Consider the following 406,060-nt stretch of genomic DNA (forward strand, 5'->3'; position numbering starts at 1 on the left):
GAACGTGGCAGTGGCCATCGGTTTGCCTTTGCGCGTGACCTGTCTGCGGATATCCGTGACGACTCCGCCAAGCCGGACAGTTTCCTGATCAATCAACTCAGACGTATCCCCGAGCGACGCGTTGGTGATACTTTCAATCACCTCCCGTTCTTGATCGAGCGGATGACCGGACGCATAGAAGCCCAAGAGCTCTTTTTCGCGCGAGATTTTTTCTTCGTAGGATTGGTCAGGGATTTCGGGAAGTTTGGGCTCGAGAGTCATGGAGCCGGACGCTTCTCCGAAGAGCGACGACTGACCGAAATCGCGTTCACGCTCTTTCTCAATTGAATAGGAAAGAAACGCTTCAATCGACGCGAAGAACTGTGCGCGGTTACCGGGCAAGCTATCGAGTGCACCGGCGCCGATGAGACTTTCGACGACTTTGCGATTTACAACACGCGAATCGACGCGGGCGGCCATGTCGAAGAAACTTGTGAACGGTCCGTCTTTTTCGCGGGCAGAAAGGATCGACTCAACTGGAGCCGCGCCGATATTCTTAATATTCAGAAGTCCGCAGCGCACTGCTCCGTCCGAGACCGAGAAATTCAGTTCGGATTGGTTGACGTCGGGCGGCAAGACGGAAACGTTGTTGCGGCGCGCATCATTGATGATCTTCGGCATTTGCTTCGTATCGCCGTGATACGACGCAATGTCAGAGGCCATGAACTCCGCGGGGAAGTTCGCTTTCAAATAGGCCGTTTGATAGGCGAGCACCGCGTACGACGCAGCGTGCGCTTTGACGAAACCGTACTCGGAGAATTTGCGCACGAGTTCATAAATTTCCTCGGCGAGTTTTTTCGTCAGTCCGCTGTGCGACAAACATCCTTCGATGAATTCCTTGCGGACTTTCTCCATTTCCTCTTTCTTCTTCTTACCCATCGCCTTGCGCAGGATGTCGGCCCGGCCAAGTGTGAAACCCGCGATGTCGCGCGCAATTCGGAGCACTTGCTCCTGATAGACGATGACGCCGTAGGTTTGCTTCAGAATGGGTTCGAGTTTCGGATGGAGATACGCGACTTTCGTGCGGCCGTGTTTGCGATCGATAAAATCACCGATCATGTTCATCGGTCCGGGACGATAGAGCGCGACCATGGCGACGATGTCATCGATGCAGTTGGGTTTCAGCTTGACCAACCACTCACGCATACCGCCGGATTCGAGCTGGAAGACGCCGGTCGTATCGCCACGGCCCAACAGATCGTAAGTTTTATCGTCGTATTGTTCGTGCAGAGCGTCGAACTCGATTTCGACGCCGCGTTTCTCGAGCATTTGTTTGCACAGATCGATGACATTCAGCGTGCGCAATCCCAAGAAGTCCATCTTGAGCAGGCCGATTTTGTCGACGATGTTCATGTCAAACTGCGTCGTGATCGAACCGTCGGATTGACGGTAGAGCGGCACGTAATCGGTCAGGGGCCCGGGAGTGATGACGACACCTGCCGCGTGAGTGGACGAATGGCGGCAGAGACCTTCGAGCGCACCGCCGATATCCCAGACTTTGCGGAAGTCTTCGCGGTCTTTTAGAAGTTCAACAAGCTCGGGATTGTTTTCGGTGGCATTTTCAAGGCTCGACTGCGGTCCATCGGGAATTTTTTTGGCGAGCTTGTCCATGTCGGCATAGCTCATTCCGAGCACACGTCCGACGTCGCGCACGACGGCGCGGGCCTTCAGTCGACCGAAAGTGATAATTTGCGCGACGGACTCGGCGCCATATTTTTCGCGGACGTATTCGATGACTTTGGCGCGGCCTTCGTCGTGAAAGTCGATGTCGATATCGGGCATCGAAATACGCTCGGGATTCAGGAAGCGCTCGAAGTAGAGATCGAAGCGCATCGGATCGAGACTTGTGATGCCGGTCGCATAACAAACAAGCGACCCCGCAGCGGACCCACGGCCCGGACCGACGGGAACTCCGATTGAGCGCGCATAGCGAACAAAATCGGAGACAATCAGGAAGTAGCCGGAGAAGCCCATTTGCTCGATGATACGCAGCTCATATGCAAGACGATCTTCAAGTTCGGGAGTGATTTCGTGATAGCGGCGCGCGAGACCCGAGCGAGCAAGTTTGGTCAGGTACGCAGTTTCGTTTTCCTCGCCGGATGGAAGCGGGAAGTGCGGCAGATGGCGAGTAGAGAAATCGAGTTTTATATTACATTTCTCTGCGACTTCGCGCGTATTGAGCAGCGCTTCCGGCAGGTCACTGAAGAGCTCGGCCATTTCCTGCGGCGTCTTGAGATAGAACTCGTTGGTATCGAACTTCAAACGCTCGGAATCTGAGACGTTTTTGCCCGTGCCGATGCAAAGCAGACAGTCGTGTGCCTCGGCGTGCGTGCGGTCAAGGTAATGCGTATCGTTTGTGGCAATCAATTTCGAGCCGAGCTTGCCAGCGAGTTTGACGAGCTTTTTGTTCAGTTCGATTTCGTCTTCGAGATTGTGACGCTGAACTTCGACGTAAAAGTCGTCACCGAAGAGATCTTTGTACCACATGGCTTTTTCCCACGCGCCGGCATCGTCACCGGAGAGGATCAGCGAGGGGACTTCCGACGACATGCAGCCGCTGGTGCAAATCAGGCCTTCGCGGTGCTGTTCGAGCAATCCTGCGTCAATGCGGGGACGGTAGTAAAAGCCTTCGGTGTAGCCGATGGACGAGAGCTTGACAAGGTTTTTGTAACCGACTTCATCTTTGGCAAGCAGAAGCAAGTGGTTGGCATATTCGCCGCCGCGGCTTTTTTGTCCGCCGGTTTTGTCGTGCCGGTCCTTGCAGATATAGACTTCGCATCCGATAATCGGCTGAATCTCGCGCTGTTTGCAGATCGAATAGAAATCGACGGCACCATGAAGCGCACCGTGATCGGTGAGCGCAATCGCGGGCATGTCATACTCGACGGCGCGTTTGACAAGCTCGGTAACCTTGCACGCACCGTCCAGCAGACTGAATTCAGAATGATTATGCAGATGTACGAAGTCTGCGCTCATAGGTCTCCTTCAGCCCGGCGAATATCCGCGCCGACACGTAAGAGCTTTTCCTCAATTTTTTCGTAGCCGCGATCCAAGTGGTAGACGCGTTTGACTTCGGTTTCCCCTTCGGCCGCAAGTCCTGCCAGCACCAAACAGACTGACGCCCGCAAGTCGGTGGACATAACGGGTGCGCCCTTTAGTTTCGGGATTCCGGTAATGGTAGCAATATTTCCGTCCATGTGAATCTGGGCACCGAGCCTTGCCAGTTCAGCGACGTGGGTGAAGCGGTCTGTGTAAATCGTATCTGTGATATGGGAGACGCCGTCGGCCAAAGTCGCCATAGCCATGAACGGAGCTTGCAAATCCGTGGGAAAACCGGGATAGACATCAGTAGTGACGTCGATAGGTTTCAGTTTGCCGTTAGAGCGTTCGACGCGAATCCAGTCGGAACCGACTTCAATTTCCAGTCCGGCTTGCTTAGCTTTTTCGATAGCGGCAGAAAGCTGCATTGGATCGGCGTTGGTCAATTTTACATTTCCCGTGGTCATGCCGACGGCACAGATGTAAGACCCTGTTTCGATGCGGTCGGGTGACATTTCGGCATCGGCAGGCTGCAAATGCGCGACGCCTTCGATTTTCAATTCGCGCGAACCGATGCCGGAGATGCGCGCACCCATACGATTCAGGAAGAGCGCAAGCGACGTGACTTCCGGCTCCAGCGCGATGTTCTTCAGTGTCGTGACGCCTTCGGCTCGCACGGCGGCCATGAGAACGTTGGCCGAAGCCCCGACGCTTGAGATACCGAACTCGAAGGTCGCACCTCGCAGCGGATACGCCGAGGCAACGACGTAGCCTTGATCGAGTTCAATTTTGGCTCCGAGTGCTTCCATCCCCTTTAGGTGAAGGTCGACGGGACGCGGTCCCCACGCACAGCCACCGGGCAGCGAGACACGCGCTTCTCCGTGACGTCCGAGCAGGGAGCCGAGAACATAGAAGCTCGCGCGCATCGTTTTCACCAAATCATACGGCGCTTCGATGTGCGACGCATGACTGGTATCAATCAGTAATTCGTGACCCGACTCGTCGATCTTCGCGCCGAGAATACGGAGAAGATTCGACATGGTACGCACGTCTTTTAGACGCGGGACGTTGGTGAAGCGATAGAAACCGGGTGCGAGGAGCGTGGCCGCGAGGAGCGGCAACGTGGCATTTTTCGACCCCGAAATTGGTATCTCTCCTTCGAGCGGACGTCCGCCGCGAAGAATCAGGCTATCCACAGTGTGCCTATTTGTTCGAGTTATTTGGGTTGAGCAGCTCGTCAGCAGCAGCAAGGGCACTGCCGGAGATTTGCGAGCCTGCAAGCAACGCGGCTACGGCTTCGGCACGCTCTTTGGGGAGGAGCATACGCGCCGAGGTGATCGTGCGGTTGCGGGATGTGCTTTTTGTAACTTCCAAGTGGTGCTCGGCGCGTGCGGCAATTTGGGGCAAGTGCGTCACCACCATTACCTGCTGCTCGGTCCCTAAGTCATGCAAAACTGACGCGACGGAAGCTGCAACGCGGCCGGAGATTCCGAGATCGATTTCATCATAAACGAGGAGCGGATAACGCATGCGCTCGGCAACCGCGCTTTTGATCGCCAACGTGACGCGGGACGATTCGCCGCCGGACGCGACTTCGGACAGAGGCTGAAGCGACTGTCCGGCGGACGCAGAAAAGAGAAACTGGACTTGATCCGCTCCACTGCGAGCGATTGCCGAAGGGTTTTTGAAATCACCGGTTTCGAGTTTCAAGTCAAAAGTCGGTTTGGTAAATCCCAACGGCTTCAGGATATTCGTGACGGAAGACGCAAGTTTAGGCGCGGCAGCAGCACGAGTTTTGGAAAGTTTCTCGGCAGCTTGAAGGAGCGCTTGATCTGCATTGGCCAAGTCTTGCTCGCAAACGTCGAGTTTTTTTTCGAGTGCGGCAAGCGACGCGAGTTCGTCTTTCATGCGCTTGGCTTGCTCGAGAATCTGGGCAAGGTCAACACCGTGTTTGCGGCGCAACTCGGAGAGGGTCGCGGCTCTGCGGCGCAGATTGTCGAGTTCGGCGGGATCGACGTCGGTGTGCTCGGCATAGTGGCCGACTTCCGAGCTTACGTCCCGCAAACGCGCGGTCAAATCGGCAAGCTCGGTCGCAATCGCCGAGAAGTTTTCGTCGGCACGCTTGATTTCATCAGCGAGTTGGCGGGCTTGACCCGTCAAAGAAACGGCGCAGGTGTCATCCTGCTCGAGCAGTCCGGCAATTTGATTGGCGAGAGTGATGAGCTTCTCGGCTTGCTCCAATTTCTTGAGTTTCGCCGTAATCTCGACGTCTTCTCCCGCACGCAATCCGAGCCGTTCGATTTCCTCGAGTTGGTAGGACAGAAGCGCTTGTTCGCGACGACGCTCGGTAACTTCTTGCAGCAGGGCATCCCGTTTGTCGAGGATTTCGGTTCGTTTGCGATAGGAAGCGGCGACCGCATCACGCTGGTCGAAGGAACCTGCAAATGCGTCAAGAAATTCCAATTGCCGTGAGGGACGAAAGAGCGAAAGGCTGTCGCGCTGGCCGTGGAAGTCCATTAGCTCTTCGCCGACGGACTTCAGAAGGTCGATGGTCGCGGGTCGATCTTGGAGAAAACCTCTGGCACGGCCGCCACGACTAAGTTCGCGGCGCACGGTGAGGATATTGGTCGCGGCATCGCGATACTCCTCATCGAGAATTTTCTCAATCTCGGCGGACGACGCGAGTCGGAATTCGGCTTCGACAATGACGCGGTCGGCGCCTTCGCGAATCATCTGTTCGCTCAACGTATCTCCAAAGAGCACACGCAGGGCGCCGAGGATCATGCTTTTCCCCGCTCCGGTTTCTCCGGTAATCGCGGTGAAGCCGGGTTCGAACTCAAGATTGACTTCGTCAACCAGGAGAAAATCGCGGATATGCAGACGCGCGAGCATTTTACCTGCCTAAGACGGCGATCTTGCCCGTGGCGGAGTGGCCGTCGGCAGTCGTAGCGACGACGAGATAGACACCGCCAGCCACAAGGTTTCCCTTGGAGTTTCTGCCGTCCCACCCCGTACTGATAGCTTCCGTCCACGTGAGTTCGCGCACAAGTCTTCCGCCTAATGTAAAGACACGCAAGTCGTCGAAGCGGCCACCGAGGTCATCGGAATCGACATACATGGTATGCGTACCGTCCGCGCGGAAGGGATTGGGATAGGGAACGACTTTGTCGAGCTCAGGCTTCCGCGAAACGTACGGAGTTTGGAGTCTCGACAACCCGTCGAGTGTAGCGAGCCAAACTTCTCCGGTTTCCGGATTGGAAGTGATAGACGTCACGGCATTCGAAGCGAGATCGGACGCATAGTCGATACTGCTTGAAATTTGGAAGACGTGAATCCACGTAAAAGTGGGGTCCAAAACGGCAACGCCGTTGTCCGTAGCAAACCACTTGTTGTCCTGCGAGTCGACGTGGATGTCGTTCACTTTGGTGCCGACCGGTAAATCGTAGAGACAAATGAACCGCAAGCTGGAAAGACTCGCACCTAATCCTCCTTGCGAATAGTAGGCTCCGCCGGGTGTGCCGACCCAGAGGTAGTTTTGGTGGTCCACGGCGAAGGTTAAGACTTCGCGATTGATATCCTCGAAGCAGGTCGTAGCGGCGTCTTCGAGTTCAACGGGGTCGTAGTTGAACCAAACGTCGTCGGACGTATCGGCAACAGTGCCTCGCATGTCACAAACGTAGGTGAAGTTTCCGTTACGGCTGGCGCCGGCGAAGAAGCGTCCGAACGGATCGCCGAAGATTTGGTCGACTTGATTGATACGCGCGGACGGAGTGGAGTCGGGGACAAAATAAACCCACGGAGCCGGATTGTCACCTTGTGACAGCCAATCGTTGGGAACGACGGCGATATACCGGCCAGACGACGAGCCGAGGTTTGTGATCAGAATTTCCCCGGTCGGCATGCGACCGACACGCGTTTCGCAATAAACGTTCGAACCCGGAATGTTTGACAGGCGCGGGCCGTCAACGTCGTAACCTGCCGACTCGTTCGGGTTATAGCTGTGCAATTCGCCGTCTCTGTAATAGAGTACGCCACCTCCGTCGGAACCGAACCACATACCGCCGTAGTCGTCACCTACGGTAGAGACTGGACCGTCATTCCAGAATTCTCCTTGAAGAGTGTCGGAACGTGTGTAGGCCGTCCATTGGTCATTGCCAAATTTCGACACTCCGAGTCGAAGGCCAGCCGTCGCCGCCCAGAGATTACCGAGCGCGTCAAACTCAATACTTGAAATGACGTTTCCTCCGATACCTTCCTGCGCGACAATTGGCGACAGGTTCGTGCCGTCGAAGAACTGGATTCCGCCGGGGCGTTCGAAAAGATCAGACCTGCCGACGGCGAGCAAGGGTTCACCGTCGATTGTAACATTTGCGACGGAGGATAAGCCGTATTGCAGGGGAGTCAACGGAGTCCACGTACCGTCTTGAAGTTTGTAGAGCTTGCTCTCGCTGGCTCCAATCAGATCACCGAGGTACTCCAGCATGTGATTGAAGGCTTCGCCAGTTTCTATCGGAGTTCCGAACGTAGTACCGTCGAAAGAAACGGTTTGTGATTGAGTGGCGATCCACAAATTAGAACCATGAGTCCCGAGTCCGACCACATTGTTGGCCGGGAGGCCGTCCGCGACGGTATAGCCGGTCCACGACGCAGGCGCGGAGAATTGCGTGGACGAAAGCGGAGCCCGGGCGAGCCCGAATATGGTGGTCGCGTAGAGGTATCCTTCGTGCGCGATCATGTCGTGGATTGCGATCCCTGTGGGGAAGTTTCCCAAAACGCGGACGCGTTCACTGACGCGATAGTTGTCTACGATGGGGAAGAACGCGAAGCGATAGATACCGTTGTTCGCCCCCAAAAACATTTCATCCCCGACCGCGACGATCGAGGAGACTTCAAAAATCTCGTCCTGTAGGTCCGAGATAATTTTGGTTTGGCCCGTCTCCGGATTGAGGCGAGTGATTCGCCCGTCCGGTGCGACAATCCAAATCCAACCTTGCGCGTCTTCTCCCAATCCGACGGTAGCGTTCATGGCAAGACCACGCGTGTTATTGTAAGTTTCGAACTCGCCGGACTGCGGATCGAAACGAACAAGTCCTCCCGTCGTGCCTAACCACAAATTGTTTTCAGTCACCAAGACATTGCGAACGGAGGACACAGACGTAAACGTAGTCCAACGAAACGGCGTCGCGGAAACCGATGAAACGAAGGTCAGCGCAAGCAGCGCCAAAAGCAACGGCATAATCGCCCTCAAGATTGACCGGTGAAAATGGTTAAGAACCTGATGCTTGTTGCTGCTCCCATCGTTTCAGAGATGAAAATAGTTCCAATGCGGCGCGGGCCGCCTCTTGTCCTTTGTTGCCGACTCTGCCGCCCGCACGCTCGAAGGCTTGTTCGACTGTGTTGGCCGTGATCACGCCGAAGGTGACCGGTTTGCCGGTTTGTTCCGCGACTCTGGAGAGTCCTTGTGCGCAGGCTTGGCAAATAAAATCAAAATGCGGTGTTTCTCCGCGGACGACTGCTCCGAGCGCGATGACCGCATCGACGGAGAGTTGCTTGGCGATCTTGGCGGCGGCGGCGGGGAGCTCGAAGGCTCCGGGTAGCTCGACGACGTCGATGCGGGACTCGGAAATGCCTTGCTCTTTCAGTTCGGCGAGAGCACCGTTCAAGAGCGCGCCGGTGATATTTTCGTGATAGCGGGAACGCAGGATGACCACGCGGCCCGCAGGAAGGTGCGGCAGCATCAGCTTGCCTGGGCCTCCGCCCTTTCGCCCAAGAGACTCATGGCAAATTTTTCGGCATCGAAAACATCGAAGTCGTCGACCGCTTCGCCAAAACCGACGTAGCGAATCGGAAGACTCATGGTTTTGGCGATGGCCAGAGCGACTCCGCCTTTGGCTGTGCCGTCAATTTTTGTGAGAATCAACCCTGTGACGCCTGCCGTTTTGACAAACTCGCGGGCTTGGTTCAGACCATTTTGTCCGGTGGTAGCGTCCAAGACCATCAGGACCTCGTGCGGCGCGCCGGGTGAGCGCTTATTTAGCACTCGCGAAACTTTCTCCAGTTCCTGCATCAGATTGCTTTTGTTATGCAAGCGACCGGCAGTGTCCACAATCAACACGTCGGTGCCACGACTTTGCGCAGCTTGCAAAGCATCGACGGCCACGGCAGCACTGTCGCCATTGGGTTCGCCGGCGATGACGGGGATGTTGGATCGTTCGCCCCAGATTTTCAGTTGGTCGATTGCGGCGGCGCGGAAGGTGTCAGCGGCGGCATAGATGACCGACTTGCCCTCGTTGGTGGTCAGGTGCTTCCCAAGTTTACCGATACTGGTGGTTTTTCCCGTGCCGTTGACGCCGACGATGAGAATGACATGCGGCGCTCCGAATTTCGGACCTTCGCCTTCAGCTTCTTTCAAGAGTTTGACGACTTGTTCACGAAGCAGTGCGTCCGCGTCGGCATCGGGTCCGGCCATGCGACCGGCTTCTTTTAGCTGCTCGATCAGAAAGTCAGTCGTTTCTAACCCGACGTCGGCGGACAGGAGGACGTCTTCGAGTTCCTGCAGAAGTGCACGGTCGAGCTTTCGGCCGGGAGTGAAGACGGCCGCAAGTTTGTCCGTGATGGCTTCGCGGGTTTTGGTGAGCGCTTTCTTGAGTTTGTCGAAGAGTCCCATGTTACTCGTGCTTAGGCATTTTCAGGAGCGGCGCCCCAATTCAGTTTGTCGCGGAGGACTTCGTAGAAGTCGCGGCGCATGATATTGACCAGCTTGGTAGTCATCGGAGATTTTTTGACGACCACTTGTTGTCCGACATTGAGTGCTTTAACTTGTTCGCCGTCGGCAGTCAAGATTCCATCTCCCATCGAGCGAATGGCGACCGTGCGGTTTTCGGCCAGTGCCAAGGGGCGCATGGTCAACGTATGCGGACAAACGGGAGTGACGATGATCGAATGCAGCGTAGGTTCGATGATTGGTCCCCCGGCAGAAAGCGAATAGGCAGTGGAGCCCGTCGGCGACGCGACAATCAGTCCGTCGGCACGATAGGTCGACGCCGGAGTGCCGTCGATAAAGACTTCGAAGGATTGGGTACGCGAAACCTGATGCTGACCAATGACGAAATCGTTCAGTGCGTGATAGACGGCGGACTCCCCTTCGACGGTCGCCTGAATCATCATGCGTTCTTCGATTTCGTAGTTTTGATTCAGGATATCGTCAAGCCGCCGATGCAAATGGAGGCTGTCAAGATCCGTCAGATAGCCAAGTCCGGGACCGAGGTTGATACCGAGAATCGGCTTATGATGCGGTGCGACCGCAGCCGCGGTATGCAAGAGAGTCCCGTCTCCTCCGAAACTGAGCACGAGGTCCGCGACTTCGGCGACCTTTTCGTGTTCAATCAGTTCCGCTGGATCGACGTAGATTGACTCCCGGTTTTCCTCGTCGTAGACAAACTTGATCCCGCGCTCTTTGAGCAGCAGAATGAAGCTTGAGACAATGGGCACGAAGCGCGGTTTGGCGGAATTTCCCATAATGCCGAGAATCATCGGGGCAGCTACTCCTCTTCGTCATCCCCGGCATCGGCGCCGGACTCTTTGATGAGTTTTTTGAGCGACGCTTCGGCAGCCTTCAGCTTATGCTGACAGTAGACAGAGAGTTTCTGGCCTTCTTCGAAGGCTTGGACGGATTCTTCGAGCGACACTTCACCTGCCTCGAGTTTTTCGACGAGCGCTTCGAGACGTTCGAGCGCATCTTCGAAATTCCTAGGTTCGACGAAATCTTGTTTGGCGGATTTTGCTTTAGCGGTCATCGAAGAGATCGGGGATATCGGTGTTTTGAACACGCGCAGCGAGGCTGCCTTCAGCGAGTTCGATGGAGAGTAGTTCTCCTGTTTTGGTCTGGGCGGGGGAACGCAACGCGGCGCCATTTGGACCGCGAACGACAGCGTAGCCTCGCATAAGAACACGGCTTGGAGAGACGGCTGTCAGGAGACCCACAAGCCTGTCGAGTTCTGATTGCGCGGAGTCTTTGATGGCAAGAGAACTATCCTGTAGCCGCTCTGTCAAGTCGTCGAGTTGCTGCGCGGCAGTTTGCGCAAGCTGCAGCGGTTGACGCAAGGCCCAATGCGACGTCAGGGCATTCAGTTGCTGGCGAAACAGAGCAATTCTGTCGACAGTCATGCGCGCGAGCCTGCGTTCGAACTGCAACAAACTGCGTTTGATTTCGGCTCCGTCGGGCAAGACGATTTCCATAGCGGCTGAAGGAGTCGGCGCGCGCAAATCGGCAACGAAATCGGCGATTGTAAAATCGATTTCATGTCCGACCGCGGAGACCACGGGAATTTTGCTATTAAAGATCGCGCGGGCGACTATTTCTTCGTTGAACGGCCAAAGATCCTCGAGTGATCCGCCGCCTCTTCCGGCGACGATCACGTCAACTTTGCCTTCGCGAGAAAATTGATCAATCGCCGCGGCGATTTCTTCGGCGGCACCTTTGGCCTGAACGCGAACCGGTTTCAAGATTAGCTCGGTTAACGGCCAACGGCGCGCGGCGACGGTTTGCATGTCGCGCAATGCGGCACCCGTGCCGCTGGTGACTAAACCAATTTTCTCTGGAAAAGCGGGAAGCTCACGTTTGCGGGCTTGATCGAAGAGACCTTCTTTTTCGAGCTTGCGCTTGAGTTCTTCGAAGGCCTTTTGCAGTTCACCTTCGCCGGACAACCGCAGTTCGTAGACGATGAGCTGGTACTTGCCCTGCGGTTCGTAGACTTCGAGTTGACCGAAAGCCTGAACGAGCATTCCGTCACGCGGAGTGAAGCGCAGGTTCTTCGTGTACATGCGCCACATTGCGCAAGACATCGAGGCCGACGCGTCTTTCAGCGTGAAGTAGTGGTGTCCGCTGCCGTGAAGTTTGTAGCCTGAGAGTTCGCCTTCGATCCAGAGCGGTTCAAAGCGCTCCCGGAACATCCGTTTGATCTCGCGCGTGACTTCGGAGACGGATAAGGTGCGCCCGGAGTCTGCGGAGTTGGGTGTGTCAGTAGTCTCGAAATCCACGGAAGGGGTGAAGGCTTGAAACACGGCGGGGCCTCACAAAGAAGGCCCACGACCGTGAACAACATGCAGGCCAACGCCGTGCGGGAGACCCCGCACGGCTGTTAGCGCAGTTTCTTCTTATGACGATTCTTGCGCAGTCTTTTTTTGCGTTTGTGCGTCGACATTTTGTGACGCTTACGCTTCTTACCACAAGGCAATGGTGTCTCTCTTTCTGTCGCCGTGCGAGCACGGCTCTGGTTTTGGGTTATGTGTGAAAGAATGAAAAAAAGAAATTCGGAATGAAAGCCCGCGCGGTTAGTCTTCGGCCATGCGCTCGCGGAATTCGTCGGCTGGGACAAAGACCGCGGCGGTGCGGTCGGGGATTTGAACTTCGTGCAGGCCGTCGGGCGTGCGCACGTTGCGGCCTTTGCGCAGGACGGGTTTCCAGACACCAAACCTGCGCAGCTCGACACGATCGCCGCCGGAGACGGCTTCCATAACAAGGGCCAAAAAGCCGTCAACGACGGCTTGGGTTTCGATTCTGGTCAGACCGATGCCATCGGCAAGTTTGTCGACCAGTTCCTGTTTGGTCACTGTGCGACCCAAAAGCAACTCTCCGTCAAGGTAGGAAGAACGCGGCGGCTAACGGTGGGACAAAGTGAATACCGCCGCGAGAAATTAGTGTAGAAAGCGAACTCAGTTACTAACGATCAGACGCTGTCCGGGATAGATTTTGGAGCGGCGCGAGAGCCGGTTCATTTTCAGAATATCTTTTGTATCCACGCCGTGAGCTTGAGCAATGCTCCAGACGGTGTCGCCGGCTTGTACGGTGTAGTACTTTGAATTGGACGCTTTTGACTTGGGTGTATCAGCGTACCTCGGTTCGCCTTTGACCGTGACCGTAAGTTTTTGACCGGGATAGATGCGGCTGGCATTTTGAATTCCGTTTTCGCGACAGATTTGATCAACGGAGACGCCAAGACGCTGGGAGATTTTGCCGAGCGATTCGCCACGGTGCACGGTATAGGTAATCCGGTTGGTCGTGGGTTCGGCTTTCGCGGCCGTGGTTCGTTCGGCAGCGGTTTCTTTTACGGTTTTAGAGTCGGCAGCCGATTTGTCAGCATATTTGACTTGCGCGACGGGAATCACAACCTCTTGACCGATTCGCAGAGAACGGGCCTTGACCCTTTTGTTTTCGGGCAGGCTCATGATCGCAGAGACGGACGTACCGTATTTTGCGGCGATTTTGCCTAAGGTGTCGCCTTTTCGAACTCGATGTGAAGACGTGGGCGCAATGATCGTCTTGGGCATCGTTGCCAGATTGTCGGCGAAGGCTTCCGTAGCCGCACCGGGCAAACGGACGAGCATATCTTGGCCGCGCTCAGGGACGACCCCTTTGAGAAATTCGGGATTCAGATCTTTGACGGCTTGCGGATCGTGACCGGCGGCTTTGGCGACGTCTTCGAGCTTATATCCTCCGGGAACGTAGATCCGTTCGCACTCGAAGGGTTGTTCGGGCGGCATTGGCGGAAAACCGTAGTGCTGCGGATTTTCGCAGATGGCGCGGGCAGCGAGATAGGTTGGCACATAGCCGCGGGTTTGGCGCGGCAATCTGTGAAGTTTCCAATAGTCGCGCGAGTTGCAGCGTTTGATGTCGCGGGCGACGCGGCCTTCGCCGCAATTATACGCGGCCATTGCCAAATACCAATCTCCGAATTCTTCGTAGAGGGCACGCAGATAGGTACATGCGGCGCGCGTGGCCATTTCGACGTGACGACGTTCGTCATAAACTCGGTCGACATGGAGGCCGTAAATTCGACCGGTACTGGGAATGAACTGCCAAAGTCCGGAGGCGGCGGCATAGGAATAAGCCTGCATGTTCAGTCCAGACTCGATCATGGAGAGATAGAGCATTTCCTGCGGAATACCTTCTTCACGCAGGATCGGTCTCATACGCGGAAAGACGGTAGCGGCCCGCTCCATCCAGCGATGCATGACCTTGTTGCCCTTGGTTTGGAAGAAGTGAATCTGGTTCCGCACCTTGGTGTTGATTTCCATCGGTACGGGCGGAAGCGGAGTCTTCGCGGGCTGAATGTCTACTTCGTCGGGGAAGGGGCGCGGCGTCGGGATGTAGGTTTCAATCTCGTCCGGGGCATCGTCTTCTTCCTCTTCACCTGAATGCTGGGCTTCACCTGCTTCGATGACGGCAACCAAGCCGCTCGAAGCGGGGAGGGTTTTCATGTGCGAGACAAAGCCGTCGTAGCTTTCAAGGACTCTGCGATTGAAGCTGGCGACGCGGTGCATATCGAGATCGATGGAAGCGAGATCAATGGCACCTAAGAGTTCGAGAGACGCCTCGTAATAGTATGCGGCATCCTCGCTTTTGTTATGCGATTCTTCCCGTTGGGCGTAGGCGTACGCTTTGCGGGCGAGGCTCCATTTTTCACGGTCGGTGAGTTGCGCGGTTTGGCGAAGCCTGTCGCGGAATTCATGACCTCCGTTGGAGCCGGAGAGTTGGCGGCTGGACGAGCAGCCAAGTATCAGCCAACTGGCGGTCAGAACCGCGAGCAGAACTGTGCGTCCACTAATCATGAGCAGGTCCGTGTTTGTGGGGGTCGCAGTTCGGGTGGAAGTCGCAGTTCTTCCACACCATACAACACTTTGGGTCAGCCCTCGTTCGCCACTCGAGAATGTCCCTGTTTGAGCTATGGAATGTAACGAACTTCACTCGGAAAATCAACTCATTAGGCTCAGAATTCGGGAATAAATTTGGTCATAAGTGGCCACAGAATGGCAGTTTCCGTGTTGGGAAGAAATCCGCAGTTTTCGGTGGTGCCAATCTGCTTGCACCTTCAGAGGCAAAGCCCTATATTTTAGGCTCGACTAAATCCGAATGCCATCCATGCAGACTGCCAATTCTGACACATACGACAGGGTAGTTGACCGGATCTCCGGCGCTTGCGGACGCTCGGGCCGCCGCCCTGAGGAGCTAACAATAGTGGGTGTGACCAAGAGTCACCCTCCGGAGTTGTTGCGCAAAGCCCGTGCCCTCGGATTGACGGATTTGGGGGAGAACAAGGTTCAGGAAGCTATTGAAAAATATGGTTTTCTAAAAGAGAAACTGGCAGGCTATAAGGTTCGGCTGCACATGATTGGCCATTTGCAGAGCAATAAGGTCAAACGAGCCGCCGAAATCTTTAATTGTATTGACACTATCGACCATTTTCGCACGGCGGAGGCTGTAGACAAGGCCGTGGCAGAATTGGGGAAACGGATGCGAGTACTCATCCAGGTAAATACCTCAGAGGAGCCGCAGAAATCGGGGATAGAGCCGGTACGAGCCGTTGAATTGGCTGATCAGGTACGAAGCCTCAAGAGTCTTGATTTACAAGGGTTTATGACCATGGGGCCGATGCGAGGGGATGAACGGGCAGTGCGAGAGAGTTTCGCGAGGCTGCGGATAGTCCGGGACCAAGTTTGTCAAGAGCTTAATTTACAGAATCTTCCGGTGTTATCGATGGGCATGAGTGGTGATTTTGAATGGGCAATTGAGGAAGGAGCGACGGAAGTGAGACTTGGAACGATCCTCTGGGGGCCACGAGAACAATGAGTTTGAGCCCGGTCGACATAGCCCGGCACGAGTTCAGCAAGTCGCTGCGCGGCTACGACGTGGGCGAAGTGCGCGGATTCCTCGAGGGGGTTGCCTCCGAGTTGGCCGAGCTGCAGGTGAAGCTGACTCAGGCCGAAGAGGCGGCCGCCGGTGCGCAAGCACAGCTCAAGGCTTTTCGCGACATGGAAAAGAACTTGCGCGACGCCGTTGTGACAGCGCAACAGGGAATGAGTGATTCGCGTGAACAGCTTGTACGGGAACGCGAAACGATGCTGCGGGAAGCCCAGCTCGAAGCGGACCGTATTCTGCTTGAGGGCGAACGTAAACTACAAGAGTTGCGGGAACAGATTCGCGAGATGCAGGTTCAGAAAGACGCATATGTGACGCGGCTTCGTTATCTGCACAACTCGCACGGCTGGGTTTTGGAAATGATGGAAAAAGATCCTCCGGCAGACGACACACCACAAGAAAAAGTAGATGAGTGAAATATTGACGCGGCTGGACGAAACTCTGGCCGTCTTGAAGAAGAAAGTTGCGAAGACTCCGGAAGTCGGGATTATTCTCGGCACGGGTTTGGGCGGACTGGCGAAAGAGATTCAGATCGAAGTCAGTTTCGACTATTCCGAGATTCCGCATTTTGTGCAATCAACCGTGGAGACTCACCACGGCAAGCTGCATTTCGGCATGTTGGGTGGGAAGTTCGTGATGGCCATGCAGGGCCGCTTTCATTATTATGAAGGCTATACGATGCAGGAGATCACGTATCCCGTGCGTGTGATGAAGCAGATGGGCTGCAAGGTGATGATGGTTTCGAATGCCTGCGGCTGTATCAATCCTCTCTATAAGGCAGGGGATCTGATGATCATGGATGACCATATCAATCTGTTGGGCGACAATCCGCTGATCGGACCGAACGAAGAAAAGCTCGGCCCCAGATTTCCCGATATGAGCGAACCCTATTCGCGCAGATTGATTGCGATGGCCGAAGAAGTTTCAATGAAATTGGGGTATAAGGTGCACCGCGGAACGTATGTGGCCGTAGCCGGACCCAATCTCGAAACACGGGCCGAATACAGGATGCTTAGATTGATGGGCGCGGACGTGGTGGGGATGTCCACAGTGCCGGAAGTGATTGTTGCCAATCATATGGGACTGGAAGCCTTCGGAATTTCGATTATCACCGACGAAGGTTTCGCCGATTGTTTGAAGCCTGCTTCGATTGAACACATTCTGAAAAACGCCGCCGAAGCCGAACCGAAAATGACGAAGATCATGACGGGGTTGATTGAGAGGGTTTGAGAAGGGGGATTCCGGCGGGGAACCGCTTTGCTTAATCCCCGCTCGGCGAGAGCACAGACCCCATCCCCTAACCCCTTCCCCTTGAACGGAGAAGGGGAACCGGAACGGAGAGATCCTTCACTACGTTCAGGATGACAATGCGTAGAGAGTTACACACGAGATTCCGGCCGGGTTGCGGCGGCCTTAACCCGGCTCGGCGACGTGGGTGTTTGCGCGTTGGTTTCCAGAGGGGTCCTTCACTGCGTTCAGGATGACGACGCGCTTTGGGAGTGTCAAATTTTCTTGGGGGATTTTGCGCACGAACGTGCGCGCTACAATGAGAATCAATAAACGAAAGATATGTTGAAACCCGAATCTGAAAAACTGCATTTGCCGGCTGTTGACCATGAAATCCTGAAGCTCTGGGAAGAGCAGAAGGTTTTTGAGCGTTCTATTAACGAGCGCGCGGGTGGGTCGGATTTCGTGTTTTTCGACGGACCTCCGGGGACGAACGGGCTGCCGCATATCGGGCATATGATGCAGTCGGCGCTGAAGGATTTGTGGCCGCGCTACAAAACCATGCAGGGCTATCGCGTACTGCGCAAAGCCGGATGGGACACACACGGACTGCCGATTGAATTGACCGCCGATAAAGAGTTGGGATTCACCTCGAAGCTCGACGTGGCGAAATACGGCGAGCAGGAATATGTCGATTACTGCCGCAGCACGGTATTCCGGTTCAAGCGCGAATGGGAAATTGCGATTCGACGGATCGGCCGTTTTCTTGATTTGGAACATGCGTATGCGACGTACGAACCGTACTACATTCAGTCGGACTGGTGGACGCTGAAGCAGGCGTGGAATTTGGAACTCGAGGGCGAAGCGCGCGAACGAGCACTGAGACTCGGTCAATCGCCGCGCTACCTCTATAAGGACTACCGCGTGATGGCCTACAGTCCGCGCACGGGCACGACGCTCTCGAATTTCGAAGTCGCGCAGGGCTATCAGGAAGTCACGGACCTGACGCTCTATGTGAAATTCAAAGTCGTCGGCGAGGCGAATCTTTATCTCGCCGCTTGGACGACGACGCCGTGGACGCTGCTCTCGAATTTAGCTGTTGCAGTGGGTCCCGATATTGAGTATTCGATCATTGAACGCGAAGCCTCCGGCAAACGAGTGATCATCGCCACCGCGCGCCTCGAAGCTCTGAAACCGATGTTGGGTGAATACAAAGTGCTTGGCACAAAAATGGGCCGCGAACTCGAAGGCATGCGCTACGAGCCGCTGTTTGATTGGCTGAATCTGCCGGGAACACGTGCCTGCTCCGTCGTTGCCGACGAGTATGTGACAACCGAAGACGGTACGGGGCTTGTGCATCTTGCCAATTACGGTGAAGACGACTTCCGGATTTTGCGCAAGATGGAAATTCCGGTGGTGCTGACCGTGGATGCCGATGGATTGGTGGGGCAACATGCGCATCCATTTGCGGGTCGTGAGTTCCGCGAAGAAGGACTCGACGTCGATATTCTTAAATATTTGCAAGCCAAGGGCCTGCTGCTTGGCAAAGAGAAATACACACACACGTATCCGTTCGATTATCGCACGAAGACGCCGCTGATGTATTTCCCGCGACCGGCCTGGTTCATTCGCGCGACGGCATTGAAAGAAATGATGCTCGAAGCGAATAAGCACATCGGTTGGAAACCCGATCATGTGCGCGACGGACGGTTTGGAAATTGGCTCGAAAATGTGCAGGATTGGAACGTCACTCGCGAACGCTATTGGGGCTCACCGCTTCCTGTGTGGATGACCGAAGATGGCAGCGAAGCAATCTGTGTTGAGAGCCTCGACGAACTTCATGAACTTGCGTCAGCGCAAGGTAACCCGCTATCAAGCGGGTGGGACCCGCATAAGCCGGCGATTGATCAAGTTGTCTTGAAAACGAAAGACGGCCGTGAAATGCGGCGCGAGAATTTCGTATTGGACAGCTGGTTTAATGCCGGATTGATGCCGTGGGGACAGTTTGGATTTCCGGCGGCTGAAGGTTCCGACGAGCTCTTCATGTCGCAGTATCCGGCGGACTTCATCAGCGAAGGCCAGGATCAGACGCGTGGATGGTTTTATACTTTGTTGGCTTGCTCCTGTCTTGTTGCAAAGGCGAAGATACAGGATGCCGAGCAGCGCAAGGATGAAACCGCGAAGAAGTTCTGGAGTAATCCGGTCAACTGGTCAAGCTATAAGAATGTAATTTGCACGGAGCTTGTACTCGATTCGAAGGGCCAGAAGATGTCGAAATCTTTGGGCAACGTGGTCGATCCGATGGCTCTGTTTGAAAAATTCGGCGCCGATCCGGTTAGATGGATATTCTTTGCGACGAATCCGTGGCTCTCAAAGAGATTTGGCGAAGAAGAAATTCGTGAAGCCGTGCGCTCTGTGATTCTGCCGCTTTGGAACAGTTACAGTTTCTTTGTGACGTATGCTGTGATCGACGGATGGACGCCGTCCGAGAAGAAAGTCGAACGCACGGAGTTGGATGATTGGATTTTGTCCGAATACAATCGACTGATTTCCGAAGTCACGACGAACTTGGATCAATACGACGTCGGCAAAGCATCGCAGGCGATTCTGTCGTTTTTGGATGAATTGACGAATTGGTATATCCGCCGCTCGCGCAGAAGATTTTGGAAGTCGGAGAGTGACGGCGACAAGCACGCGGCCTATGCCACCCTCTATGAGGTGTTGGAGGGGTTAGTTAGACTTTTGGCCCCGTTCTTGCCATTCGTGACCGAGCACATTTATCAGAATTTAGTGCGCGGATTGAACGCGAATGCAGCGGATAGTGTGCATTTGGCGAAATACCCGGAAGCCGACGAGAAATTACGCAACCGCAATCTTGAACGGCAAATGGCCCGGGTGCAGGAAGCCGTTTCGTTGGCACGCGCACTCAGAGAAGAGCGCAAGCTGAAAGTTCGGCAACCGCTGGCCAAGATGACGTGGGTCGTGCCGGAAGCGGGGGCTGAAGCCGAACTTGCGCCTTATGTTTGGCTTGTGCTGGACGAAATCAACGTAAAAGAAATTGAGATTCGCTCGGATGACGCGGGACTTGTGACGCTCTCATCTAAGGCAAATTTCAAGGTGCTGGGCAAGAAGGTCGGCGCGCGGATGAAAGAGATCGCGGCACTGATTGAACAGCTCTCCAAAGAAGAGATTGCAGCACTGGACAGCGGGAACAGCATCACGGTCGGCGGAGTAGAACTTAGTCCGGAAGACGTCTTGATCCGCCGGGAAGAACTTGAAGGTTACGCGGTGCAGTCGGACGGTCACATGACGATTGCACTGGACACGCACATGTCTCCCGAACTTGTGGCCGAAGGATTGGCGCGGGAAGTCGTGCATTCGATTCAGTCGGCTCGTAAGGACGCGGGATTTGAAATTACGGACCGGATCGCGATTGAATTGGCGACGGAAGGGGAAGAGTTAAAGCAAGCCGTTCGCCGATTCGAAGAGTATATTTGCCGTGAAACGCTGTGTACCGAACTCAGCATTGCGCACGGCTCGGGAGATCAGAAGGCCGGAGACCATGAGTTCGGAGTGATTGTATCGCGCACAGTTGGAACATCCAAAGAATTGACACGGGCTTAAGGACATACATACAAACTATGGCAACAGAGAAGAAAAAGAAGACCAGCGAAAGCGACTCCAAGCATCCATGGCCGGACGGTCCGAAGCCTTCCCATTATGCTCCGGAGTGGATGGAATATTTTCGGCATTTGATTCACGAGCGCCGAAAAGAAATCCTGCGGGAGATCGGCTACCTTCGCGAAAGCTCGATGGAACAGACGTCCGACACGTATTCGGGAGACTCTTCGACTTACAGCTATCACATGGCCGATCAGGGGACGGACGCGCAGGAACGCGAGAAGGCGTTTTTGTTTGCCAGTCGTGAGGGGAAGATGTTGACCTTGCTTGATCAGGCTGAAGAACGTATGTCGAACGGGACCTACGGTTACTGTATGGACACGAACGAGCCGATAGAGTTTCGCCGCTTGGAAGCGATTCCTCATGCGAAATTGAGTATCGAAGCGAAGCGCCGCTTGGAAGAGGCAAAGAACAATATCGAATGACGAGTTCTCCCGCTTCCCGGCCAGCGGTTTGGCCGTGGCTACTGGGTTTCGCGGTCTTGCTCGGGTTGGATCAGCTCACAAAGTACTGGGTAAGGTCCCACTTTGTGCTTGGCGAGTCGATTCCCGTGATCGGCGAGTATTTACGATTGACATACGTGCAAAATCCCGGCGTGGCCTTTGGACTGGAGCCCTTTTCGCCGACGATTTTGCTGATTTTCGGTTCATTGGCAGCGATCGCTTTGGGCTGGTACTTGATTCGTCTCGTGCGTCACAGAGACCTTTTGAAATGGCCGGTGTTTTTATTTTTGAGCGGCGCGGTAGGCAACTCGATTGACCGCGCGATGTTCGGTTCCGTGACGGATTTTCTGGACGCAGACTTTCCGGACTTCATCATGGATCGTTGGCCCGTGTTCAACGTAGCCGATTCATGTGTGACCATAGGTATTGCAATATTGGTGTGGCAGACGTTGTTCGTCAAGACCCACGCTCCCCTCTCTCCTTCTTCTGGTGAACGACCCGACTCCTCCTCCCTTTCGTCTGCAAGCGGCAGCGGGACAGAAACCGCTCCGGCTGGACCGCTTTCTGACGCAAGCCCTTCCGGCGATCTCCCGAAATAAGGTTCACGGCCTGATTGAGGCCGGACTGGTATTTGTCAACGGTCAAGTTGTGCGCAAATCGTGGCGCGTGACGGGCGGCGACGTGGTTGAGATTTTGTTTAGACCGCAAGAACCTTCGGATATTCTGGCTGAAGAGATTCCGCTTGAGATACACTACGAAGACGAGTCTCTGCTTGTCGTAAACAAGCCGGCGGGGATGGTGACTCATCCCGCACACGGGAATTTCAGCGGCACGTTGGTCAACGCACTGCTTCATCATTTGGGGAAGACAACGGGGCCGGACAATTTGCGGCCGGGGATAGTACATCGACTGGACAAGGGGACAAGCGGTTTGCTGGTGGTGGCCAAAGATGAGAAAGTCCACCGCAAGCTGACGGAGCAATTTAGCAAGCGGACAGTAGAACGCGAATACCGTTCATTGGTGTGGGGAAGGTTTAAGCACGATGAAGGGAGAATCGAGACTCTGCTTGACCGCCATCAGGGTGACCGCAAGAGGTTCGCGGTCGTTCGTAAAGGGGGCAAGGAAGCGATCACGACTTATCGTGTGCTCGAGAATTACGCGGATACGGCATATGTACGTTTGAAACTCGGAACGGGACGCACGCATCAGATTCGCGTACATCTTGAACATATCGGCCATCCGGTATTTGGTGATTCATCATACGGCGGACGATTGAAACGAGTTGGTCATTTTGGTGGCGCGCGCAAGAAGTTCTATCAGGATATTTTTCAGGATGTCGAGTATTTTATGCTGCATGCGCGCACATTGGGATTTGTTCATCCAGTATCAAACGAAGTTCTGAGTTTTGCGGCAGAGCCGCCGGAACTGTTTGTTAACGTTTTGGAAATACTTAAGAAGGATGCATTGCTTGAGCTTGACAAATAAGCTCGAACATTGTATATTGAAGGTCTTTGCAAACTTACACCTACCCGGTTTGCCAATCTTTAAGCTATGAAATCACATCGATTTAGAATCATTACGGTGCTGGTGCTCATTGTGCTGGGCGCGTACGTTTTGTACCCGACTTTGCGCTATGAGCAGCTCTCCGACGAGGAAACGGCAAAGCTGACCCAGCTTGCAGACGTTACCGGAATGCCGTTGTCGCAACTGGCTTCGGACATATTCCGCGACGACGTGGACCTTGCCGGAGAAATCCAGCAATCAGACTTGCCGGAAGCCGACAAGGCAGCGGCGATTGAACAAGTCAACTATCTTCGCGGAGATTTCCAGAAGAGTTTGATCGCGAACAGAACGTTGGCCATCAAGCGCGGATTGGACTTGCAGGGTGGTATGTACCTCGTGCTGGAAGTTGATCTTGTGCAGATGCTTGAGAATTCCGCGAAGGGCAAAGACGAGCAGTACGAAGCTCTAATGAAGGAAGTCACCGCGGCAAGCAAGAGTCCTGACGTGGAAGTGTTTGACGCGTTGGAGTCCACGGCGCGGAGAATGAATATTTCGCTCTCGCGTTACTGGGGCGAAGCGGGCCAGAGCGACGACGACGTTTTGTCTGAAATGAAGACGAGATCAGAAGACGCGATTGACCGTTCGCTCGAGATTTTGCGCAACCGCGTTGACCAATTCGGCGTTTCCGAGCCTTCGATCAGCAAGCTGGGAGCTTCGCGCATCGCGTTGGAACTTCCGGGTGTGAAGGATCCGATTCGCGCGCGTGAATTGGTGGGCCGCACGGCATTGCTCGAGTTCAAGTTATTGGCCGAAACCGAGCGCGCGCAGGACGTACTGACCGCCTTGGACGAAGGTGTCGCCAGAAGGATGTCGGGCGATACGACCTCGGCTGCAGCGTCTGTAGATTCCATGAAAACGGATTCGCTGGCGGCGGATTCGATGAAGACGGATTCGTTGGCGAGTGACACGGTACAGGAAGCAAGCGACTTGTTTGCGGAGGCCGATTCATTGGCCGGCGATACTGCCAGTGACAAGGAGCATCCGCTGTTGTCGCTTCTGGTCGGCGGCACGGGTGACATTTTGGTTCCGACCGAGAATCGCGGCAAGGTGACCCGTATTTTGTCGTCGATTGAGAATCAGCGGTTTATTCCTCGCGATCTTGAGTTCCTTTGGTCTTCGAAGCCTGAAGTCTTGGGTGCGGATCAAAAGGAATTTTGGAGACTCTATATTGTTAAGTCGCGCGCAGAAATGACGGGCGACAAGCTCGCGGACGCACGCTCTTCGATAGGTTCGGGTTACGATCCGTCCCAGTCCGGCAAGCCGATTGTTCAGATCGAGTTTACTCGTGACGGCGGACGCGTATTTGCGCGCGTCACAGGCGCGAACGTCGGCAAACGACTGGGTATCGTGCTTGACAACAAGGTTTACATGGCACCCAACTTGAAAGAGAAAATCACCGGCGGATCGGCTGTGATCACGGGCTTGGACGACACGGAAGAAGCGCGCGATATCGCGATTGTGCTGCGTGCCGGTGCTCTGCCCGCTTCGGTGAACGTAGTCGAAGAACGTACGGTGGGTCCGTCGCTGGGAACGGACTCGGTTGCGGCGGGCAAGACGAGTTTGATGCTATCGTTCCTTGCAGTGACCTTATTCATGTTGTTCTACTATCGTTTGTCCGGCGGCATCGCGGACGTGGCGATGATTTTGAACGTCTTCCTGCTGTTAGCGGCTCTGGCATTGTTCCAGTTTACGCTGACGATGCCCGGTATCGCGGGTATCATCTTGACGATCGGTATGGCGGTGGACGCGAACGTGTTGATCTTCGAGCGTATTCGCGAAGAGCTCAGGCTCGGGAAGACAGTGCGCGCGGCGATAGACGCCGGATTTGAGCGCGCGATTGTAACGATTATTGACGCCAACGTAACGACCGCAATTGCCGGCGTTGTGCTTTTGGTATACGGTTCGGGTCCGATCAAGGGCTTTGCCTTGACGTTGACCATCGGTATTCTCATCAACCTTTTTGCGGCGATCTTCTTCACTCGTCTGATTTATGACCTGTGGGTCGGCCGCCGTCAAGTTCAAACCCTTAGCATCTGATGATCCAGTTTTTCAAGGACAGCAACTATAATTTCGTCGGCTACCGCTGGCGAGCGATAACGATCTCCGCGATCATTGTCTTGGCGGGTCTTGTGATGAGCATCGTTCGCGGCCCGAACTGGTCGATCGATTTCCGCGGTGGTTTGGACATGCAGGTCAGGTTCGAACAGGACGTGACGGACGGCCAAGTCCGTTCGGCGCTTTCGGGCTTAGATGTGGGCGAAGTGAAGACGATCTCAAGTCTCGGCGAACGCAACGACATGCTAATCCGTATGAAAGAGACGGACAACGTGGGCGCGCTTCAGGACACGATTGGCCACCGTTTGACTTCGGCGTTTCCCGGCAATCCTTGGGAGTTTCGCGGAGTTGAAGTCGTAGGTCCGAAGGTCGGCAAGGAGCTTCGCAATCAAGCTATGATATCGGCGGCTGTTGCATTGGTGCTTTTGCTGATATATATTTCATGGCGATTCGAGTTTGCGTATGCGGTCGGAGCGATCGCGGCGCTTCTGCACGACGTTCTGGTGACGTGGGCCTTTTTTATGTTCTTCGGATATGAAATCAGCTTGTCGGTACTGGCGGCGTTCTTGACACTGATCGGATTCTCGTTGAACGACACCGTGGTGGTGTTTGACCGAATCCGTGAAAACTTGAAGAAGCTGCGTCAGATGAAGCTCGCGGATATTATGAATCAGAGCGTCAACGAAACGTTGTCGCGAACGGTGATTACTTCGTTGACGGTGTTTTTGACGATTTTGGTGTTGTTCATCTTCGGCGGACCGGTGCTGAAAGGATTCAGTTTCGCGATGCTCGTGGGTGTAATCACCGGAACGTATTCGTCGGTTTACATTGCGGCACCGGTTGTGCTTGAGTGGGCCGAGCGAAAAGCGATTCAGGGGAAGAAAAAGTAGCCAAAGCAAGAGTGCCTCGCAGCCCCGCGAGAGCGGGGCTTTTTTTTGAGGGTTTAGAATAGTGGTCACAGCAGTATTGGGCGCCCAGTGGGGCGACGAAGGCAAAGGGAAAATCGTTGACTACCTGAGTGAGCGCGCAGACGTAGTGTGCCGCTATCAGGGCGGCGCGAACGCGGGTCACACGATTATCGAAGGCGGGCGCAAGTTCGTCCTTCACCTCCTCCCTGCCGGTATTTTGCGTCCCAATACGATATGCGTAATTGGCGGCGGCGTGGTAGTCGATCCGGGTGCGCTATTGGACGAGATTGCGCAGCTCGAAGCGGCGGGAATCAATCTTGACGGCAGACTTTTTGTCAGTCATCAGGCGCATTTGATCATGCCGTACCACAAGCTATTGGACAGCATACACGAGACGCAGGGCGAGCGCGTGAAGATCGGCACGACGGGCCGCGGAATCGGTCCCGCGTACGTAGACAAAGTCGCTCGCGTGGGTATTCGTATCGTGGATTTGCTTGACCGGGATTCGCTGCGGAGAAAGATTCGCGCGAACGTGGAAGAGAAGAACCGTTTGCTGTCGAAAGTTTATTCGACTGCGGAGATGGACGTTGAGGCGATTGTCGAGGAATATGTCGCCTTCGACCAAAAGATCGATCCTTATGTCAAAGACGTGTCGGTGCTGTTGGACGACACGATTCGCGCCGGCAAGAACGTCATTTTGGAAGGCGCGCAAGGAACTTTGCTCGACGTGGACATGGGGACCTACCCATTCGTGACTTCTTCGAATCCGACGGTCGGCGGCGCGTGCACGGGGTTGGGCATTGGTCCTCGCAGAATTGACCACGTGATCGGAATTATTAAGGCTTACACGACGCGCGTCGGCGAAGGTCCGTTTCCGACCGAAATCACGGACGGCGAGGAACAGAAGAAACTGCGCGAAAAGGGTGACGAGTTCGGTGCGACTACGGGCAGACCACGGCGCTGCGGTTGGTTCGACGGCGTGGCAGCGAAGTTTGCGGCGCGTGTGAACAGTTTGGACGCGTGGGCGGTCACAAAGCTGGACATATTGACGGGCATGGAGAAGATCAAGTTTTGCGTTTCCTATGACGACGGTCAGCGAACTTATCGGAATTTTCCACCGGACAGCCGGACGTTGTCTACTGTAAATCCGGTTTACGAAGAACTGCCCGGTTGGAGCGAGAGCTTGGATCACGTGAAGAAGTTGGACGATTTTCCGAAAGCAGCGAGAGATTATTTGCGCTTCATCGAGGAGTTCACCGGAGTTCCAGTTTCAATAGCCTCGGTTGGAGCTTCTCGCGAACAAACTATCATGTTGCGGTAGACAAACGAGTTTGACGCTGCGTTGCAATATGCAATGCAGCGACGGTTGAGAGCGTAGCTCAGTTGGTAGAGCACCGCCCTTTTAAGGCGATGGTCCCGGGTTCGAGCCCCGGCGCTCTCACGAAAAGACCCATGACAAGCAGTTGTCGTGGGTTTTTTGCATGGGGCACGGGCTTTGCGCTCTGAAAAGGGTCACACGAGGCTCGATATGTCAAGTAGTTTACTCGCAACAGAATCGCAAGTCGATTCACGCATTTACCACCCCGCTCCGTTGGCGACATTGCACGCGGATAAAGGGGCGCACTTTGACCTGTACCTTGGCGTTCCGACGCGAACGGGACAACGGTACGTGCTTTATAAATCCGCGGACTTGGACTTGACGGAACAGAAGCGAGTGGAGTTAATCGAGCGGGGAGTAAAGTTTCTCTATGTGGCGGACGAGGATGCGGGATCCTATTTCTCGTTTGTCGACCGGACTGTGGGAGACGTTTTGAACTCAGAAAGTTCGTCACCCGAAGAGAAGTCTAAGATTTTGTATCAAACGACTTCATCGTTAGTGCAAGCGACCTTTTCGCGTCCCGAGTCACCGGTGCTGATGAAAACGAACCGGACTTTGGTTGAACACACAGTGGACGCATTAGCCGCTGACCCGGCTTTGTTGCGGGCAATGGCAGGGACGTTTTCATTGGACTATTCGCTGTACACGCACGCGGTGCACGTCGCGACATTCGGAACGGCACTATTGATGGAGATCATGGGCACGGAAGCGCGCGTGAAAGAAGCCGCGATGGGATTTTTGCTTCACGACGTAGGGAAATGCCGGGTGCCGTCTCAGATATTACGGAAGACGGGAATTTTGACTTCGGTGGAAATGAAAGAAGTCGAGAAACATCCGGAGCACGGGGTCGCTTTAATGCAGCAGCACGAAGAAATCGGGAGCATTGCACTGGACATCATTCACTCTCATCACGAGAAATTGAACGGTCGCGGGTACCCGAGGAGGCTGCCTCCCGAAAAATTATCTTTGGAGACCCGTATTTGCACTATCATAGATATCTATGATGCTCTAACATCTCACCGCGTTTACAAACCGGCATTGCATGGGGTAGAAGCATTAACCCTTATGCGCGACAAGATGTACGAAGAGATTGACACGGGTCTGTTAAAACAACTGATACGCCTGCTCGGTCCGCACGACAATAAGTGACCGGTACTTAGCATTCGTCAAGTTCGCCTTGATTACGCCGATACTTAATGTGGAGGCAAGGCGAATGGATGAAATCAGGACCCGTCGCTTGGAAGACGAGCGACCCATCACGCGAGAACAATCGAACAGACTCGTTCCCGTCAACCGTCGCAAGGACGGGATGCTGTTCAGAGTAATCGCGGAACGCATCAAGACGGGTTACTACGAATCGACGCAAGTACTCAAAGAAATCGCCGACCGAATAGCTGGCACAAAATAAAAGGCCGAACGGAAGTTCGGCCTTTTCATTTGTTGTTAGTCCGACTACTACAGCGCTTCCAGTTCTCCGAGCAGAAACGTGAGTCCGGCAACGACCGCCGTTTCGCTGCGAAGCCTGCGGTTGCCGAGGCGAAAGACGTTGGCTTTGTGTTTCAGAACTTCAAACTCGGGATCGGCGAATCCGCCTTCGGGGCCGACAATCAGACAATGCGACTCCGGAGACGAGAGCACATAGGATGCCTCGTCAGTATCTAACTCAGGGTGTGCAACCCACAGTGTAGAATTTTGGTGCTCTCGCAGGGCATAGTCAAGGCTGTCGGAGATTCTGATATTCATCAGCCGGGCACGGCCGGTTTGTTTCGTCGCTTGGATTGCGACACGCTGGAGTTTCTCTACTTTGTTCTCCGAAAAAATTTCCTGACTTCTCGCCATCTTGACCCACCACAGTTCGCGCACACCCATTTGCACGGCAAAGGACACAACGTCCCGCGAGGCATTGCCTTGCAGGTTGCCGCAAATCACGGACAGATGAAAGACGGGTTCGCCGAATTCCGGGAGCGATTCAAGAATTTCGAGTTTGCCGTCGTTGTTCAGAAGCGATTTGTAGACCATGCCATTTCCGTCGGTGGCCATGATCTCGTCTCCCGCGCGCGCACGGCGGACGCGCGTCAGGTGGTGGAGTTCCGTTTCCGACAGTGTAATGATGCCGCCGGCAATCGTGCCGTCACCGAAGTATGCGAATTCGCCGTGATCTTGTCCTACCATGTTCTACCGGCCGTTAGTGATCCTGAAATGAAATCGCGGTCATCGCGGCCCAGCTCTTTTTGCATGACAAATTGGCCGCTGCCTTGCACAAACCACGAATGACCGAACCATTGAAGTCGCGCGATGGGTCCCCACGACTCAATATCCAAAACTCGCAATGGAGAATCGCCGGATTCAAAACGATCACTTTTGCGGCTGCTGTAAGCCAAACCGGCTCCCGCGAGTGATTTTGCCGTGAGCTTTCTGGTGAATTCGATCGCAGAGGAAAACACGTCGGTGCGGTCGCTGCGCTCTTCTTCAAATTGCTCCCAATAAAGACGGCCGAGCTCCTCACGCGACAGGTCCGCTTGCAGCGACACAGACCATCTCTCGACAAACTCGTACGCGACACTGTCTCCAATCGTGACTCTACGAAAAACGGTGGAACGAACTTGACGCGGATTCAACTCGAAATCGTAGGCTTGGTAGTTCGCGCTGATACGAAACTCAGGGACATGCAGAACCGTTTCGCTTGGCCGATGGACAAACCTCGAGGTCAGAAGAAAGAGCCTCGTCCAGCGGTTGTTGGCACTGTTGCGGCCATATATGTAAACGAGATGATTCAAATCGATCAGGGCCGTCACGTGCGCACGCAGTCCGGGAAAGACAGGAGCGCTGGCACCGGTTTCGAACCTCCACGTCAGCTCGTCGCGGTCGTCGAAATTCTGATCTGAGCGCGTGTCAAGCGTATATTTGCTGAAAGCGGCACGGGCACGCAGGTTGATTTTTCCCTGAGTCGACAAACCACGTACGGCGAGTTCAGTTTTTCGGCCACTTAAAATCTCACCGCGCACGGATTGGTTTACGTCGCGGACTCCGATGGAAAGTGCAGCAGAATGCAGGTTTCGTTCGACGGCAAGTTCCGTGTTCAGTCCGGACTCGAGTTCTTTAAGATCAGAAGCGCTGCCGCGGCGATCATCGAGGTGCGTGTCTTGATAGCGAATATCGCCCTCGCCACGGAGTACGGTTCCTTTGGCGATTTGATAAATCAATTCGTCCGACACCCGCATCAAGCGTTCTTCTCGCAACTGCGGCGGGACGGTTTCAGAAAGGAGCACGTCACGCTTGGTCCACGCCAAAGACACATCTACATTGTTGGAGGCTTCGTCGTAGTTTTGACGCAAGGCATAAACCAAGCCCGCGTCGGCGCCTTCGCGGCTGCCGGGAGCCTCGTAATCGAAGTGTGCTTCGGCCTCATGGCGAAGCTGGCGGGACGACTCCAAGTCAAACTCTCCGGAGTTCCACGTGCCGATACCGGATTGCGTAACACTCTCGCGGGTGTCTGAAACCGCACCGAAACTGTGCGAAGATTTTAGAGCGCGGTTCCATCGTGCAATCGGTCCGAAACCGGCGCGGACGAGATGAGATTTATTTTCCTGCGCGAAGGATTGCGCGCCTTGGCGGGGTTTGTCGACGTAATGCTGTCCGCTTGCTCCGCCCCAGATTGCGAATTTCCTATCGAGCTTTCTCGAAACTGAGGAGTTCCAACGTACATCGTGACGCACGCGGCCTTCGCTCGAAAGTCCTCGCGAAATTCCGGTGATCCAATCGGTGTGAAAATTCGCTCTTGTTTTTGCCGGAAGCAAGAACTCAAAGCGGGCCGTGCCCAACCAACGAGTCAATTCGGCTCCCTCCTCCCAACGCAGCGCGGCGGAATCACGCAGCGCTTCGGTCGGCGGAGGAGCGGGCACGGCGGCCCACACGCTCGAAAAAATCGCCGTGCAAAACGTGAAAACGAGATTTGCGAGAGTGGGATTGCGCATAAAAGAAACGGCGTGACAACACGTCAATGTCGTCACGCCGAGGAAGGAAAATCGGACGGAGAAAGCGCCGCTACGCGCTCTTCTTTTTCAACTCGACGAAACGCGCGGGTTTCTTTTCGACGACGGTGTCCGCACCAATGACGACTTCACCGATGTCTTTGCGGCTGGGAATTTCGAAGAACGCATCCATCAGCGCATCTTCGGCAATGGCACGCAGCGCACGCGCGCCGGTTTTGCGGCGGCGGCCCTCGCGAATGATGGCCAGAAGCGCATCTTCTTCAAACGTGAGCTTGACACCTTCCATCTCGAAGAGACGGGTGTACTGTTTGACCAACGCGTTACGCGGCTCAAGCAGAATGCGCATCATGGCTTCGTCAGAAAGCGGCTCAAGCACAGAGACGACGGGCAGACGGCCAATCAGTTCGGGAATCAAACCGTAAGCATTCAAGTCCTCGAAACTGACTTTCTTGACGACGTACTCGTCGGTCGCGTCATCAACATCATTGCCTACCCCGAAGCCCATGGGGAACTTGGCGACGCGGCTGCGGACAATTTTTTCGAGTCCCTCAAACGCACCGCCCAGAATAAACATGATGTTTTTGGTGTTCATTTGAATGAACTTTTGCTCGGGGTGTTTGCGTCCACCCTGCGGCGGCAAATTGGCTACGGTGCCTTCGAGAATTTTCAGAAGAGCCTGCTGAACGCCTTCGCCCGACACGTCGCGTGTGATGGACATGTTAGGATCTTTGCGCGCAATCTTGTCGATTTCGTCGATGTAGATGATGCCCATTTCCGCGCGCGTGACGTCGTAGTCCGCGTTTTGCAGGAGTCGCACGAGCACATTTTCGACGTCTTCACCCACGTAGCCCGCTTCGGTCAGCGTAGTCGCATCGGCGATGGCAAAAGGGACGTGAAGAAAGCGTGCCATGGTTTGTGCGAGCAAGGTCTTCCCTGTTCCGGTCGGGCCGATCAGAAGAATATTCGACTTCTCAATTTCGACATCGGAAGTTTGATCGGAGCCGGCAACACGCTTGTAGTGATTGTAGACGGCCACAGAGATCTTGCGCTTGGCGTCGTCTTGCCCGATGATATACTCATCGAGTTTGCGTTTCATTTCCTTGGGAGTCGGGAACTCGGCAAGATTGATACTCTTGCGGCCGGCGCGGGACATGGCCACGATTTGATGGGCATGTTCGACGCACACATCGCAGATGGCAATGCCGTCTTGATGCTTGATGAGCGTAGCAACTTGATTTTCGCCGCGTCCGCAGAAAGAACAGACGTGCTCAAATCTCTGTTCCGTGGTGTCATTCATTACTTTTTACCGCCGCGGGGGAAAATGATTTCGTCAACGATACCGTACTCTTTCGCTTCTTCGGCAGACATGAAGTAGTTGCGGTCGGTGTCCTGCTCGATTTTCGAGAGGGCTTGTCCCGTATGATATGACAAGCGCTCGTTCAGACGTTCGCGCATCTTGAGAATTTCCTTGGCCATGATGTCGATATCGGAGGCCTGTCCCTGCGCGCCTCCGAGAGGCTGGTGAATCATGACTCGCGCATTGGGGAGAATACTCCGCTTGCCTTTGGCACCGGCCGCGAGCAGGAACGCACCCATCGATGCCGCTTGACCGATACAAATTGTGGCGATGTCGGGCTTGACGTGCTGCATGGTATCGTAAATGGCGAGGCCCGCCGTCACAACGCCGCCGGGGCTGTTGATGTACAGGCTGATATCTTTCTCGGGATCTTCGGCAGCGAGGAAAATCAACTGCGCAACGACCAAACTTGCGATGTGATCATCAATCGGCGTGCTGACGATGATGATGCGTTCTTTGAGCAGGCGGGAATAGATATCGAACGCGCGTTCGCCGCGGCCCGTCTGCTCGACGACCATGGGGACAAGAGCCATGGAATATTTATCTCCTATTTCAGACATCTTATGCTAATCTGTAACGATTTTGGAAGGTTCCGTACGGCCTTCGAATTCCGCGAGTGAGACGGGAACCCGACTTAGCTTCACGTTGTTCTCCAAGTGACTGAGCACTTTGCGTTCCTGCACGTCGTCGTTAATCTGCTGGAACTGATCGGGCGTCAAACGCTTACGAAAATCATCGAGCAGTTCGTCTTCGACAGTTGCGAGGGTGGCAAGTTCTTGATCGATTTCTTCGTTGGTGGCGCGAAGTCCGAAATCCTGAATCAACTTGTTGCGCAGGAGGTACCAGCGCAGGGTCCAAGTCGCGGACGGACGGTAGTCTTCACGGAATTTCTTGAGCGCCTCGGGATCCGGCTTATTCTTGGAGTTGTGCGCGGCTTCGTCGACCATGCGATCCAAGTAATTTTCCAGCATTCGCGGCGGAACTTCAAAAGCGGTCCGCTTCATCAGTTCTTCGGCCAGCGCACGGAACATTTGCTGTTTGGCGGCATGTCCTGCGCGGGCCTCGATATAGTTTTTCATGTCGCGGCGCAGGTCATCGAGCGATTCCAAATTGGGATTGACCGACTTGGCGAACTCATCATCCAATTCCGGCAGTTCTTTCTGCTGGATATTGCGAATGGTCAATTGAGCATGCAGGGGAGCTTGATTGCTTTCGTCACTGCGCCGAAAGGACACGTTGACCGACTGGTCACAGGCGACGCCCGTGACTTTTGATGCAAACTCCTCGCCAAACTGCTGGCGGCTCATATCGACAGAGACATCTTTTTGAGAGCGACCGACAATTGCCACGCCGGATTCGTCAAGTTCCTGCAGATCGAAGGTGATCACAGAGTGTTCGTTGACAGGATTCTCAGAGGGAACTAACACTGCTTGGGACTCGCGCAAGCTGTCGATAGCAGTGTCGACGTCGGTTTCGTCGGCTTGGGGCTCTTTTAGCTCGACTTCGACCTCTGACAGTTCAGGCAAGGCGATTTCCGGCAGAATTTCGACAATGACCTTAAAGGTCAGTGGTTGTCCGGGTTCGAAATGGATTTCGCTCATTTCGCCGGGGGAAATCGGGTAGATTTTCTCCTGATCCAAGGCTGAGCGGTAGGCATCCTGCAGGACCCGCTGGACGGTGTCCTCGGTAACGGCAGGTCCGAACCTCTGGACCACGACATTACGGGGAACTTTGCCGGGTCTGAATCCGGGGAACTTAGCCTGACTTGCGACGGCGCTTAGATTTCGCTCGAGTTCGAGTTTCATGAACTCTGCAGGGACGGCGACTTTTAGCTCGACCTGAACATCGTTAAGTTTACTATTTTCAACACTTATATCCAACACATCCTCCGAAGAAAAACTCGTGCGAAAGGGGGGACTCGAACCCCCACATCCTTCCGGATACCAGAACCTAAATCTGGCGCGTCTGCCAGTTCCGCCACTCTCGCGCCTAAGACACCAAAATACAAATTCATAAGGGTGAAGTCAAGCGACTGGTAAGGTGGTTTTGGGTGGGTCACGGCAGATTTTTCCTTTACAATCAGCCATAACTTCAGTACATTTGCGGATTCGGCAACCGCCTGAACTCTATGAACGCAAAACTCGGCATACTGTTCCTGACAATATTTATCGATCTGCTTGGATTCGGGCTGATCATTCCGGCGTTGCCGTTTTATGCAGAGAGTTACGGAGCGAGCTATATAGTCATCGGACTGCTCTCTGCCTCGTATTCACTCATGCACTTTTTGTTTTCTCCGTTGTGGGGAAGACTATCCGATCGAATTGGCCGACGTCCGGTGATGCTGATTGGCCTGGCGGGCTCGGCGGTTGCGTTTCTGATGTTCGGATTGGCGAAGTCGCTGTTCATGCTCTTCGCGGCGCGATTGTTGTCGGGAATTTTGTCGAGCGCGACGTTGCCGACCGCGCAGGCTTACATCGCGGATACGACATCCGTAGAAGACCGCGCGAAAGGCATGGGGCTGATTGGAGCGGCGTTTGGATTAGGATTTATTTTTGGACCGGCGTTGGGTGGAGTGTTGACGAAGTACGGGTACGGATTTCCTGCCTTAGTGGCCTCGGGGCTATCTACGTTGAATTTCATTTGGGCGGTGTGGAAACTGCCGGAGACCCTGACGCGCACGTCTCATGAAAGTGAACGGAAGCTGCTTTCAATGACTGCGCTTCGTGACGTGTTTTCACTTCCGATGCTGGCTGTGTTGGTGGGAATTTTCTTTGTGCAGGTGTATGCTTTTTCGCAGATGGAAGCGACGTTTGCGCTCTTCAGCGAGCATAGACTGGGACTTGACGCTGTGCACGTCGGATGGATTTTGACCGAAGTGGGAGTCATTTCGGCGATCATTCAAGGGGGCATGATGGGGAAACTGGTGCGCAGATTCGGAGAAGCGAAACTTGCGCGCACGGGTCTTGTGGTGATGGCGGTGGGCTTGATTGCAACGGGGCTCGTGATGACAACCCTGCAAATGATCTTAGCGGTTCCGCTTCTGGCCGTGGGGTCAGCCTTGACGACACCGACATTGACCGCACTGATATCAAAATCCGCGCCGCCGGAAAAGCAGGGCCTGACGATGGGAACATCGCAGTCTCTCGGCGCACTCGCCCGGGTTTTGGGTCCGCCGTCAGGAACGGGACTGTTCCAGTTTTTTGGAACGTCCGCTCCATTCTTGGCAGGCGGATTGTTGATGGCGGGAGTTTCGGTTGTGCGTATTCACAAACCTTCCGATTAGACCGCCTCTGACAGGACAATAAAAAAAGGCCCGGAGCAATCCGGGCCTTTTCTCTTTTCCATTTGCAGTGGATAGAGGCTACTTGTCGTATTGCTTGATGAAGCTCAGCAGTTCTTCGACATTTTCGCGCGACCCGACGAACAATGGGACACGTTCGTGCAGTTCTGTGGGCAAGACGTCGAGAATGGACTGCTTGCCGGTCGACGACAAGCCTCCCGCCTGCTCGACGACCATCGACATCGGCGAGGCTTCATAGAGCAAACGCAATTTGCCGCGCGGATGTGACGGGTCTTTGCGGTCGAGCGGGTACATAAAGATGCCGCCATACAAGAGTGTGCGGTGCACGTCCGCAATCATAGAACCGATGTAGCGCAAGGAATAGGGTTTGCCTTTTTCTTTGTCCGGAGTCATGACGTGGTCGATGTACTTTTTGACGCCTTCGCTCCAGAAGTGATAATTTCCCATATTCACGCTGAAGTATTTGCCGTGGTTGGGCATTCTCATATTGGGATGCGAAAGAAGAAACTCGCCGAGCGAAGGTTCGAGCGTAAAGCCGTCAACTCCATGGCCCGTGGTGTAGACCATCATAGTGGATGAACCATAGACAATGTATCCGGCCACGACTTGCTTGCGTCCTTCTTGCAGGAGATCTTCTTCGGTGCCGGGAGTTTCGTCGGGCGACACGCGTTTGTGAATCGAGAAGATGGTCCCGACGTTGATGTTGGCGTCAATGTTCGAACTGCCGTCGAGCGGATCGAAGGCCAACGTGTATTTCCCGTACTTGAATTCCGACGGAATGGGAATCATTTTTTCGCGTTCTTCCGAAGCCATGCAACAGAGCACGCCGGCGTGATCCATCGCCCTGTAGATCATGTCATTGGATATCTCGTCGAGCTTTTGGACGGTTTCGCCCTGTACGTTGGTGTGTCCGGTCGAACCGAGAATATCGGAAAGTCCGGCGCTGCGGACTTCTTTGGTGATTTGTTTTGCCGCGAACGCAAGCTGGTGCATCAAACGAGTCAATTCGCCCGTGGCTTCGGGATGCTTGGCTTGTTGATCGATAAAATGACGTTCAATTGTAGAAGTAGGAGAACCCATTGTACGCCTCATGATTATAGAAGAGAAAGGAAGTCCGAGAAGTTATGAATAACGTGGTCGGCTTCTTTCAAGTATTTCGGTGGTAAGGTAGTCGTAATGGCCGCGGTACGGAGTCCCGCAGCTTTTGAGGATTGAATGCCGAGTGGAGCATTTTCGAGAACGAGACACTCTTCCGCTTGCAAACCTGATCCGGCGAGAGCGGTCGTGTACGGGTCAGGCGCGGGCTTGCCTTTGGCATAGTCGGCCGGAGTGTAGATATTGCGGAAGAGGGCAAATTCCGCTTGCGTGAGCACCGCGTCCATGTTGCTGCGAATGGAACCTGTGACGATGTCGCAGGCAATGCCGCGATTCCGCAGTTCACCGACGAGATCAGCGGCTTCGGGAATCAAACCGGCAGGAGCCTGCGAACGATACAGCGCACGTTTGCGCTCGATCAACTCGAACTGCTCATCCGTCGAGTAATTGACGCCGTTTTCGGCAAGCAGACGTGAAATGGTGTCTTCGGCTTTTTCGCCTTCGTGGAGCTGGAAGTACAAGTCGTCGAGTTGCACGCCGATTTCGCCCAAAATTTTGCTCCACGCCAAAACGTGAGCGGGCATGGAATCAATCAGAGTGCCGTCGAAGTCAAAGAATACAGCTTTAATCATTCGTCCACTTCTTCCAGTCTTGCCGTGAAGTGACGCAGGACCGGGGCTTCGTAGGTTAATCTCATTCCTTTAATGGAATGGCGGGATTTGAACAACTCGACGATGGATTCAGCGACGTACGTCATGTGCGCAGTTGTGTAGACGCGGCGCGGAATCGCCAAGCGGACAAGTTCGAGCGGCGGTCCGACGTGCTTTCCGGTCTTGGAATCAATATGTCCGAACATCAGCGAGCCGATTTCGACGCCGCGAATACCGGCTTCGCGATAGAGCGCGGTCGTCAGAGCGACACCGGGGAATTTTTCGGGCGGGATATGGTCGCAGAATGCTTTTGCGTCAATGAAGACGGCGTGTCCGCCAACGGGCCGCACAATTGAAATCCCGGCATCGAGCAACATGTCACCGAGATAGCGCACTTGCGCCGTGCGGTATTGCAAGTAGTCAAGTTCCATTCCTTCGTACAAACCTACGGCGACGGCTTCAAGGTCGCGGCCTGCGAGTCCGCCGTATGTCGGGAAACCTTCGATCAAAATGAGCATTTGCTGAAGTTTGCGCGCAAGCTCGACGTCGTTCATTGCGATGAAGCCGCCGATGTTTACGAGAGCATCTTTCTTGGCGGACATCCAACAGCCGTCGGCATGACTGAACATCTCGCGGGCAATTTCGATGATGGTTTTGCCTTTGTAGCCGGGCTCATATTCGTGAATGAACCAACAGTTTTCGGCGAAACGCGCGCAATCGATGAAGAACGGAACTCCGTATTGTTTGCAAATGCGGGATGTCGCAAGGATATTTTCCATCGAAACGGGTTGACCGCCGGCGGAGTTGTTGGTGACGGTCATCACGACGAGCGGAATGTTGTCGCGATTGTTTTTCAAATTCTCTTCGAGCAAGGCGACATTCATGTTGCCTTTCCAGAGCTTTCCGAGCTGCGGATCGAGAGCTTCTTTGACGGGCAAGTCGAGCGCTTCAGCGCCGTTCATTTCGACATTGGCGCGGGTCGTATCGAAGTGAGTGTTGGAAATAACGGTTTTGCCTTCGGTGCAAATCGTGGAGAACAAAAGGTTCTCCGCGACACGGCCTTGGTGCGTGGGTGTGATAAAAGGAAATCCGGTAATGTCGCGGACGGCGGCTTCGAACTTGAAATAGCTTTTGGAGCCGGCATAACTTTCATCTCCGATCATCAGGCCGGCCCATTGCTGGTCGCTCATGGCGCCCGTGCCGCTGTCGGTCAGAAGGTCGACGTAAATGGCATCGGCAGGGATCAAGAAGACATTCAGACCCGCGCGTTCGAGAAGTTCGACACGCTCATCGCGCGTGGTGCGACGGATTTTTTCAACGACTTTTATGCGGAAAGGTTCTGCTGGGAAACGCATGGATAGAATTGGCTAATCAGTGTATGTCAGTATTCAGAGAATAAATTGCGATCGAACCGACTTGCGCGGCGGGTTTGTAGTTGGCAACGACGAATTGGGCAAGCGCAGGGTAGTTCGTGAGCGGATAGTCGGCAAAGGAATAGGGGTTATCGACGAGAAAAGTCAAGTCAAAAATCAATTTGGGTTTGCTTGCCGTCAAATCTTCGACGAGCATTTGTTCGGCAACCGCGGAATAGTTTTCACGCGGCGACGTGGAACCCGCGGAGTATCCCGTGACATAGTGGCACAAGAAGTCACGCGCGGCGGGCAGTCTGTTTGAGAAAAAGTAGATCTGCGGGCAATATCCCCAGACGAAAATCGACTGGTCCGGACTGGAGTTTTGTTTTGCGTAATCGGCTAATTCAATTTCCAATCCGGATCCTGCCAAGGATGCGGAAGACACTCCCCGGGGCGGCGCTGAAGTGTCCCAATAGCGCCAGAAGGGAAAGTGCAGAAAAGCGACGACGACCCCTCCGACGATTGCGGCGCGCGCGAGCAGACGAGTCTTGTTGTTCAGGAATAGCTTGCGCAGGCCCACCGCACTCAGGATCGCCAATGCGGGCATAACCTGAATGTAGTAGTGGCCAAAGAAGCGCGCACCGGTCGCGACAGCCGCCGCGGAAACAACTAAGAACGTGACTGCAAGTTTGTTGCGGGCTCCAAGGGCGGCGAACAAACCAATCAAACTCAGCACAACCGGAACGACGGCCTGCAGAACGAACTCGCTCGTATTCAGATAGGCAGCCTGAAAGAAACCGGCAATACCAACGTCGCCTGAATATACAAAGGGATATCGAAACCACGAATCCAAAGCAACCGCAAGTCCGCCGTGCGCGGCATAGACTGCAAACACGGCAAGCCACGGCAGCAGAATCGAGACAAAGAACGTGCCTCGGGCACCGCGCGTGTTTGCGGACGGCAGGAACGGGACGACCAGTGCAAAGAGCAGTTCGCTTTGACGGTAAATGGACGCAACGCCAACCAGAATCCCGCAGAGTACAAAGTCGCGCGCATGTTTGGATTTTGCGGCGACGAAAAGAGCCGAAAGGGCGAGCACCATCGCGGGAAGCTCAGTATTCAGCGCGTGCAGATCGCGCGGCAATCCAAAGCTATTGGCAATCATAAAGAAACTCAACCCGGACATCCAATCGGGGACGTCAGGGAAGAATTCGCGCACGAGCCGCAGGGTTAGATACAGCAGCAACAACCACAGTGCGAACGCGACGATTTGGAGCGCAAGCAGACTTTGGCCGAACAGTGCAAAGATCAGATAGTAAAGCGAGACGATGCCGGGTGGCTTGGTCGACCCCAGCAAATCCACTCCGGGATAGAGTCCGTGGCCGAGCGCTTGCGCGGCGACCGCATATTCGGCTTCATCGACGTTGTAAAAGACGGGATCAAAGAGCGAGAACCGACAAATCAGAAATGCCGCCGAAAAAACGATCCAAGCGGACCAAAACGTAAAGCGCCCGTTCGGGCGCATCATCGTATCCAGCGATAGAAAGTTTCGACGGCGTGTTCCCATCCGTGCCGCAACGCAAGCGACCACAGCGTGGTCGTGGGGACGAGCTCATCGACACCTTCCAGTCCGGCAATCGACGGTGCAAAATGTCTATCCATCGCACCGTAGATCATAACACAGAGATTATTGCGGCTTGCCAGCATCGCGGCCGACGTAAGTCGCGCAAGTTCTTGCTCAGCTTCGGGGCGAGTTTCGGCCTTTTGCAAAGTTTCTGTTGAAAATGCGACCCAGTTGATTCGCGCACGGGCAGCAAGTTTCAGCATTTGAGGTTCGGGCTGAATCAGCGCGGCAACTTCTTGGTGCGTGCCGGTGATTTTTTCTTGCCACTCAGCGACCGCATCAAGTTTCGCGCAGGGCCTGCCGTCATCGGAAATCAAGAAGCGATCCGGAGCCGAACCCAACGCACTCAACGCATCGAGCTGATAGAGCGACGCATGGACACACAACAGCGGAAGGCCGGGACGGTCGAAACGATTCAAGCTATCTCGATGTCCCGTGTCGGCGGGGACACCGACGATAAGACCGTCCGCACCGGCCTTTGAGCAGGCATAGGCGACGTCCAGATCGTCAAGCGAAGGAACCAGCGCCGCAAGACGCGGCAACAGTTCAAGCGAAACAAAGATACGCGGTTTCACCCGCCGTTAATTCCATACTTCTTGCGCAAGGCGGCGGCCACATGCGGCTGAACAAAAGTTTCTATCGTTCCACCCAGTCGGGCGACTTCGCGGACGATTGAGCTGTTCAGATATGTGTATTGCTCGCTTGGCATCAGGAAGACCGTCGTGATTGCCGGAGCAAGTACTCTGTTGGCCAAGGCAATTTGAAACTCATAGTCAAAATCAGAGACGGCGCGCAAGCCGCGGATAATGGCGACGGCATTTTTGCTGCGGGCAAAATCGACCAACAATCCGCTGCACGTGTCAACGGAAACTCCGGGCAGGTGGGCCGTACTTTTTTGAATCATCTCTTTTCGCTCTTCGGAGGTGAAGAGCGGAGATTTCTGCGAGTGAATAGCCAGCGTGACGATAACTTGATCGAACAGTCCGACGGCACGTTCAATGACGTCGAGGTGGCCGTAAGTAACCGGGTCGAAAGTTCCGGGATAGATCGCGGTCTTCATTCCGTGGAATTCAGTTTCTTGAAGATTTCGATTTTCATACCATCGTGCAGCCGGGTGACTTTGACGTCGTCCATCATCGCGCGGACAATCAAGATGCCTCGGCCGTGGTCTTCGAGAATATTTTCGGGCGAAGTCGGATCGGGAATGGCCGCTGTTTCAAATCCGGGACCGTAGTCGCGCACGGAAACCATCAAACCATCTTCCCGACAACTCACTTGGATTTCAACCGGGATTTCAATTTGTTCCTTGTGCGCGTGCACAATGGCATTCATCACCAATTCGGTGACGCAGATGCCGATATCGGCGAGGGCGTCTTCGTTGAAGCCTAACCTGACAGCGCAGGACTCAACGAAGTCGTCCACTTTTTCGATCTGGTCGACCGATGAGGGGATATTCAGAACTTCGGTTTTATGCGGTTGGTTCATACTTCACCACAGACAGTGTAAGGTCATCCATCGTCGCGTCCGGCGCGTGGAACAAGTGAACGTCATGACTGATGCGCCGGGCCAATTCATGCGCGGTGAGATTAGAATATTTCTCCACCAATTCGGCAAGTCTGTCTTCACCGAATTCTTCGTCGGCATCGTTCTTGGTTTCGGTGACTCCGTCTGTATATAGAAGGAGCACGTCACCGGGAATCAGCTCGATTTGATCCTGTTGGTAGCCGGCATCGGGAAGCACACCCAAGATGGGGCCGCCGTTGGAGAGCCAGCGCGGGGGTTCGCCTTTGCGATAGAGCAGCGGCGGATTGTGTCCGGCATTGGCGAAAGTCAGCACGTTGTACTTGCGGTTCAAAACGCCGTAGAAGGCCGTCACGAAACTATCGGGGGGATTGGTTTCGACCAAGAACTCGTTAACGCGCTTCAGGATTACTTCGATGGCGTAGTGAGCTCGGGATTCGATGCGAATACAGGCGCGGAAATTGGCCATAAGCAACGCCGCTGCCACACCATGTCCGGCCACGTCACTCATGATGATTCCGAGATCGTCGTCGGTGATAGGAACGAAGTCATAGTAGTCACCACCGACTTCGCTGGACGGGAAGTTCATGCCGCCGAGATCGTATGGAGAGAAGCGCGGCATAACTTTGGGCAAAAAGCTCGTATGGATTCTGCGAGCGAGGGCAAGCTCTTCGCCGATTCTTTGAGTGTGCTGACGTTCGCGGTCGGCGCGGGCACGTTCGAGCGCGACTCCAGCATGGCTCGCGAAAGTCATCAGAGTTCTCAAATCGCGGTCGCTGAAGGCATCGAGTTTGTTGGATTCCAAATTGAACGCGCCGATCAGTTCATCGCGCACGAGAATCGGAACGGCAAGTTCTGACAACGTAGTCGGTCTGACTTGCACGTAGCGCGGGTCTTCGCGGACGTCAGGGACGTAAAGCGGTTTTCCGGAGAAAACCACTGTGGCGACGATGCCCTCCCCCTGCTTGACGCCTTCCTGGAATTTTGTATAGACGCGGCGGCGCTGGGAGCTGCCATAGCCCGCAAGCATATCGACTTCAATTTGCTGCATCTCTTTGTTGAAAACAAAGATACCGGCGGCATCGAAGTCCACGACATTCCTGAGTGACTCAAGAATTGCGCGCAGCACGTCGCGGATTTCGGCGGCACTGGACAGCCTCATGCTGACTTCCTGCAGGACGGCGTTTTCGTGCCGTTCGCGTTCGAACTCGGCCCGCAGTTTCAGATATTCCTCGGCGGTACCGATGGTCTGCAAGAGTTCCTGCAACTGAGTCAGCCGCTCGGGCGAAACGGCACCCGAGCGGCTTTCGCGAATCATGTCTTGAGCCAGACGTTCCAATTCGTCCAGTGACGCAAGCGGGCGCGCGAATTCCGCACCCGGATCGGAGTTTCCGGGCAGCCGGAAGTCTGGGACAAGGGTATCAAGCAAATTAGTTGAAGCTCTTAATGGCGCTATCCACGGTATCGTGGCTGTCGAAGACGGAATTAAGTTTCGTAATGACGAGGAGGGATTGAATCTTGTCAGTCGTGCGGGCAAGTTTCATTTCACTTCCGGCATTTTTGAGGGTAGTATAAGCAGAAACGAGCAGACCGATACCGGAGCTGTTCATCCACTCTACTCCACCGAGATCAATCACGACATGTTTCATGCTGTTGGCGACGGCATGCTTCATGGCATCGTGGAATTGCGAGGACTCGGGGCCGCCCATAATCTTGCCCGACAATTCGACGATATAAACGCCATTCGATTCAGATGTCTTCAGTTTCATTGCTGCGAGGCTCCTTGAGCTGAATTTATGTTTGTTAGATTTGTGAACAGAGAACAATCAACCTTTATCGGCGGTTCGTGCCGTTTTCAGTGCGGCCGGCACGTCCGGAGCAAAGGTAAATACGGTATCGAATCTCGTCATGTGCAGGACGGACGAGACTTTTGGGCCGCACGCCACGAGAATCAGCAAGCCGTTAACGTTTCGCATGGTCGTGTAAGCAGAAACGAGCAGCCCGACTCCCCAACTGTTGAGCCAATCGACTCCGCTCATGTCAATGACGACCGCGCCGCTGCCTTTCTTGACGGCGTCGCGCACGAGATCGTGAAAGGTGTCAACCTCTGGTCCGCCCATCAATTTGCCGCTCAATTCGACGATGAACACGTCATCGTCCCATCGGGATTGCCATTGCATGAAATCGTTCCTTGGAGGTCTTATGGAGTATGAATTAGCTGCGCGTGCGGCGCAGATCAAGCAGAGCATCCACGAAGAACCTCTTGGTGGGGTCGTGATCAGGATGCAGTTGGATAGCTTTTAGAATTTCGAGTTCTTCCGCCGTCGGATTCATCAGGAGCATTTGCTCGTCGTCGGCGAGCAACTCCTGCAAACCGCGATAGAGAAAACCGTGTTTGGGAGACAGGCTGAGGTATCTGAAGACATCCGGGCCAAGGATCAATTCCTCGACACGGAGACTTAGGCCGGTGGCGAGTTTTTCAAGAAATTCGATAGTCGGCGAGGACCTCCCGTTCTCGACCAAAGAGAGGTACGATCGATTGACACGGACGGCCTTGGCCAACGCCTCTTGGGACATGTCGGCGGCCTTTCGCGCATTGTAGATACGCTGACCGATGTCGAGGGGAAGATCTTTATTTGGAGTCATAGTGACAAGGTACAAATGGCTTGTCAAATTGTCAACAAGACTATACTCTGGAGTCGGGGCCGTCGCACATACCGTTCAATAGCCGATAGCGGCACCGACGCCACGGCTGTCCGCAGCTCCAGTCCATCCGCCGCGAATGGTATCCGCTTGTATTGCCTGAACTCGGGACCTTGCAAGACCAACATCGACAGTGTGCCCCCTCTGTTCCAATCCAACGCGGACATCGAACGGATGTTCCGGCTCAACGAAAACCCGGTCCGGCATCCACTGCTGATGAATCCTCGGGAAATCGACGGCTTCCTGAATATCCATGCCATAGTCGAGGGAATTTACGATGGCGAGCAGCGTGGCCGTAATGATCCTCGGACCGCCTGCTCCACCGGCAAGCAGATAGGGTTTGCCGCCTTTGAGCAGAATCGTGGGGGACATGGAAGAGAGGGGTTTTTTGCCGGGCTCGACTTCATTGGCAGCCTTGCCCACTAAGCCGAAGAAATTGGCTTTTCCGGGCTGGGTAACGAAATCATCCATTTCGTTGTTGAGCAAGATGCCCGCACCGGGGACGGTGATCCCGGTGGCAAAAGGAGTGTTCACCGTGGCCGTCATGGAGACCGCATTTCCCATATCGTCGACAACACAGAAATGCGTGGTGTGATGTTCGATACCGGACATGAATTGCCACGGATCGCCGGGATCGGGCTTGGAGGTATGACGGGAGCGGGAAATTTTTCCGCGAAGTTTGTCCGCATACTCTTTGCTGATCAGAGCTTCGGTGGGAACGGGAGTGAAGACGGGATCGCCGAGGTATTCCGCTCGATCTGCGAAGGCATAGTTCATGGCTTCGGCAATTAAGTGCAGAGATTCGGAGGATCCGGCACCAAGATAGGAAAGTGGATAGCCTTCGAGCAGATTAAGAATCTGAATCAGGTGAATACCGCCAGAACTGGGGGGCGGCATCGAGATGATGTCGTAGCCGTGGTAAGTACCACGCACCGGATCGAGACTGACGGCTCTGTAATCAGCCAGGTCCTGTTTTGTCATCACGCCGCCGGACTTACGCATGAAGTCGGCAATCAGGTTGGCGGTTTCTCCGGTATAGAACTCGGCGGCACCGTGCTCTTGCATGCGCCGGAGAGTTTCGGCAAGATCTTTTTGCGGGAAGCGTTCGCCCACTTGGAACGGGGTACCGTCTGCGTGCAAATAGACGGCACTCGACCCCGGATCGCGGCTGAACCGTTCGGCGTAGTCTTTGAGAACTTCGCCGTAATATGCATCTACTATGAAGCCGGTATCGGCCAGCGCACGGGCAGGTTCGATCAGGTCAGCGAACGGCATCGTGCCGAATTCTTTAACCATGAGATCGAGAGCCGCGACTTCACCGGGAACACCCGCAGCCAGCGGAGAATAAAGCGAGAGGTCGGTGCGGTCATTTTTGTTTTGGGGCACGAACATCAACCGGGAGGCGCGCTTGGGGGCGACTTCCCTCCCGTCAATAGCTGCCTCACGACCGTCAGCCATGTGGAGAACGATGAAGCATCCGCCGCCGATACCGCTGGAATAACCTTCGGAAACGCCGAGAGCGAAGGCAACCGCGCAAGCTGCATCGACTGCGTTGCCTCCGGCTTCAAGGATTTGCAGACCTGCTCGCGTGGCATGCGAATCGGCGGACGCAATCATCACGTTTGGCGCCCATGCCGGACGGCGAGTCGCGGCCGCGGACAGATTTGAAAGAACAAATACGAGCAATACGACAGCGAGGAAGCTGTCACGAAAGAGTTTCAGCAAACCGGATTCTCCTTACGGCAGAGCACGAACTGAATAGTAACCGACAGCGTAGGTTTGAAGCACATTCACATGAGTAAAGCTGTTCGTTGCGGGTGTTCCTACGATCGTAGACAAGCCGCCGAACTCGGTGAAATACTCAACTTGGTAGGTCGAAGCACCCGGGACTGCCGCCCATTGGAGCTGAATGTCATCGCCGTCAGGCAAGATCGTCAGATCAAGCGGAGCAGGCAATTGAACTTGTGACGTCGCTTCAATGGGAATAGTCAAAGGCGAATTGTCGGGATCGTTGGACATGATAAGCAACCCGCTCAAGCTGGGATCTCCGCAAAGTTCGGCCCCGAGGAAGCTCAAGCGCAGAGTGTCGACGGAGTTTGGCGCGACAATTCCGGAAGTCGGGAAAACAGAAACCCAACGAGGTCCGAGTGCAAATCTGCGCGATTCGAAGTTCGCAATCCCTGCCTGATTGTTCAGAGCAGTCAGTCCAACGGTTTTGTCGGCATTCTGAATACCAATCGTGGCACTGGTCAAACGAATCGTGCCCATGTCGCCATAGAAGACGCGCGCTTCTCCGCGAGCTGTGAGCAGGAGCTGGAAGTTGTACGTGCCTTGATTGGGACTCGTACCTGCATGCACATTTTCAAAATGGACAGCAACCGAGTCGACACCGTTTTCCCAGAACCGCACGTTGGATCCGGCGTCTTGCGGTTTTAGGTCGTCCCACCACGGGAAGATTGCGGCCGCAGGTGCATTGCTCGAGGGCAGACTCTCGTTCAAGTATGCTTGGCTTGAGCCGTCGACGAAACTAATCCACCCGTTGGCATTGACCCAAAGCTGCGAATACTCTTGGCCGTAGAACGGAAAATCGAACGGCAGGGCAAACGGTCCGCGAGACTGATCACCTTCTCCCGTTCCCCACGTCAATTGAGTGCCTTGATTGGAAATCGGAAGCCACGAGTAGATTGGTCCACAGGGATCATTGGAATCTTGCCAACGATAGCCAAAGGCATCCGGACCACCGGTGTCGGTGACGGCCGTGCCGTTTTGGAACATCACTGAATAAACTAAGTCCGAGCCGCCGGAGTTTTCGACGACCACCGTTTGTTCGACAATATCATCAGGAGCGACGCCGACAGAAACGGAAGTCGGAGTGGTGCTGATGTTGGGCGGCGGGCCGACGTAGATATCGTCCACATACCAACCTTCGTCTTCCACGGCTACGTCCGTGACTTGACGGAACTGAATTTGAATCATGCTGCCAGGAGCATATTGGGTCAACGGAATGCTCACAGTTTGGAACCCACCGCTGGAACCGGTGTACGGTCCGGCGATTTGGTGTGTGCCTTCAGCATCGATCAATTCGACGAATCCGTAGTCGTATCCGAATTCGAGCAGGTAGCGCTGCGAGAAAGTCAAGACGGCATTGTCGCCCAGAAGAATCTCCGGCGACGTGAGAATAATATTGCTGCTGGCAGAGTACAGTCCAGTACTTTCGCTTCCGCTGTACCACGAATGAGTCGGGGACACGGCCTGACGAGTCGAGACATGCCACGGAGTACCGAGTCCGTCGGAAATCCAGCCGTTGTCACCGGATTCGACGTCATCAAAGAAGCTGGGGCTGCCGACGACGGCGGTGACTGACAGAGTCGTGTCCAAACCTTCGCCGGAGGTCAAGTGCAACTGACATGCAATCGCGCCGGGCGACGAAAAACCGCCGGCAACACTGAGCACAAATTCAGATGAGTTATCCGCGGAATCTCCGGGAGACGTCGCGGGCCAGCTTGTGACGCCGTTTGTCACGGAGACATTTGGCGTTGACGTTGTAAGAGTACCGCTTAGGACGCCGAGGTTTTGCGCGCCGGTGTTTTTCAGAGTGAACGTGAGCGACATCAGTTCGCCCGGTTCGACTACGCCGTTGCCGTTACCACTTTGCTCGTCTTGATTTTGCAGAATACGGCGAACTTGATAGTCAGGCGGGATCAAGTTCTCTGCATAGCGTGCCACAAAAATGTTGGCAGGCAGGTTTTCCTGCGCAAGCGGAGCGATACGATTTTGCGGGGGCCAGAAGCCGTCCGACGGTCCGCCGACTTCCGTTGTGAATGAGAAAATTTTCGGCTTTGTGGTTTGTTCTCCGTAGCACCAGTCATTCGCGTCGCCGTTCACGCCGTACAGCACGGCCCACGGCGGACCAATGGTGTAGTTGGCACCGTTGACTTGCTGAATGTAGATGCGCATGGAGTCAGCCATGGTGTGGAAGATGTCGTTGTCGGGACAAAACCCTCCTTCGTAGGCTTGCACTCCCCATGGATAAAGAATCAGATTGGAATACGTGTGGTAGTTCATCGCGACGATGAAATTGCGGGAGTTGACGAAGTCGCGCATGACCTGAGTTTCGGGTTCGGAAAAGGCCTCAATTCCGCGATACGTTTCCGAAGACGGAGTCGGCGAGGAGCCGCTGTTGTCATATCCCCAGTTGAAACCATAGTTGCGATTGAGGTCGACGCCGTAGCTCGTTCCGTTGTTGCGACGGTTTTTGCGCCACATGCCGCCGCCGTTGGAATTGGTGGTTTCATTATAGACATAGCCGTCGACGTTGACGCAGGGAACAAAATAGAATTCACGGTTGTCGACGAGGTAGGTCAAATCCGGATCTATGCCGTATTGCGACGTCAGTTGGTCCATGAACAAGAAGAGTACTTCCATCGCTGCAGGTTCGCGGGCATGATGCAGTGCGTTGTAGAAGAGTTCAATTTCGTCTTCGTCGACATCGGGATTGTCGCTGATCTTGATGCAGTAGATTTCACGGCCTTCGAGAGTCTGGCCGATGGAGAATTTTGCCGTCGTGATATTCGGGTAATTGGCATGCATCACATCGAGCGCGGCGTTGATTTCGGAATAGGTCTTGTAGCCACCCATCAAATCGAGATGGTCGTTGCTGGCCAAGCGGCGCGCGTAGAATTCTTCGAGGTCTTGATGAACGACATCCCAGCCATAGCCGCGACTCTGCAAGTAGTCGAAGTCGCCGGGCAAGGCTGCGACCAAGACTCCGGGTTCTTCGTCTTTGGGCAGAATATCGAGACGATCGTCATTAAGCAGCAGCTTTTCGTGGGCGGCGTCATGACCGAAGACTCTGATCAGGGCGTGGTGCGGAATGTTGGTGGCAGCTTGGGCCAGCAACGTGCCGAAAATGAGGACCAAAAGCGTGGACAACAAGCGAAACATGAGACACCTCATATCATCGTATATTCAGTTTATGTTTTGACAAGGGAGAAGTATTTTGAGCGGATTCATCCGGAGAGCCGGGCGCGTTTGCACCCGTCAAGGTCACGGCATAGATACGTTCGAGGTCTACCGGACGAATGAAAGTCCAATACGTGTCGGCAACAGCTTCGACAAAGGCAACAAACGTCGTATCATTCGGCAGAGCGGTCCAGATATCGTAACTGCCCAGCGGATGCGAGTGCCAATGAAGACTCAGAGAATCACCGGCGGCAAAGAGGACAGTGCGGGGTTCAAACGGAGTTCCGCCCTGCATAGACACTGCAAACTCTGTCACGGCAGCGGCAGGATCGGAGGATTCGATGTGCAGCGGCAAGGCCATGAGTCCCTGCTCGACCGAATTGTTTGCTACGCGAACCCGGATTTCGTTGACGCCAAACGGATCCACAACACCGCTGGAACCGGAAAGAATACGGACGGAAGAAGCCGAAGTGTCAGGTCGAATGATCCTGACGGTCATAAGACTGTCGACGAGCGTGCCGTTGTAAGAGAGTTCGAGATATTCCCCGACGAGACCGCCTTTGATGCCGACCGTTTTGAGATTGACAGACGACCGCATATGTTCGTAGACGAAATCTACGGAACCGTCCGGATAAAGAATAGCTTGGAAGGTGAGGTTGAAGCCGGGCAGTTCGCCATAGGGCCGGATCTCATTCCACTGCACAATCAAGCGGTTGTTGGCCTGATCATAGTACTCAAAGATTTCACCGGAGGCTTGCGGATTCAGGTCCGTCCAGAACGGCGCAATTGCATAGTAGGGGTCGCGTTCGTAGTTGAGATGGTCGTTGATGTAGTTTTTCGAATTCGACCAAAAGCTGATGAAGCCGTTGGAACAAACGCTGTACCTTTTGAAGGTGCGGTCGTAGAGCGGGAACTCAAACGGCAACGGGAGCGGGAAAGAAGTGGTATCGTCAAGCGCGATGCCGAGATTCGTACCGAAAGACTGGATGTCAACAAAATCGTAGTGGACACTCGTATCATTGTGCGAAGTGCGCCACGCATATCCGTAGATATCCGGCAGCCAGTCATCGAGTTGAGCGTCTCTCCGTTCGACCCGCGACGGGACGTGGCCTTTGGGATAGACCGGATAAACAGTATTGGGCGAATGGGCGCGCTGAGTTTGGCTCACTTGGTCGTTTGGTTCAGCGGACGCAGAATAGGCGAGCGGTGCGCTGCCAAGATTGTGGATGAACAAGGACGTGTCGACGGATTGCCCCGGATCCAATGCAAGCGAGAGAGTGGCAGGCTCCAAGACCAGCGAGGGAACTCCGGATGAAAGTTGTTCATCGGCGATGCGGATGGCTAATTCTTCTTCCACAGGAACTGCATAAGTTTCCCATGTGCCGTTGTATCCGTAGCGGACGTAACCGTCACCTGAAGCGCGGTCTATTCCTATCGTGCAGCTGTTGATTCGGGGGACGAGTCCATAGCGGAACTCCATGACGTTGTTGCCGCTCTGAGTGGGTACGACGGCTTGGTCATAGATGATCAATTGGAAACTTGCACTGTCCGTCGGGGGTGGAACTGATATGAAGTAAGGAACTTCGTGCCACTCGAACGTGTATGTGCCGCGCGCGGGATCGTAGTCGGAGAGAATTTGACCACCGAGGTTGTCACTGAAGTCATCCCAAAACGGAAAGAGCGCCGGAGTCAGGTTGTACGGCAGGGGCAAATTATTGAAGGCCGTAGCAAGTCTTAGAAAACTGACAATTCCGTTTGAGTTCAGGAAGATCCGGTCGTAAGATTGACCGTAATACGTGACGGTGAACGGCAGCGCGAGCGGGACATGTCCGTCGTCGGGTAAATTGTGGATGATGCCGCGTCCGCCTTCAGATGGGGAAACTGATTGATATCCGGGCGAAGGCCCGGCGGGATCGTTGCTGTCGCACAAGAAATAGCCGTAGGGATCTTCGGGCGAACATTGGAAGGCCGGATTGAGTGGAAGAACAACTTCGATATCCGTGATCGCACCAGCGAAGATCTGAACGTCGGGAACTTCGGTTGAGCCGCACGTTCCGCTGGAACACGCGACGACATAGGTTCCGGGATTCAGGGTCATGGTGAACCGGCCGTTTCCGTCGGTAATCACGGTGGGCGCACTGCCATCGGCGACGTCAACATAGGCACCAACGGCGGGAATGCCGCGACAATCGATGACATTGCCCGAAAGAATGCCTTGTGCGGTCGCGGTCAATGTCAATGTAACGTAGGACGTGTCATTCGGCAGGATATCCACGTTAGCGGTTTGCGGCAGGTATCCGTCGGCAATAACTTGCAGATCGAAGGGAAGGAACGCAGGCAACGGCAGGAGAAATTCGCCGGCTGAGTTGGAATGGGTATTTTGGGGGTGATTGACCAAGTCAACTTCCGCGGCGATTCCCGTGCCGAATTGATCTTGGACATGTCCGCGCACCCAACCCAGTCCCGTGAGCGCGGCCTGACAGGCCATGTAGGCATCGAGCATTCCGTATCCCGATTGATTGTCCAAACCGGGTTGATCGACGTCAACCGCCGTTAACATCAATAATTCGAGCAACGAATCGGGCGGCAGCAGCGGGTTTGCTTCAATCATCAAAGCGATTGTTCCGGCGGCGAGCGGAGCGGAAAACGACGTTCCACTGCTTGAGGCAAAGGAAGTTCCGAGATAAGTGGAACGCACGTTGCGGGCAGGAGCAATTAGCTCGGGCTTGATTCTGAGGATGGGGTCTTCCGAACAGGGAGTTGGCCCACGGCTGGACGAAACCCAAACGGAATCGATCACACTGTCCCATCCACCGACACAGAAACCTGAAACGAGATTGTCCGCACGATTGGCTGGATTTCGAATGGTTCCGGCGGGCGGGCCTTCGTTACCGGCAGACCACAGAACGGCAATCCCTGCGGCCTCGGCCAAGTCCATGGATTGGAACAGCACATTGTTGCAGGTTTCGATGCCGCCGTTGAAACCCCACGAATTCGATAGGACCCGCGGGACGTCATCGAAGGTAGACGGATTGCCGTCAGGATCGACGATCCATTGAAACGCCTGCAGCGCATTGGTAATCGTAAATCCGCCTTCGGCAACCGCTGCGGAGATGAACTGCGCATTCCATGCCACTCCGACCGTGTCATTGGGAACCATGCCGCATTGCAGCCCCATGGTCAGCGTGCCATGACCGTCGTTGTCACCGGGAGTCGACGTGATGGGTTCCACCAAGTCAAACCAGCATTGATCGGCAGGATACCCGTTGTTGCCGCGCCAGCGAGGCGAAAGTCCGGGATGCGAACCGTTGACGCCAGAGTCGAAACTCGCCAAGAGGACGCCGACTCCAGTGAGACCGAGCTCCCACGCGCTTGGAGCACGAATGTCCAAGAGCGACGTTGAGACGCCTTCGTCCAGAGAACGTCTGCGGTCATCGATTTGCGGTTGTGAAATGGGAATCAGTTCGAGCGGCAGATCCCGTTCGAGGGCAACGTCGGACCACTCTGCAAGCAGGGGAATTAATTCAGGCGAGCAGTCGAAGGAGATGGCGTTGGCCACCCAGAAAGAGCGGATATTCTTTATCTCGTAACTTTCAGCAAGCTCCGCAAGCCTCTCCAGGACGGGGGCTTGCGTGGTCTTGGCATGAGCCTGTGCTGCTTCAATTGCCAGTTTGTGCCCGTCTTTGAGGGACAAGGATCTGCCGGCGATGCTGGTGACCTGAGGGATGACCGAGTTTTCCGGTTCGAGGACGACCAGTACGGGTTCGAGAGGGGACGCGAAAGCAGAAGTCGCTAACAGAAGAAATGCCCAAAAGAGTCTCTTCTGCAGCCAGTATTTCCGAATGTGAGTGAAGATGTCCAAAAATATCGACGTCATTGTCCAAACCTGTCCACGAAATCTCTAAAATATAGTAAATTCAAGGGGCGAACTCCACACCCCAAAGTGTGTTCTTGAAGATGATTTAGGGTCGAAGCTCTTGCTTTTTGCCGGAATTGTCGTAACTTCATGCAATCAAAACTATTGAAATCTCTGTGAATAGACGCCACAAATGGCCAATTGCGCACACGTTGCCCATGTTCATCTGCCTCTTTTGGGCTCATGCGGCAACTGGCAAAGTGCCCGACTCCTCACCCTTGGAAGTCTATGAGTCCCTGTTTGATACACTGATGGGACATCACTATGCAGCGGCGGACAGTCTGTGTGCAAGCATCGATCGGAAGTGGCCTGGACACCCGGCGACGGACTATGGCCGGGCCAGTGTCATTTATGCGCAACTATGTGATTTTGAAGACACTACGGGCACTGCAGAGTTGGAGAGATTTGCGGAGAATTGCATCGAAGGCTGCGAACAGTGGGAAAGGCGGAATAGAGACAGCGCGGCTGCGGAACGGGAGTATCTTGAAGGGGCGGCTTATTCAGTGTCAGGGTTGATTCGTCACAAACAGGGGCGAACTTTGGACGGAATTCGGCGACTCATGGCCTCACGACGGCACTTTGACCGCGCGATTGAAATTGATCCGGAATTCTATGATGCTTATGTGGGTCGCGGAGCCTACAGATATGCAGCCGCAACGAACCTAAGCCTGCTCAGGTGGCTTCCCGGAGTGCCGACAAAACGGCAAGGTTGGTCCGACTTGGAAATCGGTGCCAGCCAGTCTAAGTTCTCACGATACGCGGCGATAAGCGCGATGGTTTGGTTTGTTTTGGATGACGAAAAGTACGAGCTTGCCGACAGCATGGTGAAGGCAGGACTTGCCAGATTTCCCGACAGCCGTAGTTTTCTGATTCCCAAACTATCATTGGAGAAAAAGACGGGGCAATGGGAAGACGCACGACAGACCGCCTTGAATTTGCTGAATCAATTTCAGCATCTTCCATTTGATAACGGTTACGAAGAGATTGGACTTTACAGAACATTGATGGATTGCTCGGATATGCTGGGAGACAGTGCGGCCGCGGAGGATTACGCGAGACTTGGTCTGCAAGTTGAGGCGACTCCTTATGCTCTCGACCGACGGGACGATACGCTGGACGCACTGAGAGCCCGGCTAAACACGGAGCAGTCCCGTTGAACAGTGAGGCAACGATTTTGAAACGAAAGGTCATTCACCGCGCGGATTCACGAGTGCTCGACCGGGTCGGACGACTGGCGGACGAGCATGGGCTCGAGCTTTATGCCGTGGGTGGATTTGTCCGGGATAGATTGTTAGGCAAGAAGGTCAAAGATATTGACTTCTCGGTGATCGGCGACGCGGTGGGATTCGCGAAGCAGGTTGCGAAGGAGTTTGGTGTTCGCGATCCGGTTTTGTTTGAGAGATTCGGAACAGCGATGGTGCCGTATCGAGGGTATCAATTGGATTTTGTCACGGCGCGAGCGGAGTCGTATGAGATACAATCACGCAAGCCGAAAGTGTGGGAAGGGGCACTGGAAGATGACCTCGCACGGCGGGATTTTACGGTAAATGCGCTCGCGGCAAATCTGAACGAGGGCAGCTTCGGTGAATTGATCGATTTGTACGACGGTATCGGCGACCTTGGACGCAAAATACTTAGAACACCGAAAGAACCTGAGCTGACTTTTTCGGAAGATCCTTTGAGGATAATGCGGGCCGTGAGGTTTGCCGCGCAACTTGAGTTTGAAGTTGAACCTCAAACCCTCGCAGCGTGCCGGGTTATGGCTCCGAGGCTCAAGATTGTTAGCCAAGAGAGAATCACGGACGAATTGCTGAAACTTTTGAGCGCGGCCAAACCCTCGATTGGCTTGAGGTTGATGTATGAAACCGGTGTGATGGGAATCGTGTTCAAGGAGATAGCGGACTTGTCAGGCGTCGACCAAGTCGGGCAGCACCATCACAAGGACGTGTTCAACCATACGCTGCTCGTGGTGGACCGGATTGCCGAGTTGACGGACGTGCCGGTGATGAGAATGGCGGCCTTGGTCCATGATATCGCCAAACCCCGGACAAAGCGTTTTTTTCCGGATCAGGGTTGGACATTTCACGGCCACGAAGACGTGGGCAGCCGGATGATGAAGCCTATCGGACGGCGGCTGAAGCTGCCTGAGAAGACTGTGGATAAGTTGGTCAAGATGACGGCACTGCATATGCGGCCGATTAATTTGACCCGGGAGGAGGTGACGGATTCGGCTGTGCGTCGGCTGATTGTGGACGCAGGGGATGATTTAGAAGATTTGCTGACCCTTTGCCGAGCCGATATTACCTCAGCTAACCCTAAGAAAGTCAAGCGTTACCTAACCCAGTTCGAGAAGTTGAAGACGCGGATTGGTGAGGTGATTGAGGGGGATCAACTGCGGGCCTTTCAGAGTCCGGTGCGGGGAGATGAAATTATGCGGATTTGCAACCTCTCCCCCGGTCCTATAGTCGGAAAGATTAAGGATGCCCTTGAAGAAGCGATTCTCGAGGGCAAGGTTCCCAACGAGCACGATGCGGTGCTCGACTACCTCTACGAAATCAAAGATCAGTATTTGGAGTCCAAGGCGTGCGGAGAATAATTTGGTGGGTGATGATATGGGGTATGGTTTGTGGTGGTGCGCAGGCCGCGGAGCGGACGATGCTGGTGAACAGCGAGACGCCGCTTTCGCTGGATTCGCTGGTAAAGATAGGTCTCATGAACAATCCCCAAGTTCGGCAATCGGAACTGACAAAACAACTAAACCGTCCAGGCGACTTGGCGGCAATCGGAAGATTTTTGCCGACGATTTCGTTGGGATTGGATTTTTCTGAGTCGCAATTCGAGAATCGTACGTTCCGCAATCCGGATGGAAGCGTTTCGACACTGCCGGTGACCTTTGAGGATGTTGTGATTGTTCCGGATTCCAACGGAATGCTGACGCTGGACACAATCACCGTCACTCAGAATCCGACGGAAGGAAAGTCACGCTCGAGTTCATGGAACGTGAACGCGAACTTGTCTTTGTTCGAAGGCGGGCAGAGAATATTTCTCTATCGAATCGCACAAGCTCAGAAGAAGATCAACACACTGTCGGTTGAAGAGGCTCACAAGACTTTGACAAGAAGCGTGGCGCAACAGGTCGTGGGTGTGTTGACACTTGAAAAAGTCGTGGCTTTGAACAAGCGGCTGCGGGATCAGCGTAAGGACGCCTATGATTTGGCGAAAGCACGGTTTGACGTGGGTGCAGTGACTGAGTTGGACGTTTTGCAGGCAGAAATTGAACTGGGTACGGCGGAGAATACGATTGTGAGTTCGGAACGCGAACTTGAGAATCAACGTGAAGTCCTGAATCAGACTTTGGGAATTGATTTGCGAAGCAGGTTCGCGATTGCCGAAGACGGCGGAATCACTCCGTATCAATTTGAACTGGACAAGCTGATCGACGAAGCATGGCAGAACCGGACGGATTTGGAGATAGCGATGCTTCAGGCGAAGCAAGCCAAGGATAACGTCAAGTATTCGCGCGGTGCATATTTGCCGCGGGTTTCGATTGGCGCATCGCGCACGGCCAGTGAACAATCGGGAGCGGATCAGGCCTTTACATTGGACCCTCGCAACCGCAATACGACTTACTATTTGAGCTTGAATTGGAATATTTTCGACGGATTCGCGCGTGAGTACGACGTTGCTTCGAAGAAAGTAGCTTTGCGGCAGGCAGAGGAGACCGAACGCGAGCTGAAGCTGTCGGTGGACAGCGGCGTGCGCAAGGCATTCCGGGATTTGGAAACGGTTTACGACCAGATGCAGACGACGAACCGGAACAGAGAGCTTGCCAACCGGACGTTGGAGCTGGAGCGCGAGCGCTACAGACTGGGAGCGACCTCGGCTCTGTCGCTGCGCGACGCTCAGGTGACCTATGAAGGCGCCGAGACGGATCATTTGCAGAAGGAGCTGGAATATCAGTCGAGTCTGATTGCGCTGGAATTGGCTGTGGGGAAGAGCCTTCGGTAAGGGATGAAGGCAGAAGGACGAAGTCAGGAACGGCGGCTCAAATGAGTCGCCGTTTTTTGAGCGACTGGCGGTGTCGGAGACTCGGACTTTGCTTGACTTGATCAGCCTGCTCTGTGGGGCCCTGCGGGATGACGGGTGTTTCGCATGTTTGGCTCACTCTTAGTGATTGTAACCGCACTTAAAAAGATCCTTCACTACGTTCAGGATGACAAGTGTTTGGCTTCTTGGACTTCGTGGAAGTTGGTCGGCCTTGTTCGTAGGTACTTGCTCAAATAGCAGAAGGGGTACCTGCAGGAGGTGCCGCCGCAAGTCGTGCAAAGTGAAGAGCAGGGTACCCACACGCTTGATGATCGGTTCCGTTTCATCGACATAGGTCCTTACAGAGGACGACAGAATCGAAACAAGCCTTCAAAGATCGTTATGTGGAGGCGGCGACGCAAAAACCGCTTCACAAACGGTTGCAAGTTATTGGAATTTCGTGTATTATATAGGCTTGGGTTAATTCCCAAGCCTTTGTTTTTATTTGTTAGTCGAACATTACGCGGAGCAACTGGGTGTCTGATCGGTTATTTAAGGCTATTGAGGAGAGGGTTCAGTTGGTGCAGGACTATGTCCTCCACCCCCGGTACGTGAATTTATTTTCGCCCGAGGATATTCGGGAAGCGGTGACGTGCTATTTTGAGTCTGGCGGCAAGCGGTTGCGTCCGGCGGTCATGCTGTTTTGCTGCGGAGCCGTGGGCGGCGAAGAAGAGAAGGCCATCAGCGCGGCGGCAGCGGTGGAAATTTTCCACACATGGACGCTGGTGCATGACGACATCATCGACCGCGATCCGATGCGGCGCGGCGCCCCTACCGTACATGAGCGGTTTGCCAAGAAGCCGTCGACGATTGCGCGGTTCGGCCAGAACGGCGATTCGGAACACTACGGGATCTCGATAGCGGTGCTGACGGGCGACGTGCAGCACGGCTGGGGAATCAGTTTGATGACCGAACTGACACGCAAGTTCGGGATTGCGGCGGACGTGACATTGACTCTGATCAACGAACTGGACACTCGGGTGCTCTGCACGCTTGTGGAAGGCGAAGTGTTGGACGTACAGTATTCCAAAGAGCCGATTGGAAGTTTGACGAGTGAACAGATCGAAGACATGCTGTGGAAGAAGACCGGCGCGCTCTATGAGTTTGCCGGAGCTTCGGGAGCAGCGATCGGACTCAATACTCCGGATCTGAAACACTCGCTCGTGCGCACGCTGGAACAGTTTACGAGCGCATGCGGCGCGGCGTTTCAGTTGCAGGACGATATTCTGGGTATCATTGGCGACGAGAAGCTCTTAGGCAAACCCGTGGGAGCGGATATTCGCGAGGGCAAGCGGACCGTAATCGCGCGGGAGTCGTGGGTTCGGGCAGACGACAAACAAAAGAAACTGATCGACGAAACGCTGGGCAATGTGCACGCGTCGCAGGATCAGATCGAAGAAGTAACAAAGCTGTTTGTCAGCTTGGGGGGTATCGAAGAAACAGCGCGGCGCGCGCGGGCGCATGTGGAGCGCGGGATGAAATTTTTGGATCCGCTGCCGCAGACGAAGTACCGTGATTGGCTTGCGGATTGGGCGCATTTGATGATTGAACGAGAATTCTAAACTATGTGGCTGGCCACGCTCGCAGGAACGATAATCTATTTGGATACGTCTGTGATTGGGCAGACGCTCTTGGGTCAGCCGATTGTGGCATGTGTGCTGTACGGAATTTTGGTCGACCGGCCCGAAGTGGGTTTGTTCTTCGGAGTCTTGTTTGAACTTTTGTGGTTGGCCAATTTGCAGATTGGAGCCGCGAAATTCGCGGAAGGAAACGTCGGTGCCATCATTGCGACGGCGACAGCCGCGAGTGTCGCGCCTTCTGAAGTGACCGGCGAACCGGCGTGGATCGTATTATTATTATGTACCGCATTGGGATTAATTTTCGCGCACGTGGGACGCGAACTCGCACCGATTGTGCGACGAACGATGAACGGCATCTCGGCGCGGTTCGTTGAATCGTATACCGCAGGAAAATCCGGCGGACGTGAAATACTTGCGGCACTTGGAGTACACGTGCTGGCGGGAGCATCGCTGACTCTCTTGGGAGTCACGGTAGGACATTTTGTGCTGCGGCTTTACTTTGGGCAGTTTTATCCGCTTGGTCCGGGCGAGAGTATTGTTACAAGCACCGATCCGTTGTGTTCGGGAATGTGGCCGGGGCTTTTGGGAGCCTGCGCGGCCGCATCACTTTTGCAATTAGTGTCGCGCAGGGATTGGATTTGGAGTCTTGTGGTTGGGGGACTTCTGGGCTGGGTGCTTTTATGAGTGACGCGCCCAAACGTACGACGATTTTACTGCGCTCGCTGGCTCTGCAACTATTCTTGAATTACAAGACGATGCAGGGGCCGGGCTATTTGATGTCTCTCAGATCAGAGCTTTCCGACCACGATCCGGAGAAAACGCGGGCGGCGGGCAGTTTCATCAATGGGCACCCGGTGTTTTCAAGTATTGCACTCGGGGCATTGGCGAAGCGTCTGCGCGGGTCCGTGGACGCTGCGGCGGCCGCTGATATCTCTGAATGGAAGCGAACGCTTTCGACGCCGCTCGGATCCATCGGTGACAGTCTGATATGGGAACGCTTCAAGCCTGCGCTGCTTGCTTTGGCCGCAGGAATTCTGTTGCTGGGGAGCAACATTGCCGAAGGTTTGTGGGGCTGGCTTGTGCTGTTGATGATGCTAACTTACAATTTGGCGCTTTGGAATTTCCGCAACTGGGGATTCGAGCGGGGATTCGAGTTGGGCGAGACTGTCAGCGAGCTTGCCCTCCACCCTGCTCTGCCGAAAGTCAGAAAGTTCCTGCGCGTACTGGGGATCGTCGCCGCGTCACTGGTCATCGCGGGAACAATAAAGAGTTCGCTCGGTCCAAGTCCCACGACGTGGATGCAGTTCTGCGCAGGATTTTTGCTGATGTTGGGCGCGTCGAAATTGCGGCTGAATACGTTGACCGTCGCATTTTTTGCGATACTCTTTTCATTTGGAATTTACTTTTTGAATACTCAAACACATCTTTTGCCGTGATCCAAAAAGAAGTCACTTTGCTGAACCGTTTGGGACTGCATATTCGTCCCGCCGCACAGTTAACCAAGATAGCCGCCAAATACAAGTCGGATGTTTACTTATTGAAGGACGGCATGCGAGTCAACGGGAAGAGTATAATGGGAGTGATGATGCTCGCGGCGGCGCGCGGGAGTTCGTTAACATTGGAAGTCATCGGCGAGGATGAGCAGCAACTGTTGGACGAATTGGTCATTCTGTTCGAAAACAAATTCTACGAGGAGTAGACTCGTGGTTACCGGGGACAAAAAGAAGGAACAGATCCTGCGCGGGATACCGGCCTCGCCGGGAATTGCCATTGGCATCGCGCATAAGATGACTCACGACGAGCCTGAGGTGTTGCCGCGAAAATTGGCGCCGTCTGAAGTTCCGCAGGAGCTGGCGCGGTTTGACGGCGCACTGTCGAACACACGCGCCGCGATTGAGCGGTCGCGGGAACGTGCATTGGACGTGGCGGGAGTGGCCGTGGGCAAGATATTCGACGCGCACTTGATGATTTTGGAAGACGAGGTTTTTCAGGACCAAGTTCGAGGAAGAATCGCGCGCGAGCAGTTTGACGCGGAGTATATCATCTACGATTCGTTCAGTCACATGATCGAAGTGATCAGCAAGTCGGCAGGCGAGATATTCCGTGAACGCGCGGCGGATTTGCGGGACGTGCGGACGCGACTCTTGCGATTTTTGCGCGGCGAAGGCGACGTGATTCCCGATCATCCGACGCACGAAGTGATTTTGGTGGCCGAAGATTTGTCACCGACAGAAGCACTGAATCTCGACAAGAAGCTCGTTCATGGTATTGTGACCGACGTGGGAGGATTGACATCGCATACGGCGATCTTAGCGAGAAGTTTGGATATTCCAACGATTGTGGGCTGCGGTGATGTATCGGAGCGAGTGCAGGACGGCGACTCGATCATATTAAACGGAAACAGCGGCAAGGTGATTCTGCATCCGTCTGACGAGTCTTGCATCGAATACGACGAGAAGCGCGAGCGGTTCCGGAGTTTTCAGAGGTATTTGGCCGACATCAAGAACGATCCGGCGATGACTTTGGACGGTGTGCAAATCGACTTGTGGGGGAACATTGAGCTTCCTCGTGAAGCCGAATCCGTGCTCGAACACGGCGGATTGGGCGTGGGACTTTTTCGCAGCGAGTTTTTGTTTTTGACGCGCGAAACGACGCCGACTGAAGACGAGCAGTTTGCGATGTACGACAAAGCTGCTGAGATCATGGCTCCGCATCCGGTTGTCATTCGCACATTCGATTTAGGCGGCGACAAGTACCACGCGGGAATCAACATCCGCGAGGAAAAGAATCCATTCTTGGGCTACCGTGCGATTCGCGTGTCGCTGTCGCGGCGGGATTTGTTTCGCTCACAACTCAGAGCGATTCTCCGGGCATCGGCGCGCGGCAATGTGCGGGTGATGTTTCCGTTCGTAACGGGATTCGAAGAGTTGCGGGAAGCAAAAGTCGTGCTTGAGGAAGCGAAGAACGAACTTAATCAACGTAAGATCGCCTTTGATCCCAAGATGAAAGTCGGGATCATGGTGGAGATTCCATCGGCCGCAGTGATGGCGGATCGACTCGCCGACGAGTGCGATTTTTTCTCGATCGGCACGAACGATTTGATTCAGTACACAGTGGCAACGGACCGCGCGAATGAGCAGGTCGCTTCGTACTACCGCAGCTATCATCCGGCCGTGCTGCGCCTGATTGAAATGACCATCAAGGCGGGCGAGAAGAAGAACGTGCACGTGGGGATTTGCGGAGAATTGGGAGGATCGCCTGCGGCGACTCCGCTGTTGGTGGGTCTGGGGATGCGCGAAATTTCCATGACCGCGGCGATGATTCCGGAGATCAAGAAAATCATTCGCAGCATGACTTACGAAGAGTGCAAGAAGATCGCGAAGAAGGCCATGAAGATGAACACATCGCAGGAAGTGTTGAACTACATGAGCGGTGAATTGAAAAAGAGATTTGCGGATCTTCCGATTTGGTTCTCTTGACCAGCGTAGACGCTGGACCCAGTGCGCTTCGCCAAGAGCTGTGAGTGATCGATTTTCTTCTACTACCGCCGGCCTCCGGCCGTCGTTTCCAGAAAATTCTCGGCTCATCCCCTGCCGGAGGCAGGGAAGTAGTAGATTGAGTTAACTTTTTTCAGAAGCTACCTAAGTCTCCTCAAGACTGCCACACAGATTCTTGGGGGAGAGCAGAACGCTACTAAGCGGGCGGAATGCCTTCCGCCCCTACAACAAATGACTAAACAACGATGACGATAACAACCAAAGCGATTCAACTTACAGAAACACGACTGAAACAGCTTGACCCGAGCGATATGCTGGGCAAGACTTTGGAACTTGATACACAGATTCAACGCGGAATTGAGATTGCGGACGAGTTTTTGCTGCACAACAGACTTCGTCCGGAGCCGCTGCTTGATTGGTTTGGGCTGGGCGGCAGCGCCGTGTCGGGGGACTTGTTGCAAGCCTTTGGGATGGAGCCACCTGCGGTGGATGCGCGGATATTCGTGCGCAGGCACATGCGGCCGTCTCAGTTACCGCGACTGGTGTGCAGCTATTCAGGGAATACTGTCGAGGCCGTGCATGCTCTGACGGAAGTTGACCACAGACAAGTTTGGCTGGCAGTTTCGAGCGGCGGACGGCTCGAACAAAAAGCACACTCGTCGGGAATTCCGTTTTTGAATCTTCCCGGTGGCTATCCACCCCGCGCGGCCGTGGGATTCTCTTTGGGAGCGATCCACCGGCTATTTCAGAGAACGTACGATTTCATGGACCCGGCGATAGACAAGTGGCCCTTGAAGAAGCTGGCCGAAGACGCCGAGCGCTATGCGAAACTCACACGCGAAGAGAATCCCGCGCTGGATTTGGCCGTGAAGCTGGTTGACCGTACGCCGTCGATCTATACTTGTGACGGCCTGTTGGGTCCGGCGCTGGCATTCCGGTTTAGAGCTCAGCTTGCCGAAAACAGCAAAGTTTGGTCGCATGCGTCGGACTTGCCGGAACTTGCCCACAACGAAGTCGAAGCCTTCGCGCATTTGGCGCAGGTGCTGCCGCCGCCGATGGTGATTTTTCTCGGGGAATGGGCCGCGGGCAAGACGTTTTCTGATCCGCGTCCGGCGATGGAAGAGATGCTTGAAAAGATGGGCGTATCGACACTCAGGCTTGATCCGACGGAACTGTTCGGAAGCGGGAGCCGTTTAGAACATGGCATCCGTCTGATGTTATTGATGGATGCTGCGACCGTGTACCTCGCGATCCTTCGCGCAGAGGACCCCATGGAAATCCCGAAGATTACAGGGCTTAAAAATCTCCTTACCGGGGCTTGATTAATACGAGGGAAATCTGTAGATTACAAGACTTTAAGATTCCCAAACAGCCTCTGTGAAAGCAATTATTCCGGTCGCGGGAGTCGGCTCCCGCCTTCGGCCCCACACCTTCACCCGGCCCAAAGTTCTCCTCAACGTGGCCGGGAAACCCATTCTCGGACATATTCTCGATCACTTAGTTGCCTCTGGTATTGACCACGTCACGCTTGTGGTGGGTGCGATGGGCGATTTGATAGAGAGGTATGTCAGCGAGAACTACTCCATTCCTTCAGAATTCGTCGTACAGCATGAAGCCCGCGGGCTTGCTCATGCCGTGCATCTGGGATTGACGCCTGAAGATCAGGAAGTGCTGGTCATATTAGGTGACACGATTTTCGAATTCGACTTGCAAGGAGTTTTGGCAAACAGCGGGACGTCGGCCATCGGCGTAAAGACGGTGGATGATCCGCGCAGGTTTGGCGTGGTTGAAACGCGGGACTCGATGGTTACCCGCTTGGTGGAGAAGCCAGAAAATCCGCGGTCGAACTTGGTAATCGTGGGAATATATTTGATACGTCAGGCGCAGGCTTTGAAGTCGGCGATTGAAATGCTGTTCGAGCGCAATTTGACGACTCGAGGGGAGTTTCAGTTGACGGACGCACTGCAGTTGATGATCGAGCATGACGTTCCGATCTCGACTTTTGGGGTTGAGAATTGGTTTGACTGCGGCAAGCCTGAGACGCTGTTAGACACGAATCGCCATTTGCTGAACACCCGCAGCGGCAAGACAGTCGAGCAACGCGACGGTGCTGTGATTGTACCGCCGGTATTTATCCATCCGGACGCCATCATCGAACAGGCGATAGTCGGGCCGCACGCAACGGTCGGAAAAGGCGCGAAGATCCGCAATGCGATGGTGCGTGACGCGATATTGGGGGAAGGGGCACACGTCGAGGATGCCTTGGTAAGCGGATCGCTGGTTGGAAACAACGCGGTGGTGAAAGGCAATTTCCACCGCTACAATCTTGGTGATTCGAGCGCGATCATCGAAGGCGGCCGGGACGGCGACGAACTTTAGAACAATTTTGTTTAACCATACGACGGAGCAGCAGCACTCAGAATGAGCACATTTGTCTTTTCCAGTGAGTCGGTAAGCGAAGGACATCCCGACAAGATAGCGGATCAGATTTCGGACGCCGTGTTGGACGCGGTGTTGAAAGATGATTCGATGGCCCGAGTGGCCTGTGAGACGTTCGTGACGACGGGCATGGCCTTGGTCGGCGGAGAAATTTCAACACACACCTACGTGGACATTCCGGCGTTGGTGCGCAGTGTGATCAAGGACATCGGATACACCAACGCGGCTTACGGATTTGACTATGAAACGTGTGCGGTGATGACGACGATTGACAAGCAGAGCCCGGATATTGCTCAAGCAGTCGACAAGGACGGCGCGGGTGACCAAGGGATGATGTTCGGCTACGCGTCGAAGGAAACGCCGGAGATGATGCCGTTGCCGATCGTGTTGTCGCACAAGCTCGTTCACGAACTGGCGACTATCCGCCGCGCGGGCAAGCTGCCTTATCTGCGTCCCGATGCCAAGTCGCAAGTTTCGGTGCGCTACGTCGACAACAAGCCTGTGGAAATCACGGCCGTTGTGATTTCGACGCAGCATGATCCCTCCGCCGATCAGAAATTGATCGAAGCGGACATGAAAAAAGAGTTGCTCCCCAAGGTGTTGGAAGGCTACAAAATGGCCGCCGATGCAAAGGTCTATATCAATCCGTCGGGCAAGTTTGTCGTCGGTGGACCGCAGGGCGACGCGGGTTTGACGGGCCGTAAGATCATCGTCGACACGTACGGCGGCTGGGTACCTCACGGCGGCGGCGCATTTTCGGGCAAGGATCCGACGAAGGTTGACCGTAGCGGTGCTTATGCGGCGCGCTGGATCGCCAAGAACATCGTAGCCGCGGGATTGGCGGAGCGCTGCACGATACAGTTGGCTTACGCAATTGGTGTTGCACAGCCTGTATCGATTATGGTTGACACGCACGGCACGGGTAAGATGGCCGACGAAGAAATCGAGAAGAAGATCCGCAAGACGTTTGACATGACGGTGCGCGGGATCATCACGGCGCTTGACTTGCGCCGTCCAATCTATCGTAAGACGGCCGCCTACGGGCACTTTGGCCGCAGTGAAGACAGCTTCTCCTGGGAGAAGACGGACAAAGTGAATTCATTAGCATAAAAGAACGGAAGTACATGGCAACAGCAACCAAAGTCAAGAAGGCTTCTGCCGCCGCGAGTGGTCCGAGCCACCACGTGGCAGACGAAAGTCTTGCTCCGAAGGGGAAAAATAGAATTCTGTGGGCCGACCGGGACATGCCTGTGTTGGCCGAAATCCGCGCTCGATTCGAAAAAGAGAAACCCTTGAAGGGTCACCGCATGTCGGCGTGCTTGCATGTGACGGCGGAGACTGCGAATCTGGCGCGCACACTGAAGGCCGGCGGCGCGGACCTCGTGCTGGTAGCATCGAATCCGTTGTCAACGCAGGACGACGTCGCGGCTTCGCTGGTGAAGGATTTCGGAATTCGCGTCTACGCCATCAAGGGCGAAGACAACAAGACCTATTACCAGCACTTGGACGCGGGTATGCGGCACAATCCGTCGATCACGATGGACGACGGCGCGGACCTCGTACACGGATTGCATACGACTCACGTGGAATACAGCGAGCAGATTGTGGCGTCGCTTGAAGAAACGACGACGGGTGTGATTCGTCTGAAGGCTCTGCACAAGGACGGCAAGCTGAAATTCCCGGTGTTTGCCGTGAACGACGCTGACACGAAGCATCTGTTTGACAACCGATACGGAACGGGTCAGTCGACGCTTGACGGTATCATTCGCGCAACGGATGCTCTGATCGCCGGAAGCGTTTTTGTCGTCGCGGGTTACGGTTGGTGCGGCAAGGGTCTGGCGATGCGCGCAAAGGGACACGGCGCGGATGTGATCATCACGGAAATCAATCCTGTGCGTGCTCTGGAAGCCCGTATGGACGGATTCCGCGTGATGCCGATGGCGCAGGCTGCTCCGATCGGAGACTTTTTCTGCACGGTGACGGGCAACATGCACGTGATTCGTCCGGAACACTTCAGCAAGATGAAAGACGGCGCGTTCGTCTGCAACAGCGGTCACTTTGACATCGAACTCGATCTGAAGGGCTTGGGCGAAATCGCCAAGCGCGTCGAGAAAAACGTGGTGCCGTTTGTGGACCGTTACACGATGAAGAACGGCTCAGTAGTGAACATCATTGCCGAAGGCCGCCTCGTGAATTTGGGCGCGGCGCACGGCCACCCGGCTTCGGTAATGGACATGAGCTTTGCGACGCAGGCTCTGACGACCGAACACGCGATCAAGAACGCGAAGAAGCTCACGGTCGACGTTCACGACGTGCCATCAAGCATTGAAGATTTTGTCTCGACGTTGAAGCTCAAAACGATGGGCGTCAAGATCGACAAGTTGACTCCGGACCAGAAGAAATATCTGGCCGCTTGGGAGATGGGAACGTGATGTTTTGTCCACACGACAAGACGAACAAAAGACGGGGCATGCTCCGTCTTTTGTTTATATGGGCGATGACATTTGTGGCAGGATGTGAATTGCCTCAGCAGCCGGGCGATATGTGGTGGAACGTGGATTTGTATGTTCCATTTGGCGTGCGCACGTACGGTGTGTGGGATTTGGTGGACGCGGACACGACATTGCGGCGGGTTGGTTCGGGAATTGGGATGGATGAAGACAGTTCGGTCTACTTCAGCGCGTGGACGGACATCTCAGCTCCGGTCAGGGACTCGCTCTACGTCAAGCCATTGGACCTGACGATTCAACGACTGGTGAACGCGATAGAGTCACCGCTGGATTACGATACGGTACTGCAATATTCTCTCGGCCAACTGAATGCTGACATCGCATCGCTTCACGGCACGACTCAGAATTTGCCTGTACACATCCTCAACTATGTGATGCATCTGCCGCTGCCTGCGGGGTATGACAGTCTGGTCGTGGACACGGGCAGAGTCCGGCTCGTCGTCGCGAACCGTCTTCCCTACTCCATCGAGAATATTGAGATTCACGCGGGTGACAAATCAATCGCCACAATAGACTCGCTTGTGCCGGACGGTCAGCGGGTTTTTGACACTAATTTGGATGACGCGTTGATTTCGGGGACATTCGATTTATCCCTTGACGCCGTTGGCCGCGGAGGATCGGCGATACTGGTGGACTCGACAGACCGGATAGCGGTGACGCTTCAAGTCGATACGGTTACGGCGTCGCGGTTTTACGGGGTTACGCCCGAGCAATCCGTCACTCGCGACAGCTCGCTTGCGATCGACCAGCAGCACGACGTTGACATCGCGATTATCGCCAGCGGCAACATGATCATCACGCTCAGCAACCAGACTCAATTTGCCGACACGGTGATGCTCAGAATTCCCAATTTGACGAGCAGATTAAATGACACGCTTGTGGTGTCGAGATTCTTGCTGCCGGGTGACTCGGCGACAGTAAGCGTTTCACTCGAGCAATTCAGGCTTCGACCCGACGGCGAAACGGATCAAACGATTCTCGGGGAATTGATATCGCACACTCCCGCGGGAACGGAAGCGGGAGAATTTTCGGGCGGCGACGAGCGCGTATTTGCGCGGGTCGAAGTCGAACGTTTGCCGTTGGAGTATTTCGCGGGCACCCTGCATGAACTGTCGCTGCCTTTGGATACGCTTGAGACTGTGATTGACCGTCCGCCGCAAGGTTGGACCGTACTCAGGCCGCTGGAAGTGGAAGCGCGGGCGGTAGTTGAACGCGGAATTGGCGGAGTCATGAACGCGTCCGTTGACGCGACGACGTCGCTTGGCGGCGTGCCGATCGGCGAGCGGAGGATCGAGATTGACAACTTGCCGCTTGTGGAAGATTCGAGCGAGACGATTTCGGGATTGGCGGATTTGCTTGCTGAGTATCCCGACAAGTTGGTGACGCACGGCAATTCGACGATTTCGGGTGACGTTGCACTCTATAACAACTCGGTCGTCGATTTCGCATTGGAGCTGCGCGCGGCGCTGGCAGTTGTGTTGACGGACACGTTGCAGCCCATTGGGACCGTCGAAAAAGTAGACACGAACGATCTCGAAGACATCGTGAGCGGCGACGCGACGGTGAAGGTCTGGAACAAGCTGCCGATAGGCGGGCGGATTTTCCTTGTAGCGGATTTGGACAGCAACAACGTGCTTGAGGATTCGGGCGCAGACGTGGATACGTTGTACGACGTGGAGATTCCGTGGCCGGTCATGGAAGACGGCCGCGCAATCGAGGCGTCGCACGCACAGTTTGAAATATCTTTAACCGACACGTGGATCAATTACTTCAATTCCGGCAACTTTTACGTTCGAACACAGATTTTGGCCACGACGGGAATCGGAGATACGCTAATCGTATTCGGCGGAGATTATCTGAACGTACAAGTGATTGCGCGGCTGGTTTACACAGTGAATCCGGGAGAGGTTGAATGAAAACTCTCCTCATTTTACTATTGGCTTGCACATCCGCGATTGCACAAATGCCGTCGGGCCGTTCAATCGGTTTCGGCGGAGCTTACGATTTGCACGAGTGGTCTTCCGACGTGCTTCACGGGAATGCGGCGATTTTGGCGAAGCCGACCCGTCGCTCGTGGCGCATCGATTTGCCTCGGCTCTCAGCTGGCGCCGCTAACAATGCCTTCAGTATTTCAAAATGGAATGATCAGATTGCGCAGGACCGTTATTTGACCGCGGCGGACAAGCGCGAGATCATTGATCAAATCCCGGACGACGGATTGCGCGTGTCAGGAACGGTGTCTGTACCGATACTGGGCGGAATTTACAAACAGGCGGCGTTTCAATTTTCGGAGGAAACGGCGTTCAACGTTGCCGCAGACAAAGAGCTGTTTGAGCTTGCGCTTTACGGGAATCAACTTAACCGCGGTTACAAGATCGAAGACCTCGGCGGCGAACAATACACAATATTCGACGCCGGAGTCGCCGTGGGTTACAAGTTCGACCAAAATTATCTCAAAGGACTTTACGGCGGTATCGGGTTTCACTTTTATCTCGGTGCATTTTTCGACAAGATTACGGACGCATCGGGAGAATTGCAGGCGACGGATTCTCTGTTGACGGGATACGGCGCGATTCAGCGCGTCCACGCGACCAACGGTGACGGAATTGGTTTCGACCTCGGTCTGTTGGCGGAGTTGAATGACCAATGGTCCGTCGGCGCGGCGCTGAAGCAGATCGGTGGAAGCATCACGTGGGTCGTGGACGAAGCGACGCTCGACGCCTTCGAAATCGACTCGACCGGACTGATAGTGGATTCACTCGACGACGAAGATTACGTGTCGCGGGCTTTCCAATCCAGTTCCGATGCGGTGACAGGCGGAAATGTCGAGTCAAAAATCCCGACCATACTTGAATTTTCTGGACGCTATCAATATTCACCCAAATTGATGTTCGTCGGCACGCTGCGCGGTAGACTTGAGGCGAGCGCGCAAGGAAAGACGGGCGTGGAAGTTTCTACGGGCGGCGAATACAAGATAGCCGGGCCGTGGGTCGCGCGATGCGGCTTGGGAACCGGCGGACCGTTGCGCACGCGGTTTTCAATCGGAACGGGCATTGAGACTTCGCACTATAGTCTGGATCTCGGCGCATCGTGGCACGACGGTTTCTTCAGTTCGACTCGCGGACTGTCTTTCGGAATCAGTCACGCACTCTATTGGTGATATTGCTCTTCGAAAAAGAGAAGGGCCGCACAATTCTGTGCGGCCCTTCTTATTGCAGGAAGTTGTCTACTATTTCGGCGCCCGCCAGACGAGCAGGAGTCCGAACACTCCAAAGACTGCGTTGCCGATCCACGCGGCCCACAACGGAGAGAGCTCTCCGCCATAGCCGAGGATCTTTCCGACTTGCTGAAATCCGAAGTACACAAAACAGACAAGAAGCGAAAGTCCGAACCCTAAGACAAGTCCTCCGCGGCGGCGAAACGCGGCGAACGGCACACCGAAGAGAACAATGATGAAGGTCGCGAAGGGCTGGGAGAATTTGAACGCCAAATCCACGGACCAGCGCGCGGCGCGAATACCCGCAGCCTGCAATCTGCCGACGAGACTGCGAATGTCTTTGTAGCTCATCTCTTCGGGCTCAATGTTCAGCCGAATGAGGTCGTCGGGAGTAAATTGAAAATCGGAGCGGCGCAACGTATCCCGCTGCGACATGGTGACGTTTCGGTCGTGGAATTGCGTTTCTCGGACGTCGGCAAAAACCCACGTACTGTCTTTGTAGTAGAGGCTGTCCGCCTCGAACCGCGACGCGACGTGGCCATCCTGAACGGATTGGAGTTGAACGCGGTAGCCGGTTGTCGTGGCCGGAACGTAGCTCTCCATTTTGAGAAATTCCGACGGGGACGTTTGTAAGTAGATACGTCCTTGTCTCGAAGAGACCGACCCTTTGCCTCCGCGAACTTCGACGCGATAGAGTTCTTTTCGTTCGAAGTTGTACCCGGGGACGACGTCTTCGCCGAGAAACCAGACTGAAGCAGCGAGCGGCGCGGCAGCCAAGAGCATGAGGAAAAGAATACGCCAGAGACTCACTCCTGAAGCCTGCATCGCCGTCAATTCATTTCGATAGACGAAGCCGCCGATGGTGAAGAGCGTGGCAAGCAGAACGCCGACGGGGATGGTCAGGTAGATGATGAAGGGAATGTAGAGCGCATAGTAGCGCACGACAAGTTGATAGCTGACGTGCGCGTCGACGAATTTATCGAGATGCTCGACCAAGTCAATCGTCACAAAAATGACTGCCGCCGCCACCATTGCAAAGAAAAAACTCCGCGCGAACGCGGAGAAAATATAGCGATCGAGCAGAGTCACGAGGCTTGCTGCTGACTTAGCAGCCGGTTAAGTCTGCGAACGACCGTATCGCGGCCGAGCGCTTCCATCATTTCAAAGAGACCGGGGCTGACCGTTTTTCCTGTGAGTCCAAGGCGCACGGGATGAATGAGTTGTCCGGCTTTGATACCCGCACTTTCGGCTCGCTGGCGCAGGACCGCTTCGAGAGATTCAGGGTCAAAATTACCGCGCTCGACGTCGGACAGATAGTTCCTAAGGTGATCAAGAATCTCCGGATTCGACAGGTGTTTTTCAATTCCTTTCGGATCGTATTCCTGCGGATCTTCAAACAGGTAAGCCTGGTCTTCAAAGAGGTCCTTGGGCAAGCGGACACGCGACTTGGCGAGAGGCCAGATATTCATGAGCATCGTCGCGTCGACATCGCGACCGTCGGCATGCTCGAGCAAATACCCAATCGCGTCTTCGTCCGGCAGCGCGCGCAAGTGTTCGCCGTTCATCCACTCCAATTTTTGTTCATCGAAGACCGCGCTCTTCGGCTGGATACCGTCGGTTGAAAAGACCTCGACGAGTTCTTCGACCAAAAATATTTCGCGGTCGCCTTTTCCGGGAGACCATCCGAGCAAAGTCAGGAAATTGAAAAGTGCCTGCGGCAGAAATCCCTTCGATTGGAATTCACCCACGGAGGCGGCGCCGGTTCTCTTCGACAACCGTTTTTTGTCGGGACCGAGAATGAGCGGGACGTGGCCGAACCGCGGAACCTCCCACTCCATCGCACGGTAGAGCGCGATTTGCTTGGGAGTGTTGCTGATATGATCGTCGCCGCGCAGGATATGGGAGATGCGCATGTCGTGATCATCGCAGACTACCGAAAGATGATACGTCGGCGACCCGTCTGAACGCAAGAGGACGAAGTCTTCGAGTTCGTCACCTTTGTAGTTCACGTCACCGTGGACAAGATCATGCCAACCGATATCGTCCGGCGGAGCGGCGAAACGAACGGCGTAGGGTTCACCGCGATTCAGACGTTCGGGAGCTTCGGCGCGGACTTTTTCGAGATCGGCTTTGAAACGGAAGGACGGCTCTCCGCGAGACTGAGACTCCGCGCGCAACCGCTCGAGTTCTTCTATCGACGTAAAATCGTAGTAGGCGCGGCCGCGTTTGACAAGTTCGTGTGCGACCTCGACAAAACGATCTTTGTGGTCAGACTGGTAGACTATTTCTTCGTCCGAATGCAAACCGAGCCACGCGAGTCCGTCGAGAATAATTTGCGCGAGCTCGCCGCGAGACCTCTGCGGGTCGGTATCTTCGATCCTGACGACGAACGTGCCGCCGACGGAGCGTGCATAGAGCCAGTTAAAAATAGCGGTGCGCGCTCCGCCCACGTGCAGGTAACCCGTGGGACTGGGAGCGAATCTTACGCGGGTCTCATTCATCATCGTGTCCCGAAACAAACATCGAATTTTCCGCGTCGTCTTCGATGTCCTGCACGTGGTACTCGACTCCGCCAAACCAACGCGCGGCAAGATTGTAGACGATAGCGACCAAACCGCTGACGAGAGAATAGAAAAGCGCACCCATCAGCCCCATGATCACGGCCATGAGCACCGTGGAAACGCCGCCGAGAGCCTTGAGCTCCGCGGCTTCCGACGCGCCAAACATTTGCAGTCCTTCGTTGCCCATACCTTTCAAGAGAAACGCGCTGTAGAGACCGAACAACACGCCGAAAAGCAGGCCTAAGAAGAAGCCCACGCGAACGGCGCTGCGAGGTTCAATGCGAGTTAACTCTCTACGGCTCATTTGTCAGGTTGAATGTAAGTTGCCGGGCGGAAAAGAATATTGGGCTGGGTTGTCGACGGTTCGATGATGACATTCTTGAAGGATTTTGCACCGTTTGGCCAGTTGGCTTGCAAGTGATGCAGACCGCGATCGAAAACGAAGTTCGCAGGTGTCAGCAACCCGGTGGGGACGTCGTCGATAATCACTTCTGCTCCGGGCGGATCAGAGTTGATGGCGACGGTTTTCCATTGCCACTTGTGCGGAGCGCCGTCGGCTCGCGGCAATTCGCGTTCATCCCCGCGAGCAATGGGACGCATAAAGAAGTTGACGCGTGTGGTATCACCGGATTGCAAGCGGATCCACTGGACGAAGGGAAAGGGTCGAAACCCGTCTTGCCGCAACGAGACTGCGAACGAATCGGCAGGCAGGTCGGAGATGTACGCATTGGTCATTACACCCGACGGACGGAAATTCAGAACAACTTCGGCACCTTTGGGAGCGGAGGTGACGATCAGCACGGCAGATTCATCACGAAGCCACGACAGCACACCCATTGCGATGGCCGCGAGCATGAGCACAATCGCAACCAAGATGCGAATGAGGGCTCGGCGGCGGGCGACGGGATTGACGGTGTCCGAAGTGACGATCACGATAGAATCCGATTAGAACAAAAAGTCCCCTTCACCGACGGGAGCAGGGGATAAAACAGGACAGACGAGTGCTTTTGCGAAGCTGCAAAAGCGGAACTGGACTAAACTTTTTGAAGGTGTGTATCACGAAACTCCGTCGGATACTTAAGGCCAAACCCGAGCAGACGGTCGAAACCGATGTGCGCACAAACGATTATGCCGACAGCGAGTACACTTGAATTGCCCGTAAGCAACCCGAGCGCCGCAATTCCCAGAGCTACGGCATACGTGTGAATGACATTGTAAAACGCGGCACCAACCCGTTTGTTGATCAAATAGCCCAGCATAAACAGATCGGGCGATAGGAACAACAGCGCGAAGAAGCTCCACGACGCACCGAGCTTTTGATACGCAAAGAGACTTGCGGCGAGTACGGCCAGTCCCTCGAGATGCAGCAACAGCCGCGGAAGACTCATGCGTGCCAAGACCTACCGGGCGCGCGCGGATTTTTTCGCAGGCTTATCTGCAAACGCTTCGACCAAGAACATGACAACAGGAAGCGAAGCTTTCCAATGCGCGTAAACACTTTTCAACAAGTCGGGCGACGTGATTTCCTTCGCCGGATACTCCACAAAATAGTGGAACGACTTGTGCGCAATTTCGGGGCAGATTTCGGCTGCGGCCTGAAACTCGGGGGGCAGCTTTTTCGAAATCTCGTCGGTGACCATGCCGCCGAAGTGTTTTTTGAACGGCACGGCGGAAATCAATTTCTTAAACTCGCGCGGGTTTTTGGCGATAGCGGCGCGGATCAGATCGCGCGGCTTAGTATCGGGGCAATGAGATCCGCCGAAGATGCCGAGTTTGTCGCCGCCTAAGCGGATTAGCATCCCGGGCACGCCTTTGTCGACACGGCCCGCGCGCGAGATAATCAGCGCGGCATAGGTGTTGTACGGGCTCTTGTCTTTGGCGAAGCGAATGTCGCGGTTGATGCGCATGATCGCTTCCTTGGGACCGATGGCAATCGCGGGATCGTCTTTCTGCGCCTTGGCAATCAGATCGGCCGCGAAATGAATCAGCGGCTCCTTGACCGCGGCTTCGTATTCTTCCTTGTGCTCATGAAACCAAGCCGTATTGTTATTCTTGGCGAGCGCGCGGAAGAATTTCAGGAAGTCGTTGGTGAAATAGGCGGGCATTAGCGAATGTTTTTCACTCTGAGCGCCTTCTGCGCGACAGCAGATAGGCATTCAGAATCAAGAGCACAACTAAACTGGAATAGGAGACTTTTTCGACTGGAGTTCCACTCCAATTCTCGTTCATGCCGTTGAAGAGAATCCAGAGGATGAACAGGATGTTCGCGGCGATGACGAGCGAACGAATCAGATGGGAGATCGGAGATTTCATGTCTTGAGAATCCATGACCAGACCCAAACACTTTTGCGGAGAGGGGGGGATTCGAACCCCCGGTACGGCTTTACACCATACAACGGTTTAGCAAACCGCCGCCTTAAGCCACTCGGCCACCTCTCCGGTCGGACGTTGCGCTCATTTAGAGCGCTATAAATCAAATAGTTGCGGAGGACGGGAGACTCGAACTCCCAAGGGCTTTCGCCCGGCGGTTTTCAAGACCGCTGCCTTACCAATTAGGTCTAGTCCTCCGGGCGGAGGGCAGTCCGTCCCCGAAACAGCAAGTATATCCGATTTCGGCGAAAAAAGCAAGGGCGGGGATTGGGAAATGTTCTTTAATTTTCTTAACTTGCGGACAAAATATCGCCTGAAATGACTCTCTTCCGCTACCTGACCCGGGAGTTCATCCCGCCGTTTTTCTTCAGCCTGTCGCTGATCGTCTTTCTGTTTGTCCTGAATCTGGTGTTCACGATGCTGGGCCGGATTGTAGGCAAGGGCTTGCCGCTGTTGACCGTGCTGGAGTTTTTCGGGCTGAATTTGGCATGGATGATCGCGCTGGCCGTGCCGATGGCCGTACTGGTGGCTGTGCTGTCGGCCTACGGACGACTTTCTTCGGATAACGAAGTGACGGCACTCCGGTCTTCGGGCGTGGGACCGCGGCAAATGATCATGCCGGCCGTGCTGTTCGGAGTTATCGCGGCGGCTGGATTAGCTTACTTCAATAACTTTGTCCTGCCAGACTTGAACTACCGTTCCCGGCAATTGCAGACAGACATTCGCCGCTTGAAACCCGCGATGATTCTGGAGCCGGGGGTGTTTTTGACGGATATTCCGGGCCATGTACTGTACTCTCGTCACGTCAACAACGAGACTTCTGAAATCAGCGACGTCGTGGTCTATGAAGACGACGATCCCCGCTTTGCAGGGACGGTGATTGCCGACCGGGGCAAGTTGAAGTACGAAGAGTGGTTTGAAGGCTTCGAGTTTACGCTGTATGACGGAGAGATTTTGCGCTCGGATCGCGCGCGACCGGGCGAACATCACCGGATTGCTTTTGAGAGCGCGATTTTCAGAATTCACGCGCCGGACATGTCTTTGCGAAGAACCAGCAGCAAATGGCGCGGCGACCGTGAAATGAACGTCGCGCAGCTTTTGGACCGGATTCAGAGCTACAAGGAACGCAATCCTGAACAAAACGAAAAGAATATTTTGCGGTTGTGGGTGGAGATTCACAAGAAGTTTTCCATACCCGCCGCCTGCCTGATATTCGCGGCACTGGGCGGACTGTTGGGCCAGATGGTCCGCCGTTCGGGAATAGGAGTATCGGCGGGATACAGCATGGCCTTCTTCTTGATCTATTGGGTGTTTCTGATCGCGGGCGAAGACTTGGCCGACAGAGGATCGGTCAGCCCCGCGTCGGCAATGTGGGCACCCAACGTATTGTTCACGCTCGTAGTCTTTTATTTATGGTGGCGACAGCGAAGGTCTGGGCAAGGATTATTCAGATAAGAGAAGAGACCGCACGAAGCGGTCTCTTTCTTTTTGATTTGAACAGAAAGATCAACCGACGGCTATTACCAATCTTGAGAGATTAAACTTCGTCGGTTTTTCAAGGACGAGCGTTGCGGACTTGCGGTCGGATGAGAGTTCGACGTGATAGTCTCCGTCTTCCTTGAAGTAGCGCGGGAAGACCAAGATTTTGTCGACTTTGTCGAGACCAAGCGACGAAGCATTGATGACGATACGCGTGCTGCTGCGCAGATCGAGCGAACCTGTGTGATCCACGGCATCGATATCGCCGGTGTTCCATTTGCCGAAAGCCGGTTTTCTAATTGCACCGCTGCGTTCCAGATCGCGGAACGTGCCGATGTGGTATTTCAGCGAATTAAGTTCTTGCGCGAGACTGTCGTTGGTGCTGGCCATCGCGGTGACCTGATCGAGCATCGCAGCACGCTCTTCTTCGAGCGAACGAATCTGCTGCTGCAGCTCGTTCTTGCGGGATTCAAGATCATCCACTTCGGACTGTTTTTGATTTCGCTCTTGGATGAGGGTTTGGCGTTCCGCGTCGATTTTGCGTTTGGTCGCGCGGGCCAACTCATTGGGAGTGATGCGAGCTTCACCCTGAGTCACGAACGTGCCGAACACGCCTTCACCATAGTAATTCCAAACTTCAAAGCCGGGCAACAGCTCGGGCACCATCGCTTCTTTTTCGATAAGTTTTAAGGCATCTTCTTCGTTCAGGCCGATGTCTTCGGTCAGGAATTTCAGACAGACTCCGATATGCGTATCACCCTTTTGCGCGACTATGGGAGGACGGAGTCTCGACTTTACTTCGCCGAGTTCGGTGCGCAGCTTATCGAGTTCACCAGTCACGTCGATGACTTCCTGCAACAGGCCTCGATACGACAGATCTTTCTCTTGAGCGACGCGATTGGCCAAGAGTCTTGCCTGTTCTTCAGTCAAACCCATTGCGGACATGCCGGTGGTATCAATCTCGTTGTCGGGATGCGACTCATTGTAGCGAGAAACCAAACCGGAGATTTGCTGCTCGCGCTCGGAGATTTGAGTGTTGATCTTCTCGACACGATTGACGAGTTCTTGAAACGAACGGACTTCTGCCGGCTGCATTCTCGAGAAGAAATGAAAGATCAGGATTGCCGCGAGAATCACGACGACGGCGACAGTTGCCCACAGCGTAATCCCGCCGCGCTGTGTGGAACGGATATGTGACATGGAACTGTTCTCCCGAAACAGTTTTGCTTTGATATTCATGTTAGAAAAGATGTTGTCTTCGTCCGCGCGGAGTCCGGAACGTGCCATGGAGCGTACAGGGCTCGGGCAATTCGGACTTGGCCGCAAAATATTCCATACGTACTTCTGGGCAACCAGCGGTCGCCAGTTCACCCGACTCTACACAAATTTCAGCCGTGATAATTCCCGACGGAACACGAAACTCCGTTTCGGGATAGTCCATAGTGTCGTAGGCGGCAAGCATAAATTCGGCCCAAATCGGCAATGCGGCCTTGCCTCCCTCCTGCCCCCGTCCCAAGGTCATGGCTGGGTCATCCAATCCGACCCAAACACCGGCAAGCAGGTTTGGAGTATACCCGATGAACCACGCGTCGGTATTGTCGTTGGTCGTTCCGGTTTTGCCGCCGGTGGGAACATCGAAATGATATTTCCAACGGAGTGAGGATGCCGTCCCGTATTCGCTGACACTGCGCATCAGGCTTTGCACAAGGAACGCCGTTTCCTCAGACATAACGACTTTGCGCTCGTTACGGAATTGCTCGATGGTCTGACCGAATTGGTCATCGAGACCGGTAACGGCAATTGGTTTGGACCAAATGCCGAGCGTTTGAAAGACTTGATAGGCACCGACGATATCCAGCGGAATGACGCCGGACGCGCCTAACGCAAGTGCGTCGTAGGGATCGAGCTTCGTGGTGATACCACAGTTTTTTGCCAAAGCAGCGACGTCGCGGGGCGTTGTGTGTTCGCGAATGAGGCGCACGCTGACGACGTTCAGGGACTTGGCCAACGCTTGCCTCAAATCGACGACGCCGCCATATTGATTCGAGAAATTCTTAGGCGCCCACAAGTCCCCGTTGTCGAGGGTAATGACGATTTCCTCGTTTGAGACTTTCTCGGAAATCGGCATTCCTTTGTCAATGGCAGACGCGTATACGAACGGCTTGAAACACGATCCGGGTTGACGAACGGCTTGCGTCGCGCGATTAAATTTGCTTTTTTCAAAATCGCGTCCGCCGATCATAGCCAGAATATGTCCGTTGGCCGGATCCAAGGCGACAAAAGCGACTTGCACGGGAAACTCGGAAGCGGCGATTGAGTCGGCGATCGTTTTGTCGCCGGCCAATTTGCGAATCGCACCCGTGGAAGAATCGGGAAACATCTCTTTCAGCCGTAGTTTTAAGTCACCGGTATGAATCTCGTTGACCTTGTCCTGCAGTTCGGGCATCACTTTGGCGACGGCACGTTCGGCGCAATCCTGCAAGCGCGCGTCAAGAGTGGTATAGACCGTTAATCCGTCTTGATACGGATCGAAGTCGTGACGTTTGCCGAGCTGGTTAAGCTCTTGCCGAACATTTTCCGTGAAGTACGGAGCGATACCTTCCTGCGAGCGGTCCGACGAAGGACGCAGCGGCAGCGGGGTTTCGACCAAGCTGTCACGTTCAGCCTCTGTGATGTAACCCACCGACTGCAGCCGGTTAAAGACGAGGTTTCGCCGCACCAAGTTGTTCTGCGGATATTGCAACGGGTTATAGCGCGTCGGCGATTTTGGAATTGCGGCTAAGACGGCCGCTTCTCCGACGGTCAACTCGGACGCAGACTTGGAAAAGTACGTTCCCGCGGCGGCGCCAATGCCATATGCACCCGCGCCAAAATAGGTTTGGGTCAGGTACATCTCCAAGATTTCGTCTTTGGAGTAATAGCGCTCGATTTCGACGGCGGTCAACAGCTCGCGCAATTTTCTGGTCAGCTTGCGCTGCGGCCCGAAATAAAGATTTTTCGAGAGCTGCTGGGTAATCGTGGACGCGCCTCGCGGGTGAAAATCGAGCGTAACGACAGCTTTGGCAATCGCGAGCATCAGTGCGGCGGGCCGCATTCCCCAATGGTCATAGAACTTGTGATCTTCGGTGGCGAGGAAGGCCTCAATCACCGGTTTGGGAATCTCGCTCAGCGGGACGTAGCTGCGACGCTGCGTGAAGAGTTCTTTGATCAGAACTCCGTTGCGGTCGAGAATTTTGGTCGACAGAGCGGGATTGATGTTTTCGAGCTCCTCGACACTTGGCAGTCCCTCCCGCAAGTAATTCAGAACCGACCAACCGGCAATCGTGAATGCAAAGAGCAGGGCGACGATAGTGAGCGCCACGCGGGCGAAAGTGCTCTTGAGAAAAGTCATCATCGCGCGGTTCCGGAAAGATCATCCCATTTCAGGAGCCGCAAACCGGATCCATCGTGCACGGCGTACGTATAATGGTAGATCCAGTCGCCAAGATTGACGTAGGTGCCGTTTGCGATTTGCTCTTCGGCGGGACGATGGGCATGCCCCATAACCACGCCGTCATACCCGTTTTTTAGCATTTGCTCGGCAAAATCACGGTAATCGGCGTCTTCGGCTGGGTTACCTTTAGTGGCATTCCGGCTTTGCTGCGACGTTCCTTGCGCAAGCAACATGCCGAGATCTGGATGCAGCCACAGAAACAGCCTTTGCGCAATAGGGTTGCGGAGAATACGTTTCAACAATCTATAGCCGGAATCGGACTTTAGCACGCCATCACCATGAAAGACAAACACGTTGGAATTTGCAATTTGCAACGCAAGTCCGTCTTGATGAGTAGTCATGCCTATTTCCGATTCGAGAAATCCTTTGAGGCGAAAGTCATGGTTGCCCGCGAGTAGATGAACAGGAACTCCGTCTTCGACGGCTTCTTGCAGCGCACGCAGGATTTTGAAATACTTTTTGGGAATAACCGACCGCCACTCGTACCAGAAATCGAAGAGGTCGCCATTAATTACCAAGGCACCTCGCTCCTGCCTGACTTTTTGGATGAGTGCAATCAATCTCAGGAGTTGAGTCGAGGCAATGGGCTCTGACTCGGCACCGAGATGGGCATCGGAGACGAAAAAAACGGGAGGTGCGAGCGTGGCGTGCTCAGTCGGCACTCGAAGCATAGGTTACTCAATATACAAACTCTTATAGGGTTGGGCAACTCATCCGGCCAAAAAGATTCGCGCAAGCCCTTGTTTCATTATGGTTTCGAGATTCCGACAGTGAAAAGGAGCAGGGCTTGACATTGCCTTGAAAGAGCGGTTTATTCCAAGGTTCTCCAAGTTCGATTTGATTTCATGTATATTCCAAGTTTTGCAGTATTTTGGGCAACCTACCGGCGGACTATTCTTGGTCTGCTGATTGTGGTCTTGATCATACTAATCGGGATATTTGCCGGTTGGGACGCATCATTGGTTGCAGCTTTGGCCGCACTTGTAGGTATTTTTACCCAAGCGTTCGCAGGATTTCTCGGGTTGTTGGCATTGATTCCGTGGCTGGGGCCTCTGTTAGCGAAGGCACTGTCGATTCCACTGGTCTGGCTGGTCAATGGGGCTGGGTACTTTTTCTCGGCATTCCTGGCGGGCCGGGGGCATGGTTCGTCCGTAGTACAGTCGAGAGTCCTCACAGTTGTTTTGATTATCGGCATCGTGGTTGGGTTTATTATAGGGAAATTAGTAGGTTAGGTATAGATTTTTGAGTAAGTTGTTGACGGCCCCGGGTTTGCAGCTAGTTGGACAATGCCTCGTTTTGGCAAATTGAGAACCGAAGCATATTTCTAAGTATATATAATAAAAGATTTAGAAATTGACGTGGCCGTATTGCGACTCATTGAGGAGGGACACCAATCTTGACTCTTAGACATTGGATTGGTATTATTTAGCGATTGCAAGAACCTATTGGGATGACAAATTTGAAGCGTGTACTGGTATCTTTGATTTTGGCGGGCGTATTGGCCTCGGTTGCTTGGGCTGGTGTTGAAGTCTTGAGCCTGAGTGTCTATCCGTTGGGTGATCATGCCCGAGTCGAATGGCGAACGGGTCAAGAGATTGACTTTCAGAAGTTCGTAGTTGAGCGGTCGCCGGACGGCACGAATTTCTTCCCGGTTGGACAGATTAGCGCGCGCGGTTCATTTTCCGAATACAGCTTCACGGACGAGAGTCCTTTGGACGATGAACGCGGCCGGTCATTCTTTTATCGTTTGAAGACTTTGAACAACGACGGGACGTTTGGCTATACTGAGATTATCGAAGTATCCCTAAACTTCTCAGCGGTTCAGCAAACGTGGGGATCGATTAAGGCGATGTTCCGCTAAGCAAACAATTTTGAAATTTAAAGCCCTGCTTCTTCGAAGCAGGGCTTTTTTGTGCTCACTCAATTTGAACGGCTATTCGTCCGGCAGCACCCAGACTCTGAGCGGCCATGCGACCAATAGCGCAACGAGAATTCCGATCAAATAACCCGCGGCGACGTCGGACGGGTAGTGATATCCGAGATAGACTCGGCTGTAACCGACCGCAAGTGCGCCGGCAATCAGGACAGGGCTAATCTGCGGATAGAAGTAACTCCAGTAGATTGCTTGCCCGGCCATGTTGGCCGCATGGCTGGACGGGAAGCTGTAGGACGACTTGTAGGTCGTCATCGCGAACTTGTCCGTGTATATCCACAAATCCCTGTCTTCATCGTAGTAGTGCGTTTGGGCAATGACGTTGCAGGGACGAATCCGCTTCACCGTGGGTTTAATCACGGCCGACGAGAGTTGATCGGTCGCGGCAACGACCACAAAACAGCAGAGCGCGACAATTCGGCCGCGCCTCGACGTGCGAAAGAAGAAGACGATCCAGATTAACCCTAACGGAACAAGCCAGAGGGTTCGATCGGAGAGCATCGGCATAATCGCGTCAAAGAAAGAACTGGTAAACATCTGGTTCACCATTCCAAAGACTCCGCGATCCCAATGTTCAAACCAACTTAATTCAGCGCCCATTCTACCTCCCAGTAAAACGACTCAGATAATCATCCAAAATCAACGCCGTTCTTGAGACAATTCAGCTTCCAGATCAACCGGCAGAACCACACGAAACAGACTGCCGCGTCCGGGTGTAGATTCGACTTCAATGTCGCCGCCGTGGGAGCGGACGATATTCAAGCATATTGACAATCCTAAGCCCGTTCCCCGCGACGAATCTTTGGTCGTGAAGAAGGGTTCGAAGATGTGGCTAACGACTTCCGCAGGCATTCCCGCGCCGTGGTCTACGACTTCGACTCCGATCCAGTTTTCATTATCGGATTCCGCAGACCTGACTTCAATGACTCTCCGTTCCGGCGGCAAATCGTCCTCTCCGGCGTCGAGTACGGCATCGCGAGCATTGACCAAGAGGTTGATGAGCACCTGCTCAACCTGATTGCGATCTCCTCGAAAGGACTGAAGTCCTTCGTTGAGATTGACATTGATTTCAAGGTCTTCCTGTCGAATCTGTTCTCCCACCAACGAAATCGCACCTTCCACGACTTCGTGAATCTCCAGCCGTTTGAAGGTGTTCGTATCAACGTGGGTAAAACCGCGCAAATGGTTGATGGTCTCTGCCATTCGTTCGACGGTAGCACGAATTTTTTCGAGATTGCTCTCCAGCAGTTCGTCAGAGAGCTTCCCGTTTTTGCGCAAGAGCTTAATCAAGTCCGACGTGATAGCAATCACGTTGAGCGGCTGCTTCATCTCATGGGCAATGGAACCGACCATTTCTCCGAGAGAGGCCAACCTTGCGGTATGAATAAGCTGAGCGTTCTTGGTTTTCAATTCGCGCGACCTTTGACGAACGATGTCTTCCAAATATGCGTTGTAGTGCTGCAGCGTGGACTCAAGCTGTTTTTGTTCCGTGACGTCCATACCGATAATCAGTCTTCCGAACCGTCCCGCCGATTCACGGAAGCGGCGCGCGCTCCACGTCAGCAAGCGCGAAGTTCCGTCCGGACCGGGAAAGGGCGCGATGCGGGCAGTGACTTCATGCTCGGAATAGGGGTCAAAAATTTCGAGCAACGGTGACCTCGTGTCCCCGATGAACTCACGTAAACTTGTCGACGCTTCATCGAGAGTCAGCCCGGTCAGATCGGCCGCGAATTTATTCCACCGTTCCAGTCTGCCGTCGGGATTTACGTAGGCAATCAAGACATCAGCGGTATCCAGCAAGCGGTCACTGAATTCAATTTCTTCACCGAGGAATCTTGTGCGCTCTTGGACGCGGGCTTCGATGTCTTGCGTCACGGCCAACAGGTCCCGCTGTACTTGCCGCAGGCTGGTGATGTCGGTGACGATCAGGACAACCTGATCTGAAGCCGGATCAAGCGGCAGCCGCTGAACTTGCAGCGAAAGCTCGGGCCGCGGGATCGTAACCGGCCACGCGACATCGTTCTTGAAAAGCTCCACGATCTCACGCCACTGCGTGGATTCCCAGACTTTTTTGCCCGTCATTTCCTCGGGAGTGCTTCCCATCATCGCCGCGACGTTCGGGGACAGCGAAAGGACAGTGCCGTCATTTGAACAAAGGATAGCACTGCTTCTGAGTCTGCCGAGGGTTTCTTTCCCGATGGCGGCAAGGCTGTCGAGGCGAGAGCGGTAAAAAGAGCGTTCGACGACTCTCATAAGCGTCGCAGCGCTAACAGGTTTAGGCAGGAAATCCGCCGCGCCATGCTTAAGGGCGCGCAAGGCGAGGTTCCTCTGCGCGTAAGCCGTAACTAAAATGACGTGAACTCCGGGATCAGCCAATCTGACTTTGGCCAAGAGTTCAATACCGTCCATTCCGGGCAATCTGACGTCCGTCAGCAGGACTCTAACACCGCGATGGGCATTCAGAAGTTTAAGTGCATTCTGACCATTGTCGGTTTGATGCACCGTAAAGCCGTGCTCGGAGAGCACGGCTGCCAGGGCCTCACGGGCGGCGGCGTCATCATCGACAATAAGGATTTCGCGGTCAGTCATAACACTATCGAAGATAGCTTAGCTGACCGAGAAAATCAAGTTCCGACCTACTAAAGGTACTTCTTGACCAATCCGTCAATGGACTCAAGCGAGAACGGTTTTTCGAGGAAGCCGTCGGCGCGAGCCGTTTTGTCCGCGAAGAAGCGGCGGAAATGGGCGAAGCCGGTGATGAAGATAACGGGCAAGTCGGGATTAATTCTCTTGACCGCACGCAGGAGCTGGAATCCGTTCATCAGAGGCATATGGATGTCCGTGATAATCATGTCGGGAGCATCCGCAATAACTTGTTCCAAGGCCTTCTGTCCGTTTGGAGCGCCGAGTCCTTCGTATCCCGAGAACTTCAAGAAGTTGATCAGGAGATCACGAATGACTTCGTCATCATCAACGACAAGAACTTTCTTTTTCAGAGTTTCCATTTGTGCCCCTTGGCAATAATATGTTTAATTGTTCGCTTCGTCGGAAAGTTGGGATTTGGACAAGTCGAGCATCGTAACGCCTTCGATCGAATAGTTTTTTACGATCGGGTCGGAGATGAGCTTCAACTTGTTCATAATGCCTTTTATCTTGTGAACCTGCTGCTGAATGACTTCCAGCGCATTTTTGTCCTGCGGATCGGAACCGGCTAACTTCAATTCAAGGAACTGGGCATAGCCGAGAATAATACCGAGCGGCGTGTTGATATGGTCGTTGGCCGTCACGGCAGTCTGAGTAATGGCGCGCAGTCTTGCGGACTTGATGCGTTCGTTTTCGAGCGCCTTGACGGTAGTAACGTCGCGTTCGATTACCGAGAATCCGAGTGTTTTGCCATCCGGGTCATTGAGCAGCGTATAAGTGGCGGACACGGGAAAGACTTCACCGGATTTTCTTCTGCGCATGACTTCAGGATCCGTCATCGATCCGCGCTGCCGCAGGAGTCTTAGGACACTCGAAGACTTGCGCGCAAAATCCGGCGGATCCAGATGTTCGTCGACGTTTTTGCCGACAATTTCAGCCGCGGTATAGCCGTAGACCCGTTCTGCGCCCTTGTTCCAGAGCTTGACGTTGCCTTTCAAATCGCACGTAAAAATCGCTTCGTGCGAGTTGTCGATCACAAGCTCGAGGTAGTCGGAAATCGCTTTGAGTTTGACAAGCTGCGAATCGAATTCGCGATGCATGTCCCGGAAGTTGTACTTGAGCCGGGCTTCGCGGCAGGCTTCGACAAACCTTGACGAATCGGCAGGAAGAACAACGTAGTCATCAACGTCTTCTTCGAGCAAGTGCAAGAGCAGTTCGGGTTCCACCCTTTTGAGCAGCGCGATGACCGCCGGAGTCTCGGTACACGGTCCAAGTTCTCGGAGGCCAAGATTACCAATTTTGTCCGTGGCAGGCTCAATGAACGTGACATTCGGAACGGCAATCTCGCAGGCCACGCGCATTTCATCGGCCGTTCGAAACCGCTGCACCTTCCAATCGTCCAATTCGAGCGCGGTTACGATTGTGTGCGCGAGCGAGTCGTTTTCGCTCAGGACATGCACACTGCCCTTATGAGCGAGGAGTTGGCGGTCTTGGGCCGACGGCAACAAGCGGCGCAGGGCAAGCTCGACGGTTCTGCCGACAATCGACTCGTCACCGGGGAGCTTAAGGAATGCGAAGGCTTGCGCCTTGCGGGCGACGTGTTCGGCCAGCACGTCGCGGTACGAATTTGAAATCAGAACAACCGGAACTTGGTCCGATCCCGACGTCAAGGGCAGTTTGAGCAACTTGCACAATCTAAAACCGTCGAGGTCAGTCAGATCCACATCCGCGAGCACGACGTCGGGAAGTCTGGTCTGGACTATCGAAATCGCCTTATGTGCGGACTCGGCGTGGGTTGTTTCCACGCCGTCAACCGCGGAAATCGCCTGCGCGAGCTGCGCACGCAATTCTGTGCATTCGGCCACAACCAAAACGTGGGCGAGACCGCCAGCGCGGTGCGAGTTAGGAATTCGTCTCGGCTGAATGAACATCAGTGCTTTCCTTCATCCGATTTCGCCCGGCTATCATGCCAAATCAAAGTAACCGAATTGGGATTCTTGTCAAATTTGATCTCATCGGCAAGCGCACTTGCGAGCTGGAGTCCAGACAGTTTGCCTTTGGGGACCGCATACGCCTGTTGTCGAATGACCGTACGACCGTCGAAGCTGTCTCCCGAATCCCAGATCGTCATTTCGACGTCGTTATTATCGACGTTGAGTTTGACACCGTACTTTCGGTTTGGATCTTGATGAACTCCGTGTTCGAACGCATTGTCAAGTAATTCGGACGCAAGGAGCGGAAGTTTGCGGTACGCGACGTCGCTGCTGATACCGGCTCCGGCGGCCACGGCGATCAATCTTGCAAGGTCTGCGGGAGTGGGTCTGTGATCGCCCATAAATTCTTGTTCAATTTGGGATTCCACAACCCCCGCTCCCGCTTCTTCACGCAACGACTGCGACAAGCGCAGAGCGAGATCGATGAGTTCCGTGAGTTCAGTCAACGAATAGGGCTTGCAGAGCACATTCCACGCGCCGGATTTCAGCGAGCGTTGTAAGAGCGCGGGGTCACCCATTCCGGTTGTAATGCAGATGATGGCATCAGGCGCGATGTCATGCAGCGGCCCGATGAGGTCGATGCCCGTTCGACCCGGCATCATCATATCAACGAGGATCATGTCCGGATTGGCTTTGCGACAAGCTGTTTCCGCGTTTTCCGACCGTGACTCGACGGAGACCTTGCATCCGACGGCATCCAACGCCGAAGCGAGGACGCTTGAGATATCCGGGTCATCATCAATAATCAGGACGTGCGGTGCCGGTAGAGGATTAATCAGCAAGTTGTGAAGCTACGACGTTTCGTGAAAAACCGACCTTATCGGATTGAAATAGGGCAACATTCATACCATGAAAAAGGCCTCCGAAAACGTGTTCCGGAGGCTCAAATTCAAACATGAAGTGTTCGCAGAAGGCCAAAAACAAGAAATTAGGCAGTCAGAGGACTGCTATTGGGCCTTTGCGGACTTTAGCCGTGAAAGCCCGTGATGGCCGAAGCGGTGTCTTCTGCCGCCTTGGGGGTCAAGTAGTACCCGGACGAGATTTTCGCACGAATATCGGCAGCGCGCTCAGGAGAAAGCGCCTCTTCAGCAGGGGCAATCAGCTCGTCTTGGACGAGCGATCTTGTAACTGACTGTTTTGACGAAAGTTGAAATTCGTCGCCAGCAGCATTGACTTTGCTTTCAGGCAGTTTGGGGGCTTTATCTTTCGCGACCTCATTGGGATCTTGAGGCAGTTGCGGCAAACCGTATGGTCTTTGGCCTTCTATGCGCATGGCAATTTTATCCCTTTTGGATGTTATATCACTTCGTTCAGCAAGTGCTGTGCCACTCGGACTTAAAGGGCGGCACCAGCCATGGTCGCGGTGGGCAGGGCACCTTCGGTCTTGAGCTTGTCGAACAGCTCGGCCCAGCCAGAGCGAATTTGCGACAGGGCATCAGCGACCTGAAGCAGTTGCGAAATGTCACGGCGAGTATTGCCGATCATGAGTTTTGTGGACAGAAAGCTATAGGTCTGGTCGAGTTGCCTGACAATTTCTGTCGCTTCCGCGACATTCAGCGTCTTGCGCAATTCGCCGATGCACTCGATTGCGGATTCAATTGCAGCACCTTTTTCGGACCAGCGGTTGTTATGCATATGGTCTGCTGCTTCGCGGGTGTAGCGAATGGCACCGTCGCAAAGCATAAGAACCAATTGCGGCGTACTGCAAGCCGCATCCATCGTGCGGTAAGTCGAAAAGTTCGGAGCGACTTTCATATTATCCTAACACTCCTGCAAGGTAATTGCTTTGATTTCTCATTTTGCTAAGCGTCGTCTCAAGCGTCGAATATTGGCGACGAAGCTGTTCTTCAATCAACGTCAAGCGTGCTTCCCATGACGCGATTTGGCGGTCGAGATTTTCGTTTTGCGTTTCGAGACTCTGTTGAGCGAAGTGAATTTCGCCATTTTCGTCGTCCAGGATTCTGGAAGTGGATTGTGCAACCATTTCGGAAACACCCTTGCCGAGTCTGAAGGTCGTATTCACTTGACCGGCTGATCCGCTACCGGGAGGCGTGAAACTCAGCACGATTCCTTCGGTGGCCGTTCCGTCGACACCGCGAATTAAGTAGCCATCGATGGTCGCGGCGACACCGTTAATGGTGGCGGACAAGGGGGCACCGTTGGCGTCGTAATCGACGATCAGATCGTAGGTTCCGCCTTGGCTCTCTTCCGTCGTCGTGACGAGACCGATTTTGTTGTCACCGCTTTCAAAAGACTGTGTGAAGAGGGAGACGACTTCTTCGAAACGATCATCCAGCGCATCGGACAGTTTGGTTTCGTTGATCGTCAGCACTCCTCGCGAGCCGGACAAGATTCCCAAGTCCGCGAGACTGGACAAGACATTTCCGTCGGGGAGTTGGCCGACCCGCTGCTGTACGACCGACGACAGGTCGTTGCGAATCGAAGACAAGAAGCCGTCGCCGATAAGCGGCGCCGCGGATTCACTGTCTTCATCATAGGCCGTGAACGTGGAGATGTCTTGCATCACCGAATTGTAGGTTTCGACGAAGACACGAACCTTGTCTTTCATGGCTTCTTTATCGTCAGCAATCGAAACCGTAACATCTTCACCGGGAGACGCGGACAAGAGATTGAGAGTCACACCGTCGATGAAATTTTCAACGATATTGGTCGACTGAGACACATAAATACCGTCGACTCTGAAATTGGCATCCTGTGCGGCGGTGAGTGTCGGGACAAACACGTCGGTCGAGAAGTAGTCCCCCGCAACAAGGTCACCGACGTCAAAGGTCATCGTCACGCCGTCGGCGACGGCGATAGGATTTCCCGCGTCACCGGACGCAATCGTGAAACTTCCGGTATTGCCGGCACTGTCGGTCCACTCGATGTCCACATTGTCCGTGCCGACGGTTCCGCCGGAAACCACAGTGAAGATATAGCTTTTGTTGACATCGCCGGTGTAGGTACCGCCGGACGTGATGGCCGATGTGCCGCTCCAACCAGCACCGGTTTCTGCCAAGTCGACGGCGCTGGTGCTGAAGTTCAGGTCAGTGGGATTTGCATCGAAGCTGATCTGATTGTCGAGGCCGGGGTTATTCGCCGTCAGAACAAGTCTGTAGCGACCCGAGTCCGAGCCGTCATCGAGAATCGAGGCGGTAACGAGATCTTCGTTGTCGCTCGAATTGTTGATCAGATTTTTAAGCTGTTCGAGCGTGGTCGCGGAAGAAAAGTCGGCGTCGGCGATAGTGATGGTTTCATCCCCCACCTGAATGATGAGGTCACCACCGCTATCACCGACGCCGGTAGAATTTTTCTCGTCGAATCCTTGGGCCGCAATGCTATGAGCTTTGGCCAATGCAAGTACTTCCACGGAATGCGAGCCGCGAGCAGCGCTTGACGAAGCTTGTACCGTTACGACGGAAGAATCGGAGGAGGATGCCGATTTGACCACAAATTCGGATCTTCTGTCAAGATTCTGCGCGGCGCCTTGCAGCCCGGCAATCTTGCTTTGGATCTGAGCCCATAGACTGAGCTTAGTTTCATTTTCGCTCTTGCGGTCTTCGTAGAGGGTAACTCGCCGCCTCTCGATTTGCATGAGCTGTTGGATAGTCGAATCCCAGTCAATACCTGAGACTAATCCAGAAACCGTAGTTGATCCTTGAGACATTTTTCCTCCCTATCGATCGGGACGTTGGGGTACTTCACCGGAAGGACCCCTTGTCCGGCCGTTCGCGCGGGTAAGGCGCGAACGGCCTGAACGAAATTGGGGAGAATTCCTTCCGATTTATCCGACGAGCTGCGCGACGATGTTCGGCAAGCCGTTCGCGGTCGACAGCATCGAGACACCCGTTTGCATCAGGATTTGAGCGCGGGTGAAGTTCGACATTTCTTCCGCGAAGTCCGCGTCGCGAATTTGCGATTCGGAGGCCGTGGCGTTTTCGCGCTGAATCTTAAGATTCAGAATCGTATTCTGCAGACGTTCGACCATCGAACCGATGAAGGTACGTTCGGTATCCTTCGAGTTGATGGCTGCAATCAGCGTATCAATCGCGGCCTGCGACGAAGCCGTGTCCGCGACGTTCAAACCGTCGATACCCAGATCGGAAGCGGTCATACCACCAAGATTGAGGTAGTAATAATCGCGGCCGAGTTGGTTCGACTCGCCGATGTGGAACTTGATCGCATCGCCATCGGCAGCCGTGGTCACGGCATTGTAACCGAGAGCTTGCGTCGTGTCCGTGCTTTCCGTACTTGCCGCATGCGAACCGTCCAACAGGTAGTAACCATTGTAGTTGGCGGTTTGTGCGATGCGGTTGACTTCCGACTTAAGCTGCTGGAATTCGACGTTCGCGACCTGACGGTCAAGAGTCGTGAGAATACCATTGGATGCCTGCACGGCGATAGCGCGCATACGCACCAGCTTTTCGTCGATTACGGCCAAGGCGCCTTCAGCCGTCTGGAGCATGTTGACATTATAAGAAGCGTTCTTTTCCGCTTCGACCATACCCGTGATCGAAGAGCGAAGACGCTCGCTAATGCCCAACCCGGTGGGATCATCCCACGCGTAGTTGATGCGCAGACCGCTGGACAACCGTTGTACCGCACTGTCCAGGTCGTTCTGTGATGTCCACACTGCGCGTTGAGCAGTCAGGGACAACATGTTGTGATTGATACGTGTACTCATGCCTTCCTCCTCCGAGGGAGCTTTGCTGGAAAAGTTACCGTTAAGCTCAAATGAATTTGTCGCACCCTTTTGGCGCGGTTCATCTGAATTATCGGCGACCCTTCCGCGAACTTAAATTCCCCACGGGGAAGGACTTAGGGTCAGTTAATTTCACTGACCCCGCAGAGTTCACTCCACAAACTTAAAGAACAAATCAGCCAAGTTCTGTGAAACACTTGGGTTTCGCGATCTTCAGTTAAAATCTGCTCGAGCTTTTCTGAATCGAACAGTTTAGCAATCAGCGATTGCTTTTTGGCGCGGTTTAATTCGAATTGACCCGCCTTGGATTCAAAAAGTTTGTTAAGAGAGGCGTTAAAGGCTCGCTTTGGCCTCCGCAAAACCTCTTCAGGCAACAGACCCACCCCGCTCTTTCGCAGGACGGGTTTCTCGAGACCGAAAGCCGGAAGCAGTTCGGCCGGAGACAATGACAAAGCCAGTTTGACGACGTCGTTGTCGGTGAACGGGACACGTCCTTCAATTGAGCCGGACATAGACGCACCGTCCAAACGCAGCAAAAGATGCGGGAAGTGATCCCTAATCAGCAGCGCGCGTGCGGCATGCTCAGCGTCAACGCCGACAAGGAGGTTTGAAAGTTCGGCAAAATCGGCTCGTTTTACTTCTTCGAGTGCGCTTGGATCGCGCAAACTTTGCCGGAGATCGAGTTCGTTGAACCAAGATGTCGCTTCTCTGTAGGAAGCGAGCAGATCGTGCATTGTGCCGTTTGAATTTCGCAACCTCGATTGCAGGCGATGATAGCCTCCGAACAATTCGTCGGCACCTTCGCCGGACAACACAGCTTTGACCTTCGCCTTGGCCTCGAGCGACAACCTATAGATAAGGACTTCGTTTGGCAGCGAAACCGGCAAAGCGCGGAGTTTTGTGAGCTCTTTTGTCCTCTCGAAGAACTCTTCGGGCGAAATCACCGTCTCAACGTGCTCGGACTTGACGTGTTTCGCAACCTTTCGAGCATACTCCAGATCTTCGGTATCGCCTTCGAGAGCGATAGCAAAGGTATGAATCGTTTCGCGTCGCATATTGGCGAACAGCGCGGCGAGAATTGAGCTGTCTACACCTCCGGAAAGAAAGACTCCGACCGGAGTGTCGGCCTGACTTTGACGGTAAACGGCCTCGGAGAGCAAATGGGTCAAGCGCGAGGATTTGTCACCGCCGCTGTTTTCCGTAATGCCAAAAGTAAGGGGCTCAGCCCACATTATTTGATTAGCGGATTCAACGGATAACGTAGTCAGCGATCCCGGCGGTGCGAGCTTGACGTCCTGCCAAACGGTACGGTCATTCAGTGTGATCTGCGACGTTTTCAGAAAATGCAAGACAGTCGGCAAAGAAGCAGCGCGGCAATAGCCGATTTCTCTCAAAGCAGACGGCTGACTCGCGGCAGCGACGTTGCTCTCGGAGCGCGCGAAGAAGATTGGCTTTACGCCAAACCTATCCCGCACGAGCTGCAAACGGCTACCGTCTTCGGACAACAACATGATTGCGAACATCGCATCAAGTTTGTTCCAGACTTTATCACCCCACGATTCGATCGCACGGCTCAGGATTTCGGTATCGCTTGCCGTTGTCGGCGCCCATCCGCTCAACTTCAGAATATTGCGGAGCAGATTTTCGTTGTACAGTTCGCCGACATACGACATGGTGCGGCCGTCCGACAATTGAATCGGCTGGCCACCGGCAGCTTCATCGCGAAGAGCAAGTCTACAATGTCCGATAGCTCCATGCGAGGCAACCGCAACACCGGAACCGTCGGGTCCGCGCGACTCCAGCAGGTGGAGCGCATTGCGCAGGACGTGTTCTGTGTCCGTGGACGTATTCAGTAGGGCGACAGATCCACACATAGTCGCTTAGCCTGTGCGCGAAACGTAACTTTTAGCAGTTTTGCCGTTGCGATAACCGGCCGCAGCGCCTTTTCTGCGATTCACTCCTGCGAGCCTGCGGTCAAGCACGTTCAGCTCGTTTTCAAGCTGACGCATGACATACTTGTCGGCGGCTTGAATCGCCAGAAGAGTTCGACGCTGTGCTTCGTTTAGGGGCTTCAGGCAGTTGACTTCTTGCAGCGTGTTTTCGCGCCGAGTTAGAAGTTCGTCGAGTCTGCCGACTTCTCTCTTTTGAGCGGCATCCCACAGAGCATCGGAGATCTGCCTGAGTTTTTCAAGCAGATCGTCCGATTTTCGTGAAGTTTTGGCAGTATGCTGTTCAGTCACTCTCATCCTTTAGTTAGCCGACCAATTGGGCGACAATATTCGGGACTTGATTCGCGGTACCCAGCATGGAGACGCCGGTCTGCATCAGGATTTGCGCGCGGGTGAAGTTCGACATTTCTTCGGCGAAGTCCGCGTCACGGATTTGCGATTCGGAGGCGGTCGCATTTTCCTTAGAGATTTTCAGATTCAGAATCGTATTCTGAAGTCTAGTGACCATTGACCCGAGGAACGTACGCGTCGTGTCCTTGGAGTTGATGGCTTCAATCAAGGATACGATAGCGCTCTGGGCACTGGCGGTGTTGGAGACATCCAGCCCGTCGACTCCGAGGTCAGACGCCGTCATACCAGCGATATTGATATAGTAGTAGTCCTGTCCGACGACGTTATTTTCGCCGATGTGGAACTTAATTGAAGTCGCTTCGGCGGCGGTAGAGACCGCGTTGTATCCGAGTGCCGTCGTAGGATCCGTGCTTTGCGTCGACGCCGACCGCGAACCGTCCAGCAGATAGTATCCGTTGTAGTTAGCGGTGCGTGCGATGCGGTCCATTTCGCTTTTGAGCTGTTGGAACTCGACGTTGGCGACTTGGCGATCGAAGGTCGTAAGAACACCGTTTGCAGCCTGAATGGCAATGGCGCGCATACGGATCAGCTTTTCATCTATTACAGCCAGCGCGCCTTCGGCGGTCTGCATCATATTGATGTTGTAGTTCGCGTTCTTTTCGGCTTCGACCATTCCGGAAATCGAAGAGCGCAGGCGCTCGCTGATTCCCAAACCGGTGGGATCATCCCACGCGTAATTTATTCGAAGTCCACTCGACAATCGCTGAACGGCCGAATCGAGGTCGTTCTGGGCCGTCCATACGGCGCGCTGGGCGCCAAGCGACAGCAAGTTGTGATTGATTCTCGTACTCATGTTACTCCCGTGATTTAGGTTTCACCCGCTAATCGCGGGACAATTTCTTCAACAGATAGTCCGACATTGCGCGGGCGAGTTCCGCCATCGGATCGTTGCTCTGCGGACGTTCGACGTCAACTTTACGCAGTAATTCAAGTTTGCGCTTGGCTCCATCGAGCGTGTAGCCTTGGACCTTCACCAGATAGTTGATCTTTTCCAGATCAGCGATGCTCTTCTCGTCATAGCGGCGCTGGTTTCCGGTGGTGCGCAAGGGCTCAAGATAGCTTTCAAACTCCTTTTCCCAGTAGCGGATGGTCGGCTTCGGAATTCCGGTGATAGCGTGGACCTGTCCGATGGAATAGAGCTTGGGGCCTTTGGGCGACCTTGCGCGGGGGACAGTCAAAAGTTCTTCGTGTTTCATGACAAGTACTCCAGATGATTCAGATTCCTTACACTCAGGTTATCGGAATACTGGTTCAAGAACTTTAATTTGTTCCATGGGTCACTAATTTCTAAGCGGTCGGCAGATTGTCCACTGCCTGTACCATACAGTCGTAGCATTGCTTTAAGGCTTGCGGTAGTTTGTATTCAAGTTGGTCGGCCAAGGCCGTGTAATCGCCGGAGGTTTGGGCGGCCAGTACTTTGTCTAAGACGGGGACGAGAGCACCTCCTGCTTCGTTCAGCCGTGCGTGTAAACCGCCGGCAATCGGCTTACTTTTCAAGGCGAGTGACGTTCCTTTGAGCGAAAGCGTCAAGCGGTCGAGCACATCGGCGAGTTGCTGGTTAGCGGCAAACTCGTCACCAACGCGGTAACGTGCTGCGACACTCGGAACATCGTGCTGAACTTGCCTGTACATCTGAATGGAGTCCTTCAAGATTTGCTCAGAAACAACGTCCGGATCTTGCACCGTCAGCTCTAGTTTATTGACGCGGGTCACGGGAGTTGCAAGCTGCCGCCTGCGGCGGAATCCACTTTCGACAGGTACTCCGTCGATTGATGCTGCAAGCATGACTTTTCCGCCGTTATGGATTTCGGACTGAACTTCGGAGAGAACTTGTCCGACCTCCATTTCGCCGGTCGCTTCGCGTCCGAGCTCAAGACCGTTCAAATAGATCTTCATAAGACTGCCTCTTTATGATGTGATTTAATGAAATCGAAAGTTGAAGTCGCTTTCAACAATGGTTGAAGTTCACGGACTGCTTCATGAAATCGTCCGTACAGTGATTCAAGCTCCGCTGCCATTTCTGAAATCGATTCACCGCCAACACTGGCACGGGCGATTTGCAGAAAGTGGTTCACGTGGTGAAGCGGCGGATGTTTCAAGAGTTCTTTTGCGAGAGCATGTTCGGCGCTGGACAGAGCCGACGCACGGGAAGCAAGTCTTTTGACGTCCGCAGAAGCCGCATATATGTCGTGCGCACTCTTTCTGGCGTCATCGAAGGAGCGACTAAGCACTGACGTATTGTTTTCCGCTGTTCGACCGCGCAATCCAATCACCGACCACCAAACCCTGCGCAGAACACTCTGCCACTGGTCATAACGTTTGTGCTCGCCGCTTACGGACACCAACTCAAGACCGGGGATGTCGGCGCTGCCCGCCGTTCGATAGATCGAACACCCGGGGGAATCGATGAACTGCATGTGCTGATCGAAATGCGATTCGATCAGAGACATAACCGTTTCCACGGTCACGCGTTCTGCGGAAGCCGACGTCACAGTTTTGTTCGGAATCCTCTCGAGCACTTGATCGAGGTGCGGCTGGATGACATACGATCCCTCCATATAAGGCGCGGTTTCAAACCCATGTGCACTCCCACCTTCAATTGCGATAATCGGAAGCCCTGAGGCCGCAGCAACATGCACAGGGCCGGAATCGGCTGAAACCAAGAGGCTCGCATTTGCAAACAAGCTCTGCAGGTCCTCTACCGACGTTTGACCCATCCGGTCGGTAAAATACTTATGCACCGGAAATGCACTGCTGATTTCGGAGGACCTTTTCCCACCGATTAGCGTCACGCGCGCGCCTCTATCAAGCAAAAGATCGCTTAGCTCGACGAAACGGTTTAGCGGCCACTGTTTGTCAGACTGAGATGCTCCAGCATGAATTACGATCTCGGCATCTTGCCACCGGTTGACACTTCTGCCAAAAGCAGGTTTCCCGACCTGCGGCAATCGAGAATTGAAATCGACGGCTGGTTCAACCGCATTTACGTAGACATCAATCAGATTAAATGAACTCCACGGACGAGCTAAGTTCGTCGCGAAGAAATATTGCAGCCAAGGGTTTCGCACAACTTGAGATCCGTCATTATCCAACGTCACGCCTTGCACCGTGTTTCCTGTCAGGCGTGACATAACCATCGAAGGCCGGGTGTGCGTGAGATTGAACACGACATCAAAAGCCGAGTCGGCGAGCCAAGCGGCAAGTTTCGCATGATCGCGAAGAGGAAGTCCGCTTACACGGGAATCAAGTCCGCCAAGCAGCGGCTCGAAATCGATATCAAAGATCTCGTCAGCTCCGTTTAGCAGACGAGCAACCGGCAGGAACGACTTTTCGACCAGCAACGTGACATGATCGGCACTGCCGGACCTGCGAAGCGCACGCAGCATCGGCTCAGTTTGAATCAAATCGCCGAGTCTCGTGACCGCAATGACCAGAGCTCTCCTCATCAGCCGATGGCGCCTTTCTCAATTCCCCAATTTCGAAACTCGTGCATCATGAGAATTGTTAACTCCGATCGCGACAATTTCTTCCCGGAGTTGCCGACTTTTGCAACAAGATCAGCAAGCCGTGCCGGCCGAGCATCGTCAAACTGCGAAAGAAATGCCGTCAACTCGTCGTCGCCCCATGCGGCCGTTTTCAGATCGGCAATCGTAGGATTCACGTGCTTCTGACTCTGGACTGGCACCGCGAACATAAACTTCAAGGCTTCGCGAATGCGGTGAACATATGTATGTTCGCGCAAAACCCGGTCACGCGAACATGCCGCCCTCTCTTGCCGTTCCGCAGGGTGCGCGTGAAAATACTGAACTGCTTCGCGAAGCTCGGTTTCAGTGTCCACGATACAAATCTCGTCAGGCGAAAACAAATCGGACAATGGTTCTTGTCGATTTACTATTTGAAATCCTCCACAGGCCGCGATCTCAAATGTCCGCGGATTAACAAAGTCTCCGCATTGCAGCGTTTCGGCTCCGACGGCACTATGAATGTTCAGATTGACATCCGTACAGTTGTAAATCAATGCCGTTTCTTCGGGTGCAACACGCCTTCCGCCATCTTGCAGTTTTGAGTTCCACGCGGGCGGCCAGTCGTTTCCCCACAGCTTGAGACCATCAAGATCGAGGCGGCCAAAGAGATCAACACGATTTATGTAGCCGGCGCCGACAAAGGAAACTGGACTTCCGTATTTCACACGATCTGAATTGCTCACGTCAAGCGGGCGATGCAGGTTTGGATTTGCGGCAACGGGCAAGTAGTAGACTGCTCTCGCTCCAGCTTGTTTCAGAGCGTCAGCAGCCGTGCCGGTTTGAATCGTAAAGACAACGTCATATTCTTGTGCAAGATATTTCCAATACTCGAACCGCCTCACGTCTTCAACGAACCATAACGCCGTCTTGATTCCCGATTCCCGCAATCGGCGCAGTCCCGCAATGGTAACGGGAGACTGCGCGGTGTACCACACGATATCCGCTTTTGTTTCGATAGCGCGCTCAACGGTAACGTCGCTGAGGAGCTCCGCAAGTCGACCTTGCAGCTTTTTGAACTCACTTCCCACTCCGCTCTCGCCAATACCGGCATACAAGGAATAGTAGGAGTCAAAGCCCAATAGCAGGCACTCGTGTCCAAGTTCAGTGAAGGCTTCGGCCGCGTGGTAAGCCAACGGCAAACTTCCGCCGTAGAGAGGCGTCGGCACGACCACTTTTAGTTTCGGCGTTGCGGTATCCGTTGCCGGTTTTTTAAATGAAATCATTTGCTGTTTCTATGACCAAACTTCGTCGACCCTGTTCACGGGACAACTCGGTTTCAAATTCAACCGGATAAAGCCGTTTGAACCCTCGTACTTCATCATCACCGGGCATGACCATATGGTAAAGGAATCTCTCTCCGTTTCTGGTCGCCCATTGGCTCGCGGCGCTGCGCATAAAATTGAATTTTGGTACGCGCAGATTAATATTCGCCGATTCCCGTTGACTTCCTTGAGCATACTCGCCACTTTTGTCGCTCATGTCCATCCCAATCATGAACAACGCGCCGCGAGTTATCTTGCTGCAGAAGTCTGCCGCTGCGAGTCCTGTGGATCCTCCAGAGGTTTCAAGGCCAAGTTCCTCAACTGCAAGATAACGGTCAAGACGTTTCTGTCGCAAAGCGGCCGGGTCGGTCCACGGGAAGAAAATCACTTTTGAACCGTCGGCCGCGGTCTCCAAGTCTCGTTCGGTTGTTTCCCGCGCTTCCATGGCAACAATCCAGTCCGCGTTGATGCCGTGCTTCGACAATGCGGGCACTGCGCCCGACGCGGCGACCAAACACAGCTCAGAACGACGTTCGGTAAGCGTACTGATTGCCGCAGAAAGAGTTGGCCCCGCTCCCAGGGCGACTCCTATTTTGTTTGATTTGCACTTTTTAAAACTTAGCGGCTTCATAGATTCAAGTTCATCGCCATTTACGACGATATTTCTATTGATCAGATCACGGTAGAGTTGCTGCGACTGCTGAGTTACGTGAATAAATGAAATGTAATCCGCAAGAGACTGCGGCAGCTTGTCGCGAAGCGAAAGAACATAGGGCAAGATAATGATGCGCGTTTGAGGAGGCATTCCGGCCACGATGCTCTTCAGATCGTGATCCGACTTCGCAAATGCGTCACAGCGGGTACCTGTGTTGCCAGACTCTGCATCGATGAGCTCAGGAAATACTTCAACTGAGTGGCAGGCAATCCCGACGGCTTTTAGAGCCTGAGGCACATATCCAAGTCCGTGGCCGATACAAAGTACACGCTGAACTTGTTGTTGGGCGAGAGCAACAGCGACGGACTCCGCCTCGGCAAGAGGATCAACGCCGCTGTGCAAGAGTACACCGGAAGCTGCGTGACGCAAAACCAGCGGGCCGGATTCTGATGCTATATTTTCAAAAACGATCACAGCACGCCCGCGAGATCTTCGTAAATTTGTTCTGCGGGTTGTTTCCTTTGAAACTTCGGGAACAACTCCGCAAGCATTTCGTGCCGCCCAACGCTTGCTCTTAGAATCTCACGCATTGAGCTAACCTCCCCCGTCCTCCGCAACCTACTTTGATCTCCCATGCTGCTTGTGATTGCCTCAATCCATGATTGCGTGTCATTGTTTACGAGCAGATTCTCCGCGAGCGGAGAAAGGACACTCTTGTAGGGTTCAACATTCGAAAACAAACAACCAGCATTCATTCCAACGTATTCGAACGCCTTGATCGGAGATCGTGCGGCGTTGTGAGGTGAATCCGCCAAAGGAACAATCCACAAGTCAATCGGAACGCGCTGAATCCTCTCCAAGTGCGTCTTGTAGTCGCTGCACCATGCGCCACCTCTCCGTGCTTTTGGGTGCGACGACAATTCACCGGGATGCGCTCCCCACCAATAAAAGTGCACAGCATCCTCTAATTCCAAGAGATATTCGAGCGCCGGTGCGACTAAGGCAAAGTCCGTCTGATGTACGGCTCCGCCGGCGTAACCAATGTTGAACACTCCAGGCGAAGGATGGTAACTTGTGGTTTCGAAATGGCAAACAGCAGGTTTCGTATCTATGACAATGCGTCGACACCGAGCCATCGCATTCTGCCGTACGACTTCCTCCGTCGCACCTACAAATAGCGCCGCATGATCGATCAACTCTTTGACGGACTCTTCGTACTCGCGTCGCTTCTGAGCACGCAACGAGCCTCTTGGGAACCGTTCTATCAAGATGTCATCGCAATCGTAGATCAATTGACCTGCATGTGCACGAGCCCAATCAATCAGCTTTTCTTGCACACTTTTTGAAGTCAAGGACCGAAATACCACGATTTGGTTGGCATTCTTGATTGCGGCACTACACTCCTCGCTCGATGCCGTCCGCGTACAAATCCACTTAAGATCTATGCCTTCAGTCAGCCCAATTGTCGAGAGAGGTTCCCGCCATCTCAACACTGCCGCTGTGCTCACTTCAGATTCCTCCGAAAGAATCACAAGTGGCGTCTGACTTTGTTCTGACGAAGCGATTTCCCCCACTTTCCAAATACTAGCGCTCCATCGGTCGAGCAACACATTCAAGTTCTCATCATCGTGCTCGAATCTCTCTGGAGATGAGCCACCATAATGAAGAATGTCACAGTCGGCGATTTTGAAGGAAACACCTGAGGCTTGTGCCCTTAGACATAGGTCGACATCTTCGTATCCATTGCGAAAGCGCTCGTCAAATCCGCCCAGTTTCATGAACAGAGACCGCTCGATTAACAACGCCGCGGCACTAACGCCATCAAGTGCGGCATTGCGCGCGACCCAATTTCCGTGTGATTCCTCCGTAACTTCCCGCCCATCGAACGAAAAACCGGACGATTGAAGCAAACCATCCCAATGGCGCAATCTCGGGCCGACAATGGTTCCATTCTGCCGTTCGGAAACTAATTTCAGAAGCTGGTCACCACTAATTTCACAATCATCATTTAGAAAGAGCAGCCACGTTCCGCTTGCGAGCATTGCGCCTTTGTTACAGGCTTCGGCAAACGTCCTCGGGTTTGCTGAAATGTCCGATACGATACCCTTCCGAAGTCGAGCAAATTGCTCCTCAGCCGGAGATAGCCCGCTGCTCATCACGATGATCTCCGTGCTAAGCAGATCAGAAATAGTCCAAAGTTGCTTCAGCAAGACATCTGTATAGTGAGTTTGCGCGTGTTCCGTGATGACGATACTCACGCGCTCATCGGAGTCAAGCCCGGAAGAATGCGAAGCGACTTCTCGTCCGGCGAGTGTGTCAACGATGAATCGCTCAACATTTCTTCTGAACGACTCATCTTGAGACTCCGCTTCGATGCACCTTGTGCGATTGCAAAGTGGGCCTGTTTGACCAACACGCGCGCCTGCGAAATACAAACCTATCACGTGTTTGCCAAGTGCGTCGGCATAATGCAATGCGCCTGTGTCCGGTCCAATAACACAACTACTTTCCATCAGATGGGTCCGCAATTCACTCAGCGAGGTTCGGCCGCGCAGATCCACTATTCTATCGTCAGAGGGAGGCCGCTGCGCAGGTATCCGCGAGCCGATTAGCTTGACCTGTTCGACACCTGCCTGCAGCAACACACCGCAAAGATGAGCAATCGACTCGTGTGTCAGAGACCGGTCCACTGATCCAGCGTCACAAATCAGCACAGCTATTTGCCGTTCCCCTGGTAAACCATTTGGCATAAGCGACCTCGGCGGCCGCAGACTTCCAGACGATTCTACGAGACTCTTCCACATTTCCGCAATGTGAAGACAGCGGCTACCTGTCAGAAGTTGCGTTTCAAAGTCACGCAGCAAATTGTCATCATCCGTACCATACCCGAACTGTCGCGACGCGCGCATCGCAGACGCGAAGACTTTTGCGGCCTCGTGATTCGTAAGGTTGATGACGACGTCAAAGTGCTGGTCTTCAATCATCTCACGCACGCTTGTCAATGACTCCGGAAGCAGCGCGTCCGTTCGACTCATCGCTGTCAAGGCTCCGAGATTCAGCGGCATGACACGGTCCACTTCCGGAAACGACATCACAATGTTCGCGTATGCCGAATCACACGAAAACGTGAGCGAAGCAGGATGAAAAATCCTCAGCGCCGCTTCACACAGAGGACGCGAATGGAACAAGTCACCCAAACGCGCCCATTGTATGACAAGAATATTAGACGGCTGCTCCGACACGACTTTCCATGAAGCGCAGGGCACTTTCGGCTCCCGCGTGTTGAGGATTCAGTTCTAAGACTTTGCGGCACGTCGCGATTGCGTCGTCAAAAGATCCGGACTTCCATTGCGCACCGGAAAGGTGGAACCAGAAATCGACGTCATCGGTATTCTCTTCGAGATATCTGGACAGCGCGGCGATCGCCTCTTGAGGCTTGTTTGCTTCCATAGACGATCTGTACAAATAGAAAACCGCTTCGCTGTTGCGCGGCTCACGTTCGACGACTTTCTTAAAGTGCTTTAGTGAATCGCTGTGCCGTCCGCGGGCCGCAAGACTAATTCCCAGCCCGAATTCGCCGCGCGTGGTTTCGGGATTTCGCGACAATGCCGCAAGGAAACCATACTGTGCCGCTGTCCAATTTTCTTGAAGCATTGCGACCGAGCCAAGACCAAGGAAAGGCCGTTCGGAATTGAAATCCGTTTCGGCAGCGTGCAGATAGGCTTCTTCCGCTTCTTCGGCCTTGTTCAAACGCGCCATGCAGTTGCCAAGCAATTGCCACGTCTCGAACTCGTCGTCCGTTCCGAGCGTCAAGCGTTTTGACACAATACTATTCAATATCTTTGCGGCTTCTTCGTGTCTGCCTTCCAGGTACTTCTTTTGCGCCGTGTCCAGCATGATTTGGGGATTCGTACCGATTGCATTTGATTCGCCCTGTGTTTCAACATAGGCCCAACCGTTTCCCTTTTGCTGAATTTCCAATCCATATGGCGCCAGATATTTATTGTCGTCTTGCTCAATGAGTCCGGTCCAACGAGTCGCGAAGAGAATCATGTTTTCGGCGTCGTGCGTTTTCCGCCCTTCTGTCGACTCTTCGTGATGCAAGATAGTACAGTCGGCACAGTAGTAGCTGCGGAGACCTTTTTGAGCAAGTTTTAGGCAGAGATCGACGTCCTCAAAGCCATTTTGATAACTTGCATCGAAGCCAAAGACAGACTCAAAGTGCTTCTTCTCAATTAACATGCATGCAGCGGTTACCGCGGCCATTTCGCGCGATTCGCAAATGGCGGGATGATCCGCTGCAAAGTTTTGGAAGATATGAAACGGCGTGCCTTCTTCGTCGAACGCAATTCCCGCGTGCTGTGCTTTACCATTCGGATAGATAAGTTTCGCACCGATCGCCGCGACTTCGGGATGTTTTGCAGCACACGAAGTCAGCACGTCCAAGTAGTTGTCGGGAACCTCGGTGTCGTTGTTCAAGAAGAGCAGGTACCTGCCGTTCGCGATTCGCGCACCACGGTTGCAGGCAGACGCAAATCCTTCGTTGAGTTTGTTGGCGACAACCGTGAAATCACCGTCGATCGCATCCAACAATTCTCTCGTTCCATCCGTGGAACCGTTGTCGACGACGATTACCTCATACGTGACTTGATTTGTACTTCCGGCAATAGACTCGAGGCAACGCTCCGTTAGATCACGACGATTGTGAACTGGAATAATGATACTGACGTCTTTTTGTAAAGATGGATTAGACAGCGACATGGACTCCTCCGGAAATATGTGCGCTTTGCAATTGTATTTTTGTATTCTTATTTCTCGTTGAAGCGAAATTGTTTTTAGTGGCAAGCGACTCGTAGGCCGAATGAATCGCATTGGCGAGCTTTTCGGATGAATACGATCTTGCGATCTGCGCGGCCGCCGGAGCCGGTCTCTTTGAGAGGGCGTTTGTCACAGCCGACGTAATAGATTCCAAATCCAGCGGGTCACAAGCATGAAAATGCTGCCGCGGCAAGTAATCTTCAATCGCTCCCCAATCAGAGGCTACCACCGGAACCCCGGCTGCCGCCGCTTCCAAATGCACAAGTCCGGGAAGCTCGTAGAAGCTCGGTAACGCGTGAACGGCGGCGCCTTGGATCAATGCCGACATGACATTCCACGGAATTCGTTCGATAAATCTGACGGGAGCTTGACGCTTCCACATCCGCACGGCTTTTGAGTAGGGCGGCTGCGGAGTGTAACCGCCGGTGGCGAAAACTATGGGCACATCCACATTTTGCAGCGCTGCCAATAGAGCAAGCTGGTTCTTTCTTGTCTCAAGGCGGCCAATACACAGAACATATTCTTCGAAGCCCAATTTCTCGTAGAGAGATGTCAAGGCATTGGAATCCGCTGTTTGCGGCGGATCGACATGAAACGGCATGACAGAAACTCTCGAACCAATGTGCGGAAAGTCATCGCGTAAACGGTCTGCTTCCGAATTCGCACAGGCGAGAAAGAGATCTACTGTGTCGAGTGCCGAGGTGAAGTTCACGCTTTTGGCAGGCGAGTGGGACGCGAGCTTGCGAAGTCCGGGCGCAATCGACTCAAAACCGGTTTCTCCAACGAGAAATGATCTGTAAACCGAGAACGATTCATGAGACGCATTAAGGAACTGCGGCCAGTCTTCGTACAAAGTCGTAAGAGCGAGCGGAATGCTGGCACTCTGCGCAATTTGGGCGACAGGTTCGAACTGTGCGGGCAACGTCATGTTCACGAAGTGAATGACGTCGGCTCGTTCGAGCTGATTTCGAGTAGAGGGGAAATAGACGTCCATCTCCCGCAACGCCGCCGCTGATTGCATTTGGCGCATAATTCTCGAATCTCCACCCGGCGCACTCCAAACGTTGCTGCGGTTCACCATAGCGACTTGAAGCCGCCGCGAACGAACAGCACTGCGCTGTTTTGGAGCGGCGTGGCGTTCCATTCCTTCCAACAATGTCGCCACCACAGTTTCCCACTTCCACAATCTGGCGTGTTTCACACCCTTTTGAGAAACTTGAGAACGCAATTCCGAGTTGTTAGCCATTTCGATCATCGCAGCAGCAATCTCGCTCGAATTGAGCGGATCCACGACAACACCTGCATCAGCCACGGTTTCGCCCAGCGCGGACGTCTTTGAGGCAATCACCGGGCATCCCGCGGCCATCGCTTCAAGCGCGGGCAGTCCAAGCCCCTCACTTAAGGATACGAACACGGTCGCGAGCGCATTTGAATATAGACTTCTCAGCTTGTCGTCATCGACGCCGCCAAGGCCAATCACATGTCCTTGCAGCGACAGAAGATTAAGCTGCGACAACAGACGACTCGTTTTCGATTCTGTCATTTCGCCGACAAGCACGAGCTTGCAGTCATCGGGGAGGCTCGGCAGCGCTTCGGCAAAAGAGACCAGCAGTCCCGCGATATTTTTTCGCGCGTCCGCCCCGCCGACATACAGGAAGAACGGGTAGTTGCGACTCGCCGAGTCTTCGTTGTTTGAAACGTGTTCAAAGAAGCTGTCTTCGACACCGCCGAAGATCGGAACAACTCGATCGGCAGGAAGGTTTAGCAGCGACTGACATTGTTCGCCAATGTAGCTGGAAATCGGAAACACCGCGACGGACTTTGACGCGAGAGTTTCGACATTCTCGAGATACTCGTCCACGAGTTGGTCATTTCCCACTAAATAGAGTTCAGGAAATTCCAAGGGAATAAAATCGTAGACAATCGACATCCACGGACAGTTGTGAACCGGCAGCTTTGAAAGGCGTTTGCCCGTAAGCACAGGCGTTGGATCCGTCAACAGGAACAAATCAAGGTCGTGATCACAGCCTGGTCCGAATTCGCGCGTACTTACGTTCTGGCCATCAAAAAGCAACTTGAGTTCATCATCCACTTCCACAGTGGGTTCAGTGAGCAGGACAATTTGACGGGACTTAAGCAATGGTGCAAGGTGGCGAAAAGTGTTGACCAGATAGCGTCCGATGCCGCGTTTTCTGCTTGACGCGATGGACAGCGGGCGTAAGTCAATGCCGATCGTGCGAAAAGAAGAGCCTGAGCGCGACGGCGTGACGTGCTTGCTTTGAGCGCGAAATTCGCCGGAAAATGCGGCGAACCTCTTGCTGAGCTTTTGCAAAACATTCTGCTCGACGGAACGCAACTCGGAAACTGAGGGGCTGCGCAGAAGCGATGCCGTCCGTTGGCCGAAGTAAGAATACCATCCTTGTTCCGCTAAGCAGGCCGGGAAACTGGCCCTAATCAGTGTGAACTGATTCGCCGCCGAGGGTTCCTCTTCCGCCAAGATGAAGAGTCTGCTCCATCTCCGCTGGTAGGAGTTGTACTCCTGCGGCTCACAAGCAACTCTCCGGGCGAGATTTACAAAGGTTTCTTCTGACGCAGACACAGTACTACGGAGTTACCGCTGTTTGATTGACTCGACGTGCTCTCTTCTTTTCTGCAAACGCATGCTTGGGGTTCGAAGCATTTCGCTTAGACAAGTCGTCAAAGTCCGCCTTTACCATCATCTCCACTAATCCATGGAAATCGACGGTCGGCGTCCAATGCAATAGTTGTTTCGCTTTGGACGGGTCACCAACAAGCAGATCCACTTCCGCAGGACGAATGAGATCGGCACGGATTCTTACATGCTCGTCCGTTTTCAAACCGACGACCTCAAATGCGGCATCGACAAATTCTTTAACGGAATGTGTGCTTCCAGTCGCGACGACGTAGTCGCCGGGCTGGTCCTGCTGCAGCATCCGCCACATCGCATCCACGTAGTCCCCTGCGAATCCCCAATCACGACGTGCATCGAGATTGCCGAGTTCAAGATGTTTTTGCAGTCCCAACTTGATCGCGGCGACACTGCGGGAAATTTTACGAGTCACGAATTCCAGTCCACGCCGGGGAGACTCATGATTGAATAGAATGCCGCTGCAGGCGAACAGGTCGTACGATTCCCGCATATTAACCGTGATGTAGTGGCCGTAAACCTTGGCAACGCCATACGGACTGCGCGGATAGAACGGCGTGGACTCACGCTGCGGAACTTCGAGTACTTTTCCGAACATTTCCGAAGAGGACGCTTGATAAAATCTCGCATACGGACACACGGTGCGCATGGCTTCGAGCAATCTTGCCACGCCCAAAGCGGTAAATTCACCGGTGAGAATCGGTTGGTCCCACGACGCGGGAACGAAGCTTTGCGCTGCGAGATTGTAGATTTCGTCAGGCTTAGAGTTCTTCAGCACTTTCTCAAGCGAGTTCGCGTCCAACAAGTCGCCTTGGACCAAATTGATCTTCTCGCGCAAGTGCTCGATGCGAGCAAAGTTTTCCGTGCTGGAACGTCTGACCATTCCGAAAACGGTGTACCCTTTATCAAGCAGCAATTCAGCAAGGTAACTTCCGTCTTGTCCGGTGATTCCGGTAATGAGTGCTCGTTTTGACATGTTAACCCAGATAGTCTATGAGTGACCGGTTCAGAACCCGGGATTGAATTGCAACCAACGCGTTGTAAACTCCTTCTTCCACCGCAAGTCTGCTGACGAGATCCGTCATCTCGGCTCCTTGCGCGTTTTCAAGTCTATCCGTCCAATCAATCTTGGAAGCACTGAGCTCGGCGAGTTTGTTGTTTAGGCGCTGACCCAACGAACCAAGATACGTTTGTTGTTCAACGATTCGATTGCGGATGTCGTCCAGATTGGCGCGCAGGGCGTGAGTGCTGAGCGTCTCTTCTTCGCCGTCCGGCGGAGTATTGTCGTTTGCGATTGTATCGCGCAGATTTCGGATAACATAGAACAAGTCGGAGGCCGTGTTTTCTTCGCCGGTAGGTTGGAAGATACGGTCGCCTGTGACGTTAATCGCGACATTCTCACCTTCGTCAATTGTCCGGTAGATCTTCCCTTCAATCGACTCAGAAGCCGCGGTGACATTCGTGATCAAACCGTTTTCGTCGCGCTCGATTTCAAACGGCGATTGGAGCGTACCATGACCTGCGAAAAGATAGCGGTCTCCAAACTGAGCATTTGCATACTCCATCAACGATTCGAGCTTTTGGTTCAGCTCTTGTGCCGCGAACGTCCGGTCCTCAGCGGTCGCATGGTCATTGTCCACCGAAAGCGCCAGCGCATCGATCTCGTTGATCAGGTCGACAATCGACGTGAGTTTGCCGTCGGCCGCAGAAACAAATCCCTGTCCGTTTTCTATGTTGCGTTGATATTGGGCGATGGATTCGAGCTGCGAGCGCGCATTTAGCGCTTTGTCCGCGGAGACCACATCTTCAGAGGGTTGGAACAGGCTTTTGCCGGTTCCAAGTTCCTGCTGTATTCGCGTCATGTTGTACAAACGCTGTTCAACATCGCGAACAAAGCTTTGGTGCTGCTGTAAATGAGAAACTCGCATATTACTGCTTCAGGCTAAGAACTGTTTGCATCATTTCGTCAACGGTCTGGACGATCTTTGCCGCCGCTTCGTAGGCTTTTTGCGCTTCGAGCAAGTGCGCCATTTCTTCGTCAAGACTAACACCGCTGATCGAGAATCTCCGGTTGACGGCGTTATTGAGAACTGCGGCCTCAATGTCGTTTTGTTGAATTGCGGCGGCCCGTTTACTGCCAGCTTCGAGCGGAATATTGCGCAGCATTTGGTCAAGCGTTATGCCGGACGAAGTGGCTTGCGTTTGCAGTCCCGCGATGGCCAGGGCGATTGAATTGTCGCCGGGAGCATCGCTGGCCGAAGCGGACGCAATTCGCGAGGGATCTTCAAGAATCGCATTGGATACGGCAAGATCTTGAACGCCCGTTACGCCGGGAGCGAAGAACTCGTTGCCGCTGGAACCGTCAAGACCGTAACCCGTTGTATGAACCGAGTTGACGGCGGTCGCGAATTCGCGGGCGAAGCTATCGAGTTGTTCGAGAAGTTTGGGGAGTTCTTGGTCACGCTGCTCAAAGAGTGCTCCCAATTCTCCACCGTTTGCTTTCCAATGTGAACCCGAAGTTCCGAGAGTCAGGACGACTTCCCGTTTCGGATCTGTGTCGACGCGGTCGATCGTCAGCGGAACGGCAAGGTCTCTTTGGACCATGATATGTCCGCCGCTGTAGACATTGATGGAACCGTCTGATTGCTCCTGCACAGACACGTCCGTCAAGCCGGATAGCTGCTCAACCAACAGGTCGCGGGAATCACGGAGGTCAGACGCTTCTTCACCACCAAGTTCACTTTGAACGATACGCACGTTGAGCTCGGCGATAGCGGAAGTCAGGTCATTAACTTGTTCGGCGCCGGCGGTAATGCGCGCATTGACGTCTTCGATTTGGTCGCTGAGATTTTTGTGAACACGCTTTAGAGTGCTGACTAACGCGCTGGCACGGTCACGCAGCGAGTAGCGCGGCGTCATACTTTCAGGATCATTGGCGAGGTCTTGCCAGCCCTGCCAAAAGTCATCCATTAGAGAGCCGAGGTTGTTGTCGCCGAGCGCATTGAAGACGTCTTCAACTCTGCCGAGTTGATCTTCACGCGAACTCCAATACGAAGAAACGGTGGTGCTATCGCGGATTTGCGAATCAAGTAGCGTGTCGCGGATTCTTCCGAGCCTGTCAACATCGACGCCAGAACCGAGATTCCATTGACCCGTTGATCCGGGCGGCGAGGTTCCAAGGTCAATCCGGCGGCGCGAGTACCCCTCGGTGCCAGCATTGGTCGTATTGTGTCCAATCACTTGCATGGCAAGCTGCTGCACCTGCAACGCACGGCGTCCCTGTTGGAGAATATTCGAGAGAGAACTCATCTTATGCCTTTCGGTCGATCATGATGGAATGTCCGCCGCGGCGTCCGTCATAATTGCAGGTTGCTTCAATCGTCTCGAGTAACTCGACAGTCGCTTTCAGGCTCTCGTCGAGAATACGCCGGGAGATTTCCAGGGTACGCAGCGCATCTTGCCGCACCGCCACAAAGCGGCGGCGCATTTGCTGCTGCTCATTGCGGGGAAGCGCGCGCTGTGCACGAAGCAAACGCACCAGCGTGGCTTCGACTTCCGTAGATTCGCCTTCGATACCTGTGAGTTCGTTTCTGCGCAGGCGCTGTTCAAGGTGCTGAATATGAATTTTCAGACAACCAAGTTCGCGGACAAATTCGTGGGCTTCAGGACTCACTTATCTTCCTTCCTTGCAGCGACGGCCGCTTTCAATTGCTCGTAGACACCGAGATCAATGGACTCCGCCAGTTTGGAGGCGAGTTCCCACTCGGCCATAGCTCCGATCGTATGTCCCTCCACTCCGCTCCCGAACATGGACTGACCGTCGAGGTCTTTTTGCAGCTCTTGGACAAGTTGGTGCGTCAAGAGAGTTTCAAATCCTTTGGCAGCTTTTTTCAGTTCGGCGTCGGAGTCAGCTTTTTCAAGCGTGTTCTTGACGGGAACGAAAGAGTTTGCGGGTGTAATCTTCATTAGATGATAACCAGCTCTGCACGGAGCGCGCCGGCAGCCTTTAGTCCTTGGAAAATTGCAATCATGTCGCGCGGTGTGACCCCAAGCGAATTCAGCATCCGCGCAACTTCGCCGGCGGACGCACCACCGCCGATTTCTTTCAATCCTTCCCCCGCATTCTCGACGGAAATCGTACTTTGTTTTTCGACGACGGTCTCGCCTTGTCCAAATTGATTCGGTTGGCTGATGACGGGCCGTTCGGAAATTTCTACCGTGAGATTTCCGTGCGCAATAGCCGTTGGCAACAGAGTAACGGCCGTTCCGACCACGATAGTACCGGTGCGCTCGTTGATGACGATTTTGTCCGTACCGTCGGGGTTTACTTCGATGTCTTCGATCGCGGATTGAAACTCGAAACGATCACTCTGTGTTTCGTACATTGGAGGCACGTTCACGACGATCATCGACGGATCTTCCGTGCGGGCAGCATCGACAAAAACACCGTTAATCGCTTTAGTGATGTTAACGGCCATCCTCAAATCAGGCTGTTCAAGCATGAGCACGATGCTGTCGGACGGAGCGGGCAATTCCGGGCCATCTTCAAAAAGTATCGTGCCGCTCGGAATACGTCCGGCGACAGCATGATTGCGGGATACACGAGTGCCGCCTGTCTCAAAGTTGAATCCACCAATGGAAACGGGTCCCTGAACTTCGGCAATGGGATTGCCCCAGGGATCGGCGAGTACGGTTCGCAACAGAGTTCCGCCTTGAAGGCTCGTTGCATCACCAAGCGAAGACACGAGCGCATCCAAGCGCGAACCGCGACGCGAGCCTGCAGGCATTTCACAGGATACCATAACGGCGGCGACGTTTTTCAATTTTAGTTCGCCGGGTGCGACTTCGATTCCAAACTGCTTGAGCATGGTCGCAAAAGTCTGCGGAGTGAACGTCGATTTACTGCCATCGCCCGTTCCGGCCAATCCGACGATGAGACCGTAACCCGTCAGAGAGACGGGAGTGGTGTTCGGATAATTGGTCAAATCACCGATGCGAACACCGGCGGAACTGATCGAGAACGACGCGAGCAATATGAACAGGATAGCTCTCATTAGAAGATCCAGTCGAAGATGCGAGCAAAAATTCCGGGGCGTTCCGTATTAGCGAGGACGCCTTTTCCTTTATAGGAGATTTCGGCGTCGCCGATCAAATCGGACGTAATCGTATTTGCCGGAGTGATGTCTGACTGACGCACGGTGCCGGAGAGAATCGTCAATTGACGTTCGCCATTAATGACAACGGATTTTTCACCTTCGATACGCAAGTCACCGTTGGGCAGGACTTCAACCACTCTCGCGACAACACTTGCGCGAAGCGAACCTTGACGAGTCGTGGTGCCCGTTCCTTTGTGTTCGCTTTTGGACGATCCGCTGCCGGAAAGCAGAGGTATAAAATCTAAGGCGCCGGTACCGCCCGCGGAAAGTTCGGCGTCGTATTCGCCTTTCGTATTGGTGCGAGCCGACGCGGAGGCCAGCGAATTTTCGATAATCAGAACCGTCACTTGATCGCCGACGTTGCGCGCGATGCAATCACTGTACATCGACGGCGCAAGTCCGCGCGAGTGTGAACCGTTCGCAAAGGCAAACAGCGGCACGAGAATCAAGCTAAGGAATCCAACGCAGCGTAGCATCATCTTGAATGACTCCTACAAGTCGGTTTTTGTCAACTTCGGGGACGCGCACGGGAATTTTCTCGCCGACGCCGCCTTCTTTCATGGCAATTCCGTCGACTTTCACTGTCACGCCGTTGCGTTCGTACATTATCGTAACGGGATCGCCGGACTGAATGACGGGACGCGGGCGAACATCCGTGGCAAGAATCGCGCGGCCCGGAATCAACGGGCGCACAGCGAGCTTGCCGATTATGGCATCACGATCAAGCAGAGCGGTCGTGCGCAGACTGCTCCACTCACAGGTCAGCGACGCAAGCATGTCACCGCTGATCTTTTCTCCGATTTTCACACGCGAAGCGACGCTGAAGGCCTGGCCGAAGATTCGCGCTTTGCCTTTGAACGTCACACGTTTGTGCTCTCCATTTGTATCCGTACCGGTCAAAGTGACCGTCATGATGCCATAGGAACAGGACTCAATCGGAGCGGAAGGTTCGATGTTGGTCAACTCGTTCAGCCTCGCGGGATCTCCGAAGATCGGCATCCACGTACAGGAGACTTCGTGCGGCTGCCAAGAGAGTGCTATCAGTCTTTCAAGCACGGTATAGTCTTGCGCGACGGCCATGTTAGTTATCAGGCAAAGTGTGAACAACCAACCAAGTTTCATTACCGTTTTAATTGCGTTGCGATGTTGATCATGTCATCGGCGGTTCGGATCGCGCGGGAATTAAGTTCGTACCCTCGCTGCGCCGTGATCAGATTGATCATTTCATTGACGATTTTCACGTTCGACGATTCGAGATAGCCTTGTTCCAGCGTTCCCGTGCCGTCAGAGCCGGGCGTCGCAGTCAGCGGATCGCCGGACGAAACGGACTGGGTGTAGACGTTTCCGCCGTCATTCAAAAGACCTGCGGGATTCACGAAACGCGCCAACTCAATTTGACCGATTTCCGTGGGATCGACGGTACCTTGCGTCATAACGGACACGCGGCCTTCAGGTGAGACCAAGATTGACGTGGCATCCGTCGGAATGTTGATCGGCGGTTCCATGGGAAGGCCCTGGGCATTTACGATTTGGCCCTCGGCCGTCATCTTCCACGATCCGTCACGTGTGTATCCAAGCGTTCCGTCGGGCATCAGCACTTGAAAGAACCCGTCGCCCTGAACCATCAAGTCCAGTGGATTTCCGGTTTCTTGCGGCGTCCCCATTTCGAAATTCTTGACACTTGCAACAACGCGGGTGCCGCCGCCGACCTGCAATGGAACCGGCAGCGACGTACCTTGCTCAGTGGGAGTAGGAATGCGGATATTCTCGTAAATCAGGTCTTGAAATTCGATGCGGCTGCGCTTGTATCCGGTGGTATTCGCATTGGAGATGTTGCTCGCCGTATTGTCGAGATTCGTCTGTTGTGCATACATACCGGACGCGGAGGTGTAAAGAGCTTTGATCATGTTTTTTTGCCTTCTTAGACTCTGCCGATGTCATTCACGACGTGATTCAATGATGTATCCTGCGCCATCAAGAGGCGGGAACTTGCTTCATAGTGCCTTGAGGTCGCGATCATTTCGACCATTTCACGAACGGCGTCAACATTTGACTGTTCAAGAAATCCTTGTGCGACTTGCGGACGGAGTGCGTCGCGTTCGCCGGCCGCGGAAGAGGGGTCACTGAAGAGATTATCTCCGTTTTTGGCCAGCGAGCCGGGATCGTCGAACTCTACGACTCGGAGTCTGTCGACGGGTTTGCCGTCAACGGAAACGCTTCCGTCATCGGCAACCGTGATCGTTCCCGGGGGGAGCGTGATGTCTCCGCCGACACCCTGCACACGACGGCCTTGGGCATCGACGAGCGTGCCTTCGGCATTGCGGTCAAAGCGTCCGTTGCGCGTGTAGAACGTGCCGGAATCATCCGCGATGACGAAGAAGCCTTCTCCTTGGAGCGCGAAATCAAGCGGCGCGGTCGTGTTCTCAAGCGGACCTGAAGAGAAATTGACATAGCGTCCGGCGTTCACCGCAGTCAAGAGATTGCGGTTTTCATCGACATTTTTGCCATCGACCTGTTGTTCGAGCACGAAGCGATCCTGCTTGAATCCGGTGGTGGACGCATTTGCGAGATTGTTGGCGGTGATGTCCTGCCGCAGGAGACCTGCGCGCATCGCCGCACCTGAGTTGTAGATACCTTTTATCATAGCAGAGTTATGTTACCCGAGCAGAATAGTTGCAAGGATGGTGCCAGACGCTATAACATCTTCATGCAAAATGCAAAGAAAGTTAAGCTGTGTATCTACAGGTATTTAGCGGGAAAGAAAAGCTATGGAGATTGAGGATGTAAACAGGTGATTCGGCACAAAGTGCCGCTGCTGTTCAGGAGGGCAAGAGCGGGATTTATGTCCGGAGATCGAGTGGGAACGGCTGGTTTGTCGAGCCCTGCGGCGGGGGGAGCAAACGCAGGCGAATACGCGGAGAAATTGCCAGCACCTGCACAGTGATCGGATCGCCAACGGAAACAGGTTGTTCGGGGTCCGCGACCAAAACTCGCCCCTTGAGATCGATCATGACTCGGGTCGAAGAGAGTTTACGGCGAACTTTGGCGGTGACGATTTCACCGACGCGCAGGGGGATGTTTTGATGTGACACGACGGACCTTATGAATTCAAATCAAGTATTAGTTTAACTTCGTCTTGACCCATGTCAAGTTCTTGAGCGATTTCGGCAAGTGATTTCTTCTCGGCGGAAAGTTCGAGCACGCGTTTTACCCGGCGATCCATGAGCGACTCTTTCATGGCCGCTTCGACGGTTTCAGCCGCGGGTTCAGGAGCATCTTCGGTTTTGGATTCTTCTTTTTCATCCTTCGGAGGCTCTTGGCTCTTTGGCTTGTCCTTCGAAGGCTTGGGATCGGATTTCTTTTCGGAGGCAATAGCCCGGTCAAGTGATTCGAGATCGTCTTCGAGCTCGTCGGCTTTGTCTTTCTTTTTATCCTTCTTTTCAGAATTTCGCTTGAAGAGTTTCAAAGCGGGAAGAGTAAGTTTTCCAAACGGCCAACGAATTTTTGAACCTAAGACTCCTCCAACGAGTCCGGCGAAGAAAGCGATAGCCGCCGTGATCCACCACGGAGAAGAAGCCGTTTGTTCACCCAGTTTGGGAGACGTGTGACCTGTGCGCTCGAGGTACATGGACGCATATTCTTTAGCGGCATCGGAGTCGCCCATGATGCCGAAGTACTCGGCCAGAATTTCGAGCGCTTTCAGGCTATCTGCCGCGAGTAGTTCTTGCTTGGGCGCTTCTTCTGGAGAAAGTGCCTTCCCGCTTTCATGCTCGGGCTGCTTGTTCTCGAGTTTTTCGGGTTGGTGCTCGACGTCCGCTTCGTTGTCCGCGTATTTAGTTTCCATCGGACGGTCGCCGGGAATATATTCGGGGCCTTCGTCGTCTTTGGATTTTGTATGCGGTTTGTTTGTTGAGATCGTGTCTTCTTGAATCTGTTCGGGCTCGGCGGGTTTTTCGCTGAGCTTAGACATATCGAGCGCCAACCGCCACGTTTGACCTTTCAGCTCAGTGGCTTTCGCATAGAGCGGCTGCGTGCCTCGGACTTCCAGAACAATATGAGTGTCACCCTCGCGGAAAGCCTCGACACTTGTCAGAAGTTTAATTTGCGAAGGAAGTTTGGGCAGGAAGAATTTTTCGCCCACGGTGACGGACAGCAAATGGAGTTCGATGACGCCGCCGTCAACTTCTTTGATTTCGTATTTAACGGGCCCCGTGAACTCGCACACCATGCGGTCAAAGCCCGAATGGGAGCCAAAGCGCACGGACGAAAGCTCTTCAGCGTTGGCCACAACCGCGGTCAGCAGAAAAAGGGCAAGAGCTATTTTAGATTTGAACGTCAACATGTCCGGATTCGGGTGGCGTGCGGCGGTCGCGGTCTTCTTCTTCGTTTTTGCCGCTCATATTTTCTTCTTGCTCCGAAGAGGCCTCGAAGGTATCTTCTCCGAAGGTTTCTTCGTGATGTTTCGGATGCTCCCGCTTCTCTTCTTCGATTTGCTCGACCTCATAGGAGAAGTCGCGTTTTTGTCCTTTGTGCGACGCGTCAGTTTTTTTGACGTGGTCAGATGGCGGAACGAACCGCGTATGATCGTCACTGTTAATCGGTCGGAACACCATGCTTTCCTCCGCCTTTCAGTGAGTAAATTAGCTGGACATGCGCGTCCGAACTTTGGCGCGCAAAACGAGTAGAGCTTTGGAGTGTATTTGTGAAACGCGGGATTCCGTGAGACCGAGAATCTCGCCGATTTCTTTGAGGGTAAGTTCTTCGTAGTAATAGAGCGCGACGACGAGTCTTTCCTGTTCGGGCATGTCGCGCAGTCCGTCCACCAAGAGATCGCGAACTTCCTGTTCTTCGAGCCGTTCGTCGTGCGCGGTGAACGTCGTATCGGGCGTGGAGTCCGACAGCGACGATTCGCTTCCATCCTGCCCTTTCAGAGTGTCGTCAAGCGACAGCAGAACGGCGACGTTGACTTCGTCGAGCAGCGACCGGTATTCTTCGACGTCGAGTCCGAGATGTTCGGCAAGTTCGGCGTCTTCGGGAGAACGGCCAAGCCGGTTGGTGATTTGCTCTACGGCCTGTTCAAGTTTGCGGGCTTTGGAACGAATCGAACGCGGGACCCAATCGAGTTCTCGAAGACTGTCCACCATAGCGCCGCGGATGCGGGTCATGGCGTAGGTTTCGAACTTTATTCCCAGCGTCGGATCAAAATTGTCAATGGACGTCAGTAGTCCCATCACACCCGCTGAAACCAGATCGTCAAGTCTGACACTGCGCGGCAGAGTACCGAGAAAGCGGGTGGCCATCCGGCGCACCATCGGCAGGTACTCCATCAGGAGCTGTTCGCGCAATTCGGGACTTTGATTGCGAACGTAGGCTTCCCAGCTCTTCGCGGCAGTGTTGATGGCTTTCATAGATCAGCGGTTAGGAGCTTGCCGCTCCTCCAGTTGGATTGGCACCGGAGCTTTCATGTTGTTGTATGAGAGCGCGATGGCTTAGGTACTGAAAGAGGACTTCCGCGGACTGTGTCAGAATAACGAGAACCGCCCATAGGCCAATGACGCGAATCGCGACGATGTGCATGGGCCATTCCATGGCAAGGGCAAAAGCCGTGACTACGAGGACAATGACTCTGCGCAGGGAAACGAACAAATCATGAAGTGCGGATGAAGGTTTCTTAGCCATAGCAAAGTTACATATGCGACGCGACGGATTTCAGGGAAACGAAAGACGGTGATTGCGAGTCGAACATCTTTCCGCGCAGCCACGTGTGACTGTAGCGCTCCAGTTGTCCGATAAATTTCTGACCGTTGGACAACCAAGCCAACGGTTTCTTGGTATGCTGCGAGATTGTGACCAGCGCACCGGGCTGCTGCGACTCGTCCAAACGTGTCAAGCTCATATGCGTGACGCCGACTTGTTGAAAGAGTCTGGCTACGGCGGCTTGCTCCGCAACGCGAGTCGTAGAATTCAGCACGAGATGGGTCTCGTCGGGATCGAGTGCGTCCAGCAACTCCGAAAGATCATTCAGACGTTGGTCTTCGCCGGGCGAACATCCGGGCGAATCGATAAGGATGATCTGCGAGCCGGACAGTTTGTTCAGTGCGGTCGCGACGTCCTTGGGCTGATAGACGATTTCAATTTGAAGCCCGGAAACGCGGGCAAATGTCTTCAACTGCTCGATAGCCGCAAGTCTGTGAGTATCGAGCGAAATCAAACCAATCTTGAGCTTGCCATAGCCTTGCGGGTCGGTCGCGAGCTTTTGGAGCAGCGAGGTCTTGCCCGCACCGGGAGCTCCGACCAAGGCAATCTTGTAGGGTTTGCCGTTGCGAGCCGTGATTTTATTGGCGGCTGGCGGGGCAATTTGTCCCATCTTTGCTATAACAAATGTGGAAATATCTTCCCGTGACAAAAGGGCTTCCGGACCAAGCTGTACCAGCGCTTCGGCAGTCAGGTCGGTGGCCAGCTCTTTTTCGATACCGGCGGATGTCATCTCGGTCAGTGACTGAGACAGCTTCTCGGGCATTGTAGGCAAGTTATTGTACTTAAAGTGCTTAACTATCTCTGACAACTGATCGCGCAAAGCCGAGACTTCCGATCTCAAAAGCGCGATTTCATACGTTTGGCCAGAAGACTGGCGGTTTTTGTTATCATCTTTAGTCTGCACATCAAGTTCATTGGCAAACTCGGTGCCACTTTCAAGCTCTACTTTAAGTTCGCGAGAGTCAGCGGCGGTTACTTCAACAAATTCACGCCCTCCCAAACCGAAAGAACTCTCGGTGGTCTTCTTTTCTGATTTGAGGATGACGGCTCCTTCGCCCAGCTCTTGCTTAATTTTGTTGAGAGCTTCGGTGAAGCTGCGGGCGGTAAATGTGCGGGTATTCATGGTGCGTTATCCTTCAATCTTCACGATGCCCATGGGCTGTATTCTCGTTGCGGGCGGCAACTCAGCCGTTGATAATACAATCAAGCTGGGCTGATCCACTTCAAGCAGTTTCTTGATAAAGGCTCTCGTTCCGGGAGCTGTAACGACAATGGGTTGGAAGCCTCGGTTGAGCATTCCTTGAGCAAGTTGCTTCAACGTACCGATCAACCGCTGGGTAACGGCGGTCGGTAATGCGAACTCGCTGCCTTCTTTGGCGGCGCTTCTGAGTCCGTCGGCGATCATTTGCTCGAGTTTCGGCTCCATTGTAAGTGCGGACAACATGCCCGGTTCGTCTTCATATTTTTCGGCGATAGCCTTGGAAAGCGCCGAGCGAACTGCTTCGGTGAGGTATTCCGGATCTTTGGTCATCGGCGCGTAGTCGGCCAACGTCTCGAGAATCGTCGCCATGTCTCGAATCGGCAGACCTTCACGCAAGAGGTTTTGCAGAACCTTTTGAACCTGCCCGATACCAAGCTGACCGGGGATGATTTCTTCGACGACGGCTTTGTGCGTCCGTTTGACGGCGTCGAGCAGCTCTTGCACGAGTTCACGCGACATCAAGCGGTAGCCTTCGACTTTCAGGAGTTCCGAAAGGTGCGTTGAGATCACGGCGGCAGGTTCGACCACTGTATAGCCGCGGGATTGCGCGAGCTCTTTTTGCTCGCGCGAAATCCAAATTGCAGGCAAACCGAAACTCGGGTCCTTAGTCGGAATACCCTCCACCTTCAATCCGCCTTCGCCACCGGAGAGCGCCATCAACATACCCGGACGCACCTCTCCCCTGCTCGCTTCACTTCCGCGAATACGAATGATGTAGACATTTGGCGCGAGCTGCGTATTGTCGCGAATGCGCACGGGCGGAATTACGAAACCGGAATCGGCGGCCATTTGTTTGCGCAAAACCGTGATGCGGTCGAGCAAATCACCACCGGGACCGCCTTCCACGAGCGGGATCAAACCGTAGCCGATTTGCACTTCGAGCGGATCTACCAGCACATAGTCTTCGAGGCGATCCTGCGGTTTCTGGACGGCAGTCTTGGCAGTTTCGGCTTCTTGCTTTACTTCTTTTTTACGTGATTCACTCACGCGACCAAGCGCAAACGTCGAAGCGGCCAAGATGAGGAACGGAACGGTCGGCAAGCCGGGAGTGAAAGCGAACAACGCGAGCACGCCGGACGATATGAACAACGCGCGCGGATAACCCATCAATTGTCCCGTGATATCGGAACCGAGGTTGCCTTCCGTCGCGGCACGTGTGACGATGATACCGCTGGCGACGGAAATCAGAAGTGCGGGGATTTGTGAAACGAGTCCGTCACCGACCGTGAGAATCGTGAACGAAGAAGCAGAATCTTGCCACGAAAGCCCCATTTGCACCATGCCGACGCCGAATCCGCCGAGTATGTTTATCGCCGTGATCAACAGACCCGCGACGGCATCTCCACGCACGAACTTGGAAGCACCGTCCATTGCGCCGTAGAAATCCGCTTCGCGCGAAATCTTTTCACGGCGTTTGCGGGCTTCCGCCTCGTCAATCATGCCTTGATTAAGATCCGCATCGATTGCCATCTGCTTACCGGGCATAGCGTCCAAGGTAAAACGCGCGGCGACTTCGGCGATACGTCCGGAACCTTTGGTGATAACAATCAAGTTGATAATGACAAGAACAATAAAGATGACGAGACCGACGAAATAATTTCCCCCGACGACAAAGTTTCCGAACGCCGTGATGATAGATCCGGCATTGCCTTGTCCCAGAATCAGTCTCGTACTCGCAATGTTCAACGCCAAACGGAACAGCGTGACGACCAAAAGCAATCCGGGAAAAACGGAGAACTTTAGCGGTTCTTCGACATAGAGCGCAGTAAGCAGAATCGCCAAGGACAAAGAAATCGAACATGCCAGCGCGATGTCCAGCATGTACGTCGGAATCGGAATGATCATGACGACGACAATCGCGACCAGCGCGAGCGCCATAATCACGTCACTTTGTTTCAGCAGGCCGCCGAGGGTTCCCCCTTTGCGGGCTTTCGCGGTATTAGTTGCTGCGGCGGTACTCATTTATCCTTACGCCACTCCGAAGAATTTGTTCTTGATTCGATATACGTAGGCCAGCACCTCGGCGACCGCTTTATAGAGGTCTACCGGGATTTCCATTCCGATGTCGACGGATTTGAAGAGAATTCGGGCCAAAGGCTTGTTTTCAACAATTGGGACTCCGTGCTCGGCCGCGATTTCCTTGATGCGCTCGGCGACTTTGCGCGCACCTTTGGCGACGACGATTGGAGCGGAGTTCTTTTCACGGTCATACTTGATTGCTACTGCGATGTGCGTCGGGTTGGTGATGACTACGTCGGCATCAGGAACGTTTTTCATCATTCGCTTTAGAGTCGACTTGATCATCAACTCGCGAATCTTTCCCTTGACTTTCGGATCGCCTTCCTGCTGTTTCGCTTCTTCCTTGACTTCTTCCTTGCTCATTTTCAGAGATTGCTCGTGATCGTATCTCTGGTAGGCGAAGTCGGCAAAACCGATCAACATAAGCGCAAGAGCGGCATAGATAAACAAGTTGTCCAGCAAACGGCCGATTTCGCCAATAACCTGATCGGTCGGCATATAAAAGAGCCACGGTGCTTGCAGGGCCGACGCTTTGATCGCGAAATAAAGAGCGAGTCCGACAAAGGTGAGCTTCAACAGGCTTTTACCGAGTTCTACCAACGCGCGGACGGAAAAGAACCGTTTGAAACCTGACAGCGGGTTCAGGCGGTTCCACTGCGGCGCGGCAGCCTTCCACGACACCTTGAAACCCACTTGAGAAATATTCACGACCAATCCGATGACCAGAATCGACAGTAGGAACGGAAAGATCACTTTGCCAACGACTGTGATTTCTTGTTGAAATATCGAAATGCCTTGACCATTCTCAAACCTTAATGAACCGGATCGGCGAATCATATCTTTCAGCATTTCGCCGAGTCCGTTGATAATACCGGAACCCAGCACTGAAAGCGAGATGGCCGCTCCGAGCAGCAGGACGGCCGAATTCAGATCTTGAGACCGCGCGACCGAACCCTTTTCACGCGCCTGCTGCCGGCGCCGTGGAGTAGGTTTTTCAGTTTTTGAATCGCGATCAAACATGCATCAGCTTCCTGCTAAGACTCTCAAGAAACCGGGAAGTTCAATTGCGAAATCCCGGTATTGGTTCGCAAAGATACTCGCAATCGTACCGGCAGTCAGCGCGGCAAACATCAACGTGATACCGATCTTCATAGGAAATCCCAGCACGAACACGTTCATGGTCGGCGCCACGCGAGTTAATATGCCCAGGGCGACGTCGCTCAAGAAAAGCGTAACCATCATCGGGGCGGCGAGTTGCACGCCATGCGAAAGAACGATTCCGGCCTGCGAAACGGACCATTCTGCGAGCTTTCCGTCAAGTGACAACGATCCGACAGCAATCGTGTCAAAACTGGCGCGCAAAGTCTGCAAGAGCATCAAATGCCCGTTAATGGAAAGAAACACCAGAATGGCCATAAGCTCGTAGACTTGCGTCAGCACATCGGACTGCCCTTCAATATTCGGATCAATAGTCGCGACAATCGACAATCCTGATTGCAGACCGAGAATGCGTCCGCAGATTTCAATCGCGTAGAAAATGAATTGACCGGCAAATCCCATCAGCAGCCCGCACACCGTTTCCGACATTCCCATCAACAAATAGTCCGCAATCGTACCGGTTTTTGCGACTGTGGTTAGCGGCACACTTGGTGCAATCAGGAATGTCAAAGCCAATGCAAGTCCCGCTTTTAGCATGGCCGGGACGGCCTTATGCTTAAAAATAGGCAGCACAGCAAGGGCCGCCGAAATCCGGACAAAGATCAGAACAAAATGTTCAACGGACGATATGCCAACCGGCAGATCCATATCAACTATAGAGCTTCGAGTGACTGAACCTGCTCACGAAGGGACTCTTCGATGTTCTCCGTGAATTCTTCGAGCTTACCGTCTTCAAGCGGCAGCACAACACTGAAATCCGCCGCGAGTGCCGGAGATTCTCCGCCGCCATTTCCGAGTTTCAGAGTTCGCACGACGTGGTCGGCATAGCCTACGAGAGCAGCAATCTGTTTGTGATTGGTCGCTCGCGCCGGCGCGTGATGAAAGCCGATAGTCTCCTGCAAGACTTCGGGTAGAGACCAACGCGACGCGAGGAAATAGCCGATTTCAGCGTGGTCCACACCCAGCACCGCAGTCTCCGCATCCAACATGGACGCGTTATGTCTATCCATGAGGGAAACGACGCGTTGGAAATCTTCGTGCATGTGCTGGTCCATGACAATTTTTCCAATGTCATGAATCAGGCCGGCGGAAAACGCGACTTCAGGATCAGCAAGCCGGAGTTCCTTGCACAACTCGCGGGCCGCACAGGCCGTCGCGAGAGAATGAACCCACAGTTCTTTGATCGAAAACGAACCGACACGCACCTCTTGATCAAAAAGATCCAAGACGGACGTGGACAGAACGAGATTTCTTAAGTTGGAGACACCAAGGAAAATTACGGACTGCTGCACGCTGGTCATCGTTCCGCGAATTCCGTAGTAAGGAGAATTGACCAGTTTTAGCAAACGTGTCGCGATGGCGGGATCTTTCTCGACCGTGTCCGAGATGCTTTTTGGCGACACCTCGGAATCATTTGAAAGCTCAAGAACTTTGGCGGCGACTTCCGGCAACGAAGGCAGAGTCTTCAGATCGCGGAGTGTTTGCAACACTTCTTCACGTGATTTCATTTTGCGATACTCGGGATAAGTGCGAATATGTATTGCATGAAGTCCACCAACTTGGCGGCCATCCACTGCATGAACACAAGCAGAGCAAGCGCCGTCACGACAATCTTTGGCACGAACGCGAGCGTCATTTCATTGATTTGGGTCACGGCTTGAAAGATCGAGACCGCGACACCGACAATCATACCCGCTAAAAGCATAGGCGCGCAAACTACCAGAGCCGTGGACAGCGCGTGGCTTGTCAAGTACGCGGCGAGTTCTTGAGTCATCTTAGTCCTTAGTGAAAACTCTGTACGAGAGATTGTACCAGCAAATACCAGCCGTCAACCATTACGAAGAGCAAAATCTTGAACGGCAAGCTAACGGTAACAGGCGGCAGCATCATCATACCCATTGCGAGCAGTACCGACGAAACAACCATGTCAATAATCAGGAACGGAAGATAAATCGCAAATCCGATCTGGAAGGCGATGCGCAGTTCGCTGACGACATACGCGGGAAGCAGAACGGACATTGTGATTTCGGACGCGTTCGTCGGCGCGGCGTCGTTCGCCATCTGTGAGAAGAGCGCAAGGTCTTTTTCGCGAACTTGCTTCATCATGAATTCCTTAAATGGCTTGGCCGCCAATTCCCATGCCGCCTTCTGCTCAACTTCGCCGCGCAGATACGGCTGCAAAGCATTCGTATTCGCTTCGTTGATCGCGGGCGACATGATGTAGAAAGACAGAATCAGAGCAAGCCCGACCATCAATTGCGCGGGCGGCACTTGCGCCGCGCCCATCGCTTGGCGCAAGAAGTGAAAGACGACGATGATGCGGGTGAAGCTCGTCATCATCAGGACCAACGCGGGCGCAAGCGCCAGCATCGTCATCAAACCGACGATTTGCAGCGTCGTCACGGTTTTCGCCGGATCGGGGCTGCTGTCCATTTGAATTGAAACCGTCGGTAACGTTTGCGCCAGAAGAGCAGGCGCGAACATCAACACGGACAGAATAATGAAAGAGCGTTTCACTGCCCGCGGGTCCTCTTCAAAACGTCCGCAAACGAACTTCCGGATTTTGACGCCAGGGCATTCGCAACAAGTTTGCAATCTTCCTCGCCGTCAATTTCCATGAGCGGTGTCATAGTTTCTTTAGTCATTCCGACCAGCAAAAGTTTTGTGCCGACTTCAAGAACGACCACTTGGCGTCCGGGACCAAGCATGCGCGATCCCAGCATGCGCCAACCCTCCTGCTCTTTGCCCGTCGGCGAACCTGTCGGAAGGTATTTGCGATAGGCCCATGCCAGTACGAAAATCAATCCGATTACAAAGGCCAACGCGGCAAACGTTCTTAGGACGTCAACACCCATGTTTAGTTCTTGCTGCTCGCGAAACGCTCTTCGGGATTAATCAGGTCCGTGATACGAACCGCGAAGTTCTCTTCGATAACAACGACTTCGCCGCGTGCGAAGCGCTTGTTGTTGACGTATAGATCGACCGGTTCGCCGGAGAGTTTGTCCAGCTCAACGACCGATCCCGGCGACAGTTTTACGATGTCGCGAATCAGCATATGCGTGCGTCCGAGTTCGATTGAGATCGGAAGCTCGATATCCATAACTAAACTCATTTCCTTCTTGACCGAAGGATCGATCACGTCGGCACCTTGTTCGCCTTTGGCGCTCTTCTTCGGCTCCGTGCGCGGAGGGAAGAGAGCATCAATCAGCTCGTTGCTCGTGACTTTGACAATCGTAACATTCGGATTGGGTCCAAGACTCAATACGCTGACCGTCCACGAACCAACGAAGTCCGCGGGCGACATATCAATCAAAACCGCTTTGGCTTCTTCGGCCAACTGATGGGGGCCGCCTGCCTTTGCGACGTCGCCGAAGTAGCCGCTCACGGTTTCCTTAAACAAGTCGCGAATCGTTTCGAGGTGCTCTTCGGGGATGAACTCGGCGTTGCCTTCTCCCATGTTAACCAGATCGGCGATGGTTGCCGCCGCTTCCTTGGTCATGAAGAAGTGGGTTTTGCCGAGCGACATATCCACGGTCGAAATCGTGCACATGACGACTTCACCGGGCAGATATGCCTTGACTTCCTTGAAGTCAAAGGCAAACGGACCGTCGAGAACTACTTCGAGCTGACGTTCAATGAACGATCCAAGGCTCTTTCGGAACTGTTCCGAAAAGTGTCGTTCCGCTTTGACGCGCGAGTCTTCTGTTACGGCATTATGAAAGACTTCACTCATGGACGATTTCCTCCTGATCAGAGATTACTCGCGTGATGCGAATGGCTTGTTGATGTTTGGCGTTGCCCGGTTCGGCCCAAAACTTCACTTTCTTGTCAACCCAGACTTTCACGGGGTCGTCCGTCCTCTGGTCGAGCAGCAGGACGTCGCCGATCTTGAGGGACAAGTAGTCGTACATGTTGAGCATGGTCGAGCCCAGTTGTGCGCGGACGGGCAATTTGCTAAGCCGCACGCGTTCAACGAGCTCATTTTTTTCTTCGGGCCTAATCTGCTTCGTGCTCATGTTCGTCCAACCGGTCGTCAGGTTGGTCATCATGGGTTCGAGCACGAAATACGGGAAACAGAGATTCATGGGATACGTGAAATCGCGGACGACGATTTCGCAGGAAATCACGACGGCCGATTCGGACGCGGGCGCGATCTGAACGAACTGCGGATTTGCCTCGTAGGATTCGACGTAGAGCGACATCGGCTGAACCGATCGCCACGCGTCGGAAAGTGAAGCGAGTCCGGATTCAATGACACGGCGCAGGATCGTCTGCTCGATGATCGTCATTTCGCGCATGATTTCCTGACGCGAACCAAGTCCGCCCAGCAATCTGTCCACAACCAACAGTGAGAACTGCGGGGAGACTTCCAGAATGATGGAACCTTTCAATTGGTTCGAGGAAATGATGTACAAACATGACGGCACGGACAACGAAAGCATGTATTCCGAATACGCGGCTTGATCGATCGACAGCAAGTTGATGTCTACGAGCGTGCGGAGAGTTCCCGAAAGATAAGTGCCGAAGGCGCACGCGAAACTGTCGTGAATAGTACGAAGCGCGCGAAGCTGGTCTTTTGAAATGCGGTCCGGGTGTTTGAAGTCGTAGAGGTGTATCGGCTTCTCACCGGCTCCCGGAGCAGCTTCAATTGAATCGCCGGACGCAACGTTGCGGAGCAGCGAATCAATTTCTTCTTGTGTGAGGATTTTGCTCATGATTGCCTATTGCAGGACGTAGGTTGAGAAGACAACACCCGTGACGGGTTCTTCCTTGACCAAACCGTTAATCGTGGCAACCAACTCGGAGCGCAGTGAGTCACGGTATCCGATGCTGGCGAGCTGGTCCAGCGACTTGGAAGAAAGCAGTGTGATTGCCGCATCACGAATAATCGGCATTTGCGCCGCAACGGTTTCTTCGAGTTTGGGATCTTTGAGAGTCAGGCCGACGACCGTCGAGAGAAAGCGACGTCCACCGGTCCCGGCGGGGTTGACGATAATTTCGTCGAGCAATGCGATGCTGCCGCCCGCGGATTCTCCATGTCCGCCCTCTTCGCCGGCTTCTTCACCGTGTCCGCCTTCTTCTTCGGCGACTTGTTCGGTATCCGAATGTTGGTCCGGAAAGAAGATCGTCTTTTGGATGAAGTAAGCGGCGGCAGTTTGCGCGATGAGAATCCCGGCGATGATGAGATATTTCATCAACGGGGACTTTTTCTTCGGCTCCGCCTGCTCTTCGGCAGCTTCTGGTTGCTTGGGTTTTTCTTTTGCCATCTCTCACCTTTTTTGAGGCAATGATGTGGTAAGTCCATTGGGGTCGGACTAACCGGTGAAGACGGCGACGGTCAGTGGAAGAAAGAAAGGAACAGACAGTCAAGCGATGCGGATCGGTGCGGCGCGCCCGGGGGCGGGCGCGCCGCTATCCGCTTAGATTACCGCTTGAGCTGGGTGACTTCGTTCAAGAGTTGGTCGGCAACCGTGATGACACGGGATGCGGCCTGAAAACCTCTTTGAGCGATAATCATCTCCGTAAACTGCTCCGCCATATCCACCGTGCTCAGTTCGAGGTAGCCCGAGTAGATCTCGTTGACATTTCCCGTGTCAACTCCGATCAGCGGATCACCTGAATTAACCGTCGCACTGTAAATATTCTCACCGGCGAGCGTCAAACCGGACGGGTTTGCGAAGCGGGCCAAAGCAATCTGACCGAGCGTACGCGAAACGCCGTTGGAATAGCTGCCGATGATTTTGCCTGAATTGTCAACCGTAAAGTCGGACAGTACGCCCATGGCATGACCGTCCTGATGCAAAGCAATCGTGGTGGTGGGAGCCGAGAACTGCGTGATGCCGTCAAACGTACCGACCGTTCCGGCATCCAAATCGACGACCAGAGCTTGAGCCTGCGGCGGCGTGAAGGTCAAGGGTCCGCCGTCAAAACTCAGAAGCGAACCGTCGCCGTTGAAGCGCACCGTGCCGAAATTTCCACCTAATCGGTTGTTGATTTCGTCGACGGCACCGTCATCTACGACGGCTTCCCAGTTCCACGTATTTTCCTGCGCCGTGTCCTGCGTGAAGTTCACTTCAACTTTGTGGCGCTCGCCGCGACTGTCATAGACATAGATTGAAGTCGAATGCGAACCGGTCACACCAGTTTCAGTATTCACGAATGTCGGGACAAGCAACGCTGAAGCGTTCGTGCCTTCCAAATCTTCAAACTTAATCGAGATCGTGGTGTCGCTGTTGCCGGCGAGATTATCCTTCAAGACGAGCTTGCCGGTGGCATCGATGGTCAGTCGCGAACCGTTGTCCGATTCGGAATCGAAACCGAGCGACGAATTGAAATGATCGAGCATGTCGCCGATGGTCGTTCCGTCGTTGCCCGCACCGTAGGTGAAAGCCAAGTCAACAGTCGTACCGTCACGTTTCGTGGCCGTCAAACGAATGACGTCGCCGTCATCCAAATCAGCCGTCGTTTGAGCGATGCTGTTCAATTCGGTGTTGCGGGTCGCGGGAACACCATCCACGTTGAACGCGAACGACGCCGCATACGTTTGGTTCTTGGAAGAATTCGCGTCCAAGTTGCAGAAGTAGCTTATTTCAGTCGAAGCCCTAGCAGGGTCCTTTTCACCAAACGGGAGCTTAAGCGGTTCAACCGCGGAAGACGAAATCAACGTGCCGTCCTGATCGGCGAGCCGACCCAAGATGTGCATTCTGCCGCCAGCCGCCAACAGCGATCCGTCCGCGTCGATTTGGAAGTTGCCAGCTCGCGAGAAGAACTGACGCTCTCCGTCGCCCAGAACGAAGAAGCCGTCGCCCTGAATGGCGAGGTCGTTGCGGCTACCCGTGTTTTCGAAGTTTCCTTGTTCGAAGACGCGGTCAATCGAGTTGATGCGAGTACCCAGACCGACTTCGATGGCATTGCTGCCGCCCCGTCCGTCCAGCGGGCCTTCGGCGGGCTTCATCAACTGCGAGAAGCCTGTCGCAAACGAGACACGGCTGCTCTTGAAACCAATGGTGTTCACGTTGGCGAGGTTGTCGCCAATCACGTCCATCTTGGTTTGATGGGTCGACAGACCCGCCACGGCGCTGAAAAGTGATGTCATCATAATTGGTTTTCCCTTTTCCGGGCTTCAATCGATCCGCCCGTTTGGGGGCCTCCTGCAAGAGGACCGGCCCGATTATTGGTTTATGCGATTACTGCACTATCTATTTGAGTGAACACGTGAGAATTCGTCTGCGCCTGTTCGAGTGCGGTGACGACTGTCCGGTTACGGACACTCACGATGAAAGCAAGATTGTCAAGCAGCACTAAGGACGATTCAGATCCTTTGTCGGCCGCGGTGGTCACGCTCTTTTCGAGGCGAGCGACCTGCGGTTCGGTCAGACTGATTTGGCGGTGCTGCAAACGGTTCTGCGCATGTGCCGAAAACTTTACGGGTTGAGAATCCCGGACAGTCTGGTCGAGCAGTTGATCGAACCGATTGTCGGCAACTTTCGGCGCGACCGGCCGCGTGTTGCCGACGGAAGTCGGACTTCCGATCGGTTGGATTTGCTGCAAGCGAGTCAGCAGGCTATCGACGGAACTCATTTTGTCAGCCTTGATACGTTGCAGTTTGAGAATCAGATGACGACTCGCCTTCGGCGGCCATCACGGACATAATGTCGCCCAAGAGTAACTGTTGCCCGTTCACGGTCAGCGTAACTTGTCCGCCTTCGTAATTGATTGCGGTCACGATGCCTTCGACATAGGTCGTTGCAGACACGTCGGTTCCGTTCGCGTCCGAGGCAGACACAGCAAACGAATAGTCTCCGGCGGGTACGCGGTTGCCGGCATCGTCAAGTCCATCCCAATAGACAGCACCGTCTCCTGCTTCGCGCGCGTTGGCGTCGATCGTGCGAATGATGTTACCGTCCGAATCTTGAACTTGAACGGAAACGTCTGTAGCGGCGGATGCCAAAGAGAATCTCAAATCCGCACCGGTTCCGTCGACGCTGACTGTGTTATTTTGCGCGCGAACGGTTTTTCCAACCAACGCGGCGGCCAGATTGCCGTTGATCGATTGAGTCATCAACAAATTCATGTTGATGGATTCTTCGAGGGACGACTGAATGCCTTGCAGTTCCTGAACGGACGAGAACGACGCAAGCTGCGCGGCGTATTCGTGGCCTTGCAGCGGGTTCATCGGGTCTTGCGCTTTCAATTGCGCCATCAGCATTTGCAGGAAATCAATCTGGTCGAGCGTTTCCTGCCGCGAGCTGATTTGATCCGTGGATGGAATATTGAATGTGCTGGTGGTTGCTGCGACTTCCATCTTACGACTCCATTTCGAAGAGTTGCAGAAAAGCCTTTGTTGGCTCATGAGTCATGAGGTACTTGCACAAGGCATAAACGGTCTTGCTGACGTCTTTGCGCTTCTGACATTCCACACATGCGACTGTGTAGATGCGTTTGCCCGTGCGGGATTTTCCGGCCTCAACGGGTCGGAATTTCTTGCTGCCGCAGGCGCAGAGTGGCATATTTGGGGACATCGTGCTCATGGTTCAACTCCCATAAAGCAAAGCATAGGCCAACCGGCAGCTCCACCTCAAGGAATTGTCAATACTCACTTTAAGTATTCTAAAACCGATGCTTTTCGGAATCTGCGAGGCAACTTTAGCCTATGCAGTCCAAACGTGTTGGCCAGAATTGGTCGGGCGAGCGGCAGGCTGGAAAGAATCAGCCATTTCTATGGTCTGTCCGGTCAGGGACGACTCGGAACGCATTGACCGTGAAGTTTGGCTGTCTTGGGAGGATGTGTTGGAACCGGTCAAACCGGAATTCGGGTTGCCGTTGGAGCGCGGAGACAGATCAAGCTGCTCGACGGGATAGCCTTGGTCGCGCAGCCATTGAGTGAGATAGGGCTTCTGGTCTTCGAGCAGCGCCAGTGCTTTGTGATCGGCACCGATGCGGATTGAGATTTTCTCGGTTTCCCGCACGACGTCGATGTCCATCGTTCCCAATTCGCCGAGAGGTACAGACAGCCTCAGTTCGTTGGGTTCCACGAGTCGTTTGCGCGACATATCAAGGGCCTGCTGCAGCGCGGCTTTCAGAGATTCGTTCAGCGCGTGCTGCTGCATGCTCTGAGTGCGTGCGGACGAAGTATGCTGTATATTCTGCGGCGAACTCTCGACGATTGGTTTGAAACCTGCTTGCGAATGATCGCGCTCGGTATTTTGAGACGAAGCATCCCCACCATTTTGATTTGTGGACTGCGGACTTCTTTCCGCCTCATTTGCATTCACGGCTTGCACGGGCCGTTCGGCCTTGGGCTCTGGCTTCGCGGACGAACTTGAATCGTTGCGAACAGACTGCGCGAACGGCTGCGGTTGCGCAAACAGCGGAACTATCGTGCGTGAGTCAGGTGAGACATTCGGAGTCGCGATCTGCACCGCATCGCGGACGAGTGCAGGCGCAGGAGCGCGCAGATTATTCAGCGTATTCTTGGTAACATTGCGGGCCTCAGGGCTGGTGGACTCAAGCGGCGCCGTATTTTGTTTTGGCAAGTCAGCAGGCTTAGTCTCGGTCACAATGTTTTCACTTTTGCTGACGGTGTTCACATTCTTGGGCAGCGGCGCAAAAGAAACATTGTTTCTATTTTCGCCCTTTTGTGAATCAACGGAAACCTTCTGCATATCCATTCGCGGAGTTTCCGCATTCTCGCGGATATCCGTGTTCTTGGGAACAATGGTTTCCATTGCTTTCGCAGCACGCGAAGTGACCGGCAGCGGAGCTTGCTTGGTTTCGCTTGAATTTGCAGTGGCCGATATGACTGGTTCCGCATATTTTGTTGTGGGGCCAGATAACGGAGCTTTGTTCAACATTGAAGTTGGCGACGTGTTTCTGACTTCCCTTGCCGTGGGACTCACTTTTGCGCTGACGTCGCTTTTGTCATTCAAAAGAATTTCTGTTGCCTCTTCGGAACCCGCAAACATATGTTCCAAACTTGTGTGGTTCTCTTTTGGAGTAGCCGTCTTAACGGGTTTCAGGGAAGAAATGGAATGTAGGGCAGAGTTAGCGGAACTCTTTGAATTCACCACTGGCTCACTGGCCGCATTATTGACTGACTGCTTGCTTTCGGATGCGGGTGGGCTGTGCACCTCCGATTTCGCAGCAAGTTTTGCAGCAGCAGTTTCGGGAACGCGAATAGCTTCAATTGGCTTTTGCACGTGTGTGGAGACAACTTTGTATTGAGGAGCAGCCTTACCAATACCATACTCACTGCTCTCATGCGTGGTTTCAATACCTCGAGCGACTTCAGGTTCGGATAAGAGTTCCGGCGCATCGTTCGCAATAGGCATCTTTGGTACGGAGACTGCCGGCAACTCGCTCGTCTTCGTGGTTGGCGCAATTACTTCTTGATTATGCTTCGCACCATCCCTGTCTTTTGAGTCAAGCAACACGGTATGTGCAACACGGCTTTGTGAGTTCTGAGTGGCACGATTGTACCGAAGCGCATCAATTTTAGTGTCCGATTCCACTTCGTTGGAAACAACTGCATTGCCTGCATTCGCGGAAGTTTGTTGCGGAGCACGTGAGTCTTTGGGAACAAACTTGTAGCCCAGAACTTCCTTAGGCGACATCATCTCAGAAGACTCGTTTTGCTCGTTAGTCACGATTCGGACGACATCACCCTTCTTCTCGGTTGCATGTACGAGTGGTGCAGGTTCGACCAACGGTTGAGCAGGCAACTTCACCGGCGGTTGCCCGGCACGCGCGAAACTTCGTGCTTCGCGAGTATCATTTGTTACCTTGGGCTGCGAGTTTCCTTTCCGATCGATGGGTGCTGTTGTAGCAATTTGGTTGTCCGAGGATACTCGAGTCTCTTCTAAAACTGGCTTTTGAGTTTCGACCCTGCTTGCCTGAACACTCTGCTTAGTTTCCGTCTTGACCTCAGCAAGATGCTCCAGTACAACCTCACCTGTCTGGCTGTTCTGTTTTTCAGGTTGACTCAGCTTTTGATTCACGGACTTTGCCTGGGACTGTCGCGCGGGAACTTCCTTGCGGTCGCTCGCACGAACTGAGCTTGCACCAATCTCAGGTTTCGTAACAGGCCGCTCGTTAGGTTCCAGTTGAGAATCCGCTATATAAGTTCCGTCACTTTCCGGCGTCGTTGCACGGTTGGTGTAATGCTCAACAACTTCATCAACAATATTTCGATGGCTGGTTGGAGTCCACGGTCGTGCTTGGTGTGTTGCCGGCGCTTTGCCATCCTTGGTCGCAACAACTTTCTCAGGAGTCACAGGCGTTGTGAACGCACTTGTTCTGTCCCGAACGGGTTCGGTTGCAGTTGTTTTGGTGTTTTCGGATGCCGCGCTTTTCGGAGTGTCGCCCAATATCTTTGCGTGCGAATTGTTGAGCGTGTTTTGATCTTTTGGCCGAACCGTTGTTGGAGTGCTAAGAGTAAGGTCGCTGTTCGACCTCGCGGTCAAGTCCTTTGCTGTGCTGGGACGATTGGCGCTCGGCACGATCCGCGCGGTTACGCCTTCTGATTTGGCATCGACTTCCGGCAAGACTTGCTCTTTGGACTTCGCCACGTTTACAAAGGTCTCTTTCACAAGGGCATTCTTTGGAAGTGCTTGTGATCGACTTACCTTGTGAGCCACTACTTCAGTACTGTGAACATTGTCTCTCTGTTGCTGCGGCGTCGCTTGGCGGCGAATGTCTTCGCTCCCGTTTTCTGCAACTCTTGGCAGGACCACTTCATGTTCAGAGCTACGGGGTGAAGTCTGCGCCCGCATAGTCTGTTGCGTCGTGACCTCGTTCCGGGTTGCCCGACTACTGGTAGAGTGAACATATCCTCGAGTCACAGTCGGAACTGAGCGGTCGACACGTGTTGCCGGAGCTTTTTCACCAACGTGTTTGCTCTTTGGCAAAACGTTCTCAGCATTGAGTTCAGTTATGCCATGCGGTACACTCTCTTGCACCGTTTTCAGTTGCGGCGTTTGTTGTTCGCTTGGAACCTGTCTTGCAACCTTCGGGGATGCGGACTTCTGTATTGAATCGCCTATTGAGTACGTGCTTTGCCGCGAACTTTGAAATGTCGGACGGGTTGGAGGGAGTTTGTCCTCAACCACGCTCGGATCAGCTTTCTCTGTGCTTGTGAGTATAGAAGCCTTTTCGTTCGCAAGGTCGCCAGTGTGCGCGGGCTTTGAGGTGTTAGTTGGAACACGAGCAGACGAAACGTTTGGTCTCTGCGAGGGAGACTGTTGTTCCGGTTCTTCTTTCGGAGCATTCAACTCGGTCGTCTCATGATGCTCCGGAAGTTTGCTCTTCGGATTTGCCGTTATAAGTGGCTGATGCTTAGACGCTGCTCGCAGCGGAGGTGCTCCCTGCTGCGTTACGTCCTTCTTTTCAAGAGCATTTTGTACTAGTGATGACTTTGCTGCCTGCACAGTGTTCGTCGTGGCCTTTGGTGCATTGCCCATCACTGGCTGAATGTCGGCAACTGACTCCTCTAGTCCAGCTTGATCCGCTGGCGGCAGAGTCGAGAGAATCGCAGGCGCGGCGACTTGACGCGTCTCTGTTCCCGTGATTCGACTCTTTCGGACAGAAACCGGCTCTTTCTTTGGCTCGGACCCCGTGTCCGTTTTCGGGGATTCCTTTTTGTCAGACTTTAACTTGTCTTGCAAGTCCGTATCGGGCTTACTATAGCGTTTCGCAAAAGAAACCGCCGGTTTGGAAACCGGCGGCTTGTTCGAATTCTCTGTCAGAATGGATTTTTTTGAAGGTGGTGCCTTGGACAATTCGCTCGACAAGAGCGACACAAACTCAGAGCCACCTTTCTTGGAGCTCTGAGTCGCGTTCCCGACTGGGAGATTCGCTTTGAACAGCTTGTCGAGTTTTAGATTCATGACGGGTTTTTTGTACCGGACAGTTCTGCCATCTTTGTGGCCACCGACGCCGCAACCGGCACTGGCAAGGAAGCCATCATCTTTGCGCCGCTGCGGCTCTTCATTCGCATCACAAGTTCCACAATGGTATTGGTTGGAAGCCGTTCGGCAATCACCGCGGCTTCGGCAGGTTTCATGCCTTCCAGCACTTTTGCGAGTTTCGCAATCTCCGCAGTTGATTTCGGAGTGTCTTCCAACGCGACCTCCTGATCAAGCACGTTCGGCTCGGAGTCTTGCGGCTGCTCGATTTGAGCTGTTTCCTGCTCGGTATCCATGCCGGTCTGCTCCCCTGAGTCTTCAGCATGCACATCGCCAGAGTGATCTTCGGAGTGGTCGTCGTGCGACTCTTCAGCTAAATCTTGCTGAACCTGTTCTTCATCAGGAGCGTGATCAAATTCCGCGTCCTCATGTATCTCAGGCACGGCTTCTTCGTGAGTCAACGTCGAATCGGCGCCAGCTTCTTCATCATGCGCGACCGGTTCAGGTTGTGTGAACATGAGCAGAAAGTACATGGCCACGTTGATAACGACGAACGTGCCGACATATAAGCCAATTTTGGGTAGCAGTTTCTTCATTTGTGGATCGTGTTAGACTTTCGCGGGTTATCGTCCGCGATTTTCTGCTCTAAACTTATCAGTTCCTTCTGCCATTCTTCGCGCTTCTTGTCCCCGAGTTTGTCGAGACCCAGTGATTTTTGGCGCGCTTCCATGAATTTTAATCGTGCGGCATGCTCGTGCTGCTTATATTCCTTTACAACTCCGGACTGATAGCCGACGATGCGATCGATTCTCTCCAAGTACTTCCAGTCCGTTTGGCGGTCGGCAACGCGGAATTCCTTTTTGAACGTGGCTTCCATTGTGACACATTGGACGTCTCGTTCGTTCGTGAACATCGTCAGTTTTTCCTGCTGTGCCTTGAGCGCCCGCTCCGCCCTCTTTTGTTCGGACAGTCTGAGCGTTTCTTGAATTTTGCGAACCCGCCGCACTCGTTCGAGACTAAAACGGAATTTCTTCACCTATGACACCAGCTCCGCCAAACCGGAGAGCGACTCTTCAAATGAGGACGACTCGTTCATGTCCTGTCGCAGGTAATTGTGAATCGCCGGCAGTTTTTCAATTGCCTGATCCAACAGCGGCATGGCGCCGCGAACGTACGCGCCGATGGAAATCAGGTCTTCGCCTTCCTGATAGGCCGACAGCCATTCTTTGATTTTGGTTACCGCGGCCATATGTTCCCGGGACGTAACCTGCGGCATCACGCGACTGATGCTGTTCAAGACATCAATGGCGGGGAAATGGCCTTTGGCGGCAATCTTTCTTGAAAGCGCGACGTGTCCATCGAGAATACTTCTCATGGTATCGGCGACAGGCTCCATCATATCGTCGCCATCGACCAGTACCGTGTAAATGGCAGTGATAGAACCTTTCTCCGAGTTTCCAGTACGCTCCAACAACTTTGGAAGCGCCGCAAAAACCGAAGGAGGATAACCGCGCGTCGCAACCGGTTCATTGAGTGACAGCCCGACTTCGCGCATGGCGTGACAGACTCGCGTAATGCTGTCCATCATCAACAACACACGCAAACCTTGATCGCGATAGTACTCTGCAATGGCCGTCGCGGCGAGTGCGCCCTTTATTCGCAGCAATGGCCAGCGATCCGATGTTTCACACACGACTACGGAACGCGCCAACCCTTCCGGTCCAAGCGCGTCTTCAATAAAGTCTCTGACCTCACGGCCGCGCTCGCCGACAAGACCTGTGACAATGACGTCGGCGTTTGTGTTGCGTGCCATCATTCCGAGCAAAACACTCTTCCCTACTCCACTGCCGGCAAAAATCCCGACACGTTGTCCTTCTCCGAACGTCAATAGGCCGTCAATCGCGCGCACGCCCATTTGCAACGGAGACTTGACGCGCGGCCTTGTCAACGGATTGGGACTTTCGTTGTTAAGCGGCCGATAGGCGTCGGCAATGATATCACCCTTGCCGTCGATGGGTTCACCCAAACTATTTATTACTCTACCGAGCAGCTTTTTGCCGACCGGAACAAGCTGTTTGCGGCCAAGATCGACCACCTCATCTCCGGGACAAACGCCTGCCAAATCTTCGAGCGCCATGAGCAAAGTCGTGGAGCCGTCGAATCCGACAACTTCCGCCAAACGGTCACCTTGCTCCGTGACGATCTTGCACAAGTGTCCTACGGCGGCACGCGGTCCCTTCGATTCGAGGACGAGGCCGCGAACGCAATTGACGCGACCGACAGCGCGAACCGGAGTGGCTACGTTCAAAACGTCTCGTGCTTGTGCAATGAGGTCATTCACTCGTTCTTACCCAGAGAAATCTCAAGCTGTTGTTTTAGAGTTTCAAGCTGCGTGCTGAGTTTTGCATCCAGCGAACCGATATCTGAGTCGATCAGGCAATCGCCGCGCATCAAACTGTCATCGGGACGCAGCGTCAAGGAAGCTGACGAGGCAAGTTGTTGGGCAACTTCCTGTGCGCGCTCCTGCAATATTGCGAGGTCCTTGGGGTGAACTCGGACGGTCACTTGATTTGCTTCGCCTAATGAACGGAAAGCGTTCTTGACGATTTCCGCAAGCAACTCGGGTTTCACGCTAAGTTCGGCATTCAGGATTCGCTCGGCCATTTGCGTCGCGAGCGCGATCAACTGTGATTCAAGCCGTGCGGCCAAATCGGCACGCTCGGCAGCGAGCATGGTAGCATAGTTTTGCATCAGCTCCAAAGCCGGCGCAAGCTCTTGCTGAGCGCTTTCCCGGCCGATCGCTTTGCCCTGCTCGATACCATCGAGACGGGCGCGCTCAATTTCCGCCGCATGTTTACGTTTTTCCGAGATAGGAATACGCAGCGCGATATTCGAGTCAGCAAGCGACGACTTCATGGACCGCGCGGGGTCCTGCACGATCTCTCGGAAGTAGTTCACGGGGCGGTCGGCGAAGTTTTCGAACTGCGCGGGGCGCACATGTGAATCATCAGATAGTTTTAAGATTCTTCCCATGAATTACTCCACCATCACGTCGCCTTTGGAACTGCTCACGACAACAATCTGACCTTGCTCTTCGAGCTTGCGAATGGAGTCGACGATCTGCTGCTGCGCGACTTCGACTTCCTTCAGACGAACAGGTCCCATGTATTCGATTTCTTCTTGGATTGTCTCGGACGCACGCTCGGACATATTGGCGAGCACGCGGGCCTTGACTTCCGGATTGACGTGCTTAAGAGCCAGCGCAAGGTCTTTGTTGTCGACTTCCTTGAGGACCTTCTGAATCGAGCGGTCGTCAAGCTGCACGATATCTTCAAATACAAACATCAGGTTCTTGATCTCGGTGGCAAGCTCGGGTGCGCGCTCGTTGATTTTCGAAAGAATTGCGCGTTCGCCGGAGGTGCCGACCAAGTTGAGAATTTCCGCAGCGGCCTTTACGCCGCCGAGCTTGCTGGAGCTTTGATTGAAATCGACGCGCGATTCGAGCACGGATTCGACGGCCGAAATCGTTTCGGGCGCGACGCGCTCCATATTCGCGTACCGCATCATCACCTCGGCTTGAAGGTCGGGCGCCAGGTCTGCGAGAATTTGCGCGCTTTGCTGCGGCTGCAACTGGCTCAAGACGAACGCAATAGTCTGCGGATGCTCCTTTTGCATAAAGGCAAGCAGTTGGTTCGGATCGACGTTCTTCAGAACATTGAATCCTTTGACGCGGATCATGCGTTCGATACGGCGGATGATTTCAAGAGCTTTTTCCGGTCCGAGAGACTTATTCAACACTTCTTCCGCATAGGAGATACCGCCGATGGCGACGAACTCCTGCGCGGTCATCATGTGGTAAAATTCCTCGATCACCGAGTTGGCCATCGCTGAATCCACGTTTCGAAGACGCAGCATTTCCTTCGTTATCTCTTCGATTTCGTCTTGCTGCATTCTCTTGTAGAACTCCGCAGAAGCATCCGGACCGATGGAGATCATCAGCACTGCCGCTTTCTGCAAGTTTGACAATTTCGCGGGAGTGTTTTTACTAGTTTGCGCCATCAGCCACCCAGCTTCTTAGAATTTGCGTCGCGTTGTCGGGCTTGTTCATGACAAACTGCACGGTTCGGTTGAGCATCTCTTGTGCGCGAAGAGCTTCAACGGACGGTCCCTCTTCATCCAATTCGATAGTCTGCGGCTGCTCCTTCGACTTGAAGACGACCTTCGGCCCGTCATTTCCCATCACAGCACCGCTTCTTCCGACGGCGCTCATGGAGCCTCCGCTCACAGTGCTATGATCGGAGCTGCCTTGCTGTAGTTGCCCGGACGCGTGACCACCAGCCAGTTGACCGGTGGATGCACCTGCTCCGATTGCCCCGCCCTGTTCGCCCGCGCCAACCATGGCCATCTGCATACCTTGCGGCAAAGCAGGCAACTTGGCGCTCATCTTGTTCATCATCGAGCGGACTGCGAAGAACGCGAGGATGAGGACAACCAACAGAATAATCTTGTCCGCAAATTTCTGCAACAGCGAAAGCCAGTTCGTCGGTAATTCAGGCGCTGTATTTATGGCCTCAGGACTTTCGTTGAACTGAAACGACATCACGGTCAATTCGTCGTTGCGGTTCGGATCGATGCCCAGCGCACTGGATACCATGGCGCGGAACTTTTCAAGTTCTTGCGGAGTGCGCTCAACATAGGTTTGAGTGACATTGCCAAGCGAGTCCGTGCTTGTCTCGTAGTTTCCGTCGATGAGCACGGAGGCCCAAATGCGCTCGATATTGCCGACTTCGGGCACGACTTTTTCTACGGTGCGCGGGACTTGATAGTTGGTAACGAGCTTTTCCGACGTTCCGGCAGTCGCGTCTTCGCTTGTTTGCGATTCTTCGGACAAGGTCGCGACTCGTTCCGGGTCGTAATTTTCGGACGTGCGCTCGATGCGGTTCCAGTTGAGTTTCGCTGTTACTTCAACACGTGCGCGGCCGGGGCCGACGACGTCCATCAAGAGCCCTTCCGCTTTGTCTTCAAGCTCTTTTTCGATCATCGTCTGCATTTCAAGCTGCGTGGACGACAATCCGGCAAGTTCGTCGCGCGGGCCGTTGGTCAGCGGATTTCCCTCCGAGTCGAGAATCGTGACGTGTTCAGGCTCCAATCCTTCGACGGCGTAGGACGTCAAAGCGGCTAAGGCGGCGACTTGTTTTTTACTTAGAGAAAAACCCTGTTTGAGAGTTAAGACGACCGAAGCTGTCGCAGGTTTTTTGTCTTCCTTAAAGAGGCGCTGCTCCGGAATCACAAGATGCACGCGCGCGCCTTCAACGCCTTCGATAGACGTCATGGTGCGTGCAAGTTCTCCTTCGATCGCGCGGCGCTGATTCAATTTTTGAAGCTGGTCCGTCAAACCTAATTGCGGTTTGTCAAAAATCTCGTAGCCCAGCTCGCCGGAATGCGGGATTCCCTTTTCCGCGAATGTCAGGCGCAGCGAGTTGACGTATTGCTGCGGCACTTTGATCGTACCGTCGCTGGTCACTTCAAATTCGATCTTTTCATCGCGCAGTTGGTCCGCGACTGCCGCGGCATCTTTGGATTCGAGACCGTTGTACAGAGTGGCCAGCACAGGCCGAGTGGAATAGGAAATCGCAGCGGCGGAAATCGCGATCACCAGTCCGCCGCCGATAATCATCAGCGCGCGTTGGTTGACGGTTAACCGTTGCCAGAGTTCCTTAAGTGTATCGAGTGGATTGCCCATTTATCCGAAGTGCTTGGAGTGTCAGATTGTTTAGACCGGCGTGCGCATCAGTTCCTGATAACCTTCGAGCGCTTTCTTGCGAATTTCCAGCAGCAACGAAAGCGAGATGGATGCTTCTTCGACGGCGGCCATGACTTCGTGCACGTCTTGAATTTGTCCTGTGGCAAACTGATTGGTCTTGTCGATCGCCTCGAGCTGCGTTTTGTTCACATTGCCGACGAAGTTCGACAGAGTATCGCCGAAAGATTCGCCGTCCGCGACCTTTGGGGTCGGCTGCACGCCGTTCGCAATCGGCGGAATCGGTTTGATGTTGTCAATGCCGTAGATCATGGATTATGCCCTCAAGTCGAGATTTTTGCCGAGTTCTTCGACGGGCCGAAAGGTTTCAAATTCCGCGTGTTTTTGTGCAATCAGTTCCCGCAGTTTCGCTTCCGCGGAATTGCGTTCGCCGTGGGCGTCATGCTGAATCGTGTTGACGCGCTGCTGCGGCAGAATAGGCGGGGTATATCCGGTGCCGATTTTCATCTTAGAGTTCCAGAGCTTTCTTCATCATCGCCTTGGTCGCGTTAAACGCCGTAACGTTGGCCTCAAAGGCTCGCGACGCGCTGATGAGATCCGTCATTTCCTGCACGAGGTCGACATTCGGCATTTGCACCATGCCGTTTTCGTCGGCGTCCGGGTGGTCGGGATCGTATACTTCTCGGAAGGGCGATTGATCCGCTTCAATCGTAGCCTTCACACCCTGCATTGGGGACAGAATCTTGTCTTCGTCGCGCCCAAACATGTGGTTCGTGTCGGTGCGAGCGAGCTTCTGGTTGGTGCTCTGTGAAAGGGCCGTTTCAAACCGCTGGTCTTCCGAAAGCACGGTGGCTTTGCGGCGGTAGGGCCCGCCGTCTTCCGTGCGGGTAGTTTCGATGTTTGCGATGTTTTCGGCGATGGCGTTCATGCGCTTCCGCTGGGCGGTCATACCCGACGTACTGGTGTTCATGCCGGAAAACAGGGGATGGATTTCCATCAAGCGATCCTTTAACTTTTTTGCCACCAGAACGATAAGCAGTTATCGTGCCGACCCGTCAAAAACTTTAATTTGGGCTTTAACTTTCATTTTAAGTATTTGTTAATATATATTTTAATATTACAACAGACCTGAAAGGCGGCAGACTTTTCACATGGGCATATCTCTCGTCCGGCATCAATTTCCCACAGGTGGAGCTTTAGGTTGCCTATGCAGATGTTATAGGATGGAGCAAACGATGTGACAAGTCGGATGTCTGGTTTGCCTTTTAGGCGCGAATTGGTTACCGTATTTTGATAATTTATTGGGAGCAAGCCACCCAAAACTGGCGGCCACCTTTATGTATAGTATTTTTGAGTCTCTTCGGAAATGGATAGTTCTCGCAATGCTGGCAGTCGCATGGCTGGCATTTTCGGGCTGCTCGGAAGCTCAAGATGGCGAGTATCAAGGTTATGTGGAAGGCGACTACGTGGACGTCGCGTCATCACAAGCGGGACGTCTGGATTCCGTTGCCGTCACGCGCGGCGACACGGTTGCCGAAGGAGCCGCGCTTTACTACTTGGAAGCGACCATTGAGTCTGAAGGACTCAAACAAGCTCAGGAGCAATTAGCAACGGCGCAAGCTCAGCTCAGCGATATGCAGCAAGGGCGTCGCCCCGCCGAGATCAATGTGATCAAAGCACAGCTTGAGCAAGCTATTGCCAACCGCAAGAGCATCCAATCGAGATTGAGCCGCGAGGAGAAGATTTACGGTGAGGGGAGTTTGTCGCCGGAAGGGATGGACGAGCTTCGCGCACAGGCCGACATGGCCGAAGCGAAAGTCACGGAAATGGAGAACCAGCTTAAAGTAGCAAGCCTGCCTGCACGGACGGATCAACTGAAGGCGCAGGAGGGAATTGCGGCATCGGCGGAAGCCGCGGTATTGCAAGCGAAGTGGAAGCTCGATCAGAAGGCCGTGCATGCGACGGACGGCGGCCTCGTGGTGGACGTGCTCTATCAGGTGGGTGAGTGGATTCCCGCCGGGTATCCGGCCGTGAGACTCTTGCCGGAAGAGAACCGCAAGATTCGATTTTTTGTACCGGAGAGTCAATTGTCTATGGTAAAGACCGGACAAGAAGTAGTCGTACATGCCGACGGCTGGACAAGTGGCGTACCGGCCACAGTCAGCTTTGTCTCGACCACGGCCGAATATACGCCTCCGATTATCTACAGCAACGAAACGAGATCGAAGCTCGTTTATATGATTGAAGCGCGCCCCGTGGATATGGCCGCGCATCTGAACGTCGGCCAACCCGTGACCGTGCGCTTCAAATGAACCACGAGCTGGCCATCGACGTCCAAAAACTGACCAAATCGTTTGGCCACAAACGAGTCGTGAATGAAGTCTCCCTGCAAGTTCAGCGCGGGGAGATTTTTGGTTTTCTGGGACCCAATGGCAGCGGCAAGACGACGACCATTCGTATGATGTGCGGACTGTTGAAACCGGACTCCGGCAGCGGAACATGTTTGGGTTTCGACATCCGTAAGCAAAGCGACGAAATCAAACGCCGCGTCGGTTACATGACGCAAAAGTTTTCCTATTGGGAAGATTTGACGATCCGCGAGAATCTCGAATTTGTCGCGCGCATGTACGACATGCCCGACAAGCAGGATGCCGTCAACGGAGCGTTACGCGACTTGGGGTTAACGGACAGGCAGCATCAGTTGGTCGGCGCGCTGTCCGGCGGATGGAAACAGCGCCTTGCGCTGGCCGCTTGCCTTTTGCATCAGCCGCAACTGCTGCTGCTCGATGAGCCGACAGCCGGAGTAGATCCTTCGGCACGCCGCGATTTTTGGGAAGAGCTGCATTTGCTTGCGCTCAAGGGGATTTCCGTGCTCGTGAGCACACACTACATGGACGAAGCCGAGCGCTGCCACAAGTTGGCCTATATTTTTAACGGCAACATGCTCGCGCAGGGAACGTCGGATGAAGTGGTTGCATCGCAGAAGCTCTCGACGTGGCTTGTGCACGGTGAAGATTTGGCGATTCTTTCGGAGAAATTGCAGAAGACGGACGGAGTATCGCAGACGGTGTTATTTGGGAGCACGCTGCATGTTAGCGGACTGAACAGCACCGCACTTGAAGCGGAATTGCGACAGGCCGTGGCGGGAACAACATGGAAAATCGAACCGATTGAGACGGGACTCGAAGACGTGTTCATTCATCTGATGAAGAGCGCGAATAACCACAACGGAGTCAAAGCATGATCGGATTCAGCCGCGCCGGGTTCTCCCGCTGGTGGAGCATGGTGGTCAAGGAGTTTCTGCAGATCAAGCGGGACCGCTTGACGTTCGGGATGATCGTGATGATTCCGCTCGCGCAGTTGACGCTCTTCGGCTATGCCATAAACAGCGATCCGAAGCATATGCCGACGGGGCTGCTGGTGCAAGACCACAGCGACATTACGCGGACGATTCTTTCGACTCTCAAGCATTCGGAATATTTTGATATCATCGGCACGTTTCAGGATGAGGCCTCTGCGCAGGCCGCGTTGGCAAAGGGAGAGGTGCAATTCGTCATCAACATTCCGGTGAATTTCACGCGTGACGTCTTGCGCGGCGACCGGCCCGCGATTTTGGTTGAAGCTGACGCCACCGATCCGAGCGCCACGAGTATTGCCTTGGCTGCAGTCGCTTCGGTAACTGAGTATGTCGCACGCAAGGACTTGAAAGGTCCGCTGACCAGACTGGCCGGGAGTCCCGCTCCGTTCGAGGCGCGTGTGCATCGTCAATACAATCCGGAAGGCAACACTCACTACAATATCGTTCCGGGATTGATGGGTGTGATTTTGACGATGATGATGATCCTGATGACGGGGCTGGCCATGACTCGCGAGCGCGAACGCGGGACGATGGAGAATCTTTTGGCCATGCCTGTCAAGCCGCTTGAAGTCATGGCGGGCAAGATTCTGCCGTATATTTTCATCGGCGTCCTGCAATCCACGATAATTTTGCTTGGAGCTTTATTCCTATTTCATGTTCCGTTTTTTGGAAGTCTGTTTACACTCTATGTCTCCATACTCTTGTTTGTGGCTGTCAATCTCATGGTCGGAATAACGCTGTCATCAATCGCGAAGAACCAGCTTCAGGCCATGCAGATGACGATGTTTTATTTTCTTCCCAACATTCTTCTCTCCGGGTTCATGTTTCCGTTTCGCGGAATGCCCGAATGGGCTCAAGTGATAGGAAACGCCCTTCCCCTAACCTACTTCCTCCGATTGGTGCGCGGCATTTTTCTAAAAGGCAGCACACTCCCTACTCTCTGGCCGGACATTTGGCCGCTCATTCTGTTTGCCTTCCTCCTAATGACCATCGCGGTGACGTTTTACCGCCGCACGCTCGACTAAGTTATCCGCTCAGTTGATTCAGGGTCAACCTAATTTATTCCCTTGTCCGTTTATTGATTGAAGTCAGTCCATTATCTGGAGCGATCATTTTCTAACAGAACTACTTTTTGCTTGCGAATTAGACATAAATGCTCTTATTCTAATATTGGTGTCGAGAATCATTGAGGAACAGACCAATTCGTGAAGGGCAGCAGGCATGAATGTCACTAAGAGATTGTTTATAAAATGGTTTGTTGCCCACTTTCTGGTTCTTCTGGTTGTTAGTGGTCAAGCTCTCGCGATTCAACAAGACCCAGAAAACCCCTTGGAAACGCCTCCAACTCACTGGGACGAGCAGAGAGCATGGGAGGTCACGGGCAACGTAGTCACGGACATGCGAAACGGAGCAGTTCAGACAGTAAGTGGCCTTCGCGAGGGCCCGTATTCTGTAAAACTGGAAGACGCTGCCTGGGATTTTCTAAAGGCTCACTCGGATTGGCTTCGGTTCGAGCCGAAAGAATCGAACCTGCAAATAGCCCGAACTGCTGAATCGCCGGGTGGTTTTCACGTTACGTTCGAGCGTGTTATCCATGGCGTACGAGTTTATCCCGGCAATGTCGTCATATCGTTTGATCGGGACATGTACGCGCGTTTCTTTTTCTCGAGTATTTATGTCTTCGACGACAGAGTCTCGACGACTCCAGCGATATCAAAGGACATGGCGATTCAGGTTACGAACGCGTATTTGGAACCACTTACAGAGCCCGTTTTTGGTCCGGAGGCAAGTTTGGTCATATGGGCTGGAGACAATCGAGACTTTTCGCTTTGTTGGAGGGTGATCGTTAATTACGCCGAGAAGTCTTATGCCCGCGGAGACTGGGAAATTATGGTGGATGCGAGTAGTGGTCAGGTCAGACGAGCGAAAAATACGGCGGAGGGAGACGCCACTGGTTACGTGTTCGATCCCAATCCCATCGTAACGTCGGGAATGCCGTACGGATCGCCGGGACTTTCGGACAACGACGACGCAAACAGTACGGAGTTGTCCAACGAGCGAATTTCACGTACACTGCCTGACGTCAGCTTCTTTATTGCCTACCCCGGATTCGAGTGGTACGAGTTGAGCGGAGACTTTTGCAGAATAGTCGATATCGAATCTCCCAATTATTCTCCGCCTTATCCCAGCAACGATATTTTCAATTACTCGCGCGATCAATATGATTTTGAAGCGGTAATGTGCTATTACCATATCGAGAACTCGCACTACTGGTTGGATTCACTTGGTTTCGGAAGCATTCTGAACTTTCCTATTGAAGTAGATCCTCACGCCGAAGACTTTGCGTGTAACGCGCATCACCACAACAACGGGGACTATCTGACATTCGGCGATGGAACTGACGAAGTCGATGCCGCGGAAGATGCAGATATTATCTTACACGAATATGGACATGGCATCAATCATTCGATCACTCCAGACTGGGGCGGCGGCGAGGAGGGCGCGTTGGGTGAAGGTTGGGGCGACTACTGGGCGAATTCATACAGCCGTTCGGTCTCATCCTATGGTGGTGACCTAGTCGGAAACTGGGGCCTTCAAACTTGCTTTGGAGGCCGGTCAATGGTAGCTAATAAGCACTACCCTGAAGACGTCGCGGGTGAATCACATGCAGATGGCCAGATTTGGAGTCAGGCGCTTCACGATGGAGAATCGGACATCGGTCGAACGAGTATGAATAGCGACGTTTTGCAGAGCTATTATTACTACGGCAGCGGCGCGTCAATGCTCACCGCCGCATTGGCCTTGATTGACGCCGATCAAGCGCTATATGGGGGTGTGCATCTGGGACCGATTTCGGCTTCGCTGCTTGCGCGAGGTCTTCTGGATCTTCCGGACAATGATGTTTGCCGGGGCTTCACGATTACTTCGCTCCCGTTTGACACCGTTGGAACAACGGTGGGCGCTTCAAATGATTATGATCATACTTGCGCATCGCCGAATTCGCCTGATGTTGTGTACACGTTGGCCCCGTTGACGTGTCCCACTCAAGTCGTTGTCAGCCTCTGTGGGTCTTCGTTTGATACGGCAGTCGAGATTCGAACGGACGGCTCATGTCCGGGTTCCACGGTGGTCGGGTGCAACAACGATTTTGCCGGCTGCAGTCCGCAGAGCCGAGCTGCATTTGCTGCCGAACCGAACATCCCGTACTACATACTTATTTACGGCACCGGTACGAACGCCGGGAATTATGTTTTGTCGGTTGACGGAACTCCGGGGGTTCCTGTACCTTCAAATGACCATTGCGCCAATGCAACGGTTATTCCGTCATTTCCTTATACGGATTCCGGCAACACCTGTGCGGCAACAAGTGATTTCGACAAGTGCGTGGGACAGAATTCGCCGGATGTCTTTTATCGTTACGCATCGCCCGACTGTCAGCATATCACCGTTTCGCTTTGCGGATCGGACTACGATACCGCAATCGAGATTCGCACAGGCGGGCCGTGCCCAGGCAACACGCTTGTTGCCTGCAACGATAATTTCTGCGGTTTGCAGAGCCAAGCAGCCTTTGACGCTGCGGCGAATCAAACGTACTTCATCGTGGTTCACGGATATGTGACGGGAAGCCGCGGCGCGTATACGCTCAATGTGGTGACCGGCGGTGCGTTCGTTCCCCCCAATGACACTTGCCCCGGGAAAACGATTGTGTCACTTCCCTACTCGGACAACGGCAATACCTCATGTGCTGAGAACGACTACCCAAACTGTGCCGGAGTTTTGTCTCCAGACGTTGTTTACAATTACACTCCTCAGGCGTGCGGGACTGTTACAGCGTCACTTTGTGGTTCGGAGTATGATACAGGGATCGAAATTCGTGCAGGCGGTCCTTGTCCGGGAAATATCCAAATTGCCTGCAACGATAACTCTTGCGACTTTCAGAGTGAGGCAAGTTTTTTTGCCGAATCAGGCGTCCGCTATTACTTCATCGTACACGGGCACGCAAATTCAGCCGGACCTTTTACGTTAAACGTAACAGGAACGATTGGCGGTGTTCGCTCGAACGATCACTGCCCGGGCGCAACGGCCATCACGCAATTGCCGTATACAGACGTAGGCAGCACGCGTTGCGCGCACAACGACCGCCCGAATTGCGTAGGTGTCGACAGCAAGGATTTGTTCTATTCGCTCAATTTGGAAGCCTGCGAAGTAGTGACCGTGTCACTTTGCGGATCGGACTTCGACACGGGACTGGAAATTCGCACAGGCGGTTCCAGTTGTCCCGGTACGACTTTAGTTGCATGCAACGACAACTTCTGTGATTTGCAGAGCCGAGCAACATTTACTGCTCTCGCAGGCATTGATTACTGGTTCGTTGTTCACGGTCAAAACATGGAGGCCGGGCCGTTCGTATTGAACGTAACGGGAACTGCTTGCGCTCCGGAATCGCTGGTTGTAACGCGCGTGAACAATGACATTAATCTGCGCTGGGCACCGGTTGGACCGCAAGGCTCCGTTATTTACTCGGTGTACAGATCCGCCAATTCAAGCATACTGCCCGTGCCCGCAAATCTGATTGGCACAACAACAAATGGTTTCTATTCCGATGCAGACGCCATGTTGAATCCCGGGCTTCGATACTATTATGTCGTTACAGCATCAACAGAGCCACTTCAAATGAATGCTCGCAAAGACGCGCCTGCTGCGACTCAGAGTTCAAACAGCTTGAGGGTGTTACCCACTGCTAAATCCGATTTCTGAAAAGTCACGAATTCGGCAGCAGCCGGGGTTCGGGAATCTGACCAAAGAACTTCTTTTCCATATTTTCTGAAATAACGAGACTCGGAATAGACCGTGAAGTTTTTGAGTGAAGCAAAGGGCCGCTAATAAGCGGCCCTTTGCTTTTGGCTGTCCCGAGAAATTCACTCCCAAAACTCACTTGCCGGACTTCCTGTTTGCCTTCCTCCTGTTGACCATCGAGGTGACGTTTTGCCCCCGCACGCTCGACTAAGCCACCTGCTTCCTTTTCTATTATTCAATTGAATTGTTTGCTATGCTGGGTAGACCTGCTTGTGTTGGAGCGGGTCTTTTGTGTTTTTTTCTGAATTAGTTGAAAAGGCTTGCAAATCCAAATAAAAGATTCAAATATACTACATAGTCCGCTAATTGGTTGTAAAGTATGGAGAATCAAGCGAGGATTTCAGTATGGATTTGTCTAAGAGACTGTTAAGAAAAGCAATTGTGGCTGTCGCTATGGCAGCCATCGCGCTGGCCAACTTGGCCTTTGCCGTCCATGTCTATGAGGTCAACCCTCTTGAGACACCGCCGACTCATTGGGACGAAGGCAGCGCATGGGAAAATGACGGGAATGCGGTGATTGACACCCGTTCGGGCCGCCTACAATCCGTCAGCCAGCTTCACGAAGGTCCTTATAGCGGAACACCGGAGGAAGCCGCTTGGGAGTTTCTGTCGGCACATAAAGATTGGTTGGGTATGGCTCCGACCAAAGACGGACTTCAGGTGGCGCGCTCCGCGGAATCTCCCGGCGGCTACCACGTGACATTTGAGCGAGTCATTAACGGCGTGCGAGTCTACCCGGGCAACGCGGTCGTCTCGTTTGACCGCGACATGTACGCCACTTTCTATTTTTCGAGTCTTTACCTCTTCGATAATACGGTCGTCACGACTCCCGCGATCTCTTCGAGCATGGCGATTCAGATTGCCAAATCATATGTTGAGCCCCAAACAGAGGCGATCTTCGGCCCTGAGACGGATTTGGTGGTTTGGGCCGGTGACAACCGCGATTTTGCGTTGTGCTGGCGAGTGCTCGTAAACTACTCCGAGGAATCGGATGCCGGCGGAGATTGGGAGATCATGGTCGAAGCGAGCAGCGGGGCGATTTTGCGCGCCAAGGATATTGCGATGGCCGTGAATGGTACGGGATACGTTTTTGATCCGAATCCGATTGTGACGTCGGGCATGCCGTACGGATCGACCGGATTGACGGACAACAATGACGCAGATTCTCCGCAGCTAACCGCGCAGAGATTCAACAGGACGTTGCTGGACATTTCTTCATTTCCGTTGTTTGGCACGACTTACTACTATCTGACCGGTCCCTATTGTGACATCGACGACATCGAAGCGCCGACAATAGCACCGGTAATTCAGGCTGGCAGCTCGGCGTTCAACTATACTCGCTCCGCGGATGCCTTTGAAGACGTCGTTACGTACTACCACATTGACAAGAGTCAACGTTGGATGCGCTCGTTGGGATTTTTGAGCATTCAAAATGCGCCGTTGCCTTGTGATCCTCACGCCGAAAATTTCAGTTGCAACGCGCACTATCATCCGTCTGGCAATTACCTGACGTTTGGACAAGGCTCAAGCACGTCGGATGCGGATGCCGCCGAAGATGCGGACGTTGTCCTCCACGAATACGGTCATGCGATCCACAACTCGATTACTCCGGGCTGGGGCGGCGGCGACGAAGGTCGTCTTGGTGAAGGCTGGGGCGACTACTGGGCGAATTCGTACAGTCGATCCGTGTCGACCTACGGTGGGAACTGGGTCGTGAACTGGGCATTGCAGCCATGTTTCGGGGGCAGGTCGATGCAAGCGGGATTGCACTATCCCGAAGACAATACGGGTGTTCATTACGGCGGACAAATTTGGAGTCAGGCTCTGCACGACGCGGAGATAAACATCAACAGCCGCACGGTAATGAACAAGGTCTCGCTGCAGAGCTATTATTACTACGGCACCGGTGCTTCGATGCTCACCGCTGCAAATGCGGTGATCACAGCGGATCAGAACCTCTATAGCGGATCACATGTCGGCGGCATCACGACGTCGTTTGTTGCACGCGGATTAATCGATCCGCCGAACAACGACGAATGCCCCGGCTACACGATCTCTGCACTTCCGTATGTCGGCGTCGGCAGTACGGCAACAGCAGCATTTAACTACTCGCATTCTTGTGCGTCCTCCAACGCTCAAGACGTCGTTTACACGTTGTCTCCGGCAGCCTGCCCGCGCGACATCGTGGTCAGCTTGTGCGGTTCGAGCTACGACACCGCAGTCGAAATTCGTTATGGCGGGTCATGTCCGGGAAGTTTTTCGGCGGGGTGCAATGACGACTACAGCGGCTGCGGCCTGCAAAGCCAGATAGCTTTTACAGCGGACGCGAACACGACGTACTACATCATTGTTTTCGGATTCAGCACGAACTCCGGCAGCTACAATATCGCAGTGACCGGCTCCGCGCACGATCCGATTCCGGCGAACGACTCGTGCCCCGGATCAACCGTCATCAGTACGCTTCCGTACAGCGATTCGGGAACGACCTGTGGCGCGACAAACAACTACAATACTTGCGTGGGAACGTCGTCACCCGAAGTGGTTTACACGTACACATCTCCAACTTGTCAGACCGTGACGGTTTCTTTGTGCGGATCGAGCTATGACACGGCGATTGAAGTCCGCTCCGGCGGAAGCTGTCCGGGAAACACGCTCGTTGCCTGCAACGATGATTATTGCGGGCTTTCCAGCCAAGTGACATTTGAGGCGGCGGCAAACCAAACTTACTACTTCTTCGTGCACGGCTACTCTACGACGAGTCAAGGGAATTACGTCCTAAACGTTACGTCAGGCGGCCTGTTTGTTCCGGCTAATGATACATGTCCGGGCACGACCATTAACTCGCTGCCTTTCACGGACAATGGCAACACCGTTTGCGCGAACAACGACTTCGCCAACTGTATCGGCACAACTTCACCGGACGTCGTGTATAACTACACTCCGTTGGCATGCGGAATGGTGACCGTGTCGTTGTGCGGTTCGAACTACGACACTGCCATCGAAGTACGCGCAGGCGGCGACTGTCCCGGGTTGGTTCGCGTCAATTGCAACGACGATTTCTGCAGCTTGCAGAGCGAGCTAACCTTCTTCGCCGAAGCGGGAGTCCACTATTACTTCATCGTACACGGATTCTTCACATACGCCGGACCGTACACGATCAACGTCGCCGGTCAGTCCGGCGGTATACGCCCGAACGACGCCTGCACGGGTGCCTATGCAATTACGCAACTTCCGTACACCGACGTGGGCAGCACGTATTGCGCGGACAACGACAATGCCAATTGCGTCGGCACGAATAGCTGGGATGTTTTCTATTCTTTGCAACTCGAGTCGTGCACGGAAGTCACAGTTTCGCTGTGCGGTTCGGAGTATGATACGGGTTTGGAAATTCGCTCCGGCGGTTTCACTTGCCCGGGAACGATATCGATTGCCTGCAACGACGACAACTACTGCGGCGACCAATATGTGCTTCAAAGCACCGCGACGTTTACGGCATTGTCCGGCCGTCCGTACTGGATCATCGTGCACGGTTATTCGGGTTATGCTGGACCGTTCATTATGAATGTGACGGGCAATACGTGTTCTCCGGAATCTTTGGTCGTGATTCGCCAGAACAACGACATCTATTTGGATTGGGCGCCGGTCGCATCTTCCGGTTCAGTCACATATAGTGTTTATCGTACGACGACACCGGATCCGCAGCCGATTGCCGCCAATTTGATTGGCACCACGGCGAACGCGTTCTACACCGATGCGAATGCGACGGCGAATCCGAACTTGCAGTACTACTACATCGTCACGGCATTGGGCCCGACGCTTCTGCTGGACACGCCGGGTGACGCCGCGATTGCATCTGTTCAGACGAAAACGGAGACCGTTGAAGCGACGACTGAATCGATGAGCTTTTATCTTAATCCCGATTGGATCTCCGGCCCGAATCCCGACAAGCCGCAGCCGGACGAGGAATTTGTTCCGGCGGTCAATTGGTACGGCACGCTGGCTCCGCAACCCGAATCAAAACAGGTCAAGAATTAGCGCTGGCGAAAATTGAAAGCAAAAAAGGGTTCTCCAATCGGAGAACCCTTTTTGTAGTGCCTCAATTTGGCTATTGAACTTCAGCTATAGAAAGCGACGGATAGAGTTTTTCAACGTCGAGGAGACAAGTAACGACTCCCGATTGCGAATGAGGCCAGTATCCAAGAATCGCCTCGTAGTGCTTCAGACCACCAACGGTGTCGGGGTGCTGCACTTCCTGTTCGTTGATCTGCACGACGGAGTGCAGCGAATCTACGCAAATTCCGACCAATCCTCCGTCTCCTGAAAGAACAATGACGACTTGACGAGTGGTATCTTTGACCTGTTGGATAGCCTCGTTCAAAAGGGTCACTAAACGCGAGAGAGTGGTGCCCCTGTGCTCTTCGATTAGTGCCTGCGCTTCGGCCTTCTTTCCACTTTTTCCCAATTCAATTGCTGTTTTGCCAAGCTCGTGAATCTTGGCGTGAGGAATCACCGCTTGCTGCAGCAAAACTCTCAATTTCGGATCATCCGTTTCAAAAGCAGCGTACCATTTCCCGAATTTGCATTGCGTGGGATCAAGGCTCAACTTGAATTCGCATCCTTCTTGAATTCAGGTGCCGAGCGAATTCAACCAATTGACATGGTCTTCTTTGCGAGCTTCGAGGGTATCGATGATTTCTATGCTGGCGTGGTCATTCGCCATTCCGAGAATTCTCCGCATATCCATGACAGGAATAATCTCGTTGCGGAGAATGGCAACCCCAAGCTGCTCGGGCGGCTGTTTTGGAACTGTGCGTGTCGCCATCAATGCGACCATTTCCCGAACATGGCCGATCTCAACCCCATAGATTTCCGTCCCCAAACAGAACGTGACCCACTTTCCAGCCATAAGTTGCTCCTTATTAGCAATGAACCATTCGGAAAGAAGCAATATAGGATCCACTTTTGTAATGTCTACATTCCAATTAATATTTACAAGTCATTAGCTTGCAAGAGGATGCTGGCCGGAACTCCACAAAGCGAAAATGAGCCAGCAGAATTGCTCTACCGGCTCAAATTTTCGGAGAAGTGGACCTTTTAGTCCACGGCGATCCCTTCCTCACGGTACTCACGCAGTTTGTTGCGGAGAGTGCGGATTGAAATGCCGAGGGACTCTGCGGTTTTCGTACGGTTGTTGTCATGCACGCGTAGCGCACGGAAAATAGCGGCCTTTTCGATTTCGGACAACGTTGCCGTGGCTTGCGCATCGAGCGTGAACATGGTTTCAGAGCTCGGCGAAGTTTCGATGCCGTCGAGATAGAGATGCTTGGTACGAATGTGGGTGTCATCGCACATAATCACGGCGCGCTCCATCTTATGCTGCAATTCGCGGACATTGCCGGGCCATTCGTAGGACATCAATTGCTCCATGGAGATTTCGTCGATGCCCTGAATATCTTTCGCATACTCGGTGGCATAGAAAGAAACGAAATGGCTGGCCAAAACGGGAATATCTTCGCGGCGGTCGCGCAATGGGCTTACCATGATCGGGCAGACGTTCAAACGGTGGAAGAGGTCTTCGCGGAATTGCTCGTCGGCGATGGCCTTCTTTAAGTCACGGTTGGTCGTAGCCACAATCCGGACGTCGATCTTGATGGTTTCGCGTCCGCCGAGTTTTTCGAATTCACGCTCTTGCAGCACACGCAAGAGTTTGGCTTGCATCGTCGGCGACATTTCGCTGACTTCGTCAAGCAGCAATGTTCCCCCGTGCGCCATTGCGAAGCGGCCCTCGACCGTCTTAATTGCACCGGTGAAGGCACCTTTTTCGTGTCCGAAGAGTTCCGATTCCATAAGAGTTTCGGGCATCGCGGCACAGTTGATTTTCACGAACGGGCCGCTGCGGCGCGGGCTGTTTTCATGCAGTGCACGGGCGATCAATTCCTTACCCGTCCCCGATTCGCCCTGAATTAGTACCGTCGCTTTGGTCGGCACGATCATCTCAAGTTGTTCGAGTACTTCGAGCATCTTGGGAGATTGGCCCAGAATATTATTGAACTGGAATTTCGTTCCGAGTTCGCGTTTTAGTTGATAGTTTTCGAGTTTTAGTTTACGCGCTTCGAATGCTTTCTGTATGCGCAATAATAAGGTTTCCTGCGGGAACGGCTTCTCAAGGAAATCAATGGCTCCGTCTTTCAGCGCGGCGACCGCTTCCGGCACGCTTCCGTACTGCGTCATGATCACGACGTCCACTCCGGGGAATCTCTCGTGGACGGTTCGAAGGAGCTGAAGACCTGACATTTTGGGCATTCTGACGTCGGAAACGATCACGTCGAACTGTTGTCCGTCTTCAAGCAGGCTTAGGGCTGTTTGGCCGTCTTCGCAGGCTTCGACAGCATAGTTTCTTCTTTTCAGCGTTTGGACCAGCCAGTCGCGAAAATGTTGTTCGTCATCTACAACCAAAATACGATTCTTGGCCATAAGCAGCATCCTCGATTTAGCGTTCGGAAAGGGTCACTATACTTTGTAAAATCAGGAGTTGCGCCTCAAAACCCGCATTCTCCACGCTATAGCAAGTTCGACTACAACCTACGCTAAAATGGTAGGATACTGCGTGATTTGCCATAGGCTTGCGCAATATAACAATGGATTTTGAGTTTGTCAAGCAGAATTTGCCGAGGGAAAGTGTTGCCGAGAGGCGGAGAGTTCTTCCTCCTATCTTGATTATCGGCGGATTTTTCGGTACATTTAGAGTTCACATTAAGACTCACAAAAACAAATAGATGGAATCCCCTTTCCTGCGCATTTCCGGAGCCCGCGAGCACAATCTTCAGAATGTGTCTCTCGACCTGCCGCGCAACCGATTGATTGTTATTACTGGCATTTCCGGGTCCGGGAAGTCCTCTTTAGCATTTGATACGTTGTATGCTGAGGGACAACGCAGGTATGTGGAATCCCTCTCGGCATATGCGCGGCAATTCCTCGGATTGATGGAAAAGCCGGACGTGGACGCGATTGAAGGCCTCTCGCCCGCGATCTCAATTCAACAGAAAGCGGGTATTCGCAATCCACGCTCGACCGTTGCGACGGTCACCGAGATCTACGATTACTTGAGGTTGTTATATGCGCGCATCGGCAAACCGCATTGTCCGAACTGCGGCAAACCGATTCAGCGGCAGACCGCGCAGGAAATCGTCGACGCGCTCTTGCAGCTCCCTGAAGGCACGAAGATTCAGTTGCTCGCGCCTGTCGTTTCGGGCCGCAAGGGTGAGTACAAGGATATTTTCGAGAACATCCAGCGCGACGGATTTGTGCGCGTGCGCGTGGACGGCGAAATTCGTTCGCTCGACGAGAAGATCGAGTTGAACAAGAAACTCCGTCACACGATTGAAGTCGTGGTGGACCGACTTGTGATTAAAGACGGTCTGCGTTCGCGCATGACGGACTCAGTGGAAACGACGCTGCGTCTCTCCAGCGGACTTTTGATCGCGGCGATTGAAGGCCGGAAAGAGCGCATCTTCAGTGAACGCTTCGCCTGTCCCGATTGCAATATCTCGATTCAGGAAGTCGAGCCGCGACTCTTCAGCTTCAACTCTCCCTTTGGCGCCTGCGAGCGCTGCACGGGACTCGGCTTCAAGATGGAGATCGACCCGGAGCGAATCGTTCCGAACGACGAACTCTCGATCGAAGAAGGAGCGGTGTCGACGTTGTCCGGCGGCGCGGAGGGCTGGTACGGCAACATGCTCGAAGCCACGGCCAAGAAATTCAAGATTCCCTTGACCGTGCCGTGGAAGAAGCTCAAAGCGGAACATAAGCAAATCATTCTCTACGGCTCGGGCAAGAAGGAAGTCGCTTTCGTTTGGGAAGGACAGAAGTCGCGCTTCGAGACGATGGGCAAATGGGAAGGCGTGATTCCCAATCTGATGCGCCGCTATCAACAGACGTCGTCGACGCAAGTTCGCGAGTGGATTGAAGACTTCATGGGCAACATCCCCTGCCCTGCCTGCGGCGGCGCGCGGCTGAAACCCGAAGCTCTGGCCGTGCTGGTCAACAATCAAAACATCAATCAGGTCTGCGACCTCTCTATCGGTCACGCGCACGATTTTTTCAAAGGACTCGATCTGAACGAACGCGACACGATCATCGCCAAGCAGATTTTGAAGGAAGTCCGCGAGCGCTTGACCTTTTTGCTTGACGTCGGTTTGGATTACCTGACATTGAATCGCGCGGCGGGAAGTCTTTCCGGCGGCGAAGCGCAGCGCATTCGCTTGGCGACTCAAATCGGCTCGCAATTGACGGGCGTGATGTACATTCTTGATGAGCCCTCAATCGGTTTGCATCAGCGCGATAACGATAGACTGATTGCGACGCTTCAAAGACTGCGCGACATCGGCAATACGGTCATCGTCGTCGAACATGACCGCGACACCATCGAAGCCGCCGACCACGTCGTGGACTTGGGTCCCGGAGCGGGTCGTCACGGCGGAAAAGTTGTCGCCGAGGGAACACCGTTTGAAGTGGCGAAGGATGAGAAATCTTTGACCGGACGATTTTTGAGCGGACTCGATGCGATTGAGGTGCCGCAGGAACGGCGACCGGGAATTGGCAAAAGTTTGGGTGTGCGGCGCGCGCGCGGAAACAACTTGAAAGATGTTTCTGTGGATGTACCGCTGGGAACGTTCACCGTGGTGACGGGTGTGTCGGGATCAGGAAAATCTTCGCTGATCAATGAGACTCTATACCGCGCGTTGGCACAGCGATTCTATTCCTCGAAAGAGCCGCCGCTTCCGTATGGCCAGTTGACGGGATTGCAATACCTAGATAAGGTGATCGACATCGATCAATCACCGATTGGCCGCACGCCGCGCTCGAATCCGGCAACGTACACGGGACTCTTCACGGTAATCCGCGATCTTTTCAGCCAACTTCCCGAGGCAAAGATTCGCGGATACAAACCGGGGCGCTTCTCGTTCAATGTGAAGGGGGGTCGTTGCGAGAATTGCCAAGGCGACGGCATTATCAAAATTGAGATGCACTTCCTTCCCGATGTATACGTGCCGTGCGAAGTTTGTCACGGGAAGCGCTACAACCGCGAAACGCTCGAAGTACGGTGGAAAGGCAAGTCTATCGCCGACGTGCTGGAGATGAGCGTCTCCGAAGCGCGCGAGTTTTTCGAGAGCATGCCCTCGATTGCAAGGAAACTTGCGACACTTGAAGAAGTCGGATTGGGTTATATTCATCTCGGTCAACAGGCTACGACGCTCTCCGGAGGCGAAGCGCAGCGCGTGAAGCTCGCGACTGAGCTTTCGCGCGTCGCTACGGGCCGCACAATCTACATTTTGGACGAACCGACGACGGGGCTGCACTTCCACGACATCAAGCTCTTGCTCAAAGTGCTGCACACGCTGGTCGATCGAGGGAATACGGTGCTCGTAATCGAACACAATCTCGACGTGATCAAGACTGCCGACTGGATCATCGACTTGGGTCCGGAAGGCGGCGAGCGCGGCGGCGAAATATTGGTGGCGGGAACGCCCGAAGATGTCGCGAAGCACAAATTGAGTCACACGGGCAGATATTTGAACCTCGAACTTGCGGCGCGACGCAACAGCTCCAAGACTTCAAACAAGAAGCGGAAGGCGGAGGCCAGCGTTTGATCAAATGTATTGTACTTTTTCTTGCGATAAGCTCGCTTGTTTTCGCATTCGACGCACAGCGCGCATACGATTTTGCAAACGAACTTTCAAGCGAAAAATATGAGGGGCGCAGGTCAGGGCATCCGGGCGGACTAAAAGCCGAAGAATACGTCGCCGACTATTGCAAGACTCTTGGACTGAGTCCGTTAGGAACGAACGGTTATTTTCAAGAAGTGCCTATGCTGGTCACTCAAGAGCAGAGTTCGTCATTTTCGATCACGAACTCGGAGCTGGGTAAAATCAGTTTTGTTCAAGGATTGGATTACACGCTAATCACGCATTCCGGGTCGCGGTACGTCAACGCCGAAGCAGTGCTTGTGGGACACGGAATTGTCGCCGAAGAAAAAGGACTCAACGATTACGGGGACGTGGACGTGCGCGGCAAAGTCGTCGTGATTCAGCGGGGCGCACCGAAAAGCGCATACAGTTTTGACAACGAACGCAGTCGCACTAAGACGCTCGCTTGGGCTAAAGAACGCGGAGCGGCGGCGGTCATGTGGCATGACCGCACCTTTCCGGTCAACGGGGCCGCGATTCCGGCAGACAGCTACACACCTGATATGCCGATGCTCTATGTCGGCGACCGCGTGCTGCAAGTATTACTCGAGAACACCGGCTTCTCGTTAAAGAGCTATCAAGACAAAATCAATTCAGGCGCCGCGCCGCTTGAAACCGGAAAACAAGTTTCGCTCTCCGTCGCGACCAAAGAACTTAAAGGCAAGAACGGCAGCAATGTCATTGCCGTGAGACTTGGCTCGGACGCCGTTTTGAAGAATGAAGTTATTGTCGTCGGCGGACATTTGGATCACTGCGGAGCAACTGCGGGCGGAATCGTTTACAACGGCGCCGACGACGACGCGTCGGGCAGCGCGCTTGTCGCCGAGCTTGCCCGCGTCGTTGCAGAAGCTCCCGCGATGAAGCGCACGGTGATGTTCATCTGGTTCACCGGCGAAGAAGACGGACTCTTGGGCAGCAAGTACTTCGTGCAACATCCGACCATTCCGTTCGGCAATATCGTATCGATGCTGAATTTTGACATGGTGGGGCAAGGCGACGGTGGAGCGACGATCGTCGGACTTGAACTCTTGGGTAATGTCGGGAAGGCTTGGGCGGACTCACTGGCACTACTTGAAAAAGGCCCGAAGCTATACGGCTATGACGGTGACGCGTCAAGCGACTATGGCCCGTTCGTTGGCGGCGGCGCACCGGGCGTCGCGTTCTTCTCGTCGGGAAGCCATCCGTTTTATCACCAATTCAGTGACGACGGCAAGTGGTTGAACGTCGAATCATTCAAGAGCGTCGGCGAACAAGCTGAGGCTCTGCTTACGAACCTTGCCAATCGTCAAGGCTCGCTGGCGAGTCGTTCAGATTCGCTCAAGATGATCAGCCGGTTTGCGACGACGATCGACCTTGACGGATATTTTCTCGATCCGCAGGGAACGGTCAAATCATCCAGTTCAATCGAAGTCGCATGGCTGCCGCACAACTCGGACGTACCGATGAGCGATATGGTCAACCGGATTTCGCACTTCCTGGCTTTTTGCAATTCAAAGAAGATTGTATGTTCCGGCTTGAAAGATGCTGTTGGAAAGCAGAGCGAACTGAAGCGGGGAACGGTTCTGGCTATTCCTGAGATAAGTTTGCGTGCGCGTCCCATTGAAGACGCACTTGCGCTTGCCAAGTTGGGATTGTCGATGGTGAGTTTGATGCCGACTTCCGACGCAGTGAAGATGGCCATGCCCGATCAGCTTTTCAACACTTTGAAAGACAACGGGGTTTATGCTCTGATTCCGATGGACTATAACACATCGGCGCGCGTGCAACGGTGGGGCTCGCAAGGTATCGTTACGACGTCTCTCGCGCAATTCGCCGAGTCCCCCGCGGAGATTCGCGACTCTTTGCTGACGAGCGACGCCTTGCTTTTGATTGACGTGGTCTCGCCGCCGACCGCAGAGCAACTTGAAACGGTTCGCGCCGGAAGCCAGCGGTACGTACATTTGAACTTCGGCGAGTCCTTTGACGATTTGCGCGACAGCGATCAGAAGAAGGCTTTCACGAAACTTTATGAAGCGGGCTTCACGCGCGACGAAATATTCCTCATGACAGGAAAGAATTTGAACAGATTTTTGAACGGATAGTTTGGTACGATGAGTGTCTTATACGAAAAACTGAGCCGCCTCGATCCGGAGTATTACACCGAAAAACGTGTGGCTCCGATGGTCGAGGCTGTGGAACGAATCAAGAAACTCAAACGCGACCGCAATGCCGTCGTACTTGCGCATAATTACCAGCGACCGGAGATTTTTGAAGTCGCGGATTTCTTAGGCGACTCGCTCGGATTGTCCTTAAAGGCCGCCGAAGTGAAGGATGCGGACGTTATCGTATTTTGCGGCGTGCATTTCATGGCCGAGACCGCGAAAATTGTCAATCCTGAGAAGACGGTCTTGCTACCGAATCTCTCTGCAGGCTGTTCGCTTGCGGACATGGCCACAGCGCAGGACGTCGCCGCGCGCAAAGCCGAGCTGAAGAAGACGTATCCCGACTTACAAGTCGTAACTTATGTGAACACGACCGCCGACGTGAAAGCCGAGTCGGACGCATGCTGCACGAGTTCGAATGCCGTCTCCGTCGTGCGCGCGCTGGAAAGCGATCACATTTTGTTCGCCCCCGATCAAAATCTCGCGCGCCACGTGGCATTGCACGTTCCCGACAAAACCGTGATCGCATGGGACGGCTATTGCTACGTGCATCACCAGATCACGCCGGAAACGATCATGACGATGCGCCGGCAGATTCCCGGGATTAAGATATTGGTGCATCCCGAGTGCCGTGACGACGTGCTGAAGCTCGCCGATGCAGCTCTTTCAACGTCAGGCATGGTGGACTATGCCGAAGCGAGTGACGCGACAGATTTCCTCGCCGTTACCGAGTGCGGACTGTCCGACCTTTTGCAAATCAGCGTACCTGACAAGAATTTCTACCGCGCCTGCAAGATTTGCCGTTTCATGAAAGCGATTTCATTGGACGACGTGGAGCAGTCACTGTTGCAGAACCGCTTTGAAATCAACGTCGACGAGCCCGTTCGTAAGAAAGCGCAACGCGCGTTGGAACGGATGTTCGAGTTGACGGGCGAAACACGAGACAATTTGACGTTGCCGCAAGACGTGGCCAACGAATAAGCAGAACTTAAAGACAAAGAAAATGAGCAGCGAGTTTAGAATTGAGAAGGACTCACTGGGAGAACTTCAAGTTCCAGTGAATGCTTACTACGGCGTACAAACCGCGCGCGCCGTGGCGAATTTTCCGATTTCGGGCATCCGCCCGCATCCCGTATTTGTGAAGGCATATGTCACGATTAAGCGTTCCGCGGCGGTCGTGCACCGCGATTTGAAATTGCTGACCGAAGAGCAGGCCGACGCGATCATCAAGGCGGCGGACGAAATGCTCGAAGGCAAGCTCGCCGATCAAATCGTAGTCGACGCTTATCAGGCGGGCGCAGGCACCTCGACGAACATGAACGTCAACGAAGTGCTGGCCAATCGGGCGGCGGAACTGCTCGGTTTGCCGCGCGGCAACTACAGCAAGATCAGTCCGAACGACCACGTCAACATGGCGCAGTCAACCAATGACTCGTATCCGGCGGCAATTCGAATTGGTTTAAGTCTCAAGTTTCCAGATTTGCTCAGATCGGTGGACATGGCCATCAATGCGCTCGACGCGAAAGCTAAAGAGTTTGACGATGTGATCAAGAGCGCACGCACGCACTTGCAGGACGCCGTGCCGATACGTTTGGGTCAGGAGTTTGGGGGCTATGCTTCCGTGATGCGCCGTTGCAAAGAGCGGTTGATCGCCGCTGAAAAAGAACTGCGTCAACTAAACCTCGGCGGCACGGCCGCGGGCACGGGCATGAACGCGCATCCGGAATATCGCGCTCGAGTTGCCAAGGAAATCTCCGGCAAGACGGGAATTCAATTTCATCCTGCCGAGAATCTCTTCGAAGTTACACAGAGCTTGGGCGACTTCCTGCACTTCTCGTCCGCGCTTCGCTTACTTGCGCTCGAGTTGGGCAAAATCGTTTCCGACTTGCGTTATCTGAGCAGCGGCCCACGCACGGGCTTGCAGGAAATTTATCTTCCGGCCGTTCAGCCGGGTTCGTCGATCATGCCCGGAAAAGTCAATCCCTCTATGGCCGAGATGATGAATCAAGTCTGCTATCAAGTCGTCGGCTTCGATCAAACGGTCGCCTATTGCGCACAGGCCGGACAGATGGACTTGAACGTGATGATGCCAGTCGTGAACTACAATTTGCAGCAATCGCTGCACATACTTGAAACTTCAATTGAAGTCTTCACTAAGCGCTGCATCGAAGGCATCACCGTCGACCGCGAACGCTGCAAGATGTATTTCGAATCGTCGGTCGGCATGGCCACGATCATGAATCCGTACATCGGCTATTTGAAGGCCGCCGAACTCGCCAAGGAATCGGTGAAGACGGGCAAATCGATTGTCGATTTGATTCGTGAACACAAATTGCTCACCGAAGAGCAAATGAAGGAGATTCTCGAGCCGCGCAGATTGACGGATCCCGATTTGCAGTCTGCCGGAGCCGGCGGCGGTTGATCGTTTGCCGATTCACGATTACATAATTCTTGCCGCAGGCGCGCTGATGGCCGCAACCGTATCCGGTGTGGCCGGAGTCGGCGGCGGCATGGTCTACCTCCCGATACTCGCGGAAATCGTCGGCATGCGGCTGGCGGTTCCGTATCTTTCACTCTTGCTCTTAGCGGGGAATTTTTCGCGTGCTTATTTTGCGCGCAAGGGCATTGACTGGCAAGTGCTGCGCGCGTTTTTGCTCACGGCGATTCCCGGCGCGGCGATTGGAGCCCTCGGCTATTCGTTTCTACCGGCGATTTGGATTGCCAAATTGCTCGGAGCGTACTTGCTGATTTATGTCGGCCTGAATTTTCTGCGTGTGCAGTGGCCGAAGACGGCGAACCTCCGTTCTATGTCGTGGATCGGCATTCCCGCCGGAGTTTCAAGCGGAGTCGTCGGCGGGTCAGGGCTGATCATCGCACCGTATTTTCTCCGCTATGGTTTGGTGAAGGAAGCCTTCATCGGCACGGAAGCACTTGCGGCGGCGGGCACACACGTGACGAAAGCCATCGTGTGGGGCGGGACGTCGGTTCTTACGATGAAAGACGTCATCCTGCTTTTGCCCTTGACGGTATTAATGGTGGCAGGATCGTACTTTGGAAAGATATTGGTTTCAAGAATGCGCGCGCGGCTTTTCCGCGGCATTCTATTGATGGTATTGGCAGCGGTCGGAATTCGTTTTTTATTTTTCTTCGGGTAGCACCATGAAACTACTTCTCGCAGTCATCGGAATCATCTCATTCTCGATCGCCGGATTCGCACAAACCATCGGAGACGTGCCGACTCCACCGGGGTACAATCGCGTTGGCAAAGTCGCGGGCAACTTCGCGGAGACGCTGCGCGAAACCAAGCTCTCACCGCCCGGCGAGTTTCTCGCAGGAGACGGGACGACCGTACTCTGCGGGGAGAATGTCATCGGCAAGACGGACGTCCTACCCTATGAAAATTCCAACGACGCCGGAGTGGACGGAATTGTCAGATTGTGGGGCGAGTATTTGTGGGCGCACGGACGCCGCGGAGATATTTCGTTTCCGCTCGACAATGGACAGGCGGCGCGTTGGAGCGATTGGTATGATGGGCTTCGACCCAAAAAATCGGGCGGCCGTTTCACGTTTGTACAGCAGACGACGCCCAACGGAAGCCGGGACAACTACGAGCATTATCTAAGTTTCGTCGCGGAAGAAATGGGCGCGATCGCTTTGCGGCGGGAGACTTTGCCGATCATCGACGATTCCATTGCCATCGGAGATTTGCTCGTCGCGCTGCGCAACGACAAAGAGAGTTGGGTCGGCATGATCATGGACATTTGCCGCAATGCCAAAGGAGAGCGGCTCGTGTTGTTGGGGATGTGCGGAACTCCGAGTACGGTGCTGTATCTGCCAAAACCGTTTTCGCCCGTACAAGGCGTGGCGGACTGGTACACTCTGGAAGGCGCGAAATTCGAAATCGGCGCGGGATCCAAAGCGGAGTTAAGACGAATTCGGTTCAAACTCTGAACAATGCCATTGACAAATACGAAGCGGGCGATGAACTAGTCATCGCCCGCTTCCTTTTTTTCCAAGTGTCTGCTACTGCACCCTATCGTTTCCCCATCAAGGACGTTCCTGTTTCAACCAACTTAACTCGCGGCGGCATAGTGCCCTGTCCCACGACTTCGAGCACAAAGCCGTGTCCAAGCGGGCAAGTTGTGTTTGCTGTAAGCGGGCCGAACCTGATCGGCGGATCGCTCCATCCTCCTCTCGTTGCGAAAGCCACGGCCACGGACGGCGCGACCTCTGTACCTGGACAGCCCGTGCGCGACGAACTAACTCTAAACGAATCAGTACCGCTGGGCGCAACAAATACTTGATGCGTTTCCCAGTCTACGACCATTGCTCCGGTCGAGCTGCCCGGCGTGCTTGCCGTGTGCGTTTGCACGATCATGGGCCGTGTCTTGATCGGAACTTTCGCGGTCGCCGCAAGATACTGCAGCATCGTTTCACTGTTACCGACGTCGATCACGACTCTCTGTCCGGGCGATTGCACACCCGCAAGCACCTCATCTTGCGACGGATACTTATTGACCTGAACAAGATTAAAGTTTATCTGTACGGGTGGATTCTCTTCGGCGAATACTGCGGCACTGAGAATCACAACGAGCATTAAGGCCAACATTTTCTTCATCCTTAGGCTGGTACGTTCATCGATTGGGCAATAGATGTGCCCGGCACGGGCCGAGCATCAGCATACGTAAGTCGAACAAAATGCAAAGTCGCGGTTGAAATGAGCCACGCAAGCTGCAAACCGTTGCAGAGTGTCTGCCGCAGATTGCGAACTTGGTTCAAATCACCCTTCACGGTCAAGATTTTGTCCGACGTCGGGATCTTCTTCATCGTCGGAAGGAGTTTCCTCCTCCTGGTGCTCCGGTTCGTCGTGGATTGGCGCACCGTTCATGTGTTCTGAGTAGTCCGTGATCCGATCTTTACCGAGGAACTGGGCCAACGCGTCGCCTTCCAGAATCTCAACTTTGAGCAATTCCGCCGTCATATCTTTCAATACATCGATATTTTCGGAAAGGATCTGCTTTGCCTCGTCGTAGCACGTGTCAATCAGTTCGCGCACTTCTTGATCAATGGCCTCGGCGGTTTTCTCACCATAGTAATCATCTTGCGCCTGAAACGGGTTGCCTTGCATACCGTGTCCGCGCTTGCGGTAAACGACTTGACCAAGTTTTTCGGACATTCCATAGTCCATGATCATCGCGCGCGCCATGCCCGTCACTTGCTGCAAATCACTGTAAGCACCCGACGTGATTTCGCCGTAGATCAACTCTTCGGCTGCGCGTCCACCGAGCGCGACTTTGATCTTGTCGATGATCTCTTGCTTCGTAATCAAGACTTGCTCTTCGGCGGGCAGATAGAGCGTATGGCCTAAGGTCGACGTACCGCGCGGAATAATTGAGACACGGTGAATCGGATCCGTATCAGGCAACTTCGCGCCGACAAGTGCGTGTCCGCATTCGTGGTACGCGATCTTCTCTTTGACTTTGGGAGTCATCACACGACTGCGGCGTTCGAGCCCCGTCATTTCGCGGTCGACGGCCTCCTCAAGTTCGCGTTGACCAATCAGTTTCTTTCCACGACGAGCAGCGAGCAGCGCGGCTTCGTTGATCGAATTGGCCAAATCCGCTCCGGCGAATCCCGGAGTACGCGCGGCAATCACCCGCAAATTGACGTCTTTGTCGAACTTCTTGCCTTTGGCATGCACGCGCAAAATCGCTTCTCGTCCGTCGATATTCGGCGGATCGACCACGACCTGACGGTCGAATCGTCCCGGACGCATCAAAGCCATGTCGAGAATTTCCGGGCGGTTCGTCGCGGCCATGATGATCACGCCTTTCGAACTTTCGAACCCGTCCATCTCGACGAGCAACGCGTTTAACGTCTGTTCGCGCTCATCGTGACTCGCCCACGGATTGGCTCCGCGAGCTTTGCCCAGCGCATCCAACTCATCGATAAAGACAATACACGGAGCTTTCGCGGCAGCCTGCGCGAAGAGATCGCGCACGCGCGCCGCGCCGACGCCGACGAACATTTCTACAAAGTCCGAACCGGAAATCGAAAAGAACGGTACGTGAGCCTCACCTGCCACGGCTTTCGCCAGCAGGGTCTTGCCTGTTCCCGGCGGGCCGACCAGCATCACACCCTTGGGAATCTGCGCTCCGAGAGCACGGAACTTCGCAGGATGCTTCAGGAAGTCGACGACTTCTTTCAGCTCTTCGACGGCTTCATCGATTCCTGCAACATCGCTGAAATTGATTTTGGTGGTGCTTTCGACATAGACTTTCGCGCGCGATTTACCGAATGACATCAAGCCGCCCGTGCCGCCGCCGCCCATTCTGCGAATCAGGAAGCTCCAAATTAGGAAGATGATTCCCAGCGGCAAAATCCACGCGAAGAAAAGTCCCTTCAGCCAATCGGAATCAAAGCGTCCCTCAAAGTCAATGCCTTTTTCTTCAAGCTGCTTGACCAAATCGGGATCTTCGACACGTACGGCCTCAAACGGAGTCTGAACTTTGACGCCCGCCGAATCGAGCATGGCGTCCCCGCGAATATTCTCCTGCGTGATGACGACATTCTTGATTTGGTCGTCTTTCAGCAGTTCTTTGAACTTTGAATAAGACAGCTTTTCATAGTGTTGACCGCCCATGTAGGCTTGCGCTATGAACAAAGCAAGTAAGACCGCAACCAGATACCAGAGCGAGAAGTTGAATTTCTTCGCAGGAGCCGGTTGCGGTTTCTTGGGTGCGTTATTTTTGGGTTGTTTTTCGCTCAAGGTTAATAGTCCACCCCGCGTTGGGCGAGAATCCCGCGCTGGTAGGCGTGTTTGATTTCTTTCATTTCGGTCACGGTGTCACCGCGGTCGATTATTTCTTGCGGAGCCCCGCGCCCCGTCAGAATTAGTGTAGTCAATTTTGGCCGCGCATCGATCACGCGGTGCAGATCAGAGACGGTCAGAAGTTTCAGCATCACCGCGACGAAGATTTCGTCGAGCAGGACGAGTTGATAGTCGCCGCTCGCAAGTCTTTCGATTGCAAACTCGAGCGCATCCTGCGCGGCCTTTTCGTGCTCTTCACGCGGCAGGTTGTCGTCTACGATGCCGACGAAGCCTTTGCCCATACGGTGAAACTCCACCTCAGGTTCCAGCCGCTTGATGGATTTCATCTCACCGTAAGTCCAGCTTCCTTTGATGAACTGGACAATCAGCACACGGTGCCCGTAACCCACGGCTCTGAGCACTGTGCCGAGCGCGGCCGTGGTTTTGCCTTTGCCGTCGCCCGTATTGATTAGCACGAGACCTTCGGGAGTCTCGCGCTCGGTTGTCTTCGTTTCAGTATCAGTCAAATCGAATTACCAGAGTACGCCCATCGCAAGAATGAAATTGACGGGCGGGAAAGTTTTTTGATAGCGGTCCGATCCATCCGGACTCCACAACAAGCGCGGCTCTACGAACGAGATCATGCCGTCATCGCTCCATTGCTGACGCAGTCCCACGAGAGCGGAAAGTCCGAACCACGCGGCTTGAGTCTGTGTTGACCGGTCGAGATAGAATTCGTAGAAATCCACTCTTTCCGGATCGTGGTAGTTGGGCCTTTCCAGCTTCTTGCCGGCCGCTCCCCAACGCGCCGAAGGTCCGCCGCCGATGTAAAATTTGCTGTGACCTTCGTTGTCCACGTAGTGATTCAACAGCAGAGCGAGTTCTACTTCGCGGAAATACGTGTGGTCCGTTTGCGTGCCAAGTGCACCGCCAGAGATGACCTGATCCGTCAGGGGATCGATCACCACAGGTTCAAGCAAAGTGGTGGTCGTATGTCTCATCCAACTGTAACTTCCGACGACAGACAGCCGGGTTTCATTGGACATCGGCAGCTCTTTGCGAAGACTGATCATGTTTCCGCCGGTTCCGGCACCAGCATAGCCGTCATTGTACCACGTACCGTCCCAGTATGTACGGGTAAATCCCCAAGAGAGTCCCATGGAACCCTGCGCCAAGAGCGAGGAAGCCGGAACAAGTAAGAGAAGCGCGAGAAGAAGTCGAGCGGATCGAGAAGCCATAGTCATGCAGCACCTCCGCGATGAGGGTTTGAATTTCCCCGGGACCGCCTACCAAGCGGGTTGCGCCTCTGCGGCGCAAACGATCAAGATTCGACTATCAAAAGAATTAGTATGCTTTGGCAAAGACCACTCGCTGGGACGACGGCTTGCCGGTCAGGAAGCACTTGCCTTCTTCCTTTTCGGCATCCATCGGGATGACGCGCAGCGTAGCTTTGGTCTCTTCCTGAATGCGCTTTTCATCAGCCGTATCGCCCGCCCAATGCACGAGCGCAAATCCGCTGTCTGCCGCGATGAACTCTTTGAACTCGTCGTACGATTCGATCTTGCTCGTATTTTCGGTCATACGCGCGCGGGCCGCTTCCAAGAGTTCGTTTTGCACGCGGTCCAAGAGTTTGGGCATCTCGGCGGCCAGGCCTGCGAGCGGAACCGTAATCTTTTCGCGGTTGTGCCTCAGGGTCACAATGCAATTTCCGGCAGCCAAGTCGCGCGGCCCCAATTCGACACGAACCGGGTATCCGAATAACTCAGCTTCTGCAAATTTGAAGCCGGGCGTGACATTGTCCCTTTCATCGACACGAGATCCGATATTCGCGGCGGAAAGCTCGGCTTTCATGCGATTTACGGCTTCCATCACCGACGCTCGTTCATCTTCCTTGCGCGCGATTGGTATGAAAATAACGGGCCACTGTGCAAGTTTCGGCGGGACGATAATACCGTCGTCATCGCCGTGCGTCATGATCAACCCGCCTACCAAGCGCGTCGATACTCCCCACGACGTCGCCCAGACATAGTCCAACGTATTGTGATCGGTCTGGAATTGTACGTCGAACGCCTTGGCGAAATTCTGACCCAGGAAGTGTGACGTTCCCGCTTGCAGAGCTTTCTTGTCCTGCATCATCGCTTCGATGCAATACGTATTCACCGCACCGGGGAATTTTTGCCCTTCGCTCTTCAAGCCGTACATGACGGGCATAGCCATGTAGTTTTCGGCAAAATCGCGGTAAACACCGAGCATCCTGATGGTCTCTTCAACGGCTTCTTCGGCAGTCGCGTGCGCGGTGTGGCCCTCCTGCCAAAGAAACTCCGCCGTACGCAGGAACAGACGCGTGCGCATTTCCCAGCGGTAGACGTTCGCCCACTGGTTAATCAGAATCGGGAGATCGCGGTAGCTCTGCACCCAATTCTTGTACATGGCCCAAATCACCGTTTCCGACGTCGGACGCAGCACGTAATTTTCTTCGAGCTTACCTTTGGGCTTCAGTTTGCCCGTACCATCAGGTTCGAGACCGGAATGCGTTACGACCGCGCACTCCATCGCAAATCCCTCGACGTGCTCCGCTTCTTTCTCAAGAAAGCTCTGCGGAATCAGCATCGGGAAATACGCGTTGACGTGCCCGGTGTCTTTGAACATTTTGTCGAGCTGACGTTGGATTCCTTCCCAAATGGCATAGCCGTTGGGACGAATCACCATGCAGCCCTTGACGGGCGAATAGTCGGCAAGTTTAGCTTCGCGGACGAGGTCGAGATACCACTCGGAGTAATCTTTACTCCGGGGAGTAATGTTCTTGGCCATGTAGTGGGTTTATTTTGCGACGGCAATCAAGTCGTCAGATAGTTCATAGGATTCTTGTTCGAGCGGAGCAATCAAAGAGTCACGCTGCGCCGAAGTCAGCGACGTGCTGGCTTTCAAGTTTTTCTTAAGAGTAATCAGTTCGCCCTTGCGCCGGTTGATGATCGCCGTGATTTCAGCTCGGTCGATCACGGAGCGAGATCGCAGCAAGTCAATTTGTTTGCGCACGGAGTCGCGCTTGGCCGTCTGCTCATCCAAGAAGTGCATATCCACAAACTCGGCCGGATCGGGCCTGCGCATTTCTTCGTTCGGTTTGGCAACGGGAATTTCTGCTTTCGGTTCTTCTGCCTTCTTGCCGCAGCTTGCGGCGACAAGCAAGAGTGTCAAAATAAGCGGGACGAAACGGATCATGCTACTCCTGAGTTGCCACAACGGTAACGGCAGCGGCGGTGGACACGATTGCGCCCGCGATGTAGAAGCCCTTGTGAGCGTTCTTCCATCCGGCGCGGTAGCCGTTCTTCCAACCGCTGTTGAATTCTTCTTCAGCCTGAATCGGCGGCTTAGCCGGACGGCGCGGATTCACGACCCACGGCAGCCACATAAAGGGAATGTTTCCGACCACACCCAAACCGAACCAGCCTAATTTGCCGGCGCGGGAATCGCCGACTTTTGCGCCTTCATTCCAACCTTGTTCGTAGAGCGGCATGACGCGCTGCGGCGCATTGTTCATATCTACCTGACCAACTTGGTCAAGCGCATGACCAAGTCCGTAGTCGCTTGCGTTGGCGAACGACACAAGTATCAATAGTGAGACAAAAAAAAGCGATTTCATGGATGAAGCTCCAAGCTCCGCAAGAAACGGATTACATGTGAACGGCGCGACCGTCCGCAGCGAGTGCGGCTTCCATGACGGCTTCAGTCAGCGTCGGATGTGCGTGAACAGTATTGTAAATCGTCTCGGGCGTACATTCGAGCACACGTGCGAGCGCAAGCTGCGCGATCATCTCGGTCGCTTCTGAGCCGACGATATGGGCACCGAGCAATTGTCCGTAGTGTTTGTCGAAGAGCAACTTGACGTGTCCGTCCGTATGGCCGATTGCGCGGGCCTTGCCGGACGCGCTGAACGGAAACTTTCCGACTTTGTATTCGAGCCCGAGTTCTTTGCACTTCTCTTCGGAGTAGCCTACGCTTGCGACCTGCGGCTGGCAGTATGTGCATGCGGGGTTATTCGTGTAGTCAATCGGATGCGGATGCTTGCCCGCAATCGCATCGACGCACACGATGCCTTCATGCGACGCCGTGTGCGCAAGTTGCGGCGCGCCGATTACGTCACCGATGGCATAGTAGCCGTGAACATTCGTTTTGAAGAATTCGTCGACCTTGACAAAACCTCGATCAAGCGCAACGCCGGTCTTTTCAAAACCCCATCCGTCGACATTTGCGGCAAAGCCGATCGCGACCATGCAATAGTCTGCTCCGATAGTCTTGTCATTGCCGTCGATTTCGACCGTGACGCCGTTCTTCGAAGGCGTGACCGAGCGCACACGCGTGTTGGTCATCACATTCATGCCCATTTTCTTGAAAGCGGTTTCAACAGCCTTGCTCGAATCGACGTCTTCCAAAGGCAGAATGCGTGGCTGCACTTCAATCATGGTGACATCGGTGCCGAGAGCTTTGTAGAAATAAGCGAACTCGACGCCAATCGCTCCCGCGCCGACAATCACGAGCGACTTCGGCTGTTTGGGCAGCGACATCGCTTCCATATACGTGATAATCCTGTCGCGATCGACATTAACACCCGGCAGCGATTTGTCTTTGCTGCCCGTGGCGATGATCATATGTTTGCCGCGAATCCGGTCGATGACTTTGTCGGGATTCTTCGGCTCGTGGACTTCGATTTCCTTGTCCCCGACGATGCGGAACCGGCCCACGGGACGGTGAATTTTGCTGCGCCTCACGAGAAACTCGACGCCTGACGAATTCTTCTCGGAAACTTCACGCGAACGCTGGATGATTCTATCCCAATCCACTCCGTTCGTCGTCGCGTGAATGCCCATCGTCGGTGCGACGTGTTGAATGTCTTGATAAAGTTCGGCGGCCTTCAGAAGGGCCTTCGTGGGAATACATCCCCAGTTTACGCACACTCCGCCGAGCGGCTGTTCATCGACGACGCATGTCGAGAGTCCCAACTGCGCCGCTCGAATTGCCGCGACGTATCCGCCCGGTCCTCCGCCTAAGACGACGATATCAAATTCAGTTGCTGCCATTGTAAACTTATTTGCCCGCAGCGCTCACTGCAAGCGAGTCATATTGAGATTAAGCCGTCGCCAGATTATCTTCGGCGGCCTTGAGTTTTCCTTCGTGAGCCTGGACTTCCAGCCAGCGTTCCGCGTCAATCGCGGCCATACAGCCCGCACCCGCGGCTGTAATCGCCTGACGGTAGTGGTTGTCATGCACGTCGCCCGCAACAAACAATCCGTCGATATCCGTCCAAGACGAATCCGGATGATGCAAGACATAGCCGGCCTCATCCGTTTTCAAAATATCGCGGATGATCTTCGTGTTCGGTTCGTGTCCGATCGCCACAAAGAAACCTTCCACGGGCAAATCGCTGACTTCGCCGCTTGCGACGTTCTTCAAACGCAAACCGTTCACAGCAGTTTGATTGGCGTCTGAAAGCACGTCTTCGACGACGGTATTGTAAATAACTTCGACTTTCGGGTTTTCCAGTACGCGGTCCTGCATGATTTTTGACCCGCGAAACGCGTCGCGGCGGTGAATCAGATAAACTTTCGACGCATGACGAGTTAGATACGATGCTTCTTCCAGCGCCGTATCTCCTCCGCCGACGACCCCAACGACTTTTCCGCGGAAGAAAAATCCGTCGCAGGTAGCGCAAGCAGACACGCCTCTGCCCTGCATTTTTTTCTCATTTTCAAGTCCCAGCCACTTGGCGGACGCGCCGGACGCGACAATTACAGAGTGACCGTAGAGCGGATCGTTTGAACCGAGATTGACCTTAAACGGGCGGGACGTCGTGTCGATTGAGATAACTTCGTCCTCCACGTACGTCGTACCGAATCGCGCGGCCTGCTTGCGGAACAGTTCCATCAGTTCGGGGCCTTCAATGCCATCGGGAAATCCGGGGTAGTTTTCGACGTCGCTGGTGATCATAAGCTGGCCTCCGGGCTGGATGCCGTCAACGACTACGGGGTTTAAGTTTGCGCGTCCGGCATAAATAGCTGCGGTCAGTCCGGCCGGTCCGGAGCCGATGATGATGACGTTATGAATGGTGCGGCTCATTTGCTTCAAATGTCCTGTTATTCAATTACTTAAAACAAGAAACTCGTCACTCCGCCCGAAGTTTGTGACCAGTTTCACATTTAGAATAGATAGATTCCGGTGAATACTCAACTTACGGAATAATGGGCGGAATTTCAAGCGGACATTCGCCTGAAAGTACCCATTGTACCCGCACAGCTGCTATGTGGTTTCCGGTAAGGCGAACGCAAGCTCAACCAAAGCAAGCTGATAGCCTTGAATACCTTTGCCGCTAATTGTCTTACCGCACAAATCGGAAATCAAAGACGTGTGGCGAAATTCCTCACGAGCCGCAGGATCGCTCACATGTACCTCGACTGCAGGCAAATTTGCCGCCGCGAGAGCATCACGCACGGACACGGACGTATGTGTCAGCGCACCGGGATTTAGGATAAGTCCGTCAGCCCAACGCCTCGCCCATTGAATAAGCTCGGAGTATTCCCCTTCGTGATTGCTCTGTCTTACCAGCACGTCAAAACTTAGATCTTCTGCCCACTCTTGACAGAGTGCAGTCAAGTCGTCATATGTGGTCGTTCCGTAAACCGAAGGCTCGCGAGTGCCAAGCAAATTCAAGTTCGGCCCGTTCAAAATCGCGACACGTCTCCGTCTGGGAATCGCAACCACCTCTTCCCCGCTTCGAGTCACTTCCGCAAGCCACGCCGCACATTCTCTCACCGATTGATCGGGAACATCGTGGCTAATCACCGGTTTGCCGACGTCGCGCAATAGAATCCACCTCTGCTTACCTGACGCGGTTTTCTTGTCTGAGCGAACGGCCTCCAACAGGTCATCTTCTGAGCAGACGATTTTCGGCAATGAAATACTTGAAAGCCACTTTTCCAGAGCTCGCGCGCGCTGCGGCGAGAGGAGGCCCGACAATTCCGACAACTTAACGGCTGCACGAAGACCGTAGAACACGGCTTCTCCGTGAGCCAGCGTGCCGTAGCCCGCGACCCGTTCGAGCGCGTGTCCGAACGTATGCCCAAGATTCAAGAGCATGCGCTCACCGCTCTCGCGCTCGTCGCGCGAAACGATATCAATCTTGACTTCAGCACCGCGCGCGGCAAACTCTTCAAATCGGCGCGAATTCCACGACAGCGCGTCCGATCCCGCTTCTTCAATCTCACGCCAAAAATCTCCGCCAACGAGCAGCGCGCCTTTTATTATCTCCGCAGCACCTGACCGAATTTCACGCGGCGCGAGAGTGTCAATATAGGCCAAATTCGCCAGCACGCACTTAGGTTGGTGGAATGCACCGATCATGTTCTTGCCGAGTTCGTGATTCACTCCCGTCTTGCCGCCGATTGCCGCATCCACCATACCTAACAACGTCGTGGGAACGGCCAGCCACTCGATTCCCCGCAAATAGATACTCGCCACGAAGCCTGCCAAATCCGTCACAACTCCACCGCCAAGCGCAATAATCACGTCGTCGCGCGCGAATCGTTTTTGCGCCATCACGTCGAGTATTGACTTTGCACGATTCAGGTTCTTCTGCTCTTCACCCGGAGGAAGAACAAACTCAACACATGAATAGCCGTCGCGCAAGAGCAAATTTCGCAGCGACTCCAAGTGATGGAGTGCAACATTTTCGTCAGTGATCAGCATTACGCGCGGCCTGCGAGCGCCGAACACGCGGCTCAGCTCATTGGCAATCCACGTCGCGTCCGCACGTGCGAAGCGGACCGGCACGACGCCAGTTTGCGTACGCAACTCAAACGAGTCCATCGATCGCCTCGTGAATCGTCAGCACCGTTTGCATGGGATCTTCATCCGTCGTGGGAAAAGTCAGCGCGGCCAATTCGAACTGTTCGTGCCGCTGTTCGGCCAACGCGCGCAATCTGTCCACTCGTTCGAGGAGAGTGTCATCCGGGTCGAGCAGCGGACGGTCCGATTGATTGAGAGTCCTTGCGGCCAGCAAAGAAATCGGAGCTTGCAGCCAAATCAAAATTCCGCTCGCGAGGATGACATCGCGGTTGTCTTTGCGCTCCAACGCTCCACCGCCCAAAGCAATTACGCTTTCGCCGCGGCTGGCAGCTTGGACGAGCGAGATATTTTCGAAGTCACGGAACTTAGGTTCACCGAGCGAGCGAAAAATCGCCGGAATATCCATCCCGGCGCGTTCGACGATCATTTTGTCCAAGTCAATAAAAGGTTGGCCGCGCAGCTTCGCCAGCATAGCTCCGATCGTAGACTTGCCGGAGCCGGGCAATCCGCACAGATAGACTATCGCCATGGTGACTCCGGAGTGGCGTCAAAATGCGCGCGGATTTCACTCATCGAATCTCCGCCGAATTTCTCCATAAATGGATTCATGAGAGCGAGTATCGCCATCGCTTCGCCCACGACTCCCGCCGCGGGAACTGCGCACACGTCACTGCGTTCGCGCAAGGCTTCGACGGGTTCGCCCGTGGCGAGATTCACGGAGTCGAGCGGCTGCATCAGCGACGAAAGCGGTTTCATCGCAACACGCATGACGATGCGCTCACCGTTGCTCATCCCGCCTTCCGTTCCGCCGGCATTATTGGTTTTGCGTGTGACGTACTTATCCTGCGGATAGAGCTGATCGTGTACTTGACTTCCGAAAACGTTCGCGACTTCGAATCCCATACCGAACTCGACAGCCTTCATCGCATGAATGGAGATCATGGCTTGCGCAAGAATGCCGTCAAGGCGTCTGTCCCCTTGCGCAAAACTTCCCAGTCCAACGGGCAAACCGTCCACAATGACTTCAAACACTCCGCCGAGAGTGTCTTTTTTGATCACGGCGTCGTCGATCAGATCGACCATTTTCTTGTCGGCGACTTGATCTCCGCAACGCACCGAACTGGCTTCAACCTGCGCGAAATACTCTTCGAGCGAAACGTCCGTACGCATCGGCGCGGCATCGACGCCGCCGATTTTTACGACGTGACTGAACACGCGAATACCGAACTCGGACAGGAATTTTCTGCAAATTGCGGCAAGCGCCACTCGCATCGCGGTCTCGCGTGCCGAAGAACGTTCGATAACGTTGCGAATGTCGTCGTGGTGATATTTTATCGAGCCTGCGAAATCCGCATGTCCGGGACGAGGATTCGTGAGCTTGTCGATGCGATTTCCTTCGCCCGGATCTTCAATCGACATCTTCTCTTTCCAGTTCTCCCAATCGCGGTTTTCGATAAAGAGCGCGATAGGCGCCCCGAGAGTTTTGCCATAACGCACACCGCCGAGGATTTTCGCGTGATCATGTTCGATCTTCATGCGGCTTCCGCGGCCATAGCCCTTTTGGCGGCGCAGCAGATCAATTTTTATTTCTGCTTCGGTGATCGCAAGTCCAGCGGGCATCCCGTCAAGAATACCCGTCAAACCGGGGCCGTGAGTTTCTCCGGCTGTCAAAAATCTTATCATGAATTGCGCAACTCCGGCAAAAGTTCTCTGACCGCGAGTTCCAGCGGAAAAGGCTTGCCTGTCCAGATCTGATAACTCTCGGCCGCTTGTGCAAGCAGCATCACCAATCCGTTTTCCGGTATTGCACCGAACGACGTTGCAGTTTCCAAGAACAACGTCCGGCGCGGAGAATAAATCAAATCGAATACAAGCGCACCGGGCTTGAAAGCGAAAGGTGGATCGAGCGGAAAACCAGGATTCGACAGATGACCAACCGGCGTGGCTTGCACGATTATGTCGAACTCATGCAGCCTTTTGCGGGCCTTGGCATGCGTGATCAGAGTCGGCGCGAAAGGTGCAGAAAGCACATGTGTGATCCGCTCAAGCGCGTCGGCAGGTCGGCGGGACGCCACCGCGATTTCATTCGGGGTCAGCAACTGACTGATGGCGACAAGGGCTGCACGCGCGGCACCTCCCGTGCCGATAACAAGCACTTTCTCCGCATGCGAAACGAGTTCAAGTCGTTGCTCGAGAGCGAATCTGAATCCCGCGACGTCGGTGTTGTAACCGATCAGCGTACCCTGTTTACGCACGAGCGTATTGACAGCGCGGGCCCTTTGCGCAGTTTCCGAAAGTTCATCGCACAGAGTGTATGCGAGGTCTTTGTGCGGCGCCGTTACATTTAGCCCGTCCCAATCCACGCGCGCGCGCAACAAGAATGAACGCGCGAGTCTGCGCGGAAAATCGAACAGCGTATAGCTGCCCGACGATTCCGTGTGCTGAAATGCCCACGAAAACATCACGGGTGACAAACTGGTTGCAATATGTTCGCCAATCAGGCCGAAACGGTAAGCCATCTACTCCGAAAGTGTAACTGAATTCTCTGCCATTTTTTTCAAATCCGCAAAAAAGCCGGGATACGACACCGCCGCGCACTCGGCCTGTTCAATCGTCGTGACGCCTTCCGCAACAAGTCCGGCCAAAGCAAACGCCATCGCGATGCGGTGATCATGGTTTGGCGAAATCTTCACGCCTTTTCGTTTCTTGCCGCCGGTGACGTGGAGGTTTTGTCCGGTAACGGAGACGTCAGCGCCCATTTCTGCAAGTCCTTCCACAATCGCCTGCAAACGGTCGCTTTCTTTGAGGCGCAATTCGCCGACGTTCTCGAAAATCGACTCGCCGTCAATTGTGGCCGCAAGCACCGCGAGCGCGGGGATTTCGTCAATGAGCCCCGGCACATCTTGAGTCGTGATTCGCAGCGGCCGCAACACTCCATATTTGAAGTGGAGCGAACCCGCCGGTTCACCGGCCGTGGTGCGCTCGACACGTTCAACAATGTCCGCACCAGAGTTTTTCAGACTTCGAATCCAGCTTGTGCGAGTCGGGTTCAAGACGACATTCTTCAACTCAATGTCCGAGCCCGTCACGAGCGAAGCCGCCACGGCCCAAAACGCGGCGCTTGAAATGTCGCCCGGAATCGTGCCGCGCAATACCAGAGTCGCGTCAGGAACGTTCGATTTGTCTACGCTCCACCAGCCGTCGGCGTCTTGCGCAAGTCCCAGTAATCTTTCAGTATGATCGCGCGAGGGAAACGGTTCGCGCACACGCGTCGCTCCATTCGCTGAAAGTCCAGCTAACAAAAGCGCGCTTTTGACTTGCGCGCTTGAAAGGGTTAAGTTGTGATCCGTGCCTACAAGTGGTCGACCTATCAATCGCGCGGGTAAAACGCCTCCCGGACTGAGCTCAATTTGCGCGCCCATCGTACGCAACGGCTGCGCGACACGCTCCATGGGACGATTGGAAAGTGACTCGTCGCCTTCTAACGTCCATTCACCGTCGCGCCCGGCCAGTACTCCCATCAGCAGTCTCGCTGTGGTGCCCGAATTTCTGCAATCGAGTGTTGCCTTGCGAACGGTTTCGCGGTGCTTGATCGTAACGAAGACTTCGCCGCGTTCGACACGTTTTCCAAGCGATACGAGACAGCGCAGCGCGGTTTCGCAGTCTTCTCCCGCCCCAAAGTTTGTTAACCGAATTGTGTCGGGCGTGTACAAGGAGAGCAGCGCACGTCGAATCGACACGGATTTGTCGCCGGACAGCGTCAACTGTGCGAACAGCGGAGACGCGGCGGCGGTGATACGCGCGACGCTCACCCTACTTTCCGCGGCGGGACAATGTCCGTCCCACGATCGGAGCAAGCCTTGCAAGATCACCGACTAACTCAGAGAATTCTTCGGGATCAAGCGACTGGTAGCCGTCGGAAAGCGCATGCTCGGGTTCCGGGTGCATTTCGATCAAAACACCGTCCGCACCAGCGGCAATGGACGCGCGCGCCATCGGCGCAACCAATTCCGCGCGACCCGTACCGTGCGAGGGATCCGTAATCACCGGCAAATGTGTCAATTGCTTGAGTGCGGGAACGATATTCAAGTCGAGCGTGTTGCGCGTAAAATCCGAAAAAGTTCGTATGCCGCGCTCGCACAAGACGACTTGAGAATTACCCGCAGCCAGAACATATTCTGCGGCGTGCAGAAACTCATCCAGCGTCGCCGCCATCCCGCGCTTCAGAAGTATCGGTTTGCCCGTCGCAGCAGCCTGTTTAAGCAAAACGTAATTGTGCATATTTCGCGTGCCGATTTGCAGCATATCTGCATGAGCTGCGGCCAACAGCACGCTCTCTTCATCGACGACTTCCGTCACAATCGGCAATCCCGAGACCCTGCGCGCCTCACTCAACAGTTTCAAGCCCGCTTCTCCCAATCCCGAGAAAGCATATGGCGACGTGCGCAGTTTGAATGCGCCGCCTCGCAGCAAATGCGCTCCGCTGGCGGCGGCCTTTTCAGCGGCAGTCATCAACTGTTGTGCGGATTCGACTGCACAAGGGCCGGCAATCAGGGCCAGCTCTTGGCCACCTATCGCAACGCCGCGCACCGCGACAATCGTGTCGTCAGGATGTACGCGCCGCAACACGCGGTGGTAGGCCATTGAACCACTGACTTCGGGATGCGCATATTGCCCGGCGGACAGGGAGGTTTGCCGTTCAGTACGGCTATCGGCAAGCGGATTCTTGGGATCTCGAGACATAGCTTCTGCAGTTCTTCGTAAATTGCTGCTAATAATACAAAAAATCGCCTTCTTATTCAAGGAAAACGACAGTGGGTCGCGAAAACTTGGACAATTGCTGAATTTATAAAATATTAGTAATTATAACGTTATGTTTTATCTTATGGGAACTGGGGAACTTTTTTCACTCGAAATCGTCAATGGGGTAAGTCCCCCGCGCCATCCCTCCCCACAACCCCACCTCTACTCAAATGACCTTTAAGCATCAGTGGCTGCTGATTAGCTTGGCTTTGCTCATAGCTTTTGCCGTATTCAGCTCATGTTCCGGGCCTGCTCCCTCAGCGCGCCTTCCCTTCCCATTCAAGACTGCGGCAGAAGCCGTGGCAGACGAAACCTCATCGGAGTCAAACTCAATGTCTCATCCGCAACTTCCGACGTCCCGCGTGCGCGCGCCGGAGTTTCCGCGCGATTTTGCGTGGGTGAACACGGACCGTCCGCTCTACATCCAAGATCAACTCAATGGCCGAGTCGTGGTGTTGGACTTTTGGACCTATTGCTGCATCAACTGTATGCACATACTTCCCGATCTCGAATATATCGAAAAGAAATATGCAGGCCAGCCTGTGGTCGTGATCGGCGTGCATTCGGCGAAATTCGACAATGAAAGCGACAAGGAAAACATCTTGACCGCTTGTCAACGCTACGATATTGCACATCCTGTGATCGTGGACGAGAATCACCGCATTTGGTCAGAGTACGGCGTGCGCGCGTGGCCGACCCTTGCTGTCGTCGACGCCGAAGGGAGAGTGGTCGGTCAACTCTCCGGCGAAGGCAACCGCGAAGTTCTCGACGGCGTCGTTCAAGCCTTGCTTGACGAGGGTCGCGAAAAAGGCGTGCTCGCCGCTGGTCCACCCGAATTCAAACAAGACGCGCGCGTTCCGGCGGCTTCGGGACTTGCTTTTCCCGGAAAAGTTGAAGCAGAGAAGGACCGCGTGTTTATATCTGACTCGAATCATGACCGCATTGTGATCGCGGACAGCAGTGGGAATGTGCTTGCAATAGCCGGTTCAGGCAAGAAAGGCAACAAAGACGGGTCGTTCGCAGAAGCGGAATTTGACAATCCGCAAGGTGTGGCCTACGACGAACAGAAAAATGTTCTCTATGTCGCGGACACGGATAATAATACGATTCGAAAATTGGATATCGCCGCACAGACCGTCACGACGATAAGCGGCACGGGTGAACAAGTCTACGATCGGCTCGGCGGTGGAATAGGAACGGCTCAAGGCTTGAACAGTCCGTGGGATCTTGTCCTGCATGGCAACACCCTTTATATAGCGATGGCGGGACCGCATCAATTGTGGGCTCTCGATTTGCCGACGGGAGTTGCGCGCGCGTGGGTCGGATCGGGCCGCGAAGACATCTACGACGGTACGGGAACCCGCTCGGCTGCTCTGGCCCAGCCGTCGGGATTGTGGCTCGACGGCGACTGGCTGTACTTTGCGGACAGTGAAGTAAGCGCCGTGCGCCGCGCCAACATCAATACAGCGGACGTCGAGACTCTGGTCGGCAGCGGACTCTTCGATTTCGGAGACAAAGTGGGCTCATTCAAGAATACGCTCTTGCAGCATCCGCTGGGAGTCGCCGTTTACAAGGGCGACGTCTTGGTTGCGGATACGTACAATCATCGCATAAAGAAGTTGAATCAAACATCCAAGGAATCAAGTTTCCTGATTGGTTCAGGCTCTCCCGACCTTGCGACGGAAACGCCCGACAAACTTTCGCTCTACGAGCCCGGTGGAATTTCTGTCAACGGCGATTGGCTCTACATCGCTGACACGAACCACGACCGCATCATCCGCGTATCATTGAAAGACAATTCGTGGAGCGAATTCAAACTAAAAGGATTGCGGACGATGGAATCCACGACGATGGACCACGACGCAACGGCGGACGCAGCGATTGAATTCCAGACAGGAAACGACCTCGTATTAAGTTTAGGCGCGCAGCTTCCTTCGGGAGTTCACCTGAACAAGGAAGCACCACTTGCCTACAGCGTGAATCTCGGCAACGGCTCTCCGATCGAAGGATTGGCTTCCAAGCATGAGCTGCCCGTGAAAGTGACGATACCGGCTGCAAGTCTAAAACCCGGCGACGCCGACGCGACGTTGTTCTTTGCCTATTGCACGGACAAGGACGCGGGGCTGTGCGTACCCGTTTCCGTAGGTTACAAAATTCACTTGACGGAAGATGCAAACGCAAACGGCATGGCGGAAGTGTCGGCAACCATAAAGTCTCTCCCGCAATAAACACAAAACCGACTCATAGCAAAGCGGGCGGCCCAATGGTCGCCCGCTTCTCATTTCTTTAGCGATGAATTTACGCAATCTCGTTCAAAATTGCCGCGCCGCTTGACGTGCCAATACGTTCCGCTCCGGCTTGAATCATTTTTTCGAAATCAGCGAGCGTTCTAATTCCGCCGGACGCCTTCACTTTCAATCCGTGTGCCGCGACTTCCTTGTGCATCAGGGCCACCGCTTCCAGCGTTGCGCCGCCCGGCCCGAAACCCGTCGACGTTTTCACCCACTGCGCTTTGGCCTTCACGCACAATTCGCAGGCCTTGACGATCTGACTTTCAGAAAGCATCGCCGTTTCGAATATCACTTTCAACGACGCACCTGTTCTGCGGCAAGCATCCGCAACCGCCCGAATGTCATGTTCGACCGCGGCGAAATCTCCGCTGAGCATACCTCCGATCCACAACACCATATCAATCTCGGTGGCGCCGTCATGGATTGCTTGCAACGCTTCCGCGACTTTTGACTCCGTGCTCGTCGCGCCAAGCGGAAATCCGACGACCGTACATACGGAAACCTCACTGCCGGCCAGCTTCTTTGCGCACTGTGGGACAAAACGCGCGTTGACGCAAACAGTTTTGAAATTGAGCTTCAGTGCTTCGTCACACAGCTTGTCGATCTGCGCTGCGGTTGCCTCAGCCTTAAGTATAGTGTGGTCAATCAGCGCCGCAGCTTCGGACTTCGTCATGGCATCTCCAATTCATGTTTACGCAAATATACGAGTTGGCATTCAAATTCGCAAGAGTAAAAACAAAACGGCCGCAGACATTGCTGCGGCCGGCGAATCTTGACTTTACAAACTCTATGCTTCTTGCGCGGCCTGCTGTTCCGCGAGCTTTTTCGCTCGAAATGCTTCTTCCATCGGTTTGACTTTCGTTTCGTAGCAGTCGGGGCAAATCGAATGCGAGAATTGCACGTCCTGATGGTCGGAAATATACTCTTCGATTTGCGACCACAGATTCTCGTCGTCGCGAATTTTCTTGCAGTAAGAACAAATCGGCAGGAAGCCCTGCAGCATCTTCACGTGTTGGCGCTCGGCTTCAAGCTCTTTGACCCGGTTGGCAAGGCTGTCTTGAAGCTGCATGATACGCTTGCCGACGCGGAGCCGCGCGCGCAATTGATCAGGGTCAATCGGTTTCGTCAAGAACTCGTCGACTCCGGCGAGCATTCCGGCCATCATGTCGTCTTTGTCTTGCCTCGACGTAAGCATCACGATGTACGTATACTCCGATTCTGCAAAAGCGCGAATCGTTTTGACAACCGTCGGCCCCTCCATCTCGGGCATCATCCAGTCCGTAATGAGCATTTTGGGTCGATGCTCAAGAAACACCTTAAGCGCATCCGTTCCGTTGACCGCGACGAGCGGCTCATATCCAAACTTCGAAAGCAACCTCTCGAGCGTCAACAATGTGACACGGTCGTCATCTACGGCAAGTACTTTCATGCGGACAGTTCACTCTTGATGTTCAGAAGTTCTTCCTTGACAAGTGAAAACTCCTCTTCGACCTTGTCAACTTGATCGTCGGTGATCGCGATCCTCAGCTTCCGCACGGTATCGTCAATCTCTGCGCACAGCGTCGCCAGCGTCAACGCTCCGACGTTAAGCGCGGCTCCCTTGAGTGAATGAGCGGTACGTCCGACTTCCTCGCAGTCGCCGGTCGTAAAGGAAGCACGAATTTTCTCGATACGCTCCATACCGTCGACAAGCATAATATCAATCAAATCGACGGTGAAGGACGGATCGCCCATACCGATTTCGTCAAGCCTCGCGCGGCTCACGTGCGGGGTGGAACTTGTTATAGAGTTCTCCATAGTAATCGACTGTTTAAGATCGGCTATTTTACGGATTCACCCGTGAATGTGCAATAAATACGCCGTTTCGGACAATGTGGGGAGTTGTAATCATCGGTACATCCTTTGCAATATGCACGGTGTTGACTATAAGGAGTTCGGAATGAGATACATTCTTCCCGTTTTACTGGTGTTTTCTGCCGCAGCGTTGGCCGGCGACCATGCTCAAACGTGCACTGTGGACGAGGCCCTATCGAACCTGCGGAAAGGGAACGAACGATTCGTCAAAGGCAAACCCAACGTTTGGGACAGCGGATCCGCGAAGCGAGAACATCTTACCGCCGGTCAGACTCCGTATGCGTGTGTCATCACGTGTTCGGACTCGCGCGTGCCGCCGGAGCAGATTTTCGACGCCGGACTGGGCGAATTGTTTGTGATTCGCGTAGCGGGCAACGTCGCCTCTAAGGAGGTTGTTGCCTCGGCAGACTATGCAGTCGGGCACCTGCATTGCCCAGTTGTGATCGTGATGGGCCACACGAACTGTGGTGCGGTCGGAGCAGCCCTATCGGACTCGGACTTCCCAGAACCATTGAACACGCTTATCGAAGAAATCCGCCCGTCCGTCGAAGCCTGCGAGTCGAAAGGTTATGGCAGCGAGAATCTCTACGCAGGTGCAATCAAAGAGAATGCCCGCAACTCCGCAGCGGCTCTGCTGTCGGGATCTCTGAGTATCGAGCAGGCTGTCGCCGACGGTGAGTGCGTCGTGCTTTCTGCGGTGTATGATCTCGCCACGGGTGCGGTACAATGGCAGTCTCAAATGGGTGCGGCCAAGATTGCGCAGGTCGAACCGAAGAAAGAAGCGAAACCCAAAGTGACGCACGAACCAAAGCCTGCCGAACCGACTCACGAATCCGTAGCCAAGACGGAAAAGAAGTATACCGACACGCCGGCGGACCAAACACAATCGTCTCGCAGTTCAAAACGCGATTCGAAATATAAGCACTGAGTGCGCAAGGCAGAAAATAGAAACGGTAGGTCTCACGACCTACCGTTTTCAATTTGTGCAGCTGCTTTGCGAGCCTAAGCCGTCGCTCCAGCTTTGAGTTTTGAAGCAATGGCGGAAATTAAGTCGTCATATGATTTCGCGAACTTGACCACGCCGTCCTCGATCAAATCAAAGGCGATTTGATCGATGTCCACACCGAGACTCTTCATTTCGGTTAAAGTTTTCTCTGCGGACTCCATGTTCTTCAGCAGATTGGCTGCGGGTTTACCGTGATCTTTGAAGGCCGAAAGAGTTTGGGGGGGTACGGTGTTGACCGTGTGTTGCGCAATCAGTTCGTCGACATAGAGAGTGTCGGGGTAAGCGGGATTTTTGGTCGATGTTGAAGCCCAAAGCGGACGCTGGACTTGTGCACCTGCGTCGGCGAGTTTTTTCCAGCGCGGAGATGCGGTGACTGTTTGGAAATGTTTGTACGCCATGCACGCATTGGCGATGGCACCCTTCGAGCATAGATCCTTGCGCCCTTTCTTCTCGAGCTGCGCGTCGGCGACGGTATCAATGCGGCTGACAAAGAAGCTTGCTACTGAAGCGATTCTCGACAGGTCCTCGCCTTTTGCGTGACGAGCTTCGAGCGCTTTGATATAGGTTTCTAAGACATCGACGTACTGCTGGAAAGTGAAAAGCAGCGTGACGTTGACGTTGATGCCGCGCGTCAGCAATTCCAAAATCGCAGGCTGACCTTCGACGGTACCGGGAACTTTGATCATCAGGTTGGGGCGATTGACACGCTCCCACAGACGCAGGGCTTCGGTGACGGTACCCTTTGTGTCATGCGCAAGCGTGGGCGAAACCTCGAGGCTGACGTAGCCGTCGATGGTTTTGGAATCCTGATAGACGCCCGAAAGCATATTGCAGGCGCGCGCGACATCGCTGACGGCGAGGTTTTCAAAAACTTCGTTCGCCGTCAACTCGCTGGCGATACCCTTTCGGATATCGTCGTCGTAATCTTCGCTGCCGGCAACCGCTTTCTCGAAAATCGTAGGATTCGACGTCATTCCGCGTAGCCCTTCGGCAACGTGACGTTCGAGACCTCCGGAATCCATTAACTCACGGCTGATATAGTCGAGCCACAACGATTGACCGAGGTCCAAAGTGGCTTTCATAATGGGATGACTCATCTATCTCTCCTCGTTTTGTTTCATTATCGTCCGGCTTTTTCGATCTCGAGCACTTTGTTCAAGCGCCTTTGATGGCGCTCGAGTCCCGAGAATTTCGCGGCCAAGAACGCTCTGACCACTTCGCGCGCCAGTTCGACACCGATGATGCGCGCCCCCAAACAGAGCGCATTCATATCGTCATCTTCAACGCCTTGGCGCGCGGAGAACGTATCGTGACACGTTCCGGCGCGAATACCTTTGACTTTGTTCGCAGCAACGCACGCTCCAACGCCGCTGCCGCAAATGATCAATCCTCGGTCGGCACGGTTTTCGACTATTTCGCGCGCGACCGCACGTGCGAAGTCCGGATAATCGGCGGCTTCGGTTGAGTGTGTGCCCATATCCACGACCTGATGGCCAAGTCCGGCCACCATATTCACCAACTCTCTCTTCAGTTCAAACCCAGCGTGGTCGCTTCCGACGGCGACAATCATCTCAAAGCTCCTGACTACGCGCGCGTTTTCTCCAGCACGGACAGTGCGCGGCGCGCTACGTTGTCCGGCGTTAGCCCAAGTTTCTCGTAAATTGTTTTCGCCGGAGCGCTCGCACCAAAGCGGTCGAGTCCGACAACATCACCGTCCAGCCCCACATATTTCCACCAGCTCAAAGTCGCGCCGGCTTCCACGGCGACTCTCGCGCGAACGGACGAAGGAAGCACTTCATCCCGGTATGCTTGCGGCTGCTGGTCGAAGAGTTCGAAACACGGCACGGAAACCACGCGCGTTGCGACACCCTCTCTTTCAAGCTGAGCCTTCGCGCCGAGCGCAATCTCCACCTCGCTTCCGCTGGCAAGCAAAATCACGACGGGAGCGCCGTCGTTCGCATCGGACAAAACATATGCGCCAAGTTCAACGGGCATGCGCTCGCCTGCGTACTCAAGAACCGGCAACCCTTGACGAGTCAGGCAAAAGGCGACAGGGCCGTCCCTCCGTTCCAGCGCGACGCGGTAGCATTGCGCCGTTTCGTTCGCGTCGGCGGGCCGCATCGTCCACAAATTCGGAGTCGCGCGCATATGCGTCAAATGCTCAATCGGCTGGTGCGTCGGTCCGTCTTCTCCCAGTCCGATACTGTCATGCGTGAACACATACAATACCGGCAAGTGCGACAGCGCAGACAGTCGTACCGACGCTTTCATGTAATCCAAGAAATTCAAGAACGTCGCGCCAAACGAAATGAACGGAGCACTGCTCGCGATTCCGTTCAGAACCGCGCCCATACCGTGTTCGCGAATTCCAAAACGAAGATTGCGGCCTCCGCGATATTCTCCTTGAAAATCTCCGCGGCCTTCAAGATAAGTCAAATTCGATTCGACGAGGTCCGCGCTTCCTCCCACCATCCATAGTAAATCACTAAGCGCTTCCAAGCAGGCTTCGGAGGCCTTGCGCGTGGCAAGAGGCTTGTCGCCGGGTTTCCACGTCGGCAGCTTGTCCGCCCAGTTTTCCGGCAGTCTGCGCGCCCAAAACTGCTGCCAATCGGCTTGTAAGCCGGGAGTGGCGGCAAAGGCTTTCTCAAGTAAACTCTGCCATTCGGTTTGTCGTTCCGAACCCGCTTGCCGCGCCGCACTCATGTGTTTGAAAACTTCCGTTGGAACGAAGAACGATTTGTCCTCGGGAAGCCCCAGTTCGCGTTTCGTGAGTTTGAGTTCTTCTTCACCCAACGGCGAACCATGCACCTTCGACGTGCCGGCTTTGTGCGGCGACCCAAACCCGATTGTAGTACGGCAGCGAACAAGAGTTGGTCGGTCCGTGTCCTCGATACCTTCGCGAATCGCCTGGTCCACTTCTTCGAGATCGAGTCCGTTGCATTCGAGCACTTGCCAGCCGTAACTTTCAAACCTTGCGCCGACGTCCTCGGTAAACGTGATCTTGGTTGAACCGTCAATCGTGATATGATTATCGTCATAGAGCATCACAATCGATCCCAAGCCCAAATGTCCGGCCAGCGACGCCGCTTCAGCCGACACCCCTTCCATCAAATCGCCGTCAGAACAAATTCCGAACACTCGGAAATTGATAACTTCGTGTCCCGGACGATTAAACGTCGCCGCGAGAATATCCCGGGCAATCGCGATTCCCACGATATTTCCCACACCCTGTCCTAGCGGTCCGGTTGTGGCTTCCACGCCGGGGGTCATCCCAAATTCAGGGTGTCCCGGTGTAATGCTCCCCCATTGACGGAAATTCTTGAGCTGTTCCATCGGGAGATCGTAGCCTGTCAGATGCAGGAGCGAATAGAGCAGCGCGCAGCCGTGGCCCGCGGACAACACAAACCTGTCACGGTTCACCCATTGAGGATCAAGCGGATTGTGCCGCAAGTGTTTTTGAAAGACGGCATAGCCCATAGCGGCCGCACCGAGCGGCAAACCCGGATGCCCGGAGTTTGCGGCCTGCACCGCGTCAATGGCTAATCCACGTACTGTATTGATGCTCAGTCGATCCAACGCTTCTGACATTGAGTGCTCCTGTTGCTCCTCACAATCATGAGAAACGAGTTGTAATCCAATTCGAAAACAAGCACAAAGCGACGGATATGCTCCGTCGCTTTGCTGATTTTAGTTGCAAAACCTTGAGTGGGTTCGCATTACTTCATCAAGATCATCTTGCGGCTTTCCACGAAACTGCCTGCGACAATCCTGTAGAGATAGACTCCGCTCGCGTACGAGCTTGCGTCAAACGTTACGGTATGATAACCCGCTCCAAACGAACCGTCAACCAGTTTCGTCACTTCACGGCCCGTGATGTCGTAAACCGTGAGTTGCACGTTCTGCGCTTCAGGCAGGCCGAACTGAATCTGCGTCGTCGGATTGAACGGGTTCGGGTAGTTGGCGGAGAGCTCGTAATTCACGGGAATTACGGTTTGGCTGTAAGTCGGCCATTCTTCGTTGTCATCTTCCGGCTGCGGCATGGCCAGCGTGGCGTCCATGTTCTCATCGGTCAAAGCGGACAGCCACAGCTTGATGGTGCCTTCGCCCGCGCCGATGATGTCGGTATCGCCGTCATTATCGAAGTCACCGCCGTGCACGACCGAAGCCTGCGTCATCGTAGACGAAATCACGTTACGGTAGAAGCGGTGCTCCGTGCGGCGCCACCACGAGATTTCCTGATTCTCATTGGCGGCCAACAACAAGTCATTCAAACCGTCGGCATCCATGTCCACGGCGTCCATTTCGCGCGGGAAGGGAACCAACGAGGTGACGTAATTTTCTTCCATCGTCGCGCCGTCCCACCATGCAACCAGCGGTTCCTGTGCGACGCAGAAGTAGATGTCAAGAACGTTGTCGCCGTTCAAATGCGCGGCATTGATGTAGGACGCACCGTAGACATCCGACATCAACACGCTACGTGTAAATGTTTCGCTGCCGTTATTCGAATAGAGGGCGAACATGCCGCCGTCGTACGCGGCACCGAGAATATCCATGTCGCCGTCGTTTCCGATATCCGCCACTTCAACGGAACGGGCGCCTTCGAAGGCGTTGTCAATCACGAAACGCGTGAAAGAATTGTTGGGATTATGACGCCACCACGAAACGTCGTTTTCGTCGCAGGCCGCCGTCACGAGGTCCATATCGTTGTCGCCATCGAGGTCCACGATCACCACGTCGCGCGCGCCGTCGTAGTTCGAAGCAATCACGTTCAGTGTAAAGCTGCCGTCTTGATTTTGACGGAACCAGACGAGTTGGTCTGCGAACTGCGCAACCGCGGCGATATCAAGATCGCCGTCGTTGTCAAGGTCACCGACGGCCACCGAACGCGCGCCGTCCCAATTTTCGACGATCACGTGCGGCACAAACTGCCAGCCGCCCATGTTTTCGTACCACATGACCTTGTCGGCGAACATACCGCAGGCCACGACGTCCATATCGCCGTCATCGTCCAAATCGGCCGGAACAGCGGACATACAGCCGTACAGATCCGTCGTCACGGTAACGACACCGAATGGAATCGGATCGACCGGCACTCGGTATCCATAAGTTACCACGGACATCGCACCCTGACCGCAGTCATTGAAAGCGCGAACGCGGTATTCATATTCGACGCCCGGAGCCGCCGAGAAGTCGTCGTAGGCAATAACGTTTGCGCCCACTGTCGCGATGACTTCCGCCGGGAATCCGCGCAGAATTTCAAAACCGGTTTCGCCGCTGACGTTATTCCACGACAGATGCACGCGGTCATTCAGGTTGGTCGACGCCACGACGTTCGTAACAATCGACACCGGCGCTGCCGACGAACCTTGGTTGACGGCAGTCATCGTGCCCAAACCGCACTGGTTGACGCCGCGCATCTGATAGTTGTAGACGACGCCGGGTTGAATATCAGTATCATTGTAAGAAGTCAATCCGTCCGGTACCGTGGCGATTTGAACGTTGTTACGCCAGATTTGATACTCGGTCGCGACAGCGACTTCATTCCAGCTTACGATCACGACGTTGCACAAGCCGTCTGAAGCGTTGAATCCGGTCGGCGCGGGCGGCAGCGGAATCGTTGAACCTTGCACAGCCGGAGTCTGCGGTCCGCTTCCGCACGCGTTCGTCGCGGCGACCGTGTAGTTGAACGTCGAGCCTGTAGCCACGTTGTCCGTGTAGGAGAATGTCCCTTGCGGAAGCGTTGCAATCAAGGTTCCGCCCTTGCGAACTTCGTAGTTCAGCGCGTGCTGCGTACCCGTCCACGTCAACAGAATCGACGTGCAGCGGTCATGCGTCGCGGCAAGGTTCGTTACCGTACCGGCAGTCGGCGCGGCAACACCGGCGTCGCTGGCACATCCACCAACTCCGCAGAGGTTAGACACCGCGCAAACTTCGTACGTCGCGGCCTGTGCGAGCGGGTTCGAATCGACATACTGACGCTGCACACCGGCCGAGCCGCCGACCAAGGTAGCCAGAAGCGAGCCGTTACGCTTGATCTGCACTGAATCCTGTCCGTCCACATTGGCGAACGTAAAGGACACGGTTACGATACCGCAGCCGTCATCGCTTGCTGACATTTGCGACGGAGCCACCGGCGTCGGAGCCGTGCGCCCTTGGTCGCTCGAAATCGGCGATTCAATCGTATCACCGGCGGCACACACGCGCAACGCGGTAATGCTGTAGGTGCTGGCGGGCCAAATGCCCGGATGGTTGTAAGTGGTCGTATTCGCAGCGACGCGGGCCAATGGGTTGCCGTTGCGGCGGATACGCAGATAGTTGACGCCGGATTCCGTATAAGGAGTCCATGTCAACTGCACCATGTCGCAGAGATTTTCGCTGGCGGCAAAACCGACCACCGCCACCGGATAAGTATTCGGCGTCACGTTAATCACTTGTGATTCCGGACCAACTTCGCAGCCGTTGAAAGCGGCAACCGTTAAGTTGCAGTTGCCGGTATCCGCCGGGCAGAATTGCGTCGACGTCACGTTTGCGCCGAGTGTATCGGCAATCACGCCGTTGCAGAAAATATAGTAGCCTTGTTCGTTCGCAACGTCATTCCAGCTCATGTCCACACAGAAGCACGGGCTGGCGACCGCGGTAAATCCTACGACCTGTGCCAGCATCGGAATCACCGTAACCGTGTTGCTCGGAGCAGATTGCGCACCCGCACCGCACTGGTTCGCCGTGATTACGCGGTAGCTGTAGCTGCCTGCGGGCAACGGTCCGTCCACGAAGGACAGGTCTTCCGGAGCATTCGTGGCCACCAACGTACCGTTGCGCCAGACTGAGTAGCCCGTTATCGGACTGGTCGCAGGCGCCGTCCACGACACGGTAATCGTGCCGCATTCTTCGACGGCGGTCACACCCGTCGCAACACCCGGAACGGCATATCCTTCGCCGTTCACGGCAACGCTGGCCGGACCAACTCCGCAAGCGTTGAACGCGGCGACCTGATACGTATGCACGCCGGTGATGCCATTGTCATTATAAGAAACGACATTCGCGCCGACGGTTGCAATCGGAGTCGTCGTATTGCCGTCACGGTAGATATTGTAGCCGGTTTCGAGAGCTTGGTCGGTCCAAGTCACCGTAACCAAACTACACACGTCCATCGTCGCGGCCACGCCGGCAACAACCGGAGGAACGTCCGCGATGGCGCCTTCGGCCGTGTTGCCCACGTCGCCGCTGCCGCACTCGTTGACTGCCACAACCCAATAGTTGTAGAACTGTCCCGGAGTGGCGGTTTCGTCGTCATAGGAAACGCTGTTTGCAGGTACGGTCGCGATTGGCGCGCCTTCACGCCAAATCTGATAGGAATCTTCGTTTTCGATATCCGTCCAGGACACCGTTACGGCATCACAATCGGTCGTCGTCGCCGCAACTGTGCTTACCATACCCGGAATATCGCGGCGGCAGCCTTCCACTTCCTCCGATTCTTCGCCGGCACCACCTTCGTTAAAGCCGCGCACGGTATAGGTGAAGCATTCACCCGGTTCCGGCGTCGCATCGCAATACGTCGTAACGTCCGCGCCGACCGTGCCAATCACTTCGCCTTCACGGAGAATTTCGTAACCCGTTTCGTTATCGATATCCGTCCAAGTCAGACAGATCTGATTGCAATTCGTTGTGCTCGCTTCAACTCCGGTCACGGCATCGAGGTTGAACACCGCGATTCCCACTGCTCCGGTTGACACGTCACCTTCGCCGCAAACGTTGTAGGCAGCGACCGTGTATGTGTATTCCACGCCCGGTACGGCAGTCATATCGCAATAGGAAGTATCGTCAGCGCTGGTCGTGAAGATCAGCGTAGCGTTGCGGTAAACGTAAAATCCAAGTTCACCGGCCACGTTGTCCCATGACAGACAAACTTCGTTCACGACATTTTGCGTCGCGGTAAGATTCATAACCTGCGTCGGGGTCTGCGCGCGCATACCCGTCGCTGCCACGGACTGGGGACCTTCGTTGCACGCATTCACGGCCGCAACCGTGTAGTCGTGCGACTCGCCCATAACTACCGTGAAGTCAGCGTAGTCAGAAAGAATCGGCAGCGTCGTGGTCAAAGAATCGCCGTCGCGATAGATAATATAGCTCGTCGCGCCGGGATAGTCTTCCCACGTGATGTAGACACCTTCACAGCTATCCACGGAAGCAACCACACCGGTCACCTGGCCCATTTGCGGCAGGCGTTCACCGCTCGCAGGATCAGACGCATTCGTCAAACCGCAGAATTCGCTGTAGGCACGCACGGTGTATTCATAGACTCCCGCCGCGGGAATATCCGTGAACATCGTGTCGGGCGCCGCCACCGTTCCGGCCAAATTGTCGTCGCGGTAAACGCGGTATTCCGTCACGTCGCCGGGTGCGGTATTCCACGCAACCATAACCGAATCACAATTGTCATCGGTGGCGGTCACGTTGATCGGCGGTTCCGGACCTTCCAAACGAGTTCCGTTATCGGAATCCGAAGGATCTGACGAGCCGCACAGTTCATCATACGCTCTAACCGTATAAGCCGCAGTAGTACCGCTGGCGATGCCAGTGTCGGTATAGTCCAGCGTGTCAGCGCCGACCGTGTCAATCGCCAAGCCGTCGCGGAAAATGATGTAGTGGCTGAACGTTCCCGTCGACGCTTCCCACGTCACAAAAACATCCGAGCACGAGGTGTCGGAAGCCATGACATTGGTCGGAGCCGTCGGATATTCCTGCACCGTTCCCGTGGTAATGGACGCGCCGGAAGAGTCGCAGCCGTCATTCGAAGGAATGGCATAGATTGTATAGATGTTGTCGCCGAGCAAAGCCTCGGTGTCAACGTAGGTCGTATCCGTAATATCGCCGCCGATTTGCACGTCGTCACGATATAGATGGTAAACTACTCCGGCAGTGCTTTCAGGCTGCGTACCCCACGACAATGCTACCGCGTCACAGCGGTCCTCAGAAGCAGTGAAGCCGGGAGGAGCAACCGGCGAATTCAAGTATCCCGCAATGCCTTCATCGCTGAGATCGCCTTCACCGCAGGCCACGGAGTATGCGCTGATCATGTAGGAAAACGCACCGTGCAGTTCCGGCACGTACGCGTAGCACGTATCAGCGGTGGAATCAAACAAAACCTCGTCGACGTAGATGTAGTATCCGTCTACGTCACCCGATGCGCTGCTCCAGCATACGATCACCGAATCGCAGCGGTCGGTCGTGGAAAGAATGGTCGGAATTCCGACGGACTCAAGTTGACGGCCTGTCGCCGCGTCGCTCGGATCGGACTCCGGACACGTCGTGCTTGTCGCGACGACCGTGTAATCATGCGACTCCGTATCACCGGGATCATCGACGTACGTAAGTTCGTCGCCTCCGACGGACGCCACGTTGACGTCGTCGCGGTAAATGTCGTAGCCGTCGACGTCACCGTCAGACGCTTCCCATGAAATCGAAACTCCGGTACACAGAGTATCCGACGCCGTCACGTTTTGCGGCGTGGAGGGCGGCAGCATGACTTCCACCATGATGTGGTTACTCGTGTCACCGACTCCGCATGCGTTAACGGATTCAAAGTAGACGTCATGCGTACCGGGACCAGCCGGAATAATCAGCGAATCCAGCCAATAGGCGATGGAGCCTTGCGGCGAACCGTCAAGATAGACGTTGTAATCCGTAGCGTCGCCCAGCGACGTCCATGATACGACGATAGTCTGACAGTCAATGCTGTAGCCGGAAAGGTCCGTGAGGCCCGCCGGCGTGCCCAGACGCTGGAATTCCAACGTATCGGTAGTACTGCCGTATCCGCACTCGTTTGAGCCAACCGCAAACGCAGTGTGCACGTCGTCGTCATCGAGACCAATCGAGAACGTGCCGTTCGGCAAAAGATTGATCGCGTACGATTGGTCGTCAAGGTAGAAGTGCGTCGTATCACCGTACGCCGGTCGGATAAACGAGAAATACACGCGGTCACAGGTCACGGAATCGACTTGGAATCCCGGAGCCACGGGCAACGGATAGGCGCCGCCGTCATCGGGATCACTGTCGCCCGTTCCGCCCGCACCAACGGCGCGCACGACGTACGAGTAGACCGCACCGGAAACCACATTGTGATCGGTGTACGTCGTCACATCGGCAGTCACCGAGTCAATCACGGCGTTGTCACGAACGATGCGGTACTTCGTTTCGTTGGCTACGTCATCCCACGTCACGACTACGCTGTCGCACAGCGAATCCGTCGCGGAAACGTTCGTCGGTGCATCCTGCGCGGCCAAAATCATACCTTGCACGGCAGTGGACAACGTTCCGGTTCCGCATTCGTTGTACGCGCCGATCTGGTAGTTGTACGCCGTGTTCGGCAATGCGCTCGTATCGTCATAAGTCAAAACGTCCGCGTTCACGGAGTCAATTGCGACCAGCAAAACGGCGTCGCGATAAATTCCGAAGCCGGTTTCGTTGGCCACGTTGCCCCACGTCAGCGTTACGCGGTCAGGCAAATTGTTCGTAGCAGTCAATCCGGTTACTTGCGACGGAGCGGTCTTCTTCGATCCCGTATTTGCCGTGGGAAAGGAGCTCGTTCCGCACGTGTTCGTAGCCGCTACCGTGTAAGAGGGTGTCCCAGTCGCCGTCGAGTCGTTGTAGGAAGTAACATTGGCCGCTGTCGTGAAAATGTCAACGCCGTTCCTGCGGACGACAAAGCCCGTTTCATCCGAGCTGTTGTCCCACCACGTAACTTGTACGTGAGAACAGAACGACGCGTCGCTGGCATTCACGCCTGACGGAGCGGTTGGCGTGCCGATGCGGGAACCGGAGACCTGCGTTGACTGAGCGCCTTCCTGGCAAGAACTTGGGTTTGTGCTGATAAACGCGGCCACCGTGTAGTTGAAGGGAGTGTTCGGCGTCGCTGTGCCGTCACTGTAGGAAGTCGCGGGCGCGTTGACCGTTTGGATCTGCGTCCCGTTACGCCGCACGATGTAACTCGTCGCGCCTGTCACGGCACCCCAACTCAGATTGACCGTGCAGAGACCATTGGTGGTGGTCAATCCCGTAACCTGCGCAGGCGGCTGATACGCCGTTGCGGCATGGTTTGGCGTCGCAGGCCCAACACCGCACGTGGAACTCCAGCCTCTGATGCTGTAGTTGTGCGAACCTGACAGCGACGTGACAACCGTATCGCGCATCACAGAGTTTTGTGCGAGCGTCGGAATCGTGTCAACCGGCACGTTGTCTTGATAGATAATAAAGTTCTGAATCGACGTGGCGGGAATCGGCACACGCCAGCGAACAATGATCTTGCCGCATTCTGACGGATGCGCAGTCACCTGAACGGACGTGTCAGCCGGAGCCAGGGGCTCTTGAATGCGCGTTCCCGCTTCTGACGAAGGCGCCGAATAGCACTCTTGCGTGTCGTCGTGATATCGCGCGCGGATGTTGTACGTATAGGTACCCGCGGGGGCCGTGTTGTCGACAAACGAAGTCACGGACCAAAGGACTTTACCGACCGGAGTGCCGGCGCGGTCGATGAACAACGAGTCGACGCCTTGGTCATTGGGATAGGCCGTCCAACTCAGTGAGATATTCGAGCACGAATTGTCCGAAGCATTAAATCCGGAAACAGGCGAAGGCGTCGGACAGCCAGCGCACGGCGTATCGACGCAGTTGAGCGCCACTTCGCCGTTATCCACACCGAAATAAATTTCCTGTAAGCCCGTGACAATCGTGAAAGCGTCCGATTCCCAGTGCTGTCCGTTCAAACAGATACGCAGCCACAACCGTGCGGGACTGGGGAGACCAGACGTGATCGTGAACGGCGGTTCCGTGGCAAATCCACCAGGAACTCCCAATAAGCCATCTCCGTTCATTTGGAACTGGTTGAAGTTCGCCGCAGGAAACACGTCTGTCGGATACAGTTCGTCCGTATCATCCGGTCCGTTGTCGTTCTGATCCCACATCACGTCCACAACTGCGTCGTCGGGCAAGAAATTGCCGCCCGCACACGTTTCAGTTAGTTGTTGACTGACATCAATAAAGAATGCATTGACTTGGGCGTGTGCTTGTTTTGCGAGGAAGATCAAACATCCTGCAAGAACAATAGCTCTCAACTTCATCGGCAAACCTCCACATCAAAAAACTTCACACAGGATGGACACGCGCGGAACTTGTCAAAGGTCCGCGAGGTTTCGAATTCGGGACGGTTCAAGAGTCCACTTGGGAATTGGCTGCAAGCCCACAAAACAGGCAAATTGCCTGTTTGCAGGCCAGCGCTTGTAAATTTCCGCGCCATGTCTTGCAAATCCTCGTTCAGGTGTTTATATTCTATCAATTTAAGCGAGAGAGGGGAGACCTGCGACGGAGGTGACTCCATGCAGGACTTAGAAAGATAACCATTTCTCGTGAAGCAGTCAACCCTCAGAAGGTTGCAAGTGCTACGAAAAACAATCCTTGAAACTACCCAAATGAGCCATTTATCTGTTGAGCAAACGGTCAAATCCGGGGTCTTCCGCCGTCAACACACCGTAATTCTAACGTTATCGCTATTGCTTGTTTTAGCGGGTCTTGCTGTTTCCGCGCCCAGAAAAGTCGCGGAAAGAGCTGGACGAGGCTGTTCGGCGCCGCTCTGGAGCTCCGATAGCCGCTTCATCGCTTTTACAAACATAGATTTAGATACATTGTATGTGGTTGAGCCGGCAGAGTCCAGAAAAGAGCAAGAGCTGTACCGCGTGGCACATGCTCTGGGCGTCGGACGGCGTTTCGTATTCGTCCCCGGAGAGGAGCGGTTAGCGTACCGTGAGATGGTGGGAGCCATTGGAACGCACCCGGATCGAATTATCTCGACATCGTTCTACAGCTATGATCCCAGCATGTTGACCAGTAACATGAACAAGATCATTGGACCGTATCGTATTAATAATCAAATATATTATCGCGAGTCCTTGAGCGACCCACTGATCTCGGTGACTGGCGATGAGCGCACAGCAGGAGCGTACAAAAAAGGCGGCAAATTGGTCGTCAAAAACGCGCAGGGCAACGCTGTGTTTACCTCGGACGGACAGGAAGAACCGGAAGGTTTTGAGGTCTCGCCGGACGGTCATTGGGTGGCCGCAGTCTTTGCAAAGGACAACGATCATGCAGTTCGCTTGATTCAAATTTCGGATGGCGCAATCATCGAGCTTGGACGCGGTCGCTGGCCGTCGTGGTCGGGCAACTCGAACCGCGTGGTGTTTGTCCGCGACAAAGAAGAGCTGAAATATGCGGAAATGGTCGTCTACGATTTGCAGGTTGGCCAATCGCGGTCGGTGATGGGAGTGAACCAATTTTGGCCGGACGAACCGTCTTTGAACGGAGACGGTTCCAAGGTGGCATTTGTGCACGACGGGGAGATTTTCGTCACGGAAGTCACGGGGTTCTGATCTATTCGTTTTCAACAAAAAAGCCCGCACAGTGCGGGCTTTTTTTTCGCGGCGGCATCCGCTGAGGATGCCCCTCGGGCCTGTTACGCCTGTTGTAAACACACTTCTCGCAGGGCGGCGGAGAGCATTTCGTTTTGTTCAGGGGTGCCGATGGTCACGCGCAAGCAATGCGGCAGCATGAACGCGCGCAGCGGACGCACGATGACGCCGCGCTGTTCAAGTCCATTTGAGACTTGCAATGCTTTCTCTTCGCTCGCGAACGGAAGCAGGAAGAAATTCGCTCCCGTCGGAATCCACGTGAGTCCGAGCTCATCGAAGAGCTTCGGCAGCTCTTCCCTGCCCTTGCGGTTTGTCTGCTGCGACAATTCGAGAAACTCGCGATCATCCAGCGCACCGACTCCGGCTCGTTCAGAAATCAGGGACGGCTCAAACGGCAGCTTGACTTTAAGCACGTTGATCGCCAAATCCTCGTGGGCAAATCCGTAGCCGATACGCAGCGCCGCGAGTCCGTAGGCTTTCGAGAATGTGCGCAGCGTAATCACGTTGTCCATCCGGTACGACATGGAGTCGGGATAGTCGGGATATTCCTGCGCGTATTCGTAGTAGGCTTCGTCGAGAATCACCAGCGCATGAGACGGCACGCGCTTCATGAACTTCTCGAATTCCGGTTTCGTGAAGTACGTTCCGGTCGGATTGTTCGGATTGGCCAGATAAATGATCTTCGTCTTGGGAGTGATCGCATCGGCAATCGCTTCGAGATCGAACGCGTAGTTCTTCAGCGGCACGGTCACGAGTTTGACGCCGCGCGAACGCGCCAGCACATAGAGTCCGATGAACGTGCCTTCGGCGGTCAAGACTTCCTCGTCGTCGCACAAAAACGCGCGGATGATGTTGGCCAGAATCGATTCCGATCCTGATCCGACCACGACGTTTTGCAGTTTGACTTCAAAGAGTTTCGCGAGCTTATTTCGCAGTGTCAATCCACCGTCGGGATAGAGCTGAATATCCCGGAACGACTCTTGGGCGAGCGCGATGCCTTTGGGCGAAGAGCCCAGCGGATTTTCGTTTGAGGCGAGCTTGACAATCTTTTCGATTCCGTATTGCGCGCGAATCTGCGCGGCCGATTTCCCCGGCTGGTACGGAATCAATGCTTCGATGTAAGGGGGGACTAAAGACATGATTGTGAATTTATTTAAGCTGCTGTTATCCCGATAAACGCTAACAATTGACAAAACGGAAGTTCTTTATAAACAATGCTATTTAAGTTGAAAGCGAGTCGGCTTCGCTAAAGGTAACTGATTCATAACTTGGAAATATACGGAATTTGAACATTTGTGTCAAGGGACAAATGCTTTCAAAAGGGCAATAAAAAAGGCAGCCCGTGCCGCCCACGAAAGTTTTGTAATATCAATCTCTCAAGGCTCCAAGTTAGGCGTTATGTCCGCCTGTGCTATCAATGTAAAATCTAAGCGTACCATCGAGGAAGAACTCAATCAGGATTTGACTGCGGAGATTGGCCCATATTGATCCCAAATGCGCCATGCAACTCACCGAGATCCGCACCCGGGGTGAATCGACCTCGAACCGCGCCTCCGCGCCAGATGTGAATGCTACCGTCTGTCTTCAGCGCTTTGGACTCATTGCTCGCGTCTATGATTTCGGCGCGGTAGCCGCCCGCGTTTGCATCACCGTCAACCTTGAGTAGCGGAGAAGTCTGTGAGCTGAGATTTCTTAAGCGGGTACTGCCCAGTACGTCAAGGGCGGCGTTAGAACCTGAAAGTTCCTCAATGTGAACTCTGTAATTGCTTGGCGCACCGCCGCCACTTCCATTGACGCTCAGTTTCTTTCCTTGCGAATCCATGTCCTGATCATTCCAAGTGTTTTGTGGATTTCCCCATGACATGATTGTACTCCGTTTCTGGTTGGTTATTAGTACGCATAGGGGCCTCCAAATGGCCCTATGTCAGATATTGTACTATCACGATCAAATATGCTAGGATTGCCCCTATCAATTGCGGGAGAACCTTGCAAAAGCCGCCCGCCTTCAAAATCGAGAAGAGGATCTGCGAAAATGTCACCATTTCCAGGCTCAAACGACTGATAATTCTGTTGATTCTGCCAAAACAAATTATAGCCATATTCAACGGGATTTCGTGAGAGTGAGGCATTCCAGAGTGCGACATTCATTGCATACTGAAGAATGTTATTGTAGAACTCACCCCATAGATATGCCAATTGTACACATGTACGAGAACCTGTAAACAAGTTATTTGTTATGTGTCCATTGGAGTAGCTAACAATCATCAGCCAATCTGTAGAATCTAAAGAGAGTGAGTTATTGTAGAAATTCACTCTTGAACCATCGGCAAAGTAGGCTAAATACGTCCCTCCTGTCATGGTAAAACCACGAATCGTTGCAATTTGAGCAGAGGCAGGGCAGTAATAGCAGTTGCTCGCTCCGTTAGCATTTATACTGCACGTCGTCGGCCCCTGTTCCGACTCCAACCAAATCCCCTTTCCGAACGTATTGAGAGTTTCGTAATAGGTTCCTGACCGGACTCTAATCGTATCGAAGTCGGCGGATGCATTTATTGCGTCTTGAATTCTCGCAAAATCATCCGGCACCCAGATAAGTTGTGGTCCTTGGGCTACAGAATTGGATACATTTATTCGCAGTACGGGACTGATGCCGAGATTGCCATATTCATCCGTTGCACGCACTTCCAGAAGATGCACACCGTCAAGCAGCGAGTCCGTTGTCAACTCAAAACGGTATGGGATCGAAAACGAAGATTGTCTCGGTGCGCCATCGACATAAGCTTGTATAGAGGCAATCGCGGAGCTGTCGGAGATTTCGAAATCCACGCCAACCGTGCCTCTCGTTTCCGGATCAGGCTGCGTACGCCACTCGATGATTGGCGGTTGCCAGTCCTCGGGCGAAGTGACGTTGGTAATGAACGTATCACCATCTTTGCAGCCGATGATCGTAAGAAGAAATAAAACGATGAATCCAAGTTTGAGTCGCATGACGACCTCCTGAAGTGGTTGTCAGAATGTAGTTCTTGTTTGGGTAAACCGCAATCTCAATTGGAACGTCCGCTACAAACACTGCTGCGCAAAAAGCAAACACCTCCCGAATCGGGAGGTGCTTGTGTGATTTTCATGCTTTGTTTACAGATTCCGGCAGGGAACCGCTGCGCTTAATCCCTGCTCGGCGAAACGGGGCATCCCCGGCGGATACCGCCGCGGTTATGTTATTTCAGCAGCACCATTTTCCGTGTCATCGACGTGCCGTCGAAGTCGAGCAGGGAGAAATAGACTCCGCTGGCGAAACCACTACCGTCGAAGGTCACAACATGCGCGCCCGCATTCATCGTTTCATCCACGAGCGTCGCAACTTGGCGGCCTGTCACATCGAACACCGCGAGTTTGACATTTCCGGCCTTGGCCAAATCAAACTGAATATTCGTCGTAGGATTGAACGGATTCGGGTAGTTTTGATGAAGCATCATTTCGCCCGGCAATTCGGCACGGTCGCCGACTGCAGAACTTGTGGTATCCGGGAAGCCCGAAGAATCGGCATGGAACGCCCAAATTTCCTGCAGCGGCAGAGTCGGAATATCACCGACGGGTATACGCATGTAGATCATGTCGTTCAACGTCGCGGGACCTTCCGCTCCATTGGCAGAGACCGCGCTGCCGCACGCATAGTCGTGCATGTACAGCGTGTGAATTTCGCCGTTCGAAATGTACTTGGCAGTGTTGATATCGCGCTCGCTGGGATCATTTCCTGTCGGCTGATTGGGCATGCCCGGAGTGTTCGACACGTTGGTCGGCAGTGCCCACGTCAAGCCGTTGTCCGTCGAGACACTCATGTAAAACTCGCCCATCGGATAGAGCAAATCACTGTAAGCGACCGAATCAAATTGCTGGAACGAACAGTAGAGATACCCGTTTGTCGTGTCAATGGCCAAACTCGGACGTTGACACATCAGATTGTTGACGCCGAGGCCGTTGGCCAAAGAATCGTTTATGTAATAGGCTTGGTTGATGAGGCTGTACATCTCGCGGTCTTCGCCCCAATGCCACATGGTCGCGTAAATCAACCCGTACGGTCCGGGAACACAACTTTCATCGACCGCGAAGTAGGCTTGTGCCGTGAACGCAACGTGCACGTTGTCATCGTCATCCATGATCAAAGACAGATCGAGCCACGGACGGAACGTGTCCCCCACGCAGGTCGCGTAGTCGCCACCGGTCGAACAGCACGTCGTATCATTCGGCGGAAGGTTCGTCACAGAGATCGTTTCACCCCAGTTGAGGCCGCCGTCTTCGGAGATCTTGAGCAGGATATTCTCGTCGTCAAGGAAGCCGACTGGATCAACGGGATCGGCAATCCATGCCACAGCGACGCGGTTGGTCAGCCGCGAACAAGCGACGTCAATCGTGATGAACGACGCTTCTTCCCACGGTGTTTCAAATTCTTGTTCCCAGTCGATGGCCAATCCGTAACCGTTTTCGTACGCCGGCACGCCGCGCGCATAATACTCCGCGCTGGCTCCGCCGCTTTCGGTGGCCACCATGTGGATTTTGCCATCAATATCCATGTCGATATGCGGCCAGATGATTTGCGGTTCTCCGGCGGGATAAGGAACTTCAAAGCCCGTGAAGGCTGCCGAACAAGTGTCAAAATCGATCGCCGCGACAGCGTGCGGATTGCTGATCGGAATATCATGATAGGCCGGGAATCCAAATCCGTTTTCCCATGCGGCGACATTGCAAAAACCGGCACGGGAACCAAGATTTACGCGGATGCCGCCCGGATACAAAAAGCTGTCGGCTTCGGCACTGAAACAATTGTAATAGACGTGCCGGTCGGCGGAGCCTTCCTGCTCACCTTTCGTCCATGCTACGTGCACATTGCCAAACGGATCAACGGCGATGGTCTTGCCGTGCGTGCCGTTGGTCTGGTAGTCATACCACGTCGTTCCCGCCACATAGTATGTCGAATTGGGAGTACCACCTTCGTCATCCAAACTATGTCCCGGGACACGCTGCAGGGCAGTGGCTGTTACCTCCTCAGTCCCATCCATGGCGACCGGGCCCATGACCTTGACCTTTGCGGGAAACGCAAAGGAGTTTATAAATGCAATACAAACAAATAGTAACGCGATCAGGATTCGCCCTATCATGTGACACCTCCGCGGTAAATACTGGGACCCTATTACATTTCAAAAGAAAAGGTAGAGCGAATGTACAGAAAAGTCAAGCGCCTTCCACACGGAAGGCGCTTTTCTTTAGGATTTGATTTCTGTGGCTCAGTCCGCAATCGTATCCGTCACGACAACATCGAACGTGTCACAGCCGACAGCGCAGAAGATACCTTTTCCGCCGATGACATTGGATTCGGGATCGTTGGTAGTCGAACCGAATTGCACGGAGCCTAAGTAATTCCACCACACGGTATCGCATGAGAAAGCGCGCAGCCGCGTCGGGCCCTCGTAGCACAATGTAATCCACGGCAACAGAAGCCCAGAAATGTCCCGGCTGGCCCAAGCAAACAAATAGCTGCCCGGACCGTTGTCATTTCCGAAATCACAGCTCTCGCCGTATTTCGACTGGTCCATCGCTTCAATCAGCACGGCGTAGGCGTAGTTTGCCGAGTCCGTCGTCCAGTTCATTTGCAAGTAGTCTCCGCCGTACTCCAGCGTATCGGGATCGGGACGAATTTCGCCGGTGTTGACGTTGAACAAGAACACGTCGGTGAGTTCAAGAGCGGCTGCGGAAGTCGTATGCGCACGGAGCGAGTCCCCGTCCTTGGCAACCAGCAAGTCGTACGCCTTACTCTTAGTTACGAGCGGAGCCGAGTCCGCGGCGGCATAGGTCCCTTCGATCCCGGAGATTGCTTCGGTCAAGGGATAGCTCACTCCATCCACGGTTACAAAAACGTCCGCTCCGGTAATGCGCACCGAATCGGCATAGTATGCTTGGTCGAACGGAATCACTTTGGTCAGAGAAATCTGCATGCGCTGTCCCACCCACATAAATCCGTCCACTACGATTTCTTCGTGGTACTTGCTGGGTTTCTCGTCGTCGCATGCCGTGAGCACAAACATGCCAAACAACACCAGTAGAATATAAGAGATGTATTTCATGTTTAGAACTCCGCGGTAAAGCCAAGTGACGGCAAGAACGGCAACTGTCCGCCGATGTTCAATCCTACCGGATTGGTTGAGAAGTCAGTCGTTAGGAACAGCGGATTCTTGCGGTTGAATACGTTAATGATTTCGAAATACGGCGAGAAGGTGCACCAGTTCCAATGGTATTTCAACCTGTAGGCGACGTCCACGCGCACATACGCATCAAACCGCTCGCCGAACTTCCAACCTTGCTGGAAGAAATGGGCGGGCAACCCAAGACCCGGACTGTACGCTCCCGTCGGTTTTGTGTACGGCAAACCGGAAGAGTAGTTCATGCGCATTTCCAGACTTCCACGCTGGCGAATCTTTCTGCTGACGAACAGATTCGTATTGTGCTGTCGGTCGAAGAATGCAGGGAACGACAGGCCGTCGTCAATGGCCTCGAAATCTGCGAAAGCCCCGAAGATTCTCCTTGATCTTCCCCAGCCATAGCCCCAACTCATTTCATAGGCGCCGAAATTTCCGCCTATGGAAAGGTCGAATCCGTAGGCATAACCTTTTCCGACGCGAACGTAGTCTTCAAGATCGGTGTCTCCGTCATCCATGACGTCGACGAGATCGAGCTGCACGAGATTCTGGAATTTCTTGTAATATGCGCCGCCGGAAAGTTTGAAGCGTCCCAAACTGTCGTCGACAAATGTCAGCGCGTAGTGTTGCCCGCGCGCGATACCGAACCGGTCGCTCAAGGGTACATAGGAATCGAACAGCGACGCATCTTCACCCAGCCGCATTTGCTGCAAGTACTGAGTGTAGAGACCCCATGCCCCGCTGACGTAGGCTCCCGGTCCCAAGTCGCGCCGCGCGGCAAGACGGGGACTAACTTCCGATTCATCGGTCACACCGTAGTATTCGTAACGCAGTCCCGGACTGAAGGTCCAATCTTCGGTAAACCTGTAGTCATCAGTCGCGTATAAGGAATACAATTCGCCGGAATATGTGTTTTTGCCGAACAGGAAGTCGTTCGTGTTTGCTTCCAGCGCAGAGCTAAAGAATTTGCCTTCGACGCCGAATTGAAGCGTGTTGCGTGCATTGGCGTAATAGGTAAAGTCCGACTCCGCCGTCAAGTCATTGATATAGTTTCTCCATTCGAACCAGTCTTGTCCGGTCTCGAAGCGCTGGTTCCCGTAGTATTTGCTTCCGGCGAACGTGGAGTGCGAATAGAGTTTCGGCGAAAAGATATGCACGAAGGGAACGCTGAAGGTGCGGTTTCCCCACGTGAGCCGCAGACGGTCATCCGTCGCCGACGAAAGCTGGAGAATGTCGTCACCCCAATACACAGACGGCGAGATACGGTCACCGTTGGCAAAGTCGCGGTTTATCTTGGCGTTGAAATCGTAGAAATAGTAAGGGAATTCATCTTCGATGATTCCCGCACTCTTGAAAGCTTTGGTCGCCGCGTCAATATAGGTTCTGCGTCCGGCTACGAGCCACGATCCTTGCGGCATCGGGCCTTCCAGCATTGCGGTCGAAGACAACAGTGACAATCCGACCTTACCTTCGACTTTGTTGCGATTTCCTTCCCTGTCCGCGACATCGACGACCGCCGAGAGCCGTCCTCCGTATTGCGCGCCGAATCCGCCTTTAATCAGCTTGACGTCCTTGACGGCATCCATATTAAAGATTGAAAACAAACCACCGAGATGGGTTGGTTTGTAGACATTGATTCCGTTCAAGAGAATCAAGTTCTGGTCGCCCGAGCCTCCCCAGATATTCAGCTCGGCTGAAAAATCGCTGGACGGGAGAACACCCGCCGTGGCTTGTAGGGCACGCATCAAATCTGGCTCGGCAAGCTGCGGCAGCTTCATCAGTTCTTTCGGCGTGACTTCGATCTGCGCAACTTTGGGAGCAAACTCCGGCTCCTTGTCCCGCATCCCGAGAATTTCGACGGCCTTGAACTGAATCGCCGCGTCCTGCATTCTCACATCGATGTTTTGGTTTTGGCCCTCCTTTACCTTGATCGGTTTCCGCAACTGCTCGTAGCCCAGCGAATTGAACACCAAAGTGTAATCGCCCGGCTCAAGATTCGGAATCGAGAAGAACCCTTCGACATTGGCCGCCGCTCCCCGGTTAGTTCCTTCGACGACCACGGCAACGGAGGGTATCGATTCCCCGGTTGACTGGTCTTTGATCTTCCCGGAAACCGTGGTATTCCCCAATGCCACGGCGGTCATCCCGAAGATCAGGAGGATGACCTGAACAAGTTTACCCATGATTTATACACTCCAAATTCATTAACAAATGGCCTTGCGGCCTACCCTCAGGTTTGCTAACTTATGACAACTTGATTTTGATATGGTTTAATTGGTGAAATTTAGTGCATGTCTTCCAATAAGAAAGCCACTCTAACACTTTGGATCCTCGGTGCGTTGCTGGCCGGGCTGGTGTTCGGAATTGTCGGCCACGCTGTTTTTCCCGAAACAATCAGTCAAGTACTGATCAAGTGGTTGTTCAAACCAGTCGGCGACATGTTCTTGCGCGCCATAACGATGCTGGTTGTTCCGATTGTGTTCATCTCACTTGTCCACGGATCTGCGACTATCGGCGATCCGAAGAAGCTCGGTCGAGTGGGATTGCGCGTAATGGCAATTTACTTGGTCACGACGGCTGTCGCGGTGTCCATGGCACTTTTTATCGCGGAAGTCATCATTCGTCCGGGAACCGGTATTACTCTGCCGACGGACGCGGCCTTTGCTCCGAAAGAAGCTCCATTTATCATGGACGTCTTCGTGGACATGATACCCAAAAACCCATTTCAGGCAATGGTCGACGGGAACATGCTGCAAGTGATCTGTTTCGCTCTACTTCTTGGAGTCGCGCTGGCTCATCTGGGAAAGAAGGGGGAGCCGATGATGAAACTTGCGGAAATCGGCAATGACGTCATGATGCGCGTCGTGGAAATCGTGATTTGGCTGGCCGTGCCGGGCGTGTTTGCTTTGATTGCGAAAGTGATGCTGGAACAGGGGCTCGACGTGCTGCTCCCACTCCTTGCATATGTATTGACACTGTCAGGGACGCTTCTGTTGCAGCTCTTTTTGATTTATCCTGCGCTGCTCTATTCGCTTACAAGATTGTCGCCCGTTCAGTTTTTCAAGAATCACATTCCGGTCATGACGGTCGCGTTTTCGACGTCATCTTCTAACGCAACGCTGCCGGTGTCCATCGAAGTTGCCGAGCGGCGGCAAGGAGTGTCGAAAGGAATAGCGAGTTTTGCTTTGCCGTTGGGGGCGACGATCAATATGGACGGTACAGCAATCATGCAAGGCGTGGCGACGGCGTTTATCGCGCAGGTTTATGGGATCGACTTGACTTTTCAGCAATTGGTGACCGTCGTGGTAACGGCGGCCCTCGCCTCGATTGGCACCGCAGGAGTTCCCGGTGTGGGACTGATCACGCTTTCGATGGTGCTGATGTCCGTTAACTTGCCGGTAGAGGGCATCGCCTTAATCATCGGTGTGGACAGGCTTCTCGACATGCTGCGCACGACGGTAAACGTAACCGGCGACGCCGCAACGGCAGTTGTGATATCGAAAATGGAGAACGAATTGGACGTCGAGACGTTCCACGCTGAGAACGTCGAGGAAGAAGATTAGTTCCACATTCGATCTTAACACAAAGGGCGGCTATTGCCGCCCTTTTATATTTTTCGTCACAGTGAATAGAGTGACGAGAATTTTTCCGTCAAGTAGTCCAGGTAGTCTTTCGTTTGCAGCGGCCTGCCGGTGGCCTTTAGCATCAGGTCATCACGCGAGTATCTCCGGCCCTGCAGATGGACATTTTCCCTAAGCCAATGCAGAATCTCTTTGAAATTTCCTGCTTCGATTTGAGACTGCATGTTGTGCATGTCTTGGTGCATCTTTTTCCAAAACTGTCCGGCGGCAATATTGCCGACACTGTAGGACGGGAAGTAACCGAAACTACCACCGCTCCAATGCACGTCCTGCATCACGCCTTCCTTGCCGTCATTGGGCGGAGTCAGACCCAAGTAGTCGTAGACTTTCTTGTTCCAAACTTTCGGCAAATCGGAAACGGAAATCGATCCGTCGAATAACCCGCGTTCGATTTCGAAGCGCAAGATGATATGAAGATCGTACGTCAACTCATCGGCTTCGACTCGAACGAGTGAACGCTCGACGTGGTTGGTGGCGAGCACCCAGTCTTCGACGGACATTCCCGCGAGTTCTGTTCCGAAGTAGCCCAGCAAAGCCGGATAGAAGTGCTTCCAGAACGGCAAGCCGCGTCCGATATAGTTTTCCCACATCCGGCTTTGTGATTCGTGAAGTCCATAGCTCAGAGCTTCAGAGAGCGGCGTCCCGTAAGTTTCCGGTGCCACTCCCTGCTCATAGAGTCCGTGTCCCATCTCGTGGATGATTCCGAAAATCGCCTGCGTCGGCATATTTTCGTCGTAGCGGGTCGTCAAGCGAACATCTCCCAGCCCGCCGGAACAGAACGGGTGGATCGACGTGTCGAGCCTGCCTGCTTCTGTATCAAACCCGATCTTGCCGATGAGCAATTCGCCAAAGGCCTTTTGCTTTGCCGCCGCGAATTTGTTCTTCTGGAAATCCAGCTTTGCCTTGACTTTTGAGTTTATGACTTTCTCGGAGAGCGGCACGGTAACGGCCTTGACTTCATCGAACAGCTTAGTCAGAGACTCGGCCGTTGCGCCGGGCTCATACTCTTCGATCAGCGCATTGAGAGGAGTTCCCTTGTAGCCATAGGCTTCGGCAAGTTTCTTCGTGAGTTCGACGAGCTTTTCAAGCTCGGGCGCGAACATCCCAAAATCGGCTTTTTCCCGTGCGCGGCCCCATATATCGTGAGTCAAGGACTGTTGGCGGGAAAGCTCTTCTACGAGTTCTTGCGGCACCTTTGTCGCCCGGTCGTAGTCGCGAGCCATTTCGCGAACGTTAGCCTTTTCAGCGTCCGACAACTCGCCGTTGACATTTTTCAGGTTTTCAAGCAAGTCACCGATCTTTCGCGAGGTTAGCCGTTCGTGGGCCAAGCCACTGACCATGGCTAATTGGTTGGCTCGTTTTGCGGCGCCTTTGGGCGGCATGTTGACCTGCATATCCCAGCCTAATACACCCGCGATGCCCGAGAGTGTGGAGTAGCTCTTGAATTCGTTCTCGAGTTCGAGATAGGTTTTTTTGGTGTCCGTGGCCATTGTAATCCTTGTTCAAAGCCGCCTTCCGGCTATGAAATCCGATAAAATACTCTAAACAGCCGTGCCTCTACTATCTATAAGTTTTTGCTGCAAAAACCCAACGAGTGAGGATCGGCAAATTTCTATTTGAAGAGCCCGCCCGTTCTGGCAACGTATCAGAAACGCATCAAGCTCTTGTTATTCTTTGCAGAAATGCAAAAATAACAAATTTCGTCAAGACTCTCAACCCCCAAGCTGAGCGTCGCCGAGGGTCAATAATAGTCCACTTTGCTAACCACACGCGCACAATCAATTGCGAACTTACCCAGAATTTCCTTGTCTTCGGGGAATTCTTGTGTTACCTTATGGTGTGTATAAGATTTCGCATATATTCTTCGCAACTCCTTGATGTTTATAAAGCGCAACCCTCTCCCCCTCCTCCTCATTTTGCTGGTTTCCGGTCCAGCCTGCACATTCGCAGGCATGTCGGGAACGTATGTGGTGGGCTCTGCGGGCGACTATCAGAACCTGCGGGAGGTTCTCGACACCCTAAACATCGAGGGCATGGCTGGCGACGTTTATCTCAAGGTAACGGGATCGATTCAGATTGGTCCTTTTGAGATTGGAAATATTCCCGGACAGGCAGAAAATTCGCTATTTATTGCGCCCTCCAACATACCGGCCCTGACATTGGTGACGACGGACACGACACAGCCAATCCTGTCCTTCACCAATGCCGCAAATGTCTATTTGACCGGCGCGATGCTAACCTCCCCTGCTGTTTCCCAACCTGCCATCCGGTTTGCGAACGGTTCACACGACATTACCGTGAAAGCTGGCACATTCAAGGGCCGCGGAACGGGGCGCATCATTGAGATCAACGGTTCGGGCTGCGAGAACATTGTCTTTGAAGAATGTGACCTTCGCCGCGGCGGAGAAGCTGTTCGGATCGTTAGCCCGGGCCCGTCTGCTCGCGGGAATTCTTTGGTGCACTGCGTGATAGACAGCGTTTCACAGGGAATCTACTTGAGCCGTCAGACGAATTGCAGCATCGAGTATTGCACAATTTCACCCAATGCGGGTGCAGCCGCAACGTGTACGGCGGTGTCAATCGCAACACAGGCCGAAACGGATAGCGTTTTTCTGGACGGCAATACCATCAGCGGCGTCGCTGCCGGCAGCGGATATGCGGTAGCAATCCGGCACAATCCCCTCAATTCGACGTCCTATTTGCGTGCAGCGAACAACTTCATCTACGGATTTCTGAATACAGGTTCATCTCAAGTTCGCGCGATCTATCTTTCCGGCGGTGAAAACCGAATCGTCAACAACAGCATCTTGGTCAACGACGTCAATGCAACAGGAACTACCTACGCTGTTTACAACGCTCTTTTGACGCCCGAGTCGGGACTTTCTCTTCAGAACAACATTCTTGTCAATCTCGAATCAACTCGTCCGGCGTACAACATTTTCAATTTAACGGCGGCAGCGGCGCTTGAATCGAACAACAATTTGTTCTACGGAACGGGAGCTGCATACAAACTGGGCTGGCTAATCGAACCGTTCGTGACTTTGGGGGCATGGAAATCAGGCACGAGCCTCGACGGGGCAAGCAAAGAAGGTGATCCACAGTTTGTGTCAACGACCGATCTCCATTTGCAAGAGACTACTGAGCTTGCTCATCAAAACGGCGCAGTCGCACTGGACGTGCCAAAAGACCACGATGGTCAAATCCGTTTTCAACCGCCGGACATCGGTGCCGACGAATATACCTTTTCGGCACCCCCCCAAGACGCTGCTATCCTAAGTGTGATCGGAATGCCGCGGACTTTCCCGGAATATTCGCTGCTCCGGCTTGAGGTTTTCGTACAGAACAGAGGGTCGTCGCCGCTTGTGGACTTGCCGCTTCGTCTTTCGTATGACGACACTGCAAGAGCCGAAGTGATCGTCAATCTCCAGCCGTCCGCTTCGGACACCGCACTTTTGATTTGGAGCACTGGAGCAAGTCATTCAAATGCGGCGCTTTCCGTTGAAGCTGTTCTTGCGGCAGACGCGAACCCGCTTGACAACGGACGCACGTTTGAGCTGGCCGTCACTGGGCATCCGCTTGCAGGAGTTTATCGAGTCGGAGGATTCAACGCGGACTTTCAAAGTCTTTCGGAGGCCGGCGACGCTCTAAAAATGCAGGGAGTGGCGGATCCAGTAACTATTTACATTGCAGAAGGTTTCTACAGCGAACCTCTATTGCTCGATTCTATTTCCGGGCTCGGACCGAATGCGACATTATCTATCCGTCCGGCGCCGGAGGCTGAAGGAATCGTAATGTTCGCACCCTCCGACGAGCAATACTCGGTTATGCTGCGAGACGTCTCTTACGTCACGATAGAAGGGATCGTCGTTCAAGGTACAGAGAATTCACAGGACGTTGTTATTCTGAGCAACGGCTCGCACAACAACGTGATTCGAAATTGCAGTGTGACCGGAGCATCGATTCAACAATCCGGTTCATCGGCAATCTGCGTCTCACCCGGCTGCAATGGAAACCGCTTCGAAAATCTTCAGGTCGCGTCTGCGTATAACGGTTTTCGGCTTGACGGAGAAAGCTCTACGGGTGACACAGGCAACGAGATACGGGGATGCACGATTCAAGACGTTCGCACGGGAATTCACGCTCTGTGGCAAGTCGATTTGCTGATCGAAACCTGTGAGATTTCCGCCGGATTCGAGGATGCCCCTTCGCCTTGTTACGGGATCAGAATCGGCTCGCTTCGTTCGGGCGACACCGTGCGTGTCTATGACAATGCGATTGCCCATTGCCTGTCGACGGGCAACCTCACCGGATTGTCATGCGAATCCGGCAGTGGGACTGTGCAAGCCGTTAACAATCGAATCAGTCAGTTTGAGCCGCGCACCGGAGGTATTTTGAATGCCGTATCGGTCGCAAGCGGGCTGGCAGAACTGTATTTCAACACGATCAGCATTGGCAATCTCGATTGCCAGCAGGTCACGGGGATCAGCATATCGGGGCACCAGACGGCGGTCTCGATGCTGAACAACATCGTCAGCGTCGAGGAGCCTGACGCCGTTTCCAGATTCATCGAGTGGACGGACGGCGAAATCGAATCTAACAACAACCTGTACGACGCGCCGGGAAGCAATACGCAATTCCGTTTCGCGCATTCTTCTTTGGACGGAGAATACGCCTCACTTTCTTCTTGGACGGAAACCACGGGACAGGACAGTTTCAGCGTGTCCACGGCGGCGGGATTCATTTCGGAAAGTAATCTTCACATTCGACCCGACGCATTCGGTCCGTCGAACAACGGTATACCACTACCGGGGTTTGCGACGGACATGGACGGTGAAACACGCGGAACTCCGCCGGACATCGGAGCGGATGAATATGAATACAACGGCGCCATCACGGATATTGCCGTAACTTCTATCGAGCTGCCCGTTGTTCCGCTCTCCGCCGCGACAAGTTACAACCTGCTTACAGTGCTTCATAACGTGGGGCAGAATGATCTTGTCGGGGTTCCGGTCAGACTGTGTTACAATCTTGTGCCGGTGGATTCCCAGACGGTTTCCATCGCGGCAGGTCAATCGCATGACGTATACTGGAACTGGACGGCGCCCGACGTCAATTTGTCTTACGGCTCTCTTCGTGTAGAAGTGAGCGCTCCCGGGGACGCCGTTCCTGAAAACAACCAGCTTGAGCAAGCTGTCGTCGTGGCTGGCGCGCCGCTTGGTGGTTCGCTCAGGGTGGCTTCAGAAGGCGCGGATTTCGCGTCCTTGACAATGCTGGCCGAGCACCTTAAGTGGCGCGGCATCAATTCGCAAACGTCGGTGTTTCTTTCCGAGGGGAATTACACGGAACCGCTCGTACTTTCCAACATCCCCGGCGCGGACAGCCTGCACCAGCTTGTCATCATGCCGGAGCCCGGGGCCGCGGTAACGATATCTGCTGAGAACGCGAACGCAGTCATAGAACTCTTGAACACGGATTACACGGAACTGCGCGACTTGACGGTTGTTTGCGGCGAAAATTCTCAAGTGGGATTGTGCTTGGACGCGTTCTCCTGTCACAATGTCGTGGAGAACTGCACGATAATCGGCCCGGGAACGAGCTTTATCAATTCCGTCGGCGTGCAGGTGGAAGGCGCGGAGTGTCACGGGAATTTAATTGAAAACTCCCGGATTTCCGGCTGTTATGTGGGTGTTCTTTTGTCGGGCGACCCCGTTATGCTCTCGCAATCCAATGTTGTCATAGACAATGAAATCGACGACGTGTACTACGGAGTATGGGTGGATCATCAACGGAGCGCTCTGGTTGCCCACAATGACATTCGACCGGGAACATTGAACGGACCAGCTGGAGCGTGCTACGGAGTGTACGTGCTGCAGCTCGGAACGGGCGGCAGCGTGCGCATTGACGGAAACGAGATTCACGATTTCATCGACACGATGGGGCCGCGCACGAATCGCGCCGCGGGAGTATATTCCGCGCCGGGAATTTCGTCGTCTGTGGAAATCGTGAACAACTTCATCTACGGTTTTTCGGGGCTCACGACACTGCGGACGCGCGCGATTTATTTGTCGAGCGGTTCGCACCTTGTGGCCAACAACAGCATCAGACTGGACGATGCTCCGGCCGACAACGAAACGGCGGGAATTTACGTGTCCACGGGAACGCAGCACGAGATCTACAACAACTGCGTAATGGATTATGAGAACGACGTCGCGTCATATGCTCTCGACATTGAGTCAGCGGCAAACGTCGTATCAGATTACAATTGCTACTGGGGAAATTCGAGTAGTTTCCGTGTGGCCGGAGTTGGATCGCAGGATTTTGTCGACTTAGCAAGCTGGGTGGCGACGGGACAGGACGGCCGTAGTTTGGAAGAACATGCACGATACAATTCATCGAGCGATCTGCATATTCGACTAACGGACTCGACGATGTATGAACGGGGACTTCCGCTGCCGCAAGTTCTTTACGATTTCGACGGAGATTTGCGCTCGGATCCGCCGTGCATCGGCGCGGACGAATATGCATACCTTGCGGTACTTGACGCGCCGTCTAATTTGATCATATATTCTACAGACGGACTTTCCGTGACACTACAGTGGCAACCGGTTTTCGCGGCGACGAGCTACAGAATATTCGCCGGCGAATCGATCACCGAACTACAGAATGCTCCGGTGGAATTCGGTCAGACAAGTGCAACTTCGTGGACGTGGGACGAGTCCTCATCACCGGATAACTTCCGGTTTTTCAGGGTGACAGCGGAATAGCTTGCCTCACTGACAGGGTTGGAAGCCGCCTCTTCAGGCGGCTTTTTTCGTAAATTCGCCTCGTAACGGCTCCGGAAACCGACGTGCCGGACTTGCCGTATCGAAGGGGAATTCTTATCTTGTCAGGGAATTACCAAGAGGATTGATATGAGTTCAGAATCAGCGACCGCTCCTTTCTCCAAACGCCTCTGCGACTGTCTGCAGGCTTCGCCGCGCACGCCGGTGGTTACTCGCGACGAAGCCGAAGAAAAACACTTTATGGACCGGGTTCGCGCCGGAGTTTACGGCTTTGGAACGGACATAGAAACTCCGTACGGCCGCAAACCGCTCCGGTATTTTGATTTCATCGCTTCAGGCAGGTTTCACCGGGACGTGGAAGAAGAAATCTCGGAGCGTGTGCTGCCGTTTATGGCGAATACGCACACAGAGAGTTCTTTTACCGGCCGTCATATGACAAGGCTGTTCGAAAACGCGTTTCAGAGAATCGCTGGGTACATGAACGCCAACGAAGACGACGTGGTGATTCCCGTGGGGTCGGGATCGACGGGGACGATTAACCGTTTGATTCACGTCTTGGGCATGCGGCTTCCGGACCAACTCGAAGAGAAGTACAATTTGAGCCGGCACATTCCCGCCGAAGAGCGACCGGTTGTGTTTCGCTCGATGATGGAGCATCATTCGAACGACATTTGCTGGCGCGAGACGATTGCGGAAAATGTTTACGTAGAACTAAACGAGCACGGCTGTATTTGTCCGATTGATTTGGCGGAGAAGATGCAGCCCTACAAGCACCGCAAAGTCAAGTACGGCACGTTCAGTGCGGCGTCGAATGTGACGGGAATATTGAACGATTGTCACGCTCTGGCGAGAGTGTTGCACGAGAACGGAGCGCGCGCATTTTTCGATTTTGCCGCCGCGGGTCCGTACGTGGATATCGACATGCACCCGGCAGATGATCCACTGGGATATTTCGACGCGGTGTTTCTCTCCGTTCACAAATTCTTAGGAGGGCCGCGCACGCCGGGGATTTTGGTAGCGAACAAGAATCTATTTACGAACCGGGTGCCGGTGGAGCCGGGCGGCGGGACGGTGCTCTATACGTCGCCGTGGGATCATCGTTATCTTGCTTCGATTGCACACCGTGAAACGGGCGGAACTCCGCCGATTGTGCAGAGCATACAGGCTGGATTGGCGTTCGACTTGAAGGCCGCGCTCGGCGGAAAACGTATTGAGAGAATCGAACATGATTACATGGAACGCGCGCTGCGCGAGTGGCTCGCGAATGATCACATTTTGATTTTGGGATTGACGGACGCGAAACGACTCGGGGTGTTCTCGGTAATTTTCAAAGATCTGCACCACAATCTTGCGTCGGCGTTGTTTAACGATCTCTTCGGCATTCAGGTGCGCGGCGGGTGCATGTGTGCGGGACCGTATGGACACTTGCTTTTGCATATCGAGCAAAGCCACTCGGCGGAAATTCGCGACCGATTGAATCTCGGGCATATTGGAGATAAGCCCGGCTGGGTTAGAATTAGCTTTTCGCCGACTGTCAGCGAAGACGAATTTCAGGCATTGCTGGAAGCCGTGGACTACATCAGCAAGCACGGGAAGCAGTACGAGTCGAAATACAAGCTGGTGGATGATACGGGCGAATGGGAATGCGAGGGGTGCGGAGTTGTGGTTGGATAGCGGAAAGTCCCAAATCGAAAATCCCAAATACCAATGGGCGGAGTTTGAAATAGCGAATAGAAAATAGGAAAGGCGGAGGGGTACCCGCCTTTGAATAGGTCCTTACAGAGGATGACAGAAAGTGGGGCCCGCAGCGGGTGCCGCCGCGATGGAAAGAGAGTGACTGCGGCGGGTTTTGCGAATTTGGTTTTTTCGGATTCCGGCGGGGAACCGCTACGCTAAATCCCCGCTCGGCGAGCAGGGATTCAACTGAGTTTGTCAGAAGCCCCCCTTAATCCCCCCAAAACCACTACGTGGATTTTGGGGGAAATCAGAATACAATTCTGTGACACTCGTGGATTAATTCTTGAGTATACTTAAGCATAAAACGGACTATTAAATCCAAATTTAAGAGTGATCTTTGGGTAAGATCATGGATATTGTCGAATTAGCAAAAACTGTCAAGAAGCCTCTGCCGGGAACGGCTAAGGGGAAGATGTACAAGGGGTTTTGGACTCCGAGGCACATTACGCAGCTTGGGTTTGCGGCGCTGAATGTTTGGCTGGGGTTTCTGTTTTGGGGGTTCGTACGCGCGCTGGATGTCGGCGGTGACGGGCCGCTTCCGCCCCGGCCTGCCGGAGTTGAGGGCTGGCTGCCGATTTCGGGATTGATGGGAGTGATCAATTGGATTTCGGAGGGCACGATCAATCGCGTACATCCTGCTTCGGCCATTCTGCTGCTGAGTTTCATCGCGATAGCATTTTTGGCACGGAAAGCATTTTGCTCGTGGGTTTGTCCGATTGGAACGATCAGCGAGGGACTGGCAATGCTCGGGCGAAAGCTGTTTGGGAAGACCTTTCTCTTGCCGCGCGGAGTCGATTACTCTCTGATGAGCCTGAAGTACATTACACTCGGACTTTTTCTGTTCGCGTTTTTTGTGATGGGCACGGCGGGGATCGCGAAGTTCATGACCAGTCCGTACAATCAGCTCGCGGACGTGAAGATGCTTTTATTCTTCACGGAAATCGGGACAATCGGATTGATCGTGATCGGAGTGTTGTTTATAGGGAGTGTGTTCGTCGAAGGGTTTTGGTGCCGGTATATGTGTCCCTACGGCGCGATGCTGGGACTCGTGTCGTGGGCTTCGCCGCTAAAAATTCGGCGGAATATTGAGACGTGTATCGACTGTGACCGCTGCACGAAGGCATGTCCGTCGCGTCTGCCTGTGGCAACGAAGCCCCGGATCATTTCGCCGGAATGCACGGGATGTCTAAAGTGTGAATCGGCGTGCCCGATCAAAGATTGCATTACACTCGCTCCGACACCGAGAACAAACGTAAACGGGCGGCAGCTTGCGCTGACGGTGATCGGCATTTGGCTGGCATTTGTACTGACAGCAAAGATTACGGGGGCATGGAACTCGTCCCTTTCGGATGCGGACTACCGTTATCATTATGAGCAGCGGGACAATCCGCAGTACGGACATCCGGGAATGGATTAGACGTCAAGACTGAATTTTGGAAAACGAACAGGCTCCCCGAAGGGAGCCTGTTTTGTCTGGACTAACCTAAGAGGAACGCTTAATAGCTATCGGTTGTCAGACGAACTTTGCCGCGGAAAACACGGTAGATAAAGATGGTATATGCAATCACAAACGGCATACCACCGAGCGCGATATAGAGCATGATCTTCAAAGTGAGCGGCGTTGACGATGCATTGTAGATGGTAAGACTCAGCGAGGGATCGTTGCTCGCGGGAAGCATATTCGGGAATAGACTTAGCGCAGCGAGCGCGAAAGCCGAAGCGATGAAGCCTGAGGAAGATACGAACGCGGACACCAATTTGTCGGTTTTCACGAAAGCGTAAACAAGCACGGCGCAGAGCAAGAGCAAAACGGCGAACAGCCACGTCAGCGGATTCGCGGTCGCGCGATTCACCAAGCCGGGAACGGCATTTACCGCAATGATCGTGGTCACCGCGAAAAGGGCGACAGACGCGGTCCAAAATCCGGGAATTCTCGCGCGAGTTCTTTCGTGCAATTCACCTTCGGATTTCATGGCGAGCCAAATGCCGCCGTGAGCGGTGAACAAAACCAGCGTGAGAATTCCGACCAACACCGAAAACGGATTAAGCAGCCCGAAGAATGTTCCCGCATAGTGTCCCGTTGAATCAAGCGGAACACCACGCAAGACGTTGCCGAGCGCGGTTCCCAGCAATATCGGCGGCAAGAGACTTCCGATCCCGAAACCTCGATCCCAGAACTTTCGCCAGGCCGGGCTGTCGACTTTGCTTCTGAATTCAATCGAGACAGCGCGGAAGATCAATGCAAACAGGAGCAGAATCAACGCAAGGTAGAAACCGCTGAAGACCGCGGCATAAACGGGCGGAAAGGCGGCGAAGAGCGCGCCGCCGCCGGTGATTAGCCAGACTTCGTTGCCGTCCCAGACGGGGCCGATGGAATTCATGTGAATGCGGCGCTCAGTATCAGTCTTCGCGAAGAAATGCAAGACGCCCACACCAAAATCGAAGCCGTCAAGAATCGCATATCCAATTAGCAAGACCGCGACCAGAACAAACCAAATCGTGTTCAGATCAAGCATGATTCACCTCCTTGGCCTGCACAGGATCGGGACCGGCTTCCATCTTATGTTTCAAGAGATAGATGTAGACTGCGCCGAGAAACAGATACAAGAGAGAGAATGCCACGAGAGAAAACAGTACTTCGCCGGAACCGACGTTGGGCGAAAAGGCATCGTGCGTGCGCATGACGTGATACACGATCCACGGCTGTCGTCCGACTTCTGCGGCCATCCAACCCAGTTGACAGGCGGCCAACGGCAGAGGCATCGACCATAACAGCACGCGCAATATTTTTCTGCTTTCAAACAGCTTCTTTCTGATCAGCATAAACACGGACAGTGCCATGATGAACACGAAGAACATGCCAAGCAGCACCATATTGTGATAGGACACGAAGGTGAGAAACAGCGGCGGAATATTCTCGCGGGGGAATTCGTTGATGCCGCGAATTGTTGCATTGACGTCACCGAAAGCGAGCCAACTCAGCAGTCCGGGGATTTGAAGTTTAGCCACAAGATCCGGCGGGTGATCAATGGGTACAGCGAAGAGCATGATCGGCGCACCCGTCTCTGACGAATATATGCCGTTCATCGCGGCGAATTTCTCTGGTTGAGTCTCGGCGACCTGTTGACCATGCTCGTGTCCGATGGGGAAAATTTCCATACCCGCCACGATTAGGCCAAAGATCACCGCGATGCGCAGGGATTTCTTGGCCATGTGCGAGCTTTGGTTTCGCAACAGCCAAAATGCCGAGATTCCCGCTACCCAAAACGCGCCGGTGATCAACGAGGCATCGACAGTGTGGAAAAATCGAATCCACGTTGAGGGGTTAAAGACAGCATCGTAGAAACTGGTTAGCTCTGCGCGTTGCGTGGTCTCATTGAAAATGAAACCGGCCGGAGTTTGCTGCCAAGAATTTGCAACAATAATCCAGAATGCGGACAAAGTGGAACCGACCGCGACCATCAAAATTGAAAACCAGTGCAGTCCTTTGCTGACACGGTCTCTGCCGAAAAGATAGAGTCCCAAAAAACCGGACTCAAGAAAGAAGGCTATCACTCCTTCTGCGGCCAGCGGCGCGCCGAAAATATCTCCGACGACTTTTGAATAGCGCGACCAATTTGTTCCGAATTGGAACTCCATGACGATACCCGTCGCGACACCGACGGCGAAAGTCAGAGCAAGTACTTTGCCGAAGAACTTGCCCAGTTTTACATAGTCGAGATCATTTTTTCTCCAGCCGAGCCCTTCAAGGATTACGAGCATCCATGCGAGGCCGATTGAAACGGGTGGGAAGAGAAAGTGAAATCCGATGGTGACCGCGAATTGAATCCGCGATAATAGTTCAACATCCATCAATGTTAGTGCTCTTTGTGAACGAAGATGCAACGCCAGCGGTATTCGCGATTGCAACAATTGAAATTATTCAAATTCCCAAGGAGAGTCAAATTCCGATGTGGGAATGTATGGCGAGCCCTTGTCCGACTTGTGTATATTGATAAACGCAGACTTTATGTTCGTGATCGGCGTGGTTGACTAGTCAAAAGTGCAGTGTTTCGGGACTTCGAATCTTCAGTCCGAAACAACTGAGGAGGCTATCACAATTCTGCCGTCCGCCTTTCGGTCAAGCGGCCGCCCATTAGCTTGACTTACACCGAGTAAAACCTTATATTTGCGGTTCCCTTGGCGCGTTCGTCTAGGGGTCTAGGACGCTGGCCTCTCACGCCGGTAACACGGGTTCGAATCCCGTACGCGCTACTAAATAACAACGGGTTAGCCAATGCGGCTGACCCGTCTTTTTTGTGCTGGGTCAAAATAGGGTCAAGGTTGGGTCAAGGTTTTGGCTGTTTGTCGCAAGTTAGCCGGTAACATGCGAGAATGTGTCCCAGAGCTTGGGGCAAAAGAAATGCGGGCACACAATCGTGATACCCGCATTCAGTCAACTTGCTCATCACCCGGTGGGCCAGTAAGCCGCAATGTCCCAACGGCTACCCTTGCGTGAGCTGGATCAAGAGCAAGGTAGTGCTTTTCAGTCACCGTCACACTGCTATGGCCCAAAAGACGTGAAACGGTGTAGATATCAACGCCCTGTTCGATAAGGTGGGAAGCGAATGTTGCTCGCAAAGAGTGCACACTGATCCCCGATGGCAACCCGGCCTGTTCGCGGATTCGTTTAAACGCCATAGAAATCTGATTGGGATTGAACTTCGTGAACAGTAGACCAAGGTGTTTTCCGGGCCACTCCTGCAGCATCTTGGACAGGTCGTTATTGATCGGAATTGTCCTTCTCTTCCCCATCTTCCCAATCACAACCAACTGGCAACGCGTAAGGTCAATGTTTTCCCAGCGCATCTCAAGTACTTCATTCCTGCGGCAACCTGTGTTCAAACAGAACTCGATGAATCGGCGGTAATCTCCAGTGGCCGTTGCCAGCAATGTCTTGATCTGCTCTCGGGACAACCACTTTGGAGGCTCTTTGTCTATCTGACGCAGAAGCTTGAACCCTCTTGTTGGCAGACCTGTCCAGCCTTGTTCGGCAGCTTGATGAATTGCTGAATTCAACATGCGGATTTCGATATTCACAGTAGACTTGGAAACGGCTTTTAAACGTTGCGCTTTGTACTTTTCCAAGACCTCTACCGACAAATCAACGAGAGGAATGTCGCCAATGCCTTCTAACAGGCGTTGAAAAGCGGTAGACTCACGTTCTGAAGTCTTCGGGCTCTTGTTGTGCTTCGAGTATTCAGCGGCATGTGCAAAAAGGTCAGACAGAATGCGGCTGCTTGACTTCTCGGTAAGACCTTCATTCCCGCTTTTGTCAAGATCTACCTTCTGAAAGCCCTCCAACGGGCGAAACGGGAGTTTGTCTAATCGCCCTGCGGCAAGCAGGTCGCAGAAGTCGCGGTAGATTCGCTCGGCCGTACGTCGGTCCGTCTCCCCTATCGTGTACACTCTTGACTTTCCGTTCACTTGATAGCGGATGTCCCATGTTGTCCGCTTTCCGCTCCGACTTCGTTTCCTTAATGATGGCACAGGTCTCACCTCCTTTCGTGCCGGTTGGATGAAGAAGCCCCCGAGTTACCTCAGGGGCTTCTCTTTCTTATGCCGTTTTCCCCGATTTTGGTGGATTCGGAGAATACCGTTTCCGATGTCGGTCAACGAACTCGTCCAGCTGTTGCTGGGTAAAATAGACCGAATTGCCTGCAAATCGGACGCACTCGATCTTCCCGGCCTTCACGTAACGATGCAATGTAGTCGTGCTGATGCCGAGTATTGCAGCAGCTTCGGGGGATTTTAGCAAAACAGGTGAAACAGACTGCATGATCTTGTACCCGCCACTCAGGGCCTATGGACAAAGAAACGGGTAATCGAAGTGACTTTTCCCGCCTGCCGATATGAACCGTTTCAGTTCGGTGTGTGGATCACGGCCCATCAAGACTGCTCTCGCCATGACCAGCCACTGAGTACGAATTTGCGCCAGTACCTTCGTCCACACAAATACTTCGTTTTCGAACACATCCCCAACGATTTCCCCGTAAACAGACGGGGCCAAATTGGGTAGCACAAGTGGACTCAGTGCCGGTGGCTCGACACTGCCGAACGCAATGTTCCATTGATTTAGAAGTCGCATTCCAACAAGACCTCCAAGCTTTTGAATTTCATCAGGCTCGGGATTCGTCGAAAATGCAAGGTCTATGAACAAGCCGTCAAGAATCCACGCTTGTTGGACGGGACAATTCGAGTCCACCAGAAAGTCGAACTCTGGTGTCGCAAAGGTATTGAGATAGATTGTCGGCGTGGGAGAAACTAAATTGCTCAATGATGTGATCTGATGACCGGAATTCAGTATGGATACCATGCCGTTACAGATTTGTTCTTCACGTGGGTCCTCGGGCAATGGAAACGGTGCGCCAATGAAAAAAAATGTGATAAATGCGTTCATTTCGGATGGCAATTCATTCTCGAAAAGTTCTTCGTACCTTTTGGTAGATACATTTAGGGGATTAACCTCGTTGTTTTGCATAACTTCCTTTCTCATACTTTGAGTTTGGGTTTTAGACTCGAAATTCATCTGATTCGGGCCTTGTTCTTTGTGTGATGAGTAATTGATGCCTCACGACAAGCAGGAATTGAATTTTGTGCAACGTCGCTTTGTCAAAGTATCAATTTGACAAAGTATCAGATTGCTTAGTCGTGCCTTTGACCATTTCCGAAACTCGGAAATACCCGTGGCGCGTCTGCACCGCAATATCCTCCAAGTCCCGGCGAACCGTGCGTTCGCCAATACCTGCGTCATGTTCGGCAATGACAACTTTGTGAATTTCCGTGGCGGTTGTTTCAAGGCCCGCGAACCGTTCAACGATGAACTCCCGACGTTTTCGTATTCGCTCCTGTTTCGCACTGCCCCAAGACGTGGGCACCTTGAAGTCTTCAAGCGTTCGCAGGAACTTCATTTTGGAATCGATGAACCTGAAGGCTTCGTCGACATCGGATTCCGTGGCTATATCCCGGCCATTGGCTCGGGTGACCGCGAATGTTAGCTTCTGAACAGAATTGGCTAATCGTGTTTGGAAGTCGCCAAGAATATTGAGTTCAGCCAACTTGTCACGATTCAATTCAAGGAGTTCTTCTTGTTTTTGCCGAATGTAGTCCTTCGCTAGAGCGTCAGGAATTGTTACTTCGGAATGCTTGTCTCGCAGATACGCTACTAGCACTCTCAGTTCCCGAATTCGGGGGTCTATGTTAGTCTCGCCTGCGAACGCTGAAGTCTTCAACTCTCCGGAATGCATTGCAAGGGCGATTTCTATCTGGCGCTCGGTGTCTCGCGGAATTTCGGCAATGAAATCAAATCTAGACAGTACGTTCATGGTAATTCCGAGGTCGCCCAACAGATTTGCACTGGGCGAGGCTTCCGGTACCGATGATGGCGAAACCTGAGACAGACGATTCAGGTCCAAATGCAATGAGGTCAAGGCAAGATGGGTCTTCTTTGCTGCGCTTGAATCAATAACACGTCCATCTTCCATCACCAAGGAGAAAACGCCCATCAGGTCTTCTTTTCGGCGTGCATGATGAAAGTCCTGGATAATAGTCGTTCCGCGATGCGCCTGGGGTATCAACCCAGGAGTTGATGTCCACGATCCGTCGCGCTTGGTCGCCGTACCAGAGAGTCCCGCTACAGTGACTTTGCCCGAATGAGCTTCGGTGACAACTGGATTAAGAATACGAATTGCCTCGGTTATCAGCTTCTTTCCGACGGCGGGAGGACCGATAACAAGCGAGTGGATTTTCAGCGACAGAGACCGTTTTGTGTCGTACCCGTCCGAAAGAGCCTGATAGATGGCAAGATCCAGACACACGTCAAGCACAGGTGATTTGTCGAGACCTTTTATCCCGATAATATCGATAACGTTCTTCTTGATGTAGTCAAAGATACCATTGTCAACACCAACCAACGTTGCTACGAGTTGGTCTGCCTTATCCGTTTCAACCGCATTCGCGCGGACGATCTGGAGCGGTTGATCAGCTTGCTCGATACTGGCCAGGAAGAAACTGTAGTCGGGCGCGTCAGCTTTCTCACGCCTGGGTTTTGCCGGGACAATCGTCCCGCAGAAGTCGAGCATTTGGCCAGACCTGGAGACGTCCAATACCCGCCGGAGAAGAGGCTCGGAAACAATCGGTGCTACCGTCATAGTGTCCCCGAATTCGTCTGCGATGACCATCGACAGCGTGTCTACACCTCCTGATATCTCGTAGCAAGGTTTCACATCAGATACTTCTGAGAGTGTGCACCGAACCTTTGCCGGTTTTCCTATCGTGGAGTGCCGGCGCATGTCCGCAAGGTGCGAATAGTCCACTGTCTTCCAGTCGGCAGTCAGCACCGTTTCAACCTTCTTGATGATCGTCGAGACAAACTGCGAAGACGATGTACTGTCTGAATCTACGGCCTTGGTGCTGTCGCGCTCCTGTTGATTTTCTGCTGCCGAAGAACTCCCATCGCCAATGTTCTTGGCCGACACGATAAGTCCATTCCTTTTCATCCAATCGTGGAGTTTCTTGAGAGCTATTTGCAAAAGGCTCGTTTCACTTTTCGGCATTTGTCCCTCCTAAATCGGACTTCTTTGATAACTCGGCAAATTCAGCAGGAGTCAACACAATTTGACCGCGTTTCAGTTTCAGTTTCCTTATCGGTTTTGCATTGAGACAAGCCTCGCTCAATGCCATGTACGTAAGCCAAGTGGCCTCGCATTCGACATGCAGAATGAAAGCCTTTCTGTCGTGCCGCCGCTTGCGCCGACGAATTCGGCGTTTCTCTGCCACAGTGGCCGCATTTGCAAGAAGCAAAGCTTCTCGTTTGCTGGCGTCATAATGGTGCTTGAAGCGTTTGTCGAGCTCCTGAAGCCTGAGGCCTTCGCGGACATGAAGATCCAGAAAAGGTTTAAGTGAAGGATCCTTCGTAACCTTGTCGTTCAATTTGTCGGCGCGTTGAATGATCTTCTGGGTAACGGCTTCGTCATCAAAGAGAACGTTCCCGTTATGTTCTTCAGCTAGATTCATTAGGCGGGCACGGGCGACGATAGAGGCTTCAATCGGGCCCCAAGTGTCGACGTTAGAGAGTTTCATGCCCATAAGTGTAGGCATTTATACTCCTTTCTTGGGACATTGTCCCAGTTGTTTTGTTCTTTGAGAAATAGTATGCCGCCAATTTTGGCGGACGGCGCGCCCAATTGCGTCCCAAATTTGAATCGTTCCGCAACCTTTTGAAACGGAATATTACTTTGAATTAGTGACGACCCTTGTCGTCGCGAATTAAAACAAGCAATAAACCCCTAACGGGTGAATTCGAGACCACCGTGGCCACGGTTGAAACAAGACAATTGCCCAGACGCGCAATTTGTACCGTACAATTCCTATAAGAGCATATCACATGCCATAACAAAAAAAGCCCACAACGTATGAGCTTTTTTTAATTTAACCGAATTGTTTTTGGAGCTGAATCACGGTAAGCGTGAAACCATCCGTGAATCGGTCACGGTATTCGGAATGGATAGATTCCTGAATTCCGCAGGGTTGATTCCGAGCGACTTGATTTTATCCCGTAACGTCGAGTCAGAAATCCTTAGAGTCCGGCTCGCTTCTGCAACATTGCCCCTTGCCAAGGCGAGATGTTGGCGGATTACTTCGCGTTGCGTTTCATCAAGCGTCCTCAGCCCAGTAATATGTTGAGAAGTATCAGTCGGTTCTTGAAAACTCGTCCATTGCGGAAGCTTCTTGGACACGAGTTCAGGCGTGATCGGAACATTGTTGTGCAACGCCGTTCTCGCAACAACTACGGCCACATTTTCAAGGTCGCGGTAGTTTCCGACCCAGTTGTGGTTGATGAGGACTGCTTCAATCTCGCGTTCATTTTCCCATATAATGGATTTCCCCGCCGAGATATAGTCGACGTGCCTTTGAAACGCGGGCCAAACAGTTTCGGGCGCTTCAGAAATCGATGGCAACCCGACTATCCACCGCGACAGTCGCATAAAGAGATCGAGCCTGAACATGCCTTTCGCAACTTCATGTTGAAGATCGCGGTTAGTTGCCACAATCAGACGACCTCTGAACGGAATTCTCGACGTACTTCCCACTCTTCGTATACTGCGTTCCTGCAGAACACGAAGTAAGCTTGCCTGACAATCGGAGGTTGCCTCGCCTATTTCGTCAAGGAATAGTGTCCCGTGATCGATCGCTTCAAACAGTCCTGGACGATCCGAGTATGCTCCGGTGAATGATCCTTTGGCGTAGCCAAACAATTCACTAACTTGAAGTGAATCCTGAAATTCCTTGACGCTTACGCCGAGGAAAGTTGCATCGGGCCTCGATTGGTCGTGGATGAGTCGGGCGATACCCTCTTTTCCGCTTCCAGTCGGACCGGTAATTAGAATGACATCGTCAGAGTCGAAGCCGGGACGCGCAAACTCGATGGCATCTCGGACTTTCGTCCCACGAACGAAGTCTGAATATTGAGCACGGGGTTCTCCGTCTTTGGCTTCGACGGGAATTGTCCGTTTTAATTGAGATTTAGTTCCATGACGCACGGGCGTCACGGAAACACCTGACGCGATCTAAAGTCATTCATGATGACCTCCTTGTAGGTTGGTTAAAGATAAATGTGGCTTCATAGTCCACATGCAATCAGTTTGCCAAACCCGATTGTCAAAGTGATTTGAAGCGACGTGTAATGAGCCTGAGTTTCAGACAAAAAAAAAGAGAAAAGACTCCTAGCGCATCAAGCACTTATTGGATTTCTTTTCTCTAGGACACCGCGAGTGCAGTGTCTAACTAACTTGCAAAATATAGGGCGTGGACGAAGTGGTGCCAGCGCCGAGCGTGGCGGATTTCGTCCTATGTCAACGCGCCAAAGATACAACTACGAATCAACAAAATCAACTCCAAAGTAAGCCGTTACTCCAAATTGACATTGTCAAATTGTCAACAATTTGTGGGATAAGAAGTTAGAGGCTGATTAGACCAGTTAATTTGTCACTAACACCCACTAACAAAATACGGAGTATCTCGTGAAAGTCAAAGTCCTCTGCCTTGGCCGCTCAGCCAAAGAAATCAACGTCCAGGAAGGAACTACGGTCGAACAGGCCATTGCCGAGGCCGGTTTCCCCAAGGACAGCTCGTACACCCGGCATCTAAACGGCAGTCCGTGTTTCGACACGGATGTCGTGGTCGATGGTGCCGTACTAACACTGGTCCCGCAGGTCAAAGGGGGCATCTAGGAGGATGCTTCAGACTACCTGTCCTACGTAGTCTAAGTATTAAGAGAGGGCTGTGATCCAAGTGGTCATGGCCCTTTTTCCTCCGGAGTAACGCTTATGATTGAACAACAGATTCGAACGCTGTGCGACTTCTACGCACAGAAGTGGCACACGCCAATTACGCTGATGACAAAAGAGGCCGACTTATCGGCTTGGCATGAAGTCGGGATTGCTGTGCATGTCAATGCCGACAAGGATTCGCAATTATGCAAGGACATGTTCGGCGATCCGCTTGTGATGGAATCCATCCTCGTCGGCAAGGTATCGCCAACGTGGTTAGTCTTGTACGGTGCGCCACGTTTGGATGTCACTTCGAATATTCTCGACACGCATCTTCCGCGTATGTGTCGTGCATTTCGAAACAGCCAACGCAAGGCGTTGGTAGAAACGACGTTATCAGTTGCTGCCGAACGCAAGCAGGAACTTGCACGAACGCTGCGTGATGACAAATACGAACTCGAACGACTTTGCATGCAGGTCATGACATTGTCCCGCAAGATTGAAGGCGACAACGAGATTCTGAAGCTGTTTAGCAGAGCACCAGAACTAATCAAGGCCAAGGCAACACGGACGTTTGTCGAGATGATGAAGCTGGTTCCGAGTTGCTATGAGTCCATCAAGGTAGATGGTTCATCAGTTCTTGCGACAACGTATCCTGTTGTCTTGGAACATGACGGCAGTCGATATGACTTTGAACCGTATGTCGTGGAAGTCAGGCTTGATACTGGCAAGGTGGTGATCAGTGGCGGAACAGAGATGAACGGCTACATTCATCCACATGTGACGGATGATCCGAGTAACATCTGTTGGGGCAACATTGGCCATCTCGTGCCACGTCTCGCTGGTGAACTCGATTTGCATGGACTGCTTCAGCTTGTTCACCAGTTCCTTCATAGCTACAACAGCAGTGATCCGTTCCAGAAAATCGAGAAGTGGGATCCGAACTGGGTTGAAGATGAAGACGACGAGCCCTATTGCAGTTGGTGTGACGACTATGGCCATGATATTTCAGACTGCGAGTCATGCTGGTGGTGCCCACATTGCAACCAATATGACGTTCACGACGAAGACGATTGCCCGAACCGTCCACAAGAAGACAACGAAGAGGAGGATGTCGATGCACTTGCAGAAGACACAGCGACAGCCGGTTGATGCTGGAATCAAGATTCAAGTGGAAGCAACTGCGATTCAGAAACTGTGGCTCTGGACAGACATGGCAAAGGGTGAAGTCAGTTGTCTTGGGCTGGTCGATGAAGTCGTGAACGCGGATACGAAGCGCATAACGGCGTTGGTCGTAACGGACTTCTTTCTGGTTAAGCAGAATTGTTCATACGACGAAACTGACATGGACATTGCAGACGTTGCGAAGCTTATCACAGAACTCGAATCTAAAGGCATTGACTCGCGTAAGCTTCGATGCTGGGCACACTCGCATGGCAGCATGTCAGTGTTCTGGTCTGGTCAGGATGAAACGTGGATTTCTGGGCTCGCCAACGGTGAATGGCTTCTCAGCCTGGTTGTGAACAAGAAACGGGATGCCATTATGCGCCTGGACCAGTACCACCCGAGTCACATTTATCTTGCCGATGTCGTATGGGAGACGAAGTTTCCACCGGTGGATGGTCTTGCAGAAGCATGCTATTCGGAGTTCAAAGCTAAAGTGCAGGAGGTCGCCTTTGTTCCAAGGAATCGAGACTATGGACCTGCAAGTCTGCGGGACGCTAAGGAGCGAGGTGCTTTGACTATGGACGAGTTGAACGACGAACTCGATTGGTTGGGATTGGACCGTGATGAACTTGAACCCTTCTAGGAGACAACATGAACGATATTCGATTTCTAAGGCAGCAAGATGTTGTCGATTCCGAGAAACTTGCCGACTTGCAGGTCACGTTGATCGGTCTCGGAGCCATTGGCAGCGTCACGGGATTGTATCTTGCCAAGATGGGCGTTTGCAATCTAACTTGCTACGATGCCGATGTTGTGGATATTCACAATGTCAGCAATCAGGCTTATGGGATGTCTGATGTTGGACTTCTGAAGGCGGATGCGTTTTCTGTTCTTGTCGAGAATCAGACCGGAGTACTGCCAAACACGATCTGCATGCAATACGATGGTCGGCAGCAATCTGGCATAGTCATCAGCGCAGTGGATTCCATGAAGTCACGCGAGACGATTTGGAAAGCAATTCGTGATCAAGCAGGTGTTCAACTGTACATTGACGCTCGCATGGGACTTGAAACACTCATCGTTCACACAGTTCGCCCGCAGATTCGAGAAGATCGAGTTAGATACTCGCAAATGATTGTCCCCGACGATCAAGCCTTTCAAGAACCTTGCACAGCACGGACGATTTGCTACACGCCGTTAATGGCAGCTTCCGTCGTGTGCAATCTTGTTAGGCGGTTTGTGAATCATGAAAAGGTTCCGAGTCAGGTGACTTTGGATCTGGCGACATACACCTTGATTGCCTGAATGGGAATCCCGAGTATTGTGTCCGAAAGACAGGGTTTCACCTGTCTTTTTACGTCGGGCAAAGTTAACATTTATAGCTTATTACGCAAGCTCCGAACTTCATGTTGCAATTTCACATCGTAACGCATAAATTTGTGACTAACGCACGTTATGCGCGCGAAAACGAGGTCAAAATCGGTTTCGTTTTACAAACGGCGGCACCGCACGAAACTCGCAGCTTCGCGGACAAAGTCCGCAAATACAAAAACCGCGTTGCCAATAGTGCGCAATTTCTGTCACACGCACACTTGTTCAATCTAACTCAGAGCTAATCAAAAGGCTATTGACACATATGAAACGGAACATTAACTTGCACACAGGTCTTGGAAAACTGACGGAACATCTTAGGACGGAGGCCTTGATCATGACGCGAATTCTATCTGCATTCAAAATCTTGAAGCGGGTGGGGTTCGCGGTTTTGGTGTTGGGCGTATTTTCAAACACCTTTGCCCAGCTTCAGGTTTTGTGGCAGCGGGAAGGAATAGACGATAGCAGTAGGTACGGCATGCATGTATTTGCCTTGGGTGACCAAAACAACGATGGTTTTGCAGACTGGGGTGTGAGCGGACCTTCGGGTTGGCCTTTTTATTCAGATGCGGATCCTGCTACGGGGCGTGTGGAGTTGTTCCGTGGCGGAAATCCACCGGCCCAAGAGCCGTACAGAACATTTGAGACTATCCAAGATTCGATCTACGCCATTTTGGGCGCAAAGGCTCTCGGGGATCTGGATGGCGACGGTAAAGTCGATTTCGTAGTCACATTCACCAATACAGATCACTCACCTTACGTAAGACGTAACGCAATCTATTTTGGAGGTGGGGATCCTGCAAGGGCGCCGGACGTAATCATGGATCGGCCCCTTTCTTCCTCAGGACGCAGCTTAGATGGCATTGGCGATTTTAACGGGGATGGATTTGATGACTTGCTAGACAGGTCTTTTTCCGAATCCACTACGCATTATGTGTATTTCGGTTCTTCGGAGTTTGACACGATTCCGGACTGGCAGGTGACAAATATGCCGGGAACTCAATCTGCGCTTCCTCTGGCTTGGGGCGACATCAATGGAGACAGTTACAACGATCTCTTGGTGACGTATAATCGACAAGGAGAACAATTTGGCATATATTGGGGATCAGAATCCCCGGATACGATCCCTGAAGTGTGGAATCAGTTTTTCAGTGATCCCGCTATTGTTCCCAGCTTGAATGCCGACGATGCGGATGAGATCATCTCTGGGTTACCGGGGAGCTTGCCTATTTATCTTGGACGGGCGCACCCCTTTATAACACCTGATTACACGTTGAATGTACCTGATGGCGTTTACTTCTGGAGGAAGGTCGGGATCGGAGACTTCAATGATGACGGGTATCAAGATTTCTTGGGACTGACAGATGCCAGCAATAATGCGTGGTGGGGGCAGTTTTGTCTGTACCTAGGATATTCTTGGCTAAATCCAAATCCAGTTGTGACGATTCGGGGTCGTCAACAGCCTTACAATCTGATTGGACCGATTAGTGCCGCGGGGTTAGGCGACGTGAACGGAGACGGTGTAGATGATTTTATCGTAGGGGCAACTCATGCCGATTTTGACGGGATGCGGGGCAAAGCGATGGTGTTTGCAGGGGACCCAAGCTATCACGTCTCAGTCAATCCGAATATATCGTTAATACCGGACGAAATTAGCATTGATATTTTTCCGAATCCGTTTAACTCCGTAGCACAAGTTCGCATTGATGTTCCGTTTCATGTGACAGAGCTTACTCTTACGTTCTATGATATTTTGGGGCGGCAAGTCGAGCAGGCACGGGTCGAGGCTTTTGGCGGTAAGGCACGCTATCAATTCGGAACAACGCCGCAAACGACCACGCTCCCGAGTGGTTTTTATGTTGTATTCGCTCAAGCGCAACAGCTTACCGCTGTCAGGAAAATTCTTATGCTGAAGTAGAAAGGGAAACAATGAAGAGCGCAATAGTTGCAGGAATATTGCTTGTGTGCCTTTGCAGGGCAGAAGCATTTGATGTCTCGGCGTACTATGACGGTGTCTCTGTTGGCAGATCGGCAAAGATGAACTATATCTGCCTTGGTGCGTGCTGTAACAACGATTGCGGAATATTCAATGACTGCACCCATGATCAGTGGGTGACTGCGATTGCTAACAACGATGAAGTGCTTCAGTGGTGGCGAGAGATGGGGGTAACAATCCTTGAAGTCAACTACGATACGGGCGACTACCCTTTTGCCGCAAGCTCCGGCATGCGGATCATGAACGAACAATATCCCTCGCAGACGTTCAAGTATCTCGAAGGGCGAGTCAAGCGGGTGGACTTTGGGGATAACAACACAGAATTCGACGACCCTACACAATGGGGTGCGAATGTCACGGAAGTGAACAGAGAAGTAAGTGACAACTTCTTTCGGGATGTACTCAAAATTGGTAGCCCCGATTCAGTGAGTTCACCTGAAACGATGTTCGCCCCTGGTTGGTTCGGTGACCTCACGGGATGGACACGTCGAGACATTACCGGTGGCCCCGACCCCTTCACTGGCACGGGGCAGGATAATGTCATGCCTCTGCACTTCCGAGTCGTTGGAGACGTCGTGGAGAATACCAATGACACGACAAATCAAGTAGCTACTCTATATTGCTATATAGACCTTTCGGCTCTATGGGATCAAGGAAACTGTTGGTATGACGAGGGTGGACGGTATCTTCGATTACCTGCGATGAATCTATACAAGGACGACTTTGATGAACCTTTATTCAACCAGGTAGATTTCACTGTCGTACCTCAGAACACTGAGATTGTTGTTGTCGACGCGAACAGGGATCCCGTTGAATTGCCTTTTACCTGCGATACGACCGAGTTTGACAGCTACCCCACGGCTCTCGAATGGGGGCGCACTGCAAAAGCGGTTGAGTTTCAAATTGATTACACTGGACACCACGAGTTCCTGCTGTGGCAATTTGAGCTGTGGGATGAGGGGTTTCACAGGCTGTTTCGCGCGGGGGCCGATACTTTGCGACTTGCTGACAGCATTAAGGTCTGGTATCAGCGAGAATTGGATGCTGGATCCAGCTATGGACTTGCCGGATGGTATTACGATGAGTTTGGATACCCTGCGATAGAAAGTTGGGTTAAGACAAACTCTATCTTGCAGGAGGCTGGGCTTCCTACCATGTACCTTAATGGATGGGGCTTGCGAAAGATCGATCCGGACAGTAGTTGGCGCGTGAAAGTCAATAAGCAAATGGAAGCCTACAGCACAACTGTTCCGACAATGATGACAGAGACCTACGGCTTCTTTGGAGGTGACTCGACGGGCATGCCAAAGAATCCCGTGTCTGCGCCGATAGGGGGATTGTGGTCCAGATATGATAGCGACGAGCCATACCTTGACATCGACTCAACTTGGGTAGAGTCGGGATCGGGTCGGTACTACAACCGCTAAAATGGAACGACGTCGCTTCAGTTCTCGATAGACAATGTGCTTTGGGGATATTGGGACGAACTTTCGGATGAAATTTACCCTGGGAACGATTTGATCCTGGAGTCCATTTCACTAGGATTTTTGGCCGAAGTAGAATATAGCCACGAACATGGGTACAAACACTGGGGGCTGATGCTTTCTGGCCTGCAAGGTTGTTCTGATCCCTCTGCGATCGAGGGCGTTACAGTTCCTCTTTGGGACAATCCAACCGAACGTGAACCAACGCCAATCGAAATAAAGCTTTCAGCCTGGCTTACAGTAGCTTCTGATGCAGACGGACTCATGTGGTACTGGGGAATATCGTCACCAGGTGACCCGCCAGATTGCGATGAAGAAGGCCATGGCAATTATTTGCCTGGACTTCTTGAATGGGACGGGTCACCTGATTTTTGCAGCGATGGAGGTGCGCGAATAGTAAGGACAGAGCGTTACTATGCCGCAAAGGAAGTCTGCAATGAGATCCATGAAATCGCGCCAACGATTGAGTCATTGGAATTTGGCGGAACAACCGCAAGCCAAGTTTTCACTGAAAACTATGATAATTCGGCGTTTCCGGACTCTCTCCGGCTTTATCTTGACAATTGGATAACTTACAATGGACTTTCGTACCAGTCAGTCGTAAAAGATATTCGTACTGATGCATGGGATACTGTCGCTGGCGACTGGACAGATGACGCAGGTGATTATGCGCAGCTTTCGTATTGGAAAGGGCTCGGCGAGGATCCTGATTTCTGGTTCCTCGTCGTGAATAGACGCGCCCTTGCTCACGAGAAAGCAAAGGTCCGTGTTGAGATTGGCGCGTTAGAGCCTGGACTTGATTATGTAGTGCATTACCAACTTGCTGACAGCTTTGCCGAGGCCGTGCAGTTTCAGGAAGGTAACCACCTACCATTTGATGGAGCTTATCGCCAAAAGTTCGAAGTTGTCTTGCTGCCAGGGGAGGCCGAACTTGTTCATTTCTTTGTGATGGACACCAGCGACCTTGTGATTGAGGACACTACCCTAACACTAAAAGCACCTTACTATTACAACCGCAACATATTGCTGGATAATGCGACCGTAATAATTGAACCCGACACGGCACTTCAACGTTATCAGATTATCAAGAACGGTCAGAGTGTCGATCAGTGGAAAGATTCCCTTGAGATTCTGTTTGCGCCCGGTAAGGGGATTAAGCTGATCGAGCCAGACAGCGGATCTAACAAGCTGACTATTCTTGGCAATGACAGCACAAAGATAGTCTTGAAGTGCTCCAAAGGTAGTGGCAACTATTGGAATGGAATCTCCTTTGAAGGAAACCAAGGCGATAGCTTATTGCTAAGGAATACCGTAATAGCCAGCGCAAGCATCGGAGCAAATGCCTATCAGGGACCGGGCTATGCTTCATTTGAAGACTGTGAATTCCGCGCCTGTGCGTTTGGTGTAGTTGGAATTGGACAGCGAGAGTTTCGGATTGATGGCACAAGCTTCCGCGAGAACAAGACTTCTGCTGCATTCTTCACTGAAGGAGTGCAGGCCCAAATCATTGATTGCGACTTCGTTGACAATGAAAAGCACTCTTTGCGAATGTCTCGAAACTGCACAGGAAGTGTTGTGCAATCGAGCTTTGTAAATAACGGAGTTGGCCTAAGGGCAAACGATTGTGATCTTCGCTTACGTTGCGTAACGAGTACAGGAAATCAATCCGATGGCGTCTCTTTGACGAATGGTTCGATTGTAATGGCAGACACATCAAATGGATCTGTGCGCTACTGGGGAACAAATGACATCTACAATAATCGATTCGGCGAAGTTAGCTTGATAGACCCGCGTGCATTTGTGGTCGCCAATGGCGAGAATCGATTCGCTGATTCAAGTAGCAGTAACGCTGGGAAAAACAAGCTTGTGAAAGTACTTTTCACCAGGGAAGAGGCGGCGTACCTCAGATTCACCGGAAACAACTGGGGGGATTTGGTTGATTCTGCCGATATTGCCTTGTGTATTGTTCCTGAATCAATTTCCACAACTCCCATTGACACCGTTTTCGAGGCCTGTGAATGGGGCCAGGCTCCCGGAGAAGATGACGATGAATTAGATTGTTTCGTTGGTGGAAACGTCCTTGAAGAAACAAACAACCTAACGCAAGCGCAGGTTTCTTACAAGGACTTGATTGAGTCGGCGTCAAGTGGTTGCAAGATTGGCACTTCGGTATCTAGGTTGCTAGCAGTGAGTTTCCTCGACGGCGTTCCCATTGACACGACACTTGCATACCTGTCCGATGTGAAACAATCGGCGACAGACCAAGAGCTTGTCTCTGACCTCCTGATCGGGATTTCACACGGATTAGCGATGAAGGGTGATTTAGATAGCGCGCGAACGATACTTGAGGATGTTGTCAGTTACTCAGGTGACACTCTTTCGAGAAAAATTCCAGGACAAGTTGGTTTGCTTTCCCTTGACATACTAGAAGAAACTGCTGACACCGTTGATGGCTTAACTGCCGATGAGCTTGCTACTTTCATTGATTCTTTAGAACAAGTCATAGGTCAGTATGAAGTATGGTCACAATACGAGATCACAGACAGCGTGGTGATGTATGCGCCAATGCGGGTGGACAGTGTGATCAACGTGCGGGGGGACGGAGTCTTGACGATTCTGCCACACCCTAGCTACAAGAATCCTACCATCGAATTCGTCGATCAAGGTGCAATCAAAGTGTGGGGCACGGACACAACCAAGGCGAAGGGTAAACTCTATGTTTATGGGGAGCCAGACAGCCGAATTACGCTCCACTGGGCGGATTCTACAGGCACGAAGAATGTCTTCTCTGAACGTGGTTTTGTTAAGCTAAGGGATGCCGATTTTGTTGGAAACGGATTTGTCAATCAGACCCAGGATCTCACCGGTTATTTTAGTGGACTGCGTCGGGCGACGTTCCAAGCGGACTCTTGTACCTTCTCTTGGTTTGATGAAGGTGTAATGGTGCGTGCCACGGATACAACCAGTTACATGCGAGCATGCACATTTTCATATCTCGGTGGCAATGCGTTCTGGTATTCAGGGTTTGGCGCCGGGTTGGTCATGCTGAAGTCAGATGGATTTGTTATTGAAGACTGCGTATTTGATTCCAATGACGGAGTCGGAATATACCACGGGTTTGCAGAGGATGTTGTCATCAGAAATTGTCAGATCCGAAATGGCGCGAAAGCCGGCATCTACGGAGCCTCTTCAACCGGCGGTTCAGCACGCCTCGAATGCTGCACCATTGAAAGCAATGGCGACACATTGCCCGAGTTGTGGACATTGGGTGTAGTCTATGATCTTGTTGGCAGTCATTGCAGTTTTTCGGATAGCATGGGTCCGCTGATCAAATCAGACGATCCTTCGTATGTCGATCTCGAAAACGGAGAAAACTACTTCGAGGTGTGGAATGAGGGTTACTATGTCCAATCCGGTGACACAAACGAGACTTGGGATGTCACTTGGAACACATGGTCACCGTCAGTTCCGGGTGACGGGGATTTCTACGATTACCTGTGGCCGCACACATCATCCAAGTGGACACTGGATTCGTCACTCGCTTCATTCGTCAGCTGTGGGGAATACGGAACCTCGTCAATCGGCGGAGAATCGTGGCTGATTGTTGATCCGTTTGCGGAGGAGTCTGGAACGATGTCCATGGATGATGAAGAGTCGCAATCCGCATCACTGGCACTACCAAGCCAAATTAGTACAAAGCAGGCTACAAAGGAACGCACAACCAAAAGCGCGTCTAAATCTGTGACGAAAGCTCCAACCGAAAAGCTTATGGCTAATCGCAAGTTGGCCAACGCGGAGCGTATCGCGATGCATCACAAAGAACTTTCCGAATGGCGTGATCTGCGAAACGCTAATCGAAGCGATGTTCGTCAATCAGCGATCAAGTTTATTGAAGAAAACCGCTATTCTGAATTCGTACCGGCTGCACTTAGGGTAGTTGCGGGCGCGGCAAGGGAGCGCGGAATCGCAAAATACTCCAGCAAGTATCTTTCGGACTTTGCGGCCACTACCAAGAACATAAAGCAGCGAGTTTTGGCAGAACGGTTGTCGTACGAAGCTTTGGCTCTAGAAGGAAAACCCGGCGCCGCGCTTGCCGGCCTTGAATCCATGATGGAAAATGCCACTACGCCACGTGATTCAGCTCTTGCCCTACTTTCAGCAATGCAGATTTACTGCGACAACCATGGTTCGGGTGATCTTCAGGTTAAGTACAACCAAATTGCGGTTACGGATCCTTACGACCTTGTTAGGCGCACGCTGCAATTGTCTGAAAGACTCGACGATCCAACACTTGGTGAGCAGGTCACTGATACGGCCATACCGACGTCCTATGCACTGTACCAAAACTACCCGAATCCGTTCAATCCGACGACGGAGATCCGTTTCGATCTTCCCGAAGCAATCCACGCGGAACTGAAGGTGTTTAATATCCTCGGCCAGGAAGTTGCGACGCTCATGGATGACATGCGACCTGCCGGCGCCTATCGCCTTCTCTGGGACGGCAAGAACGCCGCCGGAATGACCGTCGCATCGGGTGTGTACATCTACCAGCTGAAGACGCCAAACTTCACCAACGCAAAGAAAATGATGCTGCTCAGATAGCATCTCAGGCTGACTTGAAATTAAAGGCCCCGGCGAAAGCTGGGGCTTTTTGTCTATGGTTCGCAAGTCTTGCATTGCTCCTTATCCTATCGTAAATTGTAACAAACTCACGAGACCCGCGCTTTCTGTGTTATCCTCCACGTTTGAAGGTTAAAACAAGGCAGAAAAATCGTAACATTACCCGTGAAATCGACCGGGAGTCATTTCGCTGATTTCTGTCGATTTGTTTCCATAGACGCGGGTCACAACTTGTCCACACTTTTTTGGTCATATTTTGGTCAACTGCATCGGAAGAACGCCATGAACCACTTGACATCATCAAAACTGCTTACTATCATAGCCTCAGGTCTTGGGAAACTGGTTGGACAACGAACCTCGGAGGCCTTGATCATGACGCGAATTCTCTCTGCATTCAATTTTCTGAAGCGGGTGGGGTTCGCGATTTTGTTGTTGGGGGGCCTGCTGTATGCCCAGCCGTACGAGCCATTTCGGTTGTACGATATGGTTGGAGACACAAACCAGCGAATTGGGGACGTCATATTCGAGCCGTTGGGTGACCAAGACGGGGACGGCTACACGGACTTCTTGATTAACATGGACGTTCTCAATGGACATCTTCGGATCATGTATGGCGGAGAGGAACCTCCCTACCGCACACTGGATTTTGCTTATTTGGATGTGGATACATCAGCGCAGACGTATTATTGGACAAATTACAGGCATAATACGGGGAAGTCAGCGTGTGCCGACTATACGGGCGATGGGATCGTCGACATATTTGTCGATCTCAAGCAGGACTTTTATGATCAATGCGACGCCTATATGTTTATCGGCGGCGGTGGCCCGGAAGAGTTCGACACGATCTGGGATTGGCGAAGTAACTATCCGGAAGCGTCGCACTTTGTGACGGGGCTGGGCGACTTCGACGGCAACGGAATTCCGGACTTCACGCGTGGAGGAGGTGCCTTTGCCGAAAGTTTTCTGTGGTATTTCAGTTGGTCGTGGCCAAACCCTCCCACAGAACCGACGTGGATGATCAATCGTGATGGTCCGGGCAACAATGGAAATTTCGCTGATTGTCAAGGGGTCGGGGATATCACGGGGGATGGGTGGCCGGATTTTATGGAATTCGTCTGGTATCCCGATTGGAGCAGGCATTACGAAGTCTGGTACGGCGGGCCAGAAGCGGATTCAACAGAAGACTACGCGCTGAATACAGATACACTGGAGTACGCAACTTGCTGCTACGGTATTTATGGTGACCTTAACGGAGACGGTTTGGCGGACTTGGGGTCGTACATTTTCGATCCGTTCGCTCCGCAAACGGGACCGGCTATCTATTACGGTCGGACACCGCTGAACCTAACGGAACCGGACGTGATGCTGGAGCATCATTCCGGTGAACAGATCACACCGGATGATGGACAAATTGTCGGCGACATCAACGAAGACGGGTACAATGATCTTGCCTTTCGGGACAATCAACGCGGGAGTTGCTACCTCTACTTAGGCGGCAACCCAATGGACAGCTTGTGGAGTTTCTATTTGCCGGTGGCGGAGTTTGACGGTTTTCGCACTATGTTAGTACGCGGTCTTGGAGACTTTAACGGTGATGGGATTGATGACTGGGCGATCTCTGGAAAAAAGTCCGTGGCCGGCGGTGTGCTTTCCAGGGTCGTGGTTTTCGCGGGCGACCGCAACTGGGGCGTCCCGGTGTCAGAAGAGCGGCCGGATGTCCCACACGATTTTGTATTAGGCACTCCCTTTCCCAACCCCTTCAACTCGGAGGTCATTGTTCCCTTAACCATCAGCCGCGTTGCGGGCAAACTGGATGTTTCGATTTACAACACACTTGGTCAGTTGGTCTACTCTTTTCCTGACCAGCATCTGACTCCCGGGAACACGCACTTTCTAAGATGGAATGGTACAAACCAAACGGGAGAAGCGCTTGCGTCGGGAAACTATTTCGTACACGGTAAACTCGGACAACAAGTACAGACGGCGAGGCTTGGATACCTAAAATGAGAACACTCTTCACACTTTTCCTCTTTGCAACCATCATACACGCCCAGCCGTACGAGCCGATCCGGTTGTACGATATGGTTGGAGACACAAACCAGCGGATTGGTGACGTCATATTAGAGCCGTTGGGTGACCAAGACGGGGACGGCTACGCGGACTTCTTGGTGAATGTCGACGGACTCAACGGGCATTTGCGTCTTGTCTATGGAGGACCCGAGCCTCCCTACCGCACTTACGATTTTGCTCACTTAGACATGGACACCACGACACGGACACTTGTATGGACGAGCTTCCGCTTTAACACGGGTAGTACAGCAATGGCCGATTACACAGGCGATGGAGTTACGGACGTCATGGTGGATCTGAGGGACTACAATGCTCATTTCCAGTGTGACGCCTATATGTTTATCGGGGGTGGTGGTCCGGAAGAGTTCGACACGGTCTGGGATTGGCGGAGTAACTATCCGGAAGCGTCGCACTTTGTGACGGGGCTGGGAGACTTCGATGGAAACGGAATCCCGGACTTCACGCGTGGAGGAGGTGCCTTTGCTGAAAATTTTCTGTGGTATTTCAGTTGGACATGGCCAAACCCTCCCACAGAACCGACGTGGACGTATGAGCGGGTGAATCCTGGTTCAGCAGGAAATTTCAGTGCATGCCAAGGGGTCGGTGATATCACGGGAGATGGCTGGCCGGATTTCTGGGAACACCTTCGATATCCTGACTGGAGTTTGCATGACGAAATCTGGTATGGCGGACCGGAAACGGATTCTATACCGGATTTTCAATTTGAGGTAGACACTTTGCCGTACCTGATAGACGTCTATGGTATTTTAGGTGACGTCAATGGGGACGGGATTGATGACATCGGGGGGTATGTGTTTGATCACTTTGCTCCACAGACCGGGCCTGCAATTTTCTACGGCGGACTGCCGTTGAATGTAACGGAACCGGATGTGATGTTGGAACACAATTCAGGGGAAGCGGTTTGGCTGGACAGGGCACAGACGGTCGGGGACATCAACGACGACGGCTATGAAGACATTGGTGTTGTAGATATCAACCGGTATAGCTGCTACCTCTATTTAGGCGGCAACCCAATGGACAGCTTGTGGAGTTTCTATTTGCCAGTGGCGGAGTTTGACGGTTTTAGCACAATCTTGGTGCGAGGGATTGGCGACTTCAACGGTGATGGGATTGACGACTGGGCGATCTCTGGCAAGAAATATAGTCCTACGATATCCAGAGTCGTCGTTTTTGCGGGTGACCGCAACTGGGGCGTCCCGGTGTCAGATGAGCGGCCCGATGTCCCACACGACTTCGTATTAGGCACTCCCTTTCCCAACCCCTTCAACTCGGAGGTCATTGTTCCCTTAACCATCAGCCGCGTTGCGGGCATACTGGATGTTTCGATTTACAACACACTTGGACAGTTAGTCTATACTTTTCCTGACCAGCATCTGACTCCCGGGAACACGCACTTTCTAAGATGGAATGGTACAAACCAAACGAGAGAAGCGATTGCGTCGGGAAACTACTTCGTACAAGGCAAATTCGGACAACAAGTACAGACGGCGAGGATTACATTGCTTAAGTAAAGGAGAAAGTCATGAAGTACGCAGGGAGGATTTTTCAAGTAGGGTTGCTGCTTTTGTGGATTCTATTCTCAGTCGGAATATCGGACGGAAAGAGCAAGTCGGATTTCCTCAAGGGCATCATGTTTTCACCGGGAGATGAGAGGATGCACTGGTGCGAAGACTGTGATACATCTTCTGGGGGATGGGATTTCAGGCGAGATTCGCTCATCGACTCACGTGGCGGCCTACAGGATGCGTTTGCGGACATGGATTCGCTGAATATCAATTGGTACTATCAATGCTATTTGACAAAACAAGACATTCAAGAGCTTGACCGCCCCGATCTATTCTTTTCTACGATTGCCTTGCCAGGGCATATGGAACAGTGGCTCGAAGCGTCACGATGCAATATGGACGTCGGATGGGAGCTTGAGAGGCATAGTCAAAGCTATTCCATAGAACTCGGCACGCGCACACTTTGGCCGGGTGCGAGTAATACAGTTGCAAGCACGGTTCCAGATCCGGACGTACCCAATGATCCCAACATTATGATTATGGAGACTATTGCAGGCACGGATTCTCCCGGTTGGATCATCCAGCCGGGTTCGTGGGAAGCGCAGAATACTAGTCAATTGGAAGACCCCAACGTCCGCCTGTTTAGTAGAAACGATGGCACTTCGAGCACACATCATCGTTGGGCAGGCGGCAACTTCGACCGTTGGTACCGGAGAGCGGGAGGCAGAACGGGGTTCTCCTTCATTCCATACTGCAAGATTCCTGCTGAAGCCCAAAGCGGCGATACCGTTGCCGCAATTGTCGTGTGCATGGCTACCCACACTGGTCACGCCACGGTTCCAGATAGCTTAGACATGAGAACGCCAGAGCAGGTTGGACTGCACCCCGAGGGCTGGAGAGAGTCTCCAAGAAGTGTTAGTTTAGGGGGATTGGAGAAAGGAGTGCAGGATGTCAGGTCAGAGACGGAGGTTTTCGGATGAGTTTAAGGTTCAGGTGGTGCAGGAGGTGCTTCAGGGAGCGAGTCAGGCTGCGGTAGCCCGCCGGCACAATGTGTCAGCGAACACGATTCTGCTCTGGCAGAAGGCTTACAGATCCGGTCGCCTGGGGGGAGGGGCGACCGGCGCGGTTTCGCCTGAAGTGCGGGCATTGGAAGTGCAAGTGGCGGAGCTGCAGCGGTTAGTCGGGAAGAAGGAAGAGCAGATCGAGTTTCTAAAAAAAACCGCCCGGCTACAAGAACAGCAGAACGCAGACAGGCCGTCACCTTCGAGCGCGGGACGTTCACGCGGAAAGAAGGATGTGCGCTGATGGATCTTCCGGAGAGCACATATTACTACCGTTCACGCACAGCGGATGACCGCCTGGCGCGAAGACTCGATTTGCAGGACCGGATAGAAACGTTGGCGTTTAACAAAGCCGGTTATGGCTATCGGCGCATCACCGCCGAGCTGCGTCGGCAAGGTGTGATTGTAAACCGCAAGCTCGTCTTGAAGATCATGAAAGAATCAGATCTGCTGGTCAGGCCGCTGCGCGGATTTACGATCACCACGGACAGCAGACATACGCTTCCAGTCTATCCGAACCTCTATCAGAACCAGTGGCCCACTGCGCCCGACCGCATCTGGGTGGCGGACATCACCTACATCCGTTTGCCGCTGGGCTTTGTCTATCTCGCTGTGATCCTTGATGCGTTCTCACGCAAGGTCGTGGGGTGGGCGCTGTCGAAAAGTCTCGAAGCCGATCTGGTCATCGAGGCCTTGACCATGGCTCTTTCCGAACGCAAACCACCTCCGGGCTTGATCCACCACAGTGATCGCGGTGTGCAATACGCCAGCCATGTTTACACCGATCTACTCAAGCAGTACGGCGTTCACATCAGCATGTCCCGCAAAGGCAATCCCTACGACAACGCGGTCGCCGAAAGCTTCTTCAAAACCCTCAAAAAAGAAGAAGTCTATCTGTCCGACTACCGCACCCCCGAAGAGGCACGGCGGCAAATCGGACGGTTCATCAACCAGGTCTACAACACAGAACGACTACACTCGGCCCTCGGCTATACGCCCCCCGCCGAGTTCGAACTTCAATACAATCAAACCCAAAACGCCGCCTAAACTAATTGGATACCGACTCCAAAATTTGGGGTGCAGTCCATTCTGTTCGGATCAGATTGATGGACTTGTCCAGTACTACAGATCTCTAAGTCCAATGCCGATTAATACCATAAACACGATGGGATGTTCCGACTTCTTGAGTCCGCCGGAAGTCGTGATTCAAGTTTCCGAAATGTCTCTGTTGATATCGTGGACGCCAATCCATAATGCAACAGCTTACGACATCGAACACAGTGACTCGCCGGATGGTCCCTTTGTATTTGTTGAGAGCACAGGAGCTACTTCAGTCGCGATTCCAATCAGCGAAGATCTTATGAAGTTCTACCGCGTCATTGCAAGGAACTAGCGCCAAGTATTGACAATCATCTTTAAACATGTGAACACCCCGAACACTACACCACAAAGTGAGGATAGAGGGCGGACGCTTGGAACTAATACTCCGCAGTGTTGGCCCTCTTCTGGTCCCACCCTTGGCCGTCACTTGGTTTCACTTGGTGCCGAATACAATGATGAACATCGCCTCGTTTAGCAAGCATGACATTGCAAATCAGACATTCTTCCTGAGCAGCAAGACTGTTAACTGGCCACTTCCCCACCCTAGTTTCAGGACCTGGGTCACGTGATTGGCCGTCACTTGGCACCGTTTGGTGGCGTTTGCGTGACCCAGATTTGACCCCGTTTGGTGGAGCTTGACATCGCAGGCGAGTTAAAACAAGTATTTACATGCGTTTATTTGTGGAACTCTCACGCCGGTAACACGGGTTCGAATCCCGTACGCGCTACTAAAAATCAAGCCCTTAGGTTGTTGCCTAAGGGCTTTTTGCTATTTGGGACCAGCGGATAGCGTTGAAGATTCGGCACTCTCGCTCAGGCACCACTGATCCAAGATACTTAAGCATCATTGACCCGTCCAGAATGATAACAGTAAGATGAAGCATCCGTGCAATCAGGGGAACTGCCCCTGAGTTTGATCCAAGTTGATTGAAATGTATGCATATGGCTCATCATTTGCACCCTAATAGGGAAAATGTAGTGAAAACACCACGGAGTACCCAATGGTACCGAAAAGCAGCAAATCCATGGTCGTGCACAAGGCGCAGAGCTTCCAAATTGACCCGCACGCGGCCATTTCCGAACTCAGAGAGAAGTTGAATTGTCCCAACATGGCTGGTGTCGTCTTCTTTTGTTCGGTTGATTACGACTTGGAAGCGCTGGGTCAGGAATTGAAGAGCACGTTTTCATGTCCGGTAGTCGGTTGCACGACGGCCGGTGAAATCGGGCCGAACGGATACAGCGACCATAGTATCACGGCATTCAGCATGGAAACCGAGAACCTTGAAATTCACCCGTTTCAAATTCCGGAGCTCGACAAATGCGGGGCCATAGAGCTTGAAGAGATATCTGGGCGAATAAAAGAAACGATTAGAAATCGTACGTCGGAACTGCCGGACACTAAGCCTTTCGGATTTTTCCTGATTGACGGATTGTCTTTGAAGGAAGAACAAATTATCGGCCAGTTGTACTACACACTTGAATCACTTCCGATTGTCGGAGGCTCGGCGGGCGGCGGAGCTAATTTTGATCCAACGTTCGTCTATTTCGACGGGAAGTTTCTGGCGAATTCCGCGCTGTTTACTCTGTTCATAACTTCTCATCCGTTTGAAGTCTTCAGGACACAGCACTTTGTTCCAATGGAAGGAAAACTGGTCATCACGAAAGCAAAGCCGGAAGAACGGCTGGTGATGGAAATAAATGGCAGACCCGCTGCTCAGGAATATGCCCGCTGCCTCGGACTCTGCAACGATGACTTAACAAGCGAAGTTCTCGCCATGCACCCCGTGATGCTGAAACTTGGCGGCGAGTACTATGTCCGCTCGGTAATGCGCAAGCTGGACGACGGATCCCTGCAGTTTGCTTGCGCAATTGACGAGGGTCTCGTATTGACAATGGCTGACGGCGTGGACATCATTGACAACCTGCAAAACTCGCTTGACGAACTGTCAAACAGAATGAACCCGCAGGTGATTATCGGATGCGAGTGTTTCTTCCGCAAACTTGAGGTTATGGAAAAAGACATTCGAGATTCGATCAGCAGAATCATGTCCCACCACAACGTGATAGGATTTCACACGTACGGTGAGCAGATAAACTCGGTGCACGTGAATCAGACATTCACAGGAGTCGCAATCGGAGCGGAATAATGTCTGACATGCGGGAATTAGAAGACCGACTTGCCGAACTCGAAGACGAGCTTACGAGCCTGCGGGCGATCAATGCCGCGCTGATGAGCCGTGTGGAACGAAGCACGGACTCAGCGGGAAGCTCGTTTTCCCTCTTCGAGTCCAACATTCTGCTCCAGCAGCGCGTGCAGGAACATACGAAGGACTTGCAGAAATCAAATGAAAAGCTGCAGGAAGAGATCACCGAGCATAAACGGACGGAGAATGAGCTTCGCAGAACGCAGAAGCAAACACGTCAGATCATCGACACCGCGCTCGACGCCGTGATCGCATTCGACCGCAGTTGGAACATACTCGATTGGAACCACCGCGCCGAGGAGACTTTCGGCTACAGCGCGACAACGGCATTGGATGGCTTAACTTTGTCGTCATTGATCGCGCCGGGAGGTCACGACAAACTAAGTCACTACTTGACCAGCCGTGATACCGAACACACACAGACACGACGCACGCTTGAGCTAACAGCGCGCCACCGGGACAGTCACGAGTTTCCCGTGGAGATTGCGGTGTCGTTGCTGCACGCGGGCGAGACACCCGTCTTCAGCGCCTTCATCCGCGACATCACCGAACGAAAACTTGCCGAAGAAGCGCGCTATAAGACACTATTTGAAAACTCGCCTGTCGCCCTAAGAGAAATGGATTTCGCAGGCGTCAAAACCTATGTTGACAAGCTGGCGTCGCGGGGAATTCACGATTTGCGGGAATATTTTCAACAGTTTCCGGAAGCGGTAGAACATTGTCTCACATTGGTCCGTGTCATTGACGTAAATTTAGCAACAGCGAAGTTGCTGCGGGCCGAGAGCAAGCAGCAAGTGCATGATTCATTCGGCGATTTGTTCCGTGGCGACTACGTAAAGACCTTTGTCGACGAACTCGTTTCCTTGGCGTCCGGAAAAGCCAACTTTGAAATGGAATCGCAAATGTCCTCGCTGGATGGTCAAACCATTTTTGTCGCGATCAGCGTATCCATAGCGCCGGGACATTTGAACACGTGGTCGAAAGTGTTTGTGTCCATGCTCGACATTTCGGACCGTATCCGCGCGGAACAAGAGAAGAGCAAATTGGAAGCTCAGATTCGTCAGAATCAGAAGATGGAAACGATTGGCACGTTGGCGGGCGGAATCGCGCACGACTTCAACAACATGCTTTCGCCAATCCTTGGCTATGCGGACATCATCGCGGACGCTCCGGACGACACAGACTCCGTGCAAGAGGCAATACGGAACGTCGTGGCGGCAGCGCTGCGCGCCCGCGATCTTGTCAGGCAGATACTCACATTCAGCAGGCAAGTTGAACATGAGATGAAGCCAATACGACCGGCGCCTCTTGTAAAAGAAGTACTGGACTTGTTGCGGGCTTCGCTGCCAACGACCGTCGCTCTGTCATCCAAGGTTGATTATCAGTCGAACGTCATAATGGCCGATCCGACCCAGATTCATCAGGTCATATTGAATTTATGCACGAACGCGTTTCAATCTCTGGAAAATGCTTCGGGGACGATTCAAGTCAGATTGCAAAACATTACGCTAACGAACGAGCCTGAGAACAATACGGACAACCTTCATCCCGGTGACTACGTGTGCCTGACAGTCTCGGATACGGGCTGCGGCATCGACCAAGCGAATATCGAACGCATCTTTGAGCCGTTTTACACGACGAAGGAGGTCGGCAGCGGTACGGGAATGGGACTTTCCGTGACGCACGGGATAGTGCAAAAACACGGCGGCAAAATCTCAGTGGACAGCGTCCGCGGAGTCGGCACAAGTTTTCACGTATATTTGCCGTCCATTGTCCAGCGGGACGCAAACACCGAAGACCATTTGTCAAGACCACTGCACGGAAACGAGCGCGTCTTGGTAATTGACGATGAAGAGCTTGTCGCAAAGACTACGGGGAAGCAGCTCGAACGTCTCGGCTACAAGGTAACGATTGTAACGACTCCCAGTGAAGCTCTTAAGCAAATACGTACCGCACCGGAGTCATTTGACGTCGTCGTTACTGACCAGACAATGCCGGAAATTCCGGGACATATGCTTGCCAAGGAGATTTCGCAGATCAGACCGGACTTGCCGATTCTTCTTCTCACCGGCTACAGTCAAGTCACTGTAGTCGAGGAGATTCACTCATGCGGCATTCACCAAGTCTTGATGAAACCTGTAAGCTCCGCGGACTTGTCCACCGCGATACGGCGCGCTTTGGCCACAAAACAAGAAAAGTGACGTGAACCATTTCGCTCGCAATGAGTGTTCCTTGCAATCCTGCAACTGAACGTGAGTCGTATCAGCACGACACAATAAAGCAAATGAAAAGAGCCTGCTTACAGCAGGCTCTTTCGTTACATGAGTTTTCGCGGACTTTAGCAGCCGCCGGTGATCTTTTTAGGTTTCTTGGCGACGATCTGCGGTTTGTCTTTCATATCCTTGATCAGTTGGTCGATCGTTTGTTTGGCTTGCAAACGGAAGTCAGCGACGTCCTGATCGTAGCGGCCTCCGTTCAGTCCGTCGTACGGATCGGTCAAAATCTCTTCGCGGAATTGATGCAGCCCGCCTTGAAGTACGGCGAGGTTTCTGTAGCCGATTTCATCCAAAACGTGGTAAGCCCGCACGGCATCGTCGACGTTGGAAGCCACCATAACCTTCTTTACGTGACGCTGAGCAAGAACGCGGTTCCACTCTTTTCCAAACAGGCTTTCGGTTTGAATATTGATCGAGCCCGGCAGAGCGAACTTGTTGAACGACGCCGTGTCACGCACGTCAATTACTTGGATATTCGGTTCACGGTCGACGATCCGGAATGCGAGTTCGTCCGCGGTCATATATTCTGCCGGATGTTCGGCGACGTACTCGGGCTCAGAGACTTTTTCGATGATGCGCATCTTGCGGTTCGGCAAAGTGATGAGCATAACTCCGGCGAGAACTGCCACGGCGGCGGCGACGGCGTGTCTGCGAATGTGAAAGTCACGCGCCGGAGCGAACGGGTTCACGCGCTTTTCAATCATGCTTGTCACCGCAAAAGCAATCAATGCCACTGCGACTAAAAGAAACGCAAACCAGCCGGCGGTCATGCCCAACGTGTCGTATATGCGGATTGGGCCAAATGCCGAGGAAACGTAGAATGACTTCCACGACGGATAGAATTCTCCGAACGTGAAGACGCCAAGTCCGATACCGCCGATAAAGAAGAGGGCGTCAATTTTGCCGATGGCCGCAGCGCAGACGCTGGTACCGGGACAATAGCCGCCGAGAATAAAACCGACTCCCATGACAGCGCCGCCGACGAGCGCGGGCCACAGCCAGAGCGGATTGATGTAGATCATTTCCGTGTCGAGCAAGCCCGCATAGCTCAGCAGCATGATGCCGCCCATGGCCGTCGCGGCCGCCGTGAAGAAGACACGCAAGACGGTGAAATCGTAGCCGTAAAAAAGTCCGGCGAGCCGTCGGGACGAAGAGAAGCCGGCCTGTTCGAGCACCCAGCCGAAAGCAATGCCGAGAAACAGAGCGACCACGAGGTTCATTTCATTTGAGATTAGGTCAGGAACAAACGGTCCCATAGTAGTTTTTACTCCAGTTCGTTTAGATCCACAACCTGCGGAAGAAATAGGCCACCAGATAGCCCGTGCCGAAGATGGCGAGCATGGTAACAAAGCCCGCGGTCGAGAGCACGGCCATGCCGCTCAATGCGGCGCCGCTTGTGCAGCCGCGCGCGAATTGCGCACCAATGCCGAAGAGCGCACCGCCGATCACGGCAAAGATCCAACGTTTCGAGTGCGAGATTCTTGGACCGCCTTCAGTCCGAAAGGACAAACGGTCGGAAATGAGTCCTGAAAGAAACGCTCCGATCAACACACCGATCAATTCAAAGACAAGCCAAGATTTTAGCGGGCTGTCTTTGCCTTCTTCGAGATACGGGCCATAGTAGGGCGACGCTTGCGCATGTTCCGGCGCGACGGCGTCAACGGTCACAATGACGGCGTCTTTGATCGCGCCACTGGCTCCGAGTCCTCTTCCCGTAATGAAAATGCTGGCCAACAAGACAAGTCCGAGAAAGAACCCGGCCAAATAGGGATTCATATATTTTGTGGTAATTTTCTCCATTAGTCCACCATCTCCGCTTGACGTTCCGCTTTCTGTTCCATCTGTTCGTGGTCGTCGGTATGCAGGTCCTCAAATCCCGTGACCATCGCCTTAAGATTGGACGTCAGCGTTCCACCGGTCGTCGCCAGATAAACATGCGCAACGAAGAATCCGATCAACAGGAACGCGCCAAGCGTATGGATGACCGCAACGACTGATAGGCCTTTAATGTTTAGACTGATAATTTCGAATTGCTGTGGATAACGGTAGAACATGTAGATTAACCCAGACGTCACGACGATGGGAATGACGAGCACTTTCAGACCGGCATACACGAGTTTTTGCAGCGGATTGAGCTTACTTAGAACCGACTTTCGCGTCGGATGAGGAGCGCCTCTGAAAATACCCGTGATGTAGTAATCAATTTGCGCACGGATGTTCGTCGTTGTCGGAACGTACTGCCGCCACTCTCCGCTGGTGAGGTGCCAGAAGATCGCGAAGCTGATCAGAATCAGGAAGGCAATCGCGGCGAAGTTGTGAATCTGCACGGCCTGACGGAATCCGAAGAATTTCAGCGAACCGTGAATTTCAAATCCGGTTACACCGAGCAGAGAAATCAGGATTGCCTGTGCCCAATGCCAGAAGCGTTCGAAAGCCGGGTAAACGTATTCGCGTTTCATAGCTCGGCTCCTTTCCGACGGCGGGAAATCACGAAGCGCGCCGCGCCGTGCACCATCACACCAAGCAAAGTCAGAATCAGGATACCAGCTCCCGCCCTGTCAATCCAGATGTTGCGGTCACGACCGGGCATATAGAAATCCGTCAGGTTCGCCAACCGGCTATCGGTGCGCGAGTGGCACTCGGAGCACGTCACGGCTTTCTTTGCGGGAGCGACCATGTGATTGACCGGCCAATACATGTTCGTGTTAGTGAATCCGAATTCGCCGCTGTACGGCAGACCGACTTCATTCATGCCGGCCGCACAGGCTTTCTGCCAATCGAATTCATTCCAGTATGCGCTGTCGCCGGGATGTGTCGAAACAGTCTTGGGCTGGATCAGGTAATTGTTTTGCGTGTCGTAGATTTGTTTCGAGCGGTGTACTTTCACCGGAATAATCTTCGAGTCCGGATCGTTGTACGATCCCTGCAGCGAATTTATTTTCAGCGTGTCACTCGGATCGAATTTGTCGCCGAGCAAATAGTGCGATGCAGTGCCGTTGAACCACGCGTATTCGGGTTTCAAGTCCTTGCCCCACACAAAGGATCCCTTGATGGACATATACGTGTCCACGCCAAGCGAATCATCCTCAACTTCAAACGGTTTGCCGTCACGCAACTGTCCGGCCGTGGACCAATCCCATTGGACTTTGGTGGGATTTTCTTTGGCATAGGTTGGGATGTGACAGGTTTGACACGCGACTTTGAGAGTGTGGTTGTTCAGAATATTGTCGGCATGCGGCAGATCACCGTGGCAGCTTTCGCAGCGAACGCGGTCGCGGTTCATCGAAGAAACGGAGTATGATTTGCCGAGCATCTGGTGCTGGTCGGCAGTGTGACAGGCGACGCACTGCATATTCACGCCCTCAACCGCCATATGCACGTCGAGATCTTTTGACGGATCGAACATGGCCATGTCCAAGTCGCCGTGCTTAACGTTGTTTCCTCCGCCGCCGAAGAAGTGGCACGTGCCGCAATTCGTGCGCGTGGGTTTGCCGACCTGCTTAGCAACTTCCGTCAGGTCGACGTTAGGATTGGGCATACCCGCGCCGGCCTTTATGTAGAGGTTGCTCTGATCGTGACAAGCCAAGCAATCAACGTTGTACGGATTGTGAAAATCGAAATTCGCGTCGCCCCATCCGTAGCCGATGTGACAGCGGTTGCAGGCCTGTTGATTGCCGGAGATGCCGATGCAAAAGTTGTTGAGGATGTTTTTCTTGCCGACCTTTCGGATACCCTGACCTTCAATGTACTCCATGCGTTCCCAATTCCAGTGGGAGGAATTCATGACTTCAAGGTGCCGTTCAGTGTGGCAACTGATGCAGGCTTTGGTGACGTCCTGCGGCTGTTCGAACGGTCCGTCGAGTACGTCAAATTTGGCGTGGTCGACGGAAGGTTTGTGCTTGACCGAATACTCCGAACGCAGATATTCAAGCGGAGTCCGGTCAATGCTTTTTTCCGGCAATATGTTCAGCACCAGCAGAATCGCCGTTCCCAGAAAAGCCAGTGCCAGAAGGATGCGTCTCATAGCGCAATCAGACAATCGTCCCTAAGTTTATGAATAAGAACTACGCGGCAAGTTTGTCGAGCCGTTGACGGAGAACTTCCATCGGCGCCAAACCTACCATTTGATCGACGAGTCTGCCGTTCTTGAAGAACAATACGGTCGGAACGCCGCGAATTTTGAAACGCATCGCAGTTTGCATGTTCTGCGACACGTTTAGTTTGATGATTTTGACTTTGTCCGCATATTCGGGCGCGAGTTCGCGGAGCATGCCGCCTAAGACTTGGCACGGCATGCAGGTCGGTGACCACAAATCCAACATGACTGGCAATTCCGACTTGATAACGTCGTTTTCAAAGGTCTCGTCCGATGTTTCGAGCGGCTTGACGGTGTTGCCGCCGCCGAAGATTTTGTCCATCAATCCCATGATTCTACTCTATCTTTGTGTTTGAAAGTTGTATTCTTTTTCTTCAGGCGGCGTGGCGACAATTTGTTGACCGGCGGCTTTCCATTCGGCAACTCCGTCGCGCAGGCTTGAGGCCTGATAGCCGTGTTTTCTCAAGATGCGCGTCGCTTCTCCCGCGAGCAAGCAATACGGTCCGCGGCAATAGGCGACGACCTGCTGTTCGCGCGGCAGCGTGTCCAGCTGTTTTTCGAGTTTTGCAAGCGGAATCGAAATCGCGTACGGCAAGTGCGAGGCTTCAAATTCATCTTTGGGCCTCACATCGAGCACGATCACTTTCCCGTCTTTGGCAAGCTGCATAAGTTTGCCGCGATCCACGTCCTCAAGCTCATTCGAACTTTCGCGAATTTGTGAGAGAGCCCTGTCCACGTCAGCCAGATGAGTCTCCGCAACCTGTCTGACCATGCTGACCAGCTCATGGACGAGAGGGCTTGCAAGGGAATATATCATGTAAGTACCCTTGCGCTCGGCCTCAACCATTCCGGCTCCTCTCAGGACTTGAAGATGCTGTGAGGTATTAGCGAGGCTCATTCCGGTGTTATCAGCGAGGGTCTCGACACTTTTCGAGCACTCGTGAAGCAACTCGATGATTTCAATCCGCTTAGGGCTTGAAAGGACACGCCCGATTTTGGAAAATTCGTTGTGCAGGGTGTCGCGAAGACGAGTAAGGCTTAACATTTCTCAATTTCTCAATTATACAATTGACTGATTGAGTATACACTCAAATGCTCAAATTGTCAAGAGACCACGCAAGTAGATAGAGGTTTGTGTGACAACTCGACAATCGACCCGGCAGGATCGTTGATTATATAATGGATATTGAAGTTACGAACTGGAAGTCCTTGGTGACTCAGATTGAAATGTTCGCTTAATTTCCTTTTATAGTAGAATCTGGTCCAAGCTCAAATAGGAGTTGGGAGTTTGCGGACAGGAATCCGAAATACAATCTTGTTGGCGGGGCCGCTGCTGTTCTGGGTAACGGTGACCACAATGGGTTCGGACGGCGAGCATCCAATGGCAGCTCGCTGCGCCGGAGTGGCCGTGTGGATGGGAGTGTGGTGGCTGACCGAAGTCGTACCATTGGCTGTGACCGCGCTGCTTCCGCTTGTGCTGTTTCCGGTTTTGGGTGTAATGAGTGCGAGCCGCGTTGCCGCGAACTACACGAACGACGTGATCTTTCTTTTTCTCGGCGGTTTCATGGTCGCGTTGGCAATGGAGCGGTGGGACCTTCACAAACGCATCGCGCTGCACGTTATTCTATTGATCCGCGGAAGCGTCGGATTGACGCTCTTGGGATTCATGGTGGCGACGGCATTCCTGTCGATGTGGATTTCGAACACGGCGGCGACGATGATGATGGTGCCGATTGCTTCGGCCGTGCTGGCAAGATATGACGTCCTGTTGGGCAAGGACGCATCCGCGAAGATAGCGGTCGGGTTGCTTTTGGGGATTGCCTACGCGGCCTCAATCGGCGGAATCGCGACGCTCGTGGGCACGCCGCCGAACTTGGTTTTCGTTCAACTTTTCAAAATTGAGTTTCCGAACGCGCCGGAAATCAGTTTTGCGACGTGGCTGTTTTTCGCGTTTCCTTTGACGGTTATGCTGTTGTTCGCAGCATGGGGCGTACTGCGTGTGCTATATGTTCCGAAAGTAGAGTCGTTTTCCTCGACGCGGGACGTGTTTCGCGGGGAGCTGCGTGAGCTTGGCACAATGCGGAGGGAAGAAAAAGTCGTTGCCGTCGTGTTCGCGGTTATGGCCATGCTGTGGATTACGCGACGACCCCTGACTTTGGGAGCAGTAACCATTCCGGGGTGGTCTGAACTCTTGCCCGAACCGGGGTATGTGGGGGACGGCACGGTAGCATTGGCTCTGGCCTGCGTGTTGTTTTTGATTTCGGCCAAAGACCGATCCACGCAGATTCTGGATTGGGAAACCGCCCGCAAATTGCCGTGGCGAATTGTGCTGTTGTTCGGCGGAGGGTTTGCATTGGCTGGAGCGATTTTGGAAAGCGGCCTATCCGAAGTTATTGGATTGAAGATGCACGCTTTGGCCGCCCTCTCCCCCACCTCGATGACGGCATCGGTGTGCACATTGCTGACCTTTGTCACCGAGCTCACATCGAATACGGCGACGACACAAATCGCACTGCCGATTCTCGCGGCAACAGCGGTGGCGGTCCATAGAAATCCGATGTTCCTAATGATTCCGGCGACACTCTCGGCCTCGTGCGCCTTCATGATGCCGGTCGCGACCCCTCCCAACGCAATTATATTCGGCACCGGTAGAATCAAAGTATACCAGATGGCCAAAGCAGGGATTCTCCTGAACTTAATCGGGATTGTCTTGATTACCGGCTGGATGATGCTGATGGGAGCGGCATTCTTGGGCAGTGGTCCTGCGGAGTTTCCGGCGTGGGCCGTACGGGGATAGTAGCCACAAATTTTCTTTGTTTCGATTCGACACTCAACCATTCGCATGAAAACTTGTCAAACCAATAGACCGCCTGAGGAGAGCTTGAAGTACCAATACTTGAATTTGCAACTCGGAGGACCCGATCATGACTAAGCTGCTTGCACCCTTCCTCTTGATTTTGATGTTTGCGCAATTGGCGGTCGCGCAGAATCAGATTCTCACGATTTCACCGGACAGCGCGCCACAGGGAACGGCGAATCTAACGGTGACTTTCACGCTCGACACCGATGATCCGCCCGCTCCTCCGCAGGAGATCTTGCCTCAAAGCGTCGTAATCGGTACGATGGCGGGCTCGTCCATTGCGCATACAAGTCAGTTCGTGGTAACGGCGCAATTTACGATTGGAACAAACGAAGCGACTGGAGCTTACGACGCCGTAATCACATTCCAAACTCCGAACGGGCCGGTGACGTTTTCAATGGCGAATGGTTTCACGATCACGTCGGGCGGAAACGTGGGACCGACAGTGACGGCGGCCCCGCAACCGCAGACGGTTGTGGCCGGACGCACGGCGATATTTCATGTTGGAGCGATTGGGACTCCGGAGCTCGCCTATCAGTGGCAGAAGGACGGCGAGAATGTCGGCGCGGGAAGTGCCGACTTTGAGATTTCAAACGCTGCGGTCGACGACGCGGGCGACTACCGGTGTATCGTGACAAACGACTTCGGCGGGGACACGTCCGCCACGGCACATTTGACGGTTGTCTCACTTCAACCGGGAAGCACTCCCGTTGTAGACACGGATGAAGAAACGTGCTACAACAACACGTCGGTGATCGGTTGCGCAAGCGAAGGGCAACCGTTTTACGGACAGGACGCGCAGTTTGTCGGAAATTACTCAGACTATACGGTCAGTGGCGACGGACTGACGGTCTTCGACAACGTCACGGGTTTGACGTGGCAGAGAAGTCCTGACGTCAATCGAGACGGACGAATCCTGGCCAATGACAAATTGACGTTGACGGAGATGCAGGTCTATCCGGCGTCGCTGAATGCCGAGAATTTCGGTGGGTACGACGACTGGAGATTGCCGACGATCAAAGAACTTTACTCTCTGATACTGTTCACGGGAACGGATCCGAGCGGCATGGAAGACAATCCGAATGTGATCCCGTTCATCGACGACTCGGCTTTTGAGTTTGCCTACGGGGACACGACGGCAGGTGAAAGACTCATCGACGCGCAGTTCGGAACAAGCACGATCTATGTCAGTCACGTAAGCGAAGATCTGCTCTTTGGAGTGAATTTCGCGGACGGCAGAATCAAAGGTTACGGTCTCCTTATTCAAGGTCAGGACAAGACGTTTTTTGTGATCTGCGTGCGCGGACCCGCAGCTTATGGGCTAAACAATTTTGTGGACAACGGCGACAGTACGATTACGGATTTGTCGACCGGGTTGATGTGGTCACAGATGGACAGTCGCGAAGGGATGAATTGGCAGGAAGCGCTCGCGTGGGCGCAGGAGAAGAATAGCGAGAACTTTTTGGGACATAACGATTGGCGGCTGCCAAATGTGAAAGAGCTGCAGACGCTGCTCGACTACACGCGTGCGCCAGACGTAACGAATTCCGCGGCGATTGATCCACTGTTTCAGATCAGCGGGATTACGAACGAAGCCGGACAAGCGGACTATCCGTACTTCTGGTCGAATACGACACACGCGAATCTGGGACCGCAGCCGGGTGGGTATGCTTCTTATGTTGCTTTCGGTCGAGCGATGGGCTATTTGGACGGAAGTTGGCGCGATGTGCACGGCGCGGGCGCACAACGCAGCGATCCAAAAGACGGCGATCCCGACGACTATCCGTTCGGACATGGGCCGCAAGGTGACGCGATACATATTTTCAACTATGTTAGATTGGTGCGTGAGATCGACATGACTCCGGCGAAAGATGAGCGCGGCGGGGCATTACCTGAAGAGTTTAGGCTCTATCAAAATTATCCGAATCCGTTCAATCCGTCAACGACAGTTGAGTTTGATCTTGCTCATGCGGAGACTGTTGAACTCTCGGTGTACAATATCGGCGGACAGAAAGTGGCGACGCTTGTGGACGGGCTTCAGGCAGCAGGGAGCCACTCGGTGACTTGGAATGGGAGGTCCTCGACGGGAGAGGCTGTGGCCAGCGGAATTTATGTGTACACGCTTGCGAATGGCCCTTCGAAGCTCAGCCGGAAGATGCTGCTACTGAAATAGACCCTAATTAACCTGCTGAAAAGTCCTTGCTTACGCGAGGACTTTTTGTTTTGTACGTCTTCTCTATGCGATAGCGGACGCAGCCGCTCTTGGGAACAAGGTTGACTTATTGTCAGTTTATTCTTAAATAGGAATTGTTACTATTTGATAAGAGGAGGCAAAATGAGCGAACAGCAAGTGGCGGAGATGATCGAGAAGCTGCGGGAGTCGGGGGTGAAGTTGACTCACCAGCGGATGGAGATTTTCCGGGAAATCGTAGGGCGAACGGATCATCCGGACGCGGCGTCGATTTATGAAAGCGTGCGCAAGCGGCTGCCGACGGTATCGCTCGATACGGTTTATCGAACGCTGTCGATGCTCAAAGATGCAGGACTGATTTCGACGCTTGGGCCGAGTCAGGATCGCGTGCGATTCGATGCCAATGTTGCGCCGCATCATCATTTTGTCTGCACGAAGTGCGGGAAGACTGAGGATTTTTATTGCGAAGAGTTCGATTCGCTGCGCGTGCCGGGCGACGTACTGAAGATGGGCGTCGTCGAACATTCGCACGTGGAACTGCGGGGAATTTGCGCGGAATGCAGAAAGTCAAATTGAAATAGATTCATTCACATAGTCCGTTCACAAACGAAAATTGAAAGAGGTTGATACAATGTCGAAAGACAAGAAGACCTTGACCACGAGTCAAGGCGCACCAGTTCCGAATGATTTGAATACGATGACGGCGGGCGAACGCGGCCCGGCGCTGGCGCAGGATATTCATCTGTTTGACAAGTTGGCACACTTCGACCGCGAACGCATTCCAGAGCGCGTCGTGCATGCCAAGGGCGCGGGCGCGTGGGGTTATTTTGAAGTAACTCACGACGTGACGAAGTACACTCGGGCAAATTTCCTGTCGAAGGTCGGCAAGCGCACGGACGTGTTCGCGCGTTTTTCGACGGTCGGCGGCGAAAAGGGCTCGGCGGATACGGAGCGCGATCCGCGCGGATTTGCCGTGAAGTTTTACACGGAAGAAGGCAACTACGATTTCGTGGGCAACAACACTCCGGTGTTTTTCATTCGCGATCCGCTGAAGTTTCCGGATTTCATTCACACGCAGAAGCGCAATCCGGCGACGAATCTCAAGGACGCCGATATGTTCTGGGATTTTCTGTCGTTGACTCCCGAATCCGTGCATCAAGTGACGGTGCTATTTTCCGACCGCGGCACTCCGAATGGCTACCGTCATATGAACGGCTATAGCGGCCACACCTTCATGTGGTACAACGAAAAGAACGAATACGTGTGGGTGAAGATTCACTTCAAGCGCGATCAAGGCAACAAGACGCTTACTCGTGAAGAGGCCTGCAAGCTCGCGGGTGAAGATCCGGATTTCGCGACTCGTGATCTTTACAATGCAATCAAGGGTGGGGATTTCCCGTCGTGGACGGTCTATGTGCAGGTTATGACTCCGGAGCAAGTGGAGAAATACCGTTTCAACTCTTTTGACATCACCAAAGTTTGGCCGCACAAGGATGCGCCGCTGATTCCGGTGGGCAAGATGGTGTTGAACAAGAATCCAGAAAACTATTTTGCCGATACCGAACAGGCGGCGTTTTCGCCGGGGACGGTTGTACCGGGGATCGCTCCGTCACCGGATAAGATGCTGCAAGGAAGACTCTTCAGCTATCACGACACGCACCGTCATCGTTTGGGAACGAACTATCATTTGATCAACGTAAATTCTCCGCGTGTCAGTGGTGAACACAATAACCAGCGCGACGGACACATGCGCACGGACGGCAATGGCGGCGGCGCACCGAACTATTGGCCGAACAGCTTTGGCGGTCCGGCTCCCGACGCGAAGTATGCCGAGCCGCCGGTTCCGCTGACGGGTGTGATCGACCGTTTTGGCTATGAACTGACGGACGATGATTTCGTGCAGCCGGGCGCTCTGTTCCGCGAGGTGATGTCGGACACGGACCGCGCGCACTTGATCGGCAATCTGGTTGCGCACATGAAGAATGCGCAGGTGCGGATTCAGAAGCGGCAGACGGCTCTGTTTTACAAGGCGGACAAGGCCTACGGCGAAGGCGTTGCGAAGGGATTAGGTCTCGACGTTGCAGAGATCGCAAAGCTGGCGGCGATGACGCAAGAAGAGCGGGTCAAGGCCACTGAGAAGTAGTCGAACTCTTTTTACAGAATGCGAAAAGTCCCCGCAGGTGCGGGGACTTTCGCTTTTTTTGCGTCCAACCGGATCAGGCGTACGTGTCCACTTGCTGTGACCAGAATCCTCCAAGGAATTTGGTCAGCGGGTGATCGGCGCCGAGACGTTCGAGTTTAGACAGATAAGATTGTTCGACTGTCTCAGGCTGCTTTTGAGCAGCCGCAGCGTCGGTGGTGGCGGATTGTACAATCGCAGCCAGATTAGTACCGGTTGAGATTCCTGAAGCTTCCATGGAAACCTCCCTCTTCTTTAACGATACGCAACGAATTCTTCGGAAGGTGAGTCTGCGATTGCGGTGCAATTCACCAGAAACACGGACCTTAGTGTTAATATCGGCAAAGTGACGGAAGAACTTTAATTTTGGCTTGACTGCGGCAAAACGGCCAACAAATCCAAAGCCCGCTGGAGATCGGGGTTCAGTTTGAGGGCGTTTTGCGCGGCGCTGCGAGACTCTTCGAACAGCCCGTTGTCAAAACTTGCGGAAGCAAGCTCATACCACAACTGCGGATCGTCCGGACAAGCGGAAGTCGCTTGCCGCAAGTAGAAGAGAGCTTCTTCGGGGAAGCCGAGACCCAAGTTTGCTTGTGCGATCTCTTGCAGCTTGGATGCGCGTAAGCAAGCGGCGTCATCGAGTGCTTCGAGCGCGGACAGGGCTCGCACTCGCTGTGCATTCAGTGTGATAAACGGCAAGTCCGACCTGAGACGCGCGGCCGTTTCCCACAGTCCGGCCGAGCGGTCGAGGTCACCGAGCATTTCGTAAATGGTCGCGGCGTCGACGTAGGCGTGAATTTCGTCCGGATTGGTTTCAGTTGACTTCACATAGAGTTTGGCGGCGCGTTCGAGATTATCGCGCGAAATCGTGCCGTCAAGGTCCGTGTCATTCCACAGCGCGAGAGCTTCATCACATGTCTTGGGGTGGCCGCTCGGCTCGTCATCGTCGTAGCTTTCAATTTCGGGCACGTCGATCCGGCTGTTTTCCCAATTCCTGAGCGCCGTCGAGTCGCTTGCGATTCGATTCATGTCCGTTTTCTTTGCAATCAGCGCAGGGTCGTCAGGCGTAAGCGCGACCAGCCGGCTGAATGCGCGCGCGGCTTCCACAGCAAAACCGTGGCGTTCGCAGAGCATCGCGTAGTTGAGCAGAAGATGCTTGTCTTCCGGTCTTTTCTCAAGCTCCCGGCGGAGGATTTGCACCGCGTCGAGGATTTGCCCGTCGTTATAGAAGTCGGCAGCCAATCCAACTTGGATTTCCGCCGAATCCGGATAGGCAGCGGCGAGGCGGCGAATGCGCAGTTTCTCGGACATGCGCGGAAGCACTGTCAGAATACCTTTGCCTTCGGGAGACGATTCAATCCCGCGCAATACAACGGCGGCGGAATCGTATTCGCCCATCGCAAGCTCGGTACGGAGTAAGTTTATGCGCGCGTAAGAATGCTCAGGCTTCTCCGCGATAGCAAGTTCGAGTTCGTTCTTTGCGTCGTCAAACCGTCCCGCGTTCATGTAAAAGAGTCCGAGCGAATTGCGAACGGTGGCATCTTCCGGCACGCGCGCGAGGTAGTTTTCGAAATGACGAATTTTTTCGGGACATGCATTCAGGTGGTGCTCGACGTTCGCATCGTGAATGCCTGCATCGGCGGCAACCACGGCGGCTTCGGCAAATTTCGATTGATCTCCGGTGAGAAATCCGAGCGTGAGCCTGCGACCCAAATCTTCGTAAGCGTCCATCTTGACGTCAAAGCTGTCGGGCGGCGAGCTTTTGGGATTGATGTAGGAGCGAATCGATTCTTGAAAACGCACAAGATCGACGCAGTTGTCGTTGCCTTGCCGATCTTGTTCAATAATGAACTGCGCATAGGGCAAGTCGTCGGTGCTGACTTTGTCAAAGCCCGAGAGCATCTTCTCGACGCCATCTTCACCGAGCGAGAAGAAGCTCAGGAATTTTTCGGGAGTATCAACACCGAATTCGGCCAATCCGCCCTTCTCGTACAATGGCTCGAGGCGCTTCGCCAAATCATTGTAGTCGATGTCGAGTCTTTCGGGAGTTCCGAGCATCAGAAACTGCGAAGATCCGTGAATGACCCAGACGCTCATGTGCGGGAAGACGCTGCGGAACGTGTTCAGAATGACTTTGATCGCGTCGGCGGGCAAGGGAATCAGAGCCCACTGACAAAATATTCCGCCGGGTTTCAACCGACTTTGAACGAGCTTGTAGAATTCTTGTGAATAAAGCGTCCACGAGTCGAACATTTTGGGATTCGTGGCGTCGGAGATAATCAAAGAGTATTGTTTGGGATCGAGCAGCAGCGCATTGCGGCCGTCATTGACGACCTGATGGAAGTTTGGCTGATTGTAGACGTCGAGATTCTCGCGCGTGTATGCTTCCGCAATGCCACGAATGTCGGGATTCAAGTCGACGACGTCGAGCGAGCGGACATTCGTGGCCGTAGCTCCCGCGGACATGCCCGCACCGAACGCGATCATCAGCGCATCGTCAGGGTTCTCATGCACGACAGTGGGAAGCAGTCCCAAGAGCTTGAAGAGCTGTACGTGCCACAGGCGGGACGACGCTTCGTTTACGGCATTGAGGTGAAAATCTTTGTAGCCGAGCTTGTTGAAATCGTAGACCAGAACGTTCGCGACTTTGCCTTCTTTGTAGTAGACGATATCCGCATAAGGATGCGCAGCTTGAAAAAGACTTTTGAAGATATCTTTGGGAGCCGTGAAAACCAACGCCGCGATAGCGACTCCGAACAAAACGGCCCACGTCGGTCGGGCACGCGGCGTCACCACGGCAAACAGGGGCAAAAGTGCGGCGACAAAATTCAGCGAAGCAACTAACAACACGCCGTAGAGCAGGCCAAGCTCGGGAAGAATGATGAACCCCGCCGTAAACGCGCCGAAGATTGCACCGACCGTATTGACTGCATAAACCGTCCCGACACTTGTGCCCTCGCGGTTCGTGCCTTTGCGGCAGATTTGAATCGCGAGCGGAACGGCGATGCCCATCATTACCGTCGGGCCAATCATAATCAAAGCCGTTTTGGCAAGAGTCAACGTCTCGTCGAAATTGTCATAGAGCGACGAATGGAAAATCTTGAACAGAAACGGAGTGGCATAGGAGATTGCGCCGATCCCGACTTGCAAGCCGACGAAGAGTTTGACCGGACTCTTGCTGTTTGAAAGGAAACGCGCGTAAAGCAAGCTGCCGAGCGCGATGCCGATCAGGAACGTGCCGAGTATCGCCGTGAAGGAATAGATGTTGTTGTGCAGGAACAAATTGAGCATACGGGTCCAGAAGACTTCGTAGGCCAGCGCGCAGTAGCCCGATATGCCGATGCTCAACAAGACCATTTTCACAGCCAACGGACTTTGGGCGAAAGTCGAAGGTTCAGAATCAGAAGGCTCTTCCTTTGCGCTCGCGACGGCTTCTTGGGGATTTTTTCCCAGCGACCACGCGATCAGCGCCACGCCGAGATTAATCGCGACGGCCACCCAAGTGGTATGCTGCATGCCGAGTTCGCGCAGGAGAAAATAACCACAAGCAAAAGTTCCGAGCACAGCGCCGATAGTGTTCAGTCCGTAGAGAAAACCGGTTTCGAATCCTATCTTCGATTCGACACTCGTGAAACGCTTGATCAGCACGGGCAGCGTGCCCCCCATAAGGAACGTGGGAACTCCAATGATCAGAAAGCTGACCAAGAAGCGCACAAGGTTCAGCGTGACGATGTTTGTCGCGGCTCCTTTGTACAGCCACACATAGAGCGGCGTCGCGGCATCGAGTACGAGCGGAAAGAGCAATGCAAAAATGCCGACCCCAGCTTCGAGGACGGCATAGACGCGAATCAATGATCGCGGTTTACGGTCAATATACTTTCCAAGTACGTAACTGCCGGCGGCAAGTCCGCCCATAAACGCACTGAGCACAGTGCTCGTGGCGAGCATGGTATTGCCAAAGACAAGTACAAGCAGTCTTGTCCAGACGATTTGGTAGATCAGTCCGGAAACACCTGACAGCAAAAAGAGCGAATAAATTAGGAATCTGTAGCTTCGATTATCGGACACAATAATGACTCATTGGGGCAAGATATAACGTTTTGAATTCAATTAAATATAATGCCTTGGGCGATGAATAGCAAATAGATAGTGAAAACAATCACTTACTCGAAATTCAAGCGGCAAGGTCTCATTTTAACCTCCTCCGGACGGCGAAGTTGCCGAGAACTTAGCCAAGCCGTCGGTGGAAGAGAAACGATGCCGCACCGTCATTTGGCCAAATGTAAACTGATATCCCAAAGTAAAGAACGACTCTGGTATGCTCCAGTTTCCGGAAAGCAGGAAGAGGCGACGTACTGACACGTTCGTATTTAGAGCACCCCGGCTCGTCGATGAATATCAACGACTTTGCGGTATATGAAATATCCGGTATTGAAGTTCATAGATTTAGAACAAGACAATGTCACATTTTGAGGCACGAAGTCAACGATAAGAAAAGTTTTTTTGCATAAGCGTTATGTGAGAGCCTCACAGAACGAAACTAAATTGATTCGTAACAATGTACCATGCATCAAACGTAAGTGGGAGAGAACCTTTCAATCCTCTATCAAAGGGAGCATTTGCATGAAGCATGCGTTACGGGAGAGTTTGTATGTATACCTGGTCTTGGTAACAACGTTACCGTTGATCGGCGCAACCATTACGGTAGATCAAAGCACAGACCCGATTGACATCGATTGGCAAACTGCGACCATCGCGGATTTGCCGGGGCCGAACGGACGCGTTTCGTTTTCTGAGGCGAACATCGTCGCGAACAATACGCCGGGCAAAGACACGATCCTATTCGCGGTTCCTCAGAACGAGTGGGTATTTCAGTTTCAATATCCCGGCAGAGCTGTGATCCAATCTTCGTACACGTTTTTCTGGAGAGCATTCGAACCAGTGGTTGTAGACGGCAGGTCTCAAACGGCTTTCACCGGAGATACGAATCCTGACGGTGCGGAGGTTACGTTGTTTGGCGGCGAATACTATATGAACGCCGGAGAAAGCGAGCTTTACGGGTTTGACAGCGGCAGCATGAACGTCAGCGAATCCGACAACTACGTTAGCGGCAACACGGGGTTCATGAATCTTTCGATATTTGGCGGCAGCGGAAATGTCATTGAAGGGAACACGCTTGGAACCATCAAGATCGACCGCTCTGACAGCAATCTTGTAATCGGCAATGTGTGCAACCGGATTCGAGTTTGGGGTTTTTCGAGCACGGAACGGAACTACGGCGTAGTCATAGGCGGGCCGGAGCTTGGCGACCGGAACATCATTCTTGGATATGGCTCAATCAACAGCGAGGGATTGCCCGCCGGTCACGCGATTCAACTGTTCGAAACCGACGGTGCACTAATCGAGAACAACTGGATCGGCACATCGGCAAACGGCTTGGCGCAGGGAAACACCCTGTGTACCATGGGAATCAGCTTCGAGTCCGGAAATTTGAACACAGTCGTTCGAGACAACTTGATTTCCGGAATACTCGGCCACGGGACAGGTCCCCATCATGCGGGTCAGCTGTTCGGCAGAGGAATCATGCTTGGAGGAATGATCGATAACGTGGTCATCGAAAACAATGTGATCGGGCCCGACGCGAACGGAGATCCGACTCTTGGCAGCGTAATCGGAATCGAGATTGGGACCTACAACTACCTCGGGATTTCGGACCTCGTGATTTTGGACAACGTCATCGCAGGGCACCGTTTCGAAGGCGTAACGGTGGGAAACAATGTGGCTCAATCACGTCTGAGCCGCAATCTTATGTTTGCTAACGTGAGTTTGGGAATTGATTTGATCCCAAGCGGTTTCGGATACGGCGTGACACCGAATGACGTCTTGGATGGAGACACGGGCGGCAACGGTTTGCAGAACTTCCCAGTATTGACGGGAGCGGCAAAGAACGGGACATCAGTGGAAATTAGTGGAACACTTGGCAGCGCCGCAAACCTGACCTACACACTTGAGTTTTTTGCGTCACCGGAGTGCCACGCAACGGGCAACGGTGAAGGACAAATGTATGTGGGCAGCACGGCAGTGACTACGGACGGCTCGGGCAACGCAGCGTTTGACGCAACCTTTCCGGTATCCGTTCCGAACGGATGGGTGGTTTCTTCAACCGCAACACTTGAACCGGCAGGTTTGACATCGGAGTTTTCGGAATGCCTGCCGGTCACATCTGCTCCATGTTCCGAAATTCCGGCAAATGTCACACTCATGATTGACGGAGCCGGCGCGCATTTGCAGTGGACAGCAACGACTGATGCCACAGACTACGAGGTGTTTGCGGCGGCATCGTCAGAAGAGTCATTCATTTCTCTCGGCAATACCGGTGGTATGACGTCATTTACGGACGCAACCTACGCGGACTTCGACATGCGTCAATATTATGTCGTCGCAGTGTGCGAATAGTTCGCTTGCCGAAACAACAAGAAAGGGCTCGCAGTACGCGAGCCCTTTTGTCCTACGAAACGAGGCAGTGTTTAGAAATCATCCATCGAGTCGTTTCCGCCGTCGCGGCTGCCGCGCTGTTTCTTGAAGTTGTTGAACGAGAAGCCGAGACTAAGCGTGACGACAGGGGCGTCCATCGAAAAGTAGTTGTAGGAATACAATCCCGGAGACTCGGACGTGGACTCGCGTTTTCCCGAACCGAAGATATCGCGCACTTGAATGGCGGCATTAAGACGCTTCTCGAAGAAATCGCGGCGCAGTCCTGCGTTGCAAATGAAGCTGGCTTCCGATTTTTCCTGCGCCGTCACTTCGGGTCCTTCGTACTGCGCGTCAATTTGCAGCTTCGTGTTGCGATCCAGCGCGGTGATGTTATTCAGTTTGAACTCATAGCTGAAATCGTGATTGTCGAAAGAATAGTCGTTAAAACTCCCTTTGACGCGTTGATCAAACAGGCTTCCCGTCAAGGTCGTGGTCCATCCGCGTCTCCACGAAATATCCGTGCGCGCTTCGACACCGAGCGAGAATTCCTGACCGACGTTTTCAGGGCGCTGCAGCGTCACATTCTCTGCATAGGCGCTGCGAATCCGCTCAACGGTGTTGTGCTGAATCCGGTAGAAGCCTTCGAGCGAAGCGAACTGTTTCAAAAACTCCGTCTGATACCCCGTTTCATAAGAATCGATGAATTCGGGCTTGAGCTCGGGGTTGCCCTGCCTGACAGAATACGAATTCTCCCACGACAAGAACGGTTCAAGTTCCCACGGACGGGCATGTTCGACGCGGCGGGTGTAGCTTGCCATAAGCTGCTTGTGTCCGCCGAGAGAATAGGCCGTGTGTGCGGAGGGGTAAATGTCGAAACGATCAATTTTGAATTCTTCGCTGGTTTTGACCTGTTCGATTTTCCGGTAGAGATATTCGCCGCGCAATCCGGCTTGATACTCAAACCTGCCGATTGTGTTCGAGTACATCGTGTAGGCGGCGGGCAAAGTGCGGCGGAATTTCGTCGAATTGGTGAATTGCTCGTTAACAGCGTAGTTACCCGTGGCTGTGTCGAGCACACTTTGCGAGGTGTTGTCTTCAAAGCCGCCGGCCTGCACGGAGACCCCGCTCTCGAACTTTCCGTTTTCGGAAAGGGGACGAACGTAGTCGGACTTCAGCTCCATTCGCATGCCGGGACCGTCTTCGCTGGTTGCGATGCCGTCGACGAGAACACCTGCAGGACTGAACGTTTCATTCGTGCTGGTTTCGTCTCCGTCCCTCCTTCCGAAATTAAAATCCGCCGTCCACTTGTGATCTTCTTCCTTGAAGCGGTGCGTCCATCCCGCGAAACCGGAGACAAATTTGTGTTCCCGGTCGGAGTTGTTGCGGGAAGAGGTTACCAACTCGCCGTCGACCAAATCACTGAATTCTGTGTGCACATAGTCGGACGTACCGCCGAACGCGTGCATTCCAAACCGTCCGCCGAAGACAAGATTATTCTGTGTTCCGAAGGGCATATCCAACTCCGCGCGCAGGCCGCCGAAATCGCGATTGCGACTCGAACTGCCGTCCGATTTCAATGTCGTGGTAACATCTTCGAAGGTCGTGCGGGTTTCTGACCGGGATTCTCCGGGGTTATGGTTGATGCCGAGATTTCCGCTGACGGTCAGAGTGGTTTTGCCGACCGGGCGAATGAGAGAGAAATCGCCGCCGCGCCGCTCTTTCGTAGAGGAACGAACATTGACCAGACCGGAGATGTTGCTCGTGCCGCGATGCAGCATGACGACATTGATAATTCCGGCGGTACCTTCGGCACTGTAGCGCGACGAGGGGTTGGTGATGATTTCAATTTTGTCAATGGTGGCCGCGGGAATCTGCTGAAGGGCATCGTTGGCGTCAAGAATTGAGGGCCGTCCGTCGATCATCACCGTGAAATTCGAGCTGCCGCGAAGTTTGACGTTGCCTTCAATATCCACCGAAACTGCGGGCGCATTTGCGAGAACGTCCGTGGCCGTGCCGTTGGGAATGATGTTTTGCTGTGCGACGTTTATGACCTTTTTTTCGACGTGGTACTCGACAGGCACGCGTTGGCCCTCGACTGTCACTTCGTCGGCATGCAGCGCAGAGGGCAACAAGAGGATACTGCCCAAGTCGACGGATTTGTTGTCGCGATTGAGCGTAATATCCGGAACGGTCTTAAGATTGTAGCCCAAGAAACTTACGCGCGCGAAGTATCTGCCGGGCCTTAAGCTGTCAAGTTTGAAGAACCCGTCCGGCCCGGCCGCAATACCTGAGACCTGCGAACTATCTCGTGAGCTATGGAGTATGAAAGTGGCATATTCAAGCGGATCGTTTGACAACGAGTCCCGGATTGAGCCGGAAATCGAAAAGACAGGCATTTGGGCCTGAGCGGCCGTCACAAGAAGTAGAGAGATAAATAGAATCAGGAGGCGCAAGTGGTAATCCTTTTGTCAGTGTACGACCTTTAGACGCACGAGGAAGGGGTTTTGATTCCGGGCCGGACTTCCATTTTACGGAAAATCTGGCTAAATTCCACGGTTCCAAACATTAGTGAGGCGAGTTGAAGAGGCTTTTCAGCCAAGCAGGTGGACCAGGAGCGATGGTCAGAGCGGTGTGGGCGCTGGCTATTAAGGGACTTCCGGCCCTTTATGGGTTGGGAGTCATTTTTGTGCTTTTGCGTGCCCTACCCGTTGAGGAATACGGGTCGTACGGCGTGGCATGGGCCTTTTTGAATGTCGCCGCGATGTGCACGCGTGGCTTGTGGGCCCTGACTCTTGTTCAGCGCTGGGCCTCGGGAGCCGGCGAACGCGTGCTGGGTACTATCGTCGGGCTGTCGCTGATCACAACTTTGATCGGGATCGCGGTGGGGGCCTTGCTGATGCCCGCCTTAGGCCTTTCTCCGATGGAGACTGCTCTGACGTGTCTCGCGCTGCTCATCTTGGTACCGCGGGATTTGGCGATTGCCTTAGGACAGGCAGAGAGCAAACTCCGGCGAGTCTTCATCATCGAGGCCTGCTATTTCTTTGGCAGTTTGGTCGGTTTTATCGTCTTAGCCCGGTTTGGCTTGTTGGTGGACGCAGAGACCGCTCTGATGGTGAATACGGGAGCGATTGTGATCTCGTCGTTGGCCGGGGTGTTCAGATATCCGCTGGTGCTTAGGCCGTCTTTTGAGTCTCACGGCTATCGCGACGTGGCGAGTTTCGGGAAGTGGACAGGCATCCTCGCCATCGGAGACATCTATTTTCAGCAGGGAGATTTGCTCGTATTGAGCGCCGTTCAAAGCCCGGCACAATTGGCGCCGTATATCGCGGCAAAGACGTTTTTGCGTCTGTTTGCTTTGGTTTCTCAGGCCATGAACTTCCTGCTCTATCCCATGGCGGCCAGACTGGCAGCCGAAGGTGATTTGCCGAAACTTGCAAGCAAACTCAAGATTGCACTCGCGGGTGTTTGGGCAGTGGGAATTCCGGCCGCGTTGGCACTATGGTTTTATTCCGACCCCGTGATTCCTGCAATGTTGGGACACAAGTACACGGAAGCAATTCCGTTTGTGATTGCACTCTTGCCAGCCGCATTGCTCGAACCGATGTTTAGCACGGGCGCGAACATTCTGGTCGGCTTGGGTCAGCCTCGCCGGGCGATTCCTTTGATTGTGACCGTGGTTCTGCTGAATGCCGCGGCAAACATCGTGGTCGTGTCGCAGATGGGTCTGGAAGGAGCACCGTGGATTTTGACGGCAAGCTATTTGGTGCTTGGGCTAATCTTGCAATTTCACCTGCGGAGGGTGCTCAGCCGGAGCAGAGTTCCAGAGTGAGTATGTGAATAATCATATGGTCCGCCATGAGGTATGAGCATCGCTTGAACATATGTTTAATCGCAAGAAGAATTTTTCAAGTGATGCTCAAGCTCTTGACACTGGGACAATCTGTGCTTAACATAGTGAAATATGGCCAAATGAGTTGAATTTTGAAACCGCTGACGTTGACGGCCTGATTTTCGAATGAAAATGCGGAGAATTTGTGAGTTTAGGACTCCTTCGACGGATAGGTTTCCTGTGGGGTGTTGTGTGCTGTCTTGCGGCGGCGATGGCCAATCCGACTCTTGTGCCTCCCGGCAACGTCAGCGGGGTATGGATTCCGGCCAACAGTCCGTACGTCATTAAGCACGGCAATATCACAGTTCCGAATGGCAGTTCGCTGTTCATTCTGGCGGGAGTTCAGGTGATCTTTGAGGGTCACTACAAGTTTATTGTCAACGGTCATCTTCGCGCGGTCGGCAGCCCAACGGACTCGGTGGTTTTCACGGGGGTGGACCACGATGCATTAATCGGTTGGAAAGGGCTGAGGCTGATTGGCTCGGACAGCACCCAGTTTGACTACTGCGTATTCGAGAATGGCAACGCGATTCTGGGCAGCTCCACCGACAGCACCGGGGGAGTGGTCTTAGTCAGCGGCTCCGGATCGCGGGTTGTCTTCAATCATTGCTCATTCCGGAACAACTATGCGGGCGGGAACGGCGGCGCATTGTTTGTGAGCAACGGAACTGCTGCAGAATGTTACGATTGCTATTTTAGCGGCAATTCAACGAACCAAGACGGCGGCGCGGCATTCGTTCACAACTCCGCGTTATCTCGGTTTGAACGCTGCGAGTTTTTCAACAACCGGTCAGGCAAGGAAGCTGGTGCAATCCATTCCCGCTTCGGGAGTCCGGTTTATTGGGACTGTTATTTTCACCACAATGTAAGCCACAATAGCGGCGGCGCGGTCATGGCCTCGGGCCAAGCGAGTTTCCGCCGCTGTGTTTTTGAGCGCAACGCTTCGGAAATATCCCAGGGCGGTGCGCTTTATTTTTATGATTACAGAACGACTGCGACTCTGGACTCATGCATCATTCAGGACAACCAGACTCTGTTGCGTGACGGCGGCGGCGCGTATTGTTGGGAAGCGGCTCCAAGATTCACGGATTGCCAGTTCTTGCGAAATCGGTCTTCGGACGACGGAGGAGCCGTGCACTGTTACCGTCCGGGCTCCAACGCCGTTTTCACGAGATGCTTGTTCGAAGGAAACCACGCGGCGGATACGGGCGGCGGAATTATTATCAGCAATGAATCTTTGGCATCCCTGACGGACTGCGTGCTAAGAAACAACCGATCAGAGATTCACGGCGGCGGCGGCATTTATATCAGGCTTCAAAGCCAGCCGGTGTTCACAAACTGCATCATCGAAAACAACTCGACGGCCGGTTACGGCGGGGGAGTCGGAAGTTTGGAAAGCGTGCCGCGCTTCATCAACTGTACGATTCGCGGTAACACCTGCGATTCTTTGGGCGGCGGGATCGGCGCTGTATCCACCGAGTTTGAAATGACGGGCTGCGACATCTCTGAGAATCATGCGCACTTGAACGGCGGCGGATTGTCAATGACTCTGGCAACGCCGATCATAACGCAATGCAAAATTCAAAACAACGTTGCTGATAGTTCGGGCGGCGGGCTGCATGTCGTCGAAGCGCTGCCGACGTTTACAAATTGTCTGCTCACGGGCAATACGGCTGCCGTTCAGGCAGGTGCCGGAAGTTACAGAATGTCGCACCCGACGTTTGTGCACTGCACAATTGCGGACAACTTCTCCCCCGTTGGAAATGTGTTCGTGGTTCAAGACTCTCCGGGAGAAATCATTAACTCAATCGTCGCAACGTCCGACGAGGCATACGGAAACGGCGCGCCGCCACCGGGAATCGGGATTTTGAACGGCGGATCGGCATGGGAAATCCGAAAGTCACTGTTCAGCCGCATTGGAATGGTGCCGTTTGTCGGCGCATTTCAACCGGGATTCGGAGAACTTGTCACGACAGATGAGAACGGAACGGAATGCGATGGCTATGGAAATCTGTTTGTTGCACCGAGATTCGTTGGATCAGGAATCGAGCCGTACGCATTAGCGTCAACTGGATTAGTTTCACCTGCATTGAACACGGCCCCCCCGTTTACGGTTAACGACGATCTTTCTGGAGTTGCCCGGCCACAGCCGACGGGAAGTTTGCCGGATATCGGATGTTTTGAAGCGAATCAGGTACTTGATGAGTCTATTATTGCCGGAGAACTGTCAGGGACAATTCAATCGGGACTTCACCGTATATTCGGAGACATTGTGGTTCCGCACGGATCCACTCTCGCGATCGAATCCGGAGCTGACTTGGAGTTCATGGGCCCGTACGCGATTTTGGTCTTTGGAGAGCTTTACGTCAACGGCAGTCCGGGTGATTCGGTCAGGATGTACTCTGAGAATGCGGGAAATTTGTTGGGTTGGCGCGGAATAAGATTTGGCGGCACGGAGTCTTCGGGATCTGTGATTTCTTATTTTTCGGCTTCCAACGCGATGGCTTGGAGTATCGATTCGAGTGGCGGCGCGTTCGGGTTTTTCGACGGCGCGTCTCCAACCATTTCCAACTCTCACGTAAGCAATTGCAGTTCCGAGTCGGGTGGTGCGGGGCTGGTTTTCAGCGGGCATCCCAGATTCAGCTCATGTACATTCACCCATTGCAACGCGTCAAGCGGCGGAGCCTTTAGGGTGGGCGCGGGAGCCGGATTGGATTTGACTTCGAGCAGTTTGAAATTCTGCACAGCGGTGACGGGCGGCGCTATCGCGGCGGAGCAAGGTGAACTTGAACTTATTGACGTTCGCTGTATTTCGAATTCAGCTACGGACGGCGGAGCAATTTATCTGCGCAACTCGGAATTGGTCTTGAGCTACGTGCGGCTTGACTCGAATTCGGCGACGAATAACGGCGGTGCAGTCTACTCGAGCAATTCCGTGCTGCAAGGAGATTCGCTGAACGCGCGTAGAAATACGGCCGCATCGGGCGGCGTGTTGTATTGTGCGAACGGGACTCGGGGCGAACTTTCCGAGTTGACTTGCAAAGACAACTATGCGACGACGGCCGGCGGAGTCATGAATTCTCAAGGCGGCACATTAGCGCTGCGGAGCGGACTATTTGACCACAACGAATCGAATCAGCGGGGCGGCGCATTTTGCTTGATCGGAGATTCAAGCTCGGTCGTACGGGGGACATTGGTGAGAAATTCTTCGCCGGAAGGCGCGGCGGTGTATTTGGAAAACGCCCATGCATTGATCTCATCGTGTCAGATCACGGACAACGGAGCGGCGGTACATTTCAAGAGTAGCTCTGCTTCGCGCATCGAATACTCGAACTTTGTCCGCAATGCCGCGAACTTCAGTTACTATCAAAACAACTCCGGCAACGGTCCCGCGAATATCGGCGTGATTAATTCGTCGAATATTCTTGAATATCCGTGCGACTCGTATTTCAACGTTTTCGTGAATCCGCAGTATTTGAATTTTGTCGGCGGCAACTATACGATTGACGAAAATTCCGCGTGCATGGACGCGGGAAACCCGGACACAGGCTGTGACAGCGATTTGACGTTTCCGGAAATCGGTGCACTGCACACTCCGCACAGTGTAAACCCGTGGCTTCCGGAAGAGTTGCGTGCTATGCCTGCTGACTCAAACTCCGTCAGACTGACCTGGAAGCGATCAAAGGCGGTGCGGCTTTGCAGTGTGAATGAGCTGAATTTCATTTTGGAAGCGCTGAACGATCAAGACGAGTGGCTTCCCATTTACTCGACAACGGACACGACATGCGTCTTGTCCATCCCCGAATTGGAGACCTTTGAACAATTGCGGGTTCGCTCTTCGGTTCAACCGTAGGTGAAAATTCACGCAAGATACTGCAAGCCGGACACTGTTCGGCTTTTTTAGTTTTTTCAATTACTTAGCTAAATGAACAAAAACAAGCTCTAAGTGTCTACTCGGGGTTGATTTTACGGAGTCTATGCCGTAAGATAATGATGCTGATTTCAGATTTGACTGTTAAACGATTGTTTGAACTCCGGTTGATTTGTCGGGGTTGATTATGGAGACAAAACAACGGCTTAGAATGCGACTATTTTAGTCAATTTTTATAGCTTCGTCTTAAGTGCAGTCAAATTAGAAAGTCGGCGACGACGTGAAAGACCGATTTATGCCTCCAGTTTTGCACTTTGTTCATGACCTCGCTGGCCTCTAAAGGGAGTGCAAAAGGGGGCACTCATCAGCTCTGCGCGCACTGTTCATTGCCTGTCCCTCCTGCCCGTCAAGTTGAGTCTGGAGATGCTTTTTGCTGTGCTGGCTGCGAGGCGGTATATGCGATTCTGCACGAGTCGGATCTGGATGAATATTACGCGATGCGCGACAGGCTCGGCGCGGAGAAGACCGGTCCGGCGCGGGTTTCGGGGAAGGCCTTCGACTATTTTGACGATCCGGAGTTCTTGAAACGTTACGCCGAGCCGCGCTCTGAAGGGTTGCTGTCGGTGAGGTTTTATCTGGAAGGCGTGCACTGCGCGGCTTGTTCGTGGCTGGTCGAGAAAGTTCTGTTGGAACGTGAAGGCGCGGCCTATGCGCAATTGGATATGGGCCGCAACATTGTCGAGATCGTCTTTGATCCTGTTCACGCGCGGCTTTCAAAGTTTGCGCGGGCATTGGATCGATTTGGATACACCCCCCATCCGCTTGTCGAGGATAGCGTCGCCCAGGCGCGAAAGAAGGAAACTCGGAGCTTGCTGTTGCGGATGGGAGTTGCCGGAGCTGTGGCGGGGAACATCATGCTTCTGGCGGCGGCCCTCTATGCAGGGGAATTCACCGGAATAGATACGGATTTGGCGAATCTTTTCCGCTGGGTAAGTTTTGGACTTGCCTTGCCGGCGGTGCTCTACTCTGCCCTGCCGTTTTACCGGGGCGCGATTTCGGGATTGCGCGCCGGAATGCTGCACATGGATTTGCCGATCAGTTTGGGAATTTTGGCGGCGATGTCCGTCAGTGTCGCGGCGACCGTTCAGTCACGCGGCGAAGTGTACTTTGACACTCTTTCGATACTAATCTTTTTGCTGTTGGTGGGCAGAATGCTGCTCAGTCGAGCGACGGCCCGCGCGGCGGACTCGGCGGAGTCGTTGATGGAGCAAGCGCCGCGTCGTGTGCGGCGCGAGACCAACGGCAAAGTTGAAGAGATTGAGCTTGCGGCGGCCGATGCAGGAGATGCTCTGCTGTTCTTGCCGGGCGACGTCGTGGCGGTGGATGGAGTGGCTCTGCAAGGCGGATGGGTGACGGAAGCTCATTTGAGCGGAGAATCCGACTCAGTGTGGAAAGAGATTGGCGCGACGGTCTATGCCGGATCGCAGGTTGTGTCGGTACCGCTGAGACTTCAGGCGACCGCGGTGGGAGCATTTACAAGACTTGCGCAGTTTTCGGAAATGATCCGCAAAGCTGCGGCGTCGCGGGCCCCGATCGTCAAATTGCATGACAAGATCGCCGGGTATTTTGTGGCGACTGTTCTGACGCTTGCTGCGGTCACGGCGATCATCTGGTGGCAGATTGATCCTGCGAGAGTTCCGTGGAACGTCGCGGCGCTGTTGGTGATTACGTGCCCTTGTGCTCTGGGGCTGGCAACTCCGGTTGCATTGTCGATTGCAATGGGCCGCGCGGCGAAGCGGGGGATCTACATCAAGACTTCCGACGCGCTGGAACGCGCATCGACGGTCCGGCATGCTCTGTTGGACAAGACGGGAACTTTGACCTCGGGAAAGACCGAACTTGTGGCCTCAAAGTTTGCGCGGGATTTGACTCCGTGTGAACAGGACAAGTTGATGGCGCAGGTTGCCGTGCTTGAGTCTTATTCGACGCATCCGGTGGGGCAGGCGCTGAAGCGGATTGAGTCGCCAGACTTTGACGTCAGCGACGTAGTGGTTCATGCTCAGGGAATTTCCGGCTCCGTTGCGGGCGACAGACTCGCAGTGGGTTCGAGGAGATTTCTGCGCGACATGGAATGTCTCGATGGCGCCTTGTCGGCGGATTGCGACGGGAATGTGTTCGTGGCGCGCAACGGAAAGATCGTCGCGTGTCTTTTAGTGGCCGATCCGATCAGCAAAGACGCGCAGCACGCAGTCGATGCATTGCGCAAACGAAAGATAGCGGTTGAACTTCTGAGTGGCGATCGCGCGGCGGAAGTGGCGCGGGTGGCCGGAGCTCTGGGAATAGTATCGGCTCGCGGAGACGTGACACCGGAAGATAAGCTCGCCAGAGTTGCGGAACTCGAAGCCAGCGGCACACACACGGCGATGTTCGGCGACGGAGTGAATGACGCGGCGGCGCTGTCGCGGGCGACGGTGGGAGTGTCGGCGGCGGAAGCGGCAGACATAGCGCGAAGTGCCGCGGACGTGTTTGTTTCTCGGCGCGGTCCGATCGCATTTGCTGAATTGGTATCTCTTTCGACGAACACGATGCGGACAATCCGCCGCAACGTGGTGATCGCGATCTGTTACAATGCAATTGGCGCGGGGCTGGCGATGGCGGGCTTGGTTTCACCTTTGCTTGCGGCGCTCTTGATGCCCGCGTCTTCGATTACTGTCCTGACACTTGCCGTTCGAGGCTCGAAGCCATGAATATCATTTATTGGCTGATGGGATTCGCGGTGCTGTTCATATTGGTCTTTGTAGGATTCTATTTGTGGGCAGTTCGCGGAGGGCAATTCGACGATTTGGAAAGCCCGGCACACCGGATTTTGTTTGACGACAACGAAACAACTAAAGATAAAGACGGGAAGTAGACTCTATGGCGATGGAAACCTTTCGCTATGACTACGATATCGTTCGCAAGTTTACCATAGTCACCCTGCTTTGGGGTGTCGTGGGTATGCTTGTGGGCGTGATCGTAGCGGCGCAGCTTGCCTTCTGGCAGCTGAACTTTGAAACGTCTTGGCTGACGTTCGGGCGACTTCGTCCGCTGCACACAAACGCGGTAATTTTCGCGTTTGCCGGCAATGCGATATTCGCGGGCGTGTATTACTCGACGCAACGGCTCTTGAAAGCGAGGATGTTCAGCGACACGCTGTCGCGAATACATTTCTGGGGCTGGCAGATCATCATTGTTTTAGCGGCTGTGACGCTGCCGTTGGGTATTTCGACTTCGAAAGAGTACGCGGAACTCGAGTGGCCGATTGACATATTGATCGCGCTGGTTTGGGTGGTGTTCGCGATCAACTTTTTCGGAACGATTGCCAAGCGCCGGGAGCGCCACTTGTACGTGGGCATCTGGTTTTACATCGCGACGATCATAACGATCGCGATGCTGCACATCGTGAACAGCTTGGCGGTTCCCGCGACGTTTTTGAAGAGCTACTCAGTGTTCGCGGGCGTTCAGGATGCGTTGGTGCAGTGGTGGTACGGGCATAATGCCGTAGGATTTCTGTTGACGACTCCGTTCTTGGGAATGATGTACTACTTCCTGCCCAAGGCTGCGAACCGTCCGGTCTACAGTTACCGGCTTTCGATTATTCACTTCTGGGCTCTGGTCTTTCTTTACATATGGGCTGGCCCGCACCACTTGCACTATACGGCTCTTCCGGACTGGGCACAAACACTGGGTGCGGTATTCAGCATCATGCTGATCGCGCCGTCGTGGGGCGGCATGTTGAACGGACTCCTGACTCTGCGCGGCGCGTGGAACAAGGTTCGTCAGGATCCGATTTTGAAGTTCTTCGTGCTCTCGGTGACGTTCTACGGAATGTCGACGTTCGAAGGCCCGATGATGTCGATCAAGGCCATCAATTCGCTGACGCACTACACGGACTATACGGTCGCGCACGTTCACGGCGGCGCGTTGGGCTGGGTCGGCTTCATGGTCTTTGGTATGTTCTATTATCTGATTCCGAAGCTGTGGAAGACGGAGCTTTATTCGAAGGAACTTGCGACGACGCACTTCTGGATATCGACGATCGGAATTTTGCTTTACATCGTTCCGATCTGGACGGCTGGCATTATGCAGGGTTTGATGTGGCGCGCGTTCGACGCGGACGGTTTGCTGCAGTATCCGAACTTTGTTGAGACGACACAGAGGATATTGCCGTTCTACTACACTCGCGTGTTGGGCGGCGTGCTCTATTTGACGGGTATTCTCTTGATGTGCTACAACGTAATTCGCACGGTGCGCGGCGCGGAGAAGGTGGACGAAGAAGTGACGGCGCCGTCCTTGGCGGGATTGAAGCCAGCAACGTATTCTTCGAAGACGTACTGGCACCATTTCATCGAAGGCAAGCCGTTTTCGTTTGCGATGTTCGTGACGGTGTTGGTGACGATTGGCGGAATTGTGGAAATCGGACCGTTGTTGATGCCGAAGAGTTATGTTCCGATGCATGCCGCGGCGGCTGTGCCTTATACGCCGCTCGAACTCGCGGGCCGCGATATTTACGTACGCGAGGGCTGCTACAATTGCCACTCGCAGATGATTCGCCCGCTGCGTGACGAAGTATTGCGGTACGGCGAATATTCGAAACCGGGTGAATTCCAGTACGACCATCCGTTCCAGTGGGGTTCTCGCCGTATCGGTCCGGACCTTGCGAGAGTAGGCGGAAAGTACCCGGATCACTGGCACTATTTGCACTTCATGGATCCGCGTTCGACGTCGCCGGGTTCGATTATGCCGCCCTATTCTTGGTTGGCAGAAAGCGAGCTGAAGACGTCGGACATCGAGGCGAAGATGCGCGCGCAAGTTACATTGGGAACTCCCTATACGACGAGCGACATTGAAGGTGCGCAAGAGTCGATGCGTTCGCAAGCCGAGCAAATCGGCGCGCGTCTTGCGGCGGAAGGCATCACGGGTATGGAAGACAAGGAAATCGTCGCAGTCATTTCTTACCTTCAGCGCCTCGGCAAGCAGCCGGTGCAACTGTTGGCAGGAAACTGATGCTTCGCGATATTCTAACCAACGCAAACCACGGCATTTGGCCGATCGTCTCCCTGATCATCATGTTCGTCGCGTTTGCGGCGGTGCTGATCTGGACACTTTCGGGAAGGAAGAATCGTTTTGAAGAGGAAAGCAACATTCCGCTTCATGACGAAGATGACGAGCAACTAAATCATTCGCATTCCACGAGAGGAACTTCCTCATGACCGATATGGAAAAGAAAGACAAGCCGGAAGAGCTTTTGCCGGGAGATTTTATTCCGGATCAAGAGTTGCTGGACCACGAATACGACGGTATTATGGAGGCGGACAACCCGCTGCCGAAGTGGTGGGTTCAGCTCTTCCTGATCACGATCGTGTTCGCGGTCGTGTATTTACCGGTGGTACACATGTTTGATTTGCTGCCGAAGTACTTTTTGGCGAGCGACATCGCACAAGCGGCGCTTGTGGCCGAGCAGCGCGAAGCCGAGCTTGTGGCATCGGGTTTTTACGACAAGGATCCCGTGGCCGCCGGGAAGAAGTATTTCGGGACCTTTTGTGTTTCGTGTCACGGGAACTTCGGCGAAGGCGGTATCGGCCCGAACTTGACGGACAACTATTGGATTCACGGTCCGTACGAAGAAAATATCGTGGCAACGATTACAAATGGTGTCGCGGCGAAAGGCATGCCGACTTGGGGCCCGATTTTGGGTGACCGCAAGATCAAGATGATCGCCGCTTACGTGATGACGCTGTGGGAGACTCCTCCGCCGACGGCCGGCAAGAAAGCTGAAGGCGAGCCCTACGACATGGCGTCGATCCGTGCACCGAAGGAAGAGGCCGCGACGGACAGCACGGCGGCAGCGGCGGATTCGACCGCGGCCGGCGCCGGCGCAACTATGTAAACAATTTTCGTTTCGGGGGGACGAAAGGGAATAGCTTGGATAAGAAAAGTGAATTGCCTGTCATAGACGCACCTCACATGCCGAACACGAGCTCGACGATCGGCACGTCAGGCAAGCGCAAGTGGGTCTATCAGGACATCGTAAAAGGCAAGTGGGCGTCGCGGCGGCAAATCGTCATCGCGGTGCTGATCGTATTTTACTTGGTTGCTCCGTGGATTTCGATCAAAGGACAACCGTTCATATTGTTTGATTTGGTCAGCCGCCGGTTCTCGTTTTTCGGACATACGTTCTTGGCGACAGACTTATACTTGCTTGCGCTGCTGCTCGTGCTTTCGGTGCTGGCTTTGTTCTGGTTTTCGGCGATGTTCGGCAGGCTCTGGTGTGGCTGGGCATGCCCTCAGACGGTGTATTTGGAGGGTGTGTTCTATCGGGTTGAACGCTGGCTTGAAGGTAATCCCCGCCAGAGAAAAGCTCTCGATGACGGCCCGCACGACGACGCGTATTGGACAAAGAAGATCGCCAAGCACGGCATCTTCTGGATGATTGCGACTGCGATGAGTTTGAGCTTCACGGCCTACTTCATCGGACCGCAGGCATCGTACGAGATGTTTTGGACTTTTGGGAAGGCGCATCCGACGGCGATGACCGTGGCGGTCGTGATCACGGCGCTCACGTATTTCAATTTTGCGTGGTTCCGGGAGCAGTTCTGTCACTTCCTTTGTCCGTATGCGAGAATTCAATCTGTGTTCCTCGACGAGCACAGTTTGATCATCGGATACGACGAGTCACGCGGGGAGCCGCGCGGCCACATGCGTCCGAACGATACGACTCAAAAGGGCGATTGTATCGCATGCAGCCGGTGCGTTCAGGTTTGTCCGGCGGGAATCGACATTCGCAATGGATTACAGCTTGAGTGTATTCAGTGCACGGCGTGTATCGACGCGTGCGACACGGTGATGGAGAAAATCGGCCGTCCGACGGGATTGATTCGTTACGACTCGGTGGCCGGAATCGAACACAAGACACGCAAGCTGTTCCGCGCGCGTACGATTCTTTACACGGTGATATTCGTGTTGATCGGAACGATGTTCGTGCTTCGGCTTTCTTCGCGGGAGATCGTGGATTTCGCCGTGGTGCGTTCAGCGGGCACGCCGTACCTCGTGCAGGACGACGGACTTGTACGCAACATGCTGCAAATGCACTTGACCAATACGGACGCGCGCACGCGAACCGTAACGGTTAAGTTGGAATCGCCAATTCCGGCTGAGTTGATGGTTTTGGGCGAACCGTTTGAGATTGCGCCCGGCGAACGCATCAAGGCCGAAGCCTTCGTCATGGTACCGAAGGAGCAAATCAAGGCGGCGGCGACGCCGATGGAATTCAAGCTCATGGACGGAGCTGAAGAAATCGGCACGGCGACCGCGAAGTTCTTAGGGCCGGTTTACCGGGGAAATTGATGAATGCGAAGGGGCCAGAGCATGGCTGAAGAAAAGACACGTTCGAAATTTCAGAAGTACCTTGACGAGAATTTGTGGCCGATGATTATCGTCGCGTTTTTGACGGCAACGGTCGCGTTCAACGTCGCGGTCGCGACGATTGCCGTGAAGCATCCGCCGGAACTGATGACGGAGCATTACTACGAGAAGGGCGCCAACTTGCGCGAAGTCGTGAATGAAAAGCAGGCGACCGTACGCACGGGTTGGAAGGTCACGGCAGACATGGTGACGGAGGATAATTCCCTGGTGATGCTGACCGTGATCGACGCTGCGGGTTTGCCTTGTGATTCCGTGATTGGCACATGCAGCCTTTATCGTCCGTCGAACAAGCATCTCGATCAAGAAGCCAAGCAAATTCTTGCCATGGGTGCGGGCCGCTACGCCGTAAAGACCGAAGACCCGCTGTTGCGCGGAGCTTGGGAATGCGTCGCGGACTTGAACAAAGGCGAGAAACACTACAAAGACCGGATTTCCTTTTTCGTGAACTGACATGAACTCGTTTGCAGTTGACATTGTGCCGGCATTCGTGGTGGGACTCTTAAGTTCCGCGCACTGCATCGGCATGTGCGGCCCGTTGGCGACATTGGGTTGCCGCTCCAAAATGACGGGCGGCGCGTGGGCTCCGCTGGGATTTTCATTGGGGAAACTGGTCTCATACTCCTTGTTGGGATTGGCAGCAGCTTCACTGGGTGCCATCTTTATGGATCAAACGGGACTGCAAAAGGCGACCGCGTGGGTGTCGATCGTCGGCGGAGTCTTGATGATTGTTGCGCTGATCCTCGCGTATGTTTTGCCGACGTCGGGCGGATTCTTAGCAAAAATCTCCGTGGCGATGTCCAAGCGCGCGCTGCGATGGGGGAAATTGATGTCTCCGGGATTGGGACTGGCGGCGGCATTTTTGCCATGTGGAGTGTTGTATGCGATGGTCGCTCGATCTGCCGCGGCATCGACACCTGTGAATGGCATGTTGATCATGCAAGCCTTCGGAATCGGAACTATGCCCGCGCTGCTGGGATTGGGCGCACTGATCAAACGTATTCCCGCGAGGTTCAGCCGCTACGGCAACGTTGCCGCAAGCGCATTGATAGCAATTACGGCCATCGTACTTTTGTGGCGCGGAATGGCCGGACTTGCGGCCGATCACGGTCCTCCCCCCTGCTGCGGCGGACACTAATATTTTCAAGAGCAAATCAAAAGGGTCAGGCAACAGCCTGACCCTTTTTACGTCTTACAAACAGATAAAACCTAATGATGTTCAGGGACCACGAGATGTTCGCCCGCAGCTTCAATTCCTTCAGCGATTGCGACCACGTCGTATTTCAATCTTGAGAGCAGCGACGCGACCGCCGACGAACGCACACCCGCCGAGCAATAGACCACAACGCGGCGGTCTCTGGGGATTTCGGTCAGCCTGCTCAGAATTCTGGTGTGTGGAATCAAGACGGAGTCGGGCAAGCGGAGTTCATCAAATTCGCTTTCACCACGCACGTCGAGCATGAACTCACCGCTCCGATTGGACAGCACGTCACGAAACGTGACCGTTTCGAGTTTCGTGAGCTTGGGGTTGAATTTCTTGATCCACGTTTCATATTCTTTGGTGCGGACAAATCCGAGGATATTGTCCAAACCGACCCGCCAAAGCAAGCGTACCGCCAGCTCAGCTTGCATGTCGTGACATACCACCACGATCTTTTGCCCCGCGGAAATCAAGGAACCGGCATAAGAAGGAAAACTCTTGGTAAGTGGAATCCACAAGCTGCCGGGAATATGGCCATCAAAAAAGGCGTCGCGATCGAGCCGCGTGTCCACGATCACGACACTGGAATCGGAGGCGAGAATCGGCAATCTTCCCGGAGCAATGGACTGAAGTTTGAATTCCGAAGGCAACAGCGGCGGCCCCTGCTTGTTCCACTTTTTCATTTGCGCGAAATACAGCGGCGGTTCGGGCTGGCCGTGCAGAATCTCGTGGACGAACTTCTCTTCCCCACTCTGTGCCGCAAGCAAACTTGGATTGACGCGGCGTTCGTATCCGACTGTCGTATCGGGAATCGACCCGAGTGCTTTTCCGCAGGCTGACCCTGCTCCGTGGCCGGGCCAAACCTGCAAGTAATCCGGGAACTGGAAGAACTCGAGCAATGATCTGTAGAGTTCGTGTGCGGCGGGTTCTTTTGCGCCCGCTTCACCGGCTGCGGATTCGAGCAAGTCGGGCCTGCCGACGTCTCCGACAAACACGAAATCGCCGCTGATTATTCCAATAGGATATTCAGCACCTGCCCCGCGATCGGTGATCATGAAACAAATATGTTCGGGCGTGTGGCCGGGGGTGTGAACGACTTCGAATTCGATATTCCCGACGTGAAAAACGTCGCCGTGTTTGACCCGGAAGAGCTTCGCGGGCTCCTTGGGCTCCCATGTATACTGCCAGTCGTCGCCGCCCTCACCGGAAAGATAGACTCGCACGGGGTAGTTGTTCCCAAACTCGCGCGTGCCGCTGACGAAGTCGGCGTGAATATGGGTTTCGGCTACAGCCACGATTTTCAAATTATTGCGCAGCGCGATTTCGACGTAGCGGTCAATATCCCGTTCGGGATCGATCAACAGCGCCTCGCCGGTTTCTTGACAACCGATTAGGTAAGCATACTGCGCAAGATACGGGTCTTCAATTTGACGGAAAAACATACGGCCTTAGTGCGGTAGTTTGGGTTTCAAGTAACCGTAGGTCCAAGCTCCGACGAGGGCGAAAAACAGCGGTACAATCATAACAGTCATTCCTGTGCCGATCAAAGTGTAGAGCGGGCCGGGGCAAGCACCTGTCAATGCCCAGCCGACTCCAAAGCACAGTCCCCCGAATAGATAACTTTTCCAAACGGTCTTGTCTTTTTCTTCGACAACAATTTCGCGGCCACTGATGTCTTTCAAATTGAGGCTGCGAAGAATCTTCAGGCTGATAGCCGCCGTGAGAATCGCGGATATTAACAAGCCATACATGTAAAAGGATTGAAAGCGGAACATCTCCTGAATGCGAAACCACGAAATTGCTTCAGATTTGGAAATCACAATCCCGAAGTAAACTCCGAGCAGGATGAAAACAAGTTTGTCGCGAGCGGTGAGAGGTGTATGCGAAGAGATTTGCATGTCAGAAAAGAAGCGGCAAGATCACAAAAGTAGTAAAGAGTCCGCCGATGAAGAAGCCGCCGGTGGCAAGAAGCGAATTCCATTGGAAGTTCGCGATGCCCAAGATGCTGTGACCGGAAGTGCAACCGTTTGCCCACCGCGCCCCAAAGCCCACCATAAAGCCGCCGAATATCAGAAAGAATACACCCGGCCACGACACGAGCGCGTGCCAGCTAAACAAGGACGCCGGTGCCAGTCCTTGAATATCGGCAATTCCAAGTTTAGCCAAGTCGGTTACAGTCTCATTCGATATTTCCACCGAGTTTTCAGGACGAAGCAAGTTGCCGCCGATCCATCCGCCGATCAATAGCCCGGCTACGAACAACAGCAGCCAATGGCCGCGTTCCCGCCAATTGTAGGAGAGATATTCAATCCCCTTGGGGTACGTGGCAGCGCAGATGTGCCGTAAGCTGCTGGAAATGCCGAATGTCTTTCCGCCCAGCAGAAGCAACAGAGGCACGGTGAGGCCAATTAGCGGCCCGCAGACGTACCACGGCCAGGGTGCAAAAAGAAACTCCATGTTAGCGGAACATTAAAATCAATAAAAACAAGGCTTGAAAAGTGAATGAGGTTAGTAATGTTACGACTTTCCAGCCAGACATACAACGGCTCAAATCGTGTTTTTGGGATTGTATGTTTGTTTTCACGATGACACGGAGTTATCTTTTATGATACGCCAACCAAGCCAAATGACTATGAACTTCCTGCGAATCGTGTTTCTGCTGACTCCGCTGTTCTGTGCTTGGGGTCAGCCTTATTGGGACTATATGCTTCATCCTGAGCGGCTATCTTGGCCGTTGGATGCCCAGATCCATCACTTCTCGAGTTGGTCTCGAAATGGCAGCAATAGTGACTTGGGCTTTTATTATGGCCCGGACCAGTTCGGCAACCAGATTCTTGCAGACGTCGAAGGACCGGGAGTCGTCACAGACATGTGGTGGACGCAGGATTTACAAACATCAGCGTGGCGCTGGAGGTTGTTTGTTGACGATACCACAAACGCTCTGATTGACACACCGCTCGTGTATCCCTTTGGACTGATGAGTCCGTTTTTGCCTCCGGCGGCGGACAGCTCTTCGGGAGGTTACTACTCTTACGTGCCGATCCCATTTCAGGATCATATCCGGATTACATACAACGACGCGCGTGATATTTATTATCACGTATCCGTGATCACGTTCCCTCCGGGTACTCCTGTTGAGTCGTTCACGATGCCTCCCAGCACGGACTACATGACCAGACTTGATTCACTCTCGGCTCGGTTGTCGACACCGCAGACTCCGATCTATGTGCCGTTGGAATCGGCGTCCAATTTTGCGACCGTCTTGAATCCGGGCGAACGTGTAACCGCATTTGACGAAGCTCTGAGCGGACAGACACGGCGCATCTTGCTTGTGCTTCAAAACCGCACACAGTCGGTCTTTGAGAATTTCTGGATCAGAGTTTATACAGATGGCTATCCAATTCCTGACATAGAAGGCCCCGTCTCGGCAGCCATGGCGTCGCCTCTGGGCTGGCACAACTACCAGTCGACAGTGACGGGCTCGCTGGGGGATTCTTTGTACTTCAACTTGCCTGTCGTGGCCTACCAGGAAGTGCGCATCGAGTTTGAAAACAAGACGGCGGTTCCACAGCCTTTCTCTACGCGCGTGGAATGGACGTCGTCGCAGGTCGGGCCGTTTAGATTAATGGGGCAATACCGCGAGGCTAACCCGACTCGGTTTTGGGAAAACTATTTGATTGCGGAGTTTGAGGGCGCGGGCAATTTCGTCGGTACGACTCAAGACATGCAGCAGCCGGACAACCACGTGTTGGAAGGTGACGAGCGGTTCTTCATCGACGGGGAAACGACGCCGACGTGGCATGGCACGGGCACGGAAGACTATTTCAAAGGCGGACGCTACTGGACTCCCGTGTATACTCAGCTTCCCCTGCACGGCTGCGTGGCCTACCTTGCGGACAGCGCCGCGGCATATCGTTGGCACAACAACGATCCCGTACCGTTTACGACTCATTTGAAATATGACACGGAAGTCGGTCGGTTCAATAATCTGAGCGGTCACTACCGCACAATGGGATTTGCGTACGTGGAACGGCCGCAGTGGAAGGCCGTCGACGCAAGCGGAGACCACGCGACTCACTCGGGCGAGACGCTTCGCATCATCGGCAAATCACTTGATCCGCTTTCGCCTATCTACGGCACACAAATGGGAGACGAGTGGCTGGGTTTGGCGGACGGCGCGTTGTTGTCGGTAAACGGCGATTCGGTCTTTGATACGGAGTTCATCGCACCGGACTCATTGGCTCCGGGCGACTATCCGATCATGGTCATGACGGACTCCGGTTTAGATACGATCATTGCGTCTTGGAGGCATTTCGGGAATCCCACGGTGTGGTTTCTTCCGACCAGAACGGACATAGACAACGCAGTTTTTTTTGGCGACACGTTGGATATCACGGTGCAGGGCTTACCGCAAGACGAGACCGCAACCATTGCCATTGGTGGAATTCCATGTCCGTGGGTGGGAGTGACTCCTGCGGCGGATAGCCACGGGCGAATTGACGGAAAGATACGAGTACCGTTGGGACTTGTGGAAGGTGATTACCCGGTTACGGCCACGACGAAGGCCGCCGGACACGGGATTTCGGATAGTCTGCTGCATTTTCGCAATTGGATACGGCTCGAACCGGAAGTCTTACTGCGCTCAAGTTGGAGCGGAGCTCGCATCAAAGAAGAGTGGTGCTATGATTGGATTCGCCACAACGACCCTGCTCCGTGGGGGCGCATCGCCTGCTACGTGCTGACCGGTAACGGACCGACCAGCTACGTAAATTTGCCGTTTTGGGCGCCCTCTGGAGGAACATTTCAGGCCGCGTACTTCTTCGGCAATACGGTCAACGGCGCAATCGTTACGATGGAAATTAACGGCGAGAGCAGCCTGGTTGAACATGACCTGTACGAATACACACTTTACCAGAGTTGGGTCCGCAGTGATACGGTTTGGGGCGGCACACACACTTTGAATCCGGGATACAACCTGCTGACCATGCGGACCGTGGGGATTAATCCTTCGTCGATTGGCTGGAAAGCCGTTTTGGATCAAGTGCTGTTTGTCGCGACGGAACCTGATCCTGCTCCGGTAGCTGTGGAACATGTGCGCATCGTTCCGATTCCGAACGGCATCACGTTGCACTGGAGTCCGGTCAACGAAGACGTGGAAGGCAATCCCATTGTGCCGTTTGCCTATGACATCTTTAGCGCGCTTCCGGATGATACGATTTGGGTCTGGCAAGCGGAGACTTTTGGCAGCGACTCCTCGTGGACATGCGAGACGTTGCAAAATGGTCCGGTAGAGTTTGCGGTGGCGGCACGGCTGGGAACAAACCTTCCGGCCAGTTCAATCCGCAAGCGAATGCTTCAGCAGAAGTGATTTGACATTCAACAAAAAGCCCCCGAACACTCGGGGGCTTTTTTCGTTTGCAATAGCTCCGAACTAATCTGTCGCCGTGACAACATAGTAACGAGCATCTCCGACTGGAATTGGAATGGTCAGAGACGTGTTCGACGTTGTGCCTTCAATCGTATCCCATGGCCCGTCGAAACTCGGTCCGCTCCACAGCCTGTAGTTGGCCGAGTTTCCTTGCCAGTTAAAGTTCAAATTGCCCGTATCTCCGTCATAGAGGATCGTGAGTCCCGAAGGAGCTTCGAGCACGTTGTCGACATATCCGTAACCAAAAATGTCATCGACATACCAGCCCTCGCGGTTGGTGTTTGCATCCGACCCAAAGCGGAAGCGAAGCTGCACGTCGGAACCTTCATACGCCGACAGATCGAGAGTGTAGTTAATCCACGTCGCAAGTGAACCGGCAAGGCAAGGTTCGCCCGGTGCAGGGCCGGTATATGGATTACTGCCGCCGGCTTGGTAGCGGGTGGCTCTGTTGTAGCCCTCGACGGGAACGATGTTCGTCCACGGACCGGCATCCACCGAAATTTCGATCCAGCCACCGTCATAAGCGGAGTCCGCATAGAAGCTGGAAACTTCGGACTCAATTCCTGTCGAGAAACTGATTTGTGCAAACGGCGGAAGCGACGTCAACACGGGCGACGTCAAACGCGCATCGCTCAAATCGGCGTAGTTTCCCGTACCCGTATCACCGCACTTGTAAGATTGCGTTCCGGAATTCGCGCGCTCGGTAGAGATATGCCACTGATCGACCCAACCTGCCGGAGCATCGTGCGTCCAGCCCGCGCCGCCCGTTTCAAAATCTTCGTTCAAGAAAGTGATTTGCTGCAGTGCGACAAGTTGCGCATTGACGATGGTCGTATCATCGACCACAACTGAAACGCCGTAAACCGTATCGGGACTGAAACCGATCTTGGAAAACACGACGTCATATGTGCCGTCAGACAGCGCCAAATAGTAGTCGCCGTTCACGTCGGTGAATACTTGATTGGAACCTGAAAGAATACTCACTCGAACGCCGCCGAGCGGATCGGTTCCGTCGGTGACATTGCCGCCGATGCGGCCGAGGTTCGACACAGACAGGACCGCTTCGTAGGCATCAATAAAGCCGTGGCCATAGATGTTGTCTTGACCGGCAGTACCGTAGTCGATAGCCGTATTCATGATCGCATCTTTGATGGTCATGTGGTCACAATCCGGGCAGGCCTCACGCATGAGAGCCACAACCCCCGCGACGTGCGGACCGGCCATAGATGTACCGGAATACGTACCGTTATACCCGCCGCCGGGAACGGACGAATAGACGTCCACGCCGGGAGCGCAGATTTCAGGCTTAAAGTTGTCGGGTTCGGCCGGAGTACAAGGAGTCGGACCACGGCTTGAGAAACTGGCAATGGGATACGGCGCGCTGTAGTTCGTGGCATCCACGGCACCGACGGAGAATATCTGATAAGCATTCAATGAATAGATAGCCGGACTGCGCAAACCGCTTGTGCCTTCGTTTCCAGCCGACCACGTGATTACGGGCCCTGCGGCTTCGCAATTGGTCACGACGGTATTCCAGAAATCAAAGCACTGCACATAGCCCAAGCTCGTGTTCACACCCCAGCTATTTTGAATTACGTCCGGGACGTCATCCATTGTGTTGACATTGTTGTCCGGGTCCGCGAACCACTGATAGGCGTCAATAATGTCGTTGTCGAAATTGCTGCTCACACCCTGATCAATTGCATTGTCGGCAATCCACATCGCATTGGGAGCAGAGCCGACCGTGATGGTATCGGCACCGCTGATCGCGCGTCCGGTGATTGTACCCATGACGTGCGTGCCGTGGTTGTTGTTGTCGACCGGGAAAGTGGTTCCACCGCCCAATGCGTCACGCCAGCATTCGGATGCGGGAGCAACCGTTCCACGCCAACGGGAGGCAAGTGCAGGATGTGAGCCATCGACGCCGGTATCGCAATTGGCAACCAAGACGCCGTTGCCGGTGATGCCCAATTCACGGTTAACTTGCGTCGCGCGAATCGCATCTTGACCCGGAGTAGTTGTTTCCGTATCGAGCGGATTGCGGCGGTGTTCGCGGCCGTCGCCGATGATGGGGTCGATCAACTCCGCTTTGAAGTTTTCGGTGACGTATTTTACGTCTGAGCGGTTTCTCAATGATTCAATGAAATCCTTGCTCGCGTGAATGACAAACAGGTTTTCGATCCAATAGGCCGTGTAGCCCGTCAGATCTCCGGTTCGCTGCAATTCATCGAGCTCGCTCTGAAAGGCAGGCTGCGTTTGTGCGGCGTTGTACTTCAAGGCCTCGATCACTTCTCTGTGGCGCTCGGCCAGAGTCGCTTTGCGCGCATGCAGCGAAAAATCCAGCGCCATGATGTCGATTGGACTTTCTAAAATGACGATAGCGCTGACTTTGTCTTTTGCGGCTGCCTTATCCAGCTCGAAGTCCAGCGCGGGCGAAAACTCCGCGGCAAAGAGCGACGAGGCGGCAATCAGACAAACGAGTACACTCAGATTCTTAAACCAAATTTTCATGGTGCTCACCTTAATTTACGCAGTGCTACTGATCCTCGTTTCAAGGATACTTAAACCTAAATTTACGCTCAATTTGGCGGCAAGGCAAGGACAGACGGGAAGATTCTCAACAATTTCAGACCGGATCATCCAGAACAAAAAAAAGGGGTGCCAGAGACACCCCTTTAGAAAAACAATGATTTGGCTTTCCCTACTTGACCAACAGCATCTTTCTTGTGGCCACAAAGGTGTTGCCGATGGTCAACCTATAGAAATACAGACCCGTTGCAAGAGTGTTTGCATCGTAGGAAATCGTATGGCGGCCAACCGAATAAAAGCCGTCAACAGGCTGCGCAACCAGCTCTCCGTTGACGTTAAAGATTTTCAGACTTACGGGATTCTGCTCCACGACGTCGAAGACGAAATTCGTGACCGAGTTGAATGGGTTGGGGTAGTTTTGGTGGAGAGCATACTCGGTAATTACGGCAGCCGAAGCATTGGGTGTCGCCGTGACTTCGCTGCCCCAGTTTTGTGTCGAGCCGTCGCGGTTCACAGTGAACAATGTGTACGTGTAGCTTGTTCCATTTGCCACTTCGTGGTCAACATAGTCGTAATTTGCCCCGGATGGACTATTTTCTGCCTGAACAGACGCGATAAGCTCGAACTCTGAATCGTTTCCGAGTTTGCGCATCACATTGAAGCCATCCAAATTAGTCTCAGACAGAGTGTTCCATGTCAATTTCACGGAACGGTCCGCGGCAACAGCATCAAAACTTCCTTGCTCAACGGGCAGCACGAGATCGATATAAAGACACGCCCAGCCATCCACCTCGGTGTAGATCGGGAATTGCGAATTGAGGTCTGCCCAAGTGAAAACAAGAGTCGTCGTACCATTCTCCCAATACGGAACTGCAGCCGGCGACTCAATATCCGAATTACATGCTGTATTGGGCCCGCAGCCTGAGGACAATGTAGCATAGAAGAACGGATCACCCGTCAAAGGGACGTCGTAAACATCCAGCAAGTATTTGGGGGTACTCGCACAAAGCCAAATGCAGACAGAAGTAGTGAGGTGGTTGTGGTTGTTCTGGTCAACGTCAAACTGCTCCTCCGGAATTTCCAACACGGCCGAACAGGTGTCGACAAGCGACTCACATGTCCAGCCGTCGACGACTATTTCGCTCAGACCATTCACAATAGTAAACACGGCGGAAGTCCAGAGGACATTGTCGCGGGTGACCGTAACAAAATACTTCGACGGCGTGGGAGTGGTTGTTGAGATCGTGAATGCAGGGTCTGTGGCAAACCCGCCGGGGATTCCCAACAGGTCCTCTCCGGTTCCCATGTCAATCTGATTGAAGTTGCATTGACCAAATCCATTGCCGACAATGGGCAGAATATCACTGGGGTCGGGGCCGTTGTCATTATGATCCTGTAAACCGTCAGCACATTTGGGACAGTTGGTCCAGTAGTATTAGTGGATGGTTTGTGATGTAAGTACAGCCGCGCGGCGCGACTGTACTTAACGCAAGTGACCAGGTTCGGTGTTGCGTTCCCTTCGATGAGATGTTATCATGTATCATCGAAGAAGGAGGGCTGACCATGCCCAGGCGAAAGAAGCAGGTTGCGGCGGCAGCGCCGAAGGAAAGCGCGGCGCAGTTGATCAAGACGGTGCGTCGGCAGACGCGGACGAAGTACAGCGCGGAAGACAAGATCCGGATCGTTCTGGAAGGACTGCGGGGCGATCATCCGGTGGCCGTATTGTGCCGTCGGGAAGGCGTGAGCGCCAACGTGTATTACAATTGGCTGAAGGAGTTCATGGAAGCGGGGAAGGCGCGTTTGAAGGGCGAAGCGGTGCGCGGCGCGACCAAAGGGGAAGTGGAGTCGTATCGTCGTCAGAACGAAGAGCTGCGTCAGACGGTGGCCGATCTGATGCTGGAGGTGCGGACGCTCAAAAAAAGTCTCTTCTAAAGCGTAAGGCGAAGCGTTATGCCCGGCACACGTCCGAGCAGAAGCAGGATCTCTTGCGTCTGGTGGACACTGCGGCGCTGTCGGTCCGCCGTTGCTTGAAGCGTTTGAAGCTTCCCAAGAGCACGTATTACCGTTGGCAAAGCCGGGGCACACTCGCAGACCACTCTTCGGCGCCGCGCCGTGTCTGGAACAAGCTGCTCGAAGAGGAAGAGAGCACGATCATCGCGAACGCTTTGCTGGACGGCGATCTGTCACCGCGCCAACTGGCGTTCAGGATTACCGATGACGGCGGGTTCAGTGTCAGCGAGAGCACGGTCTATCGCATTCTGAAGCGCAATGGATTAGCGCGGGAGTTGCCGCAGATCATCCCAGCGGCGAAAGAGTATCACCGCAAGACGTCACGGGTGAATGAACTGTGGCAGACCGATCTGACGGAGCTGATGTTGCCCGACTGGGGCACGCATCCGTTGGGCAGTGTGGTGGATGACTTCAGCAGGTTCTCGATCGTGTTCCGGCGCTTGCGCAACTCGAAAGGTGATACGGTGCAGGAGCTGATCGCGCAGGCGATTGCCGAGACCGGGATGGAAGAAGTGCCGCGTCATGAGCGCGTGCAACTACTGAGCGACAACGGCGCTTGCTACAAATGGGGCGCGTTCAACACCTACTTGAAGAGTCTGGGGATCCGGCACATCTTTTCGATGCGCAACCATCCCCAGACCAACGGCAAGGTCGAACGTCTGAACCGCACGGCCAAGGAAAAGCTACAGCTGATCGTGCATGCGTCACCGGAGGCGTTCGACCGCGCGCTGGAGGAGTTCCGGCACTGGTACAACTATGAACACTACCACAAAGGTATCGGCAATCTGCATCCCGCCGACGTCTACTACGGCCGGGCCGAAGCCATCCTCAAACAGCGCCAACTGCTCAAAGAACAAACAAAAAAGGCCCGTAAACAGGCCAATCTAAATCCTAACCAAAAACCACGAAGGAAACGTAACTTACGAACCAAATCCCTCCATTAACTTAACTGAAAAAGTGTCCCATTTCTTCTGACGACCAACAATTATGATCCCACCAAATTTGACCCATATACCCATGGCTGATTGGACCGCCGGAGCCGTCACAACCGTGAGTCAACGGCGTGAGATTCAGTAAGATAGCATTAAACTGCGCAAACGCAGATGTCGAAAAACCAAGGCATAGCAAGAACAAAAACAACTTCTTCATAGTACACCTCGCAGAACAAAAACTGTTGATTAACCTGATCTCCAAGACAACTAACACTTTCAATATCGCCCCAGTTATTCACAAAGTCAAGCGTGATTGCTCGCTCCGCAAAACAACACCGGGCCTCCCATGTGGGAGGCCCGGTAAGATTTCTAACCAAAAGACTTAGGACCTTGCACAAGCGCATCGGGTCCAGCGTATACGCTGGTTACTTGACGAGCAGCATCTTCTTCGTGGCGGTGAACTCGTTGCCGATCTTCACCGTGTAGAAGTACAAACCTGTCGCAAGATCATTGGCATCGAAAGATACCGTATGGCGGCCAACCGAAAATATGCCGTCAACAGGCTGCGCAACCAGCTCTCCGTTCAGATTGTAGATGTTGAGGACGACGGGATTCTGCTCCACAACATCGAAGACGAAATTCGTCACGGAGTTGAACGGGTTGGGGTAGTTTTGAAGAAGGGCGTGTTCTGTGACGACTGCGGTCGAAGAGGACGGTGTCGCTTCAGCGATCGTTGTCCACGTTCTGACTTCCCCGCCGATACTTACAACTTCTATGCTGTACGTATAGGTCCGTCCGTTCACGACCGTTTCGTCCAGATAGGAATAGGTCGAGCCGACGGAAGTATTGGTTCCCGCAACAGTGTAAACGAGTTGACCGTCACGGAGCAATCTGAAATAGTCAATCTCAGACTCGGAAGCTGTTCCCCATTCGATCAGCACAGCATGGTCGCGCGGCTGAGCCTCAAAGTACGACTCAACGAAGCCGATAGTGTAGTCAAAGCCGTCTTCCAAGCATATGCACCCACTCAGGTATCCCGGATAAATCCAGTTGCACCAATAGCCCGTCAAGTCGTCATAAGTCCATGCATCATTCCTGAAAATTGCCGATGCCGGTGGGCATTCTGTGCTGCATCCGTCAACTCCCCATGAGCAACCCGGAGCTACATTGACAAACAAGAACACGTCTGGATCAAGCGGACCGTAACAAATTTGCACAGGGGTATTTGCGCAAAGTGAAATACAAGTAGAGTGCGGCCCATCTGCCCAGTAGTCGATTCCGCCGACCGTTTCAAAGTAAATGTACGTGGGCTCGTCGCAAGGAGGAGCGGCGCTAAAGGAGTCTTCCAAACAGACACAGCCGTCCGCGTTGCCCGGAACAATCCAATTGCACCAAAGGCTATTTGCTTCGTCGTAGGTCCACGAATTGTTATTGAAATTGAAAGTTGCAGGCGGGCATTCAGTGTTGCATCCCGTTTCTCCACTCAAACATCCTGAACTCACCGCCGCATAAGGGATCACATCTTGTCCCAGCGGACCGTAGCAAATCTGAACAGGTGTATTTGCACAAAGGGGAACACACGTGAAGTGCGGTCCGTCCGCCCAATAGTCGATTCCGCCAACGGTTTCGTAGTAGTAATACGTGGGTTCATCGCAAGGTGGAATCACGACACTAAAAGAGTCTTCCAAGCAAATGCAGCCGTCTGTTTCGCCCGGACTAATCGAGTTGCACCAAAGACTGTTAGCTTCGTCATAAACCCAAGCATTGTTGTCGAAAGTGAACTCGGCGGGCGGGCACTCACTACTGCATCCTTCAATTCCAAAGGAGCAGCCAGAGCGTACTTCGGCAAATGGGATCACATCTGCGCCCAACGGACCGTAGCAAATCTGAACGGGTGTATTTGCACAAAGGGGAACACACGTGAAGTGCGGTCCGTCCGCCCAATAGTCGATTCCGCCAACGGTTTCGTAGTAGTAATACGTGGGTTCATCGCAAGGTGGAATCACGACACTAAAAGAGTCTTCCAAGCAAATGCAGCCGTCTGTTTCGCCCGGACTAATCGAGTTGCACCAAAGACTGTTAGCTTCGTCATAAACCCAAGCATTGTTGTCGAAAGTGAACTCGGCGGGCACGCATATAACGTCACATCCGCTGTTTGCAATCGAGCAACCAGAACTCACCGATGCATAGGGGATAACATCTGCGCCCAACGGACCGTAACAAATCTGAACGGGAGTATTCGCACAAAGGGGAAGACACCTGAAGTGCGGCCCGTCTGCCCAGTAGTCTACACCATTGGTAGTTTCGAAGTAGTATTCAGTAGGTTCATCGCAAAAGAACTCTTCTCCATTGCACACCCAGCCGCTGACTTCGTATTCGTTTAGGCCGTTTTCTATTGTGAATACTGCAGAAGTCCAACGAGCGAGCGGGCCATCCACAACAACGTAGTATCTTGAAGGCATCGGAGTCGTTGTGCTAATCGTAAAGGCAGGATCTGTGGCAAAACCGCCGGGGATTCCCAGCAGGTCCTCGCCTGTACCCATGTCGATTTGGTTGAAGTTGCATTGACCAAAACCCGATCCGACTATGGGCGGAAGATCGGATGGGTCTGGACCATTGTCGTTTTGGTCCCAAACAATGGTGGCAAAATAGCCATGACTTATGGCCTCAAGATCCCCGAAACAGTCATGGGTCAGCGGTGTTGTGTTGATTAGTATCGCGTTGAACTGCGCAAAGGCAGTTGTCGAAAGTCCGAGGCACAAAAGCAAAAGAAACATCTTCTTCATAGCCACCTCGATAAGGTTGTTGGGAACGGTTAAAAAAGCTGCAAATCCCTTGAGTTTCAAGATTGTTCAACCAAGTCAATAAGTCAAGAGAGTTCTGTCACATATTCCCGTAAAACAACACCGGGCCTCCCATGTGGGAGGCCCGGTGAAAGTTCTAACCAAAAGACTTAGGACCTTGGCGTTAGCGCATCAGGTCCAGCATCTACGCTGGTTTTACTTGACAAGCAGCATCTTCTTCGTGGCGGTGAACTCGTTGCCGATCTTCACCGTGTAGAAGTACAAACCGCTGGTCAGGTTCGAAGCGTCGAACGAAACAGTGTGACGACCGGCGCCAACCGTGCCGTTCACCAACGTCGCAACTTCTTGACCCATCGCGTTGTAAACCGTCAGGTCAACATGGTTTTCCGCAACCACGTCATACACCAAGTTCGTGCTCGGGTTGAACGGGTTCGGGTAGTTCTGATGCAGAGCATATTCCGTGATCACTGCAGCGCTCGCGCTCGGCGTAGCCGAAACGATCGTGCCCAGTTCCGTCACGTTGCTGTTCGCGTCGATCAGGTTCAGCGTGTACTCATAAGACGTGCCGTTCACAGCGCCAGCGTCCACATACGTGTAGCTCGTGACGTTCGTCGCGTCCACCGTCGTCAGAGACTCAAACTCATGACCAACCATGCGGCGCAGAACTTCATAGCTCGCCACGTCCGCGCCAGCGCCGACGGTCCAAGCCACTTCAACCGAATGATCACGGGCTTCCGCCGTCAGGTTCACGTCCACAACGCCTTCGATGTAGTCGAGGCAGAAGCAAACGCAGCCTTCGCTCAACGGGGTAATCACGTTGCACCATTGCTCAGTGCTCGGATTGTAAACCCAAGAAGCGTCGTCATACAGGTACTGGGCGCCCGGGCAATCCACGTCGCAACCCGAGTTCGTCGGCGAGCAGCCTTCGAACAAACGAGCATGCGGACGCTCGATCTCACGCAGCGGTCCAAGGCAGATCGTCACGGGAGCGTTTTCGCACATGCCGATGCACTGATAGTAAGGAACCGGGAAGTCACGACCGCCAGCCGTCGTAATCAAAACTTCCGTCGGCTCGTTGCAGGTCGGGCCTACCGGCACACACTGCCAACCACCCACTTCATACTCATTCAAACCATTCAAAACCGTGAACACTGCCGACGTCCAACGAACGCCGCCACACTCGACCACGACATAGTACAGCGACGGCTGGGGAGTCGTCGTGCTAATCGTGAACGCCGGGTCCGTCGCAAAGCCACCGCACAGACCCAACAGGTCTTCGCCAGTGCCCATGTCGATCGTGTTGAAATTCGCTTGGCCGAAACCAGCACCCACCGCAACCGGGCTGTCCAATTCATCCGGACCGTTCGCATTCGCGTCCCAATAAATCACAGCGTCGCAGCCGTGGCTCAAACAGTTGCCGCCAAAATCACACTGATCCGTCAACGGCGTGAAGTTCAACAAAATCGCGTTGAACTGCGCCTGGCTTACACTCGCCACCGCGAAAAGGGCCATCGCCATCAAAATCATTTTCAATTTCATCTAAAGCTCCTTGCTCCTGATTAGGTTCTATCGGTTTCTTATTTCTGGGTCACTTGTCGTGATTTTGTCACATACCACACACGACTAAGTATACTACCAAGAGACACGAGAAGTCAAGGCAAAACGATGCGGAATGAAAAAACTATGGATAGGTTAGGCCAGATAGGCAATTGTTTATTTTATTAAAAAACAAGAGCTAAGATATTTTCTGCTTAATAGGTTGGGAAATGGACACACGTCAGAAACAGACGTGCCTCCTATCAGATAGGCGTGAACAGATTTTCGCAGGCATAGAGACCCACCTGCGCAAGTAGTGTCGCAGGCTCAAGGCGGGAGGGTCAGTTGAGTACTTCTTTGAGGGCGGCCAGCAACTGCGCCCGGTCAAACGGTTTGCTAATGGTACACGAGGCGCCGATGAGCTTAGCCATACATAAATAGTCAGAGGGTCCAATTCGCCCGCCCCCGGAAATTGCAATGATCCGGCAGTCCTTGTTTTCGGACTTGAGCTGGCGAATCGTTTCAATCCCTTCCTGCTCGGGCATGATGATATCGGTGATCACGATTTCGGAGGGGTTTGCCCGGTATTTTATCACACCTTCCCGTCCATTAGAAGCTGTGTCGACTTCGTAACCTTCGCGTTCCAGCATTCTGCACAACATCTGCCGGATACTTGGGTCATCGTCAATTATGAGGACTTTGTTCATTATGAATCATCTTATTTTTGTTGTCAATACACTTTCTAACATGCCTTGCGAGTTCCCCGGAACTTACAGGCTTTGACAAGATTGCCGCAAATTCGTCAGCATCGCCGTCCATCTGCGGGCCGGCGGATAAGAGGACAACGGGCAGTCCGGGCTCGAAGTCATGTGCCGCGCGGGCGACATCGACACCAGAGAGAATAGGCATGACGTCGTCGACAATAACAGCGGCGACAGGGGTCTCAACTTGCGCAAGCTGAACTAACGCCTCGACAGGGTCTGATGTCGCCGTAACTTGATAGCCGAAGGCTTCCAGCATTTGTTTGCCCAGCAATAGTATGGTGTCGTCGTCGTCACACAACAGGACGTGTTCCGATCCAAAACCTTCAGATCGGCCTGCACTGGAGTCCATTTGCACTTCAGAGTCAATGAGCGGAAAATACACCGACACCGACGTTCCTTTTCCGGGCTCGGAGCAGACTTCGATTGCACCACCATGTGAAGTGACGATGCCGTGGACCACGGAGAGACCTAAGCCTGTGCCATGGCCGACGTTTTTGGTTGTGAAGAACGGTTCGAACATCCGCGATCTTGTCGATTCGTCCATTCCCGCACCTGTGTCTTTCACGGTCAGTACGGCATATTTTCCTTCGGCCAAACGGCAATTGTTCAGCGTTTCCGGTGAGGTCAGCTCACGCATAGACAGTTTCAGCTCAACGGCTCCACCTGATTCTTCGATCGCATGAAACGCATTTGTACACAGATTCATGACGACTTGGTTGATCAAGGTCGGGTCGGACAACGTCGCGCCGACGTTTTCAATATTTTGAATGAACTCGCAGTTTCGCGGAGTACTGGCCACAAGCAGACGCGCGACTTCTTTGACAACCAAATCCAGTTTCAAGGGGTGCCTTGCTTGTTCGTCATGCCGGCTGAACGCGAGAATTTGTTGAACCAGCCCTTTTGCTCTATATGCGGCATTGATGACATGTTCGATATCTTCCCGTCCGGGCGAACTCGGCTCCAATTCGTTGGCAGCGATGTCGGCATAGCCCAAAATCGGAGTCAGGATATTGTTGAAATCATGTGCGATGCCTCCGGCCAAGGTTCCAATCGTTTCCAGCCTTTGATTGTGCCGGATGCGATTCTGCAATTCTTGGAATTCCTGCTCGGCCTTGAGTTTTTCGGTAATATCCGATCCAATGGATACAAAGACAGAGCGGTCATTCCAGTCCATCATTTGGATTGAAGTTTCGAACTGATACGTCGACCCGTCCTTGCGTACGTGCGCTCCCGAACCCGTAACGGCTTCAGTCGAGGAACTTGAAAGCGGGCTAATCAATTCGCGGAATCCGCTTTCTTTCCAGCCTTCCACAAGGGACGCCAAAGTCAAATCTCTTAGCTCTTCAAGCGAATAGCCTGTGTTCGAACGTGCGCGTTCATTTGCTTCGAGAATTTTCCAAGTTTCCGGTTCGATGATGTAAACTTCGTTCATCGAGTTGTCCAGAATTCGACCCAGTTGGGAAGCCCGCGCTTCGACAAGTTTGCGTTCGGTAATGTTCGTCCATGTTCCGGCGGCTCGAAGCGGCGTACCGTCTTCATTCCACTCTACAACTTTGCCTCGTGACAGCACCCAGATCCAATTTCCTTTTGAGGTGCGGATACGCTCTTCAATTTCATAGTGCGTCGAGCGGGTCGCAACGTGCTCCTCGTAAGCACGGTTGAAATTCGTCAGGCTATCGGGGTCAATATGCCGTTCCCACAGACTTATATGATGTTCAAAGACAGAGGGTTCGTACTCGAGCCACTCGATGATTCTCGGGCTGAAATAACAATCGCCGGAGACGACGTTCCAATCCCAGAATCCGTCCGATGATCCGTCGAGAGCGAGCGCAAGCCGTCTTTCGCTCTCACGCAGTCTGGCTTCGGCAAGTACTTGTTCCGTTACGTCGAGCGTGGTGCCGAATACTCTGAGCGGTGCACCGTTCTCGTCCCGCTCTGCCTCGCCTTGACTGAACACATACCGAACCTCACCCGAGGGGCGGACGATACGGTATCGGTACGCGAATTGACTTTTTCCTTGAAACAGCTGCTGGATACTTTCGTAAAAGATTTGACGATCGTCCGAATGTACGAACGAAATGAGAGTCTCGGACGTAATGGGCATCTGAGTCTCTTCACGTCCGCAGATCTTAAGTTTCTCTTCACTAAGAATGACCTCGTTGGCGGCAACATCAAATTCCCAGAATCCGAGTTTTGCGATCCGTTGAGCCTCTTTCAGCTTGGTGCGGCTTAGGTTCAGCTCATGTTCGCGAGTGAGCCTGTCGGTAATATCGCGGATAAAACTGGAGAAGTGAGTCTCTGTGCCGACTTTGATTGGGCAGACAGCAAGTTCAACTTGAAATTCGTATCCGTCCTTGTGTTTTGCAGGTAATTGCAGCAGGCGGTTCAAGACGTGGCCGTGTCCGGACTCGGAAAACATTCGCATTCCATTTCGGTGGGACTGAACGAAGGCCTCGGGCATGATGAGATCATGGAGCATTTCTCCAATAGCCTCGTCGCGAGCGTAGCCGAAAACACGTTCTGCTTGTGGATTCCATTCCGTAACAAGCCCCGCGGAGTCAATCGCAACGACGGCATCGAGGGAAGAATCCACGATTTGCCGGGCCAACCCGCGGGTTTGTTCAAGCTCCATTTCGGCGACGACTTCATTTGTGATGACTTCGGTGAACATCACGATCCCGCCGATATCCCCATCGCCCCGGTACCACGGTTTGATTTGCCAGCGAACCCAATCCGTTGACCCATCAGCACGTGGAAACTCTTCTTTTGAACAAGACTCCGTCGCACCGTTCATACAGCGGCGGTGAATTTCTCTCCATTCATTGCCGATTTCGGGAAATATGTCGTAATGATTTCTGCCGACTAAGTCACTATCCGCCAAACGGTAGTCTTGGCACCAACGCTCGCTTACGACGATGTAGTTCATATCCGTGTCAAACATCGCAAGTGCAGCCGGCGAATGTTTGATAAACAATCTAAGCTGCTCTTGACGTTCGCGCAGCGTTTCTTTATATTCGAGCCGTTCCGTAACATCTTTGCCGCTGGCATAGATCAGCCCGTCTTCCGGGCCAAGCACAGCATTCCAAATAAAGTTGCGAATGTTGCCGTCTTTGCAGACTACTCGCAAATCCAGAGCAATGACTGGCTCATTTTGCAAGAGCCTGCTAAACGCATCCTGCAAAATGTGTTTGTCGTCTGGATGGACAATGTCGAGCGAGGGTCGTCCGATTCTTTCTTCGAGCTCATAGCCGGTAGCATCGAGATACGCGTTGTTGCCGCTGATGAAATCCCCTTGAGGGCTCAAAATGACAAAGGAATCCGCAGAGATGTCGAAAAAGCGCTGCGCAACCTTGTCGGCGTGGAGGCTTTCGGTCACATCCAAAGCGACGCCGGTTGCGCCGGTAATCTTCCCCTCTTCGTCGCGCAGCGGATCGGTAAATGCCTCAAAGATTCGGTCACCTAAGTCGAACCGGAATGAAACGGGTTGCACGACGTTGGACAGTTCGGGACGGTCGCCGCTCTCGGCGTTGTGGCAAGTAAAGACCTCCTGCATGGGCTTGCCGATCAACTGCCCAGGAAATACTCCCATGGCGTTCAGCGCGGCTCCGGTGACGTAGGTAAATCTTGAGTGTTCGTCAACGGACCACATAATTGCCGGCAATCGGTTCGTGAACAGCCGGAGCTCCGACTCGCGCTTGATAAGTTCTACCTGCGCTTTTCTGCGCTCCAGTGCCCGCGCAATCGAACCTGCCACGATTGAAAGCAAGGAGGCGTCGGACTCTGTAAAGCGCTCGGAATCTTCATAGGATTGGAGCACCAGAACACCCAGAACCTCGTCTTTCGTGCGCAGCGGAATACCGAGCCAACAGGCTGCGCGGTCTCCGATCGTGCGCAAGTTGCCTTCAGTCCTGACTTGTTCACGGTTGACATTGTTCACCAGCATGTGCTTGCCCGTCATGCGGACGTAATCGGTTAATCCACCGGATAAATCCTGTGCCTTATAGGACTCGCTAACGGGCTGTGAAAGGTGTTTTCGGAGAATGTCCGTGTACAGTCCGGTTTCTTTGTCGTAGAGTGTCAGGCTAAGATTACTCGTATCGACCAGTCGATTGAGTTGCCGATCGAGCCGCAGAGCGAAATCATAAAGTGATTCAGACTGCGCGGCAGAGACGGTGATCTTGTAGAGAACATCTTTCGTGACGTCCTTCTGGCGCGCATCGCTCACGTCCTTCGCCGTAATCAGGTAGTCCGCACCTTGTGTTGCGGCGTCGATAGGCGTCATGCGAATGTCCCAATATGCGGGTCGTTGGTCGCTCGAAACACGAAAAACGTCCGCAGCACAATTGGGCGGGCCCGATTCGTGCGATGCCACAAAGGTCCGCCATCGGACGAGGTCTCTTTCGTCAACCAATTCTTCGAAGTTCGTGGGACTGCCTTCGTTGCGCGCAAACTCCCTGTTCGCGTAAACAATTTCGCCCGTGTTCTTGATCAGAAAAACATTCTCGGCGATGTTTTCAGCCAACGACCGCCACTCCAGTCCGTCGCCGGGCTTGGCCGGAGTCTGGGCACGGCGAAAACTCACAATGCTCCACACCGCAATTGCTGCGACGACAAGCAGCCCCAAAGCCGCGGGCCAATAGGCCGACCAATCGCTGGCCGCAAAGAAATTTGCGGCGGACGCGACTTGCGTGAAGGCGAGAAGTGCCGTGCTTGTCATAGCTCGGAGTGCCCCTGTCCGAGACGGCATTTTTGGATGATCAAACGGGTTCATATATGAAACAGTTGATTAGATTGGTTTTCGAGCACGAACGCTATGTAAGGTACTATACGACATAGAAACCTACTGGAAACCGTCTATCTATCAGCGCATGAAAGCGCAGAATTTGTGCCTTCCGCCCAACAGAAAACGGGACCCGCCGGGGTCCCGTTTTCGATTTGAAACAACCAGCCTTGGCTATTCGCGATGTGACCGGTTAGACTTGGGAGTCAAGAGGTCTTCGTGAGCTACTTCTGCTCGGATATCCTCGATTCTTCGTCCCACCAAGCTCGCGGCCTCGTCGGGGGCAGAGGATTCGCTTAAGACAAATCCGTTTGCGTCCACGGCAAGGACCACCAGCTTAAATCCGTCTTCAGAAATATTCGGATAGATTGGGAGCTGGTGATTCATCAACGTCGCTCCACCCAGCGCCCATCCTGTCGGATAGACTGCATCGAGGTCGTAGGTGAACATAAGGTAATATGTGTCCACCGTTAGCGGCTGTCCGTAGATATCTTGGGTAACAGGTGCCCACGAGAGCTCATAGTAATAGTTCGGGGTGGATTGTACCCACTTGATTACAAGTGAATCCGGTGCGGCGGGTTGGCGGTCGCCAATAACCAACGCATAGGGATTCGTGTTCAAGTCGCTCCGATCATTCTTAAAGACCACGAAGCCATGCCAACCGGTTTCCGTCGGAGTGAAATCGAGTTCTTCGTCGGCGCCGTCACCGTTCGTGTTTTCTTGTGCGGTAAAGCTGGAGCGGCTGCCATAAAGCAGACTTGGATTGTAAACGGCAAAGCCGAGGTCGCCTGCGCCGCGGTTGTCGAGGAGAATTCGTGTCGTTTCATTGGCGTTCAGGTACAAGTCAAAGACATTGATGATCTGTGTCGCCGGGAACGGGAACTCACCATACATTTGGCCACTTTGCAAGTCCTGAATCCTGTCGGACTGCTGCATTCTGTAGGTGGCATGTGACGTATCGCCGGGCCAAGCCCAGTTGTTGTGCACACCGACGTCAAAAGTTTCGCTGGCAATGTTGTTGCCGTTTTCGAGCACCCACTCCACGTCGGCCGCGGACGTCCACGAATTAACCAACGGTGATTGGAAACCAACGGTCGATGACGTCGCCGGCGCATACAAGAAGAGGTTGTTGACGTCATACACATTGTCGTTGGGCATCATTCCCACACCGCTCCAGAAACCGCCACCAGTAAAGCGGAAACCGTCGACAGCCCAATCAGGGAAGTTAACGATCGCGTTCAGGTCACGCCAGTTGGGAGCGACGTTCGGCGACACTAACATTGTGTTGTTCGCGAGAACGGCGGGAGTCCATACATACTGGACATCATACCGATTGTTGTTCTCGTTCCACTCAGTGCCTTCATCCAAGTAGTCAATCACGTTCGCGATTTCATGCCGACCTCCGGGGACCGTACCGATATTTCGGTTGGAACCAAATGCCGCGGAACCGGGAACAATCGGGCCATTCCAGTTGGGGAATGTGCCGACCACGGGACCGTTACGATGGACTTGGTCATCAAGACTTGCGACTGCCGAGCCGCATCCTTGATTCAGAGCAAGGATGTTCACGTAGTTCGTGGAGATATTTCCGGTTAGAGTGGCGGGCACGACAGCGGGTTGACCACCCGTCGTTTGACGCACGACCAATTCATCCGACCAACCCGAACCGAGCGTGTGAACAAAGTCAAAAGCTGCTTTGCCGACATAGAGGTTGAAGTTCACACTCTGGTCCCAATCGGCGTAGGTATGCTTGTGCATGACGATCGAGTGCCAGCCGGTTTCAGCCGGAGTCCAACAAGAGATCATTTCGCTTTCGCCCGCACCACCGAAGTTCGCTTGCGCGTTAAAGCTGGCTCGCGAGAAATACAGATCATCCGGACCATAAACCGATAAGACGAGGTTCGCATTTCCGGAAGTGACGACGGCTTCGATGTTGTACGGTACAAGTTCGCCCACGTAGAATTCCACGACGTCAAAGAGCTCGGATGACGTCAAGCTAAACGGGCCGTAGTCAGTTCGACCCAACGTGGGCGCTGGGCTCAATACCGTTGAAGATCCGCATTCGACACGATACTGTGAAGATTCTCCATCGTAATTCATCACGGCACCGATCAGCGGCGCTGAATAGCCAACGATATTGTTGTTTACGCCGACGAAATCGCAGTACGAAACATATCCCGAACTGGCTTCGAAGTCATCAAATCCGTTTGCCCTCGTCACGTCTTCACTGTAAATGCGGGCATCGAAATCTGCGGTAGAAGTCTGGGCCATCACCATCATGATGTCCCAATAGCCGTCCGTGGCGAAATTTGCTCCGCCGTAACCGTCCACATTGGGATAGGTGTAACCGAGGTCTAATTGATCCGTCACATACTTTGTAGGAGGAGCGGACAACGTCAGCACTTGACCGTTGGTAAATTGTCTCGGATCCCACGCCCACTGCGCCCATGCGCTGTTGTTGGTTTCGTAAAGTTCATCCACAAGATCGTTCGGATCCACGGTGAGACGAACGAAGTGGCGGCCACCACGGACATTGCTCTGGAGATTGGTTCCGTAGCTTGTCTGTCCAGCGTGCAGTGTGTCGTGCGTCCAGCCGGCCGTCCAAATGTCATCGCGGTACACGGTGTAATTAGTGGGGACGCCCCAGCCGATACGAGCCGTGTTTTCCTGCGCGGCATTCCAGTAAGTGGCGGACGGATCAGGATTGAGATCCGTTGGATACGTGCAGTTGCTGCCGTCCGCGTCGTTAGTCGTTCGAGCAACCATGTAGTAGCTCCAACCCGACCGGAGATCAGGGTTTAACTCGGGCGCCAAAATCCCTTTCAGATTGGGCATGCGTCCAATGTTGCCGGGAGTCGTTCCGGGAAGCGTACCGTAGTCATTTAAGTAGTCCCGCATGAGAGACGTAGAGACGATCGTGCCATTGTAGCTGCGAACAATGTTGTGAATCACGCCCGCACAGCCTGCAACGGTCGGTGAGGCATTGGACGTTCCGTTGAAGCCGTTGGTGTACCATTCGTCGCGGGTAGCAGGTACAAACGGAGTGCCGTCGGAATTGTAACCCAATGTAAAACTTCCGTCACCCCAAGCGTTCAGATCGCAGCGTTCGCCCCAATTCGTGAAGCAAGACGCGTTGTGCGCTACGTCGGATGAACATGCTGACACGTAGTTTGAACCCGTGTCGGTCGAATTGCGGAAAATTGTTCCGAAAGTCGCATCATCAAGGTTTGTGCAGCCATTGCCTGCCGCGAGGAATACGTGAATTCCGTCGGCAACCATGGCCAGAATTGCAGATTTCACGCCGGCATTGTACTCCGGATTCACAACACCGTTTTGACCGGGATTGCACGGGCAAGTCTGTCCGGGCGGCAGCGGATTGGCTCCGTATCCCCAAGACGAGTTTGTAAACTCACCCGAGACCAGGTCGCTTGTCGCAAGGTCGTAGATGTCTGCCGTGGAGCCGTAGGAGCTTGAGTTGCGCTGATAAAGGCGCATCTGTTGATCGGCAACGAATCCAAGGCAACCGACATTGTTGTCATCGCAGGCGCCAATCACACCGGTGACCGCCGTTCCGTGATCATTGTCCGTGTCGGGCGTGCCAGCCGTAGCCACCGTCGCCAAAGTCAGGTCTTCGTGAGTGGTTTGCATACCGCGCTCAAAAATACCCGTCCAGCGATTGGTTCCGGGACCGTCGACGATGTCAGGATTGTGATTTGCAAGTACCCAATCGAGATCGACGCCCGTCGGAGCGGCATCATGATACGTTTGATTGGGAGTAAAATCAGGCGTCGTATTCCCGAGATCTTGACACGTCAAGTCGATGGGAATGGGCTCGTAATAAGCAGTTTCAACTTCGGGAGCACGAAGAACTTCGTTAATAAGAGCTTTAGGATCGGCGGGTGCTTCGGGAAGTTCGAAGCAATAAAAACTGAAAAGATCGACCAAATCCCAACCCGACTTCTTTTCGATACGAGCAAGATTGGCCATGTACTCTTCTTCTGTCTTGTTCCAAATAATCACACGGGGCTTGATTTCCGGATGGCGAGCCAGCACGCTCTTGGTCACGGAAAGATCGCGTCCCGCAAGCGACGTCAATTGGCCGTTGCGCAAGCGCACCGTGTCTTCGTCGAAGAACTTCACCATGAGCAGGTTCAAGAACCGGGCAGACGGGTCGACGCCTTCGGCCCAAACGTACTTGTCAAAAACGATCCGCTGTGAAAAATCGCGCGTGGGGGTTTCAGGAGCGTAAATTTCCTGTTGTTCTTGTTGCTGGGCAATCTCCCATTCCGTCGCGGCATTGGCAGACACGGCGAGCAGAAGAATAGAGCAGAGAATTAGGAGCTTTTTCATTTCGCGCCTCCTTCCCTCAATTCACCCGTGTCCGGGTTGCGGTCAACCTGCACTCTCTGGACGGGCTGCGGATTATTGAAGGCCTCGATCGCGGCGAGCACTCGCTGCTCGGCTTCGGAGTTGCCTTGAGCGCGCACGTAGTTCAGAACGACTTCGAGGCGCTCTCCTTCAAGCTGAGATTTAAGCGCAATCGCTTGCAACTCGAGAGCGTCCTGTTGTTCCGGCGCGGCCAATTCGATTTGCGCGCGCAGTTCACTCAGTTGTTCACGATAACGATCTTCAAGCGCCTGAAACTCGGGACGAAGAACCGTCGTAACGGGTTCACCCGCAAGCTGGTCGACGTTGTCCATCGAATCGGAATGTTTGAGCATTTTGTTGACGATCTTGCCGTCGTCGTAGCGGTCACCTTTCCAAACGGGTTGATCCGCCCAGGCAAGCAATGGCAGCATTATTAATGCAAATGTAAGCAGTTTCTTCATCTTAGCGCTCCTCCCCACTCGTTTGGTGAGCAGCACGGTTTGACGAACTCGGTTCGGGCGTGCCTGTCGCGACCGGCGCAAGCATACTTTCGAGGTTCGCTTCGGCCCGGGCGCGAAGTTCGTCATTCCCCGTCATTCCATAATACTCGACCATCATCTCCAGTAATTGGATCTGGTAGTCTTCCTGGGTCTGGGCATATTCCGCTTCGCGCGCGACACGTTCGCTTAGCGGCGCCTGTAGGTTGTCATCCCGCATTTGGGACAGTACTGTTTCCCGCTCTTGGAGCAAATCTCGCATCTGCTGGTCCAAAGCCTGAATCTGGTCTGTTGAGGTAGCGGCGCTTTGTTCTGCCGCAAAGATGGGCAGGGCAATCACCGCGATCAACAAGAATTTCAACATCCACTTCATGTGCGTCTCCTTACACAATTTTCATCCGACACATCACGTCTGATACTATTTGACGTGCAATATGCAAGATTATAACAAGTTGATGTGGGGTAGTCAAACAATCCAGTACAAAAATCACGTTAAGTTGAAGAATTGAGCCAGCAATAAAATACCGTATATCACGTTGAAACAGCGATTTGTGCAATGGTTAAGAATTGCGACTATAAGGCCTCTTCGGATTTGGAGGCATTACCCATCCGAAATGACAACAAATGGAGGAAACGCAGGAAGAGTCGTTGACAAGTGCCGACACGATGCCGCTTCGCCTCGGATTTTGGCAGTGTGCTTTCAAACAGACCCATGAGGTTATTTTAATCGATTATATTTTTATGGGTTACGGTGATATTTGTGGACTGGGTCAGGCTTAGGAGTAGGGTGAAGTGACTTGCTTTCAGGCGGAATCTGTTGCAAATTGTAAGGATACCTGTAATATGTGTTTTGAGTGACGTTACTTCTGAAAGTGTAAGACTTAAAGTGAACATGAGTGTGTTGAAGAAGTCGGCAAAAATGTGGGTCTGTAGTGTCCTTTTGATCACGGCCTTGACGGTTCAAGCGTGGGCAGATTCGACGTTCGTATCGACCGGCAACGTGAGCGGAAACTGGACGACTGCGGACAGCCCATACATTGTCCAGGGTAACTTGACCGTTGCCGCGTCGGACAGCCTTGTGATCGGCTCCGGCGTGCGTGTGTACTTTGACAGCACATATTCGATTTTGATCAACGGGTATTTGGCCGTGGACGGCACGGCCGGCGATACGGTTGTGTTTACCACGGACACATTGTCCAATCCGGGCAAGTGGCGCGGCCTGAGTTTTGTCAACGCCAACGATTCGTCGTACGTTCGTTTCGCGAAGTTCGAATATTCCTTCGCAGCGGGACCGCTTGGCACGGACAGCCTCGGCGGCGCGATGTACATATCGAGCGGTACGGTCTTGCGGGTCGAGCATTGTTTGTTCAGCCAGAATCGAGCGGATGTTGCGGGCGGCGCAATTTATTTGACCGGTTCTACACTGTTGATGGATTCGTGCAGATTTGACGGCAATGCCTCACGTCTAGAAGGCGGCGGGCTGTTCCTGAACAATTCGATCAACACACGCGTCGCGAATTCGAGATTTTTCAAGAACAGCTCGATCAGCGGCAGCGGCGGCGGGGCCTACATTCGCGGCACCACACCGCTGCTGACGCACTGCGAATTCGACAGCAACTTTGCCCGCGTGAACGGCGGCGGACTGGCCTTTAAGAACTGCTTTGGAACATTGGACAGCTCGATCGTGAGCGACAATCAAGGCCGCGGCCACGGCGGCGGCATCGCGATTGAAACGTCATCTCCTGAAATTTACGACTGTACAATAGATCACAATTGGACGCAGGATTTCGACGGCGGCGGGGTCTATATTTGGGAATCGTCACCGCACATGGTTCGCTGCAAAGTCCTGTTCAATATTTCCGCGGACGACGGCGGCGGTATTCACAGCTACCGCGAAACGTCAAACGGCGTGTTTGAACAGTGTGAAGTGCGCGGCAATGTGTGCGCGGGCGAAGGTGCCGGAATTTGGGTGACTCTGGACGGTGCTCCGACGTTTACGGATTGCGTGGTCAAGGAAAATACCGCGGGTTTGTATGGCGGCGCAGTATACTTACGCAACAACGCCAAGCCGACGTTCACGAATTGCGATTTTGACAGCAACACGAGCCTCGGCAACGGAGGAGGTTTGTCAATCCGTCAATCGCAGCCTGTACTGACGAACTGCAGGATTCGCTGGAACGAGGCCACGGAAGATGGCGGCGGAGCGCACCTATGGGAAGCGGCGGACGCCGTGTTCAACGGCTGCTTATTCAGCGACAATCATTCGATACTCAACGGCGGCGGAGTTTCATCGAATCAAAGCACGCTGTCGGCGACGAATTGTTTGTTCGTATCGAATGAAACGGACTCTGTCGGCGGAGGAATTGCCGCGTCGAACAGCAGCAATCTGAAATTGCGGCACTGCACGATAAGCGGAAATATAAACGGCGCTCTGCGAATTGAATCGACCGTCGCAGACGTAGAGAATTCAATTCTTTCAACGACGACCGGGAGCGGACTCTTTTTCGCGGGCGCGGAAGATTCGCGCATCGCCTATTCGTTGGTGCACGGCACGGTGGATTTCTGGGGCGCCGATCCGGCCGAAGGTCCCGAGTATATCGGAACGCTGCGCGCGGTCAACGGCAACGGCGATTCGTGCGACACGTACTTTAACGTCTATGCCGATCCGCTGTTTGTCGACGAAGCAAACGGGGACTGGGAAATAACTTCCGCAAGTCCGGCGCTTGGAGCGGGCAATTGGAACACCAGTGCGAGTGACTATCTGGGCAACGACAGACCGATGCCGGTGATGACTTTGCCGGATATGGGTGCAATCGAGAGCATGTTCGGAGATACTCCGACGGGTTTATTTGGTCCGCAGAGCGGCGCGCTCGGTCCGGACACGGTGAAGGTTATCGCCGACGTGTTGGTGGATACGCTTGACAATTTGACCATCGCGCCGGGGACGACTGTTATTTTCTGCGGACCGAGCAAAATGAGTATTCACGGCACGGTCACGGCTTTCGGGCTTGCAACGGACTCTATTTCGTTTAGGACCGACACACTTACGAATCCGGGATTGTGGCGCGGCATCACGATGGACGCGAATGCAGGCGGAAGCCAATTTGATTTTGTGTCGATTACCGATTCGCGGGCTTTGACGACGTCGAGAACGCAAGGCGGTGCAATGCGTCTGCAAGACGTTTCGCCGGTTCTGAATCATTGTTTTATCTCGCGGCACAGTGCCTTGCAAGGCGGTGCGGTCTATTTGGATCATTCATCCCCCGTGTTTACGAGCTGTTTTCTGTCCAGCAGCAGCGCGGATTCCGGCGGCGTGATCTGTGTGCGCTCCGCGTCCAATCCGATTTTTGACGGCTGCACGATTGCAAACGGTGCAGCAACGGCAGGCGGCGGAATATTGAGCCAAGGAGCGACCGGCCAGTATCTGAATTCCCGCATCGAAGGCAACACGGCCACGGCAACGGGCGGCGGAATCATGTTGGATTCGGCTCCGGCATTGGTTCGAAACAATTTGATTTTGAACAACAGCGCGCAGGCCGGCGGCGGAGTTTGGACGGGCAGTACCAGCACGACGATTCAATACAATTCCATAGCGGGCAACACGGCAGCCGAAGGTGCGGGTCTTTACATGCGGTTTGGATCCTCGCAGGTAAAGAACAATATCCTCGCCGAAAACCACGGTCACGGGATTTACTTTTTTGTGACGATAAGTTCGGTGGTGAAATACAACTGCGTCGCATCCAACGACAGCGCGAATTTTGCTTTCTTCACGAATTCGCCGTCGCAAGGACCGCCGGGAATCGGCGTGCTTGACAGCTTGAACTACAACGGCGATCCATGCGACCGCTACTACAATATCGTGCTTAATCCTGAATGGACGAGCGGCACGGGCCATCACTACTACTTGGGACACACGGCGACGGGCGAAGCGACGGACTCACCGTGCATCAACGCGGGCGACACACTCTTGACGGCGCCCGCGATGACGACGACTCGGACGGATTATGTTTCGGATTTTGACCGTCCCGACCAAGGTTATCACGGCCCCCAATTGGGAGAAGCGCTGCCTCCGGTGGACAGTCTGGTGATACGCGCCGACGCGGATACGTTTTATCTGTATTGGAGCTACGACCAACCAGCCCTGTTCTCGGTGAAGACTGATTCGAGCTCCAGCGGAAGTTTTCTGACGACCGTTGCCTTGACGACGGATACTTTCGTCGTGATTCCTCCGGGCGGCCCGGTGAATACGAAGCAGGGATTTTTCCACATATTGGCGGAGCCGCAGCCGTAATGAATCAGATTGTGTCGACGGAGTGGCTGGCCGGACATCTTCAAGATGAAGGAATCGTGATCGCAGACGTGCGCTGGGTGCACAAAAATTCCGAGGCTGCTCACCAGAGTTATTTGACCGGTCATATTCCCGGCGCGGTGTTTGTTGACGTAGACGCGGACTTGTCCGAACTCGGTGATTATTCGAAAGGCAGACATCCGCTGCCGACGCCTGAAGACTTGGTCGAGCGGTTGGCCCGCAAAGGAATCGGCAAAGGCAAACGAGTCATTTGCACGGAAGAAGAAGCATTCAAAGTAGCCGCAAGATTGTGGTGGCTTTTGCGGTGGATCGGAGTAGACGACGTCTTGGTGTTGGACGGAGGCGTCGCGAAGTGGAGGGACGAAGGACGGCCGATTGAGACGCGGGAAACGGTGCTGCCGTCCGTCGAGCCGTTTGACATTCGACTGCGGTCCGCAATGATGATCGAGGCTCCCGAAGTCGCGCGGCGGATCAAGGCAGGCGAAACTGTGCTGGATGCGCGCGCCGCAGAGCGCTACCGCGGCGAAGTTGAAGCTCTCGACAAGCGCGCGGGACACATCGACGGAGCAATGAACTTGCCGTTAGATAGTTTTCTTGAAGGCAATCCTCCCAGACTAAAGAGCGGGGAGACGCTCGCCGAGGTTGTACGTGATTTGCGACTCTCGCCTTCGAAACCCGTGACGGCTTATTGCGGATCGGGCGTGACCGCCTGTCAGCTTTTGTGGGGACTTTCACAATTAGGATTTGAAAATTTGATACTGTATCCCGGTTCATGGAGCGAATGGATCGAATTGCACCCTGAAGCCGGAGTAGCACTAACTTAGATAGGTAGAGAACGATGCATCGGAACGGACTGTTAATCATTTTGGTATGTCTCTTTGTAGTTTCGTTGGCGGCACAGGCGCGTCCCGCAAAGAAAAACATGTTGAATTCGCGTTTGGCGGAGATCGTCCTGACCACGCCGCTCGACGTCTACACGATTGAAGAAGTCGGCGGTATTTTTGACGAGTACAGCGGACCGGTTCCGCACGTGTATTTGCTTCCGGAAGACTTCGAGATATTGCGCGCGATGGGTTTTGACGTGCAATGGCTGCCTGTCGTTCGCGAACAGCACACTCCGCTCGACTTGTATCACGAGAACGACGATATTGAAGCCGAGTTTGTCGCGTGGGCTGCGGCCTATCCCTCCCTATTTTCTTATCAAAGTATCGGCACGACCGTTCAAGGACGGAATTTGTGGATGGCGAAGATTTCGGACAATGTCTCGCAAGATGAGCCTGAGATCGAAGTGAAGTACATTTCCACGATGCACGGTGACGAATTGACCGGGCTTGAGAATTGCATAAAGTTTATAGATACGTTGCTGACCGGCTACGGGATCGACCCTGAATTGACGGAATTGGTGGATGACTACGAAATCTACATCATGCCGTTGATGAATCCCGACGGCCGCGCGGTGGGAACTCTGGGTCAGCGCTATAATGCGCACGGAGTGGATTTGAACCGTGACTTTCCTGACCGGGTGGACGATTCTACGAACACTACGGCTGGACGCGAACCGGAAACCGCGGCGGTCATGAATTTCAGCGCGACGCGGAATTTTGTACTTTCGGCAAACTTCCACGGCGGCACGGTGGTGGCGAACTATCCGTGGGACAACAACTATGCGCACACCAACACGTTTTCGCCGTCGCCGGAAAACACGCTTTTTTATACAGTGTCTTTGACATATTCTCAGGAAAACAACACGATGTACCATAGCAGCGCCTTTCCTCCGGACGGCACGACAAACGGCGCGGATTGGTACATCGCAATCGGGGGCATGCAGGATTGGAATTACGTCTGGATGGGCGACAAAGAGATAACGATAGAGCTTTCGAATACGAAGTCCGGCCCCGAAAGCGCGCTGGACAGTTTGTGGCGGGAGAACAGAGTGGCGATGATTCGCTATTTGCAGTTCGCGCAAAAAGGTATTCGCGGTATCGTGACAGACGCTCAAACCGGTGATCCGGTGCAGGCGGACATCATGCTGTCCAATATCCCGTATTTGACGTACAGCAGCGCGCTTCACGGCGAATACTACCGGATTCTTTTGCCGGGAACCTATTCGCTGACTTTTTCGGCACCGGGCTACGTGAGTCAAACGGTGAATAACATTTCCGTCGTGGATGGAACTCCGACCGTATTGGACATTCAATTAAACCGTGCTCCGCGCCCGGAAATATCCGTTTTGCCTTCGAGCTTTTCGGAAGCAGTACCGCTGTGTGACACCTACGACGTTGACCTGACGATTTACAATTCCGGCAACGCGCCGCTGGACTGGAGCTCGAGCGAAGCAGCGCTTAATCTCGGCAACAACGGCGCGACACTTGGCGGAGGACGCTGGATTGACAGTCGTGAAGTCGGCGGGCCCGCGTACAACTGGGTGGACGTCAGCACAACGGGCACGCAGGTTTCATTTACTTCGGACGATCAAAATCTGGGACCGTATTCGATCGGGTTTAGTTTTCCGTTTTTTGGCAACACGTATTCTCAAGTACGGATAGCGGCCAACGGCTGGGTATCGTTTACGTCAAGCGCGACCGGTGCCACCTCTTACAACAACGTCTATTTGCCCAGCAGTTCCGCTCCGGAAAACCTGCTTGCCTGCTGGTGGGACGATCTTAGTCCGCAACGAACCGGAACGAATGTGCGCCGCTGGACAAACAACGTAGACAGTTTCATTGTTTCGTTCGAGAACGTGCAGAGCTACGCAAACAGCGGGCTTTACGATTTTGAAATGATCTTGACCGCCGACGGCTCCATCACGTATCAATACGGCGATATGGGAGTCAACAGGCTTGAGTCGTCGACGATCGGCTTGCAGAACAGCGACGGCACCAAAGGCACGACGGTCGTATATAACGCCGCCTATATCGAAAACAACATGGCCGTCAAATTCTGTCCGGCGCCGGCAGTGCAAACGATTCCGGCGTCGGGATCAGTCGCAATCGGCGGACAACAGACGGTTACGCTGCGACTCTCGTCGTGCTGTTTGCCGGATGGAATCTCCGAGACGACTCTGCAAATCGCGTCGAATGATCCGGACACTCCAGTACTTGACGTGCCGGTGACGATTGACGCGGGAGGAACATTGGCGCCGCAGCCAGTGGATGACTTGGCGGTCTATGCGGATGACGCGGGACTTCACTTGACTTGGACTGCGGCACAAGATGCGACGTCGTACTCGGTATGGCGGGGCAGTATTTGGCCCGCGACGACGGAAAATGCGACTTTGATCGGCACGACGGCAAATACGGAATATCTGACGACCGCAGACGGCGACGGACCAGAATATTTCTTTGTGGTATCTGAATAATCGAAATCAAGGCGGGAATGCGGGACGAAATATGAGTAGACTTGTTTGGGTAACATTGATCATGCTGACCGGGCTTCTCGCCGCGCATGCGGCCGAGATTTCGCCCGCATTCGACACGGAGTTGAGTTTAGCGACTACCGGGCAGTTCGTTTCTGGGATTGTCATTCTCGAAAGTCCGGTTGACATTCAGGCTTTGGACGACGCCCTGCACGCTCGCAAAGCGTCGCGCGCCGAGCGCTACTCCGAAGTCTATAGTGCATTGCATTACAACGCTCGTACGACGCAGCCGAAATTCAAAGGCGAGCTGGACGCGGGCAAGGAACTCGGCTTGGTCGACGGTTATACCGCCTATTGGATCGAGAATATGTTTGTCGTTAGCGCAAAACCCGAGTTCTTCAACGCGCTTCGTCACCGCAGTGATATTCGCAGCTTGTCCGAGAATTTCGAGGCCGTTTTGATTGAACCCGTCAGCCGTCATGACATTGCAGTGTCGGACGACGAGATGCGCCGGCCTGACCGCGATCCGCTCGACACTGAAACGACGACCGAGGGACTGGATGCGATTGGCGCAACGCGCGTGAATCGCGAACTGGGTATCGACGGAGAAGGAGTGCTGGTGGCGAACTTGGACACGGGCGTCGACGGGAATCACCCGGCACTTGCCTCGCGATGGCGTGGATTGACGGCAGGACCGGCGGCGGCGTGGCACGACGTGATAAACTCAGGTCCAAACTTTCCGACGGATAACAACGCCCACGGCACGCACACCATGGGTACGATATGCGGACGCGAAATCGAAACCAACGGTGACACGACGACCGTCGGATGCGCACCCGGTGCCGAATGGATCGCCTGCAACGCGATCGATCAAGGCGTCAGCAATTTTTTCAACAACGATGTGCTGGACGCCTACGAGTGGTTTGCCAACCCCGACGGCGACAGCTTAACCATCGACGACGTTCCTGATATCGTGCAGAACAGTTGGGGCGTCAACGATCTCTTCCCCGGCTACACGGAATGCTGGGACTATTGGGACACGGCAATATTGAATCTTGAAGCGCTCGGCTGTGTCGTAACTTTCAGCGCGGGCAACGAAGGGCCGTCAGGTTCGTCCATGCGCAGCCCGGCTATTCACGCATACAACGAAGTGCAGATGTTCTCGGTCGGTGCGGTGGATGCATCCAATTTCGGCACGCCGTACCCGATCGCGAGTTTTTCAAGCCGCGGACCCAGTCCGTGTGAAGGCACGCACATTAAGCCCGAAGTCGTCGCACCGGGCGTTGATGTAGTCTCAAGCGTTCCCGGCGGCAACTACAGTTCGTACAACGGCACGTCGATGGCAGGGCCGCACGTCGCGGGCGTCGTGGCACTCATGAGACAGGCATGCCCGAACTGCGACCCGACGACGATTAAGGAAGCGTTGCTAGCCACCGCGATTGACTCAGGTTACGGCGCAACAGGAGACGACAACGTATACGGCTACGGTTTCGTCGATGCGTGGGCAGCAGTGAATTTCGTTTACAATCTTGGATCGGTTTTCGGAGTCGTCACGGCAAACGGAACTCCAGTCTCCGGTGTGGAAGTCGAGATTTTGGAAGACGGAAGGACGGCGACTACGGCTGCCGACGGCTCCTACTCGCTCGGCGTCAGCGCAGGCAACTATACGTTAAGTTTCACGAAATTTGGCTATCTTCCTCTCACGATCAGCAATGTGACGATCTTAGAAGGCGAGCAGACTGAGCTTGATCCTGTGCTTACGCTGGCCCCGACGAATATTGTTTCCGGACATGTCTACACGTCGACCGGAGCAGACCTTCCGGATGCGTTGATCGAAGTACTTGACGCTCCAATACCGTCGGTCACGACCGACGGAAGCGGCTCCTACTCCTTGTCCATGCCCGCAGGCAATACCTATACTTTGCGTGCGACGGGATCGCGCGGAGCCGACCGTGCGGTGTTTTTGCTTAGCGCGGATACGACCATCAACTTCGCGATGCCGCAGGAAGTACACTGCTATATCTTCGAAACAAGTTCGGAAGGCTGGTACCGCGACTCGCTCAATGACACGGCAACGCGCGGACGCTGGGGCAGAATGAATCCGGAGCAAACCGAAAATAACGGGTTCATTTGCCAACCGGAGGATGACCACACCGAAAACGGAGTAAGCTGCTTTGTCACCGACGGCAACGCAGGCAGTGTCGCGGGAGAAAACGACGTTGACGGCGGCAAGACGTCGCTGCTTTCGCCGATATGGGACTTGAGTAACGATCAAGACGTCGTGATCGAGATGTACAGTTGGTTTTCGAACGACAATGGCAACAACCCCGGCGAAGACTATTTCGACGTGTTCATTTCGAATGACGCTGGCACGACTTGGGTTTCGATGATGCACGAAAGCGAGGACTGGGAAGAGTGGCGGCGCTGCATCTTCTTGCTGGAAGACTACGTCGCGTTGTCCGATCAGGTGCAAATGAAGATCGTTGCACAGGATTTGGGCAACGGCTCGCTCGTCGAAGCTGCGGTGGATGACATTTGCGTATTGGCTTCCGCGACTTTGCCTCCGGAAGATCTTACGATCGTGATGCTGGACGAGGGAGTAAAACTCACGTGGCGTCCTGCGGAACGGGCAACAAGCTACACGGTTTGGCGCGGAACGGAATTTCCGCCAACAACTTCAAACACGGTGGTCGTAACAACCGTTACGGACACGTCGTTTGTCGACATGACGAATCTCGATTCATTAGGATATTATTTTGTAACAGCTAATCGTTGATCGATTAGCTTTGGCATAGGAGAAAGCGACCGGAATGGTGACAACAGAAAATCGGGTGGCCGAACTGACGCGGCCGTCTTCGGAGTTTCCGCGAAATTTTTTGGCGGAGGAACTGACGCTATCAAGTTGGGACGACGTTTCGAAATATTACTCCGATCTGGAGCACCGCGCGATCGACAGTGTGGATGACTTGGAGACGTGGATCGCGGACGGCAGCGAATTGTCTTCGTTCCTGTCCGAAGAGTCTTCGCGCAGATACATAGCGATGACGTGTTCGACGGACGACGAGCAGGCGGAAAAAGACTATATGGTCTTCGTTGAGCAGATTGCTCCGCATTTGAAGGAAGCGCAGGACAAATTGAACCGCAAGTTAGTCGCGTGCCCGTTTGCGGAACAGCTCCCGCCGCGTTACGAAGTCTATCTTCGTTCGAGCCGCAACGCCGTAGAACTTTTCCGCGAAGAGAATATCGCGTTGGAGACGGAACTTGAACTCCTTTCGCAGAAGTACCAGAAGATATTCGGATCGATGACCGTCGAGTGGCAAGGCGCGGAGATTACGATACCGCGCGCGCTGGCTTTGCTTGAAGAACCTGACCGCGGCGTGCGCGAACAAATTTACAAGCTGGTTGCAGAACGCCGCTTGCGGGACCGCGACGAACTCGAAGACATCTTCGACGAAATGCTGAAGAAACGGCACCAAGTTGCATTGAACGCAGGTTTTGAAAACTACAGGGATTACAAGTTCCGCGAATATGAGCGGTTTGACTATACTCCCAGCGACTGCGCAGCCTATCATAAAGCGATTGCGGAACTTGTTGTGCCGATTTCTCGCGAGGCTTCCCGCCGCCGCAAGGAAGCGCTCAAGGTGGATTCGCTCCGGCCATGGGATCTCGAATGCGATCCGTACGGACGCGATCCCCTTCATCCATTCACCAATGCAAGCGAACTGGTTGCCAAGTGCTCGAAGATTTTTCACAAACTCGACGAGGAGCTTGGTGCGCAGTTTGACAAGATGAACAAATTGGGATTGCTCGATCTCTCCAGCCGCAAAGGCAAAGCGCCGGGCGGATATCAGAGCGATTTGGCCGAGATGCGGCTGCCGTTTATCTTCATGAATGCCGTCGGGACGAATGACGACGTGTTTACGCTGTTGCATGAAGGCGGCCATGCATTTCACGCCTTCGCCGTGCGGGAAGAACCGCTGCACGCATATCGTCACGCGCCGATGGAGTTTTCAGAAGTTGCCTCGATGAGCATGGAGCTGCTTGCGATGTCGGTATTGGACGAATTTTACGATACAGCAGACAAAGCGCGGACCATTCGTACGGAGATGGAAGGCAAGATTGTGCTGCTGACGTGGATTGCGACGATCGACGAATTCCAGCATTGGATATACACACATCCGACTCACACGCGAACGGAACGGCGCGAGTTCTGGCGCAGTCTTGTGGAGAAATACGGAGTCGGCGCGGACCACACGGGATTCGAAGAGGCTCGCGACTACCGCTGGCATGCGCAGCTTCATTTGTTCGAAGTTCCGTTTTACTATATCGAGTACGGCATTGCGCAGCTTGGAGCGTTTCAAGTCTGGAGCCGTTCGCGGAAAAACGCCGCGGAAGCGCTGCGCGGCTACAAACACGGTCTTTCGCTCGGTGGATCGCGGCCGCTTCCGAAACTGTTCTCGGCTACGGGAGTTCAGTTTGATTTTTCGTCGGAGATGATCGCGCCGCTGATGCAGGAAGTGCGCGACGAAATGGCGAAACAAGCCGCACTTGAAGCACACTGAGATTTGATTTTTGCAAGAGCGAAATAGCCCGCTGCAAGCGGGCTATTTTGTTGCCAAAGTGTTCTTGCCTAAGCGGCTTTCGATCCGCTCCACCACGCGGCGTACCCGCGCATACCTTCCAGCAGCGAAACACGCGGTGAAAAACCGAGCGCCGTGAGTTTGCTGACGTCAAGCTGTTGCCGCGAGGCTTCTGGAATCGTCGAGGCAGGCAAGCTGCCCGGTTTCAATTCGAGAATCGCACAGAGTTGGCTATAAAGCTCAAGCAGCGGCACGGAGTTACCGGTGCCAACATTGAAAGTACCTTCCTTTGTCTTGCCGAGAATCAAACTGACGGCCTGCACGAGGTCGGCGGCGTGAATGACGTCGCGGGTCGCGCTGGGCTTTACACCGACCGTGCTGTTTGTTCCCTGTGGGCCGAGCAAAGTGAACACCATGTCATGAACGGGATTGTTGACAACGGCCGGACCATACACAGGCCCGAGACGAAGCACGGTCGCCGAGAGTCCGTGAATTTCGGAGTAGTCTTTGAGGACTTGCTCGGCCATGTGCATGTATCGTCCCTGAATGGAAACGGGATTCGGCGCGGTTTGCTCGGACGCCGGAGAGTGGCATTCGCCATAGACATCGGCGGACGAAAGCAAAACCACGCGGGAGCGCGGCGAATGCCTGCGCGCGGCTTCGCACAACATCAAGGTCTTTTCGACGATGCGATTGTACGCAGCCATTGGCCAATGCGCCGACGGTTCACGGGACGGCTCGGCGGGAGCATGAATAATCACATCCGGTTCAAGCCGGGCGAGGGCCTCAGCGAACCGTTCGTCCGAGAGCGAATATTCGATGACGGGGAAATTGCGCGCTGCGGCCACGATAGATTCGCCGTTGACGGCCTGCACCGTGACGGGCTTGCCCAGCTCGTAGAGTCCGTGTGCCAGAAAATTGGCGAGCGAGTTTTCGACGCCAGTAATCAGGAGTTTGTGGTGTGCAGTCAGTGGCCGTTCGGATACGGCTTTAGACTCCGGTGCGGGCGAGTTTGCTTTGAAGGAAATCATTTGCTTAATTTTTAGGCGTCGCTGGACTGCCAGTGTGTTTCCGTGTAGGTATCGGAATGATCGGCTTCGAGGGGCATGGTTTCCCATACGGCAAGCGCGTCTTTCCACGTAAAGGAACGGTCTCCCAGCCGGGTAAAAATCGAACGGACACGATTCAGATCCGCCAGAGTGCAGACATGCCACGGAATATGTGACAAGTCATGCGTGTGCGACAAACCGACAGAGCGGAACAAATCCGGTCTGCGAATCAGAAAAGACTCGGGATATTGCCTCGACCCCGCGTGCATGTCTTCCTGCCACGCACGACGCAGTGCTTCGATGCGAATCGCGTCAACTTCCAGTCCGCGCGGAAACGTGAGCTTTGGCAAACGGTTCGTGCTCCAGTCGGCAACCGGAGTTTCAAGCAGCCGCTCGATAACGGAATCGATCAACGGGCCATCTATCAGCGGACAACTCGCCCGCAGGGGAACCACGATGTCCGCTCCGTAGCCGATCGCGGTTCGGAAGATTCGATCAAGGATGTCATACTCCGCACCTCTGAAACAGAAGTATCCGCTGGACCTGCACAGGGATTCCGTGGAATCTTCATTTACACAGTCCGGCAATGCGACAACCAAATCACTTAGTCGTTCTGCATGTGACGCACGGGCAAGAACTTTCAGCAGCATCGGTTCGCCGGCAAGTTCACGAAGGACTTTGCCGGGCAGCCGTTCAGAGCCTCGACGGGCTACCACAACTCCTAAGATTTTCATAATTTATCACATATATTCATCTGGAGAAATACTCGGATTCTCATTTTTGAGGGCCGACTCTGATACCTATGATTGAAGATTCGGGGCAAGAATCGCTCCAGCAGAACTTTAAGTCCGGCGGAAAACCCTCCCGCCAAGTCGGCGATGTGACTGCTTTGTCCAGTGACGGACGCGCAATTGTCAAGAGCCGGGGCAAAACCTATTTCGCTGAGCGGGTTGTTCCGGGCGACCGGGTGGCCTTTGCTCCGGATGAAACCACGTCACCTGCTCGCGCAGCCAATGCCAAAGTCTTGAAGCGGTCGGAGCTCAGGTGTGACCATCCTTGCCGGCACGCCGCAGAATGCCCGGCTTCGCAGTGGGGAATTGTAAAATACGAGACACAACTTGCCGAAAAGACAGAATTGGTCCGGCGCGTACTAAGGGGTATCGTTGCTCCTGAAAGCGTAAGCGAGATGTGGGCCAGTCCTGAGCCTTGGGGCTACCGGAACAGGCTGACGCTCACGGTTTACCCCAAAGAGCGGGGAGCTGTCTTGGGCTACGCCGTGGGCGCGCGGGGAGCGGGATTCGCGGAAATTCGGACGTGTTTGTTGGCGACCAGGTCTATCAGTCAGGCCGTTGGGCATGTCGGGTGGATCCTCCGGGATGCCCGCCAGCTCTCCGCCTCCGCCCTCCCTACTCGGCTTGTGTTCTTTGAGACGGCTTTTGGACCGGGTGCGATGGCTCTGTTTAGCGACTTAGCAAAAGAGACGGATGTTCAAGAATTCTTAGAGCTTGCGCAGAAATTCGAACTACCGGGTGGAATCTTGGGGGCAACGGCCTCAAAGGCCGGAATCGTGGGAGAGCGAGGCACGTTTTGGAGAGAAGAGGAGAGCCGGGCCATGATAACCACTTGGCTCGGGAATAGGCTGGAAATTCACCCGGCAGGCTTTGCCCAGATCAATGAGGGGGCTTTTGATAGGGTCTTGGGGTTCTTGCAGCAGCAAAGCGCCGGATTTGAAGCATCCGCCGTATGGGATTTGTATGGCGGTTATGGTGCTTTGGGGTTTGCCGCAGCACGAGCCGGAACTCGTTTGACCGTCATAGAGCAAAGCGGCTTCTCGCGCAAAACCTTTGATCAGCTCGCAGGATTTCACCCGCAAGTCAAATCAAAGTTTACGAAGAGTGAAGTCTTGGCCGCATTGCCCAACATTGCCTCGAAAATGACGGACAAAGACCTCGTTATCCTCGACCCACCCTACAGCGGTTGCCATCCTGACGTCCTGAAAGCATTGAGCGGCGCGGCAATCCGAAAGTTGGTGTATTTGTCCTGCAATCCTGCCCGCTTGGCGCGTGACTTAAAGATATTGGCTCCGGCAGGATTTCAATCAACTCTGATTCAACCCGTGGACTTCTTTCCGCAAACTCCTGAAATTGAGGTACTTGTTTTCGCAGAAAGATGAAAAGGGTGTTGAAACTGTTTGCCAAAACTCCTATTATATAGCATCGCACCAACAAAAATATGGAGTTGTTTGATGAAGATGCATTCATTTTGGTTAGGCTTGATGCTGGTTGTGGTTAGCAGTTCGGTTTTCGCAGGTCCGAATATTGGCCTAAAAGGCATCGGCGGTCGACTTGGCTATGTCGATCCGGAAGGCGGAGACGGAACGTTCACGTTGGGTGCAGTGGCGGACATGGGAACATGGACGGAAAATCTGCCGTGGGAAATCGCTTTGACCTATTGGGGAACAGGCGAAAATGTTGGCCTGTACGAATGGAATTATACGAACATTGCCATCCGCAACACGGTGGACTATATGTTTGAAGTCGGCAAAAACATGTATGTCTATCCCGGTGCGGGACTGGGAATCAACATCTACAGTTTCGATTGGAAAGGTCCGAACGGAACCAAGTATGACGATTCAGAGACGGATTTGACCTTGATGGTCTTGGGCGGATTCCAGTTTCCGATCTCCGACAAATGGCACGGACAAACTGAGTTGCAATTCGATATCGGCGATCCGGACCAAACAACCGTACAGTTTGACTTCATTTACGAACTCGGCAAGAAGTAATTCTTAAAGCATGCAGGAGCGAGATTGCGCACCTTAGCAGAAAAGATCGCACATGCACGGACATTGGGGGAGGGAGCAAAGGCTCTCTCCCCTCTTCCGTTTCATAACATAGGTCAGTTGTTGTCCGCGCAGCTTGCTGTGCGGGCCGGGCAGCCGTATTTGATTTTCTATGCGGATTCAGGCGAACGCAGTGAATGGACCTATAAAGAGTTTATCGGCAAAGTCTACCAAACAGTGCGCATGCTGCAGGACCTTGGCATTCGGCGCGGCGACCGGATTTCCACCGTGTCTCACAATCATGCGGAAACGGTCGTACAGTATTTCGCCGCGTGGGTGCTGGGTGCGGTAGCCGTTCCGATAAACTTGGGCGAAAGCGACGACCGTGTAGAATACATCCTTTCGAACTCTGAGGCGAAGCTCGCCTTCGTTCGCGACCCGTACGTCAAACGAATTGCGCCGCTGCTCGAATCGCTTCCGAATTTCAAGACGATTGTACAAACCGGAAAGGACGACGGCAAGTACCCGCACTACTCGACCGAGCTTGCGAAGTACTCACCGGAATCGCCGGACGTCGAAGAGATTACCCTCGAAGACGAAGTGTTGATTGTCTACACATCCGGCACAACCGGAAATCCCAAAGGTGTCGTACTGGTTCAGCAAAATTTGTTGACGGACGCGCAGGGCATCTCGGAGTGGCACAAGCTGACAGCCGAACAAAAGATGATGTGCGTGCTGCCGATTCACCATGTTAACGGGACGGTCGTGACGCTGATGACTCCGATGTACTTCGGGGGAACGGTCGTGCTCAACCAGAAATTTTCCAGTTCGCACTTTTTCGACCGGCTCGAACAAGAGGACATAGACGTCGTAAGCGTCGTGCCGACGCTTTTGCAATTCCTGCTGCATGAAAAGTCGCTGGAAGGAGTGCAACCGCGGCTGCCGAAGTTCCGTCATATAATCTGCGGGGCGGGCCCGCTGACCGTGGAGCTTGCGTCCGCGTTTGAAGAGCGTTTCGGCCTGCGGATCATGCACGGCTACGGATTGTCGGAGACCACGTGCTATTCTTGCTTTTTGCCCGTTGATCTGACGGATGCCGAGCACAAATCGTGGATGCGCGATTACGGATTTCCGTCCATCGGCGTGCCGATACCGCAGAACGAAATGGAGATCCACGACGAGCAGGGCAAGTCTCTCGCGCCCGACGCCAAAGGCGAAATCGTGATTCGCGGCGTCAACGTGATGAAGCACTATTTCGCCAATCCGGAAGTCAATGAGAAGACGTTTGAATTCGGTTGGTTTCGCTCGGGCGACGAAGGCTTTTACAAACTTGACAAACTGGGCCGCAAGTTCTTTTTCATCACGGGGCGGCTCAAAGAACTGATTATTCGCGGCGGCGTAAATATCTCCCCGTTTGAAATCGACGAAGTGCTGGCGCGAATTCCGGGAATCGACAAAGCGATGGCCGTGGGATTTGAGAATGACTGGTACGGCGAAGAGGTCGGAGCCTACGTATGTCTGAAGCCCGGCGCCGAACTTTCGGAGCAAGAGATCCTCGAGTTCTGCGGGCGCGAACTACAGCCTTCCAAATGTCCCAAAGTCGTCGTTTTCGGACACGATTTCCCGGTAACCTCGACGGGGAAATACCAGCGCAACAAGTGCAAGCACTTGTTCGCCGAATTCAAGTCAGTGCAACTACCACGCAAATCATCATAGAAGGACCCCCACATGTTTCGGCGTATTGCAGTTTTGCTCATATTTGGCTGTTTGACGGCCTTTGCGAATCCACCCGCGACGCTGCTTTCCGAAGAGCAGTACATTCCGGATATCGCGACGTTTCTGCAGATCAGCAACTGGAGTCCCGCGGGCAACAGTTGGGACGGCAAAGACGTTTATGTGATCTCGTCGGCGTCGGGCGCGGCACAAGTCTACCGCATTACCGAATCTGGCTGGCCGTATCAATTGACGACCTTTCCGGACGGAGTCGAAGGATTTGACTTGGCGCACGCAGGTCACGTCGCAGTCGTTTCGGCTTCAGTAGGCGGCGATGAAAATTCTCAGCTCTATTTAATGGATTCGCAAACGGGCCGCATCAAGAAGCTCACGGACAATCCCAAGGTACAGTACGGATCGGTCGTGTGGGCGAAGGACGATTCGAAAATATACTATACGTCCAACGAAGAGAACGGCACGGATTTCTTCGTCTATGAAATGAACATTACGACCGGTGCGACCAGCAAAGTGTTTGACGGCGTAAAGGGTTCGAACTATATCGCCGAACTTTCGCACGACGGCACGATTATGATTATCGGGACGTACACGTCGAACGTCAACAACGATCTCCACCAGCTCGATTTGAAGACGGGCAAGTGGAAGACTATGACCAAAGACAAGGGCGACGTGATCTACGGTTCGGTGACGCTGATGCCCGACAACAAAACCGTTTGGCTGGTGTGCAATGACAACAAGGACGGCATGATGCGCGTCGCCAACATGACGCTCGGATCGCCGAAGGTCAACTACGTCAACGATGGATGGCTGGACACAAGGTGGGAATGCGAAGGACTGGGATTCTCGCGCGACTACAAATACATGGCAGCGAGCCAAAACGAAGACGGCTGGGGCCGCACGTTTGTGCGCGAAGTCGAAACGGGCAAGCCTGTCAAGCTGCCGAAGATGGACGGTTTCCTGCGTGTCTCTGGTTTCACGTCATCAGGCGAAATGATCTTGTCGTTTTCAAGTCCGACCAAAGCACCGGATGTCTACCGTTGGAATCCGCAGACCGAGAAACTCACGCAGCTTACGCAATCGATGTACGCGGGAATCGATCCGAGTCTGTTCCGCGATCCGGCATTGGTGCATCTTCCGAGCTTCGACGGACTGGAGATTTCGGGATTTTTGTACTTGCCAGCGTCTTATCAGGAAGGTCAGCCGATTCCGTTTATCGTGGAAGCACACGGCGGACCAGAGAGCCAGTTCCGTCCGGGTTTTATTCGCAACTATCAGTACATGATGCTGAACGGCTACGGAGTGTTCGCGTTGAATCCGCGCGGATCGTCGGGATACGGCAGCGAGTTTCTCGCGCTTGACAATTACAAACTGCGCAAGAACTCGCTCAAGGACTATAAGGCGGCGACCGATTGGCTGATCGCGCAAGGTTATACGGCTCCCGGGATGATCGGAATTCGCGGCGGCAGCTACGGCGGCTATGTCACGATGGGGATGATCACGGAGTATCCCGATCTCTACAGCGCGGCGGTGGACGTCGTGGGCATCGTGAATTTCAAATCCTTCCTCGAAAAGACGGCCGATTACCGCCGGGCACTGCGCGAATCGGAATACGGTCCGCTCTCCGATCCCGAGTTCCTCGAAGAAATCTCGCCGATCAACAAAGCCGACAAGATCAAGACGCCGCTGCTCGTGGTTCACGGAGAAAATGATCCGCGAGTGCCTGTGAACGAAGCCCGTCAGATTATTGCCGAGCTGACCAGGATCGGCACGCCTGTCGATTCGCTGATCTTCCCGGATGAAGGTCACGGCGCGAGCAAGCGCGTGAACATCATCGCCGAATATTCAAAGCAAGTGGAGTTCTTTAACGAGCACCTTAAAGGTGAAAAGGCGACGAAGGAAGAGTAGTCTTTCGGCGCGACAATAAAGAAGCCCGACTCATTTGAGTCGGGCTTTTCTTATTTGGGCATTTGCTCGTGCCACCAGCGAAAGATATCGGGCATTCGTCTTCGCCACGACGTTTCGTTGTGCTCGCCGACGGGATCGACATAGGAACGGGCGTCTACTCCGTTGGAGCGCAGCGTGCGGGCACATTCGTGAACGGCTTCAATCATCTGGTTCGACAACTCGCGGTTTCCGCCGAATTCACGCGCACCATAGTCTATCCAGAACCGCACGTCGCCTGAAAAACTCACCGCGCTGCGCAGAATTCGCCCGCCTGCCACATTCATCGTAGGACTCAAACACGCCGCAAAGGAAAAACTGTCGGCACGCGTCAAACCCGCATAGAGCGAAATCAAACCACCGAGCGACGACCCGGCGACAGCCGTAAATTCCCGCTCTGGTTTCGTGCGAAACTGCCGGTCGATCAGGGGTTTGACGGTTTGCAGAATAAAGCGCACGTAGCGTTCGCCGTGACCACGGGATTTTCGAAAGTCGTCTTCCCACGGCGAGTATTCATGCAATCGCGCAAGCCCCATGTTGTTGATACCGACGACGATGTGGCGCAGCGACTCACGCTCGGCGAGTTCCGTGGAGATTTCATCGACCTCCCATTCCTTGTCGTAGGCGGTGACGTGGTCGAAGAGATTTTGCCCGTCATGCATGTAGATCACGGGCAGCCGCTCGTCCTTTTGGGCGTCGTGATTCGGCGGCAGCCACACCAACACGTCGCGCATATTGCCAAGCTGGGGCGAGAAGACGTCTTTGATAACGCGCAGATCGCCGACCACCGTGTGCTTGGGCCGCCAACGGACTGTGCCGGGATGCATATCGCACCAACCGCCGACTTCAATCGTGAGATCACCATTGTGCGAATCGGTCGTCCAACTGCGGTTGCCAACTTGATCTCCACTTTTCGAACATTCGACGGTATCCCATGAACCGCGCGTAATTTTGAATTCCGCACGGTCGAGATCGGCAGGAAAAGCGAAGCGCACGACCCCGCCGTCCTGCACGGTCGTGCGCGCCATGGGATGCGACGGACTCCAACCGTTGAAGTCTCCGGCAATATAAACCGAAGAACCAACTGGCGTGTCAAAAGGAACTTTGATAGTCAAAACTCGAGACGGATCCGGCACAGCTAACCTCGCGAAAGTCTATCCTGTTCCATTTTCGCCCAATGGCCCACGAGTCCGCGGTAGTGCGAGACGAATTGGTCGTGTTCGTGCTGCGGGAACGATCTGCGGCAGCGCTCGATTAAGATGTCGTCCCACTCTTTGCTCGTAAAGAACTCGAGTGCGAGTTCGTCGAGCTGCGGCAAGTGCGACGCGCAAAAAACGTCGAAACGTTCGTTTTCGAAATATCGCAGAGCCAGATCGTGATAGAGTTCGAGCTTTTCGTCGAATGGAATGTCACGGTCGGCGATCTTGAAGTACTCACGGCTCTGCAAATCGACACGCGTTTTGCGTTCCGTCACGGCGCAGAACAGCGACCAGCGCACAAGCGACTTAATCGCCCACGGGAAGTAGTAATGAAGCGAAATCAAGGACGTGTCGGGCACCGCGTTGGCGAAGTCGATGGGGTAAATTCTGTCGCCGCGCAGCAGAGATTCACAGGAATTATATTCCCAACCGAAGAACGCATTGATGATCCGCGTGAGTTTGGTCAGGAAATCACCTTGATGATCCGTCAGGAAATTGTGTTCGATGCGATAGCGGTTGTGCAAAGGTTGGTCGGGATCGTAGCGCATCGGCAAGACTTGCGGACCGCAGCCCAGACAGCGGCAAAAAACTTCGTAGTCGCGAATGCCCTTTTGAATATGCATCGTCTGCTGACCGGATTCGTCGTAGGCCTTGGTGAGATCGTCGCGGTCTTTGATGTGTGACACACCGCGCCAACCGCCGCCGTCGTACGGCTTCATGAACACGGGATAGCCGCCGACTTTGTCGACGACGTCTTCGAGATTGAAGAGTTTGTGGTATGTTTCGGTCGTAACTCGCGCGCGTTCGTCTTCGGGATCCCATTTTTTCTGCGGAATCAACCACGTTTCAGGAATATCAAAACCGAGTCGAATCATCACGCAGTACGCGGAGTGCTTTTCCATCGACTGAAACGTGAACGGGTTGTTGACCGCGTGCGCGTCATTGACCAAAATTGATTTCTTAAGCCATTCGCGCACGGTCATGTGCCAATAGCCGAGCCGGTCAATCACGACGTGCCGGATGACGGGTTCGCGCAAATCAAACGGTTCAATGGACAACCGTTCGACCTCAAAGTCAAATCGGCGGCCCTGATAATTCAGATGCGAGCCAAGTTTCTTGACCAATGCTTCGAAGGAAAGCGGCCAAGCATATTCGTTGCCGAGCAGCAAACCGATACGACGCAGGGTGTGAGGCAAATCCTCAGGGTGGTGCATGGACATAGAGATTAATCGATTTGGGGAATGTAAACGGAAATCATGCGGCGCCAGCTTGGCCAATCGTGCGGTGTATCGTGTCCCCAAAGATCGAGATGGTGACCGATACCTTTGTCGTTCATAATTCCGGAAATACGTTTGGTTTGATCGATACAGTTGCCTTCCCAAGCTCCTTGACCGACGACCAGCGCAATATTGATACGGCGAATCGCCTCAAGCGTGTCGTGGTCATCCAAGTTGGGCAGATAATCCATCGGATTTTGGAAATAGAAGCTGTCGTCGTAATATCCTTCCAGACGTTCGCGGATGTCATAGTTGCCGGAAAGGCACAGCACGTGGCTGAAGTTCCAAGGATATTTTAGAGCGAAGTTGAGAGTATGATAGGCTCCGAAACTTGATCCCGTCGCGGCAATGCGAATATCTTTCGAACCGCAGTGGTGATGGATGAACGGAAAGACCTCGTGTGTGATGTACTGCTCGTAGTATTGGTGGGCGCGGACACGCACGTCCGGAGCGAGACCTTTGTTAAACCAGCTTTCGGAATCGATGCCGTCGACACAGAAGACTTTGACTTTGCCGCCTTCGATGTGGCCGCGGATTGTTTCGATCATGTGGTTGCATTCGTAGTCGAAGAACCGTCCTTGAGCCGACGGAAAAACGAGCATTGGACGGCCGTAATGACCAAAGACCAGCATCTCCATGTCGCGATTGAGAGCCGGGCTGTACCATTTGTGATGTTCGCGCTGCATGTGAAAATTTTCGTTTGCGGATTAGTATTTCAAATCAAAGATTGGGCGTTGCTTTTCGAAAAGAGAGTGCGGCAAAACCGGCGGAAGCCAACAAGCTTAGGATCGCACCGAGCAAGAACGGAGCGTCACTGGAAACGTTGTCCCATAGCCAACCGGCGAGCAGGCTTGCGGCGAGTGCCAGCAATCCGGTCAACATACTGAAGAGTCCGAGCGCGGTCGCCTTGACGTCCGGCGACACGACATTGGCAATCAAGGCCCGCACGACGCCGTCGGTCAGCGCCGCGTAAAGTCCGTAGCAGATAAACAAGACAAAAACAATCGTGCGGGTTTCAGCGGATGCGAATCCGAAGTAGACTCCGCCGTAAATCAGCAATCCGGCGGCGAGCAGAGTCTCCATGCGCATTTTGTCGGAGATTTTTCCAACGGGATATGCGGCGAGGGAATAGACGGCATTGAACGCGATGTAGGCCAATAAGACTTGCGGAAGCGGCAACCCGATGTCTTTGGCTTTTAAGATCAGGAACGCGTCACTTGAAAACCCCAAATAGGCGACGCCTGCGATTGCGACGATCAACCAGTACTGTTTGCCGAATTTCTTTCCGCGATGGGTGGACTTGACGGCATTTTCGGCTTTCGATTCGCGGACGAAGAAGATGAAACCGACTCCGAGAATCGCGGGAAAGAACGCCAACCAGTAGAGATTCCGCAGCAGAATTTGCTGGTTGCCTGAGTCGCTCATGGATTGCAGAATCACGTACGAGATGACGACGCCGATCAACGCACCGGCAGTATCCATCGCACGATGCAAACCGAATGCGCGGCCCCGTTGCTCTTTGGGAGTAACGTCGGCAATTAGTGCGTCGCGGGCACTGCCGCGAACACCTTTGCCGAAACGGTCCAAAAATCTCGCGATCAAGACAAAGAGCCAACTGCTCGCGACGGCGATTAACGGTTTCGCGACGGCTGAGAGAGTGTAGCCCGCGAAAATAAACCGCTTGCGGTTGCGAATGCGGTCGGAGTACCAACCGCTGAGACCTTTCAGAATACTCGCTGTAGCTTCGGCGATGCCTTCGATGACGCCGACGATGCCCGCGGATGCGCCGAGGACGGAAGTCAGGAAGATCGGAGTAATCGCATAGAGCATTTCACTCGAGATATCGGTGAAAAAGCTCACCCAACCAAGACGTTTGACGTCTGCCGGAAGCCGGGAGTCGTTCACGAATGGACCCCGCTCTTACGTGCGCTTGATGCTGTCGTGAAACTCGGTCACCATGGATTCCGTGACGGCCTGAAAACTTTCAGTCTTACGGTAGACGGCGCGCTGCCGCTCGTAGCTTCCGCCGCGATCCGTGATTATCTCGACGTGCTTCAGTTCGTCCAAACAGTTCTGCTGGATGGCGGAAGGCGTCAACGCATTGACCAAGAGGTGCAAGTCGTCGCGCATGTGCCGCGTCGTGCCGTCGTCCGTGTGAACGATGTCGGCGTCGAGTCCCCAGCGTGTGGCGCGCCACTTGTTCTCTTTGATGAACCAGTATTTGTGAATCGGGAGTTGCTCGCCGTTGTCGTAGAGATCTTCAAGATAACAAATCAAGCATTGCGCCATCGCCACGAGCGCAAGAACGTCGTCGAGGTCGGGCGTGCCGTCGCAAATGCGAATTTCAATCGTGCCGAATTTCGGATGCGGACGCACATCCCACCAGATTTCCTGAATAGACTGAATCGCACCGGAGTGAATCAGAGTTTTCATGAAACGCTGGAATTCTGCCCAGTTTAGCATGCGCTGCGGGAGACCTGCTGTGGGCATGGCCTCAAAAACCTTGATACGGCAGGACGCAAGGCCGGTTTCTTCGCCCATGAAATACGGCGACGCCGCGGACAGCGCGAGCAAATGCGGCAAGAAAGTCGTCATCGCGTTGAAAATCGCAATTGCTTTTTCGGCATTCTTGATTCCCACGTGCACATGCAGGCCCATGATCATCGCCCGACGCGCGGGCCATTGCATCTTGTTGACCAACGTCATGTAACGCTGGTTGTCCGTAATGGCCATGTCATGCCACATCGCAGTCGGATGCGTGGCCATGAAACACGTGGTCAGCCCAAGTTGGTTGGCAGCAGCTTCAACCTTGCAGAATTTGTCAACCAGCTCAGTTTTGACGTCCGCGACGGTTCGGCACGGGGTCGTGATGACCTCGACGATGCAGCGCAGCAATTCAGGTTTTGCCCAGCCGACGTCTCCCAGAATAGCGAGCAGCTCAGGCACGCGATTGACAGGCTGCCACGTTTTGGGGTCCAACAGAAGCAGTTCGCACTCGACCCCCAATGTAGGCTCGGGGGAACCGTTGTATATTAGTGCCATAGGGAAGAATTAGGTGGGCGATCCGAGGGAAAATGAACCTCTGAAGATACGGAATGACTCCTCGGAATTCAACGGTTTTGCAACAGATTTCTCACTAAACGGGCTTCGCAAGTTCTCGCTGGACTTTCACATAGAGGAGAAAAACCGTATATTTGAGTTTATCCACATTTTGCGACCTCGACAACCTACCTGTGCCGCAATTTAGCCTAAAAAGCCTCTTCCCTGCCTCGGCTTCAGAGCTCTTCGCTTGGCATATGCGAATCGGAGCCTTGGAGCGATTGACGCCCTCCTGGTCAGCAATTCGGGTGACATGGGGCGATGAACATGTCCGGGAAGGCAGTCGGCGGGAGTTGGTCGTACCTGCCGGGCCACTCAAAATAAAGTGGCTGGCCAAACACCACAGCATCATCGCGGGTCGGCAGTTCATTGACGAACAAGAGCGTGGGCCGTTTCGCAAGTGGTCACACCTGCATCTTTGCACAGACATCGGCGCGGGCCGGAGCGAACTGGAAGACCGAATTGACTACGACTTTCCGCTGGGGCGGTTGGGCGGGATTTTCGGACGCTCTCAAGTGCAATGGATGCTAAGGACGGTGTTTCCATGGCGTCACGAACGCACGTGGATGGATCTATCGCGCCATGCGGAATTCGCGGATCGTCCGCGGTTGAAGGTGGCGATCTCCGGCGCAAGCGGATTGATCGGCAAGTCTCTCAAGGAATTTTTGCAGACCGGTGGACACAGCGTGTGGACTCTGGACCGCAAGAAATCACAAAGAACAGAATCGATTTACTGGAATCCTCGAACGGGTGAGATCGAAGCGGAGAAACTCGAAGGGTTGGATGCCGTCGTGCATCTGGCCGGACGAAGCATCGCGGATGGACGCTGGACTGAGTCGGTCAAGCAGCAGATTCTGGACAGCCGTGTGCAGGGAACGACGCTGATTGCAGAAACGATCTCGCGGCTGAAAACTCCGCCTAAAGTTCTCATCAGCGCGTCGGCCATGGGAATCTACGCGGATTCGGATGGCCCGGTTTCAGAAGACGGCGCACTGGGCAGCACATTCACTGCGGATGTCGTCAAAGCATGGGAATCGTCAGCCGACGCCGCTCGAAAAGCGGGTATTCGGGTGGTACATCCGCGGATTTCATTAGTACTCTCAGGTTGGGGCGGAAGTCTGGGAAGGCTGCTCCCGGTCTTTAGATGGGGACTCGGAGGCAAGTTGGGGCACGGCCGGCAAATGATGAGCTGGATCCACCTCGATGACCTAACTGCGGCTATTTATCGCATGATTTATGACGAGAGCTTGGCTGGACCTGTAAATTGCTCGACCGGGGCCGTCAGCAATCAAGAGTTTACGAAAACGTTGGGGCATGTTTTGGGACGACCGACGTTGTTTTCGGTCCCTGAACTTGCTATAAAAACTGGATTTGGTCAGATGGGGCAGGAACTTCTGCTTTCGAGCCTGAACATGCGTGCGGAAGTGCTTGAAAAATCAGGATTCAGGCCGTGGCTATCCGATTTGGAGTCGGCCTTCAGGTTTGAGACGGGCAAACCGCATCGCCATCAGCCACCATTTCACCCGGTCAGTTTGCCACAAAGCGGGCAAAATGGGTATCTAATCTCTTAGTGTCACTTCCCTGCCCTCCTCGGGCAAATTTCGGAATTCTGATTCCTAAATTTCATTTTCAATACAGACGGAGAAGAACATGAAACGCACATGGATTTTCATGGTGCTCGTTGGTTTACTTGCAAGCGGCGCATTGGCCGACAAAATCAAGATTGAGAAGCTGGACGATCTGCCCCGCCATACGTACATGGTGAAAGAAAAGGTCGTTGACTTCCTTAAGGACGACGCGGCGATCAAGAAGCTGGCGGCCGATGTGAAGAAAGACCTTTTGGCTGATCTTGATACCTACGAGATTACGGACAAGACGACGCTGCAGAATATGTATGCGGACCTTGGGACGATTGCCATTATCGAAGGCGACTGGAAGCGCTATCTTGACTTGGTTAACATGCGCATCGATTTGGAAGACAAGGAAGCCGCCAAGCATACGATGGCGATGGTGGGCCGCGCGATTGCGTCCGCGCAGTTGAAGGGTGTGGAGAACTACGACAAGAATCTCGACACCGAGATTCGCTCGATGCTGGCGAACATGCCGTACGAAGTCGTGGAAGCCAATGTGAAGTCTCAGAAGGGCTCGGCGGAAATGGTGTCCGAAGCACTGGTGATTGGAAGCATTGACGCGAATTTGCAGCCGTTGTTGGACAACACCGGCGGTGAAATTTCGCAGGACATTGCAAACGGATTGCTCGGACCGTATTTTACGCTTCGCTACTACATTCCCAAGAAGGAAATCTTCGTCGCCGCGCTGACGGACTACATCAACGCGCACAATGTCGTGAAGCCGGATATTTGGGCGGAACGTAATTTCTCGCTCGACAAAGGCAAGGACTATAAGCCCGTGACGCTGTGCGTGTGGGACTCCGGTGTAGATACGAATATTTTCGTACCGCTGGGTCAAATGTGGACGAACAAGAATGAGAAGCTCGACGGCAAAGACGACGACAAGGACGGCTTTGTCGACGACGTGCACGGCATCGCATGGAGCTTGCATTCGGACAAAGAAACCGGCTTGCTCTATCCGATCGGCTCGGAAAATATGATTGCCGACGAAGATCAGATGCGCGCGTGGATGAAGGGCTTGGGCGATATGCAGTCTTCCATCGAGAGCGAAGAAGCGACGGCGCTGAAGAAGCATATGTCGACGCTGGCGCAGGATCAGGTGCAGCCGTTCTTTGAAGCGATTGGCCTTTACGGCAACTATTGCCACGGTACGCACGTCGCGGGCATCGCCGCCGCGGGCAATCCGTACGCGCGCCTGATGGCCGCTCGTATCACGTTTGACTTCCACTTCATTCCCGAATTGCCGACGGTTGAGCAGGCGACGAAGGATGCGGCGGCGTTGGTCGAGACGATTGACTACATGAAGAAGAACGGCGTACGCGCCGTCAACATGAGCTGGGGCGGCAACTTGCGATCGATTGAAGAAGCTCTGGAAACGCACAACGCGGGCGGCACGCCGGAAGAACGCAAGGAACTCGCTCGCAAGATCTACACGATCGGTGACACGGCGTTCAAGAACGCGATCAAGAACGCTCCGGAAATTCTCTTCATCACCAGCGCGGGCAACTCGAACGCCGACGTGAAGTTTGAAGAGTTCTATCCGTCGAGTTACGATCTGCCGAACATCATTTCGATCGGCGCGGTGGATCAGGCCGGTGAAGAGACGAGCTTCACGAGCTTTGGTAAGGTGGACGTCTACGCCAACGGTTTTGAAGTGTTGAGCTACGTTCCCGGCGGCACGAAGATGAAGCTGAACGGCACGTCCATGAGCTCGCCGCAGGTTCTGAACTTGGCGGGTAAGCTGCTGGCAGTCAAGCCCGACCTGACGACGAAGCAATTGCGCGAGTTAATCATTAACGGCGCGGACAAGCAAATGGCCGGTGACCGCGAAGTCAAGCTGATGAACCCGAAGAAGTCGCTGGCGCTGCTCGAAAAAATGTAACCTACTTGAAAAGTAGGCAACGTTGCGCTTCGCACGCGCTTTGAAATGAATGCGGCGGCTTGAAAGAGCCGCCGCATTTTGTTTGTCCCCTTGTGCTCGCTATTTCAGAAGAAATCTTTTGCATTTGGGTTTGCGAAGGAGTTTCGACACGGAGAAAGTAAGTGCCACTGGCTAACTCAGGGGGAGCTGTGTATGATAGTGTCGTCGTTTCAAGTCTGCCGCGATGAATCACATCCACATCGCGGCCTAAAAGGTCAAAGAGTGTGACCGCGACGTAATTGTGAAGTGGGATGAAGAGTGAGATATTTAGCGTGTTGTTGAAGGGGTTGGGGTAGGCAGCGAATTCAAATTCAAACAGAAGATTGCGATTGCTGGGTGGCCAACCACTCGCCAGTGGTTCGTTCGGCCCTGGAATGTGAAGCATGGCCAGGTCAGATACTGTGCCGTCCCAAGTAACCCCCGGAATCCAGTAACCGCCGTCCCGCCAAACCGCGCATTGTTGACCCGGGAAGAAAAGGGAATGCGGGATTAATTGAGGCCCGATTCCAATAGTACCGTCTGTAGTGAAACAGATTCGGTAGAATCCCAAAGGCGGCAGAGATCGTCCCCAGTAGAATTGCAGGCTGTCTTCTGCCACAAGAATCAAATTGCCTTGAAGATTCGTATAGGGATTCGGGTCTATCACGGTTGAATCCTCGACACGTCCGGCACGTGAGTCAAACCGATAGTAAAGTCCTCTTTGGTCGCCGTACATGATATAATGAAAGGCACCGTTCACGTCGATATTAAATGCTTGATTGGCATCAACATCTTCCGCGATGTACGTGATCTCTTCGATGCGTGGCGGAGGCCAGAAGCGATCTGTCATCAGTCTGTCGCCCAGGCCACTCCAGGTCATAAGGCAGCCCCAAACAGATCCGTCCGGCGAGGCCGCAAGCATCAGATTGGCCGACAACACAGAGTCTGGACGGTAAACATACTGCAGCGGTTCCACAACATTGCCGTTGGCATCCACAGCGAAAAACTGATTTCCACAGGCACCCCAGACCTCTCCGCTTAACGTCTCAACCATGTGGTAGTTTCCAGGCTCGATGTTATCGTCAAGGATTAGCGGCTCTTGTAGGAATTCGCCATCCAATGACAATCGTACGTAAATTAGCGAATGTGTTGGTGGAGAATTATCATGGTACCTGTTCCACAATACGTGAATACGTTCTTGTCGGTCGAGCAATAGGCCTATTCTGCCGTCGTCTGACCAGTGTGAGTCCGGCAGAACCTCGTACGCATCGCGCAAAGGCCTGCCCCAATTGTCGAACAAGTAGTAGACTAACGTATTGGGTTGTCCAGATCCCGGTCTCGGGTCTTGGGACCTAACCACGAACAAGTGAACCCGAAGAAGACTGTCCACTACCATGTACGGGGTGCCGTGTCCATAGCCATGCGTCAACTCTATTGGCGTGCTCCAATCTTGTGCGATAAGCAGTGTCCCCGCACCCCCCAACACGAAAACCGCGAACCCCACCCGCTTCAAAAGATTGAATGCAGATAGTGCTCGTGAACTAAAATGTATGGTCTTGCGCATGAGTGTGTTGATTTGCTTGACAAGATCCTTCACTACGTTCAGGATGACAATGCTCTTTGGATATTCCGGAGAGCGAAAGATTGACCCCCCTTCATTCCCCCGGAAGACCGGGGGAATTTCTGAATCACCCCAGCATCCACTCCACTGCGGCCTTGGCGTGAATCTCAATCGTGTCAAAGGCGGGGAGCGGGCACTCTTCGGGTTTGACTAACATGGGGATTTCTGTGCAGCCTAAGATGACGCCTTCCACTCCCTGCTCTTTCATGGTGTGCATGATGCGCAAGTATTCGGCTTTGGTCTCTGGTTTGAAGATGCCGAGACCTAATTCTTCAAAGATCGTGTTGTGAATCCAGTCGCGGGCGGCTTTTTCGGGGACGACGGTTTCGATGCCGTGCTTGGCCAAAATGTCTTTGTAGAACGGCTGCTCCATCGTGAATACCGTGCCGAGCAGCGCGACGCGAGTCAGTTTCGCTTTCTGAATTTCGGCGGCGGTGGCTTCGGCGATGTGAATCAGTGGAATGTTGATCGCGGCTTGCACGGCATCGGCGACCATGTGCGGAGTGTTCGCGCAAAAGATCAGGCCCTCCGCTCCGGCCGCTTCGAGAGTCTTGGCAATGTTGCTGACGTAGCGCTCGCTTCCCGGCCAGCCTTCTTCCTGATTGTTGTTGTAAAACTCATGGAAGTTTACGGAGTAGAGAATCAAGCGCGCGGAGTGCAATCCGCCGAGTCGCTCGTTGACCAATTTGTTGATCAGCCGGTAGTAGTCAACGGTCGAGTGCCAGCTTGTTCCGCCGATGAGTCCGAGTGTTTTCATAAAGGAAAATTGTTATCTTGTTGGCGAGGAAGCAAAGTTCAAGGGAATGAAATACAGAAACGGGAGACCCCTTTGAAGAAATTCTTTTTTGGCGGCGCGGATATCAAATCCGGCGCGGCGAATTTTGGACTGCTGGTTTTGCGGCTTTATGCTGGTCTGATGATGGCCTTTTCACACGGATTGGGAAAACTCCCGCCGTCAGAAAAGTTCATCAGCGGCGTCGCGGACATCGGATTTCCGAACGCAGTGATTTTCGCGTGGGCGGCGGCGCTGAGCGAATTCCTGTTCAGCCTGTTCGTGGCCGCCGGACTCATGACAAGAATCAGCGCATTCTTCGTGACGTTTACCATGGCGACGGCAGCCTACAGGCATCTCAGCACCGGCAACGGCGACCCGGAAAGGGCTCTGACCTACCTCGCGATTTTCTTTGCCCTGATGCTGATCGGGGGTGGGAAATTCTCGGTGGACAAGAAGCTCTCATAGCTCCAAAAGCAACTCTGACCCAAAGAGAGGCAACCTCGGTTGCCTCTCTTTCTTATTTCGCAATTTTACGAAATATCAAATTTTTTGGCCTATTGATTGCCGAGAATAATGGGCAGCCCGTCTTTGCCTGATCCGACTACGACAACCTTGGCATTCGTGGAAGTAGCTAATTTTTCAGTAGCTTCGATGCCCTTCCAACGCAGGAACGGATCGCTCAGACCCTGTGAGACAATCTTCTGGAAATCGGCAATACCCTGCGCTTCGATGCGCTTTCTGTCCGCTTCTTGGGATTCTTTGGTCAAAACAAATTCCATTCTCTGGGATTCCTGCTCGGCTTGGAGCTTCTCTTCGATGGATGCGGTCAGTTTTGGAGGCAATCCAACCTGACGGAGCGGCGTAGCCTCGATGGTGATTCCGCGGTTTTCGACCAGCTTGGCAAGCTCGGTGTGGATTTGCTGGGCCAGAACTTCGCGTTCGGAAGTATACAGAGCGCGAGCCTCATAACCGGCTGTCACACCACGAGTTACCGATCTAAAATTTGGTTCAAGGATGATTTCCCGATAGTTCGGGCCAATACTCTTGTAGACTTCAGCGGCCTTCTCCGGATTCAAGTGATAGAGTACCGATACTTCCAACTGAACGGACAGCCCTTCTTTGGACGGGACGGTCATAACCTCTTTTGTTTCTTGAGTTTTGACCGAGAATTTGTTAATGGTCGCGAGCGGATTTCTGATGTTGACACCGGGCTTCAGAGTCGCTTCTGAGACTTTCCCAAAGAAGTCCACGACACCGACGTGGCCGGCCGGAATGACGGTGAAGCAGCGGAAAATCAGAACAACGATGATCAACCCACCGAAGACTTTGAAGATCAGGCTGGGGTTGGGTGTGGCAGTGTATGTGGTCATAAGAGAGACACCTCCGTATTGAAAAGTGTTGAAATTTCGTTGTGTAGGGTCTCTAAAGATGCGGAAATCGCAGGGGAAAGGCAAACGGGCGCAGAATTACAATTTCGAGGCTTCTAACCCTGATTCCTTAGGGAGATTTAGTTGAGTATTGCAGGGGAAATTCGTAAACTCTATGCTTTAGGATGTTACGGGAAGCGCACTCGCGGAGAGTACGTCTCGTGAGCATGGGATAAACAGGACATATTGCCCGGAAATCGGGCGGGACACGAGCAAAACAGCATGTCAGACCTGTCATTTTTGGTGAATGCGGATCCTCAGGTAATCGACGATATTTACGAAAAGTACCGTCAGCAGCCTGATTCGGTGGATCATGGATGGAGAAAATTCTTCGAGGGGTTCGAGTTCGCGCGGACGCTCAACGGGCACGCGCCGCAGCAAGCTCCCGAAGAGATGGAAAAGGAATTCAAGGTGGTCAACCTGATCGCGGCCTACCGTCAGCGCGGTCACCTGTTTACCAAAACGAATCCCGTCCGCAAACGCCGCAACTACGGCGGCAAGCTGACGCTTGAGAATTTCGATTTGTCCGAAAAAGATTTGGACACGGTGTTTCAAGCGGGCACTCGCGTCGGCCTGGGCCCGGCGCCGCTGCGGGAGATAATTCGTTTACTCGACGAAACCTACTGCGACTCCGTGGGTGTGGAGTGGATTTTTATGCGCGATCCGAAGGTGCTCGATTGGCTCAAGGATCGTATGGAGAGCAACCGCAACCGCCGCCACTTCACGCATGAAGCGAAACGGCACACATTGCAAATGCTGACGCAGGCCGTGGTGCTCGAGAAGTTCATGCACCAAAGGTTCGTGGGACAGAAGCGGTTTTCTCTGGAAGGACTCGAGACTTTTGTTCCGGCGATGGACGCAATCGTCGAGCGCGGAGCGCTGCTGGGCATCCACGATTTCGTGATCGGTATGGCGCACCGCGGCAGGCTGAATATTCTGACGAATGTCCTGGACAAAGACTACCGTCACATCTTCAACGAGTTTGAAGGCAAGCAATACACGGACGCGCAATTCTCCGGCGACGTGAAGTACCACCTCGGCCATTCCGTTGACAAGAAAACCAGAGCCGGTCTGCCTGTTCACTTGACCGTTATGCCGAATCCGTCGCACCTTGAAGCCATCAATCCGGTGGCTGCAGGAGTTTGCCGCTCGAAAGCGGACTTGAGATTTAACGGCGACTATCAGAAAGTGCTGCCGATCTTGGTGCATGGCGACTCGGCGATTGCCGGTCAAGGAGTCGTGTACGAGCTTCTGCAAATGTCGCACGTCGACGCCTACAAGACGGGCGGTTCGTTGCACATCGTATTGAACAATCAAGTCGGGTTTACGACCAACTACATAGAAGCACGTTCGAGCACCTATTGCACGGACGTCGCGAAGACGACGCTCTCGCCCGTGTTCCACGTGAACGGCGACGACGTGGAAGCTGTGATTTACACCGTAGAGCTGGCGCTCGAATTCCGGCAGGAGTTCCAACGCGACGTGTTCATTGACATTTTGGGTTACCGCAAACACGGGCACAACGAAGGTGACGAGCCGCGTTTCACTCAGCCGGTCCTCTACAAAGCGATCGCCGCGCATCCGGACCCGAGGCAGATTTACGCGAAGAAACTCGCCGACGAAGGTACTATCCCGGTGGACGACTCCAAGCAGATCGAAAAGGACTTTCGGACAAAACTCGACAACGATTTCAGAACCGCCAAAGAAGTTTTCGAAACGATGGCTCCGAGTTCACTGAAAGATTACTGGAAGGACCTGCGCTTCGCCCGTGCGGAAGATTTTGAAGAGTCGCCGGTGACGGGAGTCGAAATCAAGACTCTCAAACGAGTCGCACAGGCGATCACCAAGCTCCCCGAGGACGTGCAGTTTATCAACAAGGTCGAACGAATCTTCCAAGACCGCCGCAAGATGATTACTGAAGGGCGATTCGATTGGGCGATGGGCGAGCTGTTGGCTTATGGGACACTGTGCGACGAGGGATTTCACGTCAGATTGTCGGGACAGGATTCGAAGCGCGGCACGTTTTCCCACCGTCACGCGATGGTGCGCGTCGAAGATTCCGACAACGAATACTATCCGCTGCAGCATATCAGCAAAAAGCAAGGCACGTTCGAAATTTGGAATTCGATCTTGTCAGAATATGCGGTGATGGGCTACGAATACGGTTACGCGATGGCATCGCCCAAATCGTTGGTTCTGTGGGAAGCACAGTTCGGCGATTTCGCGAACGGCGCGCAGATCATCATCGACCAGTTCGTAGCAGGTGCAGAACAGAAATGGCGCCGCGAAAACGGCTTGGTGCTGCTGCTTCCGCATGGTTCGGAAGGACAAGGGCCGGAGCATACGTCGTGCAGGGTTGAACGCTATCTCGAAATGTGCGCGGGCACGAATATGCAGGTCGTGGCCGGGACATCGCCTGCGAATTTCTTCCACGTATTGAGGCGGCAACTCGCGCGTCCGTTCAGAACTCCGCTGATTGTGCTGACGCCGAAAAGCCCCTTGCGGCATCCGCTGTGCGTCAGTCCGATAGAAGAATTCGGTCCGGACAAAAGATATCAGGAAGTGCTTGACGACACGTGGACGACTCCGAAGCAGGTTAAGCGCGTGGTATTCTGCATGGGCAAGTTTTATTTCGATCTTGTGAAAAAGCAGCGTGACGCGGATCGCAAAGACGTCGCTCTGGTCAGACTCGAGCAGATTTTCCCGCTTCCGAAAAAGCAGATACAGGCAATTCTCGACCGCTATCCAAAAGCCGAGTTTGTGTGGGCACAAGAGGAACCCGCGAATCAAGGTTGCTGGCCGTTTTTGAACCGCAAGTTTGATCAGGCAAAACTAAGAGTGATTTCACGAGATGAGTTTTGCACGCCGTCGGTCGGCTTCCCCGAATTGCATGACCGCGAACTCGCGGAGTTGGTAAACAAAGTATTCGCAAACTAACCAGACTTTCCGCTCAATCGCGCGGAGAAGAACAAGGCAAATCCATAGATGCTTGAAGTGAAAGTCCCCAGCCCCGGGGAATCCGTCAACGAAGTCACGATATCGAACTGGCTGAAGTCAGACGGCGAATTCGTCGAAGCGAACGACGAGTTGTTTGAGATCGAATCCGAGAAGGCGACGCTCTCGGTGTCCGCCGAATCGAGCGGCGTGCTGAAGATTCTGATCAACGCAGGCACAACCGTTGAAGTCGGCGCGCTAGCGTGCACGATTGACGAATCGGCGACCGCAGGCGCTGCCCCGGTGAAAGCGGAAGCTGCTCCCGCGAAAGCCGAATCAGCGGAGCCTTCCGTTCCCGCACTGGCTGCGAGCAGCGGATCAAAGATCGCATCACCCGCCGCGAGCAAGATTTTGCGCGAAGCCGGAGTGAGCGCGGACAGCGTTTCCAACGGCAGCGGCAAAGCCGGCCGCGTTACGAAAGAAGACGCGGTTAAAGCCGCGGCTTCGGCAAAGTCTGTGCCGTCACCCGCACCCTCAGCAGCTCCGGCGGCGAGTTCGAACGGCCCGACGGCAGCTCCCGCGAAAGCCGCTCCGTCTCATATGCCGCCGCAAGCGCCGAAAGTTGCCTACACAGGCGAACGTGTCGAGCGACGCGAAAAGATGTCGCCGCTGCGGCAGAAAGTGGCGGAACGCTTGGTTTCCGTGCGCCAAACCACAGCGATGCTCACGACGTTCAACGAAGTGGACATGTCGAACTTGATGCAGCTCCGCAAGGACTACAAAGAAAAATTCCAAGAACAGCACGGCGTCCGGCTTGGGTTTATGTCGTTCTTCGTGAAGGCTGTGACGGAAGCTCTGAAGTACTTCCCCGCCGTGAATGCCTCGATCGAAGGCGACGAGATCGTCTATCACGATTACGTCGACATGGGGGTTGCTGTACAGGCACCCAAAGGGCTTGTGGTTCCGGTGCTGCGCAACGCCGAGAGTATGACCCTTGCCGACGTCGAGCGCGAAATCGAGCGGCTGGCCGGACGCGCGCGCAACAACCAGTTGACCATCGACGAAATGACCGGCGGCACCTATACGATTTCTAACGGCGGCGTGTTTGGCTCTTTGATGTCGACGCCGATTCTGAATCCGCCTCAGAGTGCAATTTTGGGCATGCACAAGATCGAAGAACGTCCTATCGCACTGAACGGTCAAGTCGTGATTCGCCCGATGATGTACGTGGCGATGAGCTACGATCATCGCATCATCGACGGGCGAGAATCGGTCGGATTCCTCGTGCGCGTGAAGGAAAGTTTGGAAAATCCGGTGCGGATGCTCTTACAGGTCTGAGCTTCAGCCGGGTTGCGCGGGGCATGACCCGGCTCGGCGAAGTGGAAAGAAAATCTCAATCAAATAATGAAATACGATCTTGTAATTGTCGGGAGCGGACCCGGCGGGTATGTCGCGGCGATTCGCGCGGCGCAGTTGAAGATGAAGGTCGCGATCGTCGAGCGGTACTCGACGCTGGGCGGCACCTGCTTGAATGTCGGATGTATTCCTTCAAAGGCTTTGCTCGATTCTTCTGAACTCTATTTGCAAGCTGCGAAACATTTCGAAACGCACGGCATTGGCGTCAGCGGACTGAAAGTGGATTGGGAGACGATGCGCGGCCGCAAAGATTCGGTCGTGGGCGACAACGTGAAGGGCGTCGCCTTCCTGATGAAAAAGAACAAGATTGACGTCTTTCACGGTCACGGGACATTCTTGGGTGCGGAAGCGCTGCGCGTGACGAAAGAGGACGGCTCCATCGAAGATATTTCGTTTGCGAAGGCAATAATTGCCACCGGTTCAAAACCCGCGGACTTGCCGTATGCAAAAATCGACAAGCAGAAAATAATTTCGTCGACTGAAGCGTTGGCTTTGAAGAACGTTCCGAAGGAATTGGTAGTGATTGGCGCAGGCGTGATCGGCTGTGAATTGGGCTCGGTGTTTGCAAGGCTTGGCACGAAAGTGCGGATCGTCGAGTATTTGAATTCCGCAATTCCGACGATGGACGGCACGATGGGCAAGGAATTGGGCAAATCGCTCAAGAACATCGGAATCGATCTCTATCTCGGCCACAAGGTCAAAGCCGTCGAAACGAAGGGCAAGAAGATTAAAGTCGTCGCGGAAACACCGGGCGGCGAAGACGTCGAGCTGCCGGGCGACTATTGTTTGATGGCGGTCGGACGCAAACCCTATACGGACAAACTTGGACTTGAGAGTGTGAAAGTATCGACGGACCAGCGTGGATTCATCAAGGTGAATGAGCATCTCGAAACGGCGCATCCGGGAATATTTGCAATTGGCGACGTGATCGGCGGAGCCATGCTCGCACACAAGGCCGAAGAAGAGGGCGTGTTTGTGGCCGAGTATCTGGCCGGACAGAAACCGCATATCAACTACCGGGCGATTCCGTGGGTTGTGTATACGTGGCCGGAAGTCGCGGGGGTGGGATATACCGAAGAAGAATTGAAGCAGTCGGGCAGAAGCTACAAGTCAGGGAGTTTTCCGTACAAAGCTCTGGGTCGTGCGCGCGCGGCCAATGAGTCGGAAGGCGTCGTGAAGGTTTTGGCTGACAAGGAAACAGATGAGATATTGGGTGTGCACATGTTCGGCGCGCGTGCGGCGGACATGATCGCGGAAGCGGTGATCGCTCTGGAGTTCCGCGCATCGGCGGAAGACATCGCCCGCTCGTCGCATGCGCACCCGACGTTCACGGAAGCAATGAAAGAAGCATGTTTGGCCGCGACGGAGAATCGCGCGCTGCACCTTTAACCGTTCCGGCCGGGTGGCACAGGCCTAACCCGGCTCGACAACAAGAGACATCATGGGATTTGTCCGCTTAGAAGAATTTCGGGAACGCCCCGAACGCGATATTAAGAAGGTCGTCTGCGTCATGCCGGCGTACAATGCCGCGCAAACGATAGAGATCACGCTGAAGTCCATACCCGAGGGATCGGTGCACGAATTCATCTTGGTGGACGACTGCTCGAAAGACGATACGGTCGAAGTCGCGAAATCTTTGGGGATCAAAGTGATCGCCCACGAGACAAACAAAGGCTACGGCGGCAACCAAAAGACGTGTTACGACGCGGCGCTGGCTTCCGGAGCGGACGTGGTGGTGATGATTCACCCGGACTATCAATACGACGGGCGGATCACTCCCGCGGTCGTCAGTCTCTTGAAGACGGGTACCGTGGATATGATTTTGGGATCACGAATTCGTTCGCGCCGTGAAACCCTCGAAGGCGGAATGCCGATCTATAAGTACATCTCCAACCGTGCCCTGACGATTTTTGAGAACATCATGCTTGGGCAAAATGCCGGTGACTTGCACACGGGATTCCGGGCCTATGCGCGCGAAGTGCTTGAAACGATCAACTATCATTCGAACAACGACGACTTCGTTTTCGATTCGGAATTTTTGGCGCAGGCCGTGTACCATAGGTTCAGAATTGGCGATGTGCCGATTCCGACGAGATATTTCGACGAAGCATCCTCCATTAATTTCCGCCGCAGCTCAAAATACGGATTGCTGACGTTGTGGGTAATGCTGAAATTCAAGTTCGCGCAATGGGGGCTCCTGCGCTCACCTCTGTTCAAGAAGTCGCCGAGGATACTCGATGCGGCCGCCGCGCCGCCGCAATGAGCATAGGTAATAGAACTCACGCTGCCGTTTGGGTACGCGTGCTGTATGGCGCGATCTTTTTGGTCGCGCTTATTTATTCTATTGCACCGCCGTGGGGTCCGCAGGCGGATATTTGGGAGACATCTGCCGCGATCCAAGCGGTGTCGGATTCCCCTCTGCATCCGCGCAATCCGCTGCTCGACCTGCCGGGTGATACGTCGCCGCGGTTCACGCCGTATACGGTCGTGTGGGGCGTCGTCGACAAATTGTCCGGTCTGGAGTTGTTCACGACGGTTGCCATCGCCGGGCTTTTCAACTTGCTGCTTTTTCTCACAGGTTTGTCCCGGGTCGTGCGCACGCTGACGGGCGATCGCAATGCGTTTTTGTGGATTGTGCCTGTGATGCTGATAGGCTGGGGACACGGCTATGGCGAAGCGAACGGCTATCAGGCGGAACTCTTCTTTGCGTCGCTGCCATATGTCGGAATGTTTACCTACGGTCTGTGCTTTCACGGAATCGCAGAACTGAACCGCTATCTCGAGAGCGGCGCTCGTTCCGGTTTGGTCGCGTATGCACTGATCGGAATTGCCGCATTCTTGACTCATCCGATTACGGCGATGATGTTATTTGTCGGCGCGTTTGCTTGGGCGGCGACACGTACGAAGTTCTCGAACCTGCTGCTGCTGCAAATTGTGCCACTCATTGCCTTAGCTTCAAGCTGGCTGTGGCCGTACTTCGACTACCCCACTCTGCTCTTCCGGGGAACGTCGGAAGATTGGTATCAAGTGCGGCTGTTCGACCACCAGATCAGTAAAGTCGGCCCGGCACTTTTGGGAATTTTGGTTGCGGGATATTTTGCTCTCCGCAAGCGCCATCTCGAAGTGGTGATCGCTCTCGGATGTTCGCTGGCGATCTATCTCGCAAGTTGGGCGCTGGGAATACAAATCGGCAGCCGTTTCATATTTTACGGTGCGATCTTCGCACATATGTGCATCGGTCTGTTTCTGTGGGAAAGCGGACTATTCCGTAAAGGCTTCTTTCATCAGCCGCTCATACGCACCGCGCTTGTGCTGCTGCTTGCCGCGGCAGTTTTTGTTCCCGGCTTGTATTACCGGGCGCACCGCATTCAACGGCAATGGGTTCCGGCGATCGAACACTACGAACGCACACACGGTGATATTCTCGAACCGTGGGACGATCTCGGCATCGTTTTCGGCAAGCTCGACGACACGTCCGTCGTGATGGTTGAAGACACTGTCGGCTGGCGAATTCCGGCCATGACCGGCGCACGACTCGTTGCGCAGGCCAAAGGTGATCCGTTGATACAAGATGAGGTCAACCGGCGCCGCTCCGACGTAACGAGCTTTTTCGACGACGATTTGGAAACCGGGGACCGGCTGCTGCTTCTGACAAAATATCATTGCACGCACGTACTGGTAGACGAACGGCACGCCTATCGCAACAGCGCTACGCTGAAACGCGATTTGGGCTATCTGTCTATTCCTGCCATGTTCAAACCTCCTTACCGACTATACAAAGTAAAAGACTTCGATTGATGCTCGTTCGCTTCGCTTTGCGAGACATTCGAAAGATGTGGAAGAGGTCATTGGCCGTGATTGCGGTCGTGACCGTTTCCGTGTTTCTGCTGCAGTTCGGCGGCAGCTATGTGGACGGTTTCCGCGACAAGATTCAGCAGCAGGCCGTCCGCGAGTCCGGTGTGATTCGGATCGCCGCAAAGGGATATGACAAGAAAATCGATCTCTTGCCGCTCGAGCCGAACATTCCGTGGTCGCAGTCCATGTCCGATTCTCTAATGGCGATGCCGCACGTAAAGATCGCCCGACCCATGATCAGGTTTGGCGCGCTGGCAAATTCGCCGGACCGCACGCTTGAAATGCAAGTCGCAGGCACGACGCCGGAAGCGGCAGAGTCGATTTGGGGACGACTGAACCGCGCCATGGTCGAAGGACACTTCATTGACGGACCGAACCAGATCATGCTCGGAAGCAACGCCGCCCGGTTGCTGAAAGTGCATGCCGGTGACAAGCTGATCTTGTTGACGAGCGACTCATACGGAGGGATGTCGGCGGTCGAGCCTGAGATTCGCGGCGTTTTTCACAGCTTGAATGCGGATGAAGACGCCACTTTGATCGTATGCGAACTTGCAGTTGCGCAAAAACTGCTTGCGCTAAAAGGAAGGGTAACAGGCATCACTCTCGAACTGGATCATCTCGACGATCTCGATGAAACGCTGCCCGCGATAGAGAAGAGTTTCAGCGGCGAATACCAGATTACGACATGGAAACAAGATCAGGCCGCGTTGATTCAGCTTTTGGACGTGTCGGAAATCGGAATTTGGGTAATCACGGTAATCATTCTGGTCGTGGCAACTTTGGGAATGATCAACACGTTCTTGATCAGCGTGCTCGAACGGCTGCGTGACTTTGGAACGCTTCGCGCCGTCGGGCTTTTGCCGGGGCAGCTAATCAAAATCGTGCTCTTTCAAGGCGCGGTGCTGGGGCTCATCGGCACTGTAGCAGGTCTGGTTTTTTCACTTCCGATTACGTTTTATTATTACGCGCATCCGATTGACTTGGGCGACGCCATGCAAGGTCTTGAGGGAGTCGACAGCTTGGTTTGGCTTACGTTTGTTCCGGCGACGACTCTTAAGATCGCGTTGTTGGGTATGGTCGTCGCAATACTCGCGTCGGCCTATCCAGCGTGGTGGGCGTCGCGGAAGCAGCCGGTGGAAATATTGCGGGAGCTGGGATGAACTTACTGTGGTTTAGACTGGGCTTTCGCAACGTGATCAAGCAGCGTCGGCGGTCGATGTTTAACATTCTCGCGCTGGGTGTGAACACGGGCATGCTGATCTTGCTGATCGGCGTGCTGCGCGGATTTTATTTGATCACGATTGAGAAGACCATCGATCTGCGCACGGGACACGTCCAGATTCACGCGCAAGGTTATGCGGACGAAGCGCGCCGGTTTCCGCTTGACATCGCGATTCACAACGTCGCGGCCGTCAAGCAGGCCGTGGATTCGCTTCCCGACGTGGTGGCCTCAAGTCCGAGAATATTGGCGGGTGCGACACTGTCCAACGGGCGCGACCGAGCGCCGGTCGTGCTCTATGGAGTGATTCCCTCCGACGAACGCAAAGTGGGCGCAATTCTGAACGGCATCAAAGACGGCCACACGCTTTCGGATACAAGCAATGGAATCCTCATCGGCAAAAAGCTCGCGGAGCTTTTGAACGCGGACGTCGGAACGTCGCTGCTGCTTTTTGCTCAGACCAAGGAACATGCGAACAACTTGATTGACGCGGAAGTCGTCGGAATTTTCGACAGCGGATTTGGGCTGGCGGACAGAACAGCGATCTATGCGCCGTTGCCTTTCGTTTCGAACTTGCTCGACATGCAGGACGAAGTCACGGAAATTGTGATTCGCGCGAAAAACCTGCGTGTGGTTCCCAAGCTCGTAGATCAAATCGAAACGGCCGTCGCGGGAGCGACCAATGACAAACTCGTGGTCGAGCCGTGGTTTGAAATTGCTAAGGACGTGGTTGCGGGCGTCAAGGCGGACTTGGTGTCCTATGCCATCATCGGCATGATTCTCGTGATTCTCGCCGTGTTTGGAATTTCCAATACGATGACGGTCGCGGTGTTTGAACGCACGGGTGAAATCGGAGCGTTGCGCGCACTGGGCATGGAGCAAAAGCAAATTCGCGCGATGTTCTTGGCAGAAGGAATGACATTCGGGCTGTTCGGCATCATCATTGGCTGGGTCATTGGCGGAGTTTCCGCATGGTACATGAACGTGTACGGTATTAGTTTGCCGAAGGACGCCGTCGACGCTATTTCGATGCCCATTGCGGACAACTACTACGCGCATTCGCAAGTGATCGATTGGGTTATAGGCGCCGGATTGGCAATCGCAAGTTCGTGGGCAGGCTCGGTCTTGCCTGCGCGCAGAGCGTCGCGGGTTCCTGTGACGGCGGCATTGGCAAAAGGAGTGAGATGATGAAAACCGTTTTTTTGGTGCTTACCGTTTTCTTGTGTGCAAATATCATTCATGCGCAGCAAGCCTCAGACTCCGTGGGGCAGGCCTTGCTGCAGCGGTTGGATGACGCGCGGTTTCCGGGGGCCTATGAGATGACCGTGCAAATGGAAACGAGCCGTCCGGGTCGCGACTTGCTCGACTACACGTATGATATCATCGGTATCGGGAGCGATAAATCTCTGATGACCGTGACTGATCCGCCCAGCGAACGCGACAAGCAGATTCTCTTGAACGGCGACAACCTGTATCTTTACGTGCCCGACGTGTCAAGACCTGTCAAACTTACGCGCAACGCGAGTTTCATGGGCAGCGTGTTTTCCAACGAAGACGTGATGAACTCGACTCTGGCCGATGACTATTGGGCGAACATACAGAGTCGCGATATTCGCGACGGCAAGGTTTACTTCAAAGTCGAACTCACGGCCAAGCGCCGCAACGTCGCATATGCAAAAATGGAATGCGGGCTTGACAGCGCCACCGCGATTCCCGACACGATTACGTATTTCGGCTTGACCGGTAAAGCCTTGAAGCAGGAAGTCGTCAACGAATCCGCACAACTTGCGGGACGACTGCGGCCATCCGTGATGACGATGCATGATTTTCTTGAAGAAGGCGCATTTACCAAAGTGACCGTTTCGACGCTTGAAGAACGCAAGGATATTCCGGAGTCCACCTTTGATCCGACTCGCATGGGCAATTAGTATTCTCGCACTCTCCGTCACTATCGCGCAGCCGCGTGTGACGTACAGACTCGAGAGTGACGCGATGTTCACAAATGTCGCGGAAAAGAGTTTGTCTCCCATCCAATATTTCAAGCACGACTGGTATGAGACCTACCGGCATGAGCTGCGCGTGTTCGTCAAAGGAACGCATGAGCGCCGCGCGGGCTATCGCGTCGAGCCGCGCTTCTGGTTCACGCATCAGCGCGACTCCGCGGAGCAGTTCGATTGGGTGCTTGATCAAGCGTATGCCTATTTGAATCCCTCGCCGCGCGTGACTTTCTTGACGGGCAAACAGCGCGCGCATTGGGGAACGGGTTTGACCTATACGCCGACGGATAATTTGCAGTCGGCGGCGAACCCATTGGATCCGACGAGGTATTTGGAAGGTGTGTATCTTGCGCGCATGGACGCCACGCTGCCGTGGTTTTCGTTTTCGCTGCTCTACACACCGGACCGCAACTATAGTACGGAAAACACAGTCGCAGCGAGCGACCCCACACAGATGGCGGGAGCAAGACTCTACAAACTTGTCGGCACGTGCGATTTTTACGCGACGGCGCTGCACAATTTCGACAACGAAACGAACATCGGCGGCGCATTTTCCTGGGACAGCGGACCGGTCGTGCTCTACGGCGAGGCGGCGTGGCTGCTTCGTACAACCGGGAATCTGCGGCACTATCTTGAGCTTGAAGAAGACAGAGTGTGGAAACCGCGCGCAGTGCTTGGCGCAAGCAAGCTGTTTGGCAATTCTTCGGTGTATGGCGAAGTGTATTACACGGGTTGGGGACTGAACAAAGACGAGTACTCGGAGTATCTCTCGCGCATTCGGTTTGACGCAAATCAGCTGGGTGAAGCACAACCGAATCCAATAGCTGTTGTCGACTATGCGAATCTTCTGCTGCTTTCAAAACCCACGCAGGAGCTGCATCAGGTTTACATCGCCGCGAGCGGAACTTACGATTGGCGCGACCTGTGGACATTCGGCGGCAACATGATCTATGAACCAGTCGGGCAAACATTATTCGGCTATCCTGTGGTTACTTACATCGGTTACCAAAACGTAAGCATCGCGGCAGGAGTTTCGTTCGCGGCCGGCTCCCGGTCAAGCGAGCGGCCCTTGCTGCCATCGTACCTCGCGGCGGATCTGCGATTTGCAATTTACTTTTGAGAATGACTATGTCTGATATTATCGTCACGGAAAACATCTGCAAGGACTACAAACTCGGCACACACGTCGTGCACGCGCTGGTCGACGTGAACCTGCACGTGGGCACGGGTGAATTCTTGAGTATTGTGGGCCCTTCCGGCAGCGGAAAAACGACGCTGCTGAACATGATCGGCTGCTTGGACGTGCCAACGTCGGGCAAAGTCACGATGTTTGGGAAATTCGATCCGGCTGCGCTCGACGACAAAGAGACCACTCTTCTGCGCCGCGACCGGATCGGGTTCATTTTCCAGACGTTCAATTTGCTGCCGGTATTCAACGTAACTGAAAACGTCGGACTTCCGCTCGAACTGCAGCACGTGCCGAAGGATGAAATTGAGCAGCGCGTCAGCGAGCTTGTTGAAGAGGTCGGATTGACGGAATATGCGCGCCACCGTCCGGACGAGTTGTCCGGCGGACAGCGGCAGCGCGTCGCAGTGGCACGCGCGCTTGTGACGAATCCGAAACTTGTGCTGGCCGACGAGCCGACGGCGAATCTTGATCACGACACCGGCATGGCGATTTTGGAATTGATGCAGGAAATGAACCGTGTGCACGGTACGACTTTTATTTTTTCTACTCACGATCCGAAAGTCATGAGTGTTGCCAAACGCATCGTGACGATGGAAGACGGCAAAATATCCGAGGACAATCATGTGGCGTAAAGTTATCTTGTTGATAATCAGTTTGCCGCTGATTGCAATGGCGGAGCAGACGCTTGTGGAACGCGCGGAAGAACTGCGCGCCCAGAAGCCAGTGACCTATGCGCCGTCGTGGTGCGAGGGACCCGCGAAACATATTCCCGCTCTGTGGAAAATAAAGACTGACGTTCTGAAATCAACGCCCGTCGAGAACATGGAGACGGACGGCGATCCGGCGAAGTATGAAAATATCCTCACGTGGTATCTGCTGACCGAAGACCTTGAGTCGCTCGAAAAGTGGGCGAACACTCTCGCCAACCCACCCGAATTGGCCAAGGCCGAGCTTGCGTTGGCGTTGTTGAATTTTGACGACGCGGAGAAGCACTTTCGCACGACGCTCGAATCTCCCGATCCGACGTTTCAAAGGCTGGGGAAAATCGGTTTGTCGAAAGTTCTGCAGAAACGACAGAAGTACCAGGAAGCGCTTGACGTTTTGGTGAGCGCGTGGACGCTGGATCAACTTTCGGACGACGTGATCTTTCAGGCTGCCTTGTGCAAACAAAGATTGGGCGAGACGAGCGAATCCGTGGACTTGTTTGAGGAAGTCTTGAAGTGGAACTACAGCAATGAACTCGGACACTACTTCCTCGGCAACGGTTTTGCAAGAAAGAACTACACGGAACTTGAGAAACTGTATCCATTGCTAACCTGTCCACAGTATGAACAGTACTTTGACCACGCAATCGCGCATTTCGAGATTGGAGATTATGAAGGCGTGGTCGAAGAGCTTGGTCCGCTGATCGCCGTCTCGACGGAGTGCCCGCGCGCAAGCGTATTGGCCGCCTCGGCCGAATGGATGCGAGGTAACTTCTCTTTTGGCCTGACGCTCTTCAAGGAGGCGCTGGACTCTATTCCCGACTACGGCCGCGCGCATAACGGCGTGGCGAAGTGTTTGGAGCAAATGCGGCTGCATGAAAACGTCTATCGCGACGCGGATCAAGCGGCCTTTGACGCCAAACCGTATCCACAGATTCCGATGATTGAGAAATATATTCTCAATTGGGAATCGCTTTCAGACCGGCACAAGAAACAGGTCGCGATCTCAGTCGAGCCGTGGAAGGACTATATTCCCGTTTTGGTCGCGTGCGGCAGTCATCACTATATCAAGCCGCTGCACGAGAAGCTCTCGGAGTGTCCGGGGCTTGAGACGATTGCCGATCAGAGAATCAGCTACGATTCCCGTCTATGGGACGACGTGCGCGGCTGCGGCGGCTATACGACCGTGACCGGAATCGAAGACGTGGAGCGCTCGATTTACAACAAGTACAACACGGTGCTGCACGAACTTACACATCAGGTGCACGGAGTTTTTCCGCCCGAGGATCAAAAGCGCATTGAAGATTTGTACCGCGAAGCCAGCGCAAAGGACGCGGACGGCGAAGAAATTTTCGTCAGCCGCTACCAAGGATCAAGCGTATGGGAGTATTTTGCGGAAGGGATGAACTCGTATTTCTCGCCTCAGCGAAATGCGTACGACACGCGCGAGATCACAAAAGAGCGGTTGTTCAGGCTCGATCCGAAGCTCGTCTCGCTGCTCGAATACTACATGACCGCGCCAAACATTGAGGCATGCTATCCCGTGGGCTTCGTGAACGCCGCCGACAACGAGGTGGAGTTGGGAAAGCTCTCCGAGGCTATGACCTACGCACGTAAGGCCGAAGAGCACGACGCCAACTCAGAAGTCGCATTGCGCGCCATTGCTCGCATCAGTTCATACGAAGACAAAGACAGCCTGTCTGAGGCCTACGCGGAACGGCTGGTCCAGTCTTTTCCGGACAAGGCAAATTCCTACAGCCAATTGGCGTGGTCGCGGGCTTTCGCGAACGGTGACTTTGTGACCAATCTGCCGCTGATTCAAAGTGGATTGGAAAAAACAAGCGGTTCTGAACGGACTCAGTTGATGCGGGAAAATGCCGCCTGGCAATTTACTTGTGGCATGTTTGACGAAGCTGTCGTAAATTACAGGGCTGTGCTTGCGGACCAAGGCACGGACGACGACGCGCTGCGGGGCTATGCCGAGGCGCTCTTGTGGGCGGGTTATTCCGAGCGGTCCGACTCGGTTTATCAGGTGGCTTTGAAACGCCGCAGCGGTGTCGTGGACTTGCGTCTTGAGTACGCGCGGCTGCTGCTTCTAAACGGCAGGCTTGCGGAAGCAAAAGATCAGATTGACGAAGCGGAACTTCTGAAACCCGGTGACGGACGCGTGGCCGCGCACCGCGCGTGGTGGGCGAATCTTTCCGGAGACCGCCAAGCTGCGCTGGACAATTGCATTGTGGCGTCGGATCAGTATCCCGGTGACGCCATCGTACAGGCCATCACGGCGAACATTCTGAACAAACCTGTAAAACCGGAAAGTACTGTTCCCGAGTGGCGCTATGACACAAAAGAGTCCACGTATGTGGCGGACAATTTCTGGGACAGCGCGACGAAGACTCTGCTGACAAACGGACTAAATTTACTCTCCAAATAACTCTTGGGCTGAACCCTTGGACGGACAACAAAACGGAGGCACGTTATGAAGAAGGCCATCATTTGGCTGGTTCCCGCTCTCTTCTGTGTGCTGGGAGCCGCGAGCACTTATGCTGCTGAGATCGCTCCCGATTTGCAGGACTATTGGAGCAAAGCTGCTCCCACGGATCGCGTGAACGCAATTTTCTATTTGTGGGAACGGGTGGATATTCGCGAAATGGACAACACGCTGCACGACATGCGCGCAACTCGTCAGCAGCGGCACCAGATTGTCGTGGAAGAATTGCAGCGCGTCGCTCGTGAAACTCAGCCTCCGCTGCTTTCAGAGCTTGAAAATCTTAAGAACCAAGGCCTGCTGGACGGATATACTCCGTATTGGATTACGAATTGTATCGTCGTGAAGGGCGCGCTCTCCACACTTGAAGAATTCGCAAAGAATTCGGCAATTGAGCGTGTGGAATCCGTGCCGAAGATAGAATTGATCGAGCCCGTTCGTGAAGACCGGGAAGTGCGACAGGCGTTGGACTCGCGGACTTCGGGTGTCAATGCCGTACACGCGCCGCAAGTTTGGTACGAATTGGGATTCACCGGCGAAGGCACACTGGTCGCGAACATGGACACCGGAGTGGACGGCACGCATCCCGCTTTGGCGTCGCGTTGGCGCGGCAATCATGCTCCTCATGAAGAATGCTGGTTGGACGTCTTGGGAACGAATTTTGACACGCCGCACGCTGCTGGAAGCCACGGGACACATACGATGGGTACCATGTGTGGGACCGGCAGCGCAACGTCCAATGTCGACACGGTCGGCGTGGCGCCCGGTGCGGAATGGATTGCCATGAATGCGATCGGCGGCTTTGGAGCGGACTTTGACAGCGACGTGCTTGAAGGCTACCAGTGGTTCGCCGATCCCGACGACGATCCGGAAACGGTTGATGACGTGCCGGACGTGATTCAAAATTCGTGGGGAGTATACGGTGGCTTTCCCGGATACTCGGACTGCTATGAGGTTTGGAATGAAGCGATTCTTGCTTGCGAGGCCGCCGGAACCGTCGTAACTTTCTCCGCTGGCAACGAGGGACCAAATCTCTATTCTCACCGCAGTCCCGCCAACATTGCGATTGACTCGGTGACGTTCTTCTCGATCGGCTCCGTCAATGCCAACAACTGGCCGGGCACGCCGCACCCGATTTCGGGTTTTTCGAGCCGTGGTCCGAGTGACTGCGATTCGTCGGCAATTAAGCCAGAAGTTGTCGCACCCGGAGAGGACGTATATTCCACTTTGCCGGGCAATACCTACGGCAACAACAGCGGTACCTCGATGGCCGGACCGCACGTGGCCGGAATCATTGCGTTGATGCGCGAAGCCAATCCGAATGCGGATCCGCGCGATATCAAATCCGCTCTGCTTGAGACGGCAATTGACTACGGTTCTGCCGGCGAAGACAACACATATGGCCGCGGGATGGTAGACGCCTATGAAGCGGTTCTATTGATTGCCTCCTCGCGCGGACTGATCATGGGACAGGTGACAGATGCCACAACCAGCGAACCGATTTCAGGAGCACGCATTCAGGTCGGCGATAATTTTGCCCGGCTAACGGACTCGCAAGGCAACTACAGGATTTCGACTCCGTCTGATTCCGTACTGCCGATTTCTGCGAGTGCATTTGGCTATGCTCAGTACAACAGCAGTATCACGGTCGCGGAAGGCGACACTTTGTTCCTCGATGTCGAGCTTTCGCCGGTTGTTACGGGCACGCTGCACGGCACAGTTCAAATTGGCGAGAACATTCCACTCGAACATGCCATTGTAACACCCCAGTTCATTCCCGTGGACCCTGAGGAAACGGATGAAAACGGCGAATTCACATTTGTCTTGCCGGGAGCGAACAATTACACGTTTCATTTGCAGTTTGGCGAACTTGAAACTGACACGACTTTGTGGGTAGAAGCCGGCACGACCACGAATGTCGACGTGCAGTTCTCAACTCCCCGTTCGCAGCCGCTGGCCGGATCGGATTCTTCTTATGGCTACGTCGCCTATGACCGCTACGACTTCGGTCTGCCCGCGCAGTATGACTGGACGGACATGACGGATGCGACGGAGTTGGATTATCCGCAAATCACCGACGCGTCCATGTACATAGAAATGCCGTTTCCGTTTATGTATTACGGAGATCGCTTCGATTCTCTGACGATCAACGAGAACGGTTGGATTGCCGGAGGCGAAAGCCCCTTGCGAACCAATTCGAACACGACGATTCCTTCCGAACAAGGTCCGGCGGCCATGCTGGCGCTTTGTTGGGACAATCTAATTCTCAGAACGGTGCCGGAAGAATCGCGTGTGCTGACCAAGTATGATCCGGCCGGAGGCGTATTCACGATTGAGTACAACCATTTGTATTTTGTTCCCGTTTCGGGCGCGTATTTCACGGGGCAAATCAAGATCTTTGATCAAGAAGTTTGGCCGACGCCCACGGGCGATTGCGAAATCCTGTTCTTGTACGACAGCGTCGGTGTCACAACCAGCATGACGGTCGGTATTGAGAGTCCCGATCAAACCGACGGCCTGCAGGTAGTTTTTAACGCGTTGTTGAACGAAAACTCGTTCCCGGTCACTTACGGAAGCGCGATTCTGTTTACGACCCGCTCAGGCGAGCGCACGCGCGGAAACATGACCGGAAGTTTGTCGCTGCATCCGGCGCTGTCGGAAGCGGTGCCGAACGGCGTGCGGCTTGGAAACGTTCAGGCGCAAGTATTCGTCGACGGCTCGTTTGCATTCCCGAATACATTTGCCGGTCCGCGCACGGTGCGTGTGCAGGTTCCCGGTTACGAGCAAGTCATAACGTATGGCACCGTACCCACGGGCGGAACCGTGAATGTGGAAGCGGACGTTCTGCGGCTTGATCCTCCCAGCAACTTGACCTACACGCGCTCGAATGATTCGCTGTTCATGACTTGGGAACTGCCGGAAAGCGTCGGCGGGTTGGATGATCTGCAGAGCTACATCATTCATATTGATTCGTACTACCTCGACGAAACCTCCGACCTGTTCTACAATGCGCGCATTCCGACAGGCGAACAAGGTCACTTTTTCTGGCTGACCGCGTCCTATGAAGGCGGAGAAAGCGGCGCGACGGATACGATATTTGTGACGTGGCTGGGCGCGGACGAAAGCGTTACGATTCCCTCTGAGTTTGCGCTCTCCCCCGCCTTTCCGAATCCGTTCAATCCGACGACCTCTATGGACGTCGCATTGCCGCAAAACTCACACGTGAGCCTGCACATCTATGACGTGACCGGCCGGATCGCCGCCACGATTGCCGACGGAGACTTTTCGGCAGGTGTTCACAGATTCACGTGGAATGCCGCTGGCATGGCAACGGGAGTCTATTTTGCCCGAGTGGAATCTTCACTGGGCACGCAGATGCAGAAACTGCTCCTGCTGAAATAGAAGCAGCTTGAGAAACTGAGAAAGGCCGGGCTTGTCCCGGCCTTTTTTTGTTGCACTTGACTCCCTCGACAGAAGTTATTATCCTCTGAAGAGTGTCAGTTTCCTCTGTGGAACATAAACTACTTGCCATGAAGACTTTGAACCGTTTCCTCATCATTGCCGCACTTTTCGTTTGTACGATTTTGCACGCGCAGACGGCTCCGCCGCTGACGGTGATCGTGGTGATTGACCAATTACCGATCACTCTGATAACCGAGAATATGGATTTGTTCTCGGAAGACGGATTCAAGCGTCTCGACCGGGACGGTGTGTTCTATACCGAGTGCAGATACCGTCACGGTGTCTTGGAGACAGGTCCGGGACACGCGACTATTGCGACTGGCTGTGATCCGAAGACACACGGGATTGTGGGCAACAGTTGGCGGAATCCAGATGGCTCGGAAGAGTATTGTGTTCAGTGCGACAGCAGCATACTGTTGGTCAGCGAAGTAGGCGGCGTGGCCATGGGTTCGTCGAATTGTCCTGACAATATCATGGTTGACGGATTGTCAGACGCTTGGCGAGGAAAGTTCGGGGCGGACGCGAAGATATGGAGCATGTCCCTTAAAGATCGGGCCGCGATTGCGATGGGCGGCAAGAGTCCGACGGGAGTACTCTGGTCAAACAAGGGGGGGCCGTTTGAGTCCAGTACGTATTACTTCGGCGGACTTCCGAGCTGGTGCCGAATCAGCAATGAAGATTTTTGGTTTTATGATTTCGCGTGGCAAGCGTTCAAAGAGTCTCGCGATTTCAAAGTTAGCGATATTGAGTTCTCGAGCGCTGACGACATGGCCGGTCAAGCAAAACCAAACACTTTCCCGATCGAGCTACCGTCCAACGACAGTCTCCTGCTAAGGGGCTATGGCGCATCATTAAAGGCCTCGCCAATTGGTAACCGCTGGTTGTACGGTGTTGCAAAGACATGCATCACCGAAGAAAAACTTGGCGAAGATGATACTCCCGATTTGTTGTGGATCAGTTTTTCGAGTAATGACATGTGCGGACACATCTACGGCCCGCTTAGTCAAGAGATTCTGGACATAACACTCCGTACAGACAAGCTGATCGCTGAGATGCTAAAGTTCTTGGATGAAACCGTAGGCAAGGGCAACTACTTTTTCGCTCTAACTGCGGATCATGGTGTGTGTCCGCCTTTTGAGTCACCGAAGATACCGGAAGGCGTCGGCGGACGGTTTTCGTTCAAGCAAATGAAGGCGGATTTGAATCAGGAATTGCAGAGCGAATTTGACGCCGAGGCGCACACGTCCGGCGAGTTCGTCGCGGAGCTGGGAATACCTGACGTGGGATTCGACAGAAGCGTGATCAGGCAGGCACATTTGGATCTACGTCATACGGCAACGCGCGCAATTGATTGGCTGCGCACCCAGCCGGGAATTGACAATGTGGTGTTGACCATGACCGCAGAGGATGTGCAAGCGATTGCCGATTCGACTTTACGTTCGCATGTCGCCAACAACTACTTTCCGGGTAGATCGAGCGACGCCTATTTGCGGCCGCTCATGTATTGGCAAAGCGACGGTTCAACGGCAAATCACGGCTCATGCAATGAATACGACCTGCATGTTCCGTTGTTCATAATGGGTGCGCCTTTCGGCCACGGGCGGTCCACAAAAACGTGTGCTCCCGAAGACCTTGTGCCGACGTTGGCAGACGCGCTTGACTTGCGCTTCGCCGTACCACGGGACGGGCGGTCACTTTTGCCGCGATAGCCCCCCACTCCTCTCAAACCTGACGAAACGGGTCCGATAAAGTTTATCGGACCCGTTTTTTATGTCTATTGATTGTATTTAATTATTTTACGTAATATTTGGGTATCGTTAATAATGTTTAGAGTTGCTTCAGGATGTTGTGAGGTGCGAGCAGACGTGCTAAATTGTAAGATGCCCGAGTGTGGCCATAGCTGTGCCGGGAGTATGCACTTATTCAAGAAATAAAGAGAAGTACTATGAAAACCGCGATATTATTGCTCTTGCTCGCGGCGGGGCAACTTTTCGCCGTGCCGCAATTGGTAAATTACCAAGGTTCTTTGACAGCGACTGACGGATCCCCGATTGACTCGACGTTGTCGATGACGATTCGATTGTATGATGCCGCCACAAACGGCACCGTACTCTGGACAGAAGTCCATCCAACCGTTCAGGTATCGAGCGGACTGTTTCATGTGATGCTTGGGTCACTTACTCCGCTGGGCGATTTGTTCGCCAGTCCGCGCTGGATTGGCATCTCGATTGGCGAAGACGGCGAAATGACTCCGCGCGAACAAATTGTCACCGTGGCACACGCATACCGCGTTGGCACGGTGGATGGCGCGAGCGGCGGGACGATTACGGGATTTGTGAAAGTCACCGAAAAAGTATCCGTTGGCTCATTACACTCGGTTGGTGGAAGCAATAGTCTTGTTGTTGGACTCGGAAACGGAACGACTGCGTCGAATACCTTCTCGTCAGGAACAGGCAACAGCGTTCAAGGCGCAAATGGTTCGATCACCGGCGGCTCTGACAATTCTCTTAGCGGATTGAGCAGCACCATCGGAGGCGGCGAGGAAAACCACTTGGATGCCGACTATGCCTCTATTGTCGGCGGTCAAGTAAATGAAGTGTATGGCTCGCATGGAATCGTCGGTGGTGGTACCGCAAACTATGTTGAGGGCTCACATGCAGCGATTTTGGGCGGATATAGCAATGACGCAACTGCAAATTACACATCGGTTGTTGGAGGTTATTCCAATGAAGCGACCGGAACCGGTTCTTCGGTTGGCGGGGGAGGCTTTAATCGCGCACGAGGAGGATATAGCACAATTGCAGGAGGGGGTGGTGCGACAGCAGCAGATTCAAATTATGCGACTCAGGCATTCTCGACAATTGGAGGCGGAACAAAGAACACATCTGATGGTTATTCGTCCGTGGTTAGCGGCGGACGCGAAAATACGGCACATGGTCTATACAGCACCGTGAGCGGGGGGCGACTGAATATTGCGGATTCGACTTTTGCAACCATTGGAGGCGGGTACAACAACAAAGCATTCCATTATGCTTCAACAGTAGGTGGAGGGTATGACAACGTCGCTGACACGAGTTTCTCGGTAATTGGCGGGGGATACAGTCACACTGCAAGCGGCTATGCCACGACGATAGCGGGAGGATACAACAACAACGCCCAACTGAGCTATTCGAGTGTCGGGGGAGGCTATGGTCAAGATGCAAGCGGCTATGCCTCAACCGTCGCGGGGGGATACAGCAACAGTGCCTCTGGCATTTATTCATCAGTCAGCGGAGGTACACTTAATGATGCCGCAGGCGGTGAAGCAACTGTGGGAGGCGGCTATTCCAATTCGGCCGCCGATTGCTGTGCAGTCGTGGGTGGAGGGCGAAACAATTTGGCCGAAGGGCGTATGAGTGTAGTAGCCGGAGGCGGAGGCTACACTTCTGACTATGGCAACAGGGCGATGACAGATTGGGCCACAATCGCAGGTGGAAGACAGAACCTCGCAGAAGGCGCATTCTCGTTTATCGGAGCGGGTGAAGGCAATCGGGCCAGTGGCACGAGCACTGTCGTATGCGGAGGAAAAGACAATTCTGCATTGTTTGCCTATTGCACGGTCGGAGGTGGAGACAGCAATCGAATTGCGAACAATAGACTTGCTTCAACTATCAGCGGCGGCAAGTATAATTCCATCAGAGGTGACTACAGCGTAATAGCCGGCGGTGGCGGGTACTGGCCGCAGGACAGCAATTATGTCAGCGGCAACTACTCGGTTGTGCCCGGCGGAACCCGCAACTATGTTGAAGGTGATTACTCATTCGCGGCGGGTCGCAGAGCGCATACGATTGACGACGGCTGTTTCCTGTGGGCGGATGCCAACGACGACGATTTGGAAACATGGCGCAACAATCAGTTTCTCGTGCGCTGCTCGGGCGGAGCAGTCTTCTTCTCGGACGCTGCGATGACAACGGGAGTTGAGTTAGTTCCCGGCGGAGGCTTTTGGGCAGGCAGCAGTGACTCGACTTTGAAAACGAACATTCGCATGGCGGATTCCCGTGCAATTCTCGAAAAACTGACGTCACTTCCGATCAAGGAGTGGCGCTACAAAGCTGAAGATCCAGCTTCGAACCACATTGGCCCGATGGCACAAGATTTCTATGCGGCATTCGGATATGGAATTAACAACACGAAGATCTCGACCATTGATCCCGACGGCATCGCGCTGGCGGCGATTCAGGAATTGGCGAAACAGAATGCGGAACTTCGCGCGGAAATTGACGCACTAAAGGAGAAGATCAAGTAGCAATCAATATTGCTTGAAAATATTTCGTTTTATTCAAGATTTCAAAGGAAAAAGCTCATGACACGGCTTTACATGGCAATCGTACTGCTTGTATCGCAGGCTTTTGCCGTTCCACAATTAGTGAACTATCAAGGTTCTTTGACCGCAACTAACGGAACTCCTATTGACTCTACTCTGTCGATGACGTTCCGTGTGTATGACGCCGCAATTGCCGGCAACGTGCTTTGGGCAGAAACTCATCCAAGCGTTCAAGTTTCGAACGGACTGTTTCACGCCATGCTCGGTTCGGTTACTTCGCTCGGAGATTTGTTCGCCAGTCCGCGTTGGATTGGCATTTCGATTGGTGGAGACAGCGAAATGTCTCCACGAGAACAGATCGTCACTGTGGCCCATGCTTATCGCGTGGGAACCGTGGACGGAGCGAGCGGCGGGACGATAACCGGCGACGTGCTGATTACGGGCAACGGAAATATTGGATTGTCACATCAGATCAACGGAGTCAACTCGCTGCTTGTAGGCCATGCAAACGGAGCTTTTCAGTCTAACGTTCTTGCATCTGGAACAGGCAACACCGTTTTCGGTATCAATGGGTCAATTACGGGAGGATCTGACAACAGCGTTAGTGGTTCAAACAGCACCATCGGCGGTGGTACTGAAAATAACTTAGACGCTGGCAACGCAGTGATTGGCGGTGGTCAGGGAAACGAGGTTTATGGCGCAAGTGGAATAGTCGGCGGCGGCAGCGGAAACTTCGTGAACGGTTCGTGGGCTGCGATTCTCGGCGGGTACTCCAATGATGCTTCAGCCAACTTTTCAGCAATCGGCGGCGGCTACATCAACAGAGCGAGCGGAATCGGCGCGTCTATCGGCGGCGGAAGTTTTAATCGTGCGCGTGGGGATTTCTGCACGATTGCAGGCGGCGGAGGCGCAACCGCGCCGGACTCTAATTACGCGACGAACTCCTACTCAACAATAGGCGGTGGAGCCAGAAATATCTGTGACGGTAGCTCATGTGTCGTAAGCGGAGGTTATGGTAATACAGCTCACGACAGTATCAGTACGGTTGGCGGAGGGCAGAACAATGTGGCAGGGAGCCTTGCCGCAACGGTATCCGGAGGAATCAACAACTCTGCCTCCTACTACAACTCTACGATTGGCGGAGGATCTTATAACGAGGCGAACGCCGGGTATGGAACCGTTGGCGGTGGATCAGTCAACGTGGCAAGCGACATCGCAGCAACGGTTGCCGGTGGAATCAATAATTCCGCGGATGGGTATATTTCTGTCATTGGTGGTGGAAATGTCAACACCGCATCCGGAGACGTTTCAGCCGTTTGCGGCGGTGAAATGAACATCGCGAGTGGAAACGGTTCATTTGTTGGCGGCGGCGGCAACAATCGCGCGCGCGGTGACTACAGCACAATTGCGGGCGGCGGCGGAGCGACCGCTGCAGACTCAAATAGTGCGACAGACGCCTATTCCGCTGTTGGAGGCGGAGCGAGGAATACCGCTGGGGGTTATGCGTCTGTAGTGAGCGGCGGATTGGGCAACAGCGCCCTTGGCTTGTACAGTGCGGTCGGCGGCGGATCCAGCAATCACGCTGATCAAGCCTATGCGACAGCAAGCGGAGGGGCCGGTAGTTTTGCGAGCGGCTATTCGTCGGTTGTAGCAGGCGGCTATGCCAACAATGCGGAAACGGATTACGCAGCGGTCGGCGGTGGGTATTTTAACAAGGCTACAGGTGACGGTTCATTCGTTGGCGGCGGCGGCTACAATCGTGCGCGAGGATATTTCAGCACAATAGCTGGCGGCGGCAGCACTAGCGCGGCTGACTCTAATTACGCGGCAAACTCCTTCTCAACTGTTGGTGGCGGCAGAAGAAACGTCGCAGACGGCAACTCGTCTGTCGTAGGCGGAGGCAACGTCAATTCGGCTCACGACAGTTACTGTACAGTTGCCGGTGGAACAAGCAATACCGCAGATGGGTACATTTCCACCGTAGGCGGCGGAGTCTCGAACGGGGCATCGGGAGCGTTCGCAACCATTAGTGGCGGTGGAAGTCATGTCGCTTCCGGATACGGCTCGTTTGTCGGCGGAGGCGGTTTCAATCGTGTGCGAGGCCAATACAGCGTCATTTGCGGCGGTGGAGGATCCTTGGTAAATGACTCCAACTATGTCAGCGGAGACTACTCCGTGGTGCCCGGCGGAACACGCAACAGTGTCACCGGAGACTACTCATTTGCGGCGGGCCGCAGAGCCAAGGCGTTGCATGACGGCTGCTTCGTTTGGGCAGACGCGGTGAACATCGATCTGCCTACGTCGGCCAACAACCAATTCCGCGTACGGAGTTCAGGCGGCGCTCTGTTTTACTCAAACTCGGCTATGACAACGGGCGTACAGCTGCTCCCGGGATCGGGCGCGTGGTCAAATGCCAGCGACTCGACCCTGAAGACGAATATTTGCAATGTTAATGGTCAAGATGTACTTGATAGGCTCGCAAATCTTCCGATTAAGGAGTGGCGCTACAAGGACGAAGACTCGGGATCAAGGCATATCGGTCCGATGGCTCAAGACTTTTACGCGGCGTTCGGCTACGGCGCCGACAATACAAGAATCTCAACCATTGATCCCGACGGCATCGCGCTGGCGGCGATTCAGGAATTGGCGAAACAGAACGCGGAACTCAAGACACAGGTAGCTGAATTGATAAAACGATTGGATAAACTGCAATAAAAAACGTCCACGCCTGACACAGGCAAACAGAAACTGGAAAAAGGAGAAGCCCATGACGCGGCTGTTTATACTGCTGTTGCTTGCATCGCAAGCTTTGGCCATTCCACAATTGTTGAACTACCAAGGTGAATTGAAAGACACGGGAGGCTCGCCGGTTGACACGACGGTCTCGATGCTCTTTACGATGTACGATTCGCCAAGTTTGGGTACCGTGCTTTGGTCGGAAACACAAGGGTCGGTGACGACCAGTGACGGATTGTTTCACGTTTTGTTGGGATCGGTGACTCCCGTACCGGATAGTGTCTTCAAGCAAAGCACCGTCTGGTTGGGAATCACAGTAGGAACAGACACGGAGATGTCTCCGCGCGAGCAGATCGCATCGGTGGGCTGCGCGTATCGAGTAAGTTCCGTCGACAGCGCATCCGGTGGAACGATAACAAGCGATCTCGTTGGATTGGGCAAAGGGACATTTGGCGCAAATAGTATTGCATCGGCGGACTACAGTACGGTTTCCGGTGGCTTGAACAATGCATCCACTGGGTATGCAGGCACTGTCGGCGGCGGTCAGCAGAATCAAGCCAATGACGATTTCGCGTCCGTCGCAGGAGGCTATTTGAATCAGGCGACAGGAAGATACAGTCACGTGGGCGGCGGAGGCGGCAATATCGCGAGCAATGAGAACTCCACAGTGGCAGGCGGCGCAAGCAGCATTGCGTCCGGGTTTTCGAGCACGGTCGGTGGCGGCTATCAAAACAGTGCAGCGGGAACTCATGCAACAGTTGGCGGCGGTTACTCAAATGACGCTGACAGTGCGTATGCAACGGTTTCGGGTGGTTACAGCAATTCGGCCGGCGACTATAGTGGCGTTGGAAGCGGATTTGGAAATGATGCACAAGGAAGGTACAACTTCATCGGTGGCGGATTAGGAAATATAACCGACAGCACGTACTCTGCTGTTGCCGGAGGACATCAGAACCAAGCAAGTGGTTTCGCATCTTTCGTCGGCGGCGGAGAGCAGAATCACGCCGACACAACGTACGCAACGGTTGCCGGAGGTATTCAAAATACAGCGATAGGTGAATCATCCACGATTGGCGGCGGACGCTCGAACTATGCATCGCGCGATTACGCGACGATCGCAGGAGGACGCGACAACGATGCCACACGCGGCTTTGCCACGATCGGCGGCGGTGCGGGCAATGCAGTGTCCTACTATTATGGCACGGTTGGCGGCGGTTACCTGAACCACGCGCAAGGTGATCTCACGACTGTCGGGGGGGGCTGGTCAAACATTGCACGTGACTCTGGCTCGGTGATTTCCGGTGGTCACTTGAACCTCGCCGATGGAAAATACTCCGCAATTGCAGGAGGATCGGAAAACAGCGCAAGCGGAGACTACGCTTTCGCAGCAGGACAACAGGACACAGCGTCAGGAGACTATTCGACAGTTAGTGGCGGAACAAGAAACCGAGCCTTGGGTAACAAGAGCACCGTTGGTGGCGGGGAAAACAACGAAGCAAGCTTGTACTGCACCGTTGGAGGCGGGCAAAACAACTTTGCCGGGAACACTGCAACTACGGTTGGCGGAGGCTCCTTCAACGAGGCACAGGGCAATACCAGCACGATCGGCGGGGGGAGAAACAACGTGATTGCCGGAACCGGCTATTACTCCACGATAGGCGGTGGAATCGAAAATCATGTTAGTGGATCCTATGCCACAATCGCAGGAGGAGGAGGTCCACTACCTTCTGACAGCAACTCTGCGCTAGGCAACTATTCCACAATTAGCGGAGGTACTCGCAACTCTGCGACAGGGGATTACAGCGCTGTGGGGGGCGGGTGGTCAAACTCAGTCAGCAACTACAGCAGCACTATCGGAGGCGGCTATGACAATACGGCTTCAAACGAAAACGCTACAGTCGGGGGCGGAAGTTTTAATTCTGCAAGTGGACATTCAAGTACCATAGGCGGGGGGTCTGGGAATGCCGCGGCTGGCGAACAGAGCGTTGTTTCAGGTGGTAGTGGTAATCAAGCGCAGGGAGTTTCATCATTCGTTGGAAGCGGCGGAGGGAACTTCGCAACTGGCGACTACAGTTCGGTTGTCGGAGGGATTAGAAATAAGGCACGTGGCGACTTCTCAACTGTCGCAGGGGGAGGTAGTGTATCTGTGGCAGACAGCAACTCTGCACAAGGAATAGCCTCCGCAATAGGTGGAGGATCAAGAAACCTATCGTCAGGAGACCTCTCAACTGTATCGGGCGGATATAACAACGTTGTCGACGGTGACTATTCTACGATTTCAGGCGGAAAAGGCAATAGGGCACGTGGCGACTTCTCGACTGTCGCAGGGGGAGGTGGAGCATTTCAGGCAGACAGCAACTCTGCACAAGGAATAGCCTCCGTGATAGGTGGAGGACGAAGAAACCTATCGTCAGGAATCCTCTCAACTGTATCGGGCGGATATAACAACGCTGTCGACGGTGACTATTCTACGATTGCAGGCGGCAGTGACAACACATTGACGGGCGGAGTGTCTTTTGTCTGTGGCAGCCACGTCAGTGCAACGGCTGACAGTGCCTTTGTCTTTGGTGATGGTTCGGAAACATTCAGCGTCGGCGCAGATAATACGGCGAGTTTCCTTGTCAACAACGGTTTCCGCATTTGGACAGCGAACCCGGTTTCGAGCAACATCGGTACGCGTTTGACGGCAGGCGGCACATCGTGGGTTGCGCTCTCGGATTCCACGACCAAAGAAAACCGTCGCGCGGCAAACGGGAAAGACATTCTTGAGAAGATTCAGTCAATGCCGATTGACCGCTGGAACTACAAGCATCAAGACGAATCCATCGAGCACGTTGGCCCGATGGCGCAGGACTTTTGGACAGCATTTGGTTTAGGCAGTGACTCGCTCGGCATTGAAACGATTGACGCCGACGGCGTGTTGTTCGCGGCTGTTCAGGAATTGGCAAAGCAAAACGCAGCTCAGGCTCAAGAGATCGCGGAGCTGAAAAACATGGTAAGACAATTAGTTCAATTAGGAAATAAATAGCAGGCAGTCAGTCTGGAAGGATGAAACGATGAGACATTTACTTGCACTCTTGTTGATCGCCGCGAATGCGTTTGCGGTGCCGCAGTTGATCAACTATCAAGGTCAACTTGCGACCGGTATTAACTCGACGCCGGATACGACGGTGGCCATGACATTCACGATTTACAACGCTTCGGAGAGCGGCACGTCCCTGTGGACTGAGACTCATCCGGCCGTGGTCGTGAATGGTGGTCTGTTCAAAGTGGCGCTGGGATCGCAAACAACTTTGCCCGACGTGTTCAGCGGGAATTGCTGGATCGGCGTAACGGTGGGCGAAGACACTGAAATGACTCCGCGCGAACAAATCACGACGTCAGCTCATGCCTACCGTGTGGGAACCGTGGACGGCGCAACAGGTGGCCATGTCTCATCGAATGTCTCTATCGGAACGGGAACGACGGCCGGCGGTCAGTCTACATTCGCGGCCGGAGAAAACAATTCGGCAAGCGCAGGCTTCTCAAATATTAGTGGCGGAAAATTAAACCGCACAACGGGATTAGCATCAACGGTCGGCGGCGGACAAAACAACCACGCAGCCGGAATCTACTCTACTGTGGGCGGCGGCGGCGGACCGGCTTTGATTGACTCGAACTACGCGGGCAGCCAAGGCAGCACCGTGGGCGGCGGAACCAGCAACAACGCCGCGGGATTTTTTGCAACGGTTGCAGGCGGCTGCGGCAACACGTCGACAAATCAGTTCTGCACCGTAGCAGGTGGCTTGACCAACAATGCGACGAACTTGCATGCCACGGTCGGCGGCGGCTACAACAATCAAGCGACCGGTGAGAAATCGATCATCGGCGGCGGCACCGAGAACGACGCAGTCGGAGGATTTTCGACCATCACAGGCGGCAAGAACAACTACGCGTCGGGAATCAACTCAACCATCGGCGGCGGTCAAAACAACTTCGCTCGCGGATTGAATTCAACCGTTGGCGGCGGCGGTGGATTGGCGGCGATTGATTCGAACTCGGCGGGCAGCCAAGGCAGCACAGTCGGCGGCGGTTCAAGCAACAACGCGTCCGGTTTCTTCGGCACGGTTGCAGGCGGCTGCGGCAACACGTCGACAAACCAGTTCTGCACGGTCGCGGGTGGTTTGACCAACAATGCGACGAACCTGCATGCGACGGTCGGCGGCGGCTACAACAATCAAGCGACGGGCGACAAATCCACAGTTTCCGGCGGCAGTGAAAACACCGCGAGCGGACTTCACTCAGTCATTCCCGGCGGTACGCACAATCACGCCGACGGAGACTTTTCGCTGGTTGCAGGAAGAAACTCGCTGACTCCGATTGGCATGCCGGGCTGCTTAGTGTGGGGCGCTTCGTCCACGGGTGCGCTCACTCAATCGTTTGCAGCTTACACGGCAACGTTCCGGTGTCAAAACGGCGCGCGTTTCTACACCGATTCGAGCAACACCGTCACGGGTGTTACGTTGGGTCAGGGCGCGGGCGCATGGTCGTCATTGTGTGACGTGAATCAGAAAAATCTCTATGGTTCAGTTGATTCGCGTTCGATTTTGGACAAGGTATCTTCTCTCCCGCTCTATCGTTGGAGCTACAAAACTCAAGATGAAAGTGTGCAGCACATCGGCCCGACCGCGCAGGATTTCAGCGCGGCGTTCGGCTTGGGCGAAAACAACACGACCATCTGCACGCTCGATCCCGACGGCGTCGCGCTCGCCGCGATTCAGGAGCTTGCCAAGCGAAATGCAACACTGGAAGCTGAAGTTGCGGAATTGCGCAGCGCTATCTTGGAACTTCAATCAAAGTAAATTTCTCACGGGGAGAACACAATGTTTCGAAAGACAGTCCTCTTGCTTGGTGTCCTATGGACCTCTGCTTTCGCCTTTGCGGTACCAAGCTTGATCAAATACCAAGGCCAGATCGCGGATACGTCTGGAGCGGCTCTCGACACGACGATTTCGATCACTATCGGTCTATATGATGGCTCCGGCGGCGGTGCCAATTTACTATGGAGTGAAATACATCCTTCTGTTTCCGTGCAAAACGGCTTGTTCGATGTGTTGATGGGATCCATTACTCCACTCAACATAGTCGACTTCAGTACTCCGCAACTATGGTTGGGAACAACAGTCGGAAGCGATGCCGAAATGTCGCCGCGCGAACAAGTTGTGTCTGTTGCCTACAGTTTGAAAGTAGGAACGGTGGACGGCGCGACCGGAGGAATGCTCAGCAGCGACTTGAATGTTCTCAACCGGATAAACGTCGGATCTGACAATGTCAATTCCGGATTCATGGCCAACGTTTTCGGAAATTTCAACACGGCAAGCGGAGACTATTGCGTGGTGTTGGGAGGGTATGATAACAGCGCAACGGAAGAAGGAGCAGTCGTCGGCGGCGGCGAGGTGAATACCGCAAGCGGTATTACTTCGGCGGTTTCCGGTGGCGTCTCGAACAGTGCGCTGGGTGAATCGTCCTTCGTTGGCGGTGGAAACGGAAACAGCGCGCAGATGGACGGGGATGTTGTGGCTGGAGGAGTGGTGAACACAGCTAACGGTGGCAACAGTTTCATCGGGTCTGGATTTCTGAACAACACCACTGGGTCGCATTCTGTAATCGGCGGCGGGGAACTGAATAAAGCGTCCGGCAACTACTCAACCGTCGGAGGCGGACGCGGCAACAAGGCGATTGGATTGTTTTCAACGGTAGCCGGCGGCGGCGGATCCTCGAACGCCGATACTAATCGCGCACAGGGAAATTACAGTTCAATTTCGGGCGGTCGAGGCAACTTTGCAGGCGGCGAATCAACGGTTATTGGCGGAGGTTTCACGAACAGCGCACTGACAGTCGGCGACGTGGTCGTTGGCGGCGGTGAGAACGAAGTCAACGGCGGCTACGCATTTATCGGCTCCGGATTTCGCAATCATGCTTTGGCAACCATGGCGACGATTTGCGGCGGCACGTCGAACATTGCCTCGGGAGGCCGCGCCTTCATCGGTTCAGGCTACCGCAACGAGGCTACGGGAAGCCACGGAGTGATTGGCGGCGGTCTTTACATTAGAGCTCGCGGAGATTATTCTGTGGCAGTCGGCGGCGGTGGTTTGCTGGAGAGTGACAGCAACAGTGCAACCGGAATCCACAGCGCAATTTTGGGCGGCCATCAAAACTTCGCGGGTGGAGAATCTTCCGTCATCGTAGGCGGTTTGATGAACCGCACAAACATAATTGGCGACGCAGTCGTAGGCGGCGCGGAGAACGACGCGAACGGAGGCTACGCATTCATCGGCGGCGGATTCAGCAATCAAACGTTGGGATCGCAAGCGGTGATTGCCGGCGGCAACAACAATTTGGCCGTCGGTGGTCGAGCGTTTATCGGATCTGGCTATCGCAATGAAGCCTCAGGCAACTATGGCGTGATACCCGGCGGCAGTTACAACCGCGCGCGCGGAGAGTACTCGTTTGTCGGCGGTGGTGGCGGATTGTCCGAAGCCGATTCGAATTCCGCGACGGGCTATGCTTCCGTGATCGGAGGCGGGCAGAGCAACCGCGCGAACGGCGACCGCTCCGTTGTAACGGGAGGTCAAGGAAATAGAACAACGAATAACTGGGGTACCATTTCGGGCGGCTATGGCAACCAAGTCTATGGCGTTGCCGCGGCAGCCGGTGGTGGCCAAGACAACACCGCAACGGGAAGTCACTCGCAAATAGCCGGAGGTCGCGACAATAACGTTAGCGGTTCTTACAGTACGATTGGCGGAGGCTATCAAAACTATGTCGCGGGATCGCAAGCAACCGTTGCGGGCGGACGTCAGGACTCGATTTACATGACCAACGGGTTTATCGGTGGCGGTATCAACAATGTGATTCGATCCGGCGCGGGCACCAATGGTGCGATCGTCGGCGGTTCGAGTAACGAAGTCACCTTCGGCGGTGCGTTCATCGGCGGGGGAATCAGCAATCTTGCTTCTGCATACGATGCAGTGGTCGGAGGCGGCAACGGCAACACGGCGTCCGGCAGCCAAGCCACTGTTCCCGGCGGATTAAGCAACACGGCGTCAGGTGCCTATTCTTTCGCGGCGGGTGCGAACGCAACGGCGTCGCACACGGGATCATTCGTCTGGGCAGGCGGCGCGGCGACTTCTTCCTATGCAAACAACTCGGTCGCAATGCGAGCGCATGGCGGCATGCGAGTTTACACGGCGGCCGGAACCGCAACGGGCGTTAATCTTCCGGCGGGTGGTGGATCGTGGGCTTCCTTGTGCGACGTGAACCAGAAGAATCTTTTCGGCTCTGTGGATTCACGTTCGATCTTAGACAAAGTGGCCACGCTTCCCCTGTATCGTTGGAGCTACAAAGCACAAGACGCAAGCATTCAACACATCGGCCCGACGGCGCAGGATTTCAGCGCGGCGTTTGGCCTTGGCGATAACAACACGACGATATCGACCGTCGATCCGGATGGAATTGCACTCGCGGCAATTCAGGAATTGGCGAAGCAAGTTCAGGCATTGCGAGCGGAAAACGCTTCACTGCAAAAGCAGATTGATGAAATAAAGAAATAGTGATGGCTGGCAAATTATCCCCCATGGAAAGTGAGATTTCAATGAAGACGAGTGTCTTCGCACTCATGCTTGCGTTGGCAAGCGCGGCCTTGGCAATTCCCTTACAGATTAACTATCAAGGCAAACTCGCTGACACCGGGGGAGCACCGCTCGACACAACCGTCGCGATGACGTTCACAGTTTACACTCAGTCATCTGGAGGAACCGCACTGTGGTCGGAAACTCATCCGGCGGTGAGTGTCGTCGATGGAATTTTCACCGCAAAGCTCGGTTCTGTGACGGTTTTGGACGACTTCTTCATAAATCCAGTTTGGTTGGGAGTGACGGTCGGTGGTGATAGCGAACTCAGTCCTCGCGAGCAATTCTCGAGCGTCGCGCACGCGTATCGAGTGGGAACTGTCGACGGCGCAAACGGTGGAACCATCACAGGGAACGTAGTGGGCACCGCCAAGGGAACATTTGGTTCGCAGAGTGATGCGTCGGGAGTTGCCGCAACGGTTTCCGGCGGATCGGGAAATACGGCAAGTGGTGAATTGAGCACGGTCGGCGGCGGCGATGCGAATACGGCCAGCGCGACATGGAGCACGGTAGCTGGTGGATTTGAAAATACCGCGTCCGGAGAAATGTCCTTCGTCGGCGGCGGCAACGTGAACTTTGCATTGGGTTCATATTCAACCATCGGCGGCGGTGTTGCGAATTCTGCGACGGCGGATAATGCAACCGTTGGGGGCGGCGTCAACAACCACGCGCAGATGAATTCTGCAACGGTCGGCGGCGGACAGCAAAACACCGCGCAAAACAATTGGTCGAGTGTACTCGGCGGAAGACAAAATTTTGCGGGCAGTGATTATGCGACGGTCGGCGGCGGACAATCGAACTCAGCTGCGGAAAATCACGCGTATATTGGCGGCGGATTGAGAAACTCGACGGAAGGTCTGTACTCCGCAATCTCCGGCGGCGACAGCAACTTTGTGATGGGCACGGGAGCCGTCGTCAGCGGCGGACATCAGAATTCGATTCCCTCAATTACCTCATCCTTTGGAACGGTTTCCGGCGGACAAAAGAACAGCGCGACCTCGGATGGCGCAACGATTGGCGGCGGTGGGAATAATCGTGTTCGCGGAATATATTCAGTAATCGCAGGCGGCGGCGGCGCGGCGCTCGGCGACTCAAATTCTGTGATTGGCGCAGCAGGCGCAATTGGAGGCGGCACGCGAAATTTTGTCACGGGCGCTTACGGAGTTGTTGGCGGCGGTTATGGGAATAGTGTGACGGGTTCATATTCCGTGGTTGGCGGCGGAAACAACAACGCCGCGAGCGATAGCGCATCAGCGGCGTTGTCTGGTGTTTCAAATTCTGCGACCGGCAAGCGCGCGGCCATCACTGGCGGCGACCAAAATACGGTTTCTGGAGCCAACTCCTTCATCGGCGGAGGTAGACTGAATTCTACGACACACCTATTTTCATCCATTGTTGGCGGCCAAAGCAATTTAGTGGCTGGAGACCATTCCTTCATTGGCGGAGGAAAGAGTAACAAAGTGCGAGAAGGTTGGTCCGTTGTGGTTGGAGGGGGTGGTCCCGCTGCGACAGACAGCAATAGCGCACTTGGGCGATACAATTTCATTGGCGGCGGATCCGGGAACACCTCAAACGGTCTTTGGTCAGCAGTAGCGAGTGGATACCATAACAGCGCGACCGGCGACTACTCTTCTGTTTTGGGCGGCGGATCCAACACTGCAACAGGGCTATATTCCACCGCCTGCGGCGGATCAGCCAACACAGCAAACGACATTTATTCAATCGTTGGCGGCGGATATCGCAATCAGGCGAGCGGTGAGTCCAGCACCATTGCCGGCGGTGCCGACAATGTAGTGAACGGCATCAGTTCTTTTGTAGGCGGCGGCTACCGCAATCACATCGAAGGCGACTATTCCGTAATAGCTGGCGGAGGCGGCGGCTTCCCCGATGATACAAACAGAGTGGAAGGAAACCACAGTTTCATCGGTGGCGGAAGACACAACTTCGTGAGCGGGTACTTTTCAACAGTGTGCGGCGGCAGCGGAAATTCTGCGACTGGGTTTATTTCTTCAGTGCTCGGTGGCACGAGCGGTGAAGCCTCAGGATCGCACTCTGCCGTGTGCGGCGGTATTGGGAATAAGGCACGTGGTGACCGTTCTCTTGCCGCCGGTGGGTTAGCGCGTGCAAATCATACGGGTGCATTTGTCTGGGCAAGCGGTTCGGACTCCACTTTGAGTTTTGCGGACAATACATTCACTGCCCGTTCGCCCGGAGGCGTGCGATTCTACACAGCAGCGTCGGGCACGGCAACGGGAGTTTCGCTTCCGGCCGGCGGCGGAGCGTGGGCCTCATTATGCGACGTGAATCAAAAGAACATTTATGGTTCGGTTGACTCGCGTTCAATTTTGGACAAGGTCTCCTCCCTCCCGCTCTATCGTTGGAGCTACAAGACGCAAAGTGAAGACGTGCAACACATCGGCCCGACCGCGCAGGATTTCAGCGCGGCGTTTGGCCTTGGCGATAACAACACGACGATCTCGACCGTCGATCCGGATGGAATTGCACTCGCGGCGATTCAGGAATTGGCGAAAGAGAATCGTGAACTAAGAGAGAGAATCGTTGTTCTTGAGCAGCTCATGAAGCAAACAGCGCGGCTGGGCGAGAACTGATACACAAAAGCAAAACAGGAGATAGTCATGAAACAGATTCTCGCGGTGCTGTGCCTTGCAGCACAGGTGGTGGCTGTTCCGCAGCTAATCAATTATCAAGGGGAACTCTCTGACAACCTCGGAGCTCCATTGGACACCACGGTTGCCATTTCTTTCGTAATATATGATGCGGCATCCGGAGGCACGACACTTTGGTCTGAAACGCAGTCGTCGGTAACTTCTGTGAACGGAGATTTTCATGTCCTGCTCGGCTCAGTGAATCCGATTCCTGACAGTGTATTTGCCGGAGATTTTACTTGGCTGGGAATCTCAGTTGAAGACGATAGCGAAATGCTTCCAAGAGAACGTATTGCGTCAACTGCTTATTCCTATCGAGTCGGAACGGTAGATGGCGCGAGCGGCGGCAAAATTAGCAGTGAGGTAACGATCCAAGACCGTCTCTCTGTCGGTATCGACAACACGAACACCGGTCTCTACTCTTTTGTTTCGGGTGACAGCAACTCGGTAAGCGGGTTTGCGGCGACGATCACCGGCGGATGGAAGAATACTGCTGTTGGTGATCGCGCAGTAATCGGCGGAGGCTATCAACACAACGCCTCCATGCCATTCACAACAATCGGCGGAGGCAACAGAAACAACGCGACAGCAAGCAATGCGACTGTTTCTGGCGGCGACGTCAACACCGCATCCGCCCTCCGTGCGACGATTGGCGGTGGCGGCAGCAACACGGCCTCCGGCGAAGCGTCCACGATTTCAGGCGGCGCTCTAAACACTGCGTCGGGCCTATACTCGTTCGTCGGTGGCGGTAACGACAACGAAGCCTCGATAGATTCTGCGACGGTATGTGGTGGCTTCAGCAATCATGCCGCAGGCCGCGGCTCGTTTGTCGGCGGCGGATCGCACAATACGGCCCAATTCAATGGTTCAGTCGTTTCCGGCGGGCGAGGCAACATCACGAATCACGTTTACGGGACGATTTCCGGCGGCGCAGGGAATTCAACAGGCGCAGAGTACGCGACAGTTTGCGGTGGTACGCTCAACTCGGCCAGCGGCGCATACTCAATTGTAGCCGGAGGCGTGACAAATTCCGCCAGTGGGCAATATGCTTTTGCAGGTGGTCACGATGCAATCGCGACACATTTTAACTCGTTTGTGTGGTCATCGAGCGGCGCTGCGACGACCTCGTTTGCGGACAATTGCATGGCTCTTCGCGCGCACGGCGGTGTAGAAATCTACACAAACTTTGGAACCGGCACTGGCGTGCGTGTTCCGGCCGGAGGCGGAGCGTGGGCAAGTTTGTGCGACGTGAATCAGAAAAATATCTACGGCAACGTGGATTCACGATCAATTTTGGACAAGGTCTCCTCCCTCCCTCTCTATCGTTGGAGCTACAAGTCACAAGACGCAAGCATTCAGCACATCGGCCCGACCGCGCAGGATTTCAGCGCGGCATTTGGACTGGGTGACAACAACACAACGATCTCAACGGTTGATCCGGATGGTGTGCTCTTGGCCGCCGTTCAGGAACTAGTAAGGCAAAATGAAGAAATTAAGACAGACAATATAAGGCTAAACAAAGAACTTGTTGTGTTGCAGGCACAGGTTCAGACTCTTATGGCTCGTTGAATCACGCCCTATTAGGAGGGCAATAATAATGAACAAATTTCGTATTCTAATGAGAATCTTGTCAATATGCCTGACAATTTTCTCCCTGACCAACGGTGCTTGGTCAATGGCTCCCATCTCGATTAATTACCAAGGGTTCTTAACCGACAACAACGGTGCGCCGCTGGACACAACCGTTGATATTACGTACCGCATCTACCATGAAGACTCGGGTGGCACGCCGGTTTATGACGAAATCGTAGTGACCAGTGTCCAAAACGGCTACTTCGAAGCCGTGCTCGGAACGCCGCTTGAGCCGTTGTCACCTATCGTATTTGACAACGCGACGATGTATCTCGGTATTTCAATCGGTGAAGATACCGAAATGACACCGAGGATTCGCTTTCATGCCGTTCCATATGCGTATCGCGTGGCCACGGTAGATTCAGCTACGGGCGGCACAGTCACCGGAGATGTCAACATTATCGGTCAAGGCAATATCGGAACCGGTAACAGCAATTTCGGTGACCATTCGTTTGTCGTCGGCTAAAATAACATAACAAATGGTGACAACTCATCCATCACCGGCGGCACTCACAACGTTGCAGGCTCAGACGCCGCATTCGTGGGAGCCGGAACTGACAATGAAGCGAACGGGAGCTACTGCGCAATCGGTGGCGGTCTTTTCAATGTCATAACAAGCACCCGCGGATTCATCGGTGGTGGTGACAACAATATTGTAACGGGAGGATACGCGGCAATCTGCGGCGGAACCGAAAACCAAGCTTCGGGTTCTTCTTCCTCAGTCGGCGGAGGTTCTGATAACGCGGCTAGCGGAAACGAATCCACAGTCTCTGGTGGCTCCGGCAACAGCGCAAACGGAGACGGCTCCACGATTTCCGGCGGATACAACAACTTGACTCAGCAAGCACTATCAACCGTGGGTGGTGGCAGATACAACAGGGCTCACGGCGCGTATTCAGTGATAGCAGGTGGTGGAGGACAAGCCACGGTAGACTCCAATAGCGCCACCGGGAACTATTCCGCAATCACAGGAGGTCACGCGAATCTGGCGTCGGGCGAACAGAGTTTCATCGGCGGCGGCTATTTTAACAAAGCAACATTCCAGAATGCGACGGTCAGTGGTGGCTTTAGCAATCAGGCGAACAATCTTGGAGCCACGATTGGTGGTGGCTTCTCAAATGTTGCCACAGGAACTGGCGCCGTAGTCGGCGGAGGTGGATTCAACCAGTCTCGCGGGCTTTACACGGTTGTAGGCGGCGGCGGCGGCCCGTCGTCGGTGGACTCAAACGCCGCGAACGGAAACTACTCGACGGTTTCCGGTGGCCGAGCGAACCGGGCATTGAACAACAATGCTTTTGTCGGAGGCGGCGGACGCAACAATGCTTCTGGCGATCATTCTGTGGTCTGCGGCGGCGAAGGTAACTGGGCCTCAGGCTATTTCTCAACTATTGTAGGCGGCGACACAAACAGTGCAAGCTACCACTATGCTTTCGTCGGCGCAGGCTATGACAATATTGCCAGCGGATACACTTCGACAATTCCCGGTGGACTTCACAACCGCGCTCGCGGACAATACACATTTGTCGGCGGTGGCGGCGGTCCTACCGTAGCTGACTCTAATTCCGCGGTCGGAGACTATTCTGCCGTAGTTGGAGGAACGAACAACTTAGCGAATGGAACAAGCTCGACGGTCGGCGGCGGCTCCAGTAACACTGCGACTGGAACGGCCGCGTCAGTTGGCGGTGGCGCAGGAAACGCAACCTCCAATACATACGCCACAGTCAGCGGCGGGTACACAAACAATGCATCCGGCTATACATCCACAATCGGCGGCGGCTACCAGAATTATGCAACCGGCCCAGGCACAGCAATCTGCGGCGGACGCTATAACCAAGCTCGAGGCGACTATTCCGTCATCGCCGGCGGCGGCGGTGTTACTGGAGCGGATTCCAACTCAACACTTGGCACATATTCTACCATTTCCGGTGGTCGTCGCAATCTCGCTTGGAGTACTTCTTCAACCGTGGCCGGAGGTTATTCCAATCACGTGTCTCAAGCGTACGGCTTTATCGGCGGTGGAACCGGCAACAACATCGCCGACTCACTTGGCAATGCGTCGTCAATCGCTGGAGGAACGGGCAACTTGGCGGTATATGGCGGCAACTTCATCGGTGGCGGCTATCAGAACTCAACCTACAACTATGATGCGGCCATTTGCGGGGGCTATCAAAACATTGTGCATGGCATCAGGGGCTTTGTCGGTGGCGGTCAGAGTAATGATTGCAGTGGATCATACGGTGCCATAAGCGGCGGTTACAATAACAACGCATTGGGCGCCTTCTCCATGGTCCCCGGCGGCAGGGATTGTGACGCCACGGGTGACTATTCATTTGCAGCGGGTCGAATGGCTGGAGCATACAGCAACGGATCGTTTGTGTGGGCGGACGCCTCGGGTGACACACTTGGTGCGTACGACCCGAACATGTTCATGGCCCGTGCAACCGGAGGTTTTTATCTCTTCACGAACGTTACCAGAACAGCAGGAGTTCGCCTGCTTTCGGGATCCTCTGCTTGGGTTACCGTTTCTGACAGCACGATGAAACGCCGCTATGGAAAGGTGAATACGGAAGAGGTCTTGAATAAGGTCGTCGAACTTCCAATCGAACGCTGGAGCTACAAGGCGCAAGATGAAGGGGTGCAGCATGTCGGCCCGATGGCGCAGGATTTCTGGAACGCTTTCCATTTGGGCGAGGACAGTCTCGCGATTTCCACGATTGATCCGGACGGCGTCGCTCTTGCAGCAATTCAGGAACTCGCAAAACAAAACGAATCGAAAGACAAGAAGATCGCCGACCTTGAGACGCGCGTGAAGCAGCTCGAAGCAGCGATCATGCAATTTGGCAATTTGAACAATTCAGATAAACAGTGAGGAATTGGACATGAAGAAAACATTTCTGTTGCTACTCTTCCCCGCCCTGTTGTGGGCGCAGTCGTCGAGTGAGAATTTCACTCTGACGAAGTCCGTGATGGACGCCGGAGGCGGCGCTTCGTCGTCGGAGAGTTTTGGTCTGGTCTCATCCTTTGGTCAACCGACGCCGATCGGCGTGCAGACGAGCGAGAATTTCACGTTGTATGCTGGATTCTTAACTCCGTCACTCGGCGTCTCGCCTTTGTCACCGATTCAGGACTTGACCATTAAGGACTCGGGCGTTGACGCGATTTTGCGCTGGACGGCAATTTCAGGCGCGGGCAGCTATTCAATTTACCGTGACACTGCCTTGGAATTCACTCCCGGCCCAAGTAATCTGGTCGGCACGACTTCCAGTACGAGCTACACGGATGCAAACGTGCTCTCCGGCCCGACGCTTCAGCAGTACTACATTGTGATTGTTAACGCGCCGTAAGTTTCCAAACCTGCCAATATGAGGGCGCAGCGGATCATAATAGTCCGCTGCGCCCTTTTTATTTCAAAAGTTCTTGATAGTCAGGTGAGAATATCTGTGCAATTCGTGACGAAAGTCACCATGGGCTTAGATCATGTTATTGGGAATGGCAAATCGCAGCGTCTGAGCGTAGATTATGTTGTAACTTAAGTCTGAATTTCAACAGTCAAATAGCCAAGAATTCGAGTGCCTCATGTATAGAACGCTCATGATTTTACTCCTGCTCTCCTCAACCGCCAACGGAATCCCCCAGCTCATCAACTACCAAGGGCGTTTGGTTTCCACGCAAGGAGATGCGATTGACACAACGATTAGCGTCGTATTCACGATCTACGACGCTCTCGACGGCGGAAACGTCATATGGTCAGAGACTCATCCCTCCACTCAAATTCAAGACGGACTTTTCAGCGCGGCGCTCGGATCTGTTGTTCCGTTGACGGATATTTTTTCGGCAGACCGCTGGTTGGGAGTCAGAATCGGCGGTGACAGCGAAATGCAGCCGCGCGAGCGGATACTCGCTGTTGCCTATTCCTATCGGGTAAGAACACTGGACAGAGCGACAGGCGGCGTGGTATCCGGCAAGTTGAACGTGGGAGCCGACAACACGAACAGCGGGCAATATTCGTTCGTGGTCGGTCAAGAAAACATGGCGAGCGGAGACGGCAGTGCGATTGTCGGCGGCGGACAAAATGTCGCTCAGGGTGAATCAAGTTTCATCGGCGGCGGAACAAGCAACACGGTCGGCGGAGGCGAATCGTGTATCGGTGGTGGAAGTGGGAACATGTCCACTGAAAGCAATTGCACGATCGGTGGCGGAACGGGGAATATCGCGCACGGTGATTTCTCCTCAATTCTCGGAGGATCGGTCAACACAACGAATGGAGACGGCGCAACAGCAGGCGGCGGAGCGTCCAATTTCTCGGGACGATATGCATTTGTGGGTGGCGGGAGGTTCAACAAAGCGCGCGGGCATTTCGCCGTTATCGCCGGCGGCGGCGGCGAGCTTATAGCCGATTCAAACAGTGCGATCGGGAACTACGCGACCATATCCGGCGGCAGTCACAACCGAAGCGTACAATTGGGAACGACGGTCGCTGGCGGATTGGGCAATATTGCAGCGGGCGAGTCCGCAGTAGTCGGAGGTGGTTCAAGCAACGACGCGACGGGAAACTACTCGACAGTTTGTGGCGGCGGAGAAAGCAATGCGACCGGACTTGGTTCAACAGTCGGCGGCGGAGTAAGTAATGAAGCGGCCGCTTCGTACGCATTAACTTCCGGCGGACGGAACAACAGTGCGACGGGAGAATATTCAACCGTCGGCGGTGGATATTCCAATGAAGCGACAGGCTACGGCGCGACAGTCGGCGGTGGATTCGGCAATGACGCAGTGGGCCAACAATCCACGGTTTCAGGTGGCTACTACAACATCGCCCGAGGAGTCCACAGCGCAGTCACGGGCGGTAAGCAGAACACAGCGGATTCAACTTATGCAGCCGTCTGCGGCGGATACTCGAATTCAGCAGTTAGCTATGCTGATTTTGTGGGAGGTGGTCATGGCAATCAAGCATCCGGCGGTGACGCGACAGTTGCAGGCGGGTACGGAAATTTCGCGACAGGAATCTACTCTACAATTTGCGGCGGCCAAGCGAATAGTTCTTCGTCTTGGGGAGTGGTTTGCGGAGGAGGTTCAAACACCGCGCTCGGCAATGCCTTCGTGGGCGGTGGAAATGAAAATTCCGCTACTGGTACATATTCTGTCGTAGCCGGAGGAGATACATGCACGGCCGACGGATACCTATCGTCGGTCGGCGGTGGCTTCTCTAACCACGCAACAGAGGAATGTGCGGTCGTCTCCGGAGGAAGAGACAACGCCGCAAGCGGCTATCATTCTGCAGTCGCAGGCGGCAGGGAAAACAGTGCCTTTGACGACTATGCCGTCGTTGGCGGAGGCTTCGGCAATTTCGCGGGCTTCGCGTCCACGGTTCCCGGTGGATATTTTAATCGAGCGAACGCCGCACACAGTTTTGCCGCGGGATTGCGAGCATTCGCCAATCACGGAAGCTCGTTTGTATGGGGAAGCAGCGCCAACGATACCACATTTTCGTTCAACAACTACACTTTCACAGCGCGTTGTGCAAACGGCGCGCGCTTCTACACGGCACATTCGGGAACATCCGTTGGCGTACAGTTGCCTGCTGGTGGCGGAGCATGGGCGCCGTTATCCGATCGTAACGCAAAGGAAAATTTCCGGGCAATTAACACCAGCGACATCCTGAGCAAAGTTGCTCAGCTTGACCTCTCCGAATGGAACTACAAAACGCAGGATGATTCCATCCGGCATATTGGTCCGATGGCGCAGGACATGTATGCGGCATTCCAATTGGGTGACGACAATATTTCGATCTCGACGATTGACGCGGACGGCGTGCTGTTCGCAGCGGTGCAAGAACTATTGAGACGCAATGTCGAACTTGAAGCGCGGATCAAGAACCTCGAAAGTGGTTCGCGACGGTGATGTGTTGAGACTCCGCGGTAACATGCACGTGACACAAAATAAGAAGCGGGCCGCCCGGAAAAGGTGGCCCGCTTTGGTCTCTTTATAGTGGTCGCACTACATCGCGGCAAATGCCGGTTTCAGCGCGTGCTCCGCGAAATCTTCAAACTTTGTTTTCGTCGTCGATTCGGCGTCGCGATGATAGTCCAACAGCCCGTTCTTGAACCCATCATACATCTCGCAATATAAATCGGCGGCATTCTCGGGAATACCGGCACTCATCATTCCCTTCTTCATGTCTTCAATGGTGAACTCGACGTACGGCACATTTTGAAGGCCGAATGTTTTGCCAAGGATATTGGCGACTTCCTCGCCCGACACGTCGCGGGCACCGAGCAAGTACTGAACGTTCTTTCCCGAGAAATTGAGAGCTTTGAGTCTCGACGAGGCATAATGTCCAATATCAGCCGTCGCGATAACCGGCCACGGCAAGTCGCCCGGCACCGGCGCACCGTATATGCCTTGCGTCTTCACCATTCCAATCGAGCCGAAGAAGTTTTCCATAAAGAACCCTGCGCGCAAATGCAGCGTATTCAAATCGGGAATGCCGTCAAGCTGCCTTTCAAAATAATAGAGACCGTTGATCGGCCCGACTCCGCTGGAGTGGTTTGCACCGACACTTGACAGTGACACGATGTACTTGGTACCTCCAGTCGAAATCGCGTCGGCGAAATTGTCCGTCGCTTCTTCTTGATACTTTCGAAAATCAGCAGCGGCATAGTTTGGCGGAATCATCACGTAGGCCGCTTCAGTTCCGTCGAACGCGCGTTTCATATCGTCTGCATTGGTCACGTCACCGACAAAGACCTCGGCTCCGAGTTTTCCCAGTTTCTCCAGCTTGTCCGCGCTGCGACCGACCGCGCGTACGGCATTGCCGCTTTTCAAAAGTTCCTCCGCAACGATGTGGCCGGTTTGCCCCGTTGCTCCAATGACCACGTACTTCATACTGTTTCCTGCTTCTTAGCTTAAGGTCAGTCCAAACGGATTGATCGGCTTCCCCGTAACGCCGCTTAAAACCGTTTTCGTTTCGAGATAGGTGTCGAGCGTTTCCATGGCCATTTCGCGGCCGATGCCGGATTGCTTGTAGCCGCCGAACGGGAGGCCGGGAAGCGCAGTTGCGGGTGTATTGATGGTTACGATGCCTGAATGCAAACCGCGAATGAACTTCGTCGCGCGCGGCATGCTTTCGGTGTAGAGCGTCGCACAAAGACCGTACTTCACACCGTTGGCTTTGGCGAGCGCGTCGTCGTCGTTGGAAAATTTCGCAACGATTGCAATCGGACCGAAAATTTCTTCCTGCACGCAAAGGTTGGTTTCCGGCAGGTCGGTGATGATCGTCGGTGCGAAGAATGTGCCTTTATCGTAGATGCCGCCTTTGAGCTGCTCGCCTCCGCATACGATTTTGCCGCCGTCTTTCTTTGCAGCCTCGATGAATTTTTGCATGATCGGCAAACGCGACGCATGCGCAAGTGATCCGATGTGTGTCGCTTTGTCGAGCGGATCGCCGACGACGAGGGTCTTCGTCGCAGCGATGAACTTTTCGAGGAACGCATCGTAAAGCGATTCATGCACGTAAATCCGCGAGCGCGCTTCGCACGATTGGCCCGCTGAATAAAAGATCGTGAACACGCTTGACAACACGGCGTCGTCAAGTTTCGCGTCTTCGCACACAATCGCGGGTGATTTTCCGCCCAACTCCAGCATCACGCGCTTCATGTCGTTGGCGCACTCTTTCATGATGGCTCGGCCCGTGTCCGTTCCGCCGGTAAACGTGATCTTGTTCACACCGGGATGCTTCACGAGCGCCGCACCCGCGCTTTCACCCAAACCGTGCACGAGATTGATCGTGCCTTCGGGAACTCCGGCTTCATGCAAGATTTCGACGAGAATGTTGGCGGACAGCGGCGCGATTTCGGACGGCTTCAACACCACGGTGCAACCTGCTGCGAGCGCGGGCGCGACTTTCCACGCTTCGAGCATGATCGGATAGTTCCACGGCGTGATTGCGCCGACGACGCCGACGGGTTCTTTCAACGTGTAACCGAAAAACACAGGATGCACGGGCGGCACGCGGCCTTCGATCTTGCTTGCGGCACCTGCGAAATACTCGAAATCTTCGATCGCTTGTTTGACTTCGCCCATGACATGCATCATCGGCTTGCCCATGTTGCGCGATTCGAGTTCAGCGATTTCTTTTGCACGCGCGCCGATCAACTCGGCAGCCTTGAACAATATTTTCGTGCGTTGCGAAGCCGTCATGCGGCCCCACTTGCCGTTCAGCGCACCGCGCGCTGCGGAGACAGCCTTGTCCACGTCTTCCGCGCCGGACAATGGAATCGAGCCGAGCGCCTCGCCCGTCGCGGGATTGGTTAAGGCAAGCGTCTTGCCCGACTGCGCGGGGACATGCTCGCCGTTGATGATGTTGGTGTAGAGTTTTTCGGACATGGTTACCTGAGTTTTTGTAAAATCCAATGCACGTGCGTCAGCACAATCGGTCCAGCGGCACGCTGGTTGCTTCGCCGTTGTGGGTCTCAAGACCCGCAATGGCAACTCGTTATTTTCCCTTGAACTGCGGCTTGCGTTTTTCGTTGAAGGCTGTTACGCCTTCGCGGTAATCTTCGGTCTTGCCGAGAATTTCTTGCAGGTAGGCTTCGTAATCGAGCGCCTCTTCAAGCGGCACGGCGCTGGCTTTGTTCAACGCGCGTTTCAAGGCACCGATGGCTTTGGTAGGTGCACTCGCATACTTGACCGCAAGTTCCATGGTGAAAGTCTCGAGTTTGTCATGCTCGACAATTTCATCCACGAGATTGAGTTTCAACGCTTCTTCGGCTTTGATCACGCGGCCCGTCGAACAAATCTCGAAGGCCTTATGATAGCCCAACAAACGCGGCAGCACCCACGTCGAGCCGGAATCGGGAAGCAATCCGACGTTGACGAACGCTTGCAGCATCGACGCCAATTCGGACGCGATGCGCAGGTCGCACGCCATCGCCAAAGACATACCCGCACCTGCCGCGACGCCGTTCAGCGCACAAATGACGGGCTTCTCGAGATTGCGAATGCGCAGAATGTTCGGGTTGTAATTGTTGCGCAGCGAATCGGAGAGATTGCGGTTGGGATTGTCCTTGACTTCTTTCAAGTCCTGCCCGCTGCAAAAAGCCTTACCCGCGCCGGTCAAAATCACCGCGCGCACTTCGTCGTCCTTCGCCGCATTCTTGAACGCGTCGGCGAGTTCTTTGTGCATCTGCTCGTTGAACGCATTGAAGCGGTCGGGACGGTTGAGCGTTATTTTCAGCACGGCGTCCGTGCGCTCGTAAAGAATGGTTTCGTACATGGGTTATTTCCCCGAGAATTTCGCGGGGCGTTTTTCGATGAAGGCTTTCATGCCTTCTTTTTGATCTTCGGTGTTAAAGAGTAAATAGAAATTCTTGCGCTCGAATTCGAGTCCGCCGGATAAGAAGGACTCGTAGTTTTTCAGCACGGCTTCTTTGGCGAGCTGGACTGCGACGGGGGACATCTGCGAAATTTCGCGGGCGAGTTTTTGCGCTTCGGACAAATAGACTTCGACGGGCACGACGCGGTTGACAAGCCCCCACGCTTCGGCTTGCTTGGCGCCGATGAATTTTCCCGTTAAGACCATTTCCATCGCGCGCGCCTTGCCGACGGTGCGCGTAAGCCGCTGCGTGCCGCCCGCACCCGGCATGACGCCGATTTTGATTTCCGGTTGACCGAATTGTGCGGTTTCGCTGGCGATCACCATGTCGCAGTGCATCATCAATTCGCAGCCGCCACCGAGTGCGAAACCCGACACCGCCGCGATGAGCGGCTTCTTCAGCTTGCGAATGCGGTCCCATTTTGCAAATTGATCGCGGCGCAGCATCTCGGTGGAATCCGCGTCGGCCATTTCCATGATGTCCGCGCCCGCCGCAAACGCGCGCTGATCGCCGGTCAAAACAATTGCGCGAATTTCGTCGTCGTTGTCCAGCTCTTCGAGCGTCGCGACGAGTTCATCCATCAAGGCCATGCACAGCGCATTAAGCTGCTTGGGACGGTTCAAGAATACGGTAGCGACGTAGCCGTCGCGCTCAAGTTTGAGGTATGCTAAGTCGCTCATACTATTTCCTCTTCAAACTTTCGCGCACTTTCTTGTAATCAGGTTTGCGCTTAGAGTTGAAGGCCATGACGGCTTCGCGGACTTCAGGGGAATTGGCGTGAATGCCGAGCCAGTCGCGCGCGTGGTTAATCGTTTGCGCCCACGACATATCGCGCCAATAGTTGATCTGCGTTTTCAGATAGCGCACGCACTCGGGAAGTTTGGCTTCGAGCTTCGCGGCCATCTCGTCCACGGCTTGATCCAAATTCGCGCGGGGAACAACTTGATTGACCAATCCCCACTCGAGCGCCTTTTGCGCAGGAATTTCTTCGCACAGGAACAAGATTTCGCGCGCACGTCGGTCACCGACGATTAGCGGCAAAAATTGCGACGCGCCCGCCGCCGCGACGGAACCGTGCGCCGCGCCGACCTGACGAATGTAAATATCATCCGCCGCAATCGCGAGATCGCAACTGATATTAAATTCATTGCCGCCGCCGACCACGATGCCATTCAGACGCGCGATCGAAGGTTTGCCCAAATTGCGCAGCTTGTCGTGCGCATCGATGAACGCGCCCATCCACTTCCAATAATCTTGCGGACGGTCGAGAAATTGGAGTTGTTCATTCAAATCGGCGCCCGTGCAAAACGCGCGGTCGCCTTTGCCCGTCAAAATCAATACGGCGATCTCGTCGTCGAACGCAACGTCGTCAAACGCCGCCGCAAGCTCCTTCAACATCGGATAATGAACGCAATTGAGCTTGTCAGGACGATTGAAGGTGACGGTTGCGCGCGCGCCCTTTTTCTCGTAGGTGATAAACTCGAAATCGAATTTGCTTGCAGGTTGTGAAGAAAAGTCTTTTTTCATGCGCGCGGATCCGTTTCCGCCGTCTGGAACTCCACGAGTCCCTTGGCAAAGCTCATCAGATTCGCGCCCGCTTCGGCCATTTCTTGTGACTTCATCCCGGCTTTGAACGAGTCTTTGTCCGCGAAGGAGAGCACGGCCATCATGTAGTACGGTGCCGGGCCGTCTTTGCCCGGCCAAAACTTGTGAGCTTGAACACCCTGCAGTCCGGGGACTTTCTTGATGAGCGGAATATGGGTTTCCCAATAGGCTTTGTCGAAAGCGTCCACGTCCTGCGGATGCTTGTAGAAGGCAATGAAGTTGATCATCGTTTCCGTTTTCTATTTTCTATTTGCTATTTGCTATTTCTTTTCCCACAGGTGGTCTTCAATCCCCCACCCGCCTGAACCCGACCCCCAATCAGGATAGGCACGGCGGTGCAGCTTTGCGAGCTTCTCCCTCGAGAGCACGACCTGATGCACTTCCCCTTCTCCAATCAGCCGGTCGCCGTGATAGCCTTTCACTTCGCAGAACAGATAGTTTCCGTGGATACGCGTACACTCGGCCGTAAACACCAGTTCCTGACCGATTCCTGCCGGATTGTGATGCCGAACAAAGACTCCCGTGCCGATGCCGTCTTCCCCAGGCTCGAGATGCGGCTCAAGTACGAGGCGGCTTACAAATTCCGAGTGATAGGTCAGCCAATAGGTCGAATAGAACGGATGCAGGGGCCGTCCCTCGAAGTGAACGGTCATACGGGACTCGACCACGAACCGGAATTCGGCGCGGCATCCGATGGTAAGAGTTGGTTTCAACGGAGCTTAGGAAGGTAAGGTAGGAATTTTCAAGTCCTTAAGGATATTGATTTTCCAGCAAAATTGCAACTCTTGGAATCCCATTCCAGAGGTTGCTCCAAGCCCCAGAATTTCACTATATTATTCATCTAACATTTCGTCATGGAGGCTACGATGAAGTCGATTGTGATAGCAGGAATCTTGCTCATGGTCGTATCCACAACGGCCTTTGGTGAGTGCATGGATTCACTGTGGAGAGTTACGCCGGGACAGATCGGAGCAACCGACTGCGCTTCGGCCGCAGTGCTTGCACCTGATGGAAACGTCATTGTCGCCGGACACATGGGAAACGGGAGTTCATGGCTTTGGACCTGCGGAGTTCTCAGGAAGGTAAGTTCGGCAACAGGCGACGAGATTTGGTTTCACCAGTATTGCCGGTCGGGCACGAGAGACATTTTTCACGATGTGTATCCGACGACAGACGGCGGGTACATCTGTGCGGGCGGATCCGAGCAAACCAGCAACGGCATTGAATATTTTTGGCTTCTGAAAACGAGCGCCGACGGCGACAGTCTTTGGTCAATGAACTATGGCTCAGGCGAGCGCGACTTTCACGGGCAATGTGTTGTTCAAACTCTGGACGGCGGCTACGCGATTGGCGGCAGCACATACACCTTTCCTGACAACAACGGCACTTTGGTCGGGTTGGTCATCAAAACGGACTCGAATGGCGACAGCCTTTGGGCAATTCAGATTGGCGATACGCTTAATGTCACCGTGAGCGACATGATTCTGTCGCATGACGGGACCATCGTACTGTTCGGATCGGCTATGACAGATTCATCTCGCGAAGGGATGATCACAGGCATCAGCCAAACCGGCTCGGTAATGTGGCAGCGCACTTATCCGCTCGCATACGACGTTACAGTACGGGACGCAGCGGAGCTGTCCGGCGACGATGGCTATGTGGCGTGCGGCTATCTACGTGAAGAAGGCGGTGACTACGATACGTTTGTGATGGAAATTGGCAACGATGGCCAGTATCGATGGCACCAGGTGTTGGATCTGCTTCCGGAAGGCGGCGACATCCCCTCTGCCATCCAATCGGACAACCTCGACGGATGGTATCTTGAAGGGAACAGTCGCTACAGCGACTCGGACGACAAGGCATTTGTCGCACACGTGTCGTCATGCGGAGAGATTGCAGCCGTCCGTTGGCTGGACGACTATCAACTGTCTGACGAGTCGGTATCTGACGGACTCATCGCACCAAACGGCCGAATCATCGCGTGCGGGAACATAAATTATTCGCCGATCGAGTCCAGTTGGGCGATCTTGGGGACATCGCTCGATACGTGTAACATGGAACCGTGTGCGTTTGATCGAATCTTGCCTGAGGACGGAACGATGGTGAATGAGTCGCTGGCCGTCACGTTTCTTTGGTCGAGAGCCGCGGATCCTGAAGGCGACGACGTGACCTATCTCTTCCATGCCGAATCGATTCCAGAATGGATTCTCGATGTCGACACGGATACCCCCGATACGATGTTCACACTGGTCTATCTGCTTCCGACAATGTCATTGGATGAGACCTTCGAAGTTCGCTGGACGGTTCATGCGACGGATGGACAGAATACCATTGAGGCAGCGAGCGGCGAAGGACAATTCACGTGGGAAATCACGTTGGATGCCGAAGATATCGCGCTCACGCCCGGTTCATTCGAACTTGCGGCCTTTCCCAACCCCTTTAATCCGACGACGACACTAACTTATTCCATAAACAAAACTCAACGTGTTTCGCTCGATCTCTTCGACGTACAGGGCAGGCATGTGCAGACGCTCGTCAATGAAATCAACACGGCAGGAGCACACTCGGTCTCATTCGACGGAAGCCACTTATCGAGCGGCATCTACTTCGCCAATCTTCGCTCAGGAGATAACTCGCGTGTCACAAAGCTCGTGCTGATGAAATAGCATCAGGTCTCCCCGCGTTTTAGCGGGGGACGGAAGGGGGGGTAATGAAATACAAAAGGCGCACTCGCAAGGGTGCGCCCTTTCGTTATCAGTTTTTAAGATTTTTGTTATCAATTCTTTAAGAAGTCTTTCAGTCCGCACTGCTGCGAATATTTGGATATGACTTTACACCTTGCCCCAAGCCCCTGAAAATCGCTATCTTGTTGAGATTTTCATCAAGGAGAAAATATGAACTGGGTATTCAAACTGGGAATTGTAGTTTTGGCCGTCGTTCCGGCGGCCTTCGGACAGTGTATCGACTCGCTTTGGCGCACATCGCCGGGCTTGACGGATTTGCAAGATTTGGCAGGCGGAGTCGTGGTGACACAAGATGGCAACGTGGCCATTGCGGGCTACATGGGCTACGACGGTGTGCCTCTGGCAGGCTACGGCGTCCTCAAAAAGATCAATCCGTCCACCGGTGACGAAATTTGGTCACATCAATATTCAGGCATGGGCGCGCAGGATATCTTCCTGGACGTGGCCAACACGAGCGACGGAGGCTACATATGTTCCGGTTGGTCGCGGCAACCCGTGGGCAACTGGCAGCACTATTGGCTGCTGAAGACGAATGCGAACGGCGACAGCGTGTGGTCAAAGAACTTTGGAACGGGGGAACAGGTCTTTCAAGGCCGTTGCGCGGTTCAGACCAATGACGGCGGCTTTGCCATCGGGGGCCGCGTCAACGGATATCCGGGCGGACACGGCGGCTACGACTGGATGATCATTAAGACGGATGCCAACGGCGACAGTGTCTGGTCGGTGCAGATCGGAGACTCTCTCGAAGACACGATGACGGACATGATTGTCTCGGCAAACGGCTCCATCATCGCCTTCGGCTCCTCCAACACCGACACCTCGCGCGAAGGGATGATTGCGGCGGTCAATCAAAATGGTCAACTCATGTGGCAGCGTACCTATCCGTTGGAAATATCCGTGACCATTCAGGACTTGATCGAGCTTCCCGAAGGCGGTTACATGGCCTGCGGGAATTTAAACGTGGTCAACGGCAATTCTGAAACCTTCATCATGGAAATCCGGGACAACGGATTTCGGAGTTGGGAACAGAGGCTGGATATTGTCCCGGATGACGACGACGTGCCCTATTCCATTCAACCGGATGGATCCGGCGGCTGGTATCTGGCCGGACACGGACTCTATGATGATCCGGGCGACCTGAATGTCTACGTCGCGCATCTATCTGCGTGCGGCGAGCTTGCCAACGTGCGTTGGCTGCTTCATCCCGTGGACGATGACGAGCGGCTCTCCGACGGCGCGCTGGCACCGGGCGGACAAATCGTGCTCTGTGGGAACATTTTGGATAGTGTCGGCGAACGCAGTTGGTTGGTGTACGGCGTGTCGCTTGATACTTGTAATGTCGCGCCGTGTACGTTCGATTGGGTCACGCCGGACTATGATGAGTTGGTCGAAACTCCGGACGTCACTTTTTCGTGGACTCGAGCTAATGATCCGGACGGAGACGACGTCACCTATTTGCTGCACTGGGAGAGTGACTACTTCTATCCGACACCCGATGAGCAGGACGTGGTGTTGACGGACACGTTTTACGTAGCGAGCGTGCCGTGGCCGGTGACACCGTTGGATGAGATATTCACGTTTCATTGGCGCGTTTGGGCGACAGACGGACAGGACACGGTTGAAGCGGCCAGCGGCGAAAACGTCTTCCGCATGGACATCACACTGGATGCCGATGAAGTCGCGCTCACGCCCGGTTCGTTTGAGCTTGTGGCCTATCCCAATCCGTTCAATCCCACGACGACACTCACGTTCTCAGTTGACAAAACTCAGGCCGTTACGCTTGACTTGTTCGATGTTCAAGGCCGACTTGTAGAAACTCTCGTCAACGAAACGGTCGGCGCGGGAACACATTCTGTCGCTTTCGACGGAAGCAATTTGTCGAGCGGCATCTACTTCGCCAATTTGCGCGCCGGAGCAAAGACGCGCGTCACGAAACTCGTGCTGATGAAATAGCATCAAGTTTCCCCACGCTTTGACGGGGGGACGGAAGAGGGATAATGAAATACAAAAGGCGCACTCGCAAGGGTGCGCCTTTCTGTTCTGGTCTCCCCCCATTTCTGCCGCAGAAATGGGGGGACTAAGGGGGGCTTCTCAGCAATGAGCAACCGTTTCTGATTTCCCCCCGGTCCTCCGGGGGGATAAAAGGGGGGTCAAACGGTTTAGCAGTACACAACCGTCAAAAGCTCAACAATCCGCTCGAACTCCTTCTTGAACTCACTCTCAAATTTCTCACGCGACGGCGAAAATCCGGCTTCAGAAAGCGACGTCACAAATTCTTTGTGCGATCGTCCGGCGCGGTAATCGGGTTCGCGCGGCGGTTGTTTCAGGTAGCGGGAAATTTGCTCCACGTCGCCGGAAATATTGATGACGGCATGATAAAACACAAGATCACGGTTGCGATAGATTGCCGTGCCTGCGATCTTTTTCTGTCCGAGCGCGATGTCAGAAATCCCGCGATGCGTAAGTCCGGGAACTCCCGCCCGGGCGAAGGCGTCAGTCACGGCCTTGTTGAACAACACGAAATAGTCTTTCGACTGAATTTGCTTGCGGCCATACAGCGCACACGACAGACACCACATCTCGGGCGACAACACGACGGCGCAGCCGCCGGTGCGGCGTTTGTAAACGGGAACATTGTCCGACGCGACGGTTTCGTCATTGACTTCCAATTCGCTCTTCGAGCCGTTGCCGATCACGACGCTTGTGGAATCGGGAACCCACAGCAGATAACGCCCGGCGGAATCGTCGGGCGTCAGCATGTAATTGTCGGTGAGATTGTAATCGAGAATTTGCATTGTAGGGGCGGATGGCAATCCGCCCGCGCTTATTTCAACAAAACCAGCTTTCGTGTCTGAACCAACCCACTTACATTCAGCCGAACGAAGTATATCCCGCTCGGGAGTGCGGAACCATCAAAAGTAACTTCGTGATGCCCGGCAGACATTTGCTCATCCAACAATGTCTGCACTTGCCGTCCGGTCAAGTCATACACATTCAAACTTGCTCGCGTAGCCTTCGGCAAATCAAACGCGAGCATCGTCGTCGGATTGAATGGATTCGGATAGGCCGACAGCGCAAGCTCCTGCGGCAACTCGGACCGAGCGTCCGCATCCGTGAAAATCGGCTCACCAAACCGGTAGATGCGCAACTCGCTGCCGTAACGAACGACGAGGCGGCGATAGTCGTCGCTGTATCTACTCACGACTTTGATCTCATTAAATCCCGGATCGAATCTGGATGTTTGTCCCCAAAATTGGAAGTTTCGAGGATTTCGAATATGCAAAACTGCAAATTGCGGTTCAGCGACGAGCAGCTCTTCCCCTACAAGATTTTGCGTAGCATCAGCCAACAAAGCGGTCCGGTATGTCGTTGCGTATCGCCATATAGTAGAGTTCGATGTATCGGACCACGCCTTCAATGAGTCCGGTGTCTGCAATATAACTAGAGCGGATTGAATAGTTTCGTCCCAGGTCGCCAGAAGCTGGAGACACTCGCCGAGGGTTTGCTCTGCGCTTGGCCAGAAGGACGACGAAATCGCACTGTCACCGCTGAGTTCGTACTTGCGCAATATCGGACACTGAAACCCGCAAAAGCTGGTGCCATCGTCAACAACGACCCAATAGAATTGATAGGCCCATTGCGACATCGAAGCCATATAAACATTGGCATCTAGCAATGATCCGGAATTGCTCTGATACCAATCCTGATATAGTATGTTTGGCGTACGGTCTTGAAGTCGATTGTCGTAATGGCTTTTGATACCCACTATTCTTGCCGAGGCGTCCGGGTAAGCAGGCACAGCATTGAGACTGTGAAGCGTGTGGAAACACCACAAGTCAGGTTCGAAAGGGTTCTGAGAGTGATAGCTAACCCAAGAACGTCCCATTATTGGCCGTCCAGACGTACTGTCATAAACACCAATACTCACTTCCCCGTTGCCTAAGGAACAGTCACGGTGAAAATAGCTTGCAGCAAGACACTGAAGCGAATCGCCTTCATTTCGGAAAATCTCTGCATAAACAGGAAACCCGTGACCAGAAGAGTTGTATGAACCTACACGAAAAGTGTCAAGAACTCCAGTCGCCGATGTCCCAAAAAAGAACGCACAAAGCGGGTAACCGTCGTGACTTGTGCCTGTACAATCTCCGATTGCCCAAACGTAGGTCCCCATTGAAATTTGCGCAACATCCCACACCTCGGGCACAACGGGCAATTGAATCGTCTCTTCCAAGACCAGCGGCACTTCATTGCCAAAGAGCGGAGCGGCATAGGCCGCAAACAAACATCCGAGAATCGCAAACATCCCTTTCATGCTGCACCTCCGGAATTTGAATTTCGAATTAATGTGAAGCGGGCGTGACTTTCTTGTCACGCCCGCCTTGAATTACAGCATCAAAATATTAGTCGGGTCGGCCAGCATCGTGACCAAATCATTGACGAATCTGGCGCTGTCGCCGCCGTCTACGATTCTGTGGTCAAACGATAAACTTAGCGGCTGTATCCAACCCTTTGCAATCTGGTCGTTCAAAATCACAGGCTTTTGTTGAATCCTGCCCGTACCCAAAATCGCGACTTCGGGGTAGTTGATAACCGGCACCCCGAACTGTCCGTTCAGACTGCCGTAGTTCGTGATCGTGAACGTCCCGTCGCGGATTTCGTCAATCGCGAGCTTGCGTTCGCGCGCGCGGTTCGACAAGTCTTCGATCTCGCGTGCAAGTTCGATTATGCCCTTTTGATCGGCGTTCTTGATGTTCGGAACGACCAACCCGTCCGGCGTATCCACCGCCAAACCGATGTTGTAGTACTTCTTATACACAACACGGTTGCGCTCGAGATCGAGCGTCGCATTCAATTTCTTGTGCTTCCGAAGCGCGACACAAACGGCTTTGATAATGAACGGTAAGTAGGAAATCTTGATCCCTTCGCGCTCGAGCTCTTTGTTCTTCTGCGCGCGCAGAGCCACGAGCTTCGAGACTTCCACTTCGTCGAGCGACGTCGCATGCGGAGCCGTGTACTTCGACTGCGACATGCGGTTGGCAATCGTGCGGCGCAGTTGCGAAAGTTCTTCGATCTCGACCACACCGGGGAACTCGCCGGGCACGGCAGGCGCGACAACTTTCGGCGCGGCAGGAGCACTCGGAGCAGATCCTTGCGTGGGACGCGGGGCAGCAGGCGCCGAACCTCCTCGTGCAGCAGCTTCGATGTCGCTCTTCATCACACGACCGGAAGGTCCGGTGCCGCGAATATGCGCGATATCAACTCCCAAATCCGCAGCCATTTTGCGTGCGACGGGTGTGGCAATCACTTTCGCGCCGTGAGACGCGCCGTTCTCCGCGACCGCCGGCTGTCCTTCATTCGTCGAGGGCAGCACCTCGTCACCGACGGGAATCTGTCCCACGACGCCGTACATACCGTCTTCATCCGTGGAAGCGGTTTTCTCTTTCGCGAGTGTTTCCGAATGGTGCGTCGTCGTGTCGTTTTCGTGATAGGCTTCGGTCGGCGGCGGTGTGCTGAAGCTGACTTCTTCATTTTTGCCGACGATTACCGCGATGACCTGTCCGACATGCACGATCTCGTCAACGGCGCCGCTCGTTTGCGCGAGCTTGCCCGTCTGCGGCACGGGAATGTCGGTCACGACTTTGTCGGTTTCGACCTTGAGCAGCGGATCACCTTCCTTGACCATGTCGCCGGGCTGGTGATACCACTCGAGAATTTTACCTTCGTGAATGCCTTCCCCGATATCGGGAAACTGAAAATTAAAGGCCATGTGAACTTTCCTGATCTATGTTCAAACTTTGTTTATTCGTAAACGAATGCGAAGTCAGTTTCTATGATTAGAAACTGAATCTGCATTTTCAATTCTGCCCGTGAGCTGAGTGAGCGCCTTTGGCTTCACGCCTTCCGGGATGTCGATTTGCGCGTTGCTGAGTCCCAGCCTGCGCATGCCTTTCTTCACCGCGCCTTTTGGATCGCGTTTGAATACCGCGTAGGCTTTGCGCGCGTCGGCGATCTTCTTGTTGACAGGCTTGGCGTTTAGATCACAGGCCACGCTGCAATCCCGAAAATCCATGCCCAACATCCTGCGCCGGAATCTATAGGCGGCATCGCTGTTCCACACTGACATCAAATCGGAATCTATCAAATTTCCGATCTTGTACCACGTCTTGCAGCACGCAAACGTGTCGCCGTCCGGCCGTATGGAAAGACTGTCAAAAGCCATATTACACGGGCCAGTCGCGCGCGAAGTTTCGGAACGTTCGCGAATCGGTTTCAACCCGTGCTGCCGCGCGTAGACACGATCGAAGTCCTCGAGAAAGAGAACTCGCATGTGGGGATAGCTGTCGCTTGCCGCATAGGCTTCGGCGAGATAGCGGTGAACTTGATTGGGAGAGTGCTGTTTAATGCCGCGCAGATAGTCCGTATTGAACAGCACTTCGTCGAGTCCGTGCGCCGCCGCCCAATGAATAAACCCGGCCAGTTCGTGAATCGTTTCATCCAGAACCACAGAGCTGATTCTGATCACCAGCTTAGAACCGAGTTGTCGCTTGCGCGCGACCAGCCTGTCGATATTCGCGACGACTTCATCGTATCTTCCGAATTGCACGATCCGTGCATAGAGCGACGGATCGACGGAATTGAGACTGAAGTTCACACTTCCGCCCAAAGCGAGAAATGTCTCTTCCCAAATTCCCTTGAACTGCACGCCGTTGGTTACTGTGTGCAGTCCCAGATGTCCGTACTCTTTCGTGACGGTCTTGAGGAGTTCCTTCGCACCCGGCAGGATGGTGGGCTCTCCTCCTGAAATCAACAGCCGTTCCGCGCACTCAAATGCAGGGAGTAGCCGTTCTTTCCAAATAATCTCCGCTGTCCGGGTCGCCGGACTGAAATCCGTCTGAAAACACATGATGCAGCGCACGTTGCACTGCTTGCCCATCTCAACCATAATCTCACGCAAATGACTGAGCGGCCAGTTGCGCAACTCGCTATCGGAAATATTTTCCCGATTCAATACCGGTAATGCCTTCATGGAAATGACACCTTTCGAGGCAATTCGCAAACTTGTCGTGACGGGACCCACCCGTTGGACAACCAACGTTTCTAACCGGCAAATATGTAAAGAGCAAAACGGAACGAGCGGAATGTAGAACGAACTACATTTGATAATCCGCGAGCTTGCGGGCGTAGTAGTGCACGCGCTCGGGCGTCGGACAATACAGGTCTTCGCTGCGCGGGAGCGGCGGAATCGTGTCGTTGCCGCACAGACGCATCGGCGGAGCTTCGAGATACTCGAAACACTTTTCGGTCGCGAGCGCCATCAATTCCGCCGCGACGCCGAAGCTCTTCGGGCCTTCCTGCACCACGAGCAGACGACCTGTTTTCTTGATTGAGTTTACAATCGTATCCCAATCGAGCGGATAGATCGTGCGCAGGTCGATCAATTCAATGTTGATATGATCTTTTTCGATAAAGTCGAGCGCCTTACGGCAGACGTGCATCATCGCGCCGTAGGAAATCACGGTCATGTCGCGGCCTTCCTTCTCGACTTTCGCCTTGCCGATGGGAATGCGGTAGAGACCTTCGGGCACTTCCTGCTTCATCGCGCGGTAAAGACGCTTGGGTTCTTGATAGATCACCGGATCGTTGTCTTCAATCGCGGAAACCATCAGACCTTTCGCGTCGTACGGCGTCGAGGGAATCACGACTTTCAAACCGGGGATGTGCGCGTACATCGCTTCCATCGCCTCGGAGTGCATTTCGAGCGCCTTCACGCCGCCGCCATACGGGAAACGAATCACCGCGGGCACGTGACGCTGGCCGCGCGTGCGGTAGCGGTAGCGCGAAATGTGCGTGATGATTTGATTCATCGCGGGATACACGAAACCGTCGAATTGCATTTCGGCGACGGGACGCAGCCCCATCACAGACATGCCGATGCACGCGCCGATGATCGACGATTCGGCCAGCGGCGTGTCGAACACGCGCTTGACGCCGTGCTTCTTTTGGAGATGTTCGGTCACACGGAAGACGCCGCCTTCAACGCCGACGTCTTCACCGAAGCACAGCACGGACGGATCATCCGCGAGCTTCACGTCCAGCGCATTGTTCAGCGCCTGCACCATAGTCATAACGGGCATGGATTGCTCCTATTGAGAAAATTTTCTTGAAACATGATAAGTCACCTCGTGTGTGCGGGGTTCTGATTCCCCCTCGCTTTAGCGGGGCTCCTTCTGATTCCCTCTCGCTTTAGCGGGGGGGTTAGGGGGGGTCTCTGCAATGGCGAGTTCGATGCGTTCAAGCACGCCGCTCAAATTCTGCAACACCGCCAAGTTGCCGACTCGAATCATCCGATAGCCTTGTTGCTCAAGCCACTCGGATCGCGAATTGTCATACTCAATCTGACTCATTTCCGCATGTGTCAGTCCATCCACTTCGATGATGACATTGTACTCAGGCAGAACGAAGTCTACGATGTACGCCCCGATGTTCATTTGTCTGCGGACACGAGTGCCGAGTTTATTTGCGCGTATGGATTGCGACAAGTGCTTTTCAGCGGCAGTGGGCTCCTTGCGCATTTCGCGGGCGCGCTGGAAATTCTCTTTGGGGACGTTCTGCCATCTGGGCGTGGTAACTCCTTTTCACCCCCCCTTGCCCCCCCCCGCTGAAGCGAGGGGGAATGAAAGTGCCTACCCCCGCTTCACCTGCCAGTCGATGAACGCCTGAATATCCGCCTTCTGTTCAATCAGCGAGTTCGTCAGGTTTTCGTACTGGTGCTCGAAGAGCTCGTGAATCGGGTTGGGACCGAGACCGACGACGCGCTGAACGACGGCGTCGACCTTGGCGGCGCACTCTTCTTCATACGACGTTTCGTCCTTGTCACTCCAGAGTTTTTTCTCTTCGAGATATTTCTTGACGCGAATCAGCGGATCGCGCGGCTCCCAGATCTTTTCTTCTTCGTGCGTACGGTACTTGGTCGGATCGTCCGACGTCGTATGGGCACCCATTCTGTAGGTCACGGCTTCAATTAGCACGGGACCGTTGCCTGCGCGCGCAAAGTCGACGGCTTCCTTCGTCGCGCGATAGACCGCGAACAAATCGTTGCCGTCCACTTGAATACCGGGCAAGCCGAAACCGACGGCCTTCTGCGCAATCGTCGCGGCTTTCGTCTGCTGATCGCGCGGGACGCTGATCGCGTATTGGTTGTTGTTGCAGAAGAACACGCACGGACAGGTAAACACCGCGGCCCAGTTTAGCCCTTCGGAAAAATCTCCTTCCGACGTGCCGCCGTCCCCGAAGTAGCACAGCACAGCCTGGTCGAGACCTTTGTAGTTGATCGCATGACCGATACCGGCCGCGTGGGGAATCTGCGAAGAGATCGGCACCGACGTCGGCAAGCTGTTCACACCTTCGGGCATGACCGCACCGCTCTCGAGACCGAGGTACCACTTGTACACCGTTTCGACGGGCACGCCGTGCCACATGTACGCGCCGATTTCGCGGAAGGCCGGGACCATCCAGTCGTCTTTGCGCAGCGCCATCGCCGAACCGACTGCGGCTGCTTCCTGTCCGCGGTTGACGGGCAGCGTGTAGAGCTTGCCCTGACGCTGCAGGTTGACGGCCTTGAGGTCGACGATGCGCGCGTACTTCATCATCTTGTAACCCTCAAGCAGCAACTCGTCACTCATCTCGGGCATCCACTCGGGATGCAGGACCTTTCCATTGGGGTCGAGGATCTCGAGTTTCTTGCCCGACGTCGCGTCATAGGCATCGAACAGCGAGGAGGTTGGCTTAGCCCCCGCATGTCCGTTGGTCTTATCGGTTTTCTTGGTCTTGGTCTCAGCGGCCATGACAACTCCCTTTATTTGAATTATTTATCCATAATCAGTTGAAATGAGGAAGATTAGAATCCTCCAAGCAAAGTCAATATAAGGTTTTTTCTCAGGATAGCAAGGCTTAAAACATATATTTTGATGTTGAATGATTTAGTGTTTATGTAAAATGGTCGTCATTCTGAATGAAGCGCAGTGAAATGAAGAGCCCCTCTGAAAAACGTGGAATTGGGCCACTTTCTCCAGAGGGATCCTTCACTACGTTCAGGATGACGACGGATCGGGCTATTTCAGCAGCACCACTTTCTGCATTTGGGTTTGCGTGGCAGTCTCGGCGCGGAGGAAATAGAGCCCGCTGGCGAGGGCTGGCGGGGCGATGTAGGAGTTACCCTTAGCTAGACTTTCTGATGCTGAATGAAGCTTGAGCACAAAGCTGCAGAGAAACGTCAAAAGACTTGGCCAAATGCGACTTTTGAACTTGCACTGGGTTGTACCTCCAGTTCTGGTCAAAATCCAGATCTTCTATTAGGCCGATAAAGTCCTTGAAGCCGTGATCAAGTTTAATACACTCAGACACGAGTAACTTTCTGTTGTGGCCAAGTTCTTTGAGCTTTGCGTCTGGCATTCCATGCCAACTCAAAAACGCTTTCATGGATTTCTCTGCTGACTGAATAGTCATGAAATACGCATTTAGCAGAGAATACCCCAACTCACAGAGTGCCGATGCCGAGTCAAGGTCAACTAGCGACGCACACAACCGTAATGCAACGCTATTATTTCCTTCAAAATCATATGCCGAATGAAGCGTGTCGTGGATTACACCATATGTACTCCGAAAATGAAGAAACCATTTCTCGCGGCGGCACTCGCAGCGGGTGCCCCGCTATCTCCGACACATGAAACGGGATTTGGGATTTCTCCAGATTCCGGCCGGGTTGCGGAAGACCTTAACCCAGCTCGGCGAGTGAGCGCACTTCCTCTTTCCTCTTTTCTATTTGCTATTTTCCGCCTTCTCTCTTGACAATTTGAACAAATGGTCATAACTTACGCGGAACAAACTCAGGACGGCCAAAATGAACTCTGAAGAAATACGCGACGCGCTCTACTCCCAATTTGGAGCCACTTTGGACATGCTGGAAAACGCGATTCTGGCCTGTCCTGATGATGTATGGAGCAATGGTGAAATCATCAGCGAGCGAACGTGGTGGGAGTTCTGGTATCTGGCCTCGCATACACTCTTTTGGACAGACTTTTACCTGTCTGAGACCATCGAAAACTTCACTCCGCCGAAGCCGTTTGGCCTGGAAGAACGTGATCCTGCCGGCGTACTCCCCCCGCGCGTGTACACACAGAAAGAACTTCTAACCTACCTCGAACATGATCGCCGGAAGATGCAGGAAGTCTTCAGAAACCTCACCGGCGAGAAGATGTCCGAGCGGTTTATCGTTGGCAAGAAGAATTTCTCTGTTGTGGAGAAATTGCTGTATACCATGCGGCACATCCAGCACCACACCGCGCAGTTGAATCTGCTCTTGCGGCAATCCGGACACGAGCCGCCCACATGGGTGACACACCCCAAACAACCGTTGACCCAATGAAAAAAGGACTCGCACAAGCGAGTCCTTTATTTTGCGGCGACCCTCTCAGGCCGCGCCACATTCGCGCCGTTGTCGGTCTCCAGACCGGCAATGGCAATTC

The 406,060-nt window shown here is 53.8% G+C and carries 309 protein-coding genes, 5 tRNA genes and 1 pseudogene (1 of these 315 only partly in view); 124 read left to right on the forward strand and 191 right to left on the reverse strand.

The window, feature by feature from the left end:
• The 11 genes from dnaE to H6507_06365 all read right to left on the reverse strand — a co-directional run.
• Positions 1 to 3,015: the 5' portion of a DNA polymerase III subunit alpha gene (gene dnaE / locus H6507_06315; protein MCB9368701.1), read on the reverse strand. The gene continues 417 nt to the left of window position 1, outside the view; 3,015 of the gene's 3,432 nt are visible here — the first part of the coding sequence; its start codon is at positions 3,013 to 3,015; the stop codon falls past the left edge of the window.
• Positions 3,012 to 4,274: a UDP-N-acetylglucosamine 1-carboxyvinyltransferase gene (gene murA / locus H6507_06320; protein ID MCB9368702.1), complete on the reverse strand. Its 1,263-nt coding sequence runs from the start codon at positions 4,272 to 4,274 to the stop codon at positions 3,012 to 3,014. The genes dnaE and murA overlap by 4 nt, the downstream gene beginning before the upstream one ends.
• A gap of 7 nt (positions 4,275 to 4,281) precedes the next feature.
• The gene (recN, locus tag H6507_06325; protein MCB9368703.1) at positions 4,282 to 5,970 is read right to left on the reverse strand and encodes a DNA repair protein RecN; all 1,689 of its coding nucleotides are present in this window, start codon (positions 5,968 to 5,970) and stop codon (positions 4,282 to 4,284) included.
• A 1-nt stretch (position 5,971) separates the two neighbouring features.
• Complete coding sequence (locus H6507_06330) at positions 5,972 to 8,314, reverse strand: hypothetical protein (protein ID MCB9368704.1); 2,343 nt, start codon at positions 8,312 to 8,314, stop codon at positions 5,972 to 5,974.
• Positions 8,315 to 8,345: 31 nt separating this feature from the next.
• The gene (locus tag H6507_06335) at positions 8,346 to 8,816 is read right to left on the reverse strand and encodes a 6,7-dimethyl-8-ribityllumazine synthase (GenBank protein ID MCB9368705.1); all 471 of its coding nucleotides are present in this window, start codon (positions 8,814 to 8,816) and stop codon (positions 8,346 to 8,348) included.
• A complete protein-coding gene (gene ftsY / locus H6507_06340; GenBank protein ID MCB9368706.1) occupies positions 8,816 to 9,745 on the reverse strand; it encodes a signal recognition particle-docking protein FtsY in 930 nt (309 codons plus the stop codon). Before ftsY ends, H6507_06335 begins: the two co-directional genes overlap by 1 nt.
• An 11-nt stretch (positions 9,746 to 9,756) precedes the next feature.
• Positions 9,757 to 10,611: an NAD(+)/NADH kinase gene (locus H6507_06345; protein ID MCB9368707.1), complete on the reverse strand. Its 855-nt coding sequence runs from the start codon at positions 10,609 to 10,611 to the stop codon at positions 9,757 to 9,759.
• Positions 10,612 to 10,619: 8 nt separating this feature from the next.
• Complete coding sequence (locus H6507_06350) at positions 10,620 to 10,874, reverse strand: exodeoxyribonuclease VII small subunit (protein MCB9368708.1); 255 nt, start codon at positions 10,872 to 10,874, stop codon at positions 10,620 to 10,622.
• Positions 10,864 to 12,141 carry an exodeoxyribonuclease VII large subunit gene (gene xseA / locus H6507_06355; protein MCB9368709.1) on the reverse strand — a complete coding sequence of 426 codons (1,278 nt, stop codon included), beginning with the start codon at positions 12,139 to 12,141 and terminating at the stop codon, positions 10,864 to 10,866. Before xseA ends, H6507_06350 begins: the two co-directional genes overlap by 11 nt.
• A 270-nt stretch (positions 12,142 to 12,411) precedes the next feature.
• The gene (locus tag H6507_06360; GenBank protein ID MCB9368710.1) at positions 12,412 to 12,702 is read right to left on the reverse strand and encodes an HU family DNA-binding protein; all 291 of its coding nucleotides are present in this window, start codon (positions 12,700 to 12,702) and stop codon (positions 12,412 to 12,414) included.
• Between the two features lie 90 nt (positions 12,703 to 12,792).
• Positions 12,793 to 14,688, reverse strand: a complete 1,896-nt coding sequence (locus H6507_06365; GenBank protein ID MCB9368711.1) for a LysM peptidoglycan-binding domain-containing protein — start codon at positions 14,686 to 14,688, stop codon at positions 12,793 to 12,795.
• A 310-nt stretch (positions 14,689 to 14,998) separates the two neighbouring features.
• Between H6507_06365 and H6507_06370 the strand changes: the two genes are divergently transcribed.
• From H6507_06370 to H6507_06430, 13 genes are all read left to right on the forward strand, one after another.
• Positions 14,999 to 15,706 carry a YggS family pyridoxal phosphate-dependent enzyme gene (locus H6507_06370; GenBank protein MCB9368712.1) on the forward strand — a complete coding sequence of 236 codons (708 nt, stop codon included), beginning with the start codon at positions 14,999 to 15,001 and terminating at the stop codon, positions 15,704 to 15,706.
• Positions 15,703 to 16,191, forward strand: a complete 489-nt coding sequence (locus H6507_06375; protein MCB9368713.1) for a DivIVA domain-containing protein — start codon at positions 15,703 to 15,705, stop codon at positions 16,189 to 16,191. The genes H6507_06370 and H6507_06375 overlap by 4 nt, the downstream gene beginning before the upstream one ends.
• On the forward strand, positions 16,184 to 17,005 hold the full coding sequence (locus tag H6507_06380; GenBank protein MCB9368714.1) for a purine-nucleoside phosphorylase: 822 nt from the start codon (positions 16,184 to 16,186) through the stop codon (positions 17,003 to 17,005). Before H6507_06375 ends, H6507_06380 begins: the two co-directional genes overlap by 8 nt.
• Before the next feature lie 339 nt (positions 17,006 to 17,344).
• Complete coding sequence (locus tag H6507_06385; GenBank protein ID MCB9368715.1) at positions 17,345 to 20,626, forward strand: isoleucine--tRNA ligase; 3,282 nt, start codon at positions 17,345 to 17,347, stop codon at positions 20,624 to 20,626.
• Positions 20,627 to 20,643: 17 nt separating this feature from the next.
• Positions 20,644 to 21,108, forward strand: a complete 465-nt coding sequence (locus H6507_06390; GenBank protein MCB9368716.1) for a TraR/DksA family transcriptional regulator — start codon at positions 20,644 to 20,646, stop codon at positions 21,106 to 21,108.
• On the forward strand, positions 21,105 to 21,725 hold the full coding sequence (gene lspA / locus H6507_06395) for a signal peptidase II (protein ID MCB9368717.1): 621 nt from the start codon (positions 21,105 to 21,107) through the stop codon (positions 21,723 to 21,725). Before H6507_06390 ends, lspA begins: the two co-directional genes overlap by 4 nt.
• Entirely contained in the window at positions 21,613 to 22,611 is a 999-nt protein-coding gene (locus tag H6507_06400; GenBank protein MCB9368718.1) for an RluA family pseudouridine synthase, read from the forward strand. The genes lspA and H6507_06400 overlap by 113 nt, the downstream gene beginning before the upstream one ends.
• A gap of 66 nt (positions 22,612 to 22,677) precedes the next feature.
• Entirely contained in the window at positions 22,678 to 24,726 is a 2,049-nt protein-coding gene (gene secD, locus H6507_06405) for a protein translocase subunit SecD (protein ID MCB9368719.1), read from the forward strand.
• The gene (gene secF, locus H6507_06410; protein ID MCB9368720.1) at positions 24,726 to 25,634 is read left to right on the forward strand and encodes a protein translocase subunit SecF; all 909 of its coding nucleotides are present in this window, start codon (positions 24,726 to 24,728) and stop codon (positions 25,632 to 25,634) included. The genes secD and secF overlap by 1 nt, the downstream gene beginning before the upstream one ends.
• A 58-nt stretch (positions 25,635 to 25,692) precedes the next feature.
• Positions 25,693 to 26,973, forward strand: coding sequence for an adenylosuccinate synthase (locus tag H6507_06415; protein ID MCB9368721.1), 1,281 nt, complete (start codon positions 25,693 to 25,695; stop codon positions 26,971 to 26,973).
• 47 nt (positions 26,974 to 27,020) lie between these two features.
• A tRNA-Lys gene (locus tag H6507_06420) sits at positions 27,021 to 27,093 on the forward strand.
• An 87-nt stretch (positions 27,094 to 27,180) separates the two neighbouring features.
• Positions 27,181 to 28,179, forward strand: a complete 999-nt coding sequence (locus H6507_06425) for an HD domain-containing protein (GenBank protein MCB9368722.1) — start codon at positions 27,181 to 27,183, stop codon at positions 28,177 to 28,179.
• A 64-nt stretch (positions 28,180 to 28,243) separates the two neighbouring features.
• On the forward strand, positions 28,244 to 28,438 hold the full coding sequence (locus tag H6507_06430) for a hypothetical protein (GenBank protein MCB9368723.1): 195 nt from the start codon (positions 28,244 to 28,246) through the stop codon (positions 28,436 to 28,438).
• Between the two features lie 47 nt (positions 28,439 to 28,485).
• Here the strand turns inward: H6507_06430 and H6507_06435 are convergent, their stop codons facing one another.
• The 6 genes from H6507_06435 to H6507_06460 form a co-directional block, all read right to left on the reverse strand.
• A complete protein-coding gene (locus H6507_06435) occupies positions 28,486 to 29,202 on the reverse strand; it encodes a 16S rRNA (uracil(1498)-N(3))-methyltransferase (protein ID MCB9368724.1) in 717 nt (238 codons plus the stop codon).
• Positions 29,196 to 31,004 (reverse strand): hypothetical protein, encoded by a 1,809-nt coding sequence (locus H6507_06440; GenBank protein ID MCB9368725.1) that lies wholly within the window; start codon positions 31,002 to 31,004, stop codon positions 29,196 to 29,198. The genes H6507_06435 and H6507_06440 overlap by 7 nt, the downstream gene beginning before the upstream one ends.
• A gap of 70 nt (positions 31,005 to 31,074) precedes the next feature.
• Complete coding sequence (gene clpX / locus H6507_06445) at positions 31,075 to 32,319, reverse strand: ATP-dependent Clp protease ATP-binding subunit ClpX (protein MCB9368726.1); 1,245 nt, start codon at positions 32,317 to 32,319, stop codon at positions 31,075 to 31,077.
• The gene (gene clpP, locus H6507_06450) at positions 32,319 to 32,939 is read right to left on the reverse strand and encodes an ATP-dependent Clp endopeptidase proteolytic subunit ClpP (protein ID MCB9368727.1); all 621 of its coding nucleotides are present in this window, start codon (positions 32,937 to 32,939) and stop codon (positions 32,319 to 32,321) included. Before clpP ends, clpX begins: the two co-directional genes overlap by 1 nt.
• 6 nt (positions 32,940 to 32,945) lie before the next feature.
• Entirely contained in the window at positions 32,946 to 34,259 is a 1,314-nt protein-coding gene (tig, locus tag H6507_06455) for a trigger factor (protein ID MCB9368728.1), read from the reverse strand.
• Positions 34,260 to 34,282: 23 nt separating this feature from the next.
• A tRNA-Leu gene (locus H6507_06460) sits at positions 34,283 to 34,366 on the reverse strand.
• A gap of 141 nt (positions 34,367 to 34,507) precedes the next feature.
• On the opposite strand from H6507_06460, the gene H6507_06465 reads away from it, so the two are divergent.
• The gene (locus H6507_06465) at positions 34,508 to 35,662 is read left to right on the forward strand and encodes an MFS transporter (protein MCB9368729.1); all 1,155 of its coding nucleotides are present in this window, start codon (positions 34,508 to 34,510) and stop codon (positions 35,660 to 35,662) included.
• Between the two features lie 78 nt (positions 35,663 to 35,740).
• Here H6507_06465 and fbp read toward each other — a convergent pair whose 3' ends face one another.
• From fbp to H6507_06535, 14 genes are all read right to left on the reverse strand, one after another.
• Positions 35,741 to 36,772 carry a class 1 fructose-bisphosphatase gene (gene fbp, locus H6507_06470; protein MCB9368730.1) on the reverse strand — a complete coding sequence of 344 codons (1,032 nt, stop codon included), beginning with the start codon at positions 36,770 to 36,772 and terminating at the stop codon, positions 35,741 to 35,743.
• Between the two features lie 2 nt (positions 36,773 to 36,774).
• Positions 36,775 to 37,407: an HAD family phosphatase gene (locus H6507_06475; GenBank protein MCB9368731.1), complete on the reverse strand. Its 633-nt coding sequence runs from the start codon at positions 37,405 to 37,407 to the stop codon at positions 36,775 to 36,777.
• Complete coding sequence (locus H6507_06480) at positions 37,404 to 38,780, reverse strand: tryptophanase (protein ID MCB9368732.1); 1,377 nt, start codon at positions 38,778 to 38,780, stop codon at positions 37,404 to 37,406. The genes H6507_06475 and H6507_06480 overlap by 4 nt, the downstream gene beginning before the upstream one ends.
• Before the next feature lie 16 nt (positions 38,781 to 38,796).
• Entirely contained in the window at positions 38,797 to 40,305 is a 1,509-nt protein-coding gene (locus H6507_06485; protein ID MCB9368733.1) for a glycosyltransferase family 39 protein, read from the reverse strand.
• Positions 40,302 to 40,976 (reverse strand): pyridoxine 5'-phosphate synthase, encoded by a 675-nt coding sequence (locus H6507_06490; GenBank protein MCB9368734.1) that lies wholly within the window; start codon positions 40,974 to 40,976, stop codon positions 40,302 to 40,304. Before H6507_06490 ends, H6507_06485 begins: the two co-directional genes overlap by 4 nt.
• Positions 40,973 to 41,461: a pantetheine-phosphate adenylyltransferase gene (coaD, locus tag H6507_06495; GenBank protein ID MCB9368735.1), complete on the reverse strand. Its 489-nt coding sequence runs from the start codon at positions 41,459 to 41,461 to the stop codon at positions 40,973 to 40,975. Before coaD ends, H6507_06490 begins: the two co-directional genes overlap by 4 nt.
• A complete protein-coding gene (locus H6507_06500) occupies positions 41,458 to 41,886 on the reverse strand; it encodes an ATP-binding protein (protein ID MCB9368736.1) in 429 nt (142 codons plus the stop codon). The genes coaD and H6507_06500 overlap by 4 nt, the downstream gene beginning before the upstream one ends.
• Positions 41,870 to 43,351 carry a SpoIIE family protein phosphatase gene (locus H6507_06505; protein MCB9368737.1) on the reverse strand — a complete coding sequence of 494 codons (1,482 nt, stop codon included), beginning with the start codon at positions 43,349 to 43,351 and terminating at the stop codon, positions 41,870 to 41,872. Before H6507_06505 ends, H6507_06500 begins: the two co-directional genes overlap by 17 nt.
• A 1-nt stretch (position 43,352) precedes the next feature.
• The gene (locus H6507_06510) at positions 43,353 to 43,691 is read right to left on the reverse strand and encodes an STAS domain-containing protein (protein MCB9368738.1); all 339 of its coding nucleotides are present in this window, start codon (positions 43,689 to 43,691) and stop codon (positions 43,353 to 43,355) included.
• 57 nt (positions 43,692 to 43,748) lie between these two features.
• Positions 43,749 to 44,102, reverse strand: coding sequence for an STAS domain-containing protein (locus H6507_06515; GenBank protein ID MCB9368739.1), 354 nt, complete (start codon positions 44,100 to 44,102; stop codon positions 43,749 to 43,751).
• A gap of 34 nt (positions 44,103 to 44,136) precedes the next feature.
• Entirely contained in the window at positions 44,137 to 44,568 is a 432-nt protein-coding gene (locus H6507_06520) for a helix-turn-helix transcriptional regulator (protein ID MCB9368740.1), read from the reverse strand.
• Positions 44,569 to 44,643: 75 nt separating this feature from the next.
• Positions 44,644 to 46,350 (reverse strand): gamma-glutamyltransferase, encoded by a 1,707-nt coding sequence (gene ggt, locus H6507_06525; protein ID MCB9368741.1) that lies wholly within the window; start codon positions 46,348 to 46,350, stop codon positions 44,644 to 44,646.
• A 12-nt stretch (positions 46,351 to 46,362) separates the two neighbouring features.
• Entirely contained in the window at positions 46,363 to 49,569 is a 3,207-nt protein-coding gene (locus tag H6507_06530) for a hypothetical protein (protein MCB9368742.1), read from the reverse strand.
• 13 nt (positions 49,570 to 49,582) lie between these two features.
• Positions 49,583 to 53,464: a S8 family serine peptidase gene (locus tag H6507_06535; GenBank protein MCB9368743.1), complete on the reverse strand. Its 3,882-nt coding sequence runs from the start codon at positions 53,462 to 53,464 to the stop codon at positions 49,583 to 49,585.
• Between the two features lie 239 nt (positions 53,465 to 53,703).
• Here H6507_06535 and H6507_06540 point away from each other — a divergent pair, with 239 nt between their 5' ends.
• From H6507_06540 to H6507_06605, 14 genes are all read left to right on the forward strand, one after another.
• Complete coding sequence (locus H6507_06540; GenBank protein MCB9368744.1) at positions 53,704 to 54,660, forward strand: hypothetical protein; 957 nt, start codon at positions 53,704 to 53,706, stop codon at positions 54,658 to 54,660.
• 32 nt (positions 54,661 to 54,692) lie between these two features.
• Positions 54,693 to 56,099 carry an HD domain-containing protein gene (locus tag H6507_06545; GenBank protein MCB9368745.1) on the forward strand — a complete coding sequence of 469 codons (1,407 nt, stop codon included), beginning with the start codon at positions 54,693 to 54,695 and terminating at the stop codon, positions 56,097 to 56,099.
• Positions 56,087 to 57,511 carry a TolC family protein gene (locus H6507_06550; GenBank protein MCB9368746.1) on the forward strand — a complete coding sequence of 475 codons (1,425 nt, stop codon included), beginning with the start codon at positions 56,087 to 56,089 and terminating at the stop codon, positions 57,509 to 57,511. Before H6507_06545 ends, H6507_06550 begins: the two co-directional genes overlap by 13 nt.
• 554 nt (positions 57,512 to 58,065) lie before the next feature.
• Positions 58,066 to 59,151, forward strand: a complete 1,086-nt coding sequence (locus H6507_06555) for a polyprenyl synthetase family protein (protein ID MCB9368747.1) — start codon at positions 58,066 to 58,068, stop codon at positions 59,149 to 59,151.
• 3 nt (positions 59,152 to 59,154) lie between these two features.
• Complete coding sequence (locus H6507_06560; protein MCB9368748.1) at positions 59,155 to 59,853, forward strand: PTS sugar transporter subunit IIC; 699 nt, start codon at positions 59,155 to 59,157, stop codon at positions 59,851 to 59,853.
• Positions 59,850 to 60,605, forward strand: a complete 756-nt coding sequence (locus H6507_06565) for a PTS system mannose/fructose/sorbose family transporter subunit IID (GenBank protein ID MCB9368749.1) — start codon at positions 59,850 to 59,852, stop codon at positions 60,603 to 60,605. Before H6507_06560 ends, H6507_06565 begins: the two co-directional genes overlap by 4 nt.
• Positions 60,602 to 60,868 carry an HPr family phosphocarrier protein gene (locus tag H6507_06570; protein ID MCB9368750.1) on the forward strand — a complete coding sequence of 89 codons (267 nt, stop codon included), beginning with the start codon at positions 60,602 to 60,604 and terminating at the stop codon, positions 60,866 to 60,868. Before H6507_06565 ends, H6507_06570 begins: the two co-directional genes overlap by 4 nt.
• Positions 60,869 to 60,872: 4 nt before the next feature.
• On the forward strand, positions 60,873 to 62,648 hold the full coding sequence (gene ptsP / locus H6507_06575; GenBank protein ID MCB9368751.1) for a phosphoenolpyruvate--protein phosphotransferase: 1,776 nt from the start codon (positions 60,873 to 60,875) through the stop codon (positions 62,646 to 62,648).
• 263 nt (positions 62,649 to 62,911) lie between these two features.
• Positions 62,912 to 63,988: a hypothetical protein gene (locus tag H6507_06580; protein MCB9368752.1), complete on the forward strand. Its 1,077-nt coding sequence runs from the start codon at positions 62,912 to 62,914 to the stop codon at positions 63,986 to 63,988.
• 55 nt (positions 63,989 to 64,043) lie between these two features.
• Entirely contained in the window at positions 64,044 to 65,045 is a 1,002-nt protein-coding gene (locus H6507_06585) for an NTP transferase domain-containing protein (GenBank protein MCB9368753.1), read from the forward strand.
• Between the two features lie 42 nt (positions 65,046 to 65,087).
• Positions 65,088 to 66,215: a methionine adenosyltransferase gene (locus H6507_06590; protein ID MCB9368754.1), complete on the forward strand. Its 1,128-nt coding sequence runs from the start codon at positions 65,088 to 65,090 to the stop codon at positions 66,213 to 66,215.
• A gap of 14 nt (positions 66,216 to 66,229) precedes the next feature.
• A complete protein-coding gene (locus H6507_06595; protein ID MCB9368755.1) occupies positions 66,230 to 67,537 on the forward strand; it encodes an adenosylhomocysteinase in 1,308 nt (435 codons plus the stop codon).
• 38 nt (positions 67,538 to 67,575) lie between these two features.
• Positions 67,576 to 69,531: a hypothetical protein gene (locus H6507_06600; protein MCB9368756.1), complete on the forward strand. Its 1,956-nt coding sequence runs from the start codon at positions 67,576 to 67,578 to the stop codon at positions 69,529 to 69,531.
• Entirely contained in the window at positions 69,528 to 70,775 is a 1,248-nt protein-coding gene (locus tag H6507_06605) for a hypothetical protein (GenBank protein ID MCB9368757.1), read from the forward strand. The genes H6507_06600 and H6507_06605 overlap by 4 nt, the downstream gene beginning before the upstream one ends.
• Positions 70,776 to 70,844: 69 nt before the next feature.
• On the opposite strand, the gene H6507_06610 is transcribed toward H6507_06605, so the two are convergent.
• From H6507_06610 to H6507_06650, 9 genes are all read right to left on the reverse strand, one after another.
• Positions 70,845 to 71,921 (reverse strand): LptF/LptG family permease, encoded by a 1,077-nt coding sequence (locus H6507_06610; protein ID MCB9368758.1) that lies wholly within the window; start codon positions 71,919 to 71,921, stop codon positions 70,845 to 70,847.
• Positions 71,918 to 73,333, reverse strand: a complete 1,416-nt coding sequence (locus H6507_06615) for a glutamate--tRNA ligase (GenBank protein ID MCB9368759.1) — start codon at positions 73,331 to 73,333, stop codon at positions 71,918 to 71,920. The genes H6507_06610 and H6507_06615 overlap by 4 nt, the downstream gene beginning before the upstream one ends.
• On the reverse strand, positions 73,326 to 73,697 hold the full coding sequence (locus tag H6507_06620; GenBank protein ID MCB9368760.1) for a DUF3566 domain-containing protein: 372 nt from the start codon (positions 73,695 to 73,697) through the stop codon (positions 73,326 to 73,328). Before H6507_06620 ends, H6507_06615 begins: the two co-directional genes overlap by 8 nt.
• Positions 73,694 to 74,326: a PEGA domain-containing protein gene (locus H6507_06625; protein MCB9368761.1), complete on the reverse strand. Its 633-nt coding sequence runs from the start codon at positions 74,324 to 74,326 to the stop codon at positions 73,694 to 73,696. Before H6507_06625 ends, H6507_06620 begins: the two co-directional genes overlap by 4 nt.
• A 101-nt stretch (positions 74,327 to 74,427) precedes the next feature.
• Entirely contained in the window at positions 74,428 to 74,781 is a 354-nt protein-coding gene (locus tag H6507_06630; GenBank protein MCB9368762.1) for a DUF4260 domain-containing protein, read from the reverse strand.
• Between the two features lie 12 nt (positions 74,782 to 74,793).
• The gene (locus tag H6507_06635) at positions 74,794 to 75,498 is read right to left on the reverse strand and encodes a DUF2461 domain-containing protein (protein ID MCB9368763.1); all 705 of its coding nucleotides are present in this window, start codon (positions 75,496 to 75,498) and stop codon (positions 74,794 to 74,796) included.
• Between the two features lie 13 nt (positions 75,499 to 75,511).
• The gene (locus H6507_06640) at positions 75,512 to 75,706 is read right to left on the reverse strand and encodes a hypothetical protein (protein ID MCB9368764.1); all 195 of its coding nucleotides are present in this window, start codon (positions 75,704 to 75,706) and stop codon (positions 75,512 to 75,514) included.
• A gap of 36 nt (positions 75,707 to 75,742) precedes the next feature.
• Positions 75,743 to 75,832: transfer RNA gene (locus H6507_06645), tRNA-Ser, on the reverse strand.
• A gap of 45 nt (positions 75,833 to 75,877) precedes the next feature.
• A tRNA-Ser gene (locus H6507_06650) sits at positions 75,878 to 75,961 on the reverse strand.
• A 120-nt stretch (positions 75,962 to 76,081) separates the two neighbouring features.
• On the opposite strand from H6507_06650, the gene H6507_06655 reads away from it, so the two are divergent.
• Complete coding sequence (locus H6507_06655) at positions 76,082 to 77,218, forward strand: LptF/LptG family permease (GenBank protein ID MCB9368765.1); 1,137 nt, start codon at positions 76,082 to 76,084, stop codon at positions 77,216 to 77,218.
• 51 nt (positions 77,219 to 77,269) lie between these two features.
• Here the strand turns inward: H6507_06655 and H6507_06660 are convergent, their stop codons facing one another.
• From H6507_06660 to H6507_06670, 3 genes are read right to left on the reverse strand one after another with little or no spacing between them, the layout of a single operon-like run.
• The gene (locus H6507_06660) at positions 77,270 to 78,442 is read right to left on the reverse strand and encodes a hypothetical protein (GenBank protein ID MCB9368766.1); all 1,173 of its coding nucleotides are present in this window, start codon (positions 78,440 to 78,442) and stop codon (positions 77,270 to 77,272) included.
• A 40-nt stretch (positions 78,443 to 78,482) separates the two neighbouring features.
• On the reverse strand, positions 78,483 to 80,636 hold the full coding sequence (locus H6507_06665; GenBank protein MCB9368767.1) for a PBP1A family penicillin-binding protein: 2,154 nt from the start codon (positions 80,634 to 80,636) through the stop codon (positions 78,483 to 78,485).
• On the reverse strand, positions 80,633 to 81,406 hold the full coding sequence (locus H6507_06670; GenBank protein MCB9368768.1) for a UDP-2,3-diacylglucosamine diphosphatase: 774 nt from the start codon (positions 81,404 to 81,406) through the stop codon (positions 80,633 to 80,635). The genes H6507_06665 and H6507_06670 overlap by 4 nt, the downstream gene beginning before the upstream one ends.
• 174 nt (positions 81,407 to 81,580) lie before the next feature.
• Here H6507_06670 and H6507_06675 point away from each other — a divergent pair, with 174 nt between their 5' ends.
• Together H6507_06675 and H6507_06680 are read left to right on the forward strand one after the other, a co-directional pair.
• Positions 81,581 to 81,967, forward strand: coding sequence for a hypothetical protein (locus H6507_06675; protein MCB9368769.1), 387 nt, complete (start codon positions 81,581 to 81,583; stop codon positions 81,965 to 81,967).
• Positions 81,968 to 82,194: 227 nt separating this feature from the next.
• Positions 82,195 to 82,596, forward strand: a complete 402-nt coding sequence (locus H6507_06680; protein ID MCB9368770.1) for a hypothetical protein — start codon at positions 82,195 to 82,197, stop codon at positions 82,594 to 82,596.
• Between the two features lie 72 nt (positions 82,597 to 82,668).
• Here the strand turns inward: H6507_06680 and H6507_06685 are convergent, their stop codons facing one another.
• From H6507_06685 to flgC, 60 genes are all read right to left on the reverse strand, one after another.
• Positions 82,669 to 83,268, reverse strand: a complete 600-nt coding sequence (locus H6507_06685; protein ID MCB9368771.1) for a phosphatase PAP2 family protein — start codon at positions 83,266 to 83,268, stop codon at positions 82,669 to 82,671.
• Positions 83,269 to 83,307: 39 nt separating this feature from the next.
• On the reverse strand, positions 83,308 to 85,257 hold the full coding sequence (locus H6507_06690; protein MCB9368772.1) for a response regulator: 1,950 nt from the start codon (positions 85,255 to 85,257) through the stop codon (positions 83,308 to 83,310).
• Between the two features lie 50 nt (positions 85,258 to 85,307).
• Positions 85,308 to 85,673 (reverse strand): response regulator, encoded by a 366-nt coding sequence (locus H6507_06695; GenBank protein ID MCB9368773.1) that lies wholly within the window; start codon positions 85,671 to 85,673, stop codon positions 85,308 to 85,310.
• A gap of 24 nt (positions 85,674 to 85,697) precedes the next feature.
• Complete coding sequence (locus H6507_06700; GenBank protein ID MCB9368774.1) at positions 85,698 to 87,242, reverse strand: PAS domain S-box protein; 1,545 nt, start codon at positions 87,240 to 87,242, stop codon at positions 85,698 to 85,700.
• Complete coding sequence (locus H6507_06705; GenBank protein ID MCB9368775.1) at positions 87,242 to 88,087, reverse strand: response regulator; 846 nt, start codon at positions 88,085 to 88,087, stop codon at positions 87,242 to 87,244. The genes H6507_06700 and H6507_06705 overlap by 1 nt, the downstream gene beginning before the upstream one ends.
• 185 nt (positions 88,088 to 88,272) lie before the next feature.
• Complete coding sequence (locus H6507_06710; GenBank protein ID MCB9368776.1) at positions 88,273 to 88,578, reverse strand: hypothetical protein; 306 nt, start codon at positions 88,576 to 88,578, stop codon at positions 88,273 to 88,275.
• Positions 88,579 to 88,640: 62 nt separating this feature from the next.
• Entirely contained in the window at positions 88,641 to 89,060 is a 420-nt protein-coding gene (gene fliS, locus H6507_06715) for a flagellar export chaperone FliS (GenBank protein MCB9368777.1), read from the reverse strand.
• Position 89,061: 1 nt separating this feature from the next.
• The gene (gene fliD, locus H6507_06720) at positions 89,062 to 90,972 is read right to left on the reverse strand and encodes a flagellar filament capping protein FliD (protein MCB9368778.1); all 1,911 of its coding nucleotides are present in this window, start codon (positions 90,970 to 90,972) and stop codon (positions 89,062 to 89,064) included.
• A gap of 117 nt (positions 90,973 to 91,089) precedes the next feature.
• A complete protein-coding gene (locus H6507_06725; GenBank protein MCB9368779.1) occupies positions 91,090 to 91,989 on the reverse strand; it encodes a flagellin in 900 nt (299 codons plus the stop codon).
• A gap of 140 nt (positions 91,990 to 92,129) precedes the next feature.
• Complete coding sequence (gene asnB, locus H6507_06730; GenBank protein ID MCB9368780.1) at positions 92,130 to 93,881, reverse strand: asparagine synthase (glutamine-hydrolyzing); 1,752 nt, start codon at positions 93,879 to 93,881, stop codon at positions 92,130 to 92,132.
• A gap of 6 nt (positions 93,882 to 93,887) precedes the next feature.
• Positions 93,888 to 94,253, reverse strand: a complete 366-nt coding sequence (locus H6507_06735) for a hypothetical protein (protein MCB9368781.1) — start codon at positions 94,251 to 94,253, stop codon at positions 93,888 to 93,890.
• Between the two features lie 7 nt (positions 94,254 to 94,260).
• Positions 94,261 to 95,160 carry a flagellin gene (locus H6507_06740; GenBank protein ID MCB9368782.1) on the reverse strand — a complete coding sequence of 300 codons (900 nt, stop codon included), beginning with the start codon at positions 95,158 to 95,160 and terminating at the stop codon, positions 94,261 to 94,263.
• A gap of 28 nt (positions 95,161 to 95,188) precedes the next feature.
• A complete protein-coding gene (locus tag H6507_06745) occupies positions 95,189 to 95,563 on the reverse strand; it encodes a MerR family transcriptional regulator (GenBank protein MCB9368783.1) in 375 nt (124 codons plus the stop codon).
• A gap of 91 nt (positions 95,564 to 95,654) precedes the next feature.
• The gene (locus H6507_06750) at positions 95,655 to 96,263 is read right to left on the reverse strand and encodes a hypothetical protein (GenBank protein ID MCB9368784.1); all 609 of its coding nucleotides are present in this window, start codon (positions 96,261 to 96,263) and stop codon (positions 95,655 to 95,657) included.
• Entirely contained in the window at positions 96,260 to 97,813 is a 1,554-nt protein-coding gene (locus H6507_06755) for a glycosyltransferase family 9 protein (protein ID MCB9368785.1), read from the reverse strand. The genes H6507_06750 and H6507_06755 overlap by 4 nt, the downstream gene beginning before the upstream one ends.
• Positions 97,813 to 99,114, reverse strand: a complete 1,302-nt coding sequence (locus tag H6507_06760) for a glycosyltransferase (protein MCB9368786.1) — start codon at positions 99,112 to 99,114, stop codon at positions 97,813 to 97,815. Before H6507_06760 ends, H6507_06755 begins: the two co-directional genes overlap by 1 nt.
• Positions 99,101 to 100,282 carry a DUF115 domain-containing protein gene (locus H6507_06765; GenBank protein ID MCB9368787.1) on the reverse strand — a complete coding sequence of 394 codons (1,182 nt, stop codon included), beginning with the start codon at positions 100,280 to 100,282 and terminating at the stop codon, positions 99,101 to 99,103. The genes H6507_06760 and H6507_06765 overlap by 14 nt, the downstream gene beginning before the upstream one ends.
• Positions 100,279 to 103,074: a glycosyltransferase gene (locus H6507_06770; protein ID MCB9368788.1), complete on the reverse strand. Its 2,796-nt coding sequence runs from the start codon at positions 103,072 to 103,074 to the stop codon at positions 100,279 to 100,281. Before H6507_06770 ends, H6507_06765 begins: the two co-directional genes overlap by 4 nt.
• Positions 103,031 to 104,569 carry a glycosyltransferase gene (locus tag H6507_06775; GenBank protein ID MCB9368789.1) on the reverse strand — a complete coding sequence of 513 codons (1,539 nt, stop codon included), beginning with the start codon at positions 104,567 to 104,569 and terminating at the stop codon, positions 103,031 to 103,033. Before H6507_06775 ends, H6507_06770 begins: the two co-directional genes overlap by 44 nt.
• Positions 104,556 to 107,225, reverse strand: a complete 2,670-nt coding sequence (locus H6507_06780; protein ID MCB9368790.1) for a glycosyltransferase — start codon at positions 107,223 to 107,225, stop codon at positions 104,556 to 104,558. The genes H6507_06775 and H6507_06780 overlap by 14 nt, the downstream gene beginning before the upstream one ends.
• Before the next feature lie 4 nt (positions 107,226 to 107,229).
• Positions 107,230 to 108,270, reverse strand: a complete 1,041-nt coding sequence (gene gmd, locus H6507_06785) for a GDP-mannose 4,6-dehydratase (protein ID MCB9368791.1) — start codon at positions 108,268 to 108,270, stop codon at positions 107,230 to 107,232.
• Position 108,271: 1 nt separating this feature from the next.
• On the reverse strand, positions 108,272 to 109,222 hold the full coding sequence (gene flgL / locus H6507_06790; protein ID MCB9368792.1) for a flagellar hook-associated protein FlgL: 951 nt from the start codon (positions 109,220 to 109,222) through the stop codon (positions 108,272 to 108,274).
• A gap of 1 nt (position 109,223) precedes the next feature.
• Positions 109,224 to 110,603, reverse strand: coding sequence for a flagellar hook-associated protein FlgK (gene flgK, locus H6507_06795; GenBank protein ID MCB9368793.1), 1,380 nt, complete (start codon positions 110,601 to 110,603; stop codon positions 109,224 to 109,226).
• A gap of 1 nt (position 110,604) precedes the next feature.
• Positions 110,605 to 110,967 carry a hypothetical protein gene (locus H6507_06800; GenBank protein ID MCB9368794.1) on the reverse strand — a complete coding sequence of 121 codons (363 nt, stop codon included), beginning with the start codon at positions 110,965 to 110,967 and terminating at the stop codon, positions 110,605 to 110,607.
• Complete coding sequence (locus H6507_06805; protein ID MCB9368795.1) at positions 110,964 to 111,260, reverse strand: hypothetical protein; 297 nt, start codon at positions 111,258 to 111,260, stop codon at positions 110,964 to 110,966. The genes H6507_06800 and H6507_06805 overlap by 4 nt, the downstream gene beginning before the upstream one ends.
• Positions 111,260 to 112,348, reverse strand: a complete 1,089-nt coding sequence (locus H6507_06810; protein MCB9368796.1) for a flagellar basal body P-ring protein FlgI — start codon at positions 112,346 to 112,348, stop codon at positions 111,260 to 111,262. Before H6507_06810 ends, H6507_06805 begins: the two co-directional genes overlap by 1 nt.
• Positions 112,348 to 112,929 carry a flagellar basal body L-ring protein FlgH gene (locus tag H6507_06815; protein MCB9368797.1) on the reverse strand — a complete coding sequence of 194 codons (582 nt, stop codon included), beginning with the start codon at positions 112,927 to 112,929 and terminating at the stop codon, positions 112,348 to 112,350. The genes H6507_06810 and H6507_06815 overlap by 1 nt, the downstream gene beginning before the upstream one ends.
• The gene (gene flgA / locus H6507_06820; protein ID MCB9368798.1) at positions 112,901 to 113,572 is read right to left on the reverse strand and encodes a flagellar basal body P-ring formation protein FlgA; all 672 of its coding nucleotides are present in this window, start codon (positions 113,570 to 113,572) and stop codon (positions 112,901 to 112,903) included. Before flgA ends, H6507_06815 begins: the two co-directional genes overlap by 29 nt.
• Positions 113,572 to 114,357 (reverse strand): flagellar basal-body rod protein FlgG, encoded by a 786-nt coding sequence (flgG, locus tag H6507_06825; GenBank protein ID MCB9368799.1) that lies wholly within the window; start codon positions 114,355 to 114,357, stop codon positions 113,572 to 113,574. The genes flgA and flgG overlap by 1 nt, the downstream gene beginning before the upstream one ends.
• A gap of 14 nt (positions 114,358 to 114,371) precedes the next feature.
• The gene (gene flgF, locus H6507_06830; GenBank protein MCB9368800.1) at positions 114,372 to 115,094 is read right to left on the reverse strand and encodes a flagellar basal-body rod protein FlgF; all 723 of its coding nucleotides are present in this window, start codon (positions 115,092 to 115,094) and stop codon (positions 114,372 to 114,374) included.
• Positions 115,095 to 115,290: 196 nt separating this feature from the next.
• Positions 115,291 to 115,542: a hypothetical protein gene (locus H6507_06835; GenBank protein ID MCB9368801.1), complete on the reverse strand. Its 252-nt coding sequence runs from the start codon at positions 115,540 to 115,542 to the stop codon at positions 115,291 to 115,293.
• A gap of 8 nt (positions 115,543 to 115,550) precedes the next feature.
• The gene (locus H6507_06840) at positions 115,551 to 116,792 is read right to left on the reverse strand and encodes a hypothetical protein (GenBank protein MCB9368802.1); all 1,242 of its coding nucleotides are present in this window, start codon (positions 116,790 to 116,792) and stop codon (positions 115,551 to 115,553) included.
• Positions 116,773 to 117,060 carry a hypothetical protein gene (locus H6507_06845; GenBank protein ID MCB9368803.1) on the reverse strand — a complete coding sequence of 96 codons (288 nt, stop codon included), beginning with the start codon at positions 117,058 to 117,060 and terminating at the stop codon, positions 116,773 to 116,775. Before H6507_06845 ends, H6507_06840 begins: the two co-directional genes overlap by 20 nt.
• A 30-nt stretch (positions 117,061 to 117,090) precedes the next feature.
• Positions 117,091 to 117,858, reverse strand: a complete 768-nt coding sequence (locus H6507_06850) for a FliA/WhiG family RNA polymerase sigma factor (protein ID MCB9368804.1) — start codon at positions 117,856 to 117,858, stop codon at positions 117,091 to 117,093.
• A 10-nt stretch (positions 117,859 to 117,868) separates the two neighbouring features.
• Positions 117,869 to 118,129, reverse strand: a complete 261-nt coding sequence (locus H6507_06855; protein MCB9368805.1) for a hypothetical protein — start codon at positions 118,127 to 118,129, stop codon at positions 117,869 to 117,871.
• Positions 118,130 to 118,136: 7 nt separating this feature from the next.
• Entirely contained in the window at positions 118,137 to 119,330 is a 1,194-nt protein-coding gene (locus tag H6507_06860; protein ID MCB9368806.1) for a hypothetical protein, read from the reverse strand.
• Between the two features lie 6 nt (positions 119,331 to 119,336).
• Positions 119,337 to 121,430, reverse strand: coding sequence for a flagellar biosynthesis protein FlhA (gene flhA, locus H6507_06865; protein MCB9368807.1), 2,094 nt, complete (start codon positions 121,428 to 121,430; stop codon positions 119,337 to 119,339).
• Between the two features lie 6 nt (positions 121,431 to 121,436).
• Positions 121,437 to 122,507: a flagellar biosynthesis protein FlhB gene (flhB, locus tag H6507_06870; protein ID MCB9368808.1), complete on the reverse strand. Its 1,071-nt coding sequence runs from the start codon at positions 122,505 to 122,507 to the stop codon at positions 121,437 to 121,439.
• A gap of 3 nt (positions 122,508 to 122,510) precedes the next feature.
• Complete coding sequence (fliR, locus tag H6507_06875; GenBank protein MCB9368809.1) at positions 122,511 to 123,293, reverse strand: flagellar biosynthetic protein FliR; 783 nt, start codon at positions 123,291 to 123,293, stop codon at positions 122,511 to 122,513.
• Between the two features lie 5 nt (positions 123,294 to 123,298).
• Positions 123,299 to 124,153, reverse strand: a complete 855-nt coding sequence (locus tag H6507_06880) for an HDOD domain-containing protein (GenBank protein MCB9368810.1) — start codon at positions 124,151 to 124,153, stop codon at positions 123,299 to 123,301.
• The gene (fliQ, locus tag H6507_06885) at positions 124,150 to 124,419 is read right to left on the reverse strand and encodes a flagellar biosynthesis protein FliQ (protein MCB9368811.1); all 270 of its coding nucleotides are present in this window, start codon (positions 124,417 to 124,419) and stop codon (positions 124,150 to 124,152) included. Before fliQ ends, H6507_06880 begins: the two co-directional genes overlap by 4 nt.
• A gap of 8 nt (positions 124,420 to 124,427) precedes the next feature.
• Positions 124,428 to 125,129, reverse strand: coding sequence for a flagellar type III secretion system pore protein FliP (gene fliP / locus H6507_06890; GenBank protein MCB9368812.1), 702 nt, complete (start codon positions 125,127 to 125,129; stop codon positions 124,428 to 124,430).
• A gap of 29 nt (positions 125,130 to 125,158) precedes the next feature.
• On the reverse strand, positions 125,159 to 125,500 hold the full coding sequence (gene fliO / locus H6507_06895) for a flagellar biosynthetic protein FliO (protein MCB9368813.1): 342 nt from the start codon (positions 125,498 to 125,500) through the stop codon (positions 125,159 to 125,161).
• Between the two features lie 2 nt (positions 125,501 to 125,502).
• Positions 125,503 to 126,378, reverse strand: a complete 876-nt coding sequence (gene fliN / locus H6507_06900) for a flagellar motor switch protein FliN (protein ID MCB9368814.1) — start codon at positions 126,376 to 126,378, stop codon at positions 125,503 to 125,505.
• Positions 126,371 to 127,360 carry a flagellar motor switch protein FliM gene (gene fliM, locus H6507_06905; GenBank protein MCB9368815.1) on the reverse strand — a complete coding sequence of 330 codons (990 nt, stop codon included), beginning with the start codon at positions 127,358 to 127,360 and terminating at the stop codon, positions 126,371 to 126,373. The genes fliN and fliM overlap by 8 nt, the downstream gene beginning before the upstream one ends.
• 6 nt (positions 127,361 to 127,366) lie before the next feature.
• Positions 127,367 to 127,912 (reverse strand): flagellar basal body-associated FliL family protein, encoded by a 546-nt coding sequence (locus H6507_06910; protein MCB9368816.1) that lies wholly within the window; start codon positions 127,910 to 127,912, stop codon positions 127,367 to 127,369.
• Between the two features lie 158 nt (positions 127,913 to 128,070).
• On the reverse strand, positions 128,071 to 129,744 hold the full coding sequence (locus tag H6507_06915; protein MCB9368817.1) for a flagellar hook protein FlgE: 1,674 nt from the start codon (positions 129,742 to 129,744) through the stop codon (positions 128,071 to 128,073).
• A gap of 80 nt (positions 129,745 to 129,824) precedes the next feature.
• Positions 129,825 to 130,226, reverse strand: a complete 402-nt coding sequence (locus tag H6507_06920) for a hypothetical protein (GenBank protein ID MCB9368818.1) — start codon at positions 130,224 to 130,226, stop codon at positions 129,825 to 129,827.
• Positions 130,227 to 130,230: 4 nt separating this feature from the next.
• On the reverse strand, positions 130,231 to 130,950 hold the full coding sequence (locus H6507_06925) for a hypothetical protein (protein ID MCB9368819.1): 720 nt from the start codon (positions 130,948 to 130,950) through the stop codon (positions 130,231 to 130,233).
• Position 130,951: 1 nt separating this feature from the next.
• The gene (locus H6507_06930) at positions 130,952 to 131,176 is read right to left on the reverse strand and encodes a hypothetical protein (GenBank protein ID MCB9368820.1); all 225 of its coding nucleotides are present in this window, start codon (positions 131,174 to 131,176) and stop codon (positions 130,952 to 130,954) included.
• A 120-nt stretch (positions 131,177 to 131,296) separates the two neighbouring features.
• Positions 131,297 to 135,529: a hypothetical protein gene (locus tag H6507_06935; GenBank protein MCB9368821.1), complete on the reverse strand. Its 4,233-nt coding sequence runs from the start codon at positions 135,527 to 135,529 to the stop codon at positions 131,297 to 131,299.
• Entirely contained in the window at positions 135,526 to 136,143 is a 618-nt protein-coding gene (locus tag H6507_06940; GenBank protein MCB9368822.1) for a hypothetical protein, read from the reverse strand. The genes H6507_06935 and H6507_06940 overlap by 4 nt, the downstream gene beginning before the upstream one ends.
• Positions 136,140 to 136,583 (reverse strand): flagellar FliJ family protein, encoded by a 444-nt coding sequence (locus H6507_06945; GenBank protein ID MCB9368823.1) that lies wholly within the window; start codon positions 136,581 to 136,583, stop codon positions 136,140 to 136,142. The genes H6507_06940 and H6507_06945 overlap by 4 nt, the downstream gene beginning before the upstream one ends.
• Positions 136,584 to 137,888 (reverse strand): FliI/YscN family ATPase, encoded by a 1,305-nt coding sequence (locus H6507_06950; protein MCB9368824.1) that lies wholly within the window; start codon positions 137,886 to 137,888, stop codon positions 136,584 to 136,586.
• Entirely contained in the window at positions 137,885 to 138,580 is a 696-nt protein-coding gene (locus H6507_06955; GenBank protein ID MCB9368825.1) for a hypothetical protein, read from the reverse strand. The genes H6507_06950 and H6507_06955 overlap by 4 nt, the downstream gene beginning before the upstream one ends.
• Before the next feature lie 3 nt (positions 138,581 to 138,583).
• Positions 138,584 to 139,606 carry a flagellar motor switch protein FliG gene (fliG, locus tag H6507_06960; GenBank protein MCB9368826.1) on the reverse strand — a complete coding sequence of 341 codons (1,023 nt, stop codon included), beginning with the start codon at positions 139,604 to 139,606 and terminating at the stop codon, positions 138,584 to 138,586.
• Positions 139,593 to 141,290, reverse strand: coding sequence for a flagellar M-ring protein FliF (fliF, locus tag H6507_06965; GenBank protein MCB9368827.1), 1,698 nt, complete (start codon positions 141,288 to 141,290; stop codon positions 139,593 to 139,595). Before fliF ends, fliG begins: the two co-directional genes overlap by 14 nt.
• Before the next feature lie 30 nt (positions 141,291 to 141,320).
• Positions 141,321 to 141,620: a flagellar hook-basal body complex protein FliE gene (fliE, locus tag H6507_06970; protein ID MCB9368828.1), complete on the reverse strand. Its 300-nt coding sequence runs from the start codon at positions 141,618 to 141,620 to the stop codon at positions 141,321 to 141,323.
• A 3-nt stretch (positions 141,621 to 141,623) separates the two neighbouring features.
• Positions 141,624 to 141,815: a hypothetical protein gene (locus H6507_06975; GenBank protein ID MCB9368829.1), complete on the reverse strand. Its 192-nt coding sequence runs from the start codon at positions 141,813 to 141,815 to the stop codon at positions 141,624 to 141,626.
• 1 nt (position 141,816) lies between these two features.
• The gene (flgC, locus tag H6507_06980) at positions 141,817 to 142,305 is read right to left on the reverse strand and encodes a flagellar basal body rod protein FlgC (GenBank protein ID MCB9368830.1); all 489 of its coding nucleotides are present in this window, start codon (positions 142,303 to 142,305) and stop codon (positions 141,817 to 141,819) included.
• Positions 142,306 to 142,690: 385 nt separating this feature from the next.
• On the opposite strand from flgC, the gene H6507_06985 reads away from it, so the two are divergent.
• The 5 genes from H6507_06985 to H6507_07005 all read left to right on the forward strand — a co-directional run bounded on the left by H6507_06985 (position 142,691) and on the right by H6507_07005 (position 153,558).
• Positions 142,691 to 143,620, forward strand: a complete 930-nt coding sequence (locus H6507_06985) for an HlyD family efflux transporter periplasmic adaptor subunit (GenBank protein ID MCB9368831.1) — start codon at positions 142,691 to 142,693, stop codon at positions 143,618 to 143,620.
• On the forward strand, positions 143,617 to 144,552 hold the full coding sequence (locus tag H6507_06990; protein MCB9368832.1) for an ABC transporter ATP-binding protein: 936 nt from the start codon (positions 143,617 to 143,619) through the stop codon (positions 144,550 to 144,552). Before H6507_06985 ends, H6507_06990 begins: the two co-directional genes overlap by 4 nt.
• The gene (locus H6507_06995) at positions 144,549 to 145,691 is read left to right on the forward strand and encodes an ABC transporter permease (GenBank protein ID MCB9368833.1); all 1,143 of its coding nucleotides are present in this window, start codon (positions 144,549 to 144,551) and stop codon (positions 145,689 to 145,691) included. Before H6507_06990 ends, H6507_06995 begins: the two co-directional genes overlap by 4 nt.
• A 196-nt stretch (positions 145,692 to 145,887) precedes the next feature.
• The gene (locus H6507_07000) at positions 145,888 to 149,424 is read left to right on the forward strand and encodes a M36 family metallopeptidase (protein MCB9368834.1); all 3,537 of its coding nucleotides are present in this window, start codon (positions 145,888 to 145,890) and stop codon (positions 149,422 to 149,424) included.
• A gap of 480 nt (positions 149,425 to 149,904) precedes the next feature.
• On the forward strand, positions 149,905 to 153,558 hold the full coding sequence (locus H6507_07005) for a M36 family metallopeptidase (GenBank protein MCB9368835.1): 3,654 nt from the start codon (positions 149,905 to 149,907) through the stop codon (positions 153,556 to 153,558).
• Between the two features lie 70 nt (positions 153,559 to 153,628).
• Here the strand turns inward: H6507_07005 and H6507_07010 are convergent, their stop codons facing one another.
• From H6507_07010 to H6507_07020, 3 genes are all read right to left on the reverse strand, one after another.
• Complete coding sequence (locus H6507_07010; protein ID MCB9368836.1) at positions 153,629 to 154,126, reverse strand: chemotaxis protein CheW; 498 nt, start codon at positions 154,124 to 154,126, stop codon at positions 153,629 to 153,631.
• A 24-nt stretch (positions 154,127 to 154,150) separates the two neighbouring features.
• A complete protein-coding gene (locus tag H6507_07015; protein MCB9368837.1) occupies positions 154,151 to 154,429 on the reverse strand; it encodes a chemotaxis protein CheW in 279 nt (92 codons plus the stop codon).
• 188 nt (positions 154,430 to 154,617) lie between these two features.
• Positions 154,618 to 155,997, reverse strand: a complete 1,380-nt coding sequence (locus tag H6507_07020) for a sigma-54-dependent Fis family transcriptional regulator (protein MCB9368838.1) — start codon at positions 155,995 to 155,997, stop codon at positions 154,618 to 154,620.
• A gap of 302 nt (positions 155,998 to 156,299) precedes the next feature.
• On the opposite strand from H6507_07020, the gene uvrA reads away from it, so the two are divergent.
• The 6 genes from uvrA to H6507_07050 are packed head-to-tail and all read left to right on the forward strand — an operon-like array spanning position 156,300 to position 165,361.
• Positions 156,300 to 159,173, forward strand: coding sequence for an excinuclease ABC subunit UvrA (gene uvrA, locus H6507_07025; GenBank protein ID MCB9368839.1), 2,874 nt, complete (start codon positions 156,300 to 156,302; stop codon positions 159,171 to 159,173).
• A complete protein-coding gene (locus H6507_07030) occupies positions 159,170 to 161,350 on the forward strand; it encodes a M28 family peptidase (protein MCB9368840.1) in 2,181 nt (726 codons plus the stop codon). The genes uvrA and H6507_07030 overlap by 4 nt, the downstream gene beginning before the upstream one ends.
• A gap of 9 nt (positions 161,351 to 161,359) precedes the next feature.
• Entirely contained in the window at positions 161,360 to 162,391 is a 1,032-nt protein-coding gene (nadA, locus tag H6507_07035) for a quinolinate synthase NadA (GenBank protein MCB9368841.1), read from the forward strand.
• Between the two features lie 22 nt (positions 162,392 to 162,413).
• Positions 162,414 to 163,832: an aspartate ammonia-lyase gene (locus tag H6507_07040; GenBank protein ID MCB9368842.1), complete on the forward strand. Its 1,419-nt coding sequence runs from the start codon at positions 162,414 to 162,416 to the stop codon at positions 163,830 to 163,832.
• 4 nt (positions 163,833 to 163,836) lie between these two features.
• On the forward strand, positions 163,837 to 164,565 hold the full coding sequence (locus tag H6507_07045; GenBank protein MCB9368843.1) for a sulfite exporter TauE/SafE family protein: 729 nt from the start codon (positions 163,837 to 163,839) through the stop codon (positions 164,563 to 164,565).
• A 4-nt stretch (positions 164,566 to 164,569) separates the two neighbouring features.
• On the forward strand, positions 164,570 to 165,361 hold the full coding sequence (locus H6507_07050) for a hypothetical protein (GenBank protein ID MCB9368844.1): 792 nt from the start codon (positions 164,570 to 164,572) through the stop codon (positions 165,359 to 165,361).
• 82 nt (positions 165,362 to 165,443) lie between these two features.
• Here H6507_07050 and H6507_07055 read toward each other — a convergent pair whose 3' ends face one another.
• The 16 genes and pseudogenes from H6507_07055 to aroF all read right to left on the reverse strand — a co-directional run bounded on the left by H6507_07055 (position 165,444) and on the right by aroF (position 180,800).
• Positions 165,444 to 166,019, reverse strand: coding sequence for a hypothetical protein (locus H6507_07055; protein ID MCB9368845.1), 576 nt, complete (start codon positions 166,017 to 166,019; stop codon positions 165,444 to 165,446).
• An 11-nt stretch (positions 166,020 to 166,030) separates the two neighbouring features.
• Positions 166,031 to 166,237 (reverse strand): hypothetical protein, encoded by a 207-nt coding sequence (locus H6507_07060; GenBank protein ID MCB9368846.1) that lies wholly within the window; start codon positions 166,235 to 166,237, stop codon positions 166,031 to 166,033.
• A pseudogene (locus H6507_07065) lies at positions 166,191 to 168,110 on the reverse strand (ATP-dependent metallopeptidase FtsH/Yme1/Tma family protein). Before H6507_07065 ends, H6507_07060 begins: the two are co-directional and overlap by 47 nt.
• Before the next feature lie 71 nt (positions 168,111 to 168,181).
• Positions 168,182 to 168,748 carry a cob(I)yrinic acid a,c-diamide adenosyltransferase gene (gene cobO, locus H6507_07070; protein ID MCB9368847.1) on the reverse strand — a complete coding sequence of 189 codons (567 nt, stop codon included), beginning with the start codon at positions 168,746 to 168,748 and terminating at the stop codon, positions 168,182 to 168,184.
• Between the two features lie 6 nt (positions 168,749 to 168,754).
• A complete protein-coding gene (locus H6507_07075; GenBank protein ID MCB9368848.1) occupies positions 168,755 to 169,381 on the reverse strand; it encodes a hypothetical protein in 627 nt (208 codons plus the stop codon).
• Between the two features lie 184 nt (positions 169,382 to 169,565).
• Complete coding sequence (locus tag H6507_07080) at positions 169,566 to 171,032, reverse strand: proline--tRNA ligase (protein MCB9368849.1); 1,467 nt, start codon at positions 171,030 to 171,032, stop codon at positions 169,566 to 169,568.
• 9 nt (positions 171,033 to 171,041) lie between these two features.
• The gene (locus H6507_07085) at positions 171,042 to 171,440 is read right to left on the reverse strand and encodes a hypothetical protein (protein MCB9368850.1); all 399 of its coding nucleotides are present in this window, start codon (positions 171,438 to 171,440) and stop codon (positions 171,042 to 171,044) included.
• Between the two features lies 1 nt (position 171,441).
• Positions 171,442 to 171,861, reverse strand: coding sequence for a hypothetical protein (locus H6507_07090; protein MCB9368851.1), 420 nt, complete (start codon positions 171,859 to 171,861; stop codon positions 171,442 to 171,444).
• A gap of 31 nt (positions 171,862 to 171,892) precedes the next feature.
• Entirely contained in the window at positions 171,893 to 173,296 is a 1,404-nt protein-coding gene (lpdA, locus tag H6507_07095) for a dihydrolipoyl dehydrogenase (GenBank protein ID MCB9368852.1), read from the reverse strand.
• A 49-nt stretch (positions 173,297 to 173,345) separates the two neighbouring features.
• Positions 173,346 to 174,332 (reverse strand): thioredoxin-disulfide reductase, encoded by a 987-nt coding sequence (gene trxB, locus H6507_07100; protein ID MCB9368853.1) that lies wholly within the window; start codon positions 174,330 to 174,332, stop codon positions 173,346 to 173,348.
• Positions 174,333 to 174,512: 180 nt separating this feature from the next.
• Complete coding sequence (gene aroB, locus H6507_07105; protein ID MCB9368854.1) at positions 174,513 to 176,078, reverse strand: 3-dehydroquinate synthase; 1,566 nt, start codon at positions 176,076 to 176,078, stop codon at positions 174,513 to 174,515.
• Entirely contained in the window at positions 176,065 to 176,586 is a 522-nt protein-coding gene (locus H6507_07110; protein ID MCB9368855.1) for a shikimate kinase, read from the reverse strand. The genes aroB and H6507_07110 overlap by 14 nt, the downstream gene beginning before the upstream one ends.
• Complete coding sequence (aroC, locus tag H6507_07115; protein ID MCB9368856.1) at positions 176,577 to 177,740, reverse strand: chorismate synthase; 1,164 nt, start codon at positions 177,738 to 177,740, stop codon at positions 176,577 to 176,579. Before aroC ends, H6507_07110 begins: the two co-directional genes overlap by 10 nt.
• On the reverse strand, positions 177,737 to 178,576 hold the full coding sequence (locus tag H6507_07120) for a shikimate dehydrogenase (GenBank protein MCB9368857.1): 840 nt from the start codon (positions 178,574 to 178,576) through the stop codon (positions 177,737 to 177,739). The genes aroC and H6507_07120 overlap by 4 nt, the downstream gene beginning before the upstream one ends.
• On the reverse strand, positions 178,577 to 179,869 hold the full coding sequence (gene aroA, locus H6507_07125; GenBank protein ID MCB9368858.1) for a 3-phosphoshikimate 1-carboxyvinyltransferase: 1,293 nt from the start codon (positions 179,867 to 179,869) through the stop codon (positions 178,577 to 178,579). It abuts the gene before it with no gap.
• 1 nt (position 179,870) lies between these two features.
• Complete coding sequence (gene aroF, locus H6507_07130; GenBank protein MCB9368859.1) at positions 179,871 to 180,800, reverse strand: 3-deoxy-7-phosphoheptulonate synthase; 930 nt, start codon at positions 180,798 to 180,800, stop codon at positions 179,871 to 179,873.
• Positions 180,801 to 181,192: 392 nt separating this feature from the next.
• On the opposite strand from aroF, the gene H6507_07135 reads away from it, so the two are divergent.
• Positions 181,193 to 183,088 (forward strand): redoxin family protein, encoded by a 1,896-nt coding sequence (locus H6507_07135; GenBank protein MCB9368860.1) that lies wholly within the window; start codon positions 181,193 to 181,195, stop codon positions 183,086 to 183,088.
• Between the two features lie 70 nt (positions 183,089 to 183,158).
• On the opposite strand, the gene deoC is transcribed toward H6507_07135, so the two are convergent.
• From deoC to H6507_07150, 3 genes are all read right to left on the reverse strand, one after another.
• Positions 183,159 to 183,824, reverse strand: coding sequence for a deoxyribose-phosphate aldolase (gene deoC / locus H6507_07140; GenBank protein MCB9368861.1), 666 nt, complete (start codon positions 183,822 to 183,824; stop codon positions 183,159 to 183,161).
• Between the two features lie 114 nt (positions 183,825 to 183,938).
• Positions 183,939 to 184,580, reverse strand: coding sequence for a response regulator (locus H6507_07145; protein MCB9368862.1), 642 nt, complete (start codon positions 184,578 to 184,580; stop codon positions 183,939 to 183,941).
• Entirely contained in the window at positions 184,577 to 184,915 is a 339-nt protein-coding gene (locus H6507_07150; GenBank protein ID MCB9368863.1) for an Hpt domain-containing protein, read from the reverse strand. The genes H6507_07145 and H6507_07150 overlap by 4 nt, the downstream gene beginning before the upstream one ends.
• 175 nt (positions 184,916 to 185,090) lie before the next feature.
• Between H6507_07150 and H6507_07155 the strand changes: the two genes are divergently transcribed.
• Positions 185,091 to 185,933 (forward strand): carbonic anhydrase, encoded by an 843-nt coding sequence (locus tag H6507_07155; protein ID MCB9368864.1) that lies wholly within the window; start codon positions 185,091 to 185,093, stop codon positions 185,931 to 185,933.
• Positions 185,934 to 186,007: 74 nt separating this feature from the next.
• On the opposite strand, the gene tal is transcribed toward H6507_07155, so the two are convergent.
• From tal to H6507_07175, 4 genes are all read right to left on the reverse strand, one after another.
• A complete protein-coding gene (gene tal, locus H6507_07160; GenBank protein MCB9368865.1) occupies positions 186,008 to 187,108 on the reverse strand; it encodes a transaldolase in 1,101 nt (366 codons plus the stop codon).
• A gap of 23 nt (positions 187,109 to 187,131) precedes the next feature.
• Positions 187,132 to 187,581 carry a ribose 5-phosphate isomerase B gene (rpiB, locus tag H6507_07165; GenBank protein MCB9368866.1) on the reverse strand — a complete coding sequence of 150 codons (450 nt, stop codon included), beginning with the start codon at positions 187,579 to 187,581 and terminating at the stop codon, positions 187,132 to 187,134.
• 14 nt (positions 187,582 to 187,595) lie between these two features.
• Positions 187,596 to 189,599 carry a transketolase gene (gene tkt / locus H6507_07170; GenBank protein MCB9368867.1) on the reverse strand — a complete coding sequence of 668 codons (2,004 nt, stop codon included), beginning with the start codon at positions 189,597 to 189,599 and terminating at the stop codon, positions 187,596 to 187,598.
• A gap of 128 nt (positions 189,600 to 189,727) precedes the next feature.
• Positions 189,728 to 197,773 (reverse strand): VCBS repeat-containing protein, encoded by an 8,046-nt coding sequence (locus H6507_07175; GenBank protein MCB9368868.1) that lies wholly within the window; start codon positions 197,771 to 197,773, stop codon positions 189,728 to 189,730.
• Here H6507_07175 and H6507_07180 point away from each other — a divergent pair.
• Entirely contained in the window at positions 197,759 to 197,866 is a 108-nt protein-coding gene (locus H6507_07180) for a hypothetical protein (GenBank protein ID MCB9368869.1), read from the forward strand. The genes H6507_07175 and H6507_07180 overlap by 15 nt on opposite strands.
• Before the next feature lie 609 nt (positions 197,867 to 198,475).
• Positions 198,476 to 199,429, forward strand: coding sequence for a hypothetical protein (locus H6507_07185; protein MCB9368870.1), 954 nt, complete (start codon positions 198,476 to 198,478; stop codon positions 199,427 to 199,429).
• A gap of 83 nt (positions 199,430 to 199,512) precedes the next feature.
• Here the strand turns inward: H6507_07185 and H6507_07190 are convergent, their stop codons facing one another.
• The 6 genes from H6507_07190 to H6507_07215 all read right to left on the reverse strand — a co-directional run bounded on the left by H6507_07190 (position 199,513) and on the right by H6507_07215 (position 207,839).
• Complete coding sequence (locus tag H6507_07190) at positions 199,513 to 200,607, reverse strand: histidinol-phosphate transaminase (protein ID MCB9368871.1); 1,095 nt, start codon at positions 200,605 to 200,607, stop codon at positions 199,513 to 199,515.
• Positions 200,608 to 200,918: 311 nt separating this feature from the next.
• Positions 200,919 to 201,332 (reverse strand): hypothetical protein, encoded by a 414-nt coding sequence (locus H6507_07195; GenBank protein MCB9368872.1) that lies wholly within the window; start codon positions 201,330 to 201,332, stop codon positions 200,919 to 200,921.
• A 26-nt stretch (positions 201,333 to 201,358) separates the two neighbouring features.
• Positions 201,359 to 202,456, reverse strand: a complete 1,098-nt coding sequence (locus H6507_07200) for an Ig-like domain-containing protein (protein MCB9368873.1) — start codon at positions 202,454 to 202,456, stop codon at positions 201,359 to 201,361.
• A gap of 227 nt (positions 202,457 to 202,683) precedes the next feature.
• Positions 202,684 to 204,621, reverse strand: coding sequence for a T9SS type A sorting domain-containing protein (locus H6507_07205; GenBank protein ID MCB9368874.1), 1,938 nt, complete (start codon positions 204,619 to 204,621; stop codon positions 202,684 to 202,686).
• A gap of 126 nt (positions 204,622 to 204,747) precedes the next feature.
• A complete protein-coding gene (locus tag H6507_07210; protein ID MCB9368875.1) occupies positions 204,748 to 205,584 on the reverse strand; it encodes a DUF4249 family protein in 837 nt (278 codons plus the stop codon).
• A 2-nt stretch (positions 205,585 to 205,586) separates the two neighbouring features.
• Entirely contained in the window at positions 205,587 to 207,839 is a 2,253-nt protein-coding gene (locus H6507_07215; GenBank protein MCB9368876.1) for a TonB-dependent receptor, read from the reverse strand.
• Between the two features lie 108 nt (positions 207,840 to 207,947).
• Here H6507_07215 and H6507_07220 point away from each other — a divergent pair, with 108 nt between their 5' ends.
• Complete coding sequence (locus H6507_07220) at positions 207,948 to 209,219, forward strand: dicarboxylate/amino acid:cation symporter (GenBank protein ID MCB9368877.1); 1,272 nt, start codon at positions 207,948 to 207,950, stop codon at positions 209,217 to 209,219.
• A 56-nt stretch (positions 209,220 to 209,275) separates the two neighbouring features.
• On the opposite strand, the gene H6507_07225 is transcribed toward H6507_07220, so the two are convergent.
• Positions 209,276 to 210,787: a carboxypeptidase M32 gene (locus tag H6507_07225; GenBank protein ID MCB9368878.1), complete on the reverse strand. Its 1,512-nt coding sequence runs from the start codon at positions 210,785 to 210,787 to the stop codon at positions 209,276 to 209,278.
• A 462-nt stretch (positions 210,788 to 211,249) separates the two neighbouring features.
• Here H6507_07225 and H6507_07230 point away from each other — a divergent pair, with 462 nt between their 5' ends.
• The 3 genes from H6507_07230 to H6507_07240 all read left to right on the forward strand — a co-directional run bounded on the left by H6507_07230 (position 211,250) and on the right by H6507_07240 (position 219,233).
• Entirely contained in the window at positions 211,250 to 216,061 is a 4,812-nt protein-coding gene (locus H6507_07230) for a right-handed parallel beta-helix repeat-containing protein (GenBank protein MCB9368879.1), read from the forward strand.
• 147 nt (positions 216,062 to 216,208) lie between these two features.
• On the forward strand, positions 216,209 to 217,753 hold the full coding sequence (locus tag H6507_07235; protein ID MCB9368880.1) for an aminotransferase class V-fold PLP-dependent enzyme: 1,545 nt from the start codon (positions 216,209 to 216,211) through the stop codon (positions 217,751 to 217,753).
• A 400-nt stretch (positions 217,754 to 218,153) separates the two neighbouring features.
• The gene (locus tag H6507_07240) at positions 218,154 to 219,233 is read left to right on the forward strand and encodes a 4Fe-4S binding protein (GenBank protein ID MCB9368881.1); all 1,080 of its coding nucleotides are present in this window, start codon (positions 218,154 to 218,156) and stop codon (positions 219,231 to 219,233) included.
• A gap of 79 nt (positions 219,234 to 219,312) precedes the next feature.
• Here H6507_07240 and cydB read toward each other — a convergent pair whose 3' ends face one another.
• Both cydB and H6507_07250 read right to left on the reverse strand, forming a co-directional pair.
• Positions 219,313 to 220,332, reverse strand: a complete 1,020-nt coding sequence (gene cydB, locus H6507_07245; GenBank protein MCB9368882.1) for a cytochrome d ubiquinol oxidase subunit II — start codon at positions 220,330 to 220,332, stop codon at positions 219,313 to 219,315.
• Entirely contained in the window at positions 220,325 to 221,668 is a 1,344-nt protein-coding gene (locus H6507_07250) for a cytochrome ubiquinol oxidase subunit I (protein ID MCB9368883.1), read from the reverse strand. Before H6507_07250 ends, cydB begins: the two co-directional genes overlap by 8 nt.
• 329 nt (positions 221,669 to 221,997) lie before the next feature.
• Here H6507_07250 and H6507_07255 point away from each other — a divergent pair.
• Positions 221,998 to 222,070: transfer RNA gene (locus H6507_07255), tRNA-Glu, on the forward strand.
• Between the two features lie 177 nt (positions 222,071 to 222,247).
• Here the strand turns inward: H6507_07255 and H6507_07260 are convergent.
• The 6 genes from H6507_07260 to H6507_07285 form a co-directional block, all read right to left on the reverse strand.
• Positions 222,248 to 223,159 carry a site-specific integrase gene (locus H6507_07260; protein MCB9368884.1) on the reverse strand — a complete coding sequence of 304 codons (912 nt, stop codon included), beginning with the start codon at positions 223,157 to 223,159 and terminating at the stop codon, positions 222,248 to 222,250.
• Positions 223,160 to 223,412: 253 nt separating this feature from the next.
• Positions 223,413 to 223,634: a helix-turn-helix domain-containing protein gene (locus tag H6507_07265; protein ID MCB9368885.1), complete on the reverse strand. Its 222-nt coding sequence runs from the start codon at positions 223,632 to 223,634 to the stop codon at positions 223,413 to 223,415.
• A gap of 24 nt (positions 223,635 to 223,658) precedes the next feature.
• Complete coding sequence (locus H6507_07270) at positions 223,659 to 224,171, reverse strand: hypothetical protein (protein ID MCB9368886.1); 513 nt, start codon at positions 224,169 to 224,171, stop codon at positions 223,659 to 223,661.
• Between the two features lie 304 nt (positions 224,172 to 224,475).
• Positions 224,476 to 226,410 (reverse strand): hypothetical protein, encoded by a 1,935-nt coding sequence (locus H6507_07275; GenBank protein MCB9368887.1) that lies wholly within the window; start codon positions 226,408 to 226,410, stop codon positions 224,476 to 224,478.
• On the reverse strand, positions 226,397 to 226,942 hold the full coding sequence (locus H6507_07280; GenBank protein MCB9368888.1) for a hypothetical protein: 546 nt from the start codon (positions 226,940 to 226,942) through the stop codon (positions 226,397 to 226,399). Before H6507_07280 ends, H6507_07275 begins: the two co-directional genes overlap by 14 nt.
• A gap of 368 nt (positions 226,943 to 227,310) precedes the next feature.
• On the reverse strand, positions 227,311 to 228,405 hold the full coding sequence (locus H6507_07285; GenBank protein ID MCB9368889.1) for a sigma-54-dependent Fis family transcriptional regulator: 1,095 nt from the start codon (positions 228,403 to 228,405) through the stop codon (positions 227,311 to 227,313).
• 471 nt (positions 228,406 to 228,876) lie between these two features.
• On the opposite strand from H6507_07285, the gene H6507_07290 reads away from it, so the two are divergent.
• The 16 genes from H6507_07290 to H6507_07365 all read left to right on the forward strand — a co-directional run bounded on the left by H6507_07290 (position 228,877) and on the right by H6507_07365 (position 249,926).
• Positions 228,877 to 229,086: a hypothetical protein gene (locus H6507_07290; GenBank protein ID MCB9368890.1), complete on the forward strand. Its 210-nt coding sequence runs from the start codon at positions 228,877 to 228,879 to the stop codon at positions 229,084 to 229,086.
• Positions 229,087 to 229,182: 96 nt separating this feature from the next.
• A complete protein-coding gene (locus H6507_07295; GenBank protein MCB9368891.1) occupies positions 229,183 to 230,277 on the forward strand; it encodes a hypothetical protein in 1,095 nt (364 codons plus the stop codon).
• Positions 230,243 to 230,935, forward strand: coding sequence for a hypothetical protein (locus H6507_07300; protein MCB9368892.1), 693 nt, complete (start codon positions 230,243 to 230,245; stop codon positions 230,933 to 230,935). The genes H6507_07295 and H6507_07300 overlap by 35 nt, the downstream gene beginning before the upstream one ends.
• Positions 230,936 to 230,943: 8 nt before the next feature.
• On the forward strand, positions 230,944 to 231,597 hold the full coding sequence (locus H6507_07305; GenBank protein MCB9368893.1) for a ThiF family adenylyltransferase: 654 nt from the start codon (positions 230,944 to 230,946) through the stop codon (positions 231,595 to 231,597).
• Positions 231,598 to 231,731: 134 nt separating this feature from the next.
• Entirely contained in the window at positions 231,732 to 231,908 is a 177-nt protein-coding gene (locus tag H6507_07310; protein ID MCB9368894.1) for a hypothetical protein, read from the forward strand.
• A gap of 20 nt (positions 231,909 to 231,928) precedes the next feature.
• Positions 231,929 to 233,581, forward strand: a complete 1,653-nt coding sequence (locus tag H6507_07315) for an FG-GAP repeat protein (GenBank protein MCB9368895.1) — start codon at positions 231,929 to 231,931, stop codon at positions 233,579 to 233,581.
• A gap of 119 nt (positions 233,582 to 233,700) precedes the next feature.
• Entirely contained in the window at positions 233,701 to 235,086 is a 1,386-nt protein-coding gene (locus H6507_07320; protein ID MCB9368896.1) for a hypothetical protein, read from the forward strand.
• A 90-nt stretch (positions 235,087 to 235,176) separates the two neighbouring features.
• A complete protein-coding gene (locus tag H6507_07325; protein ID MCB9368897.1) occupies positions 235,177 to 239,745 on the forward strand; it encodes a right-handed parallel beta-helix repeat-containing protein in 4,569 nt (1,522 codons plus the stop codon).
• Positions 239,746 to 240,045: 300 nt separating this feature from the next.
• Positions 240,046 to 241,770 carry a T9SS type A sorting domain-containing protein gene (locus tag H6507_07330; protein ID MCB9368898.1) on the forward strand — a complete coding sequence of 575 codons (1,725 nt, stop codon included), beginning with the start codon at positions 240,046 to 240,048 and terminating at the stop codon, positions 241,768 to 241,770.
• Positions 241,767 to 243,365: a T9SS type A sorting domain-containing protein gene (locus tag H6507_07335; GenBank protein ID MCB9368899.1), complete on the forward strand. Its 1,599-nt coding sequence runs from the start codon at positions 241,767 to 241,769 to the stop codon at positions 243,363 to 243,365. Before H6507_07330 ends, H6507_07335 begins: the two co-directional genes overlap by 4 nt.
• 11 nt (positions 243,366 to 243,376) lie before the next feature.
• Positions 243,377 to 244,339: a hypothetical protein gene (locus tag H6507_07340; GenBank protein ID MCB9368900.1), complete on the forward strand. Its 963-nt coding sequence runs from the start codon at positions 243,377 to 243,379 to the stop codon at positions 244,337 to 244,339.
• Positions 244,308 to 244,664 carry a transposase gene (locus tag H6507_07345; GenBank protein ID MCB9368901.1) on the forward strand — a complete coding sequence of 119 codons (357 nt, stop codon included), beginning with the start codon at positions 244,308 to 244,310 and terminating at the stop codon, positions 244,662 to 244,664. The genes H6507_07340 and H6507_07345 overlap by 32 nt, the downstream gene beginning before the upstream one ends.
• Positions 244,664 to 245,467 (forward strand): IS3 family transposase, encoded by an 804-nt coding sequence (locus H6507_07350; GenBank protein MCB9368902.1) that lies wholly within the window; start codon positions 244,664 to 244,666, stop codon positions 245,465 to 245,467. Before H6507_07345 ends, H6507_07350 begins: the two co-directional genes overlap by 1 nt.
• Positions 245,468 to 245,561: 94 nt before the next feature.
• Positions 245,562 to 245,813, forward strand: a complete 252-nt coding sequence (locus H6507_07355; protein ID MCB9368903.1) for a hypothetical protein — start codon at positions 245,562 to 245,564, stop codon at positions 245,811 to 245,813.
• 709 nt (positions 245,814 to 246,522) lie between these two features.
• Positions 246,523 to 247,668, forward strand: coding sequence for an FIST C-terminal domain-containing protein (locus H6507_07360; protein ID MCB9368904.1), 1,146 nt, complete (start codon positions 246,523 to 246,525; stop codon positions 247,666 to 247,668).
• Complete coding sequence (locus tag H6507_07365; GenBank protein MCB9368905.1) at positions 247,668 to 249,926, forward strand: PAS domain S-box protein; 2,259 nt, start codon at positions 247,668 to 247,670, stop codon at positions 249,924 to 249,926. Before H6507_07360 ends, H6507_07365 begins: the two co-directional genes overlap by 1 nt.
• Positions 249,927 to 250,063: 137 nt before the next feature.
• Here H6507_07365 and H6507_07370 read toward each other — a convergent pair whose 3' ends face one another.
• The 6 genes from H6507_07370 to H6507_07395 are packed head-to-tail and all read right to left on the reverse strand — an operon-like array spanning position 250,064 to position 255,142.
• Positions 250,064 to 251,257, reverse strand: a complete 1,194-nt coding sequence (locus H6507_07370; protein MCB9368906.1) for a YeeE/YedE family protein — start codon at positions 251,255 to 251,257, stop codon at positions 250,064 to 250,066.
• Between the two features lie 22 nt (positions 251,258 to 251,279).
• Positions 251,280 to 251,801: a YeeE/YedE family protein gene (locus H6507_07375; GenBank protein MCB9368907.1), complete on the reverse strand. Its 522-nt coding sequence runs from the start codon at positions 251,799 to 251,801 to the stop codon at positions 251,280 to 251,282.
• On the reverse strand, positions 251,801 to 252,460 hold the full coding sequence (locus H6507_07380) for a cytochrome b/b6 domain-containing protein (GenBank protein MCB9368908.1): 660 nt from the start codon (positions 252,458 to 252,460) through the stop codon (positions 251,801 to 251,803). Before H6507_07380 ends, H6507_07375 begins: the two co-directional genes overlap by 1 nt.
• Positions 252,457 to 254,025, reverse strand: a complete 1,569-nt coding sequence (locus H6507_07385) for a tetrathionate reductase family octaheme c-type cytochrome (GenBank protein MCB9368909.1) — start codon at positions 254,023 to 254,025, stop codon at positions 252,457 to 252,459. The genes H6507_07380 and H6507_07385 overlap by 4 nt, the downstream gene beginning before the upstream one ends.
• 40 nt (positions 254,026 to 254,065) lie before the next feature.
• Positions 254,066 to 254,428 (reverse strand): thioredoxin fold domain-containing protein, encoded by a 363-nt coding sequence (locus tag H6507_07390; protein ID MCB9368910.1) that lies wholly within the window; start codon positions 254,426 to 254,428, stop codon positions 254,066 to 254,068.
• Between the two features lie 9 nt (positions 254,429 to 254,437).
• Positions 254,438 to 255,142 (reverse strand): metalloregulator ArsR/SmtB family transcription factor, encoded by a 705-nt coding sequence (locus H6507_07395; GenBank protein ID MCB9368911.1) that lies wholly within the window; start codon positions 255,140 to 255,142, stop codon positions 254,438 to 254,440.
• 312 nt (positions 255,143 to 255,454) lie between these two features.
• On the opposite strand from H6507_07395, the gene H6507_07400 reads away from it, so the two are divergent.
• The 4 genes from H6507_07400 (at position 255,455) to H6507_07415 (ending at position 261,291) form a co-directional block, all read left to right on the forward strand.
• Positions 255,455 to 256,894 (forward strand): SLC13/DASS family transporter, encoded by a 1,440-nt coding sequence (locus H6507_07400; protein ID MCB9368912.1) that lies wholly within the window; start codon positions 255,455 to 255,457, stop codon positions 256,892 to 256,894.
• A gap of 127 nt (positions 256,895 to 257,021) precedes the next feature.
• Positions 257,022 to 259,130, forward strand: coding sequence for a DUF1566 domain-containing protein (locus tag H6507_07405; protein MCB9368913.1), 2,109 nt, complete (start codon positions 257,022 to 257,024; stop codon positions 259,128 to 259,130).
• A 162-nt stretch (positions 259,131 to 259,292) separates the two neighbouring features.
• Positions 259,293 to 259,724: a transcriptional repressor gene (locus H6507_07410; protein MCB9368914.1), complete on the forward strand. Its 432-nt coding sequence runs from the start codon at positions 259,293 to 259,295 to the stop codon at positions 259,722 to 259,724.
• A gap of 55 nt (positions 259,725 to 259,779) precedes the next feature.
• On the forward strand, positions 259,780 to 261,291 hold the full coding sequence (locus H6507_07415) for a catalase (protein MCB9368915.1): 1,512 nt from the start codon (positions 259,780 to 259,782) through the stop codon (positions 261,289 to 261,291).
• Between the two features lie 73 nt (positions 261,292 to 261,364).
• Here H6507_07415 and H6507_07420 read toward each other — a convergent pair whose 3' ends face one another.
• The 3 genes from H6507_07420 to H6507_07430 form a co-directional block, all read right to left on the reverse strand.
• A complete protein-coding gene (locus H6507_07420) occupies positions 261,365 to 261,565 on the reverse strand; it encodes a hypothetical protein (GenBank protein ID MCB9368916.1) in 201 nt (66 codons plus the stop codon).
• 122 nt (positions 261,566 to 261,687) lie between these two features.
• A complete protein-coding gene (locus H6507_07425) occupies positions 261,688 to 265,392 on the reverse strand; it encodes a fused MFS/spermidine synthase (GenBank protein ID MCB9368917.1) in 3,705 nt (1,234 codons plus the stop codon).
• A gap of 126 nt (positions 265,393 to 265,518) precedes the next feature.
• On the reverse strand, positions 265,519 to 265,686 hold the full coding sequence (locus H6507_07430; protein MCB9368918.1) for a hypothetical protein: 168 nt from the start codon (positions 265,684 to 265,686) through the stop codon (positions 265,519 to 265,521).
• A 261-nt stretch (positions 265,687 to 265,947) separates the two neighbouring features.
• Between H6507_07430 and H6507_07435 the strand changes: the two genes are divergently transcribed.
• Positions 265,948 to 267,780 (forward strand): right-handed parallel beta-helix repeat-containing protein, encoded by a 1,833-nt coding sequence (locus H6507_07435; protein MCB9368919.1) that lies wholly within the window; start codon positions 265,948 to 265,950, stop codon positions 267,778 to 267,780.
• 71 nt (positions 267,781 to 267,851) lie between these two features.
• Here the strand turns inward: H6507_07435 and H6507_07440 are convergent, their stop codons facing one another.
• A complete protein-coding gene (locus H6507_07440) occupies positions 267,852 to 270,194 on the reverse strand; it encodes a TonB-dependent receptor (protein ID MCB9368920.1) in 2,343 nt (780 codons plus the stop codon).
• Positions 270,195 to 270,376: 182 nt separating this feature from the next.
• Between H6507_07440 and H6507_07445 the strand changes: the two genes are divergently transcribed.
• The 10 genes from H6507_07445 (at position 270,377) to H6507_07490 (ending at position 284,157) form a co-directional block, all read left to right on the forward strand.
• Positions 270,377 to 271,627, forward strand: a complete 1,251-nt coding sequence (locus tag H6507_07445) for an oligosaccharide flippase family protein (protein MCB9368921.1) — start codon at positions 270,377 to 270,379, stop codon at positions 271,625 to 271,627.
• Positions 271,628 to 271,832: 205 nt separating this feature from the next.
• The gene (locus H6507_07450) at positions 271,833 to 275,540 is read left to right on the forward strand and encodes a right-handed parallel beta-helix repeat-containing protein (protein ID MCB9368922.1); all 3,708 of its coding nucleotides are present in this window, start codon (positions 271,833 to 271,835) and stop codon (positions 275,538 to 275,540) included.
• Between the two features lie 404 nt (positions 275,541 to 275,944).
• Complete coding sequence (locus H6507_07455) at positions 275,945 to 278,305, forward strand: heavy metal translocating P-type ATPase metal-binding domain-containing protein (GenBank protein MCB9368923.1); 2,361 nt, start codon at positions 275,945 to 275,947, stop codon at positions 278,303 to 278,305.
• Positions 278,302 to 278,469 carry a cbb3-type cytochrome oxidase assembly protein CcoS gene (gene ccoS, locus H6507_07460; GenBank protein ID MCB9368924.1) on the forward strand — a complete coding sequence of 56 codons (168 nt, stop codon included), beginning with the start codon at positions 278,302 to 278,304 and terminating at the stop codon, positions 278,467 to 278,469. The genes H6507_07455 and ccoS overlap by 4 nt, the downstream gene beginning before the upstream one ends.
• Before the next feature lie 5 nt (positions 278,470 to 278,474).
• Entirely contained in the window at positions 278,475 to 280,604 is a 2,130-nt protein-coding gene (ccoN, locus tag H6507_07465; GenBank protein MCB9368925.1) for a cytochrome-c oxidase, cbb3-type subunit I, read from the forward strand.
• The gene (locus H6507_07470; GenBank protein MCB9368926.1) at positions 280,604 to 280,810 is read left to right on the forward strand and encodes a cbb3-type cytochrome c oxidase subunit 3; all 207 of its coding nucleotides are present in this window, start codon (positions 280,604 to 280,606) and stop codon (positions 280,808 to 280,810) included. The genes ccoN and H6507_07470 overlap by 1 nt, the downstream gene beginning before the upstream one ends.
• The gene (locus H6507_07475) at positions 280,807 to 281,487 is read left to right on the forward strand and encodes a c-type cytochrome (protein ID MCB9368927.1); all 681 of its coding nucleotides are present in this window, start codon (positions 280,807 to 280,809) and stop codon (positions 281,485 to 281,487) included. Before H6507_07470 ends, H6507_07475 begins: the two co-directional genes overlap by 4 nt.
• A gap of 35 nt (positions 281,488 to 281,522) precedes the next feature.
• Positions 281,523 to 282,944: a cytochrome c oxidase accessory protein CcoG gene (gene ccoG, locus H6507_07480; GenBank protein ID MCB9368928.1), complete on the forward strand. Its 1,422-nt coding sequence runs from the start codon at positions 281,523 to 281,525 to the stop codon at positions 282,942 to 282,944.
• A 21-nt stretch (positions 282,945 to 282,965) separates the two neighbouring features.
• Complete coding sequence (locus tag H6507_07485; protein MCB9368929.1) at positions 282,966 to 283,472, forward strand: FixH family protein; 507 nt, start codon at positions 282,966 to 282,968, stop codon at positions 283,470 to 283,472.
• Position 283,473: 1 nt separating this feature from the next.
• Positions 283,474 to 284,157 (forward strand): sulfite exporter TauE/SafE family protein, encoded by a 684-nt coding sequence (locus H6507_07490; protein ID MCB9368930.1) that lies wholly within the window; start codon positions 283,474 to 283,476, stop codon positions 284,155 to 284,157.
• Between the two features lie 71 nt (positions 284,158 to 284,228).
• On the opposite strand, the gene H6507_07495 is transcribed toward H6507_07490, so the two are convergent.
• Genes H6507_07495 through H6507_07505 form a run of 3 tightly spaced genes read right to left on the reverse strand, consistent with a single transcriptional unit; the run spans position 284,229 to position 286,677 of the window.
• Positions 284,229 to 285,662 (reverse strand): MBL fold metallo-hydrolase, encoded by a 1,434-nt coding sequence (locus H6507_07495; protein MCB9368931.1) that lies wholly within the window; start codon positions 285,660 to 285,662, stop codon positions 284,229 to 284,231.
• A 6-nt stretch (positions 285,663 to 285,668) separates the two neighbouring features.
• A complete protein-coding gene (locus H6507_07500) occupies positions 285,669 to 286,118 on the reverse strand; it encodes a YeeE/YedE family protein (protein MCB9368932.1) in 450 nt (149 codons plus the stop codon).
• Between the two features lies 1 nt (position 286,119).
• Positions 286,120 to 286,677: a YeeE/YedE family protein gene (locus H6507_07505; GenBank protein MCB9368933.1), complete on the reverse strand. Its 558-nt coding sequence runs from the start codon at positions 286,675 to 286,677 to the stop codon at positions 286,120 to 286,122.
• A gap of 175 nt (positions 286,678 to 286,852) precedes the next feature.
• On the opposite strand from H6507_07505, the gene H6507_07510 reads away from it, so the two are divergent.
• The gene (locus H6507_07510) at positions 286,853 to 289,588 is read left to right on the forward strand and encodes a DUF2961 domain-containing protein (GenBank protein MCB9368934.1); all 2,736 of its coding nucleotides are present in this window, start codon (positions 286,853 to 286,855) and stop codon (positions 289,586 to 289,588) included.
• A gap of 63 nt (positions 289,589 to 289,651) precedes the next feature.
• Here the strand turns inward: H6507_07510 and H6507_07515 are convergent, their stop codons facing one another.
• Together H6507_07515 and H6507_07520 are read right to left on the reverse strand one after the other, a co-directional pair.
• Entirely contained in the window at positions 289,652 to 292,159 is a 2,508-nt protein-coding gene (locus tag H6507_07515; GenBank protein ID MCB9368935.1) for a S8 family serine peptidase, read from the reverse strand.
• Between the two features lie 190 nt (positions 292,160 to 292,349).
• A complete protein-coding gene (locus H6507_07520) occupies positions 292,350 to 293,483 on the reverse strand; it encodes a T9SS type A sorting domain-containing protein (protein MCB9368936.1) in 1,134 nt (377 codons plus the stop codon).
• Between the two features lie 257 nt (positions 293,484 to 293,740).
• On the opposite strand from H6507_07520, the gene H6507_07525 reads away from it, so the two are divergent.
• Entirely contained in the window at positions 293,741 to 294,109 is a 369-nt protein-coding gene (locus H6507_07525; GenBank protein MCB9368937.1) for a transposase, read from the forward strand.
• Positions 294,110 to 294,162: 53 nt separating this feature from the next.
• Positions 294,163 to 295,131: a DDE-type integrase/transposase/recombinase gene (locus H6507_07530; GenBank protein ID MCB9368938.1), complete on the forward strand. Its 969-nt coding sequence runs from the start codon at positions 294,163 to 294,165 to the stop codon at positions 295,129 to 295,131.
• A 413-nt stretch (positions 295,132 to 295,544) separates the two neighbouring features.
• Here H6507_07530 and H6507_07535 read toward each other — a convergent pair whose 3' ends face one another.
• The 7 genes from H6507_07535 to H6507_07565 form a co-directional block, all read right to left on the reverse strand.
• On the reverse strand, positions 295,545 to 297,905 hold the full coding sequence (locus H6507_07535) for a T9SS type A sorting domain-containing protein (GenBank protein ID MCB9368939.1): 2,361 nt from the start codon (positions 297,903 to 297,905) through the stop codon (positions 295,545 to 295,547).
• A 213-nt stretch (positions 297,906 to 298,118) separates the two neighbouring features.
• Entirely contained in the window at positions 298,119 to 299,462 is a 1,344-nt protein-coding gene (locus H6507_07540; GenBank protein ID MCB9368940.1) for a T9SS type A sorting domain-containing protein, read from the reverse strand.
• A 338-nt stretch (positions 299,463 to 299,800) separates the two neighbouring features.
• Positions 299,801 to 300,166 carry a response regulator gene (locus H6507_07545; protein MCB9368941.1) on the reverse strand — a complete coding sequence of 122 codons (366 nt, stop codon included), beginning with the start codon at positions 300,164 to 300,166 and terminating at the stop codon, positions 299,801 to 299,803.
• A complete protein-coding gene (locus H6507_07550; protein ID MCB9368942.1) occupies positions 300,144 to 304,940 on the reverse strand; it encodes a PAS domain S-box protein in 4,797 nt (1,598 codons plus the stop codon). The genes H6507_07545 and H6507_07550 overlap by 23 nt, the downstream gene beginning before the upstream one ends.
• Before the next feature lie 237 nt (positions 304,941 to 305,177).
• Positions 305,178 to 309,353: a S8 family serine peptidase gene (locus H6507_07555; GenBank protein MCB9368943.1), complete on the reverse strand. Its 4,176-nt coding sequence runs from the start codon at positions 309,351 to 309,353 to the stop codon at positions 305,178 to 305,180.
• Entirely contained in the window at positions 309,350 to 309,832 is a 483-nt protein-coding gene (locus H6507_07560) for a hypothetical protein (protein MCB9368944.1), read from the reverse strand. The genes H6507_07555 and H6507_07560 overlap by 4 nt, the downstream gene beginning before the upstream one ends.
• A gap of 1 nt (position 309,833) precedes the next feature.
• A complete protein-coding gene (locus H6507_07565; GenBank protein ID MCB9368945.1) occupies positions 309,834 to 310,241 on the reverse strand; it encodes a hypothetical protein in 408 nt (135 codons plus the stop codon).
• Between the two features lie 519 nt (positions 310,242 to 310,760).
• Here H6507_07565 and H6507_07570 point away from each other — a divergent pair.
• From H6507_07570 to H6507_07590, 5 genes are read left to right on the forward strand one after another with little or no spacing between them, the layout of a single operon-like run.
• Positions 310,761 to 314,159, forward strand: coding sequence for a right-handed parallel beta-helix repeat-containing protein (locus H6507_07570; protein MCB9368946.1), 3,399 nt, complete (start codon positions 310,761 to 310,763; stop codon positions 314,157 to 314,159).
• Positions 314,159 to 315,001: a sulfurtransferase gene (locus tag H6507_07575; GenBank protein MCB9368947.1), complete on the forward strand. Its 843-nt coding sequence runs from the start codon at positions 314,159 to 314,161 to the stop codon at positions 314,999 to 315,001. The genes H6507_07570 and H6507_07575 overlap by 1 nt, the downstream gene beginning before the upstream one ends.
• A 14-nt stretch (positions 315,002 to 315,015) precedes the next feature.
• Positions 315,016 to 317,535: a carboxypeptidase regulatory-like domain-containing protein gene (locus H6507_07580; GenBank protein ID MCB9368948.1), complete on the forward strand. Its 2,520-nt coding sequence runs from the start codon at positions 315,016 to 315,018 to the stop codon at positions 317,533 to 317,535.
• A gap of 31 nt (positions 317,536 to 317,566) precedes the next feature.
• On the forward strand, positions 317,567 to 320,308 hold the full coding sequence (locus tag H6507_07585) for a S8 family serine peptidase (protein MCB9368949.1): 2,742 nt from the start codon (positions 317,567 to 317,569) through the stop codon (positions 320,306 to 320,308).
• A 34-nt stretch (positions 320,309 to 320,342) separates the two neighbouring features.
• A complete protein-coding gene (locus tag H6507_07590; GenBank protein ID MCB9368950.1) occupies positions 320,343 to 322,094 on the forward strand; it encodes a M3 family oligoendopeptidase in 1,752 nt (583 codons plus the stop codon).
• A 68-nt stretch (positions 322,095 to 322,162) separates the two neighbouring features.
• Here the strand turns inward: H6507_07590 and H6507_07595 are convergent, their stop codons facing one another.
• Positions 322,163 to 323,143 carry an NAD(P)-dependent oxidoreductase gene (locus H6507_07595; protein MCB9368951.1) on the reverse strand — a complete coding sequence of 327 codons (981 nt, stop codon included), beginning with the start codon at positions 323,141 to 323,143 and terminating at the stop codon, positions 322,163 to 322,165.
• An 11-nt stretch (positions 323,144 to 323,154) separates the two neighbouring features.
• A complete protein-coding gene (locus H6507_07600; GenBank protein MCB9368952.1) occupies positions 323,155 to 323,895 on the reverse strand; it encodes a hypothetical protein in 741 nt (246 codons plus the stop codon).
• Positions 323,896 to 323,963: 68 nt separating this feature from the next.
• On the opposite strand from H6507_07600, the gene H6507_07605 reads away from it, so the two are divergent.
• The 4 genes from H6507_07605 to H6507_07620 all read left to right on the forward strand — a co-directional run bounded on the left by H6507_07605 (position 323,964) and on the right by H6507_07620 (position 329,579).
• A complete protein-coding gene (locus tag H6507_07605; GenBank protein MCB9368953.1) occupies positions 323,964 to 325,334 on the forward strand; it encodes a class I SAM-dependent RNA methyltransferase in 1,371 nt (456 codons plus the stop codon).
• Positions 325,335 to 325,406: 72 nt separating this feature from the next.
• Complete coding sequence (locus H6507_07610) at positions 325,407 to 325,946, forward strand: outer membrane beta-barrel protein (protein MCB9368954.1); 540 nt, start codon at positions 325,407 to 325,409, stop codon at positions 325,944 to 325,946.
• 24 nt (positions 325,947 to 325,970) lie between these two features.
• Positions 325,971 to 327,659, forward strand: a complete 1,689-nt coding sequence (locus tag H6507_07615; GenBank protein MCB9368955.1) for an acyl--CoA ligase — start codon at positions 325,971 to 325,973, stop codon at positions 327,657 to 327,659.
• A gap of 12 nt (positions 327,660 to 327,671) precedes the next feature.
• Entirely contained in the window at positions 327,672 to 329,579 is a 1,908-nt protein-coding gene (locus H6507_07620) for a S9 family peptidase (GenBank protein ID MCB9368956.1), read from the forward strand.
• A gap of 50 nt (positions 329,580 to 329,629) precedes the next feature.
• Here the strand turns inward: H6507_07620 and H6507_07625 are convergent, their stop codons facing one another.
• From H6507_07625 to H6507_07645, 5 genes are read right to left on the reverse strand one after another with little or no spacing between them, the layout of a single operon-like run.
• Complete coding sequence (locus tag H6507_07625; GenBank protein MCB9368957.1) at positions 329,630 to 330,751, reverse strand: alpha/beta hydrolase; 1,122 nt, start codon at positions 330,749 to 330,751, stop codon at positions 329,630 to 329,632.
• A gap of 2 nt (positions 330,752 to 330,753) precedes the next feature.
• Positions 330,754 to 332,028, reverse strand: a complete 1,275-nt coding sequence (locus H6507_07630; protein ID MCB9368958.1) for a hypothetical protein — start codon at positions 332,026 to 332,028, stop codon at positions 330,754 to 330,756.
• Positions 332,029 to 332,039: 11 nt separating this feature from the next.
• Positions 332,040 to 332,777 (reverse strand): esterase family protein, encoded by a 738-nt coding sequence (locus H6507_07635; GenBank protein ID MCB9368959.1) that lies wholly within the window; start codon positions 332,775 to 332,777, stop codon positions 332,040 to 332,042.
• Between the two features lie 34 nt (positions 332,778 to 332,811).
• Positions 332,812 to 333,996 carry an MFS transporter gene (locus H6507_07640; protein MCB9368960.1) on the reverse strand — a complete coding sequence of 395 codons (1,185 nt, stop codon included), beginning with the start codon at positions 333,994 to 333,996 and terminating at the stop codon, positions 332,812 to 332,814.
• Positions 333,997 to 334,011: 15 nt separating this feature from the next.
• Entirely contained in the window at positions 334,012 to 335,133 is a 1,122-nt protein-coding gene (locus tag H6507_07645; protein ID MCB9368961.1) for a glutamate--cysteine ligase, read from the reverse strand.
• A gap of 254 nt (positions 335,134 to 335,387) precedes the next feature.
• Between H6507_07645 and H6507_07650 the strand changes: the two genes are divergently transcribed.
• Positions 335,388 to 336,761, forward strand: coding sequence for a TIGR01777 family protein (locus H6507_07650; GenBank protein MCB9368962.1), 1,374 nt, complete (start codon positions 335,388 to 335,390; stop codon positions 336,759 to 336,761).
• A gap of 79 nt (positions 336,762 to 336,840) precedes the next feature.
• Positions 336,841 to 338,703 (forward strand): S8 family serine peptidase, encoded by a 1,863-nt coding sequence (locus tag H6507_07655; protein MCB9368963.1) that lies wholly within the window; start codon positions 336,841 to 336,843, stop codon positions 338,701 to 338,703.
• 1 nt (position 338,704) lies between these two features.
• Here H6507_07655 and H6507_07660 read toward each other — a convergent pair whose 3' ends face one another.
• Together H6507_07660 and H6507_07665 are read right to left on the reverse strand one after the other, a co-directional pair.
• Positions 338,705 to 340,318, reverse strand: a complete 1,614-nt coding sequence (locus H6507_07660; GenBank protein MCB9368964.1) for a T9SS type A sorting domain-containing protein — start codon at positions 340,316 to 340,318, stop codon at positions 338,705 to 338,707.
• 91 nt (positions 340,319 to 340,409) lie between these two features.
• Positions 340,410 to 341,099: an aspartate/glutamate racemase family protein gene (locus tag H6507_07665; protein ID MCB9368965.1), complete on the reverse strand. Its 690-nt coding sequence runs from the start codon at positions 341,097 to 341,099 to the stop codon at positions 340,410 to 340,412.
• A 159-nt stretch (positions 341,100 to 341,258) separates the two neighbouring features.
• Here H6507_07665 and H6507_07670 point away from each other — a divergent pair, with 159 nt between their 5' ends.
• Positions 341,259 to 341,582, forward strand: a complete 324-nt coding sequence (locus H6507_07670) for a DoxX family protein (GenBank protein ID MCB9368966.1) — start codon at positions 341,259 to 341,261, stop codon at positions 341,580 to 341,582.
• 89 nt (positions 341,583 to 341,671) lie between these two features.
• Here H6507_07670 and H6507_07675 read toward each other — a convergent pair whose 3' ends face one another.
• Positions 341,672 to 342,487 carry a prohibitin family protein gene (locus tag H6507_07675; GenBank protein ID MCB9368967.1) on the reverse strand — a complete coding sequence of 272 codons (816 nt, stop codon included), beginning with the start codon at positions 342,485 to 342,487 and terminating at the stop codon, positions 341,672 to 341,674.
• A 279-nt stretch (positions 342,488 to 342,766) separates the two neighbouring features.
• On the opposite strand from H6507_07675, the gene H6507_07680 reads away from it, so the two are divergent.
• The 24 genes from H6507_07680 to H6507_07795 all read left to right on the forward strand — a co-directional run bounded on the left by H6507_07680 (position 342,767) and on the right by H6507_07795 (position 386,713).
• Positions 342,767 to 345,481 carry a 2-oxoglutarate dehydrogenase E1 component gene (locus H6507_07680; protein ID MCB9368968.1) on the forward strand — a complete coding sequence of 905 codons (2,715 nt, stop codon included), beginning with the start codon at positions 342,767 to 342,769 and terminating at the stop codon, positions 345,479 to 345,481.
• 48 nt (positions 345,482 to 345,529) lie between these two features.
• Complete coding sequence (gene odhB / locus H6507_07685; GenBank protein ID MCB9368969.1) at positions 345,530 to 346,816, forward strand: 2-oxoglutarate dehydrogenase complex dihydrolipoyllysine-residue succinyltransferase; 1,287 nt, start codon at positions 345,530 to 345,532, stop codon at positions 346,814 to 346,816.
• A 66-nt stretch (positions 346,817 to 346,882) separates the two neighbouring features.
• A complete protein-coding gene (lpdA, locus tag H6507_07690) occupies positions 346,883 to 348,283 on the forward strand; it encodes a dihydrolipoyl dehydrogenase (GenBank protein ID MCB9368970.1) in 1,401 nt (466 codons plus the stop codon).
• Between the two features lie 121 nt (positions 348,284 to 348,404).
• Positions 348,405 to 349,157, forward strand: coding sequence for a glycosyltransferase family 2 protein (locus tag H6507_07695; GenBank protein MCB9368971.1), 753 nt, complete (start codon positions 348,405 to 348,407; stop codon positions 349,155 to 349,157).
• A complete protein-coding gene (locus H6507_07700) occupies positions 349,154 to 350,692 on the forward strand; it encodes a hypothetical protein (GenBank protein MCB9368972.1) in 1,539 nt (512 codons plus the stop codon). Before H6507_07695 ends, H6507_07700 begins: the two co-directional genes overlap by 4 nt.
• A complete protein-coding gene (locus tag H6507_07705) occupies positions 350,692 to 351,909 on the forward strand; it encodes an ABC transporter permease (protein ID MCB9368973.1) in 1,218 nt (405 codons plus the stop codon). The genes H6507_07700 and H6507_07705 overlap by 1 nt, the downstream gene beginning before the upstream one ends.
• Complete coding sequence (locus H6507_07710) at positions 351,906 to 353,156, forward strand: ABC transporter permease (protein ID MCB9368974.1); 1,251 nt, start codon at positions 351,906 to 351,908, stop codon at positions 353,154 to 353,156. Before H6507_07705 ends, H6507_07710 begins: the two co-directional genes overlap by 4 nt.
• The gene (locus H6507_07715; GenBank protein MCB9368975.1) at positions 353,156 to 353,896 is read left to right on the forward strand and encodes an outer membrane lipoprotein-sorting protein; all 741 of its coding nucleotides are present in this window, start codon (positions 353,156 to 353,158) and stop codon (positions 353,894 to 353,896) included. Before H6507_07710 ends, H6507_07715 begins: the two co-directional genes overlap by 1 nt.
• Entirely contained in the window at positions 353,871 to 355,085 is a 1,215-nt protein-coding gene (locus H6507_07720; GenBank protein MCB9368976.1) for a hypothetical protein, read from the forward strand. Before H6507_07715 ends, H6507_07720 begins: the two co-directional genes overlap by 26 nt.
• Positions 355,086 to 355,093: 8 nt before the next feature.
• Positions 355,094 to 355,786, forward strand: a complete 693-nt coding sequence (locus H6507_07725) for an ABC transporter ATP-binding protein (GenBank protein ID MCB9368977.1) — start codon at positions 355,094 to 355,096, stop codon at positions 355,784 to 355,786.
• The gene (locus tag H6507_07730) at positions 355,776 to 358,292 is read left to right on the forward strand and encodes a hypothetical protein (protein ID MCB9368978.1); all 2,517 of its coding nucleotides are present in this window, start codon (positions 355,776 to 355,778) and stop codon (positions 358,290 to 358,292) included. The genes H6507_07725 and H6507_07730 overlap by 11 nt, the downstream gene beginning before the upstream one ends.
• 45 nt (positions 358,293 to 358,337) lie before the next feature.
• A complete protein-coding gene (locus H6507_07735; protein MCB9368979.1) occupies positions 358,338 to 361,748 on the forward strand; it encodes a S8 family serine peptidase in 3,411 nt (1,136 codons plus the stop codon).
• 128 nt (positions 361,749 to 361,876) lie between these two features.
• A complete protein-coding gene (locus tag H6507_07740) occupies positions 361,877 to 363,517 on the forward strand; it encodes an alkaline phosphatase family protein (GenBank protein ID MCB9368980.1) in 1,641 nt (546 codons plus the stop codon).
• 236 nt (positions 363,518 to 363,753) lie between these two features.
• Positions 363,754 to 366,093, forward strand: a complete 2,340-nt coding sequence (locus H6507_07745; protein ID MCB9368981.1) for a tail fiber domain-containing protein — start codon at positions 363,754 to 363,756, stop codon at positions 366,091 to 366,093.
• 57 nt (positions 366,094 to 366,150) lie between these two features.
• Positions 366,151 to 368,826 (forward strand): tail fiber domain-containing protein, encoded by a 2,676-nt coding sequence (locus H6507_07750; GenBank protein ID MCB9368982.1) that lies wholly within the window; start codon positions 366,151 to 366,153, stop codon positions 368,824 to 368,826.
• Between the two features lie 52 nt (positions 368,827 to 368,878).
• A complete protein-coding gene (locus H6507_07755; GenBank protein MCB9368983.1) occupies positions 368,879 to 371,875 on the forward strand; it encodes a hypothetical protein in 2,997 nt (998 codons plus the stop codon).
• A 28-nt stretch (positions 371,876 to 371,903) separates the two neighbouring features.
• A complete protein-coding gene (locus H6507_07760; protein MCB9368984.1) occupies positions 371,904 to 373,688 on the forward strand; it encodes a hypothetical protein in 1,785 nt (594 codons plus the stop codon).
• Between the two features lie 21 nt (positions 373,689 to 373,709).
• Positions 373,710 to 376,439, forward strand: a complete 2,730-nt coding sequence (locus tag H6507_07765) for a hypothetical protein (protein MCB9368985.1) — start codon at positions 373,710 to 373,712, stop codon at positions 376,437 to 376,439.
• Positions 376,440 to 376,480: 41 nt separating this feature from the next.
• Positions 376,481 to 379,126, forward strand: a complete 2,646-nt coding sequence (locus H6507_07770; protein ID MCB9368986.1) for a hypothetical protein — start codon at positions 376,481 to 376,483, stop codon at positions 379,124 to 379,126.
• A 27-nt stretch (positions 379,127 to 379,153) separates the two neighbouring features.
• Positions 379,154 to 380,752 carry a hypothetical protein gene (locus H6507_07775; protein MCB9368987.1) on the forward strand — a complete coding sequence of 533 codons (1,599 nt, stop codon included), beginning with the start codon at positions 379,154 to 379,156 and terminating at the stop codon, positions 380,750 to 380,752.
• 28 nt (positions 380,753 to 380,780) lie between these two features.
• Positions 380,781 to 381,281 carry a hypothetical protein gene (locus H6507_07780; GenBank protein MCB9368988.1) on the forward strand — a complete coding sequence of 167 codons (501 nt, stop codon included), beginning with the start codon at positions 380,781 to 380,783 and terminating at the stop codon, positions 381,279 to 381,281.
• A gap of 75 nt (positions 381,282 to 381,356) precedes the next feature.
• Positions 381,357 to 383,684, forward strand: coding sequence for a hypothetical protein (locus H6507_07785; protein ID MCB9368989.1), 2,328 nt, complete (start codon positions 381,357 to 381,359; stop codon positions 383,682 to 383,684).
• A 10-nt stretch (positions 383,685 to 383,694) separates the two neighbouring features.
• Positions 383,695 to 384,159 (forward strand): hypothetical protein, encoded by a 465-nt coding sequence (locus H6507_07790; GenBank protein ID MCB9368990.1) that lies wholly within the window; start codon positions 383,695 to 383,697, stop codon positions 384,157 to 384,159.
• A gap of 232 nt (positions 384,160 to 384,391) precedes the next feature.
• Complete coding sequence (locus H6507_07795; GenBank protein ID MCB9368991.1) at positions 384,392 to 386,713, forward strand: tail fiber domain-containing protein; 2,322 nt, start codon at positions 384,392 to 384,394, stop codon at positions 386,711 to 386,713.
• A gap of 96 nt (positions 386,714 to 386,809) precedes the next feature.
• Here the strand turns inward: H6507_07795 and H6507_07800 are convergent, their stop codons facing one another.
• The 7 genes from H6507_07800 to H6507_07830 form a co-directional block, all read right to left on the reverse strand.
• On the reverse strand, positions 386,810 to 387,697 hold the full coding sequence (locus H6507_07800) for an NmrA family NAD(P)-binding protein (GenBank protein ID MCB9368992.1): 888 nt from the start codon (positions 387,695 to 387,697) through the stop codon (positions 386,810 to 386,812).
• A gap of 15 nt (positions 387,698 to 387,712) precedes the next feature.
• Complete coding sequence (locus tag H6507_07805) at positions 387,713 to 389,197, reverse strand: aldehyde dehydrogenase (GenBank protein ID MCB9368993.1); 1,485 nt, start codon at positions 389,195 to 389,197, stop codon at positions 387,713 to 387,715.
• Between the two features lie 109 nt (positions 389,198 to 389,306).
• The gene (locus tag H6507_07810) at positions 389,307 to 390,086 is read right to left on the reverse strand and encodes an enoyl-CoA hydratase/isomerase family protein (protein MCB9368994.1); all 780 of its coding nucleotides are present in this window, start codon (positions 390,084 to 390,086) and stop codon (positions 389,307 to 389,309) included.
• A 3-nt stretch (positions 390,087 to 390,089) separates the two neighbouring features.
• Positions 390,090 to 390,866 (reverse strand): enoyl-CoA hydratase/isomerase family protein, encoded by a 777-nt coding sequence (locus H6507_07815; GenBank protein MCB9368995.1) that lies wholly within the window; start codon positions 390,864 to 390,866, stop codon positions 390,090 to 390,092.
• Between the two features lies 1 nt (position 390,867).
• Positions 390,868 to 391,713: an enoyl-CoA hydratase/isomerase family protein gene (locus tag H6507_07820; GenBank protein MCB9368996.1), complete on the reverse strand. Its 846-nt coding sequence runs from the start codon at positions 391,711 to 391,713 to the stop codon at positions 390,868 to 390,870.
• Positions 391,710 to 392,018 (reverse strand): EthD family reductase, encoded by a 309-nt coding sequence (locus H6507_07825; protein ID MCB9368997.1) that lies wholly within the window; start codon positions 392,016 to 392,018, stop codon positions 391,710 to 391,712. Before H6507_07825 ends, H6507_07820 begins: the two co-directional genes overlap by 4 nt.
• A gap of 33 nt (positions 392,019 to 392,051) precedes the next feature.
• Complete coding sequence (locus H6507_07830; GenBank protein MCB9368998.1) at positions 392,052 to 392,504, reverse strand: thioesterase; 453 nt, start codon at positions 392,502 to 392,504, stop codon at positions 392,052 to 392,054.
• A gap of 153 nt (positions 392,505 to 392,657) precedes the next feature.
• Between H6507_07830 and H6507_07835 the strand changes: the two genes are divergently transcribed.
• Both H6507_07835 and H6507_07840 read left to right on the forward strand, forming a co-directional pair.
• Positions 392,658 to 394,457 (forward strand): T9SS type A sorting domain-containing protein, encoded by a 1,800-nt coding sequence (locus H6507_07835; GenBank protein MCB9368999.1) that lies wholly within the window; start codon positions 392,658 to 392,660, stop codon positions 394,455 to 394,457.
• A 228-nt stretch (positions 394,458 to 394,685) separates the two neighbouring features.
• Complete coding sequence (locus H6507_07840) at positions 394,686 to 396,488, forward strand: T9SS type A sorting domain-containing protein (protein ID MCB9369000.1); 1,803 nt, start codon at positions 394,686 to 394,688, stop codon at positions 396,486 to 396,488.
• 206 nt (positions 396,489 to 396,694) lie between these two features.
• Here H6507_07840 and H6507_07845 read toward each other — a convergent pair whose 3' ends face one another.
• The 8 genes from H6507_07845 to H6507_07880 form a co-directional block, all read right to left on the reverse strand.
• Entirely contained in the window at positions 396,695 to 397,330 is a 636-nt protein-coding gene (locus H6507_07845) for a hypothetical protein (GenBank protein MCB9369001.1), read from the reverse strand.
• Positions 397,331 to 397,359: 29 nt separating this feature from the next.
• Positions 397,360 to 398,847 (reverse strand): T9SS type A sorting domain-containing protein, encoded by a 1,488-nt coding sequence (locus H6507_07850; protein MCB9369002.1) that lies wholly within the window; start codon positions 398,845 to 398,847, stop codon positions 397,360 to 397,362.
• A 72-nt stretch (positions 398,848 to 398,919) separates the two neighbouring features.
• Positions 398,920 to 400,302: a 2-oxo acid dehydrogenase subunit E2 gene (locus H6507_07855; GenBank protein ID MCB9369003.1), complete on the reverse strand. Its 1,383-nt coding sequence runs from the start codon at positions 400,300 to 400,302 to the stop codon at positions 398,920 to 398,922.
• 54 nt (positions 400,303 to 400,356) lie between these two features.
• Positions 400,357 to 401,562, reverse strand: a complete 1,206-nt coding sequence (locus tag H6507_07860; GenBank protein ID MCB9369004.1) for a radical SAM protein — start codon at positions 401,560 to 401,562, stop codon at positions 400,357 to 400,359.
• 124 nt (positions 401,563 to 401,686) lie between these two features.
• Positions 401,687 to 402,670 (reverse strand): alpha-ketoacid dehydrogenase subunit beta, encoded by a 984-nt coding sequence (locus tag H6507_07865; GenBank protein MCB9369005.1) that lies wholly within the window; start codon positions 402,668 to 402,670, stop codon positions 401,687 to 401,689.
• Between the two features lie 78 nt (positions 402,671 to 402,748).
• Positions 402,749 to 403,108, reverse strand: a complete 360-nt coding sequence (locus tag H6507_07870; protein ID MCB9369006.1) for an endonuclease domain-containing protein — start codon at positions 403,106 to 403,108, stop codon at positions 402,749 to 402,751.
• 111 nt (positions 403,109 to 403,219) lie between these two features.
• Positions 403,220 to 404,380, reverse strand: coding sequence for a pyruvate dehydrogenase (acetyl-transferring) E1 component subunit alpha (gene pdhA / locus H6507_07875; GenBank protein ID MCB9369007.1), 1,161 nt, complete (start codon positions 404,378 to 404,380; stop codon positions 403,220 to 403,222).
• 373 nt (positions 404,381 to 404,753) lie between these two features.
• Positions 404,754 to 405,014, reverse strand: coding sequence for a hypothetical protein (locus H6507_07880; protein MCB9369008.1), 261 nt, complete (start codon positions 405,012 to 405,014; stop codon positions 404,754 to 404,756).
• A gap of 421 nt (positions 405,015 to 405,435) precedes the next feature.
• Here H6507_07880 and H6507_07885 point away from each other — a divergent pair, with 421 nt between their 5' ends.
• Positions 405,436 to 405,960, forward strand: coding sequence for a DinB family protein (locus tag H6507_07885; GenBank protein MCB9369009.1), 525 nt, complete (start codon positions 405,436 to 405,438; stop codon positions 405,958 to 405,960).
• Positions 405,961 to 406,060: the final 100 nt, after the last annotated feature.

This window comes from Calditrichota bacterium (assembly GCA_020637445.1).
In the GTDB taxonomy this organism is placed as follows: domain Bacteria; phylum Electryoneota; class RPQS01; order RPQS01; family RPQS01; genus JABWCQ01.

Excerpts from the sequence above, each read along its gene's own strand:
- H6507_07760 (MCB9368984.1), top strand. The coding sequence starts at position 371,904 with ATGAGACATTTACTTGCACTCTTGTTGATCGCCGCGAATGCGTTTGCG.
- odhB (MCB9368969.1), top strand. The coding sequence starts at position 345,530 with ATGCTTGAAGTGAAAGTCCCCAGCCCCGGGGAATCCGTCAACGAAGTC.
- H6507_07505 (MCB9368933.1), bottom strand. The coding sequence starts at position 286,677 with ATGGAGTTTCTTTTTGCACCCTGGCCGTGGTACGTCTGCGGGCCGCTA.
- H6507_07740 (MCB9368980.1), top strand. The coding sequence starts at position 361,877 with ATGAAGACTTTGAACCGTTTCCTCATCATTGCCGCACTTTTCGTTTGT.
- H6507_07515 (MCB9368935.1), bottom strand. The coding sequence starts at position 292,159 with ATGAAAATTTGGTTTAAGAATCTGAGTGTACTCGTTTGTCTGATTGCC.
- H6507_07565 (MCB9368945.1), bottom strand. The coding sequence starts at position 310,241 with ATGAAGTGGATGTTGAAATTCTTGTTGATCGCGGTGATTGCCCTGCCC.
- H6507_07370 (MCB9368906.1), bottom strand. The coding sequence starts at position 251,257 with ATGGGACCGTTTGTTCCTGACCTAATCTCAAATGAAATGAACCTCGTG.
- clpP (MCB9368727.1), bottom strand. The coding sequence starts at position 32,939 with ATGTCTGAAATAGGAGATAAATATTCCATGGCTCTTGTCCCCATGGTC.
- H6507_07570 (MCB9368946.1), top strand. The coding sequence starts at position 310,761 with ATGAGTGTGTTGAAGAAGTCGGCAAAAATGTGGGTCTGTAGTGTCCTT.
- H6507_07300 (MCB9368892.1), top strand. The coding sequence starts at position 230,243 with ATGCACTTGCAGAAGACACAGCGACAGCCGGTTGATGCTGGAATCAAG.
- H6507_07420 (MCB9368916.1), bottom strand. The coding sequence starts at position 261,565 with ATGGAAGCTTCAGGAATCTCAACCGGTACTAATCTGGCTGCGATTGTA.
- H6507_07055 (MCB9368845.1), bottom strand. The coding sequence starts at position 166,019 with ATGTTGGCCTTAATGCTCGTTGTGATTCTCAGTGCCGCAGTATTCGCC.
- H6507_07810 (MCB9368994.1), bottom strand. The coding sequence starts at position 390,086 with ATGTACGAAACCATTCTTTACGAGCGCACGGACGCCGTGCTGAAAATA.
- nadA (MCB9368841.1), top strand. The coding sequence starts at position 161,360 with ATGAGTGTCTTATACGAAAAACTGAGCCGCCTCGATCCGGAGTATTAC.
- H6507_06990 (MCB9368832.1), top strand. The coding sequence starts at position 143,617 with ATGAACCACGAGCTGGCCATCGACGTCCAAAAACTGACCAAATCGTTT.
- H6507_07550 (MCB9368942.1), bottom strand. The coding sequence starts at position 304,940 with ATGACAAGCACGGCACTTCTCGCCTTCACGCAAGTCGCGTCCGCCGCA.
- H6507_06530 (MCB9368742.1), bottom strand. The coding sequence starts at position 49,569 with ATGTTTCGCTTGTTGTCCACGCTTTTGGTCCTCATTTTCGGCACGTTG.
- H6507_07825 (MCB9368997.1), bottom strand. The coding sequence starts at position 392,018 with ATGATCAACTTCATTGCCTTCTACAAGCATCCGCAGGACGTGGACGCT.
- H6507_07120 (MCB9368857.1), bottom strand. The coding sequence starts at position 178,576 with ATGGCTTACCGTTTCGGCCTGATTGGCGAACATATTGCAACCAGTTTG.
- H6507_06745 (MCB9368783.1), bottom strand. The coding sequence starts at position 95,563 with ATGAAACACGAAGAACTTTTGACTGTCCCCCGCGCAAGGTCGCCCAAA.
- H6507_07815 (MCB9368995.1), bottom strand. The coding sequence starts at position 390,866 with ATGAGCGACTTAGCATACCTCAAACTTGAGCGCGACGGCTACGTCGCT.
- H6507_07305 (MCB9368893.1), top strand. The coding sequence starts at position 230,944 with ATGAACGATATTCGATTTCTAAGGCAGCAAGATGTTGTCGATTCCGAG.
- H6507_07050 (MCB9368844.1), top strand. The coding sequence starts at position 164,570 with ATGAAACTACTTCTCGCAGTCATCGGAATCATCTCATTCTCGATCGCC.
- fliR (MCB9368809.1), bottom strand. The coding sequence starts at position 123,293 with ATGGATCTGCCGGTTGGCATATCGTCCGTTGAACATTTTGTTCTGATC.
- H6507_07655 (MCB9368963.1), top strand. The coding sequence starts at position 336,841 with ATGAAACGCACATGGATTTTCATGGTGCTCGTTGGTTTACTTGCAAGC.
- flgC (MCB9368830.1), bottom strand. The coding sequence starts at position 142,305 with ATGGAAATCCATCCCCTGTTTTCCGGCATGAACACCAGTACGTCGGGT.
- H6507_07195 (MCB9368872.1), bottom strand. The coding sequence starts at position 201,332 with ATGTCATGGGGAAATCCACAAAACACTTGGAATGATCAGGACATGGAT.
- H6507_06985 (MCB9368831.1), top strand. The coding sequence starts at position 142,691 with ATGCTGGCAGTCGCATGGCTGGCATTTTCGGGCTGCTCGGAAGCTCAA.
- H6507_07850 (MCB9369002.1), bottom strand. The coding sequence starts at position 398,847 with ATGAAAGGGATGTTTGCGATTCTCGGATGTTTGTTTGCGGCCTATGCC.
- H6507_06975 (MCB9368829.1), bottom strand. The coding sequence starts at position 141,815 with ATGAAAATCGGCACCGGATATACCCCGCCTATTCTGCCGCAGCAGCGC.
- H6507_07845 (MCB9369001.1), bottom strand. The coding sequence starts at position 397,330 with ATGCAAATTCTCGATTACAATCTCACCGACAATTACATGCTGACGCCC.
- gmd (MCB9368791.1), bottom strand. The coding sequence starts at position 108,270 with ATGTCAAAACGAGCACTCATTACCGGAATCACCGGACAAGACGGAAGT.
- fliD (MCB9368778.1), bottom strand. The coding sequence starts at position 90,972 with ATGTCTCAAGGATCAACTACGGTTTCTGGATTAGTCTCAGGTATTGAC.
- cydB (MCB9368882.1), bottom strand. The coding sequence starts at position 220,332 with ATGCTTGATCTGAACACGATTTGGTTTGTTCTGGTCGCGGTCTTGCTA.
- ftsY (MCB9368706.1), bottom strand. The coding sequence starts at position 9,745 with ATGGGACTCTTCGACAAACTCAAGAAAGCGCTCACCAAAACCCGCGAA.
- H6507_07470 (MCB9368926.1), top strand. The coding sequence starts at position 280,604 with ATGCTTCGCGATATTCTAACCAACGCAAACCACGGCATTTGGCCGATC.
- fliQ (MCB9368811.1), bottom strand. The coding sequence starts at position 124,419 with ATGACTCAAGAACTCGCCGCGTACTTGACAAGCCACGCGCTGTCCACG.
- H6507_07510 (MCB9368934.1), top strand. The coding sequence starts at position 286,853 with ATGAACTTCCTGCGAATCGTGTTTCTGCTGACTCCGCTGTTCTGTGCT.
- H6507_06335 (MCB9368705.1), bottom strand. The coding sequence starts at position 8,816 with ATGCTGCCGCACCTTCCTGCGGGCCGCGTGGTCATCCTGCGTTCCCGC.
- H6507_06430 (MCB9368723.1), top strand. The coding sequence starts at position 28,244 with ATGGATGAAATCAGGACCCGTCGCTTGGAAGACGAGCGACCCATCACG.
- H6507_06665 (MCB9368767.1), bottom strand. The coding sequence starts at position 80,636 with ATGATGACTTTTCTCAAGAGCACTTTCGCCCGCGTGGCGCTCACTATC.
- H6507_07375 (MCB9368907.1), bottom strand. The coding sequence starts at position 251,801 with ATGGAGAAAATTACCACAAAATATATGAATCCCTATTTGGCCGGGTTC.
- H6507_07645 (MCB9368961.1), bottom strand. The coding sequence starts at position 335,133 with ATGGCACTAATATACAACGGTTCCCCCGAGCCTACATTGGGGGTCGAG.
- flhA (MCB9368807.1), bottom strand. The coding sequence starts at position 121,430 with ATGAGTACCGCCGCAGCAACTAATACCGCGAAAGCCCGCAAAGGGGGA.
- H6507_07280 (MCB9368888.1), bottom strand. The coding sequence starts at position 226,942 with ATGGGCATGAAACTCTCTAACGTCGACACTTGGGGCCCGATTGAAGCC.
- H6507_07355 (MCB9368903.1), top strand. The coding sequence starts at position 245,562 with ATGCCGATTAATACCATAAACACGATGGGATGTTCCGACTTCTTGAGT.
- recN (MCB9368703.1), bottom strand. The coding sequence starts at position 5,970 with ATGCTCGCGCGTCTGCATATCCGCGATTTTCTCCTGGTTGACGAAGTC.
- H6507_07145 (MCB9368862.1), bottom strand. The coding sequence starts at position 184,580 with ATGAAAGTACTTGCCGTAGATGACGACCGTGTCACATTGTTGACGCTC.
- H6507_07775 (MCB9368987.1), top strand. The coding sequence starts at position 379,154 with ATGAAACAGATTCTCGCGGTGCTGTGCCTTGCAGCACAGGTGGTGGCT.
- H6507_06925 (MCB9368819.1), bottom strand. The coding sequence starts at position 130,950 with ATGGAAGTCGCAGCAACCACCAGCACATTCAATATTCCATCCACGGAT.
- H6507_06710 (MCB9368776.1), bottom strand. The coding sequence starts at position 88,578 with ATGCGCATAGAAGGCCAAAGACCATACGGTTTGCCGCAACTGCCTCAA.
- secD (MCB9368719.1), top strand. The coding sequence starts at position 22,678 with ATGAAATCACATCGATTTAGAATCATTACGGTGCTGGTGCTCATTGTG.
- H6507_07190 (MCB9368871.1), bottom strand. The coding sequence starts at position 200,607 with ATGTCTTTAGTCCCCCCTTACATCGAAGCATTGATTCCGTACCAGCCG.
- H6507_07060 (MCB9368846.1), bottom strand. The coding sequence starts at position 166,237 with ATGAAGAAGATCCCGACGTCGGACAAAATCTTGACCGTGAAGGGTGAT.
- H6507_06700 (MCB9368774.1), bottom strand. The coding sequence starts at position 87,242 with ATGTTCATTCAGCCGAGACGAATTCCTAACTCGCACCGCGCTGGCGGT.
- H6507_06880 (MCB9368810.1), bottom strand. The coding sequence starts at position 124,153 with ATGAAATCACGTGAAGAAGTGTTGCAAACACTCCGCGATCTGAAGACT.
- H6507_07680 (MCB9368968.1), top strand. The coding sequence starts at position 342,767 with ATGTCAGACCTGTCATTTTTGGTGAATGCGGATCCTCAGGTAATCGAC.
- fbp (MCB9368730.1), bottom strand. The coding sequence starts at position 36,772 with ATGAGGCGTACAATGGGTTCTCCTACTTCTACAATTGAACGTCATTTT.
- H6507_07495 (MCB9368931.1), bottom strand. The coding sequence starts at position 285,662 with ATGTTTTTCCGTCAAATTGAAGACCCGTATCTTGCGCAGTATGCTTAC.
- H6507_07320 (MCB9368896.1), top strand. The coding sequence starts at position 233,701 with ATGAACTATATCTGCCTTGGTGCGTGCTGTAACAACGATTGCGGAATA.
- H6507_07475 (MCB9368927.1), top strand. The coding sequence starts at position 280,807 with ATGACCGATATGGAAAAGAAAGACAAGCCGGAAGAGCTTTTGCCGGGA.
- H6507_06755 (MCB9368785.1), bottom strand. The coding sequence starts at position 97,813 with ATGAGGAGAGCTCTGGTCATTGCGGTCACGAGACTCGGCGATTTGATT.
- H6507_06370 (MCB9368712.1), top strand. The coding sequence starts at position 14,999 with ATGCAGACTGCCAATTCTGACACATACGACAGGGTAGTTGACCGGATC.
- H6507_07580 (MCB9368948.1), top strand. The coding sequence starts at position 315,016 with ATGCATCGGAACGGACTGTTAATCATTTTGGTATGTCTCTTTGTAGTT.
- H6507_07185 (MCB9368870.1), top strand. The coding sequence starts at position 198,476 with ATGAGCCATTTATCTGTTGAGCAAACGGTCAAATCCGGGGTCTTCCGC.
- fliS (MCB9368777.1), bottom strand. The coding sequence starts at position 89,060 with ATGAAAGTCGCTCCGAACTTTTCGACTTACCGCACGATGGATGCGGCT.
- H6507_07880 (MCB9369008.1), bottom strand. The coding sequence starts at position 405,014 with ATGAAAGCGTTTTTGAGTTGGCATGGAATGCCAGACGCAAAGCTCAAA.
- H6507_06995 (MCB9368833.1), top strand. The coding sequence starts at position 144,549 with ATGATCGGATTCAGCCGCGCCGGGTTCTCCCGCTGGTGGAGCATGGTG.
- H6507_07090 (MCB9368851.1), bottom strand. The coding sequence starts at position 171,861 with ATGAAATCGCTTTTTTTTGTCTCACTATTGATACTTGTGTCGTTCGCC.
- H6507_06760 (MCB9368786.1), bottom strand. The coding sequence starts at position 99,114 with ATGATTTCATTTAAAAAACCGGCAACGGATACCGCAACGCCGAAACTA.
- aroF (MCB9368859.1), bottom strand. The coding sequence starts at position 180,800 with ATGTCTCGAGATCCCAAGAATCCGCTTGCCGATAGCCGTACTGAACGG.
- H6507_06750 (MCB9368784.1), bottom strand. The coding sequence starts at position 96,263 with ATGAAGATCTATTTGAACGGTCTTGAGCTCGGACGCGAAGCGACCGGC.
- flgG (MCB9368799.1), bottom strand. The coding sequence starts at position 114,357 with ATGATCAAAGCTCTTTACACCTCCGCGTCCGGTATGTATGCACAACAG.
- H6507_07665 (MCB9368965.1), bottom strand. The coding sequence starts at position 341,099 with ATGAAAACACTCGGACTCATCGGCGGAACAAGCTGGCACTCGACCGTT.
- H6507_06805 (MCB9368795.1), bottom strand. The coding sequence starts at position 111,260 with ATGAAGATTACACCCGCAAACTCTTTCGTTCCCGTCAAGAACACGCTT.
- H6507_07400 (MCB9368912.1), top strand. The coding sequence starts at position 255,455 with ATGGGTTCGGACGGCGAGCATCCAATGGCAGCTCGCTGCGCCGGAGTG.
- H6507_07560 (MCB9368944.1), bottom strand. The coding sequence starts at position 309,832 with ATGAAGAAACTGCTTACATTTGCATTAATAATGCTGCCATTGCTTGCC.
- H6507_07735 (MCB9368979.1), top strand. The coding sequence starts at position 358,338 with ATGAAGAAGGCCATCATTTGGCTGGTTCCCGCTCTCTTCTGTGTGCTG.
- H6507_07795 (MCB9368991.1), top strand. The coding sequence starts at position 384,392 with ATGTATAGAACGCTCATGATTTTACTCCTGCTCTCCTCAACCGCCAAC.
- H6507_07670 (MCB9368966.1), top strand. The coding sequence starts at position 341,259 with ATGATGGCCTTTTCACACGGATTGGGAAAACTCCCGCCGTCAGAAAAG.
- H6507_07520 (MCB9368936.1), bottom strand. The coding sequence starts at position 293,483 with ATGGGAACCGGAGAGGACCTGTTGGGAATCCCCGGCGGGTTTGCCACA.
- H6507_06480 (MCB9368732.1), bottom strand. The coding sequence starts at position 38,780 with ATGCGTTTCCCAGCAGAACCTTTCCGCATAAAAGTCGTTGAAAAAATC.
- H6507_07650 (MCB9368962.1), top strand. The coding sequence starts at position 335,388 with ATGCGAATCGGAGCCTTGGAGCGATTGACGCCCTCCTGGTCAGCAATT.
- H6507_07820 (MCB9368996.1), bottom strand. The coding sequence starts at position 391,713 with ATGAAAAAAGACTTTTCTTCACAACCTGCAAGCAAATTCGATTTCGAG.
- H6507_06390 (MCB9368716.1), top strand. The coding sequence starts at position 20,644 with ATGGCAACAGAGAAGAAAAAGAAGACCAGCGAAAGCGACTCCAAGCAT.
- fliE (MCB9368828.1), bottom strand. The coding sequence starts at position 141,620 with ATGATCTACGGCATTGACAACATCAAACCGATTCCGCCGATTGCGAAC.
- H6507_07540 (MCB9368940.1), bottom strand. The coding sequence starts at position 299,462 with ATGAAATTGAAAATGATTTTGATGGCGATGGCCCTTTTCGCGGTGGCG.
- H6507_07840 (MCB9369000.1), top strand. The coding sequence starts at position 394,686 with ATGAACTGGGTATTCAAACTGGGAATTGTAGTTTTGGCCGTCGTTCCG.
- H6507_06920 (MCB9368818.1), bottom strand. The coding sequence starts at position 130,226 with ATGAGTTCCGTCGATAGCCTGCTGACTCGCTTGCAGCAAATCCAACCG.
- fliP (MCB9368812.1), bottom strand. The coding sequence starts at position 125,129 with ATGTTCGCGCCTGCTCTTCTGGCGCAAACGTTACCGACGGTTTCAATT.
- H6507_06635 (MCB9368763.1), bottom strand. The coding sequence starts at position 75,498 with ATGCCCGCCTATTTCACCAACGACTTCCTGAAATTCTTCCGCGCGCTC.
- H6507_07695 (MCB9368971.1), top strand. The coding sequence starts at position 348,405 with ATGCCGGCGTACAATGCCGCGCAAACGATAGAGATCACGCTGAAGTCC.
- H6507_06915 (MCB9368817.1), bottom strand. The coding sequence starts at position 129,744 with ATGATGACATCACTTTTCAGCGCCGTGGCGGGTCTGTCGACCCATCAA.
- fliF (MCB9368827.1), bottom strand. The coding sequence starts at position 141,290 with ATGGGCAATCCACTCGATACACTTAAGGAACTCTGGCAACGGTTAACC.
- H6507_06775 (MCB9368789.1), bottom strand. The coding sequence starts at position 104,569 with ATGTCGCTGTCTAATCCATCTTTACAAAAAGACGTCAGTATCATTATT.
- aroC (MCB9368856.1), bottom strand. The coding sequence starts at position 177,740 with ATGATAAGATTTTTGACAGCCGGAGAAACTCACGGCCCCGGTTTGACG.
- H6507_07275 (MCB9368887.1), bottom strand. The coding sequence starts at position 226,410 with ATGCCGAAAAGTGAAACGAGCCTTTTGCAAATAGCTCTCAAGAAACTC.
- H6507_06815 (MCB9368797.1), bottom strand. The coding sequence starts at position 112,929 with ATGATGCTACGCTGCGTTGGATTCCTTAGCTTGATTCTCGTGCCGCTG.
- H6507_06485 (MCB9368733.1), bottom strand. The coding sequence starts at position 40,305 with ATGATGCGCCCGAACGGGCGCTTTACGTTTTGGTCCGCTTGGATCGTT.
- H6507_07365 (MCB9368905.1), top strand. The coding sequence starts at position 247,668 with ATGTCTGACATGCGGGAATTAGAAGACCGACTTGCCGAACTCGAAGAC.
- H6507_07135 (MCB9368860.1), top strand. The coding sequence starts at position 181,193 with ATGTCTCATCCGCAACTTCCGACGTCCCGCGTGCGCGCGCCGGAGTTT.
- H6507_07225 (MCB9368878.1), bottom strand. The coding sequence starts at position 210,787 with ATGGCCACGGACACCAAAAAAACCTATCTCGAACTCGAGAACGAATTC.
- H6507_07710 (MCB9368974.1), top strand. The coding sequence starts at position 351,906 with ATGAACTTACTGTGGTTTAGACTGGGCTTTCGCAACGTGATCAAGCAG.
- H6507_06380 (MCB9368714.1), top strand. The coding sequence starts at position 16,184 with ATGAGTGAAATATTGACGCGGCTGGACGAAACTCTGGCCGTCTTGAAG.
- H6507_06690 (MCB9368772.1), bottom strand. The coding sequence starts at position 85,257 with ATGACTGACCGCGAAATCCTTATTGTCGATGATGACGCCGCCGCCCGT.
- ccoN (MCB9368925.1), top strand. The coding sequence starts at position 278,475 with ATGGCGATGGAAACCTTTCGCTATGACTACGATATCGTTCGCAAGTTT.
- H6507_07765 (MCB9368985.1), top strand. The coding sequence starts at position 373,710 with ATGTTTCGAAAGACAGTCCTCTTGCTTGGTGTCCTATGGACCTCTGCT.
- trxB (MCB9368853.1), bottom strand. The coding sequence starts at position 174,332 with ATGAGCCGCACCATTCATAACGTCATCATCATCGGCTCCGGACCGGCC.
- secF (MCB9368720.1), top strand. The coding sequence starts at position 24,726 with ATGATCCAGTTTTTCAAGGACAGCAACTATAATTTCGTCGGCTACCGC.
- H6507_06350 (MCB9368708.1), bottom strand. The coding sequence starts at position 10,874 with ATGACCGCTAAAGCAAAATCCGCCAAACAAGATTTCGTCGAACCTAGG.
- H6507_07040 (MCB9368842.1), top strand. The coding sequence starts at position 162,414 with ATGAGCAGCGAGTTTAGAATTGAGAAGGACTCACTGGGAGAACTTCAA.
- H6507_07110 (MCB9368855.1), bottom strand. The coding sequence starts at position 176,586 with ATGGCGATAGTCTATCTGTGCGGATTGCCCGGCTCCGGCAAGTCTACG.
- fliN (MCB9368814.1), bottom strand. The coding sequence starts at position 126,378 with ATGAGTGAAGTCTTTCATAATGCCGTAACAGAAGACTCGCGCGTCAAA.
- H6507_06565 (MCB9368749.1), top strand. The coding sequence starts at position 59,850 with ATGAGTGACGCGCCCAAACGTACGACGATTTTACTGCGCTCGCTGGCT.
- H6507_07620 (MCB9368956.1), top strand. The coding sequence starts at position 327,672 with ATGTTTCGGCGTATTGCAGTTTTGCTCATATTTGGCTGTTTGACGGCC.
- flgF (MCB9368800.1), bottom strand. The coding sequence starts at position 115,094 with ATGATAAAAGGTATCTACAACTCAGGTGCGGCGATGCGCGCAGGTCTC.
- H6507_07585 (MCB9368949.1), top strand. The coding sequence starts at position 317,567 with ATGAGTAGACTTGTTTGGGTAACATTGATCATGCTGACCGGGCTTCTC.
- H6507_07630 (MCB9368958.1), bottom strand. The coding sequence starts at position 332,028 with ATGCACCACCCTGAGGATTTGCCTCACACCCTGCGTCGTATCGGTTTG.
- flgK (MCB9368793.1), bottom strand. The coding sequence starts at position 110,603 with ATGAGTTCTCTCTCGAATATTCTCCAACAGGGACGCCGTGCGTTGCAG.
- H6507_07790 (MCB9368990.1), top strand. The coding sequence starts at position 383,695 with ATGAAGAAAACATTTCTGTTGCTACTCTTCCCCGCCCTGTTGTGGGCG.
- H6507_07605 (MCB9368953.1), top strand. The coding sequence starts at position 323,964 with ATGATTGAAGATTCGGGGCAAGAATCGCTCCAGCAGAACTTTAAGTCC.
- H6507_07525 (MCB9368937.1), top strand. The coding sequence starts at position 293,741 with ATGCCCAGGCGAAAGAAGCAGGTTGCGGCGGCAGCGCCGAAGGAAAGC.
- H6507_07770 (MCB9368986.1), top strand. The coding sequence starts at position 376,481 with ATGAAGACGAGTGTCTTCGCACTCATGCTTGCGTTGGCAAGCGCGGCC.
- H6507_06675 (MCB9368769.1), top strand. The coding sequence starts at position 81,581 with ATGTATATTCCAAGTTTTGCAGTATTTTGGGCAACCTACCGGCGGACT.
- H6507_07200 (MCB9368873.1), bottom strand. The coding sequence starts at position 202,456 with ATGCGACTCAAACTTGGATTCATCGTTTTATTTCTTCTTACGATCATC.
- H6507_06740 (MCB9368782.1), bottom strand. The coding sequence starts at position 95,160 with ATGAGTACGAGAATCAATCACAACTTGCTGTCGCTTGGCGCCCAGCGC.
- H6507_07600 (MCB9368952.1), bottom strand. The coding sequence starts at position 323,895 with ATGAAAATCTTAGGAGTTGTGGTAGCCCGTCGAGGCTCTGAACGGCTG.
- H6507_07805 (MCB9368993.1), bottom strand. The coding sequence starts at position 389,197 with ATGTCCGAAAAACTCTACACCAACATCATCAACGGCGAGCATGTCCCC.
- H6507_07860 (MCB9369004.1), bottom strand. The coding sequence starts at position 401,562 with ATGAAGGCATTACCGGTATTGAATCGGGAAAATATTTCCGATAGCGAG.
- H6507_07295 (MCB9368891.1), top strand. The coding sequence starts at position 229,183 with ATGATTGAACAACAGATTCGAACGCTGTGCGACTTCTACGCACAGAAG.
- H6507_07360 (MCB9368904.1), top strand. The coding sequence starts at position 246,523 with ATGGTACCGAAAAGCAGCAAATCCATGGTCGTGCACAAGGCGCAGAGC.
- H6507_07270 (MCB9368886.1), bottom strand. The coding sequence starts at position 224,171 with ATGGTATCCATACTGAATTCCGGTCATCAGATCACATCATTGAGCAAT.
- fliO (MCB9368813.1), bottom strand. The coding sequence starts at position 125,500 with ATGGGTGTTGACGTCCTAAGAACGTTTGCCGCGTTGGCCTTTGTAATC.
- H6507_06850 (MCB9368804.1), bottom strand. The coding sequence starts at position 117,858 with ATGAAAGCCATCAACACTGCCGCGAAGAGCTGGGAAGCCTACGTTCGC.
- H6507_07220 (MCB9368877.1), top strand. The coding sequence starts at position 207,948 with ATGTCTTCCAATAAGAAAGCCACTCTAACACTTTGGATCCTCGGTGCG.
- H6507_06810 (MCB9368796.1), bottom strand. The coding sequence starts at position 112,348 with ATGAGAGCTATCCTGTTCATATTGCTCGCGTCGTTCTCGATCAGTTCC.
- H6507_06435 (MCB9368724.1), bottom strand. The coding sequence starts at position 29,202 with ATGGTAGGACAAGATCACGGCGAATTCGCATACTTCGGTGACGGCACG.
- H6507_07350 (MCB9368902.1), top strand. The coding sequence starts at position 244,664 with ATGGATCTTCCGGAGAGCACATATTACTACCGTTCACGCACAGCGGAT.
- H6507_06605 (MCB9368757.1), top strand. The coding sequence starts at position 69,528 with ATGAAAACTCTCCTCATTTTACTATTGGCTTGCACATCCGCGATTGCA.
- H6507_07410 (MCB9368914.1), top strand. The coding sequence starts at position 259,293 with ATGAGCGAACAGCAAGTGGCGGAGATGATCGAGAAGCTGCGGGAGTCG.
- H6507_07755 (MCB9368983.1), top strand. The coding sequence starts at position 368,879 with ATGACGCGGCTGTTTATACTGCTGTTGCTTGCATCGCAAGCTTTGGCC.
- H6507_06910 (MCB9368816.1), bottom strand. The coding sequence starts at position 127,912 with ATGGCAAAAGAAAAACCCAAGCAACCAGAAGCTGCCGAAGAGCAGGCG.
- H6507_06860 (MCB9368806.1), bottom strand. The coding sequence starts at position 119,330 with ATGAATACCCGCACATTTACCGCCCGCAGCTTCACCGAAGCTCTCAAC.
- H6507_06520 (MCB9368740.1), bottom strand. The coding sequence starts at position 44,568 with ATGACTCCAAATAAAGATCTTCCCCTCGACATCGGTCAGCGTATCTAC.
- H6507_06930 (MCB9368820.1), bottom strand. The coding sequence starts at position 131,176 with ATGAGCACGATGTCCCCAAATATGCCACTCTGCGCCTGCGGCAGCAAG.
- asnB (MCB9368780.1), bottom strand. The coding sequence starts at position 93,881 with ATGTGTGGATCTGTCGCCCTACTGAATACGTCCACGGACACAGAACAC.
- lspA (MCB9368717.1), top strand. The coding sequence starts at position 21,105 with ATGACGAGTTCTCCCGCTTCCCGGCCAGCGGTTTGGCCGTGGCTACTG.
- H6507_06345 (MCB9368707.1), bottom strand. The coding sequence starts at position 10,611 with ATGATTCTCGGCATTATGGGAAATTCCGCCAAACCGCGCTTCGTGCCC.
- H6507_07700 (MCB9368972.1), top strand. The coding sequence starts at position 349,154 with ATGAGCATAGGTAATAGAACTCACGCTGCCGTTTGGGTACGCGTGCTG.
- H6507_06725 (MCB9368779.1), bottom strand. The coding sequence starts at position 91,989 with ATGAGTACACGTATCAATCACAACATGTTGTCCCTGACTGCTCAACGC.
- H6507_07340 (MCB9368900.1), top strand. The coding sequence starts at position 243,377 with ATGAAGTACGCAGGGAGGATTTTTCAAGTAGGGTTGCTGCTTTTGTGG.
- H6507_07485 (MCB9368929.1), top strand. The coding sequence starts at position 282,966 with ATGGCTGAAGAAAAGACACGTTCGAAATTTCAGAAGTACCTTGACGAG.
- H6507_06475 (MCB9368731.1), bottom strand. The coding sequence starts at position 37,407 with ATGATTAAAGCTGTATTCTTTGACTTCGACGGCACTCTGATTGATTCC.
- H6507_06500 (MCB9368736.1), bottom strand. The coding sequence starts at position 41,886 with ATGAACCAACCGCATAAAACCGAAGTTCTGAATATCCCCTCATCGGTC.
- tkt (MCB9368867.1), bottom strand. The coding sequence starts at position 189,599 with ATGTCAGAAGCGTTGGATCGACTGAGCATCAATACAGTACGTGGATTA.
- H6507_06385 (MCB9368715.1), top strand. The coding sequence starts at position 17,345 with ATGTTGAAACCCGAATCTGAAAAACTGCATTTGCCGGCTGTTGACCAT.
- H6507_06685 (MCB9368771.1), bottom strand. The coding sequence starts at position 83,268 with ATGGGCGCTGAATTAAGTTGGTTTGAACATTGGGATCGCGGAGTCTTT.
- H6507_07380 (MCB9368908.1), bottom strand. The coding sequence starts at position 252,460 with ATGAAACGCGAATACGTTTACCCGGCTTTCGAACGCTTCTGGCATTGG.
- H6507_06375 (MCB9368713.1), top strand. The coding sequence starts at position 15,703 with ATGAGTTTGAGCCCGGTCGACATAGCCCGGCACGAGTTCAGCAAGTCG.
- H6507_07405 (MCB9368913.1), top strand. The coding sequence starts at position 257,022 with ATGACTAAGCTGCTTGCACCCTTCCTCTTGATTTTGATGTTTGCGCAA.
- H6507_07855 (MCB9369003.1), bottom strand. The coding sequence starts at position 400,302 with ATGGCCTTTAATTTTCAGTTTCCCGATATCGGGGAAGGCATTCACGAA.
- H6507_07885 (MCB9369009.1), top strand. The coding sequence starts at position 405,436 with ATGAACTCTGAAGAAATACGCGACGCGCTCTACTCCCAATTTGGAGCC.
- H6507_06590 (MCB9368754.1), top strand. The coding sequence starts at position 65,088 with ATGAGCACATTTGTCTTTTCCAGTGAGTCGGTAAGCGAAGGACATCCC.
- H6507_07595 (MCB9368951.1), bottom strand. The coding sequence starts at position 323,143 with ATGATTTCCTTCAAAGCAAACTCGCCCGCACCGGAGTCTAAAGCCGTA.
- H6507_06510 (MCB9368738.1), bottom strand. The coding sequence starts at position 43,691 with ATGAAACTGAAGACATCTGAATCGAATGGCGTTTATATCGTCGAATTG.
- H6507_06640 (MCB9368764.1), bottom strand. The coding sequence starts at position 75,706 with ATGAAATCTCCGATCTCCCATCTGATTCGTTCGCTCGTCATCGCCGCG.
- H6507_07780 (MCB9368988.1), top strand. The coding sequence starts at position 380,781 with ATGAACAAATTTCGTATTCTAATGAGAATCTTGTCAATATGCCTGACA.
- H6507_07865 (MCB9369005.1), bottom strand. The coding sequence starts at position 402,670 with ATGCCCGTTATGACTATGGTGCAGGCGCTGAACAATGCGCTGGACGTG.
- H6507_07335 (MCB9368899.1), top strand. The coding sequence starts at position 241,767 with ATGAGAACACTCTTCACACTTTTCCTCTTTGCAACCATCATACACGCC.
- H6507_07870 (MCB9369006.1), bottom strand. The coding sequence starts at position 403,108 with ATGCGCAAGGAGCCCACTGCCGCTGAAAAGCACTTGTCGCAATCCATA.
- H6507_07725 (MCB9368977.1), top strand. The coding sequence starts at position 355,094 with ATGTCTGATATTATCGTCACGGAAAACATCTGCAAGGACTACAAACTC.
- H6507_06935 (MCB9368821.1), bottom strand. The coding sequence starts at position 135,529 with ATGAATCTAAAACTCGACAAGCTGTTCAAAGCGAATCTCCCAGTCGGG.
- H6507_07205 (MCB9368874.1), bottom strand. The coding sequence starts at position 204,621 with ATGATAGGGCGAATCCTGATCGCGTTACTATTTGTTTGTATTGCATTT.
- H6507_07730 (MCB9368978.1), top strand. The coding sequence starts at position 355,776 with ATGTGGCGTAAAGTTATCTTGTTGATAATCAGTTTGCCGCTGATTGCA.
- H6507_07230 (MCB9368879.1), top strand. The coding sequence starts at position 211,250 with ATGTCGGGAACGTATGTGGTGGGCTCTGCGGGCGACTATCAGAACCTG.
- H6507_07500 (MCB9368932.1), bottom strand. The coding sequence starts at position 286,118 with ATGCAAATCTCTTCGCATACACCTCTCACCGCTCGCGACAAACTTGTT.
- clpX (MCB9368726.1), bottom strand. The coding sequence starts at position 32,319 with ATGAATGACACCACGGAACAGAGATTTGAGCACGTCTGTTCTTTCTGC.
- lpdA (MCB9368970.1), top strand. The coding sequence starts at position 346,883 with ATGAAATACGATCTTGTAATTGTCGGGAGCGGACCCGGCGGGTATGTC.
- H6507_06840 (MCB9368802.1), bottom strand. The coding sequence starts at position 116,792 with ATGTTGACGTTCAAATCTAAAATAGCTCTTGCCCTTTTTCTGCTGACC.
- lpdA (MCB9368852.1), bottom strand. The coding sequence starts at position 173,296 with ATGGCAGCAACTGAATTTGATATCGTCGTCTTAGGCGGAGGACCGGGC.
- H6507_06630 (MCB9368762.1), bottom strand. The coding sequence starts at position 74,781 with ATGAGTCTTCCGCGGCTGTTGCTGCATCTCGAGGGACTGGCCGTACTC.
- H6507_07675 (MCB9368967.1), bottom strand. The coding sequence starts at position 342,487 with ATGACCACATACACTGCCACACCCAACCCCAGCCTGATCTTCAAAGTC.
- H6507_07590 (MCB9368950.1), top strand. The coding sequence starts at position 320,343 with ATGGTGACAACAGAAAATCGGGTGGCCGAACTGACGCGGCCGTCTTCG.
- H6507_06595 (MCB9368755.1), top strand. The coding sequence starts at position 66,230 with ATGGCAACAGCAACCAAAGTCAAGAAGGCTTCTGCCGCCGCGAGTGGT.
- H6507_06365 (MCB9368711.1), bottom strand. The coding sequence starts at position 14,688 with ATGATTAGTGGACGCACAGTTCTGCTCGCGGTTCTGACCGCCAGTTGG.
- H6507_06620 (MCB9368760.1), bottom strand. The coding sequence starts at position 73,697 with ATGAGCCGTAGAGAGTTAACTCGCATTGAACCTCGCAGCGCCGTTCGC.
- H6507_07745 (MCB9368981.1), top strand. The coding sequence starts at position 363,754 with ATGAAAACCGCGATATTATTGCTCTTGCTCGCGGCGGGGCAACTTTTC.
- tal (MCB9368865.1), bottom strand. The coding sequence starts at position 187,108 with ATGAGTCATCCCATTATGAAAGCCACTTTGGACCTCGGTCAATCGTTG.
- H6507_06330 (MCB9368704.1), bottom strand. The coding sequence starts at position 8,314 with ATGCCGTTGCTTTTGGCGCTGCTTGCGCTGACCTTCGTTTCATCGGTT.
- H6507_06425 (MCB9368722.1), top strand. The coding sequence starts at position 27,181 with ATGTCAAGTAGTTTACTCGCAACAGAATCGCAAGTCGATTCACGCATT.
- rpiB (MCB9368866.1), bottom strand. The coding sequence starts at position 187,581 with ATGATTGTCGCCGTCGGAAGCGACCACGCTGGGTTTGAACTGAAGAGA.
- H6507_06515 (MCB9368739.1), bottom strand. The coding sequence starts at position 44,102 with ATGCAATGGCAATCCCGATGGGACGATGACGTGTTCATCGTCGAATTG.
- H6507_07080 (MCB9368849.1), bottom strand. The coding sequence starts at position 171,032 with ATGGCCAAGAACATTACTCCCCGGAGTAAAGATTACTCCGAGTGGTAT.
- H6507_07085 (MCB9368850.1), bottom strand. The coding sequence starts at position 171,440 with ATGATCCGTTTCGTCCCGCTTATTTTGACACTCTTGCTTGTCGCCGCA.
- H6507_07800 (MCB9368992.1), bottom strand. The coding sequence starts at position 387,697 with ATGAAGTACGTGGTCATTGGAGCAACGGGGCAAACCGGCCACATCGTT.
- H6507_07155 (MCB9368864.1), top strand. The coding sequence starts at position 185,091 with ATGAGATACATTCTTCCCGTTTTACTGGTGTTTTCTGCCGCAGCGTTG.
- H6507_06560 (MCB9368748.1), top strand. The coding sequence starts at position 59,155 with ATGTGGCTGGCCACGCTCGCAGGAACGATAATCTATTTGGATACGTCT.
- H6507_07440 (MCB9368920.1), bottom strand. The coding sequence starts at position 270,194 with ATGCCTGTCTTTTCGATTTCCGGCTCAATCCGGGACTCGTTGTCAAAC.
- uvrA (MCB9368839.1), top strand. The coding sequence starts at position 156,300 with ATGGAATCCCCTTTCCTGCGCATTTCCGGAGCCCGCGAGCACAATCTT.
- H6507_07345 (MCB9368901.1), top strand. The coding sequence starts at position 244,308 with ATGTCAGGTCAGAGACGGAGGTTTTCGGATGAGTTTAAGGTTCAGGTG.
- flhB (MCB9368808.1), bottom strand. The coding sequence starts at position 122,507 with ATGTTTGATCGCGATTCAAAAACTGAAAAACCTACTCCACGGCGCCGG.
- H6507_07715 (MCB9368975.1), top strand. The coding sequence starts at position 353,156 with ATGAAAACCGTTTTTTTGGTGCTTACCGTTTTCTTGTGTGCAAATATC.
- H6507_06695 (MCB9368773.1), bottom strand. The coding sequence starts at position 85,673 with ATGGAAACTCTGAAAAAGAAAGTTCTTGTCGTTGATGATGACGAAGTC.
- H6507_06615 (MCB9368759.1), bottom strand. The coding sequence starts at position 73,333 with ATGAATGAGACCCGCGTAAGATTCGCTCCCAGTCCCACGGGTTACCTG.
- H6507_07545 (MCB9368941.1), bottom strand. The coding sequence starts at position 300,166 with ATGAACAAAGTCCTCATAATTGACGATGACCCAAGTATCCGGCAGATG.
- H6507_07395 (MCB9368911.1), bottom strand. The coding sequence starts at position 255,142 with ATGTTAAGCCTTACTCGTCTTCGCGACACCCTGCACAACGAATTTTCC.
- H6507_06670 (MCB9368768.1), bottom strand. The coding sequence starts at position 81,406 with ATGCTTCGAGTGCCGACTGAGCACGCCACGCTCGCACCTCCCGTTTTT.
- H6507_07315 (MCB9368895.1), top strand. The coding sequence starts at position 231,929 with ATGAAACGGAACATTAACTTGCACACAGGTCTTGGAAAACTGACGGAA.
- H6507_06955 (MCB9368825.1), bottom strand. The coding sequence starts at position 138,580 with ATGGGAAGAATCTTAAAACTATCTGATGATTCACATGTGCGCCCCGCG.
- H6507_07635 (MCB9368959.1), bottom strand. The coding sequence starts at position 332,777 with ATGCAGCGCGAACATCACAAATGGTACAGCCCGGCTCTCAATCGCGAC.
- flgA (MCB9368798.1), bottom strand. The coding sequence starts at position 113,572 with ATGAAACTTGGTTGGTTGTTCACACTTTGCCTGATAACTAACATGGCC.
- H6507_06440 (MCB9368725.1), bottom strand. The coding sequence starts at position 31,004 with ATGCGCAATCCCACTCTCGCAAATCTCGTTTTCACGTTTTGCACGGCG.
- aroB (MCB9368854.1), bottom strand. The coding sequence starts at position 176,078 with ATGGACTCGTTTGAGTTGCGTACGCAAACTGGCGTCGTGCCGGTCCGC.
- H6507_07610 (MCB9368954.1), top strand. The coding sequence starts at position 325,407 with ATGAAGATGCATTCATTTTGGTTAGGCTTGATGCTGGTTGTGGTTAGC.
- H6507_06580 (MCB9368752.1), top strand. The coding sequence starts at position 62,912 with ATGACGATAACAACCAAAGCGATTCAACTTACAGAAACACGACTGAAA.
- H6507_06535 (MCB9368743.1), bottom strand. The coding sequence starts at position 53,464 with ATGACGTCGATATTTTTGGACATCTTCACTCACATTCGGAAATACTGG.
- H6507_07390 (MCB9368910.1), bottom strand. The coding sequence starts at position 254,428 with ATGGGATTGATGGACAAAATCTTCGGCGGCGGCAACACCGTCAAGCCG.
- H6507_07750 (MCB9368982.1), top strand. The coding sequence starts at position 366,151 with ATGACACGGCTTTACATGGCAATCGTACTGCTTGTATCGCAGGCTTTT.
- H6507_07385 (MCB9368909.1), bottom strand. The coding sequence starts at position 254,025 with ATGAGACGCATCCTTCTGGCACTGGCTTTTCTGGGAACGGCGATTCTG.
- H6507_07000 (MCB9368834.1), top strand. The coding sequence starts at position 145,888 with ATGAATGTCACTAAGAGATTGTTTATAAAATGGTTTGTTGCCCACTTT.
- H6507_06655 (MCB9368765.1), top strand. The coding sequence starts at position 76,082 with ATGACTCTCTTCCGCTACCTGACCCGGGAGTTCATCCCGCCGTTTTTC.
- H6507_07705 (MCB9368973.1), top strand. The coding sequence starts at position 350,692 with ATGCTCGTTCGCTTCGCTTTGCGAGACATTCGAAAGATGTGGAAGAGG.
- deoC (MCB9368861.1), bottom strand. The coding sequence starts at position 183,824 with ATGACGAAGTCCGAAGCTGCGGCGCTGATTGACCACACTATACTTAAG.
- H6507_07210 (MCB9368875.1), bottom strand. The coding sequence starts at position 205,584 with ATGAAATACATCTCTTATATTCTACTGGTGTTGTTTGGCATGTTTGTG.
- H6507_07265 (MCB9368885.1), bottom strand. The coding sequence starts at position 223,634 with ATGCAGTCTGTTTCACCTGTTTTGCTAAAATCCCCCGAAGCTGCTGCA.
- H6507_07490 (MCB9368930.1), top strand. The coding sequence starts at position 283,474 with ATGAACTCGTTTGCAGTTGACATTGTGCCGGCATTCGTGGTGGGACTC.
- fliG (MCB9368826.1), bottom strand. The coding sequence starts at position 139,606 with ATGGCGCAAACTAGTAAAAACACTCCCGCGAAATTGTCAAACTTGCAG.
- H6507_07330 (MCB9368898.1), top strand. The coding sequence starts at position 240,046 with ATGAACCACTTGACATCATCAAAACTGCTTACTATCATAGCCTCAGGT.
- H6507_07235 (MCB9368880.1), top strand. The coding sequence starts at position 216,209 with ATGAGTTCAGAATCAGCGACCGCTCCTTTCTCCAAACGCCTCTGCGAC.
- H6507_07015 (MCB9368837.1), bottom strand. The coding sequence starts at position 154,429 with ATGGCTGGAAAGTGGGTCACGTTCTGTTTGGGGACGGAAATCTATGGG.
- H6507_07020 (MCB9368838.1), bottom strand. The coding sequence starts at position 155,997 with ATGGCCAAGAATCGTATTTTGGTTGTAGATGACGAACAACATTTTCGC.
- H6507_07835 (MCB9368999.1), top strand. The coding sequence starts at position 392,658 with ATGAAGTCGATTGTGATAGCAGGAATCTTGCTCATGGTCGTATCCACA.
- H6507_06465 (MCB9368729.1), top strand. The coding sequence starts at position 34,508 with ATGAACGCAAAACTCGGCATACTGTTCCTGACAATATTTATCGATCTG.
- H6507_07415 (MCB9368915.1), top strand. The coding sequence starts at position 259,780 with ATGTCGAAAGACAAGAAGACCTTGACCACGAGTCAAGGCGCACCAGTT.
- H6507_06940 (MCB9368822.1), bottom strand. The coding sequence starts at position 136,143 with ATGAAGAAACTGCTACCCAAAATTGGCTTATATGTCGGCACGTTCGTC.
- flgL (MCB9368792.1), bottom strand. The coding sequence starts at position 109,222 with ATGCGAGTTTCTCATTTACAGCAGCACCAAAGCTTTGTTCGCGATGTT.
- H6507_07075 (MCB9368848.1), bottom strand. The coding sequence starts at position 169,381 with ATGGGACTCTCTTGGGGATTTACCCGTACATACTGGGACGGTACGTGG.
- H6507_06855 (MCB9368805.1), bottom strand. The coding sequence starts at position 118,129 with ATGGCTAAGAAACCTTCATCCGCACTTCATGATTTGTTCGTTTCCCTG.
- H6507_06735 (MCB9368781.1), bottom strand. The coding sequence starts at position 94,253 with ATGAGAGTGACTGAACAGCATACTGCCAAAACTTCACGAAAATCGGAC.
- H6507_07575 (MCB9368947.1), top strand. The coding sequence starts at position 314,159 with ATGAATCAGATTGTGTCGACGGAGTGGCTGGCCGGACATCTTCAAGAT.
- pdhA (MCB9369007.1), bottom strand. The coding sequence starts at position 404,380 with ATGGCCGCTGAGACCAAGACCAAGAAAACCGATAAGACCAACGGACAT.
- H6507_06600 (MCB9368756.1), top strand. The coding sequence starts at position 67,576 with ATGCTCCGTCTTTTGTTTATATGGGCGATGACATTTGTGGCAGGATGT.
- H6507_07250 (MCB9368883.1), bottom strand. The coding sequence starts at position 221,668 with ATGGATGTTGAACTATTATCGCGGATTCAATTCGCGGTCACCATCGGA.
- ccoS (MCB9368924.1), top strand. The coding sequence starts at position 278,302 with ATGAATATCATTTATTGGCTGATGGGATTCGCGGTGCTGTTCATATTG.
- H6507_07435 (MCB9368919.1), top strand. The coding sequence starts at position 265,948 with ATGAAGCATGCGTTACGGGAGAGTTTGTATGTATACCTGGTCTTGGTA.
- H6507_07535 (MCB9368939.1), bottom strand. The coding sequence starts at position 297,905 with ATGAAGAAGATGTTTCTTTTGCTTTTGTGCCTCGGACTTTCGACAACT.
- H6507_06660 (MCB9368766.1), bottom strand. The coding sequence starts at position 78,442 with ATGTCACATATCCGTTCCACACAGCGCGGCGGGATTACGCTGTGGGCA.
- H6507_07215 (MCB9368876.1), bottom strand. The coding sequence starts at position 207,839 with ATGGGTAAACTTGTTCAGGTCATCCTCCTGATCTTCGGGATGACCGCC.
- H6507_07555 (MCB9368943.1), bottom strand. The coding sequence starts at position 309,353 with ATGAAAAAGCTCCTAATTCTCTGCTCTATTCTTCTGCTCGCCGTGTCT.
- fliM (MCB9368815.1), bottom strand. The coding sequence starts at position 127,360 with ATGAGCAAAATCCTCACACAAGAAGAAATTGATTCGCTGCTCCGCAAC.
- coaD (MCB9368735.1), bottom strand. The coding sequence starts at position 41,461 with ATGAAGACCGCGATCTATCCCGGAACTTTCGACCCGGTTACTTACGGC.